General features: G+C 39.3%; 411 protein-coding genes, 5 tRNA genes, 1 pseudogene and 3 riboswitches (1 of these 420 cut by a window edge). Of the genes and pseudogenes, 226 read left to right on the top strand and 191 right to left on the bottom strand.

Annotation, left to right across the window (positions count from 1 at the left end):
* Positions 1–423: the 5' portion of a carbon-nitrogen hydrolase gene (locus AB1Z56_RS11735; protein WP_075993381.1), read on the bottom strand. The gene continues 453 nt to the left of window position 1, outside the view; only the first 423 of its 876 coding nucleotides appear in the window; it begins with the start codon at positions 421–423; the stop codon falls past the left edge of the window.
* A gap of 80 nt (positions 424–503) precedes the next feature.
* Entirely contained in the window at positions 504–1,970 is a 1,467-nt protein-coding gene (gene rpoN / locus AB1Z56_RS11730; protein ID WP_309363313.1) for an RNA polymerase factor sigma-54, read from the bottom strand.
* Positions 1,971–2,490: 520 nt separating this feature from the next.
* On the opposite strand from rpoN, the gene AB1Z56_RS11725 reads away from it, so the two are divergent.
* A complete protein-coding gene (locus tag AB1Z56_RS11725) occupies positions 2,491–4,752 on the top strand; it encodes a penicillin-binding protein 1A (protein ID WP_313267128.1) in 2,262 nt (753 codons plus the stop codon).
* A 74-nt stretch (positions 4,753–4,826) separates the two neighbouring features.
* Here AB1Z56_RS11725 and AB1Z56_RS11720 read toward each other — a convergent pair whose 3' ends face one another.
* Complete coding sequence (locus tag AB1Z56_RS11720) at positions 4,827–5,150, bottom strand: hypothetical protein (protein ID WP_426792102.1); 324 nt, start codon at positions 5,148–5,150, stop codon at positions 4,827–4,829.
* A 101-nt stretch (positions 5,151–5,251) separates the two neighbouring features.
* On the opposite strand from AB1Z56_RS11720, the gene AB1Z56_RS11715 reads away from it, so the two are divergent.
* The 4 genes from AB1Z56_RS11715 to infB all read left to right on the top strand — a co-directional run bounded on the left by AB1Z56_RS11715 (position 5,252) and on the right by infB (position 11,230).
* Positions 5,252–6,028 carry an XRE family transcriptional regulator gene (locus AB1Z56_RS11715; RefSeq protein ID WP_309363319.1) on the top strand — a complete coding sequence of 259 codons (777 nt, stop codon included), beginning with the start codon at positions 5,252–5,254 and terminating at the stop codon, positions 6,026–6,028.
* Positions 6,029–6,265: 237 nt separating this feature from the next.
* Entirely contained in the window at positions 6,266–6,730 is a 465-nt protein-coding gene (gene rimP / locus AB1Z56_RS11710) for a ribosome assembly cofactor RimP (RefSeq protein WP_313267124.1), read from the top strand.
* A 5-nt stretch (positions 6,731–6,735) separates the two neighbouring features.
* On the top strand, positions 6,736–7,977 hold the full coding sequence (gene nusA, locus AB1Z56_RS11705) for a transcription termination factor NusA (protein WP_293906758.1): 1,242 nt from the start codon (positions 6,736–6,738) through the stop codon (positions 7,975–7,977).
* A 103-nt stretch (positions 7,978–8,080) separates the two neighbouring features.
* Positions 8,081–11,230: a translation initiation factor IF-2 gene (gene infB, locus AB1Z56_RS11700; protein ID WP_309363323.1), complete on the top strand. Its 3,150-nt coding sequence runs from the start codon at positions 8,081–8,083 to the stop codon at positions 11,228–11,230.
* Positions 11,231–11,295: 65 nt separating this feature from the next.
* On the opposite strand, the gene gloA2 is transcribed toward infB, so the two are convergent.
* The 4 genes from gloA2 to AB1Z56_RS11680 form a co-directional block, all read right to left on the bottom strand.
* Positions 11,296–11,688: an SMU1112c/YaeR family gloxylase I-like metalloprotein gene (gene gloA2 / locus AB1Z56_RS11695; RefSeq protein ID WP_309363324.1), complete on the bottom strand. Its 393-nt coding sequence runs from the start codon at positions 11,686–11,688 to the stop codon at positions 11,296–11,298.
* Positions 11,689–11,778: 90 nt separating this feature from the next.
* Positions 11,779–12,840: an NADH:flavin oxidoreductase/NADH oxidase gene (locus AB1Z56_RS11690; protein ID WP_426792101.1), complete on the bottom strand. Its 1,062-nt coding sequence runs from the start codon at positions 12,838–12,840 to the stop codon at positions 11,779–11,781.
* 117 nt (positions 12,841–12,957) lie between these two features.
* Positions 12,958–13,674: a 3-ketoacyl-ACP reductase gene (locus tag AB1Z56_RS11685; RefSeq protein ID WP_426792100.1), complete on the bottom strand. Its 717-nt coding sequence runs from the start codon at positions 13,672–13,674 to the stop codon at positions 12,958–12,960.
* A gap of 57 nt (positions 13,675–13,731) precedes the next feature.
* Positions 13,732–14,319, bottom strand: coding sequence for an NUDIX domain-containing protein (locus tag AB1Z56_RS11680; RefSeq protein ID WP_309363331.1), 588 nt, complete (start codon positions 14,317–14,319; stop codon positions 13,732–13,734).
* Positions 14,320–14,341: 22 nt separating this feature from the next.
* On the opposite strand from AB1Z56_RS11680, the gene pyrE reads away from it, so the two are divergent.
* Together pyrE and AB1Z56_RS11670 are read left to right on the top strand one after the other, a co-directional pair.
* A complete protein-coding gene (gene pyrE / locus AB1Z56_RS11675) occupies positions 14,342–14,992 on the top strand; it encodes an orotate phosphoribosyltransferase (RefSeq protein ID WP_293906746.1) in 651 nt (216 codons plus the stop codon).
* Between the two features lie 18 nt (positions 14,993–15,010).
* Positions 15,011–15,409 carry an SRPBCC family protein gene (locus AB1Z56_RS11670; protein ID WP_309363333.1) on the top strand — a complete coding sequence of 133 codons (399 nt, stop codon included), beginning with the start codon at positions 15,011–15,013 and terminating at the stop codon, positions 15,407–15,409.
* A 54-nt stretch (positions 15,410–15,463) separates the two neighbouring features.
* Here AB1Z56_RS11670 and AB1Z56_RS11665 read toward each other — a convergent pair whose 3' ends face one another.
* Positions 15,464–16,180: a superoxide dismutase gene (locus AB1Z56_RS11665; protein ID WP_309363335.1), complete on the bottom strand. Its 717-nt coding sequence runs from the start codon at positions 16,178–16,180 to the stop codon at positions 15,464–15,466.
* Between the two features lie 260 nt (positions 16,181–16,440).
* Here AB1Z56_RS11665 and AB1Z56_RS11660 point away from each other — a divergent pair, with 260 nt between their 5' ends.
* Together AB1Z56_RS11660 and AB1Z56_RS11655 are read left to right on the top strand one after the other, a co-directional pair.
* A complete protein-coding gene (locus tag AB1Z56_RS11660; protein WP_426792099.1) occupies positions 16,441–17,487 on the top strand; it encodes a 2Fe-2S iron-sulfur cluster-binding protein in 1,047 nt (348 codons plus the stop codon).
* Between the two features lie 124 nt (positions 17,488–17,611).
* Positions 17,612–19,540 carry an acetoacetate--CoA ligase gene (locus AB1Z56_RS11655; protein ID WP_426792098.1) on the top strand — a complete coding sequence of 643 codons (1,929 nt, stop codon included), beginning with the start codon at positions 17,612–17,614 and terminating at the stop codon, positions 19,538–19,540.
* 72 nt (positions 19,541–19,612) lie between these two features.
* Here AB1Z56_RS11655 and AB1Z56_RS11650 read toward each other — a convergent pair whose 3' ends face one another.
* Positions 19,613–21,220 carry an acyl-CoA carboxylase subunit beta gene (locus tag AB1Z56_RS11650; protein WP_426792097.1) on the bottom strand — a complete coding sequence of 536 codons (1,608 nt, stop codon included), beginning with the start codon at positions 21,218–21,220 and terminating at the stop codon, positions 19,613–19,615.
* 153 nt (positions 21,221–21,373) lie between these two features.
* Between AB1Z56_RS11650 and AB1Z56_RS11645 the strand changes: the two genes are divergently transcribed.
* From AB1Z56_RS11645 to AB1Z56_RS11635, 3 genes are read left to right on the top strand one after another with little or no spacing between them, the layout of a single operon-like run.
* On the top strand, positions 21,374–22,522 hold the full coding sequence (locus AB1Z56_RS11645; protein WP_293906734.1) for an acyl-CoA dehydrogenase family protein: 1,149 nt from the start codon (positions 21,374–21,376) through the stop codon (positions 22,520–22,522).
* A gap of 6 nt (positions 22,523–22,528) precedes the next feature.
* Positions 22,529–23,368 (top strand): hydroxymethylglutaryl-CoA lyase, encoded by an 840-nt coding sequence (locus tag AB1Z56_RS11640; protein WP_309363343.1) that lies wholly within the window; start codon positions 22,529–22,531, stop codon positions 23,366–23,368.
* A gap of 9 nt (positions 23,369–23,377) precedes the next feature.
* On the top strand, positions 23,378–24,154 hold the full coding sequence (locus AB1Z56_RS11635; protein ID WP_309363344.1) for an enoyl-CoA hydratase/isomerase family protein: 777 nt from the start codon (positions 23,378–23,380) through the stop codon (positions 24,152–24,154).
* Here the strand turns inward: AB1Z56_RS11635 and AB1Z56_RS11630 are convergent.
* The gene (locus tag AB1Z56_RS11630) at positions 24,151–24,630 is read right to left on the bottom strand and encodes a hypothetical protein (protein ID WP_293906728.1); all 480 of its coding nucleotides are present in this window, start codon (positions 24,628–24,630) and stop codon (positions 24,151–24,153) included. The two genes, AB1Z56_RS11635 and AB1Z56_RS11630, sit on opposite strands and share 4 nt — an antisense overlap.
* 772 nt (positions 24,631–25,402) lie before the next feature.
* Here AB1Z56_RS11630 and AB1Z56_RS11625 point away from each other — a divergent pair.
* The 4 genes from AB1Z56_RS11625 to AB1Z56_RS11610 are packed head-to-tail and all read left to right on the top strand — an operon-like array spanning position 25,403 to position 28,274.
* The gene (locus AB1Z56_RS11625; RefSeq protein WP_293906726.1) at positions 25,403–26,254 is read left to right on the top strand and encodes an ATP-binding cassette domain-containing protein; all 852 of its coding nucleotides are present in this window, start codon (positions 25,403–25,405) and stop codon (positions 26,252–26,254) included.
* Entirely contained in the window at positions 26,238–27,047 is an 810-nt protein-coding gene (locus AB1Z56_RS11620; protein ID WP_426792096.1) for a hypothetical protein, read from the top strand. Before AB1Z56_RS11625 ends, AB1Z56_RS11620 begins: the two co-directional genes overlap by 17 nt.
* A 1-nt stretch (position 27,048) precedes the next feature.
* Positions 27,049–27,432 (top strand): GntR family transcriptional regulator, encoded by a 384-nt coding sequence (locus tag AB1Z56_RS11615; protein ID WP_309363346.1) that lies wholly within the window; start codon positions 27,049–27,051, stop codon positions 27,430–27,432.
* Positions 27,429–28,274: a hypothetical protein gene (locus tag AB1Z56_RS11610; protein WP_309363347.1), complete on the top strand. Its 846-nt coding sequence runs from the start codon at positions 27,429–27,431 to the stop codon at positions 28,272–28,274. Before AB1Z56_RS11615 ends, AB1Z56_RS11610 begins: the two co-directional genes overlap by 4 nt.
* 89 nt (positions 28,275–28,363) lie before the next feature.
* Here AB1Z56_RS11610 and AB1Z56_RS11605 read toward each other — a convergent pair whose 3' ends face one another.
* From AB1Z56_RS11605 to prmC, 4 genes are all read right to left on the bottom strand, one after another.
* Entirely contained in the window at positions 28,364–29,401 is a 1,038-nt protein-coding gene (locus AB1Z56_RS11605) for a LacI family DNA-binding transcriptional regulator (RefSeq protein WP_313267100.1), read from the bottom strand.
* Between the two features lie 244 nt (positions 29,402–29,645).
* Positions 29,646–29,822, bottom strand: a complete 177-nt coding sequence (locus tag AB1Z56_RS11600) for a hypothetical protein (RefSeq protein ID WP_313267098.1) — start codon at positions 29,820–29,822, stop codon at positions 29,646–29,648.
* A 168-nt stretch (positions 29,823–29,990) separates the two neighbouring features.
* Positions 29,991–30,063, bottom strand: a tRNA-Lys gene (locus tag AB1Z56_RS11595).
* A gap of 115 nt (positions 30,064–30,178) precedes the next feature.
* On the bottom strand, positions 30,179–31,042 hold the full coding sequence (prmC, locus tag AB1Z56_RS11590) for a peptide chain release factor N(5)-glutamine methyltransferase (RefSeq protein ID WP_313267096.1): 864 nt from the start codon (positions 31,040–31,042) through the stop codon (positions 30,179–30,181).
* 34 nt (positions 31,043–31,076) lie between these two features.
* On the opposite strand from prmC, the gene ribD reads away from it, so the two are divergent.
* Both ribD and AB1Z56_RS11580 read left to right on the top strand, forming a co-directional pair.
* Positions 31,077–32,123: a bifunctional diaminohydroxyphosphoribosylaminopyrimidine deaminase/5-amino-6-(5-phosphoribosylamino)uracil reductase RibD gene (gene ribD, locus AB1Z56_RS11585; RefSeq protein WP_426792095.1), complete on the top strand. Its 1,047-nt coding sequence runs from the start codon at positions 31,077–31,079 to the stop codon at positions 32,121–32,123.
* 86 nt (positions 32,124–32,209) lie between these two features.
* Positions 32,210–33,493, top strand: coding sequence for a DUF2851 family protein (locus AB1Z56_RS11580; RefSeq protein WP_426792094.1), 1,284 nt, complete (start codon positions 32,210–32,212; stop codon positions 33,491–33,493).
* Here AB1Z56_RS11580 and AB1Z56_RS11575 read toward each other — a convergent pair.
* Positions 33,490–34,140 (bottom strand): ankyrin repeat domain-containing protein, encoded by a 651-nt coding sequence (locus tag AB1Z56_RS11575; RefSeq protein WP_426792093.1) that lies wholly within the window; start codon positions 34,138–34,140, stop codon positions 33,490–33,492. The genes AB1Z56_RS11580 and AB1Z56_RS11575 overlap by 4 nt on opposite strands.
* 349 nt (positions 34,141–34,489) lie before the next feature.
* Here AB1Z56_RS11575 and AB1Z56_RS11570 point away from each other — a divergent pair, with 349 nt between their 5' ends.
* From AB1Z56_RS11570 to AB1Z56_RS11535, 8 genes are all read left to right on the top strand, one after another.
* Positions 34,490–35,059 carry a UbiX family flavin prenyltransferase gene (locus AB1Z56_RS11570; RefSeq protein ID WP_309363491.1) on the top strand — a complete coding sequence of 190 codons (570 nt, stop codon included), beginning with the start codon at positions 34,490–34,492 and terminating at the stop codon, positions 35,057–35,059.
* A 215-nt stretch (positions 35,060–35,274) separates the two neighbouring features.
* On the top strand, positions 35,275–36,543 hold the full coding sequence (locus AB1Z56_RS11565) for a dihydroorotase (protein WP_426792092.1): 1,269 nt from the start codon (positions 35,275–35,277) through the stop codon (positions 36,541–36,543).
* Positions 36,544–36,547: 4 nt separating this feature from the next.
* Complete coding sequence (locus tag AB1Z56_RS11560; RefSeq protein WP_309363495.1) at positions 36,548–37,222, top strand: hypothetical protein; 675 nt, start codon at positions 36,548–36,550, stop codon at positions 37,220–37,222.
* A 4-nt stretch (positions 37,223–37,226) separates the two neighbouring features.
* Positions 37,227–37,829: a DUF4199 domain-containing protein gene (locus AB1Z56_RS11555; RefSeq protein WP_313267087.1), complete on the top strand. Its 603-nt coding sequence runs from the start codon at positions 37,227–37,229 to the stop codon at positions 37,827–37,829.
* Between the two features lie 98 nt (positions 37,830–37,927).
* A complete protein-coding gene (locus AB1Z56_RS11550; RefSeq protein WP_309364005.1) occupies positions 37,928–38,878 on the top strand; it encodes a glycosyltransferase family 2 protein in 951 nt (316 codons plus the stop codon).
* A 6-nt stretch (positions 38,879–38,884) separates the two neighbouring features.
* Positions 38,885–40,012, top strand: coding sequence for a glycosyltransferase (locus tag AB1Z56_RS11545; protein WP_313267085.1), 1,128 nt, complete (start codon positions 38,885–38,887; stop codon positions 40,010–40,012).
* A gap of 355 nt (positions 40,013–40,367) precedes the next feature.
* Positions 40,368–41,135 (top strand): MBL fold metallo-hydrolase, encoded by a 768-nt coding sequence (locus AB1Z56_RS11540; protein ID WP_426792091.1) that lies wholly within the window; start codon positions 40,368–40,370, stop codon positions 41,133–41,135.
* 79 nt (positions 41,136–41,214) lie between these two features.
* Positions 41,215–41,370, top strand: coding sequence for a lmo0937 family membrane protein (locus AB1Z56_RS11535; protein ID WP_104382583.1), 156 nt, complete (start codon positions 41,215–41,217; stop codon positions 41,368–41,370).
* Positions 41,371–41,376: 6 nt separating this feature from the next.
* Here AB1Z56_RS11535 and AB1Z56_RS11530 read toward each other — a convergent pair whose 3' ends face one another.
* Positions 41,377–42,060, bottom strand: a complete 684-nt coding sequence (locus tag AB1Z56_RS11530) for a 2-C-methyl-D-erythritol 4-phosphate cytidylyltransferase (RefSeq protein WP_313267081.1) — start codon at positions 42,058–42,060, stop codon at positions 41,377–41,379.
* Positions 42,061–42,145: 85 nt separating this feature from the next.
* Positions 42,146–43,195, bottom strand: coding sequence for a tRNA preQ1(34) S-adenosylmethionine ribosyltransferase-isomerase QueA (gene queA, locus AB1Z56_RS11525; RefSeq protein ID WP_046674451.1), 1,050 nt, complete (start codon positions 43,193–43,195; stop codon positions 42,146–42,148).
* 184 nt (positions 43,196–43,379) lie between these two features.
* Here queA and AB1Z56_RS11520 point away from each other — a divergent pair, with 184 nt between their 5' ends.
* From AB1Z56_RS11520 to AB1Z56_RS11510, 3 genes are all read left to right on the top strand, one after another.
* Positions 43,380–44,624 carry an ABC transporter permease gene (locus AB1Z56_RS11520; RefSeq protein WP_293906691.1) on the top strand — a complete coding sequence of 415 codons (1,245 nt, stop codon included), beginning with the start codon at positions 43,380–43,382 and terminating at the stop codon, positions 44,622–44,624.
* 81 nt (positions 44,625–44,705) lie between these two features.
* Positions 44,706–45,275 (top strand): DUF2306 domain-containing protein, encoded by a 570-nt coding sequence (locus AB1Z56_RS11515; RefSeq protein WP_426792090.1) that lies wholly within the window; start codon positions 44,706–44,708, stop codon positions 45,273–45,275.
* Positions 45,272–46,186, top strand: coding sequence for a YARHG domain-containing protein (locus tag AB1Z56_RS11510; RefSeq protein ID WP_309363512.1), 915 nt, complete (start codon positions 45,272–45,274; stop codon positions 46,184–46,186). Before AB1Z56_RS11515 ends, AB1Z56_RS11510 begins: the two co-directional genes overlap by 4 nt.
* Before the next feature lie 98 nt (positions 46,187–46,284).
* Here the strand turns inward: AB1Z56_RS11510 and hisD are convergent, their stop codons facing one another.
* Both hisD and hisG read right to left on the bottom strand, forming a co-directional pair.
* Entirely contained in the window at positions 46,285–47,571 is a 1,287-nt protein-coding gene (gene hisD / locus AB1Z56_RS11505) for a histidinol dehydrogenase (protein ID WP_309363513.1), read from the bottom strand.
* A 21-nt stretch (positions 47,572–47,592) separates the two neighbouring features.
* Complete coding sequence (gene hisG, locus AB1Z56_RS11500) at positions 47,593–48,444, bottom strand: ATP phosphoribosyltransferase (protein ID WP_309363515.1); 852 nt, start codon at positions 48,442–48,444, stop codon at positions 47,593–47,595.
* A 395-nt stretch (positions 48,445–48,839) separates the two neighbouring features.
* On the opposite strand from hisG, the gene AB1Z56_RS11495 reads away from it, so the two are divergent.
* The 3 genes from AB1Z56_RS11495 (at position 48,840) to AB1Z56_RS11485 (ending at position 51,912) form a co-directional block, all read left to right on the top strand.
* Positions 48,840–49,430 carry a phosphatase PAP2 family protein gene (locus AB1Z56_RS11495; protein ID WP_309363517.1) on the top strand — a complete coding sequence of 197 codons (591 nt, stop codon included), beginning with the start codon at positions 48,840–48,842 and terminating at the stop codon, positions 49,428–49,430.
* 25 nt (positions 49,431–49,455) lie between these two features.
* Positions 49,456–50,529, top strand: coding sequence for a Gfo/Idh/MocA family protein (locus AB1Z56_RS11490; RefSeq protein WP_313267073.1), 1,074 nt, complete (start codon positions 49,456–49,458; stop codon positions 50,527–50,529).
* A gap of 135 nt (positions 50,530–50,664) precedes the next feature.
* The gene (locus AB1Z56_RS11485; RefSeq protein WP_426792089.1) at positions 50,665–51,912 is read left to right on the top strand and encodes a hypothetical protein; all 1,248 of its coding nucleotides are present in this window, start codon (positions 50,665–50,667) and stop codon (positions 51,910–51,912) included.
* 97 nt (positions 51,913–52,009) lie between these two features.
* On the opposite strand, the gene AB1Z56_RS11480 is transcribed toward AB1Z56_RS11485, so the two are convergent.
* A complete protein-coding gene (locus AB1Z56_RS11480; protein WP_309363523.1) occupies positions 52,010–52,633 on the bottom strand; it encodes a 7-carboxy-7-deazaguanine synthase QueE in 624 nt (207 codons plus the stop codon).
* A gap of 638 nt (positions 52,634–53,271) precedes the next feature.
* On the opposite strand from AB1Z56_RS11480, the gene thrS reads away from it, so the two are divergent.
* The 5 genes from thrS (at position 53,272) to AB1Z56_RS11455 (ending at position 57,160) form a co-directional block, all read left to right on the top strand.
* Positions 53,272–55,197: a threonine--tRNA ligase gene (gene thrS, locus AB1Z56_RS11475; RefSeq protein WP_313267069.1), complete on the top strand. Its 1,926-nt coding sequence runs from the start codon at positions 53,272–53,274 to the stop codon at positions 55,195–55,197.
* An 11-nt stretch (positions 55,198–55,208) separates the two neighbouring features.
* Positions 55,209–55,769 (top strand): translation initiation factor IF-3, encoded by a 561-nt coding sequence (gene infC, locus AB1Z56_RS11470; RefSeq protein WP_075993338.1) that lies wholly within the window; start codon positions 55,209–55,211, stop codon positions 55,767–55,769.
* Positions 55,770–55,808: 39 nt separating this feature from the next.
* A complete protein-coding gene (rpmI, locus tag AB1Z56_RS11465) occupies positions 55,809–56,009 on the top strand; it encodes a 50S ribosomal protein L35 (RefSeq protein ID WP_002993964.1) in 201 nt (66 codons plus the stop codon).
* Between the two features lie 98 nt (positions 56,010–56,107).
* Positions 56,108–56,452 (top strand): 50S ribosomal protein L20, encoded by a 345-nt coding sequence (gene rplT, locus AB1Z56_RS11460; protein WP_046674462.1) that lies wholly within the window; start codon positions 56,108–56,110, stop codon positions 56,450–56,452.
* A 261-nt stretch (positions 56,453–56,713) separates the two neighbouring features.
* Entirely contained in the window at positions 56,714–57,160 is a 447-nt protein-coding gene (locus AB1Z56_RS11455; RefSeq protein ID WP_309363532.1) for a DUF3060 domain-containing protein, read from the top strand.
* 71 nt (positions 57,161–57,231) lie between these two features.
* Here AB1Z56_RS11455 and AB1Z56_RS11450 read toward each other — a convergent pair whose 3' ends face one another.
* The 5 genes from AB1Z56_RS11450 to AB1Z56_RS11430 form a co-directional block, all read right to left on the bottom strand.
* A complete protein-coding gene (locus tag AB1Z56_RS11450; protein WP_426792088.1) occupies positions 57,232–59,973 on the bottom strand; it encodes a DUF3857 domain-containing protein in 2,742 nt (913 codons plus the stop codon).
* A gap of 158 nt (positions 59,974–60,131) precedes the next feature.
* Positions 60,132–61,067: a 30S ribosomal protein S6--L-glutamate ligase gene (gene rimK / locus AB1Z56_RS11445; RefSeq protein ID WP_088162187.1), complete on the bottom strand. Its 936-nt coding sequence runs from the start codon at positions 61,065–61,067 to the stop codon at positions 60,132–60,134.
* 58 nt (positions 61,068–61,125) lie between these two features.
* A complete protein-coding gene (locus tag AB1Z56_RS11440) occupies positions 61,126–61,563 on the bottom strand; it encodes an ATP-dependent zinc protease (protein ID WP_426792087.1) in 438 nt (145 codons plus the stop codon).
* Positions 61,564–61,626: 63 nt separating this feature from the next.
* The gene (locus AB1Z56_RS11435; RefSeq protein ID WP_088162186.1) at positions 61,627–62,805 is read right to left on the bottom strand and encodes an AIR synthase related protein; all 1,179 of its coding nucleotides are present in this window, start codon (positions 62,803–62,805) and stop codon (positions 61,627–61,629) included.
* 53 nt (positions 62,806–62,858) lie between these two features.
* Positions 62,859–63,341, bottom strand: coding sequence for a DNA-deoxyinosine glycosylase (locus AB1Z56_RS11430; protein ID WP_426792086.1), 483 nt, complete (start codon positions 63,339–63,341; stop codon positions 62,859–62,861).
* Between the two features lie 97 nt (positions 63,342–63,438).
* Between AB1Z56_RS11430 and AB1Z56_RS11425 the strand changes: the two genes are divergently transcribed.
* The 4 genes from AB1Z56_RS11425 to mgtE all read left to right on the top strand — a co-directional run bounded on the left by AB1Z56_RS11425 (position 63,439) and on the right by mgtE (position 66,777).
* Positions 63,439–64,302, top strand: coding sequence for an SPFH domain-containing protein (locus tag AB1Z56_RS11425; protein WP_088162184.1), 864 nt, complete (start codon positions 63,439–63,441; stop codon positions 64,300–64,302).
* 10 nt (positions 64,303–64,312) lie between these two features.
* Positions 64,313–64,489 (top strand): ribbon-helix-helix domain-containing protein, encoded by a 177-nt coding sequence (locus AB1Z56_RS11420; RefSeq protein ID WP_088162183.1) that lies wholly within the window; start codon positions 64,313–64,315, stop codon positions 64,487–64,489.
* A gap of 89 nt (positions 64,490–64,578) precedes the next feature.
* Positions 64,579–65,289 (top strand): dipeptidase PepE, encoded by a 711-nt coding sequence (gene pepE, locus AB1Z56_RS11415; protein WP_426792085.1) that lies wholly within the window; start codon positions 64,579–64,581, stop codon positions 65,287–65,289.
* A gap of 171 nt (positions 65,290–65,460) precedes the next feature.
* Positions 65,461–66,777 (top strand): magnesium transporter, encoded by a 1,317-nt coding sequence (mgtE, locus tag AB1Z56_RS11410; RefSeq protein WP_309363549.1) that lies wholly within the window; start codon positions 65,461–65,463, stop codon positions 66,775–66,777.
* A gap of 235 nt (positions 66,778–67,012) precedes the next feature.
* Here the strand turns inward: mgtE and AB1Z56_RS11405 are convergent, their stop codons facing one another.
* The 6 genes from AB1Z56_RS11405 to ubiE form a co-directional block, all read right to left on the bottom strand.
* Complete coding sequence (locus AB1Z56_RS11405; RefSeq protein WP_426792084.1) at positions 67,013–68,251, bottom strand: voltage-gated chloride channel family protein; 1,239 nt, start codon at positions 68,249–68,251, stop codon at positions 67,013–67,015.
* Positions 68,252–68,287: 36 nt separating this feature from the next.
* Positions 68,288–68,350: riboswitch (Fluoride riboswitch) on the bottom strand.
* A gap of 6 nt (positions 68,351–68,356) precedes the next feature.
* Positions 68,357–68,731 carry a DUF423 domain-containing protein gene (locus AB1Z56_RS11400; RefSeq protein ID WP_411971705.1) on the bottom strand — a complete coding sequence of 125 codons (375 nt, stop codon included), beginning with the start codon at positions 68,729–68,731 and terminating at the stop codon, positions 68,357–68,359.
* An 11-nt stretch (positions 68,732–68,742) separates the two neighbouring features.
* A complete protein-coding gene (locus AB1Z56_RS11395; protein ID WP_120332658.1) occupies positions 68,743–69,195 on the bottom strand; it encodes a GNAT family N-acetyltransferase in 453 nt (150 codons plus the stop codon).
* Between the two features lie 88 nt (positions 69,196–69,283).
* A complete protein-coding gene (locus AB1Z56_RS11390) occupies positions 69,284–69,733 on the bottom strand; it encodes a GatB/YqeY domain-containing protein (protein ID WP_309363555.1) in 450 nt (149 codons plus the stop codon).
* A 10-nt stretch (positions 69,734–69,743) separates the two neighbouring features.
* Positions 69,744–70,505 (bottom strand): SDR family oxidoreductase, encoded by a 762-nt coding sequence (locus AB1Z56_RS11385; RefSeq protein ID WP_426792083.1) that lies wholly within the window; start codon positions 70,503–70,505, stop codon positions 69,744–69,746.
* Positions 70,506–70,569: 64 nt separating this feature from the next.
* Positions 70,570–71,310 (bottom strand): bifunctional demethylmenaquinone methyltransferase/2-methoxy-6-polyprenyl-1,4-benzoquinol methylase UbiE, encoded by a 741-nt coding sequence (ubiE, locus tag AB1Z56_RS11380; RefSeq protein WP_313267045.1) that lies wholly within the window; start codon positions 71,308–71,310, stop codon positions 70,570–70,572.
* A gap of 384 nt (positions 71,311–71,694) precedes the next feature.
* Between ubiE and dnaB the strand changes: the two genes are divergently transcribed.
* Entirely contained in the window at positions 71,695–73,305 is a 1,611-nt protein-coding gene (dnaB, locus tag AB1Z56_RS11375; RefSeq protein WP_408733549.1) for a replicative DNA helicase, read from the top strand.
* A 126-nt stretch (positions 73,306–73,431) separates the two neighbouring features.
* Here the strand turns inward: dnaB and AB1Z56_RS11370 are convergent, their stop codons facing one another.
* Positions 73,432–74,325 (bottom strand): DUF3078 domain-containing protein, encoded by an 894-nt coding sequence (locus tag AB1Z56_RS11370; protein WP_313267041.1) that lies wholly within the window; start codon positions 74,323–74,325, stop codon positions 73,432–73,434.
* Between the two features lie 465 nt (positions 74,326–74,790).
* Between AB1Z56_RS11370 and rlmH the strand changes: the two genes are divergently transcribed.
* Entirely contained in the window at positions 74,791–75,264 is a 474-nt protein-coding gene (gene rlmH, locus AB1Z56_RS11365) for a 23S rRNA (pseudouridine(1915)-N(3))-methyltransferase RlmH (protein WP_426792082.1), read from the top strand.
* A gap of 44 nt (positions 75,265–75,308) precedes the next feature.
* Positions 75,309–75,437 (top strand): hypothetical protein, encoded by a 129-nt coding sequence (locus tag AB1Z56_RS11360; RefSeq protein ID WP_426792081.1) that lies wholly within the window; start codon positions 75,309–75,311, stop codon positions 75,435–75,437.
* Between the two features lie 435 nt (positions 75,438–75,872).
* On the opposite strand, the gene AB1Z56_RS11355 is transcribed toward AB1Z56_RS11360, so the two are convergent.
* From AB1Z56_RS11355 to AB1Z56_RS11340, 4 genes are all read right to left on the bottom strand, one after another.
* Complete coding sequence (locus tag AB1Z56_RS11355; protein ID WP_426792080.1) at positions 75,873–77,126, bottom strand: PQQ-dependent sugar dehydrogenase; 1,254 nt, start codon at positions 77,124–77,126, stop codon at positions 75,873–75,875.
* Positions 77,127–77,280: 154 nt separating this feature from the next.
* Positions 77,281–77,526, bottom strand: a complete 246-nt coding sequence (locus AB1Z56_RS11350) for a hypothetical protein (RefSeq protein WP_309363570.1) — start codon at positions 77,524–77,526, stop codon at positions 77,281–77,283.
* 70 nt (positions 77,527–77,596) lie between these two features.
* On the bottom strand, positions 77,597–78,421 hold the full coding sequence (gene murI, locus AB1Z56_RS11345) for a glutamate racemase (RefSeq protein WP_309363572.1): 825 nt from the start codon (positions 78,419–78,421) through the stop codon (positions 77,597–77,599).
* 53 nt (positions 78,422–78,474) lie between these two features.
* Entirely contained in the window at positions 78,475–79,890 is a 1,416-nt protein-coding gene (locus AB1Z56_RS11340) for a glycoside hydrolase family 125 protein (protein WP_426792079.1), read from the bottom strand.
* Between the two features lie 194 nt (positions 79,891–80,084).
* Between AB1Z56_RS11340 and AB1Z56_RS11335 the strand changes: the two genes are divergently transcribed.
* Together AB1Z56_RS11335 and aroQ are read left to right on the top strand one after the other, a co-directional pair.
* The gene (locus AB1Z56_RS11335; protein WP_426792078.1) at positions 80,085–81,758 is read left to right on the top strand and encodes a gliding motility protein RemB; all 1,674 of its coding nucleotides are present in this window, start codon (positions 80,085–80,087) and stop codon (positions 81,756–81,758) included.
* A 232-nt stretch (positions 81,759–81,990) separates the two neighbouring features.
* The gene (gene aroQ / locus AB1Z56_RS11330; protein WP_309363578.1) at positions 81,991–82,410 is read left to right on the top strand and encodes a type II 3-dehydroquinate dehydratase; all 420 of its coding nucleotides are present in this window, start codon (positions 81,991–81,993) and stop codon (positions 82,408–82,410) included.
* Positions 82,411–82,501: 91 nt separating this feature from the next.
* Here the strand turns inward: aroQ and AB1Z56_RS11325 are convergent, their stop codons facing one another.
* Genes AB1Z56_RS11325 through AB1Z56_RS11305 form a run of 5 tightly spaced genes read right to left on the bottom strand, consistent with a single transcriptional unit; the run spans position 82,502 to position 86,201 of the window.
* Positions 82,502–83,476, bottom strand: a complete 975-nt coding sequence (locus AB1Z56_RS11325; RefSeq protein ID WP_313267033.1) for a bifunctional riboflavin kinase/FAD synthetase — start codon at positions 83,474–83,476, stop codon at positions 82,502–82,504.
* A gap of 55 nt (positions 83,477–83,531) precedes the next feature.
* The gene (gene truB / locus AB1Z56_RS11320; protein WP_309363582.1) at positions 83,532–84,254 is read right to left on the bottom strand and encodes a tRNA pseudouridine(55) synthase TruB; all 723 of its coding nucleotides are present in this window, start codon (positions 84,252–84,254) and stop codon (positions 83,532–83,534) included.
* A gap of 9 nt (positions 84,255–84,263) precedes the next feature.
* The gene (locus AB1Z56_RS11315) at positions 84,264–85,058 is read right to left on the bottom strand and encodes an undecaprenyl-diphosphate phosphatase (RefSeq protein WP_070565586.1); all 795 of its coding nucleotides are present in this window, start codon (positions 85,056–85,058) and stop codon (positions 84,264–84,266) included.
* Positions 85,059–85,080: 22 nt separating this feature from the next.
* A complete protein-coding gene (locus AB1Z56_RS11310) occupies positions 85,081–85,320 on the bottom strand; it encodes a DUF3098 domain-containing protein (RefSeq protein ID WP_293906620.1) in 240 nt (79 codons plus the stop codon).
* A gap of 2 nt (positions 85,321–85,322) precedes the next feature.
* Positions 85,323–86,201, bottom strand: a complete 879-nt coding sequence (locus AB1Z56_RS11305; RefSeq protein ID WP_309363584.1) for a cell division protein FtsX — start codon at positions 86,199–86,201, stop codon at positions 85,323–85,325.
* Positions 86,202–86,419: 218 nt separating this feature from the next.
* Between AB1Z56_RS11305 and leuS the strand changes: the two genes are divergently transcribed.
* Positions 86,420–89,203, top strand: a complete 2,784-nt coding sequence (gene leuS / locus AB1Z56_RS11300; protein WP_426792077.1) for a leucine--tRNA ligase — start codon at positions 86,420–86,422, stop codon at positions 89,201–89,203.
* 54 nt (positions 89,204–89,257) lie between these two features.
* Here leuS and AB1Z56_RS11295 read toward each other — a convergent pair whose 3' ends face one another.
* Entirely contained in the window at positions 89,258–89,539 is a 282-nt protein-coding gene (locus AB1Z56_RS11295; protein WP_309363588.1) for a GNAT family N-acetyltransferase, read from the bottom strand.
* 373 nt (positions 89,540–89,912) lie between these two features.
* Between AB1Z56_RS11295 and AB1Z56_RS11290 the strand changes: the two genes are divergently transcribed.
* Positions 89,913–90,338, top strand: a complete 426-nt coding sequence (locus tag AB1Z56_RS11290; RefSeq protein WP_426792076.1) for a cold-shock protein — start codon at positions 89,913–89,915, stop codon at positions 90,336–90,338.
* 196 nt (positions 90,339–90,534) lie between these two features.
* Here AB1Z56_RS11290 and AB1Z56_RS11285 read toward each other — a convergent pair whose 3' ends face one another.
* On the bottom strand, positions 90,535–90,870 hold the full coding sequence (locus tag AB1Z56_RS11285) for a hypothetical protein (protein ID WP_426792075.1): 336 nt from the start codon (positions 90,868–90,870) through the stop codon (positions 90,535–90,537).
* A gap of 92 nt (positions 90,871–90,962) precedes the next feature.
* Positions 90,963–91,148, bottom strand: a complete 186-nt coding sequence (locus AB1Z56_RS11280; protein WP_426792074.1) for a hypothetical protein — start codon at positions 91,146–91,148, stop codon at positions 90,963–90,965.
* A 61-nt stretch (positions 91,149–91,209) separates the two neighbouring features.
* Between AB1Z56_RS11280 and AB1Z56_RS11275 the strand changes: the two genes are divergently transcribed.
* Positions 91,210–91,791 carry a TetR/AcrR family transcriptional regulator gene (locus tag AB1Z56_RS11275; protein ID WP_426792073.1) on the top strand — a complete coding sequence of 194 codons (582 nt, stop codon included), beginning with the start codon at positions 91,210–91,212 and terminating at the stop codon, positions 91,789–91,791.
* A 32-nt stretch (positions 91,792–91,823) separates the two neighbouring features.
* Here AB1Z56_RS11275 and AB1Z56_RS11270 read toward each other — a convergent pair whose 3' ends face one another.
* Together AB1Z56_RS11270 and AB1Z56_RS11265 are read right to left on the bottom strand one after the other, a co-directional pair.
* Positions 91,824–92,669, bottom strand: a complete 846-nt coding sequence (locus AB1Z56_RS11270) for a metallophosphoesterase (protein ID WP_426792072.1) — start codon at positions 92,667–92,669, stop codon at positions 91,824–91,826.
* Positions 92,666–93,178, bottom strand: coding sequence for a GNAT family N-acetyltransferase (locus AB1Z56_RS11265; RefSeq protein WP_309363598.1), 513 nt, complete (start codon positions 93,176–93,178; stop codon positions 92,666–92,668). The genes AB1Z56_RS11270 and AB1Z56_RS11265 overlap by 4 nt, the downstream gene beginning before the upstream one ends.
* A gap of 117 nt (positions 93,179–93,295) precedes the next feature.
* Here AB1Z56_RS11265 and AB1Z56_RS11260 point away from each other — a divergent pair, with 117 nt between their 5' ends.
* The gene (locus AB1Z56_RS11260; protein ID WP_309363599.1) at positions 93,296–93,775 is read left to right on the top strand and encodes an SRPBCC family protein; all 480 of its coding nucleotides are present in this window, start codon (positions 93,296–93,298) and stop codon (positions 93,773–93,775) included.
* Between the two features lie 165 nt (positions 93,776–93,940).
* Here the strand turns inward: AB1Z56_RS11260 and AB1Z56_RS11255 are convergent, their stop codons facing one another.
* The 4 genes from AB1Z56_RS11255 to AB1Z56_RS11240 form a co-directional block, all read right to left on the bottom strand.
* Positions 93,941–94,561 (bottom strand): hypothetical protein, encoded by a 621-nt coding sequence (locus AB1Z56_RS11255; RefSeq protein ID WP_309363601.1) that lies wholly within the window; start codon positions 94,559–94,561, stop codon positions 93,941–93,943.
* Positions 94,562–94,862: 301 nt separating this feature from the next.
* Positions 94,863–95,012: a hypothetical protein gene (locus tag AB1Z56_RS11250; protein WP_426792071.1), complete on the bottom strand. Its 150-nt coding sequence runs from the start codon at positions 95,010–95,012 to the stop codon at positions 94,863–94,865.
* Positions 95,013–95,936: 924 nt separating this feature from the next.
* On the bottom strand, positions 95,937–96,416 hold the full coding sequence (locus AB1Z56_RS11245) for an RrF2 family transcriptional regulator (protein ID WP_309363605.1): 480 nt from the start codon (positions 96,414–96,416) through the stop codon (positions 95,937–95,939).
* A gap of 405 nt (positions 96,417–96,821) precedes the next feature.
* Positions 96,822–97,661 (bottom strand): DUF4846 domain-containing protein, encoded by an 840-nt coding sequence (locus AB1Z56_RS11240; protein ID WP_426792070.1) that lies wholly within the window; start codon positions 97,659–97,661, stop codon positions 96,822–96,824.
* Between the two features lie 165 nt (positions 97,662–97,826).
* Here AB1Z56_RS11240 and AB1Z56_RS11235 point away from each other — a divergent pair, with 165 nt between their 5' ends.
* The 3 genes from AB1Z56_RS11235 (at position 97,827) to AB1Z56_RS11225 (ending at position 103,381) form a co-directional block, all read left to right on the top strand.
* On the top strand, positions 97,827–101,249 hold the full coding sequence (locus tag AB1Z56_RS11235; RefSeq protein WP_426792069.1) for a glycosyltransferase: 3,423 nt from the start codon (positions 97,827–97,829) through the stop codon (positions 101,247–101,249).
* 211 nt (positions 101,250–101,460) lie between these two features.
* Positions 101,461–102,984, top strand: a complete 1,524-nt coding sequence (locus tag AB1Z56_RS11230) for an NAD(P)H-hydrate dehydratase (protein ID WP_426792068.1) — start codon at positions 101,461–101,463, stop codon at positions 102,982–102,984.
* A complete protein-coding gene (locus AB1Z56_RS11225) occupies positions 102,965–103,381 on the top strand; it encodes a GNAT family N-acetyltransferase (protein WP_426792067.1) in 417 nt (138 codons plus the stop codon). The genes AB1Z56_RS11230 and AB1Z56_RS11225 overlap by 20 nt, the downstream gene beginning before the upstream one ends.
* Positions 103,382–103,451: 70 nt before the next feature.
* Here AB1Z56_RS11225 and AB1Z56_RS11220 read toward each other — a convergent pair whose 3' ends face one another.
* Entirely contained in the window at positions 103,452–104,042 is a 591-nt protein-coding gene (locus AB1Z56_RS11220) for a sugar O-acetyltransferase (RefSeq protein ID WP_426792066.1), read from the bottom strand.
* A gap of 381 nt (positions 104,043–104,423) precedes the next feature.
* On the opposite strand from AB1Z56_RS11220, the gene AB1Z56_RS11215 reads away from it, so the two are divergent.
* A complete protein-coding gene (locus AB1Z56_RS11215) occupies positions 104,424–106,637 on the top strand; it encodes a glycosyltransferase family 4 protein (RefSeq protein ID WP_426792065.1) in 2,214 nt (737 codons plus the stop codon).
* Here the strand turns inward: AB1Z56_RS11215 and AB1Z56_RS11210 are convergent.
* Positions 106,609–108,093 carry a glycoside hydrolase family 130 protein gene (locus AB1Z56_RS11210; RefSeq protein ID WP_309363619.1) on the bottom strand — a complete coding sequence of 495 codons (1,485 nt, stop codon included), beginning with the start codon at positions 108,091–108,093 and terminating at the stop codon, positions 106,609–106,611. The two genes, AB1Z56_RS11215 and AB1Z56_RS11210, sit on opposite strands and share 29 nt — an antisense overlap.
* A gap of 127 nt (positions 108,094–108,220) precedes the next feature.
* Between AB1Z56_RS11210 and AB1Z56_RS11205 the strand changes: the two genes are divergently transcribed.
* The 6 genes from AB1Z56_RS11205 (at position 108,221) to AB1Z56_RS11180 (ending at position 115,352) form a co-directional block, all read left to right on the top strand.
* A complete protein-coding gene (locus AB1Z56_RS11205) occupies positions 108,221–109,678 on the top strand; it encodes an aminoacyl-histidine dipeptidase (RefSeq protein ID WP_426792064.1) in 1,458 nt (485 codons plus the stop codon).
* A gap of 235 nt (positions 109,679–109,913) precedes the next feature.
* Positions 109,914–111,242 carry a gluconate:H+ symporter gene (locus AB1Z56_RS11200; RefSeq protein WP_309363623.1) on the top strand — a complete coding sequence of 443 codons (1,329 nt, stop codon included), beginning with the start codon at positions 109,914–109,916 and terminating at the stop codon, positions 111,240–111,242.
* 30 nt (positions 111,243–111,272) lie between these two features.
* Positions 111,273–111,737, top strand: a complete 465-nt coding sequence (locus AB1Z56_RS11195; RefSeq protein ID WP_075993294.1) for a RidA family protein — start codon at positions 111,273–111,275, stop codon at positions 111,735–111,737.
* 10 nt (positions 111,738–111,747) lie between these two features.
* Positions 111,748–112,854 carry a D-TA family PLP-dependent enzyme gene (locus tag AB1Z56_RS11190; RefSeq protein ID WP_426792063.1) on the top strand — a complete coding sequence of 369 codons (1,107 nt, stop codon included), beginning with the start codon at positions 111,748–111,750 and terminating at the stop codon, positions 112,852–112,854.
* Position 112,855: 1 nt separating this feature from the next.
* Positions 112,856–113,950 carry a dipeptidase gene (locus AB1Z56_RS11185; RefSeq protein WP_426792062.1) on the top strand — a complete coding sequence of 365 codons (1,095 nt, stop codon included), beginning with the start codon at positions 112,856–112,858 and terminating at the stop codon, positions 113,948–113,950.
* 160 nt (positions 113,951–114,110) lie between these two features.
* Entirely contained in the window at positions 114,111–115,352 is a 1,242-nt protein-coding gene (locus tag AB1Z56_RS11180) for an MFS transporter (RefSeq protein ID WP_426792061.1), read from the top strand.
* A gap of 94 nt (positions 115,353–115,446) precedes the next feature.
* Here AB1Z56_RS11180 and AB1Z56_RS11175 read toward each other — a convergent pair whose 3' ends face one another.
* Positions 115,447–115,791 carry a hypothetical protein gene (locus tag AB1Z56_RS11175; protein ID WP_426792060.1) on the bottom strand — a complete coding sequence of 115 codons (345 nt, stop codon included), beginning with the start codon at positions 115,789–115,791 and terminating at the stop codon, positions 115,447–115,449.
* 94 nt (positions 115,792–115,885) lie between these two features.
* On the bottom strand, positions 115,886–117,667 hold the full coding sequence (locus tag AB1Z56_RS11170; RefSeq protein ID WP_309363632.1) for an ABC transporter ATP-binding protein: 1,782 nt from the start codon (positions 117,665–117,667) through the stop codon (positions 115,886–115,888).
* A gap of 181 nt (positions 117,668–117,848) precedes the next feature.
* On the opposite strand from AB1Z56_RS11170, the gene AB1Z56_RS11165 reads away from it, so the two are divergent.
* From AB1Z56_RS11165 to AB1Z56_RS11140, 6 genes are all read left to right on the top strand, one after another.
* Positions 117,849–118,928 (top strand): Glu/Leu/Phe/Val family dehydrogenase, encoded by a 1,080-nt coding sequence (locus AB1Z56_RS11165; protein WP_088162143.1) that lies wholly within the window; start codon positions 117,849–117,851, stop codon positions 118,926–118,928.
* A gap of 60 nt (positions 118,929–118,988) precedes the next feature.
* Positions 118,989–119,936, top strand: a complete 948-nt coding sequence (nusB, locus tag AB1Z56_RS11160; protein WP_153846367.1) for a transcription antitermination factor NusB — start codon at positions 118,989–118,991, stop codon at positions 119,934–119,936.
* A 27-nt stretch (positions 119,937–119,963) separates the two neighbouring features.
* A complete protein-coding gene (locus AB1Z56_RS11155; protein ID WP_309363636.1) occupies positions 119,964–120,425 on the top strand; it encodes a DUF1573 domain-containing protein in 462 nt (153 codons plus the stop codon).
* 26 nt (positions 120,426–120,451) lie between these two features.
* The gene (gene yajC / locus AB1Z56_RS11150; RefSeq protein ID WP_070565542.1) at positions 120,452–120,769 is read left to right on the top strand and encodes a preprotein translocase subunit YajC; all 318 of its coding nucleotides are present in this window, start codon (positions 120,452–120,454) and stop codon (positions 120,767–120,769) included.
* Between the two features lie 254 nt (positions 120,770–121,023).
* Positions 121,024–121,263: a hypothetical protein gene (locus AB1Z56_RS11145; protein WP_309363640.1), complete on the top strand. Its 240-nt coding sequence runs from the start codon at positions 121,024–121,026 to the stop codon at positions 121,261–121,263.
* The gene (locus AB1Z56_RS11140; RefSeq protein WP_426792059.1) at positions 121,260–121,991 is read left to right on the top strand and encodes a zeta toxin family protein; all 732 of its coding nucleotides are present in this window, start codon (positions 121,260–121,262) and stop codon (positions 121,989–121,991) included. The genes AB1Z56_RS11145 and AB1Z56_RS11140 overlap by 4 nt, the downstream gene beginning before the upstream one ends.
* A 113-nt stretch (positions 121,992–122,104) precedes the next feature.
* On the opposite strand, the gene AB1Z56_RS11135 is transcribed toward AB1Z56_RS11140, so the two are convergent.
* Positions 122,105–122,740 carry a hypothetical protein gene (locus AB1Z56_RS11135; protein ID WP_426792058.1) on the bottom strand — a complete coding sequence of 212 codons (636 nt, stop codon included), beginning with the start codon at positions 122,738–122,740 and terminating at the stop codon, positions 122,105–122,107.
* Positions 122,741–123,056: 316 nt separating this feature from the next.
* Here AB1Z56_RS11135 and AB1Z56_RS11130 point away from each other — a divergent pair, with 316 nt between their 5' ends.
* Complete coding sequence (locus AB1Z56_RS11130; RefSeq protein ID WP_426792057.1) at positions 123,057–124,046, top strand: BtrH N-terminal domain-containing protein; 990 nt, start codon at positions 123,057–123,059, stop codon at positions 124,044–124,046.
* A 98-nt stretch (positions 124,047–124,144) separates the two neighbouring features.
* Here the strand turns inward: AB1Z56_RS11130 and AB1Z56_RS11125 are convergent, their stop codons facing one another.
* Positions 124,145–124,345, bottom strand: a complete 201-nt coding sequence (locus tag AB1Z56_RS11125) for a helix-turn-helix domain-containing protein (protein WP_088162136.1) — start codon at positions 124,343–124,345, stop codon at positions 124,145–124,147.
* A 6-nt stretch (positions 124,346–124,351) separates the two neighbouring features.
* Positions 124,352–125,023 carry a hypothetical protein gene (locus tag AB1Z56_RS11120; RefSeq protein ID WP_426792056.1) on the bottom strand — a complete coding sequence of 224 codons (672 nt, stop codon included), beginning with the start codon at positions 125,021–125,023 and terminating at the stop codon, positions 124,352–124,354.
* Between the two features lie 426 nt (positions 125,024–125,449).
* Here AB1Z56_RS11120 and AB1Z56_RS11115 point away from each other — a divergent pair, with 426 nt between their 5' ends.
* Genes AB1Z56_RS11115 through AB1Z56_RS11105 form a run of 3 tightly spaced genes read left to right on the top strand, consistent with a single transcriptional unit; the run spans position 125,450 to position 127,944 of the window.
* Positions 125,450–126,400, top strand: coding sequence for a CdaR family protein (locus tag AB1Z56_RS11115; protein ID WP_309363649.1), 951 nt, complete (start codon positions 125,450–125,452; stop codon positions 126,398–126,400).
* Between the two features lie 10 nt (positions 126,401–126,410).
* On the top strand, positions 126,411–126,986 hold the full coding sequence (gene coaE, locus AB1Z56_RS11110) for a dephospho-CoA kinase (protein WP_426792055.1): 576 nt from the start codon (positions 126,411–126,413) through the stop codon (positions 126,984–126,986).
* 4 nt (positions 126,987–126,990) lie between these two features.
* Positions 126,991–127,944: an exonuclease gene (locus AB1Z56_RS11105; RefSeq protein ID WP_426792054.1), complete on the top strand. Its 954-nt coding sequence runs from the start codon at positions 126,991–126,993 to the stop codon at positions 127,942–127,944.
* A gap of 141 nt (positions 127,945–128,085) precedes the next feature.
* Here AB1Z56_RS11105 and AB1Z56_RS11100 read toward each other — a convergent pair whose 3' ends face one another.
* A complete protein-coding gene (locus tag AB1Z56_RS11100; RefSeq protein ID WP_293906552.1) occupies positions 128,086–128,490 on the bottom strand; it encodes a hypothetical protein in 405 nt (134 codons plus the stop codon).
* Positions 128,491–128,730: 240 nt separating this feature from the next.
* On the opposite strand from AB1Z56_RS11100, the gene dinB reads away from it, so the two are divergent.
* From dinB to AB1Z56_RS11065, 7 genes are all read left to right on the top strand, one after another.
* Complete coding sequence (dinB, locus tag AB1Z56_RS11095; protein WP_426792053.1) at positions 128,731–129,828, top strand: DNA polymerase IV; 1,098 nt, start codon at positions 128,731–128,733, stop codon at positions 129,826–129,828.
* A 144-nt stretch (positions 129,829–129,972) separates the two neighbouring features.
* Positions 129,973–132,099 carry a DPP IV N-terminal domain-containing protein gene (locus tag AB1Z56_RS11090; protein ID WP_426792052.1) on the top strand — a complete coding sequence of 709 codons (2,127 nt, stop codon included), beginning with the start codon at positions 129,973–129,975 and terminating at the stop codon, positions 132,097–132,099.
* A 151-nt stretch (positions 132,100–132,250) separates the two neighbouring features.
* A complete protein-coding gene (locus AB1Z56_RS11085) occupies positions 132,251–133,057 on the top strand; it encodes a beta-carotene 15,15'-monooxygenase (RefSeq protein WP_309363659.1) in 807 nt (268 codons plus the stop codon).
* A gap of 15 nt (positions 133,058–133,072) precedes the next feature.
* On the top strand, positions 133,073–134,230 hold the full coding sequence (locus tag AB1Z56_RS11080) for a 1-deoxy-D-xylulose-5-phosphate reductoisomerase (RefSeq protein WP_426792051.1): 1,158 nt from the start codon (positions 133,073–133,075) through the stop codon (positions 134,228–134,230).
* Positions 134,231–134,246: 16 nt separating this feature from the next.
* Positions 134,247–135,572: an RIP metalloprotease RseP gene (rseP, locus tag AB1Z56_RS11075; protein ID WP_426792050.1), complete on the top strand. Its 1,326-nt coding sequence runs from the start codon at positions 134,247–134,249 to the stop codon at positions 135,570–135,572.
* 271 nt (positions 135,573–135,843) lie between these two features.
* Positions 135,844–136,047, top strand: a complete 204-nt coding sequence (locus AB1Z56_RS11070; RefSeq protein ID WP_046674525.1) for a YwbE family protein — start codon at positions 135,844–135,846, stop codon at positions 136,045–136,047.
* Positions 136,048–136,297: 250 nt separating this feature from the next.
* Positions 136,298–136,675: a response regulator gene (locus tag AB1Z56_RS11065; RefSeq protein WP_293906539.1), complete on the top strand. Its 378-nt coding sequence runs from the start codon at positions 136,298–136,300 to the stop codon at positions 136,673–136,675.
* Between the two features lie 32 nt (positions 136,676–136,707).
* Here AB1Z56_RS11065 and AB1Z56_RS11060 read toward each other — a convergent pair whose 3' ends face one another.
* The 8 genes from AB1Z56_RS11060 to AB1Z56_RS11025 all read right to left on the bottom strand — a co-directional run bounded on the left by AB1Z56_RS11060 (position 136,708) and on the right by AB1Z56_RS11025 (position 146,553).
* Complete coding sequence (locus tag AB1Z56_RS11060; protein ID WP_293906537.1) at positions 136,708–136,920, bottom strand: DUF6965 family protein; 213 nt, start codon at positions 136,918–136,920, stop codon at positions 136,708–136,710.
* Positions 136,921–136,945: 25 nt separating this feature from the next.
* On the bottom strand, positions 136,946–138,412 hold the full coding sequence (locus AB1Z56_RS11055; RefSeq protein ID WP_426792049.1) for an efflux transporter outer membrane subunit: 1,467 nt from the start codon (positions 138,410–138,412) through the stop codon (positions 136,946–136,948).
* Positions 138,412–141,564, bottom strand: coding sequence for an efflux RND transporter permease subunit (locus tag AB1Z56_RS11050; RefSeq protein ID WP_426792048.1), 3,153 nt, complete (start codon positions 141,562–141,564; stop codon positions 138,412–138,414). The genes AB1Z56_RS11055 and AB1Z56_RS11050 overlap by 1 nt, the downstream gene beginning before the upstream one ends.
* 76 nt (positions 141,565–141,640) lie before the next feature.
* Positions 141,641–142,804 carry an efflux RND transporter periplasmic adaptor subunit gene (locus AB1Z56_RS11045; protein WP_309363672.1) on the bottom strand — a complete coding sequence of 388 codons (1,164 nt, stop codon included), beginning with the start codon at positions 142,802–142,804 and terminating at the stop codon, positions 141,641–141,643.
* 246 nt (positions 142,805–143,050) lie between these two features.
* The gene (locus AB1Z56_RS11040) at positions 143,051–143,884 is read right to left on the bottom strand and encodes an AMP nucleosidase (RefSeq protein WP_309363674.1); all 834 of its coding nucleotides are present in this window, start codon (positions 143,882–143,884) and stop codon (positions 143,051–143,053) included.
* 121 nt (positions 143,885–144,005) lie between these two features.
* Positions 144,006–145,256, bottom strand: a complete 1,251-nt coding sequence (gene clpX, locus AB1Z56_RS11035) for an ATP-dependent Clp protease ATP-binding subunit ClpX (protein WP_070565518.1) — start codon at positions 145,254–145,256, stop codon at positions 144,006–144,008.
* Positions 145,257–145,258: 2 nt separating this feature from the next.
* The gene (gene clpP / locus AB1Z56_RS11030; RefSeq protein ID WP_046674530.1) at positions 145,259–145,960 is read right to left on the bottom strand and encodes an ATP-dependent Clp endopeptidase proteolytic subunit ClpP; all 702 of its coding nucleotides are present in this window, start codon (positions 145,958–145,960) and stop codon (positions 145,259–145,261) included.
* 131 nt (positions 145,961–146,091) lie between these two features.
* The gene (locus AB1Z56_RS11025) at positions 146,092–146,553 is read right to left on the bottom strand and encodes a type I restriction enzyme HsdR N-terminal domain-containing protein (protein WP_309363677.1); all 462 of its coding nucleotides are present in this window, start codon (positions 146,551–146,553) and stop codon (positions 146,092–146,094) included.
* A gap of 423 nt (positions 146,554–146,976) precedes the next feature.
* Between AB1Z56_RS11025 and holA the strand changes: the two genes are divergently transcribed.
* The 6 genes from holA to AB1Z56_RS10995 all read left to right on the top strand — a co-directional run bounded on the left by holA (position 146,977) and on the right by AB1Z56_RS10995 (position 154,425).
* On the top strand, positions 146,977–147,984 hold the full coding sequence (gene holA, locus AB1Z56_RS11020) for a DNA polymerase III subunit delta (protein WP_293906524.1): 1,008 nt from the start codon (positions 146,977–146,979) through the stop codon (positions 147,982–147,984).
* Between the two features lie 171 nt (positions 147,985–148,155).
* The gene (locus AB1Z56_RS11015) at positions 148,156–148,773 is read left to right on the top strand and encodes a TetR/AcrR family transcriptional regulator (RefSeq protein WP_309363679.1); all 618 of its coding nucleotides are present in this window, start codon (positions 148,156–148,158) and stop codon (positions 148,771–148,773) included.
* Positions 148,763–150,073, top strand: a complete 1,311-nt coding sequence (locus AB1Z56_RS11010) for a TolC family protein (protein WP_309363681.1) — start codon at positions 148,763–148,765, stop codon at positions 150,071–150,073. The genes AB1Z56_RS11015 and AB1Z56_RS11010 overlap by 11 nt, the downstream gene beginning before the upstream one ends.
* A 14-nt stretch (positions 150,074–150,087) precedes the next feature.
* The gene (locus AB1Z56_RS11005) at positions 150,088–151,191 is read left to right on the top strand and encodes an HlyD family secretion protein (RefSeq protein ID WP_309363683.1); all 1,104 of its coding nucleotides are present in this window, start codon (positions 150,088–150,090) and stop codon (positions 151,189–151,191) included.
* 2 nt (positions 151,192–151,193) lie between these two features.
* Positions 151,194–152,777, top strand: coding sequence for an MDR family MFS transporter (locus AB1Z56_RS11000; protein ID WP_309363685.1), 1,584 nt, complete (start codon positions 151,194–151,196; stop codon positions 152,775–152,777).
* A gap of 418 nt (positions 152,778–153,195) precedes the next feature.
* On the top strand, positions 153,196–154,425 hold the full coding sequence (locus AB1Z56_RS10995; protein WP_426792047.1) for a sterol desaturase family protein: 1,230 nt from the start codon (positions 153,196–153,198) through the stop codon (positions 154,423–154,425).
* A gap of 63 nt (positions 154,426–154,488) precedes the next feature.
* Here the strand turns inward: AB1Z56_RS10995 and AB1Z56_RS10990 are convergent, their stop codons facing one another.
* From AB1Z56_RS10990 to AB1Z56_RS10980, 3 genes are read right to left on the bottom strand one after another with little or no spacing between them, the layout of a single operon-like run.
* Positions 154,489–155,631 (bottom strand): glycosyltransferase family 4 protein, encoded by a 1,143-nt coding sequence (locus AB1Z56_RS10990; RefSeq protein WP_426792046.1) that lies wholly within the window; start codon positions 155,629–155,631, stop codon positions 154,489–154,491.
* Positions 155,618–156,619 (bottom strand): lysylphosphatidylglycerol synthase transmembrane domain-containing protein, encoded by a 1,002-nt coding sequence (locus tag AB1Z56_RS10985; RefSeq protein WP_426792045.1) that lies wholly within the window; start codon positions 156,617–156,619, stop codon positions 155,618–155,620. The genes AB1Z56_RS10990 and AB1Z56_RS10985 overlap by 14 nt, the downstream gene beginning before the upstream one ends.
* Positions 156,607–157,782 (bottom strand): glycosyltransferase family 4 protein, encoded by a 1,176-nt coding sequence (locus AB1Z56_RS10980; protein WP_309363693.1) that lies wholly within the window; start codon positions 157,780–157,782, stop codon positions 156,607–156,609. The genes AB1Z56_RS10985 and AB1Z56_RS10980 overlap by 13 nt, the downstream gene beginning before the upstream one ends.
* A 203-nt stretch (positions 157,783–157,985) precedes the next feature.
* Here AB1Z56_RS10980 and AB1Z56_RS10975 point away from each other — a divergent pair, with 203 nt between their 5' ends.
* On the top strand, positions 157,986–158,972 hold the full coding sequence (locus AB1Z56_RS10975; RefSeq protein WP_309363695.1) for an endonuclease/exonuclease/phosphatase family protein: 987 nt from the start codon (positions 157,986–157,988) through the stop codon (positions 158,970–158,972).
* A 174-nt stretch (positions 158,973–159,146) separates the two neighbouring features.
* On the opposite strand, the gene AB1Z56_RS10970 is transcribed toward AB1Z56_RS10975, so the two are convergent.
* The gene (locus AB1Z56_RS10970) at positions 159,147–160,772 is read right to left on the bottom strand and encodes an ABC-F family ATP-binding cassette domain-containing protein (RefSeq protein ID WP_309363697.1); all 1,626 of its coding nucleotides are present in this window, start codon (positions 160,770–160,772) and stop codon (positions 159,147–159,149) included.
* 273 nt (positions 160,773–161,045) lie between these two features.
* Between AB1Z56_RS10970 and AB1Z56_RS10965 the strand changes: the two genes are divergently transcribed.
* From AB1Z56_RS10965 to AB1Z56_RS10955, 3 genes are all read left to right on the top strand, one after another.
* Positions 161,046–162,026: a hypothetical protein gene (locus AB1Z56_RS10965; protein WP_157626140.1), complete on the top strand. Its 981-nt coding sequence runs from the start codon at positions 161,046–161,048 to the stop codon at positions 162,024–162,026.
* Positions 162,027–162,587: 561 nt separating this feature from the next.
* Positions 162,588–163,775, top strand: coding sequence for a Na+/H+ antiporter NhaA (gene nhaA, locus AB1Z56_RS10960; RefSeq protein WP_313266936.1), 1,188 nt, complete (start codon positions 162,588–162,590; stop codon positions 163,773–163,775).
* Between the two features lie 220 nt (positions 163,776–163,995).
* Positions 163,996–165,222, top strand: coding sequence for a DEAD/DEAH box helicase (locus tag AB1Z56_RS10955; RefSeq protein ID WP_046674542.1), 1,227 nt, complete (start codon positions 163,996–163,998; stop codon positions 165,220–165,222).
* A gap of 72 nt (positions 165,223–165,294) precedes the next feature.
* Here AB1Z56_RS10955 and AB1Z56_RS10950 read toward each other — a convergent pair whose 3' ends face one another.
* From AB1Z56_RS10950 to AB1Z56_RS10890, 13 genes are all read right to left on the bottom strand, one after another.
* Positions 165,295–165,660 carry a VOC family protein gene (locus tag AB1Z56_RS10950; protein WP_309363702.1) on the bottom strand — a complete coding sequence of 122 codons (366 nt, stop codon included), beginning with the start codon at positions 165,658–165,660 and terminating at the stop codon, positions 165,295–165,297.
* Between the two features lie 235 nt (positions 165,661–165,895).
* Positions 165,896–166,765 (bottom strand): DMT family transporter, encoded by an 870-nt coding sequence (locus tag AB1Z56_RS10945; RefSeq protein ID WP_309363704.1) that lies wholly within the window; start codon positions 166,763–166,765, stop codon positions 165,896–165,898.
* 291 nt (positions 166,766–167,056) lie between these two features.
* Positions 167,057–168,493 (bottom strand): efflux transporter outer membrane subunit, encoded by a 1,437-nt coding sequence (locus tag AB1Z56_RS10940; RefSeq protein WP_309363706.1) that lies wholly within the window; start codon positions 168,491–168,493, stop codon positions 167,057–167,059.
* 1 nt (position 168,494) lies between these two features.
* Positions 168,495–171,656, bottom strand: coding sequence for an efflux RND transporter permease subunit (locus AB1Z56_RS10935; RefSeq protein ID WP_153848365.1), 3,162 nt, complete (start codon positions 171,654–171,656; stop codon positions 168,495–168,497).
* Between the two features lie 116 nt (positions 171,657–171,772).
* Positions 171,773–172,891 carry an efflux RND transporter periplasmic adaptor subunit gene (locus tag AB1Z56_RS10930; RefSeq protein WP_426792044.1) on the bottom strand — a complete coding sequence of 373 codons (1,119 nt, stop codon included), beginning with the start codon at positions 172,889–172,891 and terminating at the stop codon, positions 171,773–171,775.
* Between the two features lie 242 nt (positions 172,892–173,133).
* The gene (locus AB1Z56_RS10925) at positions 173,134–173,895 is read right to left on the bottom strand and encodes a LytR/AlgR family response regulator transcription factor (protein WP_120332713.1); all 762 of its coding nucleotides are present in this window, start codon (positions 173,893–173,895) and stop codon (positions 173,134–173,136) included.
* Positions 173,895–174,998 carry a sensor histidine kinase gene (locus AB1Z56_RS10920; protein WP_313266926.1) on the bottom strand — a complete coding sequence of 368 codons (1,104 nt, stop codon included), beginning with the start codon at positions 174,996–174,998 and terminating at the stop codon, positions 173,895–173,897. The genes AB1Z56_RS10925 and AB1Z56_RS10920 overlap by 1 nt, the downstream gene beginning before the upstream one ends.
* Positions 174,999–175,382: 384 nt before the next feature.
* Positions 175,383–175,865 carry a DUF4822 domain-containing protein gene (locus AB1Z56_RS10915; protein WP_153848369.1) on the bottom strand — a complete coding sequence of 161 codons (483 nt, stop codon included), beginning with the start codon at positions 175,863–175,865 and terminating at the stop codon, positions 175,383–175,385.
* 286 nt (positions 175,866–176,151) lie between these two features.
* Positions 176,152–177,597, bottom strand: coding sequence for an efflux transporter outer membrane subunit (locus AB1Z56_RS10910; protein WP_426792043.1), 1,446 nt, complete (start codon positions 177,595–177,597; stop codon positions 176,152–176,154).
* Positions 177,598–177,603: 6 nt separating this feature from the next.
* Complete coding sequence (locus tag AB1Z56_RS10905) at positions 177,604–180,792, bottom strand: efflux RND transporter permease subunit (RefSeq protein WP_426792042.1); 3,189 nt, start codon at positions 180,790–180,792, stop codon at positions 177,604–177,606.
* Positions 180,793–180,805: 13 nt separating this feature from the next.
* Positions 180,806–182,008, bottom strand: a complete 1,203-nt coding sequence (locus AB1Z56_RS10900; protein ID WP_426792041.1) for an efflux RND transporter periplasmic adaptor subunit — start codon at positions 182,006–182,008, stop codon at positions 180,806–180,808.
* Between the two features lie 79 nt (positions 182,009–182,087).
* A complete protein-coding gene (locus AB1Z56_RS10895; protein WP_426792040.1) occupies positions 182,088–182,687 on the bottom strand; it encodes a TetR/AcrR family transcriptional regulator in 600 nt (199 codons plus the stop codon).
* Positions 182,688–182,779: 92 nt separating this feature from the next.
* Entirely contained in the window at positions 182,780–184,093 is a 1,314-nt protein-coding gene (locus AB1Z56_RS10890; RefSeq protein WP_309363719.1) for an ATP-binding protein, read from the bottom strand.
* A 524-nt stretch (positions 184,094–184,617) separates the two neighbouring features.
* Here AB1Z56_RS10890 and AB1Z56_RS10885 point away from each other — a divergent pair.
* The 4 genes from AB1Z56_RS10885 to AB1Z56_RS10870 all read left to right on the top strand — a co-directional run bounded on the left by AB1Z56_RS10885 (position 184,618) and on the right by AB1Z56_RS10870 (position 189,044).
* Positions 184,618–185,067, top strand: a complete 450-nt coding sequence (locus AB1Z56_RS10885) for a DUF1572 family protein (RefSeq protein WP_309363722.1) — start codon at positions 184,618–184,620, stop codon at positions 185,065–185,067.
* A 27-nt stretch (positions 185,068–185,094) separates the two neighbouring features.
* Positions 185,095–185,520 (top strand): GNAT family N-acetyltransferase, encoded by a 426-nt coding sequence (locus AB1Z56_RS10880; protein ID WP_426792039.1) that lies wholly within the window; start codon positions 185,095–185,097, stop codon positions 185,518–185,520.
* A gap of 152 nt (positions 185,521–185,672) precedes the next feature.
* Entirely contained in the window at positions 185,673–188,228 is a 2,556-nt protein-coding gene (locus tag AB1Z56_RS10875) for a BamA/TamA family outer membrane protein (protein WP_426792038.1), read from the top strand.
* A 30-nt stretch (positions 188,229–188,258) separates the two neighbouring features.
* Positions 188,259–189,044: a response regulator transcription factor gene (locus AB1Z56_RS10870; RefSeq protein ID WP_309363728.1), complete on the top strand. Its 786-nt coding sequence runs from the start codon at positions 188,259–188,261 to the stop codon at positions 189,042–189,044.
* Positions 189,045–189,088: 44 nt separating this feature from the next.
* On the opposite strand, the gene AB1Z56_RS10865 is transcribed toward AB1Z56_RS10870, so the two are convergent.
* Positions 189,089–189,751, bottom strand: coding sequence for a DUF1349 domain-containing protein (locus AB1Z56_RS10865; protein WP_309363730.1), 663 nt, complete (start codon positions 189,749–189,751; stop codon positions 189,089–189,091).
* Between the two features lie 270 nt (positions 189,752–190,021).
* On the opposite strand from AB1Z56_RS10865, the gene AB1Z56_RS10860 reads away from it, so the two are divergent.
* Positions 190,022–190,630: a class I SAM-dependent methyltransferase gene (locus tag AB1Z56_RS10860; RefSeq protein ID WP_426792037.1), complete on the top strand. Its 609-nt coding sequence runs from the start codon at positions 190,022–190,024 to the stop codon at positions 190,628–190,630.
* A gap of 10 nt (positions 190,631–190,640) precedes the next feature.
* Positions 190,641–191,549 carry an NAD(P)/FAD-dependent oxidoreductase gene (locus AB1Z56_RS10855; RefSeq protein WP_426792036.1) on the top strand — a complete coding sequence of 303 codons (909 nt, stop codon included), beginning with the start codon at positions 190,641–190,643 and terminating at the stop codon, positions 191,547–191,549.
* A 108-nt stretch (positions 191,550–191,657) separates the two neighbouring features.
* Here AB1Z56_RS10855 and AB1Z56_RS10850 read toward each other — a convergent pair whose 3' ends face one another.
* The 3 genes from AB1Z56_RS10850 to AB1Z56_RS10840 all read right to left on the bottom strand — a co-directional run bounded on the left by AB1Z56_RS10850 (position 191,658) and on the right by AB1Z56_RS10840 (position 193,704).
* Complete coding sequence (locus AB1Z56_RS10850) at positions 191,658–192,743, bottom strand: DUF418 domain-containing protein (RefSeq protein WP_426792035.1); 1,086 nt, start codon at positions 192,741–192,743, stop codon at positions 191,658–191,660.
* A 73-nt stretch (positions 192,744–192,816) separates the two neighbouring features.
* On the bottom strand, positions 192,817–193,386 hold the full coding sequence (locus AB1Z56_RS10845; RefSeq protein WP_309363737.1) for a Crp/Fnr family transcriptional regulator: 570 nt from the start codon (positions 193,384–193,386) through the stop codon (positions 192,817–192,819).
* A 21-nt stretch (positions 193,387–193,407) separates the two neighbouring features.
* Complete coding sequence (locus AB1Z56_RS10840; protein ID WP_343557894.1) at positions 193,408–193,704, bottom strand: winged helix-turn-helix transcriptional regulator; 297 nt, start codon at positions 193,702–193,704, stop codon at positions 193,408–193,410.
* Positions 193,705–193,846: 142 nt separating this feature from the next.
* Here AB1Z56_RS10840 and AB1Z56_RS10835 point away from each other — a divergent pair, with 142 nt between their 5' ends.
* A complete protein-coding gene (locus AB1Z56_RS10835) occupies positions 193,847–194,446 on the top strand; it encodes a nitroreductase family protein (RefSeq protein ID WP_309363739.1) in 600 nt (199 codons plus the stop codon).
* A gap of 48 nt (positions 194,447–194,494) precedes the next feature.
* Here AB1Z56_RS10835 and AB1Z56_RS10830 read toward each other — a convergent pair whose 3' ends face one another.
* Both AB1Z56_RS10830 and AB1Z56_RS10825 read right to left on the bottom strand, forming a co-directional pair.
* On the bottom strand, positions 194,495–195,439 hold the full coding sequence (locus AB1Z56_RS10830) for an MBL fold metallo-hydrolase (RefSeq protein WP_426792034.1): 945 nt from the start codon (positions 195,437–195,439) through the stop codon (positions 194,495–194,497).
* Between the two features lie 132 nt (positions 195,440–195,571).
* Entirely contained in the window at positions 195,572–196,213 is a 642-nt protein-coding gene (locus tag AB1Z56_RS10825) for a hypothetical protein (protein WP_426792033.1), read from the bottom strand.
* 285 nt (positions 196,214–196,498) lie between these two features.
* On the opposite strand from AB1Z56_RS10825, the gene AB1Z56_RS10820 reads away from it, so the two are divergent.
* The 3 genes from AB1Z56_RS10820 to AB1Z56_RS10810 are packed head-to-tail and all read left to right on the top strand — an operon-like array spanning position 196,499 to position 199,962.
* Positions 196,499–198,046 carry a hypothetical protein gene (locus AB1Z56_RS10820; RefSeq protein WP_426792032.1) on the top strand — a complete coding sequence of 516 codons (1,548 nt, stop codon included), beginning with the start codon at positions 196,499–196,501 and terminating at the stop codon, positions 198,044–198,046.
* Positions 198,047–198,091: 45 nt separating this feature from the next.
* Positions 198,092–198,811, top strand: coding sequence for an outer membrane beta-barrel protein (locus tag AB1Z56_RS10815; protein ID WP_426792031.1), 720 nt, complete (start codon positions 198,092–198,094; stop codon positions 198,809–198,811).
* Positions 198,808–199,962, top strand: a complete 1,155-nt coding sequence (locus tag AB1Z56_RS10810; protein ID WP_426792030.1) for a S41 family peptidase — start codon at positions 198,808–198,810, stop codon at positions 199,960–199,962. The genes AB1Z56_RS10815 and AB1Z56_RS10810 overlap by 4 nt, the downstream gene beginning before the upstream one ends.
* Before the next feature lie 45 nt (positions 199,963–200,007).
* Here the strand turns inward: AB1Z56_RS10810 and AB1Z56_RS10805 are convergent, their stop codons facing one another.
* Positions 200,008–200,376, bottom strand: a complete 369-nt coding sequence (locus AB1Z56_RS10805) for a DUF1801 domain-containing protein (protein WP_426792029.1) — start codon at positions 200,374–200,376, stop codon at positions 200,008–200,010.
* A 173-nt stretch (positions 200,377–200,549) separates the two neighbouring features.
* Here AB1Z56_RS10805 and AB1Z56_RS10800 point away from each other — a divergent pair, with 173 nt between their 5' ends.
* The 4 genes from AB1Z56_RS10800 to AB1Z56_RS10785 all read left to right on the top strand — a co-directional run bounded on the left by AB1Z56_RS10800 (position 200,550) and on the right by AB1Z56_RS10785 (position 202,694).
* Positions 200,550–201,092, top strand: coding sequence for a DUF4269 domain-containing protein (locus AB1Z56_RS10800; protein WP_426792028.1), 543 nt, complete (start codon positions 200,550–200,552; stop codon positions 201,090–201,092).
* Positions 201,093–201,109: 17 nt separating this feature from the next.
* Entirely contained in the window at positions 201,110–201,667 is a 558-nt protein-coding gene (locus AB1Z56_RS10795) for a Crp/Fnr family transcriptional regulator (RefSeq protein ID WP_309363750.1), read from the top strand.
* Between the two features lie 78 nt (positions 201,668–201,745).
* Positions 201,746–202,063, top strand: a complete 318-nt coding sequence (locus tag AB1Z56_RS10790) for a DMT family transporter (protein ID WP_313264995.1) — start codon at positions 201,746–201,748, stop codon at positions 202,061–202,063.
* A gap of 160 nt (positions 202,064–202,223) precedes the next feature.
* Positions 202,224–202,694, top strand: a complete 471-nt coding sequence (locus tag AB1Z56_RS10785) for a hypothetical protein (RefSeq protein WP_309363754.1) — start codon at positions 202,224–202,226, stop codon at positions 202,692–202,694.
* A gap of 73 nt (positions 202,695–202,767) precedes the next feature.
* Here AB1Z56_RS10785 and AB1Z56_RS10780 read toward each other — a convergent pair whose 3' ends face one another.
* The 3 genes from AB1Z56_RS10780 to AB1Z56_RS10770 form a co-directional block, all read right to left on the bottom strand.
* Positions 202,768–203,226 (bottom strand): hypothetical protein, encoded by a 459-nt coding sequence (locus tag AB1Z56_RS10780; protein ID WP_313264998.1) that lies wholly within the window; start codon positions 203,224–203,226, stop codon positions 202,768–202,770.
* A 48-nt stretch (positions 203,227–203,274) separates the two neighbouring features.
* Positions 203,275–203,835, bottom strand: coding sequence for a hypothetical protein (locus AB1Z56_RS10775; RefSeq protein WP_426792027.1), 561 nt, complete (start codon positions 203,833–203,835; stop codon positions 203,275–203,277).
* A 398-nt stretch (positions 203,836–204,233) separates the two neighbouring features.
* Positions 204,234–204,965, bottom strand: a complete 732-nt coding sequence (locus AB1Z56_RS10770; RefSeq protein WP_426792026.1) for a 3-keto-disaccharide hydrolase — start codon at positions 204,963–204,965, stop codon at positions 204,234–204,236.
* Positions 204,966–205,533: 568 nt separating this feature from the next.
* Between AB1Z56_RS10770 and AB1Z56_RS10765 the strand changes: the two genes are divergently transcribed.
* The 9 genes from AB1Z56_RS10765 (at position 205,534) to AB1Z56_RS10725 (ending at position 214,665) form a co-directional block, all read left to right on the top strand.
* Entirely contained in the window at positions 205,534–205,656 is a 123-nt protein-coding gene (locus AB1Z56_RS10765; RefSeq protein WP_426792025.1) for a hypothetical protein, read from the top strand.
* Between the two features lie 27 nt (positions 205,657–205,683).
* Positions 205,684–206,061: a DUF7674 family protein gene (locus tag AB1Z56_RS10760; protein WP_293906425.1), complete on the top strand. Its 378-nt coding sequence runs from the start codon at positions 205,684–205,686 to the stop codon at positions 206,059–206,061.
* Positions 206,062–206,139, top strand: a complete 78-nt coding sequence (locus tag AB1Z56_RS10755) for a potassium-transporting ATPase subunit F (protein WP_309364007.1) — start codon at positions 206,062–206,064, stop codon at positions 206,137–206,139.
* Between the two features lie 131 nt (positions 206,140–206,270).
* Entirely contained in the window at positions 206,271–207,956 is a 1,686-nt protein-coding gene (gene kdpA / locus AB1Z56_RS10750; RefSeq protein ID WP_426792024.1) for a potassium-transporting ATPase subunit KdpA, read from the top strand.
* A gap of 25 nt (positions 207,957–207,981) precedes the next feature.
* Complete coding sequence (gene kdpB, locus AB1Z56_RS10745; RefSeq protein ID WP_426792023.1) at positions 207,982–209,991, top strand: potassium-transporting ATPase subunit KdpB; 2,010 nt, start codon at positions 207,982–207,984, stop codon at positions 209,989–209,991.
* A gap of 25 nt (positions 209,992–210,016) precedes the next feature.
* On the top strand, positions 210,017–210,583 hold the full coding sequence (locus tag AB1Z56_RS10740) for a K(+)-transporting ATPase subunit C (RefSeq protein ID WP_426792022.1): 567 nt from the start codon (positions 210,017–210,019) through the stop codon (positions 210,581–210,583).
* A 47-nt stretch (positions 210,584–210,630) separates the two neighbouring features.
* The gene (locus AB1Z56_RS10735; RefSeq protein WP_309363769.1) at positions 210,631–211,716 is read left to right on the top strand and encodes a porin; all 1,086 of its coding nucleotides are present in this window, start codon (positions 210,631–210,633) and stop codon (positions 211,714–211,716) included.
* Positions 211,717–211,779: 63 nt separating this feature from the next.
* Complete coding sequence (locus AB1Z56_RS10730) at positions 211,780–212,901, top strand: sensor protein KdpD (RefSeq protein WP_426792021.1); 1,122 nt, start codon at positions 211,780–211,782, stop codon at positions 212,899–212,901.
* 24 nt (positions 212,902–212,925) lie between these two features.
* Positions 212,926–214,665, top strand: coding sequence for an ATP-binding protein (locus tag AB1Z56_RS10725; protein ID WP_426792020.1), 1,740 nt, complete (start codon positions 212,926–212,928; stop codon positions 214,663–214,665).
* A 91-nt stretch (positions 214,666–214,756) separates the two neighbouring features.
* Here AB1Z56_RS10725 and AB1Z56_RS10720 read toward each other — a convergent pair whose 3' ends face one another.
* Positions 214,757–215,758 (bottom strand): aldo/keto reductase, encoded by a 1,002-nt coding sequence (locus tag AB1Z56_RS10720; RefSeq protein WP_426792019.1) that lies wholly within the window; start codon positions 215,756–215,758, stop codon positions 214,757–214,759.
* Between the two features lie 82 nt (positions 215,759–215,840).
* Positions 215,841–216,749: a helix-turn-helix domain-containing protein gene (locus AB1Z56_RS10715; protein ID WP_426792018.1), complete on the bottom strand. Its 909-nt coding sequence runs from the start codon at positions 216,747–216,749 to the stop codon at positions 215,841–215,843.
* Positions 216,750–216,928: 179 nt separating this feature from the next.
* Here AB1Z56_RS10715 and arsC point away from each other — a divergent pair, with 179 nt between their 5' ends.
* Positions 216,929–217,282 carry an arsenate reductase (glutaredoxin) gene (gene arsC, locus AB1Z56_RS10710; protein WP_426792017.1) on the top strand — a complete coding sequence of 118 codons (354 nt, stop codon included), beginning with the start codon at positions 216,929–216,931 and terminating at the stop codon, positions 217,280–217,282.
* A 129-nt stretch (positions 217,283–217,411) separates the two neighbouring features.
* Here arsC and AB1Z56_RS10705 read toward each other — a convergent pair whose 3' ends face one another.
* From AB1Z56_RS10705 to AB1Z56_RS10690, 4 genes are all read right to left on the bottom strand, one after another.
* On the bottom strand, positions 217,412–218,335 hold the full coding sequence (locus tag AB1Z56_RS10705; RefSeq protein ID WP_426792016.1) for an alpha/beta fold hydrolase: 924 nt from the start codon (positions 218,333–218,335) through the stop codon (positions 217,412–217,414).
* A 37-nt stretch (positions 218,336–218,372) separates the two neighbouring features.
* Positions 218,373–218,999, bottom strand: coding sequence for a hypothetical protein (locus AB1Z56_RS10700; protein ID WP_426792015.1), 627 nt, complete (start codon positions 218,997–218,999; stop codon positions 218,373–218,375).
* Positions 219,000–219,166: 167 nt separating this feature from the next.
* Positions 219,167–219,724, bottom strand: a complete 558-nt coding sequence (locus AB1Z56_RS10695; RefSeq protein WP_309363785.1) for a DinB family protein — start codon at positions 219,722–219,724, stop codon at positions 219,167–219,169.
* 51 nt (positions 219,725–219,775) lie between these two features.
* A complete protein-coding gene (locus AB1Z56_RS10690; protein WP_309363786.1) occupies positions 219,776–220,300 on the bottom strand; it encodes a Crp/Fnr family transcriptional regulator in 525 nt (174 codons plus the stop codon).
* Between the two features lie 224 nt (positions 220,301–220,524).
* On the opposite strand from AB1Z56_RS10690, the gene AB1Z56_RS10685 reads away from it, so the two are divergent.
* The 4 genes from AB1Z56_RS10685 (at position 220,525) to AB1Z56_RS10670 (ending at position 224,458) form a co-directional block, all read left to right on the top strand.
* Complete coding sequence (locus AB1Z56_RS10685) at positions 220,525–221,172, top strand: hypothetical protein (RefSeq protein WP_426792014.1); 648 nt, start codon at positions 220,525–220,527, stop codon at positions 221,170–221,172.
* Between the two features lie 32 nt (positions 221,173–221,204).
* Positions 221,205–222,422 carry a DUF1266 domain-containing protein gene (locus tag AB1Z56_RS10680; RefSeq protein WP_426792013.1) on the top strand — a complete coding sequence of 406 codons (1,218 nt, stop codon included), beginning with the start codon at positions 221,205–221,207 and terminating at the stop codon, positions 222,420–222,422.
* A 272-nt stretch (positions 222,423–222,694) separates the two neighbouring features.
* Positions 222,695–223,894, top strand: coding sequence for a hypothetical protein (locus AB1Z56_RS10675; protein ID WP_426792012.1), 1,200 nt, complete (start codon positions 222,695–222,697; stop codon positions 223,892–223,894).
* Positions 223,895–224,017: 123 nt separating this feature from the next.
* Positions 224,018–224,458, top strand: a complete 441-nt coding sequence (locus tag AB1Z56_RS10670; protein ID WP_309363793.1) for a hypothetical protein — start codon at positions 224,018–224,020, stop codon at positions 224,456–224,458.
* Positions 224,459–224,563: 105 nt separating this feature from the next.
* On the opposite strand, the gene AB1Z56_RS10665 is transcribed toward AB1Z56_RS10670, so the two are convergent.
* The gene (locus tag AB1Z56_RS10665; protein ID WP_309363795.1) at positions 224,564–225,010 is read right to left on the bottom strand and encodes a hypothetical protein; all 447 of its coding nucleotides are present in this window, start codon (positions 225,008–225,010) and stop codon (positions 224,564–224,566) included.
* A gap of 296 nt (positions 225,011–225,306) precedes the next feature.
* Between AB1Z56_RS10665 and AB1Z56_RS10660 the strand changes: the two genes are divergently transcribed.
* Entirely contained in the window at positions 225,307–225,741 is a 435-nt protein-coding gene (locus AB1Z56_RS10660; RefSeq protein ID WP_309363797.1) for an SRPBCC domain-containing protein, read from the top strand.
* A gap of 41 nt (positions 225,742–225,782) precedes the next feature.
* On the top strand, positions 225,783–226,568 hold the full coding sequence (locus AB1Z56_RS10655) for an alpha/beta fold hydrolase (protein ID WP_309363799.1): 786 nt from the start codon (positions 225,783–225,785) through the stop codon (positions 226,566–226,568).
* Between the two features lie 34 nt (positions 226,569–226,602).
* Here the strand turns inward: AB1Z56_RS10655 and AB1Z56_RS10650 are convergent, their stop codons facing one another.
* Entirely contained in the window at positions 226,603–226,803 is a 201-nt protein-coding gene (locus AB1Z56_RS10650) for a YqaE/Pmp3 family membrane protein (protein WP_309363800.1), read from the bottom strand.
* A gap of 286 nt (positions 226,804–227,089) precedes the next feature.
* Here AB1Z56_RS10650 and AB1Z56_RS10645 point away from each other — a divergent pair, with 286 nt between their 5' ends.
* Entirely contained in the window at positions 227,090–227,299 is a 210-nt protein-coding gene (locus tag AB1Z56_RS10645) for a hypothetical protein (RefSeq protein WP_309363802.1), read from the top strand.
* 112 nt (positions 227,300–227,411) lie between these two features.
* Here the strand turns inward: AB1Z56_RS10645 and AB1Z56_RS10640 are convergent, their stop codons facing one another.
* Positions 227,412–227,957, bottom strand: coding sequence for a hypothetical protein (locus AB1Z56_RS10640; RefSeq protein WP_426792011.1), 546 nt, complete (start codon positions 227,955–227,957; stop codon positions 227,412–227,414).
* Between the two features lie 247 nt (positions 227,958–228,204).
* Here AB1Z56_RS10640 and AB1Z56_RS10635 point away from each other — a divergent pair, with 247 nt between their 5' ends.
* On the top strand, positions 228,205–228,651 hold the full coding sequence (locus tag AB1Z56_RS10635) for a GNAT family N-acetyltransferase (protein WP_426792010.1): 447 nt from the start codon (positions 228,205–228,207) through the stop codon (positions 228,649–228,651).
* Between the two features lie 65 nt (positions 228,652–228,716).
* Here AB1Z56_RS10635 and AB1Z56_RS10630 read toward each other — a convergent pair whose 3' ends face one another.
* Together AB1Z56_RS10630 and AB1Z56_RS10625 are read right to left on the bottom strand one after the other, a co-directional pair.
* Complete coding sequence (locus AB1Z56_RS10630; protein WP_309363808.1) at positions 228,717–229,169, bottom strand: DUF1569 domain-containing protein; 453 nt, start codon at positions 229,167–229,169, stop codon at positions 228,717–228,719.
* A gap of 48 nt (positions 229,170–229,217) precedes the next feature.
* Positions 229,218–230,417 (bottom strand): transglutaminase-like domain-containing protein, encoded by a 1,200-nt coding sequence (locus AB1Z56_RS10625; RefSeq protein WP_426792009.1) that lies wholly within the window; start codon positions 230,415–230,417, stop codon positions 229,218–229,220.
* Between the two features lie 302 nt (positions 230,418–230,719).
* Between AB1Z56_RS10625 and AB1Z56_RS10620 the strand changes: the two genes are divergently transcribed.
* A complete protein-coding gene (locus tag AB1Z56_RS10620; protein WP_309363812.1) occupies positions 230,720–231,397 on the top strand; it encodes a hypothetical protein in 678 nt (225 codons plus the stop codon).
* A 106-nt stretch (positions 231,398–231,503) separates the two neighbouring features.
* Positions 231,504–232,643 (top strand): acyltransferase family protein, encoded by a 1,140-nt coding sequence (locus AB1Z56_RS10615; protein ID WP_309363814.1) that lies wholly within the window; start codon positions 231,504–231,506, stop codon positions 232,641–232,643.
* A gap of 425 nt (positions 232,644–233,068) precedes the next feature.
* Here AB1Z56_RS10615 and AB1Z56_RS10610 read toward each other — a convergent pair whose 3' ends face one another.
* Together AB1Z56_RS10610 and AB1Z56_RS10605 are read right to left on the bottom strand one after the other, a co-directional pair.
* Positions 233,069–233,752: a dihydrodipicolinate reductase C-terminal domain-containing protein gene (locus tag AB1Z56_RS10610; RefSeq protein WP_309363816.1), complete on the bottom strand. Its 684-nt coding sequence runs from the start codon at positions 233,750–233,752 to the stop codon at positions 233,069–233,071.
* A gap of 128 nt (positions 233,753–233,880) precedes the next feature.
* Complete coding sequence (locus AB1Z56_RS10605) at positions 233,881–234,939, bottom strand: SDR family oxidoreductase (RefSeq protein WP_426792008.1); 1,059 nt, start codon at positions 234,937–234,939, stop codon at positions 233,881–233,883.
* Positions 234,940–235,008: 69 nt separating this feature from the next.
* Here AB1Z56_RS10605 and AB1Z56_RS10600 point away from each other — a divergent pair, with 69 nt between their 5' ends.
* The 7 genes from AB1Z56_RS10600 (at position 235,009) to AB1Z56_RS10570 (ending at position 240,594) form a co-directional block, all read left to right on the top strand.
* On the top strand, positions 235,009–235,812 hold the full coding sequence (locus AB1Z56_RS10600) for an AraC family ligand binding domain-containing protein (protein ID WP_426792007.1): 804 nt from the start codon (positions 235,009–235,011) through the stop codon (positions 235,810–235,812).
* A gap of 143 nt (positions 235,813–235,955) precedes the next feature.
* Positions 235,956–236,525 (top strand): DUF6624 domain-containing protein, encoded by a 570-nt coding sequence (locus AB1Z56_RS10595; RefSeq protein WP_426792006.1) that lies wholly within the window; start codon positions 235,956–235,958, stop codon positions 236,523–236,525.
* A gap of 32 nt (positions 236,526–236,557) precedes the next feature.
* Positions 236,558–237,145, top strand: coding sequence for a TetR/AcrR family transcriptional regulator (locus tag AB1Z56_RS10590; protein ID WP_309363823.1), 588 nt, complete (start codon positions 236,558–236,560; stop codon positions 237,143–237,145).
* A 154-nt stretch (positions 237,146–237,299) separates the two neighbouring features.
* A complete protein-coding gene (locus AB1Z56_RS10585) occupies positions 237,300–237,593 on the top strand; it encodes a hypothetical protein (protein ID WP_309363825.1) in 294 nt (97 codons plus the stop codon).
* A 7-nt stretch (positions 237,594–237,600) separates the two neighbouring features.
* Positions 237,601–237,831, top strand: a complete 231-nt coding sequence (locus AB1Z56_RS10580) for a hypothetical protein (protein WP_309363827.1) — start codon at positions 237,601–237,603, stop codon at positions 237,829–237,831.
* Between the two features lie 250 nt (positions 237,832–238,081).
* Entirely contained in the window at positions 238,082–239,137 is a 1,056-nt protein-coding gene (locus tag AB1Z56_RS10575; protein WP_309363829.1) for an NAD(P)-dependent alcohol dehydrogenase, read from the top strand.
* A gap of 158 nt (positions 239,138–239,295) precedes the next feature.
* The gene (locus tag AB1Z56_RS10570) at positions 239,296–240,594 is read left to right on the top strand and encodes a cryptochrome/photolyase family protein (protein WP_426792005.1); all 1,299 of its coding nucleotides are present in this window, start codon (positions 239,296–239,298) and stop codon (positions 240,592–240,594) included.
* 74 nt (positions 240,595–240,668) lie between these two features.
* Here AB1Z56_RS10570 and AB1Z56_RS10565 read toward each other — a convergent pair whose 3' ends face one another.
* A complete protein-coding gene (locus AB1Z56_RS10565) occupies positions 240,669–241,454 on the bottom strand; it encodes an alpha/beta fold hydrolase (protein WP_309363833.1) in 786 nt (261 codons plus the stop codon).
* Between the two features lie 222 nt (positions 241,455–241,676).
* Here AB1Z56_RS10565 and AB1Z56_RS10560 point away from each other — a divergent pair, with 222 nt between their 5' ends.
* Positions 241,677–242,231 (top strand): cysteine hydrolase family protein, encoded by a 555-nt coding sequence (locus AB1Z56_RS10560; protein WP_426792004.1) that lies wholly within the window; start codon positions 241,677–241,679, stop codon positions 242,229–242,231.
* An 82-nt stretch (positions 242,232–242,313) separates the two neighbouring features.
* On the opposite strand, the gene AB1Z56_RS10555 is transcribed toward AB1Z56_RS10560, so the two are convergent.
* The gene (locus AB1Z56_RS10555; protein ID WP_426792003.1) at positions 242,314–243,165 is read right to left on the bottom strand and encodes a helix-turn-helix domain-containing protein; all 852 of its coding nucleotides are present in this window, start codon (positions 243,163–243,165) and stop codon (positions 242,314–242,316) included.
* 572 nt (positions 243,166–243,737) lie between these two features.
* Positions 243,738–244,499 carry a type I methionyl aminopeptidase gene (map, locus tag AB1Z56_RS10550; protein WP_426792002.1) on the bottom strand — a complete coding sequence of 254 codons (762 nt, stop codon included), beginning with the start codon at positions 244,497–244,499 and terminating at the stop codon, positions 243,738–243,740.
* Between the two features lie 336 nt (positions 244,500–244,835).
* Here map and AB1Z56_RS10545 point away from each other — a divergent pair, with 336 nt between their 5' ends.
* Positions 244,836–245,471, top strand: coding sequence for an NAD(P)H-dependent oxidoreductase (locus AB1Z56_RS10545; protein WP_426792001.1), 636 nt, complete (start codon positions 244,836–244,838; stop codon positions 245,469–245,471).
* Positions 245,472–245,558: 87 nt separating this feature from the next.
* Here the strand turns inward: AB1Z56_RS10545 and AB1Z56_RS10540 are convergent, their stop codons facing one another.
* Positions 245,559–247,796 (bottom strand): glycosyl hydrolase family 95 catalytic domain-containing protein, encoded by a 2,238-nt coding sequence (locus tag AB1Z56_RS10540; protein ID WP_426792000.1) that lies wholly within the window; start codon positions 247,794–247,796, stop codon positions 245,559–245,561.
* A gap of 516 nt (positions 247,797–248,312) precedes the next feature.
* On the opposite strand from AB1Z56_RS10540, the gene AB1Z56_RS10535 reads away from it, so the two are divergent.
* The 4 genes from AB1Z56_RS10535 (at position 248,313) to AB1Z56_RS10520 (ending at position 255,030) form a co-directional block, all read left to right on the top strand.
* Positions 248,313–251,069 (top strand): DUF1553 domain-containing protein, encoded by a 2,757-nt coding sequence (locus AB1Z56_RS10535; protein WP_426791999.1) that lies wholly within the window; start codon positions 248,313–248,315, stop codon positions 251,067–251,069.
* A gap of 175 nt (positions 251,070–251,244) precedes the next feature.
* Positions 251,245–252,744 carry a DUF1501 domain-containing protein gene (locus tag AB1Z56_RS10530; protein ID WP_120332768.1) on the top strand — a complete coding sequence of 500 codons (1,500 nt, stop codon included), beginning with the start codon at positions 251,245–251,247 and terminating at the stop codon, positions 252,742–252,744.
* A gap of 4 nt (positions 252,745–252,748) precedes the next feature.
* Positions 252,749–253,621 (top strand): sugar phosphate isomerase/epimerase family protein, encoded by an 873-nt coding sequence (locus tag AB1Z56_RS10525; protein WP_426791998.1) that lies wholly within the window; start codon positions 252,749–252,751, stop codon positions 253,619–253,621.
* Positions 253,618–255,030, top strand: a complete 1,413-nt coding sequence (locus tag AB1Z56_RS10520) for a c-type cytochrome domain-containing protein (RefSeq protein ID WP_426791997.1) — start codon at positions 253,618–253,620, stop codon at positions 255,028–255,030. Before AB1Z56_RS10525 ends, AB1Z56_RS10520 begins: the two co-directional genes overlap by 4 nt.
* 263 nt (positions 255,031–255,293) lie before the next feature.
* Here AB1Z56_RS10520 and AB1Z56_RS10515 read toward each other — a convergent pair whose 3' ends face one another.
* Genes AB1Z56_RS10515 through AB1Z56_RS10505 form a run of 3 tightly spaced genes read right to left on the bottom strand, consistent with a single transcriptional unit; the run spans position 255,294 to position 259,768 of the window.
* Positions 255,294–256,592, bottom strand: coding sequence for an amylo-alpha-1,6-glucosidase (locus AB1Z56_RS10515; protein WP_313265058.1), 1,299 nt, complete (start codon positions 256,590–256,592; stop codon positions 255,294–255,296).
* 29 nt (positions 256,593–256,621) lie between these two features.
* A complete protein-coding gene (locus AB1Z56_RS10510; protein WP_426791996.1) occupies positions 256,622–258,376 on the bottom strand; it encodes a class I mannose-6-phosphate isomerase in 1,755 nt (584 codons plus the stop codon).
* A gap of 54 nt (positions 258,377–258,430) precedes the next feature.
* Positions 258,431–259,768, bottom strand: a complete 1,338-nt coding sequence (locus tag AB1Z56_RS10505; RefSeq protein WP_426791995.1) for a sugar porter family MFS transporter — start codon at positions 259,766–259,768, stop codon at positions 258,431–258,433.
* A 90-nt stretch (positions 259,769–259,858) separates the two neighbouring features.
* Between AB1Z56_RS10505 and AB1Z56_RS10500 the strand changes: the two genes are divergently transcribed.
* Positions 259,859–260,596 (top strand): GntR family transcriptional regulator, encoded by a 738-nt coding sequence (locus AB1Z56_RS10500; protein WP_232475551.1) that lies wholly within the window; start codon positions 259,859–259,861, stop codon positions 260,594–260,596.
* Positions 260,597–260,660: 64 nt separating this feature from the next.
* Here AB1Z56_RS10500 and AB1Z56_RS10495 read toward each other — a convergent pair whose 3' ends face one another.
* A complete protein-coding gene (locus AB1Z56_RS10495) occupies positions 260,661–261,992 on the bottom strand; it encodes a hypothetical protein (protein ID WP_426791994.1) in 1,332 nt (443 codons plus the stop codon).
* 354 nt (positions 261,993–262,346) lie between these two features.
* Between AB1Z56_RS10495 and AB1Z56_RS10490 the strand changes: the two genes are divergently transcribed.
* Complete coding sequence (locus AB1Z56_RS10490; RefSeq protein ID WP_426791993.1) at positions 262,347–264,677, top strand: GH92 family glycosyl hydrolase; 2,331 nt, start codon at positions 262,347–262,349, stop codon at positions 264,675–264,677.
* 62 nt (positions 264,678–264,739) lie between these two features.
* Here the strand turns inward: AB1Z56_RS10490 and AB1Z56_RS10485 are convergent, their stop codons facing one another.
* The 4 genes from AB1Z56_RS10485 to AB1Z56_RS10470 form a co-directional block, all read right to left on the bottom strand.
* Complete coding sequence (locus AB1Z56_RS10485) at positions 264,740–265,921, bottom strand: homoserine dehydrogenase (RefSeq protein WP_426791992.1); 1,182 nt, start codon at positions 265,919–265,921, stop codon at positions 264,740–264,742.
* A gap of 37 nt (positions 265,922–265,958) precedes the next feature.
* The gene (locus AB1Z56_RS10480) at positions 265,959–267,002 is read right to left on the bottom strand and encodes a homoserine O-acetyltransferase family protein (protein ID WP_426791991.1); all 1,044 of its coding nucleotides are present in this window, start codon (positions 267,000–267,002) and stop codon (positions 265,959–265,961) included.
* Positions 267,003–267,034: 32 nt separating this feature from the next.
* Positions 267,035–268,345, bottom strand: a complete 1,311-nt coding sequence (locus AB1Z56_RS10475) for an O-acetylhomoserine aminocarboxypropyltransferase/cysteine synthase family protein (RefSeq protein ID WP_426791990.1) — start codon at positions 268,343–268,345, stop codon at positions 267,035–267,037.
* A gap of 255 nt (positions 268,346–268,600) precedes the next feature.
* Positions 268,601–268,713, bottom strand: a riboswitch (SAM riboswitch).
* Between the two features lie 185 nt (positions 268,714–268,898).
* Complete coding sequence (locus tag AB1Z56_RS10470; RefSeq protein WP_426791989.1) at positions 268,899–270,923, bottom strand: FUSC family membrane protein; 2,025 nt, start codon at positions 270,921–270,923, stop codon at positions 268,899–268,901.
* Positions 270,924–271,260: 337 nt separating this feature from the next.
* Here AB1Z56_RS10470 and AB1Z56_RS10465 point away from each other — a divergent pair, with 337 nt between their 5' ends.
* Entirely contained in the window at positions 271,261–273,711 is a 2,451-nt protein-coding gene (locus tag AB1Z56_RS10465; RefSeq protein WP_426791988.1) for an outer membrane beta-barrel protein, read from the top strand.
* A gap of 90 nt (positions 273,712–273,801) precedes the next feature.
* On the opposite strand, the gene AB1Z56_RS10460 is transcribed toward AB1Z56_RS10465, so the two are convergent.
* Together AB1Z56_RS10460 and AB1Z56_RS10455 are read right to left on the bottom strand one after the other, a co-directional pair.
* Positions 273,802–275,991 (bottom strand): glutamine synthetase III, encoded by a 2,190-nt coding sequence (locus AB1Z56_RS10460; RefSeq protein WP_313265071.1) that lies wholly within the window; start codon positions 275,989–275,991, stop codon positions 273,802–273,804.
* Between the two features lie 175 nt (positions 275,992–276,166).
* Positions 276,167–278,986 carry a prolyl oligopeptidase family serine peptidase gene (locus tag AB1Z56_RS10455; RefSeq protein WP_426791987.1) on the bottom strand — a complete coding sequence of 940 codons (2,820 nt, stop codon included), beginning with the start codon at positions 278,984–278,986 and terminating at the stop codon, positions 276,167–276,169.
* Between the two features lie 95 nt (positions 278,987–279,081).
* On the opposite strand from AB1Z56_RS10455, the gene AB1Z56_RS10450 reads away from it, so the two are divergent.
* From AB1Z56_RS10450 to AB1Z56_RS10415, 8 genes are all read left to right on the top strand, one after another.
* On the top strand, positions 279,082–279,819 hold the full coding sequence (locus tag AB1Z56_RS10450; RefSeq protein ID WP_309363871.1) for an SIMPL domain-containing protein: 738 nt from the start codon (positions 279,082–279,084) through the stop codon (positions 279,817–279,819).
* 114 nt (positions 279,820–279,933) lie between these two features.
* Positions 279,934–280,013 (top strand) — tRNA-Leu (locus AB1Z56_RS10445).
* 709 nt (positions 280,014–280,722) lie between these two features.
* Positions 280,723–283,086, top strand: coding sequence for a TonB-dependent receptor domain-containing protein (locus AB1Z56_RS10440; RefSeq protein ID WP_426791986.1), 2,364 nt, complete (start codon positions 280,723–280,725; stop codon positions 283,084–283,086).
* A 103-nt stretch (positions 283,087–283,189) separates the two neighbouring features.
* Positions 283,190–283,363 carry a class I lanthipeptide gene (locus AB1Z56_RS10435; protein ID WP_426791985.1) on the top strand — a complete coding sequence of 58 codons (174 nt, stop codon included), beginning with the start codon at positions 283,190–283,192 and terminating at the stop codon, positions 283,361–283,363.
* Positions 283,364–283,439: 76 nt separating this feature from the next.
* Complete coding sequence (locus AB1Z56_RS10430; RefSeq protein WP_426791984.1) at positions 283,440–283,607, top strand: class I lanthipeptide; 168 nt, start codon at positions 283,440–283,442, stop codon at positions 283,605–283,607.
* 89 nt (positions 283,608–283,696) lie between these two features.
* Complete coding sequence (locus tag AB1Z56_RS10425) at positions 283,697–286,762, top strand: lantibiotic dehydratase (protein WP_426791983.1); 3,066 nt, start codon at positions 283,697–283,699, stop codon at positions 286,760–286,762.
* Positions 286,749–287,981 (top strand): lanthionine synthetase LanC family protein, encoded by a 1,233-nt coding sequence (locus AB1Z56_RS10420; protein ID WP_426791982.1) that lies wholly within the window; start codon positions 286,749–286,751, stop codon positions 287,979–287,981. Before AB1Z56_RS10425 ends, AB1Z56_RS10420 begins: the two co-directional genes overlap by 14 nt.
* A 9-nt stretch (positions 287,982–287,990) precedes the next feature.
* The gene (locus AB1Z56_RS10415; RefSeq protein ID WP_426791981.1) at positions 287,991–290,186 is read left to right on the top strand and encodes a peptidase domain-containing ABC transporter; all 2,196 of its coding nucleotides are present in this window, start codon (positions 287,991–287,993) and stop codon (positions 290,184–290,186) included.
* A gap of 308 nt (positions 290,187–290,494) precedes the next feature.
* Here AB1Z56_RS10415 and AB1Z56_RS10410 read toward each other — a convergent pair whose 3' ends face one another.
* Complete coding sequence (locus AB1Z56_RS10410; protein ID WP_426791980.1) at positions 290,495–290,656, bottom strand: hypothetical protein; 162 nt, start codon at positions 290,654–290,656, stop codon at positions 290,495–290,497.
* Positions 290,657–290,924: 268 nt separating this feature from the next.
* Here AB1Z56_RS10410 and AB1Z56_RS10405 point away from each other — a divergent pair, with 268 nt between their 5' ends.
* The 3 genes from AB1Z56_RS10405 to AB1Z56_RS10395 all read left to right on the top strand — a co-directional run bounded on the left by AB1Z56_RS10405 (position 290,925) and on the right by AB1Z56_RS10395 (position 293,859).
* Positions 290,925–291,626, top strand: coding sequence for a LytR/AlgR family response regulator transcription factor (locus tag AB1Z56_RS10405; RefSeq protein ID WP_426791979.1), 702 nt, complete (start codon positions 290,925–290,927; stop codon positions 291,624–291,626).
* Between the two features lie 10 nt (positions 291,627–291,636).
* The gene (locus AB1Z56_RS10400) at positions 291,637–292,752 is read left to right on the top strand and encodes a sensor histidine kinase (RefSeq protein ID WP_426791978.1); all 1,116 of its coding nucleotides are present in this window, start codon (positions 291,637–291,639) and stop codon (positions 292,750–292,752) included.
* Positions 292,753–292,965: 213 nt separating this feature from the next.
* Positions 292,966–293,859 carry a histidine kinase gene (locus AB1Z56_RS10395; protein ID WP_426791977.1) on the top strand — a complete coding sequence of 298 codons (894 nt, stop codon included), beginning with the start codon at positions 292,966–292,968 and terminating at the stop codon, positions 293,857–293,859.
* Here the strand turns inward: AB1Z56_RS10395 and AB1Z56_RS10390 are convergent.
* On the bottom strand, positions 293,846–296,866 hold the full coding sequence (locus AB1Z56_RS10390; RefSeq protein ID WP_426791976.1) for a lantibiotic dehydratase: 3,021 nt from the start codon (positions 296,864–296,866) through the stop codon (positions 293,846–293,848). The genes AB1Z56_RS10395 and AB1Z56_RS10390 overlap by 14 nt on opposite strands.
* A gap of 419 nt (positions 296,867–297,285) precedes the next feature.
* Positions 297,286–297,441 (bottom strand): hypothetical protein, encoded by a 156-nt coding sequence (locus tag AB1Z56_RS10385; protein WP_426791975.1) that lies wholly within the window; start codon positions 297,439–297,441, stop codon positions 297,286–297,288.
* Between the two features lie 633 nt (positions 297,442–298,074).
* Here AB1Z56_RS10385 and AB1Z56_RS10380 point away from each other — a divergent pair.
* The 7 genes and pseudogenes from AB1Z56_RS10380 to AB1Z56_RS10350 all read left to right on the top strand — a co-directional run bounded on the left by AB1Z56_RS10380 (position 298,075) and on the right by AB1Z56_RS10350 (position 307,864).
* Positions 298,075–299,257 (top strand): annotated as a pseudogene (locus AB1Z56_RS10380) (IS256 family transposase).
* 843 nt (positions 299,258–300,100) lie between these two features.
* Positions 300,101–301,414, top strand: a complete 1,314-nt coding sequence (locus AB1Z56_RS10375) for a PDZ domain-containing protein (protein ID WP_426791974.1) — start codon at positions 300,101–300,103, stop codon at positions 301,412–301,414.
* Positions 301,415–301,935: 521 nt separating this feature from the next.
* Positions 301,936–303,327 (top strand): RtcB family protein, encoded by a 1,392-nt coding sequence (locus AB1Z56_RS10370; RefSeq protein WP_426791973.1) that lies wholly within the window; start codon positions 301,936–301,938, stop codon positions 303,325–303,327.
* A 1-nt stretch (position 303,328) separates the two neighbouring features.
* Positions 303,329–303,955 carry a peptide chain release factor H gene (gene prfH, locus AB1Z56_RS10365; protein ID WP_426791972.1) on the top strand — a complete coding sequence of 209 codons (627 nt, stop codon included), beginning with the start codon at positions 303,329–303,331 and terminating at the stop codon, positions 303,953–303,955.
* Positions 303,956–304,261: 306 nt separating this feature from the next.
* Positions 304,262–305,140, top strand: a complete 879-nt coding sequence (gene prpB / locus AB1Z56_RS10360) for a methylisocitrate lyase (protein ID WP_426791971.1) — start codon at positions 304,262–304,264, stop codon at positions 305,138–305,140.
* Positions 305,141–305,150: 10 nt separating this feature from the next.
* Complete coding sequence (prpC, locus tag AB1Z56_RS10355; RefSeq protein WP_426791970.1) at positions 305,151–306,302, top strand: bifunctional 2-methylcitrate synthase/citrate synthase; 1,152 nt, start codon at positions 305,151–305,153, stop codon at positions 306,300–306,302.
* 110 nt (positions 306,303–306,412) lie between these two features.
* Positions 306,413–307,864, top strand: a complete 1,452-nt coding sequence (locus tag AB1Z56_RS10350) for a bifunctional 2-methylcitrate dehydratase/aconitate hydratase (protein ID WP_426791969.1) — start codon at positions 306,413–306,415, stop codon at positions 307,862–307,864.
* 276 nt (positions 307,865–308,140) lie between these two features.
* Here the strand turns inward: AB1Z56_RS10350 and AB1Z56_RS10345 are convergent, their stop codons facing one another.
* Positions 308,141–310,249, bottom strand: coding sequence for a 3-hydroxyacyl-CoA dehydrogenase NAD-binding domain-containing protein (locus AB1Z56_RS10345; protein ID WP_426791968.1), 2,109 nt, complete (start codon positions 310,247–310,249; stop codon positions 308,141–308,143).
* A 26-nt stretch (positions 310,250–310,275) separates the two neighbouring features.
* Positions 310,276–311,448 carry an acyl-CoA dehydrogenase family protein gene (locus AB1Z56_RS10340; RefSeq protein ID WP_309363886.1) on the bottom strand — a complete coding sequence of 391 codons (1,173 nt, stop codon included), beginning with the start codon at positions 311,446–311,448 and terminating at the stop codon, positions 310,276–310,278.
* A gap of 265 nt (positions 311,449–311,713) precedes the next feature.
* Here AB1Z56_RS10340 and AB1Z56_RS10335 point away from each other — a divergent pair, with 265 nt between their 5' ends.
* Positions 311,714–312,892: a thiolase family protein gene (locus AB1Z56_RS10335; protein WP_309363888.1), complete on the top strand. Its 1,179-nt coding sequence runs from the start codon at positions 311,714–311,716 to the stop codon at positions 312,890–312,892.
* A gap of 116 nt (positions 312,893–313,008) precedes the next feature.
* Here the strand turns inward: AB1Z56_RS10335 and AB1Z56_RS10330 are convergent, their stop codons facing one another.
* Positions 313,009–313,227, bottom strand: coding sequence for a hypothetical protein (locus tag AB1Z56_RS10330; RefSeq protein ID WP_046672939.1), 219 nt, complete (start codon positions 313,225–313,227; stop codon positions 313,009–313,011).
* Between the two features lie 305 nt (positions 313,228–313,532).
* Between AB1Z56_RS10330 and AB1Z56_RS10325 the strand changes: the two genes are divergently transcribed.
* The 3 genes from AB1Z56_RS10325 (at position 313,533) to AB1Z56_RS10315 (ending at position 317,430) form a co-directional block, all read left to right on the top strand.
* Positions 313,533–314,273: a sensor histidine kinase gene (locus AB1Z56_RS10325; protein WP_309363893.1), complete on the top strand. Its 741-nt coding sequence runs from the start codon at positions 313,533–313,535 to the stop codon at positions 314,271–314,273.
* Complete coding sequence (locus AB1Z56_RS10320; RefSeq protein ID WP_426791967.1) at positions 314,263–314,985, top strand: LytR/AlgR family response regulator transcription factor; 723 nt, start codon at positions 314,263–314,265, stop codon at positions 314,983–314,985. The genes AB1Z56_RS10325 and AB1Z56_RS10320 overlap by 11 nt, the downstream gene beginning before the upstream one ends.
* A gap of 177 nt (positions 314,986–315,162) precedes the next feature.
* A complete protein-coding gene (locus tag AB1Z56_RS10315; RefSeq protein WP_426791966.1) occupies positions 315,163–317,430 on the top strand; it encodes a cation:proton antiporter in 2,268 nt (755 codons plus the stop codon).
* Between the two features lie 63 nt (positions 317,431–317,493).
* Here AB1Z56_RS10315 and AB1Z56_RS10310 read toward each other — a convergent pair whose 3' ends face one another.
* A complete protein-coding gene (locus tag AB1Z56_RS10310; RefSeq protein WP_309363899.1) occupies positions 317,494–318,618 on the bottom strand; it encodes a DEAD/DEAH box helicase in 1,125 nt (374 codons plus the stop codon).
* Positions 318,619–318,805: 187 nt separating this feature from the next.
* Complete coding sequence (locus AB1Z56_RS10305; protein ID WP_046672944.1) at positions 318,806–318,997, bottom strand: cold-shock protein; 192 nt, start codon at positions 318,995–318,997, stop codon at positions 318,806–318,808.
* Between the two features lie 572 nt (positions 318,998–319,569).
* Here AB1Z56_RS10305 and AB1Z56_RS10300 point away from each other — a divergent pair.
* Positions 319,570–320,853: a Gfo/Idh/MocA family protein gene (locus AB1Z56_RS10300; protein ID WP_426791965.1), complete on the top strand. Its 1,284-nt coding sequence runs from the start codon at positions 319,570–319,572 to the stop codon at positions 320,851–320,853.
* A 55-nt stretch (positions 320,854–320,908) separates the two neighbouring features.
* On the opposite strand, the gene AB1Z56_RS10295 is transcribed toward AB1Z56_RS10300, so the two are convergent.
* The 3 genes from AB1Z56_RS10295 to AB1Z56_RS10285 are packed head-to-tail and all read right to left on the bottom strand — an operon-like array spanning position 320,909 to position 322,825.
* A complete protein-coding gene (locus AB1Z56_RS10295; protein ID WP_426791964.1) occupies positions 320,909–321,535 on the bottom strand; it encodes an alpha/beta hydrolase in 627 nt (208 codons plus the stop codon).
* Between the two features lie 25 nt (positions 321,536–321,560).
* On the bottom strand, positions 321,561–321,860 hold the full coding sequence (locus AB1Z56_RS10290) for a GNAT family N-acetyltransferase (protein WP_309363906.1): 300 nt from the start codon (positions 321,858–321,860) through the stop codon (positions 321,561–321,563).
* Between the two features lie 38 nt (positions 321,861–321,898).
* Positions 321,899–322,825 (bottom strand): ring-cleaving dioxygenase, encoded by a 927-nt coding sequence (locus tag AB1Z56_RS10285; protein ID WP_313265161.1) that lies wholly within the window; start codon positions 322,823–322,825, stop codon positions 321,899–321,901.
* A 450-nt stretch (positions 322,826–323,275) separates the two neighbouring features.
* On the opposite strand from AB1Z56_RS10285, the gene AB1Z56_RS10280 reads away from it, so the two are divergent.
* The 9 genes from AB1Z56_RS10280 (at position 323,276) to AB1Z56_RS10240 (ending at position 337,256) form a co-directional block, all read left to right on the top strand.
* Positions 323,276–323,764, top strand: coding sequence for a nuclear transport factor 2 family protein (locus AB1Z56_RS10280; protein WP_309363910.1), 489 nt, complete (start codon positions 323,276–323,278; stop codon positions 323,762–323,764).
* Between the two features lie 130 nt (positions 323,765–323,894).
* Positions 323,895–324,719, top strand: coding sequence for a glycoside hydrolase family 16 protein (locus AB1Z56_RS10275; RefSeq protein WP_426791963.1), 825 nt, complete (start codon positions 323,895–323,897; stop codon positions 324,717–324,719).
* Between the two features lie 100 nt (positions 324,720–324,819).
* Positions 324,820–325,431 (top strand): helix-turn-helix domain-containing protein, encoded by a 612-nt coding sequence (locus AB1Z56_RS10270; protein ID WP_309363914.1) that lies wholly within the window; start codon positions 324,820–324,822, stop codon positions 325,429–325,431.
* 183 nt (positions 325,432–325,614) lie between these two features.
* A complete protein-coding gene (locus AB1Z56_RS10265; protein WP_309363916.1) occupies positions 325,615–326,955 on the top strand; it encodes a DUF5690 family protein in 1,341 nt (446 codons plus the stop codon).
* A gap of 17 nt (positions 326,956–326,972) precedes the next feature.
* The gene (locus AB1Z56_RS10260) at positions 326,973–328,127 is read left to right on the top strand and encodes a TIGR03364 family FAD-dependent oxidoreductase (RefSeq protein ID WP_426791962.1); all 1,155 of its coding nucleotides are present in this window, start codon (positions 326,973–326,975) and stop codon (positions 328,125–328,127) included.
* Between the two features lie 351 nt (positions 328,128–328,478).
* The gene (locus tag AB1Z56_RS10255) at positions 328,479–332,399 is read left to right on the top strand and encodes a response regulator (RefSeq protein ID WP_426791961.1); all 3,921 of its coding nucleotides are present in this window, start codon (positions 328,479–328,481) and stop codon (positions 332,397–332,399) included.
* 4 nt (positions 332,400–332,403) lie between these two features.
* A complete protein-coding gene (locus tag AB1Z56_RS10250) occupies positions 332,404–332,760 on the top strand; it encodes a response regulator transcription factor (protein ID WP_309363921.1) in 357 nt (118 codons plus the stop codon).
* A gap of 9 nt (positions 332,761–332,769) precedes the next feature.
* The gene (locus tag AB1Z56_RS10245) at positions 332,770–333,837 is read left to right on the top strand and encodes a hypothetical protein (protein ID WP_426791960.1); all 1,068 of its coding nucleotides are present in this window, start codon (positions 332,770–332,772) and stop codon (positions 333,835–333,837) included.
* Positions 333,831–337,256: a sulfatase-like hydrolase/transferase gene (locus AB1Z56_RS10240; protein WP_426791959.1), complete on the top strand. Its 3,426-nt coding sequence runs from the start codon at positions 333,831–333,833 to the stop codon at positions 337,254–337,256. Before AB1Z56_RS10245 ends, AB1Z56_RS10240 begins: the two co-directional genes overlap by 7 nt.
* Here the strand turns inward: AB1Z56_RS10240 and AB1Z56_RS10235 are convergent.
* The 8 genes from AB1Z56_RS10235 to thiS all read right to left on the bottom strand — a co-directional run bounded on the left by AB1Z56_RS10235 (position 337,253) and on the right by thiS (position 344,514).
* Positions 337,253–338,494 carry a YaiO family outer membrane beta-barrel protein gene (locus tag AB1Z56_RS10235; protein WP_309363927.1) on the bottom strand — a complete coding sequence of 414 codons (1,242 nt, stop codon included), beginning with the start codon at positions 338,492–338,494 and terminating at the stop codon, positions 337,253–337,255. The genes AB1Z56_RS10240 and AB1Z56_RS10235 overlap by 4 nt on opposite strands.
* 144 nt (positions 338,495–338,638) lie before the next feature.
* On the bottom strand, positions 338,639–339,349 hold the full coding sequence (locus tag AB1Z56_RS10230; RefSeq protein ID WP_426791958.1) for a HesA/MoeB/ThiF family protein: 711 nt from the start codon (positions 339,347–339,349) through the stop codon (positions 338,639–338,641).
* A gap of 4 nt (positions 339,350–339,353) precedes the next feature.
* Positions 339,354–340,478, bottom strand: coding sequence for a 2-iminoacetate synthase ThiH (gene thiH / locus AB1Z56_RS10225; RefSeq protein WP_426791957.1), 1,125 nt, complete (start codon positions 340,476–340,478; stop codon positions 339,354–339,356).
* Between the two features lie 9 nt (positions 340,479–340,487).
* The gene (locus AB1Z56_RS10220; protein WP_313265175.1) at positions 340,488–341,258 is read right to left on the bottom strand and encodes a thiazole synthase; all 771 of its coding nucleotides are present in this window, start codon (positions 341,256–341,258) and stop codon (positions 340,488–340,490) included.
* On the bottom strand, positions 341,255–341,872 hold the full coding sequence (thiE, locus tag AB1Z56_RS10215; protein WP_309363935.1) for a thiamine phosphate synthase: 618 nt from the start codon (positions 341,870–341,872) through the stop codon (positions 341,255–341,257). The genes AB1Z56_RS10220 and thiE overlap by 4 nt, the downstream gene beginning before the upstream one ends.
* Positions 341,833–342,450, bottom strand: coding sequence for a thiamine phosphate synthase (locus AB1Z56_RS10210; RefSeq protein ID WP_309363936.1), 618 nt, complete (start codon positions 342,448–342,450; stop codon positions 341,833–341,835). Before AB1Z56_RS10210 ends, thiE begins: the two co-directional genes overlap by 40 nt.
* Positions 342,447–344,261 (bottom strand): phosphomethylpyrimidine synthase ThiC, encoded by a 1,815-nt coding sequence (thiC, locus tag AB1Z56_RS10205; RefSeq protein WP_309363938.1) that lies wholly within the window; start codon positions 344,259–344,261, stop codon positions 342,447–342,449. The genes AB1Z56_RS10210 and thiC overlap by 4 nt, the downstream gene beginning before the upstream one ends.
* Before the next feature lie 46 nt (positions 344,262–344,307).
* Positions 344,308–344,514, bottom strand: coding sequence for a sulfur carrier protein ThiS (thiS, locus tag AB1Z56_RS10200; RefSeq protein ID WP_309363940.1), 207 nt, complete (start codon positions 344,512–344,514; stop codon positions 344,308–344,310).
* A 59-nt stretch (positions 344,515–344,573) separates the two neighbouring features.
* Positions 344,574–344,669, bottom strand: a riboswitch (TPP riboswitch).
* Between the two features lie 114 nt (positions 344,670–344,783).
* On the opposite strand from thiS, the gene AB1Z56_RS10195 reads away from it, so the two are divergent.
* Positions 344,784–347,423: a family 78 glycoside hydrolase catalytic domain gene (locus AB1Z56_RS10195; RefSeq protein WP_426791956.1), complete on the top strand. Its 2,640-nt coding sequence runs from the start codon at positions 344,784–344,786 to the stop codon at positions 347,421–347,423.
* Positions 347,424–347,486: 63 nt separating this feature from the next.
* Here AB1Z56_RS10195 and AB1Z56_RS10190 read toward each other — a convergent pair whose 3' ends face one another.
* Positions 347,487–348,899, bottom strand: a complete 1,413-nt coding sequence (locus tag AB1Z56_RS10190; protein WP_309363944.1) for a PLP-dependent aminotransferase family protein — start codon at positions 348,897–348,899, stop codon at positions 347,487–347,489.
* 111 nt (positions 348,900–349,010) lie between these two features.
* Here AB1Z56_RS10190 and AB1Z56_RS10185 point away from each other — a divergent pair, with 111 nt between their 5' ends.
* The 9 genes from AB1Z56_RS10185 to AB1Z56_RS10145 all read left to right on the top strand — a co-directional run bounded on the left by AB1Z56_RS10185 (position 349,011) and on the right by AB1Z56_RS10145 (position 355,293).
* Entirely contained in the window at positions 349,011–349,901 is an 891-nt protein-coding gene (locus tag AB1Z56_RS10185; protein ID WP_426791955.1) for a DMT family transporter, read from the top strand.
* Between the two features lie 131 nt (positions 349,902–350,032).
* Positions 350,033–350,635, top strand: a complete 603-nt coding sequence (locus AB1Z56_RS10180; protein WP_309363948.1) for a GrpB family protein — start codon at positions 350,033–350,035, stop codon at positions 350,633–350,635.
* A gap of 12 nt (positions 350,636–350,647) precedes the next feature.
* Positions 350,648–351,037 (top strand): cytidine deaminase family protein, encoded by a 390-nt coding sequence (locus AB1Z56_RS10175; RefSeq protein ID WP_309363950.1) that lies wholly within the window; start codon positions 350,648–350,650, stop codon positions 351,035–351,037.
* A 21-nt stretch (positions 351,038–351,058) separates the two neighbouring features.
* Entirely contained in the window at positions 351,059–351,487 is a 429-nt protein-coding gene (locus AB1Z56_RS10170; RefSeq protein WP_313265189.1) for a DinB family protein, read from the top strand.
* 107 nt (positions 351,488–351,594) lie between these two features.
* The gene (locus AB1Z56_RS10165) at positions 351,595–352,431 is read left to right on the top strand and encodes a GNAT family N-acetyltransferase (RefSeq protein ID WP_426791954.1); all 837 of its coding nucleotides are present in this window, start codon (positions 351,595–351,597) and stop codon (positions 352,429–352,431) included.
* A 277-nt stretch (positions 352,432–352,708) separates the two neighbouring features.
* Positions 352,709–353,347 (top strand): hypothetical protein, encoded by a 639-nt coding sequence (locus tag AB1Z56_RS10160; protein ID WP_309363956.1) that lies wholly within the window; start codon positions 352,709–352,711, stop codon positions 353,345–353,347.
* Between the two features lie 314 nt (positions 353,348–353,661).
* The gene (locus AB1Z56_RS10155; RefSeq protein WP_309363958.1) at positions 353,662–354,135 is read left to right on the top strand and encodes an SRPBCC family protein; all 474 of its coding nucleotides are present in this window, start codon (positions 353,662–353,664) and stop codon (positions 354,133–354,135) included.
* 79 nt (positions 354,136–354,214) lie between these two features.
* Positions 354,215–354,982, top strand: a complete 768-nt coding sequence (locus AB1Z56_RS10150; RefSeq protein ID WP_426791953.1) for a hypothetical protein — start codon at positions 354,215–354,217, stop codon at positions 354,980–354,982.
* Positions 354,983–355,083: 101 nt separating this feature from the next.
* Positions 355,084–355,293 (top strand): PepSY-like domain-containing protein, encoded by a 210-nt coding sequence (locus AB1Z56_RS10145; protein ID WP_309363962.1) that lies wholly within the window; start codon positions 355,084–355,086, stop codon positions 355,291–355,293.
* Positions 355,294–355,467: 174 nt separating this feature from the next.
* Here AB1Z56_RS10145 and AB1Z56_RS10140 read toward each other — a convergent pair whose 3' ends face one another.
* The 5 genes from AB1Z56_RS10140 to AB1Z56_RS10120 form a co-directional block, all read right to left on the bottom strand.
* On the bottom strand, positions 355,468–356,892 hold the full coding sequence (locus AB1Z56_RS10140; RefSeq protein WP_426791952.1) for a toxin-antitoxin system YwqK family antitoxin: 1,425 nt from the start codon (positions 356,890–356,892) through the stop codon (positions 355,468–355,470).
* A gap of 279 nt (positions 356,893–357,171) precedes the next feature.
* Complete coding sequence (locus AB1Z56_RS10135; RefSeq protein ID WP_309363966.1) at positions 357,172–357,702, bottom strand: dihydrofolate reductase family protein; 531 nt, start codon at positions 357,700–357,702, stop codon at positions 357,172–357,174.
* Positions 357,703–357,775: 73 nt separating this feature from the next.
* A complete protein-coding gene (locus tag AB1Z56_RS10130; RefSeq protein ID WP_309363968.1) occupies positions 357,776–358,513 on the bottom strand; it encodes a helix-turn-helix transcriptional regulator in 738 nt (245 codons plus the stop codon).
* A gap of 479 nt (positions 358,514–358,992) precedes the next feature.
* Entirely contained in the window at positions 358,993–361,317 is a 2,325-nt protein-coding gene (locus AB1Z56_RS10125) for a GAF domain-containing protein (RefSeq protein WP_426791951.1), read from the bottom strand.
* 168 nt (positions 361,318–361,485) lie between these two features.
* Complete coding sequence (locus AB1Z56_RS10120; RefSeq protein WP_309363973.1) at positions 361,486–363,291, bottom strand: IPT/TIG domain-containing protein; 1,806 nt, start codon at positions 363,289–363,291, stop codon at positions 361,486–361,488.
* Between the two features lie 230 nt (positions 363,292–363,521).
* On the opposite strand from AB1Z56_RS10120, the gene AB1Z56_RS10115 reads away from it, so the two are divergent.
* Positions 363,522–364,283 carry a helix-turn-helix transcriptional regulator gene (locus AB1Z56_RS10115; protein WP_309363975.1) on the top strand — a complete coding sequence of 254 codons (762 nt, stop codon included), beginning with the start codon at positions 363,522–363,524 and terminating at the stop codon, positions 364,281–364,283.
* A 57-nt stretch (positions 364,284–364,340) separates the two neighbouring features.
* Here the strand turns inward: AB1Z56_RS10115 and AB1Z56_RS10110 are convergent, their stop codons facing one another.
* The 7 genes from AB1Z56_RS10110 to AB1Z56_RS10080 all read right to left on the bottom strand — a co-directional run bounded on the left by AB1Z56_RS10110 (position 364,341) and on the right by AB1Z56_RS10080 (position 370,528).
* Positions 364,341–364,718: a hypothetical protein gene (locus AB1Z56_RS10110; protein WP_426791950.1), complete on the bottom strand. Its 378-nt coding sequence runs from the start codon at positions 364,716–364,718 to the stop codon at positions 364,341–364,343.
* A 125-nt stretch (positions 364,719–364,843) separates the two neighbouring features.
* Entirely contained in the window at positions 364,844–365,707 is an 864-nt protein-coding gene (locus AB1Z56_RS10105) for a retropepsin-like aspartic protease (RefSeq protein WP_426791949.1), read from the bottom strand.
* A gap of 246 nt (positions 365,708–365,953) precedes the next feature.
* Positions 365,954–366,991, bottom strand: coding sequence for a serine hydrolase domain-containing protein (locus AB1Z56_RS10100; protein WP_426791948.1), 1,038 nt, complete (start codon positions 366,989–366,991; stop codon positions 365,954–365,956).
* 341 nt (positions 366,992–367,332) lie between these two features.
* Positions 367,333–368,004 (bottom strand): diacylglycerol/polyprenol kinase family protein, encoded by a 672-nt coding sequence (locus AB1Z56_RS10095; protein ID WP_426791947.1) that lies wholly within the window; start codon positions 368,002–368,004, stop codon positions 367,333–367,335.
* A 10-nt stretch (positions 368,005–368,014) separates the two neighbouring features.
* Positions 368,015–368,725: a phosphatidate cytidylyltransferase gene (locus AB1Z56_RS10090; protein WP_426791946.1), complete on the bottom strand. Its 711-nt coding sequence runs from the start codon at positions 368,723–368,725 to the stop codon at positions 368,015–368,017.
* 2 nt (positions 368,726–368,727) lie between these two features.
* Complete coding sequence (locus tag AB1Z56_RS10085; RefSeq protein ID WP_309363987.1) at positions 368,728–369,309, bottom strand: CDP-alcohol phosphatidyltransferase family protein; 582 nt, start codon at positions 369,307–369,309, stop codon at positions 368,728–368,730.
* Position 369,310: 1 nt separating this feature from the next.
* A complete protein-coding gene (locus tag AB1Z56_RS10080; RefSeq protein WP_426791945.1) occupies positions 369,311–370,528 on the bottom strand; it encodes a hydroxymethylglutaryl-CoA reductase in 1,218 nt (405 codons plus the stop codon).
* 125 nt (positions 370,529–370,653) lie between these two features.
* Here AB1Z56_RS10080 and AB1Z56_RS10075 point away from each other — a divergent pair, with 125 nt between their 5' ends.
* Positions 370,654–371,607, top strand: coding sequence for a hypothetical protein (locus AB1Z56_RS10075; protein WP_426791944.1), 954 nt, complete (start codon positions 370,654–370,656; stop codon positions 371,605–371,607).
* 343 nt (positions 371,608–371,950) lie between these two features.
* Here AB1Z56_RS10075 and AB1Z56_RS10070 read toward each other — a convergent pair whose 3' ends face one another.
* The 7 genes from AB1Z56_RS10070 to pfkA all read right to left on the bottom strand — a co-directional run bounded on the left by AB1Z56_RS10070 (position 371,951) and on the right by pfkA (position 376,292).
* Positions 371,951–372,859 carry an SMP-30/gluconolactonase/LRE family protein gene (locus AB1Z56_RS10070; RefSeq protein WP_426791943.1) on the bottom strand — a complete coding sequence of 303 codons (909 nt, stop codon included), beginning with the start codon at positions 372,857–372,859 and terminating at the stop codon, positions 371,951–371,953.
* Between the two features lie 119 nt (positions 372,860–372,978).
* Positions 372,979–373,063 (bottom strand) — tRNA-Leu (locus AB1Z56_RS10065).
* Between the two features lie 5 nt (positions 373,064–373,068).
* A tRNA-Gly gene (locus AB1Z56_RS10060) sits at positions 373,069–373,141 on the bottom strand.
* Positions 373,142–373,194: 53 nt separating this feature from the next.
* Positions 373,195–373,267: transfer RNA gene (locus tag AB1Z56_RS10055), tRNA-Phe, on the bottom strand.
* A 175-nt stretch (positions 373,268–373,442) separates the two neighbouring features.
* Positions 373,443–374,441: a type I glyceraldehyde-3-phosphate dehydrogenase gene (gap, locus tag AB1Z56_RS10050; protein WP_070561154.1), complete on the bottom strand. Its 999-nt coding sequence runs from the start codon at positions 374,439–374,441 to the stop codon at positions 373,443–373,445.
* A gap of 4 nt (positions 374,442–374,445) precedes the next feature.
* A complete protein-coding gene (locus tag AB1Z56_RS10045) occupies positions 374,446–375,297 on the bottom strand; it encodes a hypothetical protein (protein WP_309367090.1) in 852 nt (283 codons plus the stop codon).
* Positions 375,298–375,314: 17 nt separating this feature from the next.
* On the bottom strand, positions 375,315–376,292 hold the full coding sequence (pfkA, locus tag AB1Z56_RS10040; RefSeq protein ID WP_408733562.1) for a 6-phosphofructokinase: 978 nt from the start codon (positions 376,290–376,292) through the stop codon (positions 375,315–375,317).
* A gap of 185 nt (positions 376,293–376,477) precedes the next feature.
* Between pfkA and AB1Z56_RS10035 the strand changes: the two genes are divergently transcribed.
* From AB1Z56_RS10035 to AB1Z56_RS10005, 7 genes are all read left to right on the top strand, one after another.
* Positions 376,478–377,149 (top strand): NUDIX hydrolase, encoded by a 672-nt coding sequence (locus tag AB1Z56_RS10035; protein ID WP_075992906.1) that lies wholly within the window; start codon positions 376,478–376,480, stop codon positions 377,147–377,149.
* Between the two features lie 169 nt (positions 377,150–377,318).
* Positions 377,319–377,918, top strand: coding sequence for a TetR/AcrR family transcriptional regulator (locus AB1Z56_RS10030; RefSeq protein ID WP_153844738.1), 600 nt, complete (start codon positions 377,319–377,321; stop codon positions 377,916–377,918).
* 28 nt (positions 377,919–377,946) lie between these two features.
* Positions 377,947–379,293: a TolC family protein gene (locus tag AB1Z56_RS10025; RefSeq protein ID WP_426791942.1), complete on the top strand. Its 1,347-nt coding sequence runs from the start codon at positions 377,947–377,949 to the stop codon at positions 379,291–379,293.
* Positions 379,294–379,307: 14 nt separating this feature from the next.
* Positions 379,308–380,363, top strand: coding sequence for an efflux RND transporter periplasmic adaptor subunit (locus tag AB1Z56_RS10020; protein ID WP_309367087.1), 1,056 nt, complete (start codon positions 379,308–379,310; stop codon positions 380,361–380,363).
* 64 nt (positions 380,364–380,427) lie between these two features.
* Positions 380,428–383,610, top strand: a complete 3,183-nt coding sequence (locus AB1Z56_RS10015; RefSeq protein ID WP_426791941.1) for an efflux RND transporter permease subunit — start codon at positions 380,428–380,430, stop codon at positions 383,608–383,610.
* Between the two features lie 150 nt (positions 383,611–383,760).
* On the top strand, positions 383,761–385,602 hold the full coding sequence (gene glmS / locus AB1Z56_RS10010) for a glutamine--fructose-6-phosphate transaminase (isomerizing) (protein ID WP_309367085.1): 1,842 nt from the start codon (positions 383,761–383,763) through the stop codon (positions 385,600–385,602).
* Positions 385,603–385,610: 8 nt separating this feature from the next.
* Positions 385,611–387,791, top strand: coding sequence for a DUF4954 family protein (locus tag AB1Z56_RS10005; RefSeq protein WP_426791940.1), 2,181 nt, complete (start codon positions 385,611–385,613; stop codon positions 387,789–387,791).
* Positions 387,792–387,847: 56 nt separating this feature from the next.
* Here AB1Z56_RS10005 and AB1Z56_RS10000 read toward each other — a convergent pair whose 3' ends face one another.
* From AB1Z56_RS10000 to lgt, 4 genes are all read right to left on the bottom strand, one after another.
* Positions 387,848–388,414: an AraC family transcriptional regulator gene (locus AB1Z56_RS10000; RefSeq protein ID WP_309367083.1), complete on the bottom strand. Its 567-nt coding sequence runs from the start codon at positions 388,412–388,414 to the stop codon at positions 387,848–387,850.
* A gap of 373 nt (positions 388,415–388,787) precedes the next feature.
* Positions 388,788–389,330 (bottom strand): L,D-transpeptidase family protein, encoded by a 543-nt coding sequence (locus AB1Z56_RS09995; RefSeq protein WP_309367082.1) that lies wholly within the window; start codon positions 389,328–389,330, stop codon positions 388,788–388,790.
* A gap of 93 nt (positions 389,331–389,423) precedes the next feature.
* On the bottom strand, positions 389,424–390,614 hold the full coding sequence (gene trpB / locus AB1Z56_RS09990) for a tryptophan synthase subunit beta (RefSeq protein ID WP_426791939.1): 1,191 nt from the start codon (positions 390,612–390,614) through the stop codon (positions 389,424–389,426).
* Positions 390,615–390,769: 155 nt separating this feature from the next.
* On the bottom strand, positions 390,770–391,585 hold the full coding sequence (gene lgt, locus AB1Z56_RS09985; protein WP_313265228.1) for a prolipoprotein diacylglyceryl transferase: 816 nt from the start codon (positions 391,583–391,585) through the stop codon (positions 390,770–390,772).
* A 268-nt stretch (positions 391,586–391,853) separates the two neighbouring features.
* Between lgt and AB1Z56_RS09980 the strand changes: the two genes are divergently transcribed.
* From AB1Z56_RS09980 to AB1Z56_RS09905, 16 genes are all read left to right on the top strand, one after another.
* Entirely contained in the window at positions 391,854–392,972 is a 1,119-nt protein-coding gene (locus AB1Z56_RS09980) for a M42 family metallopeptidase (RefSeq protein WP_070561144.1), read from the top strand.
* Positions 392,973–393,008: 36 nt separating this feature from the next.
* Positions 393,009–393,350, top strand: a complete 342-nt coding sequence (locus tag AB1Z56_RS09975) for a DUF3467 domain-containing protein (protein ID WP_046672455.1) — start codon at positions 393,009–393,011, stop codon at positions 393,348–393,350.
* Positions 393,351–393,780: 430 nt separating this feature from the next.
* On the top strand, positions 393,781–395,289 hold the full coding sequence (locus AB1Z56_RS09970; protein WP_309367079.1) for a carbon-nitrogen hydrolase family protein: 1,509 nt from the start codon (positions 393,781–393,783) through the stop codon (positions 395,287–395,289).
* A gap of 28 nt (positions 395,290–395,317) precedes the next feature.
* Positions 395,318–397,360 (top strand): M13 family metallopeptidase, encoded by a 2,043-nt coding sequence (locus AB1Z56_RS09965; RefSeq protein WP_426791938.1) that lies wholly within the window; start codon positions 395,318–395,320, stop codon positions 397,358–397,360.
* A gap of 160 nt (positions 397,361–397,520) precedes the next feature.
* Positions 397,521–397,832, top strand: coding sequence for a 50S ribosomal protein L21 (rplU, locus tag AB1Z56_RS09960; protein ID WP_028068281.1), 312 nt, complete (start codon positions 397,521–397,523; stop codon positions 397,830–397,832).
* A 44-nt stretch (positions 397,833–397,876) separates the two neighbouring features.
* A complete protein-coding gene (gene rpmA / locus AB1Z56_RS09955) occupies positions 397,877–398,140 on the top strand; it encodes a 50S ribosomal protein L27 (protein WP_046672918.1) in 264 nt (87 codons plus the stop codon).
* A gap of 332 nt (positions 398,141–398,472) precedes the next feature.
* Positions 398,473–399,216, top strand: coding sequence for a hypothetical protein (locus tag AB1Z56_RS09950; RefSeq protein WP_115049607.1), 744 nt, complete (start codon positions 398,473–398,475; stop codon positions 399,214–399,216).
* Between the two features lie 5 nt (positions 399,217–399,221).
* Positions 399,222–399,812, top strand: a complete 591-nt coding sequence (locus tag AB1Z56_RS09945; RefSeq protein WP_075992892.1) for a hypothetical protein — start codon at positions 399,222–399,224, stop codon at positions 399,810–399,812.
* 236 nt (positions 399,813–400,048) lie between these two features.
* Entirely contained in the window at positions 400,049–401,017 is a 969-nt protein-coding gene (locus tag AB1Z56_RS09940; protein WP_426791937.1) for a formylglycine-generating enzyme family protein, read from the top strand.
* A gap of 26 nt (positions 401,018–401,043) precedes the next feature.
* A complete protein-coding gene (locus AB1Z56_RS09935) occupies positions 401,044–402,357 on the top strand; it encodes a Gfo/Idh/MocA family oxidoreductase (protein ID WP_426791936.1) in 1,314 nt (437 codons plus the stop codon).
* Positions 402,358–402,369: 12 nt separating this feature from the next.
* Positions 402,370–403,392 (top strand): FAD:protein FMN transferase, encoded by a 1,023-nt coding sequence (locus AB1Z56_RS09930; protein ID WP_426791935.1) that lies wholly within the window; start codon positions 402,370–402,372, stop codon positions 403,390–403,392.
* Between the two features lie 15 nt (positions 403,393–403,407).
* Positions 403,408–404,331 (top strand): hydroxypyruvate isomerase family protein, encoded by a 924-nt coding sequence (locus tag AB1Z56_RS09925; protein ID WP_075992889.1) that lies wholly within the window; start codon positions 403,408–403,410, stop codon positions 404,329–404,331.
* Between the two features lie 96 nt (positions 404,332–404,427).
* Entirely contained in the window at positions 404,428–405,672 is a 1,245-nt protein-coding gene (locus AB1Z56_RS09920; protein ID WP_309367092.1) for an MFS transporter, read from the top strand.
* A 42-nt stretch (positions 405,673–405,714) separates the two neighbouring features.
* Positions 405,715–407,400 carry a GMC oxidoreductase gene (locus tag AB1Z56_RS09915; RefSeq protein WP_426791934.1) on the top strand — a complete coding sequence of 562 codons (1,686 nt, stop codon included), beginning with the start codon at positions 405,715–405,717 and terminating at the stop codon, positions 407,398–407,400.
* A 19-nt stretch (positions 407,401–407,419) separates the two neighbouring features.
* On the top strand, positions 407,420–408,853 hold the full coding sequence (locus AB1Z56_RS09910) for a Gfo/Idh/MocA family protein (protein WP_309367072.1): 1,434 nt from the start codon (positions 407,420–407,422) through the stop codon (positions 408,851–408,853).
* 19 nt (positions 408,854–408,872) lie between these two features.
* Positions 408,873–409,502 (top strand): gluconate 2-dehydrogenase subunit 3 family protein, encoded by a 630-nt coding sequence (locus AB1Z56_RS09905; RefSeq protein ID WP_075992886.1) that lies wholly within the window; start codon positions 408,873–408,875, stop codon positions 409,500–409,502.
* Between the two features lie 63 nt (positions 409,503–409,565).
* Here AB1Z56_RS09905 and AB1Z56_RS09900 read toward each other — a convergent pair whose 3' ends face one another.
* On the bottom strand, positions 409,566–410,291 hold the full coding sequence (locus AB1Z56_RS09900; protein WP_309367071.1) for an acyl-[acyl-carrier-protein] thioesterase: 726 nt from the start codon (positions 410,289–410,291) through the stop codon (positions 409,566–409,568).
* Positions 410,292–410,615: 324 nt separating this feature from the next.
* On the opposite strand from AB1Z56_RS09900, the gene AB1Z56_RS09895 reads away from it, so the two are divergent.
* Positions 410,616–410,882, top strand: coding sequence for a hypothetical protein (locus AB1Z56_RS09895; RefSeq protein WP_172462508.1), 267 nt, complete (start codon positions 410,616–410,618; stop codon positions 410,880–410,882).
* Between the two features lie 122 nt (positions 410,883–411,004).
* Here the strand turns inward: AB1Z56_RS09895 and AB1Z56_RS09890 are convergent, their stop codons facing one another.
* From AB1Z56_RS09890 to panB, 6 genes are all read right to left on the bottom strand, one after another.
* Positions 411,005–412,306: a TolC family protein gene (locus tag AB1Z56_RS09890; RefSeq protein WP_426791933.1), complete on the bottom strand. Its 1,302-nt coding sequence runs from the start codon at positions 412,304–412,306 to the stop codon at positions 411,005–411,007.
* 7 nt (positions 412,307–412,313) lie between these two features.
* Positions 412,314–415,397 (bottom strand): efflux RND transporter permease subunit, encoded by a 3,084-nt coding sequence (locus AB1Z56_RS09885; protein ID WP_426791932.1) that lies wholly within the window; start codon positions 415,395–415,397, stop codon positions 412,314–412,316.
* Positions 415,398–415,403: 6 nt separating this feature from the next.
* A complete protein-coding gene (locus tag AB1Z56_RS09880; RefSeq protein ID WP_309367068.1) occupies positions 415,404–416,465 on the bottom strand; it encodes an efflux RND transporter periplasmic adaptor subunit in 1,062 nt (353 codons plus the stop codon).
* Between the two features lie 185 nt (positions 416,466–416,650).
* Positions 416,651–416,803 carry a 30S ribosomal protein THX gene (locus AB1Z56_RS09875; protein WP_309367067.1) on the bottom strand — a complete coding sequence of 51 codons (153 nt, stop codon included), beginning with the start codon at positions 416,801–416,803 and terminating at the stop codon, positions 416,651–416,653.
* An 83-nt stretch (positions 416,804–416,886) separates the two neighbouring features.
* A complete protein-coding gene (locus AB1Z56_RS09870; RefSeq protein WP_426791931.1) occupies positions 416,887–417,444 on the bottom strand; it encodes a hypothetical protein in 558 nt (185 codons plus the stop codon).
* Between the two features lie 53 nt (positions 417,445–417,497).
* Positions 417,498–418,313 (bottom strand): 3-methyl-2-oxobutanoate hydroxymethyltransferase, encoded by an 816-nt coding sequence (panB, locus tag AB1Z56_RS09865; protein ID WP_309367065.1) that lies wholly within the window; start codon positions 418,311–418,313, stop codon positions 417,498–417,500.
* 83 nt (positions 418,314–418,396) lie between these two features.
* Here panB and AB1Z56_RS09860 point away from each other — a divergent pair, with 83 nt between their 5' ends.
* From AB1Z56_RS09860 to AB1Z56_RS09835, 6 genes are read left to right on the top strand one after another with little or no spacing between them, the layout of a single operon-like run.
* A complete protein-coding gene (locus AB1Z56_RS09860; protein WP_309367064.1) occupies positions 418,397–419,140 on the top strand; it encodes an RluA family pseudouridine synthase in 744 nt (247 codons plus the stop codon).
* Between the two features lie 14 nt (positions 419,141–419,154).
* Positions 419,155–419,748: a TlpA family protein disulfide reductase gene (locus AB1Z56_RS09855; protein WP_426791930.1), complete on the top strand. Its 594-nt coding sequence runs from the start codon at positions 419,155–419,157 to the stop codon at positions 419,746–419,748.
* Between the two features lie 23 nt (positions 419,749–419,771).
* Positions 419,772–420,608, top strand: coding sequence for an orotidine-5'-phosphate decarboxylase (gene pyrF / locus AB1Z56_RS09850; protein WP_426791929.1), 837 nt, complete (start codon positions 419,772–419,774; stop codon positions 420,606–420,608).
* 42 nt (positions 420,609–420,650) lie between these two features.
* Positions 420,651–422,201 carry a glutamine-hydrolyzing GMP synthase gene (gene guaA, locus AB1Z56_RS09845; RefSeq protein ID WP_309367061.1) on the top strand — a complete coding sequence of 517 codons (1,551 nt, stop codon included), beginning with the start codon at positions 420,651–420,653 and terminating at the stop codon, positions 422,199–422,201.
* Positions 422,158–423,441, top strand: coding sequence for an ABC transporter substrate-binding protein (locus tag AB1Z56_RS09840; RefSeq protein WP_426791928.1), 1,284 nt, complete (start codon positions 422,158–422,160; stop codon positions 423,439–423,441). The genes guaA and AB1Z56_RS09840 overlap by 44 nt, the downstream gene beginning before the upstream one ends.
* Before the next feature lie 7 nt (positions 423,442–423,448).
* Positions 423,449–424,624, top strand: a complete 1,176-nt coding sequence (locus AB1Z56_RS09835) for an RsmB/NOP family class I SAM-dependent RNA methyltransferase (protein WP_426791927.1) — start codon at positions 423,449–423,451, stop codon at positions 424,622–424,624.
* A gap of 209 nt (positions 424,625–424,833) precedes the next feature.
* On the opposite strand, the gene AB1Z56_RS09830 is transcribed toward AB1Z56_RS09835, so the two are convergent.
* On the bottom strand, positions 424,834–425,307 hold the full coding sequence (locus AB1Z56_RS09830) for a universal stress protein (protein WP_426791926.1): 474 nt from the start codon (positions 425,305–425,307) through the stop codon (positions 424,834–424,836).
* A 73-nt stretch (positions 425,308–425,380) separates the two neighbouring features.
* Between AB1Z56_RS09830 and AB1Z56_RS09825 the strand changes: the two genes are divergently transcribed.
* The gene (locus tag AB1Z56_RS09825) at positions 425,381–426,154 is read left to right on the top strand and encodes an NlpC/P60 family protein (RefSeq protein WP_426791925.1); all 774 of its coding nucleotides are present in this window, start codon (positions 425,381–425,383) and stop codon (positions 426,152–426,154) included.
* Positions 426,155–426,220: 66 nt separating this feature from the next.
* On the opposite strand, the gene AB1Z56_RS09820 is transcribed toward AB1Z56_RS09825, so the two are convergent.
* The 6 genes from AB1Z56_RS09820 to AB1Z56_RS09795 all read right to left on the bottom strand — a co-directional run bounded on the left by AB1Z56_RS09820 (position 426,221) and on the right by AB1Z56_RS09795 (position 430,946).
* Complete coding sequence (locus tag AB1Z56_RS09820) at positions 426,221–426,808, bottom strand: outer membrane beta-barrel protein (protein WP_426791924.1); 588 nt, start codon at positions 426,806–426,808, stop codon at positions 426,221–426,223.
* Between the two features lie 311 nt (positions 426,809–427,119).
* Entirely contained in the window at positions 427,120–428,274 is a 1,155-nt protein-coding gene (gene dnaJ / locus AB1Z56_RS09815) for a molecular chaperone DnaJ (RefSeq protein ID WP_426791923.1), read from the bottom strand.
* Between the two features lie 10 nt (positions 428,275–428,284).
* Positions 428,285–428,836 carry a nucleotide exchange factor GrpE gene (locus tag AB1Z56_RS09810; protein WP_309367054.1) on the bottom strand — a complete coding sequence of 184 codons (552 nt, stop codon included), beginning with the start codon at positions 428,834–428,836 and terminating at the stop codon, positions 428,285–428,287.
* A gap of 151 nt (positions 428,837–428,987) precedes the next feature.
* A complete protein-coding gene (locus tag AB1Z56_RS09805) occupies positions 428,988–429,668 on the bottom strand; it encodes a cell division ATP-binding protein FtsE (RefSeq protein WP_309367053.1) in 681 nt (226 codons plus the stop codon).
* A gap of 5 nt (positions 429,669–429,673) precedes the next feature.
* Positions 429,674–429,877 carry a fructose-6-phosphate aldolase gene (locus tag AB1Z56_RS09800; protein WP_070561119.1) on the bottom strand — a complete coding sequence of 68 codons (204 nt, stop codon included), beginning with the start codon at positions 429,875–429,877 and terminating at the stop codon, positions 429,674–429,676.
* A 55-nt stretch (positions 429,878–429,932) separates the two neighbouring features.
* Positions 429,933–430,946, bottom strand: a complete 1,014-nt coding sequence (locus tag AB1Z56_RS09795) for an acyl-CoA reductase (protein ID WP_426791922.1) — start codon at positions 430,944–430,946, stop codon at positions 429,933–429,935.
* 156 nt (positions 430,947–431,102) lie between these two features.
* On the opposite strand from AB1Z56_RS09795, the gene AB1Z56_RS09790 reads away from it, so the two are divergent.
* The 3 genes from AB1Z56_RS09790 to AB1Z56_RS09780 all read left to right on the top strand — a co-directional run bounded on the left by AB1Z56_RS09790 (position 431,103) and on the right by AB1Z56_RS09780 (position 434,158).
* Positions 431,103–431,453: a 4Fe-4S dicluster domain-containing protein gene (locus tag AB1Z56_RS09790; protein ID WP_309367051.1), complete on the top strand. Its 351-nt coding sequence runs from the start codon at positions 431,103–431,105 to the stop codon at positions 431,451–431,453.
* 175 nt (positions 431,454–431,628) lie between these two features.
* Positions 431,629–433,065 carry a dicarboxylate/amino acid:cation symporter gene (locus AB1Z56_RS09785; RefSeq protein WP_201668186.1) on the top strand — a complete coding sequence of 479 codons (1,437 nt, stop codon included), beginning with the start codon at positions 431,629–431,631 and terminating at the stop codon, positions 433,063–433,065.
* A gap of 208 nt (positions 433,066–433,273) precedes the next feature.
* Complete coding sequence (locus AB1Z56_RS09780; protein ID WP_426791921.1) at positions 433,274–434,158, top strand: alpha/beta fold hydrolase; 885 nt, start codon at positions 433,274–433,276, stop codon at positions 434,156–434,158.
* Positions 434,159–434,228: 70 nt separating this feature from the next.
* Here the strand turns inward: AB1Z56_RS09780 and AB1Z56_RS09775 are convergent, their stop codons facing one another.
* The 9 genes from AB1Z56_RS09775 to AB1Z56_RS09735 form a co-directional block, all read right to left on the bottom strand.
* Positions 434,229–434,615 (bottom strand): YchJ family protein, encoded by a 387-nt coding sequence (locus AB1Z56_RS09775; RefSeq protein ID WP_426791920.1) that lies wholly within the window; start codon positions 434,613–434,615, stop codon positions 434,229–434,231.
* Positions 434,616–434,625: 10 nt separating this feature from the next.
* The gene (gene metQ, locus AB1Z56_RS09770) at positions 434,626–435,438 is read right to left on the bottom strand and encodes a methionine ABC transporter substrate-binding lipoprotein MetQ (RefSeq protein WP_309367047.1); all 813 of its coding nucleotides are present in this window, start codon (positions 435,436–435,438) and stop codon (positions 434,626–434,628) included.
* Between the two features lie 15 nt (positions 435,439–435,453).
* Positions 435,454–436,107, bottom strand: coding sequence for a methionine ABC transporter permease MetI (gene metI, locus AB1Z56_RS09765; protein ID WP_309367045.1), 654 nt, complete (start codon positions 436,105–436,107; stop codon positions 435,454–435,456).
* Complete coding sequence (locus tag AB1Z56_RS09760) at positions 436,100–437,119, bottom strand: methionine ABC transporter ATP-binding protein (RefSeq protein WP_309367044.1); 1,020 nt, start codon at positions 437,117–437,119, stop codon at positions 436,100–436,102. Before AB1Z56_RS09760 ends, metI begins: the two co-directional genes overlap by 8 nt.
* 190 nt (positions 437,120–437,309) lie before the next feature.
* The gene (locus AB1Z56_RS09755) at positions 437,310–438,170 is read right to left on the bottom strand and encodes a fumarylacetoacetate hydrolase family protein (protein ID WP_309367043.1); all 861 of its coding nucleotides are present in this window, start codon (positions 438,168–438,170) and stop codon (positions 437,310–437,312) included.
* A gap of 58 nt (positions 438,171–438,228) precedes the next feature.
* On the bottom strand, positions 438,229–439,161 hold the full coding sequence (locus AB1Z56_RS09750) for a TIGR01777 family oxidoreductase (RefSeq protein ID WP_426791919.1): 933 nt from the start codon (positions 439,159–439,161) through the stop codon (positions 438,229–438,231).
* Positions 439,162–439,342: 181 nt separating this feature from the next.
* Positions 439,343–440,179 carry a DUF3347 domain-containing protein gene (locus tag AB1Z56_RS09745; protein WP_426791918.1) on the bottom strand — a complete coding sequence of 279 codons (837 nt, stop codon included), beginning with the start codon at positions 440,177–440,179 and terminating at the stop codon, positions 439,343–439,345.
* A gap of 586 nt (positions 440,180–440,765) precedes the next feature.
* Positions 440,766–443,144 carry a hypothetical protein gene (locus AB1Z56_RS09740; protein WP_426791917.1) on the bottom strand — a complete coding sequence of 793 codons (2,379 nt, stop codon included), beginning with the start codon at positions 443,142–443,144 and terminating at the stop codon, positions 440,766–440,768.
* 52 nt (positions 443,145–443,196) lie between these two features.
* Entirely contained in the window at positions 443,197–444,069 is an 873-nt protein-coding gene (locus tag AB1Z56_RS09735; RefSeq protein ID WP_426791916.1) for a hypothetical protein, read from the bottom strand.
* A 687-nt stretch (positions 444,070–444,756) separates the two neighbouring features.
* Here AB1Z56_RS09735 and AB1Z56_RS09730 point away from each other — a divergent pair.
* Entirely contained in the window at positions 444,757–446,493 is a 1,737-nt protein-coding gene (locus AB1Z56_RS09730) for a hypothetical protein (RefSeq protein WP_426791915.1), read from the top strand.
* A 114-nt stretch (positions 446,494–446,607) separates the two neighbouring features.
* On the opposite strand, the gene AB1Z56_RS09725 is transcribed toward AB1Z56_RS09730, so the two are convergent.
* Positions 446,608–446,775: a hypothetical protein gene (locus AB1Z56_RS09725; RefSeq protein WP_426791914.1), complete on the bottom strand. Its 168-nt coding sequence runs from the start codon at positions 446,773–446,775 to the stop codon at positions 446,608–446,610.
* Between the two features lie 448 nt (positions 446,776–447,223).
* On the bottom strand, positions 447,224–448,027 hold the full coding sequence (locus AB1Z56_RS09720) for an AraC family transcriptional regulator (protein ID WP_426791913.1): 804 nt from the start codon (positions 448,025–448,027) through the stop codon (positions 447,224–447,226).
* Positions 448,028–448,749: 722 nt separating this feature from the next.
* Between AB1Z56_RS09720 and AB1Z56_RS09715 the strand changes: the two genes are divergently transcribed.
* The 4 genes from AB1Z56_RS09715 to AB1Z56_RS09700 all read left to right on the top strand — a co-directional run bounded on the left by AB1Z56_RS09715 (position 448,750) and on the right by AB1Z56_RS09700 (position 451,982).
* Positions 448,750–449,628 carry a helix-turn-helix domain-containing protein gene (locus AB1Z56_RS09715; protein ID WP_426791912.1) on the top strand — a complete coding sequence of 293 codons (879 nt, stop codon included), beginning with the start codon at positions 448,750–448,752 and terminating at the stop codon, positions 449,626–449,628.
* A 22-nt stretch (positions 449,629–449,650) separates the two neighbouring features.
* On the top strand, positions 449,651–450,307 hold the full coding sequence (locus AB1Z56_RS09710; RefSeq protein WP_426791911.1) for a hypothetical protein: 657 nt from the start codon (positions 449,651–449,653) through the stop codon (positions 450,305–450,307).
* Positions 450,308–450,378: 71 nt separating this feature from the next.
* Positions 450,379–451,266, top strand: coding sequence for a hypothetical protein (locus AB1Z56_RS09705; protein ID WP_426791910.1), 888 nt, complete (start codon positions 450,379–450,381; stop codon positions 451,264–451,266).
* 296 nt (positions 451,267–451,562) lie between these two features.
* On the top strand, positions 451,563–451,982 hold the full coding sequence (locus AB1Z56_RS09700) for a hypothetical protein (protein WP_426791909.1): 420 nt from the start codon (positions 451,563–451,565) through the stop codon (positions 451,980–451,982).
* Here the strand turns inward: AB1Z56_RS09700 and AB1Z56_RS09695 are convergent.
* Positions 451,976–452,866, bottom strand: coding sequence for an MBL fold metallo-hydrolase (locus AB1Z56_RS09695; RefSeq protein ID WP_426791908.1), 891 nt, complete (start codon positions 452,864–452,866; stop codon positions 451,976–451,978). The genes AB1Z56_RS09700 and AB1Z56_RS09695 overlap by 7 nt on opposite strands.
* A gap of 375 nt (positions 452,867–453,241) precedes the next feature.
* On the opposite strand from AB1Z56_RS09695, the gene AB1Z56_RS09690 reads away from it, so the two are divergent.
* The 6 genes from AB1Z56_RS09690 to AB1Z56_RS09665 all read left to right on the top strand — a co-directional run bounded on the left by AB1Z56_RS09690 (position 453,242) and on the right by AB1Z56_RS09665 (position 458,893).
* Positions 453,242–453,739 carry a nuclear transport factor 2 family protein gene (locus AB1Z56_RS09690; RefSeq protein ID WP_426791907.1) on the top strand — a complete coding sequence of 166 codons (498 nt, stop codon included), beginning with the start codon at positions 453,242–453,244 and terminating at the stop codon, positions 453,737–453,739.
* 343 nt (positions 453,740–454,082) lie between these two features.
* Complete coding sequence (locus AB1Z56_RS09685; RefSeq protein ID WP_426791906.1) at positions 454,083–454,835, top strand: SDR family NAD(P)-dependent oxidoreductase; 753 nt, start codon at positions 454,083–454,085, stop codon at positions 454,833–454,835.
* 284 nt (positions 454,836–455,119) lie between these two features.
* A complete protein-coding gene (locus AB1Z56_RS09680) occupies positions 455,120–455,326 on the top strand; it encodes a hypothetical protein (RefSeq protein WP_426791905.1) in 207 nt (68 codons plus the stop codon).
* Between the two features lie 14 nt (positions 455,327–455,340).
* Positions 455,341–457,152, top strand: a complete 1,812-nt coding sequence (locus AB1Z56_RS09675) for a hypothetical protein (RefSeq protein WP_426791904.1) — start codon at positions 455,341–455,343, stop codon at positions 457,150–457,152.
* A gap of 310 nt (positions 457,153–457,462) precedes the next feature.
* A complete protein-coding gene (locus AB1Z56_RS09670; protein ID WP_426791903.1) occupies positions 457,463–458,362 on the top strand; it encodes a helix-turn-helix domain-containing protein in 900 nt (299 codons plus the stop codon).
* Positions 458,363–458,602: 240 nt separating this feature from the next.
* The gene (locus AB1Z56_RS09665; RefSeq protein WP_426792389.1) at positions 458,603–458,893 is read left to right on the top strand and encodes a DUF6896 domain-containing protein; all 291 of its coding nucleotides are present in this window, start codon (positions 458,603–458,605) and stop codon (positions 458,891–458,893) included.
* 673 nt (positions 458,894–459,566) lie between these two features.
* Here AB1Z56_RS09665 and AB1Z56_RS09660 read toward each other — a convergent pair.
* Positions 459,567–459,887, bottom strand: coding sequence for a hypothetical protein (locus AB1Z56_RS09660; protein WP_426791902.1), 321 nt, complete (start codon positions 459,885–459,887; stop codon positions 459,567–459,569).
* Positions 459,888–460,023: 136 nt separating this feature from the next.
* A complete protein-coding gene (locus tag AB1Z56_RS09655; RefSeq protein WP_426791901.1) occupies positions 460,024–460,641 on the bottom strand; it encodes a hypothetical protein in 618 nt (205 codons plus the stop codon).
* Positions 460,642–461,373 lie beyond the last annotated feature (732 nt).

Raw genomic sequence — 461,373 nt, 5'->3', positions numbered from 1 at the left:
GAATACTTTGTAGCCTAAATCACCTGGTGTAAAATAGAATTTTTCGTAAAACGCAGGGTCATCGGGAATATGCATTTTGCGATACTTCCCTAGATAGGAACCATCAGCATCTAATACAGCGGTTGTATTATGGTACAGTCCTTCCGCTCTTTTTTCAAATAATGAAGCGATAATGACGACTCCTGCTTCTTTGGCGACAGCTGATAGTGCGTCGGTCGATGGACCTGGGATGGATTCAGCCAATGCGAAATTGTCATAATCTTCTACATCGCAGAAGTATAAAGAGGTAAATAGTTCTTGCAGACACACAATTTGCGCACCTTTTGCAGCGGCTTCTTTTACTTTAGCGATAGCTTTTTCGAGATTCTCTTGTTTGCTTGCGGTACAGCTCATCTGTACAACTCCAACTTTTACTTTGCTCATTCTTTAATGCTTATTTTAATACAGCACAAAGATACTATTCTTAATTTGGATTTGGTCTGTGGGAAAAACAAAAAGAGCTCTTAGAGCTCTTTTCGTAATCTTGCTACAGGAATATTCAATGCCTCCCGATATTTTGCGACCGTTCGACGTGCTATGTTGTAGCCTTTTTCTTTGAGGATTTCAGTGAGTTTTTCATCTGCCAATGGCTTCCTTTTATTTTCTTTTGCGATGCACTCCTCTAATATTTTCTTAACTTCTTTGTTGGAAACTTCCTCGCCGGAATCTGTCTGGATGGCTTCGGAGAAAAATGATTTTAAGAGAAACGTTCCGAATTCTGTCTGTACATATTTTGAATTTGCTACCCGCGAGACAGTTGATATATCCATGTCGATTTTGTCGGCGATATCTTTCAATATCATTGGTTTTAACTTACGATCATCACCCGTAAGGAAATAATCATATTGGTATTCCATGATTGCATTCATTGTTTTCAGCAAGGTTTGTTGACGTTGTTTGATTGCATCAATAAACCATTTGGCTGAATCAAGCTTTTGTTTGACGAATTGCACGGCCTCTTTCATCTTTTTGTCCTTTTGATCCGATTTTTCGTAATGTTCAAACATGTGTTGATAATCACGGCTTATGCGGAGCTCAGGCGCATTCCGGCCATTTAAAGTCAGATGTAGCGTGCCATCATTATTGCTGATATGAAAATCAGGGATAATATGAAGCTGTTTACCTGCAACGGCACCGGAGTCTCCTGGTTTTGGATTAAGTTTTAGAATCTCGTTGACTACATTTTTTAAGTCCTCCGATGAAACACCTAAAGATTTTTCTAACTTATCGTAATGTTTTTTTGTAAACTCTTCCAGGTAATTCGCTACGACTTTAATCGCAAGTTTGATCGTGGGATTTTGCGTGTCTTTTTTTTGCAATTGGATTAATAAACATTCTTGTAGATCTCGTGCGCCGATTCCGGCCGGCTCAAAATCCTGAATTACTTTTAGCATATCAAGTACTTCATGCTCATCGGTCATTACATTTTGGCCAAAAGCTAAGTCGTCAACAAGATTAATAATAGGACGACGTAAATAGCCGTCGTCATCCAAACTGCCAATGATTTGTTGGCCAATTAAAAAGTGCTTATCATCTAGCGCCAAAAGGTCTAATTGTTGTTGCAGCTGCTCATAAAAGGAGTGCTGAATAGCGACAGGCATTTCTTTTCGGTCGTCATCATCATCTCCATAATCGTAGCCGTTGCCATAGTCTTTGAAATCATCTTCCTGTATATAATCTTCTAGGCTAAAGTCTTCTGAATCGAATCCGTCTTCATTGTCAAAATTATCGTCGGGATCTTTATCGGGATATTCTTCAATAGGATCGGTCATATTAGTCAAGCTACCATCTTCTAAAGCAGGGTTTTCTTCTAATTCTTCCTTGATTCTAGCATCTAATGAAACTGTCGGAACCTGCAACAATTTTATGAATTGTATTTGTTGCGGTGACAATTTTTGTAATAGCTTTTGTTGTAATGTTTGTTTTAACATGCTAATAGTTGACTTTTTTACATCTAAATTTAAACAAATATCATTATTATTTTAAAATAAAATCGATAATAAATAAAAAAGAGGTATAATATTTGTGGAACGCGGGGTCGAAAATTATAAACAAAGATGAGATTAAGCCGGTTTTTTCTGAACGGGTAACTTTTGCTATTTATGCCTTGCTGTTATTCCTAAAATAGGCCGTTGGAATTGTGTTATATTTATCGTTGTAGATCGGGATTTTTTATTGTTAAAAAATGTAAATAGTTGATTACGGCGATTTATTTAGTTGTATATTTAGCCCCTGAAAATAGATATAAAGGCATATTGGGCGGGTATAAAACCTTTTGCTAGTCGGATGTGTTGAATATAAGATAAATTTCCATTTATGTTTAAACGTATTAAGAATAAAATTCTTCGTTATCTCGTTATAGCAATATATTTTATCATTATATTGGTTTGTGCTATACAGCTGAATTTTTTGTGGCTTTTTGGGTACTCTCCGACAAAAAAGGATATTGTTATGCCTAGTGTAAATATCTCAACGGAATTATATACGGCAGATAGTGTTTTAATTGGGCGGTATTTCGATGAGGACAGAAATCCGATTCCATTTGATAGTATTCCTAAGTCAGTTACGAATGCGTTGATAGCAACCGAAGATGTGCGTTTTTATAGTCATAATGGTGTTGACTTTTTTGGGCTTGGATCAGGTATTCTCTCAACATTGAAAGGGGATAAGCGCGGCGCCAGTACAATTACGCAGCAATTAGCAAAAAATCTTTATCGTACCCGTTATAATAAGGCTGGTGGATTGTTGACACGTCTTCCTGTTGCGGGCTTGGTGGTGACGAAGTTTAAGGAATGGATGACGGCTTATAAATTGGAGCAACGTTATTCCAAAAATCAGATATTGGAAATGTATTTAAATACAGTATCCTTTAGTAATAATGCCTATGGGATTGAGACTGCTGCAAAGCGTTATTTTTCAAAAGGGGCTAATCAATTGAATCAGAATGAAGCCGCTGTTTTGATCGGCATGTTAAAAGGTACTACCTTATATAATCCGATTCGTAATCCCGAAAATGCTTTTGTGCGTAAAAACACTGTTTTAAGTCAAATGTATAAAGGTGGTTTTCTCAAAAAAGAAGAGTATGATAGTCTGATTAAAGAGAAGATTGTTTTGAATACAAATAGTCAAGATCTTAATGCTGGTGGTGATTCTTACTTACGTGCTGCTGTAGCTAAATGGTTGGAAAAATGGTCTGAGGAAAATAATTATGATATCTATACAGACGGTTTGAAAATTTACACGACGATAAATTCTAAGCTTCAAAAGCATGCTGAAGAGGCTGTGGCGAAACAAATGATTGAATTGCAGCAACGTCTGAATAACACCTGGGAAGGACAGGAGCCTTGGCGTGATTTATCAGGCAAGGTTATCCCGAATTTCTTGGATAATTTGGCCAAGAAAACTCCTTATTATGCTTTTTTGAGTAAGAAATATGCAAATACTCCTGATAGTATCAATTACTTCCTGAATAAAAAGAAGAAGATTGAAGTCTATAACTGGAAGGATGGCAGTAAGATCGAAAAGGATATGTCTACAATGGATTCTTTAAAGTATTATGCCATGATGTTAAATGCAGGGATGATGTCTATGGATCCATATTCGGGTGAAATTAAAGCATGGGTGGGAGGTATCAATCACCAATATTTTAAGTATGATCACGTGATGCAGGCAAAGCGACAAGCGGGGTCTACATTTAAACCTTTTGTTTACTTGGCCGCTTTGGAGTCAGGGATGTCGCCTTGTGATAAGATTACGGATAAACCTGTTACGATTAAAATTGATAAAGGAGATTCAGTTGAGGTATGGGAGCCAAAAAATGCAGACTGGAATTTTTCCTATCGTGAAATGTCGTTGCGTCATGCGATGGCGCGTTCCATCAATTCGGTAACCGTGCAGTTAACTGATATGGTTACCCCTGCGAAAGTCGTTGATGCGGCTCATCGTTGCGGTATCACGAGTAAATTAAATCCGGTTGCTTCTGTGGGGTTGGGGCCTAATGATGTTTCTGTTTTTGAAATGGTGAATGGGTATTCGACGATGATGAACCATGGCGAGCGTGTCTCACCTTTATTGGTATCGAAGATCGAAGATCATGATGGTAATGTGATAGCAACCTTTCAGGCGGAACGTAAACAAGTGGTGGATAAGCAAGATGCTTGGTTGATGACTTATATGTTGCGTGGTGGTATGGAAGAGCCTGGAGGTACATCGCAGGGATTGTGGGAATGGGATTTGTTTGATAAGGAAAATGAAATCGGCGGAAAGACAGGTACGTCTTCCGAATATGTTGATGGTTGGTATATGGGTGTGACTAAAGATTTGGTTACAGGTGTTTGGGTTGGTTGTGACGAACGTAGTATTCACTTTAAAAATTCTCATTCGGGAGAAGGTTCTCGTACAGCATTGCCGATATTTGGGGTGTATATGGAGTCTGTTTATAAAGATAAACAGTTGGGGTATACACAGGGTAAGTTTCCTAGTCCAACTGTTGAAATTACAAAATCCTATAAATGTGAGACACCACGTTATAGTGATCCGGAGCCTGAGCCGAGTGATTCTACGCAAGTGGAAGAGCCTGCGGATGAAGGTTTTATAGGTCCAGAAGAAGAAGGGGGAGAGCCTCCTGTTGAACGTAATCATACGCAAGGTAGTCAGGATGGTGCTAAAAATGATGCAGGATCCTCATTAGAAGAGGCGAATACGTCAAATTAAAATCTGATTTTAAGAGACAATTTTAATAATAGAAGATAGCTACCTAGTTCAACTTAGGTGGCTTTTTTTATAAATTAAGCTGCATAATGTGCATTCCTTTTTTGAAAGGTCTGATAGTGATGCGGAAAAAGATTATTCCAGTTTGGATTGGATTTACGAATGAGTCTTTCGATTTGCATATGCGTAAAATGCTGTAGTTCGTTTACTTTTTTATGGGCAGCTTCAAGGTTTGTAAAAGAAGCTGTGTAGATTATTCTGTTCAAACTGCTGCTGTGATTGAAAATAAAACTGTTTGATTGCTGTAATTCTATTACAGTGCCGAATATGTTGGAACTGAGGCCGATTTCAAAGCGTTTACGATTGCTATCAGTCAATATATAAATAATAAAATTGCTCATAATGCTAAATTATTTGGACGTTTAAAATATATTTACTAATTTTATTGGCACAATATTACTAATAAAATTAGTTTTTGCAAAATATTTTTTGAAAAAATAATATGTCAAATATATCATCCAATCTGAAGTTCCTTAGAAAAGGAAAAAAAATTACACAGCAACAATTTGCTGATATTATGGAAATTAAGCGTGCGTCCGTCGGTGCATACGAGGAAGATAGGGCAGAGCCTAAATATGAGCTGTTAAAGAAGATTGCTGAATTCTATGGTTTGACTATGGATGAGTTGGCCAATGATGTTATTGATGATAAATGGAAACCAGTTCCAAAAAGCAATGCGTCTAATTTAAGAGTTCTTAGTGTGACAGTGGATGCAGATGATCGTGAGAATATTGAACTTGTTCCTGTTAAGGCAAGTGCGGGATATCTGAATGGTTATGGCGATCCAGAATACGTAGCTGAATTACCTAAATTTTCGCTTCCTATGTTTGGTCAGGGTACATTTCGAGCATTTGAGATAAAAGGGGATTCTATGTTGCCTTTGCCATCTGGGTCAATTATTGTGGCCGAATATGTGGAAAACTGGCATGATATTAAACCGGGGAATACCTATATAGTGGTATCTAAGGAAGATGGTGTGGTATATAAACGTATCGCTTTTAAATTTAAAGAAGATAAAGGTTTGAAGCTTGTTTCTGATAATAAGACTTATGAGCCTTATTGGGTGGAGACCGCAGATATTCTAGAAGTGTGGAAGGCTAAAGCCTTTATAAGTACACAGCTGCCCGAACCTACTCCAGAGCCAACAATGGAAACCCTAACAAGTATGATGGCGCAGATGCAGAAAACAATTAATGCAGTGGTTGATAGTTCGAAATAATGAAAACAATAGCTAAGCATTTTATTTTTCCTGTACGCGTGAAAAGATTTTTAGTAGCTGTTTGGGAGAAGGATAGTTGTTCTTACAAAGAATGTAGATGTATTGAATATAAAAAACAATCGGTGTAAGTTTGTTTTTTATATTATAATATGCTATATTTGCATATCTGAAAGGAAGGGGGCTCGTATTGCCCCCTTTTTTTAATTCAATTAATTTAGCATTTCTAGAAACAGAACAATGCAGAATGTAGAAAAGAGAGTTATTGAACTCATAGAGGAAAAAATAGCAGATCGCGAGGATTTGTTTATCGTCAGTGTGAAGATGCGTCCGAATAAAATTCTTGAGATTCTTTTGGACGGAGATAATGGTGTTAATATTGATGACTGTGCGCAGGTGAGTCGTCACGTTGGTTTCCATTTGGAAGAAGAGAATGTCATTGATAGTGCGTATCGCTTGGAGGTTTCATCACCTGGAATCGATGCTAATTTTGTCAATATCCGACAGTACCAAAAGAATATAGGTCGTACAGTTCAGGTAAAGTTGAGCGATAATGCAAAAGTGGAAGGCACGTTATTGGCAGCAGACGATGGGAAGATCAGTATTCTTCAGAAGATTAAAGAAAAAGGTAAAAAAGCACAAGAGGTAGAAACAGAACTTCCTTTTGATCAAATAAAAGCAACAAAAGTGGTAATTTCATTTTAATAATAATGAGTAACAGCAACATCAATCTGATAGACTCTTTCCAAGAGTTTAAGGAGTTTAAGAATATCGATAGACCTACTGTTATTACAGTATTGGAAGAGGTTTTTCGTAGTATGATCCGTCGTCGTTTTGGTACGGATGAAAACGTGGATGTTATCGTGAACCCAGATAACGGAGATTTGGAGATTTGGAGAACGCGTGTCGTTGTTGAAGATGAATTTTCAGAGGATGATGATCTTGAGATCGAATTGGCGGAAGCTAGAAAGCATGATGAGGATTTGGAAGTGGGAGATGATTTTATAGAACAGATCACATTGGAAAGCTTTGGCCGCCGTGCAATTTTAGCTGCTCGTCAGACGCTTGTTTCTAAGGTTTTGGAATTGGAAAAAGACGAGGTCTTTAAAAAATATAAAGATAGAGAAGGAGAGTTGGTCATTGGTGAGGTTTATCAGATTTGGAAAAAGGAAATTTTGGTATTGGATGAGGATGGGAATGAATTAATTCTTCCAAAATCAGAACAGATTCCTGCGGACTACTTTAAAAAGGGAGACGGTATACGTGCAGTTGTACATAAAGTGGATATGATGAATAATAATCCAAAGATTATCATTTCACGTACTGCACCTGCATTTTTACAACGTTTATTTGAACTTGAGGTTCCTGAAATTTTTGATGGTTTGATTACGATCAAGAAAATTGTTCGTGAACCTGGGGAAAGAGCGAAGGTTGCTGTTGAGTCTTATGACGACCGTATTGATCCTGTAGGAGCTTGTGTTGGTATGAAAGGGTCCCGTATCCATGGTATCGTTCGTGAATTGCGTAACGAGAATATTGACGTGATTAACTTTACAACGAATCATTCATTGTATATTGCCCGTGCATTGAGCCCTGCAAGGATTAGTTCAATCAAAATCGACGAAGAAAATAAGACTGCAGCCGTATACTTAAAATCGGATCAGGTTTCTTTGGCAATTGGACGTGGTGGGCACAATATCAAACTAGCAGGCAAATTGACTGGTTATGAGATTGACGTTTATCGCGAAAATGATGAATTTGATGAGGATGTTGATATTGAAGAATTCAGCGATGAGATTGAAAGCTGGGTTATCGATGAATTGAAACGCGTCGGATTGGATTCAGCGAAATCTGTATTGTCTCTTACTGAAGAAGAGTTGGTGAGACGTACCGATTTGGAAGAAGATACTATTCGGGAGATTGTCCGTATTTTACAAGCTGAATTTGAATAAAATTCAGCTCGTTAATTTTTTTCTATCTAACATTCGGAATAAATTGTTTATGGATGGAAAAAAACATATTTTTGTAATTATATTAAAATAGTTTATATTATAGATGACTGAAGGAAAAGGAACAAACTTGCTTAAAGCAGCAAAGGAACTCAACATCGGGATACATACCGCCGTGGAATGTTTAGTGAAAAAAGGATATGATGTAGAAGCAAAACCTAACACTAAACTGAGCGGAGAGATGTATGGTGTGCTGTTAAAAGAGTTTCAGGGAGACAAATCACTGAAAGATGAAGCTAAACAAATTGTTATTGGCAAAATTCGTCGTGAGGAGTCGCCGTCCACTTCTCCTAAGGAATCATCTAAGAATGAAGATTTTAACGATTATGATGAGTCCAAGGAAATCTTGGTGAAGAATACTGTGGAGATCCCTTCTGTTAAAGAAAGTACTCCTATAAAAACAGAGGAGCCCGTTCATCAAGGCGGCATGAAGGTCGTTGGTAAGATTGATTTAGACGCGTTGAACAGAGGCGGAAATAAGATCAAGAAGGAAGAGCCCATCAAGGAGGAGCCTAAAACTGTTAAAGAGACGCCTGTAGAGGTCAAAGCTGAAATTAAGGTGGAAGAGAAGAAGGAAGCCGAAATCAAAGCACCTATCGTTGAAACGAAAAAAGAAGAACCAAAGGTTATTGAGAAGAAACCCGAAGTTATAGCGCCAAAGGCTGATATCCAAAAAACCGAAGTAGATAAAACTGAAGTAAAAGCAACTCCGGTTGCAGAGACAAAAACTGAACCTGTGAAGGTAGAAGACAAGAAAAAAGAAGAAACAGCGCCAAAAGCTGTACCAGTAACTCCAACAGTGGAGCCTGTGAAAAAACAAGGAGATGAGATTATTTCTGCGCGTGCAGAAAGATTGACAGGTCCTAAAGTAATTGGTAAGATTGAATTACCATCTGCTAGACCTTCCCACAAACCTGTGGCTTCATCTTCAAATGCTGGAAATAATAATGAGAAACGTAAGCGTAAGCGTACGAATCCAAATGGTCCAGTGAATCCAAATGCGGGGCAAGGCCACGGTAATCACAATCAGAACCGAGGTCCGCGTGAGGGTAACAATCCCAACAACCGAGACCAGCAAGGTAATCGCCCTGGGAATCATGGGAATAACAACAATCCGAACAATCGTCAAGGACAAGGTGGTAACAACCAACATCATGGTAGACCAGGACAAGGTGGCAACAACCAACACCAAGGTCGACCAGGACAAGGCACAAGACCGCAGCACGGTAATCGTTTTGACAATAGAGGAAAGGGAAGACCTGTTGAGAATAAGGAGGAGCCTTCTGAAAAGGAAATCCAAGATCAAATCAAAGCAACACTTGCTCGTTTGAGTGGTGCAGGTAAGTCTGGTAAATTTGCACAACGTGCTAAATTAAGACGTCAAAAACGTGATGATGTTGCTCAACATGCAGAGGAAGCTGCAATGGAGCAAGAAATGATGGCGAAAATATTGCGTGTTACCGAATTCGTAACTGCAAATGAATTAGCCAATTTGATGGACGTTCAAGTAACTCAAATTATTGCAACATGTATGAGTTTGGGTATGTTCGTGTCAATTAATCAACGTCTAGATGCTGAAACTTTAACAATTGTAGCGGATGAATTTGGTTATCAGGTAGAGTTTATCAAACCTGAGGATGAGGAGACTGCCGAACTCGAGGAACCGGATGCGGAAGAGAACTTGGTACCAAGAGCACCTATTGTAACGGTAATGGGGCACGTGGATCATGGTAAGACTTCCTTATTGGATTATATCCGTAAGGCGAACGTTACTTCTGGTGAAGCTGGTGGTATCACCCAACATATCGGTGCATACGCGGTGAAATTGGAGGATGATCGGAAGATTACATTCCTGGATACGCCTGGTCACGAAGCGTTTACTGCTATGCGTGCCCGTGGTGCTAAAGTAACGGATATTGTTATTATCGTTATTGCAGCGGACGACGCTGTGATGCCGCAAACAAAAGAAGCAATCAATCACGCGCAAGCTGCAGGTGTTCCGATCGTATTTGCATTTACTAAAGTAGATAAACCGGGAGCAAACCCTGATAGAATCCGTGAGCAGCTTTCTGCTATGAATATCTTAGTTGAAGATTGGGGTGGTAAGTTCCAAGCACAAGAGATTTCCGCTAAAACGGGAGAGAACGTGGATCTATTATTAGAGAAAGTTCTACTGGAAGCTGAGATGCTGGATCTAAAAGCTGATCCGAAGAAACGTGCTGTTGGTTCAGTGATTGAAGCTGCTTTAGATAAAGGTCGTGGTATCGTGACAACGGTATTGATACAAAGTGGTACGTTACGTGTTGGAGATCCTATTTTAGCGGGATCGCATTCTGGTAAAGTGAAAGCTTTGACGAATGAAAGAGGTGAACGTGTTAAAGAAGCGGGACCGTCTGTTCCAGTCCAGATCTTGGGTATGGCAGGTGCGCCAACAGCAGGTGATAAACTTTATGTTCTTGAAAGTGAATCTGAAGCGAGAACTGTAGCAAACAAACGTCTTCAGTTACAACGTGAGCAAGGTATGCGTGCTACTAAGCACATCACCTTGGATGAAATTGGTCGTCGTTTGGCAATCGGTAACTTTAAAGAGCTTAATATTATCGTTAAAGGTGATGTGGATGGTTCGATCGAGGCGTTATCAGATTCATTATTGAAATTGTCTACTGACGAGATCCAAGTTAACATTATTCATAAATCAGTAGGTGCGATCTCTGAATCAGATGTATTGTTAGCTTCTGCTTCCGATGCGATCATCATAGGTTTCCAAGTACGTCCAACACAAAACGCACGTAAGTTGGCGGAGAACGAGCAAATTGATGTACGTTTATACTCTATCATCTATGATGCGATTGATGAAATCAAGTCTGCTATGGAGGGTATGTTGGCTCCGAAATTTGAAGAGAAAATTGTTGCTGAGGTTGAAATCAGAGAGACATTTAAGATTTCTAAAGTTGGTACCATTGCCGGATGTATGGTTCGTGAAGGTAAGATCAATAGAAACAATGATATCCGCGTAATTAGGGACGGTGTTGTTATTCATACTGGTAAACTAGCATCTTTGAAACGTTTCAAAGACGACGTGAAAGAAGTTGCACAAGGGTACGAATGTGGTTTGAATATTGACCGTTTTAATGATATCCAAGTTGGAGACATTGTTGAAGCTTACGAACAAGTAGAAGTGAAACGTAAATTGTAATTACTTAAGTAATATTCATAAAAAACAAAAGGCGGCATTGATTTTCATCAATGCCGCCTTTTGCTTTAACACTCATATAGTTCTATCGGAATTTGGTCAGGATCAAAAAAGAAAGTAAAACGTTTATTTGTTAATTCGTCGATTCTGATGCCTTCATGTGATATGCCTTCTTTTTCTAATTTATTTAACTCCAGGTCAAGATTATTGACCTCGAATGCCAGATGTCTTAAGCCGGCAGCTTCAGGGAAACTAAGTCGTTTCGGCGGTGAAGGAAAAGAGAAAAGCTCGATAATATAATGGTCGTTGAGTTTGAGATCCAGTTTGTATGAATCACGCTCCACGCGATAGTATTCTTGTAGAATCTCTAAGCCTAGAATTTCTGTGTAGAATTTTTTGGAACGCTCATAATTGCTGCAGATAATGGCAATATGATGTATTTTGTTTAGGCTTAATTTCATATAAAAATGCTTTTCTTCTTGAAATTCGTTATATGTTTCTCTCTTTTAAAAGTATAGACGATACGCTGATTATTCTCAATATATTTTATATTATTTTGCTCTTTCATATTGTTTGGGCCATTGAATGTCGGCGGATAGTTCTTTGGCAAAATGCAATGGAAGATGGGGGTCATCAAGAAATCCACGTGCAATTAGAATCAAGTCAGCCTGTTTTTGAGTAATAATGTCAGATGCTTGATTAGCATTTTTAATTAACCCCACGGTGGCAACCTTATTCTTGGTATTCTTCTTGATAGCTATAGCGAAAGGAAGTTGATACGCTGGCCCAACGTCGATTTTTTGATGAGAGACTAGGCCTCCGCTTGACACATCAATTAGATCGACTCCTAATTTATGCAACACTCCTGATAAAAAGATAGACTGCTGTAGATCCCAGCCATTATCGGCCCAATCTGTTGCCGAAATACGCACCCACAAACTTTGAGTTGTTATTTCTTGTTGTACTCTTTTCACAATTTCAATGAGAAAACGTATTCTATTGTCAAAGGTCCCGCCAAATGAATCTGTCCGTACGTTACTCAGCGGTGAAAGAAATTGATGAATCAGATAGCCATGTGCAGCATGGAGTTCAATAATTTCATAGCCGGCCTCTATTGCTCGTTTAGTTGCTGTTCCGAATTGTTCTATGAGTTTTTCAATAGCGGAAATATCAAGCTCTTGCGGTTCATAATCCCCAGTATGGAATGCGATCGGAGATGGAGCGACTGTTTGCCAACCTTGAGGGTCCGTTGGTGAAAATTGATTTCTGCCTACCCAGGGTTTGTTGCTGCTTGCTTTGCGGCCTGCGTGGGCAAGCTGGATGCCCGGTATGCAATTGTTTTCTTTAATGAACCCAGTTATCTCCTTCAATTTTTCGATCTGACGGTCGTCCCATAAACCAAGATCTCCGTCGCTGATTCTACCTTCAGGACTAACTGCTGTTGCTTCTTGCATTACAGCTGCTGCACCACCGATTGCAAATTGGCCTAAATGAACCAGGTGCCAGTTGTTTGCAAAACCATCTATTGCGGAATACTGGCACATTGGGGATACCACCAAACGATTTTTTAATTGTAGACTCCCGATACTTATTGCTGAAAATAATTGACTCATAATTGCTTGTTTATAGAAGACAGGAGCGAGGAATGCTCCTGTCTTGATCTATGTCTAGTTATTTTAGAAGAAGGTCTTTAAAAGGCTTCTTATTAATCCCGACGAACTATTCGATTATTAAGGATTTGTAGACCATAAGGATGCTGATTTAAGCATTGCCCTCCTTGGCAGTTTTAAATTGGCGATGACCAGCTCTGCGAAATCTTCGGGCTGGAGAACTTTTTCCGGATCGCCATCAGTCAGTCCAAGGTCTTTTGACATATCTGAAGCAATGGTACTTGGCATTAGCGTGCAAACACGAATATTGTTTTTACGTACTTCCCGCATTAAGGAGTCAGCAAAACCGATGACGCCAAACTTTGAAGCACTATAGGCGGATGTGGTTGCGGCGCCATTTAATCCTGCGGTAGAAGATACCATAACAATATCACCCCGGTTTTTCTCAATTAATTGTGGAAGAACTGCTTTTGTAACAAAATATGTTCCCAAAAGATTGATATTAATGATAGATGTCCAATCGTCAACCTTCATATCGAGTACAGAGGAAAAGGATGATACCCCTGCGTTATTAATTAGGATGTCAAAGCCTCCGAAATTCTCCTGAAGCCGTTCGACTTCCCGTTGTACGGCGGAGTAATCGGATACATCGAACACGGCATAAGTCACTTCAGTACCTAGTTGGGCAAGTTCAGCGGCGGTATCCTTTAAACTAGATTCGTTTCTTCCTGTGATGGCGATATGTACACCTTCTTTGGCTAGTGCGAAGGCGATAGCTTTTCCTAGCCCCCTTGCACCACCAGTAACTAAGGCTCGTTTTCCTGTTATATTTTCCATATCATAAAAATAGCTATGATCTTTTTTATTCGTGTCAGATGAACCTCAAAAGGCAATTTATTTTGCCTTTTTGATGATATTTTCTATAATGGGGTAGGTGTTGGCCCGTATTTCTTCAAATTGGTCTACATGACGCCATTCCGCTTTTGTAATATCTTCCGTCGTTTGTGGGATTAATTTAGGGGCTTTGTTAACTCCCATTTCATACCAGTTTGTTAATTTTAGGACAAATTCTCCATTCCGTAAAAAATAGGTATGGTAAGATGTCATAATCTTTTTTCCTAAATAGTTGATTTTGATGCCACATTCCTCTTCAACTTCGCGTACAGCTGCTTCTCGCATCTTTTCATTGTCTTCCACTTTGCCTTTAGGAAGATCCCATTTTCCCAATCGGTAGATAAAAAGATAATCTCCATCACCGTTTTTCACTAATCCACCAGCTGCTTTGATGATCTTTATTTTGTTTTTTAAGTTTTGAAATACGGTTTCAAAATCTTTGTTGATGTAGAGATATGTTTTTGGAACTTTATCAATTTCAGATTGTTTGAAAAGTTTTTGGAGGTCAATCTCTTGAAAACTAATTGTTTGTGGGTTTTTGATTTTCGAAGGAACAAAATCTGCTAAAATTAGCACGGTTTCGTTCATATAAATTTTATAAATTTGCGCCATGAATAATTTAAATGAGGTTGAACAAAAAGTTGCTGAATCCTTATTGCAAATTAAAGCAATAAAATTGCAACCTAAAAGTCCTTTTACATGGGCGTCGGGTTGGAAGTCTCCAATTTACTGTGATAACCGTATCACTTTATCTCATCCAGCGATTCGTACATACATTCGTCAGAAGCTTTCTAAGCTTATTCAAGATGAGTTTGGATCAGTGGATATGATATCTGGAGTTGCTACGGCAGGTATTCCACAAGGCGTTTTGGTAGCACAGGATTTGGGATTGCCATTTTCGTATGTTAGAAGCTCAGCTAAGGACCACGGTCGTCAAAATTTGATCGAAGGTGAAGTGGTTAGCGGTCAACGTGTCGTGGTAATTGAAGACCTGATTTCGACAGGCAAGAGTAGCTTAGTCGCTGTAAAGGCATTACGAGAGGCTGGCTGTAATGTTGTTGGATTGGTCTCTATTTTTACTTATGGACTGCAACAGGCTACTGATAATTTTGCTGACGCAAAATGTCCTTATTTCAGTTTATGTAATTATGATGCATTGATTCAGGTTGCTGCTGAAAACAGTTATGTATTGGAAGAGGATATTGAGATCTTAAAAAAATGGCGTTTAAACCCTGCCACTTGGGGAGAAAATTTTCAATAAAGAGGATTATTTATCGTTATGACTACTATTCAAAACACAGCAGAAATCAACAAAAACGTAAGTGAGGTATATGCATTTCTGGCTGATCTCAACAATCATGAACAGTTGATGCCAGAGAATATTTACAATTGGTCTTCGACAAAGGACGAGACGCGATTTACAATTCAGAATATGGCAAAACTGGCGCTTAAGGTAGAAGAGCGTGTCGAAAATCAAGTCATTAAGTTGATTCCTTCCGAAAAGGCGCCTTTTGAAGTGAGACTGCGTTGGGAGTTACAAGCGGTTACCGATACGATAACGACGGCAACGTTTATTATCGATGCCGATCTAAACATGATGATGAAGATGATAGCCTCGGGGCCACTCCAAAAATTAGTTGATTTTCAGGTCAACAAATTAAAGGAAGTGCTAGGATAGGTTAGTTCTTAACGGATATAAAAAAAGCTCGATTAATAATAACCGAGCTTTTTTTTATGCTAATCTTTCATTGACCTTTTTCCAGTTTACAACATTCCACCAATTTTTAATGTAATCAGCTCTCTTGTTTTGATAGTGTAGGTAATATGCATGTTCCCATACATCAAGACCTAAAATAGGAATACCTTTTACCTCTGCAACGTCCATTAGAGGATTGTCTTGGTTTGGAGTAGAGGTAATCTTCAAGTTGCCTGAGTCATCCAAAATCAACCATGCCCATCCCGAACCGAACCGTGATGTCGCTGCTGCGCCAAACTGTTCTTTAAATTTGTCCAATGAACCAAATGTCTTAGTGATCATCTTCAACAATTTTTCGGAGGGTTGATTCGGTTTATCGGATAGACTTTCCCAAAAAAAGTTATGGTTCCAAGCCCCGCCAGCATTATTCCGCGCTTTTGGGGAATACTTAGATATATTCGCTAAAAGTTGCTCCTCTGAGGCTTCTTTGATATTTTCAGCACTGATTGCTTCATTAATAGCATTGATATAAGCCACATGATGCTTTGTATAATGGATTTCCATCGTCAATGCATCAATATTAGGCTCCAAAGCGGCATAACTGAAAGGTAATTTAACTTGGGAAAACTTTAACGTAGCGGCATTTAATTCAGTTGCTTTCGCGGAAGCAATATCTTGTAATATTGATCCAGATACAGCGATGCCCAAAGTGGCTTTTGCTGCATTTTGAAGGAAGTTTCTGCGTGTTTGCATATAATCTTATTATGATTAGTTTTGATATAAATATAACGTGAAATTTTGCAATTATTGTGCGAGAATTGTCTGTTAATTGTAATACAACAAAATTGTTATAAATGCATCTGGAGGACAGGCACTTTGTTTAAAACACTGGTTTTAAATATCTCTTTCAATCTATCTCAGATTTACTTTATGAATGCTTAAAATGGGATTCTGAGCACTTTGGATAAAGAATTAGAATTGTTTATGAAAGCAAATTTTTCTAAGTTTGATATATGTATGCATTAAGGATCTCAAAAATTATCCCTCAACCCAATAATAACATTACTTTTCAGCTTGAATCTGTGGCAGGAGACTATCCATCTTACAAAGCTGGGCAGTTTATTACACTTTCTTTTGTTTTTGGTGATCGCGAGGTACGTCGTTCCTATTCTTTTAATAGTTCACCTGATAATAATGAACCCTTAAGTATCACTGTTAAGCGTGTCGAAAATGGCGAAATATCCAGACTTTTACACCATACTATTGTAGAAGGGGATATTGTCAATGCAATGGAACCTCAGGGCTTATTTGTATATGATCCTGAACCCGAAAAGGTTCGGACTTTATTTCTGTTCGCTGCAGGAATTGGCATCACTCCTTTATATGCTATTTTAAAAACAGCGCTCCTTACCGAGAAGAAATCCAAAATAGTGTTGGTTTACAGTAATAGTGCATCGGAATTGACTCCATTTCGATCGGAATTGGAGCATTGGGCCGATCAGTTTCCTGATCGCTTAACAATTATATGGATCTACTCCAATAGTAAGTATTTGATGAAAGCACGGTTGAATAGAGATTATATACATGCTATTGTTAAAGACCATTTGTTTGGAAGTAAAGAAGAGGCTTTGTTCTACACTTGTGGTCCTGTGATTTATATGGATCTATGCCGTTTCACGCTTTTGGGGATGGGATTTGATTCCAATCAGATAAAACGAGAGACATTTCTATTGCCCGAAAATGAAGAGGATGACGACGACGAGACTGAAAAGGAAGTCGATACAACCACCTATGTTGTCAAATTAAATTTTCAGGGTAAAACATATATTCTTGAAGTTCCCTACAATAAATCTATTTTAGATATAGGGCTAGAGCATAAAATCAGGTTGCCATATTCCTGTAGATCTGGTATGTGCAGTACTTGTATTTCGCAGTGTACAAGTGGGAAGGTAAGGATGGATTATAATGAAGTGCTGACAGATCGCGAAGTTGAGCAAGGAAAAATACTTTTGTGTACGGGGCATCCAATAGAGATGGATACGGAGATCGAAGTGCTCTAGTGGAGCATGAGTATTGCGACAACAATATAGCGTGTAGATTTGAAGAATAGTTAGCAATAATTAAAATTGCATATACAAGTAAATTTATCTAAGTTTGGATATAACCGTTTTATATCCAACTATTATGGGGAAATTACTCTGGAGCCCAACAGAAGAGCAAAAATCTCAATCTGAGATCAATAAGTATAAACAATATGTTGAGAAGGAATATAACTTATCCTTTAATTCCTATCATGAACTTTGGACATGGTCAACAACAGAACTGACTAATTTTTGGAAGAGTATAGCCTCGTATTTTAATTTAGAGTTTCATTCAGATTTTACAAACATTTTTGAGTCGTCAGCAGATTCCACAAGCTTTATTGGAACAAAATGGTTTGAGGGGGCTACCCTGAATTATGCTGAACATGTATTTCGAAAAGCGACGGACAAGCGTCCTGCATTAATCTTTCAATCGGAGCAGCAAGTTATACGGGAAGTTTCCTGGGCTGAATTGGAATCTATGGTTCTTAAGCTTCAGGTCTACCTGAATGAAATAGGTGTCCAAAATGGCGACCGGGTGGCGGGTGTTTTGACTAATAGCATTGAATCTGTCGCATTATTTTTGGCTGTAAATTCGATTGGAGCTGTTTGGTCCTGTTGTTCCCCCGACTTTGGGGAGGCAAGTATTCAGGATCGTTTTGAGCAAATTGAACCCAAAGTCCTTTTCGCTAATGCTAGTTATTACTATAATGGGCGACTTTTTGAGAAGTCGGAGAGTGTCCGGCAACTTTCAGGGCGGTTACCTTCTTTGTTAGCGTGCATTTTTATAGAAGACAATGTTTGGGAAGGGATTATGGCAAAAGATGTTGCTCAGGCTAAGCTTCAATTTACAGCAATGCCTTTTGATGCGCCAATATGGATTTTGTATTCTTCAGGAACTACGGGAAAACCCAAAGCTATTACACACGGAGTTGGAGGTATGTTACTGGAACATATGAAAGCACTTGGGCTGCATCAAAATGTGCAAGAAGGGGATCGATTTATGTGGTATTCCACTACAGGGTGGATGATGTGGAATTATGCGGTTTCGGCACTTTTAATGGGAAATACATTGTGTATATATGATGGAGCTACGAATTATCCCGATAAATTGAGTTTGTGGCAATTCGCAAAGGAAAGCAAGGTAGACCATTTTGGTGTTGGTGCAGCTTATCTTATATCTTGTCAGGATCAAGATCTCAGGTCTCTGGCTTATCAGCCCAAAACGATAGGTTCGACCGGTTCACCACTTCCACCAGATGTCTTTGAATGGGTAAATGTACAGTTTCCAAGGAGTCAAATTATTTCATTAAGTGGAGGTACAGATGTTTGTAGCGCATTTCTTTCGGGTTGTACATTGCTTGATGTTTATGCAGGAGAGATTCAATGCCGTACTCTAGGTGCTAAGATAGAAGCCTTTGATGCCAATGGTCATCATCTTTACGAAGAGGTGGGAGAACTCGTTATATTAGCTCCAATGCCTTGTATGCCCCTATATTTTTGGCATGATGTCGCAAATAAAAAATATCACGACAGCTATTTTGAAAAATATCCAGGGATTTGGAATCATGGAGATTGGATTAAGCTTACGAAGCATGAGGGAATAATTATGTATGGGCGATCAGATGCGACGTTGAACCGTGGCGGTGTACGTATCGGTACTGCAGAGATCTATAATGTTTTAAATAGAACCGAAGGGGTCTTGGATAGTTTGGTTATCTGTGTGGATCACGAGAATGGTTCATCTGATATGTTGCTTTTTGTTCAATTGGACAATGGTTTATTGAATGATGCGTTAAAAGGGGAAATTAAAAGGGAACTTCGGCAGCAATATAGTCCTCGGCATGTGCCTGACGATATTTTTCAGGTAGCGGCTATTCCCTATACCTTAAGTGGAAAAAAGCTGGAGCTGCCAATCAAGAAGATTTTTTCAGGGGTTCCTATCGAGAAAGCAGTATCGATAGACGTTATGCGAAATCGGGAGTCGCTGGATGATTTTGAGAGAATTAGAAGATCGTGGATTAAATCTTAAGTACTGCGGATATTTATTACATTTCCCCTCATACATTAAACTGTTTGTCTGTATGAGGGGAAATTTTTTGTGTCATACTTGAATAACGCCCACATTGTAGCGTTCAACAATAGGTTTTTCGTTGGCTGCTTCTATTCCCATACTAATGACTTTTCGCGTTTCCTCGGGACTGATAATGCCATCCACCCACAGTCTCGCGGCGGCATAATATGGACTTAGTTGTTCATTATATCGATCCTCAATTGATTTTAGGAGGTTGTTCTTTTCCTCTTCACTGATTTCCTGACCTTTGGCTTTTAAGGTTGATTCCTGGATCTGAAATAATGTCTTACCTGCGGCAGCGCCACTCATAACAGCCATCTGGGCGGTAGGCCAGGCATAAATTAACCGTGGGTCGTATGCTTTTCCACACATAGCGTAGTTTCCGGCACCATAACTGTTCCCGACGATAAATGTAAATTTGGGAACGACTGAATTGGCCATGGCATTAACCATTTTTGCGCCATCTTTAATAATTCCCCCCTGCTCTGAACGGCTACCTACCATAAAGCCTGTAACGTCTTGAAAAAATACGAGTGGAATGTTCTGCTGGTTGCAATTCATGATGAAGCGTGCGGCCTTATCTGCAGAATCGCTATAGATAACTCCACCCATTTGCATTTCCATAGCGTTGCCCGGTTTTTTAGCTTTGATGATTTCACGTTGATTGGCAACGATTCCGACTGCCCACCCGTCTATGCGTGCAAGGGCACATACAATGGTTTTTCCATAATCCGGCTTGTATTCATCCAAAGTATCTGCGTCTACAATCGCATTCAAGATATCCTGCATGCGATAAGGTTTTGTCCTGTCTTCGGGAAGAATCTCTGCTATTCTGCTGGGATCTATTTTTGGAAGTTGGCTTTCCTTTCTGTTGAAATTAGCTTTAGGATGTCCACCGATTTTATCAATAACGTTTTTTATAGCATCTAAACAGCTTTGGTCGTTGGGGAATTTATTGTCCGTTACTCCAGAGATCTCCGAATGTGTAGAAGCTCCTCCTAGTGTTTCGGCATCGACAGTTTCACCTATTGCGGATTTGACTAAATATGGGCCTGCTAAAAATACAGAGCCCGTTCCTTCGACGATAAAGGCGTAGTCGGACATAATTGGCAGGTAAGCTCCACCGGCCACACAGCTTCCCATGATTGCTGCAATTTGGGGTATTCCCATGGAGGACATTCGGGCATTGTTACGGAATATGCGTCCAAAATGATCTTTGTCGGGGAAGATTTCATCTTGCAGCGGCAAAAATACACCTGCAGAATCTACTAAATAGATAATTGGAAGGTTGTTTTCCATAGCAATTTCTTGTGCCCGTAGATTTTTCTTTGCTGAAATAGGGAACCATGCCCCTGCTTTTACCGTTGCGTCGTTGGAGACGATGACACAGAGTTTGGATTTTACGTAGCCTAGTACCGCTGCGCAGCCTGCATTTGTACATCCGCCATGCTCTTTGTACATTCCTTCACCAGCAAACATGCCTATTTCAAGATATTCTCGGTCCGGATCCAGTAGATATTCTATCCTTTCCCAGGCAGACATTTTGCCTTTTTCTTTCAATTTTTTTATTTTATCGATGCCGCCACCGAATTTTAAATTTTCTCTTTTTTGGCGAAGTAATGCGATTAGCTCCTTCATAATTTACAATCTTGGTTTAAAAAGCTATTGAATTAAGAATTTCTTATTTTTAGATAAATTTAAAATAAAATTTTAAAATATTTGCAATTTTATTCCTAAATATTTTGATATATTTGAATTAAATTACCGATTGTAAATTTAATATTCATGCTTATGTTTATTGAAAATAAACAACAAATGGATATGATCAGACAAAGTGCAAGAGATTTCGCACAGTATCATATCAAACCTTATGTGATGGAATGGGACGAAGCCCAGCTATTTCCAATAGAAGTTTTTAAAAAGTTAGGTGAACATGGCTTTATGGGAGTTATTGTTCCGGAAGAGTATGGTGGATCGGGTTTAGGCTACCAAGAATACATTACCGTGCTGGATGAGATCTCCAAGGTCTGTGGTTCCATAGGCTTATCAGTTGCTGCCCATAATTCACTGTGTACAAATCATATATTGAGTTTTGCAAACGAGGAACAAAAGAGACGTTATCTTCCAAAGTTAGCCACAGCTGAATGGATAGGAGCATGGGGCCTCACTGAAACAGGGTCGGGTTCGGATGCAGGGGGAATGACAACATTTGCCGAAAAAGATGGTGATTATTATGTTTTAAATGGATCAAAAAACTTTATTACACATGCAATTAGTTCAAGTGTTGCCGTAGTGATTGCCCGAACAGGTGCTAAAGGTGATAAAAAAGGGATGTCGGCTTTTATTGTGGAAAAGGGGACTTCGGGATTTACTGCTGGTAAAAAAGAAAATAAATTAGGAATGCGGGCGTCAGAAACGGCTTGTTTATTTTTCGATAATTGTCGAATTCATCGCGATCAACTTATAGGTGAGGAAGGGCAGGGGTTTGTACAAGCCCTAAAGTTATTGGATGGGGGGCGTATTTCGATTGCTGCACTTTCTTTGGGTATTGCGCGTGGAGCTTACGAGTGTGCGCTGAAATATGCGCATGAGAGGGAGCAGTTTGGAAAGAAGATTTATGACTTTCAGGCCGTTTCTTTTGCGTTGGCTGATATGGCTACACAAGTCGAGGCAAGTGAATTGTTGACGAGGCAGGCGGGTTATTTAAAGGATCACGGAGACCGCGTTTCTAAGATTGGTGCGATGGCGAAGCTCTATGCTTCTGAAGCGGCTGTCAGTGTCTCAAACGAAGCGGTGCAGATCTTTGGGGGATATGGATTTACAAAGGATTATCCAGCAGAGAAGTTTTTTAGAGATGCGAAGTTATGTACGATAGGCGAAGGTACTTCTAGCATTCAAAAAATGGTGATCGCCAGAGAAATTGAGAAAGATATTTTTTAACACAATATGAAGGATCAGGTGGTATTGGTTGATTGTCCGAGAGACGCTATTCAAGGGCTTCACAACTTTATTGAAACAGACAAAAAAATTAAACATATCAATACGCTAATTGAAACTGGCCTGTTTGATATGATAGATTTTGGTTCTTTTGTTTCGCCGAAAGCCGTGCCTCAGCTGGCAGATACAGCAGCGGTATTAAAAGGGATCAATAAGAATGAAAAGGTAAAGTTGCTGGCTATTGTAGCAAATCTAAGAGGAGTACAAGAAGCTGTTCAGGAGGAAAAAATCGATTTTTTGGGGTATCCATTTTCAATATCTGAAACATTCCAGCTGCGAAATACCAATATGGATTTAGCGATGTCTTATCAGCAGTTAAAACAGATGAAATTGTTGGCAGATTCTGCTCATAAATCTATGGTGGTCTACATCAGTATGGCTTTTGGAAATCCCTATCACGATGCTTGGTCACCCTTATTGGTGGAAGAGTGGGTGGAACGATTATTGGATCTTGGGATTTGTGAGTTTTCATTGGCGGATACGACATCGGAGGCTGATGCAAATCAGATTTCGGAGCTCTTTGGACATGTCAAAGCCCGTTTCCCGGGACTTGAGATAGGTGCGCATTTTCACGCCAAGCGAGAAGATAGCCTTGCTAAGATAGAGGCAGCTTATCACGCTGGATGTCGTAAATTTGAGGGAGCATTGTTGGGTTATGGGGGCTGTCCATTTGCCAAGGATGATTTGGTTGGAAATATTCCTTCTGAATTGCTGTTGGACTATTTTCAGCGAGGTAGTGTAGCTGAGGTAGTAGCCCTTGAACAGAGTTTCAGACAATTGATTTTGTAGAATTTTTAGATGGAAAAACTAAATTTTATAAAAGTAACTATTGAACAGCATGTGCTTACAATGACGCTGGCTCGTTCGGAAAAAAGGAATGCTTTTAGCCCGACTATGGTTAGTGAGATAGCCTATGTATTGAATATCGCGAATAGCAACCCTGATGTACGTCTAGTGCAAGTGGAGGCTGAAGGTCCCGTGTTCTGTGCCGGAATGGATCTGAAAGCATTTGAAGATCCTGCAATGGATGTGGGTAATCCCGCAATTCCTCGGGTAGAAAAATCCCTGGCCGAGTTGTTTGCAGGTTTAGACAAACCTTCTATCTGTGTTGTTAGAGGGGATGTTATTGCCGGCGGTTTTTTGATTGCGTTATCCTGTACGTATTTATATGCTCTTCCGCAAGTGCGTTTTTCTTTGCCAGAAGTCAAAATTGGACTCTTTCCTTTTCAGGTATTGGCTTTGCTTCTGGACTATATGCCTGAAAGAAAAGCGATGGACCTCTGTATCAGAGGAGCTTCTTTTTCTGCGCAAGAGGCTTTAGATAAGGAAATTTTGTGTGGAATTTTGGATGTTGAGGAAAAGGCATTGATTGAATTGAAAAGTACTATCCTTGATAATGCTCCTTTAGCTATATCAAGAGGTTTTAGTGCACTGCGGAGGTTAAAAGAGCAGCATTTTGAGGATAAATATAGCTTTCTACTAGATGCACTAGCAGATTTGCGTCAAACAGCCGATTTCAAGGAAGGAATGGATGCGATGCGCAGCAAAAGAAAAGCTAACTGGAAAAATAGCTAAAAAAATGATCGAAAACTAGGTCTGCTTGTCAAGGGGGAGAATTCCCAAGGAATAGAGCTCAGTACGATCAAGAGTGCTAGGCCAAACCAGATTAATAATATTTTAAAACGTCGATCATTCGTATCGGCGTTTTTGCTTTTTAGAGCACCTATAGTCAAGCAAATTGCCGCAATAATCATCATGCTGCTGTGTTCCATCCCGAAGAAGCGGATTTGTCTGAGGTGAACTGCCTTGCTAAAATGCTGCATGAAATACTGTGTAATAGGGCTCAATAGATAGAGGCTAAAACCTAAAAATAGCTGAATATAGAAAGAAATAACCGTTGTTTTTAAGAGTAATTGATCGATAGGGGAGAATGGAAGCTGTTTTTTTTTCTTGTAAAAATAAATCGAGAGGCTAATGGTTAGTATGATCAATACTTCCCATCGCCATAAAGAATGCATCGCAAGAATGAAAGGATAAAAGTAATTCAGCATAGGGACAAAGATGGGAATAAATAAATTTAAAACTATATCCAATCTGGATGTCAATAAAATAGCCAGCTAGCAGCTAGTGGTATTTGTGTTTCTGTTCTTTGAAAATTCATGCTGAAGATGGAATTAATGTTGTATATATATCTATTTATACTTTATGTAAATTTTATATTAATTTGATTACTAGTTTCTTTTGTTTTTTGGTTAATTATTGGTTAATAGTGTTTGATGCTGAATATTTGTTGTTGCCTTACGGTTTCGATCAAATAAAAGCTAACGGGAAAGATAATTGCATTGATTGCGAGAAAAACATGGCTTGTGTTGAATTAAATAATGGATGGTGTAATTCTATATTCTGTTTTTGATTGGTTTTAGCCTTTCTAAAGCATTATCTTCTACCGTCTGAGGTCTCCTCTTCAATGCGTATTTACACTAGCTTGTAGAGCGGATATTTTCATCTAGCTTGGATAGCTTTAATTTATTTAGGTTTTTAAAAAATTAAATAGGATTTTAAAATGGATAACCAGTGCTGATCAAAGTCGCCCAATTTTTCATTATGAATTTCGTAATTTTTAGTAATAAATGTCTATTTGTCAGGTTTATATATTGTATTATATAAATTTAATGTTTAAATATTTTTAGATGAAATGCGGCCTTCCTTATAATCTCGAATTGTAATTTAATCAGATTGATAGGAGTATTTTTTTTTAAATATTTTTTGGAATTATATAAAATTCATTTCTATATTAGTGTATTAATTAAATAATACAGTAGTATGATTACTATCCAAAATCTAAATTTCAGCTATAGTAAATCGAAGCCGCTCTTTCTTCAGATGGATCTTGAATTGAAGCAGGGGCATATCTATGGTTTATTAGGGAAAAATGGCGCAGGTAAATCGACCTTGCTTAAAAATATTGCAGGTTTGGTATATCCTGTTTCTGGGCGGGTTAATGTGTTGGGGCACAATCCGAATCGAAGGGAGCCTTCGTTGTTAAAGGAGATTAGCTTTATTCCGGAAGAGTTTTATCTGCCAGCAGTTAAATCTGATCAGTTTCTGAAGGCAAATGCGGGTTTTTACCCGAACTTTGATCGGGAATATTTTGATCGTCTGATTGACGAGTTTGATGTTCCTATTGAGCAGAAGCTGGCAAACATGAGCTATGGACAGAAAAAGAAATATATTATTTCTTTTGGCTTAGCGTCTAACACAAAAGTGATTATTATGGATGAGCCGACAAACGGTTTGGATATTCCTTCTAAGGTTCAGTTCCGAAAGATTATGGCTTCTGCGATAACAGAAGATAAATGTGTGATTATTTCTACACACCAAGTGCGTGATCTTGATAACCTTATTGATGCTGTTATCTTGCTTGATGATCACAAGGTCGCACTTAATGCGCCTATGCACGTTATCACTGATCGTTTATGCTTTAAAAAGGTAAGGGAGCTGCCTTTAGATACACTCTATTCTGAAGAAGGTTTGGGTGGTTTTAATGTAATCCTCCCAAACTTAGTGGCGGAAGACTCGAAGCTTGATTTGGAGTTGTTGTTTAATGCCGTTTTAAAATGCAAGGAAAAAATTACGAACCTTATTAAACTTGATGAATATGTCAAACCTATTTAATTCTACACGTTTTTTTGGGCTGATTCGAAGACAATGGATTGGTTTTGGGCGCATTTATCTTATGGCAATAGGAATTATTGCAGGGGTAATTTTTGGTTTTTATGCTGTTAATTTTGGATCAAATTATGATGATATTAAAAAGAACACTATTTATTCGTTGCTAAACTTCAGGGCACCACTGTTTTGCATCTTAGGATTGTTTTTTGTGACAGTTATTTCCAGTAGTTATTTTGCAGATTTAGGTAAAAAGACCCGTGCAATTTTTGAATTGATGATTCCCGCTTCACAATTGGAGAAATTTTTGGTAAGTCTCTTTTATACAGTTGTGGTGAGTATTGGTTCTTACTTATTGGTTTTTTATCTGATTGATTTAGCGTTTGTTTCCTATTTGCGAAGTTTTGGTTCTGTGGTCATAAATGAGGTGCAACACTCAGGGGAAACGGCCAGTGTGGATCTTTGGCAGTACTTTTTCAAGGTGCGATATCCGGATCCAGCTTATTATTTCTGTTTTGTGCCGATTCTTCTGAATGCTATATTTTTACTAGGAGGAATTGTCTATCAAAACTATCAATATGTAAAGACAGCTATTTTCCTTGTGCTTTATTGTGTTGTCTGGATGTGTCTTTTTGTTTACTTGATGAAAACGCAAACCCAGAATACCGTAGGTACTATGGATAATAATTATTGGTCTGATTCAAATCACATTTTTGCATTGATTGGCGCCGTTGGCGTATTGCTTGCTATAATATTTTGGGGTATTGCTTTTTTAAGGCTAAAAGAAAAGGAGATTTAATATGGAATTTAATGCAAATAAAGCCATTTACCTTCAGATCGCTGAGTATGTATGTGACCACATTTTATTAGCAACCTGGAAAGTGGATGAAAAACTTCCATCGGTGAGGGAATTGGCGGTACAGATGGAGGTTAATCCCAACACGGTGATGCGGACTTATGATATGCTGCAGCAGAAAGAAATTATAGCAAATAAACGTGGTATTGGTTTTTTTCTGACGCAGGATTCTGTAAAAAATGTGAAGTCATATAGAAAAGCGATTTTTCTGGAAGAAGATCTTCCACTATTTTTTCGTAATATTTATCTATTGGGAATTGGTCTCGATGAGTTAGAACAACGTTATAAACGGTTCGTTAGTCAGAATTTTAATCAAAATGAATTATGAAATTAAGTACAAAAATTATAATGGGATTAGCAATAGGCTTGTTCGCGGTTCCGATGCTTGTAGCGTCTTACCTTGTTAGCATAAATCGCGTTGATGCAAAAAAATATAATGCTGATGTGGAGCAGGAGGTGTCTAGGCCAGATGCTAAGGATGTTTATTTTCGGTCATTTCCGTTGGCGGCGTTTGACAAGCTTTATATAATTGGAAAGAATGCAAATGGTGTAGGCTTGTATTGGGTGAAAAGCGATAAGTCTATGGTTAAAGTTAATAAAAGTCAGGCTGATTACGTGAAAACGAGTGTGGATCAGTCCGGGAATCTTACATTAGATTTTTTACCTGGAGGACAGGGATTTTATAAGTCAATTTATATTTTTTCACCTGATCTTAAAGTTTTAAAATTAAAAAACGTAGGAATTAATGAGTTGTCTGCTAAGCTGAACGAGCTGACTGTTGTTGGTGATAGTGTTGGTGCGTTTTCCCTAGCCGAGAAATCCACTATAAATACGTTAAACCTGAATTTGACCAATTCTACTATTGATGATCTTGGTGGTACGGATAGTAAGGGCAGTTCTTTAATTAATCGTTTGTTTGTCAACACGACAAATAGCGTTTTAGGTTTGCCGCGTACTAATTATCAAAGTGCGGATATCGTTGCTAATAATTCAGAAGTATATTTTAATAGAAAAGGTCCTAGTGCCAAAGCTGATTTTCTGAATATCAAAACAGAGGGAAGTTCAAATGTTCGTTTAGATAGTTTGCAATGGGGAGCTTTGAATGGAAGTTTATCTAATGATACCAAAATAGATCTGCCTGTCCATGCATTGCGATCCTTAATTAAATAAGGTGTTAATGATGGATGCTGCGGTAGATTGTAAAGTGGGTATTCTTTTAAAAGGTCAAAATTCCATTAGGGAATTTTGATCTTTTCTTTTTAAAGGGATAATGTGGATTTTCGGTGTTCGATGCTGCAGTCTAAAAAATACGTTTCGAATTCGAAATAATTCTTTTTGTTTCTTTTCTTTAACATCTGTAAAAGGAGTTCTACAGATTTTTCTGCCATAAGATGCGTAGGTTGAGTAATTGTTGTCAGCGAGGGGTTGAGGCTGTTTGCAAAAGGGGTATTACTAAAACCGATTAAGTTCATGTCTTCAGGAATTTTCACCTTCAATTTATTTAATATGTGTAATACCTTGAGCGATAAAGTATCTGTTGTTGAGAGGAGCGCATTCGGTGCTGCTACACTATTTAATAGTAGGCTGATTTTGCTTTCCAGTTCATCATCGATGTCGTCCTTAGGGCTGGAATAGGATATTTCTATTATATTTTCTTCTTTGAAAGGTAGCGAGGAATTGAAGAGTGCATCTTTATATCCTTTTATTCGGCTTACATTTCCACCGATGTCTTTGCATAGTAAAAGAATGATGTTCTCTCGTTTGTTTTTGATCATTTCTTCCGTTGCTTGATAGATAACTTTGCTGTTTTGGATCCCGATTTTGAATGTATCGAGTTGATGATTTATTCGGTCAAAAATAATAACTGGGCAGATCTGTTCCATAATATAGAACAAGAGCGATAAGCTTGAATCATTTTTCACCGGAGAAATGATTATTCCTTCAATATTGCTTTGTATACATAGCTCTAGGGCTTCTTTTTCTTTTTTCTCATCATTAAAAGTTTGCAATAGGATCAGTTTATAGTTTGTCTGTGCTAGAATGAGGGATATATCTTCATAGAAATCAAAGAAAAAAGAGCTTGAAATAAATGGAACAATGATTGCCAATGTATTTGAGCGGCCTGTCTTTAGGCTTTTTGCTGAAAAATTTGGTATATAATTAATTTTCTCCGTAAAATCTAAAATGAGCTTTTTTGTTTCTGCGCTTATTTCATGGCTATCGTTTAATGCTTTGGAAATGGTTCCGGGAGATAGGTTTAATTGTTGGCCAATCTCTTTTAACGTAAATCTCTTCATATGCTCGATCCTCTTTCATTAATTGCAAATGTTCTAGCGTCAATACGATGGTCAAATAGAGCTAGAATTATTTTTTGAATTACCGGTTGCCCTTTAAATTAGTTTGGCCGTAGATTCTTGAAATTATAAAGATAAGATAAAAAACATGTTTTCAAATGAAGAACAAGAAAACATAGATGGGTGTTATTGTTGTGTGTGTTTAGGTAAAAAGGTGTTGAGGAGATCATTAAAAGAGTAATTGTCATTATTTGGTGCCGCCAAAAAGTTTACTGATAAGCCAAATAAGGAGGGCGACTACAACAACGACGATGAGAATTCCTGTCCAAACGCCCGCTTTGAATATTCCTTCTATAACGGAGCAACCTGTCAGCAGGAAGAAAGAGCTTGACATCAATAAATATGCTAATTTCTTTTTCATCATTTGTTTTAATCTGCGGTTATAGAATAGAGACAATTGAAAATGAAAATAGTTTTGAGGAAATAGAGGGGTATTAGTTTCTTTGTGGGGGATCGAGCCTGGTTGGCACCTCTTTTGAACCCTGGCATTCTTAAGCAATAAAAGCTAATCTTACGATTAGCTTTTATTTTGTGATCCCGCTGGGATTCGAACCCAGGACCCATACATTAAAAGTGTATTGCTCTACCAGCTGAGCTACGGAATCCTTTCTGTTTTTGAAAGTGATGCAAAGGTAGAATTTCTTTTAATATATGCCAAATTATTACGGGTAAATTTTGCTGAAAAAGCCTTAACTGCTTAGTAAATAAAAGGATTATTTTTTATTGAGCTTTTTTCTTTGCATGAATTATTCGATCTGCACCATTGATGTCTTTTATAAGTTTGACTTGCTCAAATCCCTTTTTGTTTATGAGCTCTTCCATTTCTGCACCAAGGTATTGATTGATTTCAAAGTAAAGATCCCCTTTCGGCGCTAGATGTTTCAATGCGAAAGATGAAATAACGTCATAAAAAATCAGCGGAGCGCTTTCTTCAATGAATAATGCAAGTTCAGGTTCATAAGCCAATACATTTTGGCTCATATATTGTTTTTCTCCAGGGGTAATATAAGGAGGATTGGATACGATGATGTCATATTGTTGATCAGAAAAAATATAATCCCATTCGAATATATCTGCATTGATAAATTGAATTGAGGTCTTAAAATTCTTAGCGTTTTCCTGTGCGGTTTTTATAGCTTCCTTTGAGATATCTACTGTTGTGACTAATGCATCGTTTAGATGCTTTGACAGGGTAATCGGAATGCAGCCCGAGCCAGTTCCTATATCTATGATTTTTAAATTTGGAGAAGATTTGTGGTTTCTAATAATCAGATCAACAAGTTCTTCAGTTTCTTGCCGGGGAATTAGGACCGATTCATTGACTTGGAAAACTTCGCCATAAAAATCCGCTTTATTGAAGATATATTGTATAGGTCTATGCTTTTTTAAATCCTGAAGGATCCTACCTATGTCCGCACTATCCGTTTCGCTTACGCTATCTGTTTTCCTAAACTGATAACTGGCTCTAGTTAATCCAAATGTTTCGGCAATAACTACGAAGAATATTGCTTTTATTTCATCGTTATCGTATAACGTCTGGAGCTCATGTTGAAATAATAATTCGAAATCTTGAAGTATTTTCATGTGTCAAAGGTACGATTTTCATAGATTTGTATCTATGGATATGCACAGGCAATATATGCATCGTTGTTTGGAACTTGCTCAAATGGGTGCGGGTTCCGTGAGTCCCAACCCAATGGTCGGGGCGGTGATAGTATTTGACGGTAAAATTATCGGTGAAGGATATACCTCTCCCTATGGTGGACCGCATGCAGAGGTTAACGCTGTGCAGCAGGTTATACAAAGGTATGGTGAAGACGCAAAGAAGGTTCTTGGGGAAAGTACTTTTTATGTTAGCCTTGAGCCCTGCGCACATTTCGGAAAGACACCGCCATGCGCCAATATGATTGCAGACTTAAAACCCTCGAAAGTTTATGTAGCGTGTTTGGACCCTTTTGCAAAGGTCAATGGCAAAGGAGTGGAAATATTACGGGCAGCGGGTATTGAAGTTGAAATTGGCTTGCTGGAAAATGAGGCGGTATGGCTCAATCGTCGTTTCTTTACGCGTATTGGTCAATTTCGCCCTTATGTTATTTTGAAATGGGCTCAGTCTAAGGATGGTTTTATTGGTCAGGAAAATAAACAGATCTGGTTAAGTAATGCTGCTAGCCAGCAGCTAGTTCACCGTTGGAGAGCGGAGGAAGATGCTATCTTGGTCGGTACAAAAACGGCAGTGGTCGATAATCCAAGTCTGACTGTAAGACATTGGCAGGGTAAAAATCCATTACGGATTCTTTTAGATAGAGATCTGGCTATTCCGCTTGATGCCAATATTCTCAATGGACAAGCTGATACGATTGTGTTTAATGCTAAAAAGACAGAATGGAAGGAAAACGTAAAGTACATTGAGCTCGAGAATTATGGTCTGTATTTGCCGCAGAATATTCTTTATCAACTTTATTTAATGGATGTTCAGTCAATAATCATAGAAGGGGGGCGTGCAACCTTACAAATGTTTATCGATGCGGGGCTGTGGGATGAGGCAAGAGTTTTTGAATCTGAAATCAAGCTATTTAATGGGATTATGGCTCCGCGATTCAGTGGGCAAATTATCGAAAGTAAATTGGTTTCCAATGATCTTTTAAAGATCTATAAGAAAGAATAAAGATCTATAAGAAAGAATAATGATTAAATTGTATATTTAGGCAATTATAAGCCATAGCCGGTTAGTTTAATTCTTAAATTACAATTATGTTAGTTACAGAAAACTTAATGCAGTTTATCTGGAAACTTCGGCTATTCCGTACAAATGGATTGAGTTCTGCTGATGGAGAATCCTTGGTCGTTGTTCATGTGGGACAATATAATACAGATTCCGGTCCCGATTTTTTAATGTCTCATATTAGGTGTGAAGGTAGTGACTGGTTTGGTCACGTGGAGATGCATATTCGATCATCTGATTGGGATCGGCACTGTCACCAGCAAGATGATGCTTATAATAACGTCATCCTGCATGTCGTCTGGAAGAATGATAGAGTGATCTACCGAAGCGATGGAACGGCTATACCGACAGTTGTGCTTTCAGAATATGTAGATCAGCTTTTATTGGAGAGATATTCAAATATGATGAGTACAAAAAGCTGGATCCCTTGTAGATTTCAGCTTGGCTCTATTGATGATTTAAAGAAATCAATGTGGCTGAATACTTTGTCGATTGAGCGCCTGGAAATGAAAGTTCAGCAGATCATGGTTATTTTAAAACAATTTGATGCGGATTGGGAAAAAACTTTTTGGGTATGGATGTGCAGGTGTATGGGATTAAAAGTTAATGCCGATACATTTCAGGAGCTTGGAGAGAAATTGCCTTTGAGTATTCTCCAAAAATATCGTTCAAATCTGTTTAAAATAGAAGCTCTTTTTTTTGGAATCAGCGGTTTGCTAAAGCAACAGAAAGATAGTAAGTATGTTAAGCAATTAATCGACGAGTTTAAGTACCAAAAACATATTCACGATTTGGAATCTGTATCTGGTATTTGGAAAAAGTTAAGAATGAGGCCTTATAATTTTCCTGAGCGGCGGATTGCCCAATTAGCAGTTTTGTTCTGTAAGAATGAGCTGGGTGTCTCTAAGATTTTAGCTGTTGACAATTTGGCGGTAGCTAGAAAATTGTTCAAGATAGATTCGTTAAGCGATTATTGGGTGTCGCATTTTTCATTCGGTACAAAAGCGGGGGAGAAAAAATCGGTACGGTTGGGTAAAGATGCGGTTGATATCTTGGTGATCAACGTTATTGTCGTATTTCTTTTTTCATATGGTAAATATTTTGGTATTGAAACTTATGTAGATAAAGCTTTGGAGCTTTTGGAGGAGATGCCTGCAGAAAAAAATGTTGTTGTGCGGCAGTTTGCTCAATGTGAGTGGCATGTTCAAAGTGCATTGCAAAGCCAAGGGATTTTGCAGTTAAAGAGATTCTATTGTGATAGGAAACGTTGTCTTTATTGCAGAATCGGATCTGAAATTTTGAAAAAAAACTAGTTCTTTAAAATCTCGGCAATTTCTCTATGACCTTTTTCGTAAGCGAGATCAATTGGAGATAATCCTGAAATATTGATGACTCTGGTATCAGCTCCATTCTCTAATAAGGCGACAATAAAATCGATGTTACCATGCTGAGCTGCAAAGTGAAGTGGAGTTTCGCCAGTAGCTTGAATGGCGTTGACATTTGCGTTGGCCTCGATAAGGAGCTTTCCAATCTCTTCATTGTTGTTTGACGCGGCAATATGTAGCGCTGTCGTAAGTTGTTCGTTTTTGGTTACTGCGTTTGGGTTGACTTTTTTTGATAACAAAAGACGAACAATGTCTACTTTGTTAAAATAGACAGCGATTGTCAATGGTGTAAAACCCTGTGATGACCACTCGTTAACAACGGCCGGAGCTTGTTGAATAATAGCTTCGAGATATGAGGTTAATCCGGCGGCACAGGCTTCGTGGATAGTCATGGATTTGGTGTGCTGTAGAAGTATCCGTATAATTTGCGGTTTATTGTAATAGCAAGCTAATAATAATGGGGAAATTCCATGACTTGTTGTTTCTTGTAAAAGTTCGGGGTTTCCAATCAATAATAGGTCAATGTCGTGGCTTTTGCCTTCTTCAATATATTGTTCTAAAACGGAAAGATTCATGTCTTCATTAATTGTCTAACTGTCGTACTAAAATAGACTTTATTCATGAGAATAAATGTTCGATTGAAGAAATTATTTGTATTTCATTTTGTCATAGATTGAATTGAAAAACGAGATGAAAGGTGATTTTGAAGGAGGGATGGGTAAGTAAAAGCTCGAAAAAGGTTGTTTTTTGGGTGTTTTATATACACAAATGTGTAGTAATGCATATAATGTTTTTGTAAATTAAAAACTAGATGTACTTTTGTTAAGCCCCTCCCAAGGGCATGTTTTTCATAGGTAGATGTAGGGTCGGGTGTTTCTCACTACGACCCTTTTTTTATAGCTTTGTTTTTATATTTTAAAAAAGATGTCGAAGAGAAAAATTGTTGTTGCCATTACTGGAGCTAGCGGCTCGATCTACGCTAAGGTTTTACTTAAAAAGCTATTGGCATTAAGAACACAAATTGCAGAGGTTGGGATAGTGATGTCAAATAATGCAATGGATGTATGGCGCGCGGAGTTAGGTGATGAGAGTTATCAGGACGTACCTTTCAAGTTTTATGATAAAGGTGATTTTTTTGCTCCTTTTGCTTCAGGATCGGCACGTTATGATACGATGATTGTTTGCCCATGTTCTATGGGGACATTATCACGAATAGCGCAGGGAATTTCTTCCGATTTGACAACACGTGCGGCTGACGTCATGCTAAAGGAACGGCGACGATTGATTTTGGTTACTCGTGAGACGCCTTTGAGTATTATTCATATTCAAAATATGAAACTGGTTACGGAGGCTGGTGGGATCATTTGTCCTGCATCGCCTTCATTCTATAGTTTGCCAAAGACGTTGGAGGATGTAGCGGAAACTGTGGTCGACCGTATACTGAGCCTTGCAGGGTTTGAATTTAAACATTATCAGTGGGGAGAAAATACCTAGTTATTGATCGTTGAAATCTATTTTTAATGTTCTTTAATAAATTTGTATTTTGTAACTTTGTTTCTCGAAATGAAGCAATCACAAGCATCACGCGAAAAAGTTATTTGTAGCTATATGATTTATAGTGATAAAGCCGCTGTCTGTTTGTCCATACTGCGAACGCTACATGCTTCGATAAACAATTTGTATCCTATTAATTTCAATCACATTCATATATGAAAAGCTTATTGATTACTTCTGTTAAAGTAATTTTACCTGGTAACGAATTTCATCAGCAGCAAGTTGATGTATTGATCGAAAAGGGAAAGGTTGCACAGATTGGAAAAACTGTCAAAGTAGCTGATAAAAACATTGAGACCATTGATGGTGCTGGAAAGATTTTAGCGCCTGGTTTTTTTGACTTACATGCCAATTTTGGAGAGCCCGGACTAGAAACTAAAGAAGACATCCAAACTGGAACCGCTGCAGCTGCGGCGGGAGGGTTTACTGGAGTAGCAGTGATGCCAAATACTGAACCCGCTATTCAAAGTCGTTCCGAGGTTGCACTTATTGTCAATACGGCAAAAGGAAATATTGTTGATGTCCATCCGATTGGAGCGATCAGCAAAAAGAGAGAAGGAAAGGAATTGGCCGAGTTGTTCGATATGAAGCAGACAGGTGCCGTTGCCTTTAGTGATGGAAATAGAAGTGTACAACAGGCAGGATTAATGAGTAGAGCATTGTTATATGCGAAAGGATTTGATGGATTAATTTTTTCACATGCTGAAGATGAATCTATGGCTGGTGGAAATAAAATGAATGAAGGCGCGATGAGTACTTATTTGGGAATGAAGGGTATTCCCAATCTTGCCGAATCGCTGATGGTTTCTCGTGACCTCTACTTGGCAGAATATACTGGGGCTCCTATTCATTTTGCGTCTATTAGTACGCCGGAAGCTGTTGATCTGATAAAAAAAGCTAAAGCAAAAGGTCTTCCTGTGACATGTGATGTTGCTGCCCATCAATTGGTTTTTACTGATGAAGATATTGTCGGTTTTGATAGTAATTATAAAGTGAGTCCACCTTTACGAACCAAAGGGGATGCAAAAGTTTTACTTAAAGCTATTAAGGATGGTATCATTGATGCTATTGTTTCTCAACATACGCCGCAGGAAATAGAGTTTAAGAATGTTGAATTCCATATTGCAAAAAATGGCGTTATCGGATTGCAAACAGTGTTACCCTTATTGATTCGTGCTGGACTTAACGAAGAGCAAATTGTAAATAGCCTGTCAATTAGACCTAGACAAATTCTGGGACTTGAAGTTCCTCGTTTTGAAGAGGGGGCTACAGCTAATCTTGTCGTATTCGACCTGAAGAAATCTTGGAATTTCGATGAAAAAACGAATAAATCAAAATCAAAAAATTCACCACTATTCGGACAGAAGTTAATTGGCGTTGTCGAATTGGTCATCAATAATAATCAAATCATAAAAAACGATTAAAACCATGGAAGCAAATATTAAAGCAGCCGTTGAGGCAGGTATATTAAATTATGGCAAGGTTGATGGAATCTCGACAGCCCCGGAGTTTCTTGAAAAGATTATTGGCGTATTCAATACGGAAGCAAGTTATTTAGAGAAATTAGAACTGTTGGATCAATCTTTTGATGATTATCCACTTTTTGATGAGTTACGTGAGATTTATGTAGATCTTTTACTAATGAACTTTTTCTCCAATGATGTTTTAAAGCTTGAAGATGACTATTTGGATTCCGAGGAATGGGAAGCTATAGAAGATGAGACCATTGATAGAGGAACCGAATTGTTGAATATTTTTCTTTATTTAGGAGAGTGCAAGGATGATGAGATTGAACCTGAATTGGATGATTTCTTAAAAGAATTTTTGCTGGTTGATGAAGATGAATTTCAAGATGAGCATGAGATTTATGAAGATATCATTGCCAATCAAATTGTCGTAGATAGCCCATATGCTGAAATTGCAAAAGTAGGTAAAGGACTCAATCCAAGAAGTGAAGTTTATGAACTTTTCTATCCGATGATGAGTTTCTTTAGTGAGTTGAAACCTACTGAAAAACAGTTTGAAGAATATGCGGAAGCGTCGAACAATAAAGCCTTTGACATCGCCCTTTATCAAATAATTAGTACCTACTATAACAAATAACTTTATGGCAGATTCAATCAATCAAAGTAACATAGGATTTGATGCGGTAATTGATAAGAAGAAAAGTATTATCTATGGTGTCATCTTAGGAATAATTTCTTTTGTTCTCGGATTAGTTGTCTTGTTTGTTGTCAAAGACTTGAATTCTTTCTGGGGAGTAATGTCGATGTCATTTGTTGTTAACACTGGTCTTTTCGTTGTTATTTCAGCGTTGTTTGCTTTCTCTCTTAGGAAAGCAAATGGTGGATATTGGAATTTTTCCATCGCATTGAAATCGATATTTATGATGCTTGCTATTTCCACCATTATTTCCACCATTGGAACACAACTATATGTCAATTTCATTAATCCAACCTTGCAAGAAAAGGTAGTGACACATACGATTAATGTTACCATTGAGTATATGGAAAAAAACAACGTGCCAGATGAAGTGATTGATTCAAAAATTGCAGAACTTGAAAAACAAGTTGATTCTATCGGAAAGATAACCTTAGGACAGGTGCTCAAAGGATTGGCCATCACATTGATGTTTCAATTTGTTTTTGCATTGTTATTATCCGCCTTGACAAAACGGGAAAAATTAGCGATTAGACAAGATGCCAATTAGTGGTTAACAAAATAAAATTGTTCCTACAAGGTATTACTGAAAAAGTAATACCTTTGTTGGTATTATAATACTATACTTTTAGCATGATTAACATTCACATGGATATTTCTGTTGTTGTTCCTTTATTTAATGAAGAAGAATCCTTACCCGAATTGACAGCTTGGATCGACCGTGTTATGGCGGCCAATCATTTTTCCTACGAAATTATTTTAGTTGATGATGGAAGTAGAGATAATTCCTGGAAGGTTATTGAAGAGTTGAAGTTAAAAAATAGTAATATCTCTGCGATTAAATTCCGACGTAATTATGGGAAATCTGCTGCTTTGAATGTAGGTTTTGCTGCTGCACAGGGCGATGTGGTTATTACAATGGATGCGGATCTACAGGATAGTCCTGATGAGATTCCTGAATTGTATGATCGAATCATAAATAAAGGGGCTGACTTGGTATCCGGTTGGAAGCAAAAACGTTATGATCCATTGACCAAAACAATCCCAACCAAATTATTCAATGGAGTGACCAGGTCGATGTCTGGAATTCATAATCTGCATGATTTTAATTGTGGTCTTAAAGCCTATAAAAAGGATGTTGTTAAGAACATTGAGGTTTATGGTGAAATGCATCGTTATATACCCGTTATCGCAAAATGGGCTGGATTTACAAATATACAGGAGCAGATTGTACAGCATTACCCACGCAAATACGGCACAACCAAATTTGGTCCCGGTCGCTTTGTAAAAGGCTTCTTGGATTTATTGTCCATATTTTTTGTTGGTAAGTTCTCGAAAAGACCGATGCACTTTTTTGGTGTTATGGGCGTGATTAGTTTTCTTGCGGGTTTATTTATCTCCATTTATCTGATTTGCCACAAGCTTATGAGTATAGCCAGCGGTACTCCCTTCAGAGATATAACAGATCAGCCTTTATTTTTCTTTGCGCTGACAGCGATTATTTTGGGAACACAATTATTTCTGACAGGTTTCTTGGCAGAATTAGTCTCTAGAAGCAGTTCCGATCGGAATGATTATCAAATTGAGAAAGTCATCTAAATAATTATGCGAATTGTGATTTTAGGATCCGCCTATCCATTGAGGGGAGGGGGGATAGCGTCTTTTAATGAACGATTGGCATCCCATTTTCAGGAGTTAGGCCATGAAGTAGACATCTATTCCTTTAGTCTACAGTATCCCAATTTCCTTTTTCCCGGAAAGTCACAGTATTCCGATGAACCAGCACCAGTTGGTCTTCGTATCAAGACAAAGGTCAATTCGATTAATCCATTTAATTGGTTAAGTGTTGGCAAGGAGCTAAAAAGGGCAAATTACGATTTGCTTATTGTGAGATTTTGGATGCCATTTTTTGGACCTTGTCTGGGGACAATCCAACGACAAGTCCGAAAAAATAAGCATACTAAAATCGTCTGCATTGCTGACAATATTATTCCACATGAACAGCGCATAGGGGATAAGCAGTTGATTCGTTATTTTTTGAAATCCGTTGATGCTTGCCTCACAATGAGTAAAAGTGTACTAAAGGACTTGAAGACCTTAAGTCCTAAAATGCCAGCTGTATATACGCCGCATCCACTCTACGATAACTATGGTGCGCATCAAAGTAAAAAGGAAGCACGTCGATTACTTAAGATTGCCGAAGAGGATAAAGTGGTATTGTTTTTTGGTTTTATTCGTCCGTATAAAGGTTTGGATATTCTGCTGGAAGCATTGGCTGATTTCAGAATTCGTAACCTTGGTGTGAAATTGTTGCTCGCAGGTGAATTTTATGGTGACCCAGCGCCATATTTAGATCTTATAAAAAAGTATAAACTAGAGGAATTTATTTTTATGCATACTGATTTTATTCCAAATCAGGAGGTGGGACGTTATTTTTCAGCCGCAGATTGTGTTGTCCTTCCCTATCGCAGTGCTACTCAGAGTGGAATTACTCAGGTTGCCTATCATTTTGATCTTCCAATGATCGTCAGCAATGTCGGTGGATTGCCTGAATTGGTTCACAATGAGTATGTTGGATATGTAGTAGAACCAAATGCTCATCAAATTGCTGATGGAATTTTCTCATTTTATCATTATGATAAAGAGGAACAGTTTAGAACAAATATTATTGACGAAAAAAAGAAATATAGCTGGGATACTTTTGGTAGTGAAATTCTTAAACTGGCCCATTAACTGACAGCGTTGATTTTATTTGTATTTAAAATCAAATTTATCTAAGTTTGGGATACTGAGGTAGAAATTTAAAAGAAGGAGAGATTTTGTTGCCGTTTACACAAAGCAGTTTAACGAAGATAGAAGAGTTTTTTAAGGAGCAAGGTTATAAGGTGAGGTACGAGAAGGGTTCGTTTCGTACAGGTGCTTGTATGTTACAGACGACAAAAGTTGTAGTGGTCAATAAGTTTTCGAATCTTGAAATAAAAATCCAATCATTGTGGAATATATTACTGGATATTGAAATTGACTCGGAGGCTATTTCTGAAAAACTTCTCCCATTATATGAAGAGGTATTGAAATCAAAAATTGTAGCTTGAGAATTACATTTTTAGGAACGGGAACATCACAAGGGGTACCTGTAATAGCGTGCCAATGTCAGGTCTGTCAATCTAATGATGAACGCGATAAGAGGTTGCGTTCTTCTATTCTTATTGAATACAATCAACATACATTGGTTGTGGATACCGGTCCTGATTTTCGGTATCAGATGCTGCGTGAGAAAGTTATGCATTTGGATGCTGTCTTAATGACGCACTCACACAAAGATCATATTGCTGGTTTAGACGATGTAAGAGCATTTAATTATCAGCAGCACAGTTCAATTTCTATTTATGGTACTGAGGCACTTCATGAAGCGCTAAGACGTGAATTTTATTATGCCTTTACAGAGGTTAAATACCCTGGAGCTCCGAGATTGGATTTGGAGGTGATTAAGCCCGGGGTGCCATTGCCTTTATTTGGAAAGGAAATCATGCCTATTGAGGTTCTCCACTATAAAATGCCAGTCTTGGGTTTTAGGATCGGAGATTTCGCCTATATTACTGATGCTAAATTCATCTCCGATGAATCCAGAAAATTGTTGGAAGGAGTAAAGGTTCTTGTGGTAAATGCTTTACAAAAGGAATCCCATATTTCACATTTAACTTTGGAAGAGGCCATTGAATTTGCCTATGATATTCAAGCCGATAAAACCTATTTTACACATATAGGGCATCGAATGGGACTGCATGAAGCTGTTTCCAGAGAATTGCCCGAAAATATGTTTCTAGCTTACGATAGATTACAGCTTGAAATTAGCTAATCCATTTAAAATAAAACTATAGTTCTTTTTTCGTTGTTATACCTATAAAAAATAGATTTAGGTATTAAATTATAAAGAAATGGGAAATTTACTGTATATCATCGCCGTTATTTTAGTTATCATTTGGGCGATAAGTTTTTTTGGAGGTTATGCGGCTGGCAATAATATCATCCACATTCTTTTGGTGATTGCAATTATCGTAGTATTACTACGTGTTATTCGTGGCAATGCTTAAATTCACTTAAAGTAGTTTTAAATAAAATTGGGCAATTTGTAAGTCTTGTGGATAGGTGATTTTTATATTCTTGGAATCACCTTCAACAATATAGATACGTTTGCCCATTTTTTCTACGACTGAAGCATCATCTGTAAAAAGTGGATCCTCATCTTGTTGATAGGACTTTAGCAACAATTCCCCATGAAAGACTTGTGGCGTTTGTATCATCCAGGTCTGGTTTCTATCTACGGCTTTATTTGTTGACATGTCACCCATGCGAATAGATTCTATACTTTTTTGTGCCAGCACTATCGCTTGATGCTCGTAAGCTCCTTGAAAAGCTTTTCTAATTAAATCGTCTGAGACAATCGGACGAGCCCCGTCGTGTACCGCAATATAATCTTTAGGACCAATATCAAAATTTTGCTGAATGTAATCTATTCCGTTCCTTACACTTTCGAAGCGGGTTTGTCCGCCAAAAGCGATATGTATAGGGCGATCAAACTGATACTTCAAACACAGTTCGGTCCAAAAACTTTCCATTGGCTCGCTGATGACCAAAATAACTTCCGAAATAGTTTCTGATTGGCAAAAGCGATTAATTGTATGCATAACGATCGGCAGCCCATTCAAATTAAGGAACTGCTTTGGAAGGTCGCTCTTCATTCTGTTTCCGGTTCCTGCAGCAACGATTATGACAAAGTTCATGGTTTTATTGAAAGGTTTTTATTTAAAAAAAACGTGGATAGTTTATGAGGCCATCCACGTTTTCTGTTTTTGTTATATCAGATAACTAGATAATTAACATGGCATCGCCATAGCTATAGAATCTGTATTTTTCTTTAACAGCCACTTCGTATGCATTCATGACATTTTCGTATCCAGCGAAAGCAGCAATCATCACCAACAGCGTAGATTCCGGCGTATGGAAATTTGTAATCATGGAGTTTGCAATACTGAAATCGTAAGGAGGATAAATGAACTTACTGGTCCAGTCAGATGCCGCTTTTAAGTGATGATCTGCAGAAACAGAAGATTCTATTGCACGCATAGAAGTCGTTCCTACAGCACACACACGACGTTTATTGTCGATTGCTCTATTAACAACACGCGCAGCTTCATCAGTGATAATAAATTGCTCGGAATCCATTTTATGTTTGGTCAAATCTTCGACTTCAACGGTACGGAAAGTTCCAAGACCAACGTGAAGAGTAACCTCTGCAAAATCAACCCCTTTTAGTTCCAGACGTTTCATTAACTCTCTTGAGAAGTGAAGTCCAGCTGTAGGAGCGGCAACAGCACCTTCATTTTTTGCGTAGATCGTTTGGTAACGGAATTTATCTTCCGGTGTAGCTTTACGTTTGATGTATTTAGGAAGCGGAGTTTCACCTAAGATTTCAATATTGCGGCGGAATTCTTCATCCGTACCATCAAATAAAAATCTAATTGTACGGCCACGGGAAGTCGTATTGTCAACTACTTCGGCAACCAATAAGTCATCATCGCCGAAATATAATTTGTTGCCTACACGGATTTTACGCGCAGGGTCTACCAACACATCCCAAAGACGAAGTTCATTGTTTAATTCACGCAACAAGAAAACTTCAATCGTAGCTCCAGTTTTTTCTTTATTACCGTAAAGGCGGGCTGGAAAAACTTTAGTATTGTTTAAGATCATGACATCTTTGTCATCGAAATAATCCAATACATCTTTGAAAATTTTGTGTTCAATTTTACCAGTATCTCTATGTAGGACCATCAAGCGCGATTCGTCACGATTTTCAGAAGGTTCAGAAGCAAGTAATGATTCTGGTAAGTTGAATTTAAACTGAGATAACTTCATCTTTAATAATATATATATTAATATCTGCCTTTCAGCGCATTACAGTGCGCCAAATACCAGGCTGCAAAAAGCATACAAAGTTATAATTTTTTCGGGTATAGAAAGGGCATATTTCTAATTTATACATATATTTTTGTTGATTTTGACATTAAATCAAAACTATATTGTATTTTAGGATACAATTATGCTATTTTTTAGATTAATACTGGAGAGTTGTCAATTTGCTTTTTCGGCATTAAAGGACAATCGTACACGGACTTTGCTTTCATTGCTGGGTGTAACCATCGGTATTTTTACGATCATAGGTGTATTTTCAGCCGTAGATACGTTACGGAATAATATCGAAGAATCTGTTAAAAAGATTGGTAGTAAAACGCTCTACATCGAAAAATGGCCATGGGATGGAGGTCCCAATTTTCCTTGGTGGAAATACTTGAATAGACCTGAACCTACGTATAACAATTATTTGGACTTAAAAAGCCGGATGACGACTGCAGAGTATATGGCCTATATGATCAATATTGGCAATACGACGATAAAATATAAAAATAATTCGGCCCAAGGTTCGTCGGTCAATGCGGCGACCTATGAAAATCTTTACATTCAAAATTTGAATATTGTCGATGGTCGTTACTTTGCTGAAAGCGAGTCTAGGGGGGGAGCTCTTGTGACTGTATTAGGAGCGAATATTGCAGAAGGGCTTTTTCCTAATGAGGAGCCAGTTGGCAAATATATTAATATGTTAGGACGAAAAATCCAGGTCATTGGTGTATTAAAGAAAGAAGGAAATGGTGTATTGATCAATACTTCTCCTGATGATACGGCCTTTATTCCGTTTGAACTGGCTCGGAATTTGGTCAACTATGATAATTTCTCACCGAGTATAGCGATGGTTATTAAATCGAACTACACGCTTGGCGAGGCTGAGAGCGAAGCGAAGACACTCATGCGTTCCATCCGTCGGATATCCCCGCAACGGGAAGAGAATTTTTCCATCAATCAGACAACTATGATTACGGGTGCTTTGGATCAGCTTTTTGGCATTATTAATCTTGCAGGTTTTTCAATTGGTATTTTTTCGATTTTAGTTGGGGGCTTCGGTATTGCGAATATCATGTTTGTAAGTGTCAAAGAGCGTACGCATATCATCGGAATTCAAAAAGCATTAGGCGCTAAAAATTTCTTTATTCTTTCACAGTTCTTAGTGGAGTCTATCGTACTTTGTTTGTTGGGTGGGGGGATAGGTCTCATCGTCGTCTATTTTTTGGCATTTCTAGTGCAAGCTGCTACCGGTGTGGCGATTGTTGTTAGTTTAAAAATGGTGATACTTACCGTTTCGCTTTCTACATTTATTGGCCTGATCTCAGGAATTGTCCCTGCTTTAATGGCTTCTCGGTTGGATCCCGTAGAAGCTATCCGGAGTAAATAAAAAGGAGATATGTTTAAAAAAGCTCAATTTTCGATATTACATGGATTTTGGCTTTTAATTTTTGCCTATAGCTGTTTGCTTATGGTGGAAATTACACTTCGTTACCGTGGCTTCGATCTCGATGCCAATTTTTTGATGATCAAGCAAACTGAAATTAAAGAGCTCTGGTGGTATCGTTACGTTTTTTATATTCATGTCTGCACAGCTATCTTTGCTTTGCCTGCCGGCTTTACCCAGTTTAGTACCTATCTATTGAATACATATCCACGTGTTCATCGAGCTATCGGCTATTTGTATGTATTGATAGTTTTAATTTTTGCTGCGCCTTCGGGCTTATTTATTGGCTCTGTTGCAAATGGTGGTTTAATATCCATTATTGCATTTGAATTATTGGGGCTCGGATGGTTCTATTTTACATGGCGAGCAGTTCGTTTGGCAGGTCAGCGAAAATTTAATAAACACCGTGATTTTATGATCCGCAGTTTTGCATTAACCTGTTCGGCATTGACTCTGCGATTTTGGAAGGTCGCTTTGGTATACTTGTTTCAGCCCAATCCAATGGATGTCTATCAAATTATTGCCTGGTTGGGATGGATACCTAATTTGTTGCTGGCAGAATTTATTATTTATCAAAAAAATCATAAATTATGAAGAAAAACCTTTGTTTAATGTTATTGCTTGGAGCAGTCCTAGGTTGTAAGGATGGGAAAAGCAAAAAAAATGAAGTCGCCGAAGCGAAAGATAGTACTGTTGTCGAACGTGAGGCACATCAGGAACTTTACGGCAATTGGGTCGGCGAATTTGTTGTGGATGAAAGTACCCTTGAAGAAGGAGAGGAGTTACCCACAACAGATTATTCTCCGAAGATAAATTTGACCATAAAAAAAATTACCGATAAGGGCAATATATTTGGACAGAATGTTGTCAAGGGAAATCTGCGTTCCTTTGTGGGAAAGCTGGAGGAAAACGGTGCTGATGTACGGCTATTATTGGATGAACCTGGAGATAAAAAGTCCGATGGACGTTTTGAAATTAAACTTAATCACGATACCTTAATCGGCAATTGGACCGCATACGACCAGGGAGTAAAAATCAAAAAGCGCAGCTTTAAATTGTTAAAAAAACAGTTCGCCTATAATCCAAATCTGATGCTAAAAAATCAGGATGGAGAAGACGGAACTTTGGTCGACTGGATTAATGAAAAAAGAAAGGAGGAGACCGACGTTGACGGGGATTCAACTTATACATACATTATACAGTACTATAGATCTGCGTCTCCCGCAGTCTTTACGGTAAATGCATCTAAGCAAAAGTTGACGGAGAAAGATCTGAAAAACCTCAAGAAATTAGATTTGGAGATTATTCGGAATACTATTTTTGCCCGACATGGCTATGCATTTACTAAACCCAGCATTCGTCAGTTTTTTGAGCCTGTAGATTGGTATGTACCTATTTCCAAAGATGTCAATGCGGACTTAAGTCAATTGGAAAAAGATAATATAGCTTTGCTTACGCGATTTGAAAAATATGCAACGGATAATTATGATACCTTCGGGAGATAATGTAGTCAATATTAGTAATGAATATTCGAAAGATCAATTTCACAAAAAAAGCTTTACATCGTAAAGCTTTTTTTGTGATTTCAAGAGTTCATCCTATATCATTTCTTCCGAATGGAAATAGCATTTTTATGCGCTTGCAGGCCTTCAAGTTCAGCGAGTATTTCAACTACTGACCCGATTTGTTGAAGTCCACTTTCGTTGATATGCTGAAATGTAATCTTTTTTACAAAAGAATCCACAGATACACCTGAGTAGGAGCGTGCATATCCTGATGTAGGCAGTGTATGGTTTGTGCCAGAGGCATAATCCCCTGCACTTTCAGGTGTCAAGTGTCCCAAGAACACCGAACCCGCATTACTGATATAACGTGTTAGGGACTCCCATTGGTCCGTCTCCAAAATAAGGTGTTCTGGCGCATAATCATTTGAAAACTGTATGGCATCCTGAAGATTCTCAACAGTTATTGCATAGGAATTTTCAATAGCTTTTGCAGCAAGTTCCTTACGAGGTAAAACCGCTAATTGGGCCACAAGTTCTTTGTTGACGGCATCAACTATGGTCATGGAAGTTGCAACCAAGACAGCTTGGCTGTCAGCTCCATGCTCGGCTTGTGCCAAAAGATCAGCTGCGACGAACGCTGGGGTAGCTGACTCATCAGCCACGACCAGTACTTCGGATGGTCCTGCAGGCATGTCAATACTGACATTTGCTAGGCCCTGCACAATTGATTTTGCTTTAGTGACAAACTGATTACCTGGACCGAATATCTTATCAACTTTTGGTATAGTCTCCGTTCCGAAGCCCATAGCAGCAACGGCCTGAGCGCCTCCAACGAGGTATATTCTGTTTATCTTAAGCAATTTTAAACAAAAAGCGACAAAACCATTGATTTTTCCATTGGATTGCGGTGGCGAACAAACGACGATTTCTTTGCATCCAGCTATTCTTGCCGGAACACCTAGCATTAAAAGTGTACTCGGTAAGACCGCAGACCCTCCAGGGATATATAGCCCCACCTTTTCAATTGGACGAACCTCCCGCCAGCATTTTACACCGGGCATGGTTTCGACAGTACGCTCTCTTTTTAATTGTGTACTATGGAATTTATGGATATTTTGAAACGCAATCTCCAGTGCTCTTTGTTGATCACGACCTATGGTAGACGCTAGCACGTCGATATCTTCCTCGTCTAAATATAACCTGTCAAGTTCAACTTTATCAAATTTGGCTGCATATTCGCGTAAGGCGATATCTCCCTGTTGACGTACTTGTTGAATAATTTCTTGGACAACCTCTTGTATTGCATTGTTCGGATCTGTATTCCTAGCGACCAGTTGCTGGATTTCAGTTTTTCCTAACGTTTTGTAATTATATTTTTTTAACATGGTTGTATAAGTGCATCAAGTTTAAAGAATGATTTTTTCAATTGGCATCACAACGATACCTTGGGCACCTTCAGCTTTTAATTTATTGATCTTATCCCAAAAGTCATCTTCGGTGATAACAGTGTGTACAGCTACCCAGCCTTCTTCCGCCAATGGAACAACCGTAGGGCTCTTAACACCGTGCAATAAAGAAGTAATGGCTGGCAAATTCTTCTTTTCGACATTTAATACGACATATTTGGTTTCTTTTGCTAAAAGAACCGATTCAATACGTTGTACTAATTCCGTTAAAACTTCATTGCCTTCTAATCCTTTTCTTCCGACTAATATGGCTTCTGAATTTTTAACATCAGCAAAAGGCTTCAAACCATTACTTTTTAGCGTTCCACCGGTCGATACGATATCACAGATTGCATCACTAAGACCCAAACCGGGAGAAATTTCAACTGAGCCAGATATCAAACGGATGTCTGCATTGATCTTATACTCGTCTAGAAAATTCTTTAGGATATTTGGATAAGAGGTTGCGATTGCTTTGCCGTTAAGGTCTTTAATGTCCTGGATGGTGCTATCTTTGGGAATAGCTAGTTTCAACGTACATTTTCCAAAACCAAGCCGTTTGATGTACTCTACTTTGGATTCTGTTTCATCGATGATATTTTCACCGACAATACCTAAGTCAGCGATTCCCTGTTCTACATAGCCTGGAATGTCATCGTCTCTAAGAAACAATATTTCCAAAGGGAAATTTCCTACCGTGGTGATTAATGAACTTTTATAATTCTCAAAGTCTAAACCACAATTTTTCAGTAATTGAACAGATTTTTCGTTTAACCTACCCGATTTTTGGATAGCAATTTTAAGATTTTTCAACGCTTTATAAATGTTAGCAGTAAATTATTAATAATAAGAAATCAAACAAGAGGGAAGGTATTCTACGTAAGAACACATTAAATTAACATATCGCCACAATGGCGATGGTGCAAATGAAAATGATGTACGTAGGTATAGACCATGTTTGTATTAATAACTGATAGCAAATGTATAGTAAATTAATGGGAAATGCAAGATGCTCATTTTAAAAAAATCACAGCATATATTTCAACTCGCGTAAATTTCCTTATTTTTAGGGAGTCGGAACGACTTTGAAGAAAGGATGCCCAAATTTGTTTGATGTTGCTGTCGTTATGGGCCAAGCGATTGTGACCGATTGAAATTGTATAAATACTTATGCTGGGGGATTATAAACGAGTAAATAGATTAATTTAATGAGATTATTAGTTTTTATTGTTATCGGTTGGATTGGTTTTCTACAGAATCATGTTTTAGGACAGGAAAAACCAGCTTCTACATTGGATATTCGAATATTGGAGTCTATTGCAGAAACAAGGACAGAACCACAAACACAAACCTTTAAGGTACTTTCTGATATCAATAATTATGTTCAGATAGCTGTCCCCGTTGGCTTATTGGTTGCCGGTGCAGTGAACGATGATAAGACAATGCGCCAGAATGCGCTGTATGTTGCGAGTAGTACTGCTGTTACCGCTTTAGTTAATGTTGGTCTAAAACATTTATTTAAAAGGAGCAGGCCCTTTAAAAAATATCCGAATTTTATATCGATTCGTACAGCAGGTGGATATTCGTTTCCTTCTGGTCATACTTCTTCTGCTTTTGCCACTGCTTCTGCGCTATCGCGTGCGTATTCGAAATGGTATGTAGTCGCGCCATCGCTTTTATGGGCAAGTAGTGTGGGATATTCTAGAATGTATTTGGGTGTACATTTTCCTTCTGATGTGCTTGCCGGAGCCGTGCTCGGTGCAGGTTCGTCTTTTGCGCTAGATGGGCTAAAGAAATAAGATTAAATTAAATAAAAAATAATTAATGCGACAGGTTATCAGAATATTAGTTGTAGGTTGTGGAAATATGGGAGCCTCCCATGCAAAAGCATATCATGATCTAGACGGGTTTGAAATCGTAGGCTTAGTGGCTCGAGGTGAGAGTAAAAGTAAACTGAATAGCGAGTTAGGAAATATATATAAACTTTTCGACTCCTATGAAGATGCACTTGCCGAAACGAAACCAGATGCTGTTTGTATAGCGACATACCCAGACACACATAAAGACTATGCTATAAAAGCCTTTCAATCGGGCGCCCATGTTTTTATGGAAAAGCCGTTGGCTGAGGATGTGACTTCTGCACAGGATGTTGTTGATGCGGCCGTGAAATATGATAGAAAATTAGTTGTTGGCTATATTTTGCGGTACCATCCTTCCTGGATTAAATTTATAGAACTTTCCAAAACGATGGGAAAGCCACTTGTCATGCGTATGAATCTTAATCAACAGAGTCATGGTTATATGTGGAATGTACATAAAAATCTGATGTCTAGCTTAAGTCCCATCGTCGATTGTGGGGTGCATTATATTGATGTGATGTGCCAAATGGTCGGAGCCAAGCCATTGTATGTATCCGCAATAGGTGCACGATTAACCGATGAGATTCCTGCTTGGAATTATAATTATGGACAGTTGCAATTACATTTTGAGGACGGTTCTGTTGGTTGGTATGAAGCGGGTTGGGGGCCGATGGTCAGTCAGAATGCTTTTTTTGTCAAGGATGTTTTTGGGCCTAAGGGTGCGGTTTCCATTGTAGCGAATAAAGCAAGTGATGAAGGTCAATCGGATTCGGTCGCATCGCATACCAAAACAGAAAGCCTTCGGGTGCATTATGCTGATTTAAATTCGAATAATGAATTTATAAAGGTCGATGAATGGATCAACTTGTCTGACGAGCCCGATCATCAGGAGCTATGTAATCGGGAGCAGTTATTCTTTTTACAGGCGATTTTAGATGATTTGGATCTTTCAGCTTCGATGGAAGATGCTATTAATAGTCTGCGAATAGCTTTAGCATGTGACGAAGCGGTGAAAACTAGGCAGATGATAAAGTTGTAATTCTTTTCGCGTGGCGGACTCTTTTTCGCGTTTTATAAAAATAGGAATGGGAAAAAGCAAATAAATAAAAAAATAGCGTAAAAGATAGGCTTTTTGGTCTGCCTTTTGTTATTTAGCTACATATTTCTCACTCTTATGAATAATTTACTCAAGGTTGCATTATTATTTGGATTGTCAATTTCTACGGCCTATGCGCAAGATAAGCAATGGCAGATGGAGTTGGTCTTTAAAGGTGAAGTTTCGCCTGAAAAATTTGAAAGTGAAGTTCCAGAATTTGCAAAAGAGTTTTATGAGCCATTCTTGAAAGGAAAAATGGCTTATCGAAATGTGGAGGTTTTGACTGACGCAGATTATTCGTCTACCATAGTGAATCAAAAAGCACACGCCATTTTAAATCGAAAGCTGGCAAAGACATATTCGTATTCGGTCGGAGATGATGTTGTTACTGCTGAAGCGTATAGTCCCTCATATAAGATTGTCAGTACCAAGCTGGAGCAGTCTGAAGGACCTTACGTGCAGTTGCAAGATATGGGAGAGATCGAGTCGATTGCTGGTATTACCTGTAAGAAAGCAAAGTTATTGATAAAAAATCAGACTGATTCAGCAATAGCAACAGTTTGGTATTCGGAAGCAATGCCGACTTATTACTTGACTGCATTTTCGTTTATAAATGATTTGCCTGGTGGTGTGCTCAAATTGTCTTTAGGTGAAAACAATGAACTCGGTTTTGAAACAACAAAAGTGGTCAACGTATCTTCTATGGGAGATTTTCAACTACCTAAAAATGTAAAGGTAATCGATATCTCAGGAGGGGGAAGCAATAGCGAAGGAGAAGATGTGAGTTTATTTGAGGACACTTTTCCGTTGGACAAATCATTAAGATGGACAATGGTCAAAGATAAAGATACCAATGATGAATATTATGGTATCAAGAACATGGCCGGAGAAGAAGTCCTGTCCTGTTCCCTTTTCTCGTTAGCCTACTTTAATGAGCAAACTGCTATTGTTTCAGATAAAGATAATTATTTTTGGTTGCTGGACAAGAAGGGTGAAAAGATAAATAAAGATGGATTTGACTGGCTTACACCTGCGAATCAAAAACTGGCTATTTTTCAGAAAGATGGTAATTTTGGACTGGTTACACAGGAAGGGAAAGTGCTGCTTGATAAAAAAGAAAACATCAGTAAATTTTTAGACAGTTATTTGATGTTCTCCGAAAATGGTAAGGTTGGATTGTTGGACGAGAACGGCAAGATTTTGTTAAAGGCGAACTTACTATTTCTAGATGCTGATAACGCTGGAAATGTTTTGGTTCGAGAGAAAGATGGTGAAGAAACGAAAACGCTCGCTCTGGACACTTTTCTAAAGACCTATGTAAAATGATTTAAAGTATATTATATAGATTTATTGCTTATCAAAAAAAATGCCTTCGATAATATCGAAGGCATTTTTTTTGATACTTGACTTTCCATTTGCAATATTAAGGAATGTTCAAGAACTTATGTGTTTGTAGAGAAATATCCCATTTAGGGTTTTCTTTTACATAATCAATAATAGAAGGAGTCATTTCTTTAGATTTTGACCATTCAGGTTGAAGGTATAATCTGCAGTTTGATCCAACGAGTTGTGCGTATTCTTCTCCCCACGCGAAATCACTTTTGTTGAAGACGATAACTTTAAGTTCACCAGCAGCAGCTAATACATCTTTGCGTGGTGCTTTGAATTTTTTGGGAGATAAGCATATCCAATCCCATTCACCGCTTAAAGGATAGGCACCAGATGTTTCTATAAATGTTTTAATGCCAGCTTGATGCAGGCCCTTCGTGAGGTAATCTAAATTATAAATAAGAGGTTCTCCCCCTGTAATGACAACTGTTTTTGCCGGATATTTCTTTGCATTTTCGATAATAGAATCTGCTGTGGTAAGGGGATGGATAGATGCATCCCAGCTTTCTTTTACATCGCACCAGTGGCAGCCCACATCGCAACCACCCAATCGTATGAAATAAGCAGCAGTCCCGGTGTGGTAGCCCTCTCCCTGAATAGTGTAAAATTCTTCCATTAAGGGTAATAGTGTTCCGTCTTCTGGTACTTGATTTGACATAGTTAAAATTTCAGTCTGCAAAGGTAGCAAATATTAATGAGAAGCTCAATTTGTGTCCAGGCTTTTAAGTAGTAGTCATGTCATTTTTATTTATTATAATGGCTCATATAACCTGTTTGAGTGCTTTGTTTTAGTTTGTTCTTGCTAAAAAGCGCAAGTTCATTCCCCATTATATGACCAGGGCTATACCATTCTCTATATTAACAGCGAGGTAACATCCTTTTTATAGGGGTATAACAGGGGGGTAACAGGGATTTAACCCCTGCTATACCCCTGTTATACCCCTGTTAACCCCCTGTAAATACCCTGTTAATTTAGAATTCAATAATAATCAATTGTTAATATGGTCATTAGGTTAGGAAATGTTTTTTTGAACGGTAAGATCCAATTTTGCTCGTTTTCTAAATGGTAATGAACATGTAAAGTGGGGGTATAGCTTATGAAATCTGGGATCTGTTATGTGGGCAGTGGGGAAATTGGTTAGCAATGCCTTTAATAACCCAAAACCTATGATTTTATTAGAATTTTTACTAAATTTGTGTCACAATTTTTTTATTGAAAGCATGAGTGTGATAACATAATTGTACATGTTGTTTTATGTTTTCTATTTTTTAACAATTTAATGATCATAGTTGTAAATGATTAAAATTACACTACCGGATGGTTCCGTAAGAGATTATCAAAAAGGAATCACTGCTGCCGAGATTGCGTTGTCGATCTCAGAGGGGCTTGCAAGAAATGTGCTTGCTGCAGAAGTAAATGGTGAAGTATGGGACTCTGCCCGTGCTATTGAAAACGACGCTACTGTAAAGCTACTAACATGGAATGATACAAAAGGTAAGTCTACTTTTTGGCATTCTTCGGCACACTTGTTGGCCGAAGCGTTAGAGACATTGTATCCTGGAATTAAGTTTGGTATAGGTCCTGCGATTGAAACCGGGTTTTATTACGATGTGGATTTTGGTGATCGTGAATTTTCTTCTGACGATTTTAAAGCGATCGAAGATAAGATGCTGGAGTTGGCTAAACGTAAAGAAACATTTGAGCGTAGAGCTGTCTCGAAGTCCGATGCTTTGGCTTATTTCACAGAGAAAGGCGATGAGTATAAACTTGATTTGATTAAGGATCTGGAAGATGGAAAGATCACTTTCTATACACAGGGAGATTTTACAGACTTATGCCGTGGTCCCCATATTCCAAATACTGGGTTTATCAAAGCGATTAAATTGACCAATGTTGCAGGAGCGTACTGGAGAGGCGATGAGTCTCGTAAACAATTGACACGTATTTATGGTGTTACTTTTCCAAAAGCTTCGGAGCTTACAGAATATTTGAAATTTATAGAAGAGGCGAAAAAACGTGACCATCGTAAACTTGGTAAAGAGCTTGAACTTTTCGCTTTTTCTGAGAAAGTTGGAGCCGGTTTACCTCTTTGGTTGCCGAAAGGAGCTGCATTGCGTCAAAAGCTGATAGACTTTTTGCAAAAAGCACAATTGAATTCTGGTTATGAACCAGTTGTTACTCCGCATATTGGACATAAACAATTGTATGTAACTTCGGGACACTATGAAAAATATGGCGCAGATTCATTTCAGCCAATAAAAACTCCAATTGAAGGTGAAGAGTTTTTGTTAAAACCAATGAACTGTCCGCATCACTGTGAAATTTATAAAGTAAAACCACGCTCGTATAAGGACTTACCGGTTCGATTTGCTGAGTTTGGTACTGTATATCGTTACGAACAGTCTGGTGAGCTTCACGGTTTGACAAGGGTGCGTGGATTTACTCAGGATGATGCCCATTTATTTTGTCGCCCAGATCAGGTTAAAGATGAATTCAAAAAGGTAATCGATTTAGTCCTTTATGTTTTTGGAGCCTTAGGCTTTAATGATTATACAGCACAAGTGTCGTTACGTGATCCTGAGAATCGTACAAAGTATATTGGTACTGACGAAAATTGGGCCTTGGCTGAATCGGCAATTATTGAAGCCGCGGAAGAAAAAGGCTTGCCGACAGTCGTGGAGTATGGTGAAGCGGCTTTCTATGGTCCGAAACTGGATTTTATGGTAAAAGACGCTTTGGGTCGTAAATGGCAGTTGGGGACTATACAGGTTGACTACAATTTACCAGAGCGCTTTGAGTTGGAATATACAGGAAGTGATAACATGAAACATCGTCCTGTGATGATCCATCGTGCACCTTTCGGATCTTTGGAACGTTTTGTAGCTGTATTGATTGAGCATTGTGCTGGACAATTTCCATTATGGCTTGCTCCTGAGCAATTTATCGTCTTGCCAGTGTCAGAAAAATATGAAGAATATGCTCAAAATGTTTTGAATTCGCTAAATAATTCCGATATTCGCGGACTGATAGACTTACGTGACGAGAAAGTGGGCAGAAAAATCAGAGACGCCGAAGTGAAAAAGCTTCCTTATATGTTGATTGTAGGGGAAAAAGAGGTGGAAAATGGCACAGTTTCTGTACGTAAACATGGCTCAGTGGAATTAGGAACTATGACCGCTGATGCATTTAGAGATATATTAATTAAGGAAATAACCGTTTAATTTTTAAACATTTGGCATTAAAAAGACCCGGTGGTCCAAGACCACCAATGAGAAAGAAAGAACCAGATCACCGCATTAATGAATTAATCAAGGTACCTGAGGTACGTTTGGTAGGCGATAATGTGGAACAAGGAGTTTTCCCTACGCGCAAAGCGTTAGAGTTGGCTGATGAGTTGGAACTTGATTTAGTGGAGATTTCGCCAAATGCTGTACCGCCGGTTTGTAAGATTATCGACTACAGTAAGTTTGTTTACGAACAGAAGAAGAAACAAAAGGAAATCAAAGCTAATGCAAAACAGACTGTTATTAAAGAAATCCGTTTCGGACCTAACTCTGGTGAGCATGATTTTGAGTTCAAATTGAAGCATGCGATTAAGTTTCTTGAAAGTGGAGAGAAAGTTCGTGCTTATGTACACTTCAAAGGTCGTGCTATTGTACACAAGGATCAAGGTGAAATCTTGTTGTTACGCTTCGCTCAGGCCTTAGAAGATTATGGCAAGGTGGAGCTTTTACCAAAATTGGAAGGTAAACGCATGTTTTTGACAGTAGCTCCAAAGGCTCCTAAAAAATAATAAGAATTCTAACAGATTGATATAAAATTTATAAGTATTATGCCAAAAGTTAAAACCAATTCCAGCGCAAAGAAACGTTTCAAATTGACTGGAACAGGTAAAATTGCAAGAAAAAATGCTTTCAAAAGCCACATCTTGACAAAAAAGAGCACAAAACGTAAACGTAACTTAACACAAACAAGTTATGTATCTGATGGCGATATGGGCAACGTAAAACGTATGCTTGCTATCGGTAAATAAGTTTTATTCGATTTATTTAATAATAATTTTTTAACCGGGTATAAGGTTGTAAGTTCATTGAAATACATGGCACCTTCTACCAAACTAATTTTAAAAATATGCCACGTTCGGTTAACGCAGTAGCTTCTAGAAGAAGACGCAAAAAAATCCTAGGCCTTGCAAAAGGTTACTTTGGATCACGTAGCAAAGTTTATACTATTGCTAAAAATACAGTAGAAAAAGGTTTACAATACGCTTACCGCGATCGTAAAACCAAAAAACGCGAGTTTAGAGCTTTATGGATTCAACGTATCAACGCTGGAGCTCGTCAACACGGAATTTCTTATTCCCAATTGATCGGTAAATTAAATGCTAAAAACATTGGTTTGAACCGTAAGGTTTTAGCTGACTTAGCTTTAAATAACCCAGAAGCTTTCAAAGCAGTTGTAGACGCAGTAAAATAGAGTTTTTAATCCGTTATCAATTTGTTAGAGATATTAGAGGAGCCTTTGAGGCTCCTTTTTTGTTATATCAAATAGTCAGATGCTGTATCTTTTTTTGGACGTTACGTAGCGCGTAAATTCAATACAAGGATAGATTTCATTTTATTACTTATCTCACCGATCATACCTTAGCGCAATTGAATTATTAAATTATAGCTAACAATCCTTTTTGATTTGAAATTAGGTTTGATTTTTGTATCGTTCTTTGGAAAACAAGCAATTATGAAAACAAGAGCAATCGCATTTGGATTTTCACTTCTTTTAATAGGAGGTATGGTTATGGCCAAGGGAACTGATTTGGTACCAAAAATATCCAAAATAACTAATCAACAAGGTAAAGTGATCTCGATTGAAGGGGTAGGAAATACGCGCACGATAGAAGCCAAAGGTGGTGAAACCGTCCAAATAGAAGGTGCAGATAATAAGATTGTGATACGTGGCAATGTGAGCAAATTGATTATTGAAGGCAAGGGGAATACGGTAACGGGCAATGATGTTGCCATGGTGACCATCGAAGGGGCTGGAAATATGGTGAATATTGGTTCACTAGAGACTGTTCAAATTGAAGGAGTCAAAAATCATGTTCATTATAAGTCTACAAAAAACAAATCCGGTCAGGCAAAAGTGTCTACAGAAGGTGCTGATAACATGGTGATGAAAATGAAATAATGTAAGTCAGATTTCCATAAAAAAGGGTTTTGTAAATAATATACAAAACCCTTTTTTATGCGAGATGGTAGCTATGGTTTATCTTGAAGATCATCAGGATGAGTAGGATCTATTTTGTTACTCTGAGGACTAAACTCTTTATTATCATTATTTTTTCCTTGCTCTATAATTGAATAAGGCTTTAGAAAATCTTGATTAAAGGGATGCGCTGTCGCAGCCTTCTGAATAATCTCATCGTTCTGATATGTCCGAACACAAGTGCCTTTTATGCGTTCTGATTTATAGGCATAAGTTCCCCAAATGCAGAAGAAAAGGATTGCTCTGATATGATCTGTATAATTTGAAAATGAATCCTCCATGTTACCCATATATTGTTTGGACATATAATGGTATCCTATTGCATGGACGAGATAGAATATAGCCATAAACAAAGTAACTAGAAAAAACGTCTGGGCAAAAATATCCCTTTTTTTGATCATAAGTATAAAACTATAGACCAAGCCGATCAGAATAAAAAGATGAGCTGTCATTTCAGATATGAGTAGCATTTTATAGAATGTCGGTGCACCTCCATCGATATGGTCTATCGCCCGCCAGGTATTAAGGTTAAAAAAGGATTCCCTAAAGAAAAGAAAAGTGAATTTGGTAAATATGCTCGTAACTATTAAAAGAAGTAAAAAAATCATCCACCCTCCAATTTGGTCATGATATGTTTCGTTATGGGGTTTTATGATAAAAGGTTTGCTTTTATTGTATTTTTTTGCAATAAACCAAAGGAAAGATGATAACAAAAGAATGAATAGAATTAATGAAAACCAATTAATTTCATTGACTGAAGAAGGTGTTCCTAAGCGAGGTAGCCCATCTGTTACATATCCATCATTGTCAAGATAGAAGCCATTATAAAAGATATTATCACGATCTGCAAAATCTGTATAATACTGTTTCAGGTCTTTTTGTTCGACAAAGGGTTCGTGGAAACTTAACGTGTATGCAACCTTAATACTATCCTGCTCTACTTCCAATGTTTTGCCGAAAACATACGCAGTTCGGTCGAAATAACTATTGTCTCTATAATTACCAAATTCCTTTTTCCCTTTGTTGACAATATACATTTCGTAATTTAGATCTGTTGGAAAAGAAAGGCTTAGGGGAGCAATACGATCCTCCATAATCTCTGGAAGCTTGTCATTGATATTTGTTCCCAACAAAGGAATATATTTTTTAGTAGATCCGCTTTCCGTCTTTCCAATGTTTTTTATTTTATACTTTTCGATGATCTCCACAATATTGTTCTCCAAATCATCTTTGTATTGTATATGACCGATTTTATTGATCTTCGGATAGATCTTGGTATAATACTCCAAGTATTGCTTCTGTATATCATTTTTGGCACTACTTTGAAAATAAGTACGCATATCGTCCGCTTCATTTCCAACATAAGTTGTGTGGACATCAAGGGTAGCCTCAAATTTGCCTTCCATTGTCAAGATTTCCTTGACTTTAATATTGCCGGTAACACGCTGTGGTACGTCTATGAGCTTTCCACTACCCATAGTGGAGAGTACTTTCCCATAAGGTGGGAAATACCTGTTTTTGATATCTCCACCCTGATTAGTTATGGTTGGGTCAATATATTGGGAACGTCCACCAATATTAACTTCAATAACCATATGGTTGAAAGCATAAGGCGAGGGGAGTTCTTCCTGCAGGCCTCTATTCTTATAGGTATTGGCTAATACGAGTCCTACATCAATATTCTTGTTTTTGAGCATTGTGGCCAGCAGCATTGATTTATCTTTACAATCGCCGTAGCGCTGGGAAAATACTTTTTCTGGAACATTGGCCCGGTGCGAATATTCTCCCATCTCAATGCCCATATAGCGTATCTCATTTTGTACAAAGTCGCAGGCCTTTTTCAGGTACGCATAGGGTTGCCCATTGGACTCTTTCCAAAGTTGATTGACGAAGGTTTGGAGTGTACTTGTCGTTGCTATTTGTGGAATGGGATTAATTTTACGGTTCCATTGATCAACTTCCTGCCAGGTATTGAATTCCGAGCATTGGATATATTTTAAAGGGCTGTACCATGACGGGCTATAATCTTCGTACTGAACCGTCTTGTCCGCCGTCAGCTCCCAGAAAAAATTTGTTGCATTTCCTGTTGACTGTTGCTGTACCTCAGGTGCGCCATTGAAACTCTTAAACTGAAGTTTGCGACCACTGGGTACAATATAGTTGAGATGGACCAGACCTGTAGGTTCGTATCCCTGTAAGTAATAGCTGTCGAAAAATTTCTGTTCAAATACGGGATTTGCACCTATTATTGAATAAGCAAATACAATCTTGTCGTCTTTACGTAGATCCTCCAAAACATAATGGGCCATTTGACTTCCGTTGTAGATGGATCTCGAAAGCTCCGTTTCGGAGGCAAGGAGCTTAAATTTTGCCTGCGGTAATAGGTTAATATCTTTGCCGTTGCGAATAACCTTTAACTCATGTAGTTGAAGTTTTTGAAAATGAGGGTCAAAGGTTACCTGAACTTGTCCCAGATTTTCGATTCCAGTCTGATCAAACAGAACTTTTATGTCCTTATAATACTTTGTTTGGGTAGCTAAGTTTATTTGATGTTCGATTAACTCAAAGTAATATCCATCACTAATATCATCCAAATTTGGCTTTATAGCCTTTTTTGTAGTGGGGCGGAGCCAATTTGGTGATGCTGTTTTTTGGATAGTTGTTTGGCTGAAAGACCAGGAAAATGCAGCTAGTACGAGTACAAAGGCAAATAGAAGATGGCTAAATCTTTTCATTAATTCATAATTTAGCCTAAGATAAGTAAAAATTGGACGTAATGGTAGGCGAATTTAAGGAGTATTAGAATTTGACTTTAGTAGAGTCTAGGTTATTTGGGAACGAAAAAGGGTGTCCGTATATTCGGACACCCTTTTTCGTTGCTAATTCGGTAATCTTATAATTTACTTTCTCTTTTTTTCTTTTTCTTGACAACTTTAGGCATCTGAGCTTGCTTTAACTCGTATTGTCTTTCAATGTATTGTATTATTTCGGAGGCGATATCCTTTTTGGTTGCTTTCTCAATCCCTTCCAAACCTGGAGATGAATTAACCTCGAGTACTAAAGGGCCGCGATCAGAAGGGATCATATCGACGCCACATACCGTAAGCCCTAATTGAGCGGCAGCGGCAATCGCTGTGTCTTTCTCAGCCTTACTTAAACGGATAATTTGTGCGGTACCACCTCGATGGATATTTGATCTAAATTCGCCTTCTTTTGCCGTACGTTTCATGGCACCAACAACTTTGCCGTCCACCACGAATGCGCGGATATCAGATCCTTTAGACTCTTTGATGAACTCTTGGATCAGAATGTTATTACCGAGGCCGTAAAATGCTTCGATAACGGATGAAGCGGCTTTCTTTGTCTCAGCAAGAACAACTCCAATACCCTGGGTTCCTTCTAATAATTTGATAACTAATGGAGCTCCACCAACCATGCTAATCAGGTCATCTACGTCGGAAGCTGTACGTGCAAATCCCGTAATTGGGAGTCCGATTCCTGCACCGGATAAAATCTGCAGGCACCTCAATTTGTCCCGAGATCGCGTAATTGCCTGGCTGGGATTGGCGGAAATAACATCCATCACTTCAAATTGTCTAACAATAGCTGATCCGTAAAATGTTACCGATGCTCCTATCCGCGGAATAATGGCATCGATATCACTCAGATCCTGTCCTTTGTAATGAATACTGGGTTTACCTTGTTGAATACCTACATAACATTTACTGTGGTCGATGACAACGCATTCGTGTCCTCTTTGTTGTGCGGCTTCTACGAGACGACGAGTTGAGTATAAACTCTTTACTGTCGATAATACGGCAATTTTCACGATTTGTATATTGAGTATATTTTGTGCTAAGATAACAAAATAGCTTGGCTATTTGTTTTTATTTTGCCAAGGCCTTCACGGAGAGATTTTCCTTGGAAACATCAACCAAAAACCTTTTATATAAAAAATTTTTCCCCAAAAGCATAGGGTAGGTCATTTGGGATCGATTTCTAAAGGATATCTTAATGCCAAACACTTGGTCGTACAATGTTGCTGTGGTACGGATGTAAAATCGCTTCTCTTCTTGACCAAAAGAGCTTTTAACCAATTTTGTTTTATAGAGCTTTAATTTTAAAGTTTTTGTCTCTTCGGTCTCAAAATTAATGATGAGTTCGCAGATAATCCAGTCTTGACCATCTTCATGAATGATTTTGTACGAATTACAGTGTAGGACTGAAGAAGCAGCACCGGTATCGACTTTTGCTTCTATACCATATATTCCCAATTCAGGTAAATCAAGGGTCTCTTTCCAGCCCACAAGAAGTTTTTCTTTCATTTATACCAAATTGAAAAAATAGCCCTGTCCCATGTATAAGCAGGGGACAGGGATGAAAATCTTTTATTCGTAGATAAATTCTCCGTAAGGAGAGGTTATAGTAACTTTTTTAGCAGTAGATTCTTCCACGCGACCTATGATTTGAGCCGGAATGCCAAATGATTCTGAAATAGCAATGATATCCGATGCAATCGATTCAGGTACATATAATTCCATACGATGTCCCATATTGAATACTTTGTACATTTCTTTCCAGTCTGTATTGGATTCTTTCTGTATTAATTCAAAAAGCGGTGGGATCGGGAAAAGATTATCTTTGATGACGTGCACATTATCCACAAAGTGTAAGACCTTTGTTTGCGCTCCACCAGAGCAATGTACCATCCCGTCAATTTGAGAACGATACTTGTCTAGTATTTGTTTGATAACAGGCGCATAAGTACGCGTCGCTGAAAGAACAAGCTTACCCGCAGTTATTTTTTCTCCGGTTTCAACTTCGATTTCATTTGTAAGATCTTGGCTTCCCGCGAAAACTAGTTCGTAAGGAACAGCTGGATCATACGCTTCAGGATATTTTTCAGCTACTTTTTTGTTAAATACATCATGACGTGCAGAAGTTAGTCCATTGGAACCCATTCCGCCATTGTACGACTGTTCATATGTTGCTTTTCCATTCGATGCTAAGCCAACAATGACGTTACCGCCCTTGATGCGATGATTTGAAATAACATCTTCACGTTTCATCCGACAGGTTACTGTACTATCAACAATGATGGTACGAACAAGGTCGCCAACGTCGGCAGTTTCACCTCCTGTAGAATAGATGCCAATTCCCAACTCCCGAAGTTCCGCCAGAATCTCTTCTGTACCATTGATGATTTCAGCAATCACTTCACCAGGAATAAGATTCTTATTTCTGCCAATCGTTGAGGATAAAAGAATGTTATCGATGGCGCCCACGCAAAGCAAGTCATCAATATTCATGATAATTGCATCTTGTGCGATACCTTTCCAAACTGAAATATCACCGGTTTCTTTCCAATAGACATACGCCAATGAAGATTTGGTGCCAGCACCATCAGCATGCATAATATTACACCAGTCTGGGTCTCCACCCAAAATATCTGGAATTATTTTGCAAAATGCTTTGGGAAACAGACCCTTATCTATATTTTTTATCGCATTGTGCACATCCTCTTTCCCTGCGGATACGCCTCGTTGATTGTATTTTAAATCTGACATCTTAGGGCAAAAATAAGCAATAGGACTGAATTAACGAATCTAATTCGTGTAATTTAATCACTTATTATTACGCACCATTGTTTAATTAGATTTTCGAGATTACTTTTCGCATTGGCTGGACTTGTGCTAGGCAAGCATCTGTAAATAATGTCCTCTCTTTTGTTGAAATGCTTTACGTATAAACTGTGCGCTTTTTGCCCGTTAAAAATAATTTGTGTGATTTTAGGGTGGGCTTTTAGCAGCTCAACAATCTGATTCGGAACTTCATTTTGTATGGCTAGATCCATACTCCCGGGGCGAGAGGCTTCTGCGCAAACATCCCAAAGACCGATGTTGTTTTTGAATAATAGATCTATCTTCTCCGTATAATTTGTTTGTTCCGGCGCATTAAACAAAGAGGTGATTACTTTCCAGAATCGATTTTGTGGGTGTGCATAATATTCATTTTCTGCCAAAGACTTGTCTCCAGGCAAAGAGCCAAGGATGAGTATTTCTGTCGTGGAGTTTACTAAAGGTAAAAAGGATCTTTTGAGCATAATCAAAAATAGTAATTTTAAATTTTCATTTGAAATATGAAAAATATTATAGTATATTTATGATATTAAAATGATATCAAATATATATTAACAAATTATGGAAAAACTAATTAAACCAATGTCTGGCTATTTAGCCTTATTGATAGCTGTTGTCTCCTTTGTGGCAGCTATATTCTCCTTCGCGAATGTCGAAGCAAGTTCCCTGTATGTTGTACTGGGTGTGATATTGATGATTGCTACTTTTTTTATTTTGAAGGGATTGATGATTATTAATCCAAATCATTCACGTGTGCTGAATTTCTTCGGAAAATATGTAGGTACCGTTAAGGAAAATGGATTATTTTTTGTCAATCCGTTGTATTCAACGATTAAAGTAAGTCTTCGTTCGGATAATTTACAGGGACAGACATTGAAAGTAAATGACAAGATGGGAAATCCAATCGAGATTGGAGCGGTTATCGTATGGCAGGTAGGTGATACGTATAAAGCTGCTTATGATGTAAGTAATTATACATCTTATGTACGCACGCAGAGTGAAGCAGCAGTAAGACATTTGGCCGGAAGCTTTCCTTATGATAACCTGGAAGATGAAGGAGCGGAGATCACTTTGCGTGAAGGTGGAGATACCGTAAATCATATTCTTGAACAAGAATTGTCTGATCGTTTGGCTCCAGCCGGGGTTATTATTAAAGAGGCCAGAATCAGTCATTTGGCTTATGCTTCCGAAATTGCAGGTGCTATGCTTCAAAGACAACAGGCGGCAGCAATTGTGGCAGCAAGGGCAAAGATCGTAGACGGTGCGGTCGGGATGGTGGAAATGGCCCTGCATAAATTGTCTGAGAAAGATATTGTAGAATTGGACAACGAGAAAAAAGCAGCAATGGTCAGCAATTTAATGGTGGTGCTCTGTGGAGAGAAAGCGGCGACACCAATTGTAAATACAGGTACTTTGTACCAATAAACGAAATGAAATGGCGGATAAGAAAAACTTTATGCTACGCTTAGACGACCAGATGTACAAAGCATTGGAAAAATGGGCTGCGGATGAGTTTAGAAGTGTTAACGGGCAGATCGAATATCTTTTACATAAAGCGCTGCAGGAAAATAAAAGATTGGGTGCGGAAAAAAAGACTACCGATAAGAAATAGTATAGAGTAAGGAACGAAAACTGTACCTTTGGCTTCGCAATCGACAAAGCCAAGGGTACTTTTTATTTTAATGTTTTAGCGAAAAAAAGATGAATGTTAATCCAGCGTACAAGTTATTGGTCGTAAGTACGAGTACGATCTACGGTAGTGAGTTTTTAGCTTATATTAAGCAAGATTTTGTAGAATTTATTCAGTCAGACGAATTGCTATTTGTCCCTTTTGCGAGACCCTCAGGAATTTCGTTTGACGGTTATACGGTTAAGGTGCAGGATGCACTGAAAGATAGGGGTATAACGGTTAGGGGGCTACATGAGTTTCATAACATGAAGAAGGCTATTCAGGATGCTAAAGCTATTTTTATTGGTGGAGGAAATACATTTCTACTCTTAAAAACACTATATGAGCTGGATTTGGTACAGCAATTGCGCGTACAAGTCGCAAAGGGGATTCCATATGTCGGTACATCTGCGGGGTCCAATTTGACCGGATTAACAATAGGAACTACAAATGATATGCCTATTGTTTATCCGCCTAGCTTTGACGCACTTGGTTTCTTACCTTTTAATATTAATCCACATTATTTGGATCCGGATCCAAATTCTACACATAAAGGAGAGACAAGGGAAACGCGAATCCAGGAATTTCATCAACTTAATCCTCAGCCGGTCATAGGCTTACGTGAGGGGAGCTGGTTGCATGTAGATGAAGGAAATATAGAACTGAAAGGTAATTTAACAGCCCGGCTATTTAAAGCTGGTTTTGAGCCCGAGGAGCTAGCGCCTGGATTAATTAATTTTTAAGATATTGTAAAGTTCATGGGCATATCAAGTCAAATGTACTCTTCAATGTAGTAGTAGACGATTTTACGAAAGACTAGCAGCAATTCCCATTGGGAAAAATAGTTTTTCAGATTGTTGAAAATCATACAAAATAAGCTACTTTTGCGCTAAATCCATTAAAATATTCTTCCAATGGAACAAAATTCAGCATTACACCCAGCCGATATCGCGGAAGAAATATCGCGTTTAAGTAAGGGAGAACAACATCAACAGTTTATGGACTATCCTTTGGAGGATAGATTGGAGATCTTTTCTTTTTTTGAAATGGATGTTCAATATACGTTGATCAAATCCATGACGGAACATGAACTGTCCGAATTGCTGAATAATTTGAAGCCGGATACGCGTAATGAATTACTGTCTGAATTGCCTGATGATCTGATCAAGTATCTGATCAATCTATTGAATGAGCGCGAGAAGCAGATGGCTTTGGAGCTGATTGGTTATAAAGAGGACAGTATTGCCCGACTTATGACGCCAATGTATGTTCAAGTTCGTCCTTATTATACCGTGGATGATGTTTTTCGGCATATCAAGGTGTTTGGAAGGAAGGCCGAAACGCTTAATTTTATTTACGTAGTTGACGAGAAAAACGTGTTGATCGATGACTTAAAAATTGGTCAATTACTACTATCGGATTCTTCTACTAAGATTTCCGACTTAATTGACTACAATTTTGCCGCGATTAAAGCCTCTACACCCATGGAAGAGGCATTCGAGATTTTTCAAAAGTATGACCGAAGTGCTTTGCCTATCGTTACAGAAGCAGGGGTATTGGTTGGAATTGTGACATTTGATGATGTGTTGGATCGAATTGAAGATCGCGATACAGAAGATATTCAGCGATTTGGAGGGATGGAAGAATTGGATCTGGCTTATACTAAAACTCCTTTGTTGCAATTGATTCAAAAAAGAGCCGGCTGGCTGATCATCTTGTTTTTTAGCGAAATGCTTACAGCCTCTGCAATGGGCTTTTTTGAAGGAGAGTTGGAAAAGGCGGTTGTACTTGCTTTATTTGTTCCTTTAATTATATCCAGTGGCGGTAATTCTGGGTCGCAGGCGGCATCTTTAATTATTCGTGCCATGGCGCTCGGTGAGTTAAAGCTTAAAGATTGGTGGTACGTGATGAAGCGCGAAGTTTCTTCTGGTTTGATCTTAGGTGGAATATTGGGTTCGATCGGATTTCTACGCATATTGGCCTGGCATTTTCTTGGTCTGTATGACTATGGCCCTTATTGGATTTCAATTGGTTTTACGGTTGCTGTTTCCTTATTGTTTATCGTTTTATGGGGGACTTTGTCAGGATCGTTTATTCCATTTATCCTACGTCGGTTCGGATTGGATCCAGCTACGGCATCAGCGCCATTTGTAGCTACATTGGTGGATGTTTCCGGATTAATCATCTATTTTACCGTTGCTGCATTCTTTCTGCATGGAAAACTCCTGTAGTGCGATTATAAGATTTAACTTAAAAAGCCTAAAACATACTTATGATTTAGGCTTTTTTTATCAAAAAAAAATATCAAAAAAATTCTTGTGTCATTATTAAATTCATCCACCCATTCATTGTGGTCTGCACTCTTCTTCTTCGCATGTATTTTTTGCCCTATCTTGTTTTTATTTGAAGTAGTTCATAATGGGATACAAGGAGATAGACTGAGAAGCTGAAAGCGCATTGTCTTGTTTATAAATTGAGTCTGCGATATAATTTTTCCTTTAAACCGCCTTTTTGCGCAATATAAATTCCTTTTTTTCCGGAAAATAAAAATGCGGCTATACAGGCTATTACGATAAATAAAATAGGTTGAATCCCAAATAACTCATATCCCATGACAATACAGGCTAAAGGGGTGTTTGTTGCGCCTGAAAATACAGCTACAAAGCCCATAGCGGCTAGCAGACTGATTGGAAGTGGAATAACGGCGCTTAACGCACTCCCCAAGGTTGCCCCGATAAAAAATAGCGGGGTGACTTCTCCGCCTTTAAATCCGGCAGAAAGGGTGAAAGTCGTTAAAAGTAATTTGATGATAAAGTCATAATAGTTCGACTGATCGACAAATGCGTTCTGAATCATCGGGATACCAAGTCCAATATAGTTACTGCTATGGAATAACGTAATGATAAGTACCAAAATAATACCGCCAATCACTGGTCTAAGTAGAGGATATTTAATTCGTTTGAATTGAAGGCTAAAGAAATCACTGGTAAATGTAAAAAGCCATGCTGTAATACCGAATAGAATGCCTGCGGCGAGACTAAATCCAATATTGGTCAAGGAAAGCATCGGAATAACATCATGAATTGGATAGTGGGTGTGTGGAATATTCCACAATTGACAGCTAAAATTAGCGAGATAGGCTGTAAATAAACAAGGAATTATACCAAAATATCTTTTTTTGCCAATAAGTAGAACCTCTAAACCGAATATGGTTCCGGCTAATGGTGTGCCAAATACAGCGGCAAAGCCTGCAGTTATACCGATTGATATTAAGATACGACGTTCTGTTTTATCGAATTCAAACCGGCTATTGAGCTGATCGGAAACTGCTCCACCTATCTGTACGGCAGTTCCTTCACGACCTGCCGAACCGCCAAACAAATGCGTAAGCAGAGTTCCGAATAGGACGAGAGGTGCCATGATAAGCGGAATGCGGCGTTGGGGATGAAGGTATTCTTCAATCAGGAGGTTATTACCTTTACTTGATGGATTGCCCCAATACTTATAGGATAATGCTATGGCAAATCCCGCTAGAGGAAGTCCATAAATTATCCAAGGATGAGCTTCTCGGTATTGCGTTACCCAATTGAGGGAAAAGAGAAAAAACGCACAAATAGATCCTACGATGAAACCTATCGCACTACAGGAGATAAGCCATTTAAGAAAAAAATGAAGATTGCTTTGATTTGAATGTGTTATAGTCATAAGTCTACACTTTATATAAAATTGTTGTTTTATACTAAAATAGTAGACGTCATCAGCTTATTAGGGCGGTTCAAGGCAGACATCATTGCCATATTTAGTTCAAATCTACAAAAAACGAATGATAATAGCAACCCAGCCTGCGATCATAAGTAATCCGCCAAGCGGAGTAATCGGGCCAAGAAACTTTAGATTCTTTTTCCAGTATTCTGCAAACGATAGAAAATATATGCTTACAGAGAATAAAATAGTTCCTAGTGTGATCAGATAAAATGCGACTCGTTCAGACTGAAGCTCAAAGTGGAAATTGAATCCTAGAATCAATAGGGTTAGAGCAGCATACATTTGATATCGAACGCCGACCTCAAAGGATTCCAGTTTTTCAGCTGATAGGATTTTTTTGAATGCATGGGCTCCAAATGCACCTAGGATAATAGCGAGGCCGCCAAATAGAGCGGCTGTGATGATGACAACGTTTTGCATGCCTAAATTTACTAAATTGCGGGTTTAATCATATCAATATGAAGGATTCCATAATCAGGGTAGGGCTCGGAGATTTGTTTAAACCCTAATTTTTCATAAAAGGATTTTAAATGAAATTGCGCACCTATCTGTATCTCACCCTCACCAAATTCTTTATAGAGAGATTCGATGGAATGAATCATTAATTGTTTACTCAGACCAGTTCCACGAGCTTCCTCGGCGACGATAACCCGACCAATCGAAGCTTGTGGGTAGGAAAGGCCAGGAGGAACTAATCTCGTGTATGCTATAATACGATCATCTTGTTCTGTCCACAGATGTAGACAAGCAAAATCTTTATCGTCCAATTCAGGATATAAACATTCCTGCTCCAAAACAAACACTTCCATTCGAAGCTTTAAAATACGATATAATTCTTTCGTGTTGAGTTCGTCAAAACTCTTTAGATTCCACTGAAAAGCCATAATTGAAATAAAAATAGAGTCAAATTATGTAATCGATATGGCTGGAAAGACATATCCAATTTAATTTGACTCTATTGATTTAAGAGTTTTATGCGAGAAGACTTTTAACAACTTCAGAGATGGTTTTTCCATCTGCTTGTCCAGCAAGCTTTTGATTTGTGGCTCCCATTACTTTACCCATATCTTTAATGGAAGAAGCCCCAGTTTCAGCGATAATTGCTTTGACGACGGTCTCAACTTCTTCTTTACTTAACTGTTTGGGCAGATAAGCCTCAATGACTTTTTCTTCCTCGACTTCAATTTCATAGAGATCTTCACGGTTTTGAGTCTTATAAATTTCAGCAGATTCGCGACGTTGTTTTACAAGTTTTTGTAAAACTTTAATCTCCGCCTCTTGGTTAAGATCTTCCGCATGACCTTTTTCGGTTTTCGCTAAGAGAATAGCTGCTTTAATCGCGCGTAAACCACGTAATTTTGCCGTGTCTTTTGCGATCATTGCCGCCTTAATGTCTTGATTTATTTGTATTTCTAATGACATGATATTTTAATTATTTTCGATTGACAAGTGTGCCTGTGGCCTGCGCTGTAGGCATTATTAAGAGATCGTTGATATTAACATGTGCTGGTCTGGTAATGACGAAAAGGATCGTTTCTGCAATATCTTTCCCAGTCAGGGGTTGTACACCATTGTAAACATTTTTAGCTCTTTCCCGATCTCCGTGAAAACGAACTTCCGAAAACTCCGTCTCCACCATCCCGGGGTCTATAGATGTTACTTTAATGCCCTGAGTTAACAAATCTATGCGCATAGCTTTAGTCAACGCATCAACAGCGTGTTTTGTCGCACAGTATACATTTCCATTCGGATAAACCTCTTTCCCCGCAATGGATCCTAAATTAACAATATGAGCACCGTTTTCGGTATCCATAAGTGGTATCACAGATTTGCTCACATATAGGAGACCTTTTACATTCGTATCAATCATTCTGTCCCAATCTCCGATATCACCATCTTGAATAGGATCCAATCCTTGGCTCAGCCCAGCATTGTTGATTAGAATATTTATTTTTTTCCACGCTGGAGGTAGACCATTAATTTGATGTGCAACTTGTTCTGCATCGCGAACATCAAGCTCAAAAATATGGATCTGAATAGTCGGGTAGGCCGCTAGCAGCGTATCTTTTAATGCTTCCAAACGGTTTAACCTACGCGCGCAAAGTAAAAGATTGTAACCCTCTTTCGCTAAAACTTCGGCACAAGCCTGACCAATTCCTGAACTTGCTCCTGTAATAAAAACTGTTTTAGTCATATATTGTAACTCGTTAATATTAAAAATTAATCCGATTGGACTCAAAACCAGATCTTAGATGGTACTATTTTGTAGCAATATAGATTGTACAGATGCCAAATGTTTGCGGTCGAACAATAGTTTCATTAAAACCAGCTTTTTTGTTTATGGCAACGAACTTTTGGCCGTCCGGAAATTGAGCAACAGATTCTGGTAAGTACTCATATGCACTGGAATCCTTTGAAAAGAATTTTCCAATGGTTGGTGTAATAAACTTGAAATAAAAATTATAAAGCTGTTTAATGGGGAATTTCTTTGGATTCGAAAATTCTAAAATAACAGCTTTCCCACCAGGTTTTAATACGCGGTATATGTCTGATAGGCCTTTCTCCAAGTTTTCAAAGTTACGGACACCAAATGCTACGGTAACAGCATCGAACGTATTATCTTCGAATTGAAGCCTCTCAGAGTCTCCTAACTGAACTTCAAATTGATTCGCTAATCCCTTGCTCGCAATTTTTTTCTTAGCGACTTCGAGCATTCCTTGGGAGATATCGACACCAATAATCTTTTTGGGATTCAAGATTTTAATTGATTCCAATGCAAAATCACCAGTTCCCGTCGCTACATCCAACATCAGTTGCGGTTTTATGGACTTTAAGGCATTGATGGCTTTTTTGCGCCATATAATGTCAATACCCAAAGACATGAAATGGTTCAAAAAATCATAGGAATGAGAGATATTGTCAAACATATCTGCTACCTGTTTCTTCTTCCCATCGTTGGTATCTTTATAGGGTTTTAATGTTGAGGAGTCGTGCGTCATAGTTACAAAGATACAATATATGAATATTTTTTAGTGCTAAAAAAGGGATTTGTTTTCATATGAAAGTCAGTTTGTTTTGACGATAGTGGAGGGCATTGAATTACTTTTTACCATTTTGCTTATTCACAATGGCTTAAGTTATTAACATTTTTTAATGTGTTGATTTTAAGTGATGAATTTTTATTTTCAACATCTTTTCAACAGTAAGTGTTGAAAACTCGCTATGTAAATCTGTGTCCTTCAAAGCTTTTTGAGGTTTCGGGTGTGATCGTTGAATTTCTCTGTGTGTAACTCCGCATGGTGGTGAATTTTATTTTTTATACATTTGTTATCCTATCTCAATTTATAAGGATAGCAAAGCTATATTTCTGATATAATATCATGATGAACGACAGTAATTTTGAAGCGAATAACACGGATAACAACAAACGGGGTAATTATGGCGAACGTCGTACCAAATTAAATAATTTGGTGAGCGGTTTGGGCAAACTTCCGCCGCAGGCAGTGGATCTTGAGGAAGCTGTTTTGGGGGCTTTGATGCTGGAGAAAAATGCGCTGAGTGAAATTATTGATATTCTAAAACCAGAATCGTTTTACAAAGAATCACATCAAAAGATTTTTGAAGCGATTTTTGGCCTTTTTCAAAAGACTTCTCCAATTGATATATTAACCGTTACCTCTGAGCTTAGACGCATGGGGGCTCTTGAAATGGTCGGTGGTGCCTATTATATTACGCAATTGACAGATCGCGTGGTTTCTGCAGCTAATATTGAGTATCATGCACGTATTATTTCGCAGAAATATATTCAGCGTGAGCTTATTAAAGTTTCTACTGAAATTATTAATAGCTCATACGATGAAACGTCAGATATCTTCGATCTTTTGGATCATGCTGAAAAAAGCTTGTTTGATATCGCGCAGAATAACTTGCGGAGAGATTCGAGGAAGATGGATGATATTATGCGTGAGGCAATTTCTAATCTTGAGATGCTGCGTGACCGCACAGATGGTTTGACAGGTGTGCCTTCGGGTTTGACTGCCTTGGATCGTATGACTTCAGGTTGGCAGCCTTCCGATCTTGTTATTATTGCAGCACGTCCAGCGATGGGAAAGACGGCATTCGTACTTTCTGTTGCGCGTAATGCCGCTGTGGAACACGGTAAAGCAGTCGCCGTATTCTCGCTGGAGATGTCATCCGTTCAGCTTGTCAATCGTCTAATCGCTGGTGAAACAGAAATTGAGCAAGAGAAATTGAAAAAAGGAAATCTTGCTGATCATGAATGGCAACAATTACATTCGCGGATTGGTCGTTTAACCGATGCGCCCATTATTATTGACGATACACCAGCGTTGAACGTGTTCGAATTTAGAGCAAAATGTAGACGTTTAAAAGCACAATACGATATCCAAATGGTCATCGTCGATTATCTACAGTTGATGCATGGAAAAGCAGACGGTAAAGGTGGGGGGAATCGTGAACAAGAGATCGGTAGTATTTCCCGTGCTTTGAAATCTGTTGCCAAAGAGTTAAATATTCCTGTGCTTGCATTGTCGCAGTTGAGTCGCGCGGTGGAATCAAGACCAGGAAATAGTAAGCGTCCAATGTTGTCCGATTTACGGGAGTCTGGTTCTATTGAGCAGGATGCCGATATGGTTCTTTTCTTATATAGACCCGAATATTATGGTTTGACAGAAGATGAAGAGGGGCGTCCTACTGCGGGAGTCGGTGAAGTTATTATTGCAAAACACCGTAATGGGGAGACCGGAATTGTTCCACTTCGCTTTGTGGGTAAGTTTGTGAAGTTTGTGGATTTAGAAGATGAGTTTTCGGGTATGGGCGGAGGAGATGGATTTGGTGATGCGCCGGCTACTTTTTCTGCTTCGGCCTTGAATCCGTCGCCAAACTTTGCTGATGATTTTAGTGGTGGTGGCTTCAGTGGTGGTATCACGATGCCATCTCGAATGAACGATATGCCTGATGATGCACCATTTTAGTAATTAATTTTACGTAAGTATTCCTAATAATAGAAAAAACCGAATGATTTAAATTCGGTTTTTTCGTTTATAGCAGTTATAATTTATATTGCTTATGAGGGCTTGTTCCTGCTGTTTTTTTGATCTTTAAAATTTATAGGTCACACCTGCTCCAACAATTTGCCTAATTTGTAGGGCAGAATTTCTCTTTCCAACTTCAACATTATCTTTAATAATCGGAATAGCAGTATTGTCATCGTAGATCATCTGTACACCTGCGTTTACGGTGATAAACTTGTTTACCTTCATAAAAAGATTGGCCGTATAGTCTATATCTACATTTTGAGGTTTATCTAAATAGTTTGAATAGAGTTTTAGTATATTTTCAAATGAAATATTCTCCATTAAATTTACTTTATAATAAGCGTCAAATGATGCACCAAATTCTGTGCGGGATTTGCTGTTTTGGTCGAGACCGTATCGTGTAGACAAGAGTGTGTCTCTTACAAATACAAATCTGAGCGCCGCAGGGGAGAGGTTGAATCTGAGGTTATCAGATCTTTTGTATGCAAAACCAGGTCCGAAGCTCAAATACGCCGGGGCTAAAAATCTGGATATCCGTTTTTTGGGTGAAGCTGTGTAATCATAACCATCGGCAAATTGTGTGTTGAAATTTAAAAAGAATGTATATAGCCAGTATTGGGACGCTTGATGGCCCAACAAGCTGTTTAATACTAATCGGTCGTCATTTTTTCGCCAGTCCGATTCTTTTTGAAAGGTTAGCCCATAAGCTGCCAGAACTTTGTTGTCCCATGACCATTTGCCTTTCTTGTAATTGAAGTCGTAATTGAGAGTTAGGTTGCCGGAAAATGAATTTACCCCACCTGCTGCCCAATTGGAAAATGAACTTTGGTTGATCAAAAAAGTGTTTTCTCCTTTGATGATCCAGGTTTTGGTGCTGTCTGCTGCAGTTGTTTGAGCGTAGGTTTCATGTGCTATTAAACTTAAAGCGATAAGGATAATTGATTTGATTATTTTCATGTGTATACTTATTTTGTTTGCATTTCCATGTTATTATAATTTCCATGAGCAGGTACAATTTTACGTCTTTTTATGGGGCTAAATGTAGTCGATTATTCCTAGTTATTGGATTTCCTGAACTACTTATTGTCCTATGCTACATTGGTCTTCGCGATGCCTATGAAAGCTAGCTTATTATCCATTTTCAACGTGATGTTTTAAGCGTGTACGAGAAAATAAATGTTTTATAACTAAACGAATAAATGGGGGGAATGTTTTTTTGTTGTTTTGATTGTGTTTATTTTAAATAAAATCAGAACTTTGCTCAATTGTATGTATGCGCTATTTATTAGCGTAACAGCTCTTGGATAAAAGTTTGTGAACGGCATTTGACAAGGTCCAGAAACAGGAAGAGAGGTATTCTTTTGGATCTAGAAAACTGGCTTCTCTAGGGCTATTCACAACAATAACTTATAAAATGTTTAAATGAAGATAACGTTACTTTGTATAGGGAAGACGGATGACAAATACCTGATTGAAGGTATTGAAAAGTATATTAAACGGTTAAAGTTTTATGTGAACTTTAATATTACGGTGATACCCGACATCAAAAATGTCAAGAATCTTTCTGCTGAGCAGCAGAAAGATAAGGAGGCTCTTTTGATTCTGAAACAATTACAGCCTCAAGATTTAGTCGTTCTGCTGGATGAACATGGAAAAGAGTTTCGCTCCTTGGAGTTTTCTGCTTATCTGGAAAAAATGATGGTGCAAAGTGTTCAGCATATGGTATTTATTATTGGCGGTCCCTATGGGTTTGACCAAAAAATTTATGATCGCGCAAATTCAAAAATTTCATTGTCCAAGATGACATTTTCACATCAAATGATTCGTTTGTTTTTTACAGAACAGCTTTATCGAGCATTTTCTATCATGAAGGGTGAGCCTTATCATCACGAATAATATGGAAAAAAGTCCGTAACTTCATCATGAATAAAAACAAGCTTATGAATTTGCCCAACAAACGAGATTATCACTATAAAAGTGACGAAGGAGAGAAAAATAGCCAATTGAATAAATACATTATGATTGCTTGTATTATCATCGTAATCGCATTGGCCTATTTTTTCGCATAGCTTAATGCCCTCCATACGGATCTAGTAAAAGAAATAAATCTCTTACTTAATATCCGTATGGAGGATATCAGCAGATGATTTTAATAAATTTTAGTTGAATTGTTTAAGCAAGAACGCTTAATTTTTGGGAGAAGGTTGGCAGGTTTTGCGCGTTCTTTTTGGGGCGGTGTTGTTTACGAATCCCCAGTTGGTCATATAGAATGACAAGGGATTAATTTCTAATAATTTTTTCATTTTTTCTTTTTTTACCATATAATAATTTATTGATTCGCTAATAGATGATCAATAATCGAGCCAAACTAGAGCTGTTGTCATGTTTGAAAAGAAATATAGCAAATAAGGTCAATAAAAAATAATTGAAAATGTGTTTTTTAGCACTAGGTCAAAATAAAACGCAGCCCATTGGAGAGGGGCTGCGTCGAATCGAAGTATTATTTATTTTTTATCAATTTTATATAATTTTCCGATATCTGTGATAGCGTACAGCGCGCCATCTTTGCCCTGCGTGATATCTCTAAATCGTTGTCCTTCACTGCCTAGTAGACGTTCTTCTCCAACCACTTTGTTATCCTTCAGTATAATTCTGGCAATGTGCATGCTGCTCAAACCACAAATAAAAAGATTATTCTTCCATTCGGGAATATTTTGTCCGGTATAGAAAGTAATTCCGCTAGGGGAGAGGACAGGGTCCCAATAATAAACAGGCTGTTCTAAACCGTCTTTTTGCTGTATGCCTTCACCAACTTTATCTCCTTTATATTCTATACCATATGTAATTGTTGGCCACCCATAGTTTTTGCCTGCTTGTATTCTATTCAGCTCATCGCCACCCCGAGGGCCAAATTCAGTTTCCCAAAGATCACCTGTTTCTGGATGTAGTACGAGTCCTTGTGGATTGCGATGTCCATAGCTGTAAATTTCGGGACGGACATTCGGCTTACCTATAAATGGATTGCCAGGTGCAGGCTGTCCATCTGTAGTGATGCGCAGGATCTTGCCCAATGCTGCATTCAGGTCTTGTGCCAGTGGTCTAGTAACCAAATCTGATCTTTCACCAGTACTCAGAATAATATTTCCTTCTTTATCGAAGATGATACGGCCGCCATAATGCAGATTCCCCTTATGTGCCGGAGTTGCCTGATAGATCACTTTAGCACCTTCTATTGATTTCTCGTCTGCCGACAGTTTTCCTTTTGCAACTGCCGTCAAAGTTCCCGCAGCCGTATTGTCCGAGAAAACCCAGTAAATCATCCGATTTGATTCAAAATTTGGGTCAAGACGTAATCCTAAAAGCCCTCCTTGGCCGCTGCTATTTACTGGAGGTAAACCTTTGATCGGTTCTCCTAGCTTGCCGTCTGTACTTGCAATACGAAAGTCACCCTCTTTTTCTGAAATTAATAATCGGCCATCGGGCAGTGTAGTAATTCCCCAAGGTGATTTTAATCCTTCTGCGATTACCTTCCCTTCGAAAGGAGTCGTCGTTTTCGCACCTTGAATTCTGGTTTGTCCGGCAAATGCTGGTTTATAATCTGTGTTTGCCTTTTGTGTTTCTACTGGAGGGTAGCTTGTGGTGTCAGTTGCAGAATTTGCGCTGCTATCCGAACTTGAATTTGAATTCGCATGATTGGAATTACATGCCGTTAATCCTAAAGATACGGTTAAAAGGCTTAGTGTCAGTTTGGTTTTCATTATCTTTGACTTGTTTGTTGTCTGATTATCTGCTTGAAGATATTAAAAATTAATGAAATATTATTTTCTAGCATGTAATAATATATATACATTACCTATGAAATAAAAAGTGAAATGCTAGTTCAGCTTAATTGTTTTATACCTATTAAAGGAGTTACTTTGCTGCTAAACAATTTTTTACTATCTGTTGGAGTTCCGTGTCCTTGTTGATATAATAATCACTTATATCAAGAATTGTATTTGTGTTTAAATTGTAAATACATACCGGCACATAGTTGGGTTGTGCAGAGGTTTCGAAAGTTTTAAAATAGTCAGCACTTTCTTGGATGCTTGAAAATTCTTTGGATTCGCAATGCTGTGTGTCTTGATTATAGGCTATGGTTATAAAGTTCTTTTTCATTATATCTCCCTTTTATCAGAATAACGAAAATTGGGAAGCAAAAGTTTTAAAAATCGTAGCTTTTTATTTTTTAAACACTGATATGGCTTGCCGCTATTGGCTGCCCAAAAAATATTTTTGCTTTGCTTTCAAAGTCTCTCGGATCATCTGTCGTATAGAAGGCCAATTGACCATTTTGGGAACAAATTGTTTCAATTTCCTGATGTCTACTGAGATATTCTTTTAAGCTATTTGCAACAATAGGCCCCTGAGAGATTATCTTTATATTGCCGGGCGTATATTTTTTGATTACGGGCAGTAATAAAGGATAGTGGGTACAGGCCAGCACAATGGTATCAATCTGATCCGATTGTAGTAGAAGCTCGCGCAAATCCTTTTCTACAAAGTAATGAGCACCTTCTGTATTGATTTCATTGTTTTCTACTAAAGGAACCCAAAAAGGGCAGTCGTGCTGGAAAACTTCAATTTCTGGATTGAACTTGTGTATTTCTATTTTATAAGATTCAGATTTTACAGTTCCTGTAGTCGCTAAAATACCTATCTTGTTTGTTTTCGTAAAATTGTGTACGATTTCTGTCGTAGGTCTAATGACGCCAAGAACTTTCTTTCCTGGAGGAAGGTCGTTTTGTTGAATGGTTCTTAGTGCTTTTGCTGAAGCTGTATTGCAGGCTAAGATTACGAGGTTACAGCCTAGGTCAAATAGCTTAAAAACACATTGTTTGGTGTAGTTATAAACGGTTTCAAAGGATCTTGTACCGTATGGAACACGGGCGTTATCGCCTAAATAGATATAATCGTACTGTGGCAAAAGATGCTGAATTTCCTTAAATACGGAAAGCCCCCCATAACCAGAGTCAAAAATGCCAATAGGCCCAGATTTTGATAAATTATCCATAACACAATGTTATAAGCTCTTTCACTTATAACATTGTGTTACAAGTTTCAGATTTATTGAAGCAAAGATGGTTTCTCTTTATATATTTTCCAAATTAATTCGCCAAATAATGTATTTGTCCAAGCAAACCAATGTCTTGTGAATTTTTTAGGATCGTTTTTATGAAAAGATTCATGCATAAATCCAGTTTCACCATGTGTATTGACCAGGGTTTTAATACAATGACGAATCTCATCATCATTTGTTGAGGTCTGCGCTCGCATAATAATGGACATCGGCCATATCATATCTCTTCCTATGTGAGGTCCACCAATGCCTTCTGCTGCTGTTCCCTTAAAAAAGAATGGATTTTTGTCGGAAAGAACAAAATTCCGTGTGCGTTGGTAAACTTCGTTATTTAGATCTACAGCACCTAAATAGGGTAGGGCCAACAAGCTTGGAATATTTGCGTCATCCATCATCAGATGACTCGAAAATCCATCTACTTCAAAGGCATATATTTTCCCCAACGTAGGGTGGTCTATGATTCCATATTTATTGACCGCGGCCTCCACTTCATTGGCCAATGCTTCCATTTGAGCTGCGAGTGTCTGTTCATTTTTGACCTTCTTCAAAATTTCCGCAGACTGTCTAAGGCTAACGATTGCAAATAAATTGGAGGGAATCAGAAATGAGAAAATAGTGGAATCGTCTGAAGGTCGAAAACTAGAGCAGATCAAACCAACCGGATTTACAGGATATCCATAGCCATCTACTTGTAATGTGTCAGATCCTCTGGAGGTTGTCCGTTCAAATTTATAAGGACCTAAACTATCTTTACGTTGCTGTTCAACGAAAGTCTGATATACTTTATGTTGAGCTTCCAGCCATTCTTCATTAAACGGACTACTGTCATTAGTTTCTTTCCAATAATGATAGGCTAATCGAATTGGATAACATAATGAATCGATTTCCCATTTTCGTTCATGAATTCCAGGTTTCATGTTTGTATGATCACTGAACCATTCGCCTTTTTTTGTTGGATCGTTATAAAATGCATTGGCGTAGGGATCAATATTGATACATTTACTCTGTTTTTGGATTAAACCAACAATAAGATCCTGCAATTTTTTATCCTTTTTCATAAAAGGAAGGTACGGCCATACCTGCGCACTGCTGTCACGCAGCCACATCGCATCAATATCTCCCGTGATTACATAAGTGTAATTCCGGCCATTTTGAACATAGGGAAATACGGTCGTATCCAAGGTATTCGGGAAACAATTGTTAAATAACCAAGCCAGTTCCTTATTCTTAACATTTTTCTGAAATTCTACAATTGCATCTTCGATTACCTTGCTGGAAAAAAGTCTTTTCTCTTTAACCGTTCGTACAGTAGGAAAAGAATGTTCCTGAGCAAAGGAAAATTTGCTTGTAAGTGCACCTGCAGTCAACAGGGTTGCGTTTTGGATAAATGTTCTGCGTTTCATGCTTATTAAGGCTGTTTATGTTATATAAGGTTATTTAATGAGATGCAAGATATAAATATTTTTGAATAAAAGGAACAGCAAATACGATTTAGCATGATAAAATTGACTGAACATATGAATAAAGTCAATTTTATTCGGTTAATTTGCGTTTAGGAATGCATTTTGCTAGAAAAAATAATCTTTGAAATAATTTTATGAGGCTGAATATAACAAAAAATAATAATTTACTCCGAATAATGCTGGCAAGCATGGGAGTAGGTATTTCCTTCGGAGGTTTTGCCCAGATTAAAAGCCAACCTTATTCGTATCATTTTTATCAAAAAATGAACGATGTGGTTTATTCTACGGAGACGAGAATGCATACTTCGGCTAAACCATTCGTCATTAAAGACTCTTTATTGTTAGCCAAGTTTGATTCCATACAATCCAATAAACCTGTTTCTTCTTCCAATTGGTTTATGCGTAAGATTTTTAATGAGCATCTTGTGCAGGTTGAGAAGGACGATTATACATTCTACGCTGATTTTTTGCCTGATCTTTATATTGGAAAGGACATGCAGGGTGATAAACGGCGTACTTGGATGAATAGCAGAGGATTTCAGGTGGGATTGAATGTGGGGAATAAATTTACATTCAATACTTCCGCATTTGAAAGTCAGGCGGTCTTTCCGAAATACCTTGATGATTATATTGTTGCAAATAAAGTTGTTCCTGGCCAGGGAAATACGAAATTTCAGTCTAAAAATAAAATGGACTGGATGTATGCGACAGCGAGCATGACCTATGACGCCCATAAATATATCCAGGCAACTTTGGCTTATGACAAAAACTTTATTGGGGATGGGTATAGATCCATGCTTTTATCCGATTTCTCCTCAAACTATGCGCATCTGAAATTGACTGGGACGATAGGAAATGTTCAATATACCTCAATCTGGGCTTATATGAATGATCCTACGCACCCTAGACAGGATTTAACGGGTACATATCCTATGGAGGGGCAAAATAACAGACGTTTAGGAGATGGGAAGAAATGGGGCGCCTTTCAATACTTGGATTGGAATGTAACCAATAAATTGTCGGTAGGCTTTTTTCAATCTGTTGTTTGGGCAGCGCAGGATGAAGCTGGGAAAAGAGGTTTTGATTTTAGTTATTTGAGTCCAATTATCTTTATTCGTCCTGTCGAAAGCAATAACTCGACTTCACCCGATAAAATGTTTTTGGGTTTAACCTCAAAATATAAGCTTCCTTATAATTTGACAGTATACGGCCAGTTTTTGTTAGGAGAATTTACGGCGAAAGAGTTTTTCGCAGGCAATGGATATGCACATAATAAATGGGGAGCACAACTTGGTGTAAGGGGATATGATATGTTTGGTGTCAAAAACCTGAGTTTTTTAGCGGAGTATAATACGGCTAGACCTTATACTTATGCGCACTTTAAATCATATTCAAACTATAGCAACAATGCCGAACCATTGGCGCATCCGAAAGGAGCAAACTTTAGAGAGCTTGTCGGTCTTGTGAATTATGCCTGGGATCGATGGGACTTTTCGCTACAGGGCATGTTCACCCAAAATGGACTTGATCTACCTGATGGAAGTAATATGGGAGGGAACATCTTTCAATCCTATAATACGATACCAAATTTATACGGAAACCATATCGCGCAAGGGATAAAGAATAATATCTACTATGCAGATGCGAAGGCTGCCTATGTGCTTAACCCGAAGTATAATCTTCGTTTAGAACTCGGTTATACCCAACGATATGCAAAAGCGCAATATGATACGCCTGTTGTCAGTAAGTCAGGAGTGGTTTCATTTGGACTTCGCTCCAGTTTCCGTGCAATTTATAACGATTTATAGCAATTTTTATAAACGGATCTATAGACAAACTATATTGATTCTGTTAGGACAGTCAATATATAGTTTGTCTTTACAATCATGTCTCAGGGCAAATTGACAGCATAGGGAGTGATTGCTCCTTGAGGGCCTGCTAGCTTAGCATTAAGGTTGACTTAAAAACTATTGATTTAAACAGAATAATTGCGTGTAGTCAAATCGTAAATGGACATGCACAAAAGATAATTATATTCCAATGAAAAAAATCCTCATACTGAACGGCCCAAACTTGAATTTATTGGGCATAAGGGAAAAATCAATTTATGGTAGCCAGGACTTCCTGAGCTATTTTGAAGAGCTAAAAGGACAGTTTGAAACGGTGCAATTACATTATTTTCAAAGCAATTCAGAAGGAGGATTAATTGACAAGATCCACGAAGTTGGTTTTGAATTTGATGGAATTGTATTGAATGCAGGGGCTTACACGCATACTTCTGTTGCCATTGGAGATGCAATTGCTGCTGTCACTACGCCTGTTATTGAGGTTCATATCAGTAATGTTCATCAAAGAGAGGAATTCCGTCATCATTCGTTTTTGGCAAAGAATTGTAGAGGCGTGATCTGTGGTTTTGGTTTGGATAGCTACAGATTGGGGATAGAAGCACTTCTGAAATAAATACACTTCCTTTACAAGGAAGAGAAAAATAGTCATTTATAAAATAAAAAAGCGGGAATTCCCGCTTTTTTATTTTATAAATGACATACTGTTATCCAATAAGGCTTCTGATTTCTACTTCGTCTGCTTTGATCTGAGCTTTCATTTCTTCAAGTGAATCGAACCGTTCATCGTGACGGATAAAATGGAGGAATTTGACGCGTAATGTCTTACCATAAATATCCTGATCGAAATCAAATAGGCTGATCTCAATAGCACGATTCATACCATCGACAGTAGGTCTGGTCCCTATATAGCCCATACCCTTAGCAATTGATACAGGACTTTCTTCTTTATACTCCCCTGTAGTGATATTTTGGATATGGTTATAGATATATACCTCCACAGCATATATACCATAGGCAGGTATGAGCTTATGCGGTTCGTGGACCTGAAGGTTTGCTGTTGGAAATCCTATTGTACGCCCAATTTGGTCGCCTCTAATAACAGTTCCCGTTAATTCAAAAGGATAACCTAAATAAAGATTAGCCGTTCTTATATCGCCTTTTATAAGCGCTTCACGGACTCGTGTGGAGGATACAGCAATATCATTGATATCCTGTTCGGGGATTTCGTCAACACTGTAGTCAAATATAGATGCAAACTGCTCTAAATCGCCCATAGAACCCTTTCGATCTTTTCCAAAGTGATGATCATAGCCTATCACAATCTTTTTCGTGCCCAGTTTACCAACAAGAACATTACTAATGTATTCTTCTGGAGTCTGATTGGAGAAATCGCGGGAAAAAGGAATGATAATCAAATGGTCAATTCCCACTTTACCCAGCTGACTAACCTTTTCTTCGATATCGTTGATTAAGCGTAAGCTATCATCATCCGGATTGATAATCAACCGTGGATGTGGAAAAAAAGTAAGTAAAATTGTCTCACCATTAATTTTTTGAGCTGCTTCTTTTAAATGCGCCAATATTTTTTGATGGCCAATATGGACACCATCGAAAGTACCGATGGTTACAACAGCATTTTCAACTGGTGAGAAATCATCTAAACTTCTGTAGATTTTCATTTATAGGAGTTTTTGCAAAAATAAGATAAAGAATCAATAAAATGGGACGGTAAAGTTATTTAATGATTTCTTTATGACGTTTTATTTCAGCGATAAGTTGTTCTAGATTCCATGCATTTTCTACTTTATAATCCCCGCTTTTGGTGCGTCTCAAAGAACTCAGATGTGAGCCGCTCTGTAAGACTTTTCCAAAGTCATAGGCTAGTGATCTGATGTAGGTTCCTTTTGAACAGGAGATACGAAAATACACGTTTGGGAGTTCGATTTTTTCAATCAGAAAGCTATTAATGCGTACTTGGCGAGATTTTATTTCAACTTCTTCGCCTCGTCGGGCTTTTTCATACACGCGTTCGCCATTTATTTTAATAGCCGAGTGGGCTGGTGGAAATTGCTGAATATCGCCTTCAAAGGATTTCGCAGCTTCAAGGATCATTTCCTCCGTAATATGATCGATTGCAAAGGTTTCATCAATTTCCGTTTCCAGATCATAAGAAGGCGTTGTAGCTCCCAGTGTGATCGAACCGGTGTATTCTTTGTCCTCAGCTTGGTAGCTGTCAATTTTTTTTGTGAGTTTGCCTGTGCAAACAATAAGTAAGCCGGTCGCAAGCGGATCTAAAGTTCCCGCGTGACCGACTTTTAATTTTAACGGTTTGATGGAGTTTCTGACTTTACCAACAACGTCAAAACTTGTCCATGTTAAAGGTTTATCGATCAACAGCATCTCTCCTTCAGCAAAGTTGAACTTCGCTGAGTTTTCACTAACCTCTATATTTTCCATCCAAAGATTTTAGATAATTTGTAAACTATGACCCGAAAGCAGAAGGGCAAGAATAATAACACCAACGATGATTCGGTACCAACCAAATGCTTTAAAACCATATTTGGTCAAAAAGCCAATGAAAGACTTGATGGCAACGATGGCAACAACGAAACCAATTAGATTTCCTATGATGAGCAAATTAAGCTCTTCTCCTGTAAACGTATTCCCTTCCTTGAAAAATTTCAACAGCTTCACTGCAGAAGCGCCAAACATCATTGGCAAAGCTAGGAAAAAGGAAAATTCAGCAGCAGCTTTACGGGTTAACTTTTCTGCCATACCGCCAATAATCGTACTTGCAGATCTTGAGGTGCCCGGGATCAATGCAAGACATTGATATACACCGATCATAAAAGCTTGTTTGTAGGAAACCTTGTCCGAATCTTCAACAGTTGGCTTGTTGAACCACTTGTCAACAAAAAGTAAAACCAGGCCTCCGACCACTAACATGACCGCGACCATTAGAGGGCTTTCTAATAGTGCGTCAATATAATCGTTGAACAGCAAGCCCAGCACAGAAGCCGGAATAGCTGCGATAATCAATTTGTAATAAAAAGAAAGCGTTTTAAAAAAACGTTTGTAGTATAGCACTAGAACGGATAATATCGTTCCCAGCTGGATGACAATCGTAAATAATTTGACAAATGCTGATGGTTGAATACCCATTAAGGCAGTAGCAATGATCATGTGACCTGTCGACGATACAGGCAAAAACTCCGTTAATCCTTCAATGATAGCAAGGATAATAGCTTCAATAATAGACATCTGTTTAAAATAAGATTATGCTTTAGTTGGATTTGTTTTTGGGACGGTATAGGATTGCTGCGAATCCTATGGCAAACCCGAGAACAACAACAATAGGAGCCAAGGTAATCTTGGTAAAACTATAAATGTCAGTTTCACCGGACATCAATGCAAAGCCAATGATTACAACAGCTAAGCTAGCTATAAACAGTTGGTAATTTACTTTGGAGAATACAAATGAACCTTTGTTTACTGATTCAGTAGATTTCTTTATTTGAGCCATTTTTATCTGTATAAATCGTTAGATTGTGCCTTTAAGTATTTTGTTACCGCGAAATAGGTACTAAGTCCCGAAATGAGAATCCCAATTAAGATTACGCCTAAAAAGATCACTCCAAATTCAAACCAGTTGCGTAAAAAGACCAATTCAGGTATTTGCTGCTGCGCAAACTTAAGCGTTAAAATGAGGAGTAAAATTGCAATTAGAGATCCCAGCAAACCATGAATGATGCCATAGGTTATAAATGGCTTGCGGATAAAGTTTTTAGTCGCTCCAATCAGTTGCATACTTTTGATTAAGAAGCGTTGTGAGTAAATTGCCAGACGGATTGTATTGTTTATTAAAGCTACGGCGATAATGAGTAGAATGACCGCAAATGCCAAAACAATCATACCGATAATACGTACGTTTTGATTGACCATGTCAATCAATGATTCCTGGTATACAACTTCTTTGATCTTATTGTTTTTGGAGATCTTCTCAATAAAAGTTTTAATACTATCGGTATTGGCATAATTCTCTTTCATGTAAACATCTAAAGAAGGCAGAAGTGGGTTATGCCCCAAGTATTGTACGAAATCCTCACCGAGATCCTCTTTTAGATTTTTTGCAGCTAATTCTTTACTGATATATTCGGTACGGAGTACATAGGGATCCTTCTCAAGGTCTTTTTGCAAGGATAGCACATCACCTTCACTTGTACCATCATTCACGATGACATTTAAGACAATATTTTCCTTAACGTATTTTGAAAGATTTTTAGCGTGCACCAAGAGTAATCCCAACATACCTGTTACCAGCAGCACAAGAGCGATACTGATCACCGTAGATACATATACAGATTTTGTTTTTCTTTTTTGTGTGCTTAATTCGTATTCTGACATAATAAGCAAAAATTTATTTGCGAAAGTAACTATTTGAGTGGAAGATTTCGAATTAATCTTGTAATTACTTTGATAAAAATCTATTCGAACACTGTTTTCTTCCTATGTTTAATTAACTTTTCAATACTATAATTTATTGTTCAAACTACAAAACTTTTATCACATTTCGGTATTAAAATCGTAATTTCGCAAGTCATAAAAATTCCTTACGAATAAAAATGGAGTATAATCACAAATCATTAGAGAAAAAGTGGCAAAAGTTTTGGGCGGATCATCAAACGTATAAAACGTCCGATACGCATCAAAAGCCAAAATACTATGTATTGGATATGTTTCCTTATCCTTCTGGAGCGGGATTGCACGTTGGTCATCCGCTGGGATATATTGCTTCGGACATCTTTTCAAGATATAAACGTTTGAAAGGTTTCAATGTATTGCATCCGATGGGATATGATTCTTTTGGACTTCCTGCAGAGCAATATGCCATTCAAACTGGCCAGCATCCTGCTGTTACGACTGAGGTAAATATCAATCGTTATCGTGAGCAAATGGATAACATTGGCTTCTCTTATGATTGGAGCCGCGAAGTACGTACTTCCGATCCTGCTTATTACAAATGGACACAGTGGATTTTTATGAGATTGTTTGATTCTTGGTATAATAAAGAATCAGATAAAGCCGAACCGATCGAAACGTTGATAGCGAGGTTTACAGCAAGTGGCTCTGCTTCCATTGCAGCGGTTTCTGATGAAGATGTGTTGGAATTCAGCGCCGAAGAATGGAAATCTTTTGATGAAGAAAAGCAACAACGTGAGTTATTGAAATATCGGATTGCTTATTTACGTGAAAGTACGGTAAATTGGTGTGCTGCTTTAGGTACAGTATTGGCGAATGACGAGGTAATCAATGGTGTTTCTGAGCGTGGTGGATATCCGGTTGAGCAAAAGAAGATGATGCAGTGGTCTATGCGTATTACTGCCTATGCGGATCGTTTGTTAAGAGGGTTGGATACGGTTGATTGGCCAGAACCATTGATTGAAATGCAACGAAACTGGATCGGGAAATCGGTCGGTGCTTCTGTGAAATTCCCGGTACCGCAATTAGATACGGTCATCGAAGTTTTTACGACGCGTGTAGATACTATATTTGGTGTTTCATTTGTTGTTTTGGCGCCAGAGCATGAATTGGTCGCAGCATTGACAACTCCTGAACAACAAGCTGAAGTCGATGCGTATATCGAGAAGACGGCAAAGAAATCTGAATTGGATCGTATGGCCGATACAAAAACAGTTTCAGGAGCTTTTACAGGTTCCTATGCCAAGCATCCGATTTCAGGACAAAATGTACAAATTTGGATTGCGGATTATGTCCTTGCAGGATATGGTACAGGTGCTGTTATGGCTGTTCCTAGTGGTGATCAACGTGACTATGTTTTTGCTAAACATTTCAACCTAGAGATTATTCCTATTTCCGATACACAAAATATTGAAGAAGAAGCCGATCCTAATAAGGATGGGAAATACATCAATTCCGATTTTATCAATGGCATGACCTATCAGGAGGCTGTACCAGCTTTAATTGCAAGATTAGAGGAGCTTAAATTGGGAAAGGCGAAAGTAAACTTCCGTATGCGCGATGCTATTTTTGGACGTCAGCGCTATTGGGGGGAGCCAGTGCCAGTTTACTTTAAGAATGGATTACCTTATTTAATTAAGGAGGAGGAATTACCACTATTGTTACCTGAGGTGGATAAATATTTACCAACAGAATCAGGAGAACCTCCTTTAGGAAGAGCTAAAGATTGGAAATATGAAGATCAATACGAATATGAGTTGAGCACGATGCCAGGATGGGCGGGTTCTTCATGGTATTGGTTTAGGTATATGGATCCGAAGAATGAGGGTGATTTTGCCTCCAAAGAAGCTGTAGATTATTGGAAAGCCGTGGATTTATATATTGGAGGCTCTGAACATGCTACAGGACACTTATTATATTCGCGTTTTTGGAACAAGTTTTTAAAAGATTTGGGTTACCAAAATGAGGAAGAACCATTCCGTAAATTGATTAATCAAGGAATGATTCAAGGACGCTCAAATTTTGTATACCGTGTGCTCGATGAAGAGGGCAGAGGTACTAGCCAGTTTGTGTCCTATGGTTTAAGAAACGATTATAAAACAATTCCATTGCATGTAGACGTTAATATTGTCTCCAATGATATGCTGGATTTAGAAAAATTTAAAAACTTCAGACCGGACTTTGCTAATGCTGAATTTGTATTGGAAAATGGTAAATATATCTGTGGTAGTGAGGTGGAGAAAATGTCGAAATCCAAATTCAATGTGGTCAATCCGGACGATATTATCGAGTCGTATGGAGCGGATACACTGCGCCTATATGAAATGTTTTTAGGTCCATTGGAGCAAGCTAAACCTTGGAATACCAATGGTATTGAAGGGGTTTATAAGTTCTTGCGTAAAGTATGGCGCCTTTTCCACGATGCTGAAGGTAATTTCAATGTTTCTGATGAAGATCCATCCAAAGCGGAATTTAAAGCTTTGCATAAAATTATCAAAAAGGTGGAAGAAGATATTGAGCGTTTTTCATTCAATACTTCCGTATCAGCCTTTATGATCTGTGTCAATGAATTGACGGATCTGAAGAGTAATAAACGACAAATATTGGAACAGTTGGTGGTTATTCTCCAGCCTTATGCGCCACATATCACCGAAGAGCTATGGGCACTGCTGGGTAATGAAGCGGGCACACTTTCGTACGCTTCATATCCTGTCTTTAAACCAGAATATTTAGTTGAATCTGAATTTGCGTATCCGGTATCTTTCAATGGTAAAATGAAATTCAATCTATCATTGGCGCTTGATTTAGATCAAAAAGCAGTAGAAGATACGATTAAAGCACATGCTGATGTACAACGACATTTAGATGGGAAAGCGATCAAAAAGATTATTTTTGTCAAAGGAAAAATAATCAATATTGTGATTTAACCCACTCAATACACTATAAAAAAGCCGTTTTATCGACAGGATAAAACGGCTTTTTTATGCCAATACATCTTGAAAAGCTATTGTTTTGTCGAAAATAGCTTTCGCATAGGGACAATTTGGGATAATTTTGGCATCATTCTTTCGGGCATAGTCAACCGCCTCCAGTACCAATTTTTTTCCCACACTCATTCCCTTATATTCGTCGTAGACCTCCGTATGATCAATAGAAAACTCATGATCGTTTTGCCAAGTATACTCTAAAATTCCAGCTTCACTATTTTCAACTTCTGCAATAAAATTGCCTCTGTCTTCCCTTTCGATGTTTCTTATTTCCATAGTTTTTTCTCAAAATAACGCCCAAATGACCTTTTTGTTTTATGAAAGTTTTCAATTTTTGTGATTGAAATAGATCGCTTTTATAGGATTGGTATAGATAGGCTATGGTTGAAAATGCTTGTCGCTCCTAAGAGCCGTACTCGAGTCCGTTTAGCCAATAAGATAACAGTCTTTGCATTTGCTGTTTAAAATCGAAGAAACGAACCGGTTCTAGCTTAAAATCTGGGGGACAAGATCTTTAGATATCCCTTTTTTGAAGAATTTTTCTTATATTTGCAATTATCTCCTTAGTATACCTCGCATTTTTATCTTTTCAACGAAGCTCTAAAGGTCCGTAACCTCTTCGGGAACATTTTATTTTAATCCATATTGAATGAGCAAAAGCCAAATTACATTTAACAAAAAAGAACGAGAAAAAAAGAAACTACTCAAAAAACAACAGAAAATTGAAAAAAAAGAATTCAACAAAACAAATAATGACAAAGGGAAGTCGTTAGAAGAATTGTTTGCTTATGTTGACGAGCATGGGAATATCTCTGATAGACCTGCAATTAAATTGAAAGAAGGAGAGAGTCCTAGTATGGCCTCGAACCATCAAGATGACTATTCCTTTGGAAAGGTTGTTCACTACAATACAGAATCTAACTATGGGTTTATTCGGGACAGCGATACGCAGCAATCTATTTATTTCAATGATCGTCTTGTCGGACAGAAATTAAACCTCAATCAAAAGGTTAAATTTAAATTCAAAAGTGCTAAGCAAGGAGCGCAAGTCACTGAAGTATTGATTGAGTACTAATAGGAAACAAGACACTTAGTCTGTGAAGTGCTGTTAATATAAGGTCCTTTGTTTGATGTCATAATGGTTGGAATCAAACAAAGGTTTTTTTTTGCCTTATCTGGCCTATTTTTCGCGCTCCGATAGCGATAGGAGGATATTGTTTGAGAATCGTTGATTGATAAGGCTGATTTTCTGTTTTTAAGTACCTATTTTTTTAGGGCACTACGTTCGCATCTGGATTGGGCGAGCTCGCAGCTTCTTGCTGTTGTGCTAATTGAAAATTCCTCCTTATGTAATAGGGTTGGTGAAAACAGAAATAGAATAAACCGCCACTAAAATAAGCCAAAATATCAATAATATCTCCGGTATTATAGCTTGTATACTTAGGCATGATCCACTCAAAAAGGATAGATACCAAGAAAGAAATCGTCCAGATTTGATATAGAGGGTAGCCGTGTGCCCTGTTTTTGTTGAATAGAAAACTTCCAATCACGGATGAAAAATGAATAATGATCGGGACAAATACCAAATCGGTTAACCAATTGTTCAAGTATGGAATTGGAGCATTCACCGACCTGCTGAATCGGATGAAAAACCAGCAAAACCAGTAAAAAATAAATAAACCATCAAACAGTTCCTTGCTTAGTGTGCAAAAGACACTGCGATTAACATTGCGATAGCTCCACATGCCATTAAGGTTAAAAACATAAAAAATGCTGTTTGTTTGCCGAATTTTTTCCAGGGGCTATCGTTCGGATTTGCCGGAATCAAAGTTTGTTTTAGTTCCTTAAACTGTCTTATTAGCCAATTGTTTGATGATTTTTCCATTCTATTGTCTTATTTAATAATTCACGATACAAATTTAGAACAATTGTTCTAAATTTGTATCGTGAATACGAAAGAAAAAATTATTAGCGAAGCGCTGAAAATCTATAACCGGGATGGTATACGCACGGTAACGACACGTCAGATCGCACAAGAAATGGGGATAAGTGCCGGTAATCTTCACTATCATTTTAAGCATACAGAAGATATTATTTTTCACATCTTTCAGTTACTTGAGGCTGGCTATGAGAAAATGATTTTGCTTCCAGAAAAAAGGGGCGTCTCGTTTCAGCAATTATTGGACGGTTTTATCGAAGGCTCCTATGTACTGATTGATAAGTATAGATTTATTTTTGAGAATTTTGTTGAAATCTGTAACTGGATTCCTAGGATTGCCGAATCCTATAGACGTTTGGTTGAACAGCGCGAGGGGCAGCTGGTTTCCTTATTTATGTATTACGCTGATGGGGGGATGTTCCGTAGCGAAATCCCGCTGTTGAATTTAAAGAGATTTGTACGTCAGCTTTTCATTGTTTCAGATTTTTGGAGTTCAAGTTATGCTGTTTTGGGTAGACAGCAAGGGATAGATCCTTTCGAGGATTATAGACAGACAATTCACACGGCATTCTATCCCTATCTTCTTTAAAAGATCAGTTTTAAACTGTCGTAGTTCAATTTTTATTCTTTTTTCAAGGTGAAAATTGTTACCTCGGGCCTGGCATTGAATCTGACGGGGATACTGTGACCTAATCCCCGATTGACATATAATGTCCTATTTCCGCTTATTCTTTTTATTCCCTGATCGTAGTTTTTGTTTTGTACAGGTAGGATAGGAGAGCCCCAGAAAGGAATTCGTACTTGCCCTGCGTGTGTATGTCCAGCCAGAATCCAGCCATTGTAGCTATTCCAGACATCGAGGTCAACAGCATCGGGATTGTGGCATAAGACCAGGCTGGCTTTTGATTGGACATAGTCCTTCAGGGCTTTAGCGGGATCAAAGTTTGTACCCCACAAATCATCTATACCGAATATGCGTAATCCCTGGACTGTTACGCTTTCATTTCTCAATACGTTAATATGATACCCATGGAGTAGGTTTACGATTGAATCTGCCGCGGTGCGGTCCTGAAAATTCTTTCCGTAATCGTGGTTTCCAAGGATTGCCAATGTTTGCAGTTTACCTTTTGGTGCAATCCGCATGACTTCATTGAGCTCTGCTAATGGCATTTTATCTTTGACAAGCCGTACAAAATCGCCGGTATATACCACGATATCGGGATTTAATGCGGTGACTTTACTGAAAGTTCCTTTTATAAAATCTTTATCCACGTAGTTGCCGATGTGGATGTCCGAAATTTGGACCAGCGATTTTCCTTCCAGTGCTTCAGGTAAATGATTTATAGTTAGGTTGACTTGCTCATATTTTACCCAATGCGGCTCTATTTTCCAGCTATAGAAACCGAGCAATACACCTGTTATCAGCAAGCATATTGTTATTCGCTTTATTTTTTGTTTGTTTTTCATCGTGCTAAATTAGCTTTCCAGTCAGATTTGCTTATCTGCATAAGGACGCTTTTCCAGGTCGAATGACCAATCGTTACTTCTGAAATAATATTTTTGTTGATCCGGAAACCTACAGCTTCATAACAGCGGATTGCATGGCTGTTCCAGTCATAAACATTTAATTCAGCAGTGTCATAGTTGTCTTCGATAAAGAGCAGTTTTAATAATGCGTTTACGGTACTTTTGCCATAGCCTTTATTTCGTTCGGAATTTTTTGCAATAAGAATGCGGCACAGTCTTGGGGTGTTCCGTTCGAAGTTTAGCTCGCAGTGGCCAATAATTTCTTTGGTGGCAGTATCGGTTATTTTAAAGATACGGCGTTTTGGGTCCTGAATATATTTTTCAAGTTGGAGATCAGTAATCGGAAAGGAGAAATAGGGACCTGCAAACTGCAATAGATCCTCTTCGGATCCAATCCAGGACTTGAAACGAGGAAAATCTGATTGTTCGAATCGAATTAATGTTATCATGATTATTGTTTAGCCGTCTTTCGGATGCGGCAGGTCAATTTAGAGAATTCTTGTGCTCGATCCTAAAGAAATTCCTGAATTTTACGAAATTCGTGTCAAATTTATTATAGAAGTGTTATGCCGCAGCTTATTTTAGATACCGTTATTAAAGCTCCTCTGTCTGTTGTTTTTGATTTGGCACGGAGCATTGATTTGCATATGTACTCGACAAAGAAAACGGGAGAAAAAGCGATTGGTGGGGTCACGACGGGACTGATTGAAGCAGGGCAACAGGTTCGGTGGTGTGCGAGGCATCTTGGTGTAAAGCAGACATTGACCGTTCGGATAACTGCAATGGAAAAGCCTTATTTTTTCGAAGATCAGATGATCCAGGGGGTGTTTCATTCTATGGATCATCAGCATATCTTCGAGGAGCTTGAAGAAGGTAGCATACTCATGCGTGATGTGTTCAATTTCAAGGCTCCGCTTGGTATATTGGGGCGATTGGCAGAATGGATCTTTCTCAAAAGATATATGCTTCGGTTTCTTGAAGAGCGCAACCGTGTGATCAAGGAGGTTGCCGAATCGGGCAATTATGCAGATTATGTTTCTTGTTAATCCTCCGGAAATAACAGAAGCACGCCAGTAGGGAGGGTTGGTCTCTTCGGCAATAAGTTCCCGAGCTAATTTGCGCTCGGAAATAATTCGATGCCAGATGTGGATGTGCTTAGGGGTTGAAGTGTTGGGTGCTTTTTTTCTGATTAGGAGTGTGAACTAGTGCATCTATTGGTTCCTGGCTACAATGACCAAATCGCTATTTTCCTTTCGAAGCTGTTCTTGCAGGAAGTCAAAGGCACCTTTCTGATGGGTTGTCACCTGATAGATTTTGTTAAATTCGTTGTAGAAATATATGCGATAGCTGTTTGGGCCGCGGGAATGCCGAATGATTTTTGTTTCAATACGGTGAATTTGACCCACACTGATCTTTTTGTCTCCGATGAAAGGAAAGAATAGAATTTTATTTTCGCAGAAAAGATAAGGGGCAATAGTCGCGTTTATACGGATTAGGCGCCTGGTGTATTGCTGATAAATTTCCAGGTCAGTATCGTTTAACCGTTGTAATGCGCGAATGAATTTTTGGTATTTGATATAGACTATCCAGATAAGAAGTCCAAATATAAAACCTAAATAAACAAAAAGAAAGGATAGGGTAGGGAGTGACTTGTAGAAAAACGTGAGTTTGTCGTCGCTATCTGACCATTTCTGGAAAAATGAAAAGAGGAAGAATCCGTAAAAAAAGGCGAATATACCAAAGAAGAAGGCCATTATAATATTGCGCGTTTTTCTCGTTCTGCCTAGTTCTGTTGTTAGAAATGATCCTAGTGTTGATGTAGTACTGCTCATGGTTTTCTGAAAAAGTCTAAATATAATAAAAGAGTTTGTTTACTTTTTGTGTACCTCGTTTTGAATTTTTTGATTTAACTATTCTTTTTCTTTAAGATTTTTAGCTGATAATTCTGTATTTAAGGGCTTTATTATGTGTGTCGACTGTATTTTTGCTTCTTTGATATCATCTATGACAGCCGGGTATAAATGATAGGGGGCGGGGGAAGAAGGGGGATGACGTTGTTTTAAGCTTATCTAGGCTTTGTTTTGGTGGGTGTGTAAATTCCTTTGGTTGTTTGAAGATGTTGTCTTAAATCGCTTAAAATTGACCTTGAATGAGAAGTAATACCCTATGATCTCTTGTGAGTCTTGTTTGCGCCGGTATTTCATATAGGGCAGTCGTAGCCATGATCGCATTGGACGGATGTCTGTCGTCTTCCAGGTCGATACCGGATAATTTAGTTTTCATCTTTATGTCTGTAGCTCGATTAGCTCGTCTGTACGGTCTTTTGGAAATCGGATAGCGGATGAGTGCTTTTCTCAAAGATATCATTTCAGATCGCTTAAAAAAGATTTCAAATCGAAGCATTGGTAGGAGCTTTCTGTTTTGTTCTTAGTTATCAAAATAGTTTGGGGAAAATCAGCTTTGACCCTGCCAATTTTATCCGAACCAACAGGGTTGGAGTACTTCACTCATGTCTATAGTCTGCGCGAAGTATTTCCTGATGGTTCTGGCGCTGGGGTAGTGGCTAAAATGGTTTGCTGGCCCAAAAACAGGTGTGGATAAAATTTTATCCACACCTGTTTTTGGGTTTATACGGTTTTTTTATCCCATTTTTTATGTTGTTTTTCTGTTTATGTGAATTGCTTAATTATTTGTAATATAGAGATTAATGTTTTTATTTTTTACTTTTTATTTTTAGTGTCTATTAAAGCCGTTGAAATTGGGGTTTGGTCAACGAAATAACCCTATTGACGATGGTTTAACCCTAAGGAAAGCGCCGAAATTAAACAATAATCAGCTTGAAATCTGGTGAGAAAAAACTTATTTCGGTATTCAAATAGGTCTATCATGCTAAATAGGAGCATTATTTTCAGAGGGTTATATACAGCCGGCTAATTACTGTCAACATGGTATCTTAAGATATTCTTCTTGAGCTATTCATTCCAATTTACCGGTATTTTGATCATTTAAACAAATAGGGAATGGAATCTTTTGAAATACTTTTTTTAAGATATATTTTTTTGTTTATATATTTGTCTTTCAGTAGTAATATGCTTCTTATATAAAGTTTATGTTTTTCTTAGGGAGAAGCATAATATCTCGTTTCAGATGAATTGACAACGGAAGAGAGTAGGAAGGAATAAAATAAAAAACTATCGATTTAACCGCTTATTTTGATGGATTATCGTCAGTTTTATGAGGGGTGATATGGCTTTTAGTTAATAGGATTTTCCCTTTAATAAGATCATCGTTGAATTGTCCTAGTGTTGTTTTTTGAAGCATTTCAGAAAGGTTGTTGCGGATATTTTTGAACTCGTGATGCAAGGGACAGGGGTATTGCTCAGAGCAAAATTCAAGTCCCATGCCGCATCCGACAAAAAGGTTCTCGCCGTCTATTGCCTTGACGACTTCCGATAGTGGTGTGGACATATCTCCGCTATCGAGGTAAAATCCACCGCCGGGTCCTTTCATGGACCGAACGATACCTGCCCGGCTTAGATTCTGTAATATCTTGCCTAGAAAAGCTTCTGGAGAATGGATGCTTTCTGCTATTTCTTTGATGCCCACACGTTTGTTTTCTTGAGAACTTTGTGCAATAAAAAAAACTGCTCGTAGTCCATATTCACATGTCTTAGAAAAAATACCCATAATCTTTTACTTTTTGCAAATGTACAAAATCAAAAATAGCCATCCGCTAAATGATTAAAAATTAGGGATGACTATTTGATAAGTGAATTGCGTCATTAATTCAGCTGCAGAGATACCGGACCAAATCATTCGACATGGATTTTTTTGGCATGAGTGGCCTGATCAGCCAAGTACTGAAAGTGCTTTTTGATAAATTCTGATGGACTACATACTAGTTGGCGTCCTGCGGAAGATAGATGGCATCTGTTGTAATTCAGAAAGAAATATCCGGACATTTATAATATTGGTCGGCTTCGTGTTATGGGAGCCAGCCGGTGTCTGTGTGTTTGAGATAGTTAGACTGTATCTCAGCTGTTTCACCAGTCTTCGCCGGTTAGATTTTAATGATGTCATTCTTCTTTGCGATTATTTCCAGGTTTTGAGATTTTTAGGATAAAATGTCCATTCTGGGGTTTTAATAATATCCTGATCTATGTCGTACCAGGGGCTCAGCTTGCTGTTGTTCCAATTGTTCAAAATTTGTATTTCCTGAGCCGGCATATAGCTTTGCGCGAGCAATACAATTGTTTTTCCCGCGCTATTCTTTGCGAGATCAACCACGATGATCGCATGACCAATAGATGATCCTTTTTGGATGAAAGTGTCCCCAATTTTAACTTCTTGCGTTGTTTTTACGTTCGGAAGTTCATCGTGCAGCGAAGCGGTGTTTGCATAAGCGAAAATATATTCCAGGTATTTCCAGTAGGTTGGGTACGAATAATCTCCTTTTGCATAGTTTGTATAGGTGCGGGGTTTACCGTCAGAAAGGAAGTTAAATTTGATATCCTTATATCGCTTTTGTTGGTATAAGTAATCTGCCCTGAGCCGCATGACAGCATCGGCGCATTGGTGTAGATCACGCTTTCCTATGTCTAGTTTCACAACACTGTTGTAGATATTATTTCTAGGTTTAATTTTTCCGTTATAATAATGCACTTCCTGGTCGATAGGGTATAATGGAAGATTCTCAAGAAAATAACCGAATTCCCCAGCCTCGTAGCTTAGTCTTTTAAAGCCTTGTGGTAATAATATGCGTGATTTGACAGTCGTTCCGTCAGGGTCAATAAATTGACTTCCGTCAGTTCGTACGGGCTGTGCGGCTGCCAACTCGGTAGATTGGGTTTTCGACGCAACAGGATTGGGTTGCCCACAGCCTGTGAAAACCTGACAGGAAAAGAGTGGCAGGAGTACGTATATTGATTTCATATAAAAGTTTTTAAGCCAGTGTATTATGTTTCAACGAATATAATTAAATTTAGATGTAATTTGAAGGATGAATCATTTGAAAAAATTAAGAAATTTTTAAGCTATTCATCAACTTTTTGGACCATTTTCTGATGTAGCTTAGCCGAAGTTAATAAGAACACGATTATGTCAGGAAAACAGATTTTTCAGACGTCAAGTAAAAAGCGCTGGTACGCTTTTTCATGGATGAGCAGCGCATTAGTGATTGGTTTGATTATTGGTGTCATATGTGTGGTGTATACATTGGGAAAGATTCAGATTCCTCCTTTTCCGACAATTAATACCAATACACCATTGACTGAAAAGTCCACTGCCAAATTAAAGAAGTCCAAACAATTCAAGGAGTTTACAGTTGTAAAATCCGAACTGGAAAGGATTAAGCGTGATCGAGAGCTAAAGCATTTAAAACATATTGGTACCAAAAATAGAATCAATATGGGATTTTATGTTAGTTCTTGGTCCAATGAAGTGCGTGAGCAGTCTTTATCTGATTTACGTCGCAATATCGGTCATTTGGATATGGTTGCTATGGAGTCCTTTTTTACTGTGCCCAATCAGGATACAGTAGTGGATAAAGCCGATACTGCTGCGCTTAAAGTGATTCATCAATATAAACGCAAAGCAATCGCGCAGATTTCCAATTTCAGTGGTAAGGATTTTGATGGGCAGACTGTAAAAGCCATCTTGCTTAATCCGGATAAACAACAACGTTTTATAGACGACATTCTTCTCAAAGTAAAGCGAAATGGTTTTGCTGGAATAAATATTGACTTTGAGAATTTACAGTTGGATGACCACAAGCCACTGAACGATTTTATGGCACATATCTATACTATATTTCATACAGAAGGCCTGCTCGTTACACAGGATATTTCACCTGAAAATGATGATTATGATCCTATTGCGCTACAAAAGTACAACGATTACATTATTTTGATGGCTTATGATCAGCATTCCATTGAAAGTAATGCCGGTGCCATTTCACATCAGGCTTGGGTCGAAAAGAATCTCGATGAGCTTTGCAATAAGATCGATGCAGATAAGGTGATTTTGGCCCTGGCATGTTATGGATATGACTGGCCAAAAGGCAGTGTCGGCAAGACCTTGACTTATGATAACGCCGTAATTTTAGCTCATAATTACAACGCCAAAATTACTTTTGATCCCGAATCTGCAAATCTCAACTTTAGCTATAAAGATGGGGCAGGGATGTCTCATGATGTTTATTTTACTGACGCAGCAACTTATTTTAATCTTATCCGCAAAGCAGATGACTGGGGGTTAGCGGGTATTGCACTCTGGCGCTTAGGAAGTGAGGACGCCCGTTTATGGTCATTTATTTCAAGATCATTGGATCGGGAAGACTTGAAAAAAGAGCCCTTTGACTTCGGAAAAATAAGCCAGATCAATGTCGGTGGTATACAATATATTGGTGACGGCGAAATTTTGGACCTGGTAAATAGTCCAGCTCCAGGAGAAGTTAAATTTGCTTTTGATCCATCAACAGCGATGATACAGGGACAGGAATATGTGAAGACACCGAGTAATTATGTCATTAAGCGTTTTGGAGAAAGAGACAATACAGTGGTCCTCACCTTTGATGACGGTCCTGACCCTACCTATACGCCGCAGGTATTGGACATCTTAAAAAAAGAACATGTGCCGGGAGCTTTTTTCCTTGTTGGTGTGATGGCTGAAAAAAATATGGACCTGGTCCGCAGAGAATATCAAGAAGGACACGAACTCGGTAATCATACTTTTTTTCACCCCGATATGTCTACCATAGGGCCCAACCGTGTTAAGTTTGAGTTGAATGCGACCCGAAAGATTATTGAGTGTATAACCGGCCATAGTACGATCCTTTTCCGGGCGCCTTTTAACGCAGATGCTGAACCCCAGACTGTGGCCGAAATTCTGCCCGTCGCTCAGAGCCGAAAGGAAAATTACATTAATATAGGTGAATATATTGATCCCAACGACTGGTTGCCGGGTCGTACTGCAGATGAAATTTACAATGAAGTCATTAAACAGCGCGATAATGGGAATATTATCCTATTACATGATGCCGGTGGAAATCGGGAGGCTACAATAGAAGCGCTCCCCCGTATTATTCACTACTTTAAATCCCATGGTTATAAATTTGCAACAATTGGTGATTTAATGGGCAAGAAGCGGGATGAGCTAATGCCGCCCGTACAAAATGCTTCCGACTCGGGATTTAGTGGATCTTCCAATCGCTTGTTCTTAGGTACCTTGTTTTACGGTAATATTTTCCTTAATCTAGTTTTTTCCGTTGCGATTGTATTGGCAATTTTTAGAACCGCAATGATTGCTTATTTGGCGATCAGACAAAAACAAAGGAGTAAAAAAGAGCAATCTCAATTGGTTTTGGACCCTCGGGAGAAGGTCAGTGTGATCATTCCTGCCTATAATGAGGAAATAACAGTTTTGGCAACGATAAAAAGCCTATTGAATTTGGACTACCCTAATTATGAATTGATTTTTGTAGATGACGGGTCCAAAGATAAGACTTTTGAGATGGTCAGTAAGGTTTATGGTGACCACCCCAAAGTGAGGCTTTTTACAAAACCTAATGGCGGAAAAGCATCTGCGCTCAATTATGGTATTCAACAATCCGATGCACAGTTTGTGCTCTGTATTGATGCCGATACACAGCTCAAGGCTGATGCGCTAAAACAATTGATGAAATATTTCAATAAATCGTCGGTCGCGGCTGTTGCTGGGAGCGTTAAAGTGGGCAATGTGCATAATATACTGACGCACTGGCAATCGATCGAGTATGTAACTTCACAGAATATGGATCGGAGAGCTTTTGATCTGCTCAATATGATATCGGTAGTCCCGGGGGCCATTGGTGCTTTTCGTCGATCCGTTATTTTGGAGGTTGGCGGATTTACAACGGATACATTGGCCGAAGATTGTGATTTGACTATGCGTATATTAAAAGCTGGTTATACCGTACGGAATTCATCCGAAGCAATCGCGTATACGGAAGCACCAGATACGGTCAAAATGCTTTTCAAGCAACGTTTCCGTTGGAGCTTTGGTGTCTTGCAGAGTTTTTGGAAAAATAAGAAGACCTTATTGAATCCTAAATATGGCTATTTTGGTATGGTGGGGATGCCTAATATCCTGATCTTTCAGATCATACTCCCTTTATTTGCGCCATTGGCTGATATATTTATGCTGTTTTCGCTGGTAAGTGGTCTTTTCTCCCTAAGTGAAGTGAATGGGATTAGCTGGACGGGAATAGCAGGATTGTTTTCGCTGCATAATGGTTTTGGTCAGGTGATGTTCTATTACTTTCTTTTTGTGTTTGTGGATATCTTCTTCGCTGGTATTGCCTTCAAGATGGAGGGAGAAAAGCTTAAAAATTTAATTTATCTGTTTCCACAGCGCTTTTTCTGGCGTCAGCTGATGTATTTCGTTTTATTTAAGTCGGTGAGAAAGGCTATTAAAGGTGAATTAAATACCTGGGGAACCTTGAAACGTACTGGTGGGGTGAAGGAGGTAACGACAAGTGATTAAAACCTTCATGACTTCGCAGGTACCAACAGCAATGAAAGCAAACTGAAGGTTCTTTCTGGCCAATAAGATCAGACATTTTCAGAAAAAAAAGCATGTACTTACATAAGAGAGGAGATAGGATACTCCGCGAGGATCGCTATCGCGTGCCAAAAAGTTTCCGTAGATTTTTATTTGACCTCGGGAATGGTTACTTTCAATAAAAATAGCAGCAATGAAGGTACTTTCCGCACAGCAGATGAATCAGATCGATCAAGAAACCCTTAAGGATCAAAAAATCAGCGGCCTGGATCTTATGGAACGGGCAGCAACAGCTGTTTTTGAAGAACTTAGAAAACGTTATCCAAAATTGGAGGAGGAATCCTTTTACATTTTTTGTGGTAAAGGAAACAATGGCGGTGACGGGCTGGTACTTGCCCGGCTTCTGGATCAGCAGCAGGCACAGGTAAGTGTTTATTTGGTCGAAGCAGATGAATACGCCGTGGACAATCTCGCCAATCAGAAACGATTGGCGTCACATATTATCCGGAAGATTACCTGCGAAGGTCACCTGGATATCCCTTCGGCAGCCATTGTGGTGGATTGCATGTTCGGGTATGGGCTGAAGCGTGTACTGGCAGCGGAATGGGAAGGCATTATTTCTTGTATAAATGGATCTGGTGCAAGCATTTATTCCGTCGATATGCCTTCGGGTCTCCTTGCTGATGAAAAGACTCCTCAGGGAGTTCCCATTGTTCAGGCAGACATGGTCTATACTTTTCAGTCACCCAAATTGGCCTTAATGTTGCCTGAAAACCGGTTTTATGCGCAAGCATTTAAGGTGCTGGAAATCGGTCTTAGTCAACGTGCAATGGCGGAAACCGAAACGAATATTTTTTATGTCGATCAGTCTCTTGTTAGATCTTTCTATCGAAAAAGAAGAAAGTTTGATCACAAGGGAACTTTTGGTCATACCTTGATTATTGGGGGAAGTAAAGGTAAAATGGGCGCCGTGCAGCTTGCACTTAAAGCAGCTCTTCGTGCCGGATGTGGTTTAGCGTCTGCGTATGTACCTGCCCATGGCAATACTATTTTGCAGACCGCTGTTCCTGAAGCGATGGTAATTACAGATCCCGAACAAGACGTTATTAGTCAATTCCCCTGTATTAAAAGCTACCAGTCTATCGGTATCGGCATCGGTATGGGAACCGATCAATATACAATTGATGCGTTAAAGGTATTTATAGCCACTGTTAATGATACTCCTTTGGTATTAGATGCCGATGCCTTGAATATTCTTGCTCATGAACCCGATCTTTGGGCATTTGTTCCGGCCCACAGCATATTGACGCCACATCCTAAAGAACTCAGCCGTATCGTAGGCAGCTGGGGGAATGATTTCGAAAAGATTGAAAAGGTAAAAGTCTTTGCGCGTGAACATCAATTTTACGTGTTGATAAAAGGAGCTAATAGTGCTATGGTTATGCCCGATGGGATGGTGTACTTCAATAGTACGGGCAATGTAGGAATGGCAACAGGGGGGAGCGGCGATATTCTAACGGGGATTGTCAGCTCCTTGTTGGGGCAAGGTTATTCTTCAAAGGAAGCCTTGATTATGGGGGTGTTTCTTCATGGGCGAGCTGCAGATATAGCGGTAAAAACTTTTGGAGTCTATTCATTGCTGCCTTCCGATACCATCAATTATCTTGCCGACGCATTGATAGCATTAGAACAGGATTATGATGGAATGGTACATTGAGCAGGTCTTTGCAGCGCGGACCTGGAAGCTTCGAAAAGAGATTTTCGCTCCGGAAGGTAAATTGGGGGATGTGATGTTGGAGGGCGATTTTGAAGCGACGCATTTTGCGGCCTACGATGGAAACGAAGTGGTAGGCGTGCTGAGCCTGATTTGTTCAACCGATAGCTATACAATCCATTTCTTTGCTGTAGCTCCACCTGCCAGGTTGAGGGGGGTAGGGACTGCATTATTGCACTATGCGCGGCTTTTTGTCGGTGCATTTAAAGGTAAATATCTCCTGGTGGATGCGCCTCACGAACAGCAGTACTTTTGGGAAAAGAATGGTTTTGTCTCTGGAAAACAAAATGGAGCCATGCGCAGCTATTCTTTGTCTTTAGCCAATGATTCTGTAAGTTAACTGTAAGTGGAAAGATAGATCGTTTTCCTATAAATGTGCCCCATGTTATCCCTCGTGATCTATATTATTCCTACAGATTCTCAGTGTAGTTGATCCGATCCGCTTCGGTGATGTTACGTATCACCCGGCAAGGATTGCCTGCAGCTACGACATCCGCTGGTATATCTTTTGTGACGACTGATCCAGAACCAACGACCGAATTTTTTCCGATTCGCACGCCGGGATTGACGACAACATGTCCACCGATCCATACATTATCTTCGATAACGATCGGCAACGCAAATTCCCAACCTTGATTTCTTGCTTCAAAATGGAGGGGATGACCAGCTGTAAAGAGGCTTACATTGGGCCCAAATAATACATTGTCACCTATGGTAACCGGCGCGCCATCTAAAATCGTACAATTATAATTGCTGTAAAAGTTCTCACCAATAGCAATATTATAACCGTAATCGCAACGAAAAGGGGGTTCGAGAAAGAATCGGGTTCCCGTCGCTTTAAACAGTTTTTGAATAATCTGTTTTCTGAATTTCAGTTGTTTAGGCTCCGAATCGTTAAATCGCTTCAGTTCTTCTTTTGCGTATTGTCTTTCCTTAAATAATTGCCCCTCCGAATCAATATAGGGAAGTCCGGCAATCATTTTTTCCTTTGCTGATTTCATTCAATGCCCATTTTTCTGTAACAAACTTAGATAAATTGATTTTTAAAAGCAATAGCAATTTACGCGTTGTGAATCTAGGATATTGAGCGCTCTTTTTTCGCATAATCAAGCTTCTGTTTTCTACTAAGCATAACCAATGGATGCCCTGTTTTTCATCAAATTATCCTGTTTCCAACAAATTATCCTGTTTCCCATCAAATGGACAGCGTTTCTGCGCCAAGTTTTATGGCACCGTACTGATCTGCACCAGATAGCATTAAATCTTCCTTTAATTTAATTCATACAGTTGTGACAAACAATTTTCGTTCGAAACGCATTTAGATAGTGGAGCACACATATGCTATTGCCTTTGTCCAGGCTACATTCAAAATTATTATTTCAATGAAGATTGCTTATATAAGTACCTATTCACCCAAGGAATGTGGGATTGCCACTTTTACATCAGATTTGTTGCATGCTGTAGCGCTGCATAATCAGGAACTGACTCAACATGTTTTTGCGGTCGCGGATCGGGATTATGTTTATCCCAGTGAGGTCGTATTTAGAATAGATCAACATCGTCAATTGTCCTATATTGAGGCAGCAAATTATATTAATGAAAACGGGTACGATTGCGTCATACTCGAACATGAATATGGTATTTTTGGCGGTAATAGCGGGATATATATCTTATCATTGATTAATGCTCTGCATATTCCCCTGCTGGTCAATTTTCACACCATTCTTGAAAAACCGAATGTTGATGAAAAGGCTATTCTTATTGAAATTGTAAAACGCGCCTCCATTGTAATTGTCATGAGCAATTATGCCATTACATTACTCAAATCGATATATCGGGTCAATACCGCTAAAGTAAGGCTGATACATCACGGTGTGCCGGAGTTTAATTTAGATCATGAGCTTGCCAAGCTTAAAAAAGGACTTTCCGGGAAAAAAGTCTTATTGACCTTCGGTTTTTTGGGACGAAACAAGGGGATTGAAATGGTGATTGAATCCCTACCTGAAGTCGTCAAAGATGAACCGGATCTGTTGTACCTCGTTGTTGGTAAAACGCATCCCAATGTATTAGCACATTCCGGCGAGGAATATCGGGAATACCTGGGCAGTCTTGTGGAAACCTATCAGTTGCAGGAACATGTGCAATTTGTTAATTCCTTTGTTAGTCAAGCCGATCTTGTGGAGTATCTAAGTGCTTGCGATGTTTATGTTACACCTTATATTAATGAGGCGCAAATTACAAGTGGAACCTTGTCTTACGCCATCGGTGCCGGAGCTGCGGTGGTGTCCACTCCTTATTGGCACGCCAAAGAATTGCTCGCTGATGGAAGAGGAGTGCTCGTCGAATTTAAAAATTCAGCCAAGATGGCCGAGGTGCTCAAAAATCTGTTTTCAAATTTGGACTATCGCACAACACTAAGAGACAATGCCCGTATATTTGGTAAAGAGATGACCTGGAAAAATATAGGCCTCCGGTACACACGAATTTTAGATAAAATTATTCCTACCTACGATAGCCTCAAAGAAAATGTCGGATTTAGTAAGGAGGAAATGCCCAAATTCAGTTGGAAGCATATCGACAGACTGACCAATCAGGTCGGTATCTTACAGCATGCAACTTATTCGCTACCGAACTACAAAGAGGGCTATTGTCTGGACGATAATGCAAGAGCGCTTTTAGTTACTTTATTGGCGCAGCATGATTTTGCCGACAAAAGGCTTGATCGTCGCATCTCGACCTACTTGAGTTATATCTATTATCATCAGCGCGAAGATGGGCTTTTTCACAATTTTATGAATTTCCAACATAGTTTCCTCGATGAGGTCGGTTCGGAGGACTCCTTTGGACGGACCATGTGGGCATTGGGAGTCCTTCTTCGGGAGACAAAATTGACAAGCTATTATCAATTGGGACATGAGTTGTTTTTTAGAGCTGTTCCAAATTTTGGCCAGTTGCGTTCCAACCGGGCGATAGCTTATACTGTACTGGGAATTGCGGAGTATTTGCATCATCAATCCAATGATGAGGTGATGATCGAATTGATGCGGGCACTTATCGGTAAGCTTGTACAGGAATACGAGGCTAGTTCAGATGAACATTGGCAATGGTTTGAGCCGGTATTGGCTTATGACAATGCGATTTTACCTTATGCATTATTGACGGCTTATCCCTTTTTAAATGATGAAACAATAAAACAGTTGGGACTATCGACTTTAAAGTTTCTCGAAAGTATGACCGTACAGAATGGTGCGCTTTCATTGGTCGGAAACCAGGAATGGGCCAAACAAGGTAAGCATATTAGTAAATTTGGCCAGCAGCCACTTGACGTCACCGCAATGGTATTTATGTATCGCGAAGCTTTTCGATTGACCAATAAAAAGGTCTATTTTACCCGTATGATTGCTTCCTTCCGCTGGTTTTTGGGCGAGAATGACCTTCGGCTCGGTTTATATGATGAGGAAACCAAAGGTTGCTGTGATGGCCTCGAATCCTATGGCATCAATAGAAATCAAGGGGCAGAGAGTACCCTTTGTTTCTATTTGGCTTATATCGTAGTTTACAGTGCTTTTATTGATAACGATCAGGATTCAAGATAGCGAGCAATAAATCTTCGAGCTTGATGGTCGCATACGTCGAAGCATAATCGGACATCGCATAAGGTAAAATGAGGTGTTCATTGTGTACTATGGCGCCACAGGAATAAATGACGTTTGGTACATACCCTTCTCGCTCTTCGTCATTGGGCGTCATCAATGGGCTATGTAGGCGTCCAATTTCCACATGCGGGTTGTCCAAGTCCAAAAGAGCTGCGCCTAGGACATATTCACGCATTGGTCCAACGGCATGGGTTAAAATCAGCCAGCCGTATTGCGTTTCTATCGGCGAACCGCAATTACCGATCTGAACAAATTCATACGGATATTCTGGCTGCTGAATTCGGATTGCCGTTTCCTGCCATATATTGATGTTATTGGAGTAGGCGATATAGTTGTTCTCACCATCAATGCGGCAGAGCATGGCATAACGTCCATTTATTTTACGTGGAAATAGTGCCGCCCCCTTGTTGGCAATTTCACCATAAATAGGTTTCACTTTAAAATGGTAAAAATCTTTAGTAGTGAGTAGTTTAGGAAGAATACTGAATCCATCGTAAGCCGTGTAGGTTGCATAGTACGTGCTCTCACCTCTTTCGTTTTTGAACTGAACGAAACGCGCATCTTCAATTCCTCTTTTTTCGGTATCGGCAATCGGAAATATCACACGTTCTGAAATGGAGGTGTCCAGGGAGAAAGTCATTTCATAATGCGAGGAAGCGAGCCAGAGTGCCTGTTGTAGAAATGTCACATTTTCCAGGTTTTCGTCACTATCCCGCCGTACTTCATCGATGTAACGTTTGAGCTCTTCGTAGGTAAATGTCTCCGTTAGCTTTTCCTCCAGTTTAGTCTTGACTTCCGTGGGTTCCGCATGCAGCTCATTCATTTTCTTTAAGAAAGATTCTTTGTGATAACGGTGATTTTTGACCTGCATGGGTTTGTCCAATAAATTACCGACATAGTCGATATGTATATTGTTGTCAACATCCAATGTGCCTGATCGAAAAACGATCGAAGAAACGTGGCCTTCTCCTGTAGCCCTGAAGCTCAAAATAATGCGTTTTTCGCCCCTAAATAATTCTGTTTGATCCGGGTGTTCGATAATGGAGGGATTAAACAACGCGGCCGATTCAATCGAATATTCCATCGTGAAATAGGAGCCGATCAGTAACTTGTCAATTTGAGTCAGCTTCTCTTTTGGAAATGGAATCTTCTCCAATAAATGGCTTATCCGGTCAAAATTACGTTCAAAAATATGGACAATGCTGCGATGTCTTTTCGTATAGCTTCGCAGGACCTGCCCAAATACTTCTTTTCGCTCCGATTCGTTCAGGGATAAGATACGTTTGATAACCTTCATGGTCCGATCATCTCCTAGCGAGAAAAAACGTGCTAAAACTCTCTTTTTATCCGGTTTAAAGTAAATATCCTTCCGTTCAACTTGTACTGGTCTATGCATAGTTTTATGTTCATGTTTACACTCTCATAAGAACGAACAGCGCTTGGCTTTTGTTTTTATTCTAAACCAATAATCACCGGATATCTGATAAAAATGGAGTAACTTTGACCAAGGAAAAATTTTAGATATGATTGAAAATAGTTTAGAACCAAAAGCCATTTGGAAAAATTTCTCCGCATTAAATGCGGTGCCAAGAGCTTCTAAAAAAGAAGAGCGCGTGATTGCCTTTATGGTAGACTTTGGTAAATCCTTGGGTTTAGAAACAAGCGTTGATGAGATTGGCAACGTGCTCATCAAAAAATCGGCTACTCCGGGAATGGAGGACCGCAAAACGATTGTTTTGCAGTCGCATTTGGATATGGTGCACCAAAAAAATAACGATACTGTTTTTGACTTCGATAATGAAGGTATTAAGATGTATGTCGATGGTGATTGGGTAAAAGCAGAAGGTACCACTTTGGGTGCAGATAATGGTCTTGGCGTTGCGACAATCATGTCGATTCTGGAATCATCTAGTATTGTACACCCTGCTATTGAAGCCTTGTTTACCATTGATGAAGAGACAGGTATGACTGGAGCTTTAGGTTTAAAAGGCGGTGTGCTTTCGGGTGAAATCTTGCTGAATTTGGATACAGAGAATGATACTGAAATTGATATAGGATGTGCTGGCGGGATTGATGTGACGGCAACGCAGTCTTACATTGCAGAGCCTTGTCCTTTTGATACGCTATCTTTTGAAATTACCGTAAAAGGATTACATGGCGGGCATTCTGGTATGGACATTCATAAGGGCTTTGCCAATGCCAATAAGGTAATGAACCGTTTGCTATTTGGTGCTAATGCGCATTATGGATTGCGTATTGCTTCTTTATTGGGCGGAAGTCTACGCAATGCAATTCCGAGAGAAAGTGTTGCAAAGGTAGTTATCAGTAAGGATAAAACAACTGACTTTGTTCAGAATTTGGCACAATTGGCACAGGATATTAAATTGGAATTTGCCACGACAGAACCAGCTATGGAAATTGTCGTAAAGCAAACTGATGCCGCTTATGCAACAGTAGTTCCCGTAAACGTGCAGGAAAACTTGATCAACAGCGTTTATGCGGCCTTAAATGGTGTATATCGTGTGAGTGCCGATTTTGAAGATTTGGTAGAAACTTCCAATAATATTGCTAAAGTAGAAGTAGGTGGGGAAAAGGTTTCCATCAAATGTCTAACCAGATCTTCTGTTGAAACGTCTAAATTTGATTTAGCCCAATCTTTACAAGCAGCATTTGAACTGGGCGGTTTTACCGTTGATTTTTCAGGCAATTACCCCGGATGGGCACCTAATCCGAATTCTGAAATTTTAGAAGTGCTCAAATCAATTTATACGAGACAACATGGTGAAGCTCCGGAAGTCGTGGCTTGCCATGCCGGATTGGAATGCGGTATTTTAGGGACAAACTATCCCGAAATGGATATGATTTCTTTTGGACCAACAATCTTAGGTGCACATTCGCCTGCAGAACGTGTCTCCATTTCTTCGGTGCAGAAGTTTTGGAGTTTTGTGCTTGATATTCTCAAAGAGATCCCTAAAAAATAAATTTTCAACAAGGGCCTATTGCTGTTTTTTTTTTGAGGATGGGTCATGAAAGCAAAAAGAGATAGGTCACGGAAACAGAAAGGTATGGTGTAAGCCATACCTTTTTTGTTTTCATTAATTTTTCATTTTTCTTGCAAAAAATGAAAAATAACCTTACTTTCAGGATGAAAAAATGATTTAATAGACCAAATTTTATACAAGCTCTCAAATTGAGGGAAAACCTAATCGTGATATAATGACTATAATCCTCATTGTAATCAGCATTTGTTTGCTTATCCTTTGCATAACTTATTTTAAGATCAATGCCTTTCTCGCTTTTTTAGTTGTTTCCTTACTCAGTGGACTTTGTTTGGGTATTCCACCGGCACAGTTGGTGGGTACAGTTGAAAAAGGTGTTGCCGGCGTTATGGGGAGCCTAACTTTGATCATTGTTTTGGGTGCAATGTTGGGAAAAATTGTAGCTGAAAGTGGGGCTGCCGAGATTATTGCTGAGCAAATGGTCCGCTTAATGGGCGAGAGATACCTTCAATGGGGGCTTATGTTGACGGGTTTTATCGTTGGAATACCGCTATTTTATGGAGTTGGATTTGTCTTATTAGTGCCCTTGATATTTTCGATTTCCTACCGCTATAAGTTGCCGGCAGTATATATTGGATTACCGATGCTGGCAGCCCTGTCTGTAACACATGGCTTTATTCCGCCGCATCCTTCTCCTGTTGCCTTAGTTGCCCTGTTTCAAGCTGATATGGGACTGACACTTATTTATGGTCTTTTGATCGCCATACCTGCTATTATTTTGGGGGGACCTATTTTTGGAAGAAGCCTGAAAAAAATAGGGGCAAGTCAGGAATCGATTTTTCGCGAGAAAGATCGCTCGGAGTCAGCGCAGTATCCGCGCCCGACAGTGGGGGTAAGTCTGACTGTTGCCTTGCTGCCGGTATTGCTCATTGTCTTGTTTACATTGCTTCCTTATTGCTATCATACAAGTAATATAGCGCTGCAGGAGGGATTGAAGTTCGTTGGCAACCCTACCGTTGTTATGGTTATTGCGGTCAGTGTAGCAACCTATTTATTAGGGTTGAAATTGGGTCGATCGATGGCCAATGTGATGACAATCTATGAGTCTGCTGTGAAAGATATTGCCATGATTCTATTGATTATTGCTGGCTCGGGAATCTTTAAACAAGTGATGGAGGACAGTGGGGTCAGTCTGTTATTGGCCAATACCCTGCAGCAGCTCCCCATTTCACCTTTGCTTTTGGCTTGGTTAATTACAGCTGTTATCAGAGGTTGTGTCGGCTCAGCCACGGTTGCCGCTTTGACAGCCGCTGGTGTCTTGCTACCTATTGTTACAGGCGGAAAAGCGGATCCCAACCTTATGGTATTGGCGATAGGAGCCGGAAGTCTGATGTTCTCCCATGTCAATGATACCGGATTTTGGCTATTTAAAGAGTACTTTGGCCTTAGCGTAAAGGATACGTTATTTTCCTGGTCGATCATGGAGGCGATTGTTTCCATTGTTGGGCTACTTGCTGTTTTACTATTGCAATTAATTTTATATTAGCTATTATTTTAAACTTTAAAATCATTAAAGATGTACAATGCAGATGAACAATTCGAAAAATTAGGTTTGACACTACCTCCGGCACCGGCGCCAAAAGGTGTCTATAAACCATACGTCATTGATGGAAAGTACCTATATCTTTCTGGTCATGGTCCTGTACAAGATGATGCCGCATTAATTATCGGTCGAATCGGAAGTGACATCAGTCCTGAGGAAGGCAAACTTGCAGCGAGACAAGTTGGTCTAACCATGTTGTCGACCATTAAAACCAATTTAGGATCATTGAACAAAATCAAACGCGTAATCAAAGTATTGGGTATGGTCAACTGCACCTCGGATTTTCTTTATCATCCTGGTGTAATTAATGGTTGTAGTGAACTATTTGCTGCGGTTTGGGGAGAAGAAAATGGTATTGGAACACGCAGCGCCGTTGGATTTGGTTCTTTGCCCGATAATATTCCCGTGGAAATCGAAGCATTATTTGAGTTATACTAATTCGAATGGTATGGAAACTTGGTGTCACATACACAATATTGATCAGGTCGATTCACCGGCTTTGCTGGTCTACCCTGATCGCATTGTCAAGAATATAGACCGTGCTTTGCATTTTGTAGACGGGCAGGTCGATAGATTGCGGCCGCATATCAAAACGAATAAATGCCGTGAAGTATGCCAGTTGATGATCGATAGGGGGATCACGAAGTTTAAATGTGCAACGATTGCGGAAGCTGGGCTATTGGGTGTTATCGGTGCAAAAGATGTTTTGCTGGCATACCAGCCCGTAGGGCCAAAGATAGATCGTTTTTTGAATCTCATAACAGCCTTTCCGGAGACACATTTTTCCTGTCTTGTGGATCATATCGATGCCGCACAGGAGATTTCAAAGCGGAGTCTATCGAAAGGCTTACGCAGCGCTGTTTATCTCGATGTGAATATTGGCATGGGACGTACAGGAGTACCTTTAGAAGGGATTGAGCGTCTCGTTATGGATATCCATCTTTTAGAAGGTATTCAGTTGGTAGGTGTGCATGGCTATGACGGTCATATCCATGACAAGGATTATAAACTTCGCGAAAAGCAGTCCCAACATTCATATGGTATACTCGAAACCGCTTACCTTATGACGCAGGTGTCCACCTCTAAACCTTTGACTAAGGTAATTGGTGGATCACCAAGTTTCCCTTTTCATGCTGAACGCAGCGATGTAGAATGCAGCCCCGGAACCTTTGTATTTTGGGATTTTGGCTATGCCGAAAATTACGCAGAACAGGATTTTATGCTTGCAGCGATACTTTTGACGCGTGTCGTTTCTATTGTTGATCACAAGCGCCTTTGTTTGGACCTGGGGTATAAATCAGTAGCATGTGAATCGCCGCAGCCCCGCGTCAAATTTTTCGATCCGCGTATTGGCGAAATAAAAATGCAGAGCGAAGAACATCTGGTTGTTGAGGTGACAGATAGTAAACAGTTCAACTTAGGGGATGCGCTGTATGCTGTACCACGACATATCTGCCCGACAGTAGCCTGTTATGGCGAACTTCAAGTTGTCCATGAACGGCAGGCAGATCAAATTTGGACTGTTTATGCACGAAATAAAAAGATAAATTATTGATATGTACGAATTTGAAATGCCTTTTTTGGTCGATGCACATTTAGATTTGAGCATGAATGCGATGGAATGGAATCGGGATCTTCGCTTGCCGATTACGGAGCTGAACCGTAGGGAAAAGGGGATGGATGACAAGCCTGATCGGGCTAAGGCAACAGTCACTTTTGACGAATTGCGTCGTGGTCACATTGGTTTGGTTGTTGCTACACAAATCGCTCGATTCGTAAAACCCGAAAGTTCTTTACCAGGCTGGTACTCACCGGAACAGGCATGGGCGCAAACACAGGGACAGCTTGCATGGTATAAAGCAATGGAGGCCGATGGACAAATGAAAATGATCTGTACAAAAACTGATCTGGACCAGCACTTGGCACTTTGGTCGGATGGCAGCGATCATGCCGATAAGCCAATCGGATATCTGCTGAGTCTGGAAGGTGCCGATTCCATTGTAGATATCAGCTATCTCGAAACAGCCTATAACTATGGTTTAAGAGCTATTGGACCAGCACATTACGGGCCAGGTAGATATGCTAATGGAACAGACTCATCCGGCAAGCTTAATGAGCAAGGAATAAGTTTATTACGAGAAATGGAACGATTGGGGATGATATTGGACGCGACACACCTCAATGATGATGCTTTTTGGGATGCTGTACAACGTTATCAAGGTGCGATTTGGGCAAGTCATAATAATTGCCGCAAGTTTGTGGATCATAATAGGCAGTTCAGCGATGAAATGATTAAGACACTTGTGGAGAAAAAAGCAGTGATCGGTGTAGCGCTCGATGCTTGGATGATGGTACCTAATTGGGTCCGCGGGGTATCCGACCCTAAAACAAGCAATTGCTCCATGGAAATCATGGCCAACAATATTGATCATATTTGTCAATTGGCAGGAAATGTCGATCATGTTGGCGTGGGGAGCGATCTGGATGGAGCATTTGGCCGTGAGCAATGCCCTTATGATCTGGAAACTATAGCTGATATCCAAAAAGTCTTTGGTATACTGTCAAAAAGAGGGTATGATAACACGGATCTTGAAAAGATTGCCAGCAAGAACTGGCTTAATTTTATGCGAAATGTATTGCCCGAATCTTAAGAAAGGATAATCGAATCTTAAGAAAAGAAATGGAGACATACTTGAGCACAAATAGGTCAATAACCTACCCAGATGATAGCATGTCTTGAAGAGCAAATAGTTAACAATAGCGAAGCCGATTAAACGAATCAAAACAAACACCTCCAACACTAATTAATAGATGAAACCAGTATTACGCGTGCAATTGTCCCTAATGATGTTTTTAGAGTATTTTATCAAAGGGGCTTGGTTTGTTACTTTGGGAACATACCTCATTAAATCGCTCAATGCCTCAGGTATGGAGGTCGCGAATATTTTTGCGACACAATCCCTTGGTGCTGTATTTGCCCCTTTTTTTGTGGGTTTTGTCGCCGACAGATACTTTAATGCCGAGCGGGTGCTTTCGGTTTTACATCTCATTGGAGCTGGACTACTTTACGGGATGTCGCAGGCACCGGATGCGACACATTTTTATCCCTATGTGTTTGTCTATTTTATGGCTTACATGTCTTCGCTATCCTTATCTAATGGGATCGCATTCCGGCATATTGAAGACGCGAAGAAGTATTTTCCGGGGGTCCGCGTGTGGGGAACGATCGGTTGGATCTGCTCGGGACTTGTCATCAGTTATTTTTTCCGTTGGGATGCTCCCGAATCGATACAGGCTGGTGCCCTGCACAACACCTTTATTATGGGGGCGGTTTGTTCGTTGTTACTGGCAATCTTTAGTCTGGCCCTCCCAAAAACTCCACCGCAGGTGAAACTCAGGGATGAAAAATTTGATTTTGGAAAGGCAATCGGTTTGGATGCATTGAAACTTTTAAAACAGCGAAGTTTTCTGATTTTTTTTGTAACAGCAATTGTGATCTGTATTCCTATTTCGTTCTATTATCAAAATGCCAATCCATTTTTGGTCAACGCCGGAATACCGAACCCCACAGCAAAAATGGCATTGGGGCAATTTTCCGAAGCCATCTGCCTGTTGTTGATTCCATTTTTCTTTAGACGTTTGGGGTATAAAAAGATGATTTTATTGGGGATTGCAGCCTGGGCACTCCGTTATTTGTTTTTTGCCTATGGCGACGGACAGGAACGGTCATTCTTACTGCTATTCGGAATTTTATTGCATGGCATCTGCTATGATTTTATGTTCGTAGTGGGTCAGATCTATACCGATCGAATTGCCGGTGAAAAATACAAAGCTTCTGCACAGGGGCTTATTACCATTGCGATGTATGGTGTAGGTATGCTGATCGGATTTTGGGTTGCCGGTGCTGTTTCAGACTATCTAAAAACAGCTTATGCTGCTCAATTTTGGGAATATCTTTGGTTTATTCCAGCAGGTATTTCTGGTTTTTGTCTTGTGCTATTTGCCTTGTTTTTTAAAGAGGAGAAAGCTGTGCCAGATATGAAAGCCCGTTAAAGATGCTTTTTGGCCAATTAAAAATAGGCAGTTCAGAAAAATTAAAACATGGAGCATCTTTGATGGGAGATGCTCCATGTCATCTATATACCTATTATATCATATTAAACCATTCCTGGTATTTTTCACCGATGAAGGGGAGTGGTTTTCGCTCTCCGGCAAATGCGGACATTAATCCCAGTATAAGAGCAATAAGTAGGAGCAGTCCAACAATACTAAGGACAATTCCGCCAATACCGGGGACAAAACGTAATAGTCCCAAAGCCATTCCTGTTACTGAAATTCCTATACTTTGTCGGATATGGAATTGCGCTAAAGCGGTCTTTTCCTTGTTGTTCATAATGATGGCTGCAACAAGGCCGATGATGGTTAAGTAAGAAATAATAGCAATTGTTTTTCCGTCACTTGACGTAGCCTTCTGAATAGGGGTTCTCTCCATGATCCTTTAATGTAAAATGTTTGACTTAAATATTTAAGTCAAATTTAGGAGAGATATCCCTTCCATCCTTTAGCTGAATTCAGGGATATTTTAATTATCCTTCTACACTTTCCAGTAATTGCTTTTCATGGAGTTCAAAATATTCACCTCTTTTCTCCATCAATTCAAAATGAGTACCCTGTTCTACGATTTCTCCTTGATCCATCACCAATATATGGTCTGCATTCTTGATTGTCGAGATGCGATGGGCAATAAAAATACAGGTCTTGCCTTTCATGATGCGGCTTAGCGAACGGAGAATGGTTTCTTCCGTTTTCGTATCTACGGCCGAAAGACAGTCATCAAAAATCAATACTTTGGGTTCCTTAATTAAAGCGCGTGCGATGGAAACCCGTTGTTTTTGTCCACCGGAGAGGGTGATACCACGTTCCCCAACGGCCGTTTCAAATCCATCTTCAAAAGCTATAATATTGTCGTATACAGCGGCATCTTTAGCCGCCTGTTCCACTTGTTCCTGTGTAAAATGGTCTAAACCAAAGCCTATATTATTGGCAATGGTATCCGAAAATAGGAAAACATCTTGTGGGACAAATCCAACTTGTTGGCGTAAACTTTTAAAATCAAGGTTTTTAATTTCAAGACTATCATAATGAATACTTCCTTTGTCGATATCATACATCCGAAGGAGTAAGTTGGCCAGCGTAGATTTTCCGGATCCTGTTTTTCCGATAATAGCAAGTGTTTTGCCGACCGGAATTTGGAACGATATATTTTTAATCGCCTGAATACCCGTTTCCGGATAGGTAAAGGAGATCCCATCAACCCTGATTTCACCCGCTAGTTCTTTGGTAGCTGTTCCGTTAACAATTGGAGATTCAGTATGGAGAAATTCGTTGATGCGTTTTTGTGAGGCTGCAGCACGTTGTACCAATGAGGTAACCCAAGCCAAAGACATGGCAGGGAAAGTTAACTGGTTGACATAGATGATAAACTCAGCAATATTTCCGGCCGTGACTGTTCCTTTGGCAACTTCAATTCCACCAATATAAATGGTGATTACCGTACTGAGCCCAATAAGCAATAGAATAAGCGGAAAGAAAACAGCCTGTACTTTGACGAGGTCAAGAGCCGTATTTCGATAAATGGTACTTTCCTTCTCAAATTCCTGCATTTTATTTTGTTCTCTGGTATAGGTCTTGATGACGCGTATACCAGCAAAAGTTTCCTGCACGAAAGAAGAAAGGTTCGCCAGTTGTTTCTGTATTTTTAAGCTACGCTTGTTAATAATCTTATTGACAAATAAAATGATAACCGATAGGACCGGTATTGGGGCTAATGCATAAGTAGCCAATCTTCCATTGACACTATACATTGCATAGATGACCATGATCGATAAAACTACGGTATTGATCGCATACATGATGGCGGGTCCTAGGTAGTTACGTACCTGATTGACATCTTCGGTGGCTCGGCTCATGAGATCTCCGGTATTGTTCTTCCGAAAGAAACCGAAGTTTAAATCTTGGTAATGATTATAGATCTCATTTTTGAGGTCGTATTCAATATAACGCGACGTTAAAATGATCGTCTGACGCATAAAGAATAAAAATATGCCCCGCAACAGCGAAAGTAGGAGAACGACGAAACCAAAAAACAGGAGGCTGGTGCCAAATACCTGGTAGATGAGTTCCTGTCTGTCGAAACCATCAAATAGACGGTATAGATAGATGTTTTCCTGTACCAAATCAAATGCTTCGCGGATTACCTTTGCCGGCAATACCCCGAAATAGTTGGAGATGATAACAAAAATAACCCCTGGAATCAGTTTCCAGCGGTATTTATAAAAGTACTTATTTAAGTAGGCGAGATCCTTCATATTACGAATACAAAAGTAGGACTAATTCATCAAAATGCTTTACGATTTGAGTGAATTTACTGTCATTCGGAAATCAAATGTTAAGTCTTGGATAAAAAAAGTTGTTATGCACAACGAATAATTTTCCTACTTTTGCATCAAGTACCTTAAAAAATTAAAACAAATTAGAGTAGTACATTTTATGTCAACATCTCAAAATTCTATTTTTGAATTGATGAGCCAGTCTGGCCATCAAAACTTATTTTTCTGTAATGATGAATTAGTGGGCTTGAAAGCTATCGTTGCGATCCATGATACAACCTTAGGGCCTGCGATAGGAGGGGTTCGTATGTTACCATACGAAAGTACAGAAGAAGCTATTGAGGATGCTTTACGTTTATCCAAGGCCATTACGTATAAATCAGCCATCACTGGATTGAATTTAGGCGGTGGTAGTGCTGTTATTATTGGGAATAGCCGTTTGGACAAATCTGAGGTTTTATTGCGCCGTTTGGGCCAGTTTATTGAAGGATTGAATGGTAATTTCATTGCTTCTTTGGATGTAGGTACCACACAACGCGATTTAGAACATATTTATACCGAAACTGACCATGTTGCTGGTTTACCAAAAGCAATTCACGGTAGTGGTGTCGGTGATCCTTCCATCTTCGCTGCTCAAGGTGTTTATTTCGGTATAAAAGCCTGCTTAAAGGAATTATACGGATCGGAAAATGTTGCTGGTAAAAAAGTAATTGTACATGGAGTAGGTGGTGTTGGTGAGCGTTTAATTGCGATGTTGCGTGAAGAGAATGCGCGTGTATATGTCAGCGATATTACGGAAGAAAAAATGCTAAAAGTTGCGGCTAAGTACAAAGCTGAGCCAATACCTTACGGTGAAGTATTCGATCACGAATTTGATGTATATTCTCCCTGTGCATTAGGCGGTACGGTAAATCCTGAATCCGCACAAAAAATGCAATGCAAAATTATTGCTGGTTCGGCCAATAATCAATTGAAAGATGAACTTGTCACAAGTTCAATTCTTCATGAAAGAGGTATATTATACGCCCCTGACTATTTGATCAACGCTGGTGCATTAATCGGCTGTTATTCAGAAATTCAAAATTACGGCGTAGATCACACTGAATTTGTGATCAAAAATATTTATAATGCGACTAGAGACGTATTGAAAAAATCAAAAGAAGAGAATATTTCTACTTTTGAAGCGGCTAATCGCATCGCGGAGAAGCGTATCCAAGATATTAAAAAAATCAAGCGGTAGTCTTCATCCCAAAATCGTTCTTATTTATTATTTTATAAAAAATCGTTCTTTAAAATTACTATGTTAAACAGGAGACACCTGAGGGTAAAAGTAGTGCAAACGCTTTATGCGTACAGTCTTTCGGAAGATAAAGACATCAAAACATTTGAAAAAGCACTATTAAAAAATGTGGATGAAGTCTATGAAATGTATATGTGGACACTGAATCTATTAGATGAGGTATCAGATTATGTTTTAATAGATGCAGAAGGTCGGGCCAATAAGTTCTTGCCTACTGAAAAAGACTTGTCTTTAACGACCAAGTTAAGTACAAACACTTTTATTGAGTCATTGAGACAAAATCCACAATATGGAGAAGGTGTCAAAAAGTATAAGATTTCATGGAGCTTTGACCCGGAGATCGTGCGTACAGTATTTTTGCAGTTAAAGGATTCTGAAGCTTATTTGGAGTACTTGCAACAAGAAGATCGTTCGATCGGTACGGAAAAAGATATCATCAAGCATATCTTTAAAAAGATCATCTTGAAATCGCCGGTTATTGAGCAGGTGTTTGAAGAGAAATTCATCAACTGGCCAGTTGATAAAGAAGTATTGCAAGCTTTGATTGCGAAGACTTTTAAGAATTTTAGTTCTGAAGATCCACGTAAAAATAAACTTGCAGAGATTACGCAAAACTGGAATGATGATAGCGACTATGTCATTGCATTGTTAGGTAAAACGATCCGCAATACAAATGAATATCAAAAGCTTATCTCGGAGAAAACGAAGAATTGGGAGTCAGATCGTATTGCCTTAATGGATACATTATTGATGCGTATGGCCATTTGTGAGTTGGTTAATTTTCCATCAATTCCTGTGAAAGTGACAATAAATGAGTATATTGAAATTTCTAAGGTATTCAGTACATTGAAAAGTAATACATTTATCAATGGTATCTTGGATAAAATATTAAGCGATCTGAATCAACAAGGAAGAATCCAGAAGGCAGGTCGTGGTTTAAGAGATTAAAACCAAACGCGTAAATAATTTATACGAATGAAAAACTTTGGCAAATATTCGGTTTTAGCTTTGTCGGCGGTACTTTTATTTTCTTGTGGAAATGCACAAAAAGGAAAAGAAGAAGGAAGCAAGACAGCGACTGAAACAGCAGCTGCAGACAGCCTTTCAAAGGCGGCAGCACAATTGGGAAAAGTAGAATTTGAAGAGTCTGCATTTGATTTTGGTCAGGTAAAGGAAGGCGCGCAGGTAAAACACACCTTTGTGCTGAAAAATTCGGGTGATGCACCTGTTATTATCTCGAAAGTCACAGCTTCATGTGGTTGTACACAACCTGAGTTTTCGAAAAGTCCTATTTTGCCAGGTGGAAAATCGGAGATCCATGTTACTTTTAACAGCGAAGGACAAGTCGGTAAACAGCAGAAGATCATAACGATCCAATCGAATGCATCCAATGGCTTGACAACAGTGCAGCTGAAAGGCGAAGTATTAGCAAAATAACACATTATTAAACGATATAATAGAAGATGAATACAGTATTATTACAAGCAGCGGGTGGCAATATGATGAGTTTTTTACCAATGGTTTTGATTATCGTGGTATTTTATTTCTTCATGATCAGACCGCAAATGAAGAAACAAAAAGATCACAAAAAATATATTGAAGAACTTGGTGTAAACTCTAAAGTTGTTACTACAGCTGGAATTCACGGACGCATTGTAGAAGTATCAGACACGACTTTCTTAGTCGATGTAGGTTCGGGTGTAAAAATCCGTTTTGATAAATCAGCAATTGCTTTAGATGCTTCAAAAGCTGCTAACAACACGGAGAAGAGCGCTTCCTAAGCTTTTTCCTGAAAGAAATGAAAGCCAGTTTTCTACGAAAACTGGCTTTTTTATTATGTTCCCGATAAGATGATTACGCTAGGGGACGAGTCCCGAATATGGTAAAGATGCGCTGGTATCCCTAATTTTTGATAACATAAAATGATATTTTGGTGGTAATTTTATAATTTCGTCTTCCGAGATTTAGTCTAAAATGTATCCCCATTCGAATTAGTATAGTGAATATTTTGTATATTTAGACATCGGAGGTTATTATGACATCATCAGAATTGAGAGAAGAACGCAGAAAATTAAATCAAGCAGCGAAACAGGCTTCTGAAATTGCGAATAAGGAGAATCGGGCTTTAGATCTATCGATCCAGGTCGTTGAGGACGGATATGTTGTTGAAAAACGTGTAGACGGAAGTCGTCAGATTATAAAAAAAATAGATCGGATAAAGAGTAAAGTTAAATTAAAAAAAGGTATTGTTTTATGCCTAGGGCCAAAAGATTGAGAGTATTTGCCGGTCCAAATGGTTCGGGTAAATCAACTTTATATAAGCAAATCAGTAGCCAGTTTAATACTGGCTATTTTGTTAATTCAGACGAAATTGAACAGGATATTAGTAAAGCTGGGTTTATAAATCTTAATCGGTTTGGATTAAAACTTACTCAGGAAGACTTGGATCAATTTCTAGGCAGGGATCAATCTATAAGCCTATTACGGAAGGCCGAAGAATCGGGACACCCTATCTCTATTGCTATTCGTGAAAATATGATCGTAGATAAGTCTAGAGATACTCATAGCTATGAAGCGTCACTTATTACCTCTTTTATACGATATCATTTACTCGAAAATGATATCAGCTATTCATTTGAGACTGTTATGAGTCATCCATCCAAATTGGATGAAATTGATGAAGCAAGTGAAAGAAAATATAGGACGTATTTCTATTTTGTTTGCTTGGATGACCCATTGATTAATATTTCTCGGGTTGAAATTAGAAAAGAGAAGGGTGGTCATGGTGTGCCAAAAGATAAAATCGTCGAAAGATACTATCGTACACTGACCAATTTATTGCCAGCGATAAGAGCTTGTGAAAAAGCTTATTTATTTGACAACTCTGGTGAAAAAATGGTTCTGATAGCAGAAGTATTGCGTGGAGGAATCACTATTTTATTACCGGAAAATAAGCTTCCAAATTGGTTTATTCAATACGTTGTCAATAAAATTGACGAATAAGCTTTTTCCTGAAAGAAATGAAAGCCAGTTTTCGTAGAAAACTGGCTTTTTTTATGCTGTTAATAGAACGCCCAGGCAAGAGCGTTCATATAAATTGTTAGCATAATAATGTTTTAGAGTACTCCGCAATAGATGGAATTCGAAAAACCGCCATCTAAGGTATCCCATATTCCGACATAGACATGGAAATCAGTTTTTTTTCGCTTTAACCAGTCAAATTGAACGGAACAAGAACCTTCACTTACGCTTGCGATAGAAGTTCTTAAATGGGATTCATTAAACGGGTCCAATAATACCAGGTTGATTTTATATACGCTATCACTATATTGATCATCTGCTTCCCAGCTTAGGTCGATTACATCATTGTTGATACTGACTTGGCAGTTGGATAATGGGGTTAGCGAACCGGAAAATAAAAGCAGTCGTTCTGGATTAACAAAAGGGTTATTATCTGCGTCTATTTCGATGGCCTCCTTAAAAATATGTCGTTGTGCCAATTGAAATGCACCTACGCGACTTCCTTTTTCCGCTAAAAACTGGTAACCAAATTCAAGAAGCCGCTTATTATGGCCGGCAAACTTACCGGCTACTTGCTGTTTTTTTCTGTTTAAGAGCTCCGCCGCACTTGGTGGGGAGCTGCGTTTTCTTTTTGGGCCGCGCACCACATTTTGGTCCTTCAACATGTAGGCACTCACTGATCCAAATTTACCAATGATAGGTCCATTTGGACCGTTTTGTAAAATTGCCATAGCTATTCCTCTTTTAGTTTATAATTCTTGTATTGAGCTTATTATCAATTTACTACTATTTTCTTAATTACTCCAATAGTAACACTATTTTTACAGGGGGTTAATAGGGGGTTAGTAGGGGATTGACCCCTGTTATACCCCTGTTAACCCCCTGTAATACCCCTGTAAAACCCCTGTTAACATAAAACGTAATACCTGTTAAATACAATTGTTTTTGCGATGTTATTCTCAACTGTTTTTCATTTGTCTTTAAGATTTGATCCACTGTTGACATCGCGTTGTCAATCGAGCTTTTAATTTTGTTAAAAAGAATGCGATGAAAAATCTTAAACCATTTGATGGGCAGCATTGTGAAACAACGGCAACAGGTACATTACTGGTCCATATAGGCATTGAACTTTCAGAGCCGATGCTTTTTGGACTGGGGGAAGGGCTCAGTTTTATCTATTGGAAAATGAAAACCATGGACTTTCCATTTTTGGGCGGACGAATAAAACCAGATCTCCTGACGCAGCATATCTGCAAAAATCTCGGTCTAAACCTCAGCGTTCATGAAACTTCTTCAAAAGTAAAAGCTTGGCAGGCTGTACGACAGCTCTTGGATGGGGGGCAACCGGTAGGCTTAAAACTCGATGCCTATCACCTGGAGTATTTTGCAAAACCCTTTCATTTCGCGGGTCATTATGTAGCTGTTTATGGTTATGACCATGATAATGCCTACTTGGTGGATACGCGGCAGCAGGGTGGAAGCGTGCGTACATCCCTTGCGAGTTTGGCGCTAGCTAGGGCGGAGAAGGGGCCTATGGCGTCTAAAAATCTGTATTACACGATAGCTGGTAGTGGCGGGGATCTGGACCTGAAAGAAGTGCTGATTGCTGCAATGGTCAATAATGCAAAGGAATATCTTGCACCGCCTATAAGCAACATTTCATATAAAGGAATTTTGAAAACTGCTGAGGAATTGACCAAATGGTACAAGACGAGTCATGCGATTGAAAGTGAGTTTAAAATGGCTGCAAATTTGATGGAAAACGCAGGTACGGGAGGCGCCTTGTTTCGAAATCTATACCGCGACTTTATAAAGGAAAGTTATGATCTGCTCGGAATAGAGCAGATCGCTGTAGTTCATCAAGAGTTTGCGCAGATTGCATTATTGTGGACATCCTTGTCGGAATTGTTTAATCAAATTGCGGAGACAGCTAGTTTCGATGACGTGCAACAAGCATCAGAAATTCTCAAAACCCTTGCTACAAAAGAGAAAAATGCAATGGAGCTGTTGGTTTCATTAGAACACGGTGTTAGCTGATGCGGTTTCCTGTAAAAATAGGGTTTGTCTGTTTCTATATTAGTTTAATTTTGAGATAAAGAGAAATTTAGCACTATACTGTTCTGTATCTTTTGGGTTTACTCCATATCAAGAATGTCTCCGGGCTTGCAGTCCAGTACTTTGCAGATGGCTTCTAAGGTTTCAAACCGGACGCCTTTAGCTTTACCTGTTTTTAAGATGGAAAGATTAACGAGGCTTAAACCGACTTTCTCCGATAATTCTGTCAAAGACATTTTACGCTTAGCTAAGACAACATCTAAATTAATTATAATGGGCATGTTTAATTAAATAAAGGATTCATTCTCCCTACTTAAGACGATACCAGATTTGAAAGCTGCGCCAAAAGCTAATAATACTAATCCAATGATTGTCTCCGTATCGAAAAGATGTGTTCCATTGTGTAACATATAGTCTGAACTATTTAAACTTAATTTTTTAATACAATTAAGGAAAAATTCCTGTGTAATCCATCGCATAACAGGCAAAAGCATTAGGCAGAATGAGCTGAAAACGATTAATGAAGCATTTTTATCCGTAAAAAATGTATTATTACTAAACGATTTAAAAAGTTTCTGAACAACGAGAATTAATAAACCAATTAGAATCCAGTAACATAACTGTGCGGTTTGATAAAGAATAGATGAGAAGGAAAGTAATTCTTTTAGGGATTGAAATCTCAACTGAACGAAGCCCTTCGCTTGGTACGGACTGATAATCAATGTGTCCTTGAACCAGTGATCCAATGTTTGAGAAACATCCTTTTGTTGATTTGCTTGACCATTTGTGTATTTGGGTACAATATTAACATTATAAACCCCATAAGCTTTGAGACCGGTACCTGCGGCAGGTATGCCGGATGAAAATAAATTTGATGCCAAGAATAGGATATAGAATACCATTACTACCCGAGAAAGATAGTAGAGATATCGCGCTGTGTTATTAGTGGATAGTTTCATAATTGATTTTTTTTGATTAACCCAAATTTAATGAAATTTAAAATAAAACATATATTATTTAATGTTTTATTTTAAATTTTTATTGAATTATACTATTTATTCGAGCTATGGTTGTATTGGTTGCTCTTTCGATTACAGTAATTTAGTCTGGATTTGATCAAGCCATCTTTCGGTTTTGACCAAATTTTAAGTACATCTTATTTGGATAGAGGCATGCAATTGGTATTTTTTTACTTTGGATGATCGTGTCTGCCTTTACCAACAGATCAAGTGCTCTCCTTATGAAAGATGTTTATGGATTTTTTTGGGTGGTAAGTGAGTTGTCGTTGGGCAGACAATTTTTTATTAGCTGATTTACACGCCTAGTGGACTAAGTTTTTAACCGCATATGAACTGATTTTTACGCAAATTGATTAAGTTTGTATCATGGCGAATGCAGTTCGAATAAATAAGACCCAACGACGTAAGATGAATGTCTTTGTGCGTTGTGTTGGAATTTCGTTGTTAGCTTGGTTATTGTTTTCGATCTCCAATCAATATACTGTGTCCGTTAAGGCGGCGATTGAATATGTCAATCTTCCCGAGAAACGCGCATTTCACCCCCAGCAATCCGATACGGTAAAAGTAAAGCTGGAGATGACAGGATGGCAATTCCTGTTTTCCAAAGCTGCATTGGAAACCCCAAAGGTTCAGGTGGATCTAAGCTCTTTAAAAACTAAAGATTGGATTGTTTTTTCTAATCAATTGGGCTTTATCAACCGGCAGTTTCCACATGAGCAACGGGTAGTCTCGGTGAGTCCAGATACCTTGTTTTTTGATTTTTCCAAACAGACCCAGCGTAAGGTGCCTGTAAAACCCCTGGCAAATATCGGATTTAAACGTGGCTACGGTTTTATAGCGGATACCAAAGTTACACCAGCTTATGTGACAATCACCGGACCTTACGAGGACGTTTCGGCTATCGAGTATTGGGAAACCGACACCGTTCGTGGGAAGGAAGTGGAGACCGACGTTCGGACCGTAGCAAATCTTGCCCGCAACCAAAAAGCAAATATTAATGTCTATCCTACATCGGTCGAGGTGCTCATGCCTGTAGGTGAATTGACAGAGAAAGTGATTGAATTACCAGTCAAGGTTGAAAATGGCCAGCGCTATAGTTCTGTGAGGCTTAGTCCAAGCAAAGTTGTCGTAACAGTATTGATGTCTGTCAAAGATTATAATAACTATACATCGCGAGATTTTGAAGCTGTGGTGGATTTGTCCGACTGGGAGAAAAACGGCGTGCAATATTTGCCTGTTTTGCTGACCAAAGTACCTGACTATTGTAAGGTCATCAGCGTTGTACCTCAAAACGTGGACTTTTTTGTACGTAAATAACAATATTTTCATGAAGATTGGAATAACAGGTGGAATAGGATCCGGTAAAACATTTATCTGTCAGCTTTTTAAAGCCATGGCTGTACCTGTTTATAATGCAGATGATGAGGCGAAGAAACTGATGAATACCGATTTCCGGATCAAAGAACGTTTGATTGCGGAGTTCGGTGAACGGACCTATAAGGAAGGGAAATTAGATCGGGCTTTCTTGGCTGAACAGATATTCACCGATAAGACGAAACTCGAACTTGTGAACGGTATTGTACACCCCATCGTTATCCAGGCAGCCAAAGACTGGGCCGAACAGCAAAAGTCCCGTTATTCGCTCAAGGAAGCGGCTCTCCTTTTTGAAAGTGGCTCCTATAAAGATCTTGATTATACCATATTGGTCACAGCTCCTTTATCCGTACGTGTTCAACGGGTGATGGAACGTGATGGGGTAACCGAAGAGCAGGTCATGGAGCGAATAAATAAGCAACTATCTGACGAAGAAAAATTAAAATTGGCAGACTTCGTGATCATTAATGATGGAACCACTCCGCTATTACCGCAGGTGTGGACTTTACATCAAAAATTTCTAAAATAAAACTATGTCGATCATATTAGCTGACTTCTTGGTCAGAAAACCAGCGGGTTATTATTGCCGTTATGGTGATTTTTTTATTGATGCGAGCAATCCCGTCATGTACAATGTCGTATCTCATGCACATGGCGATCATGCCAGTTCAGGACACGACTATGTGTATGCTACACATGCGACTTCACTGTTTATGGCTTATCGTTATAAACAAAACCGCAAAGATTCGTATCAGGTCAAATTGTTCAATAGCCCCTTTAAAATTGGTGCAGTCGAAATTACATTTCTGCCAGCAGGGCATATACTTGGTTCAGCGCAGATTTTAATGGAATATCAGGGGGTACGGTACTTATACACGGGCGATTACAAATTACAAACTGATGATACCTGTGAGCCGATCGAAGTACAGCAAGCCGATGTGCTCATTACAGAAAGCACATTTGCAAATCCTGAAATTATTCACCCTGATCCTGCCGAGGAGATAAAAAAACTTGATGGACATGCGAGCAATATCCTCTTGGGTACATATGTGCTAGGGAAGGCACAGCGGATCACCGATTTGATCAACAGGTATTGTCCGGATCGAAAAGTGCTTGTGCATAGTGGAATATTACCCTACCATCGCCTTTACGATCAACACGGGCTGAAGAAATTAGACTATGAGCCCTACAATAGAAAAGAAATGAAACAGGGCGAACAGAACAAAGTTTATCTGGTACCGCCGATGACCTTCAATAGTTATTTTAGGGCGACTAAAGTATTACGCGCATTCGCCTCAGGCTGGAAACGTCTGCAGGCACAGAATGATATCGAGCTGTACATTTCTGATCATGTGGACTGGAATGACATTCTTCAATATATCAAAATGGTAAACCCCGAAGAGGTTTGGACGCTGCATGGTGACGGAACGATTTTGAAAACTTATTTTAAGGAGAAATTGATCGTTCGCGACGTGCTTTCCGAATAAATATCAACTGGATTATGTCGAAAACCATGTTTCATGAAAGCAATGTATCACTGAAAAGGGAGTAGATCACTTAGACGAACATCTACAGTAAGGTACTCAAATTGATCTTGGTAGCTCCGCTGATAAACACAGCGGAGTTTGCTATTTCATATTGACAATTTTGTCCACAATATAGACCGTATTTCCGCGCCAAGGAAGCACTCCGTGATATTCTTTGTAACGGAGATCGAAATATTTCCCGCTGTTGAGCTCCAATTGCCGGAATATGGAATCATCTTCAATCGAAAATTCAAATTGATTGCTGGCTATGCCACCTGTTTTGATACTTCCAAATCCTTCCTGGATGAGTTTGCCTTCATAGGTCTTAAAAATATTACCCTTTTTTACAGCATAATTAAGATAACCGGACTTTACACCTTCACCGAATACATAATAATACTTCCAATAGCCATAGGAGCCACCTCCGACAAGCAGAAAAAGTATCAGGAAGAGTAAAAACTTTTTAAACCCCGATCTTTTCTTTTTTTGTTCTGGCAAATTTTCCATAATGCATGAATATTAAGTCTTTGTATTATTGTTGATGAGACTAACAGAGGGCGATATGATTGTTTGTCCCGTCTATAGTTTCACCTAAAGATAAAAAATTAACAGCATAATAACGAATGGATTATACGTCGATAGCGGGTTGGCTAGCATGCGGTTTGCCTCTTGATGGTCTGTTGCTAATTCTATTAGTTATTTTTCGGTTTTCTTAGTCTATAATGCTAATTTTTGTAAATTTGGATCATGGATCCCGAACAGGTACATCGCAAGATTATTCATTTGGATATGGATGCATTTTATGCATCTGTAGATCAGCGTGATTTTCCCGAATATCGGGGGAAAGCGATTGCAGTAGGTGGCTCCCCGGATGGAAGGGGAGTGGTTGCGACGGCCAGTTACGAAGCACGAAAGTTTGGTGTCAAATCTGCTATGAGCTCCCGAAAGGCCCTTCAGTTGTGTCCCCATATTATCTTTACCTATCCTCGCTTTGATGTTTATCGGCAGGTTTCGTATCAAATTCGGGAGATTTTTCTCCGTTACACCGACTTAATTGAACCGCTTTCCCTGGATGAAGCTTTTTTGGATGTGACCATAGACAAACAAGGTATTGGTTCGGCTATTGCTATTGCCAAAGCCATTAAAGAGGCTATCAAGGAAGAACTGAATCTGACCGTCTCTGCTGGCGTTTCCGTCAATAAATTTGTTGCAAAGATTGCTTCGGATATGGACAAACCTAATGGTCTAACGTTTATAGGTCCTTCTAAAATCGTCAAATTTATGGAGTCATTGCCCGTGGATAAGTTTTTTGGGGTAGGTAAGGTGACTGCGAAAAAAATGCATGAACTGGGACTGTTTACTGGGCTTGATTTAAAAAAACAGCGTGAAGAGGACCTCGTACGTTGGTTTGGAAAGACCGGGCATTTTTTTTACCGTATCGTACGCGGGATCGACGACCGTCCTGTTGTTCCGAATCGCAGCAGTAAATCGGTCGGGATTGAGGATACTTTTGGCGAGGATGTAGAAGCATTTGAAGAATTAAATACCATTTTGCAACGGCTCTGCAAACAGTTGTGGACACGCATCGGGAAAAAGGAGATCTCTGGGCGAACCTTAACCTTAAAAATTAAATATGCCGATTTTGTTCAATTGACACGGAGTATAACCCTAGAAAATAGTTTTGATTCGGAAGACAAAATTTACGCCACTGCCCATAGTTTGTTGAGCAAGGTTGAGCTGGTGAACAAAGTGAGGTTGCTGGGGGTTTCGATATCAAATTTTGTGGAAGAAGCTGATTTTCCAAAGGAAGGTATACAGCTTGCACTTTTCGAGGATCGACTTTAGCCAGGAATCATCCGGTTTAATTAAGTCTTTGCTAAGCCCTATGGTACGCGCAATCTGAATTAAGCTTGTTACAGGCAAAATCGTCGTTATTTGCCACAATTCTTTATCTTAGCCAAAATAATTAATAAACATATCCAAAAATTAATGAATACGGTATCAAGAGTACTCTTAGGTGCGTCTATCGTTTTTTTTGTGCATGACTTTGCTTTCGCACAGAAAAAGTTGGATTTTGCACAGTCATGGGGACAAAAGCAATCTTTGACGGTTCGTACTAATCAGTATCCTGGATGGGCAAACGGGACGGCTTACCTGGAGAATGATGTGAACGATGGTCGTTTATATCAGGTCAATATTAAATCGGGCAACAGAAGTGTTTATACTGTTCCTGCCAAAGAAGGAACAGTTGTCTATGTTGAGAATAACGATATCTTCCTAAAAAGTAGTGATGGTGTCGCGAAAAAGCTTACCAACTCGCCTGATGTCGCCGAACAGAATCCGACCTTATCGCCGGATGGTAAATATGTTGCTTTTACACGTAAAAGTAATTTGTATAGCCTGGACGTGACTTCAGGAAAAGAAATGCAATATACAAATGATGGTACCGACGTGATTTACAACGGCTGGTCATCTTGGGTATATTATGAGGAGATTCTTGGCCGTCCGACAAAATACAAAGCTTTTTGGTGGTCTCCGGACAGTCGTAAGATCGCTTTTATGCGTTTCGATGATACCAAGGTTCCTATGTTTCCGATTTATTCCTCCAAAGGTCAGCATGGTTATCTGGAAGAAACCAGATACCCCAAAGCGGGTGACCCAAATCCGGAAGTTAAAGTTGGCATAGTTCATCTTGATGGCGGAAAAGTTACCTGGGCTGATTTCAACGAAAAAGACGATCAGTATTTTGGTCAGCCTTATTGGGCCTTTGATAGCAAAAATGTAATGGTGCAGTGGATGAACAGGGACCAGAACAATTTGAAGTTTTATCAAGTGGATCCGAATTCTGGTTCGAAAAAAGAAATCTACGATGAGCGTCAGGCTTCATGGATCAATTTGGATCACGATGAGCGTATCACCTATCTTGCGGACAATAAATATTATATCTTAAAATCGGATAAAACTGGTTGGGCCCATTATTACCTTTATAAATTGGACGGAACCTTAGTGAACCCCATCACTTCCGGCGAATGGCAGGTAACCGAATTGAAACGGATTGATGAAAAAAATAAGGTGATCTATTTTACCGCACGTAAAGAAAACTCGGCACGTTTTGATTTGTACCGTGTTGATTATTCCGGTAAAAACATGAAACGGTTGACTTTCGGTGAATACTCGCACGATGTCAATGTATCGCCTGATGGCAAATATTTTATTACTAAATACTCCAATGTGAGTACACCGGATCGATATGCATTGCTGGATAATCAGGGTAAAGTTGTACGTCAGTTAGCAGACAGTAAAGCGGCTGATTTTGCTTCCTATACTTATGGCAAGACGGAATACTTACATATCAAATCAGATGATGGATTGTTCGATCTTCCATTGACAATTACTTATCCTACAAATTTCGATAAATCAAAAGTTTACCCTGTTGTTTTCAGTATCTATGGTGGTCCTGATGCGGGAACGGTAAAAGATACCTGGAAAGGAACAGGTAACCAATATTGGGCAAACGAAGGTATTATTCAGGTATCAGCTGACCACCGCGCTTCGGGACATTTCGGTAAACAAGGGGTTGCCTATATGCACCGCAATCTTGGTCACTGGGAGATTATTGATTATTCAACTATTGTCAAGTGGTTAAAATCGCAACCTTGGGTCGCTAAAAACAAAGTACTTATCACCGGGCATAGCTACGGTGGGTATATGACTTGTTTGGCGATGACAAAGGCCGCTGATGTATTTGATTTTGGTATTGCCGGTGCTCCGGTAACTTCCTGGGACTTGTACGACAGTCATTATACCGAAAGATGGATGGATACACCGCAGGATAATCCAGATGGTTATAAAGCAGGTTCTGTGTTAACCTATGTAAATAATTATAAGGGTGTATTGCGCATTATGCATGGTGATATGGATGATAACGTACATTTACAGAATACAATCCAACTTGTTGATAAATTGACGGATCGAAGTGTTCCTTTTGAGTTGATGATCTATCCGGGAAGCCGTCATGGATTTGACCGTTCGAAAAGTAAATATGATTCAAATGAACGTGCACGTTTCTACTACCAATACTTATTGGAGAAACCACTTCCTAAAGAATTTAAATAAGAATCAGATGATCTAAAGTTTAAAATCCCTTATCCATTCGGATAGGGGATTTTTTTTGTTAAATATGACAAAAAAAATGATTTTTATGGGAGTGTAAATTGTTGAAAACTAAAAAATATGGCATCTTTGTAGAAGTTTATTCAAAGAAAAAATGATTCAATTCCTAAAGGAAAGTACTTTTGCCGTTAATGAGGTTTTTAATAAGTCATTGGAGTTGCTGAAAAGGCATTATTTTTCAGTGGCCGGGCTTTGTTTTTTGCTGTTTGTGACCTCCGGTCTTTCTAATTATCTCGCAACCACAATCAGTGATTTCAATGTGGTGTTGAGTGGTTTTATGGCATTTTTTTTCATGGTGATGTATTTCGGATTGAATATGACTTTATTTAAGTATATTTTAAGTCTGATTGATGGAAATCATGATAAGAAATTGATCCAATGCATCCCTAGTTCTAAGGAGCTTGCCTATTTTTTTGGTGCTATGTTAAGTATAATGGTGCTCTCCATAGCACTTTTGATGATTTTAGGCGCCGTTTCTTTACCATTCCTTTATCTATTTGAAAATGGCGACAACCGTATGGAGCTGATGAGCAACTTTACAATGTTTGTCGTTTTTGTCGCGGCAATATTGACTTTCATCTTGATTATTCGCGTGGCGTTTTATCCCTTTTTCATTATTGATAAACACGCGGGGACATTGAGGTCATTACGCTTCAGTTTTGCACTGACAAAAGGCAATGTATTCAAACTATTATTGATTTTGGCTGTATTTGCTTTTTTTCAGTTATTACAGATGTATTTTAATTATTTAGAATATTACATAATTTTTATTATTTTGAACCTCGTGAGCTCTTTCTTGGTGGTACCTCTGGCTAGTATCGTTGTTTCGGTCGCTTACCGATCCATGATGGCGGATTACCACGGGGGAGAGGATCCTAAGATTTTAAATAATATATTTTAATTAATAGCAGAGGTTTTGAGTAAAAAAGGAATTGCCATTTTAGGGGCAACGGGAAGTATAGGTACACAAGCCTTGGATGTGATAAGAGCCTTTCCTAATAAATTTGAGGCAATCGTTCTGACCTGTGGCAGCAATGCAGCATTATTGATTAAACAGGCCTTAGAGTTTAAGCCTAAGGCGGTTGTCGTAACAGATTCTCTTCAATATAGCCATATTCAAGATGCCTTACAAGGGCAGGGGATCACTGTTCTTTTTGGTGAACCCGGACTGATCGAAGTGGTACAGTATGACGAAGTTGATGTGGTGTTGAATGCAATTGTTGGATCGGCTGGACTGAAACCTACTGTTAAAGCCATTCAATCCAAAAAAGATATTGCACTTGCTAATAAGGAAACACTGGTTGTGGCCGGGGAACTGATTATGGCCTTGGTGCAAGAATATGATGTACGTATGCTCCCTGTGGATTCAGAGCATTCGGCGATTTTTCAGTGTTTGGCCGGAGAGGAGCATAATCCGATCGAGAAAATTTATGTCACGGCTTCAGGAGGTCCTTTTCGCGGTAAAAAGAGGGCCGATCTGCTGCAGGTGACCAAAGCTGAAGCTTTAAAGCATCCAAATTGGTCGATGGGTGCCAAAATTACGATTGATTCGGCATCCCTGATGAATAAAGGACTAGAAGTGATTGAAGCAAAATGGCTTTTCAATCTGTCTGTAAATCAGGTTGATGTGATTGTGCATCCCCAGTCTATTGTACATTCGTTAGTTCAGTTTCAGGATGGTTCCATCAAAGCACAAATGGGGGTACCTGATATGAAATTGCCGATCCAGTACGCATTGACGTATCCAGCACGTTTTGAAAATAGTTTTGAGCGTTTTAATTTCATGGACTATCCAACACTTAGCTTTGAGAAAGCAGACATGGAAACGTTCCGGAATTTGGCCCTGGCGTATGAGAGCCTACGTGCCGGGGGAAACAGAAGCTGTGTGTTGAATGCGGCAAATGAAGTTGTTGTAGAGGCCTTTCTGAAAGATCAAGTTGGGTTTTTGGAGATGAGTGATATTATTGAACAGACATTAGATCAAGTAGAATTTATTGCGGCACCAACGTTGGATGATTATCTGGAGACGGATCGCATTGCAAGAATAATAACGAAGGAAATAATCAAAGATTAAATTTTAAAAAGCATACATGGGTGTTTTAATTATGGTCGGACAAGTGATTTTAGGCTTGTCAATTTTAATTGTTCTACATGAGTTAGGACATTTCTTAGCAGCACGTGCATTTGGTATCAAGGTGGAAAAGTTTTATCTGTTCTTTGATGCATGGGGAGTGAAATTATTTAAATTCAATTATAAAGGATGTGAATATGGTATTGGCTGGTTGCCTTTAGGTGGTTATGTCAAGATTGCGGGTATGATCGATGAATCGATGGATACTGAGCAATTAAAAGGGGAGCCACAACCCTGGGAATTTAGATCAAAACCCGCTTGGCAACGTTTAATCGTTATGCTCGGGGGGATTATTGTCAATATTATCGTTGGTGTCGTAGTGTTTTGGATGCTAACTTTTAAAATGGGCAATACCGACATTAAAATGGATCAAATGGTCAATGGTATTGTTCCGGGATCTATTGGGGAGTCCATTGGCTTGAAAGCTGGAGATAAAGTAATTTCAATCGATGGTCACCGTGTCGAGAATTATTCGGAGCTGATTAGTTCTAAAGTATTGATGGGTGGAGTGACCCTTGCTGTTGAACGGGATGGTGCTACTACAGATATCAAAGTTCCTGCGGATTTACTGAATACGCTCTCAGACAAAAAAGGCGAGAAGTTTATCGAGCCACGGGTGAAAACAACAAGTGTTGCTGAAGTCGCACCTGGGTCTGTGGCAAGTAAAATGGGTTTTGCGAAAGGAGATAGCATTATTGCTGTAAACGACATACAAGTGCCTTTCTTCGATCAATTTAGGACACAGATAAAGGCGAATATCAATAAAATTGTCGCAATTAAGGTATTGCGTAAGGGAGCTGAAGTTTCGTTGCAAGGGAACGTTCCTGCAGATGCCATGCTCGGAATAGGTATCAATCGTGATTATTCCATCAAATCGTTTACAACGCAATATACGTTGATGGAGGCATTTCCGATCGGTGCAAAGAAAGCATTTACGGTGATCACCGATAACGCAAAAGGATTTGGCAAAATCTTCAAAGGTGAAGTGCGTGCAGATAAAGCATTATCAGGTCCTATTGGTATCGCTACCTTATTTGGTACGGAGGTGGACTGGATCCGTTTTTGGTCTTTAGTAGGAATGCTATCCATGGCATTGGCATTTATGAACCTGCTGCCTATTCCGGCTTTGGATGGCGGTCACGTATTGTTCTTATTGGTTGAAATGATTCAAGGCAAACCATTGAGCGAGAAATTCCTGGAAAAAGCACAAATGGTCGGTTTCTTCATCCTTTTGGCTTTAATGGTCTTTATATTCGGAAACGATATTTTTAAGCTATTTAAATAAATTCAATTGGTCAGTTTGCCGCGAGGCTGATGACTTACACACCATAAAAAAAAGGGCTTAAAGCCAGTCATGGTCGGAAGAAATTCCGACCATTTTTTATGGTATGTAGCTGTTGTGTAGAATAGCTTGAAGTTCGATTTGTAGCATTCATCGACGCTACAGACTTTCATTTGCTTTCATTGTGCCTATTCCAAAATATAAGACGAAGGGTTTTCCAACAATAAATTGTTTTTTATATTGCATTTAAAAAACAATTTATCTAAGTTTGACCATGGATGGAAGAAATAGAGCAGATGTAAAGCCAGGTATGTTGGTGAATATAATCTTAAAGAAGGACCAGCGTACAGGGAACCTAACAGAAGGCATTGTGAAGGACCTGCTGACATCATCCTCCTATCATTCGAGGGGGATTAAAGTGCGGTTGACGGACGGCCAAGTAGGAAGAGTGGCTGAAATTATTGAAGATGATTTTTAGAAGATATTCTACCGGTCATCATTTCTCTTTACCGAATCTTTTTTAGCGGTGTTGACGCGAAAAGGTTTGCTACCTATGATGTTCTTATTGTGTAAATCAAACTAAAAGCTTGTTGGATTGTTAATAGGGAACATTTTGAAATAAAATTTGTATAATAACATAATTATTGCTAACTTTTTTCTGTATTTTTTATTTTATTACATATTTATATAATATTGTTTTTATAATTAGTAAATGACAGCTTTTTCAAATGGATACCAAAAATAAATGTACGGTTGTCTACGCAGATGATGCGATGATTCATCATGTGTTGATGCGAGCTATGGCTCAATCGCATTTATTGGATTTGGTTTATTGTGCTTCTAACGGTAGGGATTTAATCGACTACCTCCATGAAAACGAGCATGAACTTCCTGAAATATGTATATTAGATCTGCATATGCCTGTATTAAATGGAATAGAAACGGCAAAAATTGTGAAAGAAAGATTTCCATCCATTAGAATATTTGGGTTGACATCAAGCAGTGATGAAAATGAACGGATGGAATTGCGAGATGCGGGAGCTGAGGAAATTTTTTCAAAGGAACAGATGCCTTTATTAATGAAACAGCTTGCTCCAAAGGCATAGAGAAATAAAAATAAAGAAGAAGCCTAACACAGTTAGGCTTCTTCTTTATTTTCTAAAGCATCCTTGAATTTCAAAAGTCTAATCCAGGATGGACATTTGCTTAAATCTTTTTTCCATAATCCAACGTGTATAAAACTTGTGCGCAAAAAACGCTGCACGTCGAATACTTGCATGTCTTGCTGTATTTCTAGCGTTTCAGGCAAATCTTTGGATTGAAAATACTGTTGTAATTCTTCTGGCGTCATACTGCAAAAATAAAGTTTTAAATCCTTATCTCCAACCTCCGCCGAGTGCTCGGTATAGATCCACAAATGCATCTAAATGCTGCTGTCTTAACTCGACGAGATCCAGGTCACTGTTGAGGGCGTTGCTTTGTGCTGTAATGACCTCTAAATAAGTTGCATATCCACTTTTAAAGAGCAGGCCTGCATTCTTGACCGCCAAATGTGCATTATCGACTCTTTCTTTTGCCAAAGATAACTGTTCCCGTTGTTTGTCGACTGTGACCACTGCATTAGAGACCTCGGCTACGGCTTCAACGACTTTCTGCTGCAGCTGGATTTCGGCTTTATCACGTTCCAGTTTAGCTACCTCATACTGTGTTTTCAACGTTTTGTTTTTAAAAATAGGTGTGGTTAAATTGCCAGTTATACCACCGAGCAATGCACCGGGGATATTGAACCAATTTTTGGGCAGCATGCTGTTGACACCCAAAACACCGCCGACAGTTAACGATGGATAACGCATGGCCTGCAGGATGTTGGCGTTGGCATTGGCCGCCATTAATTGAAATTCAGATGACCGGATATCAGGTCGATTACGGACGATCTCGATCGGAGAACCTAGCGAGATGTCCTTGCTCTCTGCGAAGAGATGTTCGTAAGAAGTACCTCTTTTGATGCTGTCGGGCAATTTTCCGGTAAGTGTCTGAAGTGCATTTTCCTGGATGACAATTTCTTTTTCAAGTTCGGGCACCAGTGAAGCCGCGAGCAGACGCTGCGATTGTGTTTGCTGGATCGCCAGGGCGGTAATCTCGCCGGCTTCATATTGCAGTTTGATCATGCGCAAGGTACTGTCGTTTAACTGAACGTTACGTTTGGCGACTTCTATTTTAGCATCAAGCATCAGAAGATTGAAATAACCTTTTGCTACCGAAGTTATGATGGAGGTCTGTATTGCATTTTTTGCTTCCTGTGTATCCAGGTACTCGGCTAGAAGCTGTTCTTGTTTGCTTCCGATTTTCTTCCAGATATCTATTTCCCAGCTAAAGTTAATATCTGAACCAAACATCGACTGGTAGACGAACATATTTTCGGGAGCTTTTTCACCTTTGTGGTCATAGTATTTGGTCAGGGGACCGCTGCCAAAATCCTTCGATCGCCAGGTACGGTTTCCATTGGCAATCGTTGCATTTACGCTAGGTAAATAATTGGCCTTATTCTGTGCTAAAACCCGGTTTGAAATCTGCAAGTTGAGTAATGCTGTCTTCATCTCAAAATTGTTTGCCAGGGCAGAATCAATCAATAATTTTAATGTGGGATCATGAAAGAAAGATTTCCAATGGATCAGTCCCATACTGGAGGTGTCCCCGAAGTAATCCAACGTATCGCCACGAAAGTTTTCCGGAAGTTTGAGTTTGGGCTGCACATAATCTTTGCCGATCTTACAGGCATTCATTAGGCTTAAGAGACCTATGATGATCGATATTCCCGAAAGGTATTTTTTTATGTTTTTCATTATTCTTCCTCTTCTTTAGCTAGTTTATCATGTAGTTTTTCATCCAAACCTTTAAATACGACAAAGAGTACTGGGATGATAAAGATGCCGAATGCCACACCAAAGAGCATGCCCCCAGCGGCGCTGAAACTAATCGAATGGTTGCCAATGGCCGATGGTCCTACCGTCCACATCAGGGGAACGAGGCCGGCGACAAATGCCAGGCTAGTCATCAAGATTGGCCGTAACCTAAGTTTGGAGCCGCTAATGGCTGCATCGACGATACTTTTGCCATTTTTGCGTTCCTGGACGGCAAATTCGACGATCAGAATAGCGTTTTTGGCCAGAAGGCCAATGAGCATAATCAGTCCCACCTGAACATAAATATTGTTTTGAAGTCCAACTAGGTTGATCACGGAGAAAACCCCTATCAGTCCCACAGGGATAGACAATAGCACTGCCCAAGGGAGGATATAGCTCTCGTATTGGGCCGAAAGCAGAAAGTAGACGAACAGAATACTCAGTACAAAAATCAAAATGGTCTGTGAACCCGATTGACTCTCCTCATAGCTCATGCCCGTCCATTCAAAACCGTAATTGCCGGGAAGCTTATTGTCGGCCAATTTTTGGATAGCTTGCATGGCATCATCTGTGCTGTAACCTTCTGCAGGTGTAATATTTACAGCAATTGCATTGTACAGATTATAACGTGTAATGGTTTCTGGACCTACGGTCTTTTCCAAGGTCAATATTGTATTGATCGGAACCATTTCACCCTTGTTATTGCGTACAAAAATAGAATTGAAGGATTCGGGATCTTTACGGAAATCAAAATCTGATTGCACATAAACACGATATTGGCGACCAAACCTATTGAAATCACTCGCCTGTACACGTGCAAAGTAAGATCGGATTGTGGACATGAGATCTTTGATCTCAACGCCCAGTGATTTAGCTTTGACGGCGTCGATATTTACTTCATATTGTGGGAAGTTTGATTTGAAACTTGTGTAGGCACTGCGTATTTCCGGCAGGGTATTGAGCTGGTTGATAAAGGTATCGGCAATGGTGTTAAAATCCCTGATGTCACCGCCCATTCGATCCTGAAGTACCATTTCAATTCCGGCAAAGTCTCCAAAGCCCTGTACGGTAGGCCGTGGAAATACCGTAAAGGTCGCTTCATTAATCTGGGATAGATCATTTCTGATGGTATCCATGAAGGCATTGATATTTTTGATTTGTTCACGTTTTGCATGCGGTTTTAGGGTAATGTACCCAGCGGCAAAAGCAGGACTTGAACTTCCATCCAGTGCATTGAAACCCGAAACTGTTGTCATCCCATCGATATCCTGTCTTTTCTTTAAAATGCTGTCCGCACGGTGAAGAACTTCAGTTGTCCGGCTCAATGAAGCGCCGGGTGGGAGTGCTATGTTGTAGGTGATAAATCCATCATCTTCTGTCGGAATAAAACTTTTGGGTGTTTTCATCATAAACACAATGCCAAGCGCTGTAATTAAAATTAAGCCTGCCCAGGCTATTTTCTTATTCTTGATCAGTATTTCTACAATCGAGACATAACGGGCGGTCAGTCGATCAAAAGAGGTATTGAATGCTTTAAAGAAACGATCTTTAAATTGGTTCACTTTACCGGTCTTCTGATTTGCATGATGGTTTGGTGCTTTAAGCAGGAGCGCACATAAGGCCGGACTCAGCGTTAGGGCATTGAGTGCTGAAATTAGAATTGCTGTTGCCAAGGTGTAAGCAAACTGCCGGTAAAAGATACCTGCTGGCCCTTCCATAAATCCGACAGGCAAAAATACTGCCGCCATGACCATGGTAATGGAAAGGATCGCGCCCGTAATTTCAGACATCGTCGACAGTGTCGCCGCTCTAGGTTTCAATCCCGTACTGTGCATTTTTTCGTGGATGGCCTCGACGACAACGATTGCATCATCCACCACGATACCAATGGCCAGGACCAAGGCAAACATCGTGAGGACATTGAGAGAAAATCCAAAGAGCTGCAGAAAAAAGAAAGTTCCTACCAACGAAACCGGAATTGCAATTGCTGGAATCAGGGTAGACCTGAAATCCTGAAGGAAGATAAAGACAATAACAAATACCAGAATAAAAGCTTCAAAAAGTGTGTGCTCAACTTGATTGATCGATTCATCGATCTGATCGCGTACCGAGTAGGTCACTTCATAGTGTATGCCTTTTGGAAATGTTTTGGATTGTTCTTCAAGAACTTTTCTGACGGCAATATCAATATCATGGGCGTTGGAACCACTGGTTTGTGTTAAGTTGAGTGTAAGACCGGGATGTCCATTTACCTTATTGTCGCTGCTTAGATTTGTCGCACCAAACTCGACGCGTGCCACATCTTTTAAATAAAGTACTGAACCGTCGCTGTTGGTTTTGATCACAATACTTTGGAATTCCTCTGGTGTGGTAAAACGCCCTTTGTGACGTATTACGGTTTCGAAAGCTTCATCCGAAGTTTCGCCAAATTTACCGGGAGCAATTTCAAAATTTTGGTCTTTTATAGCATTGGTCACATCCTGCGGGACAAGGTTGTAAAGGGCTAACTTCTCGGGGTTCAGCCAGAGCCGCATAGCATAATCTCGTGCTCCTAAACGCGAAACCTGAGCAACACCGTCTACACGCAGCAAAGGCCGCATCAGATTGATCTGCGCATAGGCCTGGAGAAATGTTTCATCGTAGGCGCTATCCTGGTGATCAGAATAGAGATTGATGGTCATAATGACACCTGTTTGCCGTGGCATAACCGTGATGCCGGCTTCGTTTACTTCCGCAGGAATGGAACTGATTGCTTTGGAAATTCGTGTTTGCACATTGACGGAGGCAATATCCGGGTTGGTACCTGTTTTGAAATAAACGGATACGCTTCCGGATCCAGAATTAGAAGCAGATGACTTGATATAAGTCATATCTTCTACACCATTGATGGCTTCTTCAATCGGGAGCAGAACACTTTTTGCTACGGTCTCGGCGTTAGCTCCCGGATAACTCAGTGAAACAAGTACACTTGGCGGTGCAATTTCCGGGAAGCGTGAGACGGGAAGCAGTTTTAGTCCAACCAAGCCTAGGATAACCAGAATAATGGACACCACAGTGGCTAAAACGGGCCTATTTATAAATGTTTTTAGCATATAGATAGAATTTAAACATGCTGCTTTCTGCGCATAGTATACCATGCACAGTGCAGCCTGCAAAAATGATCGATAATTATTTTTGTAAAATCGGAGTTACTGGTGAGCCGTCCGTTAGTTTGTCAAATCCACTGGTAATAACGCGATCGTTTTCCTGCAGTCCTGAGTAAACGATATAGTTGCTTTTACTTTTGCCTGTAAGCTGGATATTTCGTTTCTGTGCCTTATTGTTTTTGTCCAGTATATAGACAAAGGTTTTATCCTGCAGCTCATTAACGGCGATCTGAGGGATCTGGAGAACATCTTTTTTCACTTCGGCAATTTTAAGGGTACCACTGCTTCCGGATCGAAGTATATTATCGTGGTTTTGAAATGTTGCGCGCAAGGAGATTGCTCCCGTAGTACGGTTGATCTGACCATTTACGGCGTCGACAATACCTTTCTTTGCATATTCTTCGCCATCTGCCAGAACTAGCGTAACTTCGGGAAAAACAAGTTTCTGATTCTGGTTGTATTTTTTTCCTTCTAAACTGTCTTTTTTTGCCTGTGCTTTGGAAAAATAGAGGAAATCCGATTCATTCATGGAAAAATAAACGTATACTTCCTGGATATCCGACAGGTAGGTGAGGGGTTCTTTATCACCTTTTGAGACCAGATTTCCGATGCGTTTTGGGATTCGGCCGATATAACCGCTTACCGGAGCTGTGATCACTGTAAAATCCTTACTGATCTGAGCCGAACGTACGGCTGCGATGGCCTGGTCTAGCGTTGCCTTGGCTACTTGATAGTCTGATTTGGCCGAAGCCAGTCTGACATCCGAAATAACGTCGTTTTGAACTAGCGGTTTCAATCGGTCTACTTCGAGCTGTGCATTTTTAAGTTTAGCTCTCGCGACCTGTTCCGTAGCCACCATGTTATTGAGATTTTCCTGATAGGTAGAGGGGTCTACTTTAAATAACTTCTGACCTTTTTGTACAAAAGAACCTTCATCCACATAAATTTCCTGCAGCAGTCCTTCGACCTGTGGGCGGACTTCGACGTTGACTTTGCCTTCAATAGTCCCTAAATAATCCTTGATGGTAGTCGCATCTGATTTAGTGACGGTATAAACGGGCAAGGCTACGGTTTTTTCATTGGTTTTATTTTCTTTTGAAGAACTTGAAGAACAACTTACCTGAGTGGCTAAGGCTGAACAAATCAATACGGATACTTTAAAAATAGATAATGTTTTTTTCTTCACAATGCTTGATTAATTTTTACGATATATGTGTTGTGTAATATGAATATTACAATATAAACGTCAAATCGTTTGATTATTGTGAAGATTAACATTTGTTAACATCTCAAACATTAGTTAATAGTTGTTCAATTATTAATCAAAAATAATGTTTAATAGTTTTAAATGTCTGATAATTATTGTCTTATGGAGGGAGGGGACATCATATTTTCCGTTAGGAGGAAAATATGATGTTGTCGCTTAAATACCTTAAAATTTAAGGTGTTTAACGGTCAATCCGTTATTGATAAGCTGTTTTAAAGCATCGATACCTATGCTGATATGTGCTTCTACATATTTTGCAGTCACAGTGACATCACTGACCGAAGTTTTAACGCCTTCTGGAACCATAGGTTGATCCGAAACCAGCAATAAAGCACCTGTTGGAATCTTGTTGGCAAAGCCGACGCTAAATATTGTCGCTGTTTCCATATCGACACACATGGCACGGATTGATTTCAAATATTTTTTGAAAGCTTTGTCGTGCTCCCAAACCCGTCTATTAGTTGTGTATACCGTTCCTGTCCAGTAGTCACGTTGGTGGTCGCGAATGGTGGTGGAGATCGCCTTTTGCATAGCGAAGGCTGGCAACGAAGGTACTTCTGGTGGAAAGTAGTCATTGGATGTTCCTTCGCCGCGAATGGCCGCAATTGGCAGGATCAATTCCCCTACAGGAATCTTTTTCTTGATACCACCGGTCTTACCCAAAAATAAGACTGCTTTTGGGGCAATTGCCGCTAGAAGATCCATAATGGTCGCAGCCATGGGGCTTCCCATCCCGAAATTGATAATAGTGATGCCTCCGGCAGTGACGGATTGCATCGGTTTATCTTCCCCGTAAATAGGGGCATTATCATGCATTTCAGAAAACAGATGGATATATTTTGAAAAGTTCGTTAAAAGGATATATTCTCCAAACTCTTCCAAAGGTCTTCCGGTATAACGGGGAAGCCAGTTGTTCACGATTTCTTCTTTGGTTTTTAAACCTGGGGTGATCGGACTATTCACGGTATTCTTTGCACTTTTCTTTGTTGTCATAGTCATTAAATTTAATTTCTTGAATCTCTTATCTTCCTGTCAACATTCCGTTATGGCTATGTTATTATTGTAATATAAGATTTTTAATTCTTTAAAAAAAAATCCCGTTCAGCGAACGGGATTTTTTTTAAGCGACTTTAAGCTTTTTCAGATCGGACTTTTCGAATTTTTTCTTCGCATAGTCCAAGGTGATTTCCAATGCTTTCTGTCCCGTTTGCTCTTTTGTCGACGGAATCTCAAACATGGCATCCAGCATAATGGCTTCGCAGATACTGCGGAGGCCACGGGCTCCAAGTTTAAATTCGTCCGCTTTATCAACAATAAACGTATATACGTCAGGATCAAATTTTAGTTCTATACCTTCGTATTCAAACAACTTCTTATATTGTTTTACCAATGCATTTTTTGGTTCAGTCAAAATGCTCAGTAAGGTCTCCTTATCCAGCGGATTTAAGTAAGTCAATACAGGAAGACGGCCAATTAGCTCTGGAATTAAACCAAAGTTCTTTAAGTCTTGAGGTGTAATATACTTGTATAAGTTATTCAAGTCAATTTCCTCTTCGTCTTCGTTCATTTTATAACCTACTGTTTGCGTGCGCAGACGGTTTGCAATTTTCTTTTGAATACCGTCGAATGCACCACCACAGATAAATAGAATATTACTTGTATTGACTGCGATCATTTTTTGATCCGGGTGTTTACGGCCACCTTGAGGTGGAACGTTTACAACCGTGCCTTCCAGAATCTTCAATAAAGCTTGCTGCACACCTTCACCCGATACATCTCTTGTAATAGACGGATTGTCGCTTTTACGTGCGATTTTATCAATCTCATCGATATAGATGATGCCGCGTTCTGCAGAGGCTACATCATAATCTGCTGCTTGCAGTAAACGTGTCAATATACTTTCTACGTCTTCCCCTACATAACCTGCTTCTGTCAATACGGTTGCATCCACAATACAGAAGGGTACATTCAATATCTTGGCAACAGTTTTTGCCAGTAAGGTTTTACCTGTACCTGTTTCACCAACGATAATCAAATTGGATTTTTCGATTTCAATCTCGTCTTTATCCACTTTCTGATTTAAACGTTTATAGTGATTATAAACGGCTACAGAAATTACTTTTTTTGCATCATCCTGACCAATTACATATTGATCCAAGTGAGTTTTAATCTCCAAAGGACGGATCAACTTTAAAGCAGTCTGTAAAGTTTTACTTTTTCGTTGTTTTAATTCTTCTGCCAAGATTTCGCCTGCTTGCTGGATACATCTGTCGCAGATGTGTGCTCCGTTGCCTGCAATTAGCATCTGGGCTTCATTTTTGCTTATGCCACAAAACGAACAGTGAATGTCTCTATCGTTATTCTTTGCCATTGTTATTTAATAATCTCCTTCTTAGGAAGTAAAATCTCGTCAATCATACCGAATTCTTTGGCTTCATTGGCTCTCATCCAGTAATCGCGATCGGAAGATTTTTCTACCCATTCGTAAGTTTGTCCAGAATGATCTGAAATAATGGTGTATAATTCTTCTTTCAATTTCATCATCTCACGTAAGTTGATTTCCATGTCGGCAGCAACTCCTTGAGCGCCTCCAGAAGGTTGGTGAATCATGACGCGTGAGTGACGTAAGGCAGCACGTTTGCCTTTTGCACCAGCAACCAAAAGAACAGCTCCCATAGACGCAGCAATACCTGTACAGATAGTCGCTACATCTGGCGTGATGTATTGCATGGTGTCATAAATACCTAGACCCGCGTAAACGCTTCCACCCGGTGAATTAATGTAGATCTGGATATCACGTTGTGCATCGGTAGATTGTAAGAACAAGAGCTGTGCCTGAATAATGTTGGCTACCTGATCATCAATGCCGCTACCTAAAAATATGATACGGTCCATCATCAAACGCGAAAATACATCCATCTGAGCGACGTTCAATTGACGTTCTTCAACGATGTAAGGCGTAAGGTTTGTCGGAATGCTAGTCTCTGTACGAGCAATGAAGCTATCAACATGTTGACTTCCAATACGGTGATGCTTTACTGCATATTTTCTGAATTCGTTTTTATCTATATTCATCTTTTTATTTTTTCTATTCTGTAGGACTAATATAAAACTATATTTTAAAAATCAAATAAATTGAAAAGATGTTTTACATCTACTTTACATTTTTTAACGATAGCCTCCAGCAATGAGACCGGGCATCGTCCTTAACCAATTTCGTTATAGCCGGGGAGATCTTCTAAAAATTCATAAGACTCCGTGTTAAAGTCGACTTTACAATAATAATGATTGATCCCATTGCTCACCAGCAAGTAAGGGATGCGGTGAACGCTGTTGTAATTTGCAATCTGCTCAAATACTTGCTGCGTGATTTTTATATGTGGTGCCTTAAACTCGGCTAAAACGACCTTATGTCCGCTACTGTTATAAATCAATAAATCACTCCGTTTCTGAAGGTTATTTAATTTCAATCCGCCTTCAATATGCATCAGTGATTTGGGGTAATTTTTCATGAGTGACAAATAGTTGATCCAATGCTGTCTAACCCATTCTTCCGGTGTTAATACCAAGTCCTTTTTTCTGAGCTCATCAAAGATGTAAATCGCATTGTTCTTTTTGGATATTTTAGCTTTAAATGGCGGTAAGTTCAGTGGAGTCGGTGAAAACATACACAAATATACTAAAATTTTAGCAAAAAAAACGAATCATCCAGGGATGCAACCTAGTGTTTTTTTCTGAGAATGCTTGTATTTATTCTTTAGAAAAAAGCTTCAGGCTGCTTTCAGAGTGATAAGTGCACGCAAAATCATAACGATTTTATGGTCAGATGCTCATCGTTTGAAACCAATAGCTTTCCATAATAGTAACCTTTGGATCAAGTTTAAAAACGTAACTTTGCAGTATCTGAAACATTGGTTTGCCGTTAAAATCGTATTTTCGCTTGTTATTATATAGACTTGCCGGAGCAGCGCAAATAGGTTTAACAAGGTATCAGTAAGCGTGCATCAGCAGTGGGGGCGATGGCAGGCTGAAAGCCTGAACAAAGTAAAGGGCAAACTCATAAACGAAGAAGGAATAAAATATAAATACGTATGAATATAAATCCGATCCTATCCGACATTAAGAACAGGTCTTTTAAACCAGTGTATTTATTGCAGGGGGAGGAAAGTTATTTTATCGATACCATTGCCGACGCGCTGGAAGCAACTGTATTGAATGATGCGCAGAAAGGGTTTGACCAATCTATTTTTTACGGAAAAGATATTGATATGCCTACAATTGTCAATGCAGCAAAGCGATATCCCATGCTGAGCGACTATCAGGTTATTATCATAAAGGAAGCGCAGGAACTAAAATGGAAATCGGATACAGAAGAACTGCTGACCAAATACCTGGAGCATCTCACACCGACGACCATACTTGTATTTTGTTTTAAACATGGAAAATTTGACAAACGCAAAAAGGTCTATAAAGTTTTTGAAAAAACAGGCCTTGTTGTAGACGCGGCCAAGCTATATGACGATAAGGTAGCGCCCTGGATTGGAGCCTATGTGAAAGACGCCGGCTGGCGCATTCATCCGCAAGCGACGGTGATGATTGCCGACTATCTTGGCAATGACCTGTCCAAAGTATCCAATGAACTTGACAAGCTGATGCTGAATGTTACCAAAAGTCAAGAGATAAGTATGGAAGACGTTGAGCGAAATATCGGAATATCCAAAGATTACAATGTTTTTGAATTAAATACCGCATTAGCCAAACGTAACGCCTTGAAAGCTTATCAGATCGTCGATTATTTTGTCGCCAATCCCAAAAACAATCCCTTGGTGATGGTAATAGGACAGATAGCCACTTATTTTACCAAAATTCTCAAATACCATTATCTGATCGACAAGTCGGTGGCGGCAAAGGAGCTTGGGGTACATCCTTTCTTTTTGAAGGAGTACGAAATTGCCGCGAGGAACTATAACAGACGGAAAACTTTTGATGTGATCAACGTGCTGAAGGAGACCGATTTAAAATCCAAGGGTGTCCATGTGCCGAGCAACTTTAACAGTGAGGAGATCTTAAAAGAAATGGTCTATCGAATACTAAATTAATTTCCATAAAAATATAAAGACACCAGAAATGGTGTTTTTTTTTACATAAAATTCATAATTAAACGTTTGTTTAAATTAAACGTTTGTTTAACTTTGTCGCGCATTTAGCGGGAATGTATCTTTTCTTCGCTATAAATATGCGATTGTATCGATAAAAGATAGGGGTTTTAAATGGAATTTAACGAGAAACAGATTGATATCCTTCTTGCAGCTGAACGTCTTTTTGCAACGAAAGGTTTTGATGGAACTTCCGTTCGGGATATCGCCAATGAGGCGAATGTAAACGTCGCGATGATCAATTATTATTTTGGTTCTAAAGACAAGCTACTGGATACTTTTTTTGAATGGCGTGTTCCTGATTTTATGATCAATGTGGATGAATTGGCGCTTATTGATAATGCGTTGGACAAAATTGACGCCATGGTGGACCGATCGATCAAATCGATGAATTCACATCGTAAACTGTATCATATCATCACGATTGAGAGTTCCTTGAAGCAGCGTATGCTGATTTCTGAAGCTTTTAGAAAACTTAAGCTGCATAATTTGGAGGTGATCTCTTCTGTGATTAATGAGGGGGTAAAGCAAGGGGTGTTTAAAGCCGGTTATGACCCGATTTTAATCCATTCGATGATGATGGGCACTTTTATGAATTTTCAGATGAACCATTGTTTTTTACAGGATCAGTTGCGTATTGATAACGATGAGGAATATGCAAATTATATAGAAACAACTTTAACAGAATTTATACAGAAAACAATTAAAGCTTTATTGACATATGAAAAATAAGTTGGCCAATTTGAGTGCTTTATTGCTTTTGAGTCCCATGGGTTTGTTGGCACAGGACAACAAGCACATGACTTTGGAAGAAATAATTCACTTGGCTGCAAATCAAAGCGTGGAAGCGAAGTCTGCCGATACCAAGATATTGGGTAGACAGCTCGAAGTTGAAACTGCCAAATCGAAACAGCTTCCTGATGCAAAATTGAGTGGACAATACATGGCTATGACTACTCCAAATGTGAATTTAAAGTTGGCTTTAGGTGAGGGGGGCTCTGCTCCTGATATTGCTGCAAACCAATTGTGGCTGGGACAGGCTTCGGTGAGCATGCCAATCTATACAGGCGGTAAGATTAAAGGGGGAATTGATATTGCAAAAGATGTATTAAAAGCCGAGGAATATAATGCTGTTGCCAGCAAGGAGCAACTGGCAATTCGTGCAGTAAATCTTTATTTGAGCTTGTATAAGGCTCAGCAGACCAATTTGTTAATCGCTGAAAATATCAAGCAGTCTGAACAGCGTGTTTCTGATTTTAAGGCCATGCTGGACAATGGTTTGATTGCTCGGAATGATTTATTAAAAGCGGAACTTCAGCTGTCAAACTATCAGGTTTCTCTTCAGGAAGCACAGAAAAATATCAAGGTGCTTAATTATCAACTGGCCAATTTCTTGAAAATTGACGAGGATACGCAATTGGATCAGATCAATTTGGGAGAAGTAGCGGGGGTAGATTTAGGTCTGAAGGGATCGTATGAAACCGCCAAAACTGTGCGTTCGGACGTGAAGTCGCTGGAGTCGCAGCGTCTGGTTGCTGAAGATCAGCTGAAGGTGACCAAGGCATCGACATTGCCAACAGTTTCTGCAACGGCAGGTTATAATGCTTTTGGTTTGCAAAAAGTGGTTACGGTAACCAATGCTGCTATGGTGGGGGTTGGCGTTTCCTATGATATCGGTTCACTCTATAAGAATAAAAGAGAAGTGAATGTCGCGAAAAATCACATCAAGGAGATCGATGAGCATCTGGAACTCTTGAATGATAAAGTGAAGGTTCAGGTACAGCAAGCGAATGAAAATTATATGCTGGCACAGAAGCAGGATGTCGTTTATCATCAGGCGGTGGACCAGGCTGTTGAAAATTACCGTATCACAAAGGATAAGTACGATAATGGAATCGCCGATACAGACGATTTGTTGACAGCTGATGTACAGCAGCTTCAAAGTAAAATTAATCTTGCGATCAGCAAAGCAAACACAATTGAAAAATACTACGATCTTCTATTGGCAAATGGATCGTTAAACATTAAATAGCAATTAATCTAGACATGGAAAATACAGTAGAAAACGCACCTGAAAAAAAAGGTACAAATAAAAAATTCACAATTATTTTGGCTGCTTTGGTCATCTTTGGAGGAGCCTACGGTGGTTATAAATATATGCATGGCCAGGCGCATGAAACAACAGACGATGCGCAGGTAGAGAAAAACATGAGTCCGATCATTCCACGTGTTGGTGGATTTATCTCGAAAGTCTATGTAAAGGATAATGATTTGGTCAAAAAAGGGGATACTCTTTTTACGATTGAGAGCCAGGATTATCAGGTCCGTGTGGACGAAGCATTAGCGGCATTGGCTGCTGCGCAAAGTAGCTTTGATGTTTCAAAGGCCGATGTATCTGCATCTTCGGCTAATGTAGCGATTTCTGATGCAACGATCCAGTCCAATTCAGGAAGTATTGACGCGGCTCGTATCCGTGCGAAACAAGCAAATAATGACTATATTCGCTACCAGAACCTATACAACAACCAGTCGATTACCAAACAACAGTATGAGCAGGCATTAACAGCGAAATTGGAAGCTGACAAGCAGGTTGAAATTTTGCAACAACAACGTAACGCCAGTGCTTCACAACGTAATGCAGTCGTGAGTAAGACTACAGTAGCTTCAAAGCAAACTTCTGTTGCTGAGGCTAATATAAAAAGAGCAAATGCGCAACTTGAAGCGGCTAAATTAAACCTTTCTTATACTGCAGTACTTGCTTCTGTGGATGGTCAGGTATCGAATATTAAAGTACAACCGGGGCAGATGGTCAATCCAGGCCAGTCTTTGTTCTACATTGTCGATAATATCGAAACTTGGGTAGTTGCGAACTTTAAGGAGACGCAATTGGAAAAAATAAAACCCGGACAAAAAGTCGGTATTAAAGTAGATGCTTATCCAGCTATTGAGTTTGAAGGTGAGGTAAACTCTTTTTCACCAGCTACAGGTTCACGTTTCTCTTTACTACCTCCGGATAATGCGACAGGTAACTTTGTAAAGACCGTTCAGCGTTTACCCGTAAAGATCAAATTGACAAAAGACAATAAAGCAGAAAATGTGGCTTTGCTCAGACCGGGCATGAATGCTGACGTAGATGTGCATGTTCAATAACTATGGAAAATTTAAATCAACAGGATAGTCTGGTTGAATATGGTTTTCGACGCGTTGTCATCACGATTACAGCGGTGCTTTGTGCGCTGCTGGAGATTGTGGATACAACGATTGTCAATGTGGCCCTAAACGATATGAAAGGTTCATTGGGTGCTACATTGACGGATGTGGCCTGGGTTATTACGGCTTATGCAATTGCCAATGTAATTGTAATCCCGATGACCAGCTGGCTGTCGCAGCAGTTTGGACGTAGAAACTACTTTGCGGCTTCCATTATCATATTCACAGTATCTTCATTCTTGTGTGGCAATGCAACCAATATGTGGGAACTTGTTGCATTCCGCTTTATACAAGGGATGGGTGGGGGAGCCTTATTGGTGACAGCCCAAACCATCATTACGGAAAGTTATCCCAAAGAAAAACGTAGTATGGCCCAGGCTATTTACGGTATGGGGGTCATTGTCGGCCCTACCTTGGGCCCGCCGTTGGGAGGATATATAATCGATAACTTCTCATGGCCTTATATCTTTTATATCAATGTGCCGCTTGGAATTATTGCGACCTTGTTGACATTATCTTTTGTACGTAGTCCTAAATACAGTCAAAAGCAGTCTCCTAAGGAAGTGGATTGGTTCGGTATGATATTTTTGATCATGTTCATTGGTTCGCTCCAGTTCGTATTGGAACACGGGCAACAGGATGACTGGTTTGATGATCCTTTGATCCTGGGACTTTCCATCTTATCCGTCTTCGGGTTGCTGTTTTTTATTTGGCGAGAGCTGGTATATGACAAACCTATTGTCAACCTGCGTGTATTGAAAGATAAGAATTTGCAGGTCGGTGTGGTGATGAGCTTTATTCTTGGTTTTGGCTTGTTCGGATCGACGTTTATTATCCCAATTTATACGCAGTCGATATTGGGATGGACAGCGACAGATGCCGGTTTGTTATTGCTGCCAAGTTCAATTATGACAGGTATCATGATGCCTTTTATCGGTAAGATGATCCAGAATGGTGTTCCTCAGAAGTATATGGTTGCTATAGGGCTATGTATCTTTTTTGGCTTTTGTTTTTGGATGTATAGCCTCATGACAAACGATACTGGTTCGGAGCATATGTTTTGGCCATTGATTCTCCGCGGAGTTGGCCTAGGATTGTTGTTTGTGCCTGTTATGACACTGTCTTTATCAACATTACATGGTAAGTCAATCGGTGAAGGAGCTGCTTTTACAGGGATGATGCGTCAATTGGGCGGTTCATTTGGAATTGCTTTGATTACGACATTTATCGCCCGTGATAGCCAAAAACACCGTGTTGATCTGGTAGCTAATTTAGATCCAAGTAAGTTTGATGTGCAACAACGGGTGCAGCAATTGCAAATGAGTTTTCAGGCGAAAGGTTTTTCACCTAATGAGGCTTTGGCCAAAGCGCATCAAATATTGGACTTGAGTGTGATGAAACAAGCAACAGTCCTATCCTACATGGATGTGTTCCTGTACCTCGGCGTTGTCTTTCTGATTTGTGTTCCTTTTGTATTGATGATCAAACAAGGAAAAACCCAAATCGATATGTCGAGTGTGCACTAGAGCACGATAGACTGATTTCATATCCTAAAGGTAAATTATTCAAAAAGGATAGTTAATCCTTTAACCAGGAGCCCTCAAAATGCGCTGAGCTTTTTGAGGGCTTTTTTATTTCCTTTTTTTTCTGAATTGCCTGTTATTGATTCCGCAAAAATCTCCTTTTGCTTTCTTAGCGGTCGGTGGTCGCAAAGTCATGAAGTTTTTTATTGTTGAATAGTAGGTTCGTTTGACGCTAGTTACTGTTTGTACATCGAAAAGCATGTCAGTTTTGCAAACCGAAAATAATAATTGAAAAACCTGATTTAAAATTGATTGTTTAATAATAAAGAATTTGGAGGAATCAATCTTTTGAAATGGAAAAAGGTGGTTCTTTTAGAATTGTGACTTAGATAGATTTTTTTGTTTTTAAAATAGCGACTGTATGTATACCGAAAAGCTTAATCTTTTGGCATTTATCATTCCCTTGTTTTTAGTTTTGATGCTGTTGGAATACTGGTATAGTTTAAAAAAACAGAAGCGTTTTTATTCTTTTGATGAATCTATCTCAAATCTCAATGTCGGTATCGTCGAGCGCATGTGTGATATGTTTTCCGTGAGCTTGTTTTACTTTTTTTTCGTTTGGGTGTATCAAAATTTTGCTATATTTCATATTGAAGCTAATCTTTGGACCTGGATTATACTTTTCCTATTTACAGATTTTCTTTGGTATTGGTATCATCGTTACAGTCATGAAATCAATCTATTGTGGGCCGCACACGTTGTCCATCATCAGAGCGAAGACTATAACTTCACGGTAGCAGCGCGTATTACCATATTTCAGGCCGTATTTCGTTCGCTGTTTTGGGCTTTTATTCCCCTTTTGGGTTTTCCACCTTTTATGATGACGGCAATTTTATTGGTGCATGGTGTATATCCATTCTTCTCACACACACAAACCGTAGGTAATTTGGGTGTTCTTGAGCGGATATTTGTAACTCCCTCACATCATCGCGTACATCATAGTAGCAATGAAATCTATTTAGATAAGAACTACGGTGACATCCTAATTATTTGGGATAGACTGTTTGGAACATTTATCCCAGAGCAGAAAGAAGAGCCTTGTGTCTATGGGCTTACCAAACCTATTCATCGCTATACTTTCCTATGGCAGCATTTTCATTATTTATTTGAAATTGGCCTGTCATTTAAACGCGCGCAGGGATTTAAAAACAAAATGCGTACTATATTTGGTCGGCCCGACGATATACAGCCTGAAATCAGGGCAGAATTGGAACAGAAGATATTTGCAGGTATCAAACCACAGGTTCATGGACAGCGGTTAAGCCGTTATATCTTTTTTCAGTCCATGCTGACAATGATCCTTCTTTTTTTCTTTTTGCTTTATGGTAATTATCAGCAACTCATCCAGCTCGTTGTTGGCGGAGTATTTATTCTCTGCAGCGTCATTTGTATCGGTGGTCTTCTGGAACATGAAAGTTGGGTTTTTCCGCTTGAGATGTTTCGGTTGTTTTTGTTGCTGCTGTATATCAGCCTAACGTTTTACTCGCCTTTAAGCCTTGTTTTATTAGGATCGTTTGTTTTAATGCAATTGATTTTTTATAAAAGTTTAGCCACGCGTTATAAAAAATTGCTCCATCTTGAGCGAAACTGAATTTATCGGGAAGAATTCTTGTCTGTCCGGATTGTATTCGAATTTATGAAGTATGTAAAAGATCTAGTGGCATAGGTCCACAAAGGACTGACAGTAGGACCTGGCCATAATATCCCAGCTATATTGCTTTAGGGTGTTCTGTTTAAATTGCAGACTTAATTTTTTATAATGTGCTGGATCGTCTAAAATAGCTTGAAGTTGTTCGACCCAGGCATTATGGTTCTTGCTTGCCAGGAGCAGACCATTGCCATTATGCGTCACTGCACTTGTGATGCCTTCCAGTTCGGACGCGACAACAATTGTGCCTGCTGTCGAGGCTTCCAAACAGACGAGTCCAAAGCCTTCCATATCACCCGCCACTTCGATATTAGGCATCAAGAAGGCTTGAGCGTTCGTCAATAGGCTTTTGAGCTGTTCAAATGGAACTTTTCCAAGATGTTGAATTTTTTCGGGATATGCTTTCAGTAGTTTTCGGATCGCCCGTTGATCCGTGGGGTAGCCCAGGAATAGCGTCATTAAATGATATAGCTTTGCTGGCATAAGGTGCAATAAACGTTCTTTCCATGTGGGCTCTTGATCGAAGGGGCCGACCATCAGTAATTTGAAATCACCTTGGATTGCCGGTATGACATCTTTCATAAGCCAGGAGAACCCCTTCCGTTTAACTGCTCGTCCCAATGTAATAAAATAAGGCTTGCTCTCGCTGTTTGTTTCAGTGACTTGGGCGGAGGCCTGTATCGGATCGACACCGTTGGGTATAATAATAATTTTGGAGGAATCAATACCACGTAGCTGGGCAGCTTCTGCGGTGGCTTGGCTAACGGCAATAATCTGGTCAAATGCGTTAAACCTTGGTATGACCTTTTTTTGAAAATAGCTGAAGGGAAATACGATATCCAGGCCATGAATGGTAACCACACGCTTTAAATGGCGGTATCCTTTGTGGAAGGAGGCCAACGATGCGATTAATCCATCGTTAAAGTGAATAAGCTTGATTCCTGGGTTTTCTTTCACCTTTTCCAGGATGCGACGATTTAGCTGAAGAAAGAACGTAAAAACCGACTCCTTATTATCGTAAACTAAGGTGTGCGCTTTCAGGTAAAGAGCTGCTGTGTTGATCAGTTCAAAACTCTGCTTTTCCATGCCTCCAACACGTGGAGGGTATTTGTGGCTGACAAATAATATTTCTATTTCAGACAGGGACATGAACTGGTTTCTTTTTGATGCATAGATAAAATATAAATCCTAAACCTGCCCAGAAGAGCTGCCGGCTGCGGCGCAATAGCGAAGCACTGAGCCAAATTGTTCCCCCTGTAATGCCGATCATATTGAGCAGGAGCTTGTTGGCGATTTCTTCGACACCAAGTTGGCCGGGAATGAAAGCACCCATACTTTTCAGTACAATGACACTCATATCCAGTATCAATCCATGAATCGGTTGGGCAGGGGTACCCAGAAATTTTAGAATATAATAAAATTCCAGACTTCCGATAATCCAATGGAGGGCAAACAATAAATAGGAATACCAAAAAACCTTATTTTGATGTCGGTAAAAGTCTTTTACATTCCAAAGTAGCGTCTGCATATAAGCTTTTGCTTTTCCCCAAAAACTTGTTGTCGAAGCCGAATTTTGCGAAGGATTTTTTGCGGCTATTAGCCAGTAGAGCATCAAGAGAACCAAGAGTAGCAAAAGAGTACAGACGAAATAGATTGTAGAGCCCGTATAACGTATAACTTCACTTTTTAAGGGAGAGAACATCATCCACAGCATAGCGATCAAAAAGAGCGTCAATTGGGACAGGACCGCAGTAATACGGGATATCGCAACAGAATTTAATCCTTCTTTTAACGGAATTTTGTAACGGGTAATCAATTCTGCCTTTAATAGATCCCCACCGATAATGCTTGTGGGATTGAATAGTCCAACGGTTTCACCGATTTGACGGATAGCAAAGAGTTCAATCAGATTAACTTTCTTTTTATCGGAACCCAAACATATCCACCAGGCTAGGGTACCTAGAAAATATGCTGCACAAGTTGTCAGCAAAATAACGATAAAGCGATAACCAACTGCTGAGAGTTCTTTTTTTAACGCATTGAAGTCGCTTTTAGCCAAAAAGATAGCAATGGATACGAGGATCAAAAGTAAAAATGTGCCTTTGATGAGCTTGCTTGGGGATGTTAGTTTGCCCATGCCAAATCTGTTTCCTGTGTTTTATCTATCAGTCGGTCAATATCATCAAAATAGGATTGTGATAGCCTGTTCCAGTCCAATTGGGCAACATAAGAAAGTCCTGCAGCAACAAGATTCTTCTTTAAGTTCGCGTCAGAAAGGATTTTTTTGAGGTAGTAAACATATCCAGCGGCATTCTCAGGCTGACATTTAAAGCCATTTTTCCCATGCTGAATCAGGGATGCGGAACCCCCACCATCGGCGATAACACAGGGAAGTCCAGATGCCAATGCTTCCACAACGACATTCCCATAAGTTTCTGAAACTGATGGAAAGACAAACGCATCTGCCGACGCATATAGGGCCGCAAGCTCTTCATGGTTTTTCTTTCCTAAAAATATGGCTTTCGGCATCTCTTGCATCGCAATTACTTTGGCTGTTCCTTCACCAACAACAATGAAATTATAGTCAAGGTTTTGTGCCTGTATCTGTTGATAGATTTCAATAAGCGTTTTAATATTTTTTTCCCAGACGATACGACTGACAAAAAGGATTGTTGGTTTGTCATTCTTTGTGATGGTCTGCAGGTGAGATCGATTCTTTTTATTAGGGTTAAATAGGGCTGTGTCTATTCCTCTTTGCCACAGCTTTAATCCTTCTTGTTGTAAGCCGATCTGCTGTAATTCGTTTAGAATGGAGTTGGTCGGTACATAGACAATATCACATTTGTTATAAAAGTTATTCATTGCTTTTTTCATCCATTGTTCAGTCGGTTTGACCAGGGGTAATATGTTTTTGAAATAATAGGCAATGTATGAAATGAAGTGTGTGTGATAGATCGTAAGAACAGGAATACCTTTCCGTTTGGCATAATTCAAGGCAAAGAAACCTAAAAGGGAAGGAGTTGCAATATGGATCGTGTCTGGGGCAAATTCATCCAGGGCAAGTTCAAGTTTCTTTTTAATAAGCTGTGGAATAGCAAGGCAATAATCATCATTGACGGGTATTTTGAATGTCGGGACCTTGTAAGAATGAAAATTTCGAAATTGCGTGGGGCCGCCGCCATAGATAAAAAAATAATCGAATTTTTGCTGATCGATGCGGTTTATCAGCTGAAACATTGTACGCGATGCACCGTCGAAATCCTCAACGAGTATCTCTGTAAAGAATGCTACCTTTCTCATGTTATTCTTATTAGGGGTTGTATAAAAATATCTGAAAGCTGTAACTCCTATGCTATGCGGGTATTAACCTTTTGTCATTATAGTGTTTATAAATTATGAGTTTTTAATAATTTGTGCATAATTATTAAAAGTAGAATTAATTGAATATCATAACGGAGCTAATGTTGGAGCGGTAGCTTTGGATTGAACAAAATATTCATTCCATGTTAATAGATCTATTGTTCGAAAAAAAGATTAGACCTAAGGGTTTTCGAAAAATTGTCATCTTATTTATTTGTGCGTCTGCCGGTGTTATGCTGGGTTTTAAGTTGAAGCCAAAACAACAGCCGAAGCTCAGTAATGCTGTGTATGCAGCTATGCCGGAAGCGAATTACGGGCAGCTTAGTTTATTGACATATAATATTGCTGGTTTGCCCGAGCTGATTTCCAGTGCTGTAACCGAGCGGTCTTCCAGCATTACCTCGATCGGCGAGCGGATCAATAAATTCGATATTGTCAATGTACAGGAAGACTTTAATTACAACAAATTTCTTTATCGAAACAATAAGCATAGCTACCGAACTGCAAATATGGGGGGAGTACCTTTTGGTGATGGTCTGAGCACACTTTCAAAATATCCTATTGTTGAATTTGAGCGAATAAGCTGGACGGATTGCAACGGTACAGATTGCCTGACTCCTAAAGGTTTTTCATATGCTCGTATCCAATTAGCTAAGGAGGTTTTTATTGATGTTTATAATGTACATGCAACAGCTCAGGATGACCGGAATGCAACTGTTGCCCGGCAGAAGAATATAAACCAGCTGAAAACCTATATCAAAAAATATTCGGCGGGTAAGCCACTTTTAATTATGGGTGATTTTAATGCACATTATGCTTATGAATTGGATAACATCGGATCTTTTCAGCAGGACTTGGGTCTGGTAGATGCCTGGGTAAGTTTACGCAACAAAGGTAATATTCCTGGGCATCAAGTGAATTTTGAAGCGAAAACTGCACTGGATCTGACAGCGGATTGCGAGGGTATTGACAAAATTTACTATCGCAATAATCATCATCTGCTATTTGAAGCAAAGGATTACCAGGTCCAGAAGACACTTTTTCAAAACGAGCAGGGACAGGATTTATCCGATCATTGCGCGGTCTCCTTGCAGTTAGGCTGGCGTGTTGTCAAACCTTCGGTTCAGTAAAATAGAACTTTCTCAATTCTTTCATATCAATCGCGATTAGCACTGAACCCCTCAGTGCTTTTTTGCCTATGGGACATCTCCTGGGGGCCTGTCGTACTTGGTTTATTTTGAAGAGCAAATAAAAAGCCCCATAAAATGAATTATGGAGCCTTTATTAAATTGGGATAAATTATCTTATTTATACATTTCTTCACGTTGTGCTTTCACCACATCGCTATTAATGTATTCATCGTAAGTCATCAATTTGTCGATGATACCTTTCGGAGTCAATTCGATGATTCTATTTGCAACAGTTTCAGTCAATTCGTGGTCACGGGATGTGAACAACATTGATCCTTTAAAATCAGACATTCCATTGTTCAATGCAGTGATAGATTCCAAATCCAAGTGGTTGGTTGGTTCATCAAAGATGAGGAAGTTGGCACCTTGAAGCATCATGCGAGAAAACATACAACGCATTTTTTCTCCCCCTGAAAGCACAGATACTTTCTTCATAACTTCTTCTCCAGAGAACAACATTTTCCCTAAAAATCCGCGTATAAATTGTTCGTCTGCCTCTGGGTTAGTTGTATAGTCTCTCAACCAATCGACCAAATTATCACTTTTTCCTTCGAAGAATGCGGCATTTTCAATCGGCATATCAGCAGGAGTGATGGTAACGCCCCATTTGAATTCGCCACCAAAATCGGTGTCTCTACCGGTGATAATATCATAAAATGCTGTGGTAACCAGTGAATTTGGACCTAGAACAGCGATTTTATCGCCTTTATTAATCATAAAGGTAATATCCTTGAAGAATACCTCACCATTGACCGTTTTGCTTAATCCTTCGACTTGCAGCGTTTGATCTCCTGGTTCACGATTCATGGTATTGAACATGATGGCAGGATATTTACGGTTGGATGGTTTAATCTCGTCAATATTAATCTTATCCAATGCTTTCTTACGAGAAGTAGCTTGTTTGGATTTGGAAGCGTTGGCAGAGAAGCGACGGATAAATTCCTGGAGCTCTTTCACTTTATCTTCCATTTTCTTGTTTTGATCAGAACGTTGCTTTAACGCTAATTGAGAAGATTCGTACCAGAAAGAGTAGTTACCCGTATAGATTGTCATCTTACCAAAATCAATATCCACCGTATGCGTACATACAGCATCCAAGAAGTGACGGTCGTGGGATACGACGAGGACGATTGCTTCATAGCTTGCTAAAAAATCTTCTAACCATGCGATGGTGTTTATATCCAAATCATTGGTAGGCTCATCGAGAATCAAAATATCTGGTTTTCCAAATAAAGCTTGCGCTAGTAATACGCGAACTTTTTGGTTACCGTCGATTTCAGAAACCAATTTATAGTGCAGATCTTCTTTGATACCCAAGCTGCTCAATAACGTCGCTGCATTAGATTCAGCATTCCAGCCATCCATTTCAGCAAAAAGACTTTCTAATTCGCCGGCGCGTTCGCCGTCGGCATCAGAGAAATCCTCTTTCATGTAAATGGCATCTTTTTCTTTCATGATTTTGTAAAGCTCTTGGTTACCCATCATGACAGTTTCAAGAACAGTAAACTCATCGAAAGCATAGTGATCCTGACTTAAAACAGACATGCGTTCGCCTGGCGTGAATGCCACTGAACCTGTCGAAGGATCAACTTCCCCTGAGATAATTTTTAAGAAAGTAGATTTACCTGCTCCATTAGCGCCAATAATACCGTAACAGTTTCCAGGTGTGAATTTTAGATTGACATCTTCGAATAGTACACGTTTACCAAAACGAAGAGAGAGATTTGACACATTAATCATGCTGCAAAGATACGTTTTAATATTGTATTTTTAACTATTTACGGTGATCAGTTTCAGGAGAAATTGAAAGGAATAATGTTGGGGAAATCAACTGTTTTTTAGCTTCTTTGGCAAACCTGTATGCTCTGAAATTTCAATGGATGGAGAGGATCTTTGAAACGAAGCCTGAAATCCAGCAATGTGTGCAAATAATGAATTAATAAATTATAAATATTGTGCTGGTGATTTAAATTGGCTTCTTTTTTGTGGACAAGAGCTGAAATGAAATCAATTATGAAAAGAAATAGAATAACGGGTGTCGTTATACTTGCAGTTGCTTTTTTATTTAATATCCAAGGAGCCTCGGCTCAATTTGGAGGGCTATTGGATAAGGCAAGCAAAGCCGTTGCTTCCAAGGGAAGCAAGGTACTTGGACTGGATAAACTTTTAAAAGAGCCCGAAGCGATTAGTACAAGTTTTGAAGATGTCAATAGGAAGGGGGAGCAAATGCCCGATTTTCAAAATACGGCTGTTTATAAACCTTTAGAAAATTTGCAAAAGAATGGCAATGATGGTTACTTATTGGAGGCTGGACATTTTGAAATGACCAATAAGAGCTATTGCTTGAAAGCGGGTACTTATGCGCCTTCGAAAGGTGATGGATATATGTATGCACCTACATTGGGCAAGAAGAGAGACGTGGTCATTGCAATTTTGAAAAGCGCTGAGAAGCACCCTGAAGTTGCACAATCAGACATACAGATGCTATTGTGGACGATCATTGCGAAGACAAAATTTATTGATTATTCGGGTCCGGTGAAAGAAACAGCCTTAAAATTGCTTACAGCTGAACAAATTTTACATTTGGAAGGTGGTGCACTCGGCGTTTTGCCATTTGACGTTGTCCAAAAGGCAAAAGATCAGATGCCACCGGCAGTACAGACAATCTTTGAAGCAGAAAATAATATTCGGCAGCTCGTTTCCTCAGGAAACTATTCGTACGCTGATTTTGAACAATATGCGATCTTAGCTGGTATGGCTGAGCCTCGTACGGACGTGCCAAGTGGTATTTGGACGCTTCATCCTGATGGTTATTATGTTCGTTATTATCCAAGTGGTTATGCGGTTACTAAGGTTCAGGTGTATGTCCCTCAAGAATTGATTACAAAATTGAATGGCAAGAAGCTTGTATACGATGCAACAGATGATATTGCCTGTCCGGCAAATACGGGCTCGCAACGATTAGCACAAACGAATGAACCGATTCGTGATTAATATGTTGAGTCATTGAAAGTTTGATGGGAAGTGAAGGGGATGTGGAAGGAAGTTTAATGAATAAGGGAGATCTACTGATCTCCCTTATTCATTAAACTTCCTCTTTTGCCTCCTGTATAATATATAAACAATGACAATGATAGCGATGATTGCTAAAATAATGTAATGGGAACCTGAATGTTGGGTTTTATCCTCTGTCGTCTGCGCATATGTAAAATTTGCTACGAAAAGAAGCACCATGAAAATCCACTTCTTGCACATAATAAACGGTTTATTAACTATAGTAGCAAGCTAAGTATTTTTTGCAACAAAGTCAAATTAATTCGGTAAAAAATAACTAAGATTTTTATGAAATTTTAATGTATAATGTTTGTTTCTCACATTTGATTCGTTAGGTTCAAAAAATAAAAGGATAGAAGAAGAGCTTTACCACTGATAAAACACAGCTAATTCACCTTTTTTACATTGGATATAGCTCCGGATATTGTTTAGGGAATTCGGTAAATGGTCCTAAAAATCGTATCTTGTGAACCTTTGTAAGCGTTTTTAGATATTCAAATCATGTCAAAACTTATCAATTTAACTGTCTTTAGAGAGTTCTTAAAATCCAGCTTTGCAGGCGGAATTATACTTTTTTCCTGTGTTATTCTGGCATTGATCGTAGCAAATACATCATTGTATGCCAGTGTAATGGAATTTCTGAACCGGGAAGTAGGCTTTGAGAGCGGTCATATTCATTTAAAATATTCGTGGTTGTTGTGGCTCAACGATGGTTTGATGGCGATTTTCTTTTTACTGGTGGGGCTCGAGATAAAACGTGAAATTGTAGAGGGTGAACTCTCGTCGCCAAGTAAAGCAATTCTGCCCATTTTGGCTGCGGTTGGTGGTGCGCTTTTGCCTGCCATCATTTATTTTGCATTAAATCAGGGAACCGATACTGCAAACGGCTGGGGAATCCCTATGGCAACGGATATTGCATTTGCTTTAGCGGTTATCACGCTTCTGGGAAATAAGGTACCTGCCAGTCTTAAGATCTTTTTGGCTGCGCTAGCGATTGTTGACGACCTACTTGCCATATTGGTTATTGCGATCTTTTATAGCAATGGTATTCATGCGACCTATTTATTTATTGCTTTAGGTATATTTCTGTTTTTGATCGTGTTAAATAAATTGGGCGTTAAAGCGATATGGGCTTACCTGATTCCGGGACTATTTATTTGGTACTTTGTTCACCACTCGGGTATTCATGCAACAATAGCTGGCGTGCTGGTGGCCATGACGCTGCCGACAACACCGGATGCGGAAGAATCTCCCTTGGAAAAACTTGAGCATCTATTGACCAAACCTGTCAATTTCATTATCATTCCTTTGTTTGCATTTGCGAATACGCTTATTCCAATTCATGGGGAAATGATTGGTGGTTTGACTTCAAAATTGGGTATCGGTATTATCCTTGGCCTAATCGCTGGTAAATCAATTGGGATATTTTTGATCTGTTTTATTGCTAAAAAATTGAAGATTGCGCAATTACCGGAAGGGGCTGGCTGGAAACAGATTTTTGGTGTAGGCTTGTTGGGGGGAATCGGTTTCACGATGTCGATTTTCATCTCGATACTATCTTTTAATGATAACATGCTGATTGAAGAAGCAAAGTTTGCGGTTCTGATCGCTTCTTTATGCGCTGGCTTGCTAGGCTATGTCGTTTTGAGCGCAGTGTCAGCCGCAAAGAAAACAGAGGTTATTGATTAGATTTTGAATAGATAGCAGTCGTATGCTTGGCTTACAGGAATGTGTAGGACAGTTGTTTTCGGTCAAATTTATTTCTGATTTCCTCATGGATTAATTCTATCTGGACATCTATTTGAAAGCGGACAACGAGCTATAGGTATTAAAACGAGCTATAGGTATTAATTTTAGACTTTTATGAATTAGATTTAGTAATTTAGGGCACAACAATAAAAACAATACGTTGAGATTTGATGAATTTGGCTTTGTTCCAGCTTTGGAAGAAGGTTTAGAAAGTATGATGTTTGAGGAGGCTACGCCGATCCAAGAACAGACCATCCCGATTATTAAAGAGGGAAAAGATATGATTGCCTGTGCACAGACAGGTACAGGTAAAACAGCAGCTTATATGTTGCCGATCCTCGATGCAATAGCACGGAATTCAAGGGAATCTATCCTTGCTATTATCCTTGTTCCGACCCGAGAACTTGCTATGCAAATTGACCAGCAGATTATGGGCATGTCTTATTATACGGGTGCAACATCCATAGCCATTTATGGTGGTGGTGATGGTATGGGGTATGAACAGCAAAAACGGGCCATACGAGAGGGGGTAAATATTATTGTTGCTACGCCGGGAAGGTTGATAAGCCATCTTACCTCCATGAAGATTGATCTCTCTCATTTAAAGCACTTTGTTTTGGATGAAGCCGATAGTATGCTGGATATGGGATTTCAAGACGATATTTTACGTATTGTAAGTTATCTACCGAAGAAAAAGCAGATGCTTTTGTTTTCGGCTACGATGCCGATGAAGATCAGGTCTTTTGCCCGAAAAATTCTACAAGAGCCTGTGGAAGTCAATATTGCCATTTCTAAACCTTCGGAAGGGATAGATCAACGAGTATATCTTGCCTATGATCAACAGAAAATGGAGCTTCTGAAGAATATACTGAAGGATCCCAACTATGTATCAGTTATTATTTTTGCATCCCAAAAAACTACAGTCAAACTTCTCGCTCAGGAATTACAGAAGCAGGGGATTGATGCGGAGGGTTTCCATTCGGATCTCGAGCAGTCGAAACGGGAAGATATCATGGCCAGATTCCGGTCTCGTCAGGTACGGGTACTGGTAGGGACAGATGTGATATCTCGCGGTATCGATGTGGTGGGGATCAGTTTGGTCGTTAATTACGATGTTCCACCGGATCCGGAAGACTACGTACACCGTATTGGACGTACTGCGCGGGCAGCGACTACAGGAACAGCCATTACCTTTGTCAATGAGAAAGACCAAAATCGTTTCGCTCAGATTGAGAATTTAATAGGTTATCCGATTGAACAACTTCCATTGCCAGAGGGGTTTGAAGCGGGACCTACTTACAATCCTGCCAAAAAGAATCCACAGCATAAAAAGAAGCGTTTCAATAGGAATAAAAATAAAAACTATCAGAAAGCTAAAAGAGCCTGATTTTAAAATACAAAGCCCCCATATGAGAAAAATATGGGAGCTTTGTATTTCAGTATATATTGTATTCAACTTTTATTCAACAGTCCATACGGCCAATTCATATCCGTCAGGATCCCGGAACTGAAATCTTTTTCCACCCGGAAAGCTAAAAATATCTTTTAATATAGTCCCGCCAGCACGGATAACCTGATCACGCGTAGCCTGCAGATCGTCGGCATAGATAACGACGAGAATACTGCCATTTATGGGGTCACCAAGTGTAAAACCACCATCAACATATTTTCCGTCAAAAGCCGTATATGCTGGCCCGTAATCCGTAAACTCCCAACCGAAACTCGTTGAGTAGAATGCTTTGGCACGTTCAAGGTCGCTTGATACAAACTCAAGGTATTGGATCTGCTGGTTAACAAATTTGTTTTCTGTACTGCTATTGCTCATAACGGAACTATCTATTTAATGTATATATAATAAATTGCTTGACCGGTTGTGCCGGTTTTGGAATTAAAACCCGAATCGTTTCATAAATATAAGGCTTTGTTGAAAATGATACACATTTTTCTTTTCAACATGTTTTTTTCGGGGCTACCTGTTTATCGGGGCTACCTGCTTGGCACAAGGAGGAAACAATGTTCATTTCCCAATCTTAGTTGGACTGGGAAATGAATGGAGGTTGTTAAGCGCTCTTTTTACTGCTGATCCAATATTGTAATAACACAGATGAAACAACCAAAAGCAGTCCAACATAGAAGGATAGGTTTAATTCTCTTGCTTCATTAAGAAGTAAAAATGCAATCAAAATAGCATATACTGGCTCAAGATTTAAGCTTAAGTTCAATGTAAATGCTGATATCTTCTTTAAGATTTCTGTAAATGCGAGATAGACTCCCACAGTGCAACATAAAGATAGGATGATCAGATAGAAAATATCCAGGGCATTGGGAATGAAAGTGCTGATTGGATAGTGTTGAATGTAAAAAGGAAGTAGACATACCAGCCCTATTGTTCCACCGATCATTTGATAATAGTTAATGCATATTGCGTTGTACTTTTTGGTCAATTTTTCATTGTGAACCGCATAGAGTGAGGCAAAAGCCGGAGAAATTATCCCTAAGACTATGCCCAGCTGGTGTGAGGTATCGAAATGAAATATCAGTGCAATACCGCACAACGTAAGTCCACTCAACAGAAGTTCAGACAATCTGAATTTGGTTTTATTGATCATCGGCGCAAAAATAGCGGTGAAAAAACTTGCCATACAGTAGCAGATCACGCCGATTGAAATGTTTGAATATTTGATGCTAGCATAGAATAATAGCCAGGATGCTGTCAATAGCAGCCCATTTTTTGCAATATGCAGTTTCTCTTTGAAAGTAAAATCTGTAGGTATTTTATACCATTTTAAAATAAAAAATAGGATAACGGCAGCTAAAAATACACGGTACCATGTGAGTATCCCCTCGTTGAGTGAAATCACTTTTCCAAATACGCCAGATAGTCCCAGGCACAGCACAGCAAGGTGCAGCATGAAATATGAATGTTTCATAAGAAATTGTCTTCCAGTTCCGTCCATTAAGGACGAAAGGTGTTAAATAATAAAATTGATAGAAAATAAGAAGCACAGCAATTCGGTCCATTTCTGGCATTGTGCTTCAGTAATATAGAGAAAAAATATTACGCTATTGGAGGAGGAAGACAACTCGTTCTATTCATCATATTTGTATTTACCCGAAGATAAGGAATTTTGGACACAGCTGCAAAAAAGGAATGAAAAAGCCCCTAGAAAGTCTTTGCTTCTAGGGGCATATATTTAGTCAGTTGCCTTTATTTTGTGATTTTATGGCGTATTTGGTGGTAAAGTATCTGTTCCGCCACCCAGTGCACGGTAAAGATCTATGGCTGCGTTGAGCTTTTCCCGTTTTACTGTAATACGTTCCAAATCATTTTGAAGTGCATTGTTTTGGGCAGTTATCACCTCCAAATAGTTTGCCATCCCACTTTTGTAAAGTAGGGCTGCATCGGCGGTGGCTTTGGCGAGGGCATTTGATTTGGCATGGATAAGTTGCAGGCGCTGTTCCGTATGTTTGATTTTTGCCAAGGCATCCGAAACTTCTGAAACTGCGACCATAACCGATTGTTTAAACTGCAAAGCTATTTTTTCGCGTTCGATGACCGATATCTCATAGTTTGTTTTTAAAGCTCCTTTCTGGAAAATTGGCTGTGCAATATTCCCCGCTATTGTTTTCACAATAGAACCCGGTAAATCGAACCATTTGTTAAATTGAATGGAGTTTGTACCGATGGATGGTGTCAAGCTTATGGAAGGGTACATCGCTGCTTTAGCAAGTCCCATTCTGCTTGTGGCAGCAACTACAGCGTATTCAGCTGCTCTGACATCTGGTCTGCGGCTCAAGAGTTCGGCCGGCACCCCAGTAGCAAGCCCGTTGCCAACGATCGTATCATCTAAACTTGCTGTACGTTGAATGCCCTCGGGGAAACCCCCGCAAAGAATGCTCAGTGCATTTTCTTCGACCGCCATATTTTGATGGGCTAGGGGAATCAATAATTCAGCAGTTTTCTTCTGAGCTTCGGCTTGCTCCACAGCAAGCGAGCTGACCAGTGATGAGTTGTATTGCAAACGTATCATGCTAAGTGTGCTGTCGCTCAATAGAACATTTTTTTGTGCAATCTTAAGCTGCTCATCCAAAGCAATCAGATTATAATAGGACTGGATGACCTGTACAATAAGGCGTGTTTTTAATGCGGAAAGATTTTCCTTTTGGCCAAAAAAATTGGCCATAGATTCCTCTTTTTGCATTTTTACCTTTCCCCAGATATCGGCTTCCCAAGATAATCTAAGCGTAGCACTATAATCGTCCATATAGGGTGTTCCAATAAATTGGTCACTCAGTGAACCATTCAAGGAGTTACTCGATAACCAGGTTCTGTTCGCTCCAATGCTTAAATCAGCTGTTGGCAGTAACCCTTTCTTAGACTGCTTGTAGGCGAGTTCTAATTGTTGCATGTTGAGGAGTGCTACATTGACGTCCGTATTATTGGACAAAGCCTTCTCAATGAGTGAGGTCAATAAGGGGTCCTGTACAAATTTACGCCAGGATAGCTGTAGCGTATCGGACGTGAGAACAACCTCGCTGTTTTTGAAATTTTCGGGCATTGCTATCTCCTGACGTGTGTATTTTTTCCCCACGCTGCATGCGGACAACAACAGGGTAGTGCTTGCGAAAATTGTTATATAGTGATGAAATTTTTTCATTTTAATCGTTTGTATTGTGTACTGTATTGTCCGTAAGCTTTTTACCCGAAACTTTTTCTTGCAAATATTGGAACACCAGGTACAGTAATGGTATAATAATAACCCCAAGGATAACACCGCTTAACATACCCATTGCTGCTCCTGTACTGATGGAATGGTTACCTGTAGCCGTTCCGCCGGTAGCAAACATCAAGGGTACCATACCCGCAATGAAAGCCAATGAAGTCATCAAGATTGGGCGTAGACGCGCTCTTGCGCCTTCCAAAGCCGAATCAATGAGTGAGGAGCCTGCTCTTCTCCGCTGTAAAGCAAATTCAACAATCAAAATGGCATTTTTTGCCAAAAGACCGATGAGCATGATCAAGCCGACCTGGACGTAGATATTGTTGTCCAATCCAATAGCACGTGTTCCTAGGAAAGAGCCGATCATACCTGTTGGGATTGATAACAGGACGGCAAGGGGCAATAAATAACTTTCATACTGTGCTGATAGTAAGAAATATACAAATAGTAAGCTTAATGCTAGGATAAGTACGGTTTGATTGCCTGATGACTTCTCTTCCAAGCTAAGTCCCGTCCATTCGTAGCTATAGTCTCCCGGTAACTTAGTCAATACATTTTTCTCCAATGTTTCCATGATCGCACCATTACTGATACCAGGCGTACTAACCACGTTTATCGTGAGTGAATTGTATAAATTATAACGAGTTACCGACTCAGGACCATAAACTTTACGAAGTGTAACCAAGGTATTTACAGGGACCATTTGGCCAAGGTTATTTTTGACAAATATCTCGTTGAACGCCTCTTTATCGGTTCTATAAATGCCATCCGCTTTAACTGCTATCCGATAGAATTTACCAAAACGATTGAAATTCAATGATTGGTCACCCGCAAAGTAAGTTTGAACGGACGAAAGCATTTCACTTACATCTACGCCAAGTTGGGCAGCTTTGTCTTCATCGACTTCCAGTTCCATCTGAGGATAATCTGCTCTGAACATGGTATAGGCAAATTGTACTCCTGGTTGTTTCATGATCTGTGCAATAACGGAATCGGACATTGCTTTGAGCTCTACCGGCGATTTACCAGCTCTGTCCTGTAAGACGAGTTCTGCGCCATTCATCATACCATAACCATCAACAGGAGGGGAGCGAAAGGCCATTGCGTTACCTTCTTTGACACTGGATAATTTTTGCGAGATCACTTGGTGAATCTGATCGATATCGTTCATCTCACCACGCTTCTTTTTATCTTTCAGGCGTATGAATCCTGTTGCATAGGCTGCGCTGGAGTTGTTACCGATCATATTGAATCCAGTAATACTTGTATGGCTTTCAATAGAAGGGATATCGGCAAGTAGTTTTTCGATTTTTTCTACTGCTTTTGTGGTTCGATCAAGTCCCGTTCCTGGGGGCATTTCCAAACTGTATACAACAAAGTTATCATCTTCCATTGGTACGAAACTTTTGGAAGTGCTTGTCATGAGGTATCCAGCAACGCCAATTGTAGCCAGGATCAAAAGTGCCGAAATCCATTTTTTCTTTGCCAGGAATTTTAATGAACCAACGTATCGGTTGGTCATGTTTTCGAAGCCAGCGTTAAATGCTTTGAAAAAACGCTGAGAAAATCCTGTTTTTGGGGTCTGCCCATCGTGATTTTCGGCATGTGTATTTTTAAGCAATAATGCACATAGTGCAGGTGTCAGCGTCAATGCATTGATCGCAGAGATCACAATGGCGATCACAAGAGTATAGGCAAACTGTTTATAGAACATGCCCGATGAACCTGTCATAAATCCAATGGGAATAAAAACTGCACACATAACCAAGGTAATGGAGATTACAGCCCCTGTAATTTCACTCATGGCACTATGGGTAGCCTGCTTGCCGGTTAAGTTGGAAGTCTCCATCTTTCCGTGTACTGCTTCGACAACGACAATGGCATCATCGACAACGATACCAATGGCGAGTACTAAGGCAAATAACGTCAATATATTGATGGTAAAGCCAAACACCAGCAGGAAGAAAAAAGTACCTACGATGGCTACCGGAACTGCGATTGCTGGAATAATAGTCGATCGTATGTCTTGTAAGAATAAGAATACAACGAGGAAAACCAAAATGAAGGCTTCAATCAATGTCGAGCGTACTTGGGCTGTACTTTCATCCAAGCGCTCTTTGGTACTGATCAATTTAAAAATCTTGATCCCAGGAGGGAATGAGCGCTGCGCTATTTCAATCTGTTTATCGATTCCGATTTCAATTTCATTGGCGTTTGAGCCTGATGTCTGGAAGATACCAATGGTAACGGTATTGAGGCCATTATTTTGCGAATTACCACTATAACTGATCGAGCCAAACTCAATACGTGCGACATCCTTTAAACGAACGATCTGAACGTCATTGTTTTTGACGATAATGTTTTCATACTGCTCTGGAAGGTTCTTTTTCCCTTTGTAGCGTATGACATATTCAAGTGGTGCTTTTGATTCTTCCCCTAATTTTCCAGGTGCAGATTCCAAACTTTGTTTGGAAATTGCAGCAATGACTTCTTGTGGCACAAGTCCATAACTCGCCATTTTTTGCGGATTCAACCATACACGCATCGAATAATCTTTGGAACCGAATACCATGGCCTGACCGACCCCAGGTACACGCTTGATCTGTGGGATCAAGTTGATGTTCACATAATTCTGTAAAAATAGTTCATCATATTTTTTATTATCTTCTGTATAGATATTAAATATCATGATCATACTATTTTGTTGCTTGGAGGTGGTTAATCCCATTCGGACAACTTCCTGTGGCAGTATAGGCGTAGCCTGTTGTACTCTATTTTGCACATTTACGGCTGCCTGATCTGGATTTACACCTGCTTTAAAGACAATACGTACAGAGAATGTACCATCATTACTTGCAGTAGATGTAATGTATTCCATGTCCTCCACACCATTGATTTGCTCTTCAAGGGGTGTCACAACTGATCTCAATACTGTTTCGCTATTTCCTCCGGGATAGCTTCCGGTAACTTGGACCGTTGGCGGGGCGATATCGGGGAATCGCGTTTGAGGCAGCCTAAAAAGACCGATGACCCCCAGTATGACAAATATGATAGATATAACAGTTGCCAAAACTGGCCTGTCAATAAATTTCTTTAACATTTTAGTTTAAATTTTATAAAGCTTTTAGTACGTTTTTTTCCAAAAGTGAATACGGAATGTATAGGCTTGTTGCCTTTCTTTGAGTAGTTCAGCTTTTGCTATACCTGCTATCCTTGTTACATGGTGGATTTTTTAGTCGGTTGAACTTGCATTCCATCATTAAGCATATCAATTCTATTCATAACGATTTTTTCACCAGCTGTGAGTCCTGATTTTAGTAAATAGGCGTCAGCTGTATTTCCTGCAATTTCAATCTGTTTCATGGAAATTTTATTTTTCTCACCAATAACATACACGAAATAGCGGTCTTGAATATCCTTGACAGCGGCCATAGGTACCAACAACACGTTTTCATGCGCTTTTTTCAAGATTACTTTGGCTGAGCCACCCGAACGGAGAATTTTTTCAGGATTGGTGAAACTTGCCTTAAGTGCCATACTTCCAGTTGTTCTGTCGATGTTACCACTGGCTAATTCGACTTTCCCCGAATGGTTGTATGCGGTTCCATCAGCCAGTAATAGCGTTGCTTGTTGATTGGATGGTTTGTTATTCTGATCTTTGATAAAGGCTATAAAATCGGCCTCACTCAATGAAAAATACACATTTACGGTATTGATTTCAGATAGCGTTGTTAAAGGTGTCGCATCTGCTGCGGTAATTAAATTTCCGATCCGATTAGGAATACGGCCGATATAACCACTCACTGGTGCATTGATCAACGTAAATTTGGCATTTATTTGAGATGAACCGAGTGCAGCTTGTGCTTGCGCTACCTGTGCTTTAGCTGCGGCATAATTGGCCTCTGCAGTTTTTAACTGTAATTCGGTATACACTTTACCTTCAACAAGTGGTTTGATTTTTTCAATCTCCAATTTCGCATTTTGTTCTGCCGATAAAGCAGCTTGGTAAGCTGCCTTGCTGTTGTTTACTTGTTCGTTGTAGACATCAGCTTTTATTTTGAAAAGGGGTTGACCCTGGGAAACATAGTCTCCTTCTTTGACATAAATCTGATCAAGATAACCCGTTACCTGCGCTTTGACATCGACGTTGACGGTCCCCTCTAATGTACCAGGATATTTTTTTTCGGTCTCCGCGTGGGTAGGAGATAATTCGATAAAGTCAACAGTAACTGCCTGCTCTTGCGGTTGTTCTTGGTTGCCTCCACAGGACGATAATAATGCTGCTGCTGTAATAAGTGTAAGGAAAGGTTTTAAAGTCATCGTTCTTTGTGCCATTTTATCATTTTATTATGAAACAAAGAAAAGAATTCTTTTAAGCCATAAGGCAAAGAAATCTACCGAGACGTTACAATTGCTTACTGAAACGTATCAGTGATGATCTGAATTTTACGATATTAAATGGTACGATCCAATTGTGTTGAAGATATTGGTCTTATCGATTGACATTCCCTTCTTCATCGCGAAAAACTTACTTTACCTTTCTGACGAAAAAAGGAGCAAGCGGATCAGTTTTAACATTAATAGTCTAACCAATTTTTTAGCAGTTGAGCCTTTTCTCTGCTCACAAGGATTTCCACTTGATCGTTGTTTTTAATCTCTATTTTTAGTTTTCCGTTGAAGTGGTTATGTAATCTTTTGATCGCATCTATATGTACAATGAATTGCCTGTTGGCGCGAAAAAATACTTTTGGATTTAATTGCTGTTCGAGTTCTTCCATTGTTTGAGGGACAATTTCGACAGTGCCACATTTGAGTTGTGCATGAGTAAGTTTAAATTCGGAGTAGAAGTATAATATCTCTTCAACGAGAACGGTTTTATAGCCGTCTTTGAATGGAATTAAAAAGCGTGAGCGAAAATCTTTCGGATAGATAAAATCCAATAAACCTTGAAGCGGTTGTTGGTTGATCTGGAGATCTTTTTGATAGTCAAGTTTTTGGATAGCATTTTCCAGCTCTGTTTTTTCTACAGGTTTAAGCAAATAATCTATGCTATTGAATTTAAAGGCCCTCACTGCGTATTCGTCAAATGCTGTTGTAAATATGATTGGGCAGTCTATTTTTATAGTCTCTAATATTTCAAAGCTTAAACCATCGGATAGACGAATATCCATCATCACCAGGTCGGGAAGTTCATTGCTATTGAACCAGTTGATGCTATCAGCGATATTATCCAGGACATCTAAAATAACGATGGATGGCTTTATTTCCTTCAAAAGTCGTTTTAAACGATCGGCATTGAGTTTTTCGTCCTCGATGATTAATACTTTGGTTATATTCATTATGCTTGCGCTAAAAGTGGGAGGATAACGTTAAATGATTTGCCATCATTTTTTATTTGCAGTTTTAAGTTGGATAGCAAATCGTATCTTTTAATGATGTTTGAAATACCGATTCCCGATGATTCGGATACATTCTCAATAGGGATTAATATATTTTCAACAACAAGTTGATTCTGGGAGTTGGTGTATACCTTTATTTTCAGCGGTTTTCTCTTATTTGTCTGATTATGCTTTAATGCATTTTCTACCAATAATTGTAAGGTAAGAGGAGGTAATTGGCAATTGCGTTTGGCGGGATTGACGTTTATTTCGAAGTTTACCCCATCGCCAAATCGGTTTTTGATGAGAAATATGTATGAATTTAGAAAGTTGAGTTCTTCTTCGAGTGAGATAATGTCCTTTTTGGAATTGACAAGAAGGTAGCGATATATTTTGGAGAAGTTTTCTGCATATTCATAGCCTAATTGTTGGTCTTCGAGGATGATTTCTGAGAGCACGCTCAGGTTATTAAAGACAAAATGGGGATCGATCTGTAATTTTAACGATTGAAGTTCTGTTTCAAGAATGACCTGATCAAGCTTTGCTGCGCGCATGGATTCATTCTTCCAGTTGGTGATCAAATGACTACCAATATTGATCCCCATTATCATCAACGCAATCAATACACTGATTGTAATGTTTTGAATCATCCCCCTTTTTTCCTCCAAAGATGGGGCTATAGTAACATTTTGAGGTCCAAAATAATATTTTGAAATCAGGTACTCCAGAAGTAAATTGATAAAGAGTACTGCAAAAAGGTTGATGACGGTTTCAAGTAAAAGCCGCTCTGTCGGACTATCTTTCCAGGTTAAGAATTTATTAAGCTTGTCATGGACAATGATACTAAATTCGGAAATGATAAAGCTGTAAATGATCGTAAATGTCCATTCACCAAGTATTTCGAACATATTCCGTTTAAAATAGCCATCCCAGCAACTCGAGAAAGGATCAATAATATAGGCGACGAGATAAATAAGCAGAAAGGACAGAAAGGTAAATATCAGCCTTTTTTTATTTGTACTAATTAGAGTCTTATCGTTTTTATAGATCGCTATATCCTGCATTCTTTTAACTTATATGTATCGGTGAAATCTATGCAAATTTCGTAATTCCTTTTAGTATTGGGCGACAAATTTCTGCTGAAGCGTATAAAGCCCCGACTGAAATATCAATTTGATACACTCAGACGTATATTGACGAAGGCTGGTAGATTATCTAGTTTTGACATATCAGAATATAATTCTTTATGAAATTTGTGTGTTCTGTTTTTTAATTGGTTGTAAATCTTGTTGTTATTTGTTTTTTGTGATCGGTTGGTATAACAGTGTCAAAGAATGACTTTGGAGATGGGGTTCGTTTTTAGCTATAAACAGAAAGGCTTGACATCATTTCGTCAAGCCTTTCTGTTTTATTGAGGTAACTATTTTTTCGATGTGTTATCCTGTAAATTATTTTGGCTCTTGATGCGTTGTTGGTGTATGGATAATATCGAAATAGATCGTTTTGTCATTAGCGTTCGGATAAACTCTATACGTGAATTCTTTCTTCGTTAATACAGTAATATCAACCACACGAGTAAACAATGTTTCTCCAGCTGCATTTTTAGCAACAATTGTTCTCGTTTTACCATCTGCAGATACGGTCCAGTCGCCGTGCATTTTGGGAGAATTGTCAAGATTGAACATGGTAAATGTACCGTCAGATTTGAAATAAGCAAAGCCTACAAAATTTGACACATTGGCATCTGTTAACACGACACTTTCTCCTTTATTATTTTTTGCGTTTGTTGTTTCCCAGGGTGTACTGGCCAATATTTCGCTTGGTGTAAGCTGTGGCTCAACAACAGTTTCGTCATCTTTACTGCAGCTCACCGCTACTAATGTGCTTAAGGCGATACATACCGCTAATGCAATTTTTTTTAAATCTCTCATTTTATAAAATTTATATGATGTCACAAAAGTAATCGCATTGTTTCAGCTATATTTGTCTCTTTTATTCCAAGGTTTGAAGGATTTATAACGGTGTACGAAATCCTTTTGTTGAAGAATCTCTAAAATAAGAAAAGCGTAAAGTAGGGGATTGAAGCATTTTTTTAAAAAGGATTTAGCTTACTATGGCGATATAAGCGTGACTATGTACGCAAAAAAACAGGGGACCTTGAAAGGCCCCCCATCTACCAGATATGTATAATAAAATTAGAAAATTGCTTTTTAGGCTTTAGTTGTTGCTCCATCCACCTCCTAAGGATCGATATAGTTCAACAACAGCAGAAAGCTCTGCTTTTTTTACCTGAGCGAGTTCAAGCTCACTCTGTAATATATTGCTCTGGGCGGTAATTACTTCCAGATAGGTAGCCATTCCTGTTTCAAATAGAAGGTTCGCATGTTTTGTAGCTTCCTTCAAACGGCTGGTTCTCTCCAATGTAATCTTTTGTTTTTCTTTCAATTTCTGGATGGAAACTAAAGCATCCGAGACCTCGCCGGCAGCAGAAATCACCTTTTGTTTGAAAATCAACACATTTTTTTCTTGTTCGACACGAGCTAATTCATATTGTGTTTTCAGCTCCTTACGTTGGAAAATAGGTTGTGTAATACTTCCTGTAATCGCACCGAATAGAGACGCAGGTAAGTTAAACCAGTTGCTCGCTTTGAATGCATTTACTCCGGCTTCGGCACTGATGACCAAAGAAGGATACATTTTTGCTTTTGCGTATTGCTGATAGGCCTGTGAAGCCGTGATAGCGAGTTCCGCTTGTTTAACATCGGGACGATGGCTTAGCAAATCTGCCGGTATGCCTGTTGCCAATTCTTCGGGAAAGCGTATGTTCGCCAATTTCTCTTCCGTTTTGATCTCCTGGGGGAGTTTTCCACTAAGGATCTGAATTGCATTTTCCTGCATTCTAATCTGCTGTTCAAAGTCCGGAATGAGGGCTGCTGCGGATAACCGCTGTGCATCAACCTGTTCTAACGCAAGTAGGGTAATGTCACCAACTTCATATTGCTGTTGGACGATTCGCAAAGTTGTATCGCTTAACTGTAAGTTTTGTTGTGCGATGTCACGCAATTGATAAAGCATCAGAAGTTGATAATAACCTTGTGCAACTTGTGCAATTAATTGGGTCTGAATTACTTTTTTCGCTTCTTCTGTCTGCAGATAAGAAGCCAAAGCAGCAATATTTTGGTTTTTGATTTTACCCCATAGGTCAGCTTCCCAAGACAAGCCCAGAGATGCCGTATAATCTTCGACATGATGTTGGCCCAAAAACTGTCCGAGGCTCAATCCATTCATACTATTATTGGATGGATTGGTGCTATTTCCCCGAATCTGCAGCTGTGCCGCAGGAAGATAGTTTGCCTTTGCTTGTTTCAAACTCAGTTGAGATGCTTCGATATTCTTTAATGCCAGCTGCATATCCAAGTTGTGCTGAATCGCGCTGTCAATTAAAGTTTGTAGGACCTGATCCTTAAAAAAATCGCGCCAAGGAATAGAACCTATACTATTTTCTTGCAGTGCTTTTCCCTGATCACGGTATTGATCAGGGAGGCTAGGGGCAAGGTTTTTATTGCTGACCAACTTATCTGTTTTACAAGACCATGCGACAAAAGACAGGATGAAAACGGTCAGTAATTTTGCTTTGCTATTTATGTATTTAAATGTTGCCATGATTTACTAATTGTTTGTATGCACGGGTATTTCCAACGAAACAGCATTATTTTCAGACTGTTTTTGTTGCGGAGCACGTCCTATCTTCTCTTGAATAAATTGGAAGACGATAAAGAGAATAGGGATAATAAAAAGCCCCAAAACGACTCCTGTAAGCATCCCACCCGCAGCGGCGATACTGATTGAATGATTTCCTTGAGCTGAGGGGCCTACTGCTGTCATCATTGGTATCATACCAACAATAAATGCCAGCGAAGTCATGATAATAGGTCTCAAGCGCAATCTTGCCGCTTTAAGTGCAGCACTTGGAATAGAAAGCCCCTGTTTGCGCCCCTGAATCGCAAATTCTACAATCAAAATCGCATTTTTTGCCAATAAACCAATCAACATGACAAGTGCGACTTGTACATAGATGTTGTTGGCAATATCAGTGAAACTAATTGCTGCAAATACGCCAAATATACCGGTCGGAATGGAGAGAATAACCGCTAATGGAATGATGTAGCTTTCATACTGTGCTGCAAGCAAGAAATAAACGAATATCAGACAGAGAATAAAAATCAACGTAGACTGTCCTCCGGAGACAATTTCTTCTTTAGTCATACCTGAGAACTCATAAGTAAATCCGGTTGGCAATTGTTTTTTCGCAACCTCTTCAACAGCACGGATAGCATCTCCGGAACTATAGCCCGGTTTTGGTATCGCATTTATTCCAATCGAATTAAATAAGTTGTAACGAGATGCTGTTTCCGGTCCATATACACGTTCTAATTTGACTAATGTATTGATGGGAACCATGTCTCCCAATCTGTTTTTTACAAAAATACCGTCCATCGAAGTTGGTTCACTTCTATCCTTGGCATCAGCTTGAACCATCACACGATAATACTTTCCAAAACGATTAAAATCTGAGGCTTGGGCACTACCAAAATAGGCTTGCATAGTCTGTAAAATGCTTTTTGTGCTTACGCCAAGTTGTTCTGCTTTGATATCATCTACCTGGAGCTCATATTGTGGATAGTCTGCTTTAAAGGTCGTGAAAGCCATCATAATTTCTGGACGTTTCATCAATTCGCCAATGAACTTTTGGCCTATGCCACTGAATTTTCCGAGTTGTCCACCGGTCCTGTCCTGTAGTACCATATCCAGACCATCCACGTTACTGAATCCTGGGACAGTAGGGAAGGTAAAGACAAAGAAATTTGCCCCTTTGATATTTGCCAAGCGTTGATTGACATCGGCCATAATAGCATTGATGTCTTTTATCTTGCCACGATCTTCATGTGGTTTAAGAAGGATAAATGCAACACCGGCTGAGGGACTTGTGGATTGTGTCAAAATATTGAAACCAGCAAGTACATTTAAAGTTTTGGTAAAATCAGCATGTTGAAGTTGTTTCTCCGCTTCGGCCAATGCACCAGATGTACGGTCTAAAGAGGCTCCGGCAGGCATTGATAACGAGACTGCAATAAATCCTTGATCTTCCGAAGGAATAAATCCTGTAGGTGTTTTACGGATCATAAATACGGTCAAAAGTAGGGTAATTCCCAATCCTGCAAATGCAACCCACTTATAACGAATTAAAAACCGTAAGCTACCTAAATAATTTTTCGTAAGTCGGTCAAAGCCAACATTGAATCCAGCGAAGAAACGTTCTTTAAAATTGAGCTTCTTAGCGCCAGCATGTGCATGATGCGTCGGTTTTAAAAATAACGCACAAAGGGCAGGGCTCAGTGTCAAGGCATTAATTGCAGAAATAACGATCGCAATTGCTAGTGTGAACGCAAACTGCCTATAAAAGACACCTGTGGAACCTTCCATAAAACCGATGGGAAGGAACACCGCAGACATGACCAACGTGATGGATATAATCGCTCCGGTGATTTCACTCATGGCAGAGGTTGTCGCCAATTTAGGCGGTAAGTTCTCATGCTCCATTTTAGCATGAACAGCTTCCACCACCACGATTGCATCATCGACGACAATACCGATGGCAAGCACGAGCGCAAACAAAGTCAGTAAGTTGATGGAAAAGCCAAAGAGCTGCATAAAGAAAAATGTTCCTACAATGGCTACCGGTACAGCTATTGCAGGTATCAAAGTCGATCTAAAATCCTGCAGGAATAGAAAAACAACTAAAAATACAAGTACAAATGCTTCAACCAATGTGTGTTTTACTTGATCAATAGACTGATCAAGGGCATCTTTGGTATTGTATAAAACAAGATATTTGACCCCTTTAGGAAAACTTAAGGATGCTTTTTCCATAAATTCTTGGATCGCTATCTGGATCTCATTGGCGTTTGAGCCAGCTAACTGCATGACACCAATGTTCAATCCTGCTTTTCCATTGATACGGGTGTGGCTCGCATAGGTATAAGATCCTAATTCTACCCGGGCTACATCTTTAAGTTTTAGCACAGAACCATCTGTATTGGAGCGGATAATAATATTTTCGTAGTCACTAGGTTGATTGAGTTTACCTTTATATTTGATAACAAATTCGAATGCTTCGCGACTGCTTTCTCCGAATTTACCTGGCGCTGCTTCAACGTTTTTATCTTGAATTGCAGCCATTACTTCCTCAGGCGTCAATTTATAAGCCGCCATTTGATTTGGATTAAGCCATACGCGCATTGAATAGTCTTTGCTACCACCGAAAGCGAGTGCTTGTCCAACTCCCGGAATACGTTTAAGCTCAGGGATAATATTGATCTGTGCGTAATTGGTAATGAAGGTTTGATCGTATTTACCTTGATCTTCCGTGTAGAGATCCAATACCATGATTAAGCTGTTTTGTTGTTTTGCAGTCGTGATTCCGGCTTGTACAACTTCCGCCGGTAATTGGCTGGTTGCCTGTGCCACACGATTTTGAACATTGACAGCAGCTTGGTCTGGGTCTGTACCAAGTTTAAAATATACGGTAATCATCAGGGAGCCGTCGTTACTGGCGGTGGAGCTCATATAGCTCATATTTTCTACACCGTTGATGGACTCTTCTAGTGAGGGAGCTACAGCACGAAGAACAGTTTCGGCATTTGCCCCGGGGTATAGTGCCGTTACTTGCACCGCTGGCGGTGCTATATCAGGGAACTGCTGCAATGGCAGTTTTAAGATACCGATCACACCCAATATGACCAGTAATATGGAGATAACGGTGGCGAGTACCGGTCGTTCTATAAATTTCTTAAGCATGTGATTTTTCTAATTATAATGAATTGATGCTGTCTTTTGATAAAGCTTGTGGCGTAATCTTTTGCCCGTCCTGAAGAAGGTCAATGCCTTTATAAACGATACGGTCTCCCGCATTTACCCCTTTACTAACGAGGTAGTTAGCGCCGCTTTTTCCAACGACAGTAATTGGCTGTTGAACGACTTTATTTTCTTTTCCAACTGTATAAACGAAGATTTTGTCCTGCATCTCAAGTGTTGCAAGCTGCGGTACCAATAATGTTTGCGCATATTTTTTTGGTAACCTTACGCGACCAGTATTACCGTTGCGCAAGACCCCCTCTGGGTTGTTGAAGGTGGCCCGAAGGGTAATAGCGCCTGTATTTTTATCAAACTGTCCATCTACCATATCTATTTTTCCTTTCTGATCATAAATTGTCTGGTCGGAAAGAACCAAACTAATCGGAGGAAGATTGTTTAGTTTTTGTTGCAGATTATTGCCTTCGGTGTTGTTTTTGAATGAGATAAAATCATTTTCTCCCAAGGAGAAGTAAACATGGAGGTCTCTGACATTCGACAGCGCTGTAAGTGGCTGTGGATCTGTTGGACCTACCAAGCTTCCCTGTTTTCGTTGTAGTCTACCAATATATCCTTCGGCAGAAGCTCGGATCAGCGTATAGCCAACATTGATTTTTGCAGTTTCAACGGCCGATAGTGCCAATTGTACGTTTGCCTTAGCGGCATTACGTGCGCTAATAGCTGTTTTTAGCTGGAAGTCTGTCAGTACTTTGGTATTCACCAGTTTTGTTTTCTTTTCGACTTCTAACTCCGCATTTTCCAGACTAGCTTTTGCTGCTAGTAAATTTGCCTTCGCTTGGTTTAATTGTTCCTGATAGGGGCGGTCGTTGATTTTAAAAAGCGCCTGGCCTTGCGTTACTTTCGCTCCTTCATCGACATAAATGTGTTCCAAGATTCCCTCTACCTGAGGTCTAATCTCAATATTGGCAGAAGCTTCGATTGTAGCCGGATATTCTTGATAAACGGTTTCATTACCATTCTCGATTGTAACGACGGGAAGGTTAACTGGCGGTGGATCAATAGGTTTGCTTGTTCCTGTTGAGCAGCTATATAGAAAGATTGCACTCAGCACATATGCAGTCTTTACGATATTAATTCGTTTAACACTGTTAAGTGCTGGAACGTAAATCCTCTTAAGACTTGGTGATAAATTTGTTTTCATGTGATATTAAAAAATTGAAGTTTTGGTGTATTTAACGGTGTTAGATTTTTTAACGTTGTATTTTTTAGTGTAAAAAAATTTAGTCAGTCAGAGAGCGTGTAATGCCATAAATAGCATCCTTCAGTACTTCCTGATTGGTATTATCGCCATTACCTTGATTGACAAGATTGATCGAAATCAGTCCATGTATAATAGACCAATAGGTGAAGTACTTTCTGCAGATCAGTTCTTCGGATGGATTTTTCTCTTTCATGATTTCACGGATGACATCACTAATCAGCTTACCATGGGATTCAGCACATTTATAAGTTTTTTCAAACCCACAGCATGCTGTACCGATGCCGAACATTAACTGGTATAATTCGCGTTCCTCAAAAGCAAAATCCCAATAACTAAACCACATTGCTTCCAATTGTTTCTCCAGATCGGTTTCTGTTGATTTTGACTGTCTTACTTTCTTGGCAAGCAGGAGATAACCTTGGTTGGCAAGTTCTGTTAGAATAGCATCTTTATTGGCAAAATACTCATAAATCATAGGAGCAGTATATTCAATGATATCTGCAATTTTACGCATACTCAAAGCTTGCCAGCCCTCTTCTTTTACAATTTGGAGCGCAGCATCTAGAATGTTGGTTCTATTCTCATCTTTGAGCCTTTGTATACGTTCTTTACTGCCCATGTGTCAATGCGTAAATAATTTAACAGTGTTAAGCAAAAGTCTAACTTTTTATTTTATTTATTGACATCTAAAAGTCATTAAATAAAAACACGCTATTTTTCTTGATCAGAGATGTTGTTTTCATCATCGCTAGCAAGCGCTAAAACCTGCTTTATACGATTCTTTTCTTTATCGGTTAACGGAAGAGCCTGCTCGATAATCGGAAGAATGTCTTTGCTTTTTTCCGATTGCAATAAAAGATCAATAAAACCTAAATAGGTTTGAATGAGATCTGTTTTTATGCCAAAGAAAATGCGTGGATCTACAATATATATTTCTTGAATCAGCGCCAGGAGGGTACGTTTTCTTTTTTCATCCTTTTCAGATTGTGTATAGATGGGTAGAAGCCCTTTTTTTTCCAGGTCCACAAGTTTGACGGCAACTGCATGTTCTAATACATATTTTTTCTGTTTCCTATCCAGGAAATCGCGTAATTCAGCGAGCAGATTGCGGTAGACAACTTGTTTGGTTTTTCCTGAAAAAAGATTATCATCTGTGGAGACGGCGATATCTTCCTGTTCGAAATGGTCAAAGAAACTGGAATCTATATATACAGAGTGGTGGAAATTGATTGCATTGTTATTAAAGCTGCTGAGTACTTTTGCAATTTCTTTCTTTTCGCTATTCAGGAAATAATAGTAATATCGATCACCGATTTGCTGGTTCCAGCGAATGTAATTGATCGTAAAATTATAAGAAGAGTTTCCGTCTGGGGCATAGGTCGTCCAGGAAAGACGGTCGGTTTCTTGAATTAAGTGATCATAAGTCAATTGTTTGCCATTAATACGTATGCTGTAGTTTAGCACTTTATTTAGATACAGAAACCAGCCAAATTCCTGTGCTAAGAAATTTGTAAATTCATCACTTTCGAAAAAAATAGCATTTAGTCCAAAAACGCCTTCAAGGCTAACTTGTGTTCCGGTATTTTTACGTTCGGACAGTCTGCTTTCGCTCATATCATACTGTTCTTTACTTTCTCTATCGATTTGAATGCGGTAGGTCTTCAAGTTTTCACCTTCTTTAAAAGTGGTATCCCAACTAGCACGTGTAGCAAAAAGAGAGAAAGAAAAGCGTCCTTTTCCTTTTTTTCCTCTAGTATAGGAACTACGTTTTAGACTGTTCTTTTTTATCGAATCCAAAAAATTTCCAAATGAGTAGGAGAGTGTATCCAAGTTTATTCCTTCTCCATTATCATTTATGCTTATCTGATTAATATATCCCAATTCGTTGCTGTCGATGAAGAGATCAATTTCGGTTGCTTTTGCATCAAATCCATTCCATATATATTCAGCGATAACATGTTTAGGGTCTTTGGGTAGCCCTGCCGATTCTATACTCTGATTGGTTATCTTAGCACTTTTCTTCATTGTCCAGTTTTTTGATTTGAAATTTGTTTGTAGTGAAATTGGGAAAATTTTATTCAATATTAAAATACGTTATTTTTTGTTTTTCTTTATCAAAATGCTAAAAAAATATGCTAGACCAAAATAGATAAGCAGATTGAAAAAAAGGTAAATAGCGTGAAATGAACGTCGATTTTCCATGGGGATCGAGCGCTTTCCGCCAAAGTATTCATAAAAGGGGAATGGGAAGCCTATACGATCATTCCCGTCAGAAGCACTGCCGCATTTGATGGAAAATAGGGTGATGGATAGTGTTAAAATGCTAAAAATTAGCCAGGTTTTCTCTGGAAATTTCTGAAATATCTTCATTGTTATTTTGATTGTATGGCATAAAATTTTGATTATATCTGATTGAAGTTACATATTATCCCACGCTGTTGGAAGTTTAAAGCGGATATTTTCGATATACTATGACTTGTAATTGTAAGTGATTGTTTCATTAAGGTAGTTTGTTGTCGGTAAGTAGAAATTATGATTACATTTAACGCATGCTTATACAAACTTTAAAAAGTCTTTTCCACCGGGATTTAAAAAAGCTTCGAGATGAAATCTCTTTGTACAGACAGGAAGAGAATATATGGATTATTGAAAATTGTATTTCAAATTCGGCCGGAAACCTGTGTTTGCACTTGATTGGAAATCTACAGACTTATATCGGTGCTGAAATAGGGAAAACGGGGTATATCAGGGATCGAGCAGCAGAGTTTTCTTTGAAGGATATCCCTCGCTCCATATTATTGGATAAAATCGATGATACGATTGCAGTCGTAACCAAGGCATTAGACCTTTTGTCAGAAGATCAACTGGAAGAAATTTATCCAATTTTGGTGTTCGAAGAGAAAACGACAACAGCCTATTTTCTTGTCCATTTGACCACACATTTGACTTATCATTTGGGGCAAATAAACTATCATCGCCGATTATTGGATCAATATTAAATGGTTGATTATTAAAATATTTATGTCATGAATATAAGAAAGGCGGTCTTGTCGGATTGTCCGGAAATCGCAGGTTTGACCGAACAGCTCGGGTATTCTGGAGATGCTGAAAAGGCAAAGACTATTTTGACTGGTGTATTGTCTCAACAAGACTATGGTGTATTCGTTGGAACCACTGATGAAAAGGTTATTGGCTGGATTCAGCTACATCGGGTCATCAGTTTGGAGACCGGTGCCTATGTGGAAATCATGGGCCTGGTTGTCGACGATCAATACCGTGGTCAGGGGCTAGGTCGATTATTAGTGAAGGAAGCCACAGATTGGGCAAGGTCAATAGGGGGGTGTCGCTTGCGTGTTCGGTGCAATGTTATTCGAACGGAGAGCCACAAATTTTACGAAAGTATAGGCTTTAAACTAAAAAAGGAACAGAAAGTCTTTGATTCCTTGCTTTAAAAGGAGAACTTTAGCGTTGATCAACAATCGATGTTGTCGTTGCTCATAGTATGCGATCATTTTAGGAGTGTTGACTATTGTAAAAATAGAAGGAGCATTAACATTTGCGTGAGTATGTACTGTTGCTGTTCTGGATGACCGACTTAAATAGAATGAGAAGAATCTTTACTTTAATCGCCTGTTGCTTTGTTGTTAATTCACAAGCGCAGCGTCTCGATAGTATCACTACGCTTATAGCACCTGAATACGATCGGGTGAGCTTGGCCCATAGATTTTGGCTTGGAGATAGTTACCGTAAGTTATATAATACTCCGGTTAAAATGCGTGTAATGCACCTCGCGACTGAACGTGGCGGACTTCAGATCGTCAAGCTAGGTGGGGGAATGCAAACACAGTCACTTCGATTGGTAGACTCTTCAGGTAGGGAATGGGTGCTGCGGTCTATTCAAAAATATCCGGAGCGCAGTCTTCCGGAAAGTCTCCGAAAGACCTTTGCGAAAGATATTGTACAAGATCAGATTTCAATACATCATCCATTTGGGGCATTGACCGTTCCGCCTTTTAACAAGGCTCTGGGTATTCCTTCTGCATCCCCAGAATTAGTTTTTGTCGGGGACGACGCCAGGTTCGGTGAATATCGAGAGGTCTTCAAAAATAGAGCTTATATGTTTGAAGCGCGTACGCCTTTCGAAGATCAAAAAACAGATAACAGTGCAAAGGTGATACGCAAGGTGCTGGAAGATAATGATACCCAGATTGATCAGAAATTGACACTGCGCGCACGGATGCTTGATTTTACCTTAGGAGACTGGGACCGCCACCAGGATAACTGGCGCTGGGATCCTGAAAAAGAAAAGGGCAAAAAGATTTATACGCCCGTGCCCCGGGACAGGGATAAGGTTTATTATAAAACGTCAGGTGTATTTCCGACATTACTTTCTTACCAGTGGTTGAAGGCCCATTTACAGCCCTTTAGTCCGCATATACGTAATGTGCCGCACTGGAATTTTAATGCCAGTAATTTCGATCATTTTTTTCTTACTCATCTTACCGAGGACGAATGGATTGATGAAATAAAATTTGTTCAGAAGACACTCACCGATTCCCTGATTCATCAGGCGATGTTAACGATGCCAGATACCATCGTGAAAATGAGTGCTAAAGAGCTGGAAACAAATATTCGATCGAGAAGAGATGAGCTTATGGAAACCGGACTGACATATTATCGTTTTCTTGCGCGAGTTGTCGAGTTGCCTCTATCTGCAAAATCTGAATTTGTGGACATCGATTACAATAAGGAAGGATCAGTATCTGTCACTATACACAACAAAAAGAAGGATGGAACTCAAGGACGGAAATTGCTTGAACGTACCTTTTTGCCAAGCCAGACCAAAGAGGTCAGGATCTATGGACTCTCTGGCCGAGATGAGTATAAGTTCCATGGTTCAGGTAAGTCGCCCATTAAGATTCGTATCATTGGCGGAGACGGTGAGGATCTGTATCGTACAACTGAAAAGTTTACGAACGGAAGCAAAGTCTATATCTATGATTCCAAAGATCAATCAACAAGTAGTATGCAAATTGCTGATAATATTCATTTAAAACTGAGCAGCGATACTGCAATCCATAAATTCGAATACGATAATTTCGTGTATGACCGTAAAGGAGTTGTTTTTAATCTGGACTATGGCGTCGATCGTGGACTTATTTTTGGACTGGGTTATCTCATCGAAAATCAAGGTTTCCGAAAAAAACCTTATGCTTATCGACACCAGATTATGGCGAGTTATCTAACAGGTCGTGAGTCATTTATGTTTGATTATAAAGGAAACTATAAGGAACTTATTGCAGGGCATGATCTTTATATTCATTTTTCTTCCCTCGGTCCCAAAAATCTGAGCAACTTTTTCGGATATGGAAACAGCACTGTTTTCGATAAGTCGGAGTCAAAAAATATCTCCTATTATCGCAATCGATTTGACCTGGTCTCTGGCGATATTTTTTTGGAGAAGTATTTGGATCCTAAATTAAAACTTTTCTATGGTTCTTCATCCGAGTATTATAATAGTAGAGAGTCAAATAATATTGGACGATATTTTGAAGAGTTCCATGAAAAATATCCTGCAGAGCCTATCTATGGTAGTAATTTTTTTACTGGGGTTGCTGCCGGAATAGATTACGATACGCGTGATAATATCACGAATCCCAAATCAGGAGTTCATTTTCACACAAGATTGGGCTGGAATGCAGAAGTTGGGGGCGAGGGGCGGAATTATACAAAACTACAGCATGCGATGAGTTTTTACAAAACAATTGCTGACAATTGCATCACTTTTGCGAATCGTGTAGGACTGGATGCGGTATGGGGAGATCCATATTTCTATCAACATGCTCAAATTGGTGGTGAGATGAGTTTAAGAGGATATAACTCAAGACGATTTACTGGAAAAACAGCACTTTATAATAATTTTGATATGCGTTTGAAATTATTTAGCTATTCTTCTTATTTAGTTCCTGGTACAGTAGGGGCAATTGGTTTTTACGATGTTGGTCGTGTATGGATGAGTCGTGAAAACTCCAATGATTGGCATATGGGATATGGTGGTGGAATTTATTTTATGCCGGGAGATCTTTTAACCATTCAGGGAGTAATAGGTTTCAGTAAAGAAGCAACATTGCCCTATCTTCGGGTAGGACTTTCTTTTTAGATGTTTAGTGATTTTTAGAAATGAATCATTATGGAGAAGGATCTCAAGAAAAATTTGAGTAAAAGTTTTGCAGAACGGGTATTACGAAATAGCAACGTAGATTTATCTGTATTAAAAAAATATAAAAGCTATGCGAAAGTCTTCGCAGAAATTCATAATGGTATAGCTGTGCTGAGTGATCTAACGGCCAACTGGAGTTATACCTATATTGGAGCAATTGCGGAAAAGCTTCATATTCCTTCCAATGAGAAGAAATTGGAAATAAATAGTATTTGGGAAGATTTTCTTCTTGAACGTGTTTATCCCGATGATTTGGTTGTTAAGCATGCATTGGAACTTCAATTTCTCAATTTGGTAAAAAATATGGATGTTGAAGACCGATTCCATTATCAAGCGAACAGTATCCTACGGGTAGAAGGAAAGGAGGGGCAGACTATCCTTATGTCACATCAGATTTTTTACCTAGATACCGGCTGCAAAGAATTTCCACAGTTGGCCTTATGTTGCTATTCCATCATGCCCGAAGCCGAACGTTCAGTCAATGTTAGAAATTATATTTTTAATCAGGTAACGGGCACCGTATATCCGCTGAATGAAGGTGGACTCAAAACCTCGCTTAGTGCGCGAGAGAAAGAGATCTTGAACTGTATCAAAGCTGGAATGATCAGTAAAAGTATTGCTGTAAAATTGAGATTGAGTATAAATACAGTCAATCGTCATCGTCAAAATATTTTGCAAAAGCTTCGTGTTCGGAATTCACATGAGGCTGTCAGTGTTTTTAATAAGCTGTTTCAGGAAGAAAATGAAACGATTTAAAAGTATGTCCGTCTAAAAAAATCTTAGACGGACTGAAACGTTTTTTAGTTCGAGTTATTTTCTTTTAGCCATCTGGTTCGTCGTTGATCCGCCAGATGTTTGATATTAAAAGAATCAAATTTAGCTTGGAATCCGTCGCCGTCAGGTGAAGCAGCCATTACACCAACCATGACCGGATGATTATCCGCCAACCAGGCATTTCTCATCATGATATACTCTTTGTCATCAAATGAGTAAAAGAATTCGACAGCATCTAGCCTACGTATTGCTTTGATCCAGATGAATGGAATTTCTTTCTCGATGGGGATGATGCTCCAATCACTCGTTTTATGTGTAACGACGGTACTCAAATTGTATTTTCCATCTACAAATTCTATTCCTGCTTTTATATAATTTTCATGATCGATGCGTAACATGAGACCTGCCTGATCAAACCGGTTTTTATATTTAGCTGAGATCTTAGCCTTAACTTCAAATTCTCCGCCTCTCAGCGTATAGAAAAAGGGAGCGTCATCTACGGTAAAACCATAGTGGGATATACGCCAGTAGTCACTTTTTGCTGTCACAGACATCGTTAAAGAATTGTCTTTGATGGTCCATTCGGCAGGTTCATTAAACCATGTCATTTTATCTAATTTTTGGGCACAGGCCTGCATGGTTAGCCAGGGAAGAAGTGAGGCTGTTAGTATGGTCTTTATGATTTTCATGTTTTTCTTGTTCTTATTGTTGGAGTAAGCATTTTTTGTTCCGAGCAAAGATATTCAAGAACCTAACCGGTTTTCAATACTGATAAATAACCATGATTTCAATAATTCATCCGATTGTAATTTATTTGCAATTTAATTGCATTTAATGGTTTTGCTACATAGTTGCAATAGTGTAAAAGTATTATCTTCGCTACGTAGACTTTGAATTGCAGAATCGCTTGTTATTTCTGGAGTATATTCAGGTTTCAATAAAAAATAAGAATCTATAACATGGAATTTTGGGAACGTAGCTTTGTTGAGAAGCAAGAAATGTGGGGTACTGAAGCTGCCCAATCTGCTGTTTTTGCAAAGGATTTTTTTTTGGAAAGGAATATAAGTGACATTTTGATTCCAGGCTTTGGCTATGGTCGAAATGGTCGAATCTTTTTAGACAATGGTTTTAAAATTACAGGAATTGAGATCTCAAAAACTGCCATTGAACTTGCCAGAAAATATTTTGAAACAGAGACGATTATCTATCACGGATCAGTCAACGATATGCCTTTCGACACCGGCTGCTATGGCGGAATTTTTTGTTACGTATTAATTCATCTATTGGATGATGATGAACGTGCAGCATTAGTCCGGCATTGTTTTGATCAACTCGCTGAAGGAGGTTACATGATTTTTACAAGTGTTTCTAAACAAGCGAGTATTTACGGAAAGGGGGAGAAGATAGGTGCCGAGCGGTTTGCCATGTTTGGAGGAGTAAATATGTTCTTTTATGATTTTGATTCTATTCATGCCGAATTTGATCAATATGGACTGCTGGAGATCCGGGAAGTCGAGGAGAATTTTCCATTTTATATAATCATTTGTCAAAAGAGAAATAACAACTAAAAAAGCATATATGAAAGACAATAGAAGCTATGAAGTAATTATTATTGGGGGGAGTTATGCAGGGTTATCTGCGGCAATGGCATTGGGACGTTCATTGCGGAGTGTCTTAATTATTGACAGTGGGCTTCCCTGTAATAGACAGACCCCATATTCACACAACTTTATTACTCACGATGGGGAGAAGCCACAGATTATTGCAAAAAAAGCGAAAGAGGAGGTGTTAAATTACCCAAGTGTTAAGTTTCAGAAGGGCATGGCTGTCAGCGGTGAGAAAACAGTGGACGGTTTTGTGATAACAACTGAAAATGGGGAAATCTTTAAAGCAGAGAAACTTATTTTTGCAACTGGAGTGGAAGATATTATGCCAAGTATACAGGGGTTTTCGGCCTGTTGGGGTATTTCAGTCATACATTGTCCTTATTGTCATGGTTATGAATTCAGAAGGGGAAAAACAGCGATTATGGCTAACGGGGAAAGAGCCCTCCATTTAGCGGGATTAGTCAACAATCTCTCGACAGACTTAACGCTATTGACACCTGGTAAAGCTGATTTTGACTCCAAGCAAAGGACTAAGCTCCAGCAACACGATATTGCCCTTATTGAAGGTGAAATTGATAAGATCCAGCATAAGAATGGCTGGGTTCAGCAGCTGCAATTGAAAGATGGCCGTGAGCTTGCATTTGATGCAATCTATGCCGCTATTCCTTTTAGGCAACATTCCGCAATTCCTGCGGCTCTAGGGTGTGAATTGACAGAACAGGGACATATTAAGATAGACAATTTTCAGAAAACAACAATTGCTGGTGTATTTGCCTGTGGAGATAATTCCAGTATGATGCGTTCTGTTTCAAATGCGGTTGCTACCGGAAATTTGGCCGGAGCTATGGTTAATAAAGAACTTGTGGACGAACGTTTTTAGTGGCTAATTGTATGTTGGGCCAAAGGATGTTTAACGGAGTATAGTGCATCAGGAAGTTGGATTTTACAAGAACTTCCTGATGGGTAAACTCCAGCCTTTGATTTTATCTTAATTTGAGGCCCTTCTTAAAAGTAATTCAAATGGGCCATTCCTGAATTTTTTTGTCCAAATCTTACTGAAATAATAGCTACCAATAAAATAAGCCGATGAAAGAAAAAGTATCGTCGCTGGTGATAGGGATCCTGACAGCTTCAGGGCTTGAATAGACTCTTCGGTGTTGACTAAAAAGGAAAATAATATAATGCCCAGTGTTAAGTGGGATATATAATGCGTCAATGTCATTTGGCCAGTCTTTGCCAGACAGTTTACAAATGTATTTGGAATTATAAATCGGTTAATGTACATGAAAGCACTAATAAGCAAGAGGCTGAAACCTGTTGTACTGATTAAAAACGGAAGTACGGGAGGAAGATAATCGGCATTTAGAAAGGTGTAGGCTGCTATCCCAATGGCATCCTGGGGAATACACAGCGCAAGTTGTACCGCCAGATATAATATCAGGCCTATCAGAAACACTTTCTTTTGGATAAAGAATTTGGTCCAGTCCAATTTGCCCAGGTACATACCGATCATAAAATAAGACATCCACGGAAAAACAGAATTCCAGCCATTATATAGTGAGTTTCTGATGAACCCTACTAAAGTCCAATGGTCTACATAGGTCAGCGTATCAAAATTCCATCCAGTTTCATACGGAATTAAAATAAGTAAGAGGTGAAAAACAATACTGAAAAAAATTGCTCCATACATGTAATATTTTTTATCAAGGAAGAGAAAAAAAGAGGCGATAAACATATAAAAGCCATAAAAGTGAAGGATATCTGCTGGCCACCAAGTAGATAGTAATAATCCGAGAACAAATAAGAAACCCGCTTTTTTCTGTATGATAGTTCTTTGCTTAAATTGTTCTTGCTGAGAAGTGTAAATAGATTTCTCCGATGTCAATGTCAGTCCCATACCCGCCAGGATAACAAAGATTGTACTCGAATTGCCACTAAAGAGATTCAGAAACTGACCTAGCCAACTGGTATGCTGTGGATCTCCAAAAACGAGATTAAAATTGACAATATACATACCGAAGATTGCGTAAGCTCTTAGGATATCAAATCCTATAAATCTAATTTTTTCTGCCATGATAGTTGATTTTCAAAATGTATTGCAAATTTTGAAAGATGAACTTATTTGGCATTTGACTTAAGTCAAATAATTAGATTTTTGTGCGGACTCTGCTTAACGTTTCCAGCGAAATTCCCAAGTAAGAAGCGATATAGGTAAGAGGGATATGACGTATGAAATCGGGCTGTTCCAGCAGGAGGAGCTTATACCTATCAATGGCATTTAGGGTATGAAATTCAAATAAACGTTTTTCTAGCCACATGGCATAGTACTCCGTCATTAAAAGATCTAGCTGAATGAGATGGGGATGATTTTCTTTGATATTTCGAAAAGAGTTTTTGTCAATGCAGGAGACTGTGACGTCTGTGATTGCCTGAATAAATTCTAGACTCGGCTGATTCGAAACATAGCTGCTGAATGCGACGGCAAGATCGTGCTTAAAAAGTAGTTCCGTTGTGACTTCTTTTTTATCATTCATATAGTATTTTCTGGTGATACCTTCCTCAATCCAGAAACTGGATTTACAGATTTCTCCCTGGTATAAAAGAAATTCACCTTTTTTATATTTTTTGGTTTTAGAAACGGATTGTAATGCTAGCTCTGTTTCCACATCAAAGTTTTCGATTAAAGCATTAATTTTTTTCAGATGCCTTTTCATCATCAAGAATTTAGTGATTCTGTCTTACATGTGCTGAATCCGTTCCGTCCGGCTAGCTGTTTCTCTTCCCCATTCAGCAATAGATTCTAATAGTGGAATAAGTGTTTTGCCGAAAGCGGTAAGTTCATAATCTACTTTTAATGGCGCTTTGTCCGTATGTACTGTCCGTTTTACCAAACCATCTGCTTCAAGTTCTTTTAATTGTAAGCTCAACGTCCGTTCGGTAATTAATGCACATTCTTTTCTTAATTCATTATAACGTTTTTTTTCAATTAAATGAATCAGGATAACTGCTTTCCATTTTCCGCCTATGTATTTCATTGTCAGGCTTGTACTGCAGGGGTATTGTTTGTTGTCTATCAAATACATCTGTTACTATCAATTTTGACCGTTATTGCAAATATATAACACTATATTTAAGTTTGCAACTATAAAAAATATAGTTAATTAAATATTGTATGTTATGGCTTTTTTAGAAACAGCAAAGCAACGTTACACAACGAAAAAGTATAATTCAGTGGAGATCATTTCTGACGACAAGATTACTGAATTAAAGGAAATAATCCGACTGAGTCCATCTTCTATCAATAGTCAGCCTTGGAAATTTTTCTTTGTTTCTGCGGGGGAGGTGAAGCAGAGGCTTGCTGCAGCATCTTACTGGAATGCACAGAAAATAAATGAGGCTAGTCATTTGGTCGTTTTTAGCGCCCTTACCGATGTCGAACGGTTTGAAACTCAAATTGAAAATACACTTCCTGAGGGATCAATTAATTATTATAAGCAATTTTTACGATCGAAAGGGGAGTTGCACGTTAAATCCTGGATGAAGCAGCAAGTCTACCTTTCTTTGGGATTTTTCCTTGCAGCGTGTGCTGCGAATGGAATTGATGCGACCCCTATGGAAGGAATTGAAAATGAGGTTTATGATGAGATACTGGAACTTGAAGGTTATCAGACACTATTTGCGGTGGCCATTGGTTATCGGGATGCTGATGACACCAATCAACCTTCCATGACAGCGAAATCGCGTTTAAGTATAGAAAATATAATCGAAGCGTTATAGTTCTTAAAAAGATGAAACCGATTAAGGTTTCATCTTTATGATAAACTACTAGTTCAAGTTTATTTTTTTCCCCTGCTCAGGGAAGATATAATTCACTTTTAGCGGATTATTCTTTAATAATTCATTTTTGATAATCTTCGGATTATCACCTGTTGGTTTTCGATGGGTGACAACGATAGTGAGCCCTTCGAGGTTTTTCAGCCCTGTTTTTTCTTTGAGATTTTGAAGTTCCTCTAGCAACAGATTAGGGGTAAGATGTCCAAAAAGTAGATTTTCCGGTTGACTGTTAGGAAAGGATACTTCAATCAATATACTGTTTAATTGTTTCTGCTTAATTAGAGGGGCAATACTTCTCCAAAGCTTGTCCAGCTGATTAGATTTTTCGACCCGATCGGCTCCCGTATCGCCGAGATAAAGTAAATAGTGATTATCATGCTGAACGAGTGCAGCACTGCTTTTATAAGGATTTACGTGGCTAAGTTCATATGCCGTCAAAGACAATGGCGTATTTTGAACCGATGTCGTGATACCCTCTTGTAGGGTTGTGTAGTGATATTTTCCAAGTATGGGTTTTTGCCCTTGATCGCCAAAATTTATCCAGGTATCTGTGATAAAGTAATGGTTTTGTAGAATCTGAAGTACTGGAGCTATGGCGAAGATATTCTTTTTACTGTCAGCAGGTGAGTTGATAATAAGGCCAGATAGATGGTCGAGATGACCATGGGAGATAAAATATCCTTTTATTTGATTACGTAAAACCGTTTCGACCGACCCATTTAGGCTTTTTAGTTGAATGGCTTTTCTTATTCCGGTATTTATGGTCCCTGCATCGAGGGATAGGAAAGTCGTATCGCTTGGAATTCCTACTAAGTAGGCAGACAGATTGTCTTCTTGTTCACCGCCATATATTCCCAAAGGAATGAGGTCAAAATGTTGGGCCTGACAGGCGATGTAAGTAAAAATGGCGAATAGGGAAAGTGCTAGTTTTTTCATCTATTTATACTCTTTAACTAAAAACCCATCCTTTGTTTGAGGATGGGTTCAAATTTACGTTATTTTTTGTTTTATTGGTTGAATCGATAGCGTACACCCAATTGAATTCTCCAGCGTGAGGTTTCATCCACACTATTTGAGAATGTGTTGGTGAGCGGAATCTGATTGGTAGCATCTAAATAAGGGAAGGAGAATGTTGGTTGTCCCTGTGCATTTAATCCTTTGTAATTTAAGATACCATTTGCTTTGAGCTACACCCCAGCTTTTGTTGATCATGTTTCCGAAGTTAAATATATCGAAGGTAATCTGCAATTGATGTTTCTTGCTGCCGGTATTTAAGAATACATCTTGAGCAATACGAATATCTAGGGTTCCAATCATTTTACCTACCAATGCATTACGTTTTGCGTACTGACCTCTGTGCGCATTGAGATAATTGTCTTGATTAATATAGCCGTTTAACTGAGACCATAATTGATCTGAAGACCGGGTGTCTTGTGCATTGTCACCGACCAAGGCAATCTCGTCTTTACTGTTCGGAATATAGATCAAATCATTACCTGACAAGCCATCATTATTTAAGTCACCGCCGTAGGTGTAGGAATAACGTGGACCATCCTGTAGTTGATAAAATAGAGAGAATGTTGTTCCCAAATGATCTAGGTATTCTTTACGGTAAGAGAAATTGGCAATGAATCTATTTTTAACCAAATAAGTAGAATAGGAGAGATCAGCACTATTTGGATTACCAGATACATAACGATCACGCCACATCGACTGCGCAATGGATCCGCCATCGTTGACCGATCTAGAGTCCGTATAGGTATAACCTACATTGGCAAAAAATCCACCTTTGAATTCTTTCGATAAGGTTTATAAGAATAAAATTCATTAATTGGAAAGAAGCATTTTTTAGAGGTGTTTTCTATTTACAAAGGTGTTTTTATTTTTTTATGTGTAAAATAAATTTATTTAAATTTAATATTTTTTTAATATTAGTCTCTTCGTTTTTCGTGTGATTATTATTTATTTTGAGATATAATCTTAAATATTTAAATTATGAAAAATTTTAATGTTTACTGTAAGTTGATGTTTGTTTTAACTTTATTTGGATGCATTAGTTGTAAAAAAGAAAAGTCGAATACGCAAATTGTTTCGACGAATGACAAAGCTAAAGCTGGTCCAATTTCAGCTTACGATTTCGATTGGGAAGCAGGTACCTATGTGCCTTATAAGCCAAGCAGTGGCACGAATCCCTTACCGTTACCCTGGAATTCTGGTACTACAGCGATTGACCCCAATTTGGTTGGTGATTATAAGAAAGCTGATGGATGGAAGCTTGTTTATAATACTTTCTCTCCATCTACAGTGCTAAATGATGCAAATTATACATACTTTTTTTCATTGTATAATGTATATAGAGGACTTTTAAGATTCTACGTGTGGCAACCAGCTAGTGCGATTGCAACCTCTCATGTTGTTCATGGATTGGGGATTTATGGAGCAGGAGCAACTTCTCCAATGTTGAACTTTAATACACAAGAGAAAATTGATCCGACATATAATCTTCCGAAGTTTCAACAAGTTTTAAATCAACAAATTTCATCCGCTGGAGGTACTTGGCTAGTGTTTCAATATGAGATGGCCTATGATCCAACAATAAGTCAGCAAGCAAAATCTTTCCCAGGATACGGTCTACAATTTACTTCCCAATGGAGCAATGTAACAGGTGTTACCATTAACGGAACGCAGACTGGTACTGTTAAGTCTATTCCTGGAACACCAAGCGGAGGAATTAACTTCGGGTCTTTATTAATAGGTGGTGTTACAACATTTACTGGAGGGATTAATTTTGTTGAGGCTTTTGACGGGCTTATTGGAAGTCGTCCATATACTAATGCAATTAACAATGCTGCTTCTGGGGTCGTTAAAGGATTTTTGAATGCTATTCTAGGTGGATCTAATGGAGGAACTTCATTAAACTTGACTCTAAATACAGATATTAAATTAGACGGTACCATGGTCAACAATGGAACTATCCAAGATCTGAAATTAAAATTGCCAGGACAATATAATAGTCAAACTGGTGATGGTGCCTCTCCGAAATATAATCAAGTGCTCGGAGTGTTTAATGTAAATAGTAAGCCTACGGTTCGAATCAACCAAAACTTTGTAACAATAGAATCAGAGGATCCAAGAAGTGGAAGTATGGGCATGGAAACGTATTCTGATGCAAAAGTTTGGTTTGATTCAGATGCTGTTAATATAACTTGGAATCCTGCAATAATTAATTCTACTTCAACAGGGGCTACGATCAAAAACATCAATACTGACTTATTAGTACATAGTGATCAATTTTATACGAATGTATTTGGTATAGGACAAGGTGGAGTTGAAGAAGTTGGAAAACAGCGGTATATAGTTTATCGTAACCCTTCTGCGAGCAATCCAGCTAAATTTAGTTATTGGGCCGACGTTATGAGCGGATTAGGTAAAGCGGGATATCCACCGCCTATATATGTCCGAGTTTCATTTGATGTGGTGCCAAATGATGGGGGGGCTAAAGCCACTTTAGTAAAAACATTTTTACCATCTCAGGGCTTGTAGATATAAAAAAGTTAGTTATACTGTTATATTCTCTATTCAGATTTCATGTGCAAACCCAGAAATATTTTATTGATTTTTTTAGGTACTCTAGTAGCGACATCATCAAAATCGCAAATATTTTTGGGTTTAAGCTCAGGATATTCTAGAAATTATATGATTAATAATTTTAATAAATATTTTATAAAGAAGGTTGCACCAGGAGACGGTCTTGTGTATAGCATTGATGCTGAAATGTATTTGAAAGAAAAAATTTCCATTTCATTATCTTTGATGTATATTCAAAAAAAATACTCTTTAGTTAGGAGGGAACCTTATAACGAATATGCGACTAAATTTAGTAATAATTATTTTCAATTACCTTTAAAAATGCAATTTGATATTCCGTTGGGAAACAAATATTATTTTTTATTATCTGGAGGAGCATATATTGGGTATTGGATAAATGGTTATGTCACGGGTATTGTCCCTGATATTTTTAGTATAGACGTATCAGAAAATGAAGATCAGATTGAATACTATCGTTTAGTGAATTATCAGGACAAATATCAGTTTAATATGATGAAAGACAGGAGGTCCGAATTTGGAATGGTACTTGGTACTGGTATTGGATTTTTTGTATGTAGAAATATGAGGATAGGATTAGGTGTTGAATATTTGGGTTCCCTGACAGGACAAGAAACAGGAACCTTATTAAATCAAAAAAGAAAAGTCAATAAGACATTAGTAACTTCTTTCGGTGTAAAATGTTTTATAAATAATAAATGAAAATTTTTAACTGTTTTTTATTTTTAATAGGCTTAATTGGATGCAAAACTTCCGAATATAATGATAATCTTAATGTAGTAAAACAACCAAGAAATTTTGACGAAATTTTTGAAGCTTTTTGGTGTGGAACGCGGACACATTATATCTATTGGGATATTGATACAACAAATTGGAATATGGTTTATAATAAATATAAACCACTATTTCGAAATCTAAATATAAACCACGCAGATGATAGGTCTCTATCTGCAGATTATTTTAGAGAAATAACTAAAGGGTTGATAGATTCCCATTTCCAAATTGTGTTCGAAGATAGTATTCTTGGAGGAGCAATTATATTTCCTGCTTCAGATAGAAAGGCAAAGGCAAGCGACTTTAGATCGCCATTTGACTATTCAACATTAGATAAAAAGTATTTTGATGCAGACTATTTACATGGTATAGACGAATTAACAAAAATCAATAACCAATCACAAGAGGTTGTATTAGCAACTATTGATAAAAGCATTATATATTTTCACTGTAATCAATTTTCATTAGAAAGATCCTTTTACTCAAACTCAGAAGGAAATGTAAAACTTATTTTAGATAAGTTCTTCGAAAGAATCTATCGGAATCAATATAAGGGGCTGATTATTGACTTACGATACAATTTTGGGGGAGATTTGGCTGATTTAAATTTTTTTTTAAATTATTTTGTTCAGTCTGAAATGACTATTGGTTTTAGCAAATATAAAAGGAGTAATGAGATGCTGGATTATAGCCCTTGGATTAAAGCTGTCTTATCTCCCGGAAAAAAAGAAAAACGTAAATTAATTCCAATCGTTATACTAGCAGATAGATTTACAGTTTCTACCGCAGAATTAATAATGATGTCTCTGCGTCTTTTGCCTAATGTAAAGATAATTGGTGAGACCAGCTGGGGCGCGACTGGACCTATTGGTGCAACTAATCTGTTTCAAGCAGGAACATTTAAAGTGCCTGGCTATTTAACTGTTTATACTTCTTCGGCAGCGTTCAAATATATTGATGGACGCATATTCGAAGGTGTGGGGTTTCCTCCCGATGTGTCAATCCCTTTTAGTCTTGAAAAAATTACAGACAATATCGATATACAATTAGAGTATGCTATTTCCGTTTTAGATAGATAATCTAGTTTAAAAATGTAATGTTTTTAGATCTAGGTTTAATTAAACCTATTTTTTGCTTCTTGCTATTGAGTTTCTATATAGACTAATCGAAGCAATTAAAATATCTTCAATCGCATTTATCGGGAGGTCTTCATGTGGATGAATAGGTAATGTTTTCATTCGAAGACGTTGCCCTGCTTCCAGCTGAACCTGGTCCAAATATTTTCCTTCAACCATCAGCAGGTAGGGAAAAGTGGTTCGTTTGTCTGTCCAGAGGTAACAGAATACTTTCGTTCGATAGCAAAAACAGGGCATGCCATATTTCATGGTTTCACTCACATCTGGATCCTGCTGAAGGATGATATGTCTTAATGCCAAAAGACAGCTTTTATTGGGTTCTTTCTGGTTCAGATAGAAATCTTGGATTTCCTGCATATCAATTAGCTGTTATATGATTTTTTTGTCTTTTTTGAGGGAATTATTTCTAAGGAACTCATTCGTGTTAATAAAGATACGTACTTATCGCTTTTTTATAGCAGATGTTTACAGTTTTCTTTGTTGTTTAGTATATTCAAATTGTTTAGAGGGAACGAATTACATCTTGGTTTATGACTGTTAATTTTAAAAATATAGACTATTTGAAGACTGGAAATGAAGTTCAGAGAAAAACTTATCGATTACTGCATGATTATCAAATTGTTGATTGCCTTAAAGATTATGATCCCATCGTAGTTGGAACGATTCCGATCCAGATCGATGTTGCTGGAAGTGACGTTGACATCATCCTATATGTACAAGATTATGATGTTCTTGAAAGAATGCTGTGCTTTAATTTTTCGCGGCATGCGCATTTTCAGCTGCAGCGGGCTGAAAGCAATGTGATTCTATGCAGTTTCTCGATTGAAGAGCGGCTTTTTGAAATCTATGCGACCGACAAAGCGACTGAAAATCAGAATGGATATTTACATATGCTTAAAGAATATGAAATTATACAACTAAGAGATGAAGAATTTGCTGAGCAGGTCAGAGGGTTGAAGAGAAGCGGGATAAAAACTGAACCGGCATTTTGCAGGTTATTGGGAATTGAGGGCGATCCGTATACGGAACTTCTCCTGTATAATCATATAGATAATTCGATGAGCTATGACTGATTTTAATTTATAAGAGCATGAATCCATTAATCCAACAATTTAAAAAATATGGTTATCTCAATGAAGTGATAGCAGAGGAAGTCGAAAAAAGAACACGTTATTTTTTTAAGAAAAAGGGCGAGCATTTTTTGAGGGAGGGACAGCATCTATCAAGCTATTTTGTTTTGAGTACGGGATTGATCCGTGCCTATTTCTTAAAAAATGGACGCGAAATGAACAGTTGGTTTGGTGAGGAAAATCAGATTTTTGGATCAATCCTGCCTGTATATACGGAAAAACCCTCCTTTGAAAATATCCAGTTTCTGGAAGACTCGGAGATCTATGCAATTTCTGTAGACGATTTGAATGAATTGTATAGAATTTATCCTGAGCTAAATCTGATAGGACGAAAAATTGCTGAAGAGGTTTGCATTGTTCTCGAAGAACGGATTATGTCATTGCATACTGAATCAGCGGCGGAGCGTTATCAGTCTCTCATACGCCTGCAACCCAATTTAATAAATCGAATTAATCTTGGTCACATTGCATCTTATTTAGGTATTACACAAGAAACACTTAGCCGTATAAGGCGATAAGCATACGATTTTGATATAAGTCAAAAAAAGCCTTTCGAATAGCGATTATCTTTGTTTTAGAAATTTAAACTATTGAAAATGAATTGGATTGCATTGATTGTCGCTGGCATTTTTGAAATTGGATGGCCACTCGGTTTAAAAATGGCTCAACAGCCAGACTCAAATAAATTTGGTTGGATCATATTGGCTATTGTCTCCATGAGTATTAGTGGTGGACTATTGTTTTATGCACAAAAAGCGATTCCTATCGGCACAGCTTATGCCGTATGGACAGGCTTGGGAGCCGTCGGAACATTACTGGTTGGAATCTTTTTTTTCGGAGATTCAGCCAATGTGTTTAGACTTCTTTCGGCAACATTGATTGTTGCAGGAATTGTCGGCTTAAAAATATTTTAAAATCATTGGACTTGATATTTATATTATGATCGACAGAAAAACAACAATCTAAGTTCAATTTGCATAAGTTAATTATTTGTGAAAATCTAAAATCTCTTTTTTTAGCCAAAACTCCTTATAAAAGAGTAGGTTGGGATGATTTTTGCTGGATGATTAAATTATGAGGCAAGAACTAGCGGAAAAAATAGAATTGTATAGTAAAAGGTACGGCTTATTTATGCGGCCGGAGTATATTAGCTTTGCTCGTGATACAACAAGATTATTGCTTCGCAACGAATGTCTCCGCGAAGGTAATATAAAAGCCTACCAAGACTATATTGCTTCGCATTATCCCGAAGATCTTCCTTGGGAAATGAAACAATACCAGGAAGCAACAAAAGCTTTGGAGCGGATGAGCAAAGAGATGGCAATTGCTTGGGTGAGTACGCATCAAATCAATATTTTTGAATCTGACATTTTTATTGATGACGAAGATTCAATTCTCCGTCCCATTCAATCGAAAGATGAAGATATGTTTCGTTATAATTTTAATGCGTTGGAAGAACTTATCTACAATCATCAAAGGCCGGAGGAATTATTTCGACGGGATAGAGATTGTTTTTGGATAGACACAAGGATCGAATGGAGATAGTTTACATCCCATCGATGTATTGTTCCCCACGATTTATCTTTTGGAAAAACAGATAAGTCGTGGGGAATTTTTATTATTTGGATTCTAAAACAAAAATTTCATTTTCTTGTCCTAAAAGCACTGTAGGAAACTTTTTGTTGAAGTCAATCGAAATATCTCCATTGCCTTTTTCGCCGTCTCCGTTGGAATCCCAATCTAATGCGACATAGTATTTTATGGGTTCGGCATTGCTGACTTTAGGCCAGATCAGTTTACGGTGATTTTTAGGTAAGTCAAGTTTGAGATCAAAGGGTATTTGTCTGGCTGTAAAATTCTTTTCCAGAACTACTGTAGCGGGAACATCTGCTATTTGGGCCGAAACCGCATAAACGCGAATCTTTCCGGATGGATTTTTAATAGCAATGGTATTTGCCGATTGGATTTTTACAGACAATCCGTCAGATTTTGCATTCATTTTTTCCTTATTTAATGTTGTCGAGCAACTGCTGGCTGCGACTGCGGCAGCAAGTAATGGTATCGTAAGTTTTAACATAATGATTTTTATCTGTATTTTAAAAGCTGTTATTTAATTGTCGATGATCTATAGCTTGAAAGATATACCCACATTTGCGATGCCCAGGTAACCGAATCCAAATTCACCATAAATACCTACTTTATTGCCATAACGAATAGCGATAGGGGTAAATTGATAGGATAGGGCACCGAAGTTCTCTTTATTTTCTTTTTGTCTATTATTATATCTTGCGTAACCCAATCCCCCTTTTCCATACAGGTTAAGTTTGGTTTTATTCAGATAGCTATATTGCATGTTTACAAGTCCCCCATAGACGCTCCATTTTGAATCCCCGAGATCATCTTTGTAAGAAACGGTATTTTTGCCATAAAATCCATCAACACCTACAGACAGCCTTTTGTTTAAATTTAGTGAATACCCCATGGTAAATGTGCCAGTGCCACTGGAATGTTCCACTTCTCTTCCAAGTAGCCCCATAAAAATTCCGTCGCCGAGCATTGTACCGATTTCCTGGACGGGAACAAGTCCATAACCCACTCGAATTTCAGATTTTCTCGGCATGTTTTCTTGACCGTAACCTTTCAGCGATAGCAGGCCGGCAAGTAAGATGAATATAATTTTCTTCATTAATATTGTTGCGGCATGATTTTATTTGACTCTTTTTATCTAACGTTTTTGAAATTTAATTCGCTACAATTTATTTTATATAGTATTTTATTTTATTTTTTGATGATATTTTGATTTTAAATTCTTTTATATGTATGGGTGAACTTTTATGTTTTTTTTACGTGTTGACTTTCTTACAATTGAGTTATCTTCAATAATGTGTGAACGAGATCATTGGGGATCCCACGTTTTGGAAGTAGATATAAGCTTGTTAACTCTTAGCGCAATAGGGGACGGGGGGAGGGGTAAGAGTTGAGACCTGAAAAAATGAAGAAAATATGATAGGAGAGTCGTTTTGGAAGGACGGGAACAAGGTCAGTATTAAAAAAGTCCTTAGCACACGCTAAGGACTTTTTTAACTATAATGGTTTTATTTTTAGATTTCTAAACGAGACACCTCTTGACCAATCCTGCAGCGCTAGTTTTCCGCTAACATGCTGACCAAACTCCGGATAGTCTTTGAAATTACTATGTTTTACTAAATCTTTCCATTTATTTGAATTAAAATCCATTTCAGCGGTGATTTTACCATTGAGGTAAAACGTAACTTTTCCATCCTTCTGAATGATACTTGATTCATTCCAATCGTCTTGCGCCTTCACATTGACAAAGTTTTGCTGCGGTAGAAATGTATAAAGACAGCCCGAACGCTTTAAGGGCTTATCGAAATCAGGATGGGAATCGGCTAACAATTGGTATTCAGGTCCTGAATGGTAGGTCGCATCAATAGTCGGTTTTTCCTGTACATTGACAAAAACACCGCTATTCCCCTCTTTTTCAAGCTTCCATTCAAATTTGAACTCGTAATTTTTGTAATCTTTGTCCGATACTAAATCATATTTCTGGCTTTCGTTGTTTGGATCGCAATAAATAGTTCCATTTTTAACAACCCAGGCTGTCGGTGCATTTTTACTATTGTTGTAGGTATGCCAATTATTGAGCGTTGAGCCATCGAATAAAAGTTGCCAGCCGTTACTTTGCTCCTCTTCCGTCAATGTATTGGGGCTGCTTTTTTCATTTTGACAGGAGAGTAAAACACAGCCCATACAGACTGAGAAGATAATTTTTTTGAAAAGGTTTAAGTTTATCATTGTTTAATTTTGTATAAGTGTCTCTTAGGGTATCCCTAAAATAATTTTTAATGTGAACTTTTGGCGACAATTTTACGCTTCTTTGCAAATTTGTTACACAAAGCTCCTCATTGTGGCCCTTCTCAGGCTTCCATATTTTCATTTCCATTCCCGAATCTTTCCATAAACTTTCGCCTGGGTTATTCCGAATACTCATTCTCATTTTGATAAAAGAACCTTATCAAAATGATAGGGTTAGCCAATTTTGTTTTACTGTTAATATTTTTATTAAGCTGATTAGTAGTGTTATATGTTGTTTTTTAACATAGTGGAACAGGGTTTGGCCTATTGGGACAAATGACAATAAATATGGAAACAGCACGAAAAAGAAAAGTATGTGGTAAGAGCCCTCCAAAGGCGCGATCGTCACAGCTACTAGTATCTAATGGAAATTTAAAAAAAGAAATCGCGAATCGCTAATAAAATTTAACAATGGTAATGACAATCATACTCCTCATAACTGGAATTTTTTGTTTCTGGTTATTCTATAAAATGGTGGATTTTTTTGAGAAAATATAAAAAAGATAACATGAAAGAGAAGCAAGAAAATAAGGGCACAGGTTCCCCTCACAATATATTGGGAGACCGCATAGCGAAGGTCATATTAGTGGTGTTGATTATCGCGATGATTTTTCAGCTCTATGTCGGTTAGATTTTGAAGTATAGTTCTATTCATAACATGAAAAAATTAAATCAATACAGGGCAGGTTTGTATATGGCCCTTCATTATAGGGAAATCCGAACAGAGATTAATTTCTTGCTTCGGAAGCACAATTTTGCAGGTGCCCTGCAGGCTGTTATCAATCATCTTCGACACTTGAGTACAGAACGCAACATAGACAAAATCTGTCAGCATATCGAGTTTCTCGGAACGATTTATGGCCGTGGAAACCACTATGTCAAATATATTTTGGAAAACCTCTTTGTAAGATCCTTAGGCGGTCTTCAGCGCATCAGTACCGTTCATACCTGGACAGTAATCGAAGCTCGGTTGCCCGTGCCTTTTTTAGAGATCCGTAAAGGACAACAAATACATAATCTATTAATATCAAAGTAAATGACAGCTTTATTTATTATAGCACTACTGGTTTTTGGATATATCTGTTATGTACTTCTAAAGCCTGAAAAATTCTAATAACGAGATTGCTCATACTACATCGTCACGTATACTAATGCCACTGCAGCCTGCGATGAAATGGGAAAAAGGGGCTTGAGGTTAGTTAACGATTGGTAATGATACACTTTTTATACAAATCAATTAAAGAAATGAATACAGAGATTCTTGGAATCATAGTGATGTTCATCGTAACATTGCTACTCGGATTTCCCCTTGGGAAATATATAGCTAAGGTATATGGCAATGAAAGGACCTGGTTAGATCCATTATTTCAACCCTTGGAACGATTTTTTTATCGTGTGACAGGAATTAACCCTAGTCTCCAGATGACCTGGAAACAGCATCTCGTTGCTCTTTTGACAATCAATTTAGTCTGGTTTTTGTTGAGCATGGCTATTCTGATGAATATGGGACATCTACCTTTAAATCCAGATGGGAATCCAGGAATGACTGCTGATCTGGCTTTTAATACCAGCATATCCTTTTTGGTCAACTGTAACCTTCAGCACTATTCTGGGGAATCTGGAGTGAGCTACCTCGGACAAATTTGGCTCATGTTTCTTCAGTTCGTGACAGCGGCGATTGGAATGGCTGCGGCAGTGGTTATTTTCAAAGCTTTTAGGGATAAAACAACAACCCAATTGGGTAATTTTTATGATTTCTTTGTGAAATCATGTACACGGATTTTACTACCTCTTTCTGTGTTGGTTGCTACCATTTTCGTATTCCAAGGGATGCCTATGACATTCGAAGGTAAGGACAGCATGGTGACAATGACCGGAGATACTGTACAGGTAAGCCGGGGACCAGTAGCTGCCTTTGTCCCAATTAAACATCTGGGTACAAATGGGGGTGGTTTCTTTGGCGCGAACAGTGCGCATCCACTCGAGAATCCTAATTATTTGACCAACATGGTGGAAATGATCGCCCAGTTTATTATCCCGATGGCAATGATATTTGCCTTTGGCTTTTTTATTCGCAAACGTAAATTTTCATGGATGATGTTTGCTGTGATGACCATTGGTTTTCTCATTCTGGCAATCCCAAATATAAAAATGGAAATGGCTGGAAATCCGGCTATTGCGCAGATGGGGATTGACACGTCGATGGGAGCTATGGAGGGAAAAGAAGTGCGGATAGGTGCCGCCGCGTCGGGTTTTTGGAGTATTGTTACAACGATGATTTCGACAGGTTCAGTCAATTCGATGCATGATAGTTATATGCCCTTATCTGGAATGAACGAGCTGATAGCCATGATGGTAAATGCCTTTTATGGCGGTGTGGGAGCTGGCATACTCAATTTCTTCATCTTTATTATACTGGCTGTTTTCATCAGTGGCTTGATGGTAGGGCGTACGCCAGAGTTTATGGGCAAGAAAGTCGAGGCACGGGAGATGAAAATTGCCATGATTGTTGCCCTTGCCCATCCTTTTCTAATTCTTGTCGGTACGGCACTGGCTACGGCATTTCCAGCCCAGGGTGCTGCTACATTAAACAATCCCGGATTCCATGGTTTTAGCGAAATATTATATGAATATACCTCATCTGCAGCGAACAATGGCAGTGGCTTTGAAGGGCTTGGAGACAATACCATTTGGTGGAATATCTCGACGGGTATCGTCTTGATGCTCGGCCGCTTTATACCGATTATCGGTCCTATAGCTATTGCGGGATTGTTGGCCGAGAAGAAATTCATACCTGAGGGAGAGGGGACGCTAAAAACAGATACCAGTACATTCGGTTTGATGGTATTTGCCGTGATTGCGATTATCGCAGCACTTTCTTTTTTCCCAGCTCTGGCTCTTGGTCCACTTGCGGAATATTTTTCCATGTAATACATAAAATTAAAGAATTCTAAAAATGAGCAATCAACAAACATTGTTTCAGAAAGAACTTGTACAACAAGCATTAAAGCAATCTTTCGTGAAGCTGAATCCTAAAATAATGTTCCGTAACCCAGTGATGTTTACCGTAGAAATCGGAACATTGATTATGGCTGTGGTCTGTCTATGGATAATGACTGGAGAAAAATCACAAGGTACACTGGGTTATAATTTTACGGTATTTGTTATTCTATTTTTGACCTTGCTCTTTGGCAACTTTGCTGAGGCAATTGCAGAAGCCCGCGGTAAAGCGCAAGCAGACAGCTTGCGTAAAACACGGGAGGAAACCCCAGCAACCCTGCGTGATGGCCGGATAGTTTCATCCGCGCAATTGAAAAAAAATGATGTCTTTGTCTGTCAAGCCGGGGATGTAATTCCATTGGATGGGGAGATTATTGAAGGATTGGCAACCATTGATGAAAGTGCAATAACCGGGGAATCGGCACCAGTAATCCGCGAGGCCGGGGGAGATAAAAGTTCAGTTACCGGAGGTACCAAGGTTTTATCAGACCGAATTGTTGTACAGGTGACGACAGAACCGGGAGAAAGCTTCTTGGATAAGATGATTGCTTTGGTCGAAGGGGCAAGCCGACAAAAAACACCGAATGAGATTGCTTTAACGATCCTTCTCGCAGGTTTTACACTCGTGTTTATTATTGTAACTGTGACCTTAAAACCATTTGCAGATTATGCCAATGTCGATATCACCATAGCTTCATTTATTTCACTTTTTGTCTGTCTAATCCCCACCACAATAGGCGGTCTTTTATCGGCAATCGGTATAGCGGGAATGGATCGCGCACTTCGTGCAAATGTTATTACAAAAAGTGGCAAAGCAGTTGAAACGGCAGGTGATATTGATGTCTTGTTGCTTGATAAAACTGGAACCATTACGATCGGAAATCGTAAGGCGACAAATTTTTACCCCGCAGATGGCGTCATGAAAGAAGCTATGGTACGTGCAGCAACATTGAGCTCCATGGCGGATGAAACACCAGAAGGGAAATCAATTGTCGAATTGGCTGGTGTCAACCCATCTAGCTATAAGGTCGAAAACCCTACATTCATTAAGTTTACCGCCGAAACCCGTAGCTCGGGAATAGACTTTGCACAGACACGTATTCGTAAAGGTGCAACAGATGCTATTCGAAATATCATTGTAAAGGCTGGAAATCTGTTTCCTCAGGAAATAGATGAACGCGTAACGCTTATCTCTCAAAATGGGGGAACTCCATTGGTCGTTGCAGAGAATGAACAAGTGCTCGGTGTCATAGAATTGCAGGATGTGATAAAACCCGGGATTCACGAACGCTTTGAAAGATTGCGAAAAATGGGTATCAAGACTGTTATGGTGACGGGAGACAATCCGTTGACAGCCAAATATATTGCCGAAAAAGCTGGAGTGGATGATTTCATTGCCGAAGCGAAACCTGAAGACAAGATGAACTATATCAAAAAAGAACAGCTTGACGGACGACTGGTCGCCATGATGGGGGATGGTACAAACGATGCTCCGGCACTTGCACAGGCAGATGTTGGTGTGGCGATGAACAGCGGTACGCAAGCTGCAAAAGAGGCTGGAAATATGGTTGATCTCGACAATGATCCGACCAAATTGATTGAGGTTGTGGAGATAGGCAAGCAATTGTTGATGACCCGGGGTACGCTAACTACGTTCAGTATTGCAAACGATGTCGCCAAATATTTTGCTATTATTCCGGCCTTGTTTATTGCAGCAATACCGGCACTTCAAGGTTTAAATATTATGCAGCTCAGTAGTCCACAAAGTGCCATACTTTCAGCGGTCATCTTCAACGCAATTATTATCCCATTACTGATTCCTTTGGCATTAAAGGGAGTGGCATACAAACCTATAGGTGCAAGCGCATTGTTACGGCGAAATCTACTCGTCTTTGGACTTGGTGGAGTGCTCGTTCCATTTATTGGTATAAAGGTTATAGACCTACTGGTTTCACTATTTATCTAATACATTTTTAATAATATAAGCAAAGATGAAAACACATATATATCCGGCAATAAAAATTACAATTATTTTGTTGTTGCTGCTCTCAGTTGTATATCCAGCTCTTGTGTGGGCGATAGCGCAAATAGCACCCAATCATGGAAAAGGGGAAATGCTACAATATAATGGGCAAATGTATTATAGGAACATTGGCCAGGCTTTTTTGAGAGATGATTATTTCTGGTCGCGTCCTTCAGCAGTTGATTATAATGCCGCAGGATCGGGTGGAAGCAATAAAGGCCCCTCTAATGGAGAATATCTTTCGGAAGTGAAATCGCGTATTGATACATTTTTAGTCCATAATCCGACCATACAACGTGCACAGGTACCCGTCGACATGGTGACAGCCAGTGGCAGTGGTTTGGACCCCGATATCTCCGTTGAAGCAGCAAAAATACAAATTGATCGTGTTGCAAAAGCGAGAGCTATATCAGTAAATAGCTTACAATCACTTGTTGATGCCCACGTGCAGACACCGTTGTGGCATATGTTTGGACCTCGCAAAATCAATGTCCTTGAACTAAATATTGCTTTGGACAAAATGGTTGAGAAATAAAATTGACCTGGTGGGTCATTGACATACACTTTACAAGAACGATATACATGAAAAAATTAGCGATGTTGGCCTGTTTACTCGCAGGGGCAACACAATTATTTGCACAGCAAGATACGACTCAAATTACCAAATTGTCGATAAGTGGTTACCTTGAAGCATATTACCTTCGGGACTTTAACAATCCAATTGGAAATACACGCCCAGGCTTTGTATATAGTCACAACAGGACGAATGAAGTAAACATAAACTTGGCACTTTTAAAAGCTGCGTATGAAACAACAAATACCCGTGCAAATCTTGCATTAGGTGTCGGTACATATATGAATGCCAACTACAGTGCGGAACCTGGTGTCTTAAAAAATATTTACGAAGCAAATGCCGGTGTTCGCATCTCGAAAAAACATAATTTATGGATCGATGCCGGAATATTTTCTTCCCATTTGGGCTTTGAAAGCGCTATAGGAAAGGACAATTGGACTGTAACGAGAAGTATTTTTGCGGATAATTCTCCCTATTTCGAAACTGGCGCAAAAATATCTTATACATCCGCTTCGGGAAAACTGTTTTTAAGTGGGCTTGTTTTAAACGGCTGGCAGCGGATTCAACGTGTAGATGGTAGCAGTTTACCAGCATTTGGACATCAATTGGTCTATAAACCGACAGATAAATGGACCATCAATAGTGGTTCTTTTATCGGCAGCGATAAAGCGGATAGTGTAAGACAGATGCGTTATTTCCATAATCTGTATGCAATCTATCAAGTGAACGAAAAGCTAGGCATTACATTCGGATTTGATATTGGAGCCGAACAAAAAGCAAAGGGGAGCTCAACGTACAACGTATGGTATACACCCGTGTTAATTGCACGATATGCAACAACTGAAAGATTTAGTTTAACAGCAAGAGGAGAATATTACAACGATAAACATGGTGTTATCGTCTCCACTGGGACGGCTCAGGGCTTTCAAACATTTGGCTACTCTTTAAATGCAGATTATGCTATTCTTCCGAATGTACTTTGGCGTACAGAGTTGCGAAACCTCACGAATAAAGATGCTATTTTCCTTGATCGGTCAAATAAGCTGCTTAAAAATAGCGTGACAGCTGTCACTGCACTTACGGTTAGTTTTTAAAAACAATCGTTCCTGCCGTGTGTTGGATCGGCAGGAACCTTTTGAATATGAAAGGTATTAAAAATGGAAGAAAGGAAAAGCGCTGAGCATTTTCTGGATCTGATCCGGAAATCGAAACGAGGCCGATTCAAACTTTATATTGGAATGAGTGCTGGTGTCGGAAAGACATATCGCATGCTACAGGATGCACATACACTTTTACAGGGTGGAATCGATGTGCGTATCGGCTATATTGAGACCCATAATCGAAAGGAAACACATCAATTGCTTGATGGTATTCCCATTATTGCTCGGCGTCATCTTTTTTACAAAGGCAAACAGTTGGAGGAACTGGATCTTTATGCTGTTTTGAATTCACATCCAGAGGTTGTCATTATCGATGAGCTAGCGCATACAAATATTGAAGGTAGCAAAAATGCCAAACGATGGCAGGATGTCATAGAAATTCTCGAAGCGGGCATTAACGTAATCAGTGCTGTTAATATCCAGCATATCGAGAGTTTAAATGAGGAAGTCAAAGCGATTACAGGGATCGAAGTGCAAGAAAGAGTTCCCGACAGCGTTATTGATTCTGCAGACGAAGTCGTTAATATTGACCTTACCGCCGAGGAACTTATTGTTCGTCTAAAAGAGGGCAAGATCTACGATGCTTCAAAAATTCATGCAGCACTTCAAAATTTCTTTAAAAGCGAGCATATTCTGCAATTGCGGGAAATGGCACTGAAGGAAGTAGCTTCCCAGGTCCAGCGGAAAGTAGAGACCGAAGTTCAACCCCAGCGATGGGTGCGAAAGGAGCGTTTCTTGGCCTGTATAAGTTCCAATGAAATAAAAGCAAAAAACGTCATCCGAAAGACTGCACGATTGGCCGGATATTACAATAGCAGCTGGTTTTTGCTATATGTACAGTTGCCAAAAGAGCGTGGAGATCGGATTGCGTTGAACAAGCAACGGCACCTGATCAATAATTTTAAATTGGCAACAGAACTTGGTGGAGAAATTATCAAAGTAGAAAGCCGAAGCGTAGCCAAGGAGATCATCGCTTTGTGTGAGCTCCGTAAGATCACCACAGTTTGCATTGGAAAACCACGATTATCTCTTTTAAGGATGTTACTTGCTAAGGATACATTTAGCAAACTGCTGGCACAACTGTCGACCGAAGACATCGACCTGATTATATTGTCTTAATGATAAAGACAAATTGTGAATAAGATGAAAATAAAAACGAAACTTACTTTTGGTGTGGGATCACTTTTTCTCATGATCTTCCTGCTTGCTGCTTTGAGTGGCTGGTATGTGAACCGATTAAAAAAAGATACCGCAAATATACTGACAGCGAATTACAATACGCTGCTGTATGCAAAAAACATGCTATTGGCATTGGAGGAAATCCCCGTTGAAAAAACTGCTTTTACCAGCTTCGAAGTCAATCTGGACAAACAACGGAAAAATGTTACCGAAGTAGGAGAACAGCAAACGACGAATGCTATAGCGAAGCATTTTTTACAACTGAAAGATAAACCTTTAGATGTTACTGTTGTCTCCTCCATCAGAAAGGATATTGCATTGTTAATGGAGCAAAATATGACGGCAATTTCACGAAAGAGTATTCTTGCGGATAACACTGCTGAACACGCAATTTTGGTCATTTCATTTGCCGGCGCACTCTGTTTTATTATCGCTTTTATTTTGTTGGTCAATCTGCCATCCAATATAGCTGATCCTATTGCAAGATTGACGGATAGCATCCGGCAAATTGCCGGGCAGAATTATAAGGAACGGATTGATTTGCAGAGCGGTGGCGAATTCACAGAACTTGCTGCCTCATTTAATTCCATGGCAGAGAGGCTTGAGGAATATGCTGAAAGTAAACTTGAAAAAATTTTAAAGGAAAAAAAACGAATAGAATCTCTTGTGGACAATATGCGTGATCCTGTTATTGGTTTCGACGAAGACCGGAGGGTTATTTTCGTCAACGAAGAGGCTCTTCGCATCACAAACCTGCACAAAGATCAACTTCTTGGAAGATCTGCGTTAGCGGTTTCAGAAGAAAATGATCTTGCCAGGGATATTTTTAAAGATCTCTTTCTTCCTGGGGCAAATAGGGAAAAGAATGCTATTAAAATATATGCAGACGATAGGGAAAGCTATTTCGAAAAGGATGTTATCGATATCAATGTTCTGCAGACAGGTGAACTTGAACCGAAGTTGATCGGTCAAGTGGTTATTCTAAAAAATATCACCCCATTCAAGGAACTCGATCTAGCAAAAACGAACTTTATCGGTACCGTATCCCACGAGTTCAAGACGCCTATTGCAGCGATTCAGATGGGAGTTCAATTGTTGGAAAATGAACAGATAGGCCCCCTGAATACCGAGCAGCTCACGCTTTTAAATGGAATAAAGGATGATTCCAGCCGTTTACTTCAGATAACAGGCGAACTGTTAAATATGACACAGGTTGAAAGCGGTTCTATTCAGATTAATTTACATGCTACAGAGATACAGCCTATTATTGAATATGCCGTCATGGCTAATCAATTTGCCGCCAACCAAAAAAATATTCATTTTGCTATTGAGATAGCACCTACTGTGAAGAGCATAATTGCTGACAACGAAAAAACTGCGTGGGTATTGACAAATTTCCTTTCCAATGCGGTGCGATATTCTTACGAAGATTCCGTCATCCATATAGCAGTTGAAAATATAGGCCTTAAAACCAGATTTACTGTAAAAGACAATGGACAAGGAATAGAAGCTAAATATCTAGAGAAAATTTTTGCACGTTACTTTCGTGTGCCAGGGTCTAAGAAGGGGGGAACTGGTCTCGGTCTAAGCATCAGTAAAGAGTTTATAGAAGCACAAGGCGGAGAAATTGGTGTTGAAAGTGATTATGGTGCTGGAAGTTCTTTTTATTTTTCATTACGTAGTGCGGCTCCCAATGAAAAATAGTGGCTCCGATGGTCACTCATTTTTCAAGCATGAAGCGAGGTTAGGTTGAAATTATGAGTGGTGTTAAGCACCACTCATAATTTCCTAAAGATTAATGGTTGACTAAAGCCATGGCTCCCTCGCTGTAGCGTGCTCCAATATTCGGGTACTTATTGAGTATTTTATCAATATTTTTTAGATCAGAATCGGATAACTGGACTTCGAGAGCACCTGCATTTTCTTCGAGGTACTTTCTTTTTTTAGTTCCTGGAATAGGGATGATATCATTTCCTTGCGCTAATACCCAAGCTAAAGCGAGCTGAACGGGACTACAGTTTTTATCTTTTGCTAATAAGGAGAAGTCGGCGACCAATTGCGCATTGTTCAATGCATGTTCACCTTGATTACGTGGCAAGGTTCTCCTAAAATCGTCTGCAGCAAGGCTTTCTAAATTCAGGAAATTTGAAAATAATCCACGTGCCAGGGGAGCATAGGGGATTAAACTAATGCCCAGTTCGCGTGTCGTTTGTAAAATTTCCTTTTCTACATCACGTGTAAGGAGCGAATACTCACTCTGCAAAGCCGCAATGGGATGTACAGCATTAGCTTTTCTGATGGACACTGGTGAAGCTTCACTTAAACCAAGATATCTTACTTTTCCTTCTTTTACCAATTCGGCCATTGCACCTACGGTTTCTTCAATAGGTATATTGGGATCTACGCGATGCGCATAATAGAGATCTATTGTATCGATACCAAGACGTTTCAGACTTTTTTCCACCGCTACTTTTATCCATTCAGGCGAGCCATCGAAATAGGTACTTGCAGTACCACTTGGTCCTGCTATTTCGTCTTTAAAACGAAATCCGAATTTGGTTGCTATAAAGATTTTGTCGCGATTGGGAACGAGTACTTTTGAAATAAGTTCTTCATTGGCTCCGTTACCGTACATATCTGCGGTATCCCAAAAATTGATACCGAGCTCCAATGCCTTTTCCAATGTGGCAATGCTCTCTTGTTCGTCAGTAGGGCCGTAGGCAAAGCTCATACCCATACAACCTAGTCCGATAGCAGAGAGTTTTTCATTTGTTGTTCCAAGATTTCTATATTTCATAATAATTCCATTTTGTTCAATACAAATGTAGGCATGGACCAAACGAAGACAGTTAAGACAATCAAACAGATTATTATACAATTCAAACAGTACTGTTTCGAGCTTGGTTTGGAGACATTCCAGTTTGCTTTTTGAAGAAATTGGTGAAATAGGATGGATATTCAAATCCCAGGCTGTAGGCAATATCCGATATATTCCAATTTGTGTGCAATAATAAAGCTCTGGCCTCCTGGGCCACACGATTTGCAATATGCATACTGGTCGTTTTGCCGGTTGTTTCTTTTACCGATCTGTTGAGGTGATTGATATGTACCGAGAGTGCATGTGCGTAATCGGCAGGGCTTTTTAACTGTAGGCTGAGCTGAAGAGTATTGATAGGAAATTGTCGTTCCAGCAGCTCAAGAAATAGTCCTGATACCCGCGTCGAGGCATTGGTGTAAGATCCAAAACTTGCCGCAGGGCTTGATTTCATCGTTTCATGAATCAGAAGATGCAAGTAGCTGCGCAACATATCATCTTTATGGATATAGCTTGAGTTCATTTCAGTCATCATTTTCTGGAAGATAATTGAAATTTCTGCTAACTGCGCTTCGTCTGGAAAATAAATCGGGTTGCTGCCTATCTTGAAAAGCGGAGAATCCTTTAGACTTTCAATCCGTTCACTATGTTGGATAAATTCTTCAGTAAATACACAATACCAACCTGCCTGCTCGGTCGATTCAGGCTCCCAAGCATAGGGGACGACTGGATTAGCAAATAACATAGCTGGTCTATCTATTTGTATCCATTTATCGGCGTAATATAGTTTTCCCCTTCCTATAATAAGAGAGGTTTTATAAAAATCACGACGATTATAAGGAGATACAACGGTACAGGTTTCTCTGCTAAAAACATTGAAATGACCAATTCCTGTGTTATTTAGTGGCCTATCTGGAAGAGATAGTCCTGGTTGTCTTTTGTAAAAATCTGTTACACTTTCGGCTGATTTCATACCACTAAAATAAAAAAATAGAAGCAATCCTGCGTCACGGACACATCAGTTTCTCTAAACGAAGGCTCGTAATTTAGTATCACAATGCTAACTTATTCGAATGGTTTATGATTTAGTTGCTATTTTTGGAGATATTCAAAATCGATTTTCTGACGCTTATAATTTTACAGCTTGCGACCATGATCAAAATTTACCATAATATAAATTGCAGCAAGAGCTGCAATGTACTGGAACTGTTAAAACAACAATGTGCTGAATTTGAAATCCAGGAATACCTAAATGATGTTCCGACCAAGGCGCAATTAATCGAGTTATTGGGACAGCTCGGACTAACACCTAAGGAACTCATCAGAAAAGGAGAATCGGTATTTCAAGAGAAATTCCAAAACCTCGAACTAACGGATGAGCAATGGATCGATGTGCTGCTGGCATATCCTATTTTGATCGAACGCCCGATAGTTGTAAGGGATGGCGTTGCAATAATTGGCCGACCAATCGAAAAGGTTGTAGAGTTCATTGGGGTTAAATCATAAGGTTGGCTTGAATGTTGTACATCGTTAGGTATGAAACATTTTTTGAATGTAGCGGCGGCTGTATTGGATATTTTTAGACTATTTATCTGAACAGCCAGGTAAACCTTGTCTTAAGCGATCTGAACGGGATTAATTTAATTGATCTGATTTTGTTATTTTTTTAAAGAGGTTATTTATGCTTTTGCCAACTTTATCCGGGTCTTGCTGGTGTATTCCATGGCTGTATCCTGGGAGGAGAATCAGTTCACAATTGTCGTTTTGCTTAATTAGGTCTGCATAATGTTTGATACGAAGGTTATCAAATGCATCAAACCAAAATCTACCATTTATTCCTAATTTAGCGTTCATTTCTTTTTCGTACCTCTCAATAGGCCGATTATAAGCGATGAATACGGTAATTGGGATATTATTTAGCGGAGGTAGATTGCTATATTCTTTGAAAAATTGATTTTCGCTGATAGCGAGTTCTCTTTTCATTTCCAATCTTGCACCATAGGAGAGATTTTTGTCACTTATCATATCCGAAAGCATTTTTATCCAGAGCTGCTGGTAGCCAATTTGGCTATTTGATGTTTTGGTGGCCACAGCGTCTTCTTTTTTTGTTAACATAAAGTCGGTGGGATCAATTAGGATTAAGCCGGCAACTTCATTAGAATATTTAGCCGCAAACAGTCGAGTGAGGGCTCCGCCTAGAGAATGACCCACCAGGATATAAGGTGGTTTAATATTTAATGTGTATAGGATTAGATGCAGTTTGGTCACAACATCATTGTCTGATTTTAACGATAGATCAGGTTCTGAGCTACCTAGACCGTTTCTGTCATAACAGAAATAAGGTATATCGTTCATTAGTTTTGGAAAAAGAACAGAAAAATTGTCTCGCCCCATTCCTAGACCACTTTCAAAGATGACAATTGGCTCATTGGATTTTCTATTTTTCAACCCCTTAATCAAATAGGACGTTCGTAGGTTTCCGATACTGACCATTTCTTGTGAATAGCTCTGTACAGCTGTAATGAAAATAAAAAATAGAATGATTGCCCAAGTCTTCATATTTCTACTAAATTTAAAAATAATTCATTGCTGACAATTATCGCTTATTGATTAGCCCCGCTATATGTTCTTTGAGACCATCGATTGCTTGTGGCTCAATGTCCGTAAATTGATAATCATTGAGTATAAATTGATGAGAGAGGTCTTGTTCCAATAATATTGTTCTGCCTTTTGAAAGGTTGTAAATTTTGGAATTAATTATGCAAATATCATGGGTATCCTGCGTCAGTGCTATAAAATCAATACGATAATCATCTCGTATTAGAGTTCCTTGGCCAAAGTAGTCGGGATGGTTTCTAGAGACGTTTCCTGCATAGATTTTGTTTGTTTGAGCCAATTTCATCATGGATTCATGTGGGGTTAATCTAACCGCGATGTTGCAGAAAGAATAATATTCCGTGTCCTCGGTGGTTTTGGTCAAGCCAAATGTATAAATGATATAATTATTCCCGCCAAGTGATAATGAGTCTACCATAACTTTTGTTCCTAAAGCTTGATAGGGCTTAACGTGGAAGTTGAAATTTTGCATTGGTAAAATGCTTGCCTGTGTTGGTACCTTAATATTGTCTTTTTCGAGAAAATAACCCGCATCCTTCACTTGTCCAATGCTGATTTGGGAAAAGCATACAAGAAGCAGGATCCATATTCCTATAATTCTATTCATTTTTTTAATTTATTGCTTATCAAAGTATATCTAAAGTAATTGTACAAATTGTCTAATGATATAATTATTCGGTAAATGTGGAGATGGTCTCGGTTAATCAACACTATTTGTCGGTAAGGCGACAGGATTCTGCGGCACAAAATGTGGACCGTGTTATGCTACGGTCTTTATTTTGCAGTATGTGCCGATAGCATCTTCTTTATTTGTACAATATGCCTTGTATTATGATGGATAACAAAGCGAAAGATATCGCCTAATCGGAGTTGTATCCAACTGCAAAAGGACAGCTTAATATGAATTTTAGTCAGATCTTTTGATTTCGCTCTGTCCAGTAAATTAAGTAGCCTATCTTGCTGTTCTAAGAAGACTGTAATTACATCCTTAGTTAGCATGAGATACTTGGGATCCATTTTTTGAAAAGTTTTCATCTTTTTTTTCTTATCATTTGGCAAAATGGAATTGGCGAAATAATTCCCTAAAAAGCCAGTTTTGAAATCAGCGTTAAAGCTAAATTTGCTGTCGGTCATTTTTTTTGTGATCTCAGGCAAATAGAAATTTCCGTACAGATTTAGATGCTGTAGGCATTCTAAGATATTCCATGATTCTTCATGAGGTCTATTGTTCAGTACTTCCTGCGAGAGCACCTTTAAGGAATTAACAAATGAAATATGTTCGTGGACTTGATTTTCCAGTTGTTGAAGTAATTCTAATGATTTGTATTTCATCTTTTTTTTGATAAAATACCCGAAAATAAATCACATAAATATTGATTTGACTCAAGATTTTACGATTCTTGATAAAGTTTCGGGAGTCATTCTAAGGTAATTGGCAATATGCTTATTGGGAATTATCTGAAATAATGCAGGATTTCGCTTGATAACTCTTTCATATCTACTTTTTGGGGAATCTAGCAGTAGATCTCGCTCCCTTTCAATTTGCTGCAGCACCAACTGTTCTAGTATCGTTATGTACAATCTTGTGTTTTCTGTCGTTGAATAGACAAAGTCCATAAAATCTCTCTTTTCGGCGACTAGAAGATCTGTTTTTTTTATCGCCTGGATTGCGAAATCCGAATAGCTATTATGGATAAAAGAGTCCATTGCCACAATTAGATCGCCATCGTATCCAAAGCGAATAATCTGTTCATGATCTTCTTGAAAAATAGAAATTTTTGTACTTCCTTTTTTTATGAAATAGATCTTTGAATCTGCTGAACCATTCATTTTAATATATTCATTTCTCTTGAAGGAAATTTCCTTTTTAAAAACGTGCGGCGATATGAGATCTAAGAGCTTGAACATACAAGTTATATTTAATTGAATCACTAAAGGTCTTCGAAATTAACGATTGTATTGTTTTTTTCAAATATTGATTATTGAGCTACAAATATCGTCGAGTTTTGACCTAATATGGATTTCGGATTTACGGGTTGAATTATTATGTGCAGATTTATGATAATAATTGAAAATGTGACCTATGTTGTCACGATTTTACAGATTTAAATGTGGTATTAAAATATTTTAGTTTGAAAAGAGCACTATTTATCCTTCTCCTTTTGGCGATTTCATTTTTAATCGCGGCGTTTTTTATCAAAGTCAATAAACGAGAAACCTTGTTGTATAAGATACAGCAATGGGTTACTTACGACAAAGCTGATTGGGACAATTATGAAAATAACAAGCGACTTCTTGGTTCAGCAGCAGCCCAAGCCACAACGACCGAAGTGGTTGCCGTGGCAGATGACCTATATCCAGTTGATACAAATTATGTTGCTTCAGAATTCAATGCTTCAGAAATCGAAAAAGTTAAAAAAGCAGATTTTGGAAAATTAACTGTAGCGAAGTTACGCCCAGATCATGAGGATGCGCAAATCGCATTAATTCATTTTACAGAGCGTAAATTGACAGACGTGATTATCAATCAGAAAATTAATATTAAAGTTGGAACCTGTTTTGAAAATCCGAAAACAGATGGTCATTATAGCTGTGTGAGCTGTATGATTTTACTCTATAATCGAGCGAAGAAAGATTGGGTTGAGGCTCCAAATGGTGAAAATTTCATGAAAAATGCTTATGATTTTTACCAAGCTTCAGAAGGGGATATTTGGCAGGCGCGGGAGTTGTCCATGCGAATTCCGTATGATTATGCTTTAGTAGCAACATATAGCAAATAATATTTCATAGTGAAGTAATTAATATGAATAGCATGATGTTTAAATTTTTTAGAGAACTATTGAATGCGGCGAGAGAAGGTGTCACTGATGCAAAAGAGGAATTGACGCTGCAAAGTGAACAGAAAAAAAAAGAGGACGAAGGGAGTCTAGTAACGGATGTAAATATACTCCGGGATATTCCCTACGAAGAGCAGTTCGGTAATGCACTTGGAGCTCCATTTAGGGTCATTGTTTTTGGGGATTGGTTTACTGTTTTCGGAAGTGCTGGAGATGACGGAAATTATCCGATTCATCTATATCAATTCGGAAATTATGCCAAAATTGATCAATACCGAAGTGATTTTATCAAATTGTTAAAAAGGGACTTTGCTATAACGGATATGGAAAGTTGTTTCGAGGTTTTGACCAGCTATTTTACATTACTTGGAATAGACAGAACGGGAACCGCATTGGAAGGGAAATCCGCTCATATTGATACAGCCATATGGGATATTTCAAAACCTGGGGTAAATGCATTTGCTGTAGCTGTGACAAGTTATATTGTGACATCCGCAACTGACGTTGGATACCTCTCAAAACCAATAGCTTTAACCATTTTAAAGAATCTGTCGATATATGCGAAAAAGCATTTTAGCGATTGGTTACTATTTTCTGACCATTTTCTAGAAGGAGAAAATCAGGTTGGTCTAAATAGCAAAATTGGAAAATCTTACTTGAAACGGTACATCGGATATTTAAAGCAAAAGAAAGGCAGCCCCTGGAATAATGTGGAATGGCGGCTTGGAAATCAGTCTGGAATACTTTTACATGTGGCTTGGCGGTTCCAGCGGAAGCGATATCGTCATATTGAAGAATTTGAAAAAGAAGTTAATCTGTATCAAAAAGACACTTTAGAAAATAGGAATCGATGGAATCCAAATCAAATTGTTGTTGAACACTCTGAAATTGAGGTCTGTTACCTCGTTTGGATTAGAAGCATGGAGGATCTGAAAGAAAATGAATATCTGTTGGACGATGAAGCAGACGCCTTTTGTGACGACAATGTAGATAATGGATATTATCAGGTTGAATTGTGTGCCAGATTGAAATCATCTAATGGTCGATATTTTACGGCTTTGGATTTGCTTTATCAACTGGAAGAGCAGCTCTCCGAGAAAGAGTTGGGTGACCATATCTTTTTCGAAGGATTGGATGCAATCGAAAAAGACGAAGAGGGAATTCCTATGTTCTATTTGAGTTGTGGAAGCTAATATTCTCTTCGAATAAATGAGCCGTAAAAATGATTTTGGCTATAAGTTTTTTATCGATCGGTACCTGCGTTTTTGTTTACCTTCATCAGAATATCGTTCACCGGCGATTTTATTTGATTCACCGAAATAGACTAAGAAAAATATATTCTCCCTCATAAATTTAAGCGTTTGAAAAATAGCCGCCACGATCTAGCGTAATTAATTTAGCGTGGCAGTTCATTTTTAAAACCCAGAATGTTTAAAACCCAGAATGAAAATTTACTTTTTTGATTATGAATATATTAATTAAGATTAGTTTGTGTTTGCTTGTGTTTTGTGCGGCGATTACTATGGGGAAGCCTCAGTCACGGGTCGATCAAATAAAGATTGATCTGACTGATATACCATGCTATTCGGAATTGATGCAAAGAGCTGGAGAAAACTTGAAGGATAAGCAATATCAAGCAGCTCTGGACAATTTTAAAGTCGCTTTTATTCATAAAGATTCGATTAGTAAATATGATTTTGCAAATGCGATGGTGGCGGCTGCACATGTAGACAGTGTGGACTTGGCAATTGCATGGTTTGAGGAAGGTATTAAGCTGGGATTGGGGGTAACGGAGGATGAGTATCATTATTTTTTAACAGCAGAGGATTTTCAAAATCTGAAAAGACAAACGGTTTATCAAAATCAATTACATCGTCTGTCACTAAAATTATCAGAACAGGAGAAAAGGCAAGTTGAGGTACAACGTGAATGGTTAAAAAAGATTCAATTTCGTGGCTCAGGATCATCGGTTGAGGCCGTCAAATCAGACTTTACTTTATATTGGAATCAAACTGGCGACAGTATTGTCCCTTATTTAGTATACCAACCGGCGGGCCTTGAACATACAAAACAGCGGAGAGCTATCGTCTACTTACACGGTGGTGTGTCAAGTGTGAATGAGTTTCAATTTAAAGATCCAAAAGTAGCGGATGAGCCAATCTTTAAATTGGCAGATTCTTTAGGAATTGTTGTGATTTATCCTTTTGGAAAGAAATCTTACGGTTGGGTACGACAGCTTCCTGCCTTTCAACAAGTGTTAGCTATCGCTGAAGAAGCGAGATTAAACTATTCGCTAGACAGCAAAGAAATTTACCTTGGTGGCATGTCAAATGGAGGTACAGCTGTTTACTGGTTTGCCACTCAAAAAAACACACCATTTAGAGCCTTCTTTACATTATCTGCCAACTGTGAACTCGTTATTGGACCAATCCATTGGGAGGGACTACAGAGCGATAGGCCGATATATTCGTTTCACACTGTCGATGATACAATCTATCCATTAGAGAAGATTAAAGCCGTATATGCTAGCCATAAATCGCCCGCTTGGAATCTTCGGATATTGAAAACAGGAGGCCATGGATTCATTTATGATCCCGTTATAGGCCACCAATTATTCATGCAGTGTATTGATGAATTCCTGCAAGGAGTTCATAAGATAGGATAATCTAGACTGGATTGATGTTGCGGTACGCACATAACAAATTCAATTTCAATACTTGAAAGCATGGAAAAAGAAAGGTAGCGAAAACTGTAATCTAATTGCTTTTGTTATCCTAAATAAAACGTTATGAATAAATTACCGTTATTGATAATGAATTTGTTTGCATTTTTCATTTTTGGAGCATGTCAATCGCCCCAGAGGCCATCTCAACAAAATGCAAATGAATCTAAACAGAAGGTACAGGAAATACCTTCAAATATTACCTTTTTTGGTGGTGGAAGGTTTAAAAAAATGAATATGGTATCTGGTAAAACGGACACTATCTTTATTTCAGTCCATCAGGCGGATTCGGTACTTATCAAACTAAGAACACCCAAAGATACTGCTAATGTAAGGATTAGTCAGCTTTTTCTGCCCGATGGTTCTGCCGATGGACCCTTTGGTCGGGAACTCACCTATAGATTTAAAGATATTGGCCAATACTATATTACTGTGAACGAGAATCGGATGATAGGGAATCATTATTCGGGTCCATATGAAGTGCAAATTGTGCCGATAGTGCAATAAAAGATAGCTCTTCTAAGCGAATTTTGTTCAGTTAGAGCAGCTATCTTTTCATTCAGCGATTGACTGTCTTAGCCAATATGACTGATGCTAGATCTTCTCTTCAGATTACTCAACGTCTCCTTTATATTTGATCGTATTATTCTCGTAAAGCGCTGATTTTTTAGTATCATATTTATAGCTATCCTTCTGGTAAATGTCATTTTCAACCTTGTTCAAGATAATGGTATTTTTATTGTCAGGTAAGAATAATTCAAGTTTTGATTTATCATCGCTAACAACAACAAAAGCACTAATGACAGCTTCGCCTTCTTTTTTCTCTGTCGGATTTAGACGTAGGCCAACATTAAAAACTTGGATACATCCTTGCTTGATCTCGCTCCAAGTCTGTCCCGCAGCGACTAGACAACCATGTTCATCCTTATTGCCGCCAATGGATGGTGTGTCCTCTTTCTTGCTTTGATCAGTTACTTTCTCGGATTCGCTGTGCTTGGGAGCATTGTTACAGGCTGTCAAAGTAACAAGGCTCATCACTATAAATGCTAGTTTTTTCATTTGAATCGGTTTTTATATGTTCATGATTTGTATGCAATAAATATACCATAGTCTTTTGTGGGGTCTTTCCTCACGATGTTATGGCCGGCTTTCGTTCTTGTAAAGAGGTCGTGGGCAAAGTTTCTCTGTTTAGTGAAAAATATTGTTGGTTTGGCGTTAATATTGTCATAGGACAAGTAGAGTTATTTTATAGTTTATTAATATTGTTGTGTAATTCAATCCGGTCTTTTATCTCGATGCATTGAAGGACATGATTTTAAACCAATGTTGATATACAAAAATATCCTTAACATCATATGAAACACAAGGATCAGCCTGTAAGAAAGTTAGTCTCGGTTATTTTGGTTGAAAAGCAGCTAACCGATGTCTGGACATATTGGAACGATTCCGATGCAATTATGCAATGGAATATCCCATTTGACGATTGGCACTGTCCAGCTGTCCGTATCGATTTTAGGGAAGGCGGGATGTTTAATTTTAGAATGGAACAAAAAGATAGTCGGGAAGGGTTTGATTATGTGGGTATATTCGATGAAATTATTGCGATGGAGTATATTGAAAGCACCAGTGGCGGCAGAAAGTGTATTGTTGAGTTTCAGGCGATTGATAACAATACGATTATTAGGGAAACTTTCGAACCTGATGCGTTTACCCCGGTGGAACTTCAGCAGTCTTTTACCGATGGAGTCTTGTTAAATTTTAAAAAATTTATGGAAAACAAAACGTATTAGTGGCGTGTTGCTACAGACAGAAAGACTTTAGATGATAAATTATGCGCGAGTTAGAATCAAAAAGCGGCTATGCACCGGCTAATGGAATAAAACTTTATTACGAAATATTTGGGACTGGAAGGCCTTTAGTATTGATTCACGGTGGTGGCTCTTCTGGTTTTTCTGATTTCGAGGAGACCGTAAAAAGGTTTCACGACCGATACCAATTGGTTTTAATTGACCTGCAAAATCATGGAAGATCCGAGCATAGGACTTCGGCTGAAAGCTTTGAACAAGATGCCAAGGATATTTTGGCCATTCTGGATTTTCTTTCTATTGAAAAGGCCTCATTTTTCGGTTTTAGCAATGGAGCGACAACCGTTTTGAAATTTGCGACGATGTACGCCAACAAGGTTGAAAAACTAGTCGCGGCATCAGGAAATACTAAAAGAGAAGGACTTTTGGATGGTTTTTTTGAAAGCATGGAAGCTTCAACTATTCACGACATTCCACCGTTTCTCAAAGAGAATTTTATGAAGCTAAATCCGAATCCGGAGAAATTTAGAAATATGTATGAAAAAGACAGCCAACGGATGATAAACTTTGAAGATTTTGACATAGAATCTTTAAAGCGCTTGACCTGCCCAGTATTTCTGATAGGAGGGGATCAAGATGTTGTAAAAACGATTCATTTAGCCGATATGCAACAGCAGATTCCGCATGCAAGGCTGCTTATTTTACCGGCTAATCATGGAAATTATATGATGGCTGACTTTAATGGTAAAGTCAATGCCAAACTGATTGATTTTACAATGGGACAAATACAGCAATTTTTGGAATCTAAATAACGCTTTCCAATTGAATGGAAAAGCGCTAAAAAGCTTATCGGTAATTGCGCATATTACGTTCCATTTTACGTATACGCTGTTCATTTTTTCCATCAACACGGGATGCGACGGCCCATATGGCTGCGGGTATCCAGCCCAGTATAGTCATCTGAAGAATCAAACAAAGAAGGCCACTAAAAATCTTACCGCGTAAAAAAAATGATAGCCAAGGAAGTAGGACCGCTATTAATATCATAAGTAATCGGTTTATTATAATAATGAACTAAAATACAAAATTAAAAGCATTCGCTGATAAAAACTATACATAATATCAACTAGATAAAAATAAACTATTTATTGTAACGTTCTGGTATTTAATGTTTAATGGATTGTTGGTTGTTAGGAGAAGTAAATGTTAAGAAAACTTAAAATATGGAATTAGACAGGTAAATTTTGAAATTTTAAGTAGGAGTGGCATCAATGTTGATGTTTCCCTGTCGAATATTTTAGATGCAGTTTACATAGAATAAATGACGGAAAACATGGGAAACAATAATAATATTATTGAGAATTTAAATAGCAAATATCGTGAATATCTCGATGATGAAGGGAAATGGCTCAATGAAGGATTTAAGAATATTTTCATCGATGGGGAACCAAGCAGAGAAAACCTGAAAACATCAGTTTATCTCATGTTGCCTCAAGAGATCAGAGAATATGTCGATCAATTGCTAGGTAAAATAATTGATTAGAAGATATAGGAATAAATAGTACAAATTGAAGGTTTACTGAGATCAATTCTTTCTGGTTTTAGTAAACTTTCTTCTTTAAAAATAGGAGAAGAAAGCATATGGTAAAAATTCATTAAATACCAAACTCCTTCACGGTTTGACAGATTTGCTCCTTTTCTTTTCGACTCAACACATTCAACATTGTGAGTATTTCTTTACCCTGAAAAGTTTCAAGCTCAAGTCTTGGACCATACCAATTACTTTCAATAATGCGGATATTGACAATCTGAATATATGGTACGAAGACCAGTGGATCTAAATCTGCCAAAGCCCACATACTCCCTGTTTTTTTTTTAATCCGTTTAAAATACAATCCTTTTTTATCTGTTCTAGCCCGGATGATCTTTTTGCTGCTTCTTAGAAGAAGGAAGCCTCCGATAATAAAAGCTAAGTGGAGCAATAACATAAATAAAGAGATTAAAAAGCGAAATACATCCTTAAAGTCAAGTATCATGGCGCTGAAATTTTGTTTAAATGAATCATTTGGATCATAGCCAATGAAAAATGTAGAGCCTCCCACTATAATCAGAACTATACCAATAATAATGGATCGCCAATTTGGTAAATAATAATTGATACAGATTTGACTGCCTTTGGCTACAGATTTTCTCCTTTTCATTCCTAAAGATAGCGCAAGATACAATTGATACTAGACCAGACTTACAATTCGTATTAAAGGATTTATAATTCGAGAACGATTGTTTTAACGAGATGAATGTTGTTTTCGAATTTTATGCGTCTGCTATATGGAAACGCATAGAAACCTCTATTGCAGGAGACTGGACTACGCCGCATCTTTAATCTGGATGAGACCGATGAGAAGAAGTTGGGATACATTTGCGATATAAATCAAAATATTTAATGAGATGAATTACAACATTAGAAAAGCAAGTCTTGAGGACTTGGATCAAACAGCTGCGCTATTCAATCTTTATCGAATTTTTTACAGACAGGAACCGGATCTCGAAAAGGCAAAGGAATTTTTGAGGGAACGGTTTCTATATGGCGAATCAGAAATTTTTTTAGCTACTCTGGGGGAACAGGCTGTTGGCTTTGTTCAGCTTTATAAATTATTTCATTACACTAAATTGCAGCGGCAATGGTTATTGAGTGATCTTTTTGTTCACACCGATCACCGAAGCAGAGGGCTATCGGTCCGACTTATCGATCGCAGCAAACTATGGTGCGAAGAGACCGAGGCCTGTGGTTTGATGCTTGAAACGGAGAAAACAAATGTTATAGGTAATGCTCTTTATCCAAGATGTGGATTTGAATACGATGGCATACATAATTATTACCATTGGTGGAGATAACTTTAAATGGATCGCAAGGGTATTTCTGTTCCTTGCGATCCATTTTGATAGTTTAGATTGACTAACTAGACAGCAAATTGCGTCAAATGATGATCGAGGTGTTTATAAAACATGTTGTTCCATTCCCAGCTTTTGAGCCTTCCAAATGAATGGGACTCCTTTCCATCAAAATAGTTTTCGCCCAATTCCAGTGTTTTTTGAATATAAGCTATCAATCTGCCTTGTTCGAGTTCAAAATCCCGTCTTGATGTTACCAGAAACTCGGTAGCAGTAGGATTATTTCTCTTATAAGGTTTTTCGCTCACAACCAGATTTTTTACAAACCATTTTAGCAGCAGTTTCTTTAATCCAGTTGGTTTAGGATGCTTATCATCATAGATTAATTCATAGGTCACATTGCAGTGAGCCAGCATTTGATCGACAGTCATTATACCCCATTGGGCTCTGCTGTCTGGATTAAGATTTTGAATCCGTGTTATCACTTCATCACTCACTGTTTTGTCGAAAATGTTTTTCATTATTTAGCTGTTAATTGGTTTTTTAATTTTTGGGGTCTAGATTGTCGACTATTTGTAATATAATATCACATTTGTGGGCTCATCTTTTACACTTACTTGTTTTTCAGTGGGTCCGTTTTTATTGCTGTATCTCAATGTATAAGACTGATTTTTTTTTACAATAAATGTTAAATGATCATTCGCATCCTGGAGTTTTGTTGCCGTAGAACCACCGCCGATTTGATCATTTCCCTGGAAGATATCTACATTACATTTTGTTCTGCCTTCAGGTTGGCATTGATCCTTACTGAGATACATGGTAACGTTTAAACGAGTGTATGATTTATCATTTAATTGTTGGTTATATTGCTGATTGAATAGATCTATGTAGCGTTGTGAGACATTATCTGCGTAAACCTCTGTTTCACTCCATGCAGGGAATGAAGTAGCAGCTGGTTTATAAGAAGCTGCATAAATAGCGTGTTCCCGGCTATTTGGATCTGCTTTCCCCGCATCTGCCAAAAACCAGCTGTAGTTTAGGTCTTTGTCTGGATAATATTCTGTAAAATACCATTTTCCATTGATCCATACTTCCACCCAACTGTGGTTACCACGATTGTCATGCCAATTTGGTGTACCAGCGATCCTTGCCGGAATACCTACTGATCGCAATGCGTCAATGAGTAAAATGGACAATCCAGTACAAGAGGCCATCCCTTGACTCATTGATTCAGCTGGATTTTGATCCGCTTTTTTTCGCTGGGTATTGTAATCAACTTTGACCTCATCTCTGATATTCTTATTGATGGCTGCTATAGCATCTTTTATTGTTTTACTGTTCGTTACATATTTCGAAAAACGATCGTAGAAATCACCGCGCCAGTCATCGACATCCTCAGAAAACACGCGATAGGGCAATACTTCATTTAGAAAAATGGAATCAGGAATTTCCTTTGCCCAGGAAAAGGTTGATCTTGCTTGGTAAGCCTTTTTGATGTTACGGATAAGAAGGTCACTTTTAATCGTTGTTAAATCGTTCTTAGGCATATACGCAATGAGAAAAGCTGTACCTTCACGCATTTCTTTAGGTATTTCCCGTAGTACTTTTTCCAATTCGCTACGATTTGTACCAGCTACATTTAGTGCTTTTTTGACTAACATTTGATACTGGTCTGGTAAAGAGGAAAGCTTGAAATCTTGCGCAAATGCTTTGAGGAAAATGGCTGTAAATAAACAGCAGGCAACTAAAGAGGATGCTTTTTTGAACATAATATAAGCTTGCTTATTCTGTATTTATATAAATTATTAGATTTTGTTTCAAACTTAGATAAATTGATTTTTATATGCAAAATTAGGCTCCAACACAATTTCATTTGCAAATGAATACAAATTTATTTTAGTTTGAAGATCTTTACGCCGAAGTAAGGATCGTAACCCCAAAAATAGTTTACATGGCAATTCCGATGAGACCATTTCATTTTCTAGATCAAAGGGCATTTTGTCTGATCCTTTTATCTATTCTTCTGTATTCTTGTCAATCGGAAAGTCCGAGTAGTGTTATACTTGAAAAAATGGATAAAACATTTAATGTGTCCAAGTTTTATGAGCCCAAAATACAAAGAAGCGAGAAATTGTTGCATGCTGACGTAAAAAAAATGGATAAAAAGGAGTTGAAGGAAGCCTTTGGAACGGCTATGTTTAAAAAGGATACGCTTGCCATTTTTAATTCAGAGGGTAGCTTACCAACTCCATTTTACATCGAGTCTACCGCAGTTTGGGGAACTAGAAAACTAAAACCGCTCAAAGATTTCGGTTATCGTTACTCAACTGTTTCCTACAACGAAGAAAAGGATACCCTAGCGATGTTAAACGGGGTAACCTTTCCGGCCTTGACTATGGGGGAAAGTAAAAATGGCGAATTTGCTTATCTCTATGCCATGAAGACCTCAAAAAATAAAGATGATTTCCAAGATCTTCATAGCTACCTAAATAAGAACTATAAAGGGTTGGTGTTCTCAGAAGATGTAGGAAGTAGTATAGAAGGTTGGGAAAACAAAGATTTCTATTATTTTTTGATTAAAAAAAATAGAAGGGAAGAGCAGATATTTTCGTTCGGGGAAGAGGAGAACGATAATCAGAAGACTACCGACATCATTGAGATCCGTTTAGAAATTTATAACAAAATATATATCGAAAATATGCGAAAAGAGCAGGTCTATTTACCGGATTATATTCCTCTTCTCCACTAATTGATCCAGAAAACGGAGCGACCGTCAAACTTGTTACAAATCTACATGGACGAATTTGTTTATATTTACTTCCTTGTAAAAAAATCAATCAAATCGTCTAATTTTTATGTCCGATACTCAAATACCAACTTCTGCTTACGCAGATACCAAACCACATTATGCTGTACTTGACGGGTTACGTGGCGTAGCTGCTATTACTGTCGTTTGCTTTCACATTTTTGAAGCCTTTGCAACGAGCCATTTGGACCAGCGTATTAATCATGGGTATTTGGCGGTTGACTTCTTCTTTATGCTTTCAGGTTTTGTTGTGGGGTATGCTTATGATGATCGTTGGAAGACAATGACAACAAAAGAGTTTATCAAACGTAGAATAATACGTTTACATCCGATGGTCGTTATGGGTGCTATTATAGGAGCGATCATGTTCTATTCTCAGGGCTGTTCTGTTTGGGATGTGACTAAGGTAACATTTTCGTCCTTGGCAATTGCAACGTTATTGAATGCCTTATTAATTCCTGCACTTCCGGGGCATGAAGTGAGAGGGCTTGGAGAGATGTTTCCGTTAAATGGACCTAGTTGGTCTTTGTTTTTTGAATATATCGGCAATATCCTATATGCATTGATTATTCGTAGATTCTCGACTAAAGTATTGGCTGGACTCGTTATTTTATTCGGAGTAGGATTGGCCGTATTTGCTATATTAGGACCTTTGGGAGATATCTGTGCTGGATTTTCGTTCACAGGAACTGAATTTACAGCAGGCTCTCTTCGTCTTTTATTTTCATTCACAGCCGGTTTATTTCTATCGCGAATATTTAAATCTTTGCAAATCAAGGGTGCATTTTGGATTTGTAGTTTGATTCTCGTTCCACTTTTGGCAATGCCCCGCATTGGCGGTGCCGAACATCTTTGGATGAACGGTATATATGATACCTTGTGCTGTGTGCTGGTGTTCCCGTTACTTGTCGTTTTAGGGGCTTCGGGAAAGGGGAGCAGTGGCTTTACAAATTGGCTTTGTAAATTTTTAGGCGACCTATCTTATCCTTTGTACATGGTACATTATCCATTTATTTATTTGTATTATGCCTGGGTCAAGAATGGAAACCTGAGTTTCGAAGAGTCTTTACCTGGAGCCGCAGCTGTTGTGATCGGCAGTATTGTTCTTGCATATTGCTGTTTGAAGTTATATGATATGCCCGTACGAAAATATCTGTCGAAACGATTTCTAAGATCAAAAGGAAAGTAAAGGTACTATTTCCAAATACCATCCCATACAAAAATACCATGAAATGGTGTTTTTGTATGGGATGGTATTTGTTCCGCAAGCCATAGAATAGCTTAATAGGATGTCAAACAGATGCCTCTCGTAATCAGTCCTTTTCGAAGTATACGTGTTGTACTGCCAGTCTGATTGCTCTCCGGGAAATAAGTTGCGCTTGATATGATATGTGCCATAATAATCTTCTTTTTTTCAGGATCTTTGAAGCGGTAACCCACTGGATAAACAGCGATAACAGGCTAAGGCAAATGGCACCAGCAATCATTAAAACAATAGCCTTTCCGAGGAAGCGACTTCCAGTGAGAACGCCGTATAATATCAAAATCACCAGAATGGGGACAAAGATATATACAAAGACTAAGTTAGTTCCAAATCCCATTTATTCTCCATCATTATAACAAACCCATATCTACTAAATCCAGTACAGTATGCCTTTTATTGGCCAATTTGTTCTTTATACATGCTTCAATTATTTTTTTGACGCCACTTGAATAAGAATCATGCCCGAGGACTTTGGTTTCAATTTTAATCTCATCATTTTGATCTTTGATTACAATCTGATGATAGGCGTGCTTTTCTAAGTGGGCAACAGGGATATTGATCCTATAGGCTTGCGTTTTTGCATCACGGATAGAGATTACCCGCTCGTGAGGTACATGTAAGGAATTGGCAATATGATAGGCTGTACCTGGCTCAGTCGTTTTGGAGGATTGATGAGACTCCATAATGGATATTTCATAGTCCTTGAAATTATGGCCAAATTGCTGGAGCATAAAAAGTGTTTTTAACAACAGTATGGACGTGTTCGGACAAATAATGAGCGGAAAGGTTGTCTCGAGCTTTTCCGTCTCCAACCCCGTCGACAGTTCGATTAACACTGAGCCCGTGCGAGCACAAAACTCAAGACAATCTTTCAGTTCACGACCCGAGCCAGCATGTATAACGATAGATGGAGACGTCGTTGTACCGGATGATTGCCACGGAAGAAGTTCGACTGTGGGAATGGAGAAATCAGCTTTCAGTATAGCGTTTGCCAGTTTTCCTGATCCAACTACAAATGCTTTTTTTGTATTCATATAGTTTATTTTATCAACTATCCGATATCCCTTTGACTATAAATGGATACCAGATGAATTTTTAACGAAGTAAAGGTTGTGCTTGAGTCGAGTAAGTTACAAAAATAGACGGTAAAATTTAATCTTTGTTAGTATGGAATTATTCTTTTTTCACGCATTTCGTCAAAAAGCTGATAGAACATTTGTTCGGTATCCATAAATTCATGAAATCCGAGGCGTCGGGCTTTTGTACCATCGGCAAAAAAATCATAATCCCAAGAAAAAACAAAATCGCCAAAAGGCCAGGCCGAAACCTCCTGATAGCTATAGCTTAACTGATGCTCTTTTTGTAATTTCTGCCATATAGGTTCTTTATCCGCCATCATAGTTGCAAGAGATAGCGGGATTGGATCGGCGGTTTCCATCTTGAAGTAAGAGGCCAATTTCGGCCAGAGTTCCTTCCATCGGAAGAGATCGCCATTGTTGATGTTAAAAGCTTGATTAGCAGCTTGCGGATTCGTGGCAGCCCATACCATAGCTTTCGCTAATAATGTGGCATCGGTCATTTCCATCAGTGTCTGAAAAGCACCAATTTTTCCTGGAAACCGAAGCGGAATACCGAGTTCTTTTGATATTGAAGCATATACAGCAATGAGCATTGCTAGATTCATCGGATTACTGGGAGCTGTTCCACCAACAACGGATGGACGTATTGCAGACCAGGTCCATTTTTTGCCTTTTTGTAGCTGTTCGAGGTATTGCTGTTGGCTGGTATTGAATTCCGGGGGCATATGGCCAGCATCCGATTCTTTGGCAGGTGTCTTAAAAGGACCTAAATGTGCACCATATACTTTATACCCCTGCATTAGGCTAATATGTTGAATATTGGGTGCAATTGGTTCAACTGCGGCCAAAACATGGCTTAACATTTTCATGTTAGGCTCAACCAACTCTGCCCAAGTAGCTCTATCTTGGTAAGCAACGTAGTAAATGTGAGTGACCGCATTCAAGTTACCTAGTTTTTTCAGACAGTCCGCTAAATCCAATAAATCTACGGCTATAAAACGGACCTTTTGCCGGTCAACATTTGCTCGCCGCGATACACCTATGATTTCCCATTCCTCCAATTTTTCGAGGTATTCGATCAGATTGTTGCCAATGACGCCATTGGCGCCAACGACTAAAGCTGTGTTTTTTTTAGTTTTCATTTTTTTCTATTCTGAAGAACAAAATTAGCTGGAAGTCTAGCGGGTATTAGGTAAAAGTCTAATATAATTATGTATATTTCTAATATGAAACGCTATCGTCAATTTGAGCCTGTACTTATTTCATCATTTAAGATGCTTGAATGGAAGCATCCGGAACATAATCATAACCATTACGAGTTTATTTTTATCAGGGAAGGCTTAGGACGACATATCATTAACGGACATCCATATCCTTACGGGGGCGGGATGATCTTCCTCCTCGGTCCCGACGATGAGCATTATTTTGAAATTGAACAACACACACATTTTGTTTATCTTAAATTTACCGACGCTTACCTTGCTTGCAACCCAGCAGGGTCTCTAGCTGCCATACAACATCTGGAATATCTAATAAAGAGTAGAGAAACTCATCAGACCGGATTTCAATTAGTTGGGGAAGATAAGTCGTCGGTTGAGCTGATCTTTGATCTACTTGTGCTATGGAGAAAAGATCAGACTGGAAATCAGGAACTTATTTGGTTGCAATTATTCAGTATTGTACATATTTTGCAACGGAATATGCCTGAATTGCGCAGTAGTAATTTTAGGAGCCGTGATCTGCAAGCCATGTTCTGTTATATCCATAAGAATATTTACGATCCTAATCGTCTGCGATCAAATGTGATGGCACAGCATTTTAATATCGCTAACGATTATCTGGGTATTTACTTTAAACGTCAGGCAGGAATTACCCTGCGGAACTATATTCAAAACTATCGCAGTACATTGATAGGTCAAAGAATAACAGCAGGAAGAGCGACTTTAAAGGAGATTGCTGTGGAATTTGGGCTGACCGATGTAAGTCATCTGACGAAAATTATACATAAAGCTTAATCTATTTCCCTATAAAAATGCTCAAGTCGAAACAGATCTAATCCATGGAAAGTTTAGGTAAAACGGTTTTGAATACAATGGTTCGAAGGAGACTAATGCGATTTTGGGGGAGTAATATGCTTTGTAAAGTTTTTTAGAAAACAATGATGTTATATAAAAATATTGCGGACGAGATTATCAGGATGAGTCAGGATGATGACTCGATACGAGAGAAGTTATTGCGGACGGGAGAGCTCCATGGCGGCTATCATCCGGAGATGGAAGCAATTCATCGGCAGAATGCAAAAAGACTACGTGAAATAATTGCCGAAATAGGTTATCCAACGATTTCAAAAGTGGGCAAGGTCGCTAGTAATTCAGCATGGTTGATTGTGCAGCATGCGATCGGGGAGCCCGATTTTATGGAGGATTGTTATGAGTTGCTTCTTGATAATATCGCAGACATCAACTTGGCAAATCTTGCTTATTTGCACGATAGAATTCAGTTTTTCAGGAGCAAACCGCAACGTTATGGGACACAGTTAACCCGTTGCGGGAAAATTTATCCCGTGGAGGATACAAGTGCATTGAATGCATTGAGAAAGTTTATGGACCTTCTACCGTTTAACCACATAGAAATAGGTGAAATTGAACATGTGGAGCAAATTCCATTACTAGATAAGGAAAATAGCACATATAACGATTGGCGAAAAAAAGTTGGCTGGATAAGTTGATTTTTCGACATTTTTTGTAGATTTGTCGAGTAATGACAGGTCAACAGGAAAATATTAAAGAGGAGATTATCTTATCATCCATGAAAGTGTTTGAAACATATGGATTTGCAAGAGTTTCTATGCAAGATATTTCAAAAGCTTGTGGAAAGGGACGAAGTACACTTTACTATTATTTTACCAGTAAAATGGACGTCTTTGACGCGATTGCGGAGTACCTATGTCAGCAAGTGTTTCAGGTCGCGAGCAGAACTTATAATAGGGACGCTTCTCTGGAGGATAATTTAGTTGGTTTTTTACAAGCCAAACTGCGCCAGATTAATTTAATTACCAAACGTTTTCATCTCGCATTTGAAGATATGAAATCTGATCCGGCTTTAATGGTTTCGAAGACACGTTACATGTTGGATGACGAGATTAAGTTGATTCGTGAAATGATTGAACTGGCCATTCAGAAAGAAGAAATCCAGACCTTGGAGGAAAAGGATGTTCTGTTCTTATCGGAGATGTTGGTGACAACATCGCGCTGCTTTGAGCAGGAAGTTTTACTTTTTGACCGTTTTCCGGATTTTGAAGCTAGACTTTCTTGGCTGACAAGTATATGTGTCAGGGGACTGCGCTAGTAATTCGACAGCGTAGCGAAGAAGAATTGTTTTGGACAGTAAGGGTATATATTTATTGTTCTTTTTTTTGAAAACGAATTCGACAAAAATACAAAATATGTCCATATTAATCAGTTATTTCTTTTTAATAGGGACACTAGACAGGATATAAACTATGGGGTTAAATGCGAAAGTAGGCAAGGCGATAGACAGTTTTGCATCAGAAAGATGTGTTTTGGTCATGGTGGAGACTGATGGAACGATCCGCTCTGAAATAAACGGATTGCTGGATCCGGATATTGATTGTTATTTATTGCTACACCGTGATGTAGAGAAGTTAGATAGCCTAGCTCTCGCATTGGAAAACGAAAATAAAAAGGTTCGATTAGCCAGGGATTTTGAGGAGCTGAAGCAGATGCGTTTTTTGAGCCATCACCTACAACAAATTGCCGTTAAAATTTTGAAATAATCTAATTATGTATAAAGTTGTCTACTCTTTATCTCGTAAACTCAAGTGGAAAGCCAGCGAGATTTATCATTTTCTTTATCAGAGTTTCCCTGAGATAAAAAATATTGACCTATTGCTGGATGATCAGCAATTTTTACTTGTTCTTCGGATTAGCAGCCGGTTGGAATTTTCTATTTTGAATATATGTCAGAAACAAGGATTGGCCATGCAATTTGTCCAGGTAGAAGATACGGATTAGTTAGCCCGGTTTGAAAGAGTTAAACTATCGGATCTGCAGCTGTGTAATCCATTACTTGATGAGCCGTAAAGCAATATCATTTTGAGCTCTGCAGCAAAATCATTCTGAAAGTTACTTTTTACTTTTGCTATCGTTCCTTCAAAACATTTTTTACATCCATTGGTTAATTTTATCGTGTGGCTGGAATATGTGTTGCATCATAGGAATTTTATGCATTTATTTAAAACAGAAAACAACAATTTTATCAAGTATGAGTACATTTTCAATTAGAGCTTTTGGAACAAGCGCACCAACGGCTGATCTAAAACAGATGGATATTGAACGCCGTGAAGTGACGGATAAAGATGTCGAGATTGATATCTTATTTTGTGGAGTTTGTCATTCGGATTTACATACAGCGCGAAATGAATGGGGCGGAACCGTTTATCCGAATGTACCCGGTCACGAAATTGTAGGGCGAATTACTAAAGTTGGATCAGCTGTAACTAAGTTTAAAGTAGGCGATTTAGCTGGCGTGGGATGTATGGTCGATAGTTGTCGCGAATGTGAGAGTTGTAAGGAAGGTTTGGAACAATATTGTGAAAATGGAAATATTCAAACCTATAATGGTCACGATAAGCACCTTAATAAACAGACATTTGGTGGTTATTCTGAACGTGTTGTAGTAGATCAGGATTTTGTGCTTCACATTCCTGAAAATTTGGATCTCGCAGCGACAGCACCTTTATTATGTGCTGGAATTACCACTTATTCACCTTTGAGGCATTGGAATGTCGGACCAGGAAAAAAAGTCGGTATAGTGGGTATCGGCGGCTTGGGACACATGGGAGTCAAAATAGCGAAAGCAATGGGAGCTCATGTGGTCGTAATTACAACGTCTGCTTCCAAAGTTGATGACGCCAAACGTTTAGGAGCTGACGAGGTGATCTTGTCAACTGATGCTGAACAAATGAAAGAGCATGCAGGCACATTACATTTCATTTTGGACTGCGTTTCGGCACAGCATGATATCAACGCTTATTTAAGTTTATTGAAACGAGACGGTTCTCTGACGCTTGTTGGTGCGCCTGAACACCCACTGCCTGTAGCTCCTTTCAGTTTGATTCCAACACGTAAGAGTTTTTCAGGTTCTATGATCGGCGGGATTGCAGAAACACAGGAGATGCTTGATTTTTGTGGTAAACACAATATTATCTCGGACATAGAGCTGATTAAAATGCAGGATATCAATCATGCCTATGATAGACTATTGAAAAGCGATGTGAAATACAGGTTTGTTATTGACATGGCGAGTTTGAAAAACTAACGTAATAAAATTCTTAAACGCTGAACCATCAAAGGGAATTTCGAGTACCTTTGATGGTTCAGCGTTTTTATATGCTTAATTTGCGATTAATTATTTTGTTAATCTTTTTGTCCTTTGAAGTTGTTAACTAGGGGGGAAGGCAAAAACTCGTCATTTTTATGGAAAAAGATAAAATTAATATATTTTGGTTTCGAAGGGATCTACGCTTGGATGATAATGCCGGACTTGCGCGTGCGTTCGCTTCGGGGTATCCGGTATTACCCGTATTCATATTTGACGAAGATATTTTGAAGCTGCTGGAGGATAGGAAAGACAGACGTGTTCATTATATTCATCAAGCACTAACAGGTATCAATGCGACCTTAGAAAAAAGTGGTGCAACTTTGAATACGTTCTTTGGTAAACCTATCACTATTTACAGAGAGCTTGTTGAGAAATTTGACGTGCAGGGAATCTATTGTAATCGGGATTATGAACCGAAAGCAATTCATCGGGACAAAGAAATTTTTGATTTTTGCCAATCGATAGGAATTCCCTTCAAAGCTGTGAAAGATCAGGTTATTTTCGATAAAGGAGATATTTTAAAAAATGATGGAACGCCCTATACGGTTTATACGCCTTACGCAAAAAAATGGCGGGAGAAATTACGTCCCGAGGACCATCTTTCCTATACATACACAACGGAATTTTTCTTTCAGCAAAACCATGAGCAGATTATTTCTTTGGAGAACTTAGGTTTTCTAGAGACCGACCTTATTTTTGAAGAACCACAACTGAATGCTGCAATTATTGACCATTATGATACAACCCGTGATTATCCGGCATTAATGGGTACTACTAAATTGGGAATTGCACTTCGTTTTGGAACAATCAGTGTACGTCAATGCGTTACTTTCGCTTTAAAGCACAATTTGACCTGGTTGTCTGAATTGATCTGGCGTGAATTTTTTATGCAGATACTCTATCACTATCCGCATGTTGTTACGGAGTCCTTTAGAAAGCAATACGATGCCATACAATGGCGCAACAATGAGGTAGAATTCCAGCAGTGGTGCAACGGAGAGACTGGATATCCTATGGTCGATGCGGGTATGCGCCAATTGAATAGTTCGGGTTATATGCACAATCGCGTACGAATGGTCGTAGCCAGTTTTCTTTGTAAGCACCTTTTGATCGACTGGAGATGGGGGGAGGCCTACTTTGCACAAAAACTAAATGATTATGACCTGTCAGCCAACAATGGTAACTGGCAATGGGCCGCCGGTAGTGGTTGTGACGCAGCCCCGTATTTTAGGGTTTTTAATCCGACGCTTCAGGCTGAGAAGTTCGATAAAAATCAGGAATATATAAAAAAATGGGTTCCTGAATTAGACACTTCAGCCTATTGTGAGCCTATTGTCGACCATCAGATTGCCCGTGATCGTGCGATAAAGACCTACGCAAAGGCGTTGAAATAATGGTATTGAATGTCTACTCCTTACGAGCGGTTTTAAGGACCAACAAGTAGGAGCGGACATTCAATGTATCTAATTTATTGATCTAAAAACTCGGCAACAAAGGCGTCAAATGCCTGTGGATTTTCGGCTTGAACCCAGTGGCCGGCATTAGGAATTGTTTTAAACACGGCATTTGGAAATTGTTCCCTGATCTTAATTTTATCTTCAGGTAATATATATTTTGATTTCTCTCCAGGTAGAAATAATGTGGGACCGTTGAATATTCCTGATTTTACCCCGACAGTGATAAACTCTGTATATTTATTTTTTAAAACATCCAGATTAAAGCGCCAGTCTAATTTCCGATCTTCTCTGATATATACATTTTTTAATAAAAATTGGATAACACCCGGATCACTCAAATAGTGTTCAATCTTTACTTGTACATCTTTCCTGTTTTCTAGTGTTGTAATATCTACAGCAGATAGCGCATTGAAGATATCCTCATGATGTGGAGGATAAGCTTTCGGGGCTATATCAGCGATGATCAGTTTTTCAATTTTTTCTGGATGATCAATAGCAAATTGCATCGCTACTTTTCCGCCCAAAGAATGGCCCAATAGTAGTACTTTATCTGCTCCAATGGATGTTATATAGGCCAGCAGATCGTCTACCATAACTTCCACCGACATATCTCCACTATGGAAACTTCGTCCGTGATTACGAAGATCGAGTAAATGTACCTGTCTTTTCTCTCCGAAACTACGACCAAAGGATCCCCAGTTGTCTGCCATACCAAAAAGCCCATGCAGGACAATTAATGGCGTGCCACCGTTATCTGCGCCATATATTTTGCTGTGTTGTAATTCTTTCAATGTCATGCTATTTATTATTGCAATTTATCACCTGTCTGTGACGTATATATCCAGCGAAGTTAGCTTTTGTTGGTGATTTTTTGATCGAAATTATGTAAAACATTTACATAACTTCCTACTTGATCCCATCTTATTGCTCTTATCAAAATGGTAGGATTTGGTGATTTATTGGTAGTTCTTCGCCGCGATATCCACTTAATTTTGTATTAAACTTAATTCATAAAATAGATGAGTAATAGCGCATTAATAGTCATTGATATTCAAAACGAGTATTTTGAAGATGGCGGAATGGAACTTGTGGATCCCTTAAAGGCAGGAAAGAATGCCAGAAGAGTGATCGACCAATTTAGGCGAAGAAAATTTCCAGTGGTTCATATCCAACATATTTCTTCAGATCCCAAAGCAATGCCATTCTTTATTGATGGCACAAGAGCTGCCGAAATTCATGAAAGCGTGAGTCCAATGGCAAACGAGCTAGTAATACGTAAACATTTTCCCAACAGCTTTAGAGAGACAGAATTACTGGATTACCTTCGCAGCAATAAGGTCGAGGAACTTGTTGTCGTAGGCATGATGACCCATATGTGTATTGACGCCACGGTACGCGCCGCTGTCGATTTAGGCTTTCGATGTACCGTAATTAATGATGCCTGTGCAACGCGCGATCTTGAGATCAATGGCTCCGTAGTTGCTGCACTGGATGTTCAGCATGCTTTTCTTGCCGCTTTGGCGTTCTTTTATGCGCAGGTTCAGGACACCGAGACGTACTTGGAACTCCATTGATTTATAGGGAAATCGGGCCATGTGGATGCCTATTTGCATGGCCCGATTTTCATAATGCCAACTTGTAGAGACAGTCCAACATTTATTTGAATTCCTGAATAAATGCACTAATGGTTTTTCCAGTTTGAGTTTTGAAAAACCGCATTAAATGATTGGGTTCTGAAAAGTTAAGGTCAAAAGCAATTTGATTAACGGAATGGTCAGAATGGATGAGAAGGTCCTGAATCTCGAATAGTAAACGCTGCCGAAGTAGGTGTGTCGCTGTGGTATTAAACTGTGCTTTAACGGCTTGATTTAACGTAATCCTACTTATTCCCATGAGTGTCGCATATTCGTTTACCCGTTGTTTCTCCCGAATGAACTGTTCCATAAGTTCTTTAAATTGATAGGCGAAATTATTTTCCGCTTTTTGGTTCGGCAACTTATTCAAGCGGGCATATTTTCGGTTTAAAGTCTGCAATAGGTAATAAAGTAAAGAACGAATAATATGGGCACTATCTGCTTGGGTTTCGATAAGTTCAAGTTTAATTTCGGCGAGAAGACCACAGAATTTTGACATATGTGTGTCATCTGCTATAATTTGGGGTACATAACTAAGCTGGTAGAAATATAATAGTTTGTATGTGAATAGTTTATCCGAAAAGAAATCATTCAAAAAGTCTTCCTGAAAAATCAATGTTGTAAATTCAAGGTGTTCTGGATCCAGTTCCCAAGTATGTTTTTGAAAAGCCGAAATAAAGATGATTGAATTGTCGGACAAGGAGAGAATCTCTTGCCCCAATATCAATCTGCCTTTGGCTTTTTTGAAAAATAGAATTTCAAAAAAATCTTTATGGTAAGTATCTTGATGTGTATAATCCGTTTCTTTTTCATTGAGGACATTCAACAAAAACTCAACACCGCATTCACCCTTATGGAATTTTATTGTTCTCAAGCTAGATTACTTTAATAGACCAAAAATACTAAACTTTATAAGTTACACCAGCCTAAATACAAATATTATCTTAGTGTTTTACCCCTCATGTTTATTCAGGCAACTAAGCAAGGAGTAAGGGGGGGAGGCGAAGTGTTTGGATGGTAAAAAGGTCTTCTTTCTATTATTGGGTGTTTTTCAAAATAGTTATCAAAACAGTTAACGGAGAATAGATGAGTTGGGTGAAATGTTAAGAGAGAAGCTGAATTTTGAAAATGAGAATAAAATTTTTGGTAAAAGTGATTTTCATCACTTTTTTGTTGGGAAGAATAAGCTACTTTTACTGCTGTAGCCATTTATCCAGTAAGATTAGTCTTTGGTATTGACAAAAATTATTTAGCCATAAAAATATATTATTTGGGGGTTTTCTCGTTATGAGAGGCCCCTTAATTTTTTAAGCAACCCCTAGTTCTGAAATAAAGGGACTGTGCACTTCACCGCAAGCTTGAGGTCTTGTTTTAAAGAAAATAGGTCTTTTCGATAGCTTTCAATAACTTGTTCGAAAAGACCTATAGGTGTCTTCTTATTCCTGCTTAGTAAATTGCATTCTGTGCCGTTAATATAACAGGAGCGCCATCGGTAATGAGAATTGTATGTTCATGTTGGGCCATGAATCCACCTTTGTCCCCAACCATTGTCCAGCCATCCTCGATTTCGGTCGCGTATGTGGAGGTCGTTGAAATAAAGGTTTCGATAGCAACAACAGTATTTTTTCGAAATCTTCGTTGGTCGAAGCGATTTTTATAGTTAAGCAATTCATCGGGGTCCTCGTGCAGACTTTTTCCTACACCATGTCCGCCAAGGTTCTTGATGACTTTATAGCCTCTTTTTTTCGCTTCAGTTTCTATTAGATGTCCAATATCGGCTATTTTCACACCACCACGAATATTATTGATTGCTTTTTGAAGAATTTCTTTTGATGCATTGACCAATTTTTCGTGTTGAAATATGTCCTTTCCTATAATAAAGGAACAACCATTATCGGCCCAATATCCATCCAGTTCGGCAGATACATCGATATTGATCAAATCACCTTCTTGCAATAGTCTTTCCGCAGTAGGTATTCCGTGGCAAAATTCGTTATTTACACTAATACAGGTGTATCCTGGGAAACCATAGGTAAGAGCAGGAGCAGAATTTGCACCCATGCTTTTTAATATTTCGGCTCCATATTCGTCAAGCTCTTTCGTGGACATACCCACTTGAGCATGTGCTATCATAGCTTTTAAGGTGATGGCAACGGCATCGCTCGCTTTTTGTATGCCTGTTAGCTCGGTTTCATTCGTTATAGACATCGCTAATGTATTTATTGTGGAGCAGGTGAGCTCTGTTTTTTATTTTGTTATTTATAACCACCCGAAACAAATGATTGAAGGTCATTTTGTTTTAATCGGATATAAACCAGTACAAAGGTCTTAATAAAATTGAATAAAATAGACATTTGCTTGCGATTAGAAGTAAATATACTGTGTTTGGGCGTTAAAAGTCTAGTAACAAATGCTGAAAGGCAGTGTGTTTTTGTCCTGTTTTTTATTGTTTTAGTCCTTTATTTTGATGTTTAGACATTTATTTTTTTATTTATCTTTACATAACTTTATGATGTTGCTATTGATCATTTAAATTAGAATAAAATGGCTTTATTAGATACCCTAGAATGGCGTTATGCCACAAAAAAATACGACCCTACAAAAAAGGTCGCTCAGGAAGATTTGGATAAGATTTTGGAGGCAGCACGTATGGCTCCGAGCTCGTCTGGACTTCAACAGTTCCGTGTGATTGTGGTTACGAATCAGGAATTAAAAGAAAAAATTGTACCTGTGGCTTGGGGGCAACAGATTGTTGCTGATAGCTCACATTTATTGGTCTTCGCAGGATGGGATAGCTATACGGACGAACGTATTGATAATACCTTCGACAAGATGAATGCGTTGAGAGGTTTACCTTTAGACACGACTGACGAGTATAAAAATAGATTGAAAGCACAGTTATCAAGTCTATCCGGTGAACAACAAGCGGCACATGCGGCGAAGCAAGCTTATATTGCTTTTGGTTTGGCAATTGCTCAGGCAGCAGAATTAGGCGTTGATGCTACTCCTATGGAAGGTTTTTCAAATGCCGAATTGGATGAACTTCTTGGTCTAGACAAACTTGGGCTGAAGAGCGCTGTTATGCTTCCGTTGGGTTATCGGATGGAAGAACAAGATTGGTTGTTGAAGCTGAAAAAATTTAGACTTCCGAAAGAGGAATTTTTGATTGAGCTCGCATAAATTGCAGAACAGTATTAAAAAAGCGTTTCAACCAACAGTTGAAACGCTTTTTTTTAGTCGACAGACCGACTTAAGCAGGTACCGTGTTTATATACTACATAAGTTCACTGTTTGCCCCTTTTTTAATTTCACATATTGTATGGTGTTATCTTTATGTAAGGTCTTCTTCGTACTGATGTGCATGAGTGTCTTGGGTTCAAAAATTCGAAAAGTACCATCTTCGGTCGCGGTTATTTTCAGTATAACGATTTTATCTCCTTTTTTTTCAGCGCTTACGATAAATCCGCCCATCGTTCTCAAATTTTTGAAAGATGCTGTTTCCCATTCAGCAGGTAAGGCCGGAAAAACTTCTACATAATTATTCTTGCTTTGAATGAGCAATTCGTGTATTCCTTGTGCAAATGCAAAGTTACCTTCTAAGGTAAATGGTCGATACGTAAAGTCTGAATATTGCCCGCCTTTCTGGTCACCATTCAGATGAAAGGAATTGGTGGAACAAAAGTTCTGTGCAAATTTTTGAAGATTGGTTACGGCTTCCTTTCCTTGTTTAGCTCGCGCGTGTAAACAAGCCATCCATGCAAAGGAATAACCAACCCACGCACGTGTGCCCTGCTTTTCAATGTGATCTAGTGAACTTTCAATGAGCTCTTTTTCCTGCGGATTATTGATGTCTAATAAATCCAATGGATAAATTGCCATATAGGGAGACATATGGCGATGGGAATGTTTCATTGGAAGATTTACAGCAACTTGTAGTCCGGTTTCATCCGTCGCATAGTGAGGTAGTTGGGACTTGCATTTCAACCAATTCTCTGCTTCTTGCGGTTTGCCCATTGCCGTGCACACCTCTGTAGCAGCCTGGAAAAGAAAATGCGCTAAACTAAGGTCGAAATTGGTCCAACTGTCAAACCATGCTGATACACTATTGTCGTTGTATTCGGGACTGCTGCTCAAAGGCAGGTAACGGAGTCCATTTTTTAATGTGGTTATATTCTTAAGGTAAGTCGCAGACTCAATGATATAGGGATAGGCTTGTTCTCTTAGAAAGGCTTTATCCATACTATATTTCCATTGCCAGTAAAAATGTTGGGCCGCCCATGCACCAATCGTAGGAGAAAGAGAATACTGGATCCATCCACCCATAGGGTCTCCATTTAAAGTAAGAACACCGGGTACATTCAGCCCATCGACACCAAAATATTGCTTTGTAAAGTCCCTGTTTTTTTTACGGATCTTCCAGAGCCAATCCGTATAGCTTTTGGCTTCCGCCAATCTATTCCCCGAATAGGCCGGCCAATAGCTCAATTGTGTGTTAAGGTCATTGTGAAAGTCGCCTTTCCAAGGGGGAAGGCCACCATTATCTGCCGTCCAGACGGCCTGAAGCGTAATTGCTGGAGCACCTTCTCTTGCGACAGCACCGAGTTTGTACATATCAAGATAATATTGCTTTTCAAGATTTTTTTCAGGAATAGTTATACTTGATTTGGACCAATAGTTTGACCACCAATGCAAATGGCTCGCTTTTTCTTTCCTGTATTTTTTTAGGGAAAGTACAGAAGGGTTTGCCTTTTGATCATTGACAATTGTCCAATAACCAATCAGCTTTTTAGCTGATATTTTTTCCCACCTCAATACAACTTCAAAAAAATGATCATCATACGTTTTTTGGTGCAGCACTTCGTAGTTGCTGGATCGGTTTATATTTCCTTGCTTATATCCTAATCTTGCTAAATTTTGACCTTCGACAACGCTTTTGTTGTCATCTTTGTTTGCGCTATTTTCATATTGATGCGGAATCAATTGAGGAACAAGGTCACTCACATTGTTTCCTGTAATTTCAAAGTAGCCAAAGGGTTTGTAGGCGTGTATGAAGGTTCTTAATATTTTACCATCTTTGAATTTAAGAATATTGGTGGCCTGTTTCAGGTCAAGTACGTTCGAAACGACAGGGCCAAATTTCGCTAAGTCAAAAAACAGCGACGCTGCTGGAAGCTTGGTGGGATAGGGGGATCTATCGTATGGAGCGTCTCCCCACTCTTGTACAATGCCATAGCTGTTGTTTTTTATTTGTTGTTGGACCCAATTGAAATTGTGGTTTTCTATTGCAAAAGCCTTTCTTTCATCCCATAGATCTGCGCGATCAAGTGAAAATCGAATCGTATTATCTTTTTTCCAAATCAGTGCACCCAATTGACCATTTCCCAACGGAATGGCTTCATCCCATCGCGAAGCCAACTGATCGAAATGGAGGTTGTTGTCGGGTGTTGGTTGCCCGAACGAGAACAGGGTGAACGAACAGAATAGTAGTAAATAAAGATATTTCATAATTGAAAGGATTAGCTTGTAAATTTAAAACTCTGGATGGGGAGATACTGACACTATTGTTACTTTTTTGCATGCTATTTTAGCTACGCGATGGTCCTGAGCCTGAAATCACGTTCAAAGCAGATTTAACTGAGATGGATGAGGTGCATAAAAGCAAATAAGTTAATTCGTATCGAAATTGTTATACTTTTTGATGCCAAGGAATATGGTGTATAAGTATTGTTTTATTATCTGCAGTTTAACCAAAGAAATTACGTTCTGCTGTTTTAAACCAGCCTTTTGAGCAGCTAAGGCTGTAGAATCCAGAAAATCTCGCAAGAGCAAGGGGTAATATTGTTTATGTTTCTGTTAATCTAGTTTTAGTATAATTGAGTGCTGTTCCCTAAATTTATGCTATTCGGAATAGGTGATTTTATCCCTTAGTTTCGGTCGTTCCTAACGAAGAAAATGAATACTGTTTTCTTTGGAAGGAGTACATAAACCTAAAATAATACAGAATAGATATATCCCAAGGCTATGAAAAAAAAGATTTTGGTGCTAATATTATTGGCGCTTGTGCTTATTGGTACAAGCATTTTGACTTTTGGAAAAAAAGAGCCAGTTGATTTTAGCGCTGATGTTAAACCGATTTTGAATAAACATTGTATCACATGCCATGGTGGGGTTAAGAAAAATGGTGGCTTAAGTTTTCTTTTTGAAAATGAGGCATTCGCCAAAGCCGAATCAGGCAAATCAGTTATTATTCGTGGCGATGGTGAACATAGTGAACTGGTAAAGAGACTAATTTCCGATGACCCTGAATTGCGTATGCCTTACAATGCCCCTAAACTGAATGACGATGAGATTGATATACTCAAAAGATGGATCGATGAGGGAGCCAAGTGGGGAGAGCATTGGGCCTATACAACACCTCAGGAAACGGAGATACCTAAACCTTTTTCGTTGCTCAGTATATTTGGTGTTAAGCCTAATGGGGTGAACAATACGATTGATTTTTTTGTTTTGGATAAGATGAAGGAGAAGAAATTATCCTTTGCAGATGAAGCCGATAAAGCATTGTTGCTTCGGAGAGTGTATTTGGATCTAATTGGTATCCCACCCACGTTGGCAGAAATTCAAGCCTTTGAAGCGGACCAGCGTGATGATGCTTATACCCGGCGGGTAGATAGTCTGCTGGCTTCTCAGAAATATGGCGAAAAGTGGGCGAGTTGGTGGTTGGATATGGCGCGATATGCGGATACGAAGGGTTACGAGAAGGATGGTTCGCGGACGATATGGACTTATCGGGATTGGGTCATCAAGGCCTTAAACCAGGATATGCCTTATGATGAATTTACGATAGAACAGCTCGCTGGGGATTTGCTCCCGGAACCAACCAAGGATCAACTTATCGCAACGGCCTTCCATCGCAATACCATGAATAATGATGAGGGCGGGACTGATAGTGAGGAATTTCGGATGGCGGCGGTTTTGGATCGTTTAAATACAACCTATCAAGTATGGTTGAGTACGACCTTCGAATGCGTGCAATGTCATAGTCATACTTATGATCCGTTTAAATTTGAAGAGTATTATAAATCGTTAGCTTTTTTTAACAACACCAGAGATGAAGATACCCAAGGTGATCATCCTAAACTGCGTTTTTATACTGCGCAGGATGAAAAGCGAATTGACAGTATAAAGAGGTGGTTGTCGACGACAGGAAATGCAAGCTTGGTAAAATCAACAGATCTATTTCTTCACACCCTTGAGCCCAAAGTCCATGCGCATTACAGTGACCAAATAGTAGATGGTGCGCTTTATGATACGAAATGGTTGGGGGTGAGAACTGGAGGATCTGCCCGATTAAGGGCAATAAACCTGGATAATAAACAGCAATTCTTCATGAATTTCTGGACAGGTGCGGTAGGTGGAAAATTGGAAATTCACTTGGATAAACCTAGCGGACCAATACTTGCCGTTATTGATTTGCCGAGTACGAATGGAAGACAGGTTATTCAGGCTCCCATACTCGCGACTCCAGGTGTACATGACTTATATCTGGTTTTCAAGAATCCATCTGTAGCTCATGGACAGCCGATCTGCATGATTGAATGGTTTGCATTTCGCGAGAACTTTCCACATGAAAGGTCACTGGATAATATGAATTTTCAAAAGACTTTTCTCCAATTGGTCAACATGCAACCTGAGGGAGTACCAATCATGATTGAAAATCCCAAAGACATGCATCGTAAAACCAATGTATTTATACGTGGTAACCGCTTGTCGCTAGGTGCGGAAGTGCAGCCTACAGTTCCGGCATCACTGAATAGTTTCCCTAAGGGGGCTCAACGTAATCGTTTGGGTTTTGCGCAGTGGATTGTCAGTAAGGAAAACCCGTTGACAGCGCGAACTTTAGTTAATCGCGTATGGGCTCAACTATTTGGTAGGGGGCTAGTTGAACCATTAGGAGATATGGGCACACAGAGCATTCCGCCAATTCACCGAGAATTACTAGACTATCTTGCCCTAGATCTGATGAATACCAAAAAGTGGAGCATTAAAAAATTGATCCGCGAGATGGTATTATCCGGAACTTATAAGCAGTCCTCTAGCTTGAACAATTCCAATTTTGAAAAGGATCCACAGAATTATTATTTGGCAAGGGGACCTCGGTTTAGATTATCTGCCGAACAAATTCGTGACCAGGCTTTAGCTGTAAGTGGATTGCTCAGCAACAAAATGTATGGACCAAGTGTAATGCCATACCAGCCGGATGGGGTATGGATGACTGTATATAGCGGTGAGTCCTGGGTGAAAAGTGCTGGAGAAGATCAATACCGAAGGGGTATCTATACGTTTTTAAAGCGTACGAGTCCTTATCCGTCTTTTGTTTCTTTTGATGCTTCGAGTAGGGAGGTTTGTTTGGTCGACCGTATCCGTACCAATACACCGCTGCAAGCGCTCGCCACATTAAACGATCCTGTTTACCTCGAAGCAGCTAAACATCTGGGGGCTATTATGGAAAAGGAGGGAAATGGAAACCTTAGAAATGGTATCCGTATCGGTTATAAACGTGCGATGTTGAAGGATGCCGATGAAAAGAAACTCAAAGAGCTGGAACATCTTTATCAAAAAGCGTTGATTGATTTCAACAAAAAGCCTGATTCGGCAGCCAAATTTCTGAATGAAGATTTAGCAAAAAGCAATGTAAAGGTCCTGCCTTCAAAAGCTGCCTACATGCTTGTTGCCAATGCAGTGTTGAATCTGGACGAGTTTTTAACGAAATCATAAATAATGAAATAATATATAGGAATTGAAACTTCTGGATAAGGGCTTTCGTATGAAAACGAAGTCTTTTGTTAAGAAGGATAAGGCCTATGAAATAATAAGAATATAAACCGAAATGAGCTAAAGCTGCAGACTAAAAATTTAGCGACACAGCCCGTTCATACATAATGATAGTCAGATGAAAGATCTAAATAAGCTAATAAAAGAAGCGCAACAATTTGAATTGCAGGCTGTCACAAGAAGACATTTTCTAAAGGATTGTGTGGCCGGTATTGGAGGTATTGCTTTGGGTAGTTTGTTGACGAGTTGTAATGGATGGGGGCAGTCAAAATCAGCAGAAAAGTTGGATCTGAATGCACTCAATCCGCTGGTACCCAAGCCTCCTCATTTCCCGGGTAAGGCTAAAAGTGTAATTTATCTGCATATGGCCGGCGCTCCGTCGCAATTGGAGTTATTTGATTACAAGCCTGCATTGCAGAAATTACATAATCAACCTTGCCCGGAATCCTTGCTCGCAGGAAAGAAATTTGCCTTTATTCGTGGGATTCCAAAAATGTTGGGGCCACAGGCTACTTTTAAACAGTATGGAGCAAGTGGGGCTTGGGTATCAGATCATTTGCCTCACTTTAGTAAAGTTGTTGATGAAGTGAGTTTTCTGAAGGCTGTGCATACCGATCAGTTCAATCACGGTCCAGCGCAATTGTTTATGCATACGGGAAGTGCCCGTCTCGGTCGGCCAAGCATTGGTTCATGGGTAACTTATGGACTGGGATCTGAAAATAGCAATTTACCCGGATTTGTTGTGTTAACATCGGGAGGTAAAACGCCGGATGCAGGAAAAAGTGTCTGGGGAAGTGGATTTTTACCATCGGTATACCAAGGCGTTCAATGTCGTTCAAAGGGTGACCCCGTATTGTATATTGCCGATCCTGAAGGAATGGGAAGGGATATGAAGCGTGATTTGATTGATGCCATAAATAACGTCAACAAAACAGAATACGATACCTTTAAAGACCCAGAAACCTTGTCGCGGATTGCACAATATGAGATGGCTTATAAAATGCAGGTTGCAGTGCCTGAAGTGATGGACATCAATAATGAACCTGCTTATATTCACGAATTGTATGGAACTGAGCCGGGTAAAGAATCGTTTGCCAATAATTGCCTTTTGGCTCGGAAACTCGTAGAACAAGGGGTACGATTCGTTCAGTTATTTGATTGGGGTTGGGACAGCCACGGTACTAATCCCGCAGATTCGATTGATCTTGGCTTTAAAAATAAATGCCGGGAGATAGATCGACCAATGACCGCATTGATTATGGATCTAAAACAACGTGGTTTGCTGGAAGAAACACTAGTCGTGTGGGGAGGGGAATTTGGACGCACGCCGATGCAAGAAAATAGGGACAACAGCGATATGCCATTCCTGGGACGCGATCATCATACAGACGCCTATACCATCTGGATGGCAGGCGGGGGAGTTCGTAATGGCATAAGTTACGGTCAAACCGATGATATCGGGTTCGCTGGGGTAGAAGGGCGCAGTTCTGTACATGATGTCCATGCGACCATGCTCCATCTTTTGGGTTTTGATCATGAGAAATTTACATACGATTTTCAAGGAAGGCCGTTCCGATTGACAGATGTGGAGGGTGAACTTATTCAAGCTATAATTTAAAAATATGAAACAACTTCTAGTATTAATTTTATTTATGAGCAGTTTTCTATCCATGACTGCCCAGCAGTTACACATTAAATATTATTGCACCAATTGGGGAAATAGCGATTCCTGGGATACGTTCTGTCTCCGGGTGAAAAATGCTGGTTACGATGGTGTTGAATCCTGGTTACCTGGTAGTCCAAATGAGCGCAAGGAGATGATCGATGCATTACATAAATATGGATTGAGTTTAGGATTGCTTTCAGGCGGATCGGGCGGAACTTATGAGGAATATAAACAAAGTTTTAAGCGTAATTTGGATGAAGCAGCACAGCTGAAACCCGATTATATCAATTGCCATACAGGTAAAGATTATTACTCTTTTGAGCAGAATAAAGCATTGATTGAGCTTGCCGATGCGGCTAAAAATAAGTACCACATCCCCGTTTATCATGAGACTCATCGCGGAAGATTTAGTTTTGCAGCTCATGTGACAAAAGAATATTTAGAGAAGATTCCGACCTTACAACTTGCATTGGATATCTCGCATTGGTGCAATGTGCACGAATCAATGCTTTCTGATCAGACCGAGGCTGTAACAAAAGCGCTTTCCAGAACGGAGCACATTCATGCACGAATTGGGCATCCCGAAGGACCACAAGTCAATGACCCCGCGGCTCCTGAATGGAAGAGTATCGTTGCACAACATTTGACCTGGTGGGATAAAGTTGTTGCTAAGCACAAGGAAAATGGGGTGAAGTTATTGACCATAACGACCGAGTTTGGTCCAGCGGGTTATTTACCCACATTACCATTTACACAACAACCGGTGGCCGATCAATGGTCAATCAATGTTTATATGTTGCATTTACTCAAAGACAGATATAAAGAATGATAGTTTTCTTTGATGAATTATTGGGCTTTTTGGGACGATTTCACCCGCTTTTGGTCCATCTACCGATCGGCATATTATTGTTGGCTTTTGTTATGGCAATTAGGACTCAGTTTAAAGGCGGAGATATGTATTTGCCTGCTATTAAGCTCTCCTTATTCCTAGGGACTATCGCTGCTATAGTAGCTGCTTTATCGGGTTATCTGCTTTCACGAAATGGAGGTTATGAGGAGGATGTCCTGAGTTATCACAAGTGGCTGGGAATTGCCGTGGCTATCAGTAGTTTATTGCTTTGGTTTCTTTATCGTAGGGAATCTCCTGGTGCATTTCGCTTTTGGCTTTTTTTCATCCTGGTGCTCTTAATTGGGGTGACTGGACACTACGGTGGAACACTGACACATGGAAAGGGTTACTTTGTGGAAGCTATGCCAGTAGCACTTAAAAAGCTGTTTAAAACGGAGGAAGCTAAAGAGGAGGTTCTTATCGTTCAAAATGCGCAAGAAGCAGAAGCCTATAAGGGAATTATTCAACCTATTCTAAAACAGCGTTGTCAAAGCTGCCATGGGCAAAGAAAGCAGGAAGGGGGACTGGCATTGGATACAAAAGAGAATTTGTTAAAAGGAGGAGAGAACGGCACAGTACTAAATTCAAATGATTCGAAAAAGAGTGAATTATATGCCCGGTTGGTGTTGCCCGAGGGACATAAGAAACGTATGCCCCCTAAAGGTCGTACACCGATAACCGCTGATCAGATAAAACTGATTGCCTGGTGGATTGATCAAGGAGCCAATTTTGATAAAAAAGTGCATGAAATACCACAAACGGAGGAAATAGCTCATTTGTTGAAAAAATTGGAAACAGGGGAAAAGGAGGAGTCTGCTGTATTGTATGCTGATCTACCAGCAGCACCAGCTTTGCCAAAAGATAAAGTTGATGCTTGGCAGGCTAAGGGTATTAAGATCATCCAAGTTGCAAGAAATAATAACTTCGTGTTGGTTAATGCGATTAATTATCCTCAATTTAATGATAAGGACCTACAGGAATTGTTAGCCATTAAGGATAATATTGTTCAGCTGAAATTAGGAAATACGGCTGTTACAGATCTTGCTTTTTCAACATTTTCGGCAATGCCCATTCTTTCCCGTCTGCATCTGGAAAATACAAAAATTTCCGATGCTGGATTGAGCCAGCTGAAAGGCCTGTCAAAATTAACGTATTTGAATCTGACAGGCACAAAAGTTACATCAAAAGGTTTATCAAAACTGAACGAGCTTCCGAGTTTAAAGAACGTCTATCTCTATAAGACGGTAAATCAGGAAGTCGCTGCGATAAAGCAGTTGAATGCTAAGATTAAGGCAGATACCGGTAATTATAGTTTGCCTTTTATTGAAACCGATACAATCAGGTTTTGAGCTGTTATTGGACTTGCTAGCTATACGCTGGAAATCCGCGATCCAAATGGAATGCTCTTGTACAATTTAACGATTGGGTGACATGGACAAGTAATTTAAGAAAAATAAACAGGATATTTTAGCGGATAGGAAACGAGTATACAAAGGAGAATGCGGAAAAGACTTTAGAGTAATATAAAATAGGAATGCTAAGGTGACGATTTCAAATAAAAGAGCAGCAGGAATTTGGACTGCTGCTCTTTTTACATCGCGATAAGCTGTTTTTATTTCTTGCCAGCACCTTCTAATAATTCGATGGCATCGTAAAGCACACCTGCTTCACCTCTAAAAGTTCCTGAACCTTCTGGTTTATTATCTTTTGTGTACCATTCATAAAAACCTTTATTTTTGATAACACGAGCAAGCATCGGCTGTATTTGCTCGTAAGCTTCCTGTTGAAAACCATTTTTAACGAGCTGCTGAATCATACGCCCACCGAACCAGGTCCAGTCCCCACCATTTTGGTAACCATACGGATACATGCCTTTGTTTTTAAATGAACCTGCAGGATAAGTTGGGTACACGGTAAGTCCAATTGTCGCCGCACCAGCGTCTTTTACATTTTTAATCATTTTATCCAATGAAACTTTTATTTGCTCTTTGCTGAGTAAATTTGCCTCAATAGCGATAGCTGTTCCACCATGATAATAGATTTGATTTTCATCAAAATCAGCTGCAAATGGAGAGCCTTTGATATAAATATGGGGAATAAACTTTTGGTTCTTTTCATCCCAAAGGTGTTTCATGGTATTACTTGCTATGGAAGCTCTGATTTTTCCCCATTTTTCTTTTTTCTCAGGAAGTAGATCCATGTAGTTGTCAAGGGCGATCAAAAACATCGCATTGTCGTAGATGTCCAAAGCAATATGCGAATTTTCATCTAGATGTACACCCCAGTCATGCTCGGGTTGAACATCACCCCAATCGACTGTAGTTGCGCCCCAAATTAAACCATAAGTATCATTATAACGTTTGTCCAATAAAAATTGCAAAGCATGTTCCATGCGATCCTTTACAGTTGCATCACCAATTTTTTCATTGAGAAAAGCTTTGTCTTTAGTTGCAACGATGTATTTATGTACCGCTTGGATTAAAGAGGATTCCTGGTCTGTTTCAACGGTGTTTTTGTGTGCAGCATAATCAGGAGCCAAGGTGCTCGTGATGGTGTAATAGTCCGATACGCCATTTTTTAAGCTGGACTTTTTGACAAAACCATCGGCAATATTACCATCAGAACCTTGTAGTTTAAAGAACAAAGCCAATTGATCTTTGATCTGTTCATGGGGATGTACTTTTGTTGCTAAGGTGATAAATGTATTGTAATCTCTAATCCATACCTCACTGTATCCATCCCCCGCATTGAATCCGCTTTTGATGATGTTCGTAGCCATATCTTTGACAATATGGAAGCTGCTATCTTTTTGGATGCTGTCTTGTAAATTGTTCGTAGATGCTTTACTGCCCGCGTTTTGGCAGGACAGTAATAGGAGCGATGAAGATAATGCGAAAAATATAGTTCTCATTGTGCTGTTTGTTTATAATAATGGTTTGATTAACATTTGGATTCTTTGACAAAAGATTGGATAACCTTTGCCTTACCGTTTCCTAAATTACGCAATGTATAGGACCCAGCAGCAGCTGGAACGGCAAAAGTCTCGGCATAATGGAAGACCCTTTTCATGCCATTAGCTGTCGTCAGCTCAATTGCCTCGCCCTCGACAAGCATCATGATATGACACTGTCCCTGCGTTTCAATCGAAACATCCTGATCGAATTCGTATCTAAAAACATCGTAGAAATGATCTTCATGCGTTGGCAAATGTATTCTTGTTGTTTGCGCATCAAGGACTTTTTCACTGGGCTGAGATAGCAGTGTGTTTTTTACGACATCGCCTTTCCGGCTAAAATTGAGGTTAGCGAATGCTCTATCAATATTTAATGGACGTGGTTTCCCATCTAAATCCGGACGCACCCAGTCGTACATTTTAAAGGTATAATTGTAAGGCGTTGCACTGATTTCGAGTACGAGATTGTTTACTCCGGAAGAATGTACGGTACCATGTGGAATCAAATATAACTGGTGTTTCTTGGATTCGAATTTTTGAACGTATTGCTCGATATCCATAGCTATTCCGCTATGGAAGCTCTCTTCTAAAGCTGAGCGAAATTTGTCTGCATCAATTGTTTGCTGAAAGCCTAGATACACTTTTGCGTCCTCTTTTCTATCAACGATATAGTATGATTCGTCCTGTGTGAAGTTTTCTCCAAATTCTGCTTTTGCATAAGCTGGACTGGGGTGACATTGAATGGATAGGTTGCCGCCATCAAAGGTGTCCAGGAAATTGAAGCGTATTGGAAATTCAACATCGAAACGTTGCTGTGCATGACCGAGTACATTGGCACTTTCTTGAAACATCAACTGATCGAATGAAATTTCGAGCGTATGTCCATCTGCTTCGAGCAAAATACCATTTTCGGGGACAATCATTTCGAAGGACCACGCATAGTTTTTGACATCCTGATCGATGCCTGTAAGGTGCTCTTTCATCCACTGTCCACCCCATACTCCGGGTTCAAAAGTTGGTCGTACGCGGAAGTAATTTTGGGACATGGTTTGCAATGTATCGCGTAGATCCTTCCCCGTAATCCATGGTAAGCTGTGGGACGATTGTTGATCGGCAAGAATTTCGACACGGGACAAGATGGATCTTTTATGTCGGTTCAATATTTCCCAGTCGACAAAATAATAACGCTTATAGGTTTCCTTTTGATTGGTTTGTGTTGAACAGCCTAAGTTTAAAGCTTCTCCAGTACGCATGCGTTGAATAAGCACGTTTTTAGGCAGATCAATAAACATCAGTTGACTAGACGTATCAACTAATGATGCTCCAGGACCATAAAAGATGGTATACTCGCCTTGTGTTGATTCGGCGTTTGCTCGTATGGTTTGAAGGTTCGCAAGCTTTTGGTTATCAAAGTATTCAATGAGCTGAATCCCGGCTTTTTTTCCGAACAATGGATCATTGCCGCCTAGGTAGGGGGAGACAATATCCTGGATGGCTGATTCCGATTTTAAGGCAGAATCCATCGCAATAAATCGTGCGGCTATGCCCTGTTTTTCAAATTCTTGCTTCAGGTTGGGGATGATTGTGTCCCAGTTAACACCTACAAAACCATCAATGCTATGTATATTATGTATAATGAGATGTGCAACAAGATCTTGGTAAGAATTTGATAAGGATCCTTGAACTGGAAACGTCGGCGCGATTTCGTACTGAAAAGGTTTTGTTTGAGTATTAGAATACATATTGATGTAATTTTTTATTGCAAATGAATGATGTTGGAATAAATAGCTTTTTGCTTACTTGTTTGTTGATTTTTTGTTGTGTTTTTCAATCCAGAATTTTTCGATCTCCTCCAAAGGTTTGCCCTTTGTTTCTGGAAGGAATCCAAGTACAACAAGGAACGCTATGGCACAGAAAAATGCAAACAACCAGAACGTATAGCGGGCTCCCCAGGAAGCGAGAAGAATAGGCGTTAGTTGCCCCACGATCGCATCGGAAATCCACATTACCATAATACTGATACCCATGGCACGAGCCCGGATGGCATTAGGGAAGATTTCGGCTGCGACGACAAATTTTAGTGGGCCAATGGAAAAAGCAAAGAAAAATAGAAATGAAAGTATCGCGATAATCAATGCGATATTATTGACTTGACCTTGATTAAAAAGATAACCAGTAACCAGCAAACTCAGGGTAGCACCCACAGTTCCCAAAAGATATAAGGGACGTCTACCCCAATTATCAACCTTCCAGATGGCAAAGAAAGTAAATAGCACATTGGCGGCTCCAAAGAATAACTGGGCATGATAGGAATTGTTTAATGAAATACCTGATTCAAGCAATATGCTCGGACCATAATAAACAATTGCGTTTATGCCACTGAGCTGTGAAAATAAAGGGAGGAATAAGCCCAATAGAAAGGCTTTGCGATAAATAGGAGAGAACAGATCACGTAGATTTCCTTTGGAGGAAACATGGCTGACCTCTTGTATATCCGATAGTCCTAATGTGGCACTGATCGCCGCAACTTCAGTGTTTCGTCCATTTTTAGAAAGCCAACGCGGACTCTCAGGAATAAAGTAAACACCGATGCATAACAATAAAGCCGGTATTGCGCCAACTAAAAACATATTTCGCCACAGTTCATTTTGCTGGGCGGAGGTATATTCAAGAATCAGGTAATTGCTGATATAGGCAAATAGGATACCGAATGTAATAGCGAGCTGGTAACAGGTGACTGATCTTCCTCTAAATTTGCTTGGCGATATTTCTGCGAGATATAGGGGCACAACGATTGAGGCGATTCCAACACCTAAGCCCCCAATGCTTCTACTTGCGATCAATATGCTGTAAGAAGGACTGAATCCACAGCCAATTGCTGAGAATAAAAAAAGCAGGGCCGCAGTAACAAAGGCCGGTTTTCGGCCGTATTTATCTGTTAATGGTCCTGTGAAAAATACACCAACAATACAGCCTAGCAAGGCTGAACTGACAAAAATGCCCTCTTGAGCAGGAGATAGTCCGAAAAATTGCTTCACCAACGGCAAAGCACCTGCAATTACAGCCATATCGAAACCGAAAAGGAGTCCTCCAAGTGAAACGATACATAATATGATGATAAATTTCTTCGACATCTGAGGTTTATATTAATATGTATATACATACAAACATATATCTATTTTTTTAATTATGCAAAAAATCTTATTTTAGCACAAGCAATCCAAATGATGAATTTAAAAATAGATCATAAAAGCCCTGTTCCGCTGCATATACAAGCAGAGAATTTGTTACGCGAATTAATTAAACAGCCTGAATATATAGAGGGTAAGTTATTACCCAATGAAATTGAATTAGCAAAAAGATTGGCAATTTCCCGTTCTACTTTGCGTTTGGCTATCAATAAACTTGTATATGAGGAGCTGTTAATTAGAAAGAAGGGGATAGGAACGAAAGTGGCTAGTTCTAAATTCAGTTCAAAATCCAAGAACTGGTTAAGTTTCTCACAAGAGATGAAAAACCGTGGGATTGAGGTGAAGAATTTTGAGCTTCACGTCAGTTGGGTTGTTCCGGACAAAGCTGTTTCGAAGTTTTTTAATGTAGATGAGGACCAGAAGTTATTAAAACTAGAACGTTTGAGAGGAAAGAAAGATGATCCATTTGTTTATTTTATCTCTTACTTCCATCCGCGTATAGGTTTAAACGGCGATGAAGATTTTAAGAGACCTTTATATGAGATCTTAGAAGCAGATTATCACGTCGTTGCAGATCTTTCTCAGGAAGAGCTGGATGCAATGGCTGCAAATAAATTTATAGCTGATAAATTGGAGATTAATATCGGTGATCCTATTCTGTCCCGCAAGCGCTTTGTATTTGACCAATCTGGAAAGCCAATTGAATATAATTTAGGGTTCTACCGCGCGGAAAGTTTTACCTATACCGTTGAAAGCAGAAGAGATTATTAAGTCATTCACTCATCCTTTTTAAATTGATCAATTGGATGAGTGAACAGCTAATTTATTTATTCTTTTAATGATTCTTTTCTACGGTAGTTTCAGCCCAGCTTTCAAGGAGAGCTATTGCTTTACTCAGCACTCCTGCTGAACCTTTGAATTTCCCTGATCCACTAGGGACGTTATTTTGACCATACCATTCGTAAAATCCTTTGTTTTTCACAACCCGATCGATCATCGGTTGAAGTTCTGCATAGGCTTCTTGATAAAAGCCGTTTAAAACGAGTTGTTGGATCATCCGCCCGCCAAACCAGGTCCAATCACCACCATTTTGGTATTGGTAAGGCTGAGCCATTCCGCCGATGAAAAATCCAACCGGATAGGTCGGGTATAAGGTCAATCCAATACTCGGCATGCCAGATAACCGCACGTTTTCCAGCATTTGCGTATTGACTGTTTTTATTTCTGAAGCGGAAAGTAACCCGGCTTCTATAGCGATGGCGGTGCCCCCATGATAATGAATCGTATTTTCATCAAATCCTTTTGGGATAGGAGATGTCTTAGGGTAGACATGAGGGATGAATTTTTGTTTTTTCTTATCCCATAAATGACGTCTACTGTTTGTTTCGAGACTCTTTTTTAATCCCTTCCATGCTGTCACCTTCGGAGAGTTGGGCTGAATATCAATCAATGTCTGCAATGCAATAATAAACATCGCATTATCATAAATATCGATCGCCTCATTGGAGAGCTCATTCCAGTCACAACCAAAGCTATCGTTGGGTTGTACGTCTCCCCAATCTGCTGTCATCGCACCCCAAAGCAATTGATACTTTTGGTTGAACCGTTCTCTTTTCAAATAATCCAACATAAGTTGGATACGATCTTTGATAGAAATTCCACCGATAGACTCCTCCAGGATACTGTAATCCTTTGTTTTCCGGATATATTTACCAAGCAGTTGGATGAGTGACGTTTCCTGGTCTGTTTCTACTGTATTTTTAAATCCAACATGGCCGGGCGCATTTTCTGAATAATAAGGTGTATCATCGTGCCAGGTAAAATCCTTCTTAAGGACATAACCGTCTACCATTTCACCATTGGGCTGTTGCATCTGAAAGAATACTAAAATGGCCCCTCTAATGTCCGCTTGGGACCGCTCTTCCAAGGCGGTTTCAATAAATGTATTGAGATCCCTGGCCCAAATTTGTGAGTAGCCACTTCCAGCATTGAAACCTTCTTTGATGATCTCTCGCGCAAGGCTGTCCACATATTTTAGGTTTTGATCCGCTAGAATGCTTTTTGCCAACTTAAGTTGAGCTATACGGTCAGGTTTTGTTTGTTGTGCTGATAGTTGGGTTCCGAGTAACAGAAGTATTAGACTAAAAAATGGGGTGTTTTTTTTCATTATGGTTTTATTGTAATTAATTAGGCTTGACAAGTGTATCTGTCAATAATTTGTATCTATTTCAGGGTTAATTTTCATCTACTTCAGGGTTTTGATCGAAGATCAGCCGTCTGATGTGTATTTTTTTTGAATTTATTTACTGGTTATATTTTATTATGTATGTACAATCAAAGTTATGGAAAAATGTCAGTATTTAAGCTTTGGTAACACTTTATTTGATTAGTATTTAAAATTTTACAAATTTAGGTGTTGTGATTCGGCCTTTTTCGCAGTTAAATTGAGTAAGAAAATGGAGCTCATGTTTATACATACTCTATTTTTTTGTAAGTTTGCTGTAGAACCTAATTGAAAACAATGGTAAAGCGTATCATTTATTATTTTTGTAGTTTATTTGTTAGTACGACGGCTGTTTTGGCACAGCAGAAAACAGATTTGACCGTTTTTGTAAAACCTAATATTGGATCCGTTCATAGCCGGTATTTCTTTTATACACCAGCAGCAGTACCTTTTGGAATGGCTAAGCTCGCTCCGAGCACAAATGGAAGCTATGGGAACAAGTCAGGCTGGGAAGCTGTGGGGTATGATGATAGGCATGGGTCAATAGAAGGATTTGCTAATTTTCACGAATTCCAAGTAGGCGGAGTGGTATTTGCACCGTCCGTTGGGAAATTGAAGACAACTCCTGGTCAACTTGATCGTCCACAAAGCGGCTATCGTTCTGCTTTCGATAAGAAAGATGAGTTTGCTACTTCTGGCTATTACCGCGTCAAGCTAAAAGATTATAATATACTTGCGGAGCTCACTGCAACCAAACGCGTGGGTTTTCATCGGTATACTTTTCCAAAAACGGAAGAAGCCAACCTTATTTTCGATATTGGCCATATGATAGGAGAAAGTGGCCCAGTCGTTGATGCTGAAGTGAATTATGACAAACAGCACGTCTGGGGATATGTGGTTACCAATCCTGTATACGTACAAAAATATCAGCAGGGGGCTACGGTCAAAATGTTTTTCTTCGCGGAGATAAACAAACAGCCTAAATCTTTTGGAACATTTAGAGATACTATAACTTTTGATCAGCATACGAGCATAAAAGGAAAAGGAGCTGGAATATATCTGAAATTTGGTACTGAAGCAGGCGAATCAATAGAAATCAAGACCGGTTTGTCTTATACATCTGTGGAAAATGCGCAACTGAATTTGCTTAAAGAAGCAAAGGATATATCGTTTGATACTGCAAAGAAAAATGCCTTGCAAACCTGGAATAGCGAGCTGGGAAGAATTTTGGTAGAAGGGGGCAAAGTGGACGACCGCATAAAATTTTATACTGGATTGTATCATGCTTTACTTGGCCGGGGGCTTGCAAGCGATGTAAATGGTGCATATCCCAAAAATGATGGCTCGGTAGGGCAGATTGCCCTCAATAAACAAGGGCAACCTATTCATCATCATTATAATACCGATGCCATCTGGGGGGCATTTTGGAACTTGACTCAGTTGTGGTCCATAGCTTATCCGGACTATTACAACGACTGGATTCAGAGTCAATTGTTGGTCTATCGCGATGCAGGTTGGTTAGGAGACGGTATTGCCAACAGTAAATACGTTTCGGGTGTAGGAACTAATTTTACAGGTTTGGCAATTGCAGCGGCCTATAATGTGGGTATTCGTGGCTATGATGTGAACCTTGCTTATGATGCGGTGCGCAAAAATGAACTGGAAGCGAAGGACCGTTTGCCTGGAGCGGGAAAGTTAGATGTGGGAGTTTTCGTCCGCAAAGGCTACTCACCGTATATAAAAGATGACCATGGTAGTCCCGAATTAATGACCAATGGATCTCCTTTTGGCGCTTCGCATACCTTGGAATATGCTTTTTCCGCTGGAGCAGCAGCACAATTTGCAAAATCATTGGGGCATCAAAAAGATTATGTTAAATTTCAGGAATTATCCAATGGATGGCGCAATCTGTACGACACCACGACAAAGTTTATGCGACCAAAGGATAGTACTGGACGATTCATCTCAAACTTTAATCCTTATGAACCATGGCGTGGATTTCAAGAAGGAAATGCTTGGCAGTATACGTTCTATGTTCCGCATGTCCCACAAGAATTGGTTAAACTGGTTGGAAAGGACCTGTTCAATCAGCGGTTGGATAGTATTTTTACGGTGTCGCAGAAGAATGTGTTTGGCGGTGGTACACAAATTGACGCTTTCGCAGGGATCGAAAGTCTTTATAATCACGGTAATCAACCGAACCTGCATATCTCTTGGCTGTTCTATTTTTCTGGTAGACCTGATCTAAGTCAGAAATGGGTACGGGCAATTTGCAATGAATTTTATGGTAACGATGCGATACATGGCTATGGCTACGGACAAGACGAAGACCAAGGACAGCTGGGAGCATGGTATGTCTTGTCTAGTATAGGCCTATTCGATGTACGAAGTCTCACCACCGAGAAGCCCGCACTTCAGATTGGCGCGCCACTGTTCGATCGGGTAACGATACAATTGCCGAAGAAATTAAGAAAAAATAAATTTATCATTCAGGTGCAGAAAGAGCAGGCCAATAGTTATATTGTTGATCAAGCTCGGTTGAATAATCGCCTGTGGAAAGGTTGGCAACTTCCTTTTGAACGTCTAGTGGAAGGTGGAATTTTAGATCTCAAGTTAAAAGGTAACTAAATTTAAGAAAAAAAATAGCCCCATTCGGGGCTATTTTCAAGGTAGGTTGGTTTGTTGATTGCCTACGCGATTTCAGCAATAAAATTGCCCTCTTGATCCAAATCAGCTTTGTGAGCTGCGATTTGTTGAAGATTAATATGTCCTATGACATATTTGAAATCTGGTGCGTAATATCGTTCTGTGATTTCACTGAAATTTAACTTTTCAATCAGTGTATCATCTGTGTATCTCAAATAAACCTTAATTAAATAATCTTGGCTATAATTTAATGTGCTGGATTCTAAATGTTTTTTATATTCATAACGGTATCCATAGCGCAGGGCAGCGATATCCGATAGTACAGCAGAGCCTGTCGGGTGGCCACCGGCTCCTTTACCATAGAAAAATTGTTCGTCTGCAAAGGCCGCTTTTACCAATACACCATTGTTCTCATTTTCTACATTATAGAGCATGCTGTCTTTACCCACTAGACGTGGTAATACGTAAAGTACAACTTTGTTGCCGTCGATCTCTTTTGCTGTTGGTATCAATTTGATCTTGAGGTTCTTTTCTTTAGCAAAACGAATATCCTGCTGTCCCAATTTGTCAATACCAATATTAAAGACGTCATCTGGTTTAACATAGATTCCATACGCATGGGAAGCAACAATACATACCTTAAATTTGGGGTCAAATCCACCCACATCCAAGGTTGGGTCTGTTTCTGCAAAACCGAGTTCTTGCGCTTTTTTTAAAGCATCTGTATATTGCTGATTTTCGTTGAAAACTTTAGATAAAATATAGTTGGAAGATCCATTAAAAATACCGCTGACAGAATGAAGTAATTCATTGTCATAGTACTCTTCTAAATTCCGTATAATGGGGATACTTCCGCAAACGGCACCTTCATACAATAAACTGGTCCCGTATTCATGTTGGATATCAACCAGCTCTTCCAAATGGCTGGCAATCATTTTTTTATTGGCAGATACCACATTTTTTCCCGATTTCAAGGCATGAACAGTTAGTTGGTATGCTGCTTCGGCATCATCAATTAGTTCGACAACAGTATTAATTTCTGGGTCACCTAAAATTGTTTCGGCATCGGTAGAAAATAGATCTGCTGGTAGCGAGCGCTTTTTATCTCCGTTTTTAATAACAAATTTTTTGATCTCCAGATTAAGATTTTTGGTTTTGATGATATCGTAAAGACCTTGGCCTACTACACCAAACCCAAACATCCCTATTGTTAATTTATTACTCATATCTCTTCTTAAATTCTCTTATATATTATTTATTCTCTTATACTAATTCGTTGATGTATTCTTTTTGTTCCCTCAGAAAACTACTAATGATTTTTGTAAGTTTTTTTGTTTCGATCAAAAAGCCATCGTGGCCATAGGTCGATTCAATCTCCTGATAGTGGGCATTGGGAATATGTTGCGCAATGAATTGTTGCTCTTGTGGTGGAAACAGCAAATCTGTATTGACGCTCAGCACTAAAGTCGAACAGTCGATGCTCGCTAAAGCGGATTCGATAGATTGTCTTCCTCGACCTAAATTATGGCTGTCCATTGCTTTGGTTAGGAAGTAATAGCTGTACGCATTATAGCGTTTCACCAATTTTTCACCCTGATAGTTTTGATAAGAGGATGCTTTATAATGATCGAGTTTTTCGTTATCATCCTCCTTTTGCGTGTTGGCGTACGTTGTATAGTTGCGGTAAGATAATAGTGCCATAGCGCGTGCAACTTTTAATCCTTTAGCTCCGCCGTCAGGGTGATTGGCGTAAAAGGTTCGATCAGTTGTAATGGCAAGACGTTGACTTTCATTGAATGCAATACCCCATGGTGAATGGACGGCATTTGTTCCAACGACAATTAGGTGGTTGATGGCTATACTGTGCGATACGGCCCATTCCAATGCTTGTTGACCGCCTAAGGAGCCACCAATAAGGATTTCTATTTGTTTGATATCCAGGTAGTCTGCAAGAAATTGATGTGCGTTGACCAAATCCCTTACTGTAAATTCAGGAAAAGATAGGTAGTAAGGCTGTCCAGTAGCTGGGTTAACAGATAGCGGATTACTGCTATTATATGCTGATCCTATGACATTGGCGCAGATAATATAATAATCGTTTGAATCAAATAATTCACCTGTTCCAAAAAGACCGGACCACCAATCCAGTACATCCGCATTGGCCGTTAGTGCATGGCAAACCCAGATCACATTACTGCGATCTGCGTTGGGTTTGCCAAATGTTTCATAACTGATCTGTAAATCAGTAAGCTCTCTTCCATTTTCAAATACAAAAGGCTCCGGGTGCAGATAAATATGCTTACTCATTTTACGTTTAAGTTTAAGCCGAAAAAATCTGATTATTTAATTTTATCAAAAGCTTGTTGTAAATCAGCTTTGATATCATCAATATGTTCTATTCCTACAGAAAGGCGTAATAAACCTTTGAACACGCCAGCATTGGCTTGATCTTCATCACTCAATTGTTGGTGAGTAGTCGCTGCTGGATGGATAATCAATGACTTCGTATCGCCAACATTGGCCAAGTGACTGATCAATTCTAAGCTGTCGATAAAGCTATTGGCCTTCTGTGCTGCGTCACCTTTGAGTTGGAAAGAAAGCACTGCACCATAGCCATTTTTAAGGTATTTTTGTGCATTAGCGAAGCTAGGAGAGCTTTTTAAGCCTGGATAGTTTACTTTTTCTACCTGTGGATGCGCCTCAAGCCATTTAGCTACCTCTAAAGTGTTGTCTACATGGCGTTGCACCCGCAAAGACAGGGTTTCAAGTCCTTGTAATAATAAGAATGAATTGAAAGGGGAGAGCGCTGGTCCGAAATCCCGAAGCCCTTCCACACGTGCCCGAATGGCAAATTGAATATTTCCAAACGGTCCGCTTTCACCGAAAACTTCGGAAAAAACTAGGCCATGATAGCCTTCAGATGGTTCGGAAAATTGAGGGTATTTTCCATTGCCCCAATTGTAGTTTCCGCCGTCGACGATGACACCGCCAATGCTTGTACCATGTCCGCCGATCCATTTAGTTGCCGATTCAACAACCACATTTGCACCATACTCCAAAGGTTTAAATAAATAACCCCCAGCTCCAAAAGTATTATCGACGACTAATGGTAAGTCATATTTTTTTGCTACTGCAGCAATTTTCTCAAAGTCTGGAATATTGAAACTTGGGTTTCCAATTGTTTCAACATAGATTGCCTTTGTTTTATCATCAATGAGGGCTTCAATTTTATCTGCCTCGGCGTCCGTTGCAAAACGAGCTTCGATGCCCAAGCGTTTAAAAGAAACTTTAAACTGGTTGAATGTACCGCCGTATAAGTTAGATCCGGCAACAAAATTGTCACCACTTTCCAAGATATTATTTAATGCAATAAACTGTGCCGCCTGACCAGATGCAACAGCAACAGCTGCGACTCCACCTTCCAGTGCTGCAATACGTTGTTCGAAAACATCCGTAGTAGGATTCATAATCCGTGTATAAATATTGCCGAACTGCTTTAATGCAAATAAGTTTGCGCCGTGTTCGGCATTTTCAAATACAAAAGATGTTGTTTGGTATATAGGAACTGCTCTAGATCCCGTAGTAGGGTCAGCGACTTGGCCAGCGTGAACCTGAAGTGTTTCGAATTTTAAATTTTTGTTTGAAGACATAATATATCAGATTTTAAGGGTTCAAAAAGAAATTGCTAAGTAAAAAGAGAAGCATACACACCACCTTGAAGGGTCTGTTAAATCTTTATCCAAGAAAACGGAAATGATTTTTAACAAGCATGGAAGTGCATATGCATACGCATTCGCATCGGTACAGTTGTACGATGGGTTACACTTTCGCTTATCGTGCGGTTCACTTGTGTTGAACCTGAATTTTTAATGGATTTCAGTAATGTAATAATCATTGTCTTATGTCATTTATATGCTCCAAAACGATATTGTTTTGGACAGGAATTGGCACCTTTTCAAACAAATTGAAGGTTGCCAGTGGGTCATTGAGCCAGTCTCTCGCCACTTCTTTATAAATCAAGACCTACTGATTAAGGGAGGTGTTGATTAGAAATCTTCTTTCGAAGACGACACAAATATAAACTCTTTTTTTATTAAAGCAAAAGAAATGCTATTTTTTAGTTAAAGGAATTTTGAACACTATGCTGATCAGCACAGCATATAACTCGTCTAAATTTGGTCTACGTAGGTTTGTTTGATCTTATCATTTTTTCAAATGGATGCTTTCTGCTATCTGATTTAAGTCTGTTAAAAGAGGTTTAAGTGCATCAATTCTACTGTGAATTTCATGCGCGGTATCGCGATTTGTTTTTTTACTAAGTGATATCGAAAGACCAACCAAATGTGAGTTGATCCGATAGGAGAGTGTTTGAAAATAGTGAATGTGAGACCAATCTATCCACTTTTGCTCGGGTTCCTTTTTCATCTGATTGATGGAGTCTGAAAACAGGGCCATGGCGGTTTGTGCTTTTTTTCGAGCCAGTCGTATATCGAAAGAGCTTTGTCGTTCATCCAAAAGACGGTTATTGATGATCTGGAAATAGTGATGATTGTAAAGTGATACCTCTTTTGCCAACTGAACCATTCCTGTGCTTTGGCGTACTGGAATCAAGAAATAGCCAACGATAGCCAAGAGTGCACCAATAAGGGTGAAAAGTATTCTGCTACCCAAAATAAGATTGATGTTGCCTTCAAATAAGTTCAGAGCGATTACGATTCCCCAGGTAATGAAAATAACGCTGACCATATAGTTTGATCTGTTGAACAGAAAGAATCCGAAAAGGCCAATAGCCGCCATTAGAAGGAGAACTGGAAGAAAATGAATGGAAATTAAGCACAATATACCGACAATTATCCCTGAGAATGTACCAACAATACGCTCGATATTACGTGTTTTGGTCATTGAAAATGCTGGTCTGGCAACAATTGCAATAGTCAGTAGGATCCAATAGGTATATTTAAAATCTAAAAACAAAATACCGATCAAAGCTCCAGTTCCAAACAGAATAGCCATGCGTAACGCGAATCGAAAAAGGGGATTGTTGAGATGGAGTCTATTCTTAATATCCGCTAGATTCCGTAATGGACGATTGATGAATTGCTGGTATTCATTGGTGTCAATCTTATCCTGTATTTCTTGATTTTGATAAAAAGCGACCTGAATTCGGTTGAGGACTTCGATAATAGCTTCAATATTGACGATGATCGAGGATAATATATTTTTTGCAGGACCAGTCTGTTGCTCCTGAATCTTTTTTAAATCCAATAATATTGCATTGATTTTAATGTTGTTGTGATATAATTGATGCGCATAACGAAACCGCTTATTAGGTTGCGAAAAACTATCAATTTCTAAAGCTAATAATTTTATGGTGTGACGAATTAAAGGAAGACTTCCCGTATCCGCTAGATTCTTGCGGATTGCATCATAATCGTGATCAAGCGCAATAATTAACTCATGTAGGTCAATTAGTCCATAAACTTGACTGAGCCAATAGTTGCTTTTGTGCCATTGTTGGCTTATGATTTTCTTTTCTCTAAAAAGAAGTGATCTGATTTGTTCCTGCTGCTCACTGATTTGCCCATGAATTTTTCCAACGCGGCTGTAGGTTATATCTAAAGGAATATCGGGATCGTAAGATTGGGATCGTATCAGCAGGAATTGCGATAATCCATGAAATCCATTCGCCATAGCGTGTCTTAAAGAGCGATAAGGCCGTATATACGCTTGTAAGAGGCTAAAAATGTAGTAGATGATAGAACCTCCAGCAATCTGTGAGCTAACAGCGAATGGATGCTGCGGAGCCATTCCGATTACAAAACTCATCAAAATCAATGTCATGTTTCCTATAGCAGCATAGCGAGGACCAAAAATACCATACAATGTACAGATAAATCCGGCTGCGCCAAGTAATATGACAAGAGGCCAATGATACGGAAATACAAGAGCTGTAAGAAGTGCTGCAATAAAAAAGGTGGGGATACAAACGAGAGCCGACGAAAGCTTATCTTTTCGGTTTCCAGGAGGATCAGTGAGTGTGGTTAACAACGATCCGACCCCTATACCGATAGCCGTACTTGCATGCGCCCCCAAAAGATAGATGGCTAAACTAGGCAAAATGCTGATAGAAACATTACGCAACGCGTCGCCACTATGTTCGCCCCCCATAAAACGGATTATCTTGATATAAATACGGTGGAATCTTTTCTTTAATGATAGCGTGCTCATCAATCAGTTTACTAATTTTCACTGCAAAAATACAAATATTATGCTTAATATTTTCTGTATACATTTTATTTGTTTTGATTATTGTTTTGTTTTTAAACTTTTATTTTGATTCAATGTGTTTTTCTGTGATTCATTTTGTAAGGATTCATATTTACTAGAATACTTATGACTTGAATACGCTAAGAAGAATGTGGTTTACCGATTTTATTCGGTGGTCTACCGAGTGATTTGGGCTATCTGTCTATTTCTGCTGGTCAAGGTGTAATGAATACACGAGGTTTGTTGTCATTAATTATGAAAGTCGACTATCCAATTGATAGCGTAAAGAAATTATATTATGAAACTACAAAAAATTAAATTGCTGCTATTACTTATTATTTTGTCTCTATTCTCTGTTTGCGGAGCTGGCTATGCCCAATCTGTCGGTGGAAAATTACGTGCCGTAGTTGTTGGACAAGATAACCGACCCATTGGAGCTGCCAGTATTTCATTGTTTCGTAAGCCCAGCGATGTCCTGTTAAAAGGAACGTTATCCAATGAAAATGGTGAAATTGAGCTATCTGCGATACCAGAAGGAAAGTATATAGTGCAAGTATCTTTGGTCGGTTACGCCATGTATCGCTCCAGTGAAATGACACTGAATACGGGCGATTTCAAAGTGCTAGATACCATTCGTTTACAAGTGGAAAATAAAGTTCTGAGTGAAGCACAAGTTATTGGAAAGAAGCCATTGATTGAAAGTCAGCTGGATAAAGTTGTACTCAACGTCGAGAATAGTATTTTGGCAACAGGAAATAACGCATTAGAACTTTTGCAAAAGGTTCCTGGTGTCACTTTAGATAACAAAAAGATCAATTTACGAGGTAAAAGCAACGTGATTATCATGATCGATGGCAAACCTACCTATCTTTCTGCCGATGAAGTATCAAGATTATTAGAAAATACGTCGTCCAATGCAATTGCTTCGATCGAAGTGCTGACAAACCCGCCGGCAAAATATGACGCTGCTGGGAATGCCGGAATTATCAATATTAAGACGAAGAAAAATACACAATTCGGTAGTAATGTCAGTTTAAACTTAAATTTAGGACAGGGGAAATATACAAAGGCTGATGGCGGTTTTCAGCTAAACCATCGCAACAACTGGGTGAATTTATTTTCCTCCTATAATTATGCAAATACATTAGGTTTTAATGATTTGGATATCGACAGAGCTGTAGAAACCAAAGCAGGGACGACCTACTTCAATTCAGATTCATATTCGAAATTCCGATATCGCGGCCATAATTTTAAATTTGCGGCAGATTTTAACTTGGGTAATCAGGATGTGATTGGCTTTGTAGTCAATGGTAATGTGAGCAATGGTCATTCAACCAGGGAGGGGAGTAATCTGATCGCATCCCAAAAAGGAAAGCTTGATTCCATTGTGCTTGGAAGCAATTTGTCAGATTTTAAGTATCATTACCTCACTTATAATCTCAATTATAAAAAGACTTTTGATACTTTAGGCACTGAGTTAACATTCAACGGCGATTTTTCAGATTCTAAAAATGATGATAATAGTATGGTTGGTAACGGCTTTTTGGATGCAAACTGGCAAGAGTTTAAATTGCCAAATATTTTCCGGAATGATATGCTGTCAAAGGCAAAGATTTTAGTTTTTAAAACCGATTTTGTACATCCTTTTGACAAAACCACAAAACTTGAGGCGGGTTTAAAGTATAGTCGTGTAAAAACGGATAATAATCTGATTTATGAGGACCAAAATCAGAATGGGGAGTTTGTACGGAATAATGGCCAAAGTAACCAGTTCTTGTATAGCGAAAATATTGCTGCGGCCTATTTTAGTTTAAATAAATCCTTCGGCAAGCTTTCCGTACAAACCGGACTTCGTGTTGAAAATACCAGCTCATTAGGAAATTCAGTCACTATGGAGCAGCAAACCAAACGTAATTATACTGATTTTTTTCCGACAATATTTATACAGCAACAGATTAACGATACTCACAAGCTTGGTATAAGCTATAGTAGACGTATAGACCGTCCTGATTATGGGTCATTGAATCCCTTTATATACTATTTGGATCAATACACTTATCAGTATGGAAATCCCTATTTAAATCCGCAATACACTAATTCCTATGAATTAAATTATACGTTCAAAGACCATTACCTGTTGAGTTTGGGCTATAAGAGAACAAAAGATGCAATTACTCAGATCATAGAAAGTAATTCGGAAACGAAAGCTATTGCGCAGACAGATAGAAACCTGACTTATTCTGATTATTATAACATGAATATCAATATACCTGTCAAGCCTTTTAAATGGTGGAGTATTTCGAACAATGCTACTGCTTTTTACAATAAGTTTAGTTTTGATGAGCGTTCTGGGGCACAGCGCCAATTGGAAAAACTGTCCTTCCAGGTGAGCTCCAATCATGATATCCGAATTGGAGAAACAACGAATGTGGAGCTAACGGCTAACTATTCCTCTCCGGCGGTTTATGGTGTGCTAAGTTTCCAATCTTACTATGGGATTGATCTCGGCGCAGGAAAAACATTTCTCGATAAAAAAATGAATGTCAAGCTGGCTGTGAATGATATATTGAATACGAGAGGTCAGCGCAGGTTGTCAAGTTATCAGGAAGATGGATACTATCGTATACGTAATGGATATGATAGTCGGGTTGTGCGATTGTCCATCTCTTATCGTTTTGGCAATATGAATATTAAATCTGTCAATAAGAAGGCAGGTAACAATGACGAAGATAGTCGCTTAAAAAAATAACGTAAGATACTGGAAAGGCGCTATAAAATGGTATATAAAACAGAAAGAGCATGCTATTTAGCATGCTCTTTTTGTTTTATATAAGTTATCTTAACTTAAGAATAAGATCTCTCTCAGTTTTGGAAGAGGCCATTTTTTATCATCAACAATTTTCTCCAATTTGTTAACATGATAGCGAATGACGTCAAAATATGGTTTAACTGACTCATCGTAGGCGATTGATCTTTCACGCACATCTTCGATTTGATTTGCTTTTTTACGTTCTTGACGCATGGCTTCAGCTTGTTCCAAAATAGTATTAACGTGTGTAGATATACGTTCTACAAAGTTTAATTGAGAGCTGAATGCTGCCTGAGCTAGGCCAAGGTCTTTTAATCCTTTGACATTCTCAATCAATTCATTTTGATAAATAAAACATGCCGGAGCGATTTGGTTGTTAACCATCTCTTCGATAACACGTGCTTCAATCTGTAATTTCTTGTAAAAGTTTTCAAGCAAGATCTCGTGACGTGCTTCTGATTCACGTTTTGTATAGATGCCAAGTGATTCAAATAAAGCTAAAGATTCTTCTTTTACATAAACATCTAATGCTTTAGGTGTAGATTTGATGTTAGAAAGACCACGTGCTTCAGCTTCTTTTTCCCATTCTTCACTATATCCATTACCTTCAAAACGGATTGCTTTTGAATCTTTGATGTATTTGCGGACAACATTTAAGATTGCAAGGTCCTTTTTAATGCCTTTTTTGATTTGTTTGTCTACTTCAGTTTTAAACTCGATCAATTGGGCTGCAACGATTGCATTCAACACGGTCATCGGTAAAGCAGAGTTTGCAGAAGAACCAACAGCGCGGAATTCAAATTTGTTACCTGTAAAAGCAAAAGGTGAAGTACGGTTACGGTCTGTATTGTCCAATTTTAATTCAGGAACTTTTGGAATACCATGCCATAAGTTTGCCTCTGCTTTTACTTTTTTAGCAACACGAGCAGATTCAACTTCTTCTAGTAGCTCATCTAATTGAGAGCCTAAGAAAATTGAAATAATTGCTGGTGGAGCCTCATTTGCACCTAGGCGGTGATCGTTGCTTGCACTAGCGATAGAAGCGCGCATCAAATCAGCATATTCATAAACAGCTTTAATGGTGTTGACAAAGAAAGTCAAGAACATCAAATTGTTTTTAGGCGTTTTTCCAGGAGATAATAAATTTACACCGGTATTTGTGATTAAAGACCAGTTGTTGTGTTTACCAGATCCGTTGACACCAGAGTATGGTTTTTCATGCAACAATACTTTGAAGTTGTGTCTTAAAGCAACTTGTTCCATGACATTCATCAACAATTGGTTGTGATCGATAGCCAAGTTGATTTCTTCGTACATTGGAGCACATTCAAATTGAGAAGGTGCAACTTCGTTGTGACGAGTCTTTAAAGGGATACCTAATTTTAGAGCTTCATTTTCCAAGTCCACCATGTACGCTAATACGCGCTCAGGAATAGCACCAAAATAGTGGTCTTCCAATTGTTGACCTTTTGCTGACATGTGACCAAATAATGTACGGCCAGTTAACTGAAGATCTGGACGAGCATTATATAAAGAAAGGTCAACCAAGAAATACTCCTGTTCAATACCAAGAGAGGCATTCACTTTAGTGACCGATTTGTCAAAATATTGAGCAACATCCGTTGCAGCTTTATCTACTGCGTTGATGGCTTTCAATAAAGGAGCTTTATAGTCTAATGATTCACCAGTGTAGGAAACAAAAACTGTTGGAATACATAATGTTTTACCAGCACCTGTTTCGTAAATGAATGCAGGAGAAGATGGATCCCAAGCGGTATAACCTCTAGCTTCGAACGTATTACGGATACCACCATTAGGGAAAGAAGATGCATCGGGCTCTTGTTGAACTAATGCGTCAGCTGTAAATTTTTCAATTGCTTCACCGTTTTCGTCTGGCTCAAAAAAAGCATCATGTTTTTCAGCAGTCGAACCTGTTAATGGTTGAAACCAGTGTGTATAGTGAGAGACACCGTGGTTAAGTGCCCAAGTTTTCATGGCCTGTGAAATGTGTTCAGCCAAATCTCTTGAAATAATCTGTCCCTCTTCAATGGATGCAACTAACTCCTTGTATGAATTTTTAGGAAGGTAGTCTTTCATTTTGTTTACGGAAAAAACATTCTTTCCGTAGATGTCAGTTGCTTTTTTAGTTTCAACTTTTTCAAATGAAGCGATTTGGCGTGAGCCTGCTGCTTCTACTGCTTTGAATCTTAGGTTCGACATTTGTATTTTGTAGTTAAATTACAGTTTTGTTGATTTTGTTTTTCAAAAATATTGTGTTTTTATTGAAAACTGAAATTTTTTTTGATGTTTTTTGTGAAATAATTTGAAAATTGTGGTTTTTGGTTAATAAAAAAGGTGTGATTTGTATAAATCACACCTTTTTTATTGTTTTTAATTATAATTCGAATCCCCAGTCTATTCCTTTTTCGGTGGCAGGTACTCCTTTCTTCATCCAAGCAGGGGCAGGGGCACCTTTTAGGAAATGATCGAAGAATTGTTGTTCGCGAATTTGTATATCCTTGCGGTTTTGTCGGAGTATGAGGTTATGTTCATCACCATTATAATTCAGCATCCATACGGGTTTGTTTAATCGGCGCAATGCAGTAAACATTTCAATCCCTTGATACCATGGCACGGCCCCGTCGTTGTCATTGGCCATAATGACAACAGGAGTTTTAACTTTATCTAAATGAAATAGAGGTGAATTTTCGATGTACAGTTCTGGAGCTTCCCATAGAGTTTTTCCGATGCGGCTCTGTGTATGTTCATATTGGAATTGGCGCGACATGCCGGTCTGCCAGCGTATTCCACCATAGGCAGACGTCATGTTGACAACAGGAGCACCAGTCCAAGCTGCAGCATACATATTGGTCCGTGTAATGAGGTGAGCAACTTGATAGCCGCCCCAACTTTGACCCTGTATTCCCATCTTCGTACTATCAACCCATGCATTCTGAGCGAGATATCTCATCCCCGAATTGATATATTCTTCAGCTGATTGACCAGGGTGACCTGTTTTGTAGCTTATATTTGGTGCAAATACAAGGTATTCGTTACTTACAAAATAGGGGATGTTCAATCGTGATGGTGTAGGAGCAGGAGGTTGATACGTATATAATCCATCGGAAAGCTTTTCATAGAAGTAAGCTATAATGGGATATTTTTTTGCAGGATCAAAATTTTCCGGTTTGTAAAGGATGCCTTCAGCCTGATTTCCTTCGGGTGTTGTCCAATGAACCAATTCAGCTGTTCCCCAATTGTAATTAGCCTGTTGCTGATTAATATTGGATAGCTGTATTTCGTCTTTGAATTTAACTGTATTCGTGTAGACATTAGGCGAATTGACATAATCTTCTTTTGTATAAAGAATAGTCTGTTGATCCGTGGAAGCGCTGATATTCTTGAAGGTTTTTGTCTCTACCAAAAGACTTTTAGGATCGTTATGCTGTCCCTTGAACTGGTAAAAACCAGATTCTTTGGTTTTATTGTCAAAAGAAGTTAGAAAACCGCCTTTTTTATAGTCGAGCGTTGTGGCTTGTTCGCGATCCTCTTCTCTTCTTAAGGATAAGTAACGGAATGTTGTTTGTGAAGCAGCACCATAACCGTTGGTCAAGATAGATTTATTTGACCCATCTAGGTTAAAATACCAGATGTCATATCTCGAATTGACATATATTCCTTTATAGTCCGGGCTCCAGGCGGCCATGCCATAGCCTTGCGCTGTCGTAGGCATGTCATTTTCCTCATCCGCGAAAGAGGCTGGTATTCCATCATTCAGAATGATTTTTTTCTTTGTACTGACCTGGTACGAATTCCAGGTTCCTTTATCTTGATCAAAATAAACAACATATTTTGCATCAGGACTCAAAATTGCATTTCCCGAAAAGTTTGAAAGGATTAACTCTTTATTTCCCGTTTTTGTCGAAACCAGATAGATGTCATCTCTTGTGCTACCTTCCCATTGGCTGGCGATGCGCTTGCCAAAATCAGTACGCGCTAAGATATATTCTTCATTTCCATCAGGTGTTGTCGACGCGGAGTTGAATGTCTGGTCTGTAAGCGGGATAATAGTGCGGTTGTATTTAGGGTAAGTGACTGCTAGGAAATTTTTAGCAAGATCTTTCTTTAAATTCACCAATTGCATGGGCTGTAAATAATCATCTTGCCAGTTCCATACGTCTACTTTCGCATGCTCGAAATCAACTAAAGTGGTATCCTTGACACGGGGTATTGGCGCTATGCCAAAAAATAGCTTTTCCCCATTTTTGCTGAATCGAATATCTCCATCACCGCTAACAGTCCAATTTTTTGGTATACCATTACTGGTTTTCGTCGCAAGATATTGGGCTGTATCAATACCGTTTGTATAGTAATATAGATTGTAATTTTTTAGCAATGCCTTTTCGTTGGAGAGATCTCCTAGGTAAGCGAGCTGATTGCCGGACTCATCAAATTTGAAATTCTTATAATTACCTTTTCCATTTGATATTTTTTTGAGCTTTTTGGTTGCTATTTCGTATATATATACGCCAGATTCCTTTGAAAGGCTGTCTTTTGAGTCAGTCTTCTTTGAAAAAACAATTTTTGACCCGTTTTTATTCCATTCATATTGATCTACGAATGAAAATTGAGTGGAGTCACCCGAGTTTAAATCATATAAGGCAAGTGTTGCTACCGTTTTTTTCTTTTTATCATTTTCTTTCCTTGTCGATGTGGCATCGGCAGTCGTTTTTGGTGCTGATTTTTCATTTATTTCCTTGTCAAAAAGGAAAGAGACGAAATTGTTGTTTTGATCGGCAACTTTGTAAGATTTTACCTGTGCAAATTTGATCAGGGATGAATTTGTTAAACTGTAGATCGCCAATGAATCCTTTGGGAGGTCTTCAGTCTTCTTCTTTTTGATTTTTGCTTCGCGTGTCGCTGCGAAAGGTGCCTTAATCAAACTTACCAAATGATTTTCGGTATCTGTAAGTTTTCCATTATATCCGCGGGGAATTTGAACGAGTTCTTTGTTGTCTTTGGTTTTTAGAAAAAGCTGGTTGTCACCTTCTTGTGGGCTTACTTGAAATAGGACAAATTTGCCAGATTTACTGATATAGGGAGATGATATGCTTTGCCAACTATCATATACCGTATGATCCAATGGTTTCTTTTGTGCATGTGCAGCGAATGCTGCCAGAAAACAGAATGGAATACAGATATTTTTCTTATTCATATTTTTAATCCTTTTTGCTGCAATTTATTTATAAAAAATAAATAAACATCGATTTTTTGGTATATTCATTGTTACGTAAACATAAAAAACTGGTTATGAAATCATCATTCGCTGTTATTATTTCGATTATACTAGGCGTTGTGCTGTTGCTTACCGCCTGGATATTGGGGGCAGCTTATCGCTACAAGTTTAAATCGACACAGACAATTACTGTCAACGGTAATGCAAAAAAAGATTTTGAGTCCGATTTGGTTAAATGGAGTGCTACTTTTAGCCGGAAGAATTATGAATTGAGTGCTGCTTCTGCACAATTGGCTACGGATCGTGATTTGGTACGTGATTTTTTAGTTCAGCAAGGCGTTAAAGCCGAGGAGATTCGCTTTGAGGCAGTTAATATAGCTAAGGATTTCGAGTATCATACAGACGGAAAGGGGAATGGTTACAATACGTTTTCGGGTTATACTCTATCGCAGACCGTAAGCGTTGAATCAAAAGATTTGAATAAGGTGGATAATGCTTCGAGAGAAATATCTACACTAATTTCAAAAGGGATAGAACTTAGCTCCAGCACCCCCAATTATTATTACTCCAAACTAGAGGATCTAAAATTGGAACTTATTTCACAAGCTTCGAAAAATGCACATCAACGCGCTGACAATATTGCTAAAGAATCTAACGCAGGACTGGGTAATTTGGTTAAGGCCGATTTGGGAATTTTTCAGATCACGGGGCAAAATGACAACGAAGAATACTCTTCTGGTGGTGCATTTAACACGACATCGAGGAAAAAAACAGCCAATATTACAGTTAAAGCGAGTTTTTTGAGTAACTAATCGAAAATTATTTGGCTGAATTTCAGTTCTATATTGATTATGATGGAAAATTTATTCAAAAAGTTTTCTCCTTTTCAATAAAAAACCTACTTTTGCATCATCCCAAACGGATATGCCCGGATGGCGGAATTGGTAGACGCGCTGGTCTCAAACACCAGTGGGAAACCGTGCCGGTTCGACTCCGGCTCCGGGTACTAAGCCGAATTGAGCTCTAATTTTAGTTCTTGATTCGGCTTTTTTGTTTTTCAAACTTTTGTTAAGATAAGCTTGGCAGCTTTGTATATTTTTCCGGTTCGATGTTCACCATTTTGAAATGGCCATTTTTGAGCAAAGATCGAACCAATAATTTTCCTTTTTCCTTCAATATCTTCGTTTACATACATTAGATCGAGTTTTTTGAATCTTTCGACTGCTTTATAAATAATGCTTTGAACATCCCATTTTTCACTGTTTTTATTATTTGAGGTGATGTCTACAATTCGGGCTTAAATTGTAGAAATTTTCTTCTCAGCTTCATCTTTAATGCTTTTATATCTTATATTCTCCTAATCTATATAAAGTTGAGAGGGTATCCGAATGTTGTTTATTTAAAAGATTCAGCATGAATCCAAATATATTGCAAAATTTTACTATCGATTAAATAGTAGGAAAGAAATGCAACGAATAGCCTGAAAAGTATAATTGACGGAGTGCGTTATTTGTTTGGTGTAGCATTTGATTTAAAATTTTAGTATCGTTTAGCTGATTATCTTACATTTTGTTGAAAATAGGTCCGGGTAGATCATTTGTAGGATAAAATCGAGGTGTTCGTAAAATCAATTTGCCTTCCTTTTGTTTTTAATGGAATATTGTGCCATACAAAAATCTGAGTGTAGCTGGGATTTTAGGGAATGAAATTACAATATGATGTTTAAGCAAGTTATTATAGGTTTTTTTTCTATCGGAGCTTTCAGTTCAACCGTTTTGGCGCAGGACTTTAAGGTTAATGGGAAGGTATTGGGGAGTGATGGCCGTCCTATAGAGTACGCCTTGGTTGAGGTTTCACAGAATCAAACCGGAATAAGCGGCAAGACACAAACAGATAGTGCGGGAATTTTCAGTTTTAAAATCCCACAGGGTGGATATTTGTTGAAGGTGAATGTCCTGGGCAAGAAATTAAGTGAACAGAATATTGAAGTCAAAAGTGATTTACTGGTCGGTATCATCAGGGTTGAAAATGAAAATTTACTCGATGAGGTCACTGTCGTGGGTAAAAAGAAGCTTGTAGAAAGAAAGATTGACCGTACCGTTTATAATGTTGAAAATTCCATAGCTTCCCAGGGAATGAGCGGTCTTGATGCCGTTAAATCTGCACCATTGGTTTCGGTATTTGACAATAAAATATCCATTGTTGGGAAAAGTAGCTTATCGGTCATGATCAATGACCGGCTCTTGAATTTAAGTGGAGCAGAACTTACAAGTTACCTTGAATCGCTACGTTCAGATGATATTGCAAAGATTGAGGTCATTACATCTCCGCCATCTAAATATGATGCAGAGGGTAACAGCGGAATCTTGAATATAGTTTTGAAAAAGAATAAATCCATGGGTTGGAACGCGTCGTTGACATCAACTTATCAGCGTAATCATGAAAATGGTGTAAGAAATGGAGCAAACATTAACTTTTCTGCAAAGAAGGTAACCAGCTCCCTGAAACTTAGACAAGGCGATGTAGGCTATAAGCCAATAGGAACCAGAGAGCTGTTAAAAGATGGAAAGAGGGTTTTCACCGATGAGACCAGGGTTGACCGTTCACTGTCACTGGGGTTGAACTACAGCTTGGATGTAAAGCTTAATGATCGGTCAAATGTTGGATTGATCTATGATTTCAGCCGATCCAATTATAAAATGGATGCGGGAAATGAGACCGGTTATTATACGGACCAAAAGTTGGATTCACTTCTTCACACGAAGTCCAAACAGGATTGGAAGACACCGTTACATCTTTTGAGTCTTTATTATGATCTTAAGCTCGATACCCTGGGTACTAAAGTGACCATTACCGGAAATTTATTGAATAATCATGCTCAAAAGAATAATGATTTTGTAACGACCACAAATGATCTTTCTGATGTAATCAATAATACCAGTATGATGAATTACGAGGTGTATTCCGGTCAGGGGGATTTTTATCGACCTTTCAAGTGGGGAAATATCGAAGCAGGAGCAAAGTATACGGAACTGAAAAATAGATCTGATGTCGGATATTACATCAAAACTAATGGGGAATGGAATGAAGAGACCAACAACAGTAATATCTTCAGCTATAATGAGTCGAATTATGCCGGATATATCAGTGCCCTCTTTAACATCAATAAATATTGGACTGCCAAGGCAGGCTTAAGATATGAATTTGCAAAATATAATGGAACATCTTCAGATGCTGATGTATTGCCGATTTCAAATAAATATGGAAAGTTCTTTCCCACAATGTATCTGCAATACAAACCAGATAGTGAGAATAATTTCACAATAAGCTTTTCCAGAAGGATAAACAGGCCATCCTTTGAATCGCTGAACCCTTTCCGATGGTATACCAACCCTTATATCTACAATAGCGGTAATCCCTCTTTGAAACCCTCTTACAGCAATAACTATGAAATAGGATATTCCTTCAGAAATAAATTTAATGTGTCATTCTTTAGAAGTGAAACCGAGGATGGACGGGTGAACATAGCAAGGTACAATGATGGAATCTACAGTAATATCATTGAGAATGCATTCGACCAGACCAATACAGGAATAACACTCAGTTACTACGATACCCTGTTTAAAATATGGGAAACCTCAGTAAGTGTCAACGGATATAGAATTAAGGTAAAACCCACGGTGCCTGAGATACAGGCTACGGCACAGAGCAGCCTTTTTTATGATGTCAAGAATACGATCGCACTCAATAAAGAAAAGAGCTATTCGGTTTTAGTCAATTTTTGGCAGAGCTTCCCATATAATTATGTCGCCACAAGAATGAAGGGGCAATTTGAAACAGCTCTCGGACTGAAGGCAAGTTTATTTGAAAAGCAGCTGCAGGTTAGTTTGGTCGCCAATGATGTTTTTAGAACAATCAGGAATAGGGGCTATACTTCCTATAATGGATATAGTGATGAGTTCAATCAATACAATGACCATCGTCGGATTGTACTGTCCGTTACCTATGCATTTGGAAATGCAAAATTGAAGCAGAACAATAGACGGATCAAATTCGAGGAAAAGGACAGGGCTAACTAGTGAGCGATGCCGGTGATCCGAAGGTATACAGAAATTACATGTAGGGAGAATCCTGAAAATCCTTTGAATAGAGTAGGGAATAACATTTTTAAAATCAAAATTTATGAAATCAAAATTTTCAAAATTGAACTTGGACAAAAAAACAATTGCCAAGTTGGACGAAAAACAAATCAGCTCGGTAAAAGGCGGTCGTGGTATTGCTGATGATGAGGAAGTAACATGTAGAGATGGTGGTATTACCTGCGTAGGTACTACTACTGTAAACAAAGGGTCATAAGATCCCCGTACATGATGGGAGAATCCTGAAAATCCTTTGAATAGAGTAGGGAATAACATTTTTAAAATCAAAATTTATGAAATCAAAATTTTCAAAATTGAACTTGGACAAAAAAACAATTGCCAAGTTGGATGAAAAGCAAATCAGCTCGGTAAAAGGCGGTCGTGGTATCGCTGATGACGAGGAAGTAACATGTAGAGATGGTGGTATTACCTGCACGGGTACAACCAACGTTTCTAAATAAGCTACTGATACGTGATAAGGATAGCCTTCTTGAACAGTCAGAAGGCTATCCTGCTTTATTGACATTCCGCTAATCACAAACTTCATCAAATGTTTGAACCTGCTAATTATTTTCTTATACGGCTTCCTAGATTCCCATTGAATAATCTGCTTGAATTAAATGAAGCAATAGATAAAAAGGATATTACCCTGATCAAGGGAATTTTAAATGATACAGGCTTTTTACAGGCTATTTCATTGGCATCAAGAAGTTTCCTTAAAATTGGTGTCGACTGGCTGAACGATGCAGATACTGCTTATGAAAGTAATGACAGGGTCCTTTCAACTTTTTATAGATATTATACGCGGATGTGCAGCAGGGCTACTCCTTTTGGTGCTTTTGCGGGCTTTGCTTTAGGTGATATTGTGGAACGAAAACAAAACCAGCTGCTTTTCTCGGATATCAATTGGCAATCCAATGTTCGGGTTGATATGGAGGCGTTTTTCATGATCAGGAATTCCATCATTGAATCCCTGGTACGCAATGAATCGAAATTTTTCCCCAATAGCACCATTTATCGAACGGGTGATCACCTGAGGTATTTTGAGCAAGACAAGTATGGAAGGTGTACGCTTGAGCAGGTTGGGTATTCTGATATTCTTTTATTATTGATTCAAAAGAGCGATCAGGGATTGTCCATGAAACAGTTGTCGGAGATAATTGCCAATGAATTCGGGGATGTGGATACGGACGAAATAAACTGCTTCATTGGTTCCCTGATAACAAACGGCATTTTCATTGAGCGGCTGCCCCCTTTTCTGGGAAGTGCCAAAGACAGTATGGATTCGTTGATTGAAGTTTTGGAAATGAACCATAACGGAACGGGACCATTGGATAGATTGCGTAGCCTACGAACGGAATTGAAGAGCGGCCTTCCAATTGAAAATGTAGAAGAAATTTCGCGAAAATACAGTGATTTCATAAGCGATGATGGTCAGTTGTTCCAGCTTGATCTGGAGGCAAAACCGAAATCAGCCGAATTCAGCAAACAGATCGTCAGAACACTAATAAAAAGGGTTGAGGATCTTTCAAGGCTCAGCCCGTCTGGCAAAATAGCAAATTTAGAGAGTTTTCGCATCAGGTTTGTCGAAAAGTATGGCGAAAAGGAGGTGCCTTTACTCGTTGCATTGGATCCTCATGATGGAATCGGATATGGTCATCAGACCAGTGGTAATATAGAATTGCTACCGCTTTTGAAGGACCTTCATTTTAGCCATGAACAAGTAAGCGGTGGTAAACCGGTTCCTGAACTTATACGTACTGTTCTGGACAAATATCTGGATCACTTCCAGACGCAGGAACCTATATCCTTAACCAGGGACGATGTTGAAAAAGCCAGTTATCCGGAGGCTCCCCAGTTTAGCAGTGATTACTTTATTTTTGGCGAACTATTGGCAGATTCAATAGCTGATTTGGACGAAGGAAATTATAGATTTCATACGAAAGCTGATCTTCCCTCGCCTTATGTTTCCAATCTGATGTCCAGGTATGCAGTTCACTCCGGGGAACTATTGGAAAATATCAAGGCCCATACCACACAGAATAACCATGACGGTTCTGTGTTTGCCGAGGTGCTATACCTCCCCAACAACCGGTCTGCCAATATCTTGCTCCGGCCTCGATTCTATAATTATGAAATAGAGTGCATGGCTTCGGGTGGCAATGACAATGATTCCATCAGGATAAACCTTAATGATCTTTATATCTCAGTGGTAAAGGATAAGGTGATGCTAAGGTCCAAAGACCAAAATATATTTATTTCGCCAAGGATTTCAAGTTCCTATAACTCGGATAAAAGCGACCTTGCGGCAATACGTTTCTTTGGTGACATCCAGTACCAGGATCTCCATAAAGGATATCGATGGGACTGGTCCATTTTGAATTCATGTCCGTTCTTACCGAGAATTGAATATAGGGAACTGATTTTAAGTGAGGCAAGATGGCTCCTTAAGAAGGATCAGTCCATTGGTCGTCATCAGCTAAAGGAGCTACTGGCTAAGGCGAATGTTCCGCGGTATTGCGTCATCAAGGAGTACGACAATGTGCTATTGCTGGACCTTCAGAATGATGTTTCCCTAGAAATTATTTTTAAGCGCTTGCGGGATACCAATGTTTATATTTTTGAGTCTTTTCATAATAATGCAATTCAATCAAGTGATGGATTGAAATATTGCTCAGAAGTTGCCTTTCCTGTACGATCCACAAAAGCGGAAGCGGAAGTGAAGGTTGTAGATAGGGATGAGCCTGAAAATATAAAGCGCTTGTTTCAGATTGGCGAAGAATGGTCTTATTTCAAGATCTACTGCAATGCAGGGCTGGCAGATGAAATTTTAACCGGAGTACTACAGGAATTTATAGACCTCTGTAAGGACAGGTATCAATTGGAATCCTGGTATTTTATAAGATATGAGGATCCTCTCCATCATCTTAGGGTACGGTTGAAGATGGCACATTCGAAGAATATGCTTGATGATTTTAATGCGCAGCTCGCATATTATATTTCTGCAGGATCTGTAAGGATTCAGATGGAACCCTATGAAAGGGAATTGGAAAGATACGGTTCCCAGCTCATTGAGTTTTCCGAACAGCTGTTCTTTCATAACAGCGTTTACACTTCCGCGGTAATTAAGTGTATGGCAGAGGAAGGTCGTGAGGACCAGAATTGGCAATATGGCATTGTGATGGCTGATCGATTGCTGGATGGTTTTTGCCTGAATGTTTCTGAGAAAGCCGCCATTGTCAATACATTATTTGTGCAGATGTTACCGGAGTTCATCATTATTGATGATCCAGAACTGAGAAAAAAATTCATGTATTCCATCGATAGGAAGCTTAGGGACAACAAGGAGATCCTGGATGGACTGTTACGCCGAAAGGATTATTCGTCGATTTCACAGCTGAGCCAGATTAATAAGTACTGCTTAGGGATAAAAGGACCAGTAAGTGAAATTTTAGAGGTGACAAAGGGTAAGGACATTACCTATTTCTTACAATGCCATATGCATATGAACCTCAACCGTCTTTTTTTTACCAAATCCAGAAGGCAGGAACTTGTCATCTATTATTTTTTATACAAAACCTATCATTCCATTGCAAAAAGAAATGACAGCAAATAAAGATTTCAGCCATACGTTAATCGATGATATTACGGATGACCTTAAAAATAATTCAGCAAATTTTGCATGCCCTTCCGTAGAAAATGGGAGTATGGGACTTGCCATTTATTTTTTACTTTTATATGAAACCAGAAGAGATCCGGAATTCCTCACTTTAGGCGAGCAGCTCATTGAACAATCTATTATAAACCTTACAGCTATTATCGGTTCGGAAGCGTATGAACCGTATTATAGGGGAGACTGTCTGGCCAATATAATTTCCAGTTTCGGTAGGGGACTCTTATTCATAGAAAATCGATTTGACCTTTCTTACGATTTTGGGGGCTATCATGATTCAATACATGATGCATTAGAACCATTGCTCCTATCCGATATTGAAATCGGTGATTTTGACTTCTTTAGCGGTGCACTTTCTTCAGGTTATTATTATCTGAACAGGTATTGCCATACCCGGTGTCAACGCTCAGCTCAGGTTTTAAGGCAGATCGCTTCTGAAATCTGTAAGAAAGCATGCTTTTTACCCGGTGATGCTGTTTGCTGGGAATCTGTTCCCTATGCCTTTAAGGTTTATTTGGGGCTCTCACATGGATCGGCAATGATTATCAACTTTCTGGCAAAGCTCTTTAAACTTAAAATCTTGACTCCCGGGAACAATCCATTGGAACATTCAATCTTGGAAAAAGCCGTCAATTTTGTCCTGGCGCAGATTAAGGATGATCCAGAAGGAATTTTTCCGCATTTTTCTGATGATGTGCCTGAAAATGATTCCGGTCAGTTTACACTTTGTTATGGAGATCTAGGGGTTGTTTTTGCGCTTGTTCAGGCTAACTTTGTACTTGATAACCAATCCTTGACCACAAAACTTCCAGAGTTGCTGGCAGCCATTTCTCAGCGGGAATTCGATATCAACAATACATTTGATGGCGGAATACTCTATGGCTGCTCGGGAATCTACCAAATATTTAAGCTCCTGCATCAACAGACAGGATCCGACTGCCTAAAGGGCGCGGAAGAGTACTGGTATTCCGAAATTTTCAACAGGAGGGATCTGATGGTGAAGACCAGGTCAAAGTTTGCGATGGGATTACCCCAATTTGATCTGTTGAATAAAACGGCAAAATATTCTTTTGCCTGGGGGATTGCCGGAATCGGTTGTACACTGCTCAGCCATGAAAATGCCGCACTGCCAGATTTTTATGAATTGTTAATAACAGGATAACAGATCGGAATGCAATTTATATCTCAGCATGACCAGATGGACTGCGGTCCAGCTTGCCTGGCGATGATTTCGAGTCATCATGGTAAAAAATACAGTTTGGAATACCTTAAGAAAAATAGTTTTGTTACGAAAGAGGGTGTATCCTTATTAGGAATTAAGACGGCAGCATCAATGATCGGTCTGGATGGAACTGCCGCTGAGTTGAGCGTGGAAGATTTCAGCAATGATATGCTCCCATGTATCCTCCACTGGAATCAGAACCATTTTGTCGTTCTGTATAAAATTTACAACAAACCTCTATCCCAAAGGAAATCCTATAAAATTGCGGACCCCGGACATGGGAAGATCAGCTTGTCTGAGGAGCAGTTTCTGGAGTCTTGGTATTCCAAAAAAGAGAGAGGGATAGCCTTATTCCTGGAGACAACGGAAGATTTTTATCTAAAGGACCCGGAGGCAGAACTTGATAATTCCGTATGGAACCTCTTGCACTATTTAAAACCTTTCAAAAAGCAGATGATTGCTCTTTTTGTCCTGCTGCTCCTTGGAACTCTTACAACATTGGTGTTTCCAATATTGACCCAGAAGTTAATAGATGAAGGTGTACAGAAGAAGAGCATGCAGGTTGTCAGCTACATACTGATGGCTCAATTGGCTTTTTTTTCGGGAAATATCGTTTTTGATATTTTTAGAAACTGGATCACAATATCAGTCGGCGCCAAGGTAAATATTGAGATCATCTCCCAGTTTCTGGGTAAACTGATGAAGTTACCCATGAAGTTTTTTGATACAAAATTCATGGGTGATTTTAACCAGCGGATAATTGACCATGAAAGGATTGAGCAATTTTTGACCTCCCAAAGTCTAATGACTTTTTTCTCGATCATTATGTTCAGTGTGTACTTCGGTATTTTATGGTATTACGACTTCGCAATTTTGCTTTCCTACATCATTCTGACCATTTTATCTGTCCTGTGGTCAATTTTTTGGTTAAACAAAAGAAAACAGCTGGATTATATCCGGTTCCAAAGTAAGAGCCAGACCCATGAGGAGGTCTTCCAGATTATTCATGGCATCACCGAAATGAAATTGAACCAGTACGAAGAATTGAAGAGAAGGGACTGGGAACATGCTCAGCAGAAACTATATAAAATAAATCTCAGAATATTGAGGTTAGATGAAATCCAGGCATCGGGTTTTAATTTTATCAATCAGTTTAAAAACATTATGGTGACCTTTATGGCAGCGTCCTATGTTATTTCTGGTAGGATGTCACTTGGGGAGCTATTGGGGGTGTCCTATATTATAGGTCAGATAAATGGGCCCGTTAACCAGTTGATCGTTTTTTTCAGATCTCTTCAGAATGCAAAACTTAGTTTGGCCCGGTTGGACGAGATACATAGGATAGAGGATGAGGACCACGCAATGGAACATGAAAAAGTCACTGCCTCCTGGGAAGGCTCCCCCCGGACCGGAATCCAGCTCAAAGGCGTTTCTTTTCAATATGAAGGACCGGCCTCGTCTTATGTGCTACGGGACTTGAACCTTCATATCCCACATGGGAAGATTACTGCGATCGTCGGAGCCAGCGGCAGTGGAAAAACAACGTTGATGAAACTGCTCTTAAAATTTTATTCCCCAACAGATGGGGCGTTATATTTTAATGATGTCGATATGGAGAGGATTTCATCTAAAGATATGCGCAAGCTCTGTGGAGTGGTGATGCAGGACGGTTTTATATTTTCGGAGACACTTGAACGGAATATTGCAACGGGAGAGGAACTGATTGATGAAAAAAAATTTGACATGGCGGTAAAGATCTCCAATATCGAAACTTTTATAGCAGGTCTTTCCCAAGGGGTCAAAACGAAGATAGGAGCCGCAGGCAATGCATTGTCTGGAGGACAGAAGCAAAGGGTACTTATTGCCAGGGCCATATATAAAGACCCTGATTTCATATTTCTTGATGAGGCCACTTCTGCACTGGACTCTAAAAACGAGAAAGTCATACATGATAATCTACAGCTATTCCTGAAAAATAAGACCGGGGTTATCATCGCACACCGGCTGTCAACCGTAAAGCAGGCGGACCAAATTGTCGTATTAAAAAATGGTAGAATTGTTGAAGTAGGTTCCCATCAGGAACTGGCTGCAAAAAAAGGAGAATACTTTGATCTTGTACGTAATCAGCTGGAACTCGGAAATTAATTTTGCGAATGATGGAAGTTTGAATTTCGATCCTCGTTTCCATGGTAAATAAACGGCTGGGCACGGATAAAAAATTACAGCGTCATTAAGTGGTTGATGCTGAAAATTTTTGAAAGTAGCTCATGGACTTGTTCGCGTAGAAGACTATATACTGGAGTTGAGTGAAAGGGTTTGACCAGCCTTTTGTAACCATGATGCCATTTCCTCCGGTTTGGAATTCCTTTGGAAGTCCAACCGGATATTGTAGTTAATAAGCCTTGATTTCCGCAGTAAGCCTTCATTTTCATCGTTAAGGGCATGATGATCGTTTAATCGACCTTCAGAAATGATGTACAACCCTGGTCCTGAGACCATTCATTGGATGAACTGGCTGATATGGTAGTAATATTTAAAATATCGGCGGTCTGAAGCAATGAGGTAGGTAGTGGTCGCCCGCTGATAGGAGCTTTATAAATTGTTGTTTTAGCCATTCCTTACTTCGATTGACTATTTTCAGATGTTCGGCACCACTTTTTTGACGTATACCGTATCTTACCTGTGGCTAGGAAATTAATGCAGTTGGTCCGTAGTTAAATTATATACGGTTATGTAACTTAAATGATGAATTATCTTTTATGTTAAGGAATTTTAATATATTGTCAATTCTAATGTTTATTACAATTGTTAAATCGGTCCGGAGATCAAGTTCTGTCCATCAAAAGCAGCAGTAATAAAGAACGCTATATTGAAAAAAATTGTATGATAAATTGTATTTTGATTGAGGATGAACCGTTGGCAAAGCAAGGGATCGAAAAACATATTATGCAGATCCCATTCTGCAATTTAAAAGCCAGTTTTGACAATGGAATAGAAGCCTTATCCTATTTAATGGATAATGAGGTTGATCTTATTATTTCTGATATAAATATGCCGGGGCTAAATGGCATGGAATTCCTTAAGAGTTTAATGAAGAGACCATATTTTATCTTTATTACGGGGATGGCTGATTATGCCGCTGAGAGTTATGATCTGGAGGTCTTTGACTTTATTAGAAAGCCCTATACCTTTGATCGATTGATGAAATCGCTGGTTAGGTTAAACGATGTGATTTCCCGGCAAGATCAGGAATCTGTAAAACAACAGACAGGCTGTTTTACTTTACGGGATAAATATATGAACTATCTTATTCCGTACGAGCATATTCAGTTCATAGAGGGTGAAAGGGAATATATAAAGATAAATACGGTTGAGAAGGAGTATTTGACCATAAACTCACTCAAGAAAATCATTGAGTTTCTGCCCAGTGATGTATTTCTGCGGGTCCATAAATCATACATCATAAACCTTAAATTGGTTAGGGCCATCGGACCCGACAAAATAGTGATGAAAGGCAGTATTAAAGATATTCCTTTAGGATCGACATATAGGGAGGAAGTCTTCAAGAAAATGAATTTAAGATAATTCCAAAAATATGCAGGGAAAGGTTATCAGGGACTGGTTTGAGGGTTTTGCCGGAATCAAGCTTTTTAATGCCATCCTTTTGATCGTCGTTTTTTTTATTTTCCTATTAGCCTATCGCGACGCAATTGGAGATACGCCATATATGTATCTATTTGTTGCTAAGGATGTTTGTATATTTTTGATCTGTTTCTTGCTGTGGCCAGATAAGAGTATCCGTGCTTACTTTTCTTTAGCCAGGACTTTTTTTGTTCTTGCAGCCTGGTTTCTGACATTCTATGTCTTCTGGATATTATCGACCTATGCGGTGAGTTATTTTTTTCGATCCACTGCTACCGGTTATAATGCGCGCTTTGACGTTTTCCTTGATTATGTGATCGCAAAGGGCCCCAGTAGGATGATCATTGATTTTTTGCGTTTTGGTCCCGACTTCATGAGTATTTTTATACTGGCATTGGGACCGCGATGGATGAAGTTTGCGGTGGATGAAAAAATTACCAATTATAGGCGTGAAAGCCAAAATATGCAGTTGGAATTGAATTTCCTGCAATCCCAGATAAACCCCCATTTTCTATTCAATACCTTGAATAATATTTATCTTCTTCTGGATTTTGATGTGGAAAAGGGAAAGGAAATGGTTTTAAGATTAAGTACACTGATGCGTTATAATGTATATGAGTCCAAAAACGAGACCATCGATCTTGACAAAGAGCTGGACTTCATAAGCGATTTCCTATCCCTGATGCGGCTTAGGTATGGCAGCAAGGTAAAGGTCATATCAGAAATTTCCAGACCGGCAGAAAAATATTCCGTCATACCACTTTTAATGATTTCATTCATAGAAAATGCATTTAAGCACGGCCCGGATAAGAATCCAACCAACAATTTTGTGTCTGTCGAGGTAAAAGTTGCTGATGGATGTTTACATATGAATGTTGAAAACAGATTTTGCGACTTAGGTAAGGCAGGGGAAAGAACGGGCCGGACGGGATATGGAGGTATCGGAGTGATGAATGTGAAACGGAGGTTAGAATTGTACTACTCCGGGCGTTACAATCTGGATATAGATAAAAAGGACAGTTTATTTTGTGTCAATATGAAGATTCCATTAATTACGACTGGGAACTGATCCAAATCAAAGAGCTGCATGAAAAAATTAGTTTTCACAAAAAAACAGGTTGTTTTCCAGGTTGTGTTTTGGGGTTTTATTTTTACTTTTTACTCCCTTCACTATCATAGATTGGTAAGTGATTTTAAAATCTTCCTTCTCTTAAGTACAAAGGATCTTCTTATCGCTATGCTTAGTTTTTACTTTTGGCCCGAAAAACTATTCAGAAAGAACATGATAAGCCTCAGGCTATGTGCTATTATTGTGTTCTGGATCGCCGCGATTTTCGTGACCTGGGCATTTGTGACCTATTTATTATGTTATACTTTAAGGATACACGATGATTCTTACTCTTATCGGTTCAGACAATATTTAAATGCCTTTGTTGGAATGGGCTTTTGGGGAGTGTTGAGGGAATGGCGGTCATTTGCCTACGAAGTTTTGGTACTTTTCCTCTTGTCCGTAAGTCCCCGTTTTTTCAGGATGATCGTTTCCGAGAATATTAACAAAGCGAAGCTTGAAAGGGATGAGACTGAATGGGAGCTCAACGTTTTGAAGTCAGAAATCAATCCACCTTTACTTTTTAATACGTTGAATCATATTTATTACCTGTTGGATGTGGATATCGATAAAGGAAAAGATCTGATTATCCATTTGTCAAATTTGATGAGTTATACACTTTATGATTCGAAGAATGAATATATCGAAGTGTCCCGTGAAATTGAAGCGGTCGAAGATTATCTGTTATTGATGAGAAATTTCTTTGACAAACGGATACACATTAAATGGGAGATGGTCAGAATGGAGGAACCCTATATAATCCGTCCTCTTCTTATCATTCCAATCATTAACGATGTGCTTAAAAAAGGTGATAGGGATTCCGGGAGTGCTGATGTCGATATCAGCATCGATATAGTGAATGATCATTTGATGTTGGACATCTACAGGAGAAATGTTAACGAATGCGCTAAGGGAAGGGAGACCGAGTACTATATGGATGAGGAAATGAACCTCTATCACGCTAGAAAGCGATTGAACCTATATTATAAGGAAAGATTTGAAATCGTGGATACAGGCATGTCAGGGTCACGTTATTTAGGCTTGAAATTAAACCTTAAATCATTTTAGAAGCGGATTGGCCTGATACCGATTTATAATATTGGGCACTATAGCTGTATATAACCATTTCATTGGCACGGTGATCTGTGCTGAACAATCTGTTGAGAAACATGTGGACGATACTGCCTATTGCAGAGCGTAGAAAGTCCCATTGTTTTTTAGTAAGAGGCCTTAATACTTTTCGAAGGGCGGATTCATGTTGCCTAAAGATTTTTTCAGTTGCTTCTTGATCATCGGCATCTAAGTGAAGGAAAGATTGAAGAATTTCTCTATGTGTTCTATAGGAGCTGTTGATCTGCCTGGCATCATTTTTTGAAACAGCTAGTTCCAATTTTAGATTTTCTGCCCAGCGGCTGGTGAACAGGATCCGGTCCCCGATATCGACGTTAAAAGAATTGAATAAGGAATCGATTCCTTTAATGGCAGCGAGCCATTGGAAATGTGGATTGCAGTTACCTTCCGTACCCAGTAATCTCAATACCATCGTACTGTTTAGAGCAAAAATTGTTTCGGCTGTTTCGATTGTTTCCAATCCATAGCGCTCCAGCTCCCTTTCATAAGTGTCATATTGAATACCCATAATTTTATTGTGTTCTATTAAAGGATTGAGCTGGGTCTGGAAGATTTCCGTTGTTGCCTGAAATGCATTGGGGAACGATTCCGGATGATGGAACCTTATTCTAAGATGTGGGGCGGGGTCGTTGAATCTAACAAAGAACCATTTATCAACGATTCCTTGTTCCTGCAATTGATCCGCTATGTTGTGTATGCTTGTGCGTAGGATTTCATCCATAACCGAAGGGGCGCAATACAGTTTTATATAGGACCATCTGGTTCCCGGAGGAAAAGTACGTATAGGTGAATGCTGTGGAACTACCGTTTGCAGGGCAGGTACATTGATGCTTTCAATCTTTGACATGAAGGGTATGACCAGTTCATTTAAGAAACTCTGTTTTTTGCTGTTTTTTAGGATAGGTTCCCCTGGGTTTAAGAATTCATAAAGGATAACAGCTCCCTTTCTTAACTTCCCACACAGTATACCTTGTCCATGGGAAGTCCGGCAATCAATGTATAATTCGTTATCTCCCTCTGCGAGGAGTACTATATGGTCAAGCTTATAATTTTCAATCAGATCATTGATCAGAACATGATCCGGTTTTTTGATAACCTGTTTCTCTATGTACCAACGTGCCCTTGAAAGAATAAGGTGTTTGTAGGTAATGCGTGGCAGAAATGCGTTTTTTTCAAGTTCTTTCCAGTTCCATCGAAGTGAATTAGGAGCATATTGAAATTGGAGGTCACCAAGGAATCTATAAATAGGATTTCCTCTTTTATAGTTGTGGGCTGAGGATATTCTTGGTATAATGTATTTATCGAGTCTTAATGAGCGGAGATAGATTTTATTGTTTTTTATTGAAATCACGATATCCTCAAGCGGAATCTGAAATTCCTTAGTTTTTGAGGAGTTTCCTAAGACAGGTATTTCATAAGCGTAAAAATCTGGACGGCACAGGATATTGGAATCCTTTTCATGGGGAGTATGGGCAATTTCCGCAACAATGAAATTTTCGTACGCCTGCTGGTCATGGATTACACACTCCTGTAATTTTTCTTTCAGCACGGGATCGATTTCAGCAAAGCGTGCCATCATCGTTATGCTTGATGCCCCTCCCCAGGATTTCAGCTGAAATGAGAAATCCTCCGTATGCCCTGACTTTGGGTGCAAGGTGCCAAAAGCGAATGAAGTAGCAGGTATATGGATCTCACTATTTTCAGAAGGCATGATATCTGCGGTGTCAAGTTCAATGGTCCTTTGATTGGCTATTAACCTTTTATTTATTTGATTCCGGATTGTTTTTTTAGGATGTGGCGCCGAGGACAGTGCCAGCATTTTCAATAATGGATTTGCGGCTCTGTACTGTTCTGTTTTGTCCCCGTATCCAATGGAAATATCTGAATCCATAACCTCAAGTAAAGGGACTTCCTGCAAATCATATTTTGCGATGAATTGTTTTTTGAAGAATTCAATCTCAGGCACTTCGATAGGTTCGGCCAAATGAATGAGTTCTGATAATTCCTTAGCTATTGTACCTAATAGGTTGCGATCAATATTAACTTTTACCGGAATCAACTGTCTGTTTATTTCCAGCTCCGATAGCAAGTTTTCTTCGGTTTCCTGAGAAAGCTTCTCCCAGTGTAGAAGCATCTCAGCGGCATCGTGATCAATTCTATATGATACGTTAGAGGCCAATTTGCTTAGTGGGGAAGGTAACGGCAAATTTGAGAGGAGTTTTCTATACTTGTTTCCGGAAAGAGCAGGCTCGATGTCTGATATTAAAAATTCCGAGTAAATTAACTGGTTTATATAATGCTGTGCTGCTTTTTGTTCTAATCCATTATTTACCAGGTAATTGGCTAGTCCTTGATAGGTAGTTCCTTCACTGACCTTTTGATACACTAATTTCAAAAGTGGATTTACTTTTATTTTTACTCTATCGATCGCTGTGTCCTCAGACGCCGACTTCTGTGCATATCTGAAGTGTCCTCCATGGTAAAATAGAGTGGAATTTCTGTGGATAAGCAGTTTGCTTAAGCTGCCAGTCATGGCACTTCCCCTGAATTTTTTCGAAAGGAAGGAGGCACTTAACCGTGAATATACCTTAGTGGTGGACTTAATCTCCAAATGCGTTTTTTCCTTTGAGACAGTTCCTATTGCAGTACCGGCAGATATACCGAAAGGTGTTGCTCTTGTGGCCATTCTGGAAATATATTTGTAGAGAGTGGAAAGGTGTTTCTCCTCAAGTGCTGAGTTGCCTATTAACCAGGATTGTATGATTCCTCCAAAATGTTGTGAGGATATAATCATGGCGGTGAGAATCTCCGGGTTCTGCTGGAATAATGAACGGAAGGCAGTGGTTAATTCCTCAACCGATCTGGTTGTATTGATTTCTTGAAGTGCATTGAGCGGTAAGGAAGGAGCGCGCAGTAAAAAAAAACTGCAGTGAACTAATTTCATGAATATTATTGTTTGAGATTACAGACCGTCAATAATTCTATCAATACAATTATTAAATGTTTCTGCTGAAAAAGGCTTGTTAAGTTCTACATATTTGAACTTTGACAGATAGTCTTCAATTTGTGGAAAGACAATAAGTGGAAGTACCGAGGTTATGACAATGATAGTGTTCTTAGGGATCAGCACCAAAAGCTTTGGGATATTTGACACTCCGGGAATGCAGTAGTCAAGAAATACAATCCTAGGCCGACAATCAGATATGGATGTATAGAAGACATCCATATCTGTTATGACACATTCAAGCTTAAGTCCGGAATTGCCATTAACATATTGAGAAATCTGCCTTATGGCCAGTGGTTCATCTTCGATTAATATGCAATTCATGACCATTATAGGAATGGATAATTGTTGGAAACCGATTAAAATAATGTCGATGTTACGAAGGTGGGAACAGATTCATCATCAGAAAGGGTATCTTTTCCCGAAGCTCGGATCACCTTGGTATTGAAGTTGGAAACTGTCAGTACTTCAAGTTCCAGATAGTGCTGTAATTCATTTGTTGGTTGTTGTTGCATAATATTTTTTTTACAAACATCATTTCTTTATCGTTTCTGTACACTTTTTTTTTATGAACATGTTGATTTTGTTATATGAATTGCCCTTTTGGATCAATATTTAGATTTTATAATGTGATCAAATTTAAAACTACATGAATAATAGAGCTATGAATTAAAGAGTAGATGACAGTATTTCCAAATAAAAATATTGTGCTTACGGGGAAGGTTGCAATAAGAATTACTACCCCTGTTTTATTCGCAGTTGGAAGAACTGAACAATTGAAAATATTTATTTTATGTTTTCTGGTAAAGAACCCTAATTTTAATGTAGAAACTAATAGGATAATAATGTAATAAACAACAAATTGAGAAATATTTTTTAGAGGCTCCTAATATCGTATTTAATTCGAAAAAGAAGCTTTGTGGAATTTCAAGATAACTATAAATGGCATAGCATTATTCAGCAATTTCCTAAGTATTGGAGACTGTAACGTAAACTTTGTCAACGGAATAATTCAATAAGGTTTTTATATTTCATTATTCAAAGGTCATGGTTATGAAAGAAAAGACCCCATTTGATTTTTCGTTAGTGTTTGTTTTTAATGGCACTCAAGGGGGCTTCGCCGTTTTGAACGCTTCAAAGAGGAAGCTATGCAAGGTCTTTATAACGGAAAAAGTTTATCCCCCAATGATGGCGTTCTAGCGCCCTTAATGAAGCATTTACTGGAGTCGATAATGGATAGCGAGATGGAAAGTCACCTTCAGGAAGATAAAGCTTCCGGGAACTCCAATCGTCGGAATGGCAAGGTCAAAAAGACGGTTCGAGGTCTTAATACCGGTACATTTGAACTTGAATCTGGACGGGATAGATCTGGTACATTTGAGCCCAAGGTAGTTCCCAAACGTCAGCTTATTATAACAGAACAGCTGGAATGTCATGTGCTGAGTATGTATGCCAAAGGTGTGAGCACACGTGCAGTAAGTGATTTTATCCGCGAGATGTATGCTATGGAGATTTCTGCAACTGAAATATCCCGTATTACAGAAAGCGTCATGCCTGCTGTTAGCGAGTGGCGAAGTCGTCCGCTAGAAGACGTCTATCCCTTTGTTTTCCTAGATTGCATGCATTATAAAGTCCGTCAGAATGGTACAGTTGAGTCCCGGGCCATTTATAATATCTTGGGCATAGGAATGGATGGTCGCAAAGACCTGATAGGGCTTTATAGTTCGGAAAACGAAGGAGCAAAATTCTGGCTATCCGTACTCACCTATCTAAAGCAACGCGGTGTAGAGGACATCCTGATAGCCTGTATTGATGGACTGAATGGCTTTCCTGAAGCTATAGAAACTATTTTTCCAAAAACAAAAGGTCAGTTATGCGTTGTCCATCAGATTAGATCAAGCATGCGCTACGTTACTGAAAAGGACAAAAAGGCTGTTATTGAAGATTTAAAGCCCGTTTGTAAAGCTGTAAACGAAGAAATGGAATATGAAAAACTACTGGTCTTTGAAGAGAAATGGGGCAAGAAATATCCCATAGCCGCTAAGTCATGGCTCGATAACTGGATCAACCTCTCTACTTTTTTGAGTATGATGAGCAGGTGCGTAAGACTTTTATACCACTAATCCTATTGAAGTAATACACCGTCAGATCCGAAAAATTACGAAGGCTAAGGGTGCATTCAGTTCTGAGCAGGCTCTTATGAAGCTGATATTTCTGATAATAAAGAACATTTCTAAAAAGTGGACAATGCCAGTGCATAACTGGGGCTTGACCATATCCCAACTTTATATTAAATTGGGGGATACGCTCAAAATTGATAGAGGCTTTTAGATTTTGGTTAATTATCCAATGACACAGTTTTAGTTACACTTCCACGTGATTGGAATAAACTTCCAATCACGCTTACTTTCGATCATCTCATCAATTTGCTTACATTTCCTATAATGAAGTATAGTGATTAAATATCTAAATTATTCGGCATCAACTTATCTCTCATTTTTACAAGTTGATTATTCGTAATTTAAAGCAGCAATTCTTTTCAAACTTTCAATAAATTCATTCAACAAATAATCATTTAGGAGTACAAAAGCCTCTTTACATTCAGTAAAGAGGCTTTTTTTTTACATTTGTTGGGTCTGACTTTTTTGATGATTACCACAATTGGCTGATTTTAACTGATCAAGACAAACATTAAAGCTGATACATCCTGATATCAGCTTATACCTAATCCCAATTTTCAATCAGTTTTTAGACAGCGATTAGTCACTTGTTATTCAGTGTCTACTGAGCGATCACTGAGCAAGCACTGAACAATCACTGAACAAGCAATGTCTAAAATACTAATTTGATAACTATTTGATTCTAATTTGCTGCAGCTATTGCTTACTCTTTGGTGTTTCTTCGCTTATTGTAGCTACATTCATTAGACCTTCCTTGGTATTCGTTCGCTATTTATGTGGTGTTTCTTTGTTTATTCTTTGGTATTTTAACGATAAAAAAGCAATAAAACAGCAAAGAAACGGTAAAGGAGGTGTAATCTTGAACCAGACTTGTCTATAAGAAAGATAAATTGACTACCCACGAATTTGTAATAAGATAGGAGCTTTTTTTTGTGTAAACTTTTTTTTATCTGAATATTGTTGTTTAAATTGGAAATACCAAATATAAACTTGGATGAAAGCGTTATTTTTATCTTTGGCATTAGTATGTTTTTTTCTCGGACATGGGCAGGTTGGCTTTGTCCTAAAAGGAAAAAAGAATGTTAAACTGCCCTTCCTTTTTGTACATAATTTAGTCGTTATTCCGGTTCAGGTTAATGGATATCGGATGAACTTTCTATTGGATACGGGGGTTAAGGAAACGATGATATTTGGAGAGACTTTAAAATCAATTGACAGTGCCGTTTTCGTTAATAAATTTCAGGGTTTAGGTAGGAGCGAAGGGTTAGATGGTTATCTGTCTATAAATAATCACGTCATTGTTGCTGATGTTTATGAGGATTTAGATCAGCCGATCTATATTCTACAAAATGCACATATTGATATTTCTACCCGAATCGGAATAGAGGTCAATGGGATTATGGGAAGCCGTTTTTTTGAAAACTATCCGGTAGAAATGGATTTTCAGAAACATCGAATTACCTTATACCATAAAGATAGTCAGCCGAAAGGATTGGCTAAAATGCAGCCTTTGCCTCTAGATATTTTAAATAGTCGACCCTATGTATCGGTGGCTTTTAAACAGGGAAATGAAGCAATTGATGGCCGTGTGTTAATTGATATGGGAAATAGTGATGCTTTAATGCTTATTCCTTCAAAATTAAATAATTTTGACATTAAACCTCCCTTTATCGAGGATTACATAGGTCAGGGCTTTAATGGTGAGATCTATGGGAAAAGAAATCGAATAAGGTCCCTTGAGTTGGGACCATTTACGATGAATTACCCGCTGGTTGCCTATCCCGAATTGAGCTCTTTGCAGCACGCAACTTTTGTGAGCGAGCGGATAGGCTCCATTGGAAATGAACTGTTACGTCGCTTTAAGGTCGTTTTTGACTATCCAAATAAAATGGTATACCTTCGTAAGAATAAAGATTTCGATCGGTTTTACTATTTAAATATGAGTGGTTTGGAAATTATACATGATGGGATTAAATACGAAAAGGAAGAGATTCCTGTTGTTCTTCAGAAGGACGGCGGTACAGAAGTAAGAATGGATAATAGCGTACAATATCGTTTTGTACTCAGAAATATGTATAAGATTGCAACGGTACGTGCAGGCTCACCTGCGGCAATTGCGGGATTGATGCCTGACGATAAAGTGCTACGGATCAATGGTAGATCCGCATCATCTTTCTCGCTGGAATCTATTCATAATCTATTCAAGACAGAAGAGGGAAAGGAGATGAGGTTTCGGATAACAAGAGGTGAGCGTACATTTGATTTTAAATTTGTTTTAAAAGATCCCTTACCATTCAACTCAAATTAAATGTTGTAAAAATTGGAAGTTTAAGCTTAACTTACCTATATTTGCACCCGATAATAATTTTTTAACAATTAAACACGAAGAGATATGTTGGTCGCCAAGATTATAACACAGCAAGCTTTTAAGGCAAATGGATTTGCCAAAGGCAATCTTCGTGCTTTTCGTTGTATTTAAGATATTCTTTAAATTATGAAAGCATCTTGATGTATGCAATCTCGTAGAGATTGTTCGTTAGATCAAGTCCATAGTTTCGAATAAACCAATTTAAACAGATGAAAAAGCCGAAGTTCATTCGGGCTTTTTATTTTCCGGATTTTCTGTTCAATGAACATAAGCAAATTTTTAATGGGCTTAATAGCTGTGCGCTTACCTGCAGCACGATGGAGTCTATGTTAAATGTGTAGTAAGCAGCTTAGTAGCTGAATTGAACGATTAATTCCAATAGAATATTCCCGAATTTTTTTAAAATGCTGTCAATTTTCGAGAGAACTTTGATGGCTAGTGTTTTATAGTTTTTTATAAAAATGGGAAGTAAATTATCTGGGAAAGATCTATTAAAAATAGGTTTTCCACAAAATAATATAGTTAATACAGCTTTAGGATTGATTACGCATCATCGGAAGAAAGAAAATAAAGAAACCATTCTTCTTGAATTAACGGAGGTTCTGAAGGACCCCAATAGGTTTATGGGGCACAATATATGGGGGAAAGTCTCTGAGGGCTTGGTTAAACCCGTTGAAGTACGCATGCGGGAGCTTAACGAGCATGGTGCTCCATTTACCATATTTGGTGAAAATGAAATTGATGAGCAGGCAAAAAAGCAGCTGTACGATGCGTTGAAACTACCTATTGCGAAGCAAGGGGCGCTGATGCCCGATGCACATACGGGCTACGGTCTTCCTATTGGAGGAGTTTTGGCAACAGAAAATGCGGTTATACCCTATGGTGTAGGAGTTGATATAGGATGCCGTATGAGCTTATCGATATTCGATTTACCTGGCAGTTATTTTAAGGGGCGGGAATTCCAGCTAAAAAATATACTAAAGGAAAATACCAAATTTGGTTTGTATGACACGCATCCGGTGAAGCACGATCATGCGATTTTTACCAAAACTGAATTCAGCGAAATTCCACTGCTGAAATCCTTATTGAGTAAGGCATACAGGCAGTTTGGGACCTCTGGAAGCGGAAATCATTTTGTCGAGCTTGGAGTTGTTGAGCTTGGTGTTACACGAGCAGAGTGGGGGATAGTACCCGGGCAATATTTAGCTGTCTTGTCCCATAGTGGATCCCGAGGCCTGGGGGCGAATATCGCTCAACATTATACAGCTCTTGCGGCTCGTTTATGTCCTTTACCTCGGCATGTTCAGCACTTGGCCTGGTTGGATTTGGCGACACAGGAGGGACAGGAATATTGGATGGCCATGAATTTAGCCGGAGAATATGCCCAAGCATGCCATGAAGATATTCATAGACGTTTGGCCAAGGCACTCGGGGTACAACCTGTGTTGACGATCGAAAATCATCATAACTTTGCCTGGAAGGAATCTGTGGATGGTAATGAATGTATTGTGCACCGAAAAGGAGCAACACCTGCAGGTAAAGGCGTATTGGGGGTAATTCCTGGTTCGATGACAGCGCCTGGGTTTATTGTGGAAGGAAAGGGAAATATTTTGAGCTTACAATCTGCTTCACATGGAGCGGGACGCGCGATGTCGAGGTCTGCTTGTATAAATAGCTTGACCAAAAGTGCCATGCTGAAAGATTTAGAGGACCATGGGGTCGAATTAATCGGTGGGTCGCTGGATGAATCTCCGCGAGCTTATAAGGATATTCATCGGGTGATGAAATTGCAGGAAGAACTGGTTCATGTCCTTGGTACATTCAGTCCAAAAATTGTTCGCATGGATAAATAGTATGGTAGAGGAAATGTATTTGCAAGTTACCTCAGGACGAGGTCCTAAGGAATGTAATTTGGCTGTGCGGCTTGTGGTTGACCGTATGTCATCGGAAGCCCACAAAAATGGTGTAATACTAATGGTGATGAAAGCAGAGCTCCTTGAAGGATTGCCATGTTCAATAATCGTGAGATTGACAGGGTGTGACCTTGGCCTATTTGTCGAGCGCTGGCGTGGCACCATCTGTTGGGTCTGCAAAAGTCCGTTTAGGCCTTTACACAGGCGTAAGAATTGGTTTGTCGAAATTAAAAGCTGTCACCCACCTACAAAGAAGAAGGTGTTGGATTTGAAGGATGTACATTTTCAGTCTATGCGCAGTAGTGGAGCCGGAGGGCAGCACGTCAATAAAGTAAGCTCAGCAATAAGGGCAACACATCGCCCAACAGGCGTAAGTGTTCAAGTGATGGACACAAGATCGCAACTGCAGAACAAAGAGCTTGCCATTGAGCGGTTAGCAGAATGTCTGGAGGAGTTTGCGCGCGCTAAGCTCCATGTCGCTAAAGAAGAGCAATGGCGAAATCAGCTCGAAGTGAAAAGAGGTCTGGCAAAACGTGTTTTTCATGGACAGAAATTTATTGAAAAATAAATCATTTCTCTTGGTTTTGTATTCTAAAAATTGAGAAGGCGCCTACTTGGATTAATGAAAAAAAGCCATGAACCCCAGTTCATGGCTTTTTTTTTGAACGTTTTAGATGTAATGTTCTTTTATGTTTAACCGTATTTTCTTCTGTAAAAGATCTGAAATATAGAAAATAATTTGTTTAATTGCCTTGGTAATTAGTATCTTTAAGATGGACAGTCCGATAAATGGATGTCGAAACTATATAAACTTAAATAGCATTCATGGCTTGGATCGTGACAGGTTATGATGTGTTGAATTTCAAAATTCGATATGATGATTAAATCTCCCGGTTTCCTTTTTAAGGAGGCAATTAAGAACGAAAATCCGTTGCAAGTTGTTGGGGCTGTTAACGCCAATCATGCCCTTTTGGCCCAGCAGGCTGGCTTTAAAGCAATTTATCTTTCTGGTGGTGGTGTTGCCGCCGGATCATTGGGAATCCCGGATCTTGGCATTACAACGCTTCAGGATGTGTTGATTGATGTTGACCGCATTACAAATGTCTGTAATCTTCCACTTCTGGTGGACATTGATACAGGCTTTGGCCCATCGGCGTTTAATGTTGCACGTACCATAAAATCGTTAATTAAAGTAGGTGCGGCGGCAATACATATGGAAGATCAAGTAGGGGCTAAACGCTGTGGGCATCGCCCCGGAAAAGAGCTTGTGTCAAAATTCGAAATGGTTGATCGGCTGAAAGCTGCTGTGGATGCACGGACCGACGACGATTTTGTCATCGGTGCGCGTACTGATGCTCTTGCTTCTGAAGGTCTGGATCTTGCTCTGGAAAGGGCTGTTGCCTATAAGGAGGCAGGGGCAGACTTTATCTTCGCCGAAGCTGTGCATCAATTGGATCAATATATTCAATTTAGCGCAGCGACTGGCTTACCTGTTTTGGCTAATATCACCGAATTTGGGCAAACTCCTTTGTGTAACCTTGATGAGCTGCGTCAGGCGCATGTCTCCATCGTGTTATATCCCTTGTCCGCTTTTAGGGCTGCCAATAAAGCTGCAACAAATGTGTATCATCATATCCGACAAGATGGTAGCCAGGCTAAAGTGATTGACCAGATGCAAACGAGAGAAGAGCTGTATAGAAGTATCGATTATTATGCCTATGAAAATCGATTGGATAAATTGTTTAACAAATAATTATAGACAGATGGAAGAGACAAAAGATACTAGTTTTAAACCCAAGAAAAGTGTTGCACTCTCGGGAGTACCCGCTGGGAATACCGCGCTGAGTACTGTGGGTAAAAGTGGCAATGATTTGCATTATAGAGGGTATGATATTTTGGATTTGGCGTACCAGGCTAGTTTTGAGGAGGTGGCTTACTTGCTTGTTTATGGTAGTTTACCAACGCAGGCGCAGTTAACTGGCTATCAAAGCCAGCTGATTAGTCAGCGTGGGTTGCCGATTACCGTTCAGCAAGTACTGAAGCAGCTACCGTCTACCGCCCATGCGATGGATGTCTTGCGGACTTATGTCTCTTTTTTTGGAAGTGTATCACCCGAAAAAGAAAGTCATCCCATTGCTGGTGCACGGGATATCGCCACCCGTCTGATGGCTTCCATGGCTTCAGCTTTGCTATACTGGTATCATTTTAGTCAGCATGGACGCGAGATTCAGGTGGAGACCGCTGATTCCACTTTAGGAGGGCATTTCTTGCACCTGCTTCACGGTAAATCCCCTTCGGCATCTTGGGTAAGGGCCATGCAGATTTCGCTTAATTTATACGCTGAACATGAGTTTAATGCTTCGACCTTTAGTGCGCGGGTCATCGCTGGGACAGGATCTGATCTGTATTCCTGTATAGCAGGTGCTATTGGTGCGCTTCGTGGTCCCAAGCACGGTGGAGCCAATGAGGTAGCATTTGAAATCCAGAGTCGTTATGCGGATGCCGATGAAGCGGAAGCCGATATCCGTAAACGCTTGGCAAATAAAGAGGTTATTATTGGTTTTGGCCATCCTGTGTATACGATTTCGGATCCAAGAAATCAAGTAATTAAACAGGTAGCCAAGGAGCTGTCCGAAGAAGCAGGAGACATGACACTGTATCTGATTGCGGAAAGATTGGAAAAGGTGATGTGGGAAGAAAAGAAAATGTTTCCCAATTTGGATTGGTATTCTGCCGTATCCTACCATCTAATGGGAATTCCAACAGAAATGTTTACGCCATTATTTGTTCTAGCTCGTATCACCGGTTGGTCGGCACACGTATTTGAACAACGGCAAGATGGAAAAATTATCAGACCAAGTGCAAATTATATAGGGCCAGACGATAGGCCTTTCGTCCCTATTTCCGAACGATAAATTCTGATTTAGGAATAAACAGAAGTTTCGGTCGGGGATAATTTGAGGACAAGGAAACGTAAAAAACAATATAAAGAATTTCGAACGACAATCTTATACGAAATAAAATAATGAGTTCAGCAATATCAAATGAGAGGCCACAGCCAGATCAGGTTTTAGTGGACATTGTGGACTACGTCCTAAATTATACAATTGAAGAAAAAGTAGCATGGAATACGGCATTTTACTGTTTTCTTGATACCATAGGTTGTGGTTTGGAGGCTTTAACCTATCCTGCTTGTACGAAATTGCTGGGACCAATTGTACCCGGAACTATTGTACCAAATGGCGCAAGAGTGCCGGGTACGAATTTCCAGCTCGATCCAGTTCAGGCAGCATTTAACATCGGTACAATCGTTCGATGGTTGGATTTTAATGATACTTGGCTTGCTGCCGAATGGGGACATCCATCTGATAATCTCGGCGGGATTTTAGCTGTAGCGGACTGGTTGAGTAGGACTCACATCGCAAATGGTCAGAAGCCTTTGAAAGCTAAGCAGCTACTGGAAGCCATGGTCATGGCGCATGAGATACAAGGTGTTTTGGCCCTTGAAAATTCGTTCAATAAAGTAGGCTTAGATCATGTTATTTTAGTGAAAGTAGCTTCAACAGCTGTTGTGGGTCGACTGATAGGGCTGACAAAAGAGGAACTTCTTAATGCGGTTTCTTTGGCTTTTGTGGACGGCCAGGCATTACGTACTTACCGGCACGCTCCCAATACAGGCAGCCGAAAATCCTGGGCCGCAGGTGATGCTACTTCACGTGCCGTTCGTTTAGCCTTGATTGCGAAGACCGGAGAAATGGGGTATCCGTCTGTTCTGACTGCTCCAATATGGGGATTTTACGATGTGTCTTTTAAAGGCAATGCATTTAAATTTCAACGTGCCTACGGATCCTATGTAATGGAAAATATACTCTTTAAAATTTCCTTCCCTGCCGAGTTCCATGCACAGACAGCTGCCGAAGCTGCTATGCAACTTCATCAGCAATTGAAGGAATTTGGGAAAAGTAGTGCGGATATTGCGCGCGTAACAATTCGTACACATGAAGCCGCCATCCGGATCATCGATAAAAAGGGACCTTTACATAATCCTGCAGATCGCGATCACTGCATTCAGTATATGGTTGCCGTCCCTTTAATCTTTGGCCGTTTAACAGCTGAAGATTATGAAAATCATATTGCTTCAGATCCGAGAATAGATGAGCTTCGCGATAAAATTTTCTGTATTGAAGACTCTCGATTCACCTCGGACTACCACGACCCACAGAAGCGGGCTATTTCAAATGCTTTGACAATTGAGTTGAATGATGGGACCCTATTGCCTGAATTGGTTGTCGAGTACCCGATAGGCCATCCAAGACGTAGGGCAGAAGGAATCCCTAAGTTAATCGAAAAATATAAAACCAACCTTGCGCGGGTATTTTCTGAAAAGAAACAGCGGCAGATACTCGAAGCAACATTGGACTACGATACTTTTGTTGATCAGGATGTTTCTTATCTTATGGATTTGTTTGCACAATAAAAATAGGGGAGCAAATCGCTTCCCCTATTTTAATCATATTGCCCTGATACTACTAAATTATTCAATTCAGATAACTTTATTCTTACTATTTGGTCGTTTTTATCTTTTTGCTGAATGGTCCGTTTCTTATCAGCAGGAAAAGGCCTTGACTCGGTTTTCGCAACTGTTGGTCCTTTCGAAATCATGAAGGTTTTTAAGTTTACGGTTGATATTCCAGTGTTAATCGTGTTCATACTATAGCGCTGCAGTATTCGGCAAAACGAATAAGCAGATCATCTAATGCCAATTTGAAAGGAAGCCATTATAAAATTTGAAATTCCGCTTCGCTAATTCTTTTAATGATTCCGGTACATCCCATTGTTCACCGTAAGCATAAAATGCTTGGCATTCCGCTACGAAAATCGGGAGGGTTGTGAGGTCGATATGACCAAATACCCCACCTGTATAAGAAGCATAACCTACTCCTAAAATTGCGCCAATATCGCCGTCAATAGGTCGGTCAATTATCCCCCCTTCTAGACAACGATAGCTATCTAATGCCATGACATGAAGCAGTCTTTTACGAATAGTTGGTGGGGTTAAAGTGTTTGATTGTAGTGATATAGTCGGGTTTTTCCAAATTGTTTTCTTTTTGCTTTCTATGTCATAATCGTAAAATCCAGCGCCTGATTTTTTACCTTTTCTTCCCTGGTCGACCATTTTTTTGAGGTAGCTATATGCCCGTTGCTGGCTGGCGTGGAGAGCAGGAAATTGATCGTAAACATGAAGCATCAATTCCAGAGATATTTCGTCCAATACCGCCAAAGGGCCCACTGCAAATCCTGCTGCGACCGCTTCCTCTTCGATCAGCAAAGGAGAAATTCCTTCCAGTACCATTGTGATGCCCTCCAGTAAATAGTTGAAGAAAATGCGCGACGTAAAAAATCCCGGGCCATCATGCACTATTATTGGAATTTTATTAAGCCTTAATGCTGTTGTAAGTGCTTTCTCCAAGGTTATTTCATCAGTTTCCTTTCCGCAGATAATCTCTACCAGTGGCATGCGGTCCACGGGAGAAAAGAAATGCATGCCGATAAAACTTTTGGCATCATGAGCTGCTTTTGCAAGCTCAGTAATGGGTAAAGAGGTTGTATTTGAGGCGAAAAAACCGTTATCTGCCAAATAGGGAAGGCTTTCCTGAGTGACGGCTGCTTTTAAAGGAAAATCTTCAAATACAGCTTCTATAATACAGTCCGATCCATTGAGGTCGTCGACTTTTTCCGTAGGTTTTATGCGGGAAAGCAATTGTTCGTGTTGAGATTGGTTCAGGATTCCAAGAGCTAGCAATTTTTCGCAAAGCTGGGTCGAATAAGCTTTGCCCCCTTCGGCCTGAATGATTGTAACATCTTTTAAAACAACTTCGATTCCTGCCCGGGCAGCTTCGTAGGCAATACCCGATCCCATCATTCCTGCACCTAAAATTCCTATTTTTTTTAAGCTATAGTTATTCAGTAGCCGAATTCGGCTTGGTGATTGCGCATCTTGAACGCCATAATAGAGGGTTCGGACCATATGGAGCGGTTCGGGGCGATTGAGCACTTCAAGATATAAAGTGACCTCTTGCTCGATCGCTTGAATTGGGGTAGACGAAGCTCTTTTCTTTACCAATTCTACGACTGCATTCGTTCCGGGGTATAAGCCACGTGTCTTTCTTTGGATATTGAGAATGGCTTCAGGGCTTACCTGATCTATTTGTTGGGTTTCCTCTGAAATCAGAAGGGGATTTCTAAGAATCCATTTTTTTGCCAGTAATATGCCCTCGTCTTGTTGCTGCGAAACTTCATCAATTAATCCCTGTTTGTAAGCTTCTTCACTATTCATGAGCTTGCCCTGCGTTAGAAGATTTAAGGTAGCGGAATTCCCGATCAATGAAGGTAAATAAATGGTACTTCCAAAACCTGTAAACAAACCGTATTTGCTTTCCGGGAAGCCAAATTTGAGCTTTTGGGGGGCAATACGGTAACCAGCCCATAGCATAGTTGCCAGTGCAATATCTGTACAGTTTTCTGTAAAAATCGAGACGATAGGCTTGTTCAACTCTTTCCATGCCAAGACTTTCAGTATAAGTGACTTTAATGTTGATGCAGTTGAATCACTAGGGAGGAATTGATTAAATAATGGGGTATATTCGATTTTTCCGGCCGGAATCGGACAATAGTATATTACGCCAGTTGTATCTTCCTGTTGAAGCGTAGAGGTAACTAAATCGGCAAATTGCAGGAGATAATCTACGATATGCAGTTGTTCGGGAAGTACCGTTGATAGGGGACTTATCGTAGCAATCTGTAGATTATCCCGCTCGATGTGAAAAAGGGATTGTTGTAAAGAAGGTTTATTTTCATCCATGATACTAGAAAATTGATAAGAATATTTTAATTAGACTTACCCGATTGATAAGTGATATTATCTATTGTCATTTTCGCTATAATTTCGAGCATGATTTCTGACGTTCCGCCGATAATTGTGCCGACACGTACATCCCGATACAAGCGTGCTATTTTATAGTCTTCGGTAAAACCATAACCACCAAATAGTTGGAGACACTGATTGACCACTTGTACCGCGAGTTCGCTCGCTTGTAATTTAGCAATAGAGCATTCCTGTACCGCATACTCATGCTGGTTTTGAAGATCACAGCAATGATAAACAAAGGCTTTAGTCGTGGCGATATCTGCAGTCATTTGTGCAATGCGATGTCTGATGGTTTGGAATTCCTGAATTTTTTTTCCAAAAGCTTCCCGCTGTGCGATATACTCGAGTGTATATTGAAGGGCAGAATCTGCGGTTGCAATACTATGTATGGCAGCAGTAAGCCGCTCCAGTTGGAGACCGTCCATTAAATAACGAAATCCTTCGCCTTCTTTCCCGACAAGGTGGGCAATGGGAACCCTGACATTGTTAAATCCCAATTCGGCAGTATCCGATGCATGCCAGCCTAATTTATTAATCTTATTTGTAGAAACTCCCGGTGTATTTTTATCGATAATTAGTAGACTAATACCCTTTGTACCTTGATTGGGATCGGTTTTGACCGCGGTGATGAAGAAATCCCCGTAGTAACCATTGGTAATAAACGTTTTGGAACCGTTGACAATATAAAAGTCGCCGTCGCGAACTGCGGTCGTTTTGATATGTTTCACATCGGAGCCTGCACCGGGTTCAGTAATTGCAACTGCACTGATCATATCGCCAGCTATGACCGGTTTAAGATAACGTGTTTTTAGCTCATCTGAACCATATTTCAATAAATAAGGGGCGGACATGTATTGGATAACAAGTGCGGAGATGGTAAATCCTCCTGAGAAGCAATAGGACAATTCCTCACAAAGCACCAGCGAGTAATAAAAATCGAGATCAACTCCGCCATAAACTTCTGGATAATTGAGCCCCATGAGTCCCATGTCACCCATCTTCTTCCAGATACTTCGATCTATTTCTCCCCGTTTTTCCCAGTCATCGACATAGGGAATGATTTCTTTCCGAATAAATGCGCGAAGTGTGTCGCGAAAAATTTGATGTTCAGCTGTAAACCGGATTGTCTGCATAATCGTTTATCTTGCTTCTGGTTATTTTATATGCGTGGGTTTATGAATGCCCGCTCGCTAGGATTTTATGTAAACGAATTTAATGAAAAGCCTTCGCTTTTCGCAAATTTTTATTCTTTATTTTCTGTTAAATTGTTTAGGTAGGGAAGTTTTTTGGTTGATTTTTATCCATTTATTTTGTTTTTATACAAAAAATAAAACTGAGTTGTTGTGTTGTCTCTCTTATATTTTTTATCTTTAGGCATAATTATAAACTTTTTATACCATGTCAAAGAGAGTATTTATCGTTGCCGCGAAACGTACGCCAATTGGAAGTTTTGGCGGTGCATTGTCGTCTATCTCAGCTCCAGATCTCGCTGCTCATGCTGTCCGCGCTGTAATGGCTGAAACAGGTGTCTCTACTGATTCAATTGATGAAATTATTATTGGTGCCGTTTTGCAAGCTGATCTGGGTCAGGCCCCAGCCCGGCAGGTCGCCCGATTGGCTGGTTTGTCAGATCATACTTCCGCAACAACGCTCAATAAGGTATGTGCAAGCGGAATGAAAGCAATAGCGGTGGCTGCACAGTCCATTTTACTGGGAGATGCAGATATCGTAATTGCAGGTGGGATGGAGAGCATGAGTAGAGTGCCATTTTATGCAAATACCATGCGTTGGGGCGCCAGGTTTGGAGCTCAAAATCTCAGCGATGGCTTACAGCGAGACGGTCTTAGTGATGCCTATTCGAATGAAGCAATGGGTGTCTTTGCAGAATTATGCGCCGAAAAATACAATATCAGCCGCGAAGACCAAGATAATTATGCAATCAGTTCTTATAAGCGCAGTCTCGATGCTTGGCAAAAAAATAAATTTTTAAAAGAGGTTCAGCCTATAGCAATACAAACGCGTAAAGGGGAAATGACCGTTTCACGGGATGAGGAGTTTTCTCAAGTCAATTTTGATAAGATACCCGAACTTAAACCCGCCTTCAAAAAGGATGGAACGGTCACTGCAGCAAACGCATCGACAATCAGTGACGGGGCTGCGGCAGTACTTCTGATGTCTGCTGAAAAAGTGAGTGCGCTTGGCCTGACCCCATTAGCCGAAATTGTGGCTTACGCCGATGCCGAACAGGCGCCAGAGTGGTTTACAACTACTCCAAGTGTTGCTACGGAAAAAGTATTGAAAAAAGCTGGACTGACGATTTCAGATATTGACTATTTTGAATTTAATGAAGCTTTTTCTGTTGTAGCTTTGGCAAATGCACAAATTTTAGGCTTGCCATTGGATAAGGTAAATATTTATGGTGGCGCAGTTTCCTTAGGTCATCCATTAGGTTGCTCAGGAGCGAGAATTATCGTCACATTAAGCAGTATCTTAAGGCAAGAGGGGGCGTCCATTGGACTGGCAGCAATATGTAATGGTGGCGGTGGCGCCTCTGCGATGATTATAAAAAAGATTTAAGTTCTTCGTCCAGATAATGCTCCTGGAGTTTTATCTGGACGGAGTTTACGCTTATTGAATGGGAATGTTTTTAACCACGCAGCTTCCCGCTTAATTATATACGGGAAGTAACAGCACTATTCTTCATATAGCCGACTGGCTTCAACGCCATGTAGTGCAAGTTCTGATTCGATTTCCGTTGGATTTAATCGAATGCCTTCTATGGTTAATAGATTATAAATAGAATCCAAGTCGATTTTCCATTCGTGGATGCCATTCAATTTTTCAACAGCCTGTTTAATTTTGTCTACAAGACTGGGATGTTGTGCATTAGTTTCGAAAATGAGCTTTTCCATAGTGTTTCATATTAAGCCTGATAGAAAACCAGGCGGGTTTAACCAAAATAGCGCAGACAATCATTTGATCGGCTAATTACAATAGTCTCAATATAAGGATAATATCCTGAAATTAATGTTTTAAAGTGACTAAATTGTAATGAAACTGTTAATTTTTGTAATAAATATATTGAAATTTTATAGTTGTATTTTTCGGTTTATAACGCATTGAATTCTGTTTCATTGTAAATTAATATTTATTTTTTACGACAAATGCTTTCCAGTGCCGTATTTTCATTTGTAATAAAATTTTAAGTAAGTTTGGGATGAACATGACGACTGAGATCTCCTATATAATCATTCTAGTACTGCTGACAATCGTTATTGTACTTTCTGGTTTGTATATCGTTTTAAAACAAAAATACAAGAAGCTTGCGGTAGAAAATAAACGACAAAAAGAGCTTTTTAATCGCATGGATAACGGAAAAATCGAGCATTTCCATCGTGCTCAGTTAAATCCACATCTATTGAAAAATTCGCTGAATGGTATTCTTTCCCATGCCTATCAAACCTATTATACGATGGACAAATTGGCGATGGTATTGGACTACGTACTTTATGAAAGTGAGGATGAACTTGTCTCACCTAAGGCCGAGATTGAATTTGCACGTAATCTTATCGAAATTAATAAAGTTAAGCTTAGCCCATTATTTGATATACGTGTTAAATTTGATGTTGATGAACTGAATGATGTTGCGTTTGATACACCAACTTTGGTTCCGTTAATGACAGTTGATTTGATTGAAAACGCATTCAAACATGCAGACTTCCATAGCGCTGATTCCTTTATCTCCATTAACATGACATTTAGGGATGGAATATTGGATCTTGTTGTAAGTAACCGAATATCAAAACGCTCGCCTTTGCAAAAACAGAAAAGTGGTATAGGAAGCAAGACCTTAGCGGAGCGTCTCATGTTATATTACCCCGATAAGCATCGATTACATCGGTTTGTAGAGAATGATGTTTATAGTGCTCACCTTCAAATCAGATTATATGCAGATTGAAAAAAAATTAAAGTGTATACTGCTAGATGATGAAATGCCAAGTTTGCGTTTTTTGAAAATGCTCTGCGAGCAAATTCCCGGACTGGAGGTTGTCAAGGCTTTTAACGAGCCTGTTACATTGTTACAGGAGTATAAGGAGCTAAGTTTCGATTTTTGTATTTTGGATATTGAAATGCCGGAGTTTAATGGATTTGATGTAGCCAAGGTGTTAAAAGAATATCCGATTGTATTTTCTACAGCCTATAAGCAGTACGCAAGTGATGCTTTTGATATCAATGCCGTTGATTACATGCGCAAGCCGATATCATTGCAACGACTTCAGCAAGCCATTATGAAAGTAGAGCAAGTCCTCAACAGCCAGCCCGAAACCATCTCTTTTGCACAGTTTAATACGAATAAGGGAAAGGCAATACTTTATTTTGGACAGATTAATTATATTCAGATTGCTGAAGTGGACAGTCGCGATAAAAAGGTATATCTGTCTGATGGCTCCCTCGTATTACTAAAAAATATAAGTTTTGACAAGTTGCTCGCAATCTTACCCGCCCCTGATTTTATCCGCATCAATAAAAAAGAGATCATTGCAGCCAAGATTGTCAAATTTTTTTCCGCGGATGAGGTAACAAGCAATTTATTGGATGAGCAGAATCAGCCTCTACTTTTTAATTTGGGCGAGTCGTACAAAAAGGTGTTCCACGATAAGTTCAGTTGATTACAAAATTCTTAAGTTTCATTACATTTTTTCCTAATCTGACGTTCCTGGCAGCATTAAAGCTGCGATAGAATTATATTTTTGCTGTGACCATATTTCGGAGCACTCGTTGCTTGGTAGATATTGGTGGAGATTAATATGCTGTTGTCACTACATTTATTTTAATTGCTATTAAAGATGAGAAAATATAGGAATACGATCTTCTATGTCGTTCTGATAGGTACATTGCTTGCAGTAATGTATTGGGTAATTCATTTAGGAACACAATTGCAGGCTCCGGAATTAATCGGTGGCGAGAAGATAAGTAAAGGTGCTTGGCAAGATTTTACATCAACTTTATTGCACAGTTTCAAGCATCCCCTGGCTATCCTATTGGCCCAGATTGTAACTATTATTATTGCTGCCCGTATCATGGGCTGGATTTGTATAAAGATTAAGCAGCCTGTTGTGATTGGAGAAATGCTGGCGGGAATTATACTGGGGCCATCTTTATTAGGACTCTATTTCCCCGAGTTTTCACATACGCTTTTTCCGATTGAATCATTGAGTAATTTGCAGTTTCTGAGCCAGATCGGACTGATCTTGTTTATGTTTATAATCGGGATGGAACTCGATTTGAATGTGCTTCGAAATAAAGCACATGATGCAGTTGTGATTTCTCACGCAAGTATAGTGATTCCATTTACTTTAGGAATCACCTTAGCCTATTTTTTATATTTATTCCATCCACCGACCAATGTTGAGTTTTTATCTTATAGCTTGTTTATCGGCATTTCAATGAGTATAACGGCATTTCCGGTTCTTGCTCGGATTATACAAGAGAGAGGATTGCAAAAGAGTAAGCTAGGAGCAATGGCGATTACCTGTGCCGCTGCAGACGATATTACGGCCTGGTGTATACTGGCTGTAGTGATTGCGATTGTAAAAGCGGGTGATTTTGCTAGTGCATTATATACTATTGCGATGGCTGTTGCCTATGTACTTATCATGATTAAAATTGTACGTCCATTTTTGATGCGGATAGGAGAGGTTAAAGGGAGTAAGGAGGCTTTAAGTAAACCTGTTGTTGCTATTTTCTTTATCGTATTACTGTTCTCGGCATATGCGACAGAGGTTATCGGTATTCACGCCTTGTTCGGTGCGTTTATGGCTGGAGCAATTATGCCGGAGGGAAGCCGTTTTCAGACAGCATTTATCGAAAAAATAGAAGATGTTTCCACCTTGTTGCTATTGCCTTTGTTCTTTGTCTATACTGGTCTTCGTACCCAAATCGGATTACTCAATGACCCCCAGCTATGGATGATTACGGTAGTCATTATTTTAGTCGCCGTTATCGGTAAATTTGCGGGCAGCACTTTAGCGGCTCGTTTTGTTGGTCAAAGTTGGAAAGATAGCTTGAGTATAGGTGCATTGATGAATACACGGGGACTGATGGAGCTTATTGTTCTGAATATAGGTTATGACCTCGGTGTTTTAAGTGCTGAATTGTTTTCGATGATGGTGGTTATGGCATTAATTACTACTTTTATGACAGGGCCTTCCCTCGATTTAATTAATTTTCTATACCGGCCCAAGAAAAGTTCATTGCAGGAGAATCTTCAAAACAAGGCAAAGTTTAAAATTCTGCTGTCATTTGCGAAAAGTAATACCGGGATTTCATTACTGCATTTAGCAAACGCATTAACATTGAAATCAAAAAAAAATTCAGAAATTACAGCGTTGCATATCGAACCTTCCAATGAATTACATCATTATGAAGTGGAAACACAGGAGTTAGACAGTTTTCGTGAGATCAAACAAGTCGCTGAGGAATTAGAACAGCAAATACGGACAGTCTTTAAAATTTCGGGCGATATTGACAGTGAAATCGTTCAGACTTCCAATGAAAGAGAACAGGATCTATTGCTGCTAGGAGTTAGCGAGTCCATTTATGAAGGTAGTTTACTCGGTCGATTTTTAGATTTTACTTCACGTATCGTAAATCCTGAAAAGCTGTTTCATACGGTGACAAATGCGGAGTCGCCATTCACTACTTTTGATCGAAATCAACAGATTAATGCCAAAGTCAATGCTATGGTAGGCATCTTGATCGATAAGAACTTTGTAAAGGCAAGACGCGTGATTGTTCCTGTTGTATTAAAAAACGACGAATTTTTATGTGAAATGATACAGCGTCTGATTCAGCATTCGGATGCGCAGATTATCGTTTGGGATCTTAACCAGGTACTGAGACACCAGGAGAGTTTCAAAGAGAAATTGAGGCAATTGGAGCAACTTGTTCCCAATCATCTGACGATAACCGAAAAAGAATTAGACTATGAGACCTGGCAGGAACAGGATCTGATGTTGATAAGCTTACCCAGTTGGAATAAAATCGTCAATAAAAAAGTGCACTGGCTTCATTCGACCCCCTCAACGCTACTTATGGCAGATCGAAAGCCATAAATGAAAACTAAAAGCCCCTAGATCAACCGATCTAGGGGCTTTTAGTTAAGGCTCCTTAAGGGCCTATTTATTCGTTTTTTCTATCTTGATTTTTAATCCGATCAGTTTTTCAATATCAGCTAAATAAGGTCTTTCTTCAACATCGCAAAAAGAAATTGCTTTTCCCGCTTGTCCGGCCCGGCCTGTCCGTCCTATACGATGAACATAGGTTTCTGGAACATTAGGGAGGTCATAATTGATGACAAGTGGGAGCTGTTCGATGTCAATTCCCCTTGCCGCAATATCGGTAGCAATCAAAATTTTAATGTGGCTTTCTTTAAATTCACCTAAAGCTTTTTGTCTTGCATTCTGGGATTTGTTACCGTGAATGGCCGCAGCTCTCAGTCCATTTTTTGCAAGCATCTTAACGATTTTATCCGCCCCATGTTTTGTCCGGGAGAATACAATAGTACGTTCGTGCTTCAGCTTTTTTAATATACCTGTCAATAATTTGATTTTCTCCTTTTTTTCAACAAAGAATACCGATTGATTTACTTTTTCGGCGGTTGAACTTACTGGGGTTACATCAACCTCCATAGGGTTGTGCAGTATGCCATGTGCAAATTTGCGTATGTTTGGAGGCATAGTAGCTGAGAAAAACAACGTTTGTCTTTTTGAAGGAACTTTGGCAAGGATTTTTTTGATATCATGAATAAAACCCATGTCAAGCATGTTGTCAGCTTCGTCCAGGATCAAGATTTCAATTTTATCCAGCGAAACTATCTTTTGATTCATTAAATCCAACAACCGTCCCGGGGTTGCCACTAAAATGTCAACACCTCTTTTGATCTCTTTGACCTGCTTCTCTTGGCTTACACCACCGAAAATAGTACAATAGTTTAATTTGAGATATTTTCGGTATAAGTTTATATTGTCTCCAATTTGAATCGCCAGTTCGCGTGTCGGGGTAAGAATCAAAGCTCTAATCGGAACGACTTTACCTGCTGTCTTGCTTTCTTCAAGACGCTGCAGAAGTGGGAGTGCAAAAGCCGCTGTTTTGCCTGTACCTGTTTGTGCACAACCAATAAGATCGTCACCTTTCAGTACAATTGGAATGGCTTTCTGTTGAATTGCTGTAGGATGTGTATAGCCTGTTTCTGTTATTGCTTTTAAAAGCGGATCGATTAAACTGAGTTGTTTAAATTCCATAAGTAGTATGTTCGAATTTGTCTTAAATAAAACCTTTGACAACCATTTTTATGCTTTTGATTTGAACAGTAAGAACCATTCAACAAAAAATAAAAAGATTGCTTAAAATAGTAAAGGAAGAATAGGAAAAAGAAATGGGATAAGTCATTAAGAATTACCCCATTAACAAGAAAGTGTATTTTTTGGATTACGCCAATTTTACATTTGTAGCGCTGATCCCTTTTGGAGTTCTTTCTACATCATAAGTAACAACGTCGCCTTCAGATACTTGGTTTTTAAGCGCAGAAACGTGTACGAAAACATCTGCACTACCATCCTCTGGTGTAATAAAACCAAAACCTTTAGTTTCATTGAAAAATTTAATTTTACCTGTATTCATTATTTTTAATTAAGTTCGGCAAGTTAGGTATAATAAATGATTAATCTTTTGTTTTTTTTAATGAATTATAAAATATATTGTATGATTGTCCTTTTTCTTTGTAGAAGAGGCGGATTGGAATACCACTGGAGGGAGAATCGATTAAAAATAAATGCTTAAAAAAAAATAGTTCTGTTAACGAATGTAACATCACGAAAGCGTTGAGCTTTTGTTAGTCGTATTATTAATTATTTAGATAAATATTTTTTAAAAACATTTGTTCTTTGTAAAATTAGTATTAACTTCAAACGCCCCTCCCAAGGACATGTTTTTCATAGGTAGATGTATGGTCGAGTAATTCTAACTCGACCATTTTTTTAGTTTGTTTTGGCGTTTCTCGGTATTTGTCTATATATATTTTACAATGCTTTTTGTAGGCACCTAAATTCATTTTTGTATTTTCATCGGAGTAATTTGTTTTTTAATCACAACACGATTATTAGAATGACATTCATCTATGACGACTATAGATTCTATTTTTATCGGGGAACTTGGATGATATTCGGCAAAAACAAAACTTAAACCAATATTCAATGAATAGAAAAAATTTTATCAAAACATCTACCGTTTTAGCTGCATCATCATTTTTTTTTAAAGTCAAAGGGTCAAATTTTTTAAATCAATCCATTCGAGTTGGATTAATAGGCGTGAATGGAATGGGCTGGTCGGATTTAAATGCGCTGTTAAAGAATGATAGTATCGTGTGTACTGCGCTTTGCGATGTGGACGAAAATATTCTTCGTAAACGAGTTGAAGAACTTCAAAAAAGAAACATCCATGTCGAAACTTTTGTAGATTATAAAAAAATGCTTGATAGTGCCAACGTGGATGCAGTTATTATAGCAACCCCAGACCATTGGCATTGTCTACAGATGGTAGATGCTGTGAATGCGGGAAAACATGTTTATGTTGAAAAACCTATTGGTAACTCCATCTTGGAATGTCAATTAATGGTTCAGGCTGCAAAGAAAAATAAGGCTGTTGTGCAAGTTGGGCAATGGCAACGCAGCCAGCAGCATTTTAAAGATGCTATTGATTTTGTTCATTCTGGTAAATTAGGTAAAATAAGGCTCGTCAAGGCTTGGTCTTATCAGGGATGGAAAAGTGCCATTCCCGTACAGCCGGATGAGCCTGTTCCTACTGGCGTACATTATACCGAATGGCTGGGGCCTGCACAAAAAAGACCATTCAACCCGAATCGATTCCATTTTAACTTTCGTTGGTTTTGGGATTACGCCGGTGGTCTGATGACCGATTGGGGGGTACATATGTTAGATTATGCTTTACTTGGGATGAAAGTCTCCGATCCGAAGTCTATTATGGCTTCAGGAGGAAAGTTTGCATTTCCGGACGATGCTGGTCAAACCCCCGATACGATGACAGCTGTTTATGAATTTGAAGGCTTCAATATCCAATGGGAACATGCCAAGGGAATTGATCTTGGTCCTTACAGCCGTAATCATGGTGTGGCATTTATTGGTAACAATGGCACTTTAGTCTTGAACAGAGGTGGATGGGAAGTGATTCCTGAAAAAGGAAGAATGGAAGCTGTTCCATTGCAACCTTCTCTAGATAATGGGCTGGATAAACATATGGAAAATTTTGTTAATGCCATCCGGCAACGCAATCCGCAGTTGCTTCATGCTCCAATTGAAGCAGGAGCTCATATAGCGATCTTTTCGCAGCTAGGAAATATTGCTTTTAGAACGGGAGAAAAACTCTATTGGGATAAAGATAAACAACGTTTTACTGACCAAAAAGCAAATAAGTATTTGGCTTCAGTTTATCACAATGGTTATAAATATCCAAAAGTATAAGGTCTTTAACTTGGTTGCTGCGTAATTATTTAAATCAGCAACCAAGTTAAGATACTTATATTTCTGAAAAGACAAATTCATTTGCTAGATCGATCTCTTCGCGATTAATAGCATGTCCTGCATTTTGATAGACAACTAATTTTACATTGGCGTTCATCTGCTCCAGGATGGATGCTGTATCTTGGACACGTTCCAGTGGAACATGAAAATCAGGATCACTGGTCCCAAGAAAAATGGGAGTTTGCGCAAAATCGCCTACATAGGGGGCCCTGTTAATTTTTTCGCCTATCACTCCGCCAATAATAGCCACCGCACCACCATAGTGCTGTGCATGTCGTGCAAGATATTCGAGTGTTAGACACGCACCCTGAGAAAATCCAAAAAAATAGATGTTTTCGGCTAGAATACCTTTGTCTAAAGCTAGCTTAACCGTCTGATCGATAAGATTAATTGCCGAGCTCAACCAAGGTTCATTCTCTTGTGCCGGCGCGATAAATGAATAGGGGTACCAGCTATGATTTTCTGCCTGCGGAGCAAGTAATGCATAATTATCGACATGAAGATAGGACGACATACCAAGGATATCTTCGGCACTCCCGCCACGACCATGGATCATGATAATTGCTTTTTTTGCCTGTTCTAAATTTTGACCAGCCGTTTTAATATTTATTGAATGACTCATTTTTGTCCTTTCTTTTTATGGCAATTTATATTGTTTTTTTAAACCAAACGTCTTGATATAGCTCCGGATGGCGGTGAAACTGCGCATTTACATAAGGACATAACGGAACAATTTTCATGTTGTTTTCGCGCGCATGAGAAACCAATTTCTCGAGAAGTATTTTTGCGAATCCCCTGCCTTCATAGGCTTCGTCAACCTCTGTATGGTAAACAACTAGATTACCGTCAATGATAGCGATGCTCATTAAGCCTGCTTTAAGTTCATCGGAGAATAATTGCAGTTCTCCACGTTGATTTTTGTCTAATACAATTTCAGTTCTTTCCATAGCTTTATTGTCTGTTAAAAAATGTTTGTATAATCTAGTTAACCTAATTTTGGTAATGTCTCTTCTATCTGCGAACGGTAGCTTTCATATTGTTTTGGCAATTTAAGTGACGCGCCTAAACTGGATAGCGGTTCGTCTACTGTAAATCCCGGATTGTCCGTAGCAATCTCAAACAAGACACCTCCCGGTTCACGAAAATAGAGCGAGAAAAAGTAATCTCTATCTATTTTTGGTGTAATATCTAACCCTGCCGAAAGCACCTTTTCGCGATACTCCATCAATACATTGTCGTCCTTTACCCGAAATGCGATATGATGATTTGTGCCCGCTGCATTTTTACCGTATGGCAAATTTCTGTCGGCTATAATGTCGACGACGTTAGCCGTGTCGATACTATCGGTGGCCAATCTATAATGGTTGTTGTCTTGCTTTTGGATAGAATAACCCAAAATATCTGTCAATACCTTTATCGTCGGATCAGCTTCTTTTAACGAAAGAGTAACATTATGGAATCCTCTTAAGGCATATGCTGGATTGACGTCAGTGCTTGTCCAAGGGTTTCTATTATCATCCGTTTCAATAAACTGAATCTGTAAACCGTCAGGATCCTGGAACGAAATAAGCTTCTCTCCGAAAATTTCACGTTCCTGTAAGGCTATCTGATGTTCACCCAAACGATTTTTCCAGAAATCGAGGCTGCCATGCGGTACAGCATAACCGATGTGGGTCGCCATACCTGCTCCCGATGTACCCTTTCCGATACCTTCCCAAGGGAAAAAAGTAAGGATAGTTCCCGGTTCGCCCTGTTCATTGCCAAAGTAAAAGTGGTAAGTGCCGGGATCATCAAAATTGACGGTTTTCTTTACCAGGCGCATGCCCAATACTTTTGTGTAAAAATCTAGATTTCGTTTTGCATCATCAGCTATCGCTGTAATGTGATGTAACCCTAATATTTTATTTTCCATAGCCCATATTTTTATTTTCTTAACTGATGTAAAGTTACGTCGACCCGTATGGAATTTTATTGAACTAGATTAATAAAAGCTATGATTGACATTTTTGTTTTTATCGTACTGGGGATTTTCTAAAATATATAAAAACCTGCATGATTAGATAATCAATAAAAGCTGTGAAAGAGAACTGAAGGTCTTTCTAGCCAATAAAAAAACACTATCAAAAAAACACCTGAAGTTGGGGACTTCAGGTGTTTAACCTAACCAATTATTAACCTAAATTTATGAAATGTATATTTCTGAATATTATACTAGAATAACAAATTCAATTATCATGCCAGCAATCAAAAAAATCAGTGACCTAAAACAAAAGGAGACAGTGTATGTTTTATTGACTCGATATATTGTATTCGGTCAATGAATCAATACGTCGAGGATTCTAATTCATAAATGGATTTAAAGATGAAAAATATAGTAAGAATTCAAATGCTGACTTTCTCCGTTCTGTTTCTAATCATAGGATGTCAGACGCCACAAATCGACGAGTCCAAAGCGATGGCTGCACAGAAACAACTTGAAGAGAACAAAGAGAATAAACGAATCGTATTGGATTTTTATCAGCAGATGTTTGGGGATAAGGATATTTCAGCTGTCGACAAGTATGTTTCTTCTGGATACATTCAACATAATCCATCTGTAGCAGATGGAGCAGCCGCATTTAAACTGGCTGCAGCAAATTGGTTTAAAGGGCAGCCGAAGACAAAAATTGATGTACAGCATATCGCATCGGATGGGGATTTAGTCTTCATACATTTAAAAAATAAGAATCCAGACAGTAGTCTTAAATCAACGATCGATATCTTTAGATTGGAAAATGGTAAAATTGTCGAGCACTGGGATGCACAGCAAGATGTACCTAAAGATGCAGCAAATGCACATCCCATGTTTTAAAGATCTTTATAAATTTTTCTTTCTCGTTCCACTTAGTTCCCCTTTTTTAATTTTTGGAGGTCTGTTAGGTCTGGTAATTTATGCATAAATTTAGACTCAAATCATTTTTGTACAAACTGCTAATTTAATAATGAAAAGAGTCCTGGGCCTAAGTTGGTTTTATTTATTGTTGTCTGCTTGTAGCGTTCATTATACGCCTAAAGACCACCCTTACGTATATATCCAGAAGCAGGATCGTGAGACTAAAGTATGGAAACTGGTCTGGGAAGAGAACTTTAACTCTCCAAAACTAGACGATCAGAAGTGGTCTCGAATTCCGGCAGGAGGTGCTGATTGGAATCGACATATGAGTATGGATGACGCTTGTTTTGGTTGGGAAAGTGGAGAGTTGATTCTTAAAGGAATAAAAAATACAGATAAAAATAAAGATCCGAGACCATTTTTGACAGGGGGAATATGGAGTAAAGAAAAGTTTGCCTTTCAATACGGCCGTATAGAAATTAGAGCTAAACTTGGAAACGCAAAGGGAGCATGGCCTGCGATGTGGATGCTGGCCGAGCTGGACAAATACGGGAAATATCCTAAAAATGGTGAAATTGATATCATGGAGCATCTTAATTTTGATGATATCATTTATCAAACTACGCATTCATACTATACCTTGGATCTGGGGGAAAAAGAGCACCCCAAACATTTTGGCACCGCATCGGTCAGAACAGAAGAGTATAATATATATGGTATAAGCTGGTACCCTGACCGTATCGTATTTCAGGTGAACGGTACTGATACATTTACTTACCCAAGAATCAAAGATGTAGACGCTTCTCAATGGCCTTATTATCAGCCCTTTTATCTATTGATTGACCAGCAGTTGGGCGGAAGCTGGGTCGGAGAGGTAGATCAAAATCAGCTGCCTGTCGAGATGCGTGTAGACTGGATAAAAGTTTACCAATAACAGCTGTCATTTCACCGCTCCGTTATCTGATCATGTGGGTGCGGACGAAGCGTAATAATATCGATAACCAACGATTAGGTGATAAAAACTTAATATACACTTGATACGAAAATTGTTTACTTTTGGCCAGATTATGGAAGATAATACGATATTCAAGATTAGCAATAAGATTAAAGGAATCCGAAAAGAAAAAGGGATTACCATACAGGAAGTCGCGGATAGAGCAGGGGTGAGCAAGGGGCTTATTTCACAGATTGAAAATAACCGGACAATACCTTCCTTACTTGTGTTGATCAATATCATTAATGCGCTGAATGTTGATCTAAATGAATTTTTTAAAGACTTTAATTCTGAATTGGATTCCGGTCCCGTTGTCGTTCGGAAAAAAGATAGTTACAGTTCATTTGAAAAGGAATCAGCCATAGGTTTCCATTATAAGCGCATCTTTACTTCAGCAATGGATAGTGCGACTATGGACATTGTCCTTTTGGAGTTGCTTCCAGATGCACAACGACCGATGGTTGAGACCGAAGCCTATGAGTATAAATATATCATCAGTGGACAGGTGGAGTATATATTCAATGATCAAACAATTAGCTTAGAAGAGGGCGATTCAATCTTTTTTAACGGCAGATTATCACATACGCCGCGAAATATCGGAATAGAAAAGGCAGTCATGCTGATTGTATACTTTTTTGAAAATAAGAAATAAACGATAGTTCCAATCTTTTGAAGCATCACTGAATCATTCAGTGATGCTTTTTTTATTTTATACCTTTCATATCGCGTACGGATGTTTATATTTGTTTATAAATACTTAACAAAAGTTTAGTGTTGTGTTAATTTCCAAAATTTACTTTTGATTGCGGACAATGAGGTCTGTCAACAAGTTTAAATGATGGAGTTAAGCCAACGAATAAAACGAAGAATAAATAGACTGGATGAGAAGTCTGTGGCCATTGTATTGGCTATTACGGCATTTTTGTGTTATACAAGTATGTATTCATTTAGAAAGTCATTTACGGCATCTTCTTTTGCAGATGATACTATTTTTGGTGTCGATTACAAGGTATGCATGGTGGTCATTCAAATGCTGGGGTATTTGTTGTCAAAGTTTTATGGTATAAAATTTATTTCAGAAAGCAAACAACGTAATAGAGGACGGTATTTAATCGGTCTGATTTGTATCTCATGGATAGGGCTTTTGGCTTTTGCGCTTTGTCCGAGACCCTGGAATGTTATTTTTCTTTTTATCAATGGTTTTCCATTAGGAATGGTTTGGGGGTTGGTATTTAGTTATTTAGAAGGAAGACGGTTTACAGAGATTATGGGAGCAGTTATGTCTGTAAGTTTAATTTTTGCTTCGGGACTAATTAAAACTGTTGGAAGATGGTTGATGTCTTCTTTTCATATCAATGAATTTTGGATGCCATTTTTGACAGGTTTACTTTTTTTCCTGCCTTTTGTTTTTTGTGTATGGATACTGGAGAATGCTCCTGGGCCAACAGAAGAGGACAAGAAGCTACGGACAGAGCGTGTTGCTATGGACAGTAAGATGCGAAGACACTTTTTTAGAACCTTCATGCCTGGAATTGTATTGACCATTATTGTTTACACCATGTTGACTATTTTACGTGATGTGCGGGATAATTTTGAGGTAGAAATCTGGCAGATGTTGCATGTAAAGGGGGCGGGCATTTTTGCAAAAGTTGATGGAACTATTTCTATCATTGTACTTCTGCTAGTAAGTTGCCTAATTATGGTCAAAAATAATCTTAAAGCATTTAAATTGATTCACTATATGATCATTATAGGATTTCTGACAGCAGGTATTTCTACTTATTTGTTTACGAAACAATGGATTGATGGTTTAAGCTGGATGTTGCTTGTCGGTTTGGGCTTGTATATGGCCTATATTCCTTATAATGCCATATTTTTTGAGCGAATGATCGCTACATATCGCATGAAAAGTAACATTGGCTTTGTGATGTATATGGCAGATTCAATCGGCTATTTGGGGAGCTTTCTGATATTGGTAAACAAGGAATTTATGCCAAATTCGGTTACCTGGGGAAATTACTTTATTCAATTGGTCTTTCTGGCCTCGATTATCGGAGCGATTTTGGGTATCTTTTCTCTTTTCTATTTCATTCGAAAAAAAGAACAGACGAAAGGAAGCGATGATGAGCTGCTTGCTCCCTGGCATGCAGCAAAAGGAGAAGTGCAAATTAGTTAACTATACTTTTTATAAAGATGAAAACAAATACATATGATTTAATTATTGTTGGGGGTGGGATTTTAGGAACTTTTCATGCTTATAATGCACTAAAAAAGGGATTACGTGTGCTCCAGCTTGAAAAAGATAATTTTCCTGTGGGATCGACTGTTCGTAATTTTGGACAAGTGGTGCCATCGGGGATGGCCGGAGAATGGTTTGATTATGGCGTACGGGGACTCGAAATATATCAGTTCATTCAGAAAGAAATGGATATCTCGGTTAGAAATAATGGTAGCATCTATATCGCTTCGGACAATGATGAGGTGCAGGTACTTCATGAGCTTTCCAAGCATTATCTGACAAAGGGATATCAGCATGAACTTTGGTCAAAGGAACAGATTCTATCTAAATATCCAATGATGAATTCGGATTATGTCAAGGAGGCTATCTTTTTTCCGCAGGAGCTAAGTGTAGAACCGGAATCAATGATCAGGCAACTACATATTTATATGCAAAGTAAATTCTCGGATTACACCCTGAAATATGATACCACAATTGTGGCCTGTGAGGATAAAAATGATACGGTATCTGTCGTGAGCAGTACATTGCAGCATTATGAAGGAAAGAAAGTCCTTATATGCAATGGATATGAATTTAAAATTTTATATCGCTCGCTATTTGATGATAGCGGTCTTGAAATTAGCAAGTTACAAATGCTGCGTACCAAGCCGCTGGATCATATCCATTTGCCAGGGAATATCTTAACAGGATTGACCATCCGTCGGTATGAAAGCTTTGAAGAATATTGCCCCTCATTTCAAACAATTCCAATGCCTGATCATTATCAGGAGCTGCGGGATAATGGGATTCATATCTTATTTAAACAAGCTATGGATGGGAGTATTATTATTGGTGACTCTCATGAGTACGCGGCGGGTAATCGATTGGATGAATTGGGTTTTTCTGTAAATTCCCACATCAATGAATTGATGATTGCAGAAGCTAATCGTATCATGCCCATGAATAGCGAATGGATTTCATCATCCTGGGCAGGCTATTATGCTCAGCATAAAGATCATATACTTGAAATAGATGTTACACCGAGAATACACGTTAGAACGGGTATCGGTGGAAAAGGAATGACAGCAAGTGCTGGCTATGCCGAACAGAGTATTGAAAAACTTTTTTAATTAAACATATTGAGGAGCCCCGCTATCACATCTAGCGGGGCTCTTTCGTTTTTACGACCACTATTTTCCTTGCATCTTCTGATCGACTTTTTTTGATCCGTTTCTACTAGCCTTGGGATGAGATACTTTGTTGAGTGTCTTAGTAAAGATATTGTTATAAAAGCTAATTAGTAAATAACTTATTTATTAGGAATATGGATAACTGATCTTTGTTATTGCATCAACAATTTTAGTAGTTGCTTGTTCTTTATAAAACATTCCCTGATCAATATTTCCTTATTATTTAGGCGTTCAACAATGTTTTTATTAACTTCACGGGCACAATAAACCAGATCTAAATACTAGAAGTGAATGGCAAATAACGTTTTTCCTGAAAATGAGTTAAGAAGGATAGAAAAATTAAGGTCCTATGAGTTAATGGGGCTTGGGAAAGACCCTGAATTGGATGTTTTTGCCCAAGCGGCTTGTTTGATCACAGACTGTCCTGCTGCTTTAATTGCTATGATGGAGCAAGAAACACAGCGAATTCAGAGTTGCGTGGGGATGGAATTGGATACCGTTGAGCGGAAGAATACAGTCTGTCAATATACGATAATGAGTAAAGAGGTCCTTGTCATAGAAGACACTTTTGAAGACCCACGCTCATCTTCTAATCCCTTGATTCGCGAAGGAAATATCCGTTTTTATGCTGGTGTTCCTCTTTTGGATGATGATGGCGATGCACTTGGGACAATCTGCGTTATTGATTTCCAGCCTAAAAAGCTGTCTGATAAACAGAGAAATTCACTGGCTGAACTTGGTAAGGCGGTGACTAAAATATTATTAGGAAAGAAACGAAAAGTACAGGCGGGTTACTTCTCCGAAATTTTTCATTTAACCAATAATATTATTTGTGTATTGGATGAAAAACGCAATGTAAAAGAAGTCAACCCTGCATTTAGCAAAGTTCTTGGCTTGTCCAGGTCAACTAGTTTGAGCAAATCTATTTTTACATTGTTGGGAGACAATGAAAGTAGTTTAGTATCGGACTTAGGTCGAGTTGAGGAAACAAAGTACGGAGTTCAATCTACGAGTAGAACTAAAATAGAAAATGGCCAAGTTGTCGAAATTGAATGGCATTTCAAATATGATCCTATCAATCATGATATTTTGGCTTTTGGTAGAAACGTAACAAAAGAGCGTGAAGAAAAACTCAAATTGGAGAATTCCGAACGTAGATTCCGCAGTTTCTTTGAAAATGCAATTGGTCTCATGAGCATGCATGATATGGAGGGAAATATACTATCTGTCAATGAAAAAGGAAGAGAAATATTGCAGTACGCCAAAGAAGAGGTTAAAGGGCTTAATCTAAAGAAATTGGTCCCATCTCATCATGTAAGCATGGTTGAAGAATATCTCAAGCGCATTGCGAAGAACAAAGAGGATTCTGGAATGATGGTTCTACAAACAAAAGACGGTGAAGATATTTCTTGGCTTTATCACAATATGCTGGAAACCGATGAGAATGGACGGTCTTATGTTGTCAGTACAGCACTGAATATGACGGATCGATTGCAGCTTGAGAACGATCTTTTGCACACCAAACAAATCCTGGAGCAGACAAATGCTGTTGCTCAGGTTGGGGGATGGGAGGTAAACCTGGTTGAAAATAAGGTTTATTGGTCCGATTCGACCAAATTAATTCATGGCGTAGCTCCTGATTTTACACCTGATTTTGAACATGCCATCGGATTTTATGAGCCAGAAAGCCAAGTTATCTTACGTCGGATTTTTGAAGATGCTATTACATCCAGAACGCCTTACGATACAGAATTACGACTATTAAAGCAAAATGGAGAGTCAATTTGGGTACGGGTAAAAGGTATTCCCGAATTTGAGAACGATGTTTGTAAACGTGTATTTGGAATTATTCAGGATATAGATCAAAGTAAATCGCTCTTCCTGGAATTGGAACGCAAAGAGTCGATGTTACGTGCGTTTGTAGATTATGTTCCGGCATCGGTTGCGATGTTTGACCGTGATTTTAACTATATTTCAGTGAGTAATCAATGGTTGGAAGATTTTCACGAAGGGACAAGTTTGCCGCACAATAGCAACTTTTTTAAACTGTTTCCAAATATTCCGGAAGATCGAAAAAAAATCTACCTCGATGCACTGGAGGGTATTCCTTATAAGAATACCGATGAGGTCATACAAGTAGGAGGGGTTTCAGAATCACAGCATTTCAATTGGGAAGTAAGACCATGGCATCTTGCAGATGGAAGTATAGGAGGAATCATTATTTTTACGCAAAACATTACCGAATCGGTAAAAATAAATGATGAATTAAAATTAGCGAAGGAACTGGCCGATCTGGCAAGTAAAGCAAAATCTGAATTCCTCGCTAATATGAGTCATGAAATTCGAACGCCATTAAACGGTGTGATCGGATTCTCAGATTTGTTGTTGAAAACGCCGTTAAATGATACGCAGTTGCAGTACCTTGGTTACATCAATGAATCGGGAAATAGCCTATTGAATATTATCAATGATATTTTAGACTTTTCAAAAATTGAATCGGGTAAACTCGAATTATTTGTCGATAAGTATAATGTATATGATGTAGCCAATCAGGTTATTAATGTCGTTCTCTATCAGGCTCAGCGAAAAGATGTCGAACTGCTTTTGAATATTGAGCAAGGTCTACCAGCTTTTGTTTGGGTTGATGAAGCACGTATCAAACAAGTGCTGGTCAATTTACTGGGAAATGCTGTCAAGTTTACAGAAAAGGGCGAGATCGAATTTAAGATCAGTAAACTTCGTAATGATAATGATAAATTAACCCTCCGTTTTGCAGTTAGGGATACCGGTATAGGAATTCCACCAGAGAAGCAAAAACGTATCTTTGACGCCTTTACACAAGAGGATAGCTCCGTAAGTAAACGTTATGGCGGCACAGGGCTCGGTTTGACTATTTCCAACAACCTGCTGAAATATATGGGAAGCAAATTAAATCTGGTAAGTGAACTCGGTGTTGGATCAACATTCTATTTTGATATTGAAGTACGATGCGAGGAAATGGAAGAGGAGGACACAGATCTGCCTTTAAATCGTGTCCTCGTTGTCGATGACAACGCGAATAATCGAGTGATCCTTCAACATATGCTATCCTATAAAAATGTCGAATCTGTCCTCGCAGAAAACGGTATGGAGGCCTTACAGTTGCTAATGAAAGGCGAGCGTTTCGATGTTATTCTCATGGATTATCATATGCCGATATTATCGGGCCTCGAAACAATTGAAAAAATCAAAGAACTTTTTAGAAAGCAAGGGGAAGGAATTCCTTTGATCGTATTGCATACTTCTTCAGAAGAACACGAGGTTATTTCGGCATTTAGGCAAGAAGAACGGTCATTCTGTCTACTTAAGCCCATTAAATCAGAGGAATTGTATTCGACTTTACGAAGGGCAATACAACAAAATAGAGACGAGACAATCCAGTTAAAGGCAAATGCAAACTTGTCCTTATCTGGGGATTCATATGGTCAGGATGTTCAGGTTTTGCTGGCAGACGACAACGCCGTCAATATGGCCCTTAACTTAAGAATGATGGCTAGTATAATGCCAGGGGCACTCTTAACCGAAGTGGCAGACGGAGCTCAAGCAATTCGTGCCTGTAAAGAAAAAATATTTGATCTTATTTTAATGGACGTGCAGATGCCAGAGGTCGATGGGATCGAAGCAACCAAACAGATCCGACAGATGACAGGATATGCCGTAACACCTATTATCGGTGTTACAGCGGGTAATATTTCGGGCGAAAAGGAACGCTGTCTAGCGGCAGGTATGTCAGACTTTTTAGCTAAACCCATTCGACAGCAAGACTTATTCCAGGCGCTGGAAAAGGCAATGTTAGCTGTAAAGCCTAGTGCTGCTGAATCTTCCGATTTTGAGGACCTAGATCAGCATTTGGACATGCGACGTCTGGAAGAACAGGCGGGTGATGATCCTGCATTTTTATCCTTTTTTCTGGATCTGGTCATCAGGGAAATAACAGGCTCCAGAAAGCAATTGCATGAGGCCATTAAGGTACAGGATATTGTACGGGTTAAAGAACTCTTACACAAACTACGGGGAACATCATCGACTGCTGGACTGGTCAAGCTGGCTCAAATGACCAAGGACCTGGAGACAAGTTCGACGATTGAAGCTGACCTTGCGGTCGCTTTTGTGGCAATCGAACAAGAAATGGATATTGGACTAGAATTAATTACGAAAATCTTAAATAAATAATGATATGTTGATTTTAATAGCTGAAGACGACGAATTGATACTGCGTACTGTTGAACACAAATTAGTAAAAGAAGGACACGAAGTGGTGCTGACCAGAAATGGCCGTGAAGCCATTGAAAAAATTATTGAGCTGGATTTGGATTTGGTGGTTACGGATATTATGATGCCTTTTGCTTCTGGTATTGAAATTCTTTCGGCGATAAAAAGTATAGGAAAGAAGATTCCAGTTATTGTATTGTCGAGTATGGGGCAGGAAGAGGTCGTGGTCGATGCTTTCGATTTAGGGGCGTCAGATTTTATGGTCAAGCCATTTAGTCCAAACGAACTCATTTTAAGAATAAAACGCCTAACAAATAAATAAAGTTAAATTATGCATCACCACATCGAGCTACATGAGCTTATATTGGCGATTGTTATCGTGTTGATTTTAGTACTGCTATTGATCATCACGGTGCTGGCCTATAGTTTTTATAGCTATAGGATCCTGCACAACAGGCAATCCTGGAGGCAGATCATCGAGTATAAGATTATGGAGACAATTGTAGGGAGCGATGAAAACGACGAAAGAGATAAAGAATTTGCAAAACATTTAAAAGAACCATCATTTCGGGCACTTTTCTTAGATGTACTCGTCGACTCGGATAGGAAGTTTTCAGGTGGGGCCAAACAATCGATCAATAGATTGTTTCATGATTTTAAATTGGAGGAAGAAGCCTGGAGAAAACTTAGGCATAGAAAAGCTTATTTGGTTGCCGGTGGTGTACAGGAGCTCGCGGCGATGAACGTCGAAGCGGCAATTCCCGAGATCACAGCCAAGCTTACTGATTCCCGCACCGCAGTATATCAAGAAGCGCAATATGCAATCGTAAGTTTTAATGGATACGAAGGGCTTGGTTTTTTGGATCATTTTGACAGGCCGCTATCAGACTGGCAGCAGCTTCGTCTTTTATATTCTATTCAGGATATACCTGAAAGTTCTGATTTGCATGTTGATACCTGGTTGAAGAGTTCAAATGACTCAGTCGTTATATTTACTTTACGCTTAATCCGAAAATTTAGATTGATGACTTTTTATACAGGAGTTTTTAATCTATTGGATCACCAGTCTCCCAAGGTTCGAGTACAGGCCATACGGACATTGCAGTCGATTGAAAACAGTGCTACGATCCAGCAATTTATTTCCATCTTTGACCAACAGCCTATTGAGGTGCAAAATGAAATTCTAAAAGCAATGAAAGTTGCCAGAAGTAGAGAATGTGAATGCTTTCTAAAGGATCAATTGTGGAATCATACTGCCGTGTCTATTAAAATCTCTGCTGCGGAAGTACTTGTTGTTTTGGGAGAAGAACAATATTTACGTGATATCTCACAAAGTGAAGATACTTACGACGAACTAATACAAATCATTAAACACGCTTTGCAAGAGAAAAAATGTTAGAGTTTTCCCATATAGTATACGAAATTGTAGTTTGGTTATTTTTACTTTACTCTGCTGCAGTATATATTATCTATACCTGGATAGGATTATACGCTTATGGAGCTGTATTTCGTTATAAACACAATAACACCTTTACAGATTATAGCATTATTGCCACAAACCCCAATGCACCTACATTCAGTCTGATTGCACCAGCCTATAACGAGGGTATGACTATTGTTGAGAATGTACGTTCCCTATTGTCGCTGTATTACCATAATCTCGAAATTATTATTGTGAATGACGGTAGTAAGGACGACTCTATTTTGAAATTAATAGAATCTTACGAACTCGAACCGACCTCTTTTTTTGTTCAGGGAAATATTGAAACAAAATTAATAAGAGGGATTTATAAAAGTAAGAACCCTGCTTTTAAGAAACTTATCGTTGTCGATAAGGAAAATGGGGGTAAAGCCGACGCGCTCAATGTGGGAGTTAATATTTCTTCTGGTGATTATATTGTCTGTATTGATGTCGATTGTATTTTGGAACAAGATGCCATTCTAAAGCTGGCGAAACCATTTTTGGAACAGACTGACAAACGGGTTATAGCCTGTGGCGGTGTCATACGCCTAGCCAACAATTGTAATGTTGTCAATGGATCCGTCGTCGATGTCAATCTGCCTAAATCTTGGTTGGGACGTACACAAGCTTTAGAGTATATCCGTGCTTTTATTTTAGGCCGGATGGCTTGGTCAAGGGCTTCTGGATTAATTCTTATTTCAGGCGCATTTGGTGCTTTCGATCGGGAGATCGTACTGGCTTGTGGTGGTTATGATCGAAATACGGTTGGTGAGGATATGGAGCTTGTTGTTCGTATGCGACGCTATATGGAAGAACAAAAGCAAGCCTATGAAGTGGTCAATATTCCTGATCCTTTGTGCTGGACAGAGGTGCCCGAATCAAAAGAGGTTTTACGTAAACAGCGTAATCGTTGGATGCGGGGTACAATGGAAACACTATGGAAACATCGGAAATTAATGTTCAATCCGAAATACGGACGTTTCGGTATGGTCAGTATGCCATACTGGTTCTTTTTTGAATTCTTGGGACCTATTGTTGAATTTACAGGTTACATCGTCTTTTTGATCTTTTTTATTTTAGGAATCATCAATTGGCCGTTTTTCTTCGCATTATTTGCATTAGTTATTGCTTCAGGAATTTTATATTCTATTTATGCGATTTTGGTCGATCTTGTTAGCCATCAGGTCTATTCGAAGAAACGAGATCTTTCTACATTAATTACCACTGCTATCCTTGAACCCTTGTATTTTCACCCTATTGTTGTTAAAGCAGGAGTACAGGGGGTGGTCGATTACTTTCGTAAACAGCATGGCTGGGGCGAAATGACGCGGCAAGGTTTTCAGCAAAAAGATGCCAATGAGTCCATTTGGAAATATTTTGGCCAGCGAATAAACGTATCGCTACAGAGTCTAGGACCGGTGATGTTGGTTTTCTTCGCTTTGTATATGTTATCTGTTGGCGTTGAATGGTGGTGGTATGGTCGCCGTTTTACACAGTTGTCCGAATCGCATGCGGGGAAATATCTCTTTTTCGATAATCTGGTATTTCTCTTTCAATCTTTAGGTTGTCTGGGAATAGGTTATTTGTTGCTTCAGTTTTTAAGCAGTTTTTGGGCGAGATTGTTGTTGGTCATCTCATTCTCTTTTATGGTCGTTATGCAATTCATCCTGTTTTTGTATTTCGGTGAATCGAGGAACCTGCTCGGGGCCGATATGTTTTATTACAGTTCGGAAGAGATGAAGCAAATTTTGGAAGCCAGCGGTATGTTGAGTTTTACCAACATTGCTTTACTCTTATTGCTGATTGTGATTTCTTGGGTTCCGCTTTGGATAGCCAACAAACAGACTTTCAAAAAATCCTATACCAGTATCGCATTGCTATCTTTGGGTATCGTATCATTTTTTATCTCCTCGGCTTCAATTTTGGGTAATGGTTCAGAAAAAGATGAATTTGTAGCCAATGCAAGCCGCAGTAAGTGGCGTTATTTTTTCGAATCCAATTTATCGAATTATGTGGAAGAGCATCCGGGAATGCTCGCTATGTTCAATAAGGATGATGATGATGATGCAAAAGTGCTGGATACGAAATTCCCTTTCCTGAAAAAAGAAGATACCAAAGATTTTCTCGGGACCTATTTACAGAAAACAACGAAAGCACCCAATTTGGTCATTCTCGTTATCGAAGGGTTAGGGCACGCTTATAGTTCTGAAAACGGCTATATCGGTAACTTTACGCCGTTTATAGGCTCATTAAAAAAGCAGTCATTGTATTGGGATAATAATATGAGTTCTTCTGGTCGGACATTTTCCGTGTTGCCTACAATAACAGGTTCACTGCCATTTGCGATGCATGGTTTCCTTGAACAGGATACATTGCCGGATAATTTTAACCTGTTCAATATTCTGAAGAGCAATGGCTTTAACACAGGATTTTTCTATGGTGGTCACTCCAATTTCGATTTCATGAAAAAATTCATGGATTATAATAAAATTGATATGCTCATTGATCAGGCCGCTTTTGGCCCACCTTATAAAAAACTGCCTGAAAAAGGAGGAGAGAGCTGGGGCTACGAGGATCAAGCCGTATTTAGTAAACTGCTCGAAGTCCAAAAAGTACAGGAGCATCCCTATTTTCATGTTCTTTTGACTTTATCCACACATAATCCATTTTTGATTAATAATACAGCTCATTATGAACAGTTATTTGATCAGCGTGTAGCGACATTGGATCTTACACCGGAGCAAAAAAAATGGGCTTTAGAGAACCGGACCCAGCTTGTTTCAGTGCTGAATCTGGATGAGGCGATGGAACAGTTCTTTAATGAATATAAAAAGAGAGCAGATTTTGCAAATACAATTTTTGTAATAACAGGAGACCATGCAATGCCTGAGATACCTTTGCAAAGTAAAATAGATCGCTATCATGTCCCACTGCTGATTTATTCGCCACTGCTAAAAGGGCCAAAGACCTTCCATAATTTTGTGAGCCATTTTGACGTTGCACCTTCGTTATTGGCTTACTATCGGGATAATTTCGGTATCAAAACACCGACACAAGTAACCTGGATCGGGCAAGGTTTAGATAAAGGTGCATCAGCTCAAGGCGATGGAATTGCCATGATGCAAAGTAAAAACCAATTGATCGATTTTGTGAAAGGTAGTTACCATCTTTCGGATGGTCAATTGTATAAATTGGACGGGGTACTCAATGAAGATGCCGCAGCGGATAATGTAAAGGGAGAATTGTCCAAGCGCTTTGAATTATTCAAGCGCAAGAACAAATTATTCTACACCCAAAAGCGACTTCTTCCTGACAGTGTTTATACTAATTTCTTTGATCGGGCAAAGAAAAACTAGAATTTTCGAATATAACCAAGAATGATGTCCAATTGATTGCCTCTTTCTTTTGGCCGGAATTCTTGGTTATAATAAGTACCTGAGATCGAAAAAAGGTTACTTTGTTTAACAGAGAAATTGTACTCGGCACCGACTTTAAATGTCTTTAGTTTATAAGAAGCATTATCTAGGAGATTATTTCGGTTCTCCTCGGGACTCAAACCTGTTCCGGCACTAAATCCAAAGTAATCGTTGGCTCCCTTTGTATAATAGCGGACTGTACCCGTATAAGATTGGGAGATATTCTTTTCACCCGGTGTAAGGTAAGTCCTCAAATTGAACCAAAAGTTTTGATAATACTTTCCAACTGAAGCCGTGTACATCCAGATATTGTCACTAAAATAAAGCTGACGGTAACCGATTTCCCCTTCAAAACTGTTGGGAAGATTGGCATAAAGAGACACACCAGTTCTATATTTTGCAAAAATACCTACATTATTGGAATACCCGGCACCGACATAGAGGTAAAATATCTTTGAAAGGCGTGGGTAAGCCTCCATTTCAAATTGGACTCCATTTTCTGCAAACTTATTCGCGTAATTAGTTCTGAAAATCACGGAACCTATTGGTGTTGCACGCTTATAACTTAGACCCACAATATGCCAATTATTATCAAACTGTTTGTCAAAATACACAAAATTATAAGTCAGCCCGATCGCATTCTTTGCGGTATATTCTTCAATGCTTTTTGCCAGTGCTCTCGCCTCTGTGTTTTTAGGATTAATCGCCAATAGGTTGTTAATTGCCTTCTCGGCAGCCTCATAGTGATCATTGCCGTAGCTTATTTTACCTTTTAACAAAAGGAGATCCTGCGACTGTGGATGTATGCTCAGTCCTTTATCCGCAATTGCAATGGCTTTGTCCGCCTGATCATTCCAGTATTCCAAGGAAGCATAGGCCAAAAAGAAATCTTCGTCGCTTGTATTTTTCTTGTCGAGTTCTGTAAAGATAGTCCGTGCCGAATCAATCTTGTCAGACCAGGTATAGAGGCGTGCAAGAAATATGCTTATATCTGTATAATCTGGAGCTTGAAGAAGAGCCTGTTTTGATAGTTGAATGGCCTGTGGATAATCTTTCGAATCAAAAGCCACCTTTCGTGCTTTTATAAAAAGATCATCCGCCGTAAGTTTGGTCTCTTGCGCAATTGAAAATAAAGGTAATAAAGAGAGGGAGAGTAATGGGTAAATTACTTTTTTCATTCCAGATCGTATAGTTGACATGTTAAGCTTGCTAATATATAAACTAAAATTAGGAAATTTTGTTTGTTGACACCTGTTTTAAAATAAATTTTCGAATAAGGGTCAAGATATCATTTGTTTTTTTGAACTTTCCAGGGTATCATTTTAAAATAAAAGTTTCGTAAAACGCCAATGGAATGTATCGAAAATGGTCAATTGATTGCTATCTACAGGTAATCCGGCTGCTATTTTGAGTACCTGCATAGCCATCATGCTGCCTATTATGCCAGGCAATGGACCCAAAACGCCATTTTTATCGCAATTTGGTACTTGCTCTGGGGCAGGGGGACTTGGAAAGATATCCAGCAGGTTTCTACTGCCCCTATAGTTAAAGACGGCAAGCTGCCCCTCAAAACCATAAATACTACCGTATACCAGTGGTTTATTGAGCTGTATGCAGGCATGGTTTAGCAGGTAACGCGTCGTGAAATTATCACAGCAATCTACAATAATGTGGTAGGGCGCAAGGATCTCAGCAACGTTGTCTGCAGTTATTTTTACCGGAAAGGTTTCGAAATCAATTGTGCTATTGTGTTTTCGTACGTAATCTTTGGCGCTGGCAGTTTTAGCGTTGTGAATATGCTCTTCGCAATGAATAATCTGCCGGTTTAAGTTATGTATTTCCACTTTGTCAAAATCAGCCAGGCCAAGTTTGCCAATGCCGGCCGCGGCTAGATACTGAATGACAGGACTTCCGAGTCCGCCAGCGCCAACGATCAGCACCTTGGCATCCATAATCTTTCGTTGTCCTGTAACGCCAATCTCTTCTATAAAAATTTGCCTGCTATAACGGTCAAAAATACTGTTTTCTTTCATGTGTTTAACGTATTATACCCGCATAATTAGTCTCCCAGTCCTTCATGACAGGAGCGTAACCCATTTTTCGGATTTGATTTTTGATTGTTTCCATATCTCTTTCATCGCTCACTTCAAATTGTTCCAAAGCTTGCGGATCAACAACGTAGCCTCCCGGGTTTGTTTTGGAAGCAGCACTCATTGTGGTTACTCCGATTGGAATGATATGATTTCTAAATGTTTCATTTTCTCGTGTTGAAATAGAAATTTCCAAGTTTTCATTCCACAAACGGTATGCACAGATCAGCTGCAAAAGATCTTTGTCTGCCAGATGGAAATTTGGTTCAACAGAACCCGTTGCCGGTCGCAGGCGCGGAAAGGAAATGGAGTATCGTGTCTGCCAATATTGTTTTTGCAGATAGGCGATATGAGCTGCGGTGAAAAAACTGTCTACCCGCCAGTCCTCAAGTCCAAGCAATACACCTAATCCGATTTTATGGATTCCCGCCCGGCCTATACGGTCAGGCGTATCCAAACGATAGTCAAAATTGGATTTCTTACCTTTCGGATGGTACTGTCTATAAACGTCCCGATGGTAGGTCTCCTGGTAGACCAAAATTGCATAGACTCCGGCGGCCTGTAGTAGCCGGTACTCGGATTCTTCCAATGGCTGTACCTCGATAGATATCTGTGAAAAATGAGGTTTTAAAAGCTGAATAGCATTTAGGAAATAATTAATCTCGACAGTTTTGTTGGCTTCTCCGCTGACCAGTAAAATATGGTTGATTCCCATGGCTTTGAGTGCCATTGCTTCCAATAATAGTTCGGTGTTGCTAAGGGTTTTGCGCTTGATTTTATTGTCCATGCTAAAACCGCAATATGTGCAGATGTTTTGGCACTCATTGCTCAGGTAAAGGGGGGCATAGAGCTGTATAGTTTTACCGAAACGACGTTGTGTGATTTGCTGTGTTTTTTGCGCCATCTGTTCAAGATATGGCGCGGCCGCAGGCGAGATAAGCACCTTAAAGTCATCGAGTGTTAGACTGTCTTTCGCTAAGACATAGCGTACATCCTGATCGGTCGTGTCATAAATCTGTGTTTGGACCTTATTCCAGGAATATTGATCGAGTATCAATTTAAAATCTGTCATATATAATCATCAATCGAATAAAAATGAAGTTAAGGGACTCGAGCCGATTGCATGAGATGCAACTTTTCCTAAACCGGCCTCATAAGCCTTTCTCCCTGCGATAACGGCTTCTTTGAACGCTTCCGCCATTTGTACGGGATGATTTGAAACGGCGATCGCCGTATTGACAAGGACTGCAGCAGCCCCAATTTCCATGGCTTTGGCCGCATCAGAAGGTGCACCTATTCCAGCGTCTATGACAACAGGGACATTGCTCTCCTCAATAATAATTTCGAGAAAGTCCAAGGTACGAAGCCCTTTATTGCTACCGATAGGAGCCCCTAAAGGCATCACAACAGCGGTGCCTGCATTTTCCAGTCTTTTACAAAGTACCGGATCCGCATGGATATAAGGCATAACGACGAAGCCCAGCTTAGCGAGTGATTCAGTAGCGCGTAAAGTTTCAATAGGATCGGGCAGTAGATAACGTGGGTCGGGATGAATTTCCAATTTTACCCAGTTTGTTTCCAGTGCCTCGCGAGCAAGTTGAGCCGCGAGCACAGCTTCTTCTGCAGTTCGTGCTCCCGAAGTATTGGGAAGTAAATGGATAGCGTTTAAGTCAAGCGCACTTATCAGGTTTTCATCACTGGTGGTCTGGTCAATCCGTTTGAGGGCAACTGTAACCAATTGGGAGGCCGAAGCCTTAATGGCATGATTCATTTCGTTGAGATCACCAAATTTTCCCGTACCCAAAAATAGTCGGGATTCAAATATGCGATCGGCTATATGTAAGTTACTCATACTAAAAGTTTGTTGATAGATGAAACAATGTGTGGAGTTTGGGTTATAATACCAGATAGCGCAATGCCATAAACTCCTATTTGTATTAGGTGGCGGATGTCTTCAAGATCATTTATGCCGCCTATCGCGAATATTGGAATAGGGGGCAAGCCTTCTTGGTGGACTTCTTGGATGATGTTTTTATATCCTGCAATCCCCAGTAGGGGACTTAATTTTTGTTTGGTTGTGGTATAGCTGAATGGCCCAAGACCGATATAGTCACAATTTTCTGTTATTCTTTGCTTTACATCAGCAAAGCTGTTGGCTGTACCGCCAATGATTTTTTCTGGCCCCAATAGATCCCGTGCTTCTGTGATGCTGCAGTCGTCCAGTCCCAGATGGACCCCATCAGCATCGATATCTTTTGCGATTTCGGGATGATCATTGATGATACAATAAGCATCAAATTCGGAACAGGCCTTTTTGATCTGTTCGGCAAGAATATAGAGCTGTTTATTAGAAGCCTCTTTCCATCGGATTTGTATCCATTTGGCACCAGCGTCAAGCGCCTTTAAGATATTACTTTTTTGTTCTGCTAATGTTTGCCCTTGTGAAATATATTGGAGTCTTTCCATAGTTTTTGTTTGCATGCGATAAAATTTTCAATAGGATCAGCATGTTTCCATAACGCACCGTATAGCGCAATTCCGTCTACCCCCTCCTGTATGGGAAGAAGGCAGTTGCTTTGGTTTATTCCACCCAGACCGATCAGACGAACGGTCACATTGGAACGCAATGGAAGCTGCTTTAATAAAGCATTATCCTTTCCATAGCCAGGTTTTGAGATACTTGGAAATAATGGGCTCAAAAAAGCATAATCCCAACTTTCCTCCAGGTTATTGAATTGCTCGATATGATGTACAGAGGTGGAACGAATGGCTGCACCTGCTATTTCATTTGCCGGACCATTTTGTCGACTTTTTTCATTTACATGGATACGGGAGATCCCGAGATCGGCCGATAAATGCGCATGTGAATGTAAGACCAGTTTGTCAAGGTATACCGCGTCTATACACGCGATGTACCTCGACATTTGTAAGTCCGTAAAATGATACTTGCGCAAGTGCAGGATGTCAAGTCCCTCTTCGAACAACGCATTGATAATTGCATGTTCGGAAAATATCTCCTCTTCAGCTGTCAAAGCGATGATCATAAATAGATCTCTTTTCCTTGTGCAATAAATTGCTGTGATTTTTCCAGCATGCCCTGTGCGGCACTGTCCCGGATTTCTTGCGTAATTTTCATGGAGCAAAATTTTGGCCCGCACATCGAGCAGAAATGAGCCACTTTGGCTGCATCGGCAGGTAGAGTTTCATCGTGGTATTCACGTGCCGTATCTGGATCTAGGGAAAGATTGAATTGATCTTCCCATCTAAATTCAAACCTTGCTTTACTCAGCGCATTGTCCCGGTATTGTGCACCGGGATGTCCCTTGGCTAAATCAGCCGCATGAGCGGCAAGTTTGTATGTAATTACACCATCTTTAACATCTTTTTTATTTGGTAAACCTAAATGTTCTTTTGGTGTAACATAGCAAAGCATTGCGCAGCCATACCAGCCGATCATGGCAGCTCCAATAGCTGAAGTGATGTGATCATAACCCGGGGCAATGTCAGTTGTTAAGGGGCCTAAGGTATAAAATGGTGCTTCGTCACAACATTCCAGTTGTTTGTCCATGTTTTCTTTGATCAATTGCATGGGAACATGGCCAGGGCCTTCGATCATCACTTGAACATCATGTTTCCAGGCGATTTTGGTAAGTTCACCCAATGTTTCGAGTTCAGCAAATTGAGCCGCATCATTCGCATCTGCGATAGCACCCGGACGAAGACCATCACCGAGAGAAAAAGCAACATCATATTGTTTCATAATCTCGCAGATCTCCTCAAAATGTGTATAGAGAAAGTTCTCTTTATGGTGAAAAAGACACCATTTAGCCATAATTGAACCGCCTCTGGAAACGATGCCGGTCACCCTGCTTGCCGTGAGGTGGATATAACGGAGCAACACGCCGGCATGTATTGTAAAATAAGAAACTCCCTGCTCGGCCTGTTCGATCAAGGTATCTCTGAATATGTCCCAAGTGAGATCTTCTGCTACACCTTTCACTTTTTCTAGGGCTTGATAGATCGGGACAGTACCGATTGGAACTGGAGAGTTGCGAATAATCCACTCGCGGGTTTCATGAATATTTTTGCCCGTGGAGAGGTCCATAATGGTATCGGCACCCCAGCGACAAGCCCAGACCGCTTTCTCAACCTCCTCATCGATACTCGAACTGACCGCGCTATTCCCAATATTTGCATTAATTTTTACCAAAAAATTACGTCCGATAATCATGGGTTCACTTTCAGGGTGATTGATATTATTAGGGATAATAGCTCGTCCTGCAGCAATTTCTTCGCGGACAAATTCAGCAGTGATGGCTTTTTTATGTGTTCTCGCACCAAAATTTTGCCCGGTATGCTGATGATCCATTCCTGGGGTACTGGCCGTTAACTGCTCGATGCGTTGGTTTTCGCGGATGGCAACGTATTCCATTTCCGGTGTGATGATACCTTTCTTTGCATAATGTAACTGTGTGACATTGCAATCAGCTTGGGCCACTTTCGGTTTATGACTATAGGCAAATCGAAGCTCATCTAAACTTGGGTCGGAGAGCCGCCGTTGGCCATATTCAGAAGTAATGGTAGCTAACTGCGTTACATCCTGACGGTCCAATATCCATTGCTCGCGGAGGCGAGGGAGACCTTTTCGGATATCGACAAGCATGGATTCATCTGTATATGGACCAGAGGTGTCATAAATAGTAACCGGAGGATTAATTTCTACTTGTCCATTACTTAATTTGGTGGGACTCAAAGAAATCTGACGCATAGCGACTTGAATTGGAAATATTTTTCCGGGTACAAAAATTTTCTTTGAATTTGGGAAAGGTGATTGTGTGATTGTTTCAGCTGCCATTTTTTACGGTGTTGATGTAAATTTTCGGTTGATTTTTTTGAAATAACTATCCGCCTTGAGATGCGGTAATCAAGATAATTTGATCATGGGCTTTAAGTTTTGTAGCTGGCCAGTCGTCCTTTGGAATAACTTGGTTATTGATCGCTACGGCCACGCCTTGCGTCATAGCAGATAATTCCAAAAGGACCAAGGCTTCAAGTGAAGGCGGTGCCGGGTCAAAAAATCGAATCTGATGGTTTATTGTAAGTTCCATTCCTTATTTTTTTTGGTAAAACTTTAGGAATGGCTACACGAAGACACAGTAATGCACCTTGTAGACAGCTCACTTTTCCCTACGCCAGTATGATCCGGATCAGGTTCTAAGGGTAAAATCTCAGCCTGCACGAGCAGACACCCCTAAAGTTGGGACTAAGATAGGGTTATTTTTGTGAAAGTACAGGATAATATGTAGGAAATATTTGATATATTAGTATTTTGAACAAGCTAAAACAATTTAACAACCACCAAGAACACCTCCTTTTGATGCGTAGAATTTTATTGACAACGATGTTGTACATGATGGCTGGCAATGCCCAAGCACAACCTAAAAATAACTGCAGCGCTGTTCAGCTAACCTGCGAACATCTCGTTAATCCATTGGGTATCGATGCCGTCAATCCAAGATTTAGCTGGCGACTTGATGACCCGCGGAATGGCGCTCGGCAAAGCGCCTATCAGCTGTTCGTTGGGCAGGATTCGCTGGCATTGATTAAAGAGGCGAAGGGTGTTTGGGACAGTGGGAAACAGCTCAGTTCAGCCATGCTGGTTCCATACAATGGCGCAAAGTTAACAGCCCGGACCAAATACTTTTGGAAGGTGAAGGTATGGGACAAAGAAGGTCTGTCAACAAGTTCAGCCATAGCGTCTTTTGAAACGGGGATGATGGGCAAAGACAATTGGGAAGGAAGATGGATCAGCGATGGTAAGGACATCCATGAGCGGAAAACCCCGTATTTTAGAAAAGTATTCACAACAAAGAAAAAAATTAAGTCGGCCCGTGCCTATATTGCTGTCGCCGGATTATATGAACTATCCATCAATGGTCAACGCGTGGGCGATCATCGGTTGGATCCGATGTATACCCGATTTGACCGCCGGACACTTTATCTCGTGGAAGATGTGACCGCGCAGCTTCAAAAAGGAGAGAATGCAATTGGAGTTATTCTAGGTAACGGTTGGTACAATCATCAGCCAATGGCTGTTTGGAACTTTGATAAAGCGCCATGGCGAGACCGTCCCGCATTCTGTCTGGATCTGCATATCGTTTATGCAGATGGTTCACAAGAGACGATTGTTTCTGATGAGCAGTGGAAAACCGCTTATGGGCCAACTGTTTACAATAACATCTATACAGGGGAGCATTACGATGCAAGACTAGAAATACCCAACTGGGATAAACCAAAATTTGATGACTCGGCATGGGGTGCAGTTCAATATAGAAATGCACCATCTGCCAACTTAGTTGCCCAGCAAACCGTACCGATCCGACTGCTGAAGTCATACCTGCCAAAGTCAATAAAGAAGATTGACTCGCAAACTTATGTCTTCGATATGGGGCAGAATATGGCCGGCATCACAAAAATAAAAGTCAAAGGATCAGCCGGAACAGTGCTGCGGATTAAACATGGTGAACGATTGCATGCAGATGGGCGTTTGGATCAGTCTAACATTGATGTCTATTACCGGGGTGATAAAGAGGCTGAACCTTTTCAGACGGATATCCTAACGCTGAGCGGACGAGATGATGAATTTATGGCAAAGTTCGGCTATAAGGGATTCCGTTATGTCGAAATTAGCAGCAACGTACCCATTGCGCTGGATAAATCAACTGTAACGGCCTATTTTATGCATAGTGATGTGCGGCCATTAGGAGAACTTAAAACTTCTTCTGATTTGGTAAATCGGTTATGGGATGCAACCAATCATGCTTATTTGTCCAATTTGATGGGCTACCCAACAGACTGCCCACAACGGGAAAAGAATGGTTGGACGGGGGATGGGCATCTTGCAATTGAGACGGCCTTATACAATTTTGATGGAATCACAGTTTACGAAAAATGGATGGCCGATCATCGCGATGAACAACAGGAAAATGGTGTCCTGCCTGATATTATTCCAACGGGTGGTTGGGGTTATGGTACCGCAAATGGATTGGATTGGACAAGCACGATTGCTATCATCCCCTGGCAGATTTATCAGTTTTATGGGGATTCGCGTGCACTGGAAGACTGTTATGCGGCTATTAAACGTTATGTCGATTACGTAGATGGAATCAGTCCCTTTGGTCTGACAACCTTTGGACGTGGTGACTGGGTGCCTGTTAAGTCTTCCTCTAATCTGGAGCTCACTTCATCCGTCTATTTTTATGTCGATGCAACCATCCTTGCTTCGGCTGCAAAGTTATTTGGACATACAGCGGATCAACAAAAATATGAATCGCTAAGCAAAAAGATTAAGACAGCTATCAATGCTAAATTTTTGGATACTTCAAAAGGAATTTACAGCAACGGAACACAGACCGAATTGAGTGTACCGTTATTTTGGGGAGTCGTGCCCGAAGAAATGAACGCTCGCGTTGCAGCCAATCTGAATAAGAAAGTTGAAGAGACCAACTTTCATTTGGATGTAGGTGTATTGGGCGCAAAAGCACTTTTGAATGCATTAAAAGATAATGGCTATCCAGAGACTGCCTATAAGGTTGCGGTACAGGACACTTATCCATCTTGGGGATGGTGGATTGTTAACGGGGCGACCACCTTATTGGAAAACTGGGATCTAAAAGCGACACGGGACATCTCGGATAATCACATGATGTTTGGTGAGATCGGCGGTTGGTTTTTTAAATCTATTGGTGGCATTCTACCAGACCCGAAACAGCCTGGCTTTAAGCATATCCTCTTAAAGCCAATCTTTCCTCAGGGACTGAAAGAATCTGCGATCTCCTACGAATCACCGTTTGGGAAAATTGTTTCCGACTGGAAATTAAAAGGCGATAAAATTGTATACGATATCAAAATACCTGCAAATGCTACTGCAACATTCTATCCTCCGGATAATGTGAAGAGCAGCGATGTTGTTCAATTGGACGCGGGTAAACATACATTGGAGCTACAGCTAAAATAATAGGGTTTTCGCCTTTTCTTTCTCTGGATAAATAGTTGGTTTATTCCTTTGTATGGTCAGATTTTACAGCGCTTTTGCAAGATTTCCAAGCTGTTTTAATTTTAAAGACAGTTCATTGCTCCATGGTAAACCAATACAGAGACGCATGCAATGATAAAATTGATCCTGCAAGGTAAATATCCTTCCCGGTGAAATGCTGATCTGCAATTTAAGAGCGTAGCTGTATAGTTTTCCAGTATCAATATGTTTTGGAAATTCCACCCACAGGGCGAGCCCACCCTGTGGCCGGCTTATTCTGGTTCCTTCAGGGAAATGACTCGCTATAATGGCTGCATAGTGCTGATAATTTTCCATTAACGTTTGGCGAAGTTTGCGAAGATGGTTGTCGTACCTCCCAGTTAGCAGAAAATTTCCTACAGCTTCATTAATGATTGCGGTAGAGGATAGCGAATGAATCAGTTTTAGTTTGATGATCTGTTCTTTATATTTTCCCGGGGCGACCCAGCCCACACGGAAACCCGGAGCCAAAGTTTTTGAAACTGATCCGCACCAGAGTACATTGCCATCTAAGTCAAAAGATTTGCAGCATTTGGGGCGTTCGGCCCCAAAATGAAGGTCGCCATAGGTATCGTCTTCGATCAGCGGGATCTGATGTTTTGATAGCAGTGATACAATTTCCCGCTTTTTTTCGTCGGGCATACAGTAGCCTAAAGGCGTGTTAAAATTGGGAACCAGTAAGCAGACCTTGATTTTGTGTAATACATTTTTGAGCGTTTCAATATCGATCCCATTTATCGGGTCTGTAGCAATTTCCAGGACTTGCAGGCCTAGGCTAACAGCTAATTGGAGGATTCCGGGATAACAGGGGCTTTCGAGTGCTATTGTGTCTCCAGGTTGGGTTAAAGCCATAAGACATAAAGCCAAGGCATTCATACAGCCGTTAGTTGTCACGATATCATCTTCATGTAGATTTCCCTCCCATGTCAATGAACGTACGGCCACCATGCGGCGTAATTTGATATTGCCCTGTAAGGGTTCATATGCTGTGCCACCATCATTCAGTACCCGTGTTGCGAGAACAATTTCTTTCTTCAATTTCGCAACGGGCAGCAGAATTCCTGAAGGAACACCAATAGAAAATAAGGTTAAATCCCGACGTCCTATGGTTGAATAAACGTCATTCATCAATTGGTCAGGTTGCCGGCTGTTGGCGATGGGTACGGGCTGACTAGCCGCGGCCAATGGAAGCTGCAGGTAGTTCAAGGGGCTGATGAAGTAGCCAGATTGGGGCTTGGATCGGATAAGAGAACGAGCTTCCAGCTCCAGAAACACTCTTTTCGCCGTGTTAATACTGATCCCGTGTTCACTGCTTAAGCTTCTCACTGATGGTAGTTTCTCTCCGGCTTTTAGAACGCCAGATTTAATCTTATTGGCGATATTGTCTGCTATTTCATTGTACAAATAATCTTTTTTCACAGCATAAGGATTTATAACATGCTTCAAAGATAACTGTGTCCATTGAATTATCAAAAACTGTGACTGTACTTACTGATGGCAATCGACGAACTTTGTGTTAAAGATTTAACGATGGCAGAATTAAGTATAAGTAAGGTACAGGAAAATACAGCGAATGGCTGGTTTAATGGTTTTATTGGTGTCGTATTATTTAGTGGTTCGCTACCGGCGACGCGGATGGCAGTTTTGGCATTTGATCCAGTCTTTGTGACGCTAGCAAGAGCTTCTATTGCAGGTTTACTGGCTTTAGTAACTTTGGTGGTTTTTAAGGAAAATCGCCCCGAGAAAAAACAATTAGGTTCGTTATGCATTGTGGCAATAGGATGTGTAGTTGGGTTTCCCTTGCTGAGTGCTTTGGCCTTACAGCACATCACTTCAGCACACTCTATTGTTTTTATCGGCATTTTGCCCGTATCGACAGCTGTATTTGGTATCATACGTGGTGGCGAGCGCCCGAAGCCAATTTTTTGGCTGTTCTCTGCCTTAGGGAGTCTATTGGTTATCGGATATGCCTTGGCGCAAGGATTAACAGCCTCACCTTTAGGTGATGTTTTAATGATTTTATCGGTCATTCTATGTGGACTGGGCTATGCCGAAGGTGCAAAATTAACGAAGACACTAGGGGGATGGCAGGTGATTTCCTGGGCGCTGGTTTTGTCATTACCGATTATGCTTCCACTTACCTTTATCTATATGCCTCCTTCTTTTAATGATGTAACTATGGGTGCCTGGGGCAGTTTAGCTTATGTATCATTGTTTAGTATGTTTATCGGTTTTGTTTTCTGGTATAAGGGGCTCGCACAAGGGGGGACGGCAACAATAGGGCAGTTACAGCTACTACAGCCATTTTTCGGCTTGGCTTTAGCAGCCTGGCTTCTTCATGAACAAGTCAGTATCGGCATGCTGGCCGTGACTGTTGGGGTTATTCTTTGTGTGGTTGGTACCAAGAAATTTGCGAAATAAACCCCCTGGAAATGATAGGTGGCTAATGGATCCGCATGGTAAACTATAAATTTGTTAACTTTAGCTCTTGGCACCTCATCCAGGTTGTATAGGATGAAGAGTATTATTTGTAGCGAAAAAGACAATATATTATGATTTTACCTTTTGAACCTTATAATCCGATATGGAAGGCAAAGTTCAGCAGTATCCAACGAGACCTTCATACTTTGCTGAAACCAATAGATCCGAGGATAGATCATATTGGCAGCACAGCTGTTGAGGGTTTGTCAGCTAAACCGATTATTGATATACTGATCGGGTTGGATAAGGACAGCGACCTGGATCTTGTTCCAGTTTTATTGAAAGGCAAATCCTATGTATATTATGAGAAATACAACGAAGAGATGCCATACAGGCGTTTTTTTGTTGCCCTGATTGATCGCCCCGAAGTATTGGGCGTTCCAGAACATATTGTTCGGGGCGATGAAATTCCAGAAAGATTGCATGATCATTCATTACGGATAGCACATATCCACAGTATTCCGTGGCAATCAGATCATTGGTTGCGTCATATCGCATTTCGGGATTATCTGCGAACGCATTCCGAAGTAAGGGATAACTATCAAAGAATTAAAGAAGAATTGGTGCTTCGGGAATGGAAAGATGGCAACGACTACAACGGTGCAAAAGATGAATTTCTGAAAGAATACGAAAGAAAAGCTATTGAATGGTATAAGAGAGTTGTGGAAAAATAAGATAATAAAGATATGGACCTGAAAAAAATAGCCTCTCAATTGGCTAAACCAAAAATTTTGAACGACTATATTGCCTATGCCGATGTAGCTGCGGCAATAGAAACCATAGATGGCAATGTGTATACAGGTATTAGCATTGATACAGCCTGTTCTTTAGGACATTGTGCCGAGCACAGTGCTGTTTCAGAAATGTTGAAGCATGGAGAATCACAGATCAAGGCGATGGTTGCCGTGAATAAGAGTGGAAATGCTGTTCCGCCATGTGGTCGATGTCGGGAATTGATTGGTCAGCTGTCTAAGCAAAACAGTAAAACGATCATTGAAGTTCAGGATGGAATATTTAAGACGTTGGAAGAATTAATGCCATATGACTGGAAAACAGCTACGGGATTAAATTGGTAAATTCAATAGGCAGCGTTAAATATGAAAATAATATTAGCAGAATTTGAGGATATTATCCTTAATTTCCCCCAGCAGATCAGAGAAATAGCGGTAGCAGAATTCGAATTAAAATTAATGCCAGATAAGTGGAGTAAAAAAGAGATTCTAGGGCATTTGGTTGATAGTGCATTCGTTAATTATTCTAGGTTTATTCGAGCCCAATTTGAAGAGAATCCGCAGATATATTACAATCAGGAGGAGTATTGTCAATGTGGAAGCTATCAAGATACTGAGGTTATACAATTATGTAATCTATGGCATTCATTGAACAGGCAATTGTTGTTTTTATTTCAGCAAATAATCGATAAAAAACTACTAATGAGAACTTGCAACGGCCATAGTCTTGAATTTTTAATGCAAGACTATGTCGTACATTTGAAGCATCACAGAAACCAGATTTTGGCTCAATGATAATCTCTGATCATAGATTTAAATAGAAATCGGTAGAATCGGCATGTTACGCTGCAGGCATTTTGTCGGGACATCAAATCTTTTTAATAATCCATAAAAAAGCGGTCATGGAGATAAGACAATTAACGGAGTTGGATAAATCGGATCTATTAATTGCCATTAATGGAGCCTTCGCCGATTACATCGTACCCTTTCAATTAGGTACATCCCAATTGGAGGCCAAGATCAGGAATGAAAATATCTTGATGGACTGGTCTGTAGGTGTTTTTGATGAGGCTCGACTTGTTGCTTTTATCCTAAATGGCATGCGACAAATTGAAGGTAAGACAGTAATTTATAATGCTGGCACGGGTGTTTTGCCTGCATACAGGGGCAAGGGTGTGGTTGGGAAAATGTATGGATTTATCCAGCCTTTCTTTAAAGAACGTCATGTGAAGCAATTATTTCTGGAGGTTATAGATAACAATCTATCTGCTATTCGGGCGTATGAAAAAAATGGATTTGTTAAAGGACGCAAACTATTGTGCTTTGGAGGGGAGCTTCAAGTAAGTGCGCGACCATTTTCTTGCAGTATAAAACTTATGCACCATTTTCCTTGGGATATCTTACAAGCTTTCTGGGATATTGAGCCTAGCTGGCAAAATACGAGAATGAGTATGGAATTAGTTCAGCCGACAGGACTGGGGGCATTCATTGGTTCTGATCTGGTGGGGTATATCTTATTCAGCTCGCACAACAATCGGATCTACCATATTGCGGTAGCGGTACAGCATAGGCGGAAAGGTATTGCCACCCAACTCTTAACTGAACTTAAAAAGTATCTATCAAGCACCCAGATACAGCTAAATAATTTTGACGAAAAAGCCGAAAATCTGAAGTTTTTCTTAAAAAAGTGTGGTTTGACCAATAGAATCAACCAATTTGAAATGATTAAGAATATATAATAGTTGAAATAAAATTTATAATGCGAAATCTTATTTCAACTATTATGTAAATCAGCGCAAATACAGCTGATATTTATTTTTTAATAAAAAAAATAAACAATTTTCGTTATAAGCTTGTTATCTATTAGCTGGTTATAAAGACTCTTTCTAATATGAGATCTTGGGGCCGGCCGAGCTAGTTTATAATCTCGAAAAAATAAAAATGTAACTGCCATTACCGCCATTTTTCCAAAGTATACCAACTGCTGCATTTCAAAAAACACTAATTTTTAAACATATGAAAACCAAGTCATTTTTAATCGCTATTGTCTCAAGCTTCCTTTTGCTTGCTTGTAGCACTTCGACTAGGATAACAGATATCTATAAAAATAGAGATGTGACGCCTAAACAGTACCAAACGATATTCATTATTGCGATGACAAGTCATGCTAAGGCAAAAGATGTCATTGAATCTAATTTGGCCCAAGCAGCTTCCATGCACGGCTATAAAGCAATTAAAAGTACAGATGTTTTTAAAAAGACATTCACTAAAGACGAAAGCCAAAACAAGGATTTGGTGATGAAAACCGTACGTGATCTGAATGCTGATGCAATTTTCACAGTTACATTGATCGACAAAACCAGTGAAACCCGATATGTACCTGGAAGCGGTCCATATATGCCATATCCCACCTTTGGATGGTATGGTAATTTTTGGAGTTACTATTCCCATTGGTATCCGATTGCCTACAATCCAGGCTATTACACCACTGATAAAATGTATTATCTCGAAAGCAATTTATATGATGTAAGCTCTGAACAGTTGCTTTGGAGTGTTCAGTCAGAGACAATTAACCCTTCTAGTCTGGAGGATTTTTCTAAAAGTTATACGAAAGCACTAGTCAAAGCGCTGGAAAAGGATATGTCCGCTCATTAAAATAGATCTGAGCTGTTTTTAAAGCTTATAGTTTCCTCGAAATTATAAGCTTTCTTTTTTTATTTATCGACAGCTATAATCCGATAATAGTCCTTGTACATATCAGTTCAGCGACTCGTCAGTTGAAGATAAGCAATAATTGACGAAAGTTTAAGCACGATCAGGTTGAGGTTAATAATCAAATTGGTTTAATAGTAGTCTTTTTTTATCTATTTTATTCATTTTTTACATATTAAAAATATATTTTTAGTATATTAATAAACTAAATTAGCTATATAGTTGTTATTAAAATGAAGCAGGATAGTTGACATAAGATGAGGTACAAATTATACAGAGAACAGCAGTTGACATGTGATCTACATACCGCATGGGATTTTTTTTCTTCTCCCATCAATCTCGCTGAAATAACACCAAAAAAGATTGGCTTTGTGGTTGTGTCGGATTTCCAAGGGCAGGAAATCGCTGAAGGTATGATCATTGAATATTTGGTGTCTCCTATCCTTAGGATACCGCTGAAATGGAAAACAAGAATAACTCAGGTGGAAAAATACGTGAGTTTTACGGATTTTCAAGAAAAGGGGCCTTATAAGTATTGGAATCATTTTCATGAATTTATTCCAAATGAAAATGGAGTCTTGATGAAGGATACAGTTGACTATGAATTGCCTTTGGGAATTCTTGGAACTATTGCTCACGGCGTTTTTGTTAAAAGGAAGCTTGCGAGTATTTTCAATTATCGTTATCAGGTATTAGAAGATTTATTTAGCCAAAGTAAAAGCACATCATAGCTATTTTATGACATGTGTACTTATTCTAAAACACTTTGTAGAGTGGATGTTTAAGAAAATATAATTAGATGCGAGCACGATGAAAAAGGTATATCAAATAGTTAATGGAATTGCATTAATGATAACGGTCATTATTAATTACCTATCCAATACGGGAATTTTTAATGGGGAGACCATGGCAACGATATCTGCCAAATACCAGAATTTATTTACACCTTCTGGTTATGCATTTTCAATCTGGGGCATTATATATTTAGGTTTGATGGGCTTTGTTGTATATTATGGCCCCTTTGGCAAGCAAACAGCGGAAAAAGATAAAGTCACACTAAATATTGGATGGTGGTTCTTAATTTCTTGTCTAACAAACAGCTTATGGGTAATTGCTTGGTTATACGATTATACCTTTTGGACAATTTTATTGATGGTCCTACTTTTTGTTTCACTGTTAAAAATCATTCAGCTTACCTGTGATGTAAATAATTCTACAGTGAGCACTGCTGTTTTTTTTAAACTGCCTTTTAGTATGTATGCGGGCTGGATTTCTGTTGCTCTGATTGCTGATATTGCAGCTTATTTAACAAAGATCGGTTGGAGTGGTTTTGGAATTTCCGATACAATTTGGACCCTTATAATGTTTGTTATTGCGCTACTAATTCACCTATTTATGATCTGGAGACGTCGTATGCCCATGTTTGCACTTGTGGCAGTCTGGGCTTTAATCGCTATTGCTGTTGCTAATAAGGTAGCTAATGGCACTGTTTATACAGGAGCTCTGATTGCGGCAGTTATTGTTTTGCTCAATGTGATTGTATTTTATATCCAATACCCGAAGAGCTTACTGAATTGAAATGTTTAATATGAGAGAAAGGAAAATATTGAAATTTCCCAATTCTTTCCCAAATTGATGTATAAGTTTAGGTTATTGTAACATTTTAAAACTTAAATCATATGGTTAATTGGAATTTAATAGCTGGGTTGGATAGGGAATTTTCTTCACAGGATATCAGACGTAATATTTTGACTTATATCATTCAAAATTATCCTGCAACTCAGATTGACTTTATTGAAAAAGATCAGCATTCTTATAGAATAGATATTAGGGGTGGAGATTCTCTTATTTTCAATTTTAAAGGACAATTTGTGAGAGCAGTTAATTAGGACGGAATCTAACGATGATATTGGCAAATTTTTCCTAAAAATAGGGGATGAGCTAAATCGGATCATTTAATTGCATTTTCTTTAATAGGTTTATTAGCTATGTCAGAAAGAAAAAGACGTAGCTAATTTCTTGTTTCTCATATTTTCTCAGCGGGGTGCTGGCGCGGTTTTATACTATTCTTCCGCAGCAATTGTGTTTATTATTTTTGTTGGTATGCCTTTTTCATTATAGTAGATCCGCTTTTTGGTTTGATAATTATCTATACTTTTTAGTTTCCCGGTTTCTAAGTTATATATGCTCCATTTACCAGTTTTTTTTCCCTGTCTGTAAACGCCTGTTTTGAGCAATCTTCCTTTTTTATCATACCAATACCATCGGTTGCTTTTAACACCGTTAGCATACTGTCCTTTGATTTCTATTTGCCCATTCATGTAATACCATGTCCAATGATTTACTTGGTTGCCTTGATCGTTATAATTCCCTTCTGTCTGCAATTGGCCGTTTTCATAATACCATTGCCATTTTCCTATACTGTTATTTCCCTTCGAAATTCCCTGATTTTTTAATTGTCCATTCTCGTGATAATACTTCCATTCGCCAATTTTATTGCCCTCGAGCATGACTCCAATTGCTTGCAAGTTTCCGTTTTCGTAATAATACTTCCATTCGCCCGATGTTTTTCCATTTTCATAATTGGCAACATTCATTAGCTTTTTGTTGGCATAATACCATGTCCACTCGCCGGTTTTTAAGCTGTCTTTCATTTCTCCAACACAGCGTAATTGACCGCTATCGTAATACTCCATCAATAAGCCTTTTTCCTCATTGTCTACAAAGTTTTTAACAGCTCGGATTTTTCCATCTTCACTATACCATTTCCATTCACCAGTTTTTCCCCCATGTGCATACTGACCGATAACGGCGGGAGATCCATTTGTATTATAATACATATAGGGACCATCATCTTTATCGTCGAGATAATTTCGGAATCCCTGTAAGGTTCCATTTTCTGTATAAAATTTCCATTCTCCTGTTTTTGCGGCCATTTTATATTGTCCCATAGACCGTAGCTGTCCATTCTCATAATAAAATTTCCATTCTCCGGATTTTTTACCCGCTACGTATGCTTCGCTTTTTTCCAATTGACCGTTGGGAAAGTAAAATTTCCATTCTCCGATTGGTTTACCATCGATAAGATGCCCAATCTTACTCAATTGTCCATCTTCGTGATAGCCTTGCCAAAGGCCGGTTTCCAGGTCGTTTTTGTATTTTCCACTTGCATACAGCTGTCCACTTTTATAAAATTCTTTTGACCATCCGTCTCTTTTTCCTTTTTTATAGTTGGAAATAATTTCAGGAGAGCCGTTTTCGTAAAACCCTTTCCACTGTCTTTCTAGGCAATCTTTTTTGTATCGTCCGACATATTTTACATTTCCATTCGGGTAATAGTATAGCCATTTGCCCGTCTTTAGACCATTTTTATCCCATTGGCCTTTTTGTTTTAAGCTGTCGTTTTCTATCATTACTTTGTGTGCTGATTGCGCGTGAATGACCCTATGGAAATTTAGCAACAATAGAAATAGAATGATATTTTTCATAGCTTTTTATTTATGGTACTTCATTTTAATGGTACTTCATCCGCTGTCAAGGATGGTGTTGAACTGAAAATTTTTATTATTTACGCCACATGAAGATCAGATTTTTTCGATGGTTTTCCCGCATTGATTTATATTCGATGGCTACTATTTATTATTCGATATGTTCTGAAAAAAGTATACCCTTCGTTTTGGACGAAGGGTATCGAATTACCTATGCATTGCTGACTTCTTAAGTTATCTGTCAGAGCTGATTAGAAGACATGTACCTGGCATTGCTGATCATTTTTTAACGTAGTGTAATTTCACCAGCCCGGTTTCAAATGTCTTCGTCGTTATTAGTTTAAGTAGCTGCTCGGGTCTTCCTTCCTGGAAAAGTCTTGTTCCATCGCCCAGTAGGGTTGGTATGACAGAAATTATCAACTCGTCTATTACATCATGCTTCAGCAATTCATTGATGATCTCTGCTCCGCCGTCACAATAAATATTTTTCCCTTTTCCGGATTTTAGTTCTGAAATTAAATTGACCAGATCTCCGGAATAGAAAATCGTTCTGCCTATATGGGGCCTTGCTGTTCTTGTGATCACATATACATCCCGTTGTCCGTTGTCATAGTGGGATGCGCCAACATTTTTAAGTACATATTCATAAGTCTTTCTACCAACAATTAGGGTGTCAATCGTGTCTATAAAATCCGAATAACCGTAATCTTCTCCTTCTTTTTCAACCATGTTTAGAAAACTGAGGTCGTCATTGGGTTTTGCAATGTAACCATCTACACTCATGGCAATAAAAACTGATAATTTTCGCATTTTTTTAAATGTTTGAATTTTTCTATAAAGTTAGCTTTAGATAAGCAAAAGGCTTTGGAAAAATACGACAATATTAAATTTGTGAAGGAACCATTCCGGTATTTTTCTTTATATCATTGCTGAGGTGGGCCTGATCATAATAACCGCACTCGAAAGCAATATCCGATAAGTTCTGTTTTCCATCTGAATTTCTGATGATGCTAAGTGCATGTTGAAAACGTATAATATTAACGTATTCTTTGGGAGACATACCAATATATTTCTTAAAACCTCTTTCAAGCTGTCTTACGGTAGTAAAGTTACGTTTCGACAGCTCAAAGATACCAATCTGCCCATCCGCTGCATGTATATCATTGATGACTCTTTGTAATGGATTGGCTCTGTTTATTATTTTCTCTGAATAAAATCTGTTAAAATAATCTATTGGGTGATGAAGAACTTGATCAAGCTCAAATGAATTGGATTTTTCAAATTCAATCGTATCATTGACTAATACGTGTTGCGGTTCATATTTATAGAAATTAGCAAGAGCTCCGGGTTTGAAACATACACCCCATAAATGGGTCCCGCCTTCAATGAAGCTATCTTTGAAGGAGGTCATTGCGCCGACCACATAGGTTTTACCGAATTGGAGAGAAAGGGAACCATTGTCGGTTAAACAGTTATCTCCCATATTCATGACTATACCTGCACAGCCATCAGGGAAGACACGCTCGTATTGTCGCCCCAATTCATGGCTTCCTTTTAGTTCCCAATAAAAATCTATCAAGGGTTCCAATGCTTTATGTGGTTTCGTTTTTTTATACTCCATTTACATCAACAATTTACCATGCCAGCTGTTTCTCCGGTCGCCTTGCTTTCTGATTGAACTTATCGGCTGCAATTACCTGCAATATGAAAAAATAAAATGATATTTTTTATATAGAAATTTTTGAAAGGAGAGATTTAAGGTTATCTTATAGTTCACATGTGCCGCTCCTGTTGATTACTATTTTTAGTTTCTTTTTGGATGCATCAAGCACACTTGTAGCACCCTTAAAGCACATTTTGCTTTGTGTGTCAACAGTGCTATATCCGTGCTTTATCTGCACTATATCTCTACTGGAACCTTGTAGGTGCGATCATCCCCTCTAGGAGGGGGACCAAAAACACTATGGTTATTAATTTAAGTTAAAAAACCTTGTGTGTAAAAAACGTGTTTGCCCTCCAATTTGGGGCAGCAAATCCTCGAACCGGATGGAAATGTAAACTTCAGCAAGCAGAAGTTTTTCGAAGAGCATTTCAAATACATCACTGATTGCCGGAGAAGCCTACACGGACCGCTTTCAGGCCGATCAGACCTTGTAAGTCTTCCACCTCAAACTGCTCGATTTCGGTGTCCAATAATCCCTTGTGCTGTAATAGGTTGATGTAGCCTAGGTATTCAGTCTCTTCATGTACATTGGAATAGACGATGACCAATTTACCTTTTTGTGTGATGCGCTCTGTAGAGCCTTTGATCTTGGCTTTATCAATGCGTTTCTTGGCAATCTCGTAGCGTACATTGTAGGAGCCATCGATATCAAACTGCTTCTCGTCCATGCGAAAGCGGATGGAAATAGGCGTTGCAAAGACCAATACGAGGGAGGTCACCTCTAGCTGATGTGGTAGGGAGGGCTGGAGCTGTCTAAACTCAAGTTCCATCGCACACATAACCTGCAGTTGCCACAGCCGTAAATTACGTAGGTAGTAGAGCTCAAAATTACGACCGGGTGCGATGGAAGCGCCGATATACATATTGTGCTCGATACCGTCTGTCTTGTAGCGCTCGTAGTAATGTGGAAAGTATTCTTGAGCTTCCACCTGCTTTTCGTCGAGGATAGCCACCAGCTTTTTGTTGATTAGCGTGATGGAGTTGTCATAATCCTGCCGCGCTTCATAAAAACCACCGATAGCCTGGTTGATCCGCTCAAAATAGCGGTCGATTGCCGCATTGGCGACGTTATTTTTGTTATTTTTCCTGAAATTCTCCAGAATAGGGTGAATATCCTGGTTAAAATAATCGAGCATGAGCTGTTCGGTATCGGTCAGCAGCGCTTGCTGCAGCGTCGTCAGGTTTCTTTCCAGGTCGAAGATCTTCTGCTCAAATAGGGGTAATTGCTGCGTTTGGTTGACCGCGTTGAACAATTCGATCAAATCCTTGCTCTGATTGATCAGATCTTGCCGGATGGCCTGATTACGGGACTCGGAGGAACCCTGTACGTCGATTTGTCCATAGAGCGGATAAACATGGTCAAAGACGATTTCCTGCAGGGCATAGTCTTTCCCAAAGGCGCGGTCGTTGAGGAAATGGATGGCTTCTTCCTGAAACCGCCACTTGACACTCGGGTGGATAGCGGTATATTCCCGTTGGATCACCGCTTCGATCTGGTTTTCAGTTTCGGAAAATGCTTTCGAGACCTTATCCTTTATAAAGGGCAAGATGAAATTGAGCTTGTTGGCATTGACCGAATTAAGTTCCCGCACCTTTGATGAGGACATTTCCAGTAGACCCAGCACTTTGTCGCCTTCGATCAGGGGAACAAAAATAAAGCTCTTCACCTGTTGCTGCTTAAGCTTATTGATAAAATAAGCCTGCTTCGGATCACCCATCGGCAGCTTGTCAATATCCGGTACAACAAGGTATTCGTCCTTGGTGAGCAGGCTCTCCAAGGCCTCGCTGCAGAGCATGTTTTCACATTCCTCGATGGTAGAATCGTAAAGCAGATGACTGTACAGCTGTTTTTCGACAATGCGTAAGTTGTACTCGTTCCTGACCTTCTCAAAGGAGGTTAATCCGATCCGCAGATCATTTATTTTATAGATCGACCTGAAAATACTTTCTATTTCTGCCAGTTGCACAGCGCTCTTTTCGCGCAGCAGATTACTCTTGAAGCTGGATACCGCATTTTCAATGGTGGCATCAAAGAGTGTCATAATGGAAAAGCCTTTTAGGGTCCAGCTCTGCTCAGGAAATTTGGACTTCCAGAGGGCAATATCCGAAAAGTTGTCGACCAATTCGGTAATATCTTCGGCCGAAAGCTCGAGCGCCCGTTCTGTAGGAAGGACATCGATAAAATCGGCATTGAATAAGACGCGGTAATGATGGATGATATTATTCTTGTCTGGTATATCCAAAAAGAGCGGTGCATCCATGGCGTCCACCTTATAGCCATAATATTGACTGATAATGACGCAGCAATTGAGAATATAATAGGTATCGGGCGAGATGTCGCGCAAACTAAATTCATAGTGATCGCCGGCATCCTGTAATATTTTTTCCAGTCTTGCGGTATGGTTGAACGTATAGAGATGGAAGGGAATGCTAATGGCCTTGATCTCATTATGTGTCAGTGAACTTGGAAACAGGTCGGCCAGCAGCACCTTAATTATAGGCTCATAGTGCTGTAGGTCCTCGGCTTTTTGGACCCCATCGATAAGTTCGGGATATTTGCTGATTTCTTCCAGTAGCGATCGGGCATAGGTGGCCTGAAAGCCAACCGGCGACAAGGCCGCTGCTTCAAAGGATGGTATAATCTTATGAAAAGCGATCAGGGTTTTAAACGGACTGGAATCAAAGGCGAAATTAAACTGCATAATGGTTTTTCCCGACTAAATTAGATTATTGCTGGAAGATGTACAAAAATATAAAATAATTGGCGAAAAGAAAATCCAAAGCGGACGGATGAAAACGTCGCGCTTTGGATTTCGGGTAGTACAGTTTTATTGGATGCCGTTATTTGTATCCTCTTATTTTGTATACTGCTATTTAAACTGGATTTTTCGTATCGAACCATCATCGGATGCGACGTAGAGCATATTGTCATTATCGACTGCAATGGCATTGACACCGTTGAACTGTGCTGCTTTGCCGAGACCGTCTTTGCTGTTGTTGTTCGGGTTGTTGCCCCCGGCAATAGTAGTTACCACACCGTAGCTATTAACAACGCGGATGCTATAATTGTGGTTGTTATAGTCGTTATCACAGACGACAATATACTGGTCTGACCATAGGGCTATACCCATCGGGCTTCCGAACAATGCTGCACTGCTCTGACCATCCTGTGCAGGTTTATGGTTGTTATTATTGGCTCCGGCAAGGAGGTAAAGCCCATTTTGATCCTTTTTCCAGATGCGTTTGCCAGTGCCATCGGCAAAGTAAAAGGTGCTCACGTTTTTCATTTTTGTCATGCCCAGCATTGTGGCAGATTGCTGATAGGTAGGGTCTACATTCAACAGGTTGATATTATACAACCAGCCCATAATATTATCGCCAGCAATCCTGTTGACCACATATTGCTGATTACTGAAATTATTCGCATACAACATTGTCTCGCCATCGGCTAAAAGGGCGATCGGATTCATGCCTGTGTTTAAGCGGCGCCCTTCTAAATTGAGGTCGTTGCTACCAGCCCAAAGTTCCGTTTGCTTTGGCAGACTGGGCGTAAAGCGGAATATGCTCGGTATCACTTCCTTGCTTTTTCCTGCAACATATATTTTTCCGTCATTCCCTAGGGTAATGGCCCAGGGATCCGTGATGATAAGTGGTGCATCATTGGCATCAATTCGGCCGTCGCCATTGAGATCCTTTTCTGGTGTTCCGAGGGGCTGATAGATGACGGCATGCCCACTTGCATCGTAGGAAAGCGTGCGATAGTTGGACGGATCGGTGAAATAGAGCGTATTGTTGTTGTCAATAGCGATCCCCTGAATATTCTGGCATCCCAGCGCCTGTATGCCACTGACTGTGCTTACATTGGGCAATAAGATGGGGATAGTCGATTGGCTGCTCACCGTTTTATTATTGACGGTGACCGTCAGCAATCCCGTAGTGGCCTCTGCAGGAATGGTAACAACAAGCTTATTTTTTGAAGCTTCATTCACCAGGGCATTTTTGCCATTGAGTGTAACGAGGTTTTGCTCCGGTTTCTCGCCGAAATTTTGACCTAAGATCGTTAAGGTGCCCCCCGGTATGCATGGGGCTGCTTTGGCGAGCGCCTGATTGTTCAGCGCGAGCATACTACCATAATTGATAAAAGACGATAAGGCAAATACAGCAAATGCACTGTTGTTGCCGATGGGATTACTGAACAGTTGTACCCCATTTAGATAGACCATACTGTTGACGACCTGAACGGTAATGGTTTTGCCGCTCAATGTGGTTAGTTTCTTGTCGGCTGTTAAATCGCTCAATGAAAAGCGACCCTTGACAATATAGTCCTTGATGGAGGAACCATCCTTAAAATCGGATCCATTGGTTCCATTTGCTGCCCTTAACCGGGGTAGATTTTGATTGTCCTCGGTCGCGGATTGTGGGTTATTCCTTGCTACAGATACATCCGCAAGGACCCGGTCGCTCAGGGTAAAGACCGTAATGCCCTGATTGAGCTCTTCCTCAGTAAGCGAAGCGCTTTTAAAGTCGACGGTAAAAGATTTTAGTGAATCTATTCCAGTCAGCACATCCTCGAGTTTCGATTTGGTACTTTGTTCCGGTGGATTGTCTTTATCCTTATGACAGGCTTGGATACCCAAAATAATGAATATTCCAAAAAAAATGGTGAATCTATTCATGGTATATGTTTTAAATGTAGATCTATTGTCTGACTGGAAACAGTCGGGTTTTGATGGCTTCATGTTAAGTAGGTAATGATGACAATTAAAATTACCAGTCCTGGTAAACTGTTGAAATACCCACTTGTGGGTATTTGTGTAACTATAATATGTTCAGTGAATTGTATTGAAAAAGTAATTTTGTGGGTATTGCAAATAATGGTTAAATTTAAGAAAGTCAATATTGGCCTATGGAACGTCTTTTCAGATCAGAGAGCCTAGCCATGTATTACGATGAAGATCGTGATATTTTCATGGGTAAATGGGACAACTGCAATGTGGCGGAAAAGCTCATCGCAGGAATCAAGGAGTATAAGGGGATTTTTGAGAAAATAGTACCCGAAAAGGTCATTTGGGATCTCTCTTCCATGAGTTATACGATACCGACAGAACTACAAAACTGGATTCTTGATTTTCTAGATATACCTGCATGCAGACATGGTATAGACTATAAGGTTGCGCATATCTTAAGTCCCGATATCTATGCGAGCATCAGCGTGATGAATATGTACGTGGATGGGAAAACGACCTTCAGACCCCATTTCTTTTCGCATGAAAATACCGCGCTGGACTGGGTCAACCTAACTGCCAAAGGACCTGTTTCTGATGCAGAAATACTGCCGCCTTTACTGAAAGTAGAGTCTTTGCTTAACGAGAATAAGGGCCGGATTACACTCGATGTGGACAGCGCGGAAGTTCCGGAATATCTGCTCGATATTCTTAAAGTGATCAAAAACCGACGTTTTTTTTCGGTTGGCATTCGCAATTACATGCAGCTTACCGCAAGGGAGAAAGTGATCTTGACGCTGATCTTACAGGGAAAGCCCAATAAAAATATTGCCGATATCCTGAGCATCTCCTGTGAAACCGTAAAGACCCATCGGCGCAATCTGCTGCGAAAACTGCAGTGCAAGAACATGAATGAACTGATGCGTTTCCAAATATTTTTATAGCCCCATCGATACGAATTATAGAATGAAAAACTAGCGGTGTAATTTTGATATGAAAAGCTATTTTCTCGAGATTAAGTCCTTCAATTCATAGTTTTGTTTGGCCCACATCGCGCTTGGCCTTATCCAATCGTCCGATGCTAGATAGAGAAATCCATGCTTTAAGCCAGTGTGAAGTTCTACTTCCCTGAAATGACCAATGGGAAATTTTGAAACTTCTTTTCTTTTCACGGCAGAAACACCATAAGTGTCTGTGTTTTCGTAAATGGTTAAAATATTACCGCAAAAATTGATATCTGGAATTTCCGATAAATCACTCGGCTGAAAGCTGCCGATAAATACAAAGTTCAATTTTGAATTTGCTGCATAGGTGGACACATATTGTGCAATATATCCCCCTTTGGAAGTGTCTACTGCAGTAATATGATCTGCCGGCACACCTGTTACTATTAAGCTGTCTATTTGTGATACGACTTTTTTAGCATAATTTTTTACATCGGTTCGGGGTTTTCGGCGCCGAAAATACAAGTTTATTATTTTTTATGATCAACTAATAATAGTAATTAATCCAATAGATAGATCTTCTTTTCTTTTAAATTGAATCCAAGCTTTTTACCCAGCCAATTGATACTTGTTTTCCCTTCATAAATCAAACCTTCAACAAAAAAGACCGTTGGATTTTCTCTTTTTGCAAAAGAATTGGAGATGGATTTAATACGTCCTTTAGAATATTTTGTCTTTATCTGGGGGTTAAATTCACTGGCTCTCTCCGTTACTTCAAGTTTGGTAGGATCCAATTCCAATGTTGAGATAAACCGATCACTAAACCAAAACGAATCATCGCCAGCCCCTGAATCTAACAGAATGTTGATCCTGTACTTTTTATTCAGATATATGTAGGTCGAGATATCAAGAGATTGATCTGCATTGGTAGTCAGTTGAATTGGAATAATTTTGTCACTTTTTAGCTTTTCCTTTGGGAAAATAAGCTGTTTCTTTGTGTAGTCTATAATAAACTCGGTATCGTAAAACATTGGAAGGGAAATCAGTCCATTAATACCGGCTAATTTCATGTCGAATGTTGAAAAAGGAATATCATTAAACTCTTTACCATTGAATTTAATGGAAGAGGATCTGTAAAGAGGAATTGTCATTTTTTCACCTGTTGCACGGAATGCGGTAAGAAAATTATAGCTTTCATTTTTTTTCAGTTCTTTGGCAAAATCATCAAAAAAAAGATTGATTCCCCCGCCTGTGTCGAAGATAAAATTTCCTCTCTTTCCTTCGATTTCGGCTTCAACTAAGATATGACCGGAAGGTAATAATTGTAATGGAATGCTTTGGGCAAAGGTGATAAATGGTAGTATGATGGTTGCTATTGCGCTGAAATAGAATTGCCTAGTTAATACTATTTTAAATATGTTCATTTGCTTTTAGCTTTTAAGATGAAATGGTCAGTTTTTTCTACCAGCTTTTGCTTGAAGATGCTAAGTAAATTTTTATTTCAATATAAAGATAAATAAAGTTGCTTGAAACTTCATCATCTAAACCGTAAAACTGGACTGCTGATTTAGCGATTCAATAAAATATGATGATCTTTCAGTGTAGTATCAAATATTCGATCAGGCAAGCAGATGTGTGGTAAGAAAGGGCGGGAGAGATATTTAATTTGATTAAAAGTGAATATTCGTAATAAGGGTATCCTTCAGTTCAGCTAATCTGTCCTGGCCGCTACTATCGTTTACTAGGATGATAATAGCGGTTTTCTTTTCGGGGTAGAGGTAGCATAGTGCAGTGAAGCCACAACCATCATGCCCCGTGTGCATAAGATAGGAGAGACCATTTTCCTCCTTATCCATCATCCAACCCAATCCCATGTGCATACCATCGGGTCTCGTAAACGTAGTTTTATGACTTAGTGCGATGGCTGCATTTTTATTTTTTAGATTAGCGGATGCGTACTTGAGCATATCGCCGAGCGTTGAAAACATGGAGGGGGCTGCTCTATAACCATAGTCTGGAATAAAGGGCAAAACTTTTCCATGTTCGTCATGACCGGCGATGAGTCGCTGCTCATCCTTTGCTGAAAGTTGAGGTTTTGTATCTCTCATGCCTATTTGATTGCTTAAAAATGAAGCGATCAGATCCTTGTAGGGTTTATGGTAAACGCGTTCCAATAGGGCAATCAACAGCATCATCGCGTTTCCATTGTAGCGGAATTTTGTGCCAGGAACCGTATCGAGCACAAATTTGTGCATATCCCGGAACAGGCTGTCGGCGGTATAAATACGGTAAAACTCCCGAAATGCTTTGGGGGGCAATTTGGTGATGCTATCGAGGTATTTATCATCGTAATCTCTTGACATCGAAGGTAGGGCTGAAGTGTGGTTTGCCAGATCTACCAGTCGAACAGGATATCCCTTATACTGCAAATTCGGATAATCCCCAGGCAAATATTTTCGAATATCATCATCAAGATTTACTTTCTTTTCGATGACGGCCTGCGCAAGCATTATGCCGACGAACGTTTTTGCAATGGAACCTAAACCGAAAATGGTATTGGTACGACTCAAATTGCCCGCACCACGATGAAAATGGTATTGCTGTGCTAAATCGCCTGTTATTATTCCGATCGATAGGTCAACGGTAATCGGGGATTGTAGATAAAGCACTGCCGACCTTTGAACTAAGCTATCCAGCGAAGTTTTCAAAGGGTTGCTACTTAAAATCGAATCCTGATAAGTTTGGCCGAAACAGAATTGTATCGTGAGAATGAAAAAAACAATAACTTTTAAAGGAGTTGATTTCATATAGAGCTGACAATAATAGCATAAATATAGCCAAAGAATTTGTATTTCACATGCAGAGCGTCCTCTTCTGGCAAGAGGTTTCCTGTCACTTTTGAGGATCCCAAAACTGCTGATCATACACCCGATCAGACCAGAATATATACCGAGCGAAGCCTTGAAATTGCAAGGAGCATGTTTTAAGTCTTTTCAAGAATCAATCAATAGCCTTGCAAACGAAATTAAGATTTCTTGACTGTTCCTTATCAAGGAAATAAAACATACATACTCAGTATGCTACTGACGGGAATGCTTATGTTGTCGTAACCGTCTTTGCTACATGCTTCGGCTATGGTGGCCACAAGAGCGAGGGTACTTATCATTGTGATTTTGCTCATGTGCAGGCTTGGCTCCTGTAGATAATGTCCAATTACAATCACGGTAATAAATGCGCACACAAAGAACACGGCGGATCCCACTAGTGTTTTTCGCGCACCGAATATGCGGTAAGAACCATAAGGCCATTTTTTGCCAGATAATGCCGCTATCGGATCACATAGTGCTAACGTGAGCAACGGCAAATAATAAAAAATAGATCCTTTGTCTAACAATTTCTGAGCGAGAAAGCAAAGATAGACTGCCGCTGGATAGGCCAGGCTCCCGACGGATTTTCGGTCGATGGCATGGATAGATTTTAATAAACTGAACTTGATGGATAGCAATAAAATCAAAGCGAACAATCCGCATAGGATGAAAACAGACCAGTGACTTGTGATCAAAATCGGGAATAATAGGCAGATTATTCCCGTGCCTACATGAACGAGTTTTCGGGTAAACTCGGCTTGAACCTTAAACTGTTGATACAGTAGTTCGGCAAGCCCAAATAGCAGCAAGAAGAGGGTGCCTAAGAGGAGCATGTTCCATAAATCGTTTTTCATAGTCTTGTTTTTAAAGGTAAATTAGCCCATACATGGCTCCGCTGAATATAAAGCTGTCAAATCGATCCAATATTCCGCCATGCCCTGGAATGAGAGTACTATAATCTTTAATTTGACAGCTTCGTTTGTACCATGAAGCCAATAGATCTCCCAGCAATGCTGAAAAGCAAATAAAAAGGGTAGTCATTAAAGTTTGTGCGATGGACATGCCGATGGATGGAAAGAGGAAAAGGCTGGTACTGCTGGCAATGACCAAAGCGCCAACTAACCCCGCCGTAGTTTTATTTGGACTAATCGATGGTATCAGTTTTCTTTTGCCAAATAATTGACCGCAAAGTTGGCTGAATCCATCAAAAATCACGACGGTAAAATAGAGTAAGAAAACCTTTTCTGTCGATGCCCTGTGCCCGAAGTCTATAAACGCAGCGATAAGAGCGAGGTAAACGACCAGTACCGGTGAAAAGAGTAACAGCGACCGCTTTGAAAGTAGATGGGCCTTGACAATTTCGTAAAGACCAACTATTCCAATGCAAATAGCCAAAAGTCTGATATAGTCAGTATAAATGGAAAAAAAGACAAGGATCAAAATCAGGAAGTAAAAAAACAGTTTTAACCAGCGCTCCCTGGCTTGTGCAACTTGACAATTCTTGTTGAGATAGCCTGTGACCAACGCGCCAATGCCAAAAAATAACAACAATATATTCGCTATCAATACATACATAATCAAGCCCTTTTTTGTAATTGGATAAGGAATATACTTTTCAGATTGGATTGCAGCTTCGGAAGGATAATCACGAGAGCCAATTCTTCCAGATAAGCCAAATAACTTACGGTTAACATCAGGTGGAAATAAAAGACGTTAAATCCAAATACGAAATAACTAAAGATAAATATGCCCTGAAGATAGCCCGTTAATTTATAGGACCACAAATGGAAGCTGGGAAAACGTTTAAATCGGATAAGCGCGTAGATCTGGGGAACAATCCACAGGACAAGAAGCAGGATAAATTCGATTTTATAGGCCATTACAAAACCTTTCTCCAATGTTATCATGCCTATGAATGCCATCAGGTATGTGCCGATATCCGCGACCGAATCTAATTTGGCGCCAAATTCGGTCTGAAGGTTAAATAGCCTGGCAATTAGTCCATCGAGGATATCGCTAATCAGGTTGATGGATAATAAGAGGATAAAGAGATCCTTGTCTGCCGTCAACAACGCATAGCTGATAAAGGGCAATGCCAGTATACGGTAGGCAGAAAGTGCATTGGGCACATTCCATCTGTTTTCTTTTTTAGTTTCCATTTTATAGTGATTTTTTTCTGCCAAATTTTTGATGTGCCTGTGTAAACTGACCTGCCGAAAGGGCTGCGGCTATAGATATTTCTCCTGCGAGTACAAGAGCTGCGGCGATTTCGGCATATTTTATGGCATTCCCTTCGCCGTAGCAGTCCATCATTTCCAGGCACTCTCTTTGGGTCGGGAGCTTTGTTCCACCGCCGACAGTGCCGACAATAAGATTGGGCAAGGTCACGGCAGCATAGAGTGAACCGTCTTTATTCAGCTCCATTCGCGTGATACCTGTTGCCGCTTCGGCCACACAGGCGACATCTTGGCCCGTTGCTAAAAACAAGGCGGCCAATCCATTGGCATAATGGCCCTGTGCACCTATAGCTCCGCTTTGAATAACACCCATGGTGGATGTCCGCCAATAGCGATCCATCCGCTCGGCCGAGGTTTTAAGGACTTCGGACAGGATGTTGGCCGGTAGTGTTATTTCGGCAGTTACCTTTTTACCCCTGACATGATTGAAAGCCGCGGCGCTCGCTTTTTTGTCTCCCGAGCTGTTTCCCTCAATAAACCAGTGACTGGGCTTTATGGGGCAAGAGGCAATTATAAATTGGCAGATGGCCTCCGTGCAGATGGTAACCATATTCTGGCCAGCAGCATCCGCAGTGAAATATTCAAAGGATATGGTTAAATGATTGCCTTCGATCTGTATGCGCGTATCGGTTAACTTGGCAAACCGGCTTGTGCGTTTTACGATTTCCTGGAAGTTTTCTTTCTCTGCGAGGAACCAGGAAACGAAAAGACTGAGATCCTTGATGTTCTCAAATTTGAATACTGGGCTTCTTTGGATCCCTTCTTGCAGACAGATCGATGTAATGCCCCCGGCCAGTAAACAGGCTCGGGATCCGCGGTGATAGGATGCAACCAATGCACCTTCAGTTGTCGCAAGCGGAATATGATAATTTCCATTGGCCGAAGTTCCATGAACCTGAAGGGGGCCGATGACGCCTGTAGGGATTTGACTCATACCGATGAAATTTTCGATGTTGCCTTGGAAGAACGCTGGTTCTAGTCGGGTGTCAGTTAGGATCGGGAATTGCTTGCCTGTTGCGCTTTCGAGGTACCTTGATAATGCTGCGGTCCCCTCATGACTGATTTCTCGAAAAAATGGCAAAGCCTTTGGCGTTTCACTTGAGCTGGCTAAGCCCTCTTGTTTATTAAATACGATTTTCATAGCTGGCTTTTATAAAATTATATCGATTGTCTTCCAAAGTTATTGTGATAATCGCAGTTAAAATTGTGGTAAACAATAATATAATTTTTTATTTTTGTGATTATCGCAAAAAAAATAACGGGCTTATGTATCAGGAGAAATTGATTCAGGAAATACAGCGGAAAATCGATCCCTCGAAATCTCTTATCGAGGTAATTGCAGATGCTCTTGATATTAGTTATGATGCGGCGCACCGCAGAATTTCAATGAAAAGCAAATTTTCAATAGGGGAGACGGTGCAGCTTGCAAATCGCTTTTCACTTTCTTTGGATAAGCTATTTCAGCAAAGTGACCACATCTTAGTGAAAAAAACAGCAGAAATTCAGTCCTTTAATGATCTGTCAAATTACCTGGAGCACTCGTTTAAATCGTTAACGGAGTTTGAGCCCAATCTGCAGACTTACCTGTATTACTCGGCCAAGGATATCCCGATCTTTTATACCATCAATACAGGACTATTGTCCGTATTCAAAAAATATGTATGGCTCAATTTATTAGGCTCGGACGGTTTGGAGGTATCTTTTGAATCTTTTTTAGCGAAAACACCCATCGATAGTAGGGGCCAAAAGCTTCACGATTATTATTCGTCCATTCGGGTGAAAGAGATCTGGAACGATACCACCATTAACAGTACGCTCCAGCAGATCATCTATTTTTCTCAGGCCGGTTTACTGACTGCCGAAAACGGAAAGATGCTCTGTGAGCAGCTTAAAGAACTGCTGTTTTCGCTGGAGAAAAGTTGTGTGCCAAACAACGACCAATATCAGCTATACTATCATGAGTTATTGATCTTAAATAATAATGTCCTTGTTGGAAATAACGACCGGAGGTCGCTATTCGTTCCGCATACGATGCTGGGTTATTTTATTACCAATGATAAAGACAGCTGTCGACACGCCTTCAATTTCTATTATCATCAGCTCAAAAATTCTCGGTTGTTAAATACCGCCGGAACGCGGGACAAGAAAATGTTTTTTAACAAGGCTTACCAAAAGATCGACCGCTATAAAGCACAGGTAAGTGTGGATCATGAAATGTAAAGTGGTTGAATGAATACCGACGACAATATGGCTCCGGTAAGCACTTTCACTTCAGCTTCCCATGGGCAACTATAAAAAAAAGACTACAAGATCAATATTCGGATAAAACTTGCTGGACTATGGACAACTGTGATGTTTTGCTACATATATGGCGACTATTTTGAACTATATGTGCCCCAAAAAGTTGAAGAGCTCTTTAAGGGAGAAAACATGTTGGTGGCTCAATATTGCGGTAGGAATATTTTTCACGTTATTTACCTTACTGGTAGGGATTTCTTCGATGACTGCCTGGAGAACGTTCTATGTATTTTTAAGATGCCCGTAATCGTTAGCGGGCTAATCTTTAATCTACGCCCTTGGTACGCATGGGGATCTTATAGATGGCTGTTGAAGCGGTGATAAATAAAACCGTACGATCTTTACCCCCAAAACAGACATTGGATGTCCATGGTTCATTTACTTCAATATGGCCGATCAGCAGGCCTGTTGGACTATAAATAAAAACGCCTTTCCCTGTCAGGTAAATATTTCCTTGATGGTCCAAAGTCATTCCATCGGATCCCTGATCGATAAGCGCTGTCTGTCCGCTGAGTTTACCGTCGGATTCAATGCTGTACCTGTACGTTTTATTCCTTTCGATATCGGCAACATACAGGTATCTTCCATCCGCCGATCCTACAATGCCGTTCGGTTTGGTGACATCATCGGCTACTACGATCGGTTTTTTTCCTTTTCCTGGTGGGAGGTAGTATACTTTCTGCCCTGCGATCTCTGGCTTTTTCCTCGTCCAATAATCGCGCAGATAAAAGGGGTCTGTAAAGTAGATGCCGCCTTTCTTGTCTACCCAAAGATCATTTGGACCATTCAGTTTTTTCCCATCAACTGCTGAGAGCAGGACGGTAACCTGGCCATCTTTACTGATTGACCATATCTCGTTTTTTTCGTCGGCACAGGCGAGGAGCTGACCCTGATGGTTAAAGTACAGCCCATTTGCACGGCCTGCAGCATCTTTAAAAAGCGAAAGTTGCCCTTTGGTGCTATATTTCCAGATTTTGTTATTGGGCTGGTCGGTAAAATAGATGTCTCCGGACTTATCCACCGCAGGTCCTTCGGTAAAGGCAAACTGCCGGGCTATTAATTTCAGGCTATCCTGATGAAACAATTGTGCACTGAGGTCTAAACCCATTAAGGAGAAGAGTAGGGACAGTAGGAGTGTAGGCCAATGTCTACGGGAAGAAGCTGAATGGAACATATCAACTAATTTATCAATTTTCGGATAATAAATAATCTTCTCGGACGGATTAAGTTTGGATAAAGCTTGGGGGAAAGGGGCTAAAACAAGAAAAGCCCATCGTTAGATGAGCTTTCTTGTACCTAGGGCGGGAATCGAACCCGCACTCCCTTAACGGGAACAGGATTTTAAGTCCTGCGTGTCTACCAGTTCCACCACCTAGGCAGGTGAGCGAAAAACGAGATTCGAACTCGCGACCCCAACCTTGGCAAGGTTGTGCTCTACCAGCTGAGCTATTTTCGCATTGGAATTATTATTTTTTCAATCTGTCAGAACCTAGCGTTCTTCCTTTTCGGTGGTGCCAGCTGGATTCGAACCAGCGACACAAGGATTTTCAGTCCTTTGCTCTACCAACTGAGCTATGGCACCTTTTCAATTCAGCTGTTTGCCTTATTGATGATGCAAATATAGACCGATTATTTGAATTACGAAAGCTAAAAGCGCTTTTTTTTGCGTTTAAACGCCAACCTGCTGATTTTTAAGGAAAAAAAATAAGGGGCTATTCGTGTAGAATAGCCCCTTTATAGGATATTGGTGGAATTGATTATGATAATTTACCAACTTCTAATACCAAGTCAACGATTTTGTTTGAATATCCCCATTCGTTGTCATACCAAGATACAACTTTAACGAAGTTATCATTCAATGAAATTCCTGCTTTTGCATCAAAGATTGATGTACGTGCATCACCTAAGAAATCTGAAGAAACAACTTCGTCTTCTGTATAACCTAAGATACCTTTCAATTCGCCTTCAGAAGCTTCTTTCATCGCAGTTTTGATTTCTTCGTATGAAGCACCTTTGTTCAAACGTACTGTTAAGTCAACAACTGAAACGTCTGCTGTAGGAACGCGCAATGACATACCTGTCAATTTACCTTTCAATTCTGGAAGAACCAAACCTACCGCTTTAGCAGCACCTGTAGATGAAGGGATGATGTTTTGGTATGCACCACGACCACCTCTCCAGTCTTTTACTGAAGGACCGTCTACAGTTTTTTGCGTTGCTGTAACCGCGTGTACTGTTGTCATCAAACCTTCAACGATACCAAATTTATCGTTTAATACTTTAGCGATAGGCGCTAAACAGTTTGTTGTACATGAAGCGTTTGAAACGATGTGTTGATCAGCTTTCAATTCTTTGTGGTTTACACCCATTACGAAAGTAGGAGTGTCATCTTTCGCTGGAGCAGACATCACCACTTTTTTAGCACCTGCATCGATGTGTTTTTGAGCCAACTCTTGTGTCAAGAAGAAACCTGTAGATTCGATGATTACTTCAGCACCTACTTCATTCCATTTCAAGTTTGCCGGATCTTTCTCAGCTGTGACACGGATAGTTTTTCCGTTAACAACCAAGTTACCGTCTTTTACTTCTACAGAACCGTCAAATTTACCATGTGTTGAATCATATTTCAACATATAAGCCATATAATCTGGTTCAACTAAGTCATTGATACCAACAATTTCAATTTCTGGACGATTGATAGCCGCTCTGAATGCTAAACGACCAATACGGCCAAATCCGTTAATTCCAATTTTCATATTCTTAATTTTTATTGATATAATATTTAATTAAATTGTGTATCGGTTCCTTTACAACGGTACCAATACTGATATTAAATTCCTCTGTAGCAACTTCCCGAAGTAAGTGCTCATAATTAAACGCTACTGAACCCGTAAAGTTTACATCACTGTCCGGATATTCTTTCATTAAAGGCTTGATGTAGGTTTTGATAAACGTGCGAAGCCCATTTTTAACCAATTGACTGATGAATAGATGATCCTTATTTTCGAGGACAAAGTCGGTAAATGAATTCAGAAAATTTGTCGGCTGTGGGGCAATATACACCCTTTCCAGAATGGTTTTCTTATCGATGTTAAATTCTCTTTCCAGTTTGTCCCGCAGATCAACAGGTAAGGTATCTGTCATGTAATGTTTGAGCAGTTGCTGGCTATTCCAGTTTGTCGCCCCCTCATCGGCCAGAATATAACCTAGACCATAGTTGTTGTCAATGATTTTTTTCCCTGTATAATAAGCTGCATTTGATCCACTGCCAATGATGCCAATAATTCCTCTTTCGTCGCCGAAAGTCGAAATTGCCGAAGCAATGACATCATGATCAACCCGTACACGCGCATTGACGAAAAAACGTTCCAGGACGTTTTTTATTTTATCCTTACGTTCCTTCGACGATGATCCGGCACCAAAAAAATAGATCCGTCTGATTTTTTCGGCATTGTTGATCAGATTGGTGTTTTTATGCAGATGCTGTAGTATGGAGCGCTCATCTTGAAGATAAGGATTGATCCCGTTCATGCGGAACCCCGTCGTGATCCGACCCTTGTCAGCCAATCTCCAGTCTGAAAATCGAGACCCACTATATACTACTGCTATCATGTCTGTTCAAATTATGATTATAAAATCTCAGCCATTTCCAATAAATCAGGGCTAAGTTTAATTTCCTTATTGCTGATTGCTTCTTCAATTGGAGTTGTCTTGATTTCATTACCACGGAGCCCAACCGTAACTCGTGTGTTTCCGGCCAATAATTCATTGACAGCAGCAAAGCCCAATCTACTCGCAAGCACGCGATCGAAACTCGTTGGAGAACCACCCCGTTGCAAATGTCCTAATATACTAACTTTCGTGTCGTAATGATCAAACTTTTCTTTTACTTTTTTTGCGACATAATAAGCGCCACCGTTTTGGTCGCCCTCTGCAACAATAACTATAGACGACGATTTCTTTTTGATGGCCCCGTCTTCTAAATGACGGATTAGATCGTCAATGGCTGTTTCTTTCTCTGGAAGTAAGATTGCTTCGGCTCCGCCAGCAATACCGGCATTTAAAGCGATACAACCTGAATCGCGGCCCATCACTTCAACAAAGAAAAGACGTTCATGTGACGCCGCAGTATCTCTGATTTTATCAATCGCTTCGATAACCGTGTTGTTGGCCGTATCGTAACCTATGGTATAATCTGAGCCGTAAAGATCGTTGTCTATCGTACCTGGTATACCTATAATAGGTATTTCAAATTCTTTGGAGAAGAAGTTAGCACCTGTAAAGGTACCATCACCACCAATGACCACCAAAGCATCTACTCCGGCAGCGACTAGGTTGTCATATCCCTTTTGACGGCCTTCCGGCGTCTTGAATTCCATGCAACGTGCTGTTTTTAATATCGTACCACCACGTTGTATAATATTGCTGACCGAACGCGTATCCATTTCTATGAAATTTGCATCGATCAGACCTTGGTATCCTTGATAAATACCCGTTACTTGCAATCCTTTATGTAATGCTGTTCGAACAACAGCACGAATACAGGCATTCATACCAGGAGCATCACCTCCCGACGTCAATACACCTATTTTTTTAATTTCTTTTATCACACGCTATATTTTAGGTTTTACGAATATAAGATTTTTATAGTGTATATTCTACACTTTGAATAAATTTTTCAATATTTTTTTGCGCATCACGTTTAGGAAGCGTATAATTGTTACAGATAACCCGATGATTAGTAACCGCTAAATTTAGCTCAGTATATTGCACATAAATAAATTTAGAAGTTTTGTATAGTAATTTTACCGTTGACTGTGTCATATTAGGCTTTCACGAAGGAGAATTAAAAGTTCTTTTGGCCGAAAGAAATGAATATCCTTTTAAGGATTGGTGGGCATTGCCAGGTTTTTTCGTGGATAATGACGAAGAGATGGAAGATGCCGTAAAACGAATTTTGTATGAGAATACAGGTTTGAAAGATGTATTTATGGATCAACTGCATTCCTTTGCCGGATTAAAACGGCATCCAAAGGGGCGCATTCTGACGGTGGCTTATTATGCCCTCGTGCAGCTGGATAATACCAAATTGAAAACCAAACCTGTTACAAACTATATGAAACAGGCGAAATGGTTCCCCGTTCGGAATGTACCTGAACTAGCATTTGACCATAAGCAGATTCTGGACCTCTGTCTGGAGCGGTTGCAGCGGCGCCTTGCGTATAAGCCGATTGCTTTCGAGCTGCTACCCGAAAAATTTACGCTCACCCAGCTACAGCTGGTGTATGAGGGGATCTTGAATAAACCACTCGATAAACGCAATTTTAGAAAGAAAATGCAGAATTATGGCTTTCTAAAAGAACTCGACGAAGTTCAGACGGGAGTTGCCTATCGTGCAGCAAGGCTCTATAAACTGGATAAACGAAAGTTTTTAAAACATTTCCAGAACACGGTCGCATTCTAACAGATCTGTTCGTATAATAAAAGGCAAACTTGATAGTTTGCCTTTTTTGTTGTCAGGTTAATATCAAAATTATTACAATTTCAAAATTTATTTTGCCCAACATGTTACTTTTTATATTTTTGAACAATTTTTGATAAAAGTCAGAAAGTAGAAAGGAGTTTTTTGAAGAATGGAAGATAGAAAAGATCAAATCATTCATGCGGCGATAAGACGCTTTATGCATTACGGTTTTAGTAAGACTACGATGAATGAAATTGCGGAGGATATAAAAATTACCAAAGCGAATTTGTATTACTATTATTCGGAAAAGAATGCACTTATACGGGATGTGATTGTGCGTTTGACGGATGAATATAGGGAAGAGGAGGAGAAGATGGTGGCTGTGCATGTGGGCACCACCTACGAGCTGATTATGAAAATTCTGGAACTGCGCGATGCATTTGTTCGGAAATACTATATGTTGCACATGAACGAAAATCTGGAATGGATCAAGGGACTTTCCATGCAGGATTTTTTTCAATGCCTCCACAATCGTGATGTACAGGCGCTTTATGAAATTCTACAGGTAGGCGCGCAAAAGGGAGAGTTGAATGAAGAGCATCTTTACGAAACTGCGGAGATTTATGTGGAACTGATGAAGAGTCTGTCCTTGATGTGCAATATCTCCGATATCATTTCGGGGATTCCAAATCAGGATCGTTTTGATGAAGTATTGCAGAAACAAAAGTTGGCTACCAAGCTGTTTTTTAATGGTATAAATAAAAAGTAGATATAAAATTAGGATAAATAAATTAGGAATGAAAACAATCAGAATACTAGCCAGCCTTTTATTAGGTACGATGGTTTTCCAGAGTCATGCACAACAGCAATTAAGCTTAAGTGATGCAATTAAATTTGCATTGCAGAACAAGGCTGATGCGAAAAAGGCAGGTCTCGATGTTACGAATGCGGAGAGTAAAATCGCTGAGGTCCGATCTAGTGCTTTACCACAGGTAAATTTGACTAGCTCGTTGAATTTGAATCCCAAAATTCAACAGAACGCTATAACAATGATTGATGGAAAAACAGGCGAATCTACAACCATGTTTATCGAATTTGGTCAAAAATGGCAATCGACGAATGCGGTTAGTTTGACCCAGCAATTGTTCAATCAAACGGTATTTACAGGACTAAAAGCAGCAAAGACCACACGTGAGTTTTACGTAATTAATAAAACATTGACCGACGAGCAATTGATCGAAAAGGTGGCCAATAGTTATTATGATGTTTATCAATCAAAGTTACAATTGAAGACCATTGAAAATAACCTGGAAAGTACAACCAAGACTAGGGATGTGATCGAGGGATTGTTTAAAAATGGATTAGCGAAAAAAATTGATCTTGATCGCACGAACGTAGCGGTCACAAATTTGAAAGCTTCTCGTCAACAGGTTATTAATGCTGTTGAGTTAAAGGAGAATGCGCTTAAATTTGTTATTGGTATGCAGATGTCCGAACAAATTGCAATGCCGACCTCAACTTTCGAAACTGTAGCGTTAAATGCTGTATACGAGCCTATTGATGTTGCAAATAGAACCGAAATTCAGGTACTGAGTAAACAGAACGAATTGTTGGAACTAAACAAAAAAGCAGAGGTGTCGAAATATTATCCAACATTGTCTTTTACGGCAAATTACGGTTATATGGGAATGGGGCCGGTTTTTCCTATTTTTAGTAAAAATGAAGGTGTAAAATGGAATAGCTATAATGGTGTAGGTCTAAATCTATCTATTCCAATTTTCAATGGTTTCCTCACACGCTCTAAAGTTCGCCAGGCACAGATTGATATCGATAAGTTGCAGGTGGATATCGCGGATACAAAATTAGCCTTGAATCTGGCAGCAGAAAACTCCAAGGTTCAGATTAAAAATTCTTTGTTAACGATTGAGTCAAACCGTAAGAACGTGGATTTGGCAAAATCAGTGCTGGAAGATACTAACAACAATTACAAAAATGGTCTGGCAACATTGACCGATCTTTTGGATGCGGAAAATGCCTATGCAGATGCCCAGAATAATTTAAATACCTCTTTGCTCGATTATAAAATTGCTGAAGTGCAGCTGATCAAAGCGAATGGAAATCTTAAATCACTAATTAAAGAATAATTGACTAATACAATATGAAACGCGGAATTATTACCTTACTTATTATTGCTGCTGGTCTAGCAGGAATATTTTTTGTGTTAAATAAAAATAAAAAGAAAAATGAGGCCGAAACTGCAGAAGTAGCAAAGAAAAATGTGGCTATTGCTGTGCGTATCGATACAGCAAAAGTATCTTCCATGGATTTACGCTATACGGCTAACGGAACATTTTCTCCGAAACAGGAAGTAACCGTTTCGGCTGAAACTGCCGGCAGGGTAGTGAAAGTATTGGTTGATGAAGGTTCTCATGTGAGCGCCGGACAGACTTTGGCGATCATTGAGGGCGATAAACTGAATGTAAACGTGGCGAATGCTCAAGCTGCATATACCAATGCACAGGCTGATCTGCACCGCTTTGAAAGTGCTTTCTCTACAGGTGGTGTAACCAAACAACAGTTAGACCAGGTGAAATTGCAATTTGAGAATGCGAAAAATAACTTAAAAGCTTCTAAATTGAATGCTGGCGATGTAACCATCAAAACGTCGGTATCGGGTATCGTCAATGCACGTAAAATCGAACCGGGTACTTACCTAAATGTCGGCGCTGCAGCCTTCGACATTGTGAATGTTGCTACGTTGAAATTGCGTGTTAATGTTGACGAAAAGAATGTGGCTACTTTAAAGATCGGTCAATCTGTTGATGTGACAGCAAGTGTGTATGCAGACCAACGCTTTACAGGTAAAGTAACTTTTATTGCACCTAAATCGGATGGTAGCTTAAATTTCCCGGTTGAAATCGAGGTAAATAATGCATCGAACCAATTGCGTGCTGGTATGTATGGTACGGCTATCTTCGGTGAAGGTGTTGCCAGCAATACGTTGATCGTGCCTCGCAATGCCTTTGTGGGTAGTGTGAGCGACAACAAGATCTTTGTGCTGAAAAACGGTAAAGCAATCGAAACAAACGTCAAATCGGGTAGAAACTTTGGTGATTACATCGAGATACTAGGTGGTTTGCAAAATGGCGATCAGGTGATTGTTTCGGGTCAGATCAATCTATTTGACCAAAGCCCTGTAGAGATTATTAAATAGAGCATACTGTAATCAGTAGCAGATGGAACTCCGGTTGCATAGCTATTAAAAATAAATTATTCGAATGAAAATTACCGAAATATCGATAAAACGCCCCAGTATAATTATCGTATTATTTATAATACTGACATTAGGCGGGTTGTTTTCTTATACGCGATTGGGCTATGAATTAGTCCCTAAATTTGAAATTAACGTCATTACGGTACAGACGGTCTATCCGGGAGCTTCGCCTGCGGAGGTTGAAAGTTCGGTGACCAAAAAAATAGAGGATGCTATTTCATCCTTGGAAAGTATCAAAAAGGTAGAGTCGACTTCCTTGGAAGGGGTATCGATCGTTATGATTACCCTCAACAACGGTGCGGATGTCAACTTCCTGCTGACCGATGCCCAACGGAAAATCAATGCCGTGATCAACGATTTGCCGGATGATGTAAAGACACCTTCACTCTCGAAATTTTCCCTGGATGATGTGGCTATCATGAGTTTGGCCGTCACCTCCAACTTATCGGAGAAAGAGCTCTATGATTTATTGGATAATAAAATCCAGCCGGTCTTTGCGCGGATCAATGGTGTGGCCAAAGTCGACATGATCGGTGGTGAGGAACGTGAAATCCAGATCTCTGTAGATCCGAAGAAAATTGAAGGTTATGGACTGACAATTTCTCAGGTACAGCAAACTGTAGCGGCATCCAATCTCGATTTTCCGACAGGTAACGTAAGTACCCGCGATAACAGGACAACCATCCGTCTTTCGGGTAAAGTGACTTCAATCGAGGAGCTACGTAACCTACCGATCACAACGCCGGCAGGGGTGCAGATCTATCTGCGCGATATCGCCGATGTGCAGGATGGTATCAAAGAGATTGAAAAAGTGGCTCGACTGGACCGTCAGAATACGATCTTGTTGCAGGTCTTTAAACAGTCTGATGCAAATGCGGTAGCAGTGTCTGAAGCGGTTAAGAAAACCATTGCTGTACACGATAAAAACGGAAAAGTAATTAGTGGTGTAGAGAAGGATTATGCGGCACAGAATATTAAAATTCTGGTGGCCAATGACTCTTCAGATTTTACATTGAATGCGGCCGATAACGTGATCCACGACTTAATGATTGCAATTGCCTTAGTGGGCTTTATCATGTTGTTCTTCTTACAAAGTTTACGTAATGCGGCGATCACCATGATTGCAATTCCATTGTCCTTGATTGCGACGTTTATTGGTTTGCTCCTGATGGGCTATACCCTCAACTTGATGTCATTACTCGGTTTGTCGCTGGTGGTCGGTATCCTCGTGGATGATGCGATCGTTGTTATCGAGAATATTCACCGCCATATGGAGATGGGTAAAAACAAGGTGCGCGCGGCCTATGATGGTGCTTCTGAAATTGGATTTACCGTAACAGCGATCACTTTGGTTATCGTTGTCGTGTTCCTTCCGATTGCGATGTCTACGGGCTTAGTAGCCAATATCCTGGCGCAATTCTGTGTGACTGTAATCATTTCTACTTTATTGTCCTTATTGGTGTCCTTTACTGTAGTACCTTGGTTATACTCGCGTTTCGGTAAATTGGAACATTTGAGCAAAACCTCTTTCTTTGGCCGTATTATCCATGGATTTGAAAGTGGATTGACCAGCTTTACACACTGGGTAGGAGGTTTATTGACTTGGTCATTAAAAAATGTCGGTACCAAACTGGCAACGTTATTTTTGGCTATAGGTTTGCTTGTTGCATCATTTTTCCTGGTCGCCAAAGGCTATATTGGTTCGGATTTCTTCCCAGGTATCGATCGTAAAGAGTTTTTCATCCAGTTGGAACTCGATAAAGATGCTTCTCTGGAAAAAACCAACTTATTGACGCAGAAAGCGGAAGCTTATATTAAATCGAAACCCGATGTAAAAGAAATTATTACAACGGTGGGACAGTCTTCGGACGGTATGGCTTCGACAACAGGTTCGCGCTATAAATCGGAAATCCACGTGATCCTCGACAAAGAAAATTTTGAAGGCAACTCACAGGTCTATTCAGCGACATTGAAGCGCGAACTGGAAAATAAACTGATCGGTGCAAAAATTAAAACGGTCAATGTGGGTATCATGGGAGCGGAGCAAGCGCCATTGAAGTTGACCATTATCGGTGCTTCTGTCGAAGATGCACAGGAATTTGCAGAGAAGGCAGCAGATCAATTACGTAAGATACCTGGAGCAGCGGGTGTTAAATTGACTTCTGAAGCGGGTAACCCCGAGATCAATGTGAAGATCGACCGTGATAAAATGACCTCTTTGGGACTGAATGTCTCTACCGTGGGGATGACGATGCAAACGGCGTTTTCAGGAAATACGGATAATAAATACAGAGCAGGCGATAATGAGTATGATATCAATATTCGCTATGCGGAAAATGGTCGTGCCAATATCGACAACGTACGTGATCTGAAATTTATCAATAATAAGGGTGCCTCTATTTCTTTGGATCAATTTGCCAATGTAACTTATGGTTCGGGACCTACTTTGTTGGAACGTCGCGACAAGTCGCCGGCGGTATCCATTCAAGGACAGGCAATCGGTAGACCAATGGGTACGGTAGCGCAAGAGTGGCAGGCACAGTTTGAAAAACTACCGCGTAAACCGGGTATCGTCTTTATCTGGGGTGGTAATATGGAAAACCAATCGGAAGGTTTTGGTACGTTGGGAATTGCCTTATTGGCATCTATTATCCTAGTATATTTGGTGATGGTTGCTTTATACGATAGTTTTATCACGCCATTTGTGGTCTTATTCTCGATTCCGTTGTCGTTTATCGGGGCCCTATTATTCTTGGCTTTGGGAAATCAGACCTTGAATATCTTTACGATTTTGGGTATCATCATGTTGATTGGTCTAGTAGCCAAGAATGCGATCATGTTGGTTGACTTTGCCAACCATCGTAAGGAAGCTGGCGATAATACGCACGATGCATTGGTGGCAGCCAATCACGCACGTCTTCGTCCGATTTTGATGACGACAATTGCCATGGTATTTGGTATGATTCCTATTGCAATCGCTACTGGAGACGGTGCCGATATGAATAGAGGTCTTGCGATTGTAATCATCGGTGGTTTGTTATCTTCTTTATTTTTAACCTTGGTTGTTGTGCCGGTGGTGTACTCCATTTTTGACAGTCTTCAACGTCGTTTTGGAAAGAAAGAAAAAACAAATTATGAAGCCTTGATCAAGGAAGATTACGACCATGTAGATGTGGCAGAACATTAAAAAATAAATAAATTTTACAGTTGAAAAAGGCGGCTAAGAGACATTAGCCGCCTTTTTTGTGTTAATTTTAGGTTAATCAATCGATTGCGTAGATATTTTTTATTACATTGCGGCGCATTAACAAAATATACACTTAAAATTGAGACATACATGTGTGGAATTGTAGGATACACAGGTTATCGTCAGGCGTACGGTATCGTCATTGACGGATTACAAAAATTAGAATACCGCGGTTATGACAGTGCTGGAGTGGCATTGCATAAGGGTGACCAGATCGATGTTTTCAAAAAAACAGGAAAAGTCGCAAACTTGGAAGAGTTTGTGTATGGAAAAGATCTACAGTCGACCACAGGGATAGGTCACACCCGTTGGGCTACCCATGGTGAGCCTTCTGACCGGAATGCACATCCGCATTATTCCAATAGCGGACGCATTGCGATGATTCATAATGGCATCATTGAAAACTATGCTTCCTTAAAATCAGAATTAATCAATAAAGGTTATACGTTTAAAAGTGATACCGACACAGAGGTTCTGGTCAACTTTATCGAAGAGATCCAATTGCAGAATGAATGCTCTTTAGAAGAAGCGATTCGTATTGCTTTGAAACGTGTCGTAGGGGCCTATGTGATCCTCGTATTGGAGGCTGGTTATCCGGATCGTATTATTGCAGCACGTAAAGGAAGTCCTTTGGTGATTGGTATCGGTAAAAATGAGCATTTTTTGGGTTCAGATGCTTCCCCGATGCTAGCATACACCAAAGAAGTCGTTTATATCAATGACTACGAACTGGCTATTATCACACCAGAGGAGTTGATCCTTAAAAATCTGGGTAATGAGCGCATCACACCTTATGTCCAAAAATTGGATCTAGAGTTGTCGGCTATTGAGAAAGGGGGCTTTGATCACTTTATGTTGAAAGAGATCTTCGAGCAACCGCAAACGATTTTTGACTCCATGCGTGGACGTTTGGATCTGCAATCTCATCAGATTACACTGAGCGGCATTGAAAAATTTGCCAATGAGATCAGCAATACCAATCGCATTGTGATCGTTGCCTGTGGTACCAGCTGGCATGCTGGACTCATTGCAGAATATGTTATTGAGGAATTGTGCCGCATTAATGTGGAAGTTGAATATGCATCGGAATTCCGTTACCGTAATCCGGTTATTCATCCGGGTGATGTGATCTTAGCGATTTCCCAAAGTGGTGAAACGGCTGATACATTGGTTGCATTGGAAAATGCGAAAAAACAAGGCGCTATCATATTGGGTGTTGTCAATGTTGTTGGATCCTCTATCGCACGCCTTTCAGATGCAGGTGCTTATACACATGCTGGACCAGAAATCGGCGTAGCGAGTACAAAAGCATTTACTGCACAGTTGACGGTATTGAACCTGATTGCCTTAAAGATTGCTTCTTTGAAAGGCTCGATCAGCGAAGAGCGTTATCAAAAACTTGCACAGGAATTAAACGAAGTGCCTGAAAAGGTGGAGTGGATTTTGGATACGCAGGTTGATAAAATCAAGGCCATTGCCAAAAAGTACAAAGATGCCCGTGACTTTCTTTTCTTAGGTAGGGGGTATAATTTCCCGGTTGCCCTGGAAGGTGCGCTTAAACTCAAGGAAATTTCCTATATCCATGCCGAAGGTTACCCTGCAGCAGAAATGAAGCACGGACCTATCGCATTGGTTGATGAGAACTTACCGGTTGTTTTTGTCGCTACAAAAGATGCTTATCACGAGAAGATTGTTTCAAATATTCAGGAGATCAAAGCACGTAAAGGAAAGATTATATCGGTGGTTACCAAAGGCGATACCGTTTCTGAAAATCTATCGGATGATTTTATGGAAATTCCGGAGGCCGATGAGGTCATTGCGCCATTGATTTCGGTTGTACCATTGCAACTGTTATCGTATTATATTGGTGTAGAGCTAGGCTTGGATGTGGACAAACCACGTAACCTAGCGAAGTCGGTAACTGTAGAGTAGGGAGGTCTATGAGTGTATTGAAGAAGAAACCTTTGGAACAGCTGGGCTATGGATTTATCCCAGATGAGTTTATTCCAGCAGGACAAGACGAATATACCCTGCGCTTTCAGCAAAACCCTCGTAACGACTACCGTGATCTGAGGGAAACGGAGATTCAACAGTTGATTAACAACGGAAACTGGTCCAGCGACTGGACCAAGGTCAAAGTATCGGCAGTATTTGATCCGAATCAGGTTCAGCACTGTAAGTTTTATGGTCTGGTCCGTATCGGCAATTTGAGTCCGAGTTACTTGGATTACCGCAATTTGCAGCTGCCCATTGGCCTGTACCATTCGACGATCATCAGTTCGGACTTTGGTGACGATGTTGCCGTTCATTATGTGGGCTACTTATCCTACTTTATTGTTGGCAATGAGGTGCTGTTGAGCCAGATCAAGGAGATGGAGACCGGTAGTACAGCTAAGTTTGGTAATGGTATTCTCCGTGATGGTGAAGAGTCGGATAAACGGATCGAGCTGGAGCTCTGTAACGAAAATGGTGCCCGTTCGGTTTACCCTTTTGATGGCATGCAGGCTGCAGATGTATACCTCTGGACCCGCAATCGCCATGATCATGCCTTACAGCAGCGATTTGGAGAACTGACGGATCAGAAATTTGGAAGTCAACGGGGCTATTACAGCCAGATTGGCGACCGTTGCGTCATCAAAAATACGTTAACGATCAAGAATGTCAAGATCGGGACTGATGTTTATATCAAAGGGGTCAGCAAGCTGAAAAATGTAACCGTCAATTCTTCGCAGGAATCGTATACGCAGATCGGTGAAGGCTGTGAGCTCGTTAATGGAATTATTGGCTATGGCTGTCGTATATTTTACGGCGTTAAAGCCGTACGTTTTATCTTGGCTTCCTATTCGCAATTGAAATATGGTGCGCGTTTGATCAACTCTTATTTGGGTGACAACTCGACAATTTCCTGTTGTGAAGTGTTAAATTCCTTGATTTTTCCAGCGCATGAACAGCACCACAACAACTCGTTTTTATGTGCGGCATTGGTGATGGGCCAAAGTAATATGGCTGCTGGTGCAACCGTAGGATCCAATCACAACTCTAGAGCTGCGGATGGTGAAATTATCGCGGGACGTGGTTTTTGGCCTGGACTCTGTGTCAGCCTAAAACACAACTCCAGATTTGCATCGTATTGCCTGATTGTGAAAGGAGATTTTCTGCATGAACTGGATATCAAGTTACCTTTCACCTTAGTGAGCAATGACGTACAACATGATCAACTGGTTTTGATTCCGGGGTATTGGTTTATGTACAATATGTATGCATTGGTACGTAATGCCAATAAGTATGCGGCGCGGGACAATCGACATTTCAAAAATCAATATTTTGAATACGATATGTTGGCACCGGATACCGTGAATGAAATGTTTGAAGGGATGGATATGCTGGCCTTGGCCGTAGCAGATAGTCTCCACGCTGCCGTGGGGGAGGATAAGCACGAACGTACTATTGCTGGTCGGGCACTGCTTGCCAACAACATGGACCTAAAAGATCAGACCATCGTGCTGCAGGGAGCTGAAAATTCACGCAGACCGACTGTTATTCAGAAGGTTGGTGAGGCCTATCACTTATATCGTTCGTTTATTAAATACTATGGTGTACTGCACCTGATGGATGCCCTTGAGGAAGGCCTGTCATTGCAGGATATTATTGGAGCCGTATCGGGTAGATCGCGTACGAGCTGGGAGAATATAGGCGGACAGCTGATCGAAAGTAATGCCCTGCACATGTTCCTGAATGATGTCAAATCAAAAAAGATAGATTCATGGGATGATATTCATGAATTCTATCATGATAAAAGTAAAGATTACCCCCTAGATAAACGTGAACATGCACTCTTGTCTTTAATCGAAGTCTTAAATTTGGAAGGTATGGTTTTATCAACAGATAAAATTGTATCTTTGTTGGATCAGGCGCTTGGGCACCGGATCTGGATTGGTGAACAGATTTATAAATCCCGGGCCAAAGACTACAAAAATCAGTTTAAAAACATGGTTTATGCCAATGATGAAGAGCGTGATATTGTGGTCGGAAAACTGGAGGAAAATTCTTTTATCAATCAACAACAAAAAGAATTAGAGATATTTAAGATAAGGGTTGCTAATTTGAAAGGGCAATTTTAAAAGAAAGGCTTCCGCTCGGAAGCCTTTTCTGTTTTTGTAACGCTTGTGGCCGCTCCTTAATCATTGATCTTGTCGAGTGGTTTGCGTTTATTGTCTTTGATCTGTTTAAAGTGGCTTGGCGTCAATCCGGTTACTTTTTTAAATTGATTGCTTAAATAGGCAACACTGGAGTAATTCAGTTTATAAGCAATCTCACTCAAGGTAAGTTCGTCGTAAACTAATAACTCTTTGACATATTCAATTTTCTGGCCGATGAAGTATTTTTCGATAGTTATGCCTTCAACATCCGAAAAAAGATTGGAGATGTAGTTGTAATCATGGTGTACTTTCGTGCTGATGATTTCGGAAAGATTAAGGCTGGTCTCGTTATGTTGATTGCGGATGAGATCCAATACCAGATGTTTAACCTGTTCGATGATGACTGTTCTTTTATCGTCAATCAGTTCAAACCCAAGTGCCGAAAAATTTGAAGCAAGTTGCTTGCTCTCCGCTTTGGTCAGCTCTTCCTCAATCTCAACTTGGCCCAAAGAAATATGCTTAACATGGAGATTGAGCTTCGCCAATTCATTTTCAACAACCATAATGCATCTATTGCATACCATATTCTTTATTGCAAGTTTCATATATAAATTATTATTGATTTGTGTCTACATCCAGTGGTCTTCATAAATGCTTCGCATTTTGTCTTTTAGAAACCATTGGAATATCCTGTTGATTTTATGCACGTGTTTTAATTCTTAGATGCCGTGCATGCTACGATGTGGTTATCGGTATTTGTATGTTTGTCACATTTGGATATTCCATCGGATTTATTTTAAATACAAGTTACTCATGTAAACTCAAAAATCGATAATTTATTAGACATGGGGTTGTAATATTTAGGGTTTATCTTGTAGTATTTTGAAAAATGTCTACAGGAAAAGTATGACGGAAAGGTTAGATCGTCTGCTGTTGAGCGTAATGGGATGGCTGACGAGAGCTTTAGTCCTCAGTTTGTTAGGGGTTGATCTCAATAGCTGTGCCTATTGGGACTGCATCAAAAAGCTCGTCAATTTCCGAGTTTGTAAGTGCCATACAACCGAAAGTCCAGTCCATGTGGCGTTGCAATTTACCGATAAAGCCTAGTCCGTTTCGGAGCCCGTGGATTTTGATGTCGCCACCGGCATCTTTTCCCAAACTTTTGGCATGGGCGATATCTTGTTCATTCGGGTAAGAGACCCCCAGATTTTTGTGATAGCTGCTGTATTGATTTTTATCGTTGATCGTATAAAGACCTTCGGGCGTTTTTAAATCGCCTTCAAATTCTTTGGCCCCCAGTGGTTGGCCGCCCAGTGAAATGCGGTAAGATTTTAGGAGCTTTCCTTTACTATAGGCCAATAGTGTCCTTTTAGATTTATAGACGATAAGTTTGTCTACCTTAGTATTTTGGCCCAAAGTTGGTTCGGGATAAAGATTATAGCCAATCAGGCCCAGGCCAAGTAAGACTAGGAGGCTGACTACTGTTTTTAATACTATTCGACGATTTCTTGGTCGATTCATCTTGGAGATCGTTAGCTAATGGATAAAATGTTTAGACCGATTGCTTAGCCTAAGTTAGCCAATCGGTCTACTCATGTATTTTGATGCTGCCGTCTAGAATTCGCGGTCAACATCCTTGTCGCCACGTCCCGAAAGGTTTACAATAGCGACTTGGTTTTTGTCTTTGAGCAATTTCACCGCAAGGGCAACAGCATGTGACGATTCAATGGCCGGAATAATACCTTCCAGTCGGGAAAGCAACTTGTAAGCATCAATAGCCTCGGCGTCGGTCACGGGGTGATAGTTTGCACGATTGTTATCTTTTAGCTGCGCATGTTGCGGCGATATCCCTGGGTAATCGAGGCCCGCAGACACCGAGGTTGACGGGATCGGATTCCCATCTTCATCGACCAGACAGTACGAAAAGGTTCCTTGGAATACGGTTGGTTTACCAAAAGAGAGTGTCGCAGCTGTTTTTGGATAAGTTCCGGTGCCACCGCCTTCACCACCATGAATTTCGACGGCGTGGTCATCAAGAAAACCCGAAAATAAGCCAATGGCATTTGACCCACCACCTACACAGGCAAAGATGCTGTCGGGAAGGCGCCCTTCCTGATCAAGAATCTGCTGGCGTGCTTCTTTACCAATAACGCTTTGAAAATAGCCGACCATTTTTGGATAGGGGTGCGGACCTACGTGTGATCCCAATAGATAATAAGATGTTGGATTTTCGACGTAATACATCAAGGCTGCATCTACGGCATCCTTCAATGTACGGCTACCTAAGTTGGTTGTTACAACTTCGGCACCCAATAATTCCATGCGTTTGACGTTAAGGGCCTGGCGCGCAGCGTCGATTTCGCCCATAAATACTTTACAAGGGATGTTTAACAATGCTGCTGCTGTTGCTGTTGCAACACCATGTTGACCGGCGCCAGTTTCGGCAATGATCTCCGTTGCGCCCATTTGTTTAGCCAAAAGAATTTGACCGATACAGTTGTTTATCTTGTGGGAACCTGTATGGTTGAGATCTTCTCGCTTTAAATAGATTTTGGAACCGACATATTCGCTTAAATTCTTCGCGTAATATAAGGGTGAGGGGCGACCGACATAATGTTTTAAGATCGCAATAAATTCTTTTTGGAATTCTTCTTTTTGGACATGGCTATCGAAAAAAGCAGCCAGCTTATTTAATTGCTCTTCCAGTACCGGGGGGATGTAAGATCCGCCATACTCTCCATATTGACCATTGTATTGAAGCATCTTCTCATTTGCTTCGACAGATGCAGCTTGTGCTAGACTCATTTTAGGCTTAAGTTTCTTGTTGTAAAAAGATATATTATTTATTGAAGCCTAATATAGTAATCTTTGCAGGTATTGGGAAAAAAACAAGGCATCTTTTCTAGAAAAGATGCCTGTTAAATCTTGTATTTGTAGACAAGTATATATTACGCCTTGTTTTAAGCTTTGGTTTTCCGGAAGATAAAATAGAAACCTACCAGAATAAAAGGTATACTGAGCAATTGGCCCATGTTTAAAATCATACTTTGCTCGAAAGCTTCCTGGTCAATTTTAAAATGTTCCAAGACCATACGTGCGCCAAATAATAAGACCATGAATATGCCAAATAATTGACCTTTTTGGCGATTGGGATTCGATTTGAATAGGGAACCAATGACAATAAAGATCAAAATATAGGCAATTGCTTCATAGAGTTGTCCTGGATGGCGTGGTACATTGTCTACACGGTCAAACACGATAGCCCAAGGTAGATCAGTAGGTGTACCAATTATTTCAGAATTGAAGAAATTTCCGATTCGAATAAGTGCACCGGCAATAGGGACTACAACGACCAATCTGTCCGCTAACCATAAAAAGTCGGTTTTTGTTTTTCTGCAGAATAAATATAGCGCGAGGATAATACCGATGGCGCCGCCGTGGGAAGCCAAACCTGCAAAGCCGGTGATATGAAATCCTGTTTTATCCCATTTGAAAGGAAGGAAGATTTCAAGTATATGATCTTTGTAATAGTCAAAATCGTAAAATAGGCAGTGCCCCAATCGAGCTCCGATCAAAGTGCCCAGGAAAATATAAATTGAAAGCTGATCCAATTGTTCCTGTGTGCGGCCTTCCTTTTTGAATATACGCAACATGATCACGTAGGAAACAAAAAACGCTAATAACCAGCATAAGGCATAATAGCGAAGGGCAAAGGCGCCAAAGTTGAACATTTCGGGGTCAATATTCCAATGTATTGCACTTAATATTGAATTCATAAATTTTATAGCTGTTTAAATTACTTTGGAGTAAAGATAAGCTTTAATCTCATTTTTTATTCCTACAATTTGTTTTTAAGCATAATATCATTAGGCTGCGAACCTAATCCATTCATCGTGAATGAAATATTGTCTTTTGCTGATCTTTTTTACTAAAATAAGGGGAGATGATCTAAAAAATGCGCAAACAATATTTCAAAAAACATTTTTACTTTTGCATTTCATTGAAATTTTCATATTTTGACGAAAGTAAATAGAAAAGGAAAAGATGGCAGAAAAAAACAAGAAAAAAGAGCCGAAGCACGACGCGGTTGTGACTAAAGATTCGCTTTCATTTTTTGAGAAATATATCAATAATGCTTCTCCTACAGGATTCGAGTGGGAAGGACAGCGACTGTGGTTGGATTATTTGAAGCCTTATGTTGATGATACATTCGTTGACAACTACGGTACGGCTGTAGGGGTAATCAATCCAAAGGCGGAATATAAGGTCGTTATAGAGGCTCATGCGGATGAGATTTCTTGGTTTGTCAATTACATTACCAAAGATGGACTAATCTATGTGATACGTAACGGTGGTTCGGATCACCAGATTGCACCGTCTAAGCGCGTGAATATCCATACGGAAAAGGGCATTGTCAAAGCTGTATTCGGCTGGCCGGCAATTCATACACGTTCGGGAGAGAAAGAAGAAAATCCTTCGCTAAAAAACATCTTTTTGGACTGCGGCTGTAGTACCAAAGAAGAGGTTGAAGCCTTGGGTATACATGTGGGGTGTGTCATTACATACGAAGATACATTCTCTATCCTCAACGACCGTTATTATGTTGGGCGGGCTATGGACAATCGTGCCGGTGGTTTTATGATCGCTGAGGTTGCTCGTTTGCTAAAAGAGAATAAAAAGAAATTGCCATTTGGATTATATATCGTAAATTCGGTGCAAGAAGAGATTGGTTTACGTGGTGCCGAAATGATTGCAGATCGTATCAAACCGAATGTCGCTATCGTAACCGATGTGACACATGATACACAAACTCCGATGATCAATAAAATCACGCAGGGCGATCTGTTTTCAGGAAAAGGTCCGGTATTGTCTTATGCTCCAGCAGTTCAGATCAATCTGAATAAACTGTTGGTTAAGGTTGCTGAGAAGAATAATATTCCTTTCCAGCGTCAGGCTTCTTCTCGTTTTACAGGAACTGATACGGACGCATTTGCCTATAGTAATGGTGGTGTACCGTCTGCGTTGATTTCTTTACCGCTCCGTTATATGCACACAACAGTGGAGATGGTTCATAAAGAAGATGTTGACAATGTGATCAGATTGATCTACGAAACATTATTGAATATTGAGAATGGACAAGACTTTAGAACATTTACAAAGTAGAATTTAAGAATATATTAACTTATCATTAGAATTATTATGGAAAATAACCAAAATCAAAACGAATTGAGCATTGAGTTGACAGAAGAAGTAGCAGAAGGAACCTACTCAAATCTTGCGATTATCACTCACTCTAATACTGAATTTGTGGTTGACTTTATCCGTGTGATGCCAGGAGTGCCAAAAGCAAAAGTGAAATCAAGAATCGTTTTGACTCCAGAGCATGCAAAACGCTTGTTAGGTGCATTGGTTGATAACGTGAACCGTTTCGAAGCATTAAATGGCCCAATTAAAATGGACTTAGGTGTTGCTGAACAACCTCAACAAGGTGGTGATCCTACAGTTGCATTCCCTTTTGGAACGCCACAAGGTCAAGCATAGTTGATAGCAGCTATCATTGAGATATCAGAAGCGCCAATTAATAATTGGCGCTTTTTTTATGTTCTTAATATTAGCAAAGTTTTCCCGTTGCGCTGATTCGGTTCGTGTATAAAAAAGATGATTGCCATAATTGCCTGGTAATGTATAGACCATCAAAGATCTATTTTAAAACTGAAACATTCGCATACCAAATAGGGCCTATTAACATTTTTTAATCAATATTTAGTCAGTAATAAGTCAGTGTTTATTCAGTCTACACTGAGCAAGCACTGAACGAGCACTGAACAATCACTGAACAAGCACTGAACAAGCACTGTCTAAAAGATGAAGTTGGGGACCATCTGATCTTCGCTTGTTGCCTATTGCTAGTTTTGGACTTGGCCTTTACTTTTACTAAATTTAGATAACTAATTTCAAAAAGGAGATTTATATGGATATTCAAGTGCGGAACTTGACAAAGAAGGATTATGTTGATTTGAAAAAATCGATGGAACAGGCTTATGATGGGGTAGGTGAAACCTGGTCAAAGGAAAATATTCAGGATTTGATCGAATTATTTCCCGAAGGGCAGTTATGTGTGGAGATTGATGGACATGTGGTGGCTTGTGCCTTGTCGATTATCCTAAATTCAAAGAAGAATAATATTTACGATAGTTATTATGAGATCATTGACGATGGTAAGTTCAGTAAGCACAGCGATGAAGGTGATACCCTCTATGGGATAGAAGTATTTGTTCATCCGGCCCATCGGGCGTTACGTCTTGGCCGGCGTCTCTATGATGCGCGTAAGGAGCTGTGTGAACAGATGAACCTCAAATGTATTGTTGCCGGGGGGCGTATTCCGAATTACCATAACTATGCGGATAAAATGAGTCCGCGGGTTTACATCGAGAAAGTCAAACGCAAGGAGATTTATGATCCGACGCTGACTTTTCAGCTTTCGAATGATTTTCATGTCAAAAAAATACTTAAGCATTATCTGCCCGAGGATGCTGAATCGATGGAGTTCGCTACGCTGTTGGAATGGAATAATATTTACTATGAGCCAGAGACGCGATCTATTTCGACGACCAAGCAGACGATCCGCTTGGGGCTAGTGCAATGGCAGATGCGTTTGTTTGATAATTTGGAGGCATTTTATGATCAGATTGAGTTTTTTGTGGATACGGTGAGCGATTATGGGACGGATTTTATCATGTTTCCGGAATTTTTCAATACGCCACTCATGAGCCCTTACAACGATCTTCCCGAGCGTCTGGCAATGGAAAGGCTTGCACAGCATACATCAGAAATTATCGATCGCATTCAACAGTTTGCCGTTTCCTACAATGTGAATATCATTGCCGGGTCGATGCCTTTGGTGGAAAACAAAAAACTCTACAATGTTTCCTACCTCTGCCATCGCAACGGCAAACTGGATGAATTTAAAAAAATTCACATCACACCGAATGAGTTTAAATATTATGGGATGGTGGGCGGAAGTGAAGTCAAGGTCTTTGACACCGATTGTGGTAAAGTGGGACTGTTGATCTGTTACGATGTAGAGTTTCCTGAACTGAGCCGTATTTTGGCCGATCAGGGAATGCAGATCCTATTTGTGCCCTTTATGACGGATACCCAAAACGGATACATCCGGGTGCGTACCTGTGCGCAGGCTCGAGCGATAGAAAATGAATGTTATGTGGCTATTGCCGGCTCTGTGGGCAATTTACCGCGTGTGAATAATATGGATATACAATATTCGCAGTCCGCTGTTTTTACCCCTTCGGACTTTGCTTTTCCCAATAATGCCATTAAAGCTGAGGCGACGCCGAATGCCGAGATGGTGCTTATTGCCGACGTTGATCTTTATGCCTTGAGAGATCTGCATGAATATGGTACGGTGAAAGTCAAGAAGGATAGACGAAAAGATTTGTATGAAGTGAAACTTTTGAAATAAATTAAATACTCTTTTAATCTCTTAAAATATGATACAAAAAGTCAAATGGGGGACGCTATCCATGATCTTAATGATGATGTCATGTCAGTCAAATAAGAAAAGCGATACTGCTCAGGAGGTCCGCACAAATTTTTTTGATGTCTCAGGCATGGATACCACAGTGAATCCAGGAGATAATTTCTTCCAATATGCGAATGGAAGCTGGATGAAAAATACCCAGATCCCGGCTTCTGAAACTGGCTGGGGTTCATTTTATATTCTTGCTGATGAAAACCTGGCAAACCTGAAATCTATTTTGGAGGGTGCGGCGAAGTCTGACAACAAAAAAGGTTCTGATCAGCAAAAGGCCGGCGATTTCTATGCGAGTGGTATGGATACGGTGACGATTGATAAATTGGGCGCGAAACCGATCGAGGGGGCCATTCAAAAAATCAATGGGTTGAAAAGTATTGATGAATTGATCGCTTATGCTGCGGATGGATTTAAAGAGGGGGATGGTGATCTTTTTACATTTTATGTGGCTGCAGATGACCGGATCAGCACTAAAAATGCATTGCAATTTTTCCAGGGTGGACTCAACCTGCCTGAAGCAAGTTATTACTTGGATCAGGATGATAAAGCGAAGAAAATCCGGGAGGCCTATGTTGCGTATCTGGTGAAATTATTCGGGCTGATCGGCGAAGGGGCAAATGCCCAAAAGTCGGCGGAGGAAGTGCTGCGCTTGGAAACAGAAATTGCCAAATCGCATGCTACACCGGTGGAATTGCGGGATCCCATCAAAAACTACCATAAATTTGCGGTACAGGAATTCCAAAAGCAAACACCAAACCTCAATTGGAAAGATATTTTGCAACGTTTGGATGTGAAGACCGATACCATTTTGGTACAGCAGCCCAAATTTTATCTTGCTCTAAATAATTTGTTGAAATCACAGGCCTTAGATAGTTGGAAAACAAAACTAAAAGCAGATTTAGCGAATGCTTCTGCGACGGCACTGAGCAAAGGTTTCAGGGATGCCAAGTTTGAATTATTCGGAAAAACCCTGAATGGACAGAAACAGGAGAAGGAGCGTTGGAAGCTGATGGTGAGCTCGGCCGACGAGAACCTTGGCGAGATTGTCGGAAAGTTGTATGTGGATGAGTATTTTAAGCCCGAAGCAAAAAAACGAATGCTCGAATTGGTCGACAATTTGCAAAAAGTCTACAAGAGCCGTATCGAGAAATTGGACTGGATGACGCCTGAAACCAAAAAGAAAGCGATTGAAAAACTGGAAGCATTCACCAAAAAAATCGGCTATCCGGAGAAGTGGAAAGATTACAGTGACGTAGAAGTTGCCAAAGATACCTACTATGCCAATTTACAGTCTGCTGCAAAGCATGCCTATAAAGAAATGGCAGGTAAAATCGGCAAACCGGTTGACAAAGCCGAATGGCTGATGACGACACCTACGGTGAATGCTTATTACAATCCGCCGTATAATGAAATTGTATTCCCGGCTGGTATCTTGCAGTTTCCATTCTTTGACGCCAATGCGGACGATGCGATCAATTATGGCGCTATTGGTGCCGTTATCGGACACGAGATGACACACGGTTTTGATGATCAGGGGCGTCAATATGATAAAGACGGTAACTTAAACGATTGGTGGACTGCTGTGGATGCGAAACAGTTTACGGAACGCGCCAATCAGGTAGCGAAGTTATATGGTAGTTTTACCTTGTTGGATAATCAACATGTTAATGGTGAGCTTACTTTGGGTGAAAATCTGGCGGATATCGGCGGTTTAAATATTGCCTATGATGCTTTCAAATTAACCAAGCAAGGGCAGGGGCAGGATAAAATTGATGGCTTCACTCCAGATCAACGTTTCTTCCTGAGTTTTGCACAAGTGTGGCGCGTAAAGAGCAGCGATGAGCGTATGCGGTTACGTTTAAAAGTTGATCCACATAGCCCCGAACAATTCCGGGTAAATGGTCCCGTATATAATATGGAGGCCTTCTATAAAGCATTTAATGTACAGCCTACGGCAAAAATGTATGTAGCACCTGAGAAAAGAATTTTAGTTTGGTAAGCAAAAATAAGGATGAACAGCATTGTCCTGATACGGATTAAGACAATGCTGTTCAACGGATAACGTTTAAATGGAAGTGAAAAAGTAAATTTGTCTTTGAATTATGATAAAAACTGATTACTTTTGCCCTTCATTTAATAACACATTTAATTAATTAACAATGTACGCAATAGTAAATATAGCAGGACAGCAATTTAAGGTTGCAAAAGACCAGTTCCTTTTTGTACACCGTTTACAAGGAGATGAAGGCGCTAGTATTGAATTTGACAATGTATTGTTAGCAGAAGACGGTGGTAAATTTACCATTGGTACACCTAGCGTTGCTGGTGCAAAAGTTTCGGCTAAAATTTTGTCTCATTTAAAAGGCGATAAAGTTATCGTTTTCAAGAAAAAACGTCGTAAAGGCTACAAAAAGAAAAACGGTCACCGTCAACAATTTTCTAAAATCCAGATCACTGGTATTACGTTATAATTGAATTTTTAATCAGACAAATAGTCTTAAATTAAGATAAAGAAATGGCACACAAAAAAGGTGCGGGTAGTTCTAAGAACGGCCGTGAGTCACATAGCAAGCGTTTAGGTATCAAAATCTTCGGTGGTCAACAAGCAATCGCTGGTAACATCATCGTACGCCAACGCGGTACACAACACAATCCTGACACAAACGTTGGTATTGGTAAAGACCACACATTGTTCGCTTTAGTAGACGGTAAAGTAGTTTTCCGTAAAAAAGCTAACAATAAATCTTATGTATCTGTAGTTCCTACAGAACAAGCGTAAGGTTTTGCAACAATATTGGAAAGGCATCAAGAAATTGATGCCTTTTTTTGTTGTTTATACTTTTAGCTGCTGCTCCACTGTATGTGTTCTTGGGCGATGCGACTGCTGGCGGGCGTTGTCATGGGAGCCGTTAGCCCGAAGCGCTGCTACAGCGGTAATTTATCGGAGTTGGTAATGAGCTCTTTAAGCTTTTGACTTTATTTAAATTGTTATTTTCTGTTAAATGTAACTGCTTTGGTACAATTTTTATAAAGGATAGGTGTTTTTAAGACAATAGGCGAAACATTCCGGAATACCATTGGATGTAAGCACGATTGAATAAATACTTACATATGAAATACAATAAGTTTGGATATGGTTTGTGTGCCGGGTTATTTGCCTGTTCATTTTATTCCTGTAGTTCTATTTACATGCCCAATGTGCCTTCAGCGCCTATGTTTACAGAAGCTGGCGAGGTATATGTTTCCGGCAATATCAATACAAAGGCCAACGTATCGGCCAACCTGGGGGTGGCTGTAACCGACCATGTGGCTGTCATTGCTAATGGTTCCTATGTTGATAATAAATCCAATATCAAAGACTATGCACAAAAGATGGGCGAAGCGGGGATAGGTTATTATACACGCTTTGGTCGGAAAAATAATCGTGTGTTTGAGGTTTACGGGGGGTATGGGCTGGGCAATACCAGTGTGGTTGATAAGCGTTCGTCGACGATGGGACAGGCTATTGTAGAAACGAAGGACATGGATTTTGAAAAGGTTTTTGTGCAGGTGAACTTTTCATCGGAGAAAAAGGATGCCCTGAAATTGTTTGGTAACCGGCATGATATCGATTACGGCACCATCATTCGGCTGAGCAATATGCGTATGAAGAATTTTGCTATTGATGGTCTTCCGGCAGAGAAAGAAGATAATATGCTTATTGAACCTGTATTTTATACAAGAATGGGCTTAGGGAAAGGATGGAAGTTGCAATATACGAACGGTATGGTATTTGGTTTTAAAAGTAATACCTATTTAAAAGCAGGGTACCCATTGTTTACACTGGGAGTTTTATATAAATTTGGAGGAAAATAGTGGCTATGAGCAAGAAAATTTTATTTGGATGTTTGGTTCTGCTGGGGTTGTTTATCTCCGGCTGTGGCGTGAATCGACAAAAGGCACAGATCGAGAACTTGGCGAAATGTAAGTTCGATGTGGAATCGGTGGATAGTATTCGGCTGGCTGGGACATCATTGCAACGACTGATCAGGAATAATCAAATTGACCTGGGAGCGGCGCCGAGCTTGGCATTGGCCTATTTGCGGAAAGATATTCCACTGGATGCAGTTATCAGGCTTAAAATTGATAACCCGACACTCAAAAAAGCGTCCATTAATAAGTTCCAGTATATCATTCTTTACGGTGGACAACAGCTTGTGGAAGGGATTGTCAATCAATCATTACAAATTGAGCCCGGAGAATCTACAGTGGCCAATGTGCGTATAGCAACCAATATCTATGATTTGTTGAAGAATTCGGATTTGCAGGATTTTTTAATGTCAAGCGATGAAAATAAAAAGGGAATATTTACGTTAAAAGTTAAACCTTCTATCAATATTGCAGGGCAGTCGGTGTTCTATCCGGGGTATATTACCATTGATAAAGCAGTAAGTCGTAAGATTCTGCTTTAGGCAGGGGCATACTGTGATAAGATATTAAGGTTTTCCATGGAAATGGAAAACCTTTTTTATTGATCTTGATTTTCAGGCGAGTTAAGTTCCTCAAGGATACTAATCAGCATCTTGCTAAATCGATATTATGAATGGACTATTATGTTAAGAATTAAACTGTAATAAAAAAGTTATAGTGTCAAAGTGTAAAGTATACACCTTATTTTATATTTTAGTCTCTAATTACAAACCTAAATATGTTAAAAAGAATCTTTATTCCTGTTTTGTTATTTGCTGGCGTGCATGCTATGGCTCAGAAGACGTTCGAACCTTATGAGCAACCCATTGAAGGGACTAATCTGACGTTCAAAATGCTAGCAATCCCTGGTGGTAGTTTTAAAATGGGAACTACAAGTGGGGGAAAAGAGGATGAAAAACCTGCACATGAGGTGAAGTTGGATCCATTTTGGATGGGCCAGTATGAAGTAACCTGGGATCTGTTTGAACCATTTCTGTATAAAGATTATGAGATCGCAAAGAGCAAGGACGGTAAAGTGTCGAAAGAGATTGATGCCGTTACACGACCTACCAAACCCTATTTGGATATGACTTTTGGTTTTGGAAAAGAAGGACACCCGGCCTTGGCGATGACCCATTACAATGCCATCCAATTCTGTAAGTGGTTGTATGTCCGTACCGGTGTGTTTTATCGTTTACCAACAGAGGCTGAGTGGGAATATGCTGCGCGAGCTGGTTCAAAGACAACTTATTTTTTCGGTGATCAAGCAAAGCCATTGGCAGATTATGCCTGGTTTAAAGATAATGGTGAACAGAAAACACATATTGTAGGACAGAAGAAACCGAACCCTTGGGGCCTATATGATATTTATGGCAATGTTGCCGAGTGGACTTATGACCAATATAAGGCCGATAGTTACAATGAAGGTAAAGGCAAGGTATTGACTAATCCTGTAGTCGTTCCGACAACCCTGTATTCACATGTTGTACGTGGTGGTGCTTTTGACAGTGGGGCCGAGGACATGCGCTCTGCAGCGCGTGGTGCTTCAGATCCCGTGTGGAAACAGTTGGATCCACAAATTCCAAAAAGTAACTGGTGGTTTCCGGAAGCCCCATTTGTGGGTATGAGACTGGTAAGACCTCTCAATTCACCCAGTCACGAAGAGATTATGGCTTATTACGACAAACAGCCGATCAAAGACTTTTAATATAAAATAATCAATATAAAACTGTTATGGAAAATCTAGAAAGAAGAGATTTTATTAAAACTTCTGCTGTAGTTGCTGGAGGCGCTGTGTTGAGCTCACTGCCTTTATCAGGTGCGTATGCTGCCGGTTCAGATGTTATCAAAGTTGCCTTAGTGGGCTGTGGGGGCCGCGGAACGGGAGCTACATTTGATGCATTAAGCTCGGGAATGAACATTAAAGTGGTGGCACTTGCAGATGCTTTTAAAGATAATTTAGAGAGTACTTATAAAACGCTGAAGGAAAAATGGCAAGATAAGATCGATGTAAGCGACAACCACAAATTTGTGGGCTTCGATGCGTATAAAGATGCGATTCAATTGGCCGATGTTGTTATTTTAGCAACTCCTCCAGGATTTAGACCAATGCATTTTGAGGAAGCAATCCGTCAAGGTAAACATGTTTTCATGGAGAAACCGGTAGCGGTTGATATCCCTGGTGTACAGCAGGTCATCCGTGTGGCTGCAGAAGCTAAACGTAAAAAATTGAATGTTGTGGTTGGTTTGCAACGCCGTTATCAAACGAATTACCGTGAGGCCATCAAACGTATTCACGAAGGTGCGATCGGTGACGTTACCTCTGGACAAGTTTATTGGAACTCAGGTGGTGTATGGGTGCGTCCGCGTAAGCCAGAGCAAACTGAAATGGAGTACCAAATGCGTAACTGGTATTATTTTAACTGGTTGTGTGGCGATCATATCGTTGAGCAACACGTGCACAATATTGATATCGCCAATTGGGTGAAAGGTGCTTATCCCGTATCGATCCAAGGTACAGGGAGCAGAGCACACCGTACCGGAAAAGAGTATGGTGAAATCTATGATAATTTTGCATTAGAATTAACGTATGCTGACAATAGTGTTGTTTATAGTCAATGTAGACACTTCGAAGGTATACATAACCGTGTAGACGAGCAATTCCAGGCAACAAAAGGCCGTGCTTATCTTTCTGCAGGTGGACAGGCTGTATTGTACGACTGGAAGGGAAAAGAAATCTATCGCCACGATGCGAAGGGCAATCCAAACCCTTATCAACAAGAGCATAAAGAACTTTTCACGGCAATTTCGAAAGGCGAATATAAATTTGATAATGCAGAATATGGTGCTTATAGTACGTTGACAGGTATTATCGGGCGTATCGCTTGTTATACAGGTAAGGTGATCAAATGGGATGAAGCCTTGAAATCTACCATCAAATTGGGACCAGATGTGCTTGCTTGGGATGCTAAACCAAAATTACTTCCGGATGCAGAAGGTTTTTACCCTGTTGCGATGCCTGGTCAAAACACCAACTTATATATTTAAGCTATTGGGCCGATGGGATTAAGGTGGAATTTGTGTCTTCTATTTTTTGTTACGATTTTTTGCATTGATTTACAGGCGCAAATACCATCAACGAAACTCCATAAAATTCGGCTGGAGGGACCCGCGCAGGGTACCCAATTCCATATTACTTACTTCGCTTCCGACAGTCTTGTTCGACGGTCGGAAGTTGACAGTATTTTAACGACGATCGATTTGTCGATGTCAATTTACCGCAAGGACTCGAGGATATCCAAGTTCAATACAGATACGGTAATGTCTATTGTGATGGATAGCCACATGGCAAAGGTGATAAAAGCTTCCTTTAAATACCATAAATTATCGAAAGGTCAATTCGATATTACTATTGCCCCGCTGGTCAACCTATGGGGCTTTGGTGCTAATAGGAGCCCGGTCGCCCCAGATTCGGCGACGGTGCTAAAAGCGAAGGAACTGGTGGGAATGCACTACTTGGAAATCAGTGGCAATCGGCTGATCAAAAAGAAAAAAGGGGTTAAAATTGATGTCAATGGTATTGCGCAGGGTTATACGGTGGATGTTTTGGCCGACTATCTGGGACGAAAGGGAATTGCCAATTATATGGTAGAAGTAGGTGGTGAAATCAGGGCTTTGGGAACTCCACCAGGAGGACAGGGCTTTTCCATTGGTATTGTTCAGCCCGATGATGCGGGCGGGGAGGAATTGATGACCGCTGTTGCGCAGCTCAAAGAAGGAGCGCTGACAACGGCCGGCAGTTTTGAGAAGTTTATTCAATACAAAGGGAAAAAATTGGGTCATCATATCGACCCTGTTTCGGGTTTTCCATACATGACCGATATATTGAGTGTTAGCGTCTATGCAAAGACTGCCATGGAAGCGGATGCACTGGATAATTATTTTATGGGCATGGAACCCGAACAAATTAAGACAAAGGCCAAAAAAATGAAAGGTGTGGAGGTTTTTGTCATTTTTAAAAATAAAAATCAGTCCATAGAAACGATTTATTCGGATGGATTTGGTAAATTATTTAAAAATTAATCAATTATAAATAAAATGAAGAGATCGGATTTTATTAAAGGTAGTCTTTTGGCCGCCGGGGCAGGACTAGCTGGACAGACTTTTGCGTCAACAACTCAAAATACAGCAAATACGATGGATAAAGGAAAGACATTCAACTTAAATTATGCCCCGCATCAGGGGATGTTCAAAAATCATGCAGGTGATAATTTCTTGGATGAAATTCGGTATATGTATGATTTGGGATTCCGTGGAATAGAAGATAATGGCTATTTGGGCAGAACATTGGACGAGCAGAAGAAGATCGGTGATTTATTGGCCAAGTTAGGCATGACCATGGGTGTATTTGTTGTGGATGGCGGACAAAACTGGATGCCTTCTTTAGCGACAGGAAAACAAGAGTATTTAGACAAGTTCGTCGAAACATGCAAGAAGTCTGTCGAAGCTGCCAAGCGTTGTAATGCGAAATGGCTGACTGTGGTACCTGGCTTTTATGAAAGAAAACTGCCTTGGGGTAATCAGTTCAGCAACATATTGACTGCAATGCGTAAGGGGGCGGAGATCTTTGAACCACATGGTTTGGTGATGGTATTGGAAACGTTAAGTGATACACCAGATTTATTTTTGCAGCAAACACATGAGACGTATGCTTTATGTAAGGCCGTGAACAGTCCGTCATGTAAAATTTTATATGATATTTATCATATGCAACGTACCGAGGGAGATTTAATTGCAAATATGAATCGTTGCTGGGATGAAATTGCGTATATTCAAATCGGCGATAATCCGGGTCGTAAAGAACCGACTACGGGCGAGATCAATTATAAAAACGTATTCAAACATATTCATAGTAAAGGATATAAGGGTATCATGGGGATGGAACATGGTATTTCCAAGCCTGGTAAAGAGGGTGAGGATCGCTTGGTGGCGGCATATCGCGAGGTGGATAGCTTTTTGTAATATTTTAATAGTGTACTATTGACAATTAGATTTAATTTCTTAAATTGAGCAGGTAAAACCAATTAGTAGTATTGTAAAACACCATTTTTTTTTATGATTTCATCAACAATAAAATTTAAACTATCCTTTATGATGTTCCTCGAATTTTTTATTTGGGGGGGATGGTTTGTCACATTAGGTACTTTCTTGAGCAAAAATCTACATGCAACGGATTTTGAAATGGCCAATGTATTTTCAACACAATCATTGGGAGCGATTATCGCGCCTTTTATTGTCGGAATGATTGCAGACCGTTATTTTAATGCGGAGCGTATTTTGGGTGTTTTACACTTGGTTGGCGCAGTATTAATGTATCAGATGTATGGTGCTGCAGACATGTCTACTTTTTATCCGTATGTATTGGCTTATATGGTGCTTTACATGCCAACATTGGCCTTAGCGAGCTCCGTTTCGTTTCGCCAATTGACCAATCCGGAAAAACAATTTTCAGGAATACGTATCTGGGGAACAATTGGCTGGATTGTAGCAGGTTTAGCAATCAGTTATATCTTTAGATGGGATGCTGCTGCTTCAGAAGGAGCTTTGAAAAATACCTTCTTAATGTCAGGTGTAGCTTCATTGGTACTAGGTGTATTTTCCTTCGCGTTGCCTAAAACGCCGCCGGTTAAATTGGATGAAAACGAAAAACCATCATTTGCATCAATCATTGGTCTGGATGCGATCAAATTGTTGAAAGACAAAAACTTTTTGATCTTTTTCGTTTCTTCGGTATTGATCTGTATTCCATTGGCATTTTATTATTCAAATGCAAACTTGTTCCTGACCGAAATAGGATTGGAAAATCCAACGGGTAAGATGACAATTGGTCAGGCATCTGAGGTATTGTTCTTATTGGCCTTACCAGTTTTCTTTACAAAATTTGGCTTCAAGAAAACAATTTTGGTCGGTATGTTGGCTTGGGTGATCCGTTACCTGTTATTTGCTTATGGCAATGCAGGTGAATTATCGTTTATGTTGTTGATCGGTATTGCATTGCACGGTATCTGTTATGACTTTTTCTTTGTTTCGGGACAGATTTATACAGATAGCAAAGCAGGTGTTAAATATAAATCGGCAGCACAGGGCCTGATCACGCTGGCAACCTATGGTGTTGGACAGTTGATCGGTTTCTGGGTAGCAAGTTATGTTGGAGATAAGTACAAAGAATTGAAAGCAACTGATATGGCTGGATTCTGGAATCATACCTGGGTTGTACCTGCAATTATCGCAGCTGTTGTATTTTTTATCTTTTTAGCTTTATTTAAGGACGAAAAGATTGACAGTACAAATGCTGCACACTAAACAGAAAAAATAACTATTTAAAAACAAATAATTAGAAGAGAGATGGCAACAAATACTTATGACGCAATTGTAATCGGTTCGGGGATAAGTGGTGGATGGGCTGCGAAAGAATTGACAGAGAAAGGGCTGAAAACAATTATGCTGGAGCGTGGTCGTAACATTGAACACATCAAGGATTACACTGCGCCAAATAAAAATCCATGGGAATGGCCTCATGCTGGTGGTCGTACGCAACAAATGATCGAAGATTATCCGGTTTTGCGTAGAGATTATCCGTTGAATGAGAAGAACCTGGATTTTTGGGTAAATGAAAAAGAGAGTCCATATACAGAAGTAAAACGTTTTGACTGGTACCGTGGGTATCATGTTGGTGGACGTTCTTTAATGTGGGGAAGACAATCTTATCGTTTGGGCGATTTGGATTTTGAAGCTAACTTAAAAGATGGTCACGGTGTAGATTGGCCGATTCGTTATAAGGATATTGCCCCTTGGTATAGTTATGCTGAAAAATTTGCTGGTATCTCTGGAAATAGAGATGGTGTGCCTTCTTTACCAGATGGAGATTACATGCCGGCAATGGCGATGAACATTGTTGAAAAAGACCTAGCTGAGCGTTTGAAAAAACAATACGGTGGTCAACGTCATTTCATCATGGGTAGAACAGCCAACATTACTGTTCCACATCATGACCGTGTAAATTGTCAATATCAAAATCAATGTTGGTTGGGCTGTAATTTTGGTGCTTATTTCAGTACGCAATCTGCGACTTTACCAGCAGCTAAAAAAACAAATAACCTTACGTTACGTCCTTTCTCGATCGTAACAAAGATTATCTACGATAAAAACACGAAAAAGGCAAAAGGTGTTGAGATTGTTGATGCTGAAACAAACCAAACTTATGAGTTTTTCGCTAAAGTAATTTTTGTTTGTGCATCTGCATTGAACTCGACTTGGGTGTTGATGAACTCGGCTACAGATGTTTGGGAAGGTGGTCTTGGTAGCAGTAGCGGTGAATTGGGCCACAATTTGATGGATCACCATTTCCGTTGTGGTGCTGGTGGTAAAGTTGACGGTTATTTGGATAGCTATGTATTCGGTCGTAGGCCGACAGGTTTATATGTACCACGTTTTGTGAACGTAGAAGGTGATACCAAAAAACGTGACTATGTACGTGGATTTGGGTATCAAGGTGCTGCGGGCCGTGGCCGTTGGACTGGTGCTGTTGCCGAGATGGAAGTCGGTGGTGCATGGAAAGATGCTATCTGTGAGCCAGGTGACTGGACTGTTGGCTTCACCGCTTTTGGAGAAACCTTGCCTTATCACGAAAATAAAATTACACTTGACAAGAGCAAAAAAGATAAATGGGGTTTACCTGTATTGTCTTTTGACGCTGAGATCAAGGATAATGAATTGAAGATGCGTGGTGACATGCAAAATGAAATGAAGGAAATGTTGGAAAGCATTGGCGTAAAAGATACGTATACGTACGATAACGTATATGGTTTGGGCCAAGGTATCCACGAAATGGGAACTGCCCGTATGGGACGTGATCCGAAAACTTCAGTATTAAATGGTAACAACCAAGTTTGGGATGCATTGAATGTATTCGTGACTGACGGTGCATGTATGACTTCTGCAGGTTGTGTCAACCCTTCATTGACGTATATGGCGCTTACTGCTCGTGCGGTTGATTTCGCAGTGAGCGAATTGAAAAAAGGTAACATCTAATAGCTAAAGATTGATAACAATGGAAAATAACTCAAATAAGACGAGTAGAAGAGGTTTTATAAAGAGCGCGGCAACAGCTGCTGCGGCTTTTATGATCGTCCCTCGCCATGTATTGGGCGGAAATGGCTTTACAGCTCCAAGTGACAAATTACAAGTAGCAGGTATTGGTGTAGGGGGTAAAGGTTTTAGTGACATCAATGCATTCCATGATTCAGGAAAAGCAGATTTAGCTTTCTTGTGTGATGTGGACGATCGTCGCGCTGCCGGTGCATTGAAACGCTACCCAAAAGCAAAATATTACAAAGACTACCGTGAGATGTTGGATAAGGAGCACAAACGTATAGAAGCCGTTTCTGTATCAACTCCAGATCATCAACATGCGATTCAAGCGCTTGCAGCTATGCAATTAGGCAAACACGTGTATGTTCAAAAACCGTTGACACACGATGTATGGGAAGCGAGAGCATTGACGCATGCAGCTAAGAAATATAAAGTGGTTACCCAAATGGGAAATCAAGGTGCATCGAATGATGGACCACGTTTTGTACGCGAATGGTACGAAGCAGGTCTGATCGGTGATGTACACACTGTATATTGTTGGACAGATCGTCCGGTATGGCCTTCAGGTATTGCATGGCCTACTGGTAAAGCTGAAATTCCAAAAGAATTGGATTGGGACCTTTGGTTAGGTACAGCACCGCATAAAGAGTATGTCGATAAATTGGTACCTTTCAACTGGCGTGGCTGGTGGGATTATGGTACTGGTGCATTGGGCGATATGGGTTGTCACTTGTTGGAAGTTCCTTTCAGTACCTTAGGATTGACGTATGTACAAGATGTACAGGCAACTGTAGGATCGGTGTATGTGGATGAATTCAAACGCGGATATTTCCCTGAAAGCTGTCCTCCATCGAGCCATGCGACATTAACTTTCCCTAAAACAGCACGTACAAATGGTCCTGTTACTTTACATTGGATGGATGGTGGTATTCAGCCTGCTCGTCCGGATGAATTAGGTCCAAACGAAATTTTTGGTGACGGTGGTAATGGTATCTTGCTTGTTGGTACAAAAGGTAAAATCCTTGCCGATACATATGGCCAGAATGCACGCTTGTTGCCGACTTCAAGAAAAGAGCAAGTGGCACAGAAATATGCCCGTGTTCAAGGACAAGAAGGCGGACACTATGCACAATGGGTTGAAGCTTGTCAAGCTGGATACGGCAAGAAAGAAGTGAGTTCACCTTTTGAAATAGCAGGTCCGTTGACAGAAGCTTTATTAATGGCTAACCTGGCGATCAGAGGTGCTGATTTACGTATTGATGGTAAATACCCTGGACGTAACTTAAAATTGTTGTGGGATAACGATAACATGCGTGTCACCAATTTTGATAACGTCAATCAATATGTAAAACGTAATTACAGACAAGGTTGGGAAATGAAATATAATTTCTAAAATTAAGATATTTAGTAGTATGAATAGAAGAGAAGCATTACAACGAGTTGCCTTAATTTTAGGAGGTACCGTTATCGGCGCTAATTTATTTTTGGAAGGTTGTACACGCTCAGCAACAAAAGATGTACAAGCCTTGTTTGAAGCGAAGACAACTGATTTATTAGGTGATTTGGCTGAAGCAATTTTACCAGCTACCGCAACTCCGGGTGCGAAAGAAGCAGGGGTAGGAAGTTTTATTCCGGTCATGGTTCGCGATTGTTATACGGAGAAGCAACAGAAAGCATTTTTAACTGGTTTTGGGAGCTTAGATGATAAAGCAAAAGAGGTGAAAGGAAAACCATTCCTGGAGCTTTCTGCTGAAGATAGAACAGCTGTTGCGGCTGCTTTGGATAAAGAAGCAAACGAGTTTAATAAAAAGCAAGCTGAAGATCAAAAAGATATTCTGGAGAAAAATAAAGAAAAACAAAATCAATTGTACAATTATGTTGAGAACGATCCACCACACTGGTTCACGATGTTCAAACAGTTGACGTTGACTGGTTTCTTTAACTCAGAGCTGGGTTGTACAAAAGCGTTGCGTTTTGTGAAGATCCCAGGAAGATTTGATGGTAACCTTCCTTACAAAAAAGGAGATAAGGCATTTGCATAACATTATGCTATATGTAACATAAAAGGGAGGCCCAAAGCCTCCCTTTTATGTTGTTTCGCCTTTTTATTTTGTTTCTATGGCCAGCGCAAAATGAATACGCTGCTGTTTGGTCACTGTCATAAAGTAACCCTGATCTGTCGCATCGCCATTTATTTCTACGGTATCATTATAGCGTAATTCACGCAGATAATTCATCTCTAAGGATTTGATCTGATTGGTCAATACAAGCTCAATGGGTAATCTGTCCATACACCAGTCGAGGTATTTTACATTGTTGGCGTGATTGACAATATCCAGATCTGAGAGCTTAACGCTATATTCATCAAGATTTTTGACGGTCTGGGAAATATCCAATTTTGAAAATGGCTGTTGTGTTGCCGGACGATCCGGATAGGTGGTAAAATCTTCGGTGGAAATTGCGAGTGTTTCAGAGCTCCGCTTCACGGTATTGATGACAGCCCAATAACTGCTTGCAGTCACATAGATCTGTCCATTGACGGTAATTTCGAAATTCCGCGTTGAGCGTGCCCCCTCTAATTCCTGTACCCACGTTTTAACCTTGACAAGGTCCATCCACTTGGGTAATCTTGCAATTTCTATGCGTATGCGGCTAAGTACCCAAGTTTGGTTATGTTTAGCCATTTCCTTAAAACCGAATCCGACAGCATTGGCATGTTCTCCCGCAGTAAGCTGCAGGATATTGGATAAATCGGAGAAACGAATGCGGCCGTTAGAATAGCATTGCGTGAAATAAATTTCCCACTCTTTTTCAAAAACAGATTTTTCCATTTACATATTGTTTTGATCAAAAATAGGCAATATGAATGATTTGGGCTATAAATTCAAAATGAAATGACACTATATTTAGATATCTCGTTATAAATGCCTGTCGGGCTCGCTGATGGCCCCCAAAGCGGAGCAATGTGTCTAAAGTACAATCGTTTTTTTATTGTAAAATAAATGATAGTTTTCAAGGATTTAATTGATTATTATCATGGGAATCGGTAGATTTAGATAAGCCAATGGCAGAAAGAGATAAAATAAGATTGGCTTTAAAGCGTTATAAGAGTAGTATAGCGCAAAACAATAAATTACACATTAAATGCTAATATTATGGTTGGAGAACTAATAGCTAAAGAGGAAATTCCTCAATTTAAATTTATCCCGGCGAGTGAAGATAAGACAGCGACTTTTATGGATAAATTGAAAGGGGCACTTCGGTTGGGAAATGAGTTTAAATCCAAAACTGAAATCGCCTTTGAGACTGATTCCGGACCAAAGCGTATCGAGACCACTGTATGGTCGTTAACCGATAGATATATTCAGATTAAAAGTGGCGTTTTAATACCACTGAAATCTATTATAGCGATTGACTATTAAATAGACAAACGAAAGGCTCCTCATTTAGTTAAGGAGCCTTTCGCTTTTAATGATAGATGCTGATAAAAAGCGCATCGCTATCCTGTTCTTTCCTCACAGGACCTTTTGCAAAAAAGAAATTGCTAATATGTTTCGCCTGTTAATTCTTTTAGGCGTATCTCGGAAACCTTCGCATCATATTGTGCGGTATAGCTACGTGTCATTACATTGATGTAGTTTAACTGTGCTGTTCTTACTTCCAAAGTTGTAATGGTACCGATACGGAATTTATCCATGGTGATGTTCAAATTTTCTTTTGCCAGCTCCTCATTTTTCTGTTCTACATGAGCCAGTTCCATATTGGTGATGTAGGTTTGGAACAAGGTTCTGACCTGCGCCTGGATATCTTGTTTTTGTTGCTGTATCTGTAGCTCAGAACCTTTAATCTGAAATTTGGCAATCCGTTCGTTTCTATTTTGCAGAAATCCATTGAAAATATTAAGAGAAGCCGATACACCGTAGGTCAGACCTCTATTTTTATTTTCTGTGGAGAAACCGAGGGAGGAGTGGGATTCGTTCCAGTTGTACCCGCTATTTAAACCAATTTTGGGATAACGCTCGGCCTTAACTGCTTTTAAGTTGAGTTCGGCTACCCGATTGTTGATGATGGCAAGCTGAATTTGTGGATTTTGACGATCGGCAATTTCGATCAGATTACCGAGTTTAAGATCCGTATCAAGTTTCATTTCGTCTTCAATTTGAAAATCCAGGCTCAGGTCGCGCGTCATCAACTGATTGAGGTACGTTTTGGTATTTTTGAAGCTTTCCTCCTGTCTGAGTAGGTTTGTCTGATCGGTATTTAAATCAACTTTTGCATTCAGAAGATCAAGTTTGGAGCCTTTTCCGATCTCCAGACGATTTTCTGCCAGCGTGACACGGTATCGTGATAAGGTGATGGTTGTATCCAGGGCATTTATCAGGCGCTTTTGCTGCACCAAATTGTAGTAAGTTGCCATGACTTCGCTGAGTTGGGTGATCACTTGATATTTGATCTCCGCTTCCCCTTGGCGTTGTATTTCTTTGAAGCGATCGCGACGGGCAAACATACCCAATCCATCGAATATCGTCCAGTTTAGGTTAACGCCATAAGACATGTTATCATTTTTTGCATTGGAGATCTGCTGTATTTGACCATCTGCTCTGACCTGTCTGGAATTCTGGATGGAGTTGCTTCTGTTGAACGTTCCAGTTACGGCTGGAAGCATACCAGCACTTCCTAAACTGGTATTCTCTACATCAATGTTATTGTCATTTTTGGCCAGGAGAATATTGAAGTTATTGCTCAACGTGGTTTTCAGTGCATCTTCCAAAGTCAGTACTTCTTGCGCACGTGCTTGAAACATGATGGAGTAAAGTAATACTAGTAGGATGAAATTTCTCTTCATGTCTTTATTATTCGTAGCTTTTAATGTTATCAAATTCAGGTCTATGCTTTTTTTGTCTTGACCACATGTAATAGATCGCCGGGATAATGAACAAGGTTAGGATAAGGGAGAATATTGTACCACCAACGATAACAACCCCCATACCAATTCTGCTCGTTGAAGCAGCTCCAAGTGACATGGCAATCGGTAATGCGCCTAAGGCAATGGCCAAACTTGTCATTAGGATCGGTCTGAGGCGTGACTCGGCAGAGTGCATGATTGCCTCAAATTTTTCCATGCCTTCTTCGCGCATTTGGTTGGCAAACTCAACAATCAAGATACCATTTTTGGTCACGAGACCGATAAGCATAATCGTTCCAATTTGGCTGAAGATATTCCAGGTTTGATCAAATAACCATAGACTTATTAGTGCACCGGCAACGGCCATGGGCACCGTAAGGATAATGATAAATGGGTCGAGGAAGCTCTCAAATTGGGCTGCCAAGATCAGGTAAATAAGCAACAAAGCAAGACCAAAGGCAAACAAGGTATTGGAGCTACTTTCAACAAAATCACGTGATTCGCCACTGAGGTCGGTGGTGAAGCTCTGATCGAGTACCTTTTCTTTTATGCGATCCATTGCTGCAATTCCGTCGCTCATACTCATGCCGGGTGCCAAACCAGCTGAAACTGTAGCCGACATGTACCGGTTATTGTGGTAGAGTTGGGGTGGACTGCTTTCTTCCCTAACGCTTACGACGTTATCTAACTGGATAAGCTGACCGAGGTTATTACGTACATAAATTGAAGCAAGGTCTGTCGGCGTAGCCCTACGGTCGTTTTCAACTTGGCCGATGACCTGATATTGTTTGCCATCGCGCATAAAATAGGCGAAACGTTGACCGCTTAACAATAATTGGAGGGACTGTGAAACGTCAAGTACGGAAACACCCAGACTGAGTGCTTTCAGACGATCAATTTCGACATGCAGTTCGGGCTTGTTGAACTTTAGGTTGATATCCGTTGTGGAGAATGCTGGATCGCTGTTGACCTCATTCATAAATTCGGGGATTTTCTCCTGAAGTTTTTCAAAATTTTGTGCCTGGATAATGTATTGAACAGGTAATCCACCTCTGCGATTCATGGATATCGTTGGCGTTTGCGAAACATTGACGCGGACACCATCGTATTTTTTTGTCCATTTGGTCAGTTCTTTTGCAATATCATCCTGAGACTTTTTACGTTCTTCGGGATCCACCAGTGTCATCCGTATACGTCCGGAGTTGACCGAACTTGCTCCGAACCCTGGAGAGGTAATGTTTAAACTAATTTTATTTTCGGGAATGGAGTCATAGACTAGTTTGTCCAGTTCCTGCATGTAGCGGTCCATATATTCATAGGTGGCACCTTCAGGGCCAGTCACGTTGACAGAAATGCTGCTTCTGTCATCATAAGGTGCCGTTTCTTTTTTAATGGAGGAGAAAAGAATGCCAATAATGACAAAACATAGGATCAGAATTGGAAAGCTGATCCATTTAAATTTCATGAATTTTTCCAGCGCATTGGCATAACTTTTATTCATTTTGACGAACATGGGTTCTGTCCAATCATAAAATTTCGTCTTCTTGTGTCCACCGCCTTTGATCAGATAGGCGTTGAGCATCGGCGTGAGGGTGAGGGAAACAAATGCCGAAACCAACACGGCCGAGGCGATGACGACACCAAACTCCCGGAAAAGCCGTCCCACAAAGCCCTGAAGAAATATAACGGGTAAGAATACGGCTGCAAGTGTGATTGAAATGGAAATAACAGCGAAGAATATTTCCTTCGATCCTTTCAGGGCCGCCTCAATAGGGGACATTCCCTCTTCAACTTTCTTGAAGATATTTTCGGTAACAACGATACCGTCGTCGACGACAAGCCCCGTCGCGAGTACAATAGCGAGCAGCGTCAGTACATTGATGGAAAAACCAAAAATATACATAATAAAGAATGTGGCGATCAAGGATACCGGAATATCCAATAACGGACGTAACGCTATGCCCCAGTCACGAAAGAAAAAATAAATGATTAGGGTGACCAAGATGATCGAAATCAGGAGTGTCTCGGCGACTTCCTCAACAGATTTTTTTATAAATGTCGTGTTGTCCGAAGCGATGTTAAGTATAATATCCTGCGGCAGATCTTCTTTGATCTGATCGAGCATTTTATAGAAGTTGTTGGCAATATCGAGGTAATTTGTTCCTGGTTGCGGAATAATGGCGATACCGACCAGCTGTTTACCATTACTAACCATTTTTGTTTCGAGATTCTCCGCGTCTATTTCGGCCCGGCCAATATCGATAAACTTGACGATACGGCTGCTATCGGCTTTTAGAATGATGTTGTTGAATTGCTCGGGTGTAGAGAGATTGCCGACGGTTTTTACGGTGAGCTCGGTTGTGTTTCCGACAATTTTCCCCGAAGGTAATTCAACATTCTGACTATTCAATGCTGTACGAATATCCGAAGCGGTGATACCATAGGCAGCCATACGATCGGGATTGAGCCATAGCCGCATGGCGTAACGTTTTTGACCATAGATCTGTGTGCTGCTGACGCCGGGGATGGTTTGTAACCTTTCGGAAATAACATTTTCGGCGTAGTCGCTCAGCGAAAGTTTGTCGCGCGTCTCGCTTTGCAATGTCAACGTAATAATGGGATCGGAGTCCGCATCGGCTTTGGATACCACCGGTGGAGCATCAATATCCTGTGGTAGGCTTCGGACGGCTTGGGATACTTTATCCCGGACATCATTTGCGGCTTCTTCGAGGTTCTTTTTTAAATCAAACTCAATGGTGATATTACTGGATCCCTGATTGCTCGAAGATGAGATGTTACGGATACCATCGATTGAGTTTATGGCCTTTTCTAGAGGCTCAGTAATCTGAGATTCAATGATATCTGGATTGGCACCGGCATAATTTGTTCTGACAGAAACAATCGCTGGGTCAATAGAGGGGTATTCGCGTACGCCCAGAAAACTAAAACCAATATAGCCAAACAATATGATGGTAATATTGACGACAATAGTTAAAACCGGGCGTTTAATAAAAACTGCAGATAAATTCATGTACAACTAGTTAGCTAATGATACCTTAACTTTTGCTCCATCTTTTAATGACAGAACGCCTGTGGTTAAAACGGTGTCACCGGCACTGATGCCAGAGAGAATAACGATGTCTTTGTCGGTACGTGCACCTGTTTCAACCTTCACTTCCTTGGCAAGGCCATGCTGTAATACAAAGACCTTTTTTCCGTCCTGTACTGGAACAATGGCTTCCGTAGGAATGGATATCGCATCGTTTTCCACTTCGATCGGCACGATAACATTGACAAAGGATCCGACTTTCAATTTGCCCTGATCGTTTGCTGCTCTGGCGCGGACGGTGAGTGTTCTGGTATTAAGTGATACTTGCGGTTCAATAGCGTAAATATTTGCTTTTATGATAGTTGGGTCATTTGCTACGCTGAACTCAATGGGCATATTTATCTTCACAATATTGCTGTATTTTTCGGGAACTGCAAAGGTAATTTTGACAAGATTGTCCTTCACTAAATTTGTAATCAGGGTACTGGATGAAACAATGGCACCTACAGAAATATTCCGAAGTCCAATCATGCCACTAAAAGGGGCGCGGATTGTTGTTTTGGATATTTGTGCCTGAATCAACTGGATCTGTGCTAAGGAGGTTTTTAGGGCTGCACTGGCTATATCAAACTCTTCCTGACTAATTGCTCCTTTTTGTAGCAGCAGTTTGGCCCGACGTTCATTTTCGGCATTCAGCTGATTTGTTGTTTGCGCTTGTCTTAATTGTGCCTGAAGTTCAATATCATCAATCTTGATCAACGGTTCGCCCTGTTTGATGCGCTGTCCTTCGGAGAAATAGATTTTGGTGATTCGACCACTGACTTCACTTCTGATTTCAACCTGCTCTTCTGCGTCAATGCTTCCCGAGAGATTAATGGATCTATCAGCGACGGAAGATTTGGCAATGATAGCCTGCGCCGGGACTGGCATGTCTTTTTTTCCATTGGGCTTATCAGCTTCTTTTTTGTCTTTTTTAGCAGTTATCAGAAAGTATCCACCTCCAAACACAGCACAAGCCAATAGGAGGTAAATGATCGATTTTTTATTCATACAATATAGTCTCTTATGTACTTTTTACATTTAACGAGTAAATATAGGTTTATTATTATGAGGATGTCAGTTGTCAAAAGGATTTTACAATACGACCAAAACTTTGCAAATGAACATCGAAATAGGCGTAGCAAGAACGATCGGAAATAAAAAAGCTAGAAATGAGTTTCTAGCTTTATTGTTTACTATTTTTTTGATTTTGTTTTTTGTTCCACTTCTTTTGAAGCCGCATTTTTTACCTTTGGCTTGATCGCAGCTTTCGATACATGTGGTCTTCTTTTTCCAAAAGAACCATTCGATATTTTTCCTCTTCTGGTCTTGATATCACCTTTTCCCATAGTGTAAAATATTTTGGTTTTAACAAATTATATTGATTACCTAAATATAATACTTTCTTTCCTGATGTGCAACCTGTTAGTTTTTAGATGATTGGAAAAATGCGTTTTTGAATATCTATTTTAAAATTTTGGACAATGGTATCGAAAAAGAGATTATTGACCGGTTTGTTTTCAGCAACTAAATAGGGGATTTCCAATATTTTGTTCTTTAACTTGATACGGTAGTAGCCGTACAATAAACCTTTGGTTGTTTGAATCGATTCGATCTTCTGAACGGCTTCTATGTCCTTAAAAATGTTAAAAGCATAATTTTCCCCTTTGAGCTGCTCAACAAAAACCTCATTGGTTCTGGCATTGTACCAGATTTGCTGGCTTTTGAGCTTACTGAAGTGGTTGTTGAACAGAAAAAGATAACCCAACAGAAAAAAGGCAATCGGAAGCAGGAACAGGACAATTTTTATTTTCATGAAGAGCAAGACGGTGATCAAAATGAGGATAACCCCCATTATGGCGTTGGAAATGCTCTTCTTTAGATTTGCCTGGATGACCGGAGATGAAGCTTCAATTAACTGAAAACCTGATTTTAAATTTCTGGACATATCTTCGGTAAATCCAAATAGATTGAATTTTTTGCGTATCATCAGATAAGCAATAAGAATAATAAGCCCAATGATCAGAAACCGCATATTTTCTTCTAGTATTGTTCGTCTTCGTTCGGGTACTGTACTGCTTTTACTTCGGCCACATAATTAGCTACTGCAGTTGTGATTTGTTCGTGCAAATTAGCGAAATGACGCATAAATTTTGGTTTGAAATCAGCATTCATACCCAGCATGTCGTTAACCACAAGGACTTGTCCATCGCAATCCGGTCCAGCTCCGATGCCTACTGTTGGAATCACCAATTTTTCGGTAACTGTTTTAGCTAATTTTGCAGGTATCTTTTCCAAAACAATTGCAAAACAGCCCGCCTCCTGCAAAGCGAGTGCATCTTCTATTAATTTAGCGGCTTCTTGTTCTTCTTTTGCCCGCACACCAAAATTTCCAAATTTATTGATGGATTGGGGAGTCAAGCCCAAGTGTCCACATACAGGGATGCCACCGGCAATGATTTTTTTGATGTTTTCGATGATTTCAAGCCCTCCTTCTAATTTCAATGCGTGCGCACCTGATTCTTTCATCATGCGTACAGCTGCATTGTAAGCCTCATTTGCAGAGCCCTGATAAGATCCAAAGGGCAAATCTGCTAATACCATGGCACGCTCGGTACCTCTAGCAACAGCAGCGGCATGGTAAATCATATTATCGAGGGTGATAGGCAAGGTAGTTTCGTAGCCAGCGAATACGTTGGCAGCAGAATCTCCAATCAAAATAACGTCAACACCAGCTTGATCTACCATTTTAGCCATGGAGTAGTCATAGCTTGTAAGCATAGAAATCTTTTCCTGACGTTCTTTCATGGCTTGCAGCATTGCTGTGCTTACTCGTTTCATTTCTTTGTTTACAGACATCTTAACTTATATTGTGTGTTCAAAAGTAAGCTTTTTATCATACATTGACCAATATTCTGCCTTGTGTTTTGTATTTTTGCAGAATGATACAAAATGAGACTCGTCTATTTAAATTCCCCAAATTTTCAGAATTAATCATCCATGAGGATGAAAATTTGATTGTTATCAATAAACCACCGTTTGTCGCTTCTTTAGATGAACGTGAGGGTGGGGAGGTCAATATTCTTCGTTTGGCGAAGAAATATCATCCTGATGCACAGGTGTGCCACCGCCTGGATAAAGAGACCTCGGGTATTTTATTAATTGCAAAAAATCCAGAAACATACCGTACAATCTCCATTGCATTTGAAAAAAGAAAAGTGAATAAGATTTATCATGCCATCATAGGAGGTACGCACACTTTTCAGGATTTGCTTGTCGATTTGCCCATCTTGAACCAAGGTAATAAAAATGTATCTATTGATCGTGCAAACGGCAAAGCGGCGGAGACCATCTTCAATTCGATCAAATACTATAAAAATTATACTTTAGTGGAATGTAAACCCATTACAGGGCGTATGCACCAAATCCGTATTCACCTTGCGACACAACATGCCGCTATCGTGGGGGATGATATGTATCGTGGTAAACCTGTGTATTTGTCCCAAATTAAGAAAAGGGGATATACACTGTCCAAAGATGAAGAGGAGCAGCCAATTATGAAGCGTTTTGCGCTACATTCAAAACATGTTGAATTTGAGTTGAATGGAGTTAAGATGGCTTTTGAGGCACCTTATCCAAAGGATTTCGCGACCTTGCTGAAGCTGTTGGATAAGTTTGATTCTTAATAGTGGGATTACCTATGAGTCCGAAGACAAAGAAGATAATCGGAAACGTTGTATTTGTACTGTTCATCGGTTTGTTGATCTGGCCAACAAGTAGAAGTTATTTTCAGCAATTTTTACTGAAAATGGGTTTTTTCAAACCTACACTGGAGCTTAATTCAGCTTCTAAAGAATCCGATAGGGTGGCTCCAGAGGGCGCATTCAATCATGTCTCCTTTATCAATTCCCTGGGTGAAACAGTCAGGGTGGCGGATCTGAAGGGAAAAGTGGTCTTTATTAATTTTTGGGCAACTTGGTGCTCGCCTTGTCGCGCAGAAATGCCTTCCATCAATGTACTCTATGATCGCTATAAAGATAGCCCAAATATGGTGTTTTTGATTGTAGAGATAGAAGGCGATAAAGCAAAGGCCGGGGCTTTTGTGGAAGAACAGCAGCTGACGTTGCCGATTAGTTTTCCAAATAGCGATATTCCAAAAGAGTGGCTCTCGGGATCCATTCCTTCAACTGTGATATTGGACAAAGCGGGTAAGGTAGCGGCACGGCATGAAGGTATGGCCGATTATTCAAGCCCGGATGTAGGTAAATTTATTCAAGATTTAATCAATAAATAATTTTTAAGATCTCTAAATATAGCATGACAAGGGCAGAACTTATTCATCAGATAAAAGCGAAACGCTCATTTCTATGTGTCGGACTAGACACAGACCTTACCAAAATCCCGGAACATCTTTTAGATAACGAGGATCCGATCTATAGCTTCAATAAGGCTATCATAGACGCAACAGCTGATTTATGTGTTGCCTATAAGCCCAATATTGCGTTTTATGAATGTTATGGAATCAAGGGTTGGCAATCGCTTAAAAAAACATGGGCTGCGTTACCGAAGGATTGTTTTAGTATTGCTGATGCAAAAAGGGGCGATATTGGTAATACCTCGGGACGTTATGCGATGGCATTTTTTGATGAAAAGACGTCTGGTCTTGGATTTGACAGTATTACAATCGCACCTTACATGGGGAAGGATTCGGTGACACCATTTTTGGAATTTAACGATAAATGGGCAATCGTACTTGCTCTGACATCGAATGAGGGTAGCTTGGACTTTCAAAATTTTGAAAACAAAGAAGGGCTGCAATTGTTCGAACAGGTGATCGATAAAGTTAATACTTGGGGTACACCTGACAATTTGATGTATGTGGTCGGAGCAACACGCGGAGAGGGCTTTATCAAAATTAGGGAACATGCACCGGATCATTTTTTATTGGTTCCAGGAGTGGGGGCGCAAGGAGGTTCGCTTGAAGATGTTTGTAAATTTGGTATGAACAAAGATTGTGGGCTTTTAGTAAACAGCACAAGGGGAATTATCTATGCTTCAAACGGACGTGACTTCGCTGAAAGAGCACGGGAGGAAGCCATAATTCTACAGAAAGAAATGGAAGTAGAACTGTTAAAAGCAGGCATTATTTCCTGATTTGACATTTAATAATTCATTCGTAATACTTACCTTTGCAGCATGCCAGAAAAAATTATAATTCTAGACTTCGGGTCTCAATACACACAGTTGATCGCTAGACGTGTCAGAGAACTAAATGTGTATTGTGAGATACACCCGTTCAATAAATTGCCAGATTTTGACGATACCGTAAAAGGTGTTATCTTTTCGGGCAGCCCTTATTCTGTTAGACAAGAAGATGCACCGCAAATTGATTTTGTTGCTATTCAGGATCGTTTCCCACTTTTAGGAGTTTGTTACGGAGCACAATACATTGCTCAAAAATCAGGTGGTGAAGTGTTGCCGTCTGAAATTCGTGAATATGGTCGTGCAAATCTGCAGTTTGTCAATAGCGAGAATGAATTATTGGCAGGAGTACCAACTCAATCGCAGGTATGGATGTCGCATGGAGACACCATCAAAGAAGTTCCTGCAAATTTTGATATTATTGCAAGTACGGATAAAGTTCGCGTTGCTGCTTATCAAGTAAAAGGCACCCGTACTTATGGTATACAATTCCACCCGGAAGTAACACATAGTACTGATGGGGCTATCTTATTGAAAAACTTCGTTGTAAACATTTGCGGTTGTGCACAAGATTGGACACCAGATGCATTTGTTGAAACAACAGTATCCTCTTTGAAAACGCAATTGGGTGACGATCACGTTATCATGGCTTTGTCAGGAGGAGTAGATTCAACAGTAGCAGCAGTATTGTTGCACCAGGCAATCGGAAAAAATTTACATTGTATTTTCGTAGATCATGGTCTGCTTCGTAAAGATGAATACGAGCAGGTATTGGATTCATACAAAAATATGGGGTTAAATATTAAAGGAATAAATGCCAAGGATTTATTTTATGGTAGATTAGCTGGGGTTTCTGAGCCAGAAGAGAAACGCAAAATCATTGGTAATTCTTTTATTGATGTTTTTGATGAAGCTGCAAAAGAAATCCAAAAGGAATTACCTGAAGGAATTGAAGCGAAATGGTTGGGACAAGGAACAATTTACCCAGATATTATCGAGTCGGTTTCAGTGAAAGGACCTTCAGCAACAATCAAATCACACCATAACGTTGGTGGTTTACCTGATTTCATGAAATTGAAAGTTGTAGAACCACTTAAAACGTTGTTTAAAGATGAAGTAAGAAGAGTAGGAAAAGCTTTAGAAGTGGATCAGGCAATTTTAGGCAGACATCCCTTCCCTGGACCAGGTTTGGCAATTCGTATTTTAGGTGATATTACACCTGAGCGTGTACGTATTGTGCAAGAAGCTGATGCGATCTTTATCAATAATCTGAAGGAAGCTGGCTGGTACGATAAAGTATGGCAAGCTGGTACAATTTTCTTGCCAGTGCGTTCTGTAGGCGTAATGGGTGACGAACGTACTTACGAGCATGTTGTTAGCTTACGTGCAGTTGGTTCTCTTGATGGAATGACTGCGGATTGGATACATTTACCATATGACTTGTTGGCAAAAATTTCAAATGAGATTATCAACCATGTGAAAGGAATAAACAGAGTTGTATATGATATCAGTTCAAAACCGCCCGCTACAATTGAGTGGGAATAAAATATGGGTTGCGGCACTTGTAGCATTATGTCTTGCAAGCTGCACAACCAAAAAAAGCACAGTATTGCGTTCGCCTTCCTCTGGTCAAGGCGAACAGCAAACTGCTGTGACTAAACCAGCAGTTGACAAAGATAAGACCGTTGCCAAAGTAGGGGACATCCAGGATGTCAACGGGCATGCTGTGAAAAATAATCGCATCGCCTTGCTATTACCATTCGAGTTAAGTGGTATTGCGGGGACGATTACAAAAGAAGATGTGGAGCGTTCTTCCTTGGCACTGGATTTTTATCAGGGATTTCAGTTGGGTCTTGACAAAATTGCCAAAGAAGGTGCTTTATTTGATTTGCAAGTAATTGATTCTAGAGACAATGTTGCCTATAATGCGACTTTAGGGACTTCGGTGAATGTCAAGGATGCCGTACTTGTGGTCGGCCCGGTATATCCGCGTGAGATAAAAAGCTTTGGACAAACATTTGCAAATAAGAATGTGCTACAAGTTTCACCTTTGGCGGCGACTATGGCTTCTGAATTTAGCTTACCCAATTTGGTTTCCATCACACCTTCTATTCGTACGCATGCAGAAACATTAGCGAAATATGTTGCTGATCAATACTATACGGGCGATCAGATCGTGGTATATGATGCCGGTGACGATGAAAGCAAACAGTTTCTAGTCAATTTTGTTAGCGAAATTTCAAAGGCTAATGCGCAAGCAAAAGTGAAAACGGTTTATAATCTCGCTGAATTGGATAATAATCTCGTATTGACCGGTTCGAATCATATCGTAAGTGGTACTGCCAATAAGAATCTTGTGAAAGCTTTATTGGATAATATGGACGAACGCTTTTTGAATCCAGGTAATCAATTTAAGTTATATGGGCATCCAAACATGTCCAAACTTTCGTTTGAGAATTTCGAAAATATGGATTTTTATGGACTTACTATTACTTCTTCTAATTTGGTGAATGAGAGTGATAGTGATACCCGTAAATTTATTGGAAATTATAAATCGGTTTATAAAGTGGATCCATCTGAATTTTCTTATAAAGGTTATGATGCAGCATTGTATTTCGGTCGGTTGATCCACAAATATGGAGTGGATTATGTTAGCCGAATGACGCAAGATAAGTTTTCGGGATTGAATAGCGATTACAAATTTGAATTTTATCCAAAATGGGGCTATGCGAATAGAGCTTTGGGTATGATGGTTTATCACAACAAAAAATTTGAAAGAAAATAATCTTTGAATGGCTGAATTCAGTGAAAGACGTGTTCATCAGCAAATACGTAATTTTGAGCGCGCAATGGATGGTTTTGAAGCTGATCAACCATTTTCGCGTTATTTGACTACTTTTTTTAAGTTGAACAAGCAAATGGGATCTTCCGACCGGAAGTCTACCTCCCGTTTATGTTATAATTATTTTCGTCTGGGAATGGCGGCTTCGCAGTTATCACAACAGCGTAGATTGGTGCTTGCGGAATTTCTATGTGAACAGGAAAGCCCTTTAGTGGCTCTTTTTGAGCCTTCCTATCGTGATAAACTCCAGCTGCCACTGAAGGACAAAATTGCATTTCTAGAGTCTGAAGGTGTTTTCAACCTGAATGACCTCTTTCCATTTACGGATCATATTTCAGATGAGATCGACTTGGTACAATTTTTAGAGAGCCAGTTGATCCAGCCCTATTTATATATTCGGGTGAAATACGGGAAGACAAAGGTCGTGTGCGCTATTTTGGATAACCATCAGATTCCTTATTCCATGATTGGCGATCAAACTATCGCCTTGAATAATGGAACATCTTTGCAACGATTTGATACCTTGGATGGGATGATAGAAGTGCAGGATCTTTCTTCACAGCGCACGTTGGATTATATGGAGCCAGTTGAAAAAGAATCCTGGTGGGATGCATGTGCGGCTTCGGGTGGTAAATCCCTCTTATTGATGGATGCTTGTCCCACTGTTAATCTTTTGGTATCCGATGTGCGTATGAGTATTCTGCGAAATCTTGATGAAAGGTTTGATCGAGCAGGAATAAAGCACTACCGAAAAAAGATTCTCGATCTTACAAAAGATACTTTTCAGCTTCTTGGAAGTGAACGATTTGACGGTGTCCTATTGGATGCACCTTGTACCGGATCGGGAACTTGGGGGCGTACACCAGAAATGGTTCGACAGTTTCGGGGTGCTAAGATCGCCGAATTCAATGCGCTACAAAAAAATATAGCAAGTAATGTGGTAGGGCATGTCAAAGTGGGCAAGCCTTTGATTTATATAACCTGCTCTATTTTTAAAGCGGAAAATGAAGATGTTGTCAATTACATTGTAGATAATTTTGGTTTTGAAATAGAACGCATGGACTATTTGAAAGGTTATGAAGAGAAAGCGGACAGTATGTTTGTGGCGCGATTGATTAAAAAGTAACTTCTATATATTATAAAAAGCAAAAGGCTATTTTTTCTAATGAAAAAATAGCCTTTTGCATGAATATGGATAGTTTTGTTATGTTTGTGATCTATTTTTCTACTAGATCAAAGAATTTTTTGATTTATTACCATATAGAATTATGTTTTGAAACGAAGGCTAGCTTTATTCGTGACAATATAACTTGACTTGTAATAAACAGATCGATATCAGTCACATTTACTGGGTACAACGAGTACTGGACAGGTAGATTTGCGAATGACAGATTCAGATACAGAGCCCAAAATGAAATGGTCAAAACCAGTCCGGCCATTGGTTCCCATTATAATCAGATCCGCGGACCACTCATGCGATGCCGCAAGAATTTCTTCTTTAATGGATCCGATCCGGTTAAAGAGATATACTTCGCCTGATCCAGTAAATTCGCGACTTATTTTCTCAAGATATTTTTGCGCATTATCCTGTTCCATTTCCGATACTTCTGGTACGATGATGGGTTGCTGGCCTAATAAGGGGTCCGCGCCAAAGCTGGCGGGTGAAGTAGGAGGAATAACCGTGACAAGGGCTACAGAAGCTCCAAATATCTGAGCCATTTCTTTTGCATACTGTATCGCTTTTTCTGAGCATGGTTCGTCATCCACAGCGACGAGTATTCTTTTGAATTTTGAATTTGTATTCTCCATATCTACTATAATTAATTTATCTTCGTCATATAATATATAATCACGTTTTCGACGATTTTGTTTTGTTTAGCACATGAAATATGGTATTTGTACATTAGCTCTCGTTCCGTTACGTTTAGAACAGGCACACCGTAGTGAAATGGTTTCCCAGGTATTGTTTGGGGAACTTTTTGAGATTCTTGATGAAGAGGCCGATTGGACATCAATACGTCTGCTGGAAACGGACTATTTGGGCTGGATTCAAAATGGGCAGTTTCAAAAACTAGATGATTTGGATATGCAACATTATCTGACTGGAAAACCAATTATCGTTGGAAGGGCGGGGGGAGTTCTTTCTACTGATACCGCTCAATTTCAGCTCTGTCATGGTACGAAACTTTATTTGACAGGGGAAAATACAGTGAATTTTCCTTCATTAAAACTAACTTATCAAGGTGATATCAACCCTTTTTCCAAAAATCAGTTCCAATCCCAGGTGGCGCAATTGGCATTGAGTTATAAGAACACACCTTATTTATGGGGCGGACGTTCGCAATGGGGGATTGATTGTTCGGGTTTTTCCCAGTTGATTTATAGTTGCTTTGATCTTTCCTTGCCGCGCGACGCTTATCAGCAGGCAGAGATGGGGCAGACTGTGGATTTTATTTCAGAAATAAAGGTAGGGGATTTGGCTTTTTTTGACAATGTCGAAGGACGGATTACACATGTCGGGATTATGTTGGATCGCGATATGATTATCCACGCCTCTGCGAAAGTCCGTGTTGACCGGATGGATACGGAAGGTATTTTTAATGCTGAACTGAATCGTTATTCACATAAACTCCGGATTGTTAAACGATATCTTTGATACTCGAGGAAATAAAAAAAGGCTATAAGTAATTATAGCCTTTTCTATTGTTAAACTCCTTATCGACTAGAAGTGGAATTGTACACCTAAAGTTGGTGCTAAAGAGTTAGCGTCTAGGCCAAATGTATTTGTTGATCTATCAGCTGTTTTGTTGTTATTGTAGTTGTAGTATAGACCTCTAACTTTTAATTCGATGCCGATTTTGCTTGTCGGTAAGTAAGCTAAACCTGGAGCCAATTCAACACCATAGTTTTCGAATTTTGATTCCGTTTTAGCATTATTTGTTTCAATTGTAGTTTTTCCCCAAGACATTGGTACAGATAGTTGTGCAAAAAATCTTAATGGACCATTAGCAGAGTATTTTCTTACGAATGGAGAAACTTGGAATGCATCTCTTTTTGTGCTTAAGTCCATAACACTCTCATCTTTGCTCCAGTTATAACCAATGCCTGTACCAATTGCTAAGTTGTCACTTACAAAGTAACCAACTGTTGGGTTAATGGAGAATGAGTTATTTTTGAAGTCTGTGTCTTTAACTTTAGAAGTTTGGAAGCCAACTTGACCACCAACCATAATTTTTCCTTGTTCAGTTTGAGCGTTAGCTGCTATTGTTAATCCTGCAATGGCAGTTAATGTTAGTAAAACTTTTTTCATGTCTTTTTATTTAATAGTTTGTTTTAATGTGCCAGTAATTACTTTCTGACTTTTTAAATTTGTTAGTCAAATATCGAAATCTTATTTTAATTTTTTGTCACTAGATTGTCTAGATGTTTTGTTATAATGGTAAATAATAGTGGTTCAATCGATTAAAATTTAGTATATTTTTATTTTTACAGATTCTATTTAACGATAATGATATTGACCTGACTTTTTGTTTTTAATTGTCAATTTTAAGTAAGAAGACAAAAAAAAGCCATTTGTCAATGAAAGACAAATGGCTTTTTTTTGTATCTGGAAGAATCTATTTAATCGAAATATTCTTTGATTCGCTCGAAGAATGATTTTTCACTTTTACCTGGTTGAGGTTTAAAGTTTGGTGATTCTTTGAGTTTGTTCAATAATTCTTTTTCTTCATTGGACACAACTTTTGGTGTCCAGATATTAACGTATACAAGCTGGTCCCCTTTGTGATAAGAGTTGACTTCAGGGATACCTTTTCCTTTTAATCGTAAAATTTTACCACCTTGTGTACCAGGCTCAATTTTGATCTTCGCTTTCCCGTCTATGGTAGGAACTTCAACGCTAGTACCTAAAGTAGCATCTACGAAATTAATATATAGATCGTAGATCACATTTAGTCCATCACGTTTTAGACTTTCGTGTGAAACTTCTTCGATCAGGATAATTAAATCTCCAGGGACACCACCACGTGGAGCGGCATTTCCTTTTCCACTCATGGAAAGTTGCATGCCTTCACTTACCCCTGCAGGAATATTAATGGCGATTGTTTCCTCGCCGCGTTCAAGTCCTTCACCTCTACAAGTTGTACATTTTGCCGTGATTTCAACGCCTTCACCATTACAAGTAGGGCAAGTGCTCGTTGTTTGCATTTGTCCTAAGATGGTATTCGTTACTCTTCTAACAGATCCGGATCCACCACAGGTTTTACAGGTATGGAAGGAAGATTTATCTTTAGCACCAGATCCGTCACAACTATGACAGACAACTTGTTTGTTGACCTTTACCTTTTTCTCAACGCCTTTGGCAATTTCTTCCAGTGTTAATTTAACTTTTATGCGTAAGTTGCTTCCGCGGGCTACACGACGGCCGCCACGCTGGCCACCACCACCGCCAAAGAAACTTTCAAATGGATGTCCTCCACCAAAGATATCACCAAATTGGCTGAATATGTCTTCCATATTCATACCACCACCGCCGCCGTAACCACCGCTAGCAGAATTACCGGCATGGCCAAATTGGTCATAACGCTGACGTTTTTGTGGATTGCTCAAGATATCGTATGCCTCAGCAGCTTCCTTAAATTGTTCTTCAGCTTCATGATCACCAGGATTTTTATCCGGGTGATACTTTATCGCTAATTTGCGATACGCTGATTTAATCTCCTTCTCGTCCGCTGAACGCGAAACACCAAGTATATCGTAATAATCTCTTTTTGACATCGTCTTAATATTATTGACCTATAACCACCTTTGCGTGACGGATAACTTTGTCACCTAAGTAGTATCCTTTTTCGATTACGTCCACTACCTTATTTTTTAATTCTGCAGTTGGTGCAGGAATTGCTGTAATAGCTTCTTGTAACTCAGGATCAAATTCTTGGCCTTTAACTTCCATTTCCTTTAAACCCAATTGCGACAATGTTTGTCTGAATTTGTTGTTAACAATATCCATCCCTGTTTTTACAGATTCAACATCCGTAGCAGTTTCCATGGCTGTTAATGCTCTATCGAAATCATCTAGTGTAGGTAATAGCTTACTGATGACATCTTTTCCCGCTGATTGAATCAATTCAACACGTTCTTTGCTTGTACGTTTTCTATAATTGTCAAATTCAGCCGAAAGACGAATGTATTTATCCTTTGCCTCTGCCAATTCTGCAGCCAATTTCTCTTCAGTAGACAGTTCTTCTGCTATGTTATCAGCAGGCTGTTCTTGTTGTTCAGAAGAATTTGTTTCTACTGGATCTTGACCTTCATCGTAATAATTATCTTGCTCATTCATATCTTCAATGCTAAAATTAGATTCAAAAATTTACTCTATGCTTCGTTTGTCAAAGTTTTTGCCAAACAATAAAATTCCGACAGCTTGTCAGATTTTATTAAAAAAGCCTAACAATTTGTCGGAATCTCAGTTTTATATGTCAGTTTTCCGTCTAGATACTGACATTGTCCTGTAATATTCCATCAGCGGTTTTGATGATGCGGGATGGCATATTACGGATAATGGTATAATCGTGTGTTGCCATTAAAATAGCTGTTCCGGAATTGGCAATGTCACGTAATAATAAGACGATTTCTTCTGATGTAGCAGGATCTAAGTTACCGGTAGGTTCATCTGCCAGAATAATTTCAGGGTTATTTAGTAATGCGCGCGCAATTACAATACGTTGTTGCTCACCGCCAGAAAGTTCATGCGGCATTTTCTTAAGTTTGGAACGAAGCCCAACTTTTTCCAATACATCTAATATACGGCTATCGATCATTTTCTTATCTTTCCAGCCTGTTGCTTTCAGTGCAAATTCGAGGTTTTTCTCTATGCTTCTGTCTGATAAAAGATGAAAGTCCTGAAATACAATCCCCAATTTTCTACGCAAGTAGGGAACATCATTTTCGTGCAGCTTTTTAAGATCAAAGCCCGCAATCATACCCTCACCATTGCCGATGTATAAATCACCGTAAATGATTTTTAGCAAACTACTTTTTCCACTGCCGGACTGGCCGATGAGATAAATAAATTCTCCTTTACCAATGTTTAAATTAACATTGGACAATACCAGATGTTTTTGTTGGAAGATATCAACGTTTTTTAATGTAATGACTTTATTTTCAATCATGGAAGCTAAAATTCTAATTTTTTAATTTGTCCAAAAGGCATTTCTTTAACCAGTTGCATGATATATTCTGCCTTTTCTCCTAATCCAATCTTATCAAGTGATTTATCTGGGCGGTCGACTCTAAAATATGCCAGCAAGGTGAAGGCATCATCTCTTAATTGAACATAATCAGGGATTTTGGCGACGCCTTTTACTTTAATGATATACATGATTTCAAAGTTAGTATTTTTAATGCAATTTATTTACTATGAATTTAAAGGAAGCTTATTGCTGTGCGAATAAAAAATCCAGTGTATTCACGCCATCAGCAAAATCATCTAAAGCAGGGCATTGGCTTTCTCCAAAATGAAATACAGGCGACGGCACATTTAATGTTACTTCTGATACAATACATTGGATATTTTCTCTCGTTAGTTTGAGCTTATTTTCAACTTCAGCGATTGTTTCGTATGTTTCGTAGTAAACCACAGCAAGGGGAGAAGCTGTGCGCTCATCTTCTTTGAGCAATAAAAATCCATTATCAAAATGCTTGTCGCCGTTGATCAGATAGATGGATTTGTTGTAGTCGTAATTGTTATTATATTTAAAATGCTCTGTCACGTTGTTAAAAGTAGCGATACCTTCGAAGAAGTGTGCTATTGGGTAATCTTTTGGAATAAATAGCTTTGATACAGAGCGACAGCCTAGTCCAAAATAATCAAAGATGTCATGCCCAAGGGCTTCAAATTGCTCTGGAGATTCTTGTCCACCGATGACAGCAATACTATTTCTGTTGCGACGAATAATATGAGGCTTAGCACCAAAATAGTAATCAAAATAGCGGGAGGTATTATTGGAGCCCGTTGCAATGACCAAATCGAAATCTTTTAGCTTGTCCACAATTTCAAAAGCATCAAGAAAGGACGGCTCGATTTGCTTGAGCAGATTGAGGACATAAGTTGTCAGTCCAGCATCGTCTGATGAAATTTTGATTTTGGCTTTAAAGCCGCTAATCAACACACAGAGAATATCATGGAATCCTACCAACGGAATATTGCCGGCAAGAATCAATCCTACTGTTTTCGTTGGACTAAGATCTGGATAAGGCGTCAACCATTGGGTTAGCTTTTCTGTTGTCAAATTGGCAGCAATCGCATGAATGGCGCGTTCAACATTTTGTGGGGTGTACCAGGGGTTTTTATGTTGGGCGAATTGAATGATTTGAATCAAATCTTCAGGTCGCTGTTGAAGCTGCTCGCCTAATTTTACAAATGCATTTATTCGTTGTTGCTTTGTCAAAATATTAAAATTTTAAAAGATGAATACACAAATTTGTATTATATTTGTGCTGTTAACATTAATCAACGTGAATCAACTAGCCTTATTGTTCAATCAGACTTTGTTTCATATTGATAATGCAAAAATAGTTTATTTATCATAATTGTGAGGTTATAAATGGCGATTAAAATTACAGACGAATGCATTAACTGTGGTGCTTGCGAACCGGAATGCCCAAATAATGCAATATACGATGCTGGTGTAACTTGGAAATTCTCAGATGGGACGGCTTTAGATGGGATTATTGATTTTGGCGAGGGTGTTACCTTAGATGCCAACGAGTCTCAGGAAGCAATCTCAAATGAAGTCTATTATATTGTTTCAGATAAATGTACAGAATGTGTAGGTTTCCACGATGAGCCTCAATGTGCGGCGGTTTGCCCTGTTGATTGTTGTGTGGATGACGAAGATGTGCGCGAATCTAACGATGAGCTATTAGCGAAAAAAGCTTGGTTACACGCGGAATAAATTTAGTACTCCGTTAAAATATAAGGCAGGATAAGAAATTTTCCTGCCTTTTTTGTGTCTTTCTATTTTGGCGAAATCGATATTTTGTTGCGAAACTTGGCTATTTGGAATAATAATATTTGCAAAAGCATAGTATTTTTTTATTTTTGTTCTTTTGACCATTAAAATCTTTTAAATGTTAAAAACCAAAATAGGGTTGATTACCCTGATCACAGTTACATTAGCTTGTATCATTGCTGTATTATACGAATTTGATGTTGTAGGCTTTTCGCATGAATTTCTAATGGCTGTCCGTTGGATAGTTGCTACCGTTTTGGTTGTAAATGCGCTCTTCAAGAAAAATTTGACCACCTGGATTCTTACTTGTATGATTATGGGGATATTTGTTGGCTTGGATTTTCCAAATCTGGCAATTTCCCTGCAACCTTTAAGTAAAGGTTTTATCAAATTGGTCAAGACTATTGTCGGACCGATTCTCTTTGCTACACTTGTTTATGGAATTGCAGGGCATTCTGATTTGAAACAGGTAGGGCGCATGGCGTGGAAATCGATGCTGTATTTCTTCTGTGCAACGACTTGTGCTATTTTTATTGGTTTAGGTGCGATAAACCTGACTCGGGCAGGAGTGGGGGTGGATGTTGCTCATATGCCGCATGAAGAACTTCCGGTGCCGAAAGAAAGCATGGATGAGCATATCCTTAAAACACTTCCGGACCATGTGCATCCTGTATATAAGTTTACTTCTTTTATTAGGGACTTGTTTCCTGAAAATATTGTCAAATCTGTAGCGGATAATCAAGTTTTACAGATTGTTGTATTTTCAATTTTGTTTGGGATTGGATTGGCAATGGTCGATGAGAAAAAGCGTAAACCCTTGGTTGATTTTACCGAGAGTATGTCTGAAACGATGTTTAAGTTTACGAACATGATTATGTACTTTGCACCTATTGGAGTTGGTGCTGCCATGGCCTACACGGTGGGACATCTTGGTGTCGATATCTTAAAGAATCTTTTCATGCTTTTAGCGACGCTGTATTTCGCTTTAGTGTGCTTTTTATGTCTGGTTCTTCTTCCGGTAGCACTTTATCTAAAAATACCTGTGAAACGTTTTATTAATGCAATTAAGGAACCTGTTTCGATTGCATTTGCCACTACAAGTTCGGATGCGGCATTACCGAAAGCAATGAGCGCGATGGAGAAATTTGGTGTGCCACGTAAGATTGTTTCTTTTGTAATTCCGACAGGATATAGTTTTAACTTGGATGGTACTTCACTTTATCTATCGTTGGCTGCGATCTTTGTCGCTCAGGCGGCTGGTATCCATTTGTCGTTCGGACATCAATTAATGATTGCATTTACGTTGATGATCACCTCCAAAGGTGTTGCTGCTGTACCAAGGGCTTCATTAATTATTTTGATTGCGACAGCGGATCAGTTTGGCTTACCAACATTTGTCATTGCTGCAATTTTAGGTATCGATGAACTCATGGATATGGCGCGTACCTCTGTCAATGTAATCGGAAATTGTTTGGCAACCGTTGTTGTTGCTAAATGGGAAGGAGAATTTGATGAAGAAGCTCCTTACCGTGAAGATACTGAAGAGGCGATCTAATAGAAATAACTAACGAATATTCGTTGAAAAAAGCAGTCTTGACATCCCGTTGAGACTGCTTTTTTATTGTCTTTAGCTCATGTTGATGATTTTGCTACGCCTATTTATTATATTTAGCGCTGTAAATACCGTTCTTTGAACCAAATAGAACTTTAAACCAAATCCGTACAGGGAAATGAGACGATCTATATTTTATTTTTTTTGTGTAATGATTACGATCAATATGGCATTTGCTCAAACAAAGATGACTGCTGTCGATCGTGATTCATCCGCTTATATTGAAACCCAGGATGGAGTCAAACTTTTTGCGAAGTCTGCCGGAAATGGACCGGTTTGTATTTTCGTTCATGGTGGTCCAGGCGCGTGGAGCAAGTCCTTTGAGGAGATGGGCGGGCGTGGTCTTGAAAAGCGGCTAAGGATGGTGTATTTGGACCAGCGAGGTTGTGGAAGATCTGAAGTATCGGCTAGTGGAAATTATTCGTTAGATCGCATGGTTGAAGACATTGAAGCTATTCGTCATGCCCAAGGGGTTGAAAGAATCTATCTATTGGCGCATTCCTTCGGGGGGGTAATCGCTGTAAATTATGCGAAAAAATATCCAGAACATTTGTTTGGTTTAATTTTGGCAAACTCGACTTTGGATCTTAATAGTTCATTGGAAGATCAGATAGGGTATGTTAACCAATTAATCCACAGTAACTTCAAGATTGCAGCCAAGGATTCAATCTTGTCCACTTTTTCGTTAGCAAGGCGAGCACTTTCAGCGAAGGATTTGAGCTATAAAATGCTCTCTGACGATAAGAAAACGGTCGATAAACTAGATCATATCGATGAGAGTCCTGATCGAACTTATGATTTTGGGAAACATGTATGGGATTATAAAATCTATTGCGAAGATTTTAGGCCAGAAACAAAAGAGATTAAAGTGCCAGTTTTGGTCATTGCGGGTAAAAAGGATTATGCTATTGGGGTGGATCACTACCGAAAGTTTCAATTTCCGCACCAAAGGACTGTGCTCATCGAAGGTGGGCATGTCTTGTATTACGAGCAAAATAAAGCCTTTGTTGATGCTATATTTTCTTTTATAAAATAAAAAGATGCTTGCAAGCTGTTGTTGACGGCCTGATATCCTTTACAATAGCTTGCAAGTAAAATATTTTATATCAACGTCCGTCAACGTAGTACCATAAATCACCTTGTTTTTTGAAAGTAGACTTTTCATGGTGAATTTGAACTTCCATCTTCGGGTCCAGATAATGTGCTTCAAACTCGACTGTGTGGAATGTAGATTTCAGGATCGAGAGTTGCATCCATTTATTCTCCCGCGCCCATTGTCCGATTGCCTGTTTATTTTGGAGCCGTCGTGTTGAGGGATGAAACGTATCGTATAGGAAATCAATCTGTTGTGCCACAAAGGCACTATAGCGTGCGCGCATCAACGCCTCCGCTGTGGTCGCATTGGTATGGGAAAGATGTATTTGCTGGCAGCATTCGCTATAGGTATTACCGGAGCCACAAGGGCATAATTGACCTGATTGTATCACTTGCATGTGCTAAATTTTACCAGCCTTTAATTGCACCATTTTTGAAGACCTTCTTTGCGGTAGCTTCTACTTCTGGTGATTGATATGCTTGAATAAACTGTTGGACTTTCTCATCGTTTTTATTATCTGAGCGGGCAACGATTAGATTGACATAGGGAGATTCTTTATCCTCTGTGAATAAACCTTGTTTTTCTGGATCCAATCCAGCTTGAGACGCGAAACTGTTATTGATGATAGCAATTGTAACTTGGGGATCATCCAAGACACGGGGTAACTGTGGTGCTTCCATCTCAATGATTTTGACCTGTTTAGGATTGCTGACAATATCTGTTACTTTAGGTTGGATACCTACATTTTCTTTTAGGCCGATAATTCCCTCGCGTTGGAGAAGCAAAAGTGAGCGCCCCCCATTGGTAGGATCATTTGGGATGGCAATAGTGGCTCCGGGCTGTAATTCGGTGATAGTTTTGATTTTCTTTGAATAAGCAACGATAGGAAATACAAATGTGTTTCCGACGATGGTTAGTTTGGTGAAACCGCGTTGTTTGGATTGTTCTTGTAGATAGGGCTGATGCTGGAATACGTTTACGTCGATATCACCTTGATTTAAGGCTTCATTAGGCACAACGTAGTCGTTGAAGGCCACTAACTCCACATCGAGATTGAACTTTTCTTTTGCAACTTTCTTAGCCGTTTCTGCTAGCTCCTTTTCGGGGCCAGTCACAACACCGACTTTAAGGATATTCTCTTTCTTTTCCCTGTTATTGCATGCTACAATCGATACGAGACTGAAAGCTAAGATTGCAAATGCATAGTTCAATTTTTTCATATGATATAATTTATGTTAACGATGGTTTACTTTTTTTGAGATGTAATCTCCCGTATATTGTAACAGGAATACGATTAAAATTAATAAAATTAGAACAGAATTCATGATAAAAGTGTCATATCCTACATAACCATACTGATAACCAATCTGTCCCAATCCACCAGCACCTACGGCACCACCCATTGCAGAGTAACCAACAAGTGTGATCAGTGTAATTGTAGCATTGTTTACTAGCGAGGGGAGCGCCTCAGGAAGTAATACTTTGAAAATCACCTGTTGGGCATTTGCGCCCATTGCTCTTGAGGCTTCGATTAGGCCATTTGGAATTTCCAAAAGACTATTTTCTACTAGCCTTGCAATAAACGGGGCCGCACCTATACTCAAAGGAACCAATGCCGCGGACATGCCTATTGATGTTCCCACAATATTACGCGTAAACGGAATCATCCATACAATGAGTATAATAAATGGGATAGACCTAAAGACATTAACTATCAAGGAAACAAGTTGGTGCATGCCTTTGTTTTCCAGTAGTTGATGTTTTCGGGTTAAGAACAGGTATATTCCAAGTGGGAGACCTAGTACAAAACCAAAGAAACCAGACAGGAACGTCATGGTCAGGGTTTCTAATGTCCCTGATAGTAGAAGATTAAATACCTGATCAGACATAGCCTAATATTTTAGTTTGTGAATGCTTTTCTTTTAAGAACGATAGACTATGCGTTACATTTTCTTTTTCACCCGATAGTTCGGCCAATATAACACCAAATTTCATTTCGCCAATATAATCTATTTGAGCGGTAATGATGTTTGTCTTGACTTGATATTGTTGTTCCAAATGCTGTATAAATGAGATAGATTCTTCATTTGAAGTTAGATAGATTTCTACGAGTGGGTTTCCATCGCTTTTCAAGCGTTCCTGCAAACTTAGTGGAATGTCTACTTCAAGTGAAGATTGAATAAAGTTTTTGGTTGTTGCTTCTTGTGGATTAGCGAATATTGTTTCTACTGGGCCAGCTTCGATCAATTTTCCATGGTCCAATACGGCAACCTGATCGCAAATACTTTTTATAACATCCATCTCGTGAGTAATCAACAATATCGTAAGGTCAAGCTGCTTATTGATTTTTTTTAGCAGTTTGAGTATGGATTTTGTCGTTGCTGGGTCTAAGGCACTTGTGGCCTCATCGCAAAGTAGAATGTAAGGGTCATTGGCTAATGCACGCGCGATGGCAACACGTTGTTTTTGGCCTCCGGAGAGATTTGCGGGGTACACGTCGGCTTTGTCTTCCAACCCGACCAAATGCAATAGTTCCAACACTTTTCGGCTGATAAATTCTTTCGATTTACCTTCAAGTTCAAGCGGGAAGGATATGTTCCCATAGACTGTTCGTGATGATAGTAAATTGAAATGTTGGAAAATCATACCAATTTTTCTTCTTTTCAACATAAGACCACTGGAAGACAGTGACATCAAGTCGTCATTTTCTATAATTACTTGACCACTGTCTGGTCTTTCCAAAAGGTTGACGCAACGGATCAAAGTACTTTTTCCGGCTCCGGAAGCCCCTATTACACCAAAAATTTCACCTTTTGCAATAGACAGTGAGATGTCTTTTAAAGCATCGATGCGTACGGCTTTTACCTCAAAAGATTTGGATATGTTGTTTAGTTGAATCATTGACCCTATGGGTATTTAGCTATATTTAGAAAAATGGATGATGTTGCTATAAATGTACACAAATGCCGGGGATAAAATAAATTAAATTAACGTATGGCGGCAGAGGCAGTGTAGATGTTCTTTGTCTGTAAGTGATAGAAAGTGGGTTCTTTCAGACTGAAAAGAATGAAAGAACCCATATATATGTTTTTTATAACGCTTGATAAGCTGAAATCACTTGTTTTGCAGATCCAAGTCCATCGATGCCATATTCGATGACATCGCCATCTTTCAGGAATCTTTGTGGGGATTTGCCCATGCCAGATCCTGCAGGTGATCCTGTAGAAATGATGTCGCCTGGAAGTAAGCTCATAAAGTGACTTAAATAAGAAATCAATTTGGGCACACGATAGATAAAATCACTTGTATTACCATCTTGCATGATTTCACCATTGAGTTTAAGCCATATTTTCAAATTATCAATATCTGTGATTTCATCCTTGGTTGCTATAAACGGACCAATAGGAGCGAAAGTGTCGCATCCTTTACCTTTGTCCCAGGTTCCGCCACGCTCGATCTGAAATTCACGCTCTGTAACGTCATTGTGTAGCACATAGCCAAACACATGGTCCAAAGCTTCTTCTTCAGTAACATAAGAAGCTTTTTTTCCAATTACAATGGCAAATTCGGTTTCCCAATCAGATTTTACAGAGAACTTCGGAAGGGTGATTCCATCAAAAGGGCCATTGAACGCAGATACAGATTTCATAAAGACAATAGGCTCTGAAGCTTGTTGCAATTTGGTTTCTTTGACGTGATCATCGAAATTAAGCCCTACACAAAGGATTTTGGAAGGGGCTTCCAATGGCGTACCGATACGCTCGTCGTCAGCGATCTCTTTAAGCGTGTCGCCTTTTTCAATTATATATGCTTGAAGTTTTTCTAAATTTGCAATATCCGCAAAGAAATCGCGGTTATATTGAAAATTTCCTTCTGAAACATCGTATTTCTTTTCGTTTAAAATGACTCCCGCTTTTTCGGAGCCCTTTGCGCCATATCTAAAAATCTTCATAAGCCGCAAATATACGGATTTTGTCCCAAAAAGGGCGGAAATTAACGGGAATTAACAATTAATCAATATGTAAATTATCTATACAATTATTGTCCAAAAGGGGATATTTAAAAGGGAATTTTTCATGTACTATCTTTTTGTTGCTTACCCAAGTGCCATTGAGCACCATTTCTTGCCCTTTTTTTCCAAGCATAAATTTAATCAAAAATGCCGGGATGGGTAGGGGAATATAGAATGGACCGTATTTACGTTTGGCTATTCTTTTTACAAACTCCGTGAGGGGAAGCGGTTCGGATGAACAGGCATTATAAATCCCGGCTAAGGTATCATTTTGTATGCCAAAAAGGAGCATCCGACAGAGATCATCCATATGGATCCAACTGAGTATCTGTTTACCAGAGCCTAATATCGGGATTGAACGAAAGGGTAGGAAGCGGCTGATTTCTTTGAGTAGGCCTTGATCTTTGCTGATAACTACCCCAAATCGGAAGACAATGAGTCTTTTTCCCAATGTTTCGATAGGTTTTACACTTCCTTCCCAGAGGTTGCATACCCAGGATAGAAAATTTCCGCCTTGTGGATCCCCTTCTTCAAAAGGTTTTTTTTGGTATTGATCGTCTGTTCCATACCATCCTATGGCGGAGGCCGATATGACTGCTTTTACCTGATTTGGTATTTGCTTTAGGCTTTGGTAGAGTAGCTGTCCGCTTTCTACCCGGCTGGTGATAATTTCCTGTTGATAGGACTTTGTCCAGCGTTTGGCGTTCAGGTTGGCACCCACCAGATTGATGATATAATCGGCTTCTTGAATTGATTTCGTATCAATTATTTGTTTGCTGGGATCCCAATGTATGTAACGGACATTGGGTTGTGTGGGGTGGGATTTGGGATTTCTGGTAAAAATAATAACTTCATAGAAATTGGCAACCAATAGTTTTGTCAAATGAAGACCTATGGCTCCAGCACCGCCTGTAATAATCACTTTTTCCATGAATTGAATCTTGCTTTTATAATAAACTCATCTCGTCATCTGAGCCAATCTATTCCTGTTGATACTAAATATACCATTTTGGTTTAAAAAAGTTGATTATTGCAGTCGCAATTATAAAAAAAAAAGGTTTATCTTATTGCTAGATAAACCTTTATCAGATGAAATTAAGTGGAAATATCCGTTAAAGTGTCTGAACAGTACTGCCACATGTCAGCATCTGCATACCATAATAGGGATTTTTGATCTCTTTATCACGACTTAACCAAGTGCCACCTTTACCTTTATTGAACATTGGGCACTTTTGATAATAAACGGAAAAAGAAGGCTTGGAGCTTTTGGACAAACTATAGATGTCTTCAGACAGCACAGCGAAGGCTTCTCGCTGTTTATGGAGGTCCTTTGCGTCTTGCAGATTCTTTGCAGCAGCTTTAAGCGATGTCATTTTTGTTTTCCAGATGTCTTGTTCCACTTCCGTTAAATTAGCGACTTTTACTTTGCTGATTGCATCGGAAAGATGATTTGCTAAGCCTGCTGCTTGTTTGCTGTCAGCAGTAACAAGTGCATCTTTATGCAGAAAGTATTGGTCATAGATTTGCTGAAAGTTGGTTCGATTGCTGTTGTTATCAGTTGAAACTGCTAATGGGCTTTCTGCGTCCTTAGCAGCATCTGAAGCAGAAGGAACTAAATTCCTTTCGTATTGGCAACAAGCATGGAGTTTTGTGTAAGCTTCTTCGGAGGCCAAATATTTTTCATTGTCATAGCCTGCTCCAGCAATATTTTTCAGTACTGCATCCAAGGAAGTTTTCTTACTATCATAGGATATCGTCGCTGTCTGATTGTCTTCGTTCCAGTCTACTTTAGCATGAGCTGAGGTTCCCGCATTTTCTATTGTTTTTTTGCACATACCGCAGTTCCCTGCGATCTTGACATTGCTGTTCGTCGTGTTGATGTCTTGTGCACGGTTTGTTAAAGAGGAGAGCACAAGTACCCCTGTTATGATATAATGATGGATTTTCATAGTATTGAAATGAAAGAATAAATAAAAATAAGTAATCAAAAATGATGGGTATTCAATCAGCTTATTTTGGGCGGTACCCAGGGACAGTAATATCCACCTGAAACAAATACGGGCACTATTGATTTATAGTTTTTTTTGATTGCAATGGCACAAATTTTAGGGCTTGGCTCAGGCGGATTGTAAATCGCCAAAATAGTGCAACCATAAGCACATTGGCAATTACAATTTTTACCTCGTTTATGGTGTTTGCAGATGGCTTTTTTAGCGGATTTAGATTTCGCGCAGCAAAGTTCTTTTGTGTGAGCAGCTGTCTTATGCCCGGCGTCAGATGCAGCGTTATCCTTCTGATGGCAAGCGAAAGCGGCAGACGTACTCATTAAAAAGCCGAAGGTTAAAAGGATCAATATAAATCGCTGAATCGCCATATCTATCCAAAGATAGCTTTTTTGCGAATTATCTGCTTTCTATTTATTTTTTTTACGTATCCATCGCTTTTTATTTGTTCCCTATTAGCTGGTTCTTGAAAAAGCCAGCTAATAGGGAACGAAGTATGGGGGATTTTATTGGTTTGAAAGCAATGGAACTGTTAAAATTTAAAGCCAGAAAAGAAGCCTGGTTTTTTCCATGTCCGTTTGTATTCGTCAGCCAAGGGCGAGTGATCCGAGTAGGCAAGGACTTCATCCAGCAGGCTGTGTGCTTTTTTTAGATTTGCATTTTTGTAGGTAGCAAGAGCCTCTGCTAACCTGACCGATTCGACATCGTCGTCATAACCCCAGTCATATTGTGAGTAAATGCTATTAAAAACGTTGGTATATTTATTTAGTTCGTGGATAGCGCCGTTTTCAGCCAAAAGTTCAATCCCGAATTTTAACCAAAGCACGTAATCATTGGGTTCCATAATGGACTGGACCCAATTGTCATAGGTTTGGAAGGTTTCTATACCCGCATCAAATTCCTTCATATAATAATGGCTTTTGATGATTAAGTAGAGTGTCTTCGCTTTGTCGAAACTATCTATGATAAATTCCCTTTTATTTTTAAGGTATTTTTGAGCAGCGGCGTTCATGGCTTTATAGTTGCTTTGCTCATTGTGCAGTTGCATCAGCACATATTGAGGCTGTGCTTCATGTGGATATTTCTGTGCCATGTCTTGGTAATAGGAGATACGCTGCTCCAAGTTATCCTGTTCGATCATGTGATAGATTATACCCTCAATAGCATTCTTGGTGGCTTCGAAATCGCGATAATGATAATCATCCAAATTGGGATTATTAATATAGAATCGATAGACAAACTCCAGCAATTGCTGAGCTCTGGATTGAATATCCACTGAGCGTTCCAGGTGATATTCGACATCGATTTGATGCATAAGCATACGGTAGCAGGGAGGAAAGATAACTGGTTCGGTATTTTCATCTTCCTGATCTTCTTCGACGGCAAATTCTGACTGTTCAAGGGTGGCTTCTAATGAAATTTGATAGGCATCAAAGTACTGTTGCAGTACATCCTCCAGCCGCACATAGTCTTCCAATGCTGACATGGCATCGGCCCGGGTGAAGTGAAGCTCTTCAAAGTTCGAATAGTTTAATCCTTCAGTAGCAATCGTGTAGCAGGATTCCAAGTCGCCGGCTTCTTTATACGCTAATGCTAAATTATTGCAATTCATGGCCCTGTTGTGGCTGCCACCAAAATAGTCACTTTCGTATTTATCTTCTTCAAAGTAATCGTTAAATGCAGCATAAGCCTGGCGGTAGAGCCCGAGGACAAGCGTTTGCAATGCCGATTGGTTAGCAGCAGTCAAATTGTCCAAAGAATGAACAAAATCGGAGAGGATAACAGCTTCATTATAGCATTCCCGTGGAAGATCCCTGAAAAGGGGAATCTGATCATAAACTACAGCATTGGTTTTATGGCTACATTCGACCAAACGTCGCCACGATGTGACATTCCATTGCCTTTCGCCTACCATTTGGAGATGTGGAATCGCAGCAGCATATTGCCCCTCATCATAGAGATATGCAGCTGCAAAATGATAACCAGCATAAGATCCCGGATATTCGTCTATCAATTTAAGTGCATGCAAATAGTAATAATCAAGTGGGATTCCGATTTCCTCTGAATAATTCCGCTCAATGATGAGCTGATAATAGAAAACTTCAGGGTTTTCATAGCCCTCAGCAATCAACTCTTCAAACCTTGCATGCCATTTGACAAGCTCTTGGTGAATATGTACAGCAGAGTTTTCTCCTTTGATAAGCTTAAGTAGAATCTGAAGAGCTAGGTCGATCGCTTTGTTTTCATAAGCAATTTCAGCAAGATCTACATAATTCATTTCGTTGCTGCTGATGAAGTGTTTGAAATCCGCTTCAATTAAACTTGACACGTTGGTTTCATTGATCTGCTTTGTACGGTCCAGCAGGTATATTTTCTTTATCCAAAAGATCGAGAAATTATGATCCGATGTTTCGCGCTCATGTTTAAAGGCTTCTTTAACGAAATTGATTCCCGCCTCTAAAGCCGGTAGCATCGAAGTATCATCTTGAAGCCCTTCATAGATGTTAGTTAGATAATTGTAGCCATATCCGCTCATATTGGGCGACGCGATTAGTTTTTTCGCATAGTCGATGAATTGAGCTTTATTCGTTTCTGTAATATGTCGTTTTGGATAACCAATTTGTGCTAACGTTGCTTGATTATCAAGTACATAATTTAGGATATGATAGAGGGTCGTTTCATTTTCAGGTTCGATTGTCAATGCTTTCTGAAAATAGGGGATCATTTTTTCTTGAATGATATCAAAAATAGCTTCGTGGCCCTCATAAAAAACCTGATCGTGGTAAGCGATGGCAAGATACGTCCAGAGCATAACGTCTTGGTCGTTTTGTTTCAGTTGATTTTCCCCTTCAATGATAAATAGATCTAATTGCCCGCTATAGAACAAATCATATATATTTTTCTCGTCCATTTGTCAATTCTTATTTTTTAATAGTGCAATATGTTAAAATTGATGGAAAGTACTAGTTGGCCGTTGGCAGCTTTTCAAAGCCAGTACCGTTCCATTGGAATTCTTCTTTCTTTTTAGTAACCTTGAAATTTGGATATTCTGCATTATCGTCGATAACTTCTCCTTCTTCGATGTATTTATAGATAATCTGGTTATTTTTTCCATGTTCCGAAGGGAAAAGAATCTTTTCATCATAATAGAAAACACCCGCATCACTCACGGAGTATCGACTTGGGAGACTAACAAGCTGCTGTCCTGTCCAGGCAACATAGTTGTATTCGGAAGGAATTCCACAAGCTTCTCCTAGAAATTCTATGCGAATGATCTGTTTAACATTTTGGAGTCCCATTGCTGGCAGCAATTTGCTTTGGGAAAATGTTTGTTCCGAATAGGCGAAAGGAAATGACTTTTCTGCCTGCAAATTCCCGTTCGCATCCAGTAGTTTTACAACAGTTGAGAAACGATCCGGTTCCTGCTCATTGGTACTTTTCAAAAAACGTTCGAAACCATAGATATATTGTGAGCCATCGGCAGCGGTTTGCTTTCCCAATGCCAATAGCCCGAGCCAAATAAATCCAGTCTTTTTAGCGTTGCCATCAGAATAACTTATCTCATGCCAGGGGGCATAGAAATTTTTTATGGTATTTCCTTTGAGTGGGGAGCTATTGATAGTAACTATATTTCCTAAGGATAAGGAGTCTACAATGGGGGCATTAAGCTTAGGTTGAGTACGAATATAGGCTTTGGTGGCAAAAACAGTTGCCTGCTGACCTTTTTGTATATTCCATAAGTTGAAATTATCGTCAAATCTTACGTTTTCCTGTGCTGCCGAATAAAGAGGGCTAAGTGTCAGGAGTATCATATAACATCCAATTAATTTTCTCATTTTCCACTGTTCTTTCCTGCAAAAATAAACGAATATGCTGACAAGCCTTATCACTGGTTTCAGGTATTTTTTGTTGGATCTATATATCGATATGAAAAAATAGCAGGATGATAAGCAGGGGTGACTTTGGTATTTCATAAAAGGATTTTACTTGATCGATCGACATCATCCGAAGTTGAATATAACTAATTTTAGTTATATTTATGATTTTGAGAATATACTTGTAACCCTAAAATGATGCGAATAGATAATAGCAGTCCACTTATATTGGAAACAGGTAAATATATTAGTTTTTCATTCCAGGCTTGTTGATCTTGAAAATCAAAGCTCTCGTATATATAGCGTAATTGCGTTATTCTAATACGAGATCAATGTGTCGGCCCTTCATCCTTTCTTTTTATACTGAGCGAAGAGACTTATTGATATCATATAAGAGAGCTTTCGTATAAATCTCGAAACGAATGAAATAATATTGAAAACGCTTTGCTGTTTTTGTCCTATCAGAGGAATGATTTGATCCCGTAACTTCGTTTAGTCTTTAAGAGGGTACTGGCTCTTTTAGTTTATGGTTGTCCAATGCGGTTTCTGTATTTAAAGAGCCACATTTTATGCAGCTCTTAATTAAATCTTGCCGAAGGATTGTGGAGGATGGAAATACCTTTTATTGCAATTTACAAAAATAGTAATATGGGAAAACCTGCCTTAAAATTTGGTCATAGCAGTAAGGAAAGAGTGCTTTCTGATATGGATGTCATGCGTCAAGAACCCTGTTCGAAGGATAACGTATTTTTATCGAAGGGGGGAGGGATCGGCCCGGGATGGGAGTATAATTCGCTGAGTGCAACCGGAAGTGATCGGTTGCTCTCTTTCCGCAAGTACGAAATCAAGGAGCCTTCGGAGTTTAAATCCGAGATATCTGAACCGGTGATCTGTCTGAGTATACGTTGTGGGTACAAAGGTAAGATAGGATTCCCTGAAGGCTTATCTGATCCCTATTTTGAAGAAAGGGAAAATTTTCTTTTCTGGAGATGTGAACGTAAAGTCGAGCGTTATCTATCTAAAGGAGAACATGTTCAGGTCGATCTTTTCATTCGCCCCGAAGCACTTTATCATTTGGAGCATATTGAGGTTATCAAGGCCATTATTGAACAGTCAACCTTAGGAGAACACTATTTATTTGAGCTTGGACGTGATGGAAGAGTAGATAGTTTTTTATTGGAATTTCTAAATGAGCTGGAGGAAAAACCACCGGCGACTGCACGTTTTAGTTATCTCTGTGATTGCTTGCTGCTATTATATCTGGGCGAAACGATCGATGCTTTATCATTTCCGGCAGCTAAAGGCGGGGAAATATTGGAATCTATAAAAAATGTAGGTACACAGAGACACTTTTTACCGACCTATGCGCAACATGAGATAATAATGGATCTGCAAGGCAAGAGCAACGAGAAACTAGTACAGAAGTTTTGGTCTTGTTATGCCTTGGTCGATAAAAAGAAGGCTGTTTGGGAACGTGAGATCGCCTTAGCAAAGGAAGTAAGAAAATGTACAGATGCAATATTGGGAGATGCAAAAAAAGAACTCGCTAAGCTGTATATTAAAATTGCAGCGATTCTTCAGGAGGCTTTGGATAAATTTGAGATTGATAAAAAAGAGCAAAATATAATTCACAGGTCGATATTGCGTGCATTTAAATTATCATTTCGTTTGCTGCGTCCAGATAACGAAGATTTAGCCTTTTATTATAGCTGCATTGGGGATCCTTTTTCCTTTGATGATGAAGAGTTCAATTTAGTTAGTGATGTCGAGTTCGCCTTATATGATTCTGTTCCCGCATATTTTGTTATTCCAAACAATATGAGCGAATATCGCGCATGTTACAATCAAACGACTTTTGGTGATAATTTTAAGAAGTATGGAATTGTCGGACAAGAAGCTATTTCGATAGAAGTGACCCAATTATATAGTAATCTTATGGAGCATTTCTTAGATTCGTTAGATTTCGGTGAGGACATGGGAATCCCTACAAACGAGATTGTTATGGAACTTGATTCGGCCTATGAGTCAGACGACTTAATTAGCCTGTTGCAAATTGAAATTGAGCATTTTGCAGGGGACAGAAGATATATCGAATCTCAGGAAGATGACAGATTGAAATGGTTTATTGTTGCGTTGTGCGCAGCTGATGATATGCTAGATGCTGCACTAGATGATCTAAAAATGGACAGCAAATACGAAAATCTTCAAAAATATCACGCATTGAGGAAAAATATGAGGCGGTTTAAAAATACGATCGAAAAACAACGTTCATGTATAAACAATAGGTTGACACTTCTTGAGATAAAGCTTAGAGCGGTATCTGACACACCATCTTTTGAACACATAAGTGACCTCGCTACGACTATTTTATCCTTAAAGAAATAAACAGTCGGTGTTATAGATACCGGTATAGGGAAGAGGAGTTTGCAATATGAAACAGGCAAAAACGGCTGCTCATTATGCAACCGTTTTTGTAATTTAAATTAAAAATGGACTTGTTTATGATCCCCATCCACCTCCATCTCCATTTCCACCTCCGCCACCGGCATTTCCGCTGCCGCCACCTGTCGTATCGCCGGCAGATCCAGCTGCAATGCCTTCTTCCATTTTTACTTCAAAATGTTCTATTAATGGTGCAATGTAGGATTGTTTCATTTTTTCTTTCATTTACGTACTTTATTATAGATCCCTAAAAATATGTATCAGCCCGTTTTAAAATTTTATAGATTACCTGGTGATGAGCTGAGGCAAAATTATGAATCACTAATGAAATATCTGTTGCTGTAATTATTCATTCGGTTTACTAATTTATCTTTTATCATGCTGAGTTGAAAACGGGAATAGGTTCAAGTGTGGCTAGTATTTAATAGTATTTTTTAATTTTCTACTTGTTGAAAAAGCTGGCTCGCGATTACATTTTTTAGGCAGTGACAGATCATCCTATCATTGTCTGTTGCCTTATGTGGTTATTGTGTTTGTTTTCACCGTAAACGGATGAGCACTATTTCTACGCTGGGAACTGGAGATCGATAGTAAGCTAAAATAACCGGCAAAAGAAAGGGTCAATTAAATTGCTGGCAGGTAAGCGTGTAGATACGATTAGGAGTAAATTTATTTACTCCCGATAATTCATGGGTGAATAACCACTTTGTTTCTTGAAAAAGACAGAAAATGTAGAGATTGACTTGAAACCTAAATCAAAAGCAATTTCTTTGATGATTTTATCGGTGAATCGCAACTGTTGCTTGGCTTCCTGCATGATTCTTTGATTGATCATTTCTGAGGCGCTGATGTTCAGATTTTTCTGACAGAGCACATTTAGATAATTAGCACTGATGCTAAGCTGATCTGCATACCAGCTGGTGGTCCTATGTTCAGTATAATGTGTGTTTATCAGGTTCCAGAAATTCTTTACAATAGGATTTAATTTTGCGGATAATGTAGCGTCTATGTAACGCTCGGCTTCATACTTCATGAGCGTAGATAAGCTATCCATGCGTTTCAGCACTAGTTTGTGCCATTCTTTGTTGAAATCAAACAGTTCCAGGGCACTTTTTATACCCTTCATTTCATGGTCGACAGCGTCAAATATCATGCTGTCAATCTTAAATACGGGGGGCAAATTGTGTCTGATAAATCGGAATTCCTCTATGCTGGAGAATTCTTCGAAAATGAGTTTTCCGACTGTGATCTTTTGCGCAACAGTTTCTGGGCCGGTTTCCCAATGATGGTGTTGTCCCGGAAAGAGAAAATGCAGCTGATTTTTACCGATTGAATGCTGTTTTCCGTCAATGTAATGGATGCCGCTGCCATCCAAGAATAGTACGATTAAAAAGTAAGTACATTTTGTAGTTTTATTGAATGAGTTCTCTCCTTCAATTACGTCGTATACAACGCCGTCATCAGCAAGTGTTTTCATAGGTGATTCAAAAGTAATCTAACTTCTTGGATTATATTACAATCATCAGGCCGAAATTCTTTTTTGTCTATTGATTTTTATGATTGTTTTATTTTGTGTTTTTTCTAAGTTCTAAAAGCTATTTCGATATGTATTTACTTCAAAAAATAGGTTTCTAGGCTATTTCACAATGTTTTGCATTTTAAGCTTTACATGTTGCTTGTTGCAAATGTCATTAAAAAGGGGAATTTGTTGCTATAAATACGAAAAGTAATGGAATAATTTTATAAAGTATATCTATAAAATCAATCACTTCTTTGCAGGATTAATTTTGTTTTTTCATAAAGAATCAAGCTGTCAATTTGGACGACTGGATCGTATTTCTGAAGAGATTGAGCCACTTTGTCAGAAGTTAAACACATATAAAAATGCCTATTCATTATGGCGGCGGTGACTTAAAGATTGCCTTGGATACATGTAAGTAGCTCTGCTTTGATGCGGTCTTTTCTTCTTGAAAGTTGGTGAAATAAGAAATCGTTTATCAAAATCATGTATATGCTTTCTCAAATCATTCATTTCGTTTCAATCGCTTTGAGAATCGATAAATTCAATGTTATTTTACCCTCTACGAAGAATTTTTGCCTTTCGCATTGGCTACTACGAAATATTTTTCTTATTGATACGGATATGATTTTAAATGCGAATTAGAGGCGGAAAATTCCATTTGCTACAAATAATTGATTATGGGAAAAAAGAAATATTATCAAAAGGAGCTTTTCGGAGATTTTCAGGAATTAAAAGGCTCGGTAGAAGATATTCTATACTTCAAAACCGAACGTCAGATGTATAGAAAGGATCCTATTGGTCTTGATTTTTTTTCATTTTTATTGTTTGAAACAGGAAGTGGAACACATACTATTGATGGATTTATCCACCACATCAATGGAAAACAGCTGCATATGATCTTTCCTGGACAAGTGCATAGTTGGGATATTTGGGTTGGTACAAAGGTACATACTATTTTTGTGTCAAGTAAACTATTTAAAGCATTTGAGAATTATTTTATTTACCCGGTAGAGTATTATAAAAAGAACCCCGTGGTAAAACTGTCACGCCGGAATTTTCATGAGATATTGGGCGAATTTAAGGGCATTGATAGGGAACTGGATTGCACACGCGGAATGAAGGAGATTATCTTTTCAAAATTTAGGATTATCTCGTTGATGTTCAACCGTGAAGTTCTTGGGAAACTGGAGCGAAAAAAGAATAGTAAGCTCGAACCTATTCTCACACGTTTTTCGATGTTGCTTCTAGCGTTTAGCCGTGAGCAGCGTTCAGTTAAATATTATGCAGATAGACTGGGGGTCTCGGCTAATTATCTTAACGTTTTATGTCGAAAACATCTGGGTATGAACGCTAACGCTTTTATCGCCAAAGAGGTCGTGAATGTAATTATAGCGGAACTGCTGAGCACCGGTAAATCCGTTAAGGAAATCTCTGTAGATCTTAACTTCAATGATCTAGCGGGTTTTTCCAATTATTTTAAAAGGCATGTAGGGTTTTCACCGCGTCAGTTTTTGGAGAGTTCCGGTATAGAAGAATTGCGGGGTCAAAAAATGTAATCAAATAAAATCTGGAGAAATTATGAGGTGGATTGAGATAGAAAATGGCAGAGATAACGCAAAAGAGCGAGCTAAACTAATACTTGCCGTAATGGACATTTTGGCGATTGAAGGGCATACTGCACTAAGTAAAGAGAGGGTTCTTTTAATAGCAGGAGTAAACGAGAGCGAATTGTACAAATTTTTCGGAGAAATGGCGAATTTGAAAGAGTATTGTCAGCGAAATTTATTAAAGGATATCCGGGAAAAAAAAGTTTTATCGGTTTTTTCTTTAAAAAGTGGTCAGCAATTTGCATTCGACACTGTGGCCGTATATCTAGATGGAATTTTATTTGAGCTCTGCCGCAATTCAATATTACGCAACCTTATTTTGTGGAGTTTGGCTGAACGCGGTCCTGTTTTGGATGAGATACGACTATATTGGAAGATCCTGTTTGATGATCTTTTTGCATATGGTAGCGCATATTTTAAGAGCCCACTTATTGACTTTAAAATGTCTATACTCCAGCATATCGGCGGAATGCTCTATCTATTTTTAAGGGATAGCCTAGCAATGGATATAGATCCGGAATCCTTAGACAACTGGGAGACTATGGTTAAAGTATCTGAGCAGATGAGTATGCAGATAAAAGCCATGTTTGCCGAGGATAAGGCGTTCAAGAAAAGAGCGGGGTTCTAACAATATTTTTTGAACTTTTAAAATGGAGCTGCTCACACAAGAAAGATCGTTGGCTATAATTTGATTGAAGAATGAATACCGGTTTGCAGATAAGAGTAGAATCACAAAATGGCAAGCGAGAATTTCAGCTGCGTTTTTTTGTAGAAGAGGGCGTTGGTTTATTGACAGCACGGGACGGCGAATGTTATTTGATAAGGGATTCTGTCGAACGTTGGTATGATCTGACCCAAAAAACATACCCAAAGAAAAGGATATGCAACTGTAAAAATGATTTTTTCGAGCTTACATGCCGTAATGAAAACCAAATCGTTGAACCGAATAAATTCGACCTAATAGCGATTTGCACTAGCTGTCAAAAGGAGAGAAAAATCACTTCGATATACCTCAAAAACAGCTTTAATGATGAATTGCTAACCCTATGTAAACAACCTAGAATTAAATATAAAGTTTGGCAGTTAACAAGTTATTGGTCTCCGATGGATTTGAAAAACTTTTTGAAATTTATGGCCAGTGGTTTAAAAATGAATACTTACTGTTGGTATTACAACCATGTCGAGAAAAAAAGATATTTTGAACGGGTAGATATTTTTCAGGCGCGGCATATTATTACTAACCATACACTGTTGAATTTTTATTTCTCGGACCAAGAATTGGATACCGCCAATTTTATCAGGATAGGCGGTTATGAAGAAAATAGTAGTATGCCAGATCAAGAACCCTGGCGTAAGACAGAAGTAATCTCACTTTCGGCTCCTATCTATATGTATAGAATCGGTGTGGTTTATTTTATAGAGTATTGTCACAGGTATATTAGTAAAGGGATACTGGAGACGAAATCCAGTAGATTTGAGCGGAAGACAGTTTTACTTCGGTCCTGGCTCAAAGATAATTTTATCAGTAACAGAGGTAGCAACTGCTATGATGGTAAAGAGGTATCATCGAGATTTCACGTTTTATAAATTGTCTATCAGCTGCATCGGGGGTCTGTATATCTATCCATAATATAGCTTTATAAAGGTCTTATTCTATCGATTAAGGGAATCAAGGTTGGAATATTTGTGAGTATATACTTTGTGTGTTGATTTTGAAAACAGATGGAATAATTTGAACAAGCAATTTAAAGCATGTATTATAGCTTAAGTCCTTAAATTAGAGGAAAGTTAAAACAGATAATAACACGGTCTGATCGGAAACAGAGTTTTCACGAAACTAATGACTTTTTCAGAACCTAATCAAGGGCTAAATTTCGAAAGGTATGAATATTAGACAAATGAAGGACGTCGATACGAAATTTGTTTCGACTTTAATGTATAACATTGGGTTACGAAAGTTAGAAGTATTCTGCTATACAGTGATTCCCTTTCTTGTTAATAATACAAATGAATATCAGTTATTGGTTGAAGATGATAATTGTCACATTATAGGACTAATTGCTGTACATATTTTGCCCTTTTTAGCACTCCGAGCAGATTTTTTGTATTTAGGGCCGTTCTCTATAAAGGACTTTGCGTACGGAAACTCTTTATCTACAACTGTTCTGGAAGATATCGAATTGCGAGCTATTGTACATGGCTGCCCTAAAATGGAGCTTTACTATCGAAGCCGGAATGGAGATTTCAAAATTGTTAAATCCTGTGTTGAACTGTCCGAAAGCCTTGGACGAGATTGTCAATAGGAAATAAAGGATTTAGGAACCCAAACCCATTGTTTGCGATTCTTTATTTTACCAATAAAACCTATTCCAGGCCAAGGCATATGGGATGCGATTACGAGTGTTCCTTCTCGATGGCAACGTTCAAGAATTTTTATCCGTGTGTCAACCGCACGTTGGAAATTTATATCCCATAGCGTTCCCCAGTGTGGTTGAGAAACAAGAAGTGGCGAATGTATAAGGTCAACGAGATTGGTGATAACGCTATACTCTGACTTTACTGTACAGATAATATGTCCTGCGGTATGTCCCGGTGCTAATTCTGTATCGATACAGGAAAATAATTGATCGCCGGGTTCGAATAGCAGTAGCTTAGGACTGATGGCCTGAAGTGTTTTTTTTATCAAAGCCAGATTAGACTGCCCGAGTTCAGGATTTTTGCCTTGTGAAAAATCAGGATTATCTGACATCCAGAAATCAAATTCGGGTTTAGAAATGTAGTATGTAGCATTTGGGTAATTAGGCAAACCTTTGCTATCCAATATACCGCCAATATGGTCTCGATGTGCGTGCGTAATAATAATATCGGTGATCTGCTCGAGTGTTATACCTGCTAAATATAGGCTTCTCTTTAAATTTCCAGCATTTTTTATGTCATAATGGCCTTCGCCTGTATCAATTAGAATATACCGATTCTGCTGTTTAACTAGCATGACGATAATTGGGGCCTGGTAGTTTTTTTTCGAAAGGGAAAGCCTGTCAAGCTCCTTTTCGACTAATTGAGATGGTATGGTTGGGGCAATAACTGGCTGCCATGTTTCTACTGTAAAATAGCCGTCAGCCAAAAGTACAAGTTCGAGCGAGCCAAAAGGTATTTGAATATGGCCAGTCTTTATTAAATTCTCCATACTGGCAAAATAGAGAAACAAATTGTCAAAAATCTGTCAAGTGATGAAAATCAAAAACAATGGAATAAATAGAGAAAACATTTACGCTTTTTAAAGGCTTTGACGTGCAGTTTTAGGTAAGATATGTTGGGGATTCGCAGCGATATTCAAGAATATCCTGCCTTGTCCAAATAATCGCCATTAAAATTATTGTGTTGAATTTATAAAGCGATGGAATGTTTTTGTAAAGTAGAATTTCAAAAGAAATCATCAATTTTGATGCAATTAGGTAGCGGACAAATGTTTTGGTTGAGCATCTGTCCAAGTTTTTTCGGTAGATGGAAAAGGTGGTTCTTATCGGCCACCTTTTTTAGTTCCCATAAATTAAAAAAAGTAATGGAAAAAAGAAACAAGTGTATTTTGATTGGCTATGGATTTCTGTTAGGAGTCTTTGGTTTTGGCTGTTCATCTGGGGCTAAACCTCCTTTAATTGATAAGGATACTTCAGTAGAGGTTGTGGATGTGAAGGAAACGAACAAGAAAGTTGTGCTCGATTTTTATCAGCAGATGTTTGGGGATAAAGATACCGCTGCTGTCGACAAATACATTCTCCCAAGCTATATACAGCACAATCCGGATGTCCCCGATGGCGCCGAGGCATTTAAGTCTGCGGCAGTGAAATGGTTCAAAGGTTCTCCAAAAATCAAAATTGATGCACAACATATAGCGGCCGAGGGAGATTTGGTTTTCCTGCATGTAAGAGATAAGAATGCAAATGGTACAGTGACATCGACAATCGATATTTTTCGTCTTGAAGGTGGTAAGATTGCCGAGCATTGGGATGTACGTCAACAGGTGCCGGTACACGCAGCAAATAAGCACCCTATGTTTTAGGTTGAGCAGCCTATTGTAAGTGTAAAATTGTTATAAAAAAAGAAAGTAATCGGATGATTATGTAAATAAAGCACAATCAATTAAACTTTAAATTTGGATTACGGGTAAATTTCTGCCACTAATGGTTGTCGCTTAAGTCTTTTTACTGAAAAGGTACAATTGTTTGGTAGTTGAAACTCAGCAAACTCCTCTGGCTGCTGAGCGTCATCATTGGGCCTTCAAGGAAACAGACAATTGAGTGGTGAAGTAGGTGAAATTGGTCAGGTTGGTCCGGCAAACTGCCGGACCATTTTTAAAGATGGTCTATCCGAAGAAAATAGTAAAATACAAAAAGGAATTCGATATGAGAAGATTTGAAAACAAAGTAGCTTTTATAACCGGTGGAAACTCTGGAATTGGTAAATCAGCAGCCATCCTTATTGCTAGGGAAGGGGCAAAAGTCATGATCGTAGATATTCATGAGAACTTGGATACCTTGGATGAAATCAGGAAAGAGGGAACAGAAGCCGAATTTTTCAAATGCGATGTCTCCGATCCGGAGCAAATGAAAGCAGCCGTGGAAGCTGCGGTATCAACCTTTGGCAGTCTGGATGTCGCATTGAACAATGCTGGGATTGTAGACGCTTCACCGATCCATGAAAAGACAATCGAGGAGTGGAACCGCGTTCTGAACATAAACCTAGGCGGGATCTTTTATGGGATGAAGTATCAGATTGCGCAGATGCGAAGACAATCCACGGGTGGTTCAATCGTCAATATGGGGTCGATTATGAGTCAGGTTGCAGAGCAGGGAATTGGTGCTTATGCTTCATCAAAACATGGTTTGGTAGGATTAACCAAGGTTGCGGCATTAGAAAATGCGACAAGCGACATTCGTGTTAATGCGATCGGTCCAGGTTACATTGAGACACCGTTATTGATGGATAATAGCGCCTCTGGTAACGAATACCGTTCCTATATGGAATCAAAACATGCCATGAAGAGATTAGGACGGCCTGAAGAAATTGCTGCCGCATTTCTATTTTTGGCTTCTGACGATGCCAGTTTTTGTACTGGAGCTTACCTACCAGTTGATGGTGGTTATTTGATCCAATAGTATAAAAGTTAGATTAGACTGGTTCAGAAGGATGTTCGCGATATCGGGCATCCTTCTTTTTTACATTATAGTTTGTATAAGGTTGCTTTCTTAATTGTACCTGGTCTATTTGGTGTATTAATTTTCAGATACTCACAATCTTTTCTTTTTCTCCTAATTGTCCTGTTTTTAGTTGTTATTGTCCTAGTTTCCAGTTGCTTCTTGTTGTTAATTTTGCTCCGTATTCTACCTTGCATATCATCACACAGTGCCGCAAGAATTACTGAACAAAAAATTTAAATAGCATGAAGGAAAAAAAAGAACAATCGAAGAGCAAGCTTACATATACTGCTCCATCATTGGAAATTACGGTTATTGAAATGGAGTATGGAATCGCGGCGGGGTCTGCGAGCCTGTCGCCAGGAGATCAGGGAATGCCTAATAATCCTGGTGTCACCGACAGAAATAGTCACGGTGATATAGGCGGTGGGACAAATAGTTTTGACTTTTAAGTTTTATCATAAAAATGTATTTAGAAAAAAATAAAATGTTCTCCAAAATAGGGATAGTAAAAGTCGCGCTATTTAGTGCAGGTTTAATGGCCATAGTCGCGTGTAAAGACCATAAAGAGACTATTGGGGGAGAGGAAGAGCTAAAAGGAACAGTCTTGAAAGTCAATATTTCAGGTATTGACGAATCTGGGAAAGTATCTGCTGTTGCAAAAGTCGCCTCGACTACTACAGGTACGCATGTTTCTTCCGGTATCCGCGAAGATGAAAAGCTTGTAACAGGCGGTAATTTTGATGCACTTTTGAGCATGGATCCAGTTCCGGCGAGTGTGCTTTCTGGTAAACGGGCGGCTACGAAAACTACGGCAATCGGGGGGAGGAGTTTAAAGGCAGTTACCACACCAATGCCAACAAACTTAAAATATCGTATACTATTATATGATGAGTCAGGTTCCACTTTGCTTAATAATGTCGTGGGTACTCCGGGGACGGATCCAGCAATACAGATAGATGGTGGAAAAACATATAGATGGGTAGCGGTTTCGACCAGTGAAGGAACTGTTCCTGATCTTAGCAATGGTAAAATTGCGGCGGCTGACCTCGCGAATAAAGATGTCCTTTTTGCGACAGGTACTATTGATACCAAGACCGGTGAAAATTATCTTAATATTATCTTTGATCATAAAACGGCTCGCTATGATGTAGATATTGATACACGGGGACTTTTTGGCAGTATTAATACGTTGAAATCGATGCAATTGGGCACGGGATCGGGAGCTCAGTTCAAATCGATGTTGCTGACGGCAGATCTTGACATATTAAGTGGAACATTTGGAAACCCCGTTGCTGTTGCTGTTGAGAAAACAGCCGCCCATATCGCGAATACTGATGCGAGTACAGGAGATTTAGTAAAAACTGTTTCATTGTATACAATTCCTACAGGTACAGCGGTAACTGCCGGAACAATCTCGATTCAGCCATTCTTTTCTACGAATCTGGATCATCTGATCATGAATCTTCCGGTCACTTCAAATGAGATATCCACGAGAAACTACGGAACTGCCAATACTTATCTGACCTTCGCTAACGGTGCATTTACACCAGAAGTCGGCGGTCAATATCAACTAAAAGCGAGAATTATCGAATCTGCAATTCCTGTTGGTGGACTGGCCTGGGCACGTAGTGACCTGTGGTACGATGGTACTGCAGGACAATTGGATAAATATCGTTTTAAGGCCGATGCGGGTATTGAACCTTATGATAATGCAACTCAATCAGAGTATTGGACTTGGGTATCAACGACGCCAACAGGAACACCACTTTCAGGAGATCCGTGTGCATTGGTATACCCTGCGGGTGTGTGGCGGATGCCCAATGCAACCGAAATGAATTCTTTAACTGAAAGATCCTCTACTCAATTTATCGGTATTTCTGGATCTAATCAGGTCGATACATATAACTGGTACGCTGTCGTCAATCAGTCCTGGGCCATGGACAACGGTGCGCCATCCTACGCTGGAGAATATACAAGTTATAGCCAGCGATTGATTTTTACATTTAATGGTTACTATCCGGGTTCGACACTTACCTATTCAAGAAAACAGATCGACTCACGGAGCAACACTTCTGCAAGTGGTATTCGTACCCAACTATTTTATTGGGCTGCCGGCTACCTAAGTACCGATCATAGTAAAGGAGCGGTAATGACCCAGGCAGCAGTGTACAATTATACAAAACCATTTACATATAATCTCACGCAATTGGGCACGAGACAAATGCAAGCGCTCACACAGACTTATCGAGGAAACGTACGTTGTGTGAGAAAATAAAAATCAGAAGCGAAATTTAGGAGACAGGCACTTTTCGAAAGGAATTATGCCTGTTTTTTTTGTTTATCGATTGCTGTAGTGTTGTTACAATTTTTTAAAGGAATCGCTTGTCTAAATCATTTATTGTGTTTCGAATTTTATCTAATTTTTACAAGGTAGTATTGCATTTTTTATTAGTTAACTGTTTTAAATTTAACAACTTGTGTTTTTTTTGGTAAGTGGAATGTTTTCTGAAGCCAAAGAGATCAAGTGTATGAAGCATCTCTTATATTGTAATTTTGGCAACAACTCAAGTAAACATATCTACCACATGAATAGAGTTTCTATGGATTATGATTTATGTCAACGAGTTAAAAATGACGCTTTAACTATGGATGTCAAAATTAATAAGTACAGGAACAATCTTAGCGGTACCAAGAAGTACCCTGTGATCTTAAGTAAGATAGAGGGACCGATTCAAGAGGTAGAATCGATGGAAAGTAATTCCAACCGATTCATTTTGTTACTATGTAACAACGGTCATGGATTACATCGTATAAATTCGATAAATTATGGTATCGGTGCTCATCATGTACACCTTGTTTTTCCCGGGCAAGACCATCAAATGCAGCTTGATGCTACCACAGAAATCTATTCTATTTCAGTGGACTGTAGTTTCTCTTCAGTCTTTTCTACCTCCTTAAAATTTAGTTTTTCTCAATACCAAGACTATCCTGTTATTAAATTATCGTCTAAGAGTCATGCAAATATGCTGGCTGAGTTTGAGTGGATCCATCTGGAACTTTCGACTGGAGATCCAGCATGGGAGATTGTTCGACTGCGGTTAATGATCGTTGGCGAAATCATAAACAAGGAGATTCTGCGTATGTTTAAGCGGGATAAAAGAAGAAAAAATTTGTTGGTTTCTAGATTTATGCAGCTTTTGGATCAGCAATTCAGAGCGGAGAAACATACTGCATTTTATGCAGAAAAGCTGTCCGTAACTCCATCCTATCTGAATATTGCTTGCAAAAAAATACTTTCCTTAACTGCTACCGAAGTTATACAGGAACGGGTCATCGAAGAGGCAAAAAAGGAGCTTAATAATGGTGATTTATCGATCAAAGAAATTGGGATGAATTTAGGATATGCAGATACGTCATATTTTACTCGGTTTTTTCGATTAAAAACAGGTATGGCTCCGAATAGGTTTAGATCTGAGAGACATTAACAAATCATAAACGTTGTATAAGTAATAAATTTCTAAATACGAATCCAGTAAATTTCCATCGTATATTTAATCCCTACTTTTATATAATCTATACTTTTAATTAACGGAGCTTAATTGTTCTTGTTGAATTTACAAACAGGGTTGTAAATAGACAAAATATATAACTCTTCAGCTATAATTTTCAACGTTATTTTGTATCTTAATGCAACATGATTAAGCTAGTATCAGTTCTCTCCAGATATCGAAGAATTTGAGCAAAGGAGCCTTAGGAATCGTTCGGGAGATATTGATGGATTCAATTACGAATTTCATGGTGCAGGTTGCCGTATAGAAATAAATGGTATTGTTTGTGAATTTGATTTTATGCCTACCAATGAATATACCATTAAGTTTTCGTTAGGGGAAATGAGTGAATTTGTTTGTACAAATAAAAAGTATGGTATCCATGAACTAGTGCTATCCGAATTACATGAAGCGCTGTATCCGCTAGTTGAGGATGGGATTCTTGTCATATTGGTTTTAGGGGGGTAGTTTGGGAAGTGTACCAGATTTAAAGGCAACATAAACAATTATTGATCATTTGTAAATGAAATTATTAAAAAGCCATTTTGTATTGATAGGGATGATCATTGCATTGATTCTCATGTTCATTGCAATTTCGGTTTATCCCGGTGGCACCTACCAGAACGAATCCTCGATTGGGTTTGATTGGTCAAAAAATTTTTTTAGTAACTTGTTTGGAGAAAAGGCATTAAACGGAACCGAAAATACCTCTAGATATTGGGCATTTACAGGTATGTTTTTCTATTCGTTAAGCTGTGCTGTTTTTTTTGTTCATATATCAAAAAAAATCCCCAATAGGGCTGCTTCAAACTTTATAAAATATGCCGGAGTACTTACAATGCCTTTTACATTTTTTATAATCTAATATAGATAATATGTATGTTTCCATGAATAATAATACTTTCTATATTGTAATGTCAAATTCTGATGCTGGAGGTGCATACAATATCGTTTGGACAGTTTATAAAGAAACAATTATTAATAGATTTATCAATAGAGATTTCTAATACACTTATAGCTAATATTGAAATTTAAAGATTTTGTTCTTTGGCAACAGGAGTGTGGGAGTGTAATACCAACGGTATCATAGGATTAAAACTAAAAGCGTGAAATCTCTAATGAGGTAATAACAGAAGTTGCTCTAATCCTTCTTGATTTGAGTTTCCACCCCATGAATGGAGTCGACTTTTCTATAAAATTCATTACGCCAATTCTCCCCGTGAATTTGTTCTAAGTAATCTTCTACGACATCGTTATAAATTTCTACTCCCGGTGTTCCCATACCTATGTTAATGGTTTTATAGCCATAAGATTTTCCAAGAGAATCTATTGCTCTATATACATTGCTTGGGATACAGCACAACTGTCCATAGGTATAGAATCTGATTTTACCATTTCTGATATCCTCTTTTGCTGTAAAGTAATTTATTGTACTGTCCAGCCCATAAGCGCTTATAGTCATCCTTATGATGAAAAATAGGGAGAAACCTATAAATATTAGCGCGGTTGAAATTGATGCACGTGTGGCAAATTTTTGTTTGGAAAGTGGCAATATACCGATAATGATTCCAATGGCTATCAGCGACTGTTTCAGGAAATCATTCTCTTGAAAATACCATAGTCACCGTAGAGCGAAAGTTATCCCCAACACCATAGCTTATCTCCTGCTTTAATTTTAATAAGTTTCCATCTACGGATATATCCCACCAGTTTATATCGTCCCTGAGTTCAGGGTAATAGTTTACAAGAGAGTCGACAATACCTGTTGTAGCCTCTCCCCATTTCACTGCCCATGCAGATGGATTAAATGCATTGGTTTCCTTTAGTAGGAGCCGACCTTCATTCAGGCGATAGTAATATTTTCGAAAATAGACTGGTTTTCTGCTCTGTGGGCTTCCATCTTTAATACTTACATCTGCGCCGGTTGGATTCCATTCTATCACACTCGGCGAACCATCTGAACCAATAAAATATGGTATTGTTAACCACAGCGAAGCGCTATCGGGCCCATCAAAGCTCAGATATTTGTAGGGTAGTTTATCTGTTTGAACGCTACTGTTCTCATTCTTGCCGCCAACGGAAAAAGTCGTTTCATAAATGGTCATCTTCCATTTTCCTATCAGGTTGTCCGTCATATCCCGGCCAGAATTTTCTTTTTTGCAGGAAAAAAACAATAAGGGGAAAATGAATAAAATGGTCAATCGGTTTCTCTTCATGGCTTAATCGTCGTTTAAGTTGCTAATTTAACTTTTTTCTAGAAAAGGATCAAAAACACATTGTTTTTGCTGCCGAGATATACTCCCAACCTCATCGAGATTCAAAGGATCAGATGCCACAGATACATCTTCGTCACAAGCCCTAAAGCATGGTCTTATTTCACTAACCTTTCACATTCACCACTACCTGTCGTCGAAGATCGGAGTAGGGGAAGAACGTATTTTTCCCCTATGGCATCTTTCATTGCGTCGCGTTCCGATTGTCTTCCTGCGACAGGAAGATAAGCATAACCGTTCCCTTCGATTGCTAGGACGGGATTCTTCTCAAGTAGCGTTGGCGTATTGATCTTTGGGAGGAAATTCTAGATATGTCCTATTTGGATAGATCATTGAGGGTTGAGAGTACTTTTGGTTAGCCCGATCCTAAGGCAGACCAAATTTATCAGAAGAATTATGATTCACTTCCTGATAACATTGAATTATTAGATAATGACCCTAAAAAATTAAGACTTTTATATAATAGAGTAGCCGAATTTGAATCCTATATTAAAGGTTATAATGCATTTCTTAGGTGGGCAAATGAGGACGCAAAGAAGCTTATAGTAAAAATCCAAAAAGAATATAAGTTTTAGATTAGTTAAACTACCCGTTCTTTCGCTTGAGGATGTTACCATCAAGGGTTCTTATTTTAAATAATGCCTCGTATCATCGGGGATTGAAATGTAAGGGGCG

The sequence above is a fragment of the Sphingobacterium sp. WOUb80 genome, from assembly GCF_050058145.1.
Lineage (GTDB): Bacteria > Bacteroidota > Bacteroidia > Sphingobacteriales > Sphingobacteriaceae > Sphingobacterium.
Note: the sequence above shows the minus strand (reverse complement) of the source record. Positions and strands in the feature narration are given on the sequence as shown.

Coding starts and splice junctions, on each gene's coding strand:
- AB1Z56_RS09720 (WP_426791913.1), bottom strand. CDS start 448,027: ATGAAAACACTTGCTGATGACGGCGTTGTATACGACGTAATTGAAGGA.
- AB1Z56_RS11510 (WP_309363512.1), top strand. CDS start 45,272: ATGAAGAAAAACCTTTGTTTAATGTTATTGCTTGGAGCAGTCCTAGGT.
- AB1Z56_RS10945 (WP_309363704.1), bottom strand. CDS start 166,765: ATGAAACATTCATATTTCATGCTGCACCTTGCTGTGCTGTGCCTGGGA.
- AB1Z56_RS11720 (WP_426792102.1), bottom strand. CDS start 5,150: ATGAGCAATTTTATTATTTATATATTGACTGATAGCAATCGTAAACGC.
- AB1Z56_RS10830 (WP_426792034.1), bottom strand. CDS start 195,439: ATGAAAAAACTAGCACTTTCCCTATTCGCCATTTTTACTTACATCGCC.
- AB1Z56_RS10175 (WP_309363950.1), top strand. CDS start 350,648: ATGGACCTGAAAAAAATAGCCTCTCAATTGGCTAAACCAAAAATTTTG.
- prmC (WP_313267096.1), bottom strand. CDS start 31,042: ATGAAAATACTTCAAGATTTCGAATTATTATTTCAACATGAGCTCCAG.
- AB1Z56_RS10170 (WP_313265189.1), top strand. CDS start 351,059: ATGAAAATAATATTAGCAGAATTTGAGGATATTATCCTTAATTTCCCC.
- AB1Z56_RS10250 (WP_309363921.1), top strand. CDS start 332,404: ATGTTGATTTTAATAGCTGAAGACGACGAATTGATACTGCGTACTGTT.
- AB1Z56_RS10500 (WP_232475551.1), top strand. CDS start 259,859: ATGATGAATTTAAAAATAGATCATAAAAGCCCTGTTCCGCTGCATATA.
- AB1Z56_RS11545 (WP_313267085.1), top strand. CDS start 38,885: ATGCGAATTGTGATTTTAGGATCCGCCTATCCATTGAGGGGAGGGGGG.
- AB1Z56_RS09970 (WP_309367079.1), top strand. CDS start 393,781: ATGGATATTCAAGTGCGGAACTTGACAAAGAAGGATTATGTTGATTTG.
- AB1Z56_RS10520 (WP_426791997.1), top strand. CDS start 253,618: ATGATAGTTTTCTTTGATGAATTATTGGGCTTTTTGGGACGATTTCAC.
- AB1Z56_RS10585 (WP_309363825.1), top strand. CDS start 237,300: ATGGGGTTAAATGCGAAAGTAGGCAAGGCGATAGACAGTTTTGCATCA.
- AB1Z56_RS10675 (WP_426792012.1), top strand. CDS start 222,695: ATGAATATATTAATTAAGATTAGTTTGTGTTTGCTTGTGTTTTGTGCG.
- rpoN (WP_309363313.1), bottom strand. CDS start 1,970: ATGTTAAAACAAACATTACAACAAAAGCTATTACAAAAATTGTCACCG.
- AB1Z56_RS11250 (WP_426792071.1), bottom strand. CDS start 95,012: ATGAAAACTAAATTATCCGGTATCGACCTGGAAGACGACAGACATCCG.
- AB1Z56_RS10860 (WP_426792037.1), top strand. CDS start 190,022: ATGGAATTTTGGGAACGTAGCTTTGTTGAGAAGCAAGAAATGTGGGGT.
- AB1Z56_RS10725 (WP_426792020.1), top strand. CDS start 212,926: ATGAAAATAAAAACGAAACTTACTTTTGGTGTGGGATCACTTTTTCTC.
- AB1Z56_RS09655 (WP_426791901.1), bottom strand. CDS start 460,641: ATGAAGAGAAACCGATTGACCATTTTATTCATTTTCCCCTTATTGTTT.
- AB1Z56_RS11025 (WP_309363677.1), bottom strand. CDS start 146,553: ATGTTTTCACCGACTCCACTGAACTTACCGCCATTTAAAGCTAAAATA.
- AB1Z56_RS10975 (WP_309363695.1), top strand. CDS start 157,986: ATGTTAATAGATCTATTGTTCGAAAAAAAGATTAGACCTAAGGGTTTT.
- AB1Z56_RS09790 (WP_309367051.1), top strand. CDS start 431,103: ATGGCGATTAAAATTACAGACGAATGCATTAACTGTGGTGCTTGCGAA.
- guaA (WP_309367061.1), top strand. CDS start 420,651: ATGCCAGAAAAAATTATAATTCTAGACTTCGGGTCTCAATACACACAG.
- AB1Z56_RS10325 (WP_309363893.1), top strand. CDS start 313,533: ATGAACATGACGACTGAGATCTCCTATATAATCATTCTAGTACTGCTG.
- AB1Z56_RS10140 (WP_426791952.1), bottom strand. CDS start 356,892: ATGAAAAATATCATTCTATTTCTATTGTTGCTAAATTTCCATAGGGTC.
- AB1Z56_RS10295 (WP_426791964.1), bottom strand. CDS start 321,535: ATGAGTCATTCAATAAATATTAAAACGGCTGGTCAAAATTTAGAACAG.
- AB1Z56_RS11670 (WP_309363333.1), top strand. CDS start 15,011: ATGACTACTATTCAAAACACAGCAGAAATCAACAAAAACGTAAGTGAG.
- AB1Z56_RS11430 (WP_426792086.1), bottom strand. CDS start 63,341: ATGCTCAAAAGATCCTTTTTACCTTTAGTAAACTCCACGACAGAAATA.
- AB1Z56_RS10590 (WP_309363823.1), top strand. CDS start 236,558: ATGACAGGTCAACAGGAAAATATTAAAGAGGAGATTATCTTATCATCC.
- AB1Z56_RS11105 (WP_426792054.1), top strand. CDS start 126,991: ATGTCGATCATATTAGCTGACTTCTTGGTCAGAAAACCAGCGGGTTAT.
- rseP (WP_426792050.1), top strand. CDS start 134,247: ATGGGTGTTTTAATTATGGTCGGACAAGTGATTTTAGGCTTGTCAATT.
- AB1Z56_RS09690 (WP_426791907.1), top strand. CDS start 453,242: ATGGAAAAAAGAAACAAGTGTATTTTGATTGGCTATGGATTTCTGTTA.
- AB1Z56_RS10465 (WP_426791988.1), top strand. CDS start 271,261: ATGAAACTACAAAAAATTAAATTGCTGCTATTACTTATTATTTTGTCT.
- AB1Z56_RS10940 (WP_309363706.1), bottom strand. CDS start 168,493: ATGAAAAAATTTCATCACTATATAACAATTTTCGCAAGCACTACCCTG.
- AB1Z56_RS10020 (WP_309367087.1), top strand. CDS start 379,308: ATGAAACGCGGAATTATTACCTTACTTATTATTGCTGCTGGTCTAGCA.
- AB1Z56_RS11145 (WP_309363640.1), top strand. CDS start 121,024: ATGACATCATCAGAATTGAGAGAAGAACGCAGAAAATTAAATCAAGCA.
- AB1Z56_RS11225 (WP_426792067.1), top strand. CDS start 102,965: ATGATGGAATGGTACATTGAGCAGGTCTTTGCAGCGCGGACCTGGAAG.
- AB1Z56_RS10280 (WP_309363910.1), top strand. CDS start 323,276: ATGAAAAATATAGTAAGAATTCAAATGCTGACTTTCTCCGTTCTGTTT.
- AB1Z56_RS11290 (WP_426792076.1), top strand. CDS start 89,913: ATGAGCAAAAGCCAAATTACATTTAACAAAAAAGAACGAGAAAAAAAG.
- AB1Z56_RS11350 (WP_309363570.1), bottom strand. CDS start 77,526: ATGAAAAAGAACTTTATAACCATAGCCTATAATCAAGACACACAGCAT.
- rpmA (WP_046672918.1), top strand. CDS start 397,877: ATGGCACACAAAAAAGGTGCGGGTAGTTCTAAGAACGGCCGTGAGTCA.
- AB1Z56_RS10595 (WP_426792006.1), top strand. CDS start 235,956: ATGATGTTATATAAAAATATTGCGGACGAGATTATCAGGATGAGTCAG.
- AB1Z56_RS11625 (WP_293906726.1), top strand. CDS start 25,403: ATGATTACTATCCAAAATCTAAATTTCAGCTATAGTAAATCGAAGCCG.
- nusA (WP_293906758.1), top strand. CDS start 6,736: ATGAGTAACAGCAACATCAATCTGATAGACTCTTTCCAAGAGTTTAAG.
- AB1Z56_RS09705 (WP_426791910.1), top strand. CDS start 450,379: ATGAATACCGGTTTGCAGATAAGAGTAGAATCACAAAATGGCAAGCGA.
- AB1Z56_RS10850 (WP_426792035.1), bottom strand. CDS start 192,743: ATGGCAGAAAAAATTAGATTTATAGGATTTGATATCCTAAGAGCTTAC.
- AB1Z56_RS10755 (WP_309364007.1), top strand. CDS start 206,062: ATGACAGCTTTATTTATTATAGCACTACTGGTTTTTGGATATATCTGT.
- AB1Z56_RS11210 (WP_309363619.1), bottom strand. CDS start 108,093: ATGCATAGACCAGTACAAGTTGAACGGAAGGATATTTACTTTAAACCG.
- AB1Z56_RS11485 (WP_426792089.1), top strand. CDS start 50,665: ATGAATAATTTACTCAAGGTTGCATTATTATTTGGATTGTCAATTTCT.
- AB1Z56_RS11260 (WP_309363599.1), top strand. CDS start 93,296: ATGCCGCAGCTTATTTTAGATACCGTTATTAAAGCTCCTCTGTCTGTT.
- AB1Z56_RS11615 (WP_309363346.1), top strand. CDS start 27,049: ATGGAATTTAATGCAAATAAAGCCATTTACCTTCAGATCGCTGAGTAT.
- AB1Z56_RS10340 (WP_309363886.1), bottom strand. CDS start 311,448: ATGCAGACAATCCGGTTTACAGCTGAACATCAAATTTTTCGCGACACA.
- AB1Z56_RS10160 (WP_309363956.1), top strand. CDS start 352,709: ATGAAAACCAAGTCATTTTTAATCGCTATTGTCTCAAGCTTCCTTTTG.
- clpP (WP_046674530.1), bottom strand. CDS start 145,960: ATGAATATAGATAAAAACGAATTCAGAAAATATGCAGTAAAGCATCAC.
- AB1Z56_RS10890 (WP_309363719.1), bottom strand. CDS start 184,093: ATGAAGAAAAGTGCTAAGATAACCAATCAGAGTATAGAATCGGCAGGG.
- AB1Z56_RS11555 (WP_313267087.1), top strand. CDS start 37,227: ATGGCAGATTCAATCAATCAAAGTAACATAGGATTTGATGCGGTAATT.
- AB1Z56_RS10350 (WP_426791969.1), top strand. CDS start 306,413: ATGAGTTCAGCAATATCAAATGAGAGGCCACAGCCAGATCAGGTTTTA.
- AB1Z56_RS10315 (WP_426791966.1), top strand. CDS start 315,163: ATGAGAAAATATAGGAATACGATCTTCTATGTCGTTCTGATAGGTACA.
- AB1Z56_RS10740 (WP_426792022.1), top strand. CDS start 210,017: ATGAAAACACATATATATCCGGCAATAAAAATTACAATTATTTTGTTG.
- AB1Z56_RS11640 (WP_309363343.1), top strand. CDS start 22,529: ATGAAGGATCAGGTGGTATTGGTTGATTGTCCGAGAGACGCTATTCAA.
- thrS (WP_313267069.1), top strand. CDS start 53,272: ATGATTAAAATTACACTACCGGATGGTTCCGTAAGAGATTATCAAAAA.
- AB1Z56_RS10990 (WP_426792046.1), bottom strand. CDS start 155,631: ATGTCCCTGTCTGAAATAGAAATATTATTTGTCAGCCACAAATACCCT.
- AB1Z56_RS09995 (WP_309367082.1), bottom strand. CDS start 389,330: ATGAATCGACCAAGAAATCGTCGAATAGTATTAAAAACAGTAGTCAGC.
- AB1Z56_RS10510 (WP_426791996.1), bottom strand. CDS start 258,376: ATGTATTCTAATACTCAAACAAAACCTTTTCAGTACGAAATCGCGCCG.
- AB1Z56_RS10670 (WP_309363793.1), top strand. CDS start 224,018: ATGAATAAATTACCGTTATTGATAATGAATTTGTTTGCATTTTTCATT.
- AB1Z56_RS10985 (WP_426792045.1), bottom strand. CDS start 156,619: ATGGGCAAACTAACATCCCCAAGCAAGCTCATCAAAGGCACATTTTTA.
- rimP (WP_313267124.1), top strand. CDS start 6,266: ATGCAGAATGTAGAAAAGAGAGTTATTGAACTCATAGAGGAAAAAATA.
- AB1Z56_RS11255 (WP_309363601.1), bottom strand. CDS start 94,561: ATGAGCAGTACTACATCAACACTAGGATCATTTCTAACAACAGAACTA.
- AB1Z56_RS09820 (WP_426791924.1), bottom strand. CDS start 426,808: ATGAAAAAAGTTTTACTAACATTAACTGCCATTGCAGGATTAACAATA.
- AB1Z56_RS10715 (WP_426792018.1), bottom strand. CDS start 216,749: ATGAAATCAGCCGAAAGTGTAACAGATTTTTACAAAAGACAACCAGGA.
- AB1Z56_RS11195 (WP_075993294.1), top strand. CDS start 111,273: ATGTACAATGCAGATGAACAATTCGAAAAATTAGGTTTGACACTACCT.
- thiE (WP_309363935.1), bottom strand. CDS start 341,872: ATGGAAAGACTCCAATATATTTCACAAGGGCAAACATTAGCAGAACAA.
- AB1Z56_RS09685 (WP_426791906.1), top strand. CDS start 454,083: ATGAGAAGATTTGAAAACAAAGTAGCTTTTATAACCGGTGGAAACTCT.
- AB1Z56_RS09760 (WP_309367044.1), bottom strand. CDS start 437,119: ATGATTCAACTAAACAACATATCCAAATCTTTTGAGGTAAAAGCCGTA.
- AB1Z56_RS10240 (WP_426791959.1), top strand. CDS start 333,831: ATGTTAGAGTTTTCCCATATAGTATACGAAATTGTAGTTTGGTTATTT.
- gap (WP_070561154.1), bottom strand. CDS start 374,441: ATGAAAATTGGAATTAACGGATTTGGCCGTATTGGTCGTTTAGCATTC.
- AB1Z56_RS10180 (WP_309363948.1), top strand. CDS start 350,033: ATGATTTTACCTTTTGAACCTTATAATCCGATATGGAAGGCAAAGTTC.
- AB1Z56_RS11455 (WP_309363532.1), top strand. CDS start 56,714: ATGAAAACAAGAGCAATCGCATTTGGATTTTCACTTCTTTTAATAGGA.
- AB1Z56_RS11270 (WP_426792072.1), bottom strand. CDS start 92,669: ATGAAAAACAAACAAAAAATAAAGCGAATAACAATATGCTTGCTGATA.
- AB1Z56_RS11170 (WP_309363632.1), bottom strand. CDS start 117,667: ATGAAGGATCTCGCCTACTTAAATAAGTACTTTTATAAATACCGCTGG.
- thiC (WP_309363938.1), bottom strand. CDS start 344,261: ATGGCAGCTGAAACAATCACACAATCACCTTTCCCAAATTCAAAGAAA.
- AB1Z56_RS11295 (WP_309363588.1), bottom strand. CDS start 89,539: ATGGAAATAAGAAACATCGAAAGGGAAGACAGAGGCAATTTTATTGCA.
- AB1Z56_RS10150 (WP_426791953.1), top strand. CDS start 354,215: ATGAAAAAGGTATATCAAATAGTTAATGGAATTGCATTAATGATAACG.
- AB1Z56_RS10680 (WP_426792013.1), top strand. CDS start 221,205: ATGATGTTTAAATTTTTTAGAGAACTATTGAATGCGGCGAGAGAAGGT.
- AB1Z56_RS10935 (WP_153848365.1), bottom strand. CDS start 171,656: ATGTTAAAGAAATTTATTGACAGGCCAGTTTTGGCAACTGTTATATCT.
- AB1Z56_RS10480 (WP_426791991.1), bottom strand. CDS start 267,002: ATGAGTAAGCATATTTATCTGCACCCGGAGCCTTTTGTATTTGAAAAT.
- AB1Z56_RS09660 (WP_426791902.1), bottom strand. CDS start 459,887: ATGACTATAAGCGCTTATGGGCTGGACAGTACAATAAATTACTTTACA.
- AB1Z56_RS11725 (WP_313267128.1), top strand. CDS start 2,491: ATGCCTAGTGTAAATATCTCAACGGAATTATATACGGCAGATAGTGTT.
- AB1Z56_RS11200 (WP_309363623.1), top strand. CDS start 109,914: ATGACTATAATCCTCATTGTAATCAGCATTTGTTTGCTTATCCTTTGC.
- AB1Z56_RS09680 (WP_426791905.1), top strand. CDS start 455,120: ATGAAGGAAAAAAAAGAACAATCGAAGAGCAAGCTTACATATACTGCT.
- AB1Z56_RS11715 (WP_309363319.1), top strand. CDS start 5,252: ATGTCAAATATATCATCCAATCTGAAGTTCCTTAGAAAAGGAAAAAAA.
- AB1Z56_RS10310 (WP_309363899.1), bottom strand. CDS start 318,618: ATGGAATTTAAACAACTCAGTTTAATCGATCCGCTTTTAAAAGCAATA.
- AB1Z56_RS09900 (WP_309367071.1), bottom strand. CDS start 410,291: ATGGAAAAATCTGTTTTTGAAAAAGAGTGGGAAATTTATTTCACGCAA.
- AB1Z56_RS11385 (WP_426792083.1), bottom strand. CDS start 70,505: ATGACTAAAACAGTTTTTATTACAGGAGCAAGTTCAGGAATTGGTCAG.
- AB1Z56_RS11090 (WP_426792052.1), top strand. CDS start 129,973: ATGAATACGGTATCAAGAGTACTCTTAGGTGCGTCTATCGTTTTTTTT.
- AB1Z56_RS10605 (WP_426792008.1), bottom strand. CDS start 234,939: ATGAAAACTAAAAAAAACACAGCTTTAGTCGTTGGCGCCAATGGCGTC.
- map (WP_426792002.1), bottom strand. CDS start 244,499: ATGTCTATAACGAATGAAACCGAGCTAACAGGCATACAAAAAGCGAGC.
- murI (WP_309363572.1), bottom strand. CDS start 78,421: ATGGATAATTTATCAAAATCTGGGCCTATTGGCATTTTTGACTCTGGT.
- AB1Z56_RS10015 (WP_426791941.1), top strand. CDS start 380,428: ATGAAAATTACCGAAATATCGATAAAACGCCCCAGTATAATTATCGTA.
- arsC (WP_426792017.1), top strand. CDS start 216,929: ATGATCAAAATTTACCATAATATAAATTGCAGCAAGAGCTGCAATGTA.
- AB1Z56_RS09825 (WP_426791925.1), top strand. CDS start 425,381: ATGAAATATGGTATTTGTACATTAGCTCTCGTTCCGTTACGTTTAGAA.
- AB1Z56_RS11335 (WP_426792078.1), top strand. CDS start 80,085: ATGAGGCTGAATATAACAAAAAATAATAATTTACTCCGAATAATGCTG.
- AB1Z56_RS10565 (WP_309363833.1), bottom strand. CDS start 241,454: ATGACATTGAAAGAATTACAACACAGCAAAATATATGGCGCAGATAAC.
- AB1Z56_RS10080 (WP_426791945.1), bottom strand. CDS start 370,528: ATGAAAATCGTATTTAATAAACAAGAGGGCTTAGCCAGCTCAAGTGAA.
- AB1Z56_RS10375 (WP_426791974.1), top strand. CDS start 300,101: ATGAAAGCGTTATTTTTATCTTTGGCATTAGTATGTTTTTTTCTCGGA.
- AB1Z56_RS10560 (WP_426792004.1), top strand. CDS start 241,677: ATGAGTAATAGCGCATTAATAGTCATTGATATTCAAAACGAGTATTTT.
- AB1Z56_RS11220 (WP_426792066.1), bottom strand. CDS start 104,042: ATGAAATCAGCAAAGGAAAAAATGATTGCCGGACTTCCCTATATTGAT.
- AB1Z56_RS10135 (WP_309363966.1), bottom strand. CDS start 357,702: ATGCGAAAATTATCAGTTTTTATTGCCATGAGTGTAGATGGTTACATT.
- panB (WP_309367065.1), bottom strand. CDS start 418,313: ATGTCTGTAAACAAAGAAATGAAACGAGTAAGCACAGCAATGCTGCAA.
- AB1Z56_RS11175 (WP_426792060.1), bottom strand. CDS start 115,791: ATGGAGAGAACCCCTATTCAGAAGGCTACGTCAAGTGACGGAAAAACA.
- AB1Z56_RS11685 (WP_426792100.1), bottom strand. CDS start 13,674: ATGGAAAATATAACAGGAAAACGAGCCTTAGTTACTGGTGGTGCAAGG.
- AB1Z56_RS10505 (WP_426791995.1), bottom strand. CDS start 259,768: ATGTCGAAGAAATTTATCATCATATTATGTATCGTTTCACTTGGAGGA.
- AB1Z56_RS10330 (WP_046672939.1), bottom strand. CDS start 313,227: ATGGAAAAGCTCATTTTCGAAACTAATGCACAACATCCCAGTCTTGTA.
- prfH (WP_426791972.1), top strand. CDS start 303,329: ATGGTAGAGGAAATGTATTTGCAAGTTACCTCAGGACGAGGTCCTAAG.
- AB1Z56_RS10470 (WP_426791989.1), bottom strand. CDS start 270,923: ATGAGCACGCTATCATTAAAGAAAAGATTCCACCGTATTTATATCAAG.
- AB1Z56_RS10770 (WP_426792026.1), bottom strand. CDS start 204,965: ATGATAAACTTAAACCTTTTCAAAAAAATTATCTTCTCAGTCTGTATG.
- AB1Z56_RS11065 (WP_293906539.1), top strand. CDS start 136,298: ATGGATACCAAAAATAAATGTACGGTTGTCTACGCAGATGATGCGATG.
- AB1Z56_RS10425 (WP_426791983.1), top strand. CDS start 283,697: ATGTTTGAACCTGCTAATTATTTTCTTATACGGCTTCCTAGATTCCCA.
- AB1Z56_RS10785 (WP_309363754.1), top strand. CDS start 202,224: ATGAGGCAAGAACTAGCGGAAAAAATAGAATTGTATAGTAAAAGGTAC.
- AB1Z56_RS11630 (WP_293906728.1), bottom strand. CDS start 24,630: ATGCTGAATTACTTTTATCCTTTCATTCTTGCGATGCATTCTTTATGG.
- AB1Z56_RS11520 (WP_293906691.1), top strand. CDS start 43,380: ATGCTATTTTTTAGATTAATACTGGAGAGTTGTCAATTTGCTTTTTCG.
- AB1Z56_RS11315 (WP_070565586.1), bottom strand. CDS start 85,058: ATGTCTATTATTGAAGCTATTATCCTTGCTATCATTGAAGGATTAACG.
- AB1Z56_RS11155 (WP_309363636.1), top strand. CDS start 119,964: ATGAAAAACTTTGGCAAATATTCGGTTTTAGCTTTGTCGGCGGTACTT.
- dnaB (WP_408733549.1), top strand. CDS start 71,695: ATGAACGACAGTAATTTTGAAGCGAATAACACGGATAACAACAAACGG.
- AB1Z56_RS11425 (WP_088162184.1), top strand. CDS start 63,439: ATGGAAAAACTAATTAAACCAATGTCTGGCTATTTAGCCTTATTGATA.
- AB1Z56_RS09870 (WP_426791931.1), bottom strand. CDS start 417,444: ATGATACGCAAAAAATTCAATCTATTTGGATTTACCGAAGATATGTCC.
- AB1Z56_RS11480 (WP_309363523.1), bottom strand. CDS start 52,633: ATGTCAAATCAAGTACCAGAAGACGGAACACTATTACCCTTAATGGAA.
- AB1Z56_RS10545 (WP_426792001.1), top strand. CDS start 244,836: ATGGCTTTATTAGATACCCTAGAATGGCGTTATGCCACAAAAAAATAC.
- AB1Z56_RS11535 (WP_104382583.1), top strand. CDS start 41,215: ATGGGAAATTTACTGTATATCATCGCCGTTATTTTAGTTATCATTTGG.
- truB (WP_309363582.1), bottom strand. CDS start 84,254: ATGGAAAATATAGAGGTTAGTGAAAACTCAGCGAAGTTCAACTTTGCT.
- AB1Z56_RS09950 (WP_115049607.1), top strand. CDS start 398,473: ATGAAATACAATAAGTTTGGATATGGTTTGTGTGCCGGGTTATTTGCC.
- AB1Z56_RS09980 (WP_070561144.1), top strand. CDS start 391,854: ATGGCAGAAAAAAACAAGAAAAAAGAGCCGAAGCACGACGCGGTTGTG.
- AB1Z56_RS11215 (WP_426792065.1), top strand. CDS start 104,424: ATGAAGATTGCTTATATAAGTACCTATTCACCCAAGGAATGTGGGATT.
- AB1Z56_RS11120 (WP_426792056.1), bottom strand. CDS start 125,023: ATGAAACTATCCACTAATAACACAGCGCGATATCTCTACTATCTTTCT.
- AB1Z56_RS09755 (WP_309367043.1), bottom strand. CDS start 438,170: ATGAAGATTTTTAGATATGGCGCAAAGGGCTCCGAAAAAGCGGGAGTC.
- AB1Z56_RS11245 (WP_309363605.1), bottom strand. CDS start 96,416: ATGGGTATTTTTTCTAAGACATGTGAATATGGACTACGAGCAGTTTTT.
- AB1Z56_RS09860 (WP_309367064.1), top strand. CDS start 418,397: ATGATACAAAATGAGACTCGTCTATTTAAATTCCCCAAATTTTCAGAA.
- AB1Z56_RS10640 (WP_426792011.1), bottom strand. CDS start 227,957: ATGAAAAGGAGAAAATCTGTAGCCAAAGGCAGTCAAATCTGTATCAAT.
- AB1Z56_RS09890 (WP_426791933.1), bottom strand. CDS start 412,306: ATGAAGAGAAATTTCATCCTACTAGTATTACTTTACTCCATCATGTTT.
- AB1Z56_RS10000 (WP_309367083.1), bottom strand. CDS start 388,414: ATGAAACTTGCAATAAAGAATATGGTATGCAATAGATGCATTATGGTT.
- AB1Z56_RS10495 (WP_426791994.1), bottom strand. CDS start 261,992: ATGAAAAAAAACACCCCATTTTTTAGTCTAATACTTCTGTTACTCGGA.
- AB1Z56_RS09740 (WP_426791917.1), bottom strand. CDS start 443,144: ATGGACGAGAAAAATATATATGATTTGTTCTATAGCGGGCAATTAGAT.
- AB1Z56_RS10815 (WP_426792031.1), top strand. CDS start 198,092: ATGTGCAAACCCAGAAATATTTTATTGATTTTTTTAGGTACTCTAGTA.
- AB1Z56_RS09830 (WP_426791926.1), bottom strand. CDS start 425,307: ATGGAGAATACAAATTCAAAATTCAAAAGAATACTCGTCGCTGTGGAT.
- pepE (WP_426792085.1), top strand. CDS start 64,579: ATGAATGTTAATCCAGCGTACAAGTTATTGGTCGTAAGTACGAGTACG.
- AB1Z56_RS10255 (WP_426791961.1), top strand. CDS start 328,479: ATGGCAAATAACGTTTTTCCTGAAAATGAGTTAAGAAGGATAGAAAAA.
- AB1Z56_RS10195 (WP_426791956.1), top strand. CDS start 344,784: ATGCGTAGAATTTTATTGACAACGATGTTGTACATGATGGCTGGCAAT.
- AB1Z56_RS11390 (WP_309363555.1), bottom strand. CDS start 69,733: ATGTCATTAGAAATACAAATAAATCAAGACATTAAGGCGGCAATGATC.
- AB1Z56_RS09730 (WP_426791915.1), top strand. CDS start 444,757: ATGGGAAAACCTGCCTTAAAATTTGGTCATAGCAGTAAGGAAAGAGTG.
- pyrE (WP_293906746.1), top strand. CDS start 14,342: ATGAATAATTTAAATGAGGTTGAACAAAAAGTTGCTGAATCCTTATTG.
- AB1Z56_RS10950 (WP_309363702.1), bottom strand. CDS start 165,660: ATGAGCAATAGCAGTACAGAAAACAAATTTGTTAACCAGCAGATCCAA.
- coaE (WP_426792055.1), top strand. CDS start 126,411: ATGAAGATTGGAATAACAGGTGGAATAGGATCCGGTAAAACATTTATC.
- AB1Z56_RS10925 (WP_120332713.1), bottom strand. CDS start 173,895: ATGAATATAACCAAAGTATTAATCATCGAGGACGAAAAACTCAATGCC.
- leuS (WP_426792077.1), top strand. CDS start 86,420: ATGGAGTATAATCACAAATCATTAGAGAAAAAGTGGCAAAAGTTTTGG.
- AB1Z56_RS11010 (WP_309363681.1), top strand. CDS start 148,763: ATGAAAAATAAGTTGGCCAATTTGAGTGCTTTATTGCTTTTGAGTCCC.
- AB1Z56_RS11440 (WP_426792087.1), bottom strand. CDS start 61,563: ATGAAAGAAAAACTTCTTGTGGGCTGGAAAGAGACCCTTGATTTACCT.
- AB1Z56_RS10800 (WP_426792028.1), top strand. CDS start 200,550: ATGACTGTTAATTTTAAAAATATAGACTATTTGAAGACTGGAAATGAA.
- AB1Z56_RS10415 (WP_426791981.1), top strand. CDS start 287,991: ATGCAATTTATATCTCAGCATGACCAGATGGACTGCGGTCCAGCTTGC.
- AB1Z56_RS10485 (WP_426791992.1), bottom strand. CDS start 265,921: ATGAGTAATAAATTAACAATAGGGATGTTTGGGTTTGGTGTAGTAGGC.
- AB1Z56_RS10535 (WP_426791999.1), top strand. CDS start 248,313: ATGAAAAAAAAGATTTTGGTGCTAATATTATTGGCGCTTGTGCTTATT.
- AB1Z56_RS10440 (WP_426791986.1), top strand. CDS start 280,723: ATGATGTTTAAGCAAGTTATTATAGGTTTTTTTTCTATCGGAGCTTTC.
- AB1Z56_RS10385 (WP_426791975.1), bottom strand. CDS start 297,441: ATGCAACAACAACCAACAAATGAATTACAGCACTATCTGGAACTTGAA.
- AB1Z56_RS11690 (WP_426792101.1), bottom strand. CDS start 12,840: ATGAGTCAATTATTTTCAGCAATAAGTATCGGGAGTCTACAATTAAAA.
- AB1Z56_RS10430 (WP_426791984.1), top strand. CDS start 283,440: ATGAAATCAAAATTTTCAAAATTGAACTTGGACAAAAAAACAATTGCC.
- AB1Z56_RS09835 (WP_426791927.1), top strand. CDS start 423,449: ATGGCTGAATTCAGTGAAAGACGTGTTCATCAGCAAATACGTAATTTT.
- AB1Z56_RS11360 (WP_426792081.1), top strand. CDS start 75,309: ATGAATTTGCCCAACAAACGAGATTATCACTATAAAAGTGACGAAGGA.
- AB1Z56_RS11635 (WP_309363344.1), top strand. CDS start 23,378: ATGGAAAAACTAAATTTTATAAAAGTAACTATTGAACAGCATGTGCTT.
- thiH (WP_426791957.1), bottom strand. CDS start 340,478: ATGACAGATTTTAAATTGATACTCGATCAATATTCCTGGAATAAGGTC.
- kdpB (WP_426792023.1), top strand. CDS start 207,982: ATGAGCAATCAACAAACATTGTTTCAGAAAGAACTTGTACAACAAGCA.
- rlmH (WP_426792082.1), top strand. CDS start 74,791: ATGAAGATAACGTTACTTTGTATAGGGAAGACGGATGACAAATACCTG.
- clpX (WP_070565518.1), bottom strand. CDS start 145,256: ATGGCAAAGAATAACGATAGAGACATTCACTGTTCGTTTTGTGGCATA.
- AB1Z56_RS11515 (WP_426792090.1), top strand. CDS start 44,706: ATGGTGGAAATTACACTTCGTTACCGTGGCTTCGATCTCGATGCCAAT.
- AB1Z56_RS11070 (WP_046674525.1), top strand. CDS start 135,844: ATGGATGGAAGAAATAGAGCAGATGTAAAGCCAGGTATGTTGGTGAAT.
- AB1Z56_RS11395 (WP_120332658.1), bottom strand. CDS start 69,195: ATGGCTTTTCAGTGGAATCTAAAGAGTTTTGACGAACTCAACACGAAA.
- AB1Z56_RS11370 (WP_313267041.1), bottom strand. CDS start 74,325: ATGAAAATAATCAAATCAATTATCCTTATCGCTTTAAGTTTAATAGCA.
- AB1Z56_RS09930 (WP_426791935.1), top strand. CDS start 402,370: ATGGGATTAAGGTGGAATTTGTGTCTTCTATTTTTTGTTACGATTTTT.
- AB1Z56_RS09885 (WP_426791932.1), bottom strand. CDS start 415,397: ATGAATTTATCTGCAGTTTTTATTAAACGCCCGGTTTTAACTATTGTC.
- AB1Z56_RS10765 (WP_426792025.1), top strand. CDS start 205,534: ATGAAAGAGAAGCAAGAAAATAAGGGCACAGGTTCCCCTCACAATATA.
- AB1Z56_RS10220 (WP_313265175.1), bottom strand. CDS start 341,258: ATGAGTAACTTACATATAGCCGATCGCATATTTGAATCCCGACTATTT.
- holA (WP_293906524.1), top strand. CDS start 146,977: ATGAATATAAATCCGATCCTATCCGACATTAAGAACAGGTCTTTTAAA.
- prpC (WP_426791970.1), top strand. CDS start 305,151: ATGGAAGAGACAAAAGATACTAGTTTTAAACCCAAGAAAAGTGTTGCA.
- AB1Z56_RS10275 (WP_426791963.1), top strand. CDS start 323,895: ATGAAAAGAGTCCTGGGCCTAAGTTGGTTTTATTTATTGTTGTCTGCT.
- AB1Z56_RS11135 (WP_426792058.1), bottom strand. CDS start 122,740: ATGGCAATTTTACAAAACGGTCCAAATGGACCTATCATTGGTAAATTT.
- trpB (WP_426791939.1), bottom strand. CDS start 390,614: ATGAGTCTAGCACAAGCTGCATCTGTCGAAGCAAATGAGAAGATGCTT.
- AB1Z56_RS09840 (WP_426791928.1), top strand. CDS start 422,158: ATGATATCAGTTCAAAACCGCCCGCTACAATTGAGTGGGAATAAAATA.
- AB1Z56_RS11495 (WP_309363517.1), top strand. CDS start 48,840: ATGAGATTATTAGTTTTTATTGTTATCGGTTGGATTGGTTTTCTACAG.
- AB1Z56_RS11420 (WP_088162183.1), top strand. CDS start 64,313: ATGGCGGATAAGAAAAACTTTATGCTACGCTTAGACGACCAGATGTAC.
- AB1Z56_RS10845 (WP_309363737.1), bottom strand. CDS start 193,386: ATGATGAAAAGGCATCTGAAAAAAATTAATGCTTTAATCGAAAACTTT.
- AB1Z56_RS11240 (WP_426792070.1), bottom strand. CDS start 97,661: ATGAAATCAATATACGTACTCCTGCCACTCTTTTCCTGTCAGGTTTTC.
- rplU (WP_028068281.1), top strand. CDS start 397,521: ATGTACGCAATAGTAAATATAGCAGGACAGCAATTTAAGGTTGCAAAA.
- AB1Z56_RS10705 (WP_426792016.1), bottom strand. CDS start 218,335: ATGAAGACTTGGGCAATCATTCTATTTTTTATTTTCATTACAGCTGTA.
- AB1Z56_RS09935 (WP_426791936.1), top strand. CDS start 401,044: ATGGAAAATCTAGAAAGAAGAGATTTTATTAAAACTTCTGCTGTAGTT.
- AB1Z56_RS10855 (WP_426792036.1), top strand. CDS start 190,641: ATGAAAGACAATAGAAGCTATGAAGTAATTATTATTGGGGGGAGTTAT.
- AB1Z56_RS10185 (WP_426791955.1), top strand. CDS start 349,011: ATGGCAGAATTAAGTATAAGTAAGGTACAGGAAAATACAGCGAATGGC.
- AB1Z56_RS10450 (WP_309363871.1), top strand. CDS start 279,082: ATGAAATCATCATTCGCTGTTATTATTTCGATTATACTAGGCGTTGTG.
- AB1Z56_RS11085 (WP_309363659.1), top strand. CDS start 132,251: ATGATTCAATTCCTAAAGGAAAGTACTTTTGCCGTTAATGAGGTTTTT.
- AB1Z56_RS10650 (WP_309363800.1), bottom strand. CDS start 226,803: ATGATATTAATAGCGGTCCTACTTCCTTGGCTATCATTTTTTTTACGC.
- AB1Z56_RS10970 (WP_309363697.1), bottom strand. CDS start 160,772: ATGATTAATGTGTCAAATCTCTCTCTTCGTTTTGGTAAACGTGTACTA.
- AB1Z56_RS11530 (WP_313267081.1), bottom strand. CDS start 42,060: ATGAACTTTGTCATAATCGTTGCTGCAGGAACCGGAAACAGAATGAAG.
- AB1Z56_RS11565 (WP_426792092.1), top strand. CDS start 35,275: ATGAAAAGCTTATTGATTACTTCTGTTAAAGTAATTTTACCTGGTAAC.
- nhaA (WP_313266936.1), top strand. CDS start 162,588: ATGTCAAAACTTATCAATTTAACTGTCTTTAGAGAGTTCTTAAAATCC.
- AB1Z56_RS10105 (WP_426791949.1), bottom strand. CDS start 365,707: ATGAACATATTTAAAATAGTATTAACTAGGCAATTCTATTTCAGCGCA.
- AB1Z56_RS10300 (WP_426791965.1), top strand. CDS start 319,570: ATGAATAGAAAAAATTTTATCAAAACATCTACCGTTTTAGCTGCATCA.
- AB1Z56_RS10835 (WP_309363739.1), top strand. CDS start 193,847: ATGGCTTTTTTAGAAACAGCAAAGCAACGTTACACAACGAAAAAGTAT.
- AB1Z56_RS10230 (WP_426791958.1), bottom strand. CDS start 339,349: ATGAAAGAAAACAGTATTTTTGACCGTTATAGCAGGCAAATTTTTATA.
- AB1Z56_RS11600 (WP_313267098.1), bottom strand. CDS start 29,822: ATGATGAAAAAGAAATTAGCATATTTATTGATGTCAAGCTCTTTCTTC.
- AB1Z56_RS09675 (WP_426791904.1), top strand. CDS start 455,341: ATGTATTTAGAAAAAAATAAAATGTTCTCCAAAATAGGGATAGTAAAA.
- AB1Z56_RS09925 (WP_075992889.1), top strand. CDS start 403,408: ATGAAGAGATCGGATTTTATTAAAGGTAGTCTTTTGGCCGCCGGGGCA.
- AB1Z56_RS11400 (WP_411971705.1), bottom strand. CDS start 68,731: ATGCAAAACGTTGTCATCATCACAGCCGCTCTATTTGGCGGCCTCGCT.
- AB1Z56_RS11655 (WP_426792098.1), top strand. CDS start 17,612: ATGGGGAAATTACTCTGGAGCCCAACAGAAGAGCAAAAATCTCAATCT.
- AB1Z56_RS11650 (WP_426792097.1), bottom strand. CDS start 21,220: ATGAAGGAGCTAATCGCATTACTTCGCCAAAAAAGAGAAAATTTAAAA.
- AB1Z56_RS10615 (WP_309363814.1), top strand. CDS start 231,504: ATGTCCGATACTCAAATACCAACTTCTGCTTACGCAGATACCAAACCA.
- AB1Z56_RS11000 (WP_309363685.1), top strand. CDS start 151,194: ATGGAAAATTTAAATCAACAGGATAGTCTGGTTGAATATGGTTTTCGA.
- AB1Z56_RS11645 (WP_293906734.1), top strand. CDS start 21,374: ATGTTTATTGAAAATAAACAACAAATGGATATGATCAGACAAAGTGCA.
- AB1Z56_RS10235 (WP_309363927.1), bottom strand. CDS start 338,494: ATGAAAAAAGTAATTTACCCATTACTCTCCCTCTCTTTATTACCTTTA.
- AB1Z56_RS10790 (WP_313264995.1), top strand. CDS start 201,746: ATGAATTGGATTGCATTGATTGTCGCTGGCATTTTTGAAATTGGATGG.
- metQ (WP_309367047.1), bottom strand. CDS start 435,438: ATGAAAAAATTGAACTATGCATTTGCAATCTTAGCTTTCAGTCTCGTA.
- AB1Z56_RS11040 (WP_309363674.1), bottom strand. CDS start 143,884: ATGACTATGACAACAAAGAAAAGTGCAAAGAATACCGTGAATAGTCCG.
- AB1Z56_RS10600 (WP_426792007.1), top strand. CDS start 235,009: ATGTATATTTCTAATATGAAACGCTATCGTCAATTTGAGCCTGTACTT.
- AB1Z56_RS11355 (WP_426792080.1), bottom strand. CDS start 77,126: ATGAAAACCAAACTGACACTAAGCCTTTTAACCGTATCTTTAGGATTA.
- AB1Z56_RS09880 (WP_309367068.1), bottom strand. CDS start 416,465: ATGAATAAAAAATCGATCATTTACCTCCTATTGGCTTGTGCTGTGTTT.
- gloA2 (WP_309363324.1), bottom strand. CDS start 11,688: ATGAAATTAAGCCTAAACAAAATACATCATATTGCCATTATCTGCAGC.
- AB1Z56_RS10865 (WP_309363730.1), bottom strand. CDS start 189,751: ATGAAAATCATAAAGACCATACTAACAGCCTCACTTCTTCCCTGGCTA.
- AB1Z56_RS11280 (WP_426792074.1), bottom strand. CDS start 91,148: ATGGAAAAATCATCAAACAATTGGCTAATAAGACAGTTTAAGGAACTA.
- AB1Z56_RS10370 (WP_426791973.1), top strand. CDS start 301,936: ATGGGAAGTAAATTATCTGGGAAAGATCTATTAAAAATAGGTTTTCCA.
- AB1Z56_RS10320 (WP_426791967.1), top strand. CDS start 314,263: ATGCAGATTGAAAAAAAATTAAAGTGTATACTGCTAGATGATGAAATG.
- AB1Z56_RS09700 (WP_426791909.1), top strand. CDS start 451,563: ATGAATATTAGACAAATGAAGGACGTCGATACGAAATTTGTTTCGACT.
- AB1Z56_RS10730 (WP_426792021.1), top strand. CDS start 211,780: ATGGAAGAAAGGAAAAGCGCTGAGCATTTTCTGGATCTGATCCGGAAA.
- AB1Z56_RS09940 (WP_426791937.1), top strand. CDS start 400,049: ATGTTAAAAAGAATCTTTATTCCTGTTTTGTTATTTGCTGGCGTGCAT.
- AB1Z56_RS10260 (WP_426791962.1), top strand. CDS start 326,973: ATGAAAACAAATACATATGATTTAATTATTGTTGGGGGTGGGATTTTA.
- ribD (WP_426792095.1), top strand. CDS start 31,077: ATGGATATGCACAGGCAATATATGCATCGTTGTTTGGAACTTGCTCAA.
- AB1Z56_RS11405 (WP_426792084.1), bottom strand. CDS start 68,251: ATGACTATAACACATTCAAATCAAAGCAATCTTCATTTTTTTCTTAAA.
- AB1Z56_RS09855 (WP_426791930.1), top strand. CDS start 419,155: ATGAGTCCGAAGACAAAGAAGATAATCGGAAACGTTGTATTTGTACTG.
- AB1Z56_RS09725 (WP_426791914.1), bottom strand. CDS start 446,775: ATGAAAGAAAAAATGAAACAATCCTACATTGCACCATTAATAGAACAT.
- AB1Z56_RS10460 (WP_313265071.1), bottom strand. CDS start 275,991: ATGTCGAACCTAAGATTCAAAGCAGTAGAAGCAGCAGGCTCACGCCAA.
- AB1Z56_RS10145 (WP_309363962.1), top strand. CDS start 355,084: ATGGTTAATTGGAATTTAATAGCTGGGTTGGATAGGGAATTTTCTTCA.
- AB1Z56_RS10700 (WP_426792015.1), bottom strand. CDS start 218,999: ATGAATAGAATTATAGGAATATGGATCCTGCTTCTTGTATGCTTTTCC.
- AB1Z56_RS11570 (WP_309363491.1), top strand. CDS start 34,490: ATGTCGAAGAGAAAAATTGTTGTTGCCATTACTGGAGCTAGCGGCTCG.
- AB1Z56_RS10795 (WP_309363750.1), top strand. CDS start 201,110: ATGAATCCATTAATCCAACAATTTAAAAAATATGGTTATCTCAATGAA.
- AB1Z56_RS09915 (WP_426791934.1), top strand. CDS start 405,715: ATGGCAACAAATACTTATGACGCAATTGTAATCGGTTCGGGGATAAGT.
- AB1Z56_RS11015 (WP_309363679.1), top strand. CDS start 148,156: ATGGAATTTAACGAGAAACAGATTGATATCCTTCTTGCAGCTGAACGT.
- rplT (WP_046674462.1), top strand. CDS start 56,108: ATGCCACGTTCGGTTAACGCAGTAGCTTCTAGAAGAAGACGCAAAAAA.
- AB1Z56_RS10665 (WP_309363795.1), bottom strand. CDS start 225,010: ATGAAAAAACTAGCATTTATAGTGATGAGCCTTGTTACTTTGACAGCC.
- AB1Z56_RS11165 (WP_088162143.1), top strand. CDS start 117,849: ATGTCAACATCTCAAAATTCTATTTTTGAATTGATGAGCCAGTCTGGC.
- AB1Z56_RS11235 (WP_426792069.1), top strand. CDS start 97,827: ATGTCAGGAAAACAGATTTTTCAGACGTCAAGTAAAAAGCGCTGGTAC.
- AB1Z56_RS10400 (WP_426791978.1), top strand. CDS start 291,637: ATGCAGGGAAAGGTTATCAGGGACTGGTTTGAGGGTTTTGCCGGAATC.
- AB1Z56_RS09780 (WP_426791921.1), top strand. CDS start 433,274: ATGATTACGATCAATATGGCATTTGCTCAAACAAAGATGACTGCTGTC.
- AB1Z56_RS11190 (WP_426792063.1), top strand. CDS start 111,748: ATGGAAACTTGGTGTCACATACACAATATTGATCAGGTCGATTCACCG.
- AB1Z56_RS10070 (WP_426791943.1), bottom strand. CDS start 372,859: ATGTTCCATTCAGCTTCTTCCCGTAGACATTGGCCTACACTCCTACTG.
- AB1Z56_RS10115 (WP_309363975.1), top strand. CDS start 363,522: ATGGAACGTCTTTTCAGATCAGAGAGCCTAGCCATGTATTACGATGAA.
- AB1Z56_RS11580 (WP_426792094.1), top strand. CDS start 32,210: ATGTTAGTTACAGAAAACTTAATGCAGTTTATCTGGAAACTTCGGCTA.
- AB1Z56_RS11340 (WP_426792079.1), bottom strand. CDS start 79,890: ATGAAACGCAGAACATTTATCCAAAACGCAACCCTGTTGACTGCAGGT.
- AB1Z56_RS10620 (WP_309363812.1), top strand. CDS start 230,720: ATGGATAAAACATTTAATGTGTCCAAGTTTTATGAGCCCAAAATACAA.
- AB1Z56_RS10980 (WP_309363693.1), bottom strand. CDS start 157,782: ATGAGAAAGGTAGCATTCTTTACAGAGATACTCGTTGAGGATTTCGAC.
- AB1Z56_RS10690 (WP_309363786.1), bottom strand. CDS start 220,300: ATGTTCAAGCTCTTAGATCTCATATCGCCGCACGTTTTTAAAAAGGAA.
- AB1Z56_RS10920 (WP_313266926.1), bottom strand. CDS start 174,998: ATGCAGGATATAGCGATCTATAAAAACGATAAGACTCTAATTAGTACA.
- AB1Z56_RS10095 (WP_426791947.1), bottom strand. CDS start 368,004: ATGAAAAACGATTTATGGAACATGCTCCTCTTAGGCACCCTCTTCTTG.
- AB1Z56_RS11130 (WP_426792057.1), top strand. CDS start 123,057: ATGAAAAATCTTAAACCATTTGATGGGCAGCATTGTGAAACAACGGCA.
- AB1Z56_RS11060 (WP_293906537.1), bottom strand. CDS start 136,920: ATGACGCCAGAAGAATTACAACAGTATTTTCAATCCAAAGATTTGCCT.
- AB1Z56_RS10030 (WP_153844738.1), top strand. CDS start 377,319: ATGGAAGATAGAAAAGATCAAATCATTCATGCGGCGATAAGACGCTTT.
- glmS (WP_309367085.1), top strand. CDS start 383,761: ATGTGTGGAATTGTAGGATACACAGGTTATCGTCAGGCGTACGGTATC.
- AB1Z56_RS10245 (WP_426791960.1), top strand. CDS start 332,770: ATGCATCACCACATCGAGCTACATGAGCTTATATTGGCGATTGTTATC.
- AB1Z56_RS10120 (WP_309363973.1), bottom strand. CDS start 363,291: ATGAATAGATTCACCATTTTTTTTGGAATATTCATTATTTTGGGTATC.
- AB1Z56_RS11310 (WP_293906620.1), bottom strand. CDS start 85,320: ATGGCTCAAATAAAGAAATCTACTGAATCAGTAAACAAAGGTTCATTT.
- AB1Z56_RS10530 (WP_120332768.1), top strand. CDS start 251,245: ATGAAAGATCTAAATAAGCTAATAAAAGAAGCGCAACAATTTGAATTG.
- AB1Z56_RS10995 (WP_426792047.1), top strand. CDS start 153,196: ATGTATACCGAAAAGCTTAATCTTTTGGCATTTATCATTCCCTTGTTT.
- AB1Z56_RS10875 (WP_426792038.1), top strand. CDS start 185,673: ATGAGAAGAATCTTTACTTTAATCGCCTGTTGCTTTGTTGTTAATTCA.
- nusB (WP_153846367.1), top strand. CDS start 118,989: ATGTTAAACAGGAGACACCTGAGGGTAAAAGTAGTGCAAACGCTTTAT.
- AB1Z56_RS10125 (WP_426791951.1), bottom strand. CDS start 361,317: ATGCAGTTTAATTTCGCCTTTGATTCCAGTCCGTTTAAAACCCTGATC.
- AB1Z56_RS10735 (WP_309363769.1), top strand. CDS start 210,631: ATGAAAAAATTAGCGATGTTGGCCTGTTTACTCGCAGGGGCAACACAA.
- AB1Z56_RS10490 (WP_426791993.1), top strand. CDS start 262,347: ATGGTAAAGCGTATCATTTATTATTTTTGTAGTTTATTTGTTAGTACG.
- AB1Z56_RS10335 (WP_309363888.1), top strand. CDS start 311,714: ATGTCAAAGAGAGTATTTATCGTTGCCGCGAAACGTACGCCAATTGGA.
- AB1Z56_RS09945 (WP_075992892.1), top strand. CDS start 399,222: ATGAGCAAGAAAATTTTATTTGGATGTTTGGTTCTGCTGGGGTTGTTT.
- AB1Z56_RS10455 (WP_426791987.1), bottom strand. CDS start 278,986: ATGAATAAGAAAAATATCTGTATTCCATTCTGTTTTCTGGCAGCATTC.
- AB1Z56_RS11115 (WP_309363649.1), top strand. CDS start 125,450: ATGGCGAATGCAGTTCGAATAAATAAGACCCAACGACGTAAGATGAAT.
- AB1Z56_RS10410 (WP_426791980.1), bottom strand. CDS start 290,656: ATGGCTAAAACAACAATTTATAAAGCTCCTATCAGCGGGCGACCACTA.
- AB1Z56_RS10900 (WP_426792041.1), bottom strand. CDS start 182,008: ATGAAAACAAATTTATCACCAAGTCTTAAGAGGATTTACGTTCCAGCA.
- AB1Z56_RS09910 (WP_309367072.1), top strand. CDS start 407,420: ATGGAAAATAACTCAAATAAGACGAGTAGAAGAGGTTTTATAAAGAGC.
- AB1Z56_RS10290 (WP_309363906.1), bottom strand. CDS start 321,860: ATGGAAAGAACTGAAATTGTATTAGACAAAAATCAACGTGGAGAACTG.
- AB1Z56_RS11325 (WP_313267033.1), bottom strand. CDS start 83,476: ATGAAAATCTACAGAAGTTTAGATGATTTCTCACCAGTTGAAAATGCT.
- AB1Z56_RS10345 (WP_426791968.1), bottom strand. CDS start 310,249: ATGGATGAAAATAAACCTTCTTTACAACAATCCCTTTTTCACATCGAG.
- AB1Z56_RS09695 (WP_426791908.1), bottom strand. CDS start 452,866: ATGGAGAATTTAATAAAGACTGGCCATATTCAAATACCTTTTGGCTCG.
- AB1Z56_RS10575 (WP_309363829.1), top strand. CDS start 238,082: ATGAGTACATTTTCAATTAGAGCTTTTGGAACAAGCGCACCAACGGCT.
- AB1Z56_RS11125 (WP_088162136.1), bottom strand. CDS start 124,345: ATGCCCATTATAATTAATTTAGATGTTGTCTTAGCTAAGCGTAAAATG.
- AB1Z56_RS11550 (WP_309364005.1), top strand. CDS start 37,928: ATGGATATTTCTGTTGTTGTTCCTTTATTTAATGAAGAAGAATCCTTA.
- AB1Z56_RS09810 (WP_309367054.1), bottom strand. CDS start 428,836: ATGAATGAGCAAGATAATTATTACGATGAAGGTCAAGATCCAGTAGAA.
- AB1Z56_RS10965 (WP_157626140.1), top strand. CDS start 161,046: ATGAAAAGAAATAGAATAACGGGTGTCGTTATACTTGCAGTTGCTTTT.
- AB1Z56_RS09905 (WP_075992886.1), top strand. CDS start 408,873: ATGAATAGAAGAGAAGCATTACAACGAGTTGCCTTAATTTTAGGAGGT.
- AB1Z56_RS11605 (WP_313267100.1), bottom strand. CDS start 29,401: ATGAAGAGATTTACGTTAAAAGAGATTGGCCAACAATTAAACCTATCT.
- metI (WP_309367045.1), bottom strand. CDS start 436,107: ATGTCTGATCAGGTATTTAATCTTCTACTATCAGGGACATTAGAAACC.
- hisD (WP_309363513.1), bottom strand. CDS start 47,571: ATGTTAAAAAAATATAATTACAAAACGTTAGGAAAAACTGAAATCCAG.
- AB1Z56_RS10390 (WP_426791976.1), bottom strand. CDS start 296,866: ATGAAATTAGTTCACTGCAGTTTTTTTTTACTGCGCGCTCCTTCCTTA.
- AB1Z56_RS10085 (WP_309363987.1), bottom strand. CDS start 369,309: ATGGAAACTAAAAAAGAAAACAGATGGAATGTGCCCAATGCACTTTCT.
- AB1Z56_RS11560 (WP_309363495.1), top strand. CDS start 36,548: ATGGAAGCAAATATTAAAGCAGCCGTTGAGGCAGGTATATTAAATTAT.
- kdpA (WP_426792024.1), top strand. CDS start 206,271: ATGAATACAGAGATTCTTGGAATCATAGTGATGTTCATCGTAACATTG.
- AB1Z56_RS10090 (WP_426791946.1), bottom strand. CDS start 368,725: ATGTATGTATTGATAGCGAATATATTGTTGTTATTTTTTGGCATTGGC.
- AB1Z56_RS10165 (WP_426791954.1), top strand. CDS start 351,595: ATGGAGATAAGACAATTAACGGAGTTGGATAAATCGGATCTATTAATT.
- AB1Z56_RS11660 (WP_426792099.1), top strand. CDS start 16,441: ATGTATGCATTAAGGATCTCAAAAATTATCCCTCAACCCAATAATAAC.
- mgtE (WP_309363549.1), top strand. CDS start 65,461: ATGGAACAAAATTCAGCATTACACCCAGCCGATATCGCGGAAGAAATA.
- AB1Z56_RS11055 (WP_426792049.1), bottom strand. CDS start 138,412: ATGAAAAACATAAAAAAATACCTTTCGGGAATATCGATCATCATAGGT.
- AB1Z56_RS10525 (WP_426791998.1), top strand. CDS start 252,749: ATGAAACAACTTCTAGTATTAATTTTATTTATGAGCAGTTTTCTATCC.
- AB1Z56_RS10005 (WP_426791940.1), top strand. CDS start 385,611: ATGAGTGTATTGAAGAAGAAACCTTTGGAACAGCTGGGCTATGGATTT.
- AB1Z56_RS10910 (WP_426792043.1), bottom strand. CDS start 177,597: ATGGCAACATTTAAATACATAAATAGCAAAGCAAAATTACTGACCGTT.
- AB1Z56_RS10540 (WP_426792000.1), bottom strand. CDS start 247,796: ATGAAATATCTTTATTTACTACTATTCTGTTCGTTCACCCTGTTCTCG.
- AB1Z56_RS10130 (WP_309363968.1), bottom strand. CDS start 358,513: ATGGAGTATAAAAAAACGAAACCACATAAAGCATTGGAACCCTTGATA.
- AB1Z56_RS11435 (WP_088162186.1), bottom strand. CDS start 62,805: ATGTCAGATTTAAAATACAATCAACGAGGCGTATCCGCAGGGAAAGAG.
- AB1Z56_RS10635 (WP_426792010.1), top strand. CDS start 228,205: ATGAATTACAACATTAGAAAAGCAAGTCTTGAGGACTTGGATCAAACA.
- AB1Z56_RS11305 (WP_309363584.1), bottom strand. CDS start 86,201: ATGTCAGAATACGAATTAAGCACACAAAAAAGAAAAACAAAATCTGTA.
- AB1Z56_RS10915 (WP_153848369.1), bottom strand. CDS start 175,865: ATGAGAGATTTAAAAAAAATTGCATTAGCGGTATGTATCGCCTTAAGC.
- AB1Z56_RS10780 (WP_313264998.1), bottom strand. CDS start 203,226: ATGTTAAAACTTACGATACCATTACTTGCTGCCGCAGTCGCAGCCAGC.
- AB1Z56_RS10840 (WP_343557894.1), bottom strand. CDS start 193,704: ATGAAATACATAGGCGGAAAATGGAAAGCAGTTATCCTGATTCATTTA.
- AB1Z56_RS09975 (WP_046672455.1), top strand. CDS start 393,009: ATGGAAAATAACCAAAATCAAAACGAATTGAGCATTGAGTTGACAGAA.
- dnaJ (WP_426791923.1), bottom strand. CDS start 428,274: ATGTCAAAAAGAGATTATTACGATATACTTGGTGTTTCGCGTTCAGCG.
- AB1Z56_RS10515 (WP_313265058.1), bottom strand. CDS start 256,592: ATGAGAACTATATTTTTCGCATTATCTTCATCGCTCCTATTACTGTCC.
- AB1Z56_RS09745 (WP_426791918.1), bottom strand. CDS start 440,179: ATGAAAATCCATCATTATATCATAACAGGGGTACTTGTGCTCTCCTCT.
- AB1Z56_RS11680 (WP_309363331.1), bottom strand. CDS start 14,319: ATGAACGAAACCGTGCTAATTTTAGCAGATTTTGTTCCTTCGAAAATC.
- AB1Z56_RS10645 (WP_309363802.1), top strand. CDS start 227,090: ATGGGAAACAATAATAATATTATTGAGAATTTAAATAGCAAATATCGT.
- ubiE (WP_313267045.1), bottom strand. CDS start 71,310: ATGACGCACGACTCCTCAACATTAAAACCCTATAAAGATACCAACGAT.
- AB1Z56_RS09750 (WP_426791919.1), bottom strand. CDS start 439,161: ATGGAAAAAGTGATTATTACAGGCGGTGCTGGAGCCATAGGTCTTCAT.
- prpB (WP_426791971.1), top strand. CDS start 304,262: ATGATGATTAAATCTCCCGGTTTCCTTTTTAAGGAGGCAATTAAGAAC.
- AB1Z56_RS10885 (WP_309363722.1), top strand. CDS start 184,618: ATGCTTATACAAACTTTAAAAAGTCTTTTCCACCGGGATTTAAAAAAG.
- AB1Z56_RS10475 (WP_426791990.1), bottom strand. CDS start 268,345: ATGTCTTCAAACAAAAATTTAAAATTCGAAACACTTCAGGTTCACGCT.
- AB1Z56_RS11180 (WP_426792061.1), top strand. CDS start 114,111: ATGAAACCAGTATTACGCGTGCAATTGTCCCTAATGATGTTTTTAGAG.
- AB1Z56_RS10405 (WP_426791979.1), top strand. CDS start 290,925: ATGATAAATTGTATTTTGATTGAGGATGAACCGTTGGCAAAGCAAGGG.
- dinB (WP_426792053.1), top strand. CDS start 128,731: ATGGATCCCGAACAGGTACATCGCAAGATTATTCATTTGGATATGGAT.
- AB1Z56_RS10625 (WP_426792009.1), bottom strand. CDS start 230,417: ATGTTCAAAAAAGCATCCTCTTTAGTTGCCTGCTGTTTATTTACAGCC.
- AB1Z56_RS10820 (WP_426792032.1), top strand. CDS start 196,499: ATGAAAAATTTTAATGTTTACTGTAAGTTGATGTTTGTTTTAACTTTA.
- AB1Z56_RS10285 (WP_313265161.1), bottom strand. CDS start 322,825: ATGGAAAATAAAATATTAGGGTTACATCACATTACAGCGATAGCTGAT.
- aroQ (WP_309363578.1), top strand. CDS start 81,991: ATGAAAAAAATCCTCATACTGAACGGCCCAAACTTGAATTTATTGGGC.
- AB1Z56_RS10420 (WP_426791982.1), top strand. CDS start 286,749: ATGACAGCAAATAAAGATTTCAGCCATACGTTAATCGATGATATTACG.
- AB1Z56_RS10570 (WP_426792005.1), top strand. CDS start 239,296: ATGGAAAAAGATAAAATTAATATATTTTGGTTTCGAAGGGATCTACGC.
- AB1Z56_RS11620 (WP_426792096.1), top strand. CDS start 26,238: ATGTCAAACCTATTTAATTCTACACGTTTTTTTGGGCTGATTCGAAGA.
- AB1Z56_RS10905 (WP_426792042.1), bottom strand. CDS start 180,792: ATGCTTAAGAAATTTATAGAACGACCGGTACTCGCCACCGTTATCTCC.
- AB1Z56_RS10695 (WP_309363785.1), bottom strand. CDS start 219,724: ATGAAATACAAATCATTAGAATTACTTCAACAACTGGAAAATCAAGTC.
- AB1Z56_RS09735 (WP_426791916.1), bottom strand. CDS start 444,069: ATGAGAAAATTAATTGGATGTTATATGATACTCCTGACACTTAGCCCT.
- AB1Z56_RS10720 (WP_426792019.1), bottom strand. CDS start 215,758: ATGAAATATAGAAATCTTGGAACAACAAATGAAAAACTCTCTGCTATC.
- AB1Z56_RS10655 (WP_309363799.1), top strand. CDS start 225,783: ATGCGCGAGTTAGAATCAAAAAGCGGCTATGCACCGGCTAATGGAATA.
- AB1Z56_RS09800 (WP_070561119.1), bottom strand. CDS start 429,877: ATGTATATCATTAAAGTAAAAGGCGTCGCCAAAATCCCTGATTATGTT.
- AB1Z56_RS10880 (WP_426792039.1), top strand. CDS start 185,095: ATGAATATAAGAAAGGCGGTCTTGTCGGATTGTCCGGAAATCGCAGGT.
- AB1Z56_RS11205 (WP_426792064.1), top strand. CDS start 108,221: ATGATTGAAAATAGTTTAGAACCAAAAGCCATTTGGAAAAATTTCTCC.
- AB1Z56_RS09715 (WP_426791912.1), top strand. CDS start 448,750: ATGGGAAAAAAGAAATATTATCAAAAGGAGCTTTTCGGAGATTTTCAG.
- AB1Z56_RS09710 (WP_426791911.1), top strand. CDS start 449,651: ATGAGGTGGATTGAGATAGAAAATGGCAGAGATAACGCAAAAGAGCGA.
- AB1Z56_RS10810 (WP_426792030.1), top strand. CDS start 198,808: ATGAAAATTTTTAACTGTTTTTTATTTTTAATAGGCTTAATTGGATGC.
- AB1Z56_RS11185 (WP_426792062.1), top strand. CDS start 112,856: ATGTACGAATTTGAAATGCCTTTTTTGGTCGATGCACATTTAGATTTG.
- AB1Z56_RS11230 (WP_426792068.1), top strand. CDS start 101,461: ATGAAGGTACTTTCCGCACAGCAGATGAATCAGATCGATCAAGAAACC.
- AB1Z56_RS11490 (WP_313267073.1), top strand. CDS start 49,456: ATGCGACAGGTTATCAGAATATTAGTTGTAGGTTGTGGAAATATGGGA.
- AB1Z56_RS11005 (WP_309363683.1), top strand. CDS start 150,088: ATGGAAAATACAGTAGAAAACGCACCTGAAAAAAAAGGTACAAATAAA.
- AB1Z56_RS09785 (WP_201668186.1), top strand. CDS start 431,629: ATGTTAAAAACCAAAATAGGGTTGATTACCCTGATCACAGTTACATTA.
- AB1Z56_RS09670 (WP_426791903.1), top strand. CDS start 457,463: ATGAATAGAGTTTCTATGGATTATGATTTATGTCAACGAGTTAAAAAT.
- AB1Z56_RS10265 (WP_309363916.1), top strand. CDS start 325,615: ATGATGGAGTTAAGCCAACGAATAAAACGAAGAATAAATAGACTGGAT.
- AB1Z56_RS11665 (WP_309363335.1), bottom strand. CDS start 16,180: ATGCAAACACGCAGAAACTTCCTTCAAAATGCAGCAAAAGCCACTTTG.
- AB1Z56_RS10760 (WP_293906425.1), top strand. CDS start 205,684: ATGAAAAAATTAAATCAATACAGGGCAGGTTTGTATATGGCCCTTCAT.
- AB1Z56_RS09775 (WP_426791920.1), bottom strand. CDS start 434,615: ATGCAAGTGATACAATCAGGTCAATTATGCCCTTGTGGCTCCGGTAAT.
- AB1Z56_RS09875 (WP_309367067.1), bottom strand. CDS start 416,803: ATGGGAAAAGGTGATATCAAGACCAGAAGAGGAAAAATATCGAATGGT.
- AB1Z56_RS10870 (WP_309363728.1), top strand. CDS start 188,259: ATGGAGAAGGATCTCAAGAAAAATTTGAGTAAAAGTTTTGCAGAACGG.
- AB1Z56_RS10775 (WP_426792027.1), bottom strand. CDS start 203,835: ATGAAGAAAATTATATTCATCTTACTTGCCGGCCTGCTATCGCTGAAA.
- AB1Z56_RS10580 (WP_309363827.1), top strand. CDS start 237,601: ATGTATAAAGTTGTCTACTCTTTATCTCGTAAACTCAAGTGGAAAGCC.
- AB1Z56_RS11265 (WP_309363598.1), bottom strand. CDS start 93,178: ATGATAACATTAATTCGATTCGAACAATCAGATTTTCCTCGTTTCAAG.
- AB1Z56_RS10895 (WP_426792040.1), bottom strand. CDS start 182,687: ATGGGCAGTAAAGAACGTATACAAAGGCTCAAAGATGAGAATAGAACC.
- AB1Z56_RS11050 (WP_426792048.1), bottom strand. CDS start 141,564: ATGCTAAAAACATTTATAAATAGGCCCGTTTTAGCCACTGTGGTGTCC.
- AB1Z56_RS10045 (WP_309367090.1), bottom strand. CDS start 375,297: ATGATAGCAGTAGTATATAGTGGGTCTCGATTTTCAGACTGGAGATTG.
- AB1Z56_RS11100 (WP_293906552.1), bottom strand. CDS start 128,490: ATGGAAAATTTGCCAGAACAAAAAAAGAAAAGATCGGGGTTTAAAAAG.
- lgt (WP_313265228.1), bottom strand. CDS start 391,585: ATGAATTCAATATTAAGTGCAATACATTGGAATATTGACCCCGAAATG.
- AB1Z56_RS09895 (WP_172462508.1), top strand. CDS start 410,616: ATGGTTGGAGAACTAATAGCTAAAGAGGAAATTCCTCAATTTAAATTT.
- AB1Z56_RS10155 (WP_309363958.1), top strand. CDS start 353,662: ATGAGGTACAAATTATACAGAGAACAGCAGTTGACATGTGATCTACAT.
- AB1Z56_RS10435 (WP_426791985.1), top strand. CDS start 283,190: ATGAAATCAAAATTTTCAAAATTGAACTTGGACAAAAAAACAATTGCC.
- AB1Z56_RS09965 (WP_426791938.1), top strand. CDS start 395,318: ATGATACAAAAAGTCAAATGGGGGACGCTATCCATGATCTTAATGATG.
- AB1Z56_RS10825 (WP_426792033.1), bottom strand. CDS start 196,213: ATGTGGCGTGATCGTTATGTATCTGGTAATCCAAATAGTGCTGATCTC.
- AB1Z56_RS09805 (WP_309367053.1), bottom strand. CDS start 429,668: ATGATTGAAAATAAAGTCATTACATTAAAAAACGTTGATATCTTCCAA.
- AB1Z56_RS10075 (WP_426791944.1), top strand. CDS start 370,654: ATGTATCAGGAGAAATTGATTCAGGAAATACAGCGGAAAATCGATCCC.
- AB1Z56_RS10025 (WP_426791942.1), top strand. CDS start 377,947: ATGAAAACAATCAGAATACTAGCCAGCCTTTTATTAGGTACGATGGTT.
- AB1Z56_RS10395 (WP_426791977.1), top strand. CDS start 292,966: ATGATAAGCCTCAGGCTATGTGCTATTATTGTGTTCTGGATCGCCGCG.
- AB1Z56_RS11575 (WP_426792093.1), bottom strand. CDS start 34,140: ATGAATCTTTCCGTTTTAGAACAATATATTGAAGAAGGCAAAAGCCAC.
- yajC (WP_070565542.1), top strand. CDS start 120,452: ATGAATACAGTATTATTACAAGCAGCGGGTGGCAATATGATGAGTTTT.
- AB1Z56_RS11450 (WP_426792088.1), bottom strand. CDS start 59,973: ATGAAAAGATTTAGCCATCTTCTATTTGCCTTTGTACTCGTACTAGCT.
- pyrF (WP_426791929.1), top strand. CDS start 419,772: ATGACAAGGGCAGAACTTATTCATCAGATAAAAGCGAAACGCTCATTT.
- infB (WP_309363323.1), top strand. CDS start 8,081: ATGACTGAAGGAAAAGGAACAAACTTGCTTAAAGCAGCAAAGGAACTC.
- thiS (WP_309363940.1), bottom strand. CDS start 344,514: ATGGAACTTACAATAAACCATCAGATTCGATTTTTTGACCCGGCACCG.
- AB1Z56_RS11610 (WP_309363347.1), top strand. CDS start 27,429: ATGAAATTAAGTACAAAAATTATAATGGGATTAGCAATAGGCTTGTTC.
- AB1Z56_RS10805 (WP_426792029.1), bottom strand. CDS start 200,376: ATGCAGGAAATCCAAGATTTCTATCTGAACCAGAAAGAACCCAATAAA.
- queA (WP_046674451.1), bottom strand. CDS start 43,195: ATGAAGTTATCTCAGTTTAAATTCAACTTACCAGAATCATTACTTGCT.
- AB1Z56_RS10210 (WP_309363936.1), bottom strand. CDS start 342,450: ATGATCATCGCTTTGACAGCTGAAGAGGAGATATTTTCCGAACATGCA.
- rpmI (WP_002993964.1), top strand. CDS start 55,809: ATGCCAAAAGTTAAAACCAATTCCAGCGCAAAGAAACGTTTCAAATTG.
- AB1Z56_RS10305 (WP_046672944.1), bottom strand. CDS start 318,997: ATGAATACAGGTAAAATTAAATTTTTCAATGAAACTAAAGGTTTTGGT.
- AB1Z56_RS10660 (WP_309363797.1), top strand. CDS start 225,307: ATGAAACACAAGGATCAGCCTGTAAGAAAGTTAGTCTCGGTTATTTTG.
- AB1Z56_RS10630 (WP_309363808.1), bottom strand. CDS start 229,169: ATGAAAAACATTTTCGACAAAACAGTGAGTGATGAAGTGATAACACGG.
- AB1Z56_RS10930 (WP_426792044.1), bottom strand. CDS start 172,891: ATGGCACAAAGAACGATGACTTTAAAACCTTTCCTTACACTTATTACA.
- AB1Z56_RS10610 (WP_309363816.1), bottom strand. CDS start 233,752: ATGAATACAAAAAAAGCATTTGTAGTTGGATCAGGAAAACTGGCAAAC.